The 452,697-nt window shown below is 61.7% G+C and carries 456 protein-coding genes, 18 tRNA genes, 1 pseudogene and 1 riboswitch (2 of these 476 only partly in view); of the genes and pseudogenes, 204 read left to right on the forward strand and 271 right to left on the reverse strand.

Annotated features, from left to right (window positions below; all coding sequences use genetic code 11):
* Positions 1-2,101: the 5' portion of an excinuclease ABC subunit UvrA gene (gene uvrA, locus G6N78_RS14115; protein WP_165219491.1), read on the reverse strand. It extends 821 nt beyond the left edge of the window; 2,101 of the gene's 2,922 nt are visible here — the first part of the coding sequence; the start codon lies at positions 2,099-2,101; the stop codon falls past the left edge of the window.
* A 283-nt stretch (positions 2,102-2,384) separates the two neighbouring features.
* Between uvrA and G6N78_RS14120 the strand changes: the two genes are divergently transcribed.
* Complete coding sequence (locus G6N78_RS14120) at positions 2,385-2,936, forward strand: single-stranded DNA-binding protein (RefSeq protein WP_165219493.1); 552 nt, start codon at positions 2,385-2,387, stop codon at positions 2,934-2,936.
* A gap of 86 nt (positions 2,937-3,022) precedes the next feature.
* On the opposite strand, the gene G6N78_RS14125 is transcribed toward G6N78_RS14120, so the two are convergent.
* Positions 3,023-4,207, reverse strand: a complete 1,185-nt coding sequence (locus tag G6N78_RS14125) for an HPP family protein (RefSeq protein ID WP_165219495.1) — start codon at positions 4,205-4,207, stop codon at positions 3,023-3,025.
* A gap of 96 nt (positions 4,208-4,303) precedes the next feature.
* On the reverse strand, positions 4,304-4,933 hold the full coding sequence (locus G6N78_RS14130) for a MarC family protein (protein ID WP_165219497.1): 630 nt from the start codon (positions 4,931-4,933) through the stop codon (positions 4,304-4,306).
* A 220-nt stretch (positions 4,934-5,153) separates the two neighbouring features.
* Here G6N78_RS14130 and gyrA point away from each other — a divergent pair, with 220 nt between their 5' ends.
* A complete protein-coding gene (gene gyrA, locus G6N78_RS14135; RefSeq protein WP_165219499.1) occupies positions 5,154-7,973 on the forward strand; it encodes a DNA gyrase subunit A in 2,820 nt (939 codons plus the stop codon).
* 149 nt (positions 7,974-8,122) lie between these two features.
* Here the strand turns inward: gyrA and G6N78_RS25955 are convergent, their stop codons facing one another.
* Positions 8,123-8,257: a hypothetical protein gene (locus tag G6N78_RS25955; RefSeq protein ID WP_272955614.1), complete on the reverse strand. Its 135-nt coding sequence runs from the start codon at positions 8,255-8,257 to the stop codon at positions 8,123-8,125.
* 33 nt (positions 8,258-8,290) lie between these two features.
* Positions 8,291-8,446 (reverse strand): hypothetical protein, encoded by a 156-nt coding sequence (locus G6N78_RS14140; protein WP_165219501.1) that lies wholly within the window; start codon positions 8,444-8,446, stop codon positions 8,291-8,293.
* Between the two features lie 434 nt (positions 8,447-8,880).
* Here G6N78_RS14140 and coaD point away from each other — a divergent pair, with 434 nt between their 5' ends.
* The 5 genes from coaD (at position 8,881) to tgt (ending at position 12,871) form a co-directional block, all read left to right on the forward strand.
* Entirely contained in the window at positions 8,881-9,375 is a 495-nt protein-coding gene (gene coaD, locus G6N78_RS14145; protein ID WP_165219503.1) for a pantetheine-phosphate adenylyltransferase, read from the forward strand.
* 30 nt (positions 9,376-9,405) lie between these two features.
* Complete coding sequence (locus G6N78_RS14150; RefSeq protein WP_165219505.1) at positions 9,406-9,972, forward strand: peptidylprolyl isomerase; 567 nt, start codon at positions 9,406-9,408, stop codon at positions 9,970-9,972.
* A 33-nt stretch (positions 9,973-10,005) separates the two neighbouring features.
* Positions 10,006-10,521: a peptidylprolyl isomerase gene (locus tag G6N78_RS14155; RefSeq protein WP_165219507.1), complete on the forward strand. Its 516-nt coding sequence runs from the start codon at positions 10,006-10,008 to the stop codon at positions 10,519-10,521.
* 143 nt (positions 10,522-10,664) lie between these two features.
* The gene (queA, locus tag G6N78_RS14160) at positions 10,665-11,750 is read left to right on the forward strand and encodes a tRNA preQ1(34) S-adenosylmethionine ribosyltransferase-isomerase QueA (RefSeq protein ID WP_165219509.1); all 1,086 of its coding nucleotides are present in this window, start codon (positions 10,665-10,667) and stop codon (positions 11,748-11,750) included.
* A complete protein-coding gene (gene tgt, locus G6N78_RS14165) occupies positions 11,747-12,871 on the forward strand; it encodes a tRNA guanosine(34) transglycosylase Tgt (RefSeq protein ID WP_165219511.1) in 1,125 nt (374 codons plus the stop codon). Before queA ends, tgt begins: the two co-directional genes overlap by 4 nt.
* Before the next feature lie 21 nt (positions 12,872-12,892).
* Here tgt and G6N78_RS14170 read toward each other — a convergent pair whose 3' ends face one another.
* Complete coding sequence (locus G6N78_RS14170; protein ID WP_165219513.1) at positions 12,893-13,318, reverse strand: DUF4864 domain-containing protein; 426 nt, start codon at positions 13,316-13,318, stop codon at positions 12,893-12,895.
* A 218-nt stretch (positions 13,319-13,536) separates the two neighbouring features.
* Here G6N78_RS14170 and G6N78_RS14175 point away from each other — a divergent pair, with 218 nt between their 5' ends.
* Positions 13,537-14,754, forward strand: a complete 1,218-nt coding sequence (locus G6N78_RS14175) for an MFS transporter (protein ID WP_165219515.1) — start codon at positions 13,537-13,539, stop codon at positions 14,752-14,754.
* Positions 14,755-14,813: 59 nt separating this feature from the next.
* Complete coding sequence (locus tag G6N78_RS14180; RefSeq protein WP_165219517.1) at positions 14,814-15,395, forward strand: J domain-containing protein; 582 nt, start codon at positions 14,814-14,816, stop codon at positions 15,393-15,395.
* 262 nt (positions 15,396-15,657) lie between these two features.
* Here the strand turns inward: G6N78_RS14180 and G6N78_RS14185 are convergent, their stop codons facing one another.
* Both G6N78_RS14185 and G6N78_RS14190 read right to left on the reverse strand, forming a co-directional pair.
* A complete protein-coding gene (locus G6N78_RS14185) occupies positions 15,658-15,813 on the reverse strand; it encodes a hypothetical protein (protein WP_165219519.1) in 156 nt (51 codons plus the stop codon).
* 242 nt (positions 15,814-16,055) lie between these two features.
* Entirely contained in the window at positions 16,056-16,250 is a 195-nt protein-coding gene (locus G6N78_RS14190; protein ID WP_165219521.1) for a CrpP-related protein, read from the reverse strand.
* A gap of 183 nt (positions 16,251-16,433) precedes the next feature.
* Between G6N78_RS14190 and G6N78_RS14195 the strand changes: the two genes are divergently transcribed.
* From G6N78_RS14195 to G6N78_RS14245, 11 genes are all read left to right on the forward strand, one after another.
* Entirely contained in the window at positions 16,434-16,721 is a 288-nt protein-coding gene (locus G6N78_RS14195) for a hypothetical protein (RefSeq protein ID WP_165219523.1), read from the forward strand.
* A 186-nt stretch (positions 16,722-16,907) separates the two neighbouring features.
* Complete coding sequence (locus tag G6N78_RS14200; protein ID WP_234905807.1) at positions 16,908-17,210, forward strand: helix-turn-helix domain-containing protein; 303 nt, start codon at positions 16,908-16,910, stop codon at positions 17,208-17,210.
* Entirely contained in the window at positions 17,207-17,464 is a 258-nt protein-coding gene (locus G6N78_RS14205) for a hypothetical protein (protein WP_165219525.1), read from the forward strand. Before G6N78_RS14200 ends, G6N78_RS14205 begins: the two co-directional genes overlap by 4 nt.
* A gap of 78 nt (positions 17,465-17,542) precedes the next feature.
* Positions 17,543-17,800: a hypothetical protein gene (locus tag G6N78_RS14210; RefSeq protein WP_165219527.1), complete on the forward strand. Its 258-nt coding sequence runs from the start codon at positions 17,543-17,545 to the stop codon at positions 17,798-17,800.
* Positions 17,775-19,907: an AAA family ATPase gene (locus tag G6N78_RS14215; protein ID WP_165219529.1), complete on the forward strand. Its 2,133-nt coding sequence runs from the start codon at positions 17,775-17,777 to the stop codon at positions 19,905-19,907. The genes G6N78_RS14210 and G6N78_RS14215 overlap by 26 nt, the downstream gene beginning before the upstream one ends.
* A gap of 590 nt (positions 19,908-20,497) precedes the next feature.
* Entirely contained in the window at positions 20,498-20,686 is a 189-nt protein-coding gene (locus tag G6N78_RS14220) for a hypothetical protein (RefSeq protein WP_165219531.1), read from the forward strand.
* An 8-nt stretch (positions 20,687-20,694) separates the two neighbouring features.
* On the forward strand, positions 20,695-21,216 hold the full coding sequence (locus tag G6N78_RS14225) for a GNAT family N-acetyltransferase (protein ID WP_165219533.1): 522 nt from the start codon (positions 20,695-20,697) through the stop codon (positions 21,214-21,216).
* Between the two features lie 589 nt (positions 21,217-21,805).
* Entirely contained in the window at positions 21,806-22,867 is a 1,062-nt protein-coding gene (locus tag G6N78_RS14230) for a hypothetical protein (RefSeq protein ID WP_165219535.1), read from the forward strand.
* Positions 22,868-23,072: 205 nt separating this feature from the next.
* Positions 23,073-23,561, forward strand: coding sequence for a hypothetical protein (locus G6N78_RS14235; RefSeq protein WP_165219537.1), 489 nt, complete (start codon positions 23,073-23,075; stop codon positions 23,559-23,561).
* On the forward strand, positions 23,558-24,133 hold the full coding sequence (locus G6N78_RS14240; RefSeq protein ID WP_165219539.1) for a hypothetical protein: 576 nt from the start codon (positions 23,558-23,560) through the stop codon (positions 24,131-24,133). The genes G6N78_RS14235 and G6N78_RS14240 overlap by 4 nt, the downstream gene beginning before the upstream one ends.
* Positions 24,134-24,177: 44 nt before the next feature.
* Positions 24,178-24,783 carry an HK97 family phage prohead protease gene (locus tag G6N78_RS14245; protein WP_165219541.1) on the forward strand — a complete coding sequence of 202 codons (606 nt, stop codon included), beginning with the start codon at positions 24,178-24,180 and terminating at the stop codon, positions 24,781-24,783.
* Positions 24,784-25,016: 233 nt separating this feature from the next.
* Here G6N78_RS14245 and G6N78_RS26055 read toward each other — a convergent pair whose 3' ends face one another.
* Entirely contained in the window at positions 25,017-25,220 is a 204-nt protein-coding gene (locus G6N78_RS26055; protein WP_165219543.1) for a KTSC domain-containing protein, read from the reverse strand.
* A gap of 396 nt (positions 25,221-25,616) precedes the next feature.
* Here G6N78_RS26055 and G6N78_RS14255 point away from each other — a divergent pair, with 396 nt between their 5' ends.
* From G6N78_RS14255 to G6N78_RS14270, 4 genes are all read left to right on the forward strand, one after another.
* A complete protein-coding gene (locus G6N78_RS14255; protein WP_165219545.1) occupies positions 25,617-27,047 on the forward strand; it encodes a tape measure protein in 1,431 nt (476 codons plus the stop codon).
* Positions 27,044-27,727 (forward strand): hypothetical protein, encoded by a 684-nt coding sequence (locus G6N78_RS14260; RefSeq protein ID WP_165219547.1) that lies wholly within the window; start codon positions 27,044-27,046, stop codon positions 27,725-27,727. Before G6N78_RS14255 ends, G6N78_RS14260 begins: the two co-directional genes overlap by 4 nt.
* 83 nt (positions 27,728-27,810) lie before the next feature.
* Complete coding sequence (locus G6N78_RS14265) at positions 27,811-28,023, forward strand: hypothetical protein (protein WP_165219549.1); 213 nt, start codon at positions 27,811-27,813, stop codon at positions 28,021-28,023.
* Positions 28,023-30,383: a pectate lyase family protein gene (locus tag G6N78_RS14270; RefSeq protein ID WP_206531576.1), complete on the forward strand. Its 2,361-nt coding sequence runs from the start codon at positions 28,023-28,025 to the stop codon at positions 30,381-30,383. The genes G6N78_RS14265 and G6N78_RS14270 overlap by 1 nt, the downstream gene beginning before the upstream one ends.
* A 55-nt stretch (positions 30,384-30,438) precedes the next feature.
* Here G6N78_RS14270 and G6N78_RS14275 read toward each other — a convergent pair whose 3' ends face one another.
* From G6N78_RS14275 to G6N78_RS14300, 6 genes are all read right to left on the reverse strand, one after another.
* Positions 30,439-30,900: a translation initiation factor 2 gene (locus G6N78_RS14275; RefSeq protein WP_165219551.1), complete on the reverse strand. Its 462-nt coding sequence runs from the start codon at positions 30,898-30,900 to the stop codon at positions 30,439-30,441.
* A 78-nt stretch (positions 30,901-30,978) separates the two neighbouring features.
* Positions 30,979-31,227, reverse strand: a complete 249-nt coding sequence (locus G6N78_RS14280) for a hypothetical protein (protein ID WP_165219553.1) — start codon at positions 31,225-31,227, stop codon at positions 30,979-30,981.
* Positions 31,220-31,501 carry a hypothetical protein gene (locus G6N78_RS14285; protein WP_165219555.1) on the reverse strand — a complete coding sequence of 94 codons (282 nt, stop codon included), beginning with the start codon at positions 31,499-31,501 and terminating at the stop codon, positions 31,220-31,222. Before G6N78_RS14285 ends, G6N78_RS14280 begins: the two co-directional genes overlap by 8 nt.
* On the reverse strand, positions 31,498-31,758 hold the full coding sequence (locus G6N78_RS14290; protein WP_165219557.1) for a helix-turn-helix domain-containing protein: 261 nt from the start codon (positions 31,756-31,758) through the stop codon (positions 31,498-31,500). The genes G6N78_RS14285 and G6N78_RS14290 overlap by 4 nt, the downstream gene beginning before the upstream one ends.
* A gap of 157 nt (positions 31,759-31,915) precedes the next feature.
* The gene (locus G6N78_RS14295) at positions 31,916-32,158 is read right to left on the reverse strand and encodes a hypothetical protein (protein WP_165219559.1); all 243 of its coding nucleotides are present in this window, start codon (positions 32,156-32,158) and stop codon (positions 31,916-31,918) included.
* On the reverse strand, positions 32,155-32,373 hold the full coding sequence (locus G6N78_RS14300) for a helix-turn-helix transcriptional regulator (RefSeq protein WP_165219561.1): 219 nt from the start codon (positions 32,371-32,373) through the stop codon (positions 32,155-32,157). Before G6N78_RS14300 ends, G6N78_RS14295 begins: the two co-directional genes overlap by 4 nt.
* A 121-nt stretch (positions 32,374-32,494) precedes the next feature.
* Here G6N78_RS14300 and G6N78_RS14305 point away from each other — a divergent pair, with 121 nt between their 5' ends.
* Positions 32,495-32,704 (forward strand): hypothetical protein, encoded by a 210-nt coding sequence (locus G6N78_RS14305; protein WP_165219563.1) that lies wholly within the window; start codon positions 32,495-32,497, stop codon positions 32,702-32,704.
* Between the two features lie 10 nt (positions 32,705-32,714).
* Positions 32,715-32,792, forward strand: a tRNA-OTHER gene (locus G6N78_RS14310).
* Positions 32,793-32,963: 171 nt separating this feature from the next.
* Here the strand turns inward: G6N78_RS14310 and G6N78_RS14315 are convergent.
* Together G6N78_RS14315 and G6N78_RS14320 are read right to left on the reverse strand one after the other, a co-directional pair.
* Positions 32,964-34,202: a tyrosine-type recombinase/integrase gene (locus G6N78_RS14315; protein WP_165219565.1), complete on the reverse strand. Its 1,239-nt coding sequence runs from the start codon at positions 34,200-34,202 to the stop codon at positions 32,964-32,966.
* A 179-nt stretch (positions 34,203-34,381) separates the two neighbouring features.
* Positions 34,382-34,471, reverse strand: a tRNA-Ser gene (locus G6N78_RS14320).
* 232 nt (positions 34,472-34,703) lie between these two features.
* Between G6N78_RS14320 and G6N78_RS14325 the strand changes: the two genes are divergently transcribed.
* From G6N78_RS14325 to G6N78_RS14365, 9 genes are all read left to right on the forward strand, one after another.
* A complete protein-coding gene (locus G6N78_RS14325) occupies positions 34,704-35,759 on the forward strand; it encodes a type I restriction endonuclease (protein ID WP_165219567.1) in 1,056 nt (351 codons plus the stop codon).
* A 322-nt stretch (positions 35,760-36,081) separates the two neighbouring features.
* On the forward strand, positions 36,082-37,218 hold the full coding sequence (locus G6N78_RS14330; protein WP_234905808.1) for a septal ring lytic transglycosylase RlpA family protein: 1,137 nt from the start codon (positions 36,082-36,084) through the stop codon (positions 37,216-37,218).
* A 65-nt stretch (positions 37,219-37,283) separates the two neighbouring features.
* Positions 37,284-38,456, forward strand: coding sequence for a D-alanyl-D-alanine carboxypeptidase family protein (locus tag G6N78_RS14335; RefSeq protein ID WP_165219571.1), 1,173 nt, complete (start codon positions 37,284-37,286; stop codon positions 38,454-38,456).
* A gap of 120 nt (positions 38,457-38,576) precedes the next feature.
* The gene (gene tmk, locus G6N78_RS14340) at positions 38,577-39,275 is read left to right on the forward strand and encodes a dTMP kinase (RefSeq protein ID WP_234905809.1); all 699 of its coding nucleotides are present in this window, start codon (positions 38,577-38,579) and stop codon (positions 39,273-39,275) included.
* Complete coding sequence (locus G6N78_RS14345; RefSeq protein WP_165219573.1) at positions 39,272-40,300, forward strand: DNA polymerase III subunit delta'; 1,029 nt, start codon at positions 39,272-39,274, stop codon at positions 40,298-40,300. Before tmk ends, G6N78_RS14345 begins: the two co-directional genes overlap by 4 nt.
* A 121-nt stretch (positions 40,301-40,421) precedes the next feature.
* On the forward strand, positions 40,422-41,981 hold the full coding sequence (gene metG / locus G6N78_RS14350; protein WP_165219575.1) for a methionine--tRNA ligase: 1,560 nt from the start codon (positions 40,422-40,424) through the stop codon (positions 41,979-41,981).
* A 9-nt stretch (positions 41,982-41,990) separates the two neighbouring features.
* On the forward strand, positions 41,991-42,773 hold the full coding sequence (locus tag G6N78_RS14355; RefSeq protein ID WP_165219577.1) for a TatD family hydrolase: 783 nt from the start codon (positions 41,991-41,993) through the stop codon (positions 42,771-42,773).
* Complete coding sequence (locus G6N78_RS14360; protein WP_370691431.1) at positions 42,746-43,597, forward strand: MBL fold metallo-hydrolase; 852 nt, start codon at positions 42,746-42,748, stop codon at positions 43,595-43,597. The genes G6N78_RS14355 and G6N78_RS14360 overlap by 28 nt, the downstream gene beginning before the upstream one ends.
* Positions 43,598-43,871: 274 nt before the next feature.
* Positions 43,872-44,606, forward strand: coding sequence for a DUF4396 domain-containing protein (locus G6N78_RS14365; protein WP_165221827.1), 735 nt, complete (start codon positions 43,872-43,874; stop codon positions 44,604-44,606).
* A 93-nt stretch (positions 44,607-44,699) separates the two neighbouring features.
* Here G6N78_RS14365 and G6N78_RS14370 read toward each other — a convergent pair whose 3' ends face one another.
* Positions 44,700-44,909, reverse strand: a complete 210-nt coding sequence (locus G6N78_RS14370) for a hypothetical protein (RefSeq protein WP_165219579.1) — start codon at positions 44,907-44,909, stop codon at positions 44,700-44,702.
* 466 nt (positions 44,910-45,375) lie between these two features.
* Between G6N78_RS14370 and proV the strand changes: the two genes are divergently transcribed.
* From proV to G6N78_RS14395, 5 genes are all read left to right on the forward strand, one after another.
* Positions 45,376-46,608, forward strand: coding sequence for a glycine betaine/L-proline ABC transporter ATP-binding protein ProV (proV, locus tag G6N78_RS14375; protein WP_165219581.1), 1,233 nt, complete (start codon positions 45,376-45,378; stop codon positions 46,606-46,608).
* Between the two features lie 24 nt (positions 46,609-46,632).
* Complete coding sequence (locus G6N78_RS14380) at positions 46,633-47,526, forward strand: ABC transporter permease (RefSeq protein ID WP_165219583.1); 894 nt, start codon at positions 46,633-46,635, stop codon at positions 47,524-47,526.
* Between the two features lie 54 nt (positions 47,527-47,580).
* A complete protein-coding gene (locus G6N78_RS14385) occupies positions 47,581-48,462 on the forward strand; it encodes a glycine betaine ABC transporter substrate-binding protein (protein ID WP_165219585.1) in 882 nt (293 codons plus the stop codon).
* Between the two features lie 85 nt (positions 48,463-48,547).
* On the forward strand, positions 48,548-48,877 hold the full coding sequence (locus G6N78_RS14390; protein ID WP_165219587.1) for a helix-turn-helix domain-containing protein: 330 nt from the start codon (positions 48,548-48,550) through the stop codon (positions 48,875-48,877).
* 288 nt (positions 48,878-49,165) lie between these two features.
* Positions 49,166-49,354, forward strand: coding sequence for a hypothetical protein (locus G6N78_RS14395; protein ID WP_165214240.1), 189 nt, complete (start codon positions 49,166-49,168; stop codon positions 49,352-49,354).
* Positions 49,355-49,364: 10 nt separating this feature from the next.
* Here the strand turns inward: G6N78_RS14395 and G6N78_RS14400 are convergent, their stop codons facing one another.
* A complete protein-coding gene (locus G6N78_RS14400; RefSeq protein ID WP_165219589.1) occupies positions 49,365-50,768 on the reverse strand; it encodes a sensor histidine kinase in 1,404 nt (467 codons plus the stop codon).
* Positions 50,765-51,442: a response regulator transcription factor gene (locus G6N78_RS14405; protein ID WP_165219591.1), complete on the reverse strand. Its 678-nt coding sequence runs from the start codon at positions 51,440-51,442 to the stop codon at positions 50,765-50,767. Before G6N78_RS14405 ends, G6N78_RS14400 begins: the two co-directional genes overlap by 4 nt.
* A 130-nt stretch (positions 51,443-51,572) precedes the next feature.
* On the opposite strand from G6N78_RS14405, the gene G6N78_RS14410 reads away from it, so the two are divergent.
* The 5 genes from G6N78_RS14410 (at position 51,573) to G6N78_RS14430 (ending at position 57,021) form a co-directional block, all read left to right on the forward strand.
* Positions 51,573-52,643 (forward strand): ABC transporter substrate-binding protein, encoded by a 1,071-nt coding sequence (locus tag G6N78_RS14410; RefSeq protein ID WP_165219593.1) that lies wholly within the window; start codon positions 51,573-51,575, stop codon positions 52,641-52,643.
* Positions 52,644-52,851: 208 nt separating this feature from the next.
* On the forward strand, positions 52,852-53,796 hold the full coding sequence (locus G6N78_RS14415) for a tripartite tricarboxylate transporter substrate binding protein (RefSeq protein ID WP_165219595.1): 945 nt from the start codon (positions 52,852-52,854) through the stop codon (positions 53,794-53,796).
* The gene (locus G6N78_RS14420) at positions 53,793-54,284 is read left to right on the forward strand and encodes a tripartite tricarboxylate transporter TctB family protein (RefSeq protein WP_165219597.1); all 492 of its coding nucleotides are present in this window, start codon (positions 53,793-53,795) and stop codon (positions 54,282-54,284) included. Before G6N78_RS14415 ends, G6N78_RS14420 begins: the two co-directional genes overlap by 4 nt.
* A gap of 10 nt (positions 54,285-54,294) precedes the next feature.
* Positions 54,295-55,812 (forward strand): tripartite tricarboxylate transporter permease, encoded by a 1,518-nt coding sequence (locus G6N78_RS14425; protein ID WP_165219599.1) that lies wholly within the window; start codon positions 54,295-54,297, stop codon positions 55,810-55,812.
* A gap of 213 nt (positions 55,813-56,025) precedes the next feature.
* Positions 56,026-57,021, forward strand: a complete 996-nt coding sequence (locus tag G6N78_RS14430) for a lysylphosphatidylglycerol synthase transmembrane domain-containing protein (RefSeq protein ID WP_165219601.1) — start codon at positions 56,026-56,028, stop codon at positions 57,019-57,021.
* Here the strand turns inward: G6N78_RS14430 and G6N78_RS14435 are convergent.
* The gene (locus G6N78_RS14435) at positions 57,018-58,283 is read right to left on the reverse strand and encodes a DUF763 domain-containing protein (protein ID WP_165219603.1); all 1,266 of its coding nucleotides are present in this window, start codon (positions 58,281-58,283) and stop codon (positions 57,018-57,020) included. The two genes, G6N78_RS14430 and G6N78_RS14435, sit on opposite strands and share 4 nt — an antisense overlap.
* A 229-nt stretch (positions 58,284-58,512) precedes the next feature.
* Between G6N78_RS14435 and G6N78_RS14440 the strand changes: the two genes are divergently transcribed.
* The 7 genes from G6N78_RS14440 to G6N78_RS14470 all read left to right on the forward strand — a co-directional run bounded on the left by G6N78_RS14440 (position 58,513) and on the right by G6N78_RS14470 (position 66,161).
* On the forward strand, positions 58,513-60,399 hold the full coding sequence (locus tag G6N78_RS14440; protein WP_165219605.1) for a peptidylprolyl isomerase: 1,887 nt from the start codon (positions 58,513-58,515) through the stop codon (positions 60,397-60,399).
* Between the two features lie 19 nt (positions 60,400-60,418).
* A complete protein-coding gene (trpD, locus tag G6N78_RS14445; RefSeq protein WP_165219607.1) occupies positions 60,419-61,435 on the forward strand; it encodes an anthranilate phosphoribosyltransferase in 1,017 nt (338 codons plus the stop codon).
* 7 nt (positions 61,436-61,442) lie between these two features.
* The gene (gene trpC / locus G6N78_RS14450) at positions 61,443-62,258 is read left to right on the forward strand and encodes an indole-3-glycerol phosphate synthase TrpC (RefSeq protein WP_165219609.1); all 816 of its coding nucleotides are present in this window, start codon (positions 61,443-61,445) and stop codon (positions 62,256-62,258) included.
* Entirely contained in the window at positions 62,258-62,767 is a 510-nt protein-coding gene (moaC, locus tag G6N78_RS14455; RefSeq protein WP_165221830.1) for a cyclic pyranopterin monophosphate synthase MoaC, read from the forward strand. The genes trpC and moaC overlap by 1 nt, the downstream gene beginning before the upstream one ends.
* An 11-nt stretch (positions 62,768-62,778) precedes the next feature.
* The gene (locus G6N78_RS14460) at positions 62,779-64,008 is read left to right on the forward strand and encodes a molybdopterin molybdotransferase MoeA (protein ID WP_165219611.1); all 1,230 of its coding nucleotides are present in this window, start codon (positions 62,779-62,781) and stop codon (positions 64,006-64,008) included.
* Positions 64,009-64,066: 58 nt separating this feature from the next.
* Complete coding sequence (locus G6N78_RS14465; RefSeq protein WP_165219613.1) at positions 64,067-65,521, forward strand: cryptochrome/photolyase family protein; 1,455 nt, start codon at positions 64,067-64,069, stop codon at positions 65,519-65,521.
* A 67-nt stretch (positions 65,522-65,588) separates the two neighbouring features.
* Positions 65,589-66,161 (forward strand): NADPH-dependent FMN reductase, encoded by a 573-nt coding sequence (locus tag G6N78_RS14470; RefSeq protein ID WP_165219615.1) that lies wholly within the window; start codon positions 65,589-65,591, stop codon positions 66,159-66,161.
* A gap of 38 nt (positions 66,162-66,199) precedes the next feature.
* On the opposite strand, the gene pyrG is transcribed toward G6N78_RS14470, so the two are convergent.
* The 4 genes from pyrG to G6N78_RS14490 all read right to left on the reverse strand — a co-directional run bounded on the left by pyrG (position 66,200) and on the right by G6N78_RS14490 (position 70,284).
* Positions 66,200-67,828, reverse strand: coding sequence for a CTP synthase (gene pyrG / locus G6N78_RS14475; RefSeq protein WP_165219617.1), 1,629 nt, complete (start codon positions 67,826-67,828; stop codon positions 66,200-66,202).
* A 136-nt stretch (positions 67,829-67,964) separates the two neighbouring features.
* Positions 67,965-68,363: a preprotein translocase subunit SecG gene (gene secG, locus G6N78_RS14480; protein ID WP_165219619.1), complete on the reverse strand. Its 399-nt coding sequence runs from the start codon at positions 68,361-68,363 to the stop codon at positions 67,965-67,967.
* 117 nt (positions 68,364-68,480) lie between these two features.
* Positions 68,481-69,251, reverse strand: coding sequence for a triose-phosphate isomerase (gene tpiA / locus G6N78_RS14485; protein ID WP_165219621.1), 771 nt, complete (start codon positions 69,249-69,251; stop codon positions 68,481-68,483).
* 148 nt (positions 69,252-69,399) lie between these two features.
* Positions 69,400-70,284, reverse strand: coding sequence for an alpha/beta hydrolase (locus G6N78_RS14490; RefSeq protein ID WP_165219623.1), 885 nt, complete (start codon positions 70,282-70,284; stop codon positions 69,400-69,402).
* Positions 70,285-70,494: 210 nt separating this feature from the next.
* Here G6N78_RS14490 and parE point away from each other — a divergent pair, with 210 nt between their 5' ends.
* Both parE and G6N78_RS14500 read left to right on the forward strand, forming a co-directional pair.
* Entirely contained in the window at positions 70,495-72,549 is a 2,055-nt protein-coding gene (gene parE / locus G6N78_RS14495; protein ID WP_165219625.1) for a DNA topoisomerase IV subunit B, read from the forward strand.
* Between the two features lie 284 nt (positions 72,550-72,833).
* Positions 72,834-73,943, forward strand: a complete 1,110-nt coding sequence (locus tag G6N78_RS14500; RefSeq protein ID WP_165221833.1) for an AI-2E family transporter — start codon at positions 72,834-72,836, stop codon at positions 73,941-73,943.
* Positions 73,944-73,964: 21 nt separating this feature from the next.
* On the opposite strand, the gene G6N78_RS14505 is transcribed toward G6N78_RS14500, so the two are convergent.
* Positions 73,965-74,432 carry a GNAT family N-acetyltransferase gene (locus tag G6N78_RS14505; RefSeq protein ID WP_165219627.1) on the reverse strand — a complete coding sequence of 156 codons (468 nt, stop codon included), beginning with the start codon at positions 74,430-74,432 and terminating at the stop codon, positions 73,965-73,967.
* A gap of 91 nt (positions 74,433-74,523) precedes the next feature.
* Between G6N78_RS14505 and G6N78_RS14510 the strand changes: the two genes are divergently transcribed.
* Positions 74,524-74,943: a hypothetical protein gene (locus tag G6N78_RS14510; protein WP_165219629.1), complete on the forward strand. Its 420-nt coding sequence runs from the start codon at positions 74,524-74,526 to the stop codon at positions 74,941-74,943.
* 31 nt (positions 74,944-74,974) lie between these two features.
* On the opposite strand, the gene G6N78_RS14515 is transcribed toward G6N78_RS14510, so the two are convergent.
* The 3 genes from G6N78_RS14515 to G6N78_RS14525 form a co-directional block, all read right to left on the reverse strand.
* Entirely contained in the window at positions 74,975-76,111 is a 1,137-nt protein-coding gene (locus tag G6N78_RS14515) for a DUF2336 domain-containing protein (RefSeq protein WP_165219631.1), read from the reverse strand.
* Positions 76,112-76,271: 160 nt separating this feature from the next.
* Entirely contained in the window at positions 76,272-76,877 is a 606-nt protein-coding gene (locus G6N78_RS14520; RefSeq protein WP_165219633.1) for a flavin reductase family protein, read from the reverse strand.
* A complete protein-coding gene (locus tag G6N78_RS14525) occupies positions 76,877-77,464 on the reverse strand; it encodes a nitroreductase family protein (RefSeq protein ID WP_165219635.1) in 588 nt (195 codons plus the stop codon). Before G6N78_RS14525 ends, G6N78_RS14520 begins: the two co-directional genes overlap by 1 nt.
* Before the next feature lie 107 nt (positions 77,465-77,571).
* Here G6N78_RS14525 and G6N78_RS14530 point away from each other — a divergent pair, with 107 nt between their 5' ends.
* Positions 77,572-78,546, forward strand: a complete 975-nt coding sequence (locus tag G6N78_RS14530) for an RgsD C-terminal domain-containing protein (RefSeq protein ID WP_165219637.1) — start codon at positions 77,572-77,574, stop codon at positions 78,544-78,546.
* A 19-nt stretch (positions 78,547-78,565) separates the two neighbouring features.
* On the opposite strand, the gene G6N78_RS14535 is transcribed toward G6N78_RS14530, so the two are convergent.
* The 5 genes from G6N78_RS14535 to G6N78_RS14555 all read right to left on the reverse strand — a co-directional run bounded on the left by G6N78_RS14535 (position 78,566) and on the right by G6N78_RS14555 (position 82,952).
* On the reverse strand, positions 78,566-79,405 hold the full coding sequence (locus G6N78_RS14535) for a lysophospholipid acyltransferase family protein (protein ID WP_165219639.1): 840 nt from the start codon (positions 79,403-79,405) through the stop codon (positions 78,566-78,568).
* Between the two features lie 118 nt (positions 79,406-79,523).
* Positions 79,524-81,545, reverse strand: a complete 2,022-nt coding sequence (gene thrS, locus G6N78_RS14540) for a threonine--tRNA ligase (RefSeq protein WP_370691433.1) — start codon at positions 81,543-81,545, stop codon at positions 79,524-79,526.
* A 135-nt stretch (positions 81,546-81,680) separates the two neighbouring features.
* Complete coding sequence (locus G6N78_RS14545) at positions 81,681-82,106, reverse strand: DUF2267 domain-containing protein (RefSeq protein WP_165219641.1); 426 nt, start codon at positions 82,104-82,106, stop codon at positions 81,681-81,683.
* Between the two features lie 3 nt (positions 82,107-82,109).
* On the reverse strand, positions 82,110-82,502 hold the full coding sequence (gene yidD / locus G6N78_RS14550; protein ID WP_165219643.1) for a membrane protein insertion efficiency factor YidD: 393 nt from the start codon (positions 82,500-82,502) through the stop codon (positions 82,110-82,112).
* Between the two features lie 6 nt (positions 82,503-82,508).
* On the reverse strand, positions 82,509-82,952 hold the full coding sequence (locus G6N78_RS14555; RefSeq protein ID WP_165219645.1) for an iron-sulfur cluster assembly scaffold protein: 444 nt from the start codon (positions 82,950-82,952) through the stop codon (positions 82,509-82,511).
* A gap of 330 nt (positions 82,953-83,282) precedes the next feature.
* Here G6N78_RS14555 and folE point away from each other — a divergent pair, with 330 nt between their 5' ends.
* The 3 genes from folE to G6N78_RS14570 all read left to right on the forward strand — a co-directional run bounded on the left by folE (position 83,283) and on the right by G6N78_RS14570 (position 85,459).
* Positions 83,283-83,891 (forward strand): GTP cyclohydrolase I FolE, encoded by a 609-nt coding sequence (folE, locus tag G6N78_RS14560; RefSeq protein WP_165219647.1) that lies wholly within the window; start codon positions 83,283-83,285, stop codon positions 83,889-83,891.
* Between the two features lie 31 nt (positions 83,892-83,922).
* A complete protein-coding gene (hisI, locus tag G6N78_RS14565) occupies positions 83,923-84,384 on the forward strand; it encodes a phosphoribosyl-AMP cyclohydrolase (protein WP_165219649.1) in 462 nt (153 codons plus the stop codon).
* A 106-nt stretch (positions 84,385-84,490) separates the two neighbouring features.
* Positions 84,491-85,459, forward strand: coding sequence for a patatin-like phospholipase family protein (locus tag G6N78_RS14570; protein WP_165219651.1), 969 nt, complete (start codon positions 84,491-84,493; stop codon positions 85,457-85,459).
* A gap of 47 nt (positions 85,460-85,506) precedes the next feature.
* Here the strand turns inward: G6N78_RS14570 and G6N78_RS14575 are convergent, their stop codons facing one another.
* A complete protein-coding gene (locus G6N78_RS14575; protein ID WP_165219653.1) occupies positions 85,507-85,941 on the reverse strand; it encodes a CBS domain-containing protein in 435 nt (144 codons plus the stop codon).
* A 147-nt stretch (positions 85,942-86,088) separates the two neighbouring features.
* Positions 86,089-86,784: a rhomboid family intramembrane serine protease gene (locus tag G6N78_RS14580; RefSeq protein WP_165219655.1), complete on the reverse strand. Its 696-nt coding sequence runs from the start codon at positions 86,782-86,784 to the stop codon at positions 86,089-86,091.
* A gap of 496 nt (positions 86,785-87,280) precedes the next feature.
* Between G6N78_RS14580 and G6N78_RS14585 the strand changes: the two genes are divergently transcribed.
* The 6 genes from G6N78_RS14585 to G6N78_RS14610 all read left to right on the forward strand — a co-directional run bounded on the left by G6N78_RS14585 (position 87,281) and on the right by G6N78_RS14610 (position 92,570).
* Entirely contained in the window at positions 87,281-87,868 is a 588-nt protein-coding gene (locus G6N78_RS14585; RefSeq protein WP_165219657.1) for a PAS domain-containing protein, read from the forward strand.
* Positions 87,869-87,935: 67 nt separating this feature from the next.
* Positions 87,936-88,538, forward strand: coding sequence for a PilZ domain-containing protein (locus tag G6N78_RS14590; RefSeq protein WP_165219659.1), 603 nt, complete (start codon positions 87,936-87,938; stop codon positions 88,536-88,538).
* Between the two features lie 634 nt (positions 88,539-89,172).
* Positions 89,173-89,736: a transglutaminase-like cysteine peptidase gene (locus tag G6N78_RS14595; RefSeq protein WP_370691524.1), complete on the forward strand. Its 564-nt coding sequence runs from the start codon at positions 89,173-89,175 to the stop codon at positions 89,734-89,736.
* A 113-nt stretch (positions 89,737-89,849) separates the two neighbouring features.
* Entirely contained in the window at positions 89,850-90,611 is a 762-nt protein-coding gene (locus tag G6N78_RS14600; protein ID WP_165219663.1) for a hypothetical protein, read from the forward strand.
* 176 nt (positions 90,612-90,787) lie between these two features.
* Positions 90,788-92,206 (forward strand): D-alanyl-D-alanine carboxypeptidase, encoded by a 1,419-nt coding sequence (locus G6N78_RS14605; protein ID WP_165219665.1) that lies wholly within the window; start codon positions 90,788-90,790, stop codon positions 92,204-92,206.
* 94 nt (positions 92,207-92,300) lie between these two features.
* On the forward strand, positions 92,301-92,570 hold the full coding sequence (locus G6N78_RS14610) for a hypothetical protein (protein ID WP_370691434.1): 270 nt from the start codon (positions 92,301-92,303) through the stop codon (positions 92,568-92,570).
* Positions 92,571-92,612: 42 nt separating this feature from the next.
* On the opposite strand, the gene G6N78_RS14615 is transcribed toward G6N78_RS14610, so the two are convergent.
* A complete protein-coding gene (locus G6N78_RS14615; RefSeq protein ID WP_165219667.1) occupies positions 92,613-93,050 on the reverse strand; it encodes a DUF1489 family protein in 438 nt (145 codons plus the stop codon).
* 57 nt (positions 93,051-93,107) lie between these two features.
* Positions 93,108-94,511, reverse strand: coding sequence for an L-serine ammonia-lyase (locus G6N78_RS14620; RefSeq protein WP_165219669.1), 1,404 nt, complete (start codon positions 94,509-94,511; stop codon positions 93,108-93,110).
* A 541-nt stretch (positions 94,512-95,052) separates the two neighbouring features.
* On the opposite strand from G6N78_RS14620, the gene G6N78_RS14625 reads away from it, so the two are divergent.
* Both G6N78_RS14625 and G6N78_RS14630 read left to right on the forward strand, forming a co-directional pair.
* Positions 95,053-95,757: a DUF599 domain-containing protein gene (locus tag G6N78_RS14625; protein ID WP_165219671.1), complete on the forward strand. Its 705-nt coding sequence runs from the start codon at positions 95,053-95,055 to the stop codon at positions 95,755-95,757.
* A 36-nt stretch (positions 95,758-95,793) separates the two neighbouring features.
* Positions 95,794-96,765: a heparan-alpha-glucosaminide N-acetyltransferase gene (locus G6N78_RS14630; protein WP_165221842.1), complete on the forward strand. Its 972-nt coding sequence runs from the start codon at positions 95,794-95,796 to the stop codon at positions 96,763-96,765.
* 31 nt (positions 96,766-96,796) lie between these two features.
* Here G6N78_RS14630 and G6N78_RS14635 read toward each other — a convergent pair whose 3' ends face one another.
* Together G6N78_RS14635 and mgtE are read right to left on the reverse strand one after the other, a co-directional pair.
* Positions 96,797-97,183 carry a MerR family transcriptional regulator gene (locus G6N78_RS14635; protein WP_165219673.1) on the reverse strand — a complete coding sequence of 129 codons (387 nt, stop codon included), beginning with the start codon at positions 97,181-97,183 and terminating at the stop codon, positions 96,797-96,799.
* A gap of 85 nt (positions 97,184-97,268) precedes the next feature.
* Entirely contained in the window at positions 97,269-98,687 is a 1,419-nt protein-coding gene (gene mgtE, locus G6N78_RS14640; RefSeq protein WP_165219675.1) for a magnesium transporter, read from the reverse strand.
* 201 nt (positions 98,688-98,888) lie between these two features.
* Between mgtE and G6N78_RS14645 the strand changes: the two genes are divergently transcribed.
* Together G6N78_RS14645 and G6N78_RS14650 are read left to right on the forward strand one after the other, a co-directional pair.
* The gene (locus G6N78_RS14645) at positions 98,889-99,383 is read left to right on the forward strand and encodes a peptide deformylase (protein ID WP_165219677.1); all 495 of its coding nucleotides are present in this window, start codon (positions 98,889-98,891) and stop codon (positions 99,381-99,383) included.
* A 63-nt stretch (positions 99,384-99,446) separates the two neighbouring features.
* On the forward strand, positions 99,447-99,944 hold the full coding sequence (locus tag G6N78_RS14650; protein ID WP_165219679.1) for a BON domain-containing protein: 498 nt from the start codon (positions 99,447-99,449) through the stop codon (positions 99,942-99,944).
* A 3-nt stretch (positions 99,945-99,947) separates the two neighbouring features.
* On the opposite strand, the gene G6N78_RS14655 is transcribed toward G6N78_RS14650, so the two are convergent.
* On the reverse strand, positions 99,948-100,376 hold the full coding sequence (locus tag G6N78_RS14655) for an OsmC family protein (protein ID WP_165219681.1): 429 nt from the start codon (positions 100,374-100,376) through the stop codon (positions 99,948-99,950).
* 425 nt (positions 100,377-100,801) lie between these two features.
* Between G6N78_RS14655 and G6N78_RS14660 the strand changes: the two genes are divergently transcribed.
* From G6N78_RS14660 to G6N78_RS14690, 7 genes are all read left to right on the forward strand, one after another.
* Positions 100,802-103,117: a bifunctional salicylyl-CoA 5-hydroxylase/oxidoreductase gene (locus tag G6N78_RS14660; protein WP_165219683.1), complete on the forward strand. Its 2,316-nt coding sequence runs from the start codon at positions 100,802-100,804 to the stop codon at positions 103,115-103,117.
* 10 nt (positions 103,118-103,127) lie between these two features.
* Positions 103,128-103,922, forward strand: a complete 795-nt coding sequence (locus tag G6N78_RS14665) for an SDR family NAD(P)-dependent oxidoreductase (RefSeq protein WP_165219685.1) — start codon at positions 103,128-103,130, stop codon at positions 103,920-103,922.
* A gap of 7 nt (positions 103,923-103,929) precedes the next feature.
* Positions 103,930-104,409: a cupin domain-containing protein gene (locus tag G6N78_RS14670; RefSeq protein ID WP_234905810.1), complete on the forward strand. Its 480-nt coding sequence runs from the start codon at positions 103,930-103,932 to the stop codon at positions 104,407-104,409.
* 63 nt (positions 104,410-104,472) lie between these two features.
* The gene (locus G6N78_RS14675) at positions 104,473-105,315 is read left to right on the forward strand and encodes an enoyl-CoA hydratase family protein (protein WP_165219687.1); all 843 of its coding nucleotides are present in this window, start codon (positions 104,473-104,475) and stop codon (positions 105,313-105,315) included.
* A gap of 2 nt (positions 105,316-105,317) precedes the next feature.
* The gene (locus tag G6N78_RS14680) at positions 105,318-106,496 is read left to right on the forward strand and encodes an acyl-CoA dehydrogenase family protein (RefSeq protein ID WP_165219689.1); all 1,179 of its coding nucleotides are present in this window, start codon (positions 105,318-105,320) and stop codon (positions 106,494-106,496) included.
* Between the two features lie 38 nt (positions 106,497-106,534).
* The gene (locus tag G6N78_RS14685) at positions 106,535-106,930 is read left to right on the forward strand and encodes a RidA family protein (protein WP_165219691.1); all 396 of its coding nucleotides are present in this window, start codon (positions 106,535-106,537) and stop codon (positions 106,928-106,930) included.
* An 11-nt stretch (positions 106,931-106,941) separates the two neighbouring features.
* A complete protein-coding gene (locus G6N78_RS14690; RefSeq protein ID WP_165219693.1) occupies positions 106,942-108,909 on the forward strand; it encodes a 3-hydroxyacyl-CoA dehydrogenase NAD-binding domain-containing protein in 1,968 nt (655 codons plus the stop codon).
* Positions 108,910-109,044: 135 nt separating this feature from the next.
* Here the strand turns inward: G6N78_RS14690 and G6N78_RS14695 are convergent.
* Positions 109,045-109,129 (reverse strand) — tRNA-Leu (locus tag G6N78_RS14695).
* 188 nt (positions 109,130-109,317) lie between these two features.
* Here G6N78_RS14695 and lipB point away from each other — a divergent pair.
* The 8 genes from lipB to sugE all read left to right on the forward strand — a co-directional run bounded on the left by lipB (position 109,318) and on the right by sugE (position 116,086).
* Positions 109,318-110,040, forward strand: coding sequence for a lipoyl(octanoyl) transferase LipB (gene lipB, locus G6N78_RS14700; RefSeq protein ID WP_165219695.1), 723 nt, complete (start codon positions 109,318-109,320; stop codon positions 110,038-110,040).
* Positions 110,041-110,127: 87 nt separating this feature from the next.
* Positions 110,128-111,057, forward strand: coding sequence for a DMT family transporter (locus G6N78_RS14705; protein WP_165219697.1), 930 nt, complete (start codon positions 110,128-110,130; stop codon positions 111,055-111,057).
* Between the two features lie 113 nt (positions 111,058-111,170).
* Positions 111,171-112,298: an S-(hydroxymethyl)glutathione dehydrogenase/class III alcohol dehydrogenase gene (locus G6N78_RS14710; RefSeq protein ID WP_165219699.1), complete on the forward strand. Its 1,128-nt coding sequence runs from the start codon at positions 111,171-111,173 to the stop codon at positions 112,296-112,298.
* Positions 112,299-112,390: 92 nt separating this feature from the next.
* A complete protein-coding gene (locus G6N78_RS14715; protein ID WP_165219701.1) occupies positions 112,391-113,620 on the forward strand; it encodes a methyltransferase domain-containing protein in 1,230 nt (409 codons plus the stop codon).
* 4 nt (positions 113,621-113,624) lie between these two features.
* Positions 113,625-114,092, forward strand: a complete 468-nt coding sequence (locus G6N78_RS14720) for a YaiI/YqxD family protein (RefSeq protein WP_165221848.1) — start codon at positions 113,625-113,627, stop codon at positions 114,090-114,092.
* Positions 114,089-114,775 carry a DUF1345 domain-containing protein gene (locus G6N78_RS14725; protein ID WP_234905811.1) on the forward strand — a complete coding sequence of 229 codons (687 nt, stop codon included), beginning with the start codon at positions 114,089-114,091 and terminating at the stop codon, positions 114,773-114,775. The genes G6N78_RS14720 and G6N78_RS14725 overlap by 4 nt, the downstream gene beginning before the upstream one ends.
* A gap of 24 nt (positions 114,776-114,799) precedes the next feature.
* A complete protein-coding gene (gene fghA, locus G6N78_RS14730; protein WP_165219703.1) occupies positions 114,800-115,633 on the forward strand; it encodes an S-formylglutathione hydrolase in 834 nt (277 codons plus the stop codon).
* Between the two features lie 138 nt (positions 115,634-115,771).
* On the forward strand, positions 115,772-116,086 hold the full coding sequence (gene sugE / locus G6N78_RS14735; RefSeq protein WP_165219705.1) for a quaternary ammonium compound efflux SMR transporter SugE: 315 nt from the start codon (positions 115,772-115,774) through the stop codon (positions 116,084-116,086).
* 61 nt (positions 116,087-116,147) lie between these two features.
* On the opposite strand, the gene G6N78_RS14740 is transcribed toward sugE, so the two are convergent.
* From G6N78_RS14740 to crcB, 7 genes are all read right to left on the reverse strand, one after another.
* Positions 116,148-116,543: a DoxX family protein gene (locus G6N78_RS14740; protein WP_165219707.1), complete on the reverse strand. Its 396-nt coding sequence runs from the start codon at positions 116,541-116,543 to the stop codon at positions 116,148-116,150.
* A gap of 130 nt (positions 116,544-116,673) precedes the next feature.
* The gene (locus G6N78_RS14745; RefSeq protein ID WP_165219709.1) at positions 116,674-117,990 is read right to left on the reverse strand and encodes an alpha/beta hydrolase family protein; all 1,317 of its coding nucleotides are present in this window, start codon (positions 117,988-117,990) and stop codon (positions 116,674-116,676) included.
* Between the two features lie 84 nt (positions 117,991-118,074).
* The gene (locus G6N78_RS14750; RefSeq protein ID WP_165219711.1) at positions 118,075-118,563 is read right to left on the reverse strand and encodes a hypothetical protein; all 489 of its coding nucleotides are present in this window, start codon (positions 118,561-118,563) and stop codon (positions 118,075-118,077) included.
* Between the two features lie 51 nt (positions 118,564-118,614).
* A complete protein-coding gene (locus G6N78_RS14755) occupies positions 118,615-119,403 on the reverse strand; it encodes an ATP12 family chaperone protein (RefSeq protein WP_165219713.1) in 789 nt (262 codons plus the stop codon).
* Between the two features lie 15 nt (positions 119,404-119,418).
* Positions 119,419-120,072 carry an HAD-IA family hydrolase gene (locus G6N78_RS14760; protein WP_165219715.1) on the reverse strand — a complete coding sequence of 218 codons (654 nt, stop codon included), beginning with the start codon at positions 120,070-120,072 and terminating at the stop codon, positions 119,419-119,421.
* Entirely contained in the window at positions 120,069-121,058 is a 990-nt protein-coding gene (locus G6N78_RS14765) for an RluA family pseudouridine synthase (protein WP_165219717.1), read from the reverse strand. The genes G6N78_RS14760 and G6N78_RS14765 overlap by 4 nt, the downstream gene beginning before the upstream one ends.
* A 97-nt stretch (positions 121,059-121,155) precedes the next feature.
* Positions 121,156-121,533, reverse strand: coding sequence for a fluoride efflux transporter CrcB (crcB, locus tag G6N78_RS14770; protein WP_165219719.1), 378 nt, complete (start codon positions 121,531-121,533; stop codon positions 121,156-121,158).
* A 111-nt stretch (positions 121,534-121,644) separates the two neighbouring features.
* Between crcB and G6N78_RS14775 the strand changes: the two genes are divergently transcribed.
* Positions 121,645-121,917, forward strand: coding sequence for a hypothetical protein (locus tag G6N78_RS14775; protein ID WP_165219721.1), 273 nt, complete (start codon positions 121,645-121,647; stop codon positions 121,915-121,917).
* 61 nt (positions 121,918-121,978) lie between these two features.
* Here the strand turns inward: G6N78_RS14775 and G6N78_RS14780 are convergent, their stop codons facing one another.
* Both G6N78_RS14780 and G6N78_RS14785 read right to left on the reverse strand, forming a co-directional pair.
* Complete coding sequence (locus G6N78_RS14780) at positions 121,979-123,007, reverse strand: copper chaperone PCu(A)C domain-containing protein (protein ID WP_165219723.1); 1,029 nt, start codon at positions 123,005-123,007, stop codon at positions 121,979-121,981.
* A gap of 81 nt (positions 123,008-123,088) precedes the next feature.
* Positions 123,089-123,466, reverse strand: a complete 378-nt coding sequence (locus G6N78_RS14785; RefSeq protein WP_165219725.1) for a hypothetical protein — start codon at positions 123,464-123,466, stop codon at positions 123,089-123,091.
* Between the two features lie 179 nt (positions 123,467-123,645).
* Positions 123,646-123,733, forward strand: a riboswitch (glycine riboswitch).
* A gap of 156 nt (positions 123,734-123,889) precedes the next feature.
* Here G6N78_RS14785 and gcvT point away from each other — a divergent pair.
* From gcvT to G6N78_RS14810, 5 genes are all read left to right on the forward strand, one after another.
* Entirely contained in the window at positions 123,890-125,026 is a 1,137-nt protein-coding gene (gene gcvT / locus G6N78_RS14790; protein WP_165219727.1) for a glycine cleavage system aminomethyltransferase GcvT, read from the forward strand.
* A gap of 196 nt (positions 125,027-125,222) precedes the next feature.
* A complete protein-coding gene (gene gcvH / locus G6N78_RS14795) occupies positions 125,223-125,585 on the forward strand; it encodes a glycine cleavage system protein GcvH (RefSeq protein WP_165219729.1) in 363 nt (120 codons plus the stop codon).
* Positions 125,585-128,449: an aminomethyl-transferring glycine dehydrogenase gene (gene gcvP, locus G6N78_RS14800; protein ID WP_165219731.1), complete on the forward strand. Its 2,865-nt coding sequence runs from the start codon at positions 125,585-125,587 to the stop codon at positions 128,447-128,449. The genes gcvH and gcvP overlap by 1 nt, the downstream gene beginning before the upstream one ends.
* A 290-nt stretch (positions 128,450-128,739) precedes the next feature.
* Positions 128,740-129,051 carry a flagellar basal body protein gene (locus tag G6N78_RS14805; RefSeq protein WP_165219733.1) on the forward strand — a complete coding sequence of 104 codons (312 nt, stop codon included), beginning with the start codon at positions 128,740-128,742 and terminating at the stop codon, positions 129,049-129,051.
* Between the two features lie 120 nt (positions 129,052-129,171).
* A complete protein-coding gene (locus G6N78_RS14810) occupies positions 129,172-130,422 on the forward strand; it encodes an MFS transporter (protein ID WP_165219735.1) in 1,251 nt (416 codons plus the stop codon).
* A gap of 49 nt (positions 130,423-130,471) precedes the next feature.
* Here G6N78_RS14810 and G6N78_RS14815 read toward each other — a convergent pair whose 3' ends face one another.
* The 4 genes from G6N78_RS14815 to G6N78_RS14830 form a co-directional block, all read right to left on the reverse strand.
* On the reverse strand, positions 130,472-131,296 hold the full coding sequence (locus tag G6N78_RS14815) for a ferredoxin--NADP reductase (RefSeq protein ID WP_165219737.1): 825 nt from the start codon (positions 131,294-131,296) through the stop codon (positions 130,472-130,474).
* 129 nt (positions 131,297-131,425) lie between these two features.
* Positions 131,426-131,929, reverse strand: coding sequence for a DUF934 domain-containing protein (locus tag G6N78_RS14820; RefSeq protein WP_165219739.1), 504 nt, complete (start codon positions 131,927-131,929; stop codon positions 131,426-131,428).
* 17 nt (positions 131,930-131,946) lie between these two features.
* Entirely contained in the window at positions 131,947-133,617 is a 1,671-nt protein-coding gene (locus tag G6N78_RS14825; RefSeq protein ID WP_165219741.1) for a nitrite/sulfite reductase, read from the reverse strand.
* Positions 133,618-133,625: 8 nt separating this feature from the next.
* Complete coding sequence (locus G6N78_RS14830) at positions 133,626-133,940, reverse strand: DUF2849 domain-containing protein (protein WP_165219743.1); 315 nt, start codon at positions 133,938-133,940, stop codon at positions 133,626-133,628.
* A gap of 289 nt (positions 133,941-134,229) precedes the next feature.
* Here G6N78_RS14830 and G6N78_RS14835 point away from each other — a divergent pair, with 289 nt between their 5' ends.
* Genes G6N78_RS14835 through G6N78_RS14845 form a run of 3 tightly spaced genes read left to right on the forward strand, consistent with a single transcriptional unit; the run spans position 134,230 to position 136,460 of the window.
* Positions 134,230-134,817: a deaminase gene (locus tag G6N78_RS14835; RefSeq protein ID WP_165219744.1), complete on the forward strand. Its 588-nt coding sequence runs from the start codon at positions 134,230-134,232 to the stop codon at positions 134,815-134,817.
* Between the two features lie 26 nt (positions 134,818-134,843).
* The gene (gene mazG, locus G6N78_RS14840) at positions 134,844-135,677 is read left to right on the forward strand and encodes a nucleoside triphosphate pyrophosphohydrolase (protein WP_165219746.1); all 834 of its coding nucleotides are present in this window, start codon (positions 134,844-134,846) and stop codon (positions 135,675-135,677) included.
* A 6-nt stretch (positions 135,678-135,683) separates the two neighbouring features.
* Positions 135,684-136,460 carry a glycosyltransferase family protein gene (locus G6N78_RS14845; protein WP_165219748.1) on the forward strand — a complete coding sequence of 259 codons (777 nt, stop codon included), beginning with the start codon at positions 135,684-135,686 and terminating at the stop codon, positions 136,458-136,460.
* Between the two features lie 9 nt (positions 136,461-136,469).
* Here G6N78_RS14845 and hflX read toward each other — a convergent pair whose 3' ends face one another.
* From hflX to dusB, 8 genes are all read right to left on the reverse strand, one after another.
* Positions 136,470-137,810 (reverse strand): GTPase HflX, encoded by a 1,341-nt coding sequence (hflX, locus tag G6N78_RS14850; protein ID WP_165219750.1) that lies wholly within the window; start codon positions 137,808-137,810, stop codon positions 136,470-136,472.
* 270 nt (positions 137,811-138,080) lie between these two features.
* A complete protein-coding gene (gene hfq / locus G6N78_RS14855; protein WP_165221854.1) occupies positions 138,081-138,323 on the reverse strand; it encodes an RNA chaperone Hfq in 243 nt (80 codons plus the stop codon).
* Between the two features lie 263 nt (positions 138,324-138,586).
* Positions 138,587-139,963: a Trk system potassium transporter TrkA gene (trkA, locus tag G6N78_RS14860; protein WP_165219752.1), complete on the reverse strand. Its 1,377-nt coding sequence runs from the start codon at positions 139,961-139,963 to the stop codon at positions 138,587-138,589.
* A 52-nt stretch (positions 139,964-140,015) separates the two neighbouring features.
* The gene (gene ntrX, locus G6N78_RS14865) at positions 140,016-141,380 is read right to left on the reverse strand and encodes a nitrogen assimilation response regulator NtrX (RefSeq protein WP_165219754.1); all 1,365 of its coding nucleotides are present in this window, start codon (positions 141,378-141,380) and stop codon (positions 140,016-140,018) included.
* A complete protein-coding gene (locus G6N78_RS14870) occupies positions 141,370-143,637 on the reverse strand; it encodes a sensor histidine kinase NtrY-like (protein ID WP_165219756.1) in 2,268 nt (755 codons plus the stop codon). The genes ntrX and G6N78_RS14870 overlap by 11 nt, the downstream gene beginning before the upstream one ends.
* 192 nt (positions 143,638-143,829) lie before the next feature.
* On the reverse strand, positions 143,830-145,281 hold the full coding sequence (gene ntrC, locus G6N78_RS14875; RefSeq protein WP_165219758.1) for a nitrogen regulation protein NR(I): 1,452 nt from the start codon (positions 145,279-145,281) through the stop codon (positions 143,830-143,832).
* 19 nt (positions 145,282-145,300) lie between these two features.
* Positions 145,301-146,425 carry a two-component system sensor histidine kinase NtrB gene (locus G6N78_RS14880; protein WP_165219760.1) on the reverse strand — a complete coding sequence of 375 codons (1,125 nt, stop codon included), beginning with the start codon at positions 146,423-146,425 and terminating at the stop codon, positions 145,301-145,303.
* A complete protein-coding gene (dusB, locus tag G6N78_RS14885) occupies positions 146,422-147,441 on the reverse strand; it encodes a tRNA dihydrouridine synthase DusB (RefSeq protein ID WP_165219762.1) in 1,020 nt (339 codons plus the stop codon). The genes G6N78_RS14880 and dusB overlap by 4 nt, the downstream gene beginning before the upstream one ends.
* Positions 147,442-147,569: 128 nt before the next feature.
* Here dusB and G6N78_RS14890 point away from each other — a divergent pair.
* A pseudogene (locus G6N78_RS14890) lies at positions 147,570-148,807 on the forward strand (bifunctional 2-C-methyl-D-erythritol 4-phosphate cytidylyltransferase/2-C-methyl-D-erythritol 2,4-cyclodiphosphate synthase).
* Positions 148,804-149,304: a CinA family protein gene (locus G6N78_RS14895; RefSeq protein WP_165219766.1), complete on the forward strand. Its 501-nt coding sequence runs from the start codon at positions 148,804-148,806 to the stop codon at positions 149,302-149,304. Before G6N78_RS14890 ends, G6N78_RS14895 begins: the two are co-directional and overlap by 4 nt.
* Here the strand turns inward: G6N78_RS14895 and G6N78_RS14900 are convergent.
* A complete protein-coding gene (locus G6N78_RS14900; protein ID WP_165219768.1) occupies positions 149,295-149,738 on the reverse strand; it encodes a type II toxin-antitoxin system RatA family toxin in 444 nt (147 codons plus the stop codon). The two genes, G6N78_RS14895 and G6N78_RS14900, sit on opposite strands and share 10 nt — an antisense overlap.
* Positions 149,739-150,006: 268 nt before the next feature.
* Here G6N78_RS14900 and G6N78_RS14905 point away from each other — a divergent pair, with 268 nt between their 5' ends.
* Positions 150,007-150,174: a hypothetical protein gene (locus tag G6N78_RS14905; protein ID WP_165219770.1), complete on the forward strand. Its 168-nt coding sequence runs from the start codon at positions 150,007-150,009 to the stop codon at positions 150,172-150,174.
* A 62-nt stretch (positions 150,175-150,236) separates the two neighbouring features.
* On the opposite strand, the gene lipA is transcribed toward G6N78_RS14905, so the two are convergent.
* The 11 genes from lipA to eno all read right to left on the reverse strand — a co-directional run bounded on the left by lipA (position 150,237) and on the right by eno (position 160,345).
* The gene (gene lipA / locus G6N78_RS14910) at positions 150,237-151,214 is read right to left on the reverse strand and encodes a lipoyl synthase (RefSeq protein ID WP_165219772.1); all 978 of its coding nucleotides are present in this window, start codon (positions 151,212-151,214) and stop codon (positions 150,237-150,239) included.
* Positions 151,215-151,250: 36 nt separating this feature from the next.
* Positions 151,251-151,499, reverse strand: a complete 249-nt coding sequence (locus tag G6N78_RS14915; RefSeq protein ID WP_165219774.1) for a GlsB/YeaQ/YmgE family stress response membrane protein — start codon at positions 151,497-151,499, stop codon at positions 151,251-151,253.
* A gap of 226 nt (positions 151,500-151,725) precedes the next feature.
* On the reverse strand, positions 151,726-153,171 hold the full coding sequence (lpdA, locus tag G6N78_RS14920) for a dihydrolipoyl dehydrogenase (protein WP_165219776.1): 1,446 nt from the start codon (positions 153,169-153,171) through the stop codon (positions 151,726-151,728).
* Positions 153,172-153,256: 85 nt separating this feature from the next.
* A complete protein-coding gene (locus G6N78_RS14925; protein WP_165219778.1) occupies positions 153,257-153,523 on the reverse strand; it encodes an HP1242/YdcH family protein in 267 nt (88 codons plus the stop codon).
* Between the two features lie 98 nt (positions 153,524-153,621).
* On the reverse strand, positions 153,622-154,260 hold the full coding sequence (locus tag G6N78_RS14930; RefSeq protein ID WP_165219780.1) for an SGNH/GDSL hydrolase family protein: 639 nt from the start codon (positions 154,258-154,260) through the stop codon (positions 153,622-153,624).
* Between the two features lie 8 nt (positions 154,261-154,268).
* On the reverse strand, positions 154,269-154,529 hold the full coding sequence (locus tag G6N78_RS14935; protein WP_234905812.1) for a hypothetical protein: 261 nt from the start codon (positions 154,527-154,529) through the stop codon (positions 154,269-154,271).
* Positions 154,530-154,613: 84 nt separating this feature from the next.
* Positions 154,614-155,954, reverse strand: a complete 1,341-nt coding sequence (locus G6N78_RS14940) for a pyruvate dehydrogenase complex dihydrolipoamide acetyltransferase (protein WP_165219782.1) — start codon at positions 155,952-155,954, stop codon at positions 154,614-154,616.
* Between the two features lie 15 nt (positions 155,955-155,969).
* Positions 155,970-157,391, reverse strand: coding sequence for a pyruvate dehydrogenase complex E1 component subunit beta (locus G6N78_RS14945; RefSeq protein ID WP_165219784.1), 1,422 nt, complete (start codon positions 157,389-157,391; stop codon positions 155,970-155,972).
* Positions 157,392-157,409: 18 nt separating this feature from the next.
* Positions 157,410-158,450 carry a pyruvate dehydrogenase (acetyl-transferring) E1 component subunit alpha gene (gene pdhA / locus G6N78_RS14950; protein ID WP_165219786.1) on the reverse strand — a complete coding sequence of 347 codons (1,041 nt, stop codon included), beginning with the start codon at positions 158,448-158,450 and terminating at the stop codon, positions 157,410-157,412.
* A 145-nt stretch (positions 158,451-158,595) separates the two neighbouring features.
* Positions 158,596-158,913 carry an FtsB family cell division protein gene (locus tag G6N78_RS14955; RefSeq protein ID WP_165219788.1) on the reverse strand — a complete coding sequence of 106 codons (318 nt, stop codon included), beginning with the start codon at positions 158,911-158,913 and terminating at the stop codon, positions 158,596-158,598.
* Positions 158,914-159,070: 157 nt separating this feature from the next.
* Positions 159,071-160,345: a phosphopyruvate hydratase gene (eno, locus tag G6N78_RS14960; protein ID WP_165219790.1), complete on the reverse strand. Its 1,275-nt coding sequence runs from the start codon at positions 160,343-160,345 to the stop codon at positions 159,071-159,073.
* 309 nt (positions 160,346-160,654) lie between these two features.
* Between eno and G6N78_RS14965 the strand changes: the two genes are divergently transcribed.
* Complete coding sequence (locus G6N78_RS14965; protein WP_165219792.1) at positions 160,655-162,490, forward strand: methyl-accepting chemotaxis protein; 1,836 nt, start codon at positions 160,655-160,657, stop codon at positions 162,488-162,490.
* A gap of 56 nt (positions 162,491-162,546) precedes the next feature.
* On the opposite strand, the gene kdsA is transcribed toward G6N78_RS14965, so the two are convergent.
* The gene (gene kdsA / locus G6N78_RS14970; RefSeq protein WP_165219794.1) at positions 162,547-163,395 is read right to left on the reverse strand and encodes a 3-deoxy-8-phosphooctulonate synthase; all 849 of its coding nucleotides are present in this window, start codon (positions 163,393-163,395) and stop codon (positions 162,547-162,549) included.
* A 438-nt stretch (positions 163,396-163,833) separates the two neighbouring features.
* On the opposite strand from kdsA, the gene lexA reads away from it, so the two are divergent.
* Positions 163,834-164,550, forward strand: a complete 717-nt coding sequence (gene lexA / locus G6N78_RS14975) for a transcriptional repressor LexA (protein ID WP_165219796.1) — start codon at positions 163,834-163,836, stop codon at positions 164,548-164,550.
* Here the strand turns inward: lexA and G6N78_RS14980 are convergent.
* Entirely contained in the window at positions 164,531-166,807 is a 2,277-nt protein-coding gene (locus G6N78_RS14980) for a ComEC/Rec2 family competence protein (RefSeq protein WP_234905813.1), read from the reverse strand. The genes lexA and G6N78_RS14980 overlap by 20 nt on opposite strands.
* A gap of 581 nt (positions 166,808-167,388) precedes the next feature.
* On the opposite strand from G6N78_RS14980, the gene gltA reads away from it, so the two are divergent.
* Positions 167,389-168,678 carry a citrate synthase gene (gene gltA / locus G6N78_RS14985; protein ID WP_165219798.1) on the forward strand — a complete coding sequence of 430 codons (1,290 nt, stop codon included), beginning with the start codon at positions 167,389-167,391 and terminating at the stop codon, positions 168,676-168,678.
* Positions 168,679-168,784: 106 nt separating this feature from the next.
* On the opposite strand, the gene lpxB is transcribed toward gltA, so the two are convergent.
* From lpxB to rpsB, 13 genes are all read right to left on the reverse strand, one after another.
* Positions 168,785-169,954 (reverse strand): lipid-A-disaccharide synthase, encoded by a 1,170-nt coding sequence (gene lpxB / locus G6N78_RS14990; protein WP_165219800.1) that lies wholly within the window; start codon positions 169,952-169,954, stop codon positions 168,785-168,787.
* Entirely contained in the window at positions 169,951-170,838 is an 888-nt protein-coding gene (locus G6N78_RS14995; RefSeq protein WP_165219802.1) for an LpxI family protein, read from the reverse strand. Before G6N78_RS14995 ends, lpxB begins: the two co-directional genes overlap by 4 nt.
* Position 170,839: 1 nt before the next feature.
* Complete coding sequence (gene lpxA, locus G6N78_RS15000; protein ID WP_165219804.1) at positions 170,840-171,655, reverse strand: acyl-ACP--UDP-N-acetylglucosamine O-acyltransferase; 816 nt, start codon at positions 171,653-171,655, stop codon at positions 170,840-170,842.
* The gene (gene fabZ / locus G6N78_RS15005; protein ID WP_165219806.1) at positions 171,655-172,119 is read right to left on the reverse strand and encodes a 3-hydroxyacyl-ACP dehydratase FabZ; all 465 of its coding nucleotides are present in this window, start codon (positions 172,117-172,119) and stop codon (positions 171,655-171,657) included. Before fabZ ends, lpxA begins: the two co-directional genes overlap by 1 nt.
* A complete protein-coding gene (gene lpxD / locus G6N78_RS15010; protein WP_165219808.1) occupies positions 172,112-173,173 on the reverse strand; it encodes a UDP-3-O-(3-hydroxymyristoyl)glucosamine N-acyltransferase in 1,062 nt (353 codons plus the stop codon). The genes fabZ and lpxD overlap by 8 nt, the downstream gene beginning before the upstream one ends.
* A gap of 50 nt (positions 173,174-173,223) precedes the next feature.
* Positions 173,224-175,551: an outer membrane protein assembly factor BamA gene (bamA, locus tag G6N78_RS15015; protein WP_165219810.1), complete on the reverse strand. Its 2,328-nt coding sequence runs from the start codon at positions 175,549-175,551 to the stop codon at positions 173,224-173,226.
* A gap of 188 nt (positions 175,552-175,739) precedes the next feature.
* A complete protein-coding gene (rseP, locus tag G6N78_RS15020) occupies positions 175,740-176,864 on the reverse strand; it encodes an RIP metalloprotease RseP (RefSeq protein ID WP_165219812.1) in 1,125 nt (374 codons plus the stop codon).
* 28 nt (positions 176,865-176,892) lie between these two features.
* Entirely contained in the window at positions 176,893-177,726 is an 834-nt protein-coding gene (locus tag G6N78_RS15025; RefSeq protein WP_165219814.1) for a phosphatidate cytidylyltransferase, read from the reverse strand.
* On the reverse strand, positions 177,726-178,469 hold the full coding sequence (locus G6N78_RS15030; RefSeq protein WP_165219816.1) for an isoprenyl transferase: 744 nt from the start codon (positions 178,467-178,469) through the stop codon (positions 177,726-177,728). Before G6N78_RS15030 ends, G6N78_RS15025 begins: the two co-directional genes overlap by 1 nt.
* Before the next feature lie 50 nt (positions 178,470-178,519).
* Positions 178,520-179,080: a ribosome recycling factor gene (gene frr, locus G6N78_RS15035; RefSeq protein ID WP_165219818.1), complete on the reverse strand. Its 561-nt coding sequence runs from the start codon at positions 179,078-179,080 to the stop codon at positions 178,520-178,522.
* 56 nt (positions 179,081-179,136) lie between these two features.
* The gene (gene pyrH, locus G6N78_RS15040; RefSeq protein ID WP_165219820.1) at positions 179,137-179,862 is read right to left on the reverse strand and encodes a UMP kinase; all 726 of its coding nucleotides are present in this window, start codon (positions 179,860-179,862) and stop codon (positions 179,137-179,139) included.
* Positions 179,863-179,960: 98 nt separating this feature from the next.
* A complete protein-coding gene (gene tsf / locus G6N78_RS15045) occupies positions 179,961-180,887 on the reverse strand; it encodes a translation elongation factor Ts (protein ID WP_165219822.1) in 927 nt (308 codons plus the stop codon).
* A gap of 240 nt (positions 180,888-181,127) precedes the next feature.
* Complete coding sequence (rpsB, locus tag G6N78_RS15050) at positions 181,128-181,895, reverse strand: 30S ribosomal protein S2 (protein WP_165219824.1); 768 nt, start codon at positions 181,893-181,895, stop codon at positions 181,128-181,130.
* A 289-nt stretch (positions 181,896-182,184) separates the two neighbouring features.
* Between rpsB and G6N78_RS15055 the strand changes: the two genes are divergently transcribed.
* A complete protein-coding gene (locus G6N78_RS15055) occupies positions 182,185-182,538 on the forward strand; it encodes an STY0301 family protein (RefSeq protein WP_165219826.1) in 354 nt (117 codons plus the stop codon).
* Positions 182,539-182,562: 24 nt separating this feature from the next.
* Here G6N78_RS15055 and G6N78_RS15060 read toward each other — a convergent pair whose 3' ends face one another.
* Entirely contained in the window at positions 182,563-183,399 is an 837-nt protein-coding gene (locus tag G6N78_RS15060) for a cell envelope integrity EipB family protein (RefSeq protein WP_165219828.1), read from the reverse strand.
* 127 nt (positions 183,400-183,526) lie between these two features.
* On the opposite strand from G6N78_RS15060, the gene G6N78_RS15065 reads away from it, so the two are divergent.
* From G6N78_RS15065 to G6N78_RS15085, 5 genes are all read left to right on the forward strand, one after another.
* Positions 183,527-183,997, forward strand: a complete 471-nt coding sequence (locus G6N78_RS15065; protein WP_165219830.1) for a RidA family protein — start codon at positions 183,527-183,529, stop codon at positions 183,995-183,997.
* On the forward strand, positions 183,994-184,731 hold the full coding sequence (locus G6N78_RS15070) for a glycerophosphodiester phosphodiesterase (protein WP_165219832.1): 738 nt from the start codon (positions 183,994-183,996) through the stop codon (positions 184,729-184,731). Before G6N78_RS15065 ends, G6N78_RS15070 begins: the two co-directional genes overlap by 4 nt.
* Positions 184,728-185,960, forward strand: coding sequence for a GNAT family N-acetyltransferase (locus G6N78_RS15075; protein WP_165219834.1), 1,233 nt, complete (start codon positions 184,728-184,730; stop codon positions 185,958-185,960). The genes G6N78_RS15070 and G6N78_RS15075 overlap by 4 nt, the downstream gene beginning before the upstream one ends.
* Complete coding sequence (locus G6N78_RS15080) at positions 185,941-186,366, forward strand: HIT family protein (protein WP_165219836.1); 426 nt, start codon at positions 185,941-185,943, stop codon at positions 186,364-186,366. The genes G6N78_RS15075 and G6N78_RS15080 overlap by 20 nt, the downstream gene beginning before the upstream one ends.
* A 164-nt stretch (positions 186,367-186,530) precedes the next feature.
* A complete protein-coding gene (locus tag G6N78_RS15085; RefSeq protein ID WP_165219838.1) occupies positions 186,531-187,667 on the forward strand; it encodes a GGDEF domain-containing protein in 1,137 nt (378 codons plus the stop codon).
* A 13-nt stretch (positions 187,668-187,680) separates the two neighbouring features.
* Here G6N78_RS15085 and G6N78_RS15090 read toward each other — a convergent pair whose 3' ends face one another.
* The 8 genes from G6N78_RS15090 to G6N78_RS15125 all read right to left on the reverse strand — a co-directional run bounded on the left by G6N78_RS15090 (position 187,681) and on the right by G6N78_RS15125 (position 194,623).
* Positions 187,681-188,016 (reverse strand): AzlD domain-containing protein, encoded by a 336-nt coding sequence (locus G6N78_RS15090; protein ID WP_165219840.1) that lies wholly within the window; start codon positions 188,014-188,016, stop codon positions 187,681-187,683.
* The gene (locus tag G6N78_RS15095) at positions 188,013-188,795 is read right to left on the reverse strand and encodes an AzlC family ABC transporter permease (RefSeq protein ID WP_165219842.1); all 783 of its coding nucleotides are present in this window, start codon (positions 188,793-188,795) and stop codon (positions 188,013-188,015) included. Before G6N78_RS15095 ends, G6N78_RS15090 begins: the two co-directional genes overlap by 4 nt.
* A 95-nt stretch (positions 188,796-188,890) precedes the next feature.
* Positions 188,891-191,416, reverse strand: coding sequence for an ATP-dependent Clp protease ATP-binding subunit ClpA (clpA, locus tag G6N78_RS15100; protein ID WP_165219844.1), 2,526 nt, complete (start codon positions 191,414-191,416; stop codon positions 188,891-188,893).
* Between the two features lie 9 nt (positions 191,417-191,425).
* On the reverse strand, positions 191,426-191,779 hold the full coding sequence (gene clpS, locus G6N78_RS15105; protein ID WP_165221861.1) for an ATP-dependent Clp protease adapter ClpS: 354 nt from the start codon (positions 191,777-191,779) through the stop codon (positions 191,426-191,428).
* 262 nt (positions 191,780-192,041) lie between these two features.
* Entirely contained in the window at positions 192,042-192,392 is a 351-nt protein-coding gene (locus G6N78_RS15110) for a phasin family protein (protein ID WP_165219846.1), read from the reverse strand.
* Between the two features lie 208 nt (positions 192,393-192,600).
* A complete protein-coding gene (locus G6N78_RS15115; RefSeq protein ID WP_165219848.1) occupies positions 192,601-192,804 on the reverse strand; it encodes a DUF3126 family protein in 204 nt (67 codons plus the stop codon).
* A gap of 126 nt (positions 192,805-192,930) precedes the next feature.
* Complete coding sequence (gene cysE, locus G6N78_RS15120) at positions 192,931-193,755, reverse strand: serine O-acetyltransferase (protein WP_165219850.1); 825 nt, start codon at positions 193,753-193,755, stop codon at positions 192,931-192,933.
* Between the two features lie 82 nt (positions 193,756-193,837).
* A complete protein-coding gene (locus tag G6N78_RS15125; protein WP_165219852.1) occupies positions 193,838-194,623 on the reverse strand; it encodes an alpha/beta fold hydrolase in 786 nt (261 codons plus the stop codon).
* A 157-nt stretch (positions 194,624-194,780) separates the two neighbouring features.
* On the opposite strand from G6N78_RS15125, the gene G6N78_RS15130 reads away from it, so the two are divergent.
* Together G6N78_RS15130 and G6N78_RS15135 are read left to right on the forward strand one after the other, a co-directional pair.
* A complete protein-coding gene (locus G6N78_RS15130) occupies positions 194,781-195,026 on the forward strand; it encodes a zinc-finger domain-containing protein (RefSeq protein WP_165221864.1) in 246 nt (81 codons plus the stop codon).
* A 16-nt stretch (positions 195,027-195,042) separates the two neighbouring features.
* Complete coding sequence (locus G6N78_RS15135; RefSeq protein ID WP_165219854.1) at positions 195,043-196,209, forward strand: FAD-dependent oxidoreductase; 1,167 nt, start codon at positions 195,043-195,045, stop codon at positions 196,207-196,209.
* Here G6N78_RS15135 and G6N78_RS15140 read toward each other — a convergent pair whose 3' ends face one another.
* Positions 196,210-197,400 carry a cystathionine beta-lyase gene (locus G6N78_RS15140; RefSeq protein WP_165219856.1) on the reverse strand — a complete coding sequence of 397 codons (1,191 nt, stop codon included), beginning with the start codon at positions 197,398-197,400 and terminating at the stop codon, positions 196,210-196,212.
* A 354-nt stretch (positions 197,401-197,754) separates the two neighbouring features.
* On the opposite strand from G6N78_RS15140, the gene G6N78_RS15145 reads away from it, so the two are divergent.
* The 4 genes from G6N78_RS15145 to G6N78_RS15160 all read left to right on the forward strand — a co-directional run bounded on the left by G6N78_RS15145 (position 197,755) and on the right by G6N78_RS15160 (position 202,052).
* Positions 197,755-198,777 (forward strand): amino acid ABC transporter substrate-binding protein, encoded by a 1,023-nt coding sequence (locus G6N78_RS15145; RefSeq protein WP_165219858.1) that lies wholly within the window; start codon positions 197,755-197,757, stop codon positions 198,775-198,777.
* Positions 198,778-198,896: 119 nt separating this feature from the next.
* Positions 198,897-200,099, forward strand: a complete 1,203-nt coding sequence (locus G6N78_RS15150; protein ID WP_165219860.1) for an amino acid ABC transporter permease — start codon at positions 198,897-198,899, stop codon at positions 200,097-200,099.
* Between the two features lies 1 nt (position 200,100).
* Positions 200,101-201,255 carry an amino acid ABC transporter permease gene (locus G6N78_RS15155; RefSeq protein ID WP_165219862.1) on the forward strand — a complete coding sequence of 385 codons (1,155 nt, stop codon included), beginning with the start codon at positions 200,101-200,103 and terminating at the stop codon, positions 201,253-201,255.
* A 17-nt stretch (positions 201,256-201,272) separates the two neighbouring features.
* On the forward strand, positions 201,273-202,052 hold the full coding sequence (locus tag G6N78_RS15160; protein WP_272955615.1) for an amino acid ABC transporter ATP-binding protein: 780 nt from the start codon (positions 201,273-201,275) through the stop codon (positions 202,050-202,052).
* An 82-nt stretch (positions 202,053-202,134) separates the two neighbouring features.
* Here the strand turns inward: G6N78_RS15160 and G6N78_RS15165 are convergent, their stop codons facing one another.
* Complete coding sequence (locus G6N78_RS15165; protein WP_165219864.1) at positions 202,135-202,791, reverse strand: hypothetical protein; 657 nt, start codon at positions 202,789-202,791, stop codon at positions 202,135-202,137.
* Between the two features lie 396 nt (positions 202,792-203,187).
* Between G6N78_RS15165 and G6N78_RS15170 the strand changes: the two genes are divergently transcribed.
* The gene (locus G6N78_RS15170; RefSeq protein ID WP_165219866.1) at positions 203,188-203,349 is read left to right on the forward strand and encodes a hypothetical protein; all 162 of its coding nucleotides are present in this window, start codon (positions 203,188-203,190) and stop codon (positions 203,347-203,349) included.
* Positions 203,350-203,587: 238 nt separating this feature from the next.
* Here G6N78_RS15170 and G6N78_RS15175 read toward each other — a convergent pair whose 3' ends face one another.
* Positions 203,588-203,992 carry a BA14K family protein gene (locus tag G6N78_RS15175; protein ID WP_370691525.1) on the reverse strand — a complete coding sequence of 135 codons (405 nt, stop codon included), beginning with the start codon at positions 203,990-203,992 and terminating at the stop codon, positions 203,588-203,590.
* A gap of 251 nt (positions 203,993-204,243) precedes the next feature.
* On the opposite strand from G6N78_RS15175, the gene G6N78_RS15180 reads away from it, so the two are divergent.
* Positions 204,244-204,627 (forward strand): DUF1622 domain-containing protein, encoded by a 384-nt coding sequence (locus G6N78_RS15180; RefSeq protein ID WP_165219870.1) that lies wholly within the window; start codon positions 204,244-204,246, stop codon positions 204,625-204,627.
* A gap of 150 nt (positions 204,628-204,777) precedes the next feature.
* On the opposite strand, the gene G6N78_RS15185 is transcribed toward G6N78_RS15180, so the two are convergent.
* From G6N78_RS15185 to G6N78_RS15205, 5 genes are all read right to left on the reverse strand, one after another.
* Positions 204,778-204,854, reverse strand: a tRNA-Arg gene (locus tag G6N78_RS15185).
* Positions 204,855-204,882: 28 nt separating this feature from the next.
* Complete coding sequence (locus G6N78_RS15190) at positions 204,883-205,188, reverse strand: ETC complex I subunit (protein WP_165219872.1); 306 nt, start codon at positions 205,186-205,188, stop codon at positions 204,883-204,885.
* A 146-nt stretch (positions 205,189-205,334) separates the two neighbouring features.
* Positions 205,335-205,411: transfer RNA gene (locus G6N78_RS15195), tRNA-Pro, on the reverse strand.
* 82 nt (positions 205,412-205,493) lie between these two features.
* Positions 205,494-205,994: a DUF192 domain-containing protein gene (locus G6N78_RS15200; protein WP_165219874.1), complete on the reverse strand. Its 501-nt coding sequence runs from the start codon at positions 205,992-205,994 to the stop codon at positions 205,494-205,496.
* A gap of 2 nt (positions 205,995-205,996) precedes the next feature.
* On the reverse strand, positions 205,997-206,575 hold the full coding sequence (locus G6N78_RS15205) for a cold-shock protein (protein ID WP_165219886.1): 579 nt from the start codon (positions 206,573-206,575) through the stop codon (positions 205,997-205,999).
* A gap of 214 nt (positions 206,576-206,789) precedes the next feature.
* On the opposite strand from G6N78_RS15205, the gene gloA reads away from it, so the two are divergent.
* The 5 genes from gloA to G6N78_RS15230 all read left to right on the forward strand — a co-directional run bounded on the left by gloA (position 206,790) and on the right by G6N78_RS15230 (position 208,695).
* The gene (gloA, locus tag G6N78_RS15210) at positions 206,790-207,230 is read left to right on the forward strand and encodes a lactoylglutathione lyase (RefSeq protein ID WP_165219888.1); all 441 of its coding nucleotides are present in this window, start codon (positions 206,790-206,792) and stop codon (positions 207,228-207,230) included.
* Between the two features lie 127 nt (positions 207,231-207,357).
* Entirely contained in the window at positions 207,358-207,966 is a 609-nt protein-coding gene (locus tag G6N78_RS15215; RefSeq protein ID WP_165219890.1) for a hypothetical protein, read from the forward strand.
* A 154-nt stretch (positions 207,967-208,120) separates the two neighbouring features.
* Positions 208,121-208,195 (forward strand) — tRNA-Glu (locus G6N78_RS15220).
* A gap of 176 nt (positions 208,196-208,371) precedes the next feature.
* Positions 208,372-208,446: transfer RNA gene (locus tag G6N78_RS15225), tRNA-Glu, on the forward strand.
* Positions 208,447-208,620: 174 nt separating this feature from the next.
* Positions 208,621-208,695, forward strand: a tRNA-Glu gene (locus G6N78_RS15230).
* A 93-nt stretch (positions 208,696-208,788) separates the two neighbouring features.
* On the opposite strand, the gene recJ is transcribed toward G6N78_RS15230, so the two are convergent.
* The 5 genes from recJ to G6N78_RS15255 all read right to left on the reverse strand — a co-directional run bounded on the left by recJ (position 208,789) and on the right by G6N78_RS15255 (position 214,132).
* Positions 208,789-210,591, reverse strand: a complete 1,803-nt coding sequence (recJ, locus tag G6N78_RS15235) for a single-stranded-DNA-specific exonuclease RecJ (protein WP_165219892.1) — start codon at positions 210,589-210,591, stop codon at positions 208,789-208,791.
* A gap of 82 nt (positions 210,592-210,673) precedes the next feature.
* Positions 210,674-210,892, reverse strand: a complete 219-nt coding sequence (locus G6N78_RS15240) for a hypothetical protein (RefSeq protein ID WP_165219894.1) — start codon at positions 210,890-210,892, stop codon at positions 210,674-210,676.
* Positions 210,893-211,018: 126 nt separating this feature from the next.
* Positions 211,019-212,338, reverse strand: a complete 1,320-nt coding sequence (locus tag G6N78_RS15245) for a homoserine dehydrogenase (RefSeq protein WP_165219896.1) — start codon at positions 212,336-212,338, stop codon at positions 211,019-211,021.
* Positions 212,339-212,402: 64 nt separating this feature from the next.
* Entirely contained in the window at positions 212,403-213,626 is a 1,224-nt protein-coding gene (locus G6N78_RS15250) for an LL-diaminopimelate aminotransferase (protein WP_165219898.1), read from the reverse strand.
* Between the two features lie 95 nt (positions 213,627-213,721).
* Positions 213,722-214,132, reverse strand: coding sequence for an SHOCT domain-containing protein (locus tag G6N78_RS15255; RefSeq protein ID WP_165219900.1), 411 nt, complete (start codon positions 214,130-214,132; stop codon positions 213,722-213,724).
* A 138-nt stretch (positions 214,133-214,270) separates the two neighbouring features.
* On the opposite strand from G6N78_RS15255, the gene G6N78_RS15260 reads away from it, so the two are divergent.
* The 5 genes from G6N78_RS15260 to sthA all read left to right on the forward strand — a co-directional run bounded on the left by G6N78_RS15260 (position 214,271) and on the right by sthA (position 220,198).
* Positions 214,271-216,112 carry a PHA/PHB synthase family protein gene (locus tag G6N78_RS15260; RefSeq protein ID WP_165219902.1) on the forward strand — a complete coding sequence of 614 codons (1,842 nt, stop codon included), beginning with the start codon at positions 214,271-214,273 and terminating at the stop codon, positions 216,110-216,112.
* Positions 216,113-216,121: 9 nt separating this feature from the next.
* Complete coding sequence (gene sfsA, locus G6N78_RS15265) at positions 216,122-216,838, forward strand: DNA/RNA nuclease SfsA (protein WP_165219903.1); 717 nt, start codon at positions 216,122-216,124, stop codon at positions 216,836-216,838.
* A 33-nt stretch (positions 216,839-216,871) separates the two neighbouring features.
* On the forward strand, positions 216,872-217,711 hold the full coding sequence (gene map, locus G6N78_RS15270; protein WP_165219905.1) for a type I methionyl aminopeptidase: 840 nt from the start codon (positions 216,872-216,874) through the stop codon (positions 217,709-217,711).
* Positions 217,712-217,714: 3 nt separating this feature from the next.
* A complete protein-coding gene (radC, locus tag G6N78_RS15275) occupies positions 217,715-218,545 on the forward strand; it encodes a RadC family protein (RefSeq protein ID WP_165219907.1) in 831 nt (276 codons plus the stop codon).
* A 153-nt stretch (positions 218,546-218,698) separates the two neighbouring features.
* Positions 218,699-220,198, forward strand: a complete 1,500-nt coding sequence (sthA, locus tag G6N78_RS15280; RefSeq protein ID WP_165219909.1) for a Si-specific NAD(P)(+) transhydrogenase — start codon at positions 218,699-218,701, stop codon at positions 220,196-220,198.
* Between the two features lie 106 nt (positions 220,199-220,304).
* Here sthA and rpsD read toward each other — a convergent pair whose 3' ends face one another.
* Positions 220,305-220,922 (reverse strand): 30S ribosomal protein S4, encoded by a 618-nt coding sequence (gene rpsD / locus G6N78_RS15285; protein ID WP_165219920.1) that lies wholly within the window; start codon positions 220,920-220,922, stop codon positions 220,305-220,307.
* A gap of 431 nt (positions 220,923-221,353) precedes the next feature.
* Between rpsD and G6N78_RS15290 the strand changes: the two genes are divergently transcribed.
* Positions 221,354-222,346, forward strand: coding sequence for a TerC family protein (locus G6N78_RS15290; protein ID WP_165219922.1), 993 nt, complete (start codon positions 221,354-221,356; stop codon positions 222,344-222,346).
* Between the two features lie 121 nt (positions 222,347-222,467).
* On the forward strand, positions 222,468-223,712 hold the full coding sequence (pepT, locus tag G6N78_RS15295) for a peptidase T (protein ID WP_165219924.1): 1,245 nt from the start codon (positions 222,468-222,470) through the stop codon (positions 223,710-223,712).
* A 206-nt stretch (positions 223,713-223,918) separates the two neighbouring features.
* Here pepT and G6N78_RS15300 read toward each other — a convergent pair whose 3' ends face one another.
* Together G6N78_RS15300 and G6N78_RS15305 are read right to left on the reverse strand one after the other, a co-directional pair.
* A complete protein-coding gene (locus G6N78_RS15300) occupies positions 223,919-225,445 on the reverse strand; it encodes a helicase HerA domain-containing protein (protein ID WP_165219926.1) in 1,527 nt (508 codons plus the stop codon).
* Positions 225,446-225,570: 125 nt separating this feature from the next.
* Positions 225,571-226,206 carry a LysE family translocator gene (locus G6N78_RS15305; protein ID WP_165219928.1) on the reverse strand — a complete coding sequence of 212 codons (636 nt, stop codon included), beginning with the start codon at positions 226,204-226,206 and terminating at the stop codon, positions 225,571-225,573.
* Positions 226,207-226,330: 124 nt separating this feature from the next.
* Between G6N78_RS15305 and G6N78_RS15310 the strand changes: the two genes are divergently transcribed.
* Together G6N78_RS15310 and G6N78_RS15315 are read left to right on the forward strand one after the other, a co-directional pair.
* The gene (locus G6N78_RS15310) at positions 226,331-227,041 is read left to right on the forward strand and encodes a helix-turn-helix transcriptional regulator (protein WP_165219930.1); all 711 of its coding nucleotides are present in this window, start codon (positions 226,331-226,333) and stop codon (positions 227,039-227,041) included.
* A gap of 49 nt (positions 227,042-227,090) precedes the next feature.
* Positions 227,091-227,468, forward strand: a complete 378-nt coding sequence (locus G6N78_RS15315) for a VOC family protein (RefSeq protein WP_165219932.1) — start codon at positions 227,091-227,093, stop codon at positions 227,466-227,468.
* A gap of 116 nt (positions 227,469-227,584) precedes the next feature.
* Here G6N78_RS15315 and G6N78_RS15320 read toward each other — a convergent pair whose 3' ends face one another.
* The 5 genes from G6N78_RS15320 to G6N78_RS15340 form a co-directional block, all read right to left on the reverse strand.
* Complete coding sequence (locus G6N78_RS15320) at positions 227,585-227,824, reverse strand: DUF1127 domain-containing protein (protein WP_165219934.1); 240 nt, start codon at positions 227,822-227,824, stop codon at positions 227,585-227,587.
* Positions 227,825-228,216: 392 nt separating this feature from the next.
* On the reverse strand, positions 228,217-229,023 hold the full coding sequence (gene murI, locus G6N78_RS15325; protein ID WP_165221869.1) for a glutamate racemase: 807 nt from the start codon (positions 229,021-229,023) through the stop codon (positions 228,217-228,219).
* Positions 229,001-229,849: an RNA methyltransferase gene (locus tag G6N78_RS15330; RefSeq protein ID WP_165219936.1), complete on the reverse strand. Its 849-nt coding sequence runs from the start codon at positions 229,847-229,849 to the stop codon at positions 229,001-229,003. The genes murI and G6N78_RS15330 overlap by 23 nt, the downstream gene beginning before the upstream one ends.
* 98 nt (positions 229,850-229,947) lie before the next feature.
* Entirely contained in the window at positions 229,948-230,457 is a 510-nt protein-coding gene (locus G6N78_RS15335; RefSeq protein WP_165219938.1) for a hypothetical protein, read from the reverse strand.
* A 67-nt stretch (positions 230,458-230,524) separates the two neighbouring features.
* Positions 230,525-231,070, reverse strand: a complete 546-nt coding sequence (locus tag G6N78_RS15340; protein WP_234905814.1) for a hypothetical protein — start codon at positions 231,068-231,070, stop codon at positions 230,525-230,527.
* 175 nt (positions 231,071-231,245) lie between these two features.
* Here G6N78_RS15340 and G6N78_RS15345 point away from each other — a divergent pair, with 175 nt between their 5' ends.
* The 3 genes from G6N78_RS15345 (at position 231,246) to trmFO (ending at position 234,755) form a co-directional block, all read left to right on the forward strand.
* On the forward strand, positions 231,246-232,460 hold the full coding sequence (locus G6N78_RS15345; protein WP_165219940.1) for an NADP-dependent isocitrate dehydrogenase: 1,215 nt from the start codon (positions 231,246-231,248) through the stop codon (positions 232,458-232,460).
* Positions 232,461-232,593: 133 nt separating this feature from the next.
* Positions 232,594-233,220, forward strand: a complete 627-nt coding sequence (locus tag G6N78_RS15350; protein WP_165219942.1) for a glutathione S-transferase family protein — start codon at positions 232,594-232,596, stop codon at positions 233,218-233,220.
* A gap of 62 nt (positions 233,221-233,282) precedes the next feature.
* Positions 233,283-234,755 (forward strand): methylenetetrahydrofolate--tRNA-(uracil(54)-C(5))-methyltransferase (FADH(2)-oxidizing) TrmFO, encoded by a 1,473-nt coding sequence (gene trmFO / locus G6N78_RS15355; protein WP_165219944.1) that lies wholly within the window; start codon positions 233,283-233,285, stop codon positions 234,753-234,755.
* On the opposite strand, the gene G6N78_RS15360 is transcribed toward trmFO, so the two are convergent.
* The 5 genes from G6N78_RS15360 to yajC all read right to left on the reverse strand — a co-directional run bounded on the left by G6N78_RS15360 (position 234,711) and on the right by yajC (position 239,503).
* On the reverse strand, positions 234,711-235,184 hold the full coding sequence (locus tag G6N78_RS15360) for an immunoglobulin domain-containing protein (RefSeq protein WP_165219946.1): 474 nt from the start codon (positions 235,182-235,184) through the stop codon (positions 234,711-234,713). The two genes, trmFO and G6N78_RS15360, sit on opposite strands and share 45 nt — an antisense overlap.
* A gap of 79 nt (positions 235,185-235,263) precedes the next feature.
* On the reverse strand, positions 235,264-236,118 hold the full coding sequence (locus G6N78_RS15365) for a phytoene/squalene synthase family protein (RefSeq protein WP_165219948.1): 855 nt from the start codon (positions 236,116-236,118) through the stop codon (positions 235,264-235,266).
* A 26-nt stretch (positions 236,119-236,144) separates the two neighbouring features.
* Positions 236,145-236,531 carry an Mth938-like domain-containing protein gene (locus G6N78_RS15370; protein WP_165219950.1) on the reverse strand — a complete coding sequence of 129 codons (387 nt, stop codon included), beginning with the start codon at positions 236,529-236,531 and terminating at the stop codon, positions 236,145-236,147.
* A 2-nt stretch (positions 236,532-236,533) separates the two neighbouring features.
* Positions 236,534-239,095: a protein translocase subunit SecDF gene (gene secDF / locus G6N78_RS15375; protein WP_165219952.1), complete on the reverse strand. Its 2,562-nt coding sequence runs from the start codon at positions 239,093-239,095 to the stop codon at positions 236,534-236,536.
* 57 nt (positions 239,096-239,152) lie between these two features.
* Positions 239,153-239,503 (reverse strand): preprotein translocase subunit YajC, encoded by a 351-nt coding sequence (yajC, locus tag G6N78_RS15380; RefSeq protein ID WP_165219954.1) that lies wholly within the window; start codon positions 239,501-239,503, stop codon positions 239,153-239,155.
* A 200-nt stretch (positions 239,504-239,703) separates the two neighbouring features.
* Here yajC and G6N78_RS15385 point away from each other — a divergent pair, with 200 nt between their 5' ends.
* Positions 239,704-240,576 carry an ATP-binding protein gene (locus G6N78_RS15385; RefSeq protein WP_370691443.1) on the forward strand — a complete coding sequence of 291 codons (873 nt, stop codon included), beginning with the start codon at positions 239,704-239,706 and terminating at the stop codon, positions 240,574-240,576.
* A 117-nt stretch (positions 240,577-240,693) separates the two neighbouring features.
* Here G6N78_RS15385 and G6N78_RS15390 read toward each other — a convergent pair whose 3' ends face one another.
* The 14 genes from G6N78_RS15390 to G6N78_RS15455 all read right to left on the reverse strand — a co-directional run bounded on the left by G6N78_RS15390 (position 240,694) and on the right by G6N78_RS15455 (position 257,127).
* The gene (locus G6N78_RS15390) at positions 240,694-242,280 is read right to left on the reverse strand and encodes a peptidoglycan DD-metalloendopeptidase family protein (protein WP_165219958.1); all 1,587 of its coding nucleotides are present in this window, start codon (positions 242,278-242,280) and stop codon (positions 240,694-240,696) included.
* Between the two features lie 133 nt (positions 242,281-242,413).
* The gene (locus tag G6N78_RS15395) at positions 242,414-243,055 is read right to left on the reverse strand and encodes a protein-L-isoaspartate(D-aspartate) O-methyltransferase (RefSeq protein ID WP_370691526.1); all 642 of its coding nucleotides are present in this window, start codon (positions 243,053-243,055) and stop codon (positions 242,414-242,416) included.
* Between the two features lie 8 nt (positions 243,056-243,063).
* Positions 243,064-243,831 (reverse strand): 5'/3'-nucleotidase SurE, encoded by a 768-nt coding sequence (gene surE / locus G6N78_RS15400; RefSeq protein WP_165219962.1) that lies wholly within the window; start codon positions 243,829-243,831, stop codon positions 243,064-243,066.
* A gap of 6 nt (positions 243,832-243,837) precedes the next feature.
* Positions 243,838-245,121, reverse strand: a complete 1,284-nt coding sequence (gene serS, locus G6N78_RS15405) for a serine--tRNA ligase (RefSeq protein WP_165219964.1) — start codon at positions 245,119-245,121, stop codon at positions 243,838-243,840.
* A 94-nt stretch (positions 245,122-245,215) separates the two neighbouring features.
* Positions 245,216-246,046 (reverse strand): twin-arginine translocase subunit TatC, encoded by an 831-nt coding sequence (tatC, locus tag G6N78_RS15410; protein ID WP_165219966.1) that lies wholly within the window; start codon positions 246,044-246,046, stop codon positions 245,216-245,218.
* Entirely contained in the window at positions 246,043-246,798 is a 756-nt protein-coding gene (gene tatB, locus G6N78_RS15415; protein ID WP_165219968.1) for a Sec-independent protein translocase protein TatB, read from the reverse strand. The genes tatC and tatB overlap by 4 nt, the downstream gene beginning before the upstream one ends.
* 49 nt (positions 246,799-246,847) lie before the next feature.
* On the reverse strand, positions 246,848-247,045 hold the full coding sequence (locus G6N78_RS15420; protein ID WP_165219970.1) for a twin-arginine translocase TatA/TatE family subunit: 198 nt from the start codon (positions 247,043-247,045) through the stop codon (positions 246,848-246,850).
* A 42-nt stretch (positions 247,046-247,087) separates the two neighbouring features.
* On the reverse strand, positions 247,088-248,191 hold the full coding sequence (locus tag G6N78_RS15425; RefSeq protein WP_165219972.1) for an ABC transporter ATP-binding protein: 1,104 nt from the start codon (positions 248,189-248,191) through the stop codon (positions 247,088-247,090).
* An 84-nt stretch (positions 248,192-248,275) separates the two neighbouring features.
* A complete protein-coding gene (gene scpB, locus G6N78_RS15430) occupies positions 248,276-248,995 on the reverse strand; it encodes an SMC-Scp complex subunit ScpB (protein ID WP_165219974.1) in 720 nt (239 codons plus the stop codon).
* A complete protein-coding gene (locus G6N78_RS15435; protein ID WP_165221874.1) occupies positions 248,992-249,816 on the reverse strand; it encodes a segregation and condensation protein A in 825 nt (274 codons plus the stop codon). The genes scpB and G6N78_RS15435 overlap by 4 nt, the downstream gene beginning before the upstream one ends.
* Positions 249,817-249,898: 82 nt before the next feature.
* A complete protein-coding gene (gene nagZ / locus G6N78_RS15440) occupies positions 249,899-250,921 on the reverse strand; it encodes a beta-N-acetylhexosaminidase (protein ID WP_165219976.1) in 1,023 nt (340 codons plus the stop codon).
* A gap of 106 nt (positions 250,922-251,027) precedes the next feature.
* A complete protein-coding gene (locus G6N78_RS15445; protein WP_165219978.1) occupies positions 251,028-254,021 on the reverse strand; it encodes an SPOR domain-containing protein in 2,994 nt (997 codons plus the stop codon).
* A 65-nt stretch (positions 254,022-254,086) separates the two neighbouring features.
* Positions 254,087-255,844: an arginine--tRNA ligase gene (gene argS / locus G6N78_RS15450; protein WP_165219980.1), complete on the reverse strand. Its 1,758-nt coding sequence runs from the start codon at positions 255,842-255,844 to the stop codon at positions 254,087-254,089.
* A gap of 65 nt (positions 255,845-255,909) precedes the next feature.
* A complete protein-coding gene (locus G6N78_RS15455; protein ID WP_165219982.1) occupies positions 255,910-257,127 on the reverse strand; it encodes a deoxyguanosinetriphosphate triphosphohydrolase in 1,218 nt (405 codons plus the stop codon).
* 146 nt (positions 257,128-257,273) lie between these two features.
* Between G6N78_RS15455 and erpA the strand changes: the two genes are divergently transcribed.
* Together erpA and xth are read left to right on the forward strand one after the other, a co-directional pair.
* Entirely contained in the window at positions 257,274-257,606 is a 333-nt protein-coding gene (gene erpA, locus G6N78_RS15460; protein WP_165219984.1) for an iron-sulfur cluster insertion protein ErpA, read from the forward strand.
* A gap of 85 nt (positions 257,607-257,691) precedes the next feature.
* Positions 257,692-258,477, forward strand: coding sequence for an exodeoxyribonuclease III (gene xth / locus G6N78_RS15465; RefSeq protein WP_165219986.1), 786 nt, complete (start codon positions 257,692-257,694; stop codon positions 258,475-258,477).
* A 52-nt stretch (positions 258,478-258,529) separates the two neighbouring features.
* Here xth and exoR read toward each other — a convergent pair whose 3' ends face one another.
* The 6 genes from exoR to G6N78_RS15495 all read right to left on the reverse strand — a co-directional run bounded on the left by exoR (position 258,530) and on the right by G6N78_RS15495 (position 266,334).
* A complete protein-coding gene (exoR, locus tag G6N78_RS15470; RefSeq protein ID WP_206531655.1) occupies positions 258,530-259,297 on the reverse strand; it encodes an exopolysaccharide production regulator ExoR in 768 nt (255 codons plus the stop codon).
* 32 nt (positions 259,298-259,329) lie between these two features.
* Positions 259,330-259,662, reverse strand: a complete 333-nt coding sequence (locus G6N78_RS15475) for a hypothetical protein (RefSeq protein ID WP_165219990.1) — start codon at positions 259,660-259,662, stop codon at positions 259,330-259,332.
* Positions 259,663-259,886: 224 nt separating this feature from the next.
* A complete protein-coding gene (locus tag G6N78_RS15480; RefSeq protein WP_165219992.1) occupies positions 259,887-261,134 on the reverse strand; it encodes an OmpP1/FadL family transporter in 1,248 nt (415 codons plus the stop codon).
* A 354-nt stretch (positions 261,135-261,488) separates the two neighbouring features.
* A complete protein-coding gene (locus tag G6N78_RS15485; RefSeq protein ID WP_165220002.1) occupies positions 261,489-264,404 on the reverse strand; it encodes a valine--tRNA ligase in 2,916 nt (971 codons plus the stop codon).
* A gap of 116 nt (positions 264,405-264,520) precedes the next feature.
* Positions 264,521-265,486 carry a PopZ family protein gene (locus G6N78_RS15490; RefSeq protein ID WP_165220004.1) on the reverse strand — a complete coding sequence of 322 codons (966 nt, stop codon included), beginning with the start codon at positions 265,484-265,486 and terminating at the stop codon, positions 264,521-264,523.
* Positions 265,487-265,680: 194 nt separating this feature from the next.
* Positions 265,681-266,334 carry a protein-L-isoaspartate O-methyltransferase family protein gene (locus G6N78_RS15495; protein WP_206531577.1) on the reverse strand — a complete coding sequence of 218 codons (654 nt, stop codon included), beginning with the start codon at positions 266,332-266,334 and terminating at the stop codon, positions 265,681-265,683.
* Positions 266,335-266,535: 201 nt separating this feature from the next.
* Between G6N78_RS15495 and G6N78_RS15500 the strand changes: the two genes are divergently transcribed.
* Complete coding sequence (locus tag G6N78_RS15500) at positions 266,536-266,730, forward strand: hypothetical protein (RefSeq protein ID WP_165220006.1); 195 nt, start codon at positions 266,536-266,538, stop codon at positions 266,728-266,730.
* Positions 266,731-266,827: 97 nt separating this feature from the next.
* Here the strand turns inward: G6N78_RS15500 and G6N78_RS15505 are convergent, their stop codons facing one another.
* Positions 266,828-267,604, reverse strand: a complete 777-nt coding sequence (locus G6N78_RS15505) for a GntR family transcriptional regulator (protein WP_234905815.1) — start codon at positions 267,602-267,604, stop codon at positions 266,828-266,830.
* Positions 267,605-267,779: 175 nt separating this feature from the next.
* On the opposite strand from G6N78_RS15505, the gene dctP reads away from it, so the two are divergent.
* From dctP to G6N78_RS15535, 6 genes are all read left to right on the forward strand, one after another.
* A complete protein-coding gene (gene dctP, locus G6N78_RS15510) occupies positions 267,780-268,787 on the forward strand; it encodes a TRAP transporter substrate-binding protein DctP (RefSeq protein ID WP_165220008.1) in 1,008 nt (335 codons plus the stop codon).
* 73 nt (positions 268,788-268,860) lie between these two features.
* On the forward strand, positions 268,861-269,352 hold the full coding sequence (locus tag G6N78_RS15515) for a TRAP transporter small permease (RefSeq protein ID WP_165220010.1): 492 nt from the start codon (positions 268,861-268,863) through the stop codon (positions 269,350-269,352).
* Positions 269,349-270,644 carry a TRAP transporter large permease gene (locus tag G6N78_RS15520; protein WP_165220012.1) on the forward strand — a complete coding sequence of 432 codons (1,296 nt, stop codon included), beginning with the start codon at positions 269,349-269,351 and terminating at the stop codon, positions 270,642-270,644. The genes G6N78_RS15515 and G6N78_RS15520 overlap by 4 nt, the downstream gene beginning before the upstream one ends.
* 21 nt (positions 270,645-270,665) lie before the next feature.
* A complete protein-coding gene (locus G6N78_RS15525) occupies positions 270,666-271,625 on the forward strand; it encodes a dihydrodipicolinate synthase family protein (RefSeq protein ID WP_165220014.1) in 960 nt (319 codons plus the stop codon).
* A 139-nt stretch (positions 271,626-271,764) separates the two neighbouring features.
* Positions 271,765-271,838 (forward strand) — tRNA-Cys (locus G6N78_RS15530).
* Positions 271,839-272,093: 255 nt separating this feature from the next.
* Positions 272,094-272,660: a hypothetical protein gene (locus tag G6N78_RS15535; RefSeq protein WP_165220016.1), complete on the forward strand. Its 567-nt coding sequence runs from the start codon at positions 272,094-272,096 to the stop codon at positions 272,658-272,660.
* A gap of 61 nt (positions 272,661-272,721) precedes the next feature.
* On the opposite strand, the gene G6N78_RS15540 is transcribed toward G6N78_RS15535, so the two are convergent.
* Positions 272,722-273,186, reverse strand: coding sequence for a hypothetical protein (locus tag G6N78_RS15540; RefSeq protein WP_165220018.1), 465 nt, complete (start codon positions 273,184-273,186; stop codon positions 272,722-272,724).
* Positions 273,187-273,425: 239 nt separating this feature from the next.
* On the opposite strand from G6N78_RS15540, the gene G6N78_RS15545 reads away from it, so the two are divergent.
* Positions 273,426-274,067, forward strand: a complete 642-nt coding sequence (locus G6N78_RS15545) for an exopolysaccharide biosynthesis protein (protein ID WP_165220020.1) — start codon at positions 273,426-273,428, stop codon at positions 274,065-274,067.
* A gap of 20 nt (positions 274,068-274,087) precedes the next feature.
* On the opposite strand, the gene G6N78_RS15550 is transcribed toward G6N78_RS15545, so the two are convergent.
* Positions 274,088-274,369 (reverse strand): hypothetical protein, encoded by a 282-nt coding sequence (locus G6N78_RS15550; RefSeq protein WP_165220022.1) that lies wholly within the window; start codon positions 274,367-274,369, stop codon positions 274,088-274,090.
* A gap of 139 nt (positions 274,370-274,508) precedes the next feature.
* Here G6N78_RS15550 and G6N78_RS15555 point away from each other — a divergent pair.
* A tRNA-Asn gene (locus G6N78_RS15555) sits at positions 274,509-274,583 on the forward strand.
* Positions 274,584-274,753: 170 nt separating this feature from the next.
* Positions 274,754-274,927 (forward strand): hypothetical protein, encoded by a 174-nt coding sequence (locus tag G6N78_RS15560; protein ID WP_165220023.1) that lies wholly within the window; start codon positions 274,754-274,756, stop codon positions 274,925-274,927.
* A 225-nt stretch (positions 274,928-275,152) separates the two neighbouring features.
* Here the strand turns inward: G6N78_RS15560 and G6N78_RS15565 are convergent, their stop codons facing one another.
* Complete coding sequence (locus G6N78_RS15565) at positions 275,153-275,536, reverse strand: hypothetical protein (protein WP_165220025.1); 384 nt, start codon at positions 275,534-275,536, stop codon at positions 275,153-275,155.
* A 27-nt stretch (positions 275,537-275,563) separates the two neighbouring features.
* Here G6N78_RS15565 and G6N78_RS15570 point away from each other — a divergent pair, with 27 nt between their 5' ends.
* The 9 genes from G6N78_RS15570 (at position 275,564) to G6N78_RS15610 (ending at position 284,076) form a co-directional block, all read left to right on the forward strand.
* Entirely contained in the window at positions 275,564-276,625 is a 1,062-nt protein-coding gene (locus G6N78_RS15570) for a cysteine synthase A (protein ID WP_165220027.1), read from the forward strand.
* A 14-nt stretch (positions 276,626-276,639) separates the two neighbouring features.
* Positions 276,640-277,377: an alanyl-tRNA editing protein gene (locus G6N78_RS15575; protein WP_165220029.1), complete on the forward strand. Its 738-nt coding sequence runs from the start codon at positions 276,640-276,642 to the stop codon at positions 277,375-277,377.
* Positions 277,378-277,418: 41 nt separating this feature from the next.
* Positions 277,419-278,840, forward strand: a complete 1,422-nt coding sequence (gene sseA, locus G6N78_RS15580) for a 3-mercaptopyruvate sulfurtransferase (RefSeq protein WP_165220031.1) — start codon at positions 277,419-277,421, stop codon at positions 278,838-278,840.
* Positions 278,841-278,929: 89 nt separating this feature from the next.
* The gene (locus G6N78_RS15585; protein ID WP_165220033.1) at positions 278,930-279,397 is read left to right on the forward strand and encodes a DUF1203 domain-containing protein; all 468 of its coding nucleotides are present in this window, start codon (positions 278,930-278,932) and stop codon (positions 279,395-279,397) included.
* Positions 279,398-279,527: 130 nt separating this feature from the next.
* Positions 279,528-279,959: a hypothetical protein gene (locus G6N78_RS15590; protein WP_165220035.1), complete on the forward strand. Its 432-nt coding sequence runs from the start codon at positions 279,528-279,530 to the stop codon at positions 279,957-279,959.
* A 129-nt stretch (positions 279,960-280,088) separates the two neighbouring features.
* Positions 280,089-280,418, forward strand: a complete 330-nt coding sequence (locus G6N78_RS15595) for a PilZ domain-containing protein (RefSeq protein ID WP_234905816.1) — start codon at positions 280,089-280,091, stop codon at positions 280,416-280,418.
* A 226-nt stretch (positions 280,419-280,644) separates the two neighbouring features.
* Positions 280,645-281,016, forward strand: a complete 372-nt coding sequence (locus G6N78_RS15600) for a PilZ domain-containing protein (RefSeq protein ID WP_165220037.1) — start codon at positions 280,645-280,647, stop codon at positions 281,014-281,016.
* A gap of 144 nt (positions 281,017-281,160) precedes the next feature.
* Positions 281,161-283,149, forward strand: coding sequence for a bifunctional 2',3'-cyclic-nucleotide 2'-phosphodiesterase/3'-nucleotidase (locus G6N78_RS15605; protein ID WP_165220039.1), 1,989 nt, complete (start codon positions 281,161-281,163; stop codon positions 283,147-283,149).
* Between the two features lie 213 nt (positions 283,150-283,362).
* The gene (locus tag G6N78_RS15610) at positions 283,363-284,076 is read left to right on the forward strand and encodes a Crp/Fnr family transcriptional regulator (protein ID WP_165220041.1); all 714 of its coding nucleotides are present in this window, start codon (positions 283,363-283,365) and stop codon (positions 284,074-284,076) included.
* 27 nt (positions 284,077-284,103) lie between these two features.
* On the opposite strand, the gene G6N78_RS15615 is transcribed toward G6N78_RS15610, so the two are convergent.
* The 3 genes from G6N78_RS15615 to G6N78_RS15625 form a co-directional block, all read right to left on the reverse strand.
* Entirely contained in the window at positions 284,104-284,823 is a 720-nt protein-coding gene (locus G6N78_RS15615) for a Crp/Fnr family transcriptional regulator (RefSeq protein ID WP_165221884.1), read from the reverse strand.
* 563 nt (positions 284,824-285,386) lie between these two features.
* Positions 285,387-285,749 (reverse strand): hypothetical protein, encoded by a 363-nt coding sequence (locus tag G6N78_RS15620; RefSeq protein ID WP_165220050.1) that lies wholly within the window; start codon positions 285,747-285,749, stop codon positions 285,387-285,389.
* A gap of 130 nt (positions 285,750-285,879) precedes the next feature.
* Entirely contained in the window at positions 285,880-286,848 is a 969-nt protein-coding gene (locus tag G6N78_RS15625) for a LysR family transcriptional regulator (protein ID WP_165220052.1), read from the reverse strand.
* A 127-nt stretch (positions 286,849-286,975) separates the two neighbouring features.
* On the opposite strand from G6N78_RS15625, the gene G6N78_RS15630 reads away from it, so the two are divergent.
* Complete coding sequence (locus tag G6N78_RS15630) at positions 286,976-287,590, forward strand: FMN-dependent NADH-azoreductase (protein ID WP_165220054.1); 615 nt, start codon at positions 286,976-286,978, stop codon at positions 287,588-287,590.
* Between the two features lie 66 nt (positions 287,591-287,656).
* On the opposite strand, the gene amt is transcribed toward G6N78_RS15630, so the two are convergent.
* From amt to ilvA, 3 genes are all read right to left on the reverse strand, one after another.
* The gene (amt, locus tag G6N78_RS15635; RefSeq protein ID WP_165220056.1) at positions 287,657-290,800 is read right to left on the reverse strand and encodes an ammonium transporter; all 3,144 of its coding nucleotides are present in this window, start codon (positions 290,798-290,800) and stop codon (positions 287,657-287,659) included.
* 161 nt (positions 290,801-290,961) lie between these two features.
* Entirely contained in the window at positions 290,962-291,282 is a 321-nt protein-coding gene (locus G6N78_RS15640) for an HlyU family transcriptional regulator (protein ID WP_165220058.1), read from the reverse strand.
* Between the two features lie 73 nt (positions 291,283-291,355).
* On the reverse strand, positions 291,356-292,606 hold the full coding sequence (gene ilvA, locus G6N78_RS15645) for a threonine ammonia-lyase (protein ID WP_165220060.1): 1,251 nt from the start codon (positions 292,604-292,606) through the stop codon (positions 291,356-291,358).
* Positions 292,607-292,725: 119 nt separating this feature from the next.
* Between ilvA and G6N78_RS15650 the strand changes: the two genes are divergently transcribed.
* Positions 292,726-294,180 (forward strand): TrkH family potassium uptake protein, encoded by a 1,455-nt coding sequence (locus G6N78_RS15650; protein WP_165220062.1) that lies wholly within the window; start codon positions 292,726-292,728, stop codon positions 294,178-294,180.
* Positions 294,181-294,249: 69 nt separating this feature from the next.
* Here G6N78_RS15650 and G6N78_RS15655 read toward each other — a convergent pair.
* Positions 294,250-294,334 (reverse strand) — tRNA-Leu (locus G6N78_RS15655).
* Between the two features lie 186 nt (positions 294,335-294,520).
* On the opposite strand from G6N78_RS15655, the gene G6N78_RS15660 reads away from it, so the two are divergent.
* Complete coding sequence (locus G6N78_RS15660) at positions 294,521-294,775, forward strand: hypothetical protein (protein WP_165220064.1); 255 nt, start codon at positions 294,521-294,523, stop codon at positions 294,773-294,775.
* Positions 294,776-294,866: 91 nt separating this feature from the next.
* Complete coding sequence (locus G6N78_RS15665; protein WP_165220066.1) at positions 294,867-295,295, forward strand: response regulator; 429 nt, start codon at positions 294,867-294,869, stop codon at positions 295,293-295,295.
* An 82-nt stretch (positions 295,296-295,377) separates the two neighbouring features.
* On the opposite strand, the gene wrbA is transcribed toward G6N78_RS15665, so the two are convergent.
* Positions 295,378-295,977, reverse strand: a complete 600-nt coding sequence (gene wrbA, locus G6N78_RS15670; RefSeq protein ID WP_165220068.1) for an NAD(P)H:quinone oxidoreductase — start codon at positions 295,975-295,977, stop codon at positions 295,378-295,380.
* Positions 295,978-296,213: 236 nt separating this feature from the next.
* Here wrbA and G6N78_RS15675 point away from each other — a divergent pair, with 236 nt between their 5' ends.
* The 4 genes from G6N78_RS15675 (at position 296,214) to G6N78_RS15690 (ending at position 300,660) form a co-directional block, all read left to right on the forward strand.
* Entirely contained in the window at positions 296,214-296,987 is a 774-nt protein-coding gene (locus G6N78_RS15675; RefSeq protein ID WP_370691447.1) for a competence/damage-inducible protein A, read from the forward strand.
* A gap of 119 nt (positions 296,988-297,106) precedes the next feature.
* Complete coding sequence (locus G6N78_RS15680; RefSeq protein ID WP_165220072.1) at positions 297,107-297,949, forward strand: universal stress protein; 843 nt, start codon at positions 297,107-297,109, stop codon at positions 297,947-297,949.
* Between the two features lie 149 nt (positions 297,950-298,098).
* Complete coding sequence (gene gpt, locus G6N78_RS15685; protein ID WP_165220074.1) at positions 298,099-298,596, forward strand: xanthine phosphoribosyltransferase; 498 nt, start codon at positions 298,099-298,101, stop codon at positions 298,594-298,596.
* Between the two features lie 210 nt (positions 298,597-298,806).
* Positions 298,807-300,660 (forward strand): ABC transporter ATP-binding protein, encoded by a 1,854-nt coding sequence (locus tag G6N78_RS15690; RefSeq protein WP_165220076.1) that lies wholly within the window; start codon positions 298,807-298,809, stop codon positions 300,658-300,660.
* 119 nt (positions 300,661-300,779) lie between these two features.
* Here G6N78_RS15690 and G6N78_RS15695 read toward each other — a convergent pair whose 3' ends face one another.
* Positions 300,780-302,687, reverse strand: coding sequence for a methyl-accepting chemotaxis protein (locus G6N78_RS15695; RefSeq protein WP_165220078.1), 1,908 nt, complete (start codon positions 302,685-302,687; stop codon positions 300,780-300,782).
* A gap of 667 nt (positions 302,688-303,354) precedes the next feature.
* Between G6N78_RS15695 and G6N78_RS15700 the strand changes: the two genes are divergently transcribed.
* The 3 genes from G6N78_RS15700 to G6N78_RS15710 all read left to right on the forward strand — a co-directional run bounded on the left by G6N78_RS15700 (position 303,355) and on the right by G6N78_RS15710 (position 308,536).
* The gene (locus tag G6N78_RS15700; protein WP_165220080.1) at positions 303,355-307,170 is read left to right on the forward strand and encodes a vitamin B12-dependent ribonucleotide reductase; all 3,816 of its coding nucleotides are present in this window, start codon (positions 303,355-303,357) and stop codon (positions 307,168-307,170) included.
* A gap of 143 nt (positions 307,171-307,313) precedes the next feature.
* Entirely contained in the window at positions 307,314-308,174 is an 861-nt protein-coding gene (locus tag G6N78_RS15705) for a P63C domain-containing protein (RefSeq protein ID WP_165220082.1), read from the forward strand.
* A 32-nt stretch (positions 308,175-308,206) separates the two neighbouring features.
* Positions 308,207-308,536 (forward strand): helix-turn-helix domain-containing protein, encoded by a 330-nt coding sequence (locus tag G6N78_RS15710; protein ID WP_165220083.1) that lies wholly within the window; start codon positions 308,207-308,209, stop codon positions 308,534-308,536.
* 621 nt (positions 308,537-309,157) lie between these two features.
* On the opposite strand, the gene ftsZ is transcribed toward G6N78_RS15710, so the two are convergent.
* From ftsZ to G6N78_RS15725, 3 genes are all read right to left on the reverse strand, one after another.
* Positions 309,158-310,129 (reverse strand): cell division protein FtsZ, encoded by a 972-nt coding sequence (ftsZ, locus tag G6N78_RS15715; RefSeq protein ID WP_165220085.1) that lies wholly within the window; start codon positions 310,127-310,129, stop codon positions 309,158-309,160.
* Between the two features lie 223 nt (positions 310,130-310,352).
* Complete coding sequence (locus tag G6N78_RS15720; RefSeq protein ID WP_165220087.1) at positions 310,353-310,991, reverse strand: outer membrane protein; 639 nt, start codon at positions 310,989-310,991, stop codon at positions 310,353-310,355.
* A 244-nt stretch (positions 310,992-311,235) separates the two neighbouring features.
* Positions 311,236-311,577 carry a c-type cytochrome gene (locus G6N78_RS15725; protein WP_234905818.1) on the reverse strand — a complete coding sequence of 114 codons (342 nt, stop codon included), beginning with the start codon at positions 311,575-311,577 and terminating at the stop codon, positions 311,236-311,238.
* Positions 311,578-312,010: 433 nt separating this feature from the next.
* Between G6N78_RS15725 and G6N78_RS15730 the strand changes: the two genes are divergently transcribed.
* Positions 312,011-312,328, forward strand: a complete 318-nt coding sequence (locus tag G6N78_RS15730) for a DUF1883 domain-containing protein (protein ID WP_165220091.1) — start codon at positions 312,011-312,013, stop codon at positions 312,326-312,328.
* 10 nt (positions 312,329-312,338) lie between these two features.
* Here G6N78_RS15730 and G6N78_RS15735 read toward each other — a convergent pair whose 3' ends face one another.
* Complete coding sequence (locus tag G6N78_RS15735; RefSeq protein ID WP_165220093.1) at positions 312,339-313,655, reverse strand: replication-associated recombination protein A; 1,317 nt, start codon at positions 313,653-313,655, stop codon at positions 312,339-312,341.
* Complete coding sequence (locus tag G6N78_RS15740) at positions 313,652-315,052, reverse strand: DegQ family serine endoprotease (protein WP_165220095.1); 1,401 nt, start codon at positions 315,050-315,052, stop codon at positions 313,652-313,654. Before G6N78_RS15740 ends, G6N78_RS15735 begins: the two co-directional genes overlap by 4 nt.
* 207 nt (positions 315,053-315,259) lie before the next feature.
* On the opposite strand from G6N78_RS15740, the gene G6N78_RS15745 reads away from it, so the two are divergent.
* Positions 315,260-315,628 carry a lysozyme inhibitor LprI family protein gene (locus tag G6N78_RS15745; RefSeq protein WP_234905819.1) on the forward strand — a complete coding sequence of 123 codons (369 nt, stop codon included), beginning with the start codon at positions 315,260-315,262 and terminating at the stop codon, positions 315,626-315,628.
* 72 nt (positions 315,629-315,700) lie between these two features.
* Here the strand turns inward: G6N78_RS15745 and G6N78_RS15750 are convergent, their stop codons facing one another.
* Positions 315,701-316,033 (reverse strand): hypothetical protein, encoded by a 333-nt coding sequence (locus tag G6N78_RS15750; protein ID WP_165220097.1) that lies wholly within the window; start codon positions 316,031-316,033, stop codon positions 315,701-315,703.
* A 444-nt stretch (positions 316,034-316,477) separates the two neighbouring features.
* Positions 316,478-318,313: a dihydroxy-acid dehydratase gene (gene ilvD, locus G6N78_RS15755; RefSeq protein WP_165220099.1), complete on the reverse strand. Its 1,836-nt coding sequence runs from the start codon at positions 318,311-318,313 to the stop codon at positions 316,478-316,480.
* A 252-nt stretch (positions 318,314-318,565) separates the two neighbouring features.
* Between ilvD and msrP the strand changes: the two genes are divergently transcribed.
* From msrP to G6N78_RS15770, 3 genes are all read left to right on the forward strand, one after another.
* Positions 318,566-319,513 carry a protein-methionine-sulfoxide reductase catalytic subunit MsrP gene (msrP, locus tag G6N78_RS15760; RefSeq protein ID WP_165220101.1) on the forward strand — a complete coding sequence of 316 codons (948 nt, stop codon included), beginning with the start codon at positions 318,566-318,568 and terminating at the stop codon, positions 319,511-319,513.
* A gap of 2 nt (positions 319,514-319,515) precedes the next feature.
* Positions 319,516-320,148 carry a protein-methionine-sulfoxide reductase heme-binding subunit MsrQ gene (gene msrQ, locus G6N78_RS15765; protein WP_165220103.1) on the forward strand — a complete coding sequence of 211 codons (633 nt, stop codon included), beginning with the start codon at positions 319,516-319,518 and terminating at the stop codon, positions 320,146-320,148.
* A gap of 146 nt (positions 320,149-320,294) precedes the next feature.
* Entirely contained in the window at positions 320,295-320,723 is a 429-nt protein-coding gene (locus tag G6N78_RS15770) for a YciI family protein (RefSeq protein ID WP_165220105.1), read from the forward strand.
* Positions 320,724-320,821: 98 nt separating this feature from the next.
* On the opposite strand, the gene rplQ is transcribed toward G6N78_RS15770, so the two are convergent.
* From rplQ to rpsL, 31 genes are all read right to left on the reverse strand, one after another.
* Positions 320,822-321,247: a 50S ribosomal protein L17 gene (rplQ, locus tag G6N78_RS15775; protein WP_165220107.1), complete on the reverse strand. Its 426-nt coding sequence runs from the start codon at positions 321,245-321,247 to the stop codon at positions 320,822-320,824.
* Positions 321,248-321,292: 45 nt separating this feature from the next.
* Positions 321,293-322,303 carry a DNA-directed RNA polymerase subunit alpha gene (locus tag G6N78_RS15780; RefSeq protein ID WP_165221889.1) on the reverse strand — a complete coding sequence of 337 codons (1,011 nt, stop codon included), beginning with the start codon at positions 322,301-322,303 and terminating at the stop codon, positions 321,293-321,295.
* A gap of 183 nt (positions 322,304-322,486) precedes the next feature.
* Complete coding sequence (gene rpsK / locus G6N78_RS15785; RefSeq protein WP_015915761.1) at positions 322,487-322,876, reverse strand: 30S ribosomal protein S11; 390 nt, start codon at positions 322,874-322,876, stop codon at positions 322,487-322,489.
* 127 nt (positions 322,877-323,003) lie between these two features.
* Complete coding sequence (rpsM, locus tag G6N78_RS15790) at positions 323,004-323,372, reverse strand: 30S ribosomal protein S13 (protein WP_165220109.1); 369 nt, start codon at positions 323,370-323,372, stop codon at positions 323,004-323,006.
* A gap of 247 nt (positions 323,373-323,619) precedes the next feature.
* On the reverse strand, positions 323,620-324,210 hold the full coding sequence (locus G6N78_RS15795) for an adenylate kinase (protein ID WP_165220111.1): 591 nt from the start codon (positions 324,208-324,210) through the stop codon (positions 323,620-323,622).
* On the reverse strand, positions 324,207-325,547 hold the full coding sequence (gene secY / locus G6N78_RS15800; protein ID WP_165220113.1) for a preprotein translocase subunit SecY: 1,341 nt from the start codon (positions 325,545-325,547) through the stop codon (positions 324,207-324,209). Before secY ends, G6N78_RS15795 begins: the two co-directional genes overlap by 4 nt.
* Before the next feature lie 230 nt (positions 325,548-325,777).
* A complete protein-coding gene (gene rplO / locus G6N78_RS15805) occupies positions 325,778-326,251 on the reverse strand; it encodes a 50S ribosomal protein L15 (protein ID WP_165220115.1) in 474 nt (157 codons plus the stop codon).
* 16 nt (positions 326,252-326,267) lie between these two features.
* Entirely contained in the window at positions 326,268-326,465 is a 198-nt protein-coding gene (rpmD, locus tag G6N78_RS15810) for a 50S ribosomal protein L30 (RefSeq protein ID WP_165220117.1), read from the reverse strand.
* A gap of 12 nt (positions 326,466-326,477) precedes the next feature.
* A complete protein-coding gene (gene rpsE / locus G6N78_RS15815; RefSeq protein ID WP_165220119.1) occupies positions 326,478-327,047 on the reverse strand; it encodes a 30S ribosomal protein S5 in 570 nt (189 codons plus the stop codon).
* 132 nt (positions 327,048-327,179) lie between these two features.
* Complete coding sequence (gene rplR, locus G6N78_RS15820) at positions 327,180-327,542, reverse strand: 50S ribosomal protein L18 (protein WP_165220121.1); 363 nt, start codon at positions 327,540-327,542, stop codon at positions 327,180-327,182.
* A 12-nt stretch (positions 327,543-327,554) separates the two neighbouring features.
* Positions 327,555-328,088, reverse strand: a complete 534-nt coding sequence (rplF, locus tag G6N78_RS15825) for a 50S ribosomal protein L6 (RefSeq protein WP_165220123.1) — start codon at positions 328,086-328,088, stop codon at positions 327,555-327,557.
* 42 nt (positions 328,089-328,130) lie between these two features.
* On the reverse strand, positions 328,131-328,529 hold the full coding sequence (rpsH, locus tag G6N78_RS15830) for a 30S ribosomal protein S8 (protein ID WP_165220125.1): 399 nt from the start codon (positions 328,527-328,529) through the stop codon (positions 328,131-328,133).
* A 12-nt stretch (positions 328,530-328,541) separates the two neighbouring features.
* A complete protein-coding gene (rpsN, locus tag G6N78_RS15835; protein ID WP_165220134.1) occupies positions 328,542-328,847 on the reverse strand; it encodes a 30S ribosomal protein S14 in 306 nt (101 codons plus the stop codon).
* A gap of 32 nt (positions 328,848-328,879) precedes the next feature.
* Entirely contained in the window at positions 328,880-329,437 is a 558-nt protein-coding gene (rplE, locus tag G6N78_RS15840; protein WP_165220136.1) for a 50S ribosomal protein L5, read from the reverse strand.
* Positions 329,430-329,738 (reverse strand): 50S ribosomal protein L24, encoded by a 309-nt coding sequence (gene rplX, locus G6N78_RS15845; RefSeq protein ID WP_165220138.1) that lies wholly within the window; start codon positions 329,736-329,738, stop codon positions 329,430-329,432. The genes rplE and rplX overlap by 8 nt, the downstream gene beginning before the upstream one ends.
* A 15-nt stretch (positions 329,739-329,753) precedes the next feature.
* Complete coding sequence (rplN, locus tag G6N78_RS15850) at positions 329,754-330,122, reverse strand: 50S ribosomal protein L14 (protein WP_007770138.1); 369 nt, start codon at positions 330,120-330,122, stop codon at positions 329,754-329,756.
* A 237-nt stretch (positions 330,123-330,359) separates the two neighbouring features.
* Entirely contained in the window at positions 330,360-330,596 is a 237-nt protein-coding gene (rpsQ, locus tag G6N78_RS15855) for a 30S ribosomal protein S17 (RefSeq protein WP_165220140.1), read from the reverse strand.
* Positions 330,597-330,608: 12 nt separating this feature from the next.
* Positions 330,609-330,809 (reverse strand): 50S ribosomal protein L29, encoded by a 201-nt coding sequence (rpmC, locus tag G6N78_RS15860; protein WP_165220142.1) that lies wholly within the window; start codon positions 330,807-330,809, stop codon positions 330,609-330,611.
* 12 nt (positions 330,810-330,821) lie between these two features.
* Positions 330,822-331,235, reverse strand: coding sequence for a 50S ribosomal protein L16 (rplP, locus tag G6N78_RS15865; RefSeq protein ID WP_165220144.1), 414 nt, complete (start codon positions 331,233-331,235; stop codon positions 330,822-330,824).
* Positions 331,236-331,273: 38 nt separating this feature from the next.
* The gene (gene rpsC / locus G6N78_RS15870; protein WP_165220146.1) at positions 331,274-331,993 is read right to left on the reverse strand and encodes a 30S ribosomal protein S3; all 720 of its coding nucleotides are present in this window, start codon (positions 331,991-331,993) and stop codon (positions 331,274-331,276) included.
* A complete protein-coding gene (rplV, locus tag G6N78_RS15875; protein WP_165220158.1) occupies positions 331,993-332,382 on the reverse strand; it encodes a 50S ribosomal protein L22 in 390 nt (129 codons plus the stop codon). Before rplV ends, rpsC begins: the two co-directional genes overlap by 1 nt.
* A 2-nt stretch (positions 332,383-332,384) precedes the next feature.
* Positions 332,385-332,663: a 30S ribosomal protein S19 gene (rpsS, locus tag G6N78_RS15880; protein ID WP_028735901.1), complete on the reverse strand. Its 279-nt coding sequence runs from the start codon at positions 332,661-332,663 to the stop codon at positions 332,385-332,387.
* A gap of 16 nt (positions 332,664-332,679) precedes the next feature.
* Entirely contained in the window at positions 332,680-333,516 is an 837-nt protein-coding gene (gene rplB / locus G6N78_RS15885; RefSeq protein ID WP_165220160.1) for a 50S ribosomal protein L2, read from the reverse strand.
* Between the two features lie 17 nt (positions 333,517-333,533).
* A complete protein-coding gene (locus tag G6N78_RS15890) occupies positions 333,534-333,827 on the reverse strand; it encodes a 50S ribosomal protein L23 (protein WP_165220162.1) in 294 nt (97 codons plus the stop codon).
* On the reverse strand, positions 333,824-334,444 hold the full coding sequence (gene rplD, locus G6N78_RS15895) for a 50S ribosomal protein L4 (protein WP_165220164.1): 621 nt from the start codon (positions 334,442-334,444) through the stop codon (positions 333,824-333,826). Before rplD ends, G6N78_RS15890 begins: the two co-directional genes overlap by 4 nt.
* A 15-nt stretch (positions 334,445-334,459) precedes the next feature.
* Complete coding sequence (gene rplC / locus G6N78_RS15900; protein ID WP_165220166.1) at positions 334,460-335,101, reverse strand: 50S ribosomal protein L3; 642 nt, start codon at positions 335,099-335,101, stop codon at positions 334,460-334,462.
* A gap of 36 nt (positions 335,102-335,137) precedes the next feature.
* On the reverse strand, positions 335,138-335,446 hold the full coding sequence (rpsJ, locus tag G6N78_RS15905; protein WP_003547547.1) for a 30S ribosomal protein S10: 309 nt from the start codon (positions 335,444-335,446) through the stop codon (positions 335,138-335,140).
* A gap of 330 nt (positions 335,447-335,776) precedes the next feature.
* Positions 335,777-336,952, reverse strand: a complete 1,176-nt coding sequence (gene tuf, locus G6N78_RS15910; RefSeq protein ID WP_165220168.1) for an elongation factor Tu — start codon at positions 336,950-336,952, stop codon at positions 335,777-335,779.
* A 75-nt stretch (positions 336,953-337,027) separates the two neighbouring features.
* Complete coding sequence (gene fusA, locus G6N78_RS15915; protein WP_165220170.1) at positions 337,028-339,127, reverse strand: elongation factor G; 2,100 nt, start codon at positions 339,125-339,127, stop codon at positions 337,028-337,030.
* Between the two features lie 33 nt (positions 339,128-339,160).
* A complete protein-coding gene (rpsG, locus tag G6N78_RS15920; protein WP_165220177.1) occupies positions 339,161-339,631 on the reverse strand; it encodes a 30S ribosomal protein S7 in 471 nt (156 codons plus the stop codon).
* 76 nt (positions 339,632-339,707) lie between these two features.
* Complete coding sequence (rpsL, locus tag G6N78_RS15925) at positions 339,708-340,079, reverse strand: 30S ribosomal protein S12 (protein WP_003507760.1); 372 nt, start codon at positions 340,077-340,079, stop codon at positions 339,708-339,710.
* 648 nt (positions 340,080-340,727) lie between these two features.
* On the opposite strand from rpsL, the gene G6N78_RS15930 reads away from it, so the two are divergent.
* On the forward strand, positions 340,728-341,021 hold the full coding sequence (locus G6N78_RS15930) for a transcriptional regulator (RefSeq protein WP_165220178.1): 294 nt from the start codon (positions 340,728-340,730) through the stop codon (positions 341,019-341,021).
* 204 nt (positions 341,022-341,225) lie between these two features.
* Here G6N78_RS15930 and rpoC read toward each other — a convergent pair whose 3' ends face one another.
* From rpoC to G6N78_RS15995, 13 genes are all read right to left on the reverse strand, one after another.
* The gene (gene rpoC / locus G6N78_RS15935; RefSeq protein ID WP_165220179.1) at positions 341,226-345,440 is read right to left on the reverse strand and encodes a DNA-directed RNA polymerase subunit beta'; all 4,215 of its coding nucleotides are present in this window, start codon (positions 345,438-345,440) and stop codon (positions 341,226-341,228) included.
* A 187-nt stretch (positions 345,441-345,627) separates the two neighbouring features.
* A complete protein-coding gene (rpoB, locus tag G6N78_RS15940) occupies positions 345,628-349,764 on the reverse strand; it encodes a DNA-directed RNA polymerase subunit beta (protein WP_165220181.1) in 4,137 nt (1,378 codons plus the stop codon).
* A 257-nt stretch (positions 349,765-350,021) separates the two neighbouring features.
* Positions 350,022-350,399, reverse strand: a complete 378-nt coding sequence (gene rplL, locus G6N78_RS15945; protein WP_165220182.1) for a 50S ribosomal protein L7/L12 — start codon at positions 350,397-350,399, stop codon at positions 350,022-350,024.
* Between the two features lie 60 nt (positions 350,400-350,459).
* Positions 350,460-350,978 carry a 50S ribosomal protein L10 gene (gene rplJ, locus G6N78_RS15950; protein WP_143128065.1) on the reverse strand — a complete coding sequence of 173 codons (519 nt, stop codon included), beginning with the start codon at positions 350,976-350,978 and terminating at the stop codon, positions 350,460-350,462.
* A 356-nt stretch (positions 350,979-351,334) separates the two neighbouring features.
* The gene (gene rplA, locus G6N78_RS15955; protein WP_165220184.1) at positions 351,335-352,030 is read right to left on the reverse strand and encodes a 50S ribosomal protein L1; all 696 of its coding nucleotides are present in this window, start codon (positions 352,028-352,030) and stop codon (positions 351,335-351,337) included.
* Positions 352,031-352,032: 2 nt separating this feature from the next.
* Positions 352,033-352,464 (reverse strand): 50S ribosomal protein L11, encoded by a 432-nt coding sequence (gene rplK, locus G6N78_RS15960; protein ID WP_062553865.1) that lies wholly within the window; start codon positions 352,462-352,464, stop codon positions 352,033-352,035.
* Between the two features lie 148 nt (positions 352,465-352,612).
* Positions 352,613-353,143 (reverse strand): transcription termination/antitermination protein NusG, encoded by a 531-nt coding sequence (nusG, locus tag G6N78_RS15965; protein ID WP_165220186.1) that lies wholly within the window; start codon positions 353,141-353,143, stop codon positions 352,613-352,615.
* Between the two features lie 17 nt (positions 353,144-353,160).
* Positions 353,161-353,361: a preprotein translocase subunit SecE gene (gene secE / locus G6N78_RS15970; protein WP_165220188.1), complete on the reverse strand. Its 201-nt coding sequence runs from the start codon at positions 353,359-353,361 to the stop codon at positions 353,161-353,163.
* A 191-nt stretch (positions 353,362-353,552) separates the two neighbouring features.
* Positions 353,553-353,628, reverse strand: a tRNA-Trp gene (locus tag G6N78_RS15975).
* Between the two features lie 119 nt (positions 353,629-353,747).
* Positions 353,748-354,104 (reverse strand): hypothetical protein, encoded by a 357-nt coding sequence (locus G6N78_RS15980; protein WP_234905820.1) that lies wholly within the window; start codon positions 354,102-354,104, stop codon positions 353,748-353,750.
* 118 nt (positions 354,105-354,222) lie between these two features.
* The gene (gene tuf, locus G6N78_RS15985; RefSeq protein ID WP_165220190.1) at positions 354,223-355,398 is read right to left on the reverse strand and encodes an elongation factor Tu; all 1,176 of its coding nucleotides are present in this window, start codon (positions 355,396-355,398) and stop codon (positions 354,223-354,225) included.
* 175 nt (positions 355,399-355,573) lie between these two features.
* Positions 355,574-355,647 (reverse strand) — tRNA-Gly (locus G6N78_RS15990).
* A 27-nt stretch (positions 355,648-355,674) separates the two neighbouring features.
* Positions 355,675-355,759 (reverse strand) — tRNA-Tyr (locus G6N78_RS15995).
* 196 nt (positions 355,760-355,955) lie between these two features.
* On the opposite strand from G6N78_RS15995, the gene rlmB reads away from it, so the two are divergent.
* Positions 355,956-356,837, forward strand: coding sequence for a 23S rRNA (guanosine(2251)-2'-O)-methyltransferase RlmB (gene rlmB / locus G6N78_RS16000; RefSeq protein ID WP_165220192.1), 882 nt, complete (start codon positions 355,956-355,958; stop codon positions 356,835-356,837).
* Between the two features lie 25 nt (positions 356,838-356,862).
* Here rlmB and G6N78_RS16005 read toward each other — a convergent pair whose 3' ends face one another.
* The 6 genes from G6N78_RS16005 to G6N78_RS16030 form a co-directional block, all read right to left on the reverse strand.
* A complete protein-coding gene (locus G6N78_RS16005; RefSeq protein ID WP_165220194.1) occupies positions 356,863-357,273 on the reverse strand; it encodes a response regulator in 411 nt (136 codons plus the stop codon).
* 90 nt (positions 357,274-357,363) lie between these two features.
* Entirely contained in the window at positions 357,364-358,425 is a 1,062-nt protein-coding gene (locus G6N78_RS16010) for an HD-GYP domain-containing protein (protein ID WP_165220196.1), read from the reverse strand.
* Positions 358,426-358,437: 12 nt separating this feature from the next.
* A complete protein-coding gene (locus G6N78_RS16015; protein ID WP_165220198.1) occupies positions 358,438-360,726 on the reverse strand; it encodes an ATP-binding protein in 2,289 nt (762 codons plus the stop codon).
* Complete coding sequence (locus tag G6N78_RS16020) at positions 360,723-361,226, reverse strand: putative pterin-binding protein (protein WP_165220200.1); 504 nt, start codon at positions 361,224-361,226, stop codon at positions 360,723-360,725. The genes G6N78_RS16015 and G6N78_RS16020 overlap by 4 nt, the downstream gene beginning before the upstream one ends.
* A 52-nt stretch (positions 361,227-361,278) precedes the next feature.
* Positions 361,279-361,740, reverse strand: a complete 462-nt coding sequence (locus G6N78_RS16025) for a chemotaxis protein CheW (RefSeq protein WP_165220202.1) — start codon at positions 361,738-361,740, stop codon at positions 361,279-361,281.
* 360 nt (positions 361,741-362,100) lie between these two features.
* A tRNA-Thr gene (locus G6N78_RS16030) sits at positions 362,101-362,176 on the reverse strand.
* Between the two features lie 155 nt (positions 362,177-362,331).
* Here G6N78_RS16030 and G6N78_RS16035 point away from each other — a divergent pair.
* The gene (locus G6N78_RS16035) at positions 362,332-363,105 is read left to right on the forward strand and encodes an NAD kinase (protein WP_165220204.1); all 774 of its coding nucleotides are present in this window, start codon (positions 362,332-362,334) and stop codon (positions 363,103-363,105) included.
* 73 nt (positions 363,106-363,178) lie between these two features.
* On the opposite strand, the gene prfB is transcribed toward G6N78_RS16035, so the two are convergent.
* From prfB to G6N78_RS16050, 3 genes are all read right to left on the reverse strand, one after another.
* Positions 363,179-364,310, reverse strand: a protein-coding gene (prfB, locus tag G6N78_RS16040) for a peptide chain release factor 2 (RefSeq protein ID WP_165220206.1) whose coding sequence is annotated in 2 segments (ribosomal slippage) — positions 363,179-364,240 and positions 364,242-364,310 — 1,131 coding nt in all. Because the reading frame shifts where the segments join, the coding sequence is not laid out codon by codon here.
* Positions 364,311-364,424: 114 nt separating this feature from the next.
* Positions 364,425-366,878, reverse strand: a complete 2,454-nt coding sequence (locus G6N78_RS16045; RefSeq protein WP_165220208.1) for a penicillin-binding protein 1A — start codon at positions 366,876-366,878, stop codon at positions 364,425-364,427.
* A 368-nt stretch (positions 366,879-367,246) separates the two neighbouring features.
* Positions 367,247-368,491, reverse strand: coding sequence for an N-acetylmuramoyl-L-alanine amidase (locus G6N78_RS16050; protein WP_165220210.1), 1,245 nt, complete (start codon positions 368,489-368,491; stop codon positions 367,247-367,249).
* Positions 368,492-369,147: 656 nt separating this feature from the next.
* Between G6N78_RS16050 and G6N78_RS16055 the strand changes: the two genes are divergently transcribed.
* From G6N78_RS16055 to aat, 6 genes are all read left to right on the forward strand, one after another.
* Positions 369,148-372,165: an Rne/Rng family ribonuclease gene (locus tag G6N78_RS16055; protein ID WP_165220212.1), complete on the forward strand. Its 3,018-nt coding sequence runs from the start codon at positions 369,148-369,150 to the stop codon at positions 372,163-372,165.
* Between the two features lie 192 nt (positions 372,166-372,357).
* Positions 372,358-373,122: a DsbA family protein gene (locus G6N78_RS16060; RefSeq protein ID WP_165220214.1), complete on the forward strand. Its 765-nt coding sequence runs from the start codon at positions 372,358-372,360 to the stop codon at positions 373,120-373,122.
* Between the two features lie 138 nt (positions 373,123-373,260).
* Positions 373,261-373,701 carry a type II 3-dehydroquinate dehydratase gene (gene aroQ / locus G6N78_RS16065; RefSeq protein WP_165220216.1) on the forward strand — a complete coding sequence of 147 codons (441 nt, stop codon included), beginning with the start codon at positions 373,261-373,263 and terminating at the stop codon, positions 373,699-373,701.
* 22 nt (positions 373,702-373,723) lie between these two features.
* The gene (gene accB / locus G6N78_RS16070; protein ID WP_165220218.1) at positions 373,724-374,200 is read left to right on the forward strand and encodes an acetyl-CoA carboxylase biotin carboxyl carrier protein; all 477 of its coding nucleotides are present in this window, start codon (positions 373,724-373,726) and stop codon (positions 374,198-374,200) included.
* Between the two features lie 9 nt (positions 374,201-374,209).
* Entirely contained in the window at positions 374,210-375,559 is a 1,350-nt protein-coding gene (accC, locus tag G6N78_RS16075; protein ID WP_165220220.1) for an acetyl-CoA carboxylase biotin carboxylase subunit, read from the forward strand.
* Positions 375,560-375,561: 2 nt separating this feature from the next.
* Positions 375,562-376,182 carry a leucyl/phenylalanyl-tRNA--protein transferase gene (aat, locus tag G6N78_RS16080; protein WP_165220222.1) on the forward strand — a complete coding sequence of 207 codons (621 nt, stop codon included), beginning with the start codon at positions 375,562-375,564 and terminating at the stop codon, positions 376,180-376,182.
* 38 nt (positions 376,183-376,220) lie between these two features.
* Here aat and G6N78_RS16085 read toward each other — a convergent pair whose 3' ends face one another.
* From G6N78_RS16085 to G6N78_RS16095, 3 genes are all read right to left on the reverse strand, one after another.
* Positions 376,221-376,646: a DUF2155 domain-containing protein gene (locus tag G6N78_RS16085; RefSeq protein WP_165220224.1), complete on the reverse strand. Its 426-nt coding sequence runs from the start codon at positions 376,644-376,646 to the stop codon at positions 376,221-376,223.
* Between the two features lie 113 nt (positions 376,647-376,759).
* Positions 376,760-377,158, reverse strand: a complete 399-nt coding sequence (locus G6N78_RS16090) for an NADH:ubiquinone oxidoreductase subunit NDUFA12 (protein WP_165220226.1) — start codon at positions 377,156-377,158, stop codon at positions 376,760-376,762.
* A 98-nt stretch (positions 377,159-377,256) separates the two neighbouring features.
* Positions 377,257-377,724 (reverse strand): GNAT family N-acetyltransferase, encoded by a 468-nt coding sequence (locus G6N78_RS16095; protein ID WP_165220228.1) that lies wholly within the window; start codon positions 377,722-377,724, stop codon positions 377,257-377,259.
* Between the two features lie 201 nt (positions 377,725-377,925).
* On the opposite strand from G6N78_RS16095, the gene G6N78_RS16100 reads away from it, so the two are divergent.
* A complete protein-coding gene (locus G6N78_RS16100; RefSeq protein ID WP_165220230.1) occupies positions 377,926-378,351 on the forward strand; it encodes a hypothetical protein in 426 nt (141 codons plus the stop codon).
* Between the two features lie 12 nt (positions 378,352-378,363).
* Here G6N78_RS16100 and G6N78_RS16105 read toward each other — a convergent pair whose 3' ends face one another.
* The 3 genes from G6N78_RS16105 to G6N78_RS16115 all read right to left on the reverse strand — a co-directional run bounded on the left by G6N78_RS16105 (position 378,364) and on the right by G6N78_RS16115 (position 381,089).
* Positions 378,364-378,864 (reverse strand): GNAT family N-acetyltransferase, encoded by a 501-nt coding sequence (locus G6N78_RS16105; protein WP_165221894.1) that lies wholly within the window; start codon positions 378,862-378,864, stop codon positions 378,364-378,366.
* A gap of 99 nt (positions 378,865-378,963) precedes the next feature.
* Complete coding sequence (gatB, locus tag G6N78_RS16110; RefSeq protein ID WP_165220232.1) at positions 378,964-380,469, reverse strand: Asp-tRNA(Asn)/Glu-tRNA(Gln) amidotransferase subunit GatB; 1,506 nt, start codon at positions 380,467-380,469, stop codon at positions 378,964-378,966.
* Between the two features lie 110 nt (positions 380,470-380,579).
* The gene (locus G6N78_RS16115; protein WP_165220234.1) at positions 380,580-381,089 is read right to left on the reverse strand and encodes a GNAT family N-acetyltransferase; all 510 of its coding nucleotides are present in this window, start codon (positions 381,087-381,089) and stop codon (positions 380,580-380,582) included.
* Between the two features lie 268 nt (positions 381,090-381,357).
* On the opposite strand from G6N78_RS16115, the gene G6N78_RS16120 reads away from it, so the two are divergent.
* The 3 genes from G6N78_RS16120 (at position 381,358) to G6N78_RS16130 (ending at position 382,195) form a co-directional block, all read left to right on the forward strand.
* Complete coding sequence (locus G6N78_RS16120; protein ID WP_165220235.1) at positions 381,358-381,615, forward strand: YjhX family toxin; 258 nt, start codon at positions 381,358-381,360, stop codon at positions 381,613-381,615.
* A 141-nt stretch (positions 381,616-381,756) separates the two neighbouring features.
* A complete protein-coding gene (locus G6N78_RS16125) occupies positions 381,757-381,993 on the forward strand; it encodes a BrnT family toxin (protein WP_234905821.1) in 237 nt (78 codons plus the stop codon).
* Entirely contained in the window at positions 381,944-382,195 is a 252-nt protein-coding gene (locus G6N78_RS16130; RefSeq protein ID WP_165220236.1) for a BrnA antitoxin family protein, read from the forward strand. Before G6N78_RS16125 ends, G6N78_RS16130 begins: the two co-directional genes overlap by 50 nt.
* 82 nt (positions 382,196-382,277) lie before the next feature.
* On the opposite strand, the gene gatA is transcribed toward G6N78_RS16130, so the two are convergent.
* From gatA to G6N78_RS16145, 3 genes are all read right to left on the reverse strand, one after another.
* On the reverse strand, positions 382,278-383,759 hold the full coding sequence (gene gatA / locus G6N78_RS16135; protein WP_165220238.1) for an Asp-tRNA(Asn)/Glu-tRNA(Gln) amidotransferase subunit GatA: 1,482 nt from the start codon (positions 383,757-383,759) through the stop codon (positions 382,278-382,280).
* Between the two features lie 55 nt (positions 383,760-383,814).
* Positions 383,815-384,102, reverse strand: coding sequence for an Asp-tRNA(Asn)/Glu-tRNA(Gln) amidotransferase subunit GatC (gene gatC / locus G6N78_RS16140; protein ID WP_165220240.1), 288 nt, complete (start codon positions 384,100-384,102; stop codon positions 383,815-383,817).
* Positions 384,103-384,251: 149 nt separating this feature from the next.
* A complete protein-coding gene (locus G6N78_RS16145; protein ID WP_165220242.1) occupies positions 384,252-384,956 on the reverse strand; it encodes a metal-dependent hydrolase in 705 nt (234 codons plus the stop codon).
* 205 nt (positions 384,957-385,161) lie between these two features.
* Here G6N78_RS16145 and ruvX point away from each other — a divergent pair, with 205 nt between their 5' ends.
* The gene (gene ruvX, locus G6N78_RS16150; protein WP_165220244.1) at positions 385,162-385,653 is read left to right on the forward strand and encodes a Holliday junction resolvase RuvX; all 492 of its coding nucleotides are present in this window, start codon (positions 385,162-385,164) and stop codon (positions 385,651-385,653) included.
* Here the strand turns inward: ruvX and G6N78_RS16155 are convergent.
* From G6N78_RS16155 to G6N78_RS16165, 3 genes are all read right to left on the reverse strand, one after another.
* Positions 385,593-385,922, reverse strand: a complete 330-nt coding sequence (locus G6N78_RS16155; protein WP_165220246.1) for a DUF6105 family protein — start codon at positions 385,920-385,922, stop codon at positions 385,593-385,595. The two genes, ruvX and G6N78_RS16155, sit on opposite strands and share 61 nt — an antisense overlap.
* Entirely contained in the window at positions 385,919-386,089 is a 171-nt protein-coding gene (locus G6N78_RS16160; RefSeq protein ID WP_165214242.1) for a hypothetical protein, read from the reverse strand. Before G6N78_RS16160 ends, G6N78_RS16155 begins: the two co-directional genes overlap by 4 nt.
* A 128-nt stretch (positions 386,090-386,217) precedes the next feature.
* Positions 386,218-387,870, reverse strand: a complete 1,653-nt coding sequence (locus G6N78_RS16165; RefSeq protein ID WP_165220248.1) for an acyl-CoA dehydrogenase family protein — start codon at positions 387,868-387,870, stop codon at positions 386,218-386,220.
* Between the two features lie 125 nt (positions 387,871-387,995).
* On the opposite strand from G6N78_RS16165, the gene G6N78_RS16170 reads away from it, so the two are divergent.
* Genes G6N78_RS16170 through dprA form a run of 4 tightly spaced genes read left to right on the forward strand, consistent with a single transcriptional unit; the run spans position 387,996 to position 392,031 of the window.
* Complete coding sequence (locus G6N78_RS16170) at positions 387,996-388,952, forward strand: aspartate carbamoyltransferase catalytic subunit (protein ID WP_165220250.1); 957 nt, start codon at positions 387,996-387,998, stop codon at positions 388,950-388,952.
* On the forward strand, positions 388,949-390,241 hold the full coding sequence (locus G6N78_RS16175; RefSeq protein ID WP_165220252.1) for a dihydroorotase: 1,293 nt from the start codon (positions 388,949-388,951) through the stop codon (positions 390,239-390,241). Before G6N78_RS16170 ends, G6N78_RS16175 begins: the two co-directional genes overlap by 4 nt.
* Before the next feature lie 12 nt (positions 390,242-390,253).
* Complete coding sequence (plsY, locus tag G6N78_RS16180) at positions 390,254-390,871, forward strand: glycerol-3-phosphate 1-O-acyltransferase PlsY (protein ID WP_165220254.1); 618 nt, start codon at positions 390,254-390,256, stop codon at positions 390,869-390,871.
* A gap of 8 nt (positions 390,872-390,879) precedes the next feature.
* Positions 390,880-392,031, forward strand: coding sequence for a DNA-processing protein DprA (gene dprA / locus G6N78_RS16185; protein WP_165220259.1), 1,152 nt, complete (start codon positions 390,880-390,882; stop codon positions 392,029-392,031).
* On the opposite strand, the gene G6N78_RS16190 is transcribed toward dprA, so the two are convergent.
* Complete coding sequence (locus G6N78_RS16190) at positions 392,011-392,217, reverse strand: hypothetical protein (RefSeq protein WP_165220260.1); 207 nt, start codon at positions 392,215-392,217, stop codon at positions 392,011-392,013. The genes dprA and G6N78_RS16190 overlap by 21 nt on opposite strands.
* Before the next feature lie 243 nt (positions 392,218-392,460).
* On the opposite strand from G6N78_RS16190, the gene topA reads away from it, so the two are divergent.
* The 6 genes from topA (at position 392,461) to rpmG (ending at position 400,171) form a co-directional block, all read left to right on the forward strand.
* Positions 392,461-395,148 (forward strand): type I DNA topoisomerase, encoded by a 2,688-nt coding sequence (topA, locus tag G6N78_RS16195; RefSeq protein WP_165220262.1) that lies wholly within the window; start codon positions 392,461-392,463, stop codon positions 395,146-395,148.
* Positions 395,149-395,213: 65 nt separating this feature from the next.
* Positions 395,214-397,505: a ribonuclease R gene (gene rnr / locus G6N78_RS16200; protein WP_234905969.1), complete on the forward strand. Its 2,292-nt coding sequence runs from the start codon at positions 395,214-395,216 to the stop codon at positions 397,503-397,505.
* A 10-nt stretch (positions 397,506-397,515) separates the two neighbouring features.
* Positions 397,516-397,995, forward strand: a complete 480-nt coding sequence (locus G6N78_RS16205; RefSeq protein ID WP_165220265.1) for a DUF983 domain-containing protein — start codon at positions 397,516-397,518, stop codon at positions 397,993-397,995.
* Positions 397,992-398,696 carry an NUDIX domain-containing protein gene (locus tag G6N78_RS16210; RefSeq protein WP_165220266.1) on the forward strand — a complete coding sequence of 235 codons (705 nt, stop codon included), beginning with the start codon at positions 397,992-397,994 and terminating at the stop codon, positions 398,694-398,696. Before G6N78_RS16205 ends, G6N78_RS16210 begins: the two co-directional genes overlap by 4 nt.
* 30 nt (positions 398,697-398,726) lie before the next feature.
* Positions 398,727-399,911 (forward strand): MFS transporter, encoded by a 1,185-nt coding sequence (locus G6N78_RS16215; RefSeq protein ID WP_165220268.1) that lies wholly within the window; start codon positions 398,727-398,729, stop codon positions 399,909-399,911.
* Positions 399,912-400,003: 92 nt separating this feature from the next.
* Positions 400,004-400,171 (forward strand): 50S ribosomal protein L33, encoded by a 168-nt coding sequence (gene rpmG / locus G6N78_RS16220; protein WP_003587245.1) that lies wholly within the window; start codon positions 400,004-400,006, stop codon positions 400,169-400,171.
* 697 nt (positions 400,172-400,868) lie between these two features.
* On the opposite strand, the gene G6N78_RS16225 is transcribed toward rpmG, so the two are convergent.
* Together G6N78_RS16225 and G6N78_RS16230 are read right to left on the reverse strand one after the other, a co-directional pair.
* Positions 400,869-402,236 carry a PleD family two-component system response regulator gene (locus G6N78_RS16225; RefSeq protein WP_165220269.1) on the reverse strand — a complete coding sequence of 456 codons (1,368 nt, stop codon included), beginning with the start codon at positions 402,234-402,236 and terminating at the stop codon, positions 400,869-400,871.
* A 16-nt stretch (positions 402,237-402,252) separates the two neighbouring features.
* Positions 402,253-402,624 carry a response regulator gene (locus G6N78_RS16230; protein ID WP_165220271.1) on the reverse strand — a complete coding sequence of 124 codons (372 nt, stop codon included), beginning with the start codon at positions 402,622-402,624 and terminating at the stop codon, positions 402,253-402,255.
* A gap of 126 nt (positions 402,625-402,750) precedes the next feature.
* On the opposite strand from G6N78_RS16230, the gene G6N78_RS16235 reads away from it, so the two are divergent.
* The 4 genes from G6N78_RS16235 (at position 402,751) to G6N78_RS16250 (ending at position 406,466) form a co-directional block, all read left to right on the forward strand.
* Positions 402,751-403,059 carry a DUF3572 domain-containing protein gene (locus G6N78_RS16235; protein ID WP_165220273.1) on the forward strand — a complete coding sequence of 103 codons (309 nt, stop codon included), beginning with the start codon at positions 402,751-402,753 and terminating at the stop codon, positions 403,057-403,059.
* Positions 403,056-403,700, forward strand: a complete 645-nt coding sequence (locus G6N78_RS16240) for a hypothetical protein (RefSeq protein ID WP_165220275.1) — start codon at positions 403,056-403,058, stop codon at positions 403,698-403,700. The genes G6N78_RS16235 and G6N78_RS16240 overlap by 4 nt, the downstream gene beginning before the upstream one ends.
* A gap of 109 nt (positions 403,701-403,809) precedes the next feature.
* Positions 403,810-405,102, forward strand: a complete 1,293-nt coding sequence (locus G6N78_RS16245) for a DNA polymerase IV (protein WP_165221899.1) — start codon at positions 403,810-403,812, stop codon at positions 405,100-405,102.
* Positions 405,103-405,212: 110 nt separating this feature from the next.
* A complete protein-coding gene (locus G6N78_RS16250; RefSeq protein WP_165220277.1) occupies positions 405,213-406,466 on the forward strand; it encodes a L,D-transpeptidase family protein in 1,254 nt (417 codons plus the stop codon).
* Positions 406,467-406,494: 28 nt separating this feature from the next.
* Here the strand turns inward: G6N78_RS16250 and dnaE are convergent, their stop codons facing one another.
* Complete coding sequence (dnaE, locus tag G6N78_RS16255; protein ID WP_165220279.1) at positions 406,495-410,001, reverse strand: DNA polymerase III subunit alpha; 3,507 nt, start codon at positions 409,999-410,001, stop codon at positions 406,495-406,497.
* A 141-nt stretch (positions 410,002-410,142) separates the two neighbouring features.
* Between dnaE and G6N78_RS16260 the strand changes: the two genes are divergently transcribed.
* From G6N78_RS16260 to G6N78_RS16270, 3 genes are all read left to right on the forward strand, one after another.
* Positions 410,143-410,325: a hypothetical protein gene (locus G6N78_RS16260; RefSeq protein WP_165220280.1), complete on the forward strand. Its 183-nt coding sequence runs from the start codon at positions 410,143-410,145 to the stop codon at positions 410,323-410,325.
* A 1,365-nt stretch (positions 410,326-411,690) separates the two neighbouring features.
* Positions 411,691-412,767 carry an ISAs1 family transposase gene (locus tag G6N78_RS16265; RefSeq protein WP_165214274.1) on the forward strand — a complete coding sequence of 359 codons (1,077 nt, stop codon included), beginning with the start codon at positions 411,691-411,693 and terminating at the stop codon, positions 412,765-412,767.
* A 244-nt stretch (positions 412,768-413,011) separates the two neighbouring features.
* Complete coding sequence (locus tag G6N78_RS16270; protein ID WP_165220282.1) at positions 413,012-413,620, forward strand: DUF2026 family protein; 609 nt, start codon at positions 413,012-413,014, stop codon at positions 413,618-413,620.
* Between the two features lie 181 nt (positions 413,621-413,801).
* Here the strand turns inward: G6N78_RS16270 and G6N78_RS16275 are convergent, their stop codons facing one another.
* The 24 genes from G6N78_RS16275 to G6N78_RS16390 all read right to left on the reverse strand — a co-directional run bounded on the left by G6N78_RS16275 (position 413,802) and on the right by G6N78_RS16390 (position 437,575).
* The gene (locus G6N78_RS16275; RefSeq protein WP_165220284.1) at positions 413,802-414,485 is read right to left on the reverse strand and encodes an ABC transporter ATP-binding protein; all 684 of its coding nucleotides are present in this window, start codon (positions 414,483-414,485) and stop codon (positions 413,802-413,804) included.
* A gap of 15 nt (positions 414,486-414,500) precedes the next feature.
* Positions 414,501-415,808: a lipoprotein-releasing ABC transporter permease subunit gene (locus G6N78_RS16280; RefSeq protein WP_165220286.1), complete on the reverse strand. Its 1,308-nt coding sequence runs from the start codon at positions 415,806-415,808 to the stop codon at positions 414,501-414,503.
* Positions 415,809-415,911: 103 nt separating this feature from the next.
* Positions 415,912-417,234 carry a proline--tRNA ligase gene (gene proS / locus G6N78_RS16285; protein WP_165220288.1) on the reverse strand — a complete coding sequence of 441 codons (1,323 nt, stop codon included), beginning with the start codon at positions 417,232-417,234 and terminating at the stop codon, positions 415,912-415,914.
* A gap of 505 nt (positions 417,235-417,739) precedes the next feature.
* Positions 417,740-418,009, reverse strand: a complete 270-nt coding sequence (locus tag G6N78_RS16290; RefSeq protein ID WP_370691452.1) for a DUF1467 family protein — start codon at positions 418,007-418,009, stop codon at positions 417,740-417,742.
* A 77-nt stretch (positions 418,010-418,086) separates the two neighbouring features.
* Complete coding sequence (gene mce, locus G6N78_RS16295) at positions 418,087-418,491, reverse strand: methylmalonyl-CoA epimerase (RefSeq protein WP_165220292.1); 405 nt, start codon at positions 418,489-418,491, stop codon at positions 418,087-418,089.
* A 72-nt stretch (positions 418,492-418,563) separates the two neighbouring features.
* Positions 418,564-420,231: a ribonuclease J gene (locus G6N78_RS16300; protein WP_165220294.1), complete on the reverse strand. Its 1,668-nt coding sequence runs from the start codon at positions 420,229-420,231 to the stop codon at positions 418,564-418,566.
* Positions 420,232-420,249: 18 nt separating this feature from the next.
* Positions 420,250-421,011: a biotin--[acetyl-CoA-carboxylase] ligase gene (locus tag G6N78_RS16305; RefSeq protein ID WP_165220296.1), complete on the reverse strand. Its 762-nt coding sequence runs from the start codon at positions 421,009-421,011 to the stop codon at positions 420,250-420,252.
* Positions 421,011-422,453, reverse strand: a complete 1,443-nt coding sequence (gene nuoN / locus G6N78_RS16310; protein WP_165220298.1) for an NADH-quinone oxidoreductase subunit NuoN — start codon at positions 422,451-422,453, stop codon at positions 421,011-421,013. The genes G6N78_RS16305 and nuoN overlap by 1 nt, the downstream gene beginning before the upstream one ends.
* 18 nt (positions 422,454-422,471) lie before the next feature.
* Positions 422,472-423,983, reverse strand: coding sequence for an NADH-quinone oxidoreductase subunit M (locus G6N78_RS16315; protein ID WP_165220300.1), 1,512 nt, complete (start codon positions 423,981-423,983; stop codon positions 422,472-422,474).
* Positions 423,983-425,983, reverse strand: a complete 2,001-nt coding sequence (gene nuoL, locus G6N78_RS16320; RefSeq protein WP_165220302.1) for an NADH-quinone oxidoreductase subunit L — start codon at positions 425,981-425,983, stop codon at positions 423,983-423,985. Before nuoL ends, G6N78_RS16315 begins: the two co-directional genes overlap by 1 nt.
* A gap of 7 nt (positions 425,984-425,990) precedes the next feature.
* Positions 425,991-426,299, reverse strand: coding sequence for an NADH-quinone oxidoreductase subunit NuoK (gene nuoK, locus G6N78_RS16325; protein WP_165220304.1), 309 nt, complete (start codon positions 426,297-426,299; stop codon positions 425,991-425,993).
* Between the two features lie 24 nt (positions 426,300-426,323).
* Positions 426,324-426,938, reverse strand: coding sequence for an NADH-quinone oxidoreductase subunit J (locus tag G6N78_RS16330; protein WP_165220306.1), 615 nt, complete (start codon positions 426,936-426,938; stop codon positions 426,324-426,326).
* Between the two features lie 138 nt (positions 426,939-427,076).
* Positions 427,077-427,568, reverse strand: a complete 492-nt coding sequence (gene nuoI, locus G6N78_RS16335) for an NADH-quinone oxidoreductase subunit NuoI (RefSeq protein WP_165220308.1) — start codon at positions 427,566-427,568, stop codon at positions 427,077-427,079.
* Positions 427,569-427,603: 35 nt separating this feature from the next.
* Complete coding sequence (gene nuoH, locus G6N78_RS16340; protein ID WP_165220310.1) at positions 427,604-428,647, reverse strand: NADH-quinone oxidoreductase subunit NuoH; 1,044 nt, start codon at positions 428,645-428,647, stop codon at positions 427,604-427,606.
* Positions 428,648-428,661: 14 nt separating this feature from the next.
* On the reverse strand, positions 428,662-430,743 hold the full coding sequence (gene nuoG / locus G6N78_RS16345) for an NADH-quinone oxidoreductase subunit NuoG (RefSeq protein ID WP_165220312.1): 2,082 nt from the start codon (positions 430,741-430,743) through the stop codon (positions 428,662-428,664).
* Positions 430,744-430,809: 66 nt separating this feature from the next.
* Positions 430,810-431,598 (reverse strand): helix-hairpin-helix domain-containing protein, encoded by a 789-nt coding sequence (locus tag G6N78_RS16350; RefSeq protein WP_165220314.1) that lies wholly within the window; start codon positions 431,596-431,598, stop codon positions 430,810-430,812.
* A gap of 6 nt (positions 431,599-431,604) precedes the next feature.
* On the reverse strand, positions 431,605-432,909 hold the full coding sequence (gene nuoF / locus G6N78_RS16355) for an NADH-quinone oxidoreductase subunit NuoF (protein WP_165220316.1): 1,305 nt from the start codon (positions 432,907-432,909) through the stop codon (positions 431,605-431,607).
* A 10-nt stretch (positions 432,910-432,919) separates the two neighbouring features.
* Positions 432,920-434,068, reverse strand: coding sequence for an NADH-quinone oxidoreductase subunit E (locus G6N78_RS16360; protein WP_165220318.1), 1,149 nt, complete (start codon positions 434,066-434,068; stop codon positions 432,920-432,922).
* Between the two features lie 16 nt (positions 434,069-434,084).
* A complete protein-coding gene (locus G6N78_RS16365) occupies positions 434,085-434,336 on the reverse strand; it encodes a hypothetical protein (RefSeq protein ID WP_165220320.1) in 252 nt (83 codons plus the stop codon).
* Positions 434,336-435,526: an NADH-quinone oxidoreductase subunit D gene (locus tag G6N78_RS16370; RefSeq protein WP_165220322.1), complete on the reverse strand. Its 1,191-nt coding sequence runs from the start codon at positions 435,524-435,526 to the stop codon at positions 434,336-434,338. Before G6N78_RS16370 ends, G6N78_RS16365 begins: the two co-directional genes overlap by 1 nt.
* A gap of 60 nt (positions 435,527-435,586) precedes the next feature.
* Positions 435,587-435,928, reverse strand: coding sequence for a four helix bundle protein (locus G6N78_RS16375; RefSeq protein WP_234905971.1), 342 nt, complete (start codon positions 435,926-435,928; stop codon positions 435,587-435,589).
* Positions 435,929-436,019: 91 nt separating this feature from the next.
* Complete coding sequence (locus tag G6N78_RS16380; RefSeq protein ID WP_165220324.1) at positions 436,020-436,622, reverse strand: NADH-quinone oxidoreductase subunit C; 603 nt, start codon at positions 436,620-436,622, stop codon at positions 436,020-436,022.
* Positions 436,623-436,637: 15 nt separating this feature from the next.
* Positions 436,638-437,219 carry a NuoB/complex I 20 kDa subunit family protein gene (locus G6N78_RS16385; RefSeq protein WP_165220326.1) on the reverse strand — a complete coding sequence of 194 codons (582 nt, stop codon included), beginning with the start codon at positions 437,217-437,219 and terminating at the stop codon, positions 436,638-436,640.
* Positions 437,210-437,575 carry an NADH-quinone oxidoreductase subunit A gene (locus G6N78_RS16390; protein WP_165220328.1) on the reverse strand — a complete coding sequence of 122 codons (366 nt, stop codon included), beginning with the start codon at positions 437,573-437,575 and terminating at the stop codon, positions 437,210-437,212. Before G6N78_RS16390 ends, G6N78_RS16385 begins: the two co-directional genes overlap by 10 nt.
* A gap of 475 nt (positions 437,576-438,050) precedes the next feature.
* Here G6N78_RS16390 and G6N78_RS16395 point away from each other — a divergent pair, with 475 nt between their 5' ends.
* Positions 438,051-438,275 (forward strand): hypothetical protein, encoded by a 225-nt coding sequence (locus G6N78_RS16395; RefSeq protein WP_165220330.1) that lies wholly within the window; start codon positions 438,051-438,053, stop codon positions 438,273-438,275.
* A 65-nt stretch (positions 438,276-438,340) separates the two neighbouring features.
* Here the strand turns inward: G6N78_RS16395 and G6N78_RS16400 are convergent.
* Together G6N78_RS16400 and G6N78_RS16405 are read right to left on the reverse strand one after the other, a co-directional pair.
* A tRNA-Asp gene (locus tag G6N78_RS16400) sits at positions 438,341-438,417 on the reverse strand.
* Positions 438,418-438,456: 39 nt separating this feature from the next.
* A tRNA-Asp gene (locus tag G6N78_RS16405) sits at positions 438,457-438,533 on the reverse strand.
* A gap of 335 nt (positions 438,534-438,868) precedes the next feature.
* On the opposite strand from G6N78_RS16405, the gene G6N78_RS16410 reads away from it, so the two are divergent.
* A tRNA-Val gene (locus G6N78_RS16410) sits at positions 438,869-438,944 on the forward strand.
* 8 nt (positions 438,945-438,952) lie between these two features.
* Here G6N78_RS16410 and G6N78_RS16415 read toward each other — a convergent pair.
* From G6N78_RS16415 to G6N78_RS16430, 4 genes are all read right to left on the reverse strand, one after another.
* Positions 438,953-440,107, reverse strand: coding sequence for a tyrosine-type recombinase/integrase (locus G6N78_RS16415; protein ID WP_234905822.1), 1,155 nt, complete (start codon positions 440,105-440,107; stop codon positions 438,953-438,955).
* A gap of 340 nt (positions 440,108-440,447) precedes the next feature.
* Positions 440,448-440,633: a hypothetical protein gene (locus tag G6N78_RS16420; RefSeq protein WP_165220336.1), complete on the reverse strand. Its 186-nt coding sequence runs from the start codon at positions 440,631-440,633 to the stop codon at positions 440,448-440,450.
* Between the two features lie 16 nt (positions 440,634-440,649).
* On the reverse strand, positions 440,650-442,266 hold the full coding sequence (locus G6N78_RS16425; RefSeq protein ID WP_165220339.1) for a hypothetical protein: 1,617 nt from the start codon (positions 442,264-442,266) through the stop codon (positions 440,650-440,652).
* Between the two features lie 50 nt (positions 442,267-442,316).
* Positions 442,317-442,490, reverse strand: a complete 174-nt coding sequence (locus G6N78_RS16430) for an Arc family DNA-binding protein (protein WP_165220342.1) — start codon at positions 442,488-442,490, stop codon at positions 442,317-442,319.
* 103 nt (positions 442,491-442,593) lie between these two features.
* On the opposite strand from G6N78_RS16430, the gene G6N78_RS16435 reads away from it, so the two are divergent.
* Positions 442,594-443,052, forward strand: coding sequence for an Arc family DNA-binding protein (locus G6N78_RS16435; protein WP_165220345.1), 459 nt, complete (start codon positions 442,594-442,596; stop codon positions 443,050-443,052).
* A 312-nt stretch (positions 443,053-443,364) separates the two neighbouring features.
* Here G6N78_RS16435 and G6N78_RS16440 read toward each other — a convergent pair whose 3' ends face one another.
* Positions 443,365-443,559 (reverse strand): hypothetical protein, encoded by a 195-nt coding sequence (locus G6N78_RS16440; protein ID WP_165220348.1) that lies wholly within the window; start codon positions 443,557-443,559, stop codon positions 443,365-443,367.
* 48 nt (positions 443,560-443,607) lie between these two features.
* On the reverse strand, positions 443,608-443,802 hold the full coding sequence (locus G6N78_RS16445) for a hypothetical protein (protein ID WP_165220351.1): 195 nt from the start codon (positions 443,800-443,802) through the stop codon (positions 443,608-443,610).
* Between the two features lie 1,261 nt (positions 443,803-445,063).
* Between G6N78_RS16445 and G6N78_RS16450 the strand changes: the two genes are divergently transcribed.
* Positions 445,064-446,011, forward strand: a complete 948-nt coding sequence (locus G6N78_RS16450) for a hypothetical protein (protein WP_165220354.1) — start codon at positions 445,064-445,066, stop codon at positions 446,009-446,011.
* Between the two features lie 22 nt (positions 446,012-446,033).
* Complete coding sequence (locus G6N78_RS16455; protein WP_165220357.1) at positions 446,034-446,633, forward strand: hypothetical protein; 600 nt, start codon at positions 446,034-446,036, stop codon at positions 446,631-446,633.
* A gap of 317 nt (positions 446,634-446,950) precedes the next feature.
* On the opposite strand, the gene G6N78_RS16460 is transcribed toward G6N78_RS16455, so the two are convergent.
* The 5 genes from G6N78_RS16460 to G6N78_RS16480 all read right to left on the reverse strand — a co-directional run.
* Positions 446,951-448,588, reverse strand: a complete 1,638-nt coding sequence (locus G6N78_RS16460; protein ID WP_165220359.1) for a phage major capsid protein — start codon at positions 448,586-448,588, stop codon at positions 446,951-446,953.
* Between the two features lie 83 nt (positions 448,589-448,671).
* Positions 448,672-449,295, reverse strand: a complete 624-nt coding sequence (locus G6N78_RS16465; protein ID WP_165220362.1) for a hypothetical protein — start codon at positions 449,293-449,295, stop codon at positions 448,672-448,674.
* A gap of 36 nt (positions 449,296-449,331) precedes the next feature.
* Positions 449,332-449,793 (reverse strand): hypothetical protein, encoded by a 462-nt coding sequence (locus G6N78_RS16470; protein ID WP_165220365.1) that lies wholly within the window; start codon positions 449,791-449,793, stop codon positions 449,332-449,334.
* A gap of 930 nt (positions 449,794-450,723) precedes the next feature.
* Positions 450,724-452,130 carry an AAA family ATPase gene (locus G6N78_RS16475; protein ID WP_165220368.1) on the reverse strand — a complete coding sequence of 469 codons (1,407 nt, stop codon included), beginning with the start codon at positions 452,128-452,130 and terminating at the stop codon, positions 450,724-450,726.
* A protein-coding gene (locus tag G6N78_RS16480) for a hypothetical protein (protein ID WP_165220371.1) crosses the window boundary here: on the reverse strand, positions 452,114-452,697 show its 3' portion. The gene runs 73 nt beyond the window's last position; only the last 584 of its 657 coding nucleotides appear in the window; its start codon lies beyond the right edge, outside the window; it ends in the stop codon at positions 452,114-452,116. Before G6N78_RS16480 ends, G6N78_RS16475 begins: the two co-directional genes overlap by 17 nt.

Raw genomic sequence — 452,697 nt, forward strand, 5'->3', positions numbered from 1 at the left:
CCAGCCCGTCGATGCGCTCGTGGTCCGCGGGAATTTCGCGCGCACCCATCACGCGGCGGGCCGCTGCCTTGTAGAGCGTCTCGATCAGGAAGGTCGACTTGCCACCGCCGGAGACGCCGGTAACGGCGGTGAACAGGCCGAGCGGCACCGAAGCCGTGACACTCTTGAGATTGTTGCCGCGGGCGCCAACAACCTTGATCTCCTTGCCCTTCTTCGGCTTGCGCCGTTCGGCAGGCACGGCGACACCGAGTTCGCCGGAGAGATATTTGCCCGTCAGCGATTTCGGATGGGCCATGACCTCCTTCGGCGTGCCGGCCGCGACCACCTGGCCGCCATGCACGCCAGCGGCCGGGCCGATATCGACGACGTAATCGGCGGTCAGGATCGCGTCCTCGTCGTGTTCGACCACCAGCACGGTATTGCCGATATCACGCAGGTGCTTCAGCGTGTCGAGGAGGCGCGCATTGTCGCGCTGGTGCAGGCCGATCGACGGTTCGTCCAGCACGTAGAGAACGCCGGTGAGGCCGGAGCCGATCTGCGAGGCAAGCCGGATGCGCTGGCTTTCGCCGCCCGAGAGCGTCCCCGAGGAACGCGAGAGGCTTAAGTAATCCAGGCCGACATCGTTGAGGAACCGCAGTCGGTCGCGGATCTCCTTCAGGATCCGCACGGCGATCTCGTTCTGCTTGGCCGTCAGTTTCTCGGGCAGCGCCTCGAACCAGTCGCGCGCCAGCCTGATCGACATTTCCGTCACTTCACCGATGTGCAGCCGGTCGATCTTCACCGCGAGCGCCTCCGGCTTCAGGCGGTAGCCGGCGCAGGCGGGGCAGGGGGCGGCAGACATATACCGCTCGATCTCCTCCCGCGCCCAGGCACTGTCGGTTTCCTTCCAGCGGCGCTCGAGGTTCGGCACGATGCCTTCGAAGGTTTTTGTCGTCTTGTAGGAGCGGGCGCCATCGACGTAGCTGAACTCGATCTTCTCCTCGGTCCCCTGCAGGATGGCCCGTTGTGCCTCCCTCGACAGTTTCGACCAGCGATCCGTCAGCTTGAAGCCAAAGACCTTGCCGAGCCCCTCCAGCGTCTGATTGTAGTAGGGCGATGTCGATTTGGCCCAGGGCGCAATCGCGCCATCCTTCAAGGTGCGCTCCGCCTCCGGCACGATGAGGTTCTCATCCACCTTCTGCTGGGCACCGAGACCGTCACAGGTTGGGCAGGCACCGAAGGGATTGTTGAACGAAAACAGCCGCGGCTCGATTTCCGGAATGGTGAAGCCGGAGACCGGGCAGGCGAATTTTTCCGAAAACAGAACCCGTTCATGGGTTTCGTTCAGCGACTTGTTGGCCGAACCGCCGGCTGCGGTTTCCTCCGGCGGCAGGGGCTTGTCGGCGAACTCCGCCACCGCCAGGCCATCCGCCAGCTTCAGGCAGGTCTCCAGGCTGTCCGCCAGTCGCGCGCCGATGTCATTGCGCACAACAACGCGGTCCACCACCACGTCGATATCGTGCTTGTATTTCTTGTCGAGGGCCGGCACGTCAGCGATCTCGTAGAACTGGCCGTCGACCTTGACGCGCTGGAAACCCTTTTTCATCAGGTCCGCCAGTTCCTTTTTATATTCGCCCTTTCGACCGCGCACCATCGGCGCCAGAATGTAGAGGCGGGTGCCGTCGCCGAAGGCGAGAACGCGATCGACCATCTGGCTGACCGTCTGGCTCTCGATTGGAAGGCCCGTCGCCGGCGAATGGGGCACGCCGACCCGCGCAAACAGCAGGCGCATATAGTCGTAGATTTCGGTGACGGTCCCGACCGTCGAGCGCGGGTTCTTCGACGTCGTCTTCTGTTCGATCGAGATCGCCGGTGACAGGCCGTCGATCTGGTCGACATCCGGCTTCTGCATCATTTCCAGAAACTGGCGCGCATAGGCCGAAAGGCTTTCGACATACCGTCTCTGGCCTTCCGCATAGATTGTATCGAAGGCGAGCGATGATTTGCCCGACCCGGACAGGCCGGTCATCACGATCAGGCTGTTGCGGGGCAGGTCGAGGTCGATGCCCTTCAGGTTGTGCTCGCGGGCGCCGCGGATGGAAATCGTCTTCAGTTCGCTCATCGTGGAAAAGGCTCTTTGGGAGGACAAGTCCTCTTATGTAGTGATCCCTCGGCGGCTGTCGAGCCGAGACTTGCCGCACATGCAGCTTTCGATTCGACTCCTACGTCCAAGGATGTTGACAGGATCATAGCGAAATACTAGAACAAATAAAGAACAAATTTGCTTGTGGATTAAGCCCGTATGGTTTCCTGCGGCCGGCGGGGATGGTTTACACTGGTCGCCACAAACCACTGAGAACAAACCAAGGCGAATGGCCGCGCGAGGCGGCAGACAGGGTGATGAAATGGCTGGCAGCGTCAATAAGGTGATTTTGGTCGGGAATGTCGGTGCGGACCCGGAAATCCGCCGCACGCAGGACGGCCGGCCGATCGCCAATCTGCGCATCGCGACGTCGGAAAGCTGGCGCGACCGCAACAGCGGCGAGCGTCGCGAAAAGACGGAGTGGCACAATGTCGTGGTCTTCAACGAAGGCCTCTGCAAGGTGGTCGAGCAATACATCAAGAAGGGCGCCAAGCTCTACATCGAAGGCGCGCTGCAGACCCGCAAGTGGCAGGATCAAAACGGCAATGATCGCTACACCACGGAAATCGTGCTGCAGGGCTTCAACTCGACGCTGACCATGCTCGATGGTCGTGGCGGCGGCGAGGGCCAGAGCGGCGGCAATGTCGGTTATGGCGGCGGTCGCAGCGGTGGCAATGCCGGTGGAGGGGATTTCGGCGGCGGTTATGACGATTATGATCGCGCGCCGGCAAGCTCCGGCCGTGGCGGCAGCCAGTCATCCGGCAGTGGCAGCGGTGGCTTTGCGCGTGATCTGGACGACGACATTCCGTTCTGAGGCTGAGACTGGATGGCGGAGAACGCCCCGGCTTCGGCTGGCGCGCGTTCTCCGATCCGGAACGTAGGCCTGATCAGACTGGTTTGTCAGGTCGGTTCTGTCGGCCGGTGTGAGGTGGAGGCCTCTGCCGGCCGTCTGTCTTCCAGCATGGCGACAAGGGCGTCCGACTGGGAGATGATGCCGGTGAGCTTGTTGCCGTCGCGAACGACCGGCAGGTCGTGCAGTCCGCCTTCGGCAAACAGGATGATGGCGTCGGCCACGGGCGTCTCGGGTCGCACGGTACGCACCGGCGTGGTCATAATGTCCTTTACCGTGTCGTTCGGCGCGCTGGTGCCGGCAAACGCCAGGCTGAGGCGTTGGATGATGCCGATGCGCGGTCGCCCCGCGACCCAGCGCGGCTTGTAGAGAAAATCGCTCTGGGTGACGATGCCGACGACTTCGGCCTGCTCGTTCGTCACCGGAAGCGCGCGAAAATGATGCCGGCGCATCAGCTCGTGCGCCTCCTTCAGCGGCGTGTCCGGCGCAACGGCCACGACATCCCGCGACATGATGCTGTCGCACGCCACATGGATGGCGCGCCGCCGATAGGAGCGCAGTTCCGTCCGTCGCAGGATGGTTTCAAGATCGCCGCGGTCGATATCGAGGAACTGGTCGTAGTCCTTCAGCACCTCGTCGAGATCGGTCGAGGTGAAGCCGATCCGGGCGGCGGCGGCGGGATCATCGGTCTCATGCCGCTTGAGGGCCGGCTGCAGGCGGTGCGGATAGGTGCCCTTTGTCAGTCGATGAAACAGCAGAGCGACCGCGAGCAGCAGAAGCGAATTGCCGAGCACGGGCCACAGCACAAAACCAAAACCGAGATCGCGGATGGCGACCCCGCCGGCAACCGCCGTCAGCGCCACGGCACCACCGGGCGGGTGCAGGCAGCGGCAGGCCGTCATGGCGGCAATGGCGAGCGACACCGCCACGCCGGCCGCCAGGGCCGGTTCCGGGATCAGAGAGGCGGCAATGACGCCGACGATCGCCGAAATGCCGTTGCCGCCGACGACCGACCAGGGCTGGGCCAGAGGGCTTGCCGGCACGGCAAACAGCAGCACGGCGGACGCGCCCATGGGGGCGATGATGGCCGGCAGCGGCAGACCCTGGCGGACGGCGACAAGGCCGACGAGCGCCGTGAGTGTGATGCCGATCAGCGCGCCGAGCGGCGCACGGATGCGCTGCCGCAGGCTGAGTGGTGCGGTGGCCGGCAGGAAACGGTGAAAATTCATGGTCATGCGGGCGAAGATCGTTTCGAAGGAGGGGACGCCGCGGCGTTGGCGGCGCTCGGTCTTAAGAACAGGTCGCGCAAACGGGTGCGGCAGCTTTGCGATTTAGAGCGCGAAGGCCGAACGGACACCATCCACGACGAACTGGACGGAGAGGGCGGCCAGCAGCACACCGAGCAGACGGGTCAGGATCGCGCGGCCGGTGACGCCAAGGATCCGGTCCAGCCGGTCGGCCACCAACAGCGCCGCCAGCACGATCGCCATGGTGACGACCAGCATGCCGATCAGAATGGCCCTGTCGAGCGGTGCGGCAAAGGAACCGGCGAGAAGGACCGTTGCCGAAATGGCGCCTGGCCCGGCAATCAGCGGCAGGGCCAGCGGAAACACGGCGATGTTCTGGATATGGTCGATGGTGATGGCCGCCTTGGAGGTCTCTTCCTTGCGGTCGTTGCGCTTCTGGAAGATCATCTCGAAGGCGATCCAGAAGAGAAGCAGGCCACCCGCAATGCGGAAGGCCCCCATGGAAATGCCGAGCACCGAGAGAATGCCGGCGCCGAAGAGCGCAAAGACGGTCAGGATCGCAAAGGCGATCAAGGTGCCGCGGAGAGCGACCTGCCGGCGCTGGGCGCGATCCAGCCCGGCGGTCAGGCCGAGGAAGATCGGGGCAAGGCCGGGCGGATCCAAGGTGACGAGGAGCGTCGTGAACGCGCTCATGATGCTGTCTGCGGTCGCCAATCCGGTATTCTCCCTGTTCCCGTGCTTGCCGAATGTCTCCGGCAAGGATAGACCACATTGCGTGAACAAACAGCTGTTGCCTGAGGCCCCCGAGGGGCGTTGTGTTGAAATGCCCTGCAAATGGCGCAAAAGCCTGTTCAAAACCATCGCGCAAATTGGCGTTCGCACAGCCGTTCCGCTATAAAGAAACAACTGATTCCGAACAGAGATCGTATCCGATTTGACTGAGCAGAGCACCCCCGGCGGCGGAAAGCTGCCTCCCGGCATCGAACCTATTTCCATCATGGAGGAGATGCAGCGCTCCTACCTCGATTACGCCATGAGCGTCATCGTAAGCCGTGCGCTGCCCGACGTGCGTGACGGTCTGAAGCCGGTTCATCGACGCATCCTCTACGGGATGAACGAACTCGGGCTGGACTGGAACAAGAAATACGTGAAGTCGGCACGTGTCACCGGTGACGTGATGGGTAAATACCATCCGCACGGCGATGCGGCGATCTATGATGCGCTCGCCCGCATGGCGCAGGACTGGTCGCTGCGCATGCCGCTGATCGACGGTCAGGGCAATTTCGGCTCCATCGACGGTGACCCGCCGGCCGCCCAGCGTTATACGGAATGCCGCCTGCAGAAGGTGGCGCATTCGCTGCTCGACGATCTCGACAAGGAAACCGTCGATTTCCGCGACAACTATGACGGCACGCTGTCCGAGCCGGTCGTGGTGCCCGCCAAGTTCCCGAACCTTCTGGTCAACGGCGCGGGCGGCATTGCCGTGGGCATGGCGACCAACATTCCGCCGCACAATCTCTCGGAAGTAATCGACGGCTGTATCGCGCTGATCGATAATCCGGCGATCGAACTGCCGGAGCTGATGCAGATCATTCCGGGGCCGGATTTCCCGACGGGTGCGCTCGTGCTCGGCCGGTCCGGCATCAAGTCGGCTTACGAGACGGGCCGCGGCTCGGTGATCATGCGCGGCCGTGCCCGCGTCGAGCCGATGCGCGGTGATCGCGAGCAGATCATCATCGATGAAGTTCCCTACCAGGTGAACAAGGCGACGATGATCGAAAAGATCGCCGAGCTGGTGCGCGAAAAGCGCATCGAGGGCATTTCCGATCTGCGCGATGAAAGCGACCGGCAGGGTTATCGGGTCGTGATCGAATTGAAGCGCGATGCCAATGCCGACGTCATCCTGAACCAGCTCTACCGTTACACGCCGCTGCAGACATCCTTCGGTTGCAACATGGTGGCGCTGAATGGCGGCAAGCCCGAACAGCTGACGCTGATCGACATGCTGAAGGCCTTTGTCAACTTCCGCGAAGAAGTCGTTAGCCGGCGTACGAAGTACCTGCTGCGCAAGGCGCGCGACCGTGCGCATGTCTTGGTCGGTCTTGCCATTTCGGTTGCCAATATCGATGAGGTGATCAACCTGATTCGCAGGGCTCCGGACCCGGCAACCGCCCGCGAACAGCTGATGGAACGCCGCTGGCCGGCGAAGGATGTGGAATCCCTTATCCGGCTCATCGATGACCCGCGTCACCGCATCAACGAAGACGGCACCTACAACCTTTCGGAAGAACAGGCCCGCGCCATTCTTGAATTGCGCCTGGCGCGCCTCACCGCGCTGGGTCGCGATGAAATCGCGGATGAGTTGAACAAGATCGGCGCCGAGATCAGCGATTACCTTGACATCCTGTCGTCGCGCCTGCGCATCCAGCAGATCGTCAAGGACGAGCTGATCGGCGTTCGCGACGAGTTCGGCACGCCGCGCCGCACCGAAATCATGGATGGCGGTCCGGACATGGACGATGAGGATCTCATCGCCCGCGAGGACATGGTCGTCACCGTGTCGCATCTCGGCTATATCAAGCGCGTGCCGCTCACCACCTACCGGGCGCAACGTCGCGGCGGCAAGGGCCGCTCCGGCATGGCAACGCGCGACGAGGATTTCGTCACGCGTCTGTTCGTCGCCAACACCCACACACCGGTTCTGTTCTTCTCCTCGCGTGGCATCGTCTACAAGGAAAAGGTCTGGCGCCTGCCGATCGGTACGCCGCAATCGCGTGGCAAGGCGCTCATCAACATGCTGCCGCTGGAACCCGGCGAACGCATCACCACGATCATGCCGCTGCCGGAGGACGAGGACAGCTGGGCCAATCTCGACGTGATGTTCTCGACGACGCGCGGCACCGTGCGCCGGAACAAGCTGTCGGACTTCATCCAGGTCAACCGCAACGGCAAGATTGCAATGAAGCTGGAGGAAGAGGGCGACGAGATCCTGTCGGTCGAGACCTGTTCGCCGCCGAATACGGACCTCAACCTGCCGGGCGACGACGTGCTTTTGACGACGGCGCTTGGCCAGTGCATCCGTTTCCCCGTCGAGGACGTGCGCGTCTTTGCCGGCCGCAATTCCATCGGCGTGCGGGGCATTACGCTCGCTGAAGGCGATCGCCTGATCTCCATGACCATTGTCGGCCATGTGGCGGCCGAGCCCTGGGAGCGTGCCGCCTACCTGAAGCGCTCGGCTGCCGAACGCCGTGCCGCGGGGGTCGATGAAGAGGATATCGCGCTTGTTGGCGAGGAAGTGACCGAAGAAGGTCAGCTGAGCGACGAACGCTACGAATATCTGAAGGCGCAGGAGGAGTTCGTCCTGACGATTTCCGAACGCGGCTTCGGCAAACGCTCCTCCTCCTACGATTTCCGTACCTCCGGTCGCGGCGGCAAGGGTATCCGCGCCACCGACACCTCGAAGACCAACGAGATCGGTGAACTGGTTGCCGCCTTCCCGGTCGAGGACAAGGACCAGTTGATGCTCGTCTCCAACGGCGGCCAGTTGATCCGCGTGCCGGTGGATGGAATCCGCATCGCCAGCCGTGCGACGAAGGGTGTGACGATCTTCTCGACGGCCAAGGACGAGAAAGTGGTCTCCGTGGAGCGCATCAGCGAACCGGAAGGTGACGAAGAAAACGGCGTATTGGCCGAAGAGATCACCGCGGAAACCGGTGACCTCGGCGAACCGGCACCGGGCGGCGAGACCGAATGAGAAATGGCGGGCGGGTGGCGTGATGTCACCGCCCGCTCTTCACATCAATATCCGTTCAGGTTTCTGAACGGGGTGAGGACAACAAAAAAGCCGGGCTGCATGACCCGGCTTTTTTGTTGGGAGGGTTGTCTTCGTCCTGGGAGGGGAAGTCAGAATGCACTGTGGCGTCGGGCAAAGTCGCGAAGATTTTCGCGCTCGCGACGGAGTTCTGTAATGGAGCTTGCCACGGATGCGACGAACATGGTGCTGATCAAACCGGTGAGCACAATCATGGCAAGGTACATGGCAGTAACTCCTGTCTCCGTGAGCTTTAGCCCTCAGTAATAGGGCTGCTCGTTATACTGACCCGTGAGCTGGGTATAATTGAAATGAGGCGCGTCAGACTTGCCCTGGTAGAGAGTGAAAGTAGCAGTCATCATGACGGCGATCATGGCTGTCCAGACAAGATTGATCATCGTAATCGTGTCCGGCATGGCCGTTTTCCTCTTGGCAAACATTTCCAAGTTCCTTCTTGTCTCTAGAACGCGTTCGATGCGAACATGTTCCGCACCAGTATGAACGGGCTTTAACCGTTTCCCTCTGAAGCCACCCTGAAAGCGCCGTTCATCTGGCGTTCAGGAATCTTTAAGGGTTTGCCTCAGGCCGGGTCCATCATCCATTCGATTGCGAAGGACACGAGCACGGCGGTGAGAACGAGAACGGCAAGCATCGTTGGTCTCCATCCGACCGGCCTTGGTTCTTCATCGCCTCTCGGCATCCGGTCAGTGATGGCACTAAAGCATTCCGGGTCTGAAACAGGCTTGAACGGGACATTCATCCGCGGTTCATCGCCACCGGTGCTTGCGAAGCCGGCTCCGGCGTGACACAAGGCCAAGGAATCGCCAGCCCGTATGCCCCAAGAGGTGACATGACGACCGCCTTCTATCCCGGCTCCTTCGACCCAATGACCAATGGACATCTGGACGTGTTGATCCAGGCGCTGAGCGTGGCCGATCGTCTGGTTGTCGGCATCGGCGTCCATCCGGGCAAGGTGCCGATGTTCACCTTCGAAGAACGGGCGGAGTTGATCCGCCGCGCGCTGGCGGAGGTCGTTCCGGAACGGATGGAGACGCTGACGGTTGTTTCCTTCGACAATCTGGTGATCCATGCCGCACGCGATCACGGCGCGAAAATCCTGATCCGCGGCCTGCGGGATGGCACGGATCTCGATTACGAAATGCAGATGGCGGGCATGAATGCGCAGATGGCGCCGGACATCCAGACGGTGTTCCTGCCTGCCGGCACCGCCTCGCGACCGATTACGGCCACATTGGTCCGGCAGATCGCCTCGATGGGCGGCGACGTGAGGGCCTTCGTGCCGAACGCCGTTCTTGATGCGCTGACACAGAAGCTGAAACGCTGACTGTTCTTCATTCCCAAACGGAGTTGTCCGATGAAATTGATGACCCTTGCCTTTGCCGGTGCGCTTGCCGCCGCCTCCTTCGTCTCGCAGGCGCTCGCCGCTGCCGATGACTTTCTCACCATCCAGCTGAAGGATGGCCCGGTGGTCGTGCAGCTGATGCCGGAGGTTGCGCCGAAGCACGTGGCACAGGTGAAGAAGCTGGCCGCTGAGGGCAAATACAACAATGTTGCCTTTCACCGCGTGATCGACGGCTTCATGGCCCAGACGGGCGATGTGCAGTACGGCAACATGGAGAAGGGTTTTGATGCCCGCCGCGCCGGCATGGGCGGTTCCGAACTGCCGGATATCCCGGCGGAGTTCTCGAAGGTGCCGTTCGAACGCGGCACGGTCGGCATGGCCCGCTCGCAGGACCCGAACTCGGCGAACTCGCAATTCTTCATCATGTTCGACAAGGGCTCGTTCCTCAACGGCCAGTACACCGTCATCGGCAAGGTCGTGTCCGGCATGGAAAATGTGGACAAGATCAAGCGTGGCCAGGGCGGCAATGGCGAAGTTTCCAATCCCGACCGGATGATCAAGGTTACCGTCGGGAAATAATGGGCGAACGCCCAAAACACCAAGGAGAGTGACATGGCCGAGATCAAGGATCCGGAAAACACCATCATCATGGAAACCACCAAGGGCAAGGTCGTCATCGCGCTGATGCCGGATCTCGCTCCCGGCCATGTGGCCCGCGTCAAGGAACTGGCCCGCGAAGGCGCCTATGACGGCGTGGTCTTCCACCGCGTGATTGCGGATTTCATGGCGCAGACGGGCGACGTGAAGTTCGGCAAGAAGGGTGGCGAAAGCTTCAACCCGGGCCGTGCCGGCATGGGCGGTTCCGACAAGCCGGACCTGAAGGCCGAATTCTCGGCCGTTCCGCACGTGCGCGGCACCTGCTCCATGGCCCGCTCGCAGAGCCCGAACTCGGCGAACTCGCAGTTCTTCATCTGCTTCACCGACGCACCGTGGCTGAACAAGCAGTATTCGGTCTGGGGTCAGGTCATCGAGGGCATGGACTTCATCGACCAGATCAAGAAGGGCGAGCCGGTGTCCGATCCGGATTCGATTGTCTCGATGAAGGTCGCGGCCGACATCGCCGCCTGATCCTCAGATCGTGAGCAAAAACGGGCGCTCCGGGATCTCCGGGGCGCTTTTCTTTTCGGGTCCCAGCCTTTATCAGCGGGACCGAGCCCAACGTGACACGGCGCTGACAACCTTTCGATGATGAGAAGCACCCGGACCCCACCATGCGCGTAGACCTGTTCGATTTCGACCTGCCGGAGGAGAATATTGCGCTCAGGCCCGCAAACCCGCGCGACAGCGCCCGGCTGCTCGTCGTTCAGCCGGATGGGACCGAAGTGCTGAGTGATCATGTGGTGCGCGACCTGCCGTCGTTTCTGAAGGCCGGCGATGCGCTGGTGTTCAATGATACCAAGGTGATCCCGGCCCAGCTTGAAGGGATCCGTTCGCGCGAGGGCGCGCCGGACCTGCATCTCTCGGCGACGCTGCACATGCGCATTGCCCCAGATGCCTGGAAGGCCTTCGCCAAGCCCGGCAAGCGGCTGAAGATCGGCGATCGCATCCGCTTTGGCCATTCCGGCAGTTCCTGCTTCCTTGGCACGCTCGATGCGGTGCTGGAGGAGAAGGGTGAGGGCGGCGAGGTGACGCTGCGCTTTGATCTCTCTGGCCCATCGCTCGACGAGGCGATCATGGCGGTCGGGCATATTCCGCTGCCGCCCTATATCGCCGCCAAGCGCCCGGAAGACGAGCAGGACAGCCGCGACTACCAGACGATCTATGCCCGCGAGGAGGGTGCGGTGGCCGCGCCGACTGCCGGCCTGCATTTCACGCCGGATCTGTTTGCCGCACTGGATGCGGCCGGCATCGAGCGGCATTTCGTGACGCTGCATGTGGGCGCAGGCACCTTCCTGCCGGTCAAGGCGGATGATACCGCCGAACACAAGATGCATTCGGAGATCGGCACCGTTTCACCGGCCACGGCGGGCGCGCTGAATGCCGTCCGGGCGCGGGGAGGGCGGATCGTTTCCGTCGGCACCACCTCGCTTCGGCTTCTCGAAAGCGCCGCGGAGCCGGACGGCACGCTCAAGGCCTGGTCCGGGGCAACCGACATTTTCATCACGCCCGGATACCGGTTCCGGGCCGTCGATGTGCTGATGACGAATTTCCACCTGCCGCGCTCGACGCTCTTCATGCTCGTTTCCGCCTTTGCGGGGCTGGAAACGATGCGTGCTGCTTACACCCACGCGATTTCCACGGGCTATCGCTTCTATTCCTACGGCGATTCCAGCCTGCTCTTCCGGAAAACCTCATGACCAGCGAAAACTTCCAGTTCACCCTGAAGGCCACCGACGGCAAGGCGCGCCTTGGCGAAATCTCCATGCCGCGCGGCACGATCCGCACGCCGGCCTTCATGCCGGTCGGCACCGTCGGCACGGTGAAGGCCATGTATCTCGATCAGGTTCGCGAAGGCGGGGCCGATATCATTCTTGGCAATACCTACCACCTGATGCTGCGCCCAGGCCCGGAACGCGTCGCGCGGCTTGGCGGCCTGCACGAGCTCATCCGTTGGCCGGAGCCGATCCTGACCGATAGCGGCGGTTTCCAGGTGATGTCGCTGTCGGGCCTCAGGAAGCTCGATGAGAAGGGTGTGACCTTCAAGAGCCATATCGACGGCTCGTTGCACCACATGTCGCCGGAGCGCTCGATCGAGATCCAGGGCCTGCTCGACAGCGATATCCAGATGCAGCTCGACGAATGCGTGGCGCTACCGGCCGAGCCAAAGGAAATCGAGCGGGCGATGGAGCTTTCGTTGCGCTGGGCCGAACGCTGCAAGATCGCCTTCGGCAACCAGCCGGGCAAGGCGATGTTCGGCATCGTCCAGGGCGGCGACCAGCCGGCGCTGCGCGTGCGCTCCGCCGAAGGCTTGAAGGCGCTCGATCTGAAGGGCTATGCGGTCGGTGGCCTGGCGGTCGGCGAGCCGCAGGCGGTGATGCTCGACATGCTGAACATCACGCTGCCGGTGTTGCCGACCGAAAAGCCGCGCTACCTGATGGGCGTCGGTACGCCGGACGACATCATCAAGTCGGTTGCCTGCGGCATCGACATGTTCGACTGCGTGATGCCGACCCGGTCCGGCCGTCACGGCCTCGCCTTCACCCGCAAGGGCAAGGTGAACATCCGCAATGCGAAGCACGCCGAAGATCTGCGGCCGCTCGACGAGCAATCCAGCTGCCCGGCCACGCGTGATTATTCGCGCGCCTATCTGCACCACCTCGTTCGTTCCAACGAGGCGCTGGGTGGCATGCTTCTCTCCTGGAACAACCTCTCCTATTACCAGGAGCTGATGCAGGGCATCCGCACGGCGATCGCCGAGGGGCATTACGAGGATTTCATGGCGGAAACGCAGGAAGCCTGGGCGCGCGGCGACGACTGATCGCCCTGCCTCGTTCGCCTATCAGATCCCGGTGCTGGCGGTCTTGGCCAGCACCCGCACGCCGTTCACCTTGTAGCTGCCGTCATCCTGCAGCCGCATCTCGTAGATGGCGCTCCAGTCCTTGGCGCCGCGGCCGGTGACGATCACCTCCTGCAGCACGAGTTCCCCGCCACCGACCGTCTTTGACCGGCCAAAGGCATAGTGGCCGGGGCTGGAAAGGGGCGCGTATTGCTTCCTGACCATGTCGAGGAAACGGACTTCCGACGGAAACAGGCTGCGGATGGCTGGCGAAGCGAAGGAATAGGCAACGGTTGCATTGCCGCTCATCAGCGCGCTGATCTGGCTCGCGATGATCTTCTGGGCATCGGACACCGGATCCTCGGCGGCAGTCGAGGGCAGGGTGGTCCACAAGAGACAGAGCAGGGCGGAGGCTGTCCGGAAAAGCATGCGCATTCTCCCCGATTGTGACAGTAGGATAACGCAGTCCACAGGATTCTAGAAGTATGGGCACGACAGGCTTTCGCAGAGCCTGCGGCACCTGTTCCCGGAAGGTCACTACGCCGGAATTCGCAAAGGCGATCACTGCAGCGATCCGCCTTCGTCCTTGTTCTTGCCGGAGTGTGGTGCAACTGTGCCGGCATCTTCCCGCCTCCGGACAAGCCAGCATGATTCTCGCGCCGCCAGCGTTGCTCTTCTTTTGCAATGCGCTCCTCTTTGTTTCGCTGTTCACCCGTCTGCCGTCGATCCAGGAGGGGCTCGGTGTCGATAAGGCAGTGCTGGGGCTGGCGCTGCTCGGTGCACCCGCCGGCACCTTTCTCGCGCTGCCGATTGCAGGCCGTGTGACGGATTATCTGACGCCGCGCATCACTGCGCCGCTGATGCTGTCGATTGCAGCGCTGATCACGCCGCTTCTGACGATCGTGCCGATCCTCGGCTTCTTTCTCTGCTTTCTGCTCTTCGGTTTCTTCCGCACGATCCTGGATGTGGCGGCGAACATGATCTCGACCGGAATTGAGCAGCGCACGGGCCAGAAGGTTCTTTCCCGCAGCCATGGGTTCTGGTCGGTCGGGCTTCTTGCCGGTTCTCTTGCCTCCGGCTTTCTGGCCGGGCACGGCGTGTCGCCCTTCCATCACCAGCTGGGTGCGGCACTGATCGTCGTTGCCTGCTGTCTCGTCGTCGTGAAGATCGCGCCGCGGGAAGAGCGCATGCCGCGCATCGCCACCGGTCGGCGCAAGGTGTTTGTGCTGCCGGACCGGATCATCATCCTGATCTGCATCATGGTTTTCGGTATCGGCATCAGCGAAGGCGCCGTCTATGACTGGGGCATCTTCTACCTTCGCGAGGTTTTGCACGCGGATGCCGCGACCGCCGGCATCCTTTATGCCGGCTTCACCATCGGCATGGGCGCCACACGCATGGTGGGTGACAATCTGCGCGAACGGTTCGGCACCATGACGCTGGTGCGCGGCTCTGCGGCCTGCGTTGCCGTCGGGCTCGTGCTGCTTCTATCGACGGGCAGCCTCGGCATTGCTGCCTTAGCGCTGTTCCTGATGGGCTGCGGCGTGGCGCTCGGTTTTCCGCTGGCGGTCGCAACCACCATCACGCTCGGCCGTGGTTCGATAGCGGACAATCTCGCCGCCCTGGCGCTGACGCTGCTGATCGCCAATATCGGCGTGCCGCCAATGCTCGGGTTTGTTGCGGAACATGCCAGCCTGACGGTCAGTTTTGTGGTGCTTTTGCCGTTCCTGGCCGTGAGTTTCATCATGGCGCCGGTGGCGCAGGGGCGCGTGCCGAAGATCCTCCGCGCTGCCATGAATGAACCGAAGGATGGGGATAGACAAGAGCCGGCCCCGGTTTCGCCACAAGATGCGGCGAGGGGTTGAGCCTTCCTGCCGATAAGACTACGAGGTTGATCTTGGAGCATTCGAAACCAGGTGGAACCGTGATCGACCCCTACAAGTTGCTGGGCGTGCCGCGCGATGCCGATGGCGCGGCCATCAAGACCGCCTATCGCACGAAGGCGAAATCCTCGCACCCGGATACCGGCGGCGATGTCGATGCGTTTGCCAAGCTCACGACCTCCTACGAACTGCTGCTCGATCCCGTGCGCCGCAAGATCTACGACGACACCGGTTTTGATCCGCAGCTGACCGATTCGAAGGACCTCGAGGGGTTGCTCGTTCTCGATACGCTGGTCAACGAGATCATCCTCGACGAGCGGGCGCCCGGAAGCTTCGATCCGGTGGCCGCCATGCGCCGCAAGCTGACCGACAAGGTGGTGAATACCCGTTTCCACATCCTGGAACTCGAGCGGCATCGCGGACGCATCCGCAATCATCTCGACCGCATTGGCCGCCGCCCGGAAAGCGACGTGCTCGGCCGCATGCTGACGGCCCGCTGTGATGCGATTGCCGATGCGATCGGCAAGGCGGAAGGCGAGATCAAGGTGATCGAGCAGGCCTATGCCATGCTCGACGGTTATTCCTACGAGATGGAAGCCGAGCCGCAGAAAGCGGCGGAATAGGCGTCGTTTGCCGTTTCGTGATGTGGGACGGATGACCCCGGACCGGACAGGTGGGAAGCTCGCCTGCCATTTCGTTGGCCATGGGAAGAAAGCGGAAAAATACCCATGTTCTCCATCCCTGTCGCGTCCGCTTGACACGGTCCGGGTTCGTGGGTCGAACCGGCCGGAGGAGATTTTGTTCCTGCCCATCGTCGCCCAGACGCTGAGGCCCGGATGGACCGGATATCTTGCATGAGCGAGACGGCGATGCAGACCTTGCGGTTCAGTGGCCGCGCGGCTTATGCGGCGCCGCGGCCTCGTCCTCGTCGGCACAACTGGCCAGTCGAAGCACGTAATCCTCCGCCGCATCCGCCAGGGAGAGGGCGATTTCCGCCGTGCTGAGGCCCTGGCGTCTGAGATCCTCGATCATGGAAAGCATGGCCGCCTCAACCTTGAAGCGGCAACCAATGCTTGGCTCGAAAGCGTCGTCTACACTCGATTGTCTGTGTGTCATGAGCCCATGGTTCCCTTGCCCGAAATTGAGCATGACACATGTTTGCAACTGTTCAAGTGCTTGGTTAGTTAAGGGTTAATGTCTCGAACTGGGTGTGCCGAAGCGATACGGAACATGGTTTTGCGCGGCAGTGGCGGGAAGGCCTGCGCCAGAATGGAGCAGACGCCTCAGTTGCGGCAGGCATCCTCGATGCTCCAGCCGAACAGCCAGGCATCGCACTTCTCCTGCCATTCCTTCAGATGACGACCCTCGCGGGGCGGACGATGGTTCAGCAGCGGGTTCTGCTGCGGTTTCAGCCCCAGCATGCGCGCATGCATGCCGCGCTGCTGCCAATCGAGAACAACGTGATCGTCATTCAGCATTGCGTCTTGATCCTCATGATCCCGGTCGAACCATCATGGTCCGATTATTCCGACAAGGTGTCGGTAATCGCCGAAACTTGCGCGGAGCTGTCGGATCGCACAGCGCCTGTTCCGACCGTTTGGGGAACCGGTCCGTCTCCCGCGGGTTCGAACCGAACAGCAGAGAACCAAAGGAGACAGGCCATGACGACCGAACCTTCGAAGACGAAGCGCACCTTGACCAGCCTTGCCGCCGAAGTCGGCCTCATGCCCGCCGATGAAGCGCGGCGGCGGGAGGAAGGGGCTGATCAGCCCGTCGAGCGTGGCACAGCCGTTCTGGGCGAGAAGCGCGAAACGCCTGCCTCTCCGCCACACGACATGGCCCGCGAAGCCGCCGAACACGAGGTGGCGATGCGTGAAGCAAGGCGCGACGAGCGCAGGCATGCGGATGGCATCCTGCCGGGCGCAGCAACGAAGCTGCCGCCGGATTGAGCGGGGGAGGATGGGGCTGGCGAGGGGGCAAAAATTCAAGTTGGCGGAAGAGGTGTCTACCGAGTTGGACGCGCAACCGCTTGAATTTCCTTGCTGATATTTTTCTCAATATAGCGAAATACCCCAAGGGATACCCCAGAAAAATAAAGCTTAGATCAGGGAAGGGGCGGCAGTATCCGAGCAGGATTGACAACGGCCAATGTATCCGCCATCAATAACTACATCGACGGAATAATCCACCGTCTGGATAGCACCGGCTACAAACCCTTGTCAACACCTATCGGAGGAAAAATGAAACCAGCCAATGATAACTCCGGCGACCTGCTTCTGGGAGCAAGCGCCATTGCAGGCCACCTCGGCATCACTCCACGCCAGACGTATCGACTTATCTATGACGGGCTCCTGCCTCACTTCAAACTTGGCGGCTTTATCGCCGCCCGTCGCTCGTCGCTGACCAAGTGGCTGGAAGAGCAAGAGGTGGCGGCATGAGCAACATCATTGACCTGATCGCTTATGAGGTCGCTCTCCTAGAATCGGTCGATGACGGGATGGTGGCGTACGCGTGGTACGACGGCCAATCCGAGGTTTGGCGCTCCATCAAGCGCGCTTCCAATGGTCGCTACCCAGCAAACCGGCGAGGCGCCCCCATGACCCAGCAAATGGTTGACGGACCTGCGCATCTATTCGCGATGTACCACCCGTACTTCGAGAAGCAAATTCGCCGGCAGGTCGTGGCCGCCTAACCATAAAACCCACACACCACACAGCCACTCACCCCCTGCCGGCGCTCTGCCGGCATGTAGATGAACCGTGGAGATATGATGAAGATCATAAACGTCCGGCCAGGCGGCCGGCCGAAGGATCTTGCCGTCTTTGATATCGAGATTGGCCCGCACCTTCGCCTCTACAATCTAACCCTGCGCAAGTCTCCGGACGGCAGACTTCGGACTTTGGCGCCGAACGCAGCAGGTAAGCACTCGGCATCATTCCACCCGGAATTGGCCGAGCAAATCACACGCGCTGCAGTAGCGGCAATGGGAGGCTTTGCAGCCAATGAAATTGAATCTCAAGTTCAATAACCAGCCTTCATTTGATGAAGCCGCCATTCGCGCGCACGTCGCGCTTTTGCATGAGTGCGCCCAAGGCGTTGATGGCGTGCTTGTCGTATCCACATTTTACGCCAACGCAGGCGACCGACCCGGCCCTATCACCCATCATCACATCGGTGACGTTGACGGGATGACCGCGGCAATCATGGCCCACGCGACGACGCCCGGTGTCAACGTCTATACTGGCTTGCACGTCATGCGGCGTGGACTCGAACGCGGCAAGCGCGGGACAGAGCGGGACATAGTCGCAATGCTGGGCGTTGTGGCGGATCTGGACAGCGACACCGGCAAGACAGGCGAGCTACCCGTTGATCCTGACTTCGTCATCGAGACGTCTCCCGGCAATCACCAGCCCGCAATCATCTTCGACCAGCCCGCCGCGCCTGCAGAAGCGCGCGAAATTGGCGCGGCATTGCGAGCCGCAACAGGCGCGGACCACGGCACCGTAGACCCCGCCCACGTATGGCGCATTCCGGGTACGCTGAACTGGCCGAATGCGACGAAGCTGGCACGGGGTCGCAGTCCGGATCCCGTTCTCGTCACTGTCTCGGCGCCTTACGGCGGCACCGTCCAGAGCGTTGCGGATCTGAAGGCGGCGCTGGCGCCTTGGTCGCAGAAGGCCGCTCAGACCGCATCTGTGACCGTTGGTGAGCTTCCGGATGCTGCGACCGTCAAGGCGTCAGGCACCGCTACCGCCATGCTGGCAGCTGCGGGTGTCGGCGACCGCTCGGCCCATGCGGCGAAAATCGTGGAGCGTCTGGCGTTCGACGGCCACACAGCCGAGCAAGCGGGTGCATTGTTCCTTGCCGCGTCTGGCGACTGGTTCGAACGCTACTCTAGTAGATCCGAGGCGATGGCCGACTTCAGCCGACTGTGGGCCAAGTTTGGCAAGCCCCACGAGGAAGCGCGGGAGGCCGGCGCTAAGGCCGCGGCCAGTTTGCTCACACCTACCAATGAAAACGAGCGGGGCGTCCTGTCCTTTATGGGCGAGGATCGTGAGTACATCCCGAAGCCAGAGCTCATTCGCGACACCATCCCCCGTAATGGCGTGGGCTTTTTTGGTGGTCAGTCGGGCGCACTAAAAACCTTCTTTGCAGTCCATGCGGCAACCTGCCTCATGACGGGCGAGCCGCTTGCCGGCCGCGACATCGAGCGAACGGGCGGCGTCGTCTATCTGGCAGCCGAAGGCGAAGGCACAATTGAGGGCCGCATGAAGGCGAGGCGCATGCAGATGGAAAAGCCGTCCCAAGCTATGCCGTTCTTCACACTCACCAAGTTCGGCGCCATCGAAGACGCAGCCGCCTACAAGTCGCTGGAGCGGCGCCTTGAGCAAGCATCGGAACGCATGCAATCCCGTTTCGGTGTACCGCTTGTCGCCGTCGTAATCGACACCGTGGCGGCTGCGGGAATGATACCGGAAGACAAGGAGAACGATCCCGGTGCCTGGCAAAAAGTCTTCGACGCCTTGCAGCCTATTTCGGAGCGGCTCGATATCGTCGTCATTTTGATCCATCACGCCGGTAAGAATGCGAATGCTGGTCTACGTGGTTCTTCGAACGCCCGTGCGGCGGCCGACTTCGCTCTGATGCTGGCCTGTGACCGCGATGAAATCACGGGCGACACGAAAAACCACTTCCTGCACCTCGCGAAGAGCCGAGATGCAGCCGAGGGGCCGATAGCCGGAATCCAGAAGCGCACCGTCGAGATTGCCAAGCGTGATGACGGTTCGCCCATCACAACGCTCGTGCTCGACTTCGACATGTCGAACAAGGCGCCGGCAGTAAGGTTGAAGACAAGCAAAACGGACAAGCCGTTCCGCGAAGCCTTCGATGCTTGCGAACTACACCGCGTGCGAGTGCATGGCGAATCCAATGCGCCGGAAGTCCAAGCCGCTCGCCTTGAGGACCTCAAGAGGGAGTTTGGATTGCGATACGTCACGGCCCAAACCGACGCAACGAAGCGCGCCGATAATGTCCGCAACGCACTTCGGACGGCGATCACAAGGGTGCGCGATGCGGGCGAATATGCCACCGGGACGTGGGGCGGGGCCGAGTGGATATGGCGCCTTAAACCATAGTCGGATTTTTGGATTTTTCTGGATTTCTCCGGAGACATCCGAAGAGCAATAAGAAATCCGCCACAGGGAGATGGGGTACCTATTTTCAAAATAGGTACCCCCCCGGCGTGATCGAAGGGTTAAAACCGTCCGGATTTTTGGATTTTTCCTATAGGGATCCGATCCAAAAATCCGCTATTAAACATAGCAAGTTTGGAGCGCCGCCTTCGCGCCTTCCGCAGCCTGGGCTGGCTTCGCATTCCGGCTCGCCGCGTGAATCTGGACAATATTGTTCGGGGCGAACATGACGCCAACGAGGTTCGCAAAGACTTCAAACCATCTGAACGAGTGGCGATTGCGGAGGCGGTTAAGACTTAGCGAAACGGGGCGGCCCGGAGTGTTGCGGCGCCAATGGCGATAGAGATGGCTAGGTTTGATTTAAAAAATTAAAATGGGATTTTCGACCGCCCCTCTGCTTCTTCCACAGCTGAGAAGCTGCGGAGCAGTAACACAAAAATGGTGGGAGTGCAAGAGTCAACGCGGTGTTGACAGGAAATATTTTTAAACGAAATACGGTAGGTGTAACACATACCTTTAGAGGAGAGACCACCATGGGTATTCATTCCGATGCTTTCGGTCGCGTCACCCTCACTAATGAGGACGCTCGAAAGTTTGAAAACCAAGTCCGGTACGGCCGCCCCTCAAAGGAGGCAAAAGAGGCTGTAGCTAAAGGCGCCGAGGCTGTCAAAAACTTCCAGCGTGATGGGATGATACGCTTCAGCGTCAAAAAGGCCGGCTAAGCTTTTCCATGGACGCAGAATTGGTTCTGAGAAGGTTGCAACCCGGAGACAAGCTCTCCGGGTTTTCTCTTGGTCATGCCAACTTTACGCCCTTAAAGATGTTTCTTAAGAAGGACGCGCAGGCATACGAGACTAATAATCTCGCAAGGACGTATGCTCTCTTCGAGCCTGAGAAGAACGTCATCAAAGCGTACGTGACAATCACCTGCGGCGAGGTTGCGCTCAAGGACGGCGTGGAACATGACGGTAAGGTCAACTACCGCTTCCCGCACTATCCTGCCGTCAAGATTGCAAGACTGGCCGTGACAGAGCAGTTGAAGGGCCGAGGTGTAGGCAAAATGCTGGTGGAATTCTCACTAGGAGTTGCCAAAGAGCTAATCTGCCCACATGTCGGTTGCCGCTTTGCTGTTGTTGATTCAAAGGCGGAGTCCGTCGATTTTTACCGTCGTTGCGGGTTCACGTTCCTTGATACGCCAGAGAACAAGTCTCGACCTAATCCGGTTATGTTCATAGACCTTAGTAAAATCTAGGCGCATTCGGCCCCATCCGTCCGCCGGGGGGGCTTCAGTCTTCGCGACTTTCGCTTGTCGCCGTACCCGCGTCCCACTCATGTGCAACTAAAATTTCCATTTTTGATTTTTTAATCAAAACCAGCGCGCCGCTACAGTCCAGTGCCAGGCGACGCTCGTGCTGGCCCGCAGTGTCATACAGGCCCTGACGGGTGGCCAATATAGCCCCCGGGGCATCGGATTCCTTTGGATTGCTCTCCACCGCGGGTCAAAAGCGTACGCATCTGCAATTCAAAAGTTGACCAAGAATAAGGATTTCGCACTCATGGCACGGCCGAAATTGGCGGCAGTGCAAAAAAAACGGTTGGGGCAGCGCCGACCGCGTATGTTGCCTGTTGGGAAACCAAACCATGGGCGCCATCAGCTTGATTTGGCTCACTCCGCGGGCTGGCTCATACTTTTATGGAAAAGTCAATAAGAATTGACAGTCAGAAATGTAACCACTAGTAACAACATTGTATGCCGACTCTACAAGCAGGCCGGCGCCGCCATGCCACCAGTGACAAGACCCGGACAACGGGCATCACGTTTTCCAACCTACGAGATCCATGTGAGAACACCAGAACAGCACCGCGCCGCCGTGGCCGCCTGGCGCGAACTTGCGCCCGCAAATGATTCCGACATCTTCACTAATCCGAGATCCTCTTCGCCACGCCATGCCGTGCTATCCGAGGATCTGGCTGCCATCCTAAATTGGCGCGCAATTTCTCGTCCACCTGCAGAACCACTGCGCACGAACTGGTCAATCATCCCTGCGAACGACAATTTTGAGGAAGAAACACCCGAAGAAGAGCCGGCGCCGCCCATAGTCGAGTGCGAGCACGAGATACGCCCAACCGTTGGCGCCCTCATGGCTGCGGTCAAGAACGTGGAGTTTGAGCCTCATCGACCCGGCCTCATCGATCGGCGACCCATAGGCGGCGACATCGAGAAGCGCTCCGGACAGATTGTCAGGCTTGGCGCTCTGCGCTTCGGAACGATGCCGACTGTTGCAGACGGTACGACGACGCGCCCTGGCAACAACCGTCAAATCATCGCATGGCGAGGGAAACGGCCAGTGGACCGCTTCGGAAGAGCTAAGGGTGCCGACCTTGATGAAGAGGATGAGTTTGCCAAGCGGCAGCGTCTTGCCGACTGGCTGGGCTGCTATGCGGGAGAATTCATTCCGCAGACGCTGCAAAGTCGAAGAAAGGCGCGAGAGCGTGCAGATCGCGTCAGGGGTAAGCCGCTGCCGGCACTGCCGCCGACAACCATGCCGCTGAACGACGCGAGAGCTTTTGCCGGCTTGCCAGCAGTTGCGGAAGAGCCCGTGCCTGGGCTGCCCACTGGATCAATGGACATCGGCGACATTTTCTTCTCATGGGTGGCGATGCCTAAGAAAGCGAACCATGGGGCGATGATACGCGACGAAGACACCACCTTAGACCGTGCCGAAGTCGCTTCACAGCTTCATCCGCAAGACGTCGCGGTGCTCGATGCGGCGCTAACCGCGCGCAATATGACCGACATTGGAAACGTGATTGGGTTCGCGGGTAAGGTAGCCGAGCGAAAGGGGCGAAGGGCGCTCATGGACGCGTGCGGACGCCTTTCGCAGATCTTGTCGGCTGCATAAGTCCCATTTCGCAGACTGGCGCGGATAATAGATATCGGGCCTCTCGTAGGGGTCAAACTGCCAGCCTTCGGGCTGGCTTTTTTCTTCGCGCCACAAACTTGCGACTTTCGCAAATTCGCCCGTTGCGCGTCCTGCGCGGGCGATCGCGCCGCGCCGTCGAGCCGCCTCCTGCTCCGGCGCGGCGCACCATTTCCGGGGGAAACCAATGAAAGAATCCAGATACACGGAGGCGATTGGCGTCCTCCTGGGCTTTCGGTTCAGCGCCGTTCGCCAAACCCTGCGCACATTGCGCGAAGCCGGTCTTGTGCCGGGGCTACGCGGCGGTGATCTGCAGCCAGAACAACTGCCGGCGGTCATTCTCGGCCTGTGTGCGCCGACTTTCGCCACCGCCGCGGACACATATGAGCGACTAGCTGCCCTGAGGCTAGCCGATGCTGCGGACCTCCCTAAGTCGGCTGGAGACGCGCTCACTGCGATCGTCCGGATACTCCCAAGAAGCCCGGTCTTGGGTAGCCTTGACTTGGACGACGGCTTTCTCACGGTCGGCAACGGCCAAATGACGATCGATGCCCTGAGCCTTGCCGGCAAGCGCGCGGTCGTGCGCTACGGCACTTCGGACAACGCTGACAACGCGCTGCACAGATTCCCGCTTAACGGGATCCGCGAGCTCGTTAAAACCATGGAAAAAAAATGAAGATTGAACAATCAGCCGAAGTTAAAGCCATTCGCGCCAAGAAGGGTGAGCTCTCGATTGAGCTTACTGCGGTCGATGGCGACCGCCGCCGCTTGGCGCAAGACGACGCACCCGACGAGATACCCCGCGACCCCATGGCGGCTCGCACTGCCGAGTTGCTTGGCGAGGCCCCACCTCAGTTTTCTGAAACGAAGGCGGAGAAGCTGCATCGCCTCGCAATGCGCAGCCGCGAACTACGGGCCGCTATTGAAGTGCTTTCGCATCGCGAACAGGCCGCCGTTCACCGATGGGAATCCGAAGTACGGGCCGGGGTTTCGGAGGAGCATAAACGGCGACTGAAGGCAGTGGTGGCCGCGCTCACGGGCCTTCATGCCGCTAACCTCAGTCTGTCGGCGTTGGCCGATGAAATCGAGCAGGCTGGTGTCAGCGCCGCCGCCCTGCGCGCCGATTACCCCACATTCATCGGACGGCCGAAGGACCCGCAGTCGCCGATGGCTCACTGGCTCCGCCACGCAGCCGAGGTCGGCGCCATGTCATCGCGCGACATCCCACAGGAGCTCCAATACCGATGAGGCCGCCTAGAATTGAAGTACCCGCACGGTCTGCGCGCCTGCCGATGCAGGCAGCCAGCCGCCGAAAGCCCGAGTTTAAAGCTCTCGACGGAAAAACACTCAAGCGACCGGCCATCGAAGGGTTTGCCTGTCTGACGGAGACCGTATTCGAGCATGGCGACCGGCTCGTGTTCTTCCGGGCGGGCGCCTTCACGGGCACTGTGCACGCGCCCACCACAAAGCGGCTTCTATTCGACCACGCTGATGCCCGGTCGTACGGCTCGACGGCCTCCGGCCTTGAGTTTGCCAATACCACGCGGGGTCTCGCTTTCCGGATGCCTCTGGCCGGTGATGACGGCTGCGCCGTGTATGACGCTGTCACTTCGGGCGAGCGCGCCTGCGTGTCCGTTGGAGTTCGCTATTCCGATTTCGAAACTCAGACGATCGCCGGATACAAGGTTGACGTCATCAACTCCGCCGATCTGATCGAGATCAGCTTATGTCGGCAAGGCGCCGTGCCCGAGACGTTCGCCGCCCTGGTAGATATCGCAGATGAGCCGCCGCTCTGGGAAGCGGCACGATCGCCGGCATTTGCGACTCGAAAAGTCGTAGCCAACGTAGATGCGCGGGTCAGGCGGATTACCGAGGCGCTGGCCGGCATCAGTCGTTGATGATGGGGTAGGGGGGGGTGCTTCGATGTTCAGGCGACCTCACCCACGGGCCGGTGGTGCCCCACATCGCAATTGCTAACACAGGAATTTGCCTCGCGCGCGCGCAAGCGCGCGTGCGCGAGAAATCATTGGATTTTTTGGGCCAGGAGGGGCGGTCAAAAGTCTGAAATGATCGCTTGCATCGGAGCGGTTGAGGGCAAATGCGTGCATTTTGTCGATTCAAATGTTGAGGGTTAGCGGTTAGACGAATAGCGATCGCGAATGTATGAGTTGAAGTACTCGCCTGCTGACCTCGCGTTGATTAAGCCGAGGTAAACGCTTTCAGGAACTCCGTAGTAGTCATACGGCCCGCCGCTTTCCACAAACCATATCCGCAATATACGCGTAGCGGACATGTATTCGGCCCGACGGATGGCGCTTGATCTCAGAAATGGCATTTCGTTCCCCCCAAATTTCGGTGGTTGCCGTCGTCGGTCCGGGTCACGAGTCCGGATTAAAAGTCAAATGAAAGCTGGCCAGGCCACGAGCGAAAGTGCGAGCAGACGTGTTCTAGACGTCCAAATCTGCGCCGCACGTATGCGCGAACTTTCACGACTTTAGACTTCAACATGCCAGGCATGTCATTGCCTCCTTTCTCTACGAAGCAGGATCATTCCTGCCGCTCAGGCCGACATCGGCCCCACCCGTATGAGCCGGCTTACGCCGCGAGAGAAGGTTGACGACGGCAACCACCGATAGGCTCGCACGATTCGCAGAAAAGGGAAGTGTGCGAGCAATAATCCACACCAATTCACCGCCACGGCGCGCCCTCGTGCGCATAAAAGGAGGGGCCATTGGCCGCCCAAGACCTAGAACGCCTCGTCGTCCAGCTCAGTGCAGATATCAAAAAGTATGAAAACGCGCTTAACCGTGCAAACGGCATCACGAACGCGCGCGCCCGAGTCATTGAGTCCCGCTTTGCGAAAATGAATAAGGGCATCGCGGCTGGCTTTGGCGGGTTGGCCACGTCTGCGGCAGCCGCGTTCGCCGCAATCGGCGGGGCACAGGGTCTAAAGCAGCTGTCCGACACTGCGACACGCATTGATAACGCGCTCAAGGTGGCCGGTCTTGCAGGCGCCGAACTGGAAAGCGTCTACCAAAGCCTTTTTGCCGCCGCGACGAAGAACGCCGCCCCGATTGAAAGCCTTGTCACGCTTTATGGGCGTCTTGCACTAGTGCAGGGCGAACTTGGAATTTCCAGCCAGCAGATTGTCTCGTTTTCCGAGAATATTGCGTTGGCGCTGCGCGTTGGCGGTGTGTCCGCACAACAGGCGTCCGGAGCGCTCCTGCAGTTGAGCCAAGCGCTCGGCGGCGGGACCGTAAGGGCAGAAGAGTTTAATTCTGTCCTTGAGGGTGCGCCAACTATCCTGCAAGCGGCTGCCGCAGGCATCAAGGAAGCCGACGGCTCCGTGGCGAAGTTGTGGCAAATCATGCTTGATGGCGAATTGTCGTCAAAGGCGTTTTTTGCGGGCTTTCAGGCCGGCGCACCAGTGCTTGAGCAGAAGGTGGCAAACTCTGTCTTCACGATTGACCAGCGACTTACAAACCTCGGAACAGCTCTAGTCAACGCGGCCAAAGAGTTCAACCAGTCGTCAGAGGCCGGCCAGACATTTGGTGTCGCAATCGATGACGTCAGCCGCTTTGTCAATTCGGTGAATTTTGACAAGTTGATCAGACAGATTCAGGTTGTCGTTGAGCAGTTCCGCTTTGGCATCGAGTCCGCTAACGATTTTGCGGGGGCCATCGGGAGGCTTTCTGGTTTTGATGGCATCGGGCGCGATATCGTCAATCTTCTGCCGGGAGACGGTGCGCAAAAGAGTTTCTTTGGCGGCGCCCTAACCGTCACGTCAACTGCCGCAATCTCAGACAGAATAAACCAGGCGTTTGAAAACGAAGTCAACCAAGCCAGCGACTTGACCGCGGAAGCAATCCGCAAGAGCGTCCTTGGCAAGCCTGGCGCCGTTCCGAACACAACAACTGCAAAAGCCACGCGCCTTCCTGCCGCCCCGCAGCCGATATCCATCAATGACCCTGCGTTTGCGGCAACGCCAACGACAAAGCCAGGCGGCAAGCCCGGCGGCGGCTCCCGCGGTGGGGGCGGCAAACAATCCGAGTTCCAGCGCGAAGTTGAGCAGATCAAGGAGCGCACTGCGGCGCTGCAGGCGGAGACGGAGGCGCAGAAGTCTGTCTGCGGTTCAATTTTCATACTGGAGGAAGCCCAATGACCGCCTTCATGCTGGCGCCATATGCCGACCGCGTCGAAATCCTTTCAGACGGCGCGAAATATACTGCTGACGGCATCTATCTAGGTTCGACCTACAAGGTGGCGCTGTCCGATGACGTGCCGCTCGCCGTCGTTGGGTCTGGCGTAGTCTCTGAGATTTCCGCTTTGGCCGACACCATCATGGCTGCGGCAGAGACCACCAAAAGCGTTGACGAAACAATTGCGTTGCTCCGCAAAGCCTTAAAAAAGATCGCGCGAAAGCCGAACCTGGACACAGGCATGCGCATGGCGATTGGTGCAATTTCGGAAAGGTCCGGACCCGTTTGCTTCGTGTTCTCGACGTTCGTAGATCCGGCCAGCAGCGTGCCGCCATTCGCGCTGCAGGAGATGCCGCGCGCATTCGCACAAGGCGCCGCACCAACTGGCGAGGACATGGCCGGTTATGGTCACTTGTCCATTTCAGAGGGACTAGAGGCTGATGCGGCGTTCCTCTTCAATTGCATGCGGCGCCAACCGCTAGCCAACCCAGCCGCACCCGGCAAGGAATCCGGCCACACCATTGGCGGCCACCTCGATTTCACGGTGGTACGGGCCGAAAGCTACGAAACTCGGCAGCTTCTGACCTGGCCGGATGTGGTGGGAGAGAAAATCGATCCCACGCGAGCTTCACGCGCCGCCTAGCCACCAGCCCGCCGTCGAGCGGGCTTTTTCACACCACTACCACCACCACGAACCAGCCGGTGCGACCGGCGGGAGGGAAATCTATGTCTGATTCAACCGCCTATGCGTTCTGCGTATTTGCCGGAAACATTACCGACGCGCTCGTTAAATCTGGCGCCCTCACACCCGCGGCCGCTCGCGCAGTTTTCGCGGAAGTAGCCGACCGCCGAGATTCTTTGGCGGATGAAGACGCGGCTAATCTCACTCAGTATTTTTCTTACGGTTCAACTGAGTTTTGGCCGGAGGAGGCACGCTAATGGCTCTGCTTTCCTACCAGTCACAAGACATCTTTGCGCCAGCGAACGACAACGGCACGCCACGTTCTCCTAGCCTGCAGAAAATGCAGGTGTGGGGGACTGAAATTGAAGCGGTCACGACGGCAACCGCTGCCGCTTCTGCCGTCTTCGATACGCGCGCCAATCTTTACGCGTCGCTGGCATATGCGGCAAACACTATGGCATGGGTCGTCAATGACACGACTGCAGCCTACAACGGCATTTATCGCAAGTCTGGCGCCTCCGGTTCCGGCTCTTGGTCCCGTGTCGCCAACCTGCCGCACGGGCTGATTGTCGCTAGCAATGCGGGCGCTGGTGGGGCTAATGCCATCGTTGCAACGAGCGCGCTGCCGATTTCTGAATCCGCGCTTGTGCTGCTCAATATCGCGACCACGAACACGTCTAGCCCGGTCACGGTTGCATTCAACGGCGAGCCTGCACTGACTATCAAGACGGCGTCAGGCAACAACGTTGCGGCCAACGCGCTGCTGTCCGGTATGCTTGTGCTTGGCGTTAAGTCTGGCACGACCTTCCGGCTTTTGAGCGATCAAGCAACGGCGTCTATCGTTCCGGCCGCGGAAGCCGCGCAGGTAGCTGCCGAGGCGGCTCGGGATGCTGCAATAGGCGCCGTACCGAACGTCTACACGCCGACGCGCACCGCGCTTAAGGCTCTAGACACCGGAACCATTCAGCAGGCGTATTTGATCGAGTCCGGCCGCGAAGGTCAGTTCATTTGGCGCTCTGGCGACTACAGTTCGCAGATTGCCGCGGACACATTGGAGGGCGTCTTCGTCAAGGCCAACGCTATATCTGCAAGTTCTGGCGCGTGGGTTCGCGTCGTTGAGGACGATGTTGCCGCGTCTTGGTTTGGTGCGGTGGGTGACGGTGTTACGGACGACACCGTTGCGCGAGACGCGGCTGCTGCGTATGTGGGCTTTGGCGGTGAAATCTATCTGCCAGCCGGAAAAACGTATCTGGTGAGCAACAACGACAACCCTTATGGGGTTTCATTCATCGGACCAGGAAAGCTCGTAACTGCTGTCACGGGCGGCCAAAGGCAGAGAAACTCCTACGCCGGCCTGACAAATCTCCATGCCGGAAGAGAGTATCTTGAACGTCTGTACGCCTACTTGGCGCTCGGTCAAGGCAATCCCCTCGGAACATTCCGCGCAACTATTTTCGGGGATAGCACGGCAACAAATGACTATGGGCCGGTTACGCCAACTGCCGTGCTGCAGACGGCTATCGCTGATAAAGGTTTGCCAAACTTCATCTTGGCCAATCAGGCTGTCGGCGGAACGAGTTGGGCCGATCTTGATGTTTCCGCCTATTTGGGCGGTATCAACGCCTTGCACATTTATAGCTATGGCATCAACGATGCATCGGGCGGGTCACTGGAAAACCGGCTGGCCAATCTCCATGCGACAATGGATGCGAAGCTAACGGCTATTCGCGCGGCTGCTGGCGGGGGCATTGGATCCTTGTCGATCGTTCTAAAGGGGCCGAACGCGACGAGCGACAGCCCGAATGGCCGAGATGAGCGATGGTATGAAAAAATCCGCGGTATCTACCTCACGATGGCTCGCAAGCATAAATGCGCGTATTTTGATACGTACGGAGAGTTTTTAGACGCACGAGACGCGGCTGGCATCTTCATGGATGATGCTTATGGGGATGGCCGTGCCGTTCACCCGATAAACCAATTCAACGCGCGGATTTGGGGTGCTTTTTGTGACTGGCTTTTGCCAAGGAGTTCTGTGGCCCGTTATGCGACGAACCGGGTCAGCAATAACGGCGCTGTAAGTAGCAGCCTTTCCAGTGGGGCGACTCCTAGCCAGTTTTTGGACGCGATTTCCACCAATCGGGCCACGACAGAAAATGGCTGGCCGATTGATGGTTTCGTAGTGAGCGAGCGGAATGTCGATGGCGGGGCAGTACAAAGGCTTTTTTCCTACACTCCAGGCGCATCCAAGGTTATCACGCGAACTGCAGACGTGGCTGGCGATACTTGGAATCCATGGTCGGGGTTGGCTTTGCCGATCACGTTAGCTAACGGCTGGACAAATTACGGGACCCCGTGGGGCGACGCTCAAGTGTCAAAAACCGCAGACGGAACATGCGCTGTGTCTGGGCTTGTCGCGGGAGGTACGACGACGGCGGACACCGTTATCGGAACGCTCCCGACCGGCTTTCGCCCGGTAAAAGACCTTATTTTCTCCGTCGCTACGAATGGAGGTTCTTCGAAAATATCAGTCCACGCAGACGGCACCATCAAAGCCTTTTCAGCAGCGGACGGCACTTACACGTCGTTAAGCGGTATTACCTACCTGGCATCCAACTAAATCGATGCTGGCGCAACTTGCCGCCGCTGCCTTCACGGGTGGCGGCGGTTTTCTATCAGACTGAAGGAGCGTCTTTTTTCGGTGGTTCGATGACGGGTCTCTCGAATGCCGGTGTTTTCGGATCCTTGGGGTCTAGAGGGTCCAAAACGACATATGCTGGATTGGGATAGTGGTCGAGCGCCGCGCCTGTTGCCGCATCAACGCCCATCCCGATAATGCCGCCGACTAATATGTTACCAGCAAAACCAGCGGCGCCGCCGTCACTAATCTTCGTTTTAACGTCTACTTTTCCGGGTTTATATCCAGGCTTTTCGGCGAAGACGGTAAACTCTGCGCGGCGCTCGACCTTTATAGTGCATGGGGACTGAGGACAGCTATGCCCCAACGAAGTAGTGATCTTCGCGTCTGTTGGAAGCGCAGAAATCACAACATTTTCAGTTACTCCTCTTGAGACTGAACCGCATGCCGCCAGCCCTAGACAAGCAACCACCGCAAAAAATACAAAAGAAATCTTCATCTGTGCTCCCCCCACGTATAACGATAAGGAACACGTTTTAATTTAGAAGTCGAGCGAAAAGCGGCGCCATCTGCAACGCTAGAGGGAACTGTTCAGTTTACCGCGTTCGCGCTCCCATCGCTCAAATTCATCCTCTTGGCTGTTGTTGGCCACCAGTCCGCTGATTTCGTCAAGCTTGGCATCAATCGCCTTCTTGTCCCACTTGCGCGTGCCAGGGATTGCCGGCGGCATGATGTTCGTGCGCACCCACAGACTAAAAGCCGTTGGTGTGATGCCGCAGTAGGCGGCGGCTTCGGCTCTGCCGATCAGGCGTGGCCCGTCAGTCATCGATTGGCTTTCTTCGACCTTTCCATTCGCCTAGGCGTTCCGGGCCATCCGGCACAGCAAAGCCTGCCGTGATGCCAAAATAACTATCGTAGAATTTTTTGACGAGAGGCACGGGTCGCCCGTCATGTAGCGGGTCAACACGCGGGAAGCCCTTGCGCTCAAGTTGCGGGATGACCGTCTTGACCCACATCGCGGCGCGTTCTTTGCCCACGATTGCCACGGCCAGCTGCCGGTCGGTGGCGAATAGAGGCAAGTTGGAAAGAAGATCGGTCACTTGCGCGCCGCCAGTCTGCGCGCGCGACGGAGCGCCGCGAGGGTCTTAGAGTTCTTGTTCGGTTCAGGCGGCGGCTCCCTTCGGGGAAATTCCAGTATCTTTGGAACATCGTCGATGTGCACCAGCGGCGTGCGGCCGACCTTCTTCCCAAGCCCCATGGCCCTGGCGCGTTCCCAGACCGTTCGCGCCGTGACGGTGACACCGGTTGATCGGGAAATTCTGTCGGCAACTGCTTTCGGGGTGAGAAGCCCGTCCATCAGGGCGTCCGGATCCAATTTCTTTGTCATCATTCACCAAGCGCATATTAACGTTTTCGTTGCCGGCACGGATGCCGGAAACGCCTCGCTTCTCCTCGTTGGTGGAAAGAACGGTTGGTTGCCGCAATTGGAGGTTAATTCCCCGAGCTGACGTGAGTCAAGCCGGGGCGACCATTCTATGCAGGTGGAGCAAATCCGCGGCTTTGAGCTCAACAGGATCCTTGCCGGCATCGCTCTGCCTGAACCAGTCCTTAGCGTCAGCCACGGCCGGTCCGTAGGGTGCCGGATAATCGCCTAGCCCCAACACCCAAAGGCGTACGATCTCCCGCTCCATGCGGCTGGCAGCGTATCGGTCGTGAACAGTGCGGGCGGACGCGAGGAAGTCTTCGAGCTTTTTCATTGTGGATCGCGAAGACGAACGCCGCCGGCGATAAATTCAACGCCAGCCGCTTCAAGGGCGTTGCGGATGGCTTCGAGTGTGCTCACGCGTGGGTCATTCTTTCCGCGTTCCAGGTTCTTGACGCTCATTTCAGAGACCCCTGAAGCTTCTGCCAAGGCAGTTTGCTTCCAGTCCAGTAGAGCTCTGGCGGCTCGAATTTGTGCTGCGGTGATCATTGCCGCAGAGTATCCCCTCGCACCTATTGCGGCAAGACAAATGACCGTGGCGGTTATTTTTGTGGTTGACGGTTAGTTAAATGTACCCTAGGGTTATTTTGCCAACCGAGAGGGCCAACAGATGACCACCACAGCAGCAGCACAGACAATCGACATCCATGAAGTCAGCTTGGACGCGACCGCATTGTTCTTCATCGTGGACCGTGTCGAAGAGGCCTTTTCGCGCGGCGATGACGCAGTTGAGGAGGCACTTGCGATGGCGCGCGTAGCGCGACAGATGGCCCTCAAACTTGATCTTGATCTGAAGGCTCTGTCTTTGCGGGCGGTTTGAAATAAAAATCGCCCCTGTATCGGTCCGGGTGTTCTACCCCGCGAAGCCGTAGAGGATGACGCCCGTTCGAATCGGGCCAGGGGCTCCACATACTTCATTCCGCCTCGGCACCACCCACTCGGGGCAATCCGGCCCATAGGGCGGCATGAAGTAAGCAGGCCAGCGCGGGCCACCAACGTCCTAAGGGATGCGCAGCAGGTCAGCCAGAACCGTCGGTCTTAGGGTCGGCGGTTCTAGGCGTTCTAAGCGGGGAGGGGGCTTAGCGCCGTCTTCCGCTCAATATCTCTACGGCAGGCACCATATCAGCGGCGATTAGGTCAGCCCATTCTTGCGCCAATTCCGTACGCCTTGCCAAGTGTTCGGCGCGGTTATAGCGGCCTTCCGTCTTTTCCTTTGAGACATGCGCCAGCATCAGGTCGATGATGTAGCGGTCGGCCGGGAATCTCTCGTTCATGATTGTTGAGAACGTGGACCGGAAGCCGTGCGGCACATGGTGCCCATGATACCCCGCGCGGTTCAAAAGATACCCCATCGCGTTCTCAGACATCGGCTTGTGCGAGTGTCGCGCGTTTGGGAAGGCGAGGGGACCGCGGCCCGAAATCTGCCGCAAGGCAACAATCGCCTCAACGGCCTGAGATGGCAGTGGTACGAGATGATCGCGGCTTTCGTCTTCCTTAAAGTGGAGGCGCAGCTTCATTCTTTCGGCGGGAATTTGCCAAAGCGGGTTGCCCTCTACATCGTCCCATTCATGCCACGGTGTGCCGGCAAGCGTACCAGGGCGAACAGCTGTCAGAGCAAGGATCCGGATTGCCAGCTTCGTGACGGGGTGCGCAACCTCCGCGTCGACCTTGGCGAGCATTTCCCGTGCCTTGGTCAAGTCGGTGATGGCGAGCCGGCGCCCTTTCTTCAGTGGCGCCATGGCGCCTTGAACCATCGCCGCAGGATCGAAATCAGCACGTCCTGATGCAATTGCATATTGGAAGATGGCGCTCATTCGCTGGCGTATGCGGCGGGCCGTATCTTTTGCGCCCCTGCCTTCGATGGGCCTCAGCGCGGCTAGAATGTCAGGAGGCGACAGATCCCGAATTTGAACCTTGCCAAGTAGCGGGAAGATTTCTTTCTCAAGGCTGTTGATGACGTCGTCTGCGTGCCGCGCCACCCATTGCGGCTTGTTCAAGTCGTACCATTCACGGGCCAATCCCTCGAAAGTGGTTGCGGCATTCACCGCATTGAGCTTGCGCAGCTTCTTTGTTGCGCCGGGGTCCTTGTGGTCGTCCAGCAGTGCTTTCGCCTTGGCGCGCTCGGTTCTGGCATCGAGGAGGGAGACAGCGGGGTATTTTCCGATTGAAAGGAGCTTTTCCTTTCCGCCGAATGTGTAGCGAAACCGCCAAAGCTTTCCGCCCGAAGGCGTCACATAAAGAAACAATCCGCCGCCATCCGCGATCTTAAACGGCTTCTCGCGCGGCTTCTCTTTTTTAATGCGAATGTCGGTGAGCACACCAAATACCCCGAATACCCCAGATATCGAAAAAGATACCCCGGATAGTACCCCGTTTCCAGTGGGGTATAACGTAGCATGCGGCGGCAATAACTGGCAAGAAATGGCAATTACACACCTAGAAAACTTAATGTTTTCAGTGCGATGCGACACAATTCGCAAAGATCGGTAAGGGCTAATGGCGGAAGAGGTGGGATTCGAACCCACGGTACGGTTTCCCGCACGCCGGTTTTCAAGACCGGTTCCTTAAACCACTCGGACACTCTTCCAATCACCTAGCTGCTGCCCCGGCCGACGGTCTCGCGCCGTAAAAACCAGAACAGGAGAGAGCTTTGTTTCCCGTCGATTGGTGGACCGGCTTTTAGCAGTTTTAGTCGCTGCGTCAACGTTTGTAATTCACAAGCGAAACGCCTCGTGGGCTTGGACGTTCTTACGAATACCCCTTGACCTCTGTTTGCATAGTGGTGAATTCTGCTCGGAAAAGGAGTGGGGGGTGAACTAATGGGAACGATAGAAGAAAGTTTGCGCTCAATTGCTGAGCGGGTAAAATCACACTCAAGCACGATGGCTACCGAGGAAGCCGTAAAGACTGCGGTGGTTCTGCCGTTTCTGAGAGCGCTGGGATACGATGTATTCGACCCCACCGAAGTGGTCCCTGAATTCACTGCTGACGCCATGGGAAAAAAGGGCGAAAAGGTGGATTATGCTATTAAAATTGAAAATGAGATCCGGATTCTTATAGAATGCAAGCCGATCTCCGTGGCGCTCGAAAAAAAGCATCTTGATCAGCTCTATCGGTACTTCAGCGTCACTAATGCAAAATTTGCGATCCTTACAAATGGACGCACATTTAATTTCTATACCGATCTTGATGCACCCAACAAACTTGATGCGCGACCCTTCTTCGTTTTCGACGTAACGGATTTTGGACCATCAATTGTTGCGGAGTTGCGCAAATTTGAAAAGGGGTCATTCGATGTCTCTGCAATTTTGGCTACGGCCGAACGGTTAAAATATACGTCAGGCGTAAAGCAAATCATTGCTAAGCTCATAGAAGATCCTTCTGAGGACTTTGTACGAATAGTTTCGTCGAGTGTTTACGACGGACGCATGACTGCCCAAGCCAAAGAGATGTTCACCGGAATTGTGCGAACTGCGTTTCGTGAGGTAATCATGGATAGCGTAAAGAGTCGCCTTTCGAACGCTTTGGCTGATACGGAACAAGTGATCGAAAAAATTGATGAGCCAGCAATTGAAGAGCCAGAAGTCGTTACAACGGAGGAGGAACGTGAAGGGTTCATGATCATCAAGGCGATCGTGCGCGACACCATCAGTCCGAAACGCGTGGTCATGCGCGACCAAAAGAGCTACTGCGGCATCCTGATAGACAATAACAACCGCAAGCCGTTAGCGCGCTTATGGTTTAATCGCTCCGTAAAATATGTGGGTCTTTTTGATGGAGAAAACGAAGAGAGAATAATTATAGAAACTTTGGATCAGATTTACGACCACAGTGAACGTCTGCGAGCAACAGCCAAGCGCTATACCGAAGGATGAGTTGCAAATGGGTGCTGACCGGAAGTGCCGCCAGGTTCGCATTACCGACATAGGTCTAGATCTGGCGCTTTTGCGCCCCCCCCATGCGCTGCCGATTTTTACCGTATATTAACCATACGACATAGAAATTCTATTTGTCCACGAATTTGGTTCGCATTTTAGCCATGTTGGGGGCAAAAGTGGGAGCGTGTTCCGGTTAACCATACCTGCCGGGGCAAGTGTTTGAGTTGCGGCCGAGGCGGCCACGAGCGGCGTGGGGCATACATTGAGAACTGGCAAGGATAGGCTCCTTCTTGGGGTGAAGTGGCTTGGAGTGGTTTGCGTGTGTGCGGCCGTCACCTCCTGTGCATCGACACAGACGGCGACGACGCAGAAGCCGAAACCGAAGAGCAAGGAATACTTTGCCGAGAGCGAGTATGGCGTCAAAGCCAGCCCGCGCGTTGTGGCCGATGGTCAGCCGGTTCCGAAGGGTGGCGGGCGCTTCATGGTGGGCGACCCCTACGAAGTGAAGGGCAAGACCTACGTGCCCAAGGAAGATCCGAAATACAACAAGACCGGTCTCGCCTCCTGGTACGGTTCCGCCTTTCATGGACGGGTGACCGCCAATGGCGAGGTCTATGACAGCGACCATATTTCCGCCGCCCATCCGACCTTTCCGCTGCCGAGCTATGCGCGTGTGACGAACATGGATACCGGTTCGTCCGTCATCGTGCGCGTCAACGATCGCGGTCCGTTCCATGAGGGCCGCATCATTGATGTGTCGAGCAAGGCTGCCGAACTTCTCGATTTCCGCCGCACGGGCACGGCGCGCGTCAATGTCCAGTATGTCGGACGGGCCCGTATGGACGGTCGCGACATGCCGTTCCTGATGGCGTCCTATGTCCGCAAGGGCGATCGCCTGCCGGGCATTCAGCCGGAAGGCCAGATCGCAACGGGCGTGATGGTCGCCTCCAACCAGTCGCTGGGTGATCAGTTGCAGAGTTATGGCAGCGGCCTGCCGGAACCGGCAAAACCCGTCGCCACCAACCGGAACCCGGTGAAGCCGGTCACGACAGCGGCACGTCCGGCGGCCCCGGCGATTGCCGCGCCGATGCCGGTCGAACGTCCGACGGCGGTGGCGACGCTGCCCAAAACCTCCGGCTATCAGGTGGCCTCGCTGCCGGCGACCCGCCCAGGCTCCGTTGTGCCGGTCGCTGCGGCCCCTGTGCAGAAGCCTATGGCCGCAGCGCCGGTTCAGAAGCCTGCCGTTGCGACCCGCGCTCCAGCGCCTGCCGCGGCACCTGCCGTCCGTCAGGTGGCCCGCCCGGCGCCTGCTCCGGCTCCGGTGGCGACCGCCTATGCGGCAGCGCCCTCAAGCCGCAACGAGCCGCGCGTGATCTTCGGCAATGTCGTCCTGCGCGGCGATGGGGTTCTCGAACAGGCCAACTCGGCGGGAGCGGGAAAAGCACCTGGCCGGTAAGCTGGAAGGTTGCACCGCGCAATCGTGCTTGGTAGGCAGGTGCGCTCCGGTTGACGAGGACCTTCATGCGCATCAGGCACTTTATGTCCAGCCTCACCGTCCTGACCGCCGTCGCCCTCTGGACGACGGCACCGGCCGGCCATACGGCGGAGCAAAAGCTCTCAGACCTCAAGGCCAAGCAGATCTATCTGGTGGAAGCCAAGACCGGCACGGTGCTTTTGGCCGAAAACGAGAACCAGGCCTTTCCGCCCGCCTCGCTTGCCAAGCTGATGACGATGGATCTCGTCTTCGAAGCAATGCGGCAAGGGGAAGTCACGCCGACGACGGTCTTTCCTGTCTCCGAATTTGCCTGGCGTACCGGTGGCGCGCCCTCCGGCACGACCACCATGTTTGCCGCACTGAAATCCGACGTTCCGCTTGCCGACCTGATCCAGGGCGTGATCATCCAGAACGCCAACGACGCCTGCATCATCATTGCCGAGGGCATGGCCGTCACGGAAGACAAGTTTGCGGAGCGCATGACGGCACGCGCCCGCGATCTCGGCATGATGCGCAGCAGCTTTGGCAATTCGACGGGTCTGCCCGAGCAGCCGAGCGTAACCACCGCGCATGACCTCGTCGTGCTTGCCCGCCACATCTTTACGTCCTATCCCGAGTATTACCGGCTCTATGCGGCGCCGGATTTCACCTGGAACAAGATCTTCCAGCGCAACAAGAACCCGCTCCTGCAGCTCGGCATCGGTGTGGACGGTCTGGGCGCCGGTTATGCCGAAGGGCACGGCTTTGCCGTCGTCGCATCGGTGGAGCGGGACGGCACACGACTGTTCCTCGCCATGGGCGGCCTTGCGAGCGAGAAGGAGCGGCTGGAAGAATCCCGTCGCGTGCTGGAATGGGCCCTGTCATCCTTCGAAACGCGACAGATCTTCAAGCCGAACGAGGCGATCGGGGAGGCGGCAGTCTATGGCGGCAGCGTCTCTCATGTGCCGGTCGTTGCTGCAGAGCCCGTCGATGTCTACGTGCCGAGCCGCAATGCGGAACGGCTGACCGGGCGCATCGTCTATGACTGGCCCTTGCGGGCACCGGTGACAAAAGGGCAACCGGTCGGAACGCTGCGCCTTTTCGAGGGTGAGCGGGAGATCAAGGCCGTGCCCGTGCAGGCCGCAGCAGACGTTGCCGAAGGCACGCTCGCTTCAAAGGCAACCGATGCCCTGTTCGAGTTGCTGTTCTTCTGGATTTGACCGTTTCTTCCTCTATTGCGCGTTCCGCTTGCGTTCATCATGGGTTAGAAGGAATCGCAGGACCCGACGCAAACAGATGTAGGCACATTGGCGAAATCATCCGGAGCAACATCGACGGACGTGAGACCATCCGGTCTGTTCGTCACTTTCGAAGGCGGCGAGGGGGCTGGAAAATCCACCCAGATCCGTCGGCTGGCCGATTCGCTGTCGCAGCGCGGATATGACGTGCTCGTTACCCGCGAGCCCGGTGGCTCTGCGGGGGCGGAGGCTGTGCGGCACGTGCTTCTGTCCGGGGCCGCGGAAGATTTCGGTGTGCGCATGGAAGCCATGCTGTTTGCCGCCGCCCGCAACGATCACGTCGAGGAAGTCATTCGCCCGGCGCTGACGGCAGGCCAGATCGTGCTCTGCGACCGGTTCATGGATTCCTCGCGGGTCTACCAGGGCATTACCGGCAATCTGGAGAGCGAGTTCGTCGATACGCTGGAACAGGTGGCAATCCACGGGCTTCGTCCAGACCTGACGCTGATCCTCGATCTTCCGGCTGAAAAGGGCCTGTCGCGCGCGAAACGACGCAGCAGCGAGGCCGGCGAGGACACCGCTCCCGACCGCTTCGAGAAGGAGGAGTTGGAGGTGCACGAGATGCGCCGCCAGGCCTTTCTCGATATCGCCGCCATCGATGAAACGCGCTGCCGCGTGATCGATGCGGACCAGAGTGTCGGGCGTATCGCAGCCGAAATCCTGGCGCAGGTGGAGGCCGTGCTGCCACCCCTGACGAAGAGGGCTGAGGGCCGCGCCGATGAGGCGGCACCCTCGCCATGACTGACCAAATGCCTGGCGTTCTCGACGGTGCGGTGCCGCCGCAACTGAATTCGCATCTCTTCGGTCACGCCGAGGCGGAAGCCTTTCTGGCGCGTTTCTACCGTTCGGGGCGCAGCCATCATGCCATCCTGATCGAGGGGCCGGAAGGGATCGGCAAGGCGACACTCGCGTTCCGGTTTGCCAATTACGTGCTGTCGCACCCGGATCCGTCGACGGCGCCGGAAGAGCTTCCCGATCCCGATCCGCACGCGCCGGTCAGCCGGCAGATCGCGTCGGGCGCCTCGCATAATCTTCTGCATCTGACGCGGCCGGTGGATGACAAGACCGGCAAGGTGAAGACCGCGATCATCGTGGATGAGGTGCGCCGCGCCGGGCATTTCTTCTCCCAGACCTCCGGCACCGGCAACTGGCGCATCGTCATCATTGATCCGGCGGATGATCTCAACCGCAATGCGGCCAATGCCATTCTGAAGATCCTAGAGGAGCCGCCGAAGCGTTCGCTGTTCCTGGTGCTGAGCCACGCGCCGGGAAAACTTCTGCCGACCATCCGCTCCCGCTGCCTGCCGCTGAAGCTTTCGCCGCTCGGGGTGGAGGATCTGACGAAGGCGCTCTCCGCGCTCGGCCTTGCCCCCGATGGCGGGCGGATGGCGGAAGAGGTGCTGCATTCGGCCGGTGGCAGCGTGGCGCAGGCGCTGAAGCTGATGAACTATGGCGGCACCGAAATCATCCTGGCCTTCGACGAGGTGTTGCGCGCCTCCGGCCCCACGGCGCGGCGCGCCATGCACCGGCTGTCCGACGTATTGTCGGCCAAGGACAATGACGTGATCTTCGGCTTTTTCCTCGATCACCTGCGCGATCATCTGATGGAGCGGGCGCGCAGTGCAGCTCTTTCCGGCGACCTGACAGGTGCCGACCGCGCCTCCAGGCTGTCGTCCGAGATCGGCGAGCGGATCGGCATTTCGCAGGCCTACAATCTCGACCGCAAGCAGACGATCCTGTCGCTTCTGGAGGATGTGGCGCGCTGATAACGCAAGGGGCGGGCAGGGGAAGGCCCGTGCAAACGGAAACTTGCTGTTTCGCATCCGCGAAACTTGGTTTAAGACGCGGGGCCTGAGACCCTGAACAAGAACGGTAATGCTGGCCGCAATGTCCACAAAGACCCCCTACTACATCACGACCGCCATCTCCTATCCGAACGGCAAGCCGCATATTGGCCATGCCTATGAGCTGATCGCGACCGACGCCATGGCGCGGTTCCAGCGGCTCGACGGGAAGGATGTGTTCTTCCTGACCGGAACGGACGAACACGGCCAGAAGATGCAGCAGACGGCCCGCAACGAAGGCATCACGCCGGAAGCGCTGGCCGAGCGCAATTCCAATGAATTCCGCGCCATGGGCAAGCTTTTAAATGCCTCGAACGACGATTTCATCCGCACCACCGAACAGCGTCACCATCTGACGGTGCAGGAAGTCTGGCGCCGCATGGCCGCCAATGGCGACATCTACAAGGATAGTTATGCCGGCTGGTATTCGGTCCGCGATGAGGCCTATTACCAGGAAGAGGAAACCGAGCTGCGCGCCGATGGCGTGCGCTACGGGCCGCAGGGCACGCCTGTCGACTGGGTGGAAGAGGAAAGCTATTTCTTCAAGCTCTCCGCCTACGAAGACAGGCTGCTGAAGCTCTACGAGGACCAGCCGGATTTCATCGGCCCCTCCGAGCGCCGCAACGAGGTGATCTCCTTCGTCAAATCCGGCCTCAAGGATCTGTCGATTTCGCGCACCACCTTCGACTGGGGCATCAAGGTTCCGGGTGATGACAAGCACGTGATGTATGTCTGGGTCGATGCGCTGACCAACTACATCACCGCGACCGGTTACGTGGAAGATCAGAGCGGCCCGCGCGCCAAATACTGGCCGGCGGATGCGCATATCATCGGCAAGGACATCATCCGCTTCCACGCCGTCTACTGGCCGGCCTTCCTGATGTCGGCGGGCCTGCCGCTGCCGAAGCGCGTCTATGCCCATGGCTTCCTGCTCAACAAGGGCGAGAAGATGTCGAAGTCGCTCGGCAATGTGGTGGATCCAGTCAACCTGGTGAACCATTTCGGCCTCGACCAGGTGCGTTATTTCTTCCTGCGCGAAGTCTCCTTCGGCCAGGACGGCAGCTATTCGGAAGAGGGTATCGCGACCCGTATCAATGCCGACCTTGCCAACGGCATCGGCAACCTTGCCTCGCGGTCGCTGTCGATGATTGCGAAGAACTGCGAGGGCAGGGTGCCGCAACCGGGCTCACTGACCGAGGCGGACAAGGCGATCCTCGCCACGGCGGATGAGGCGATTGCCATTTGCCGCGAGGAGATGGGCCGCCAGCAGGTGCACAAGGCGGTGGCGGCCGTGATCAACATCGTCAACGAGGCCGACCGGTATTTCGCCGCCCAGGAGCCCTGGGTGCTGCGCAAGACGGATGTGCCGCGCATGGAAACGGTGCTGTGGGTGACGGCCGAGGTGGTGCGTGAAATCGCCATCCTGTTCCAGCCGGTCATGCCGCAATCAGCCGCCAAGATTCTTGATCTGGTGGCCGTTGCCGAGGAAGACCGCTCATTTGCCAAGCTGGGCGAGGCGGGCCGCCTGACACCCGGCACGGAACTGCCGGCGCCCTCGCCGGTTTTCCCGCGTTACGTGGCGCCGGACGCCGACAAGGCCTGAGACTGAACGATGCTGATTGATACCCACTGCCACCTGGATTTTGCCGATTTCAACGCGGAGCGCGACGAACTGGTGGCACGCGCCCATGCGGCGGGCGTCGCCCAGATGGTGACGATCTCCACGCGTGTCAGGAAACTGCCGACACTTCTGGCGCTGACCGAGCGCTATCCGTCCGTGTTCTGTTCGGTCGGCACACATCCGAACAACGCCAACGAGGAACTCGACGTCAGCGCCGACGACCTGGTGCGGCTCGCCGAAAGTCACGAGAAGGTGGTTGCGATCGGCGAGGCGGGTCTCGATTATTTCTACGACACGCAGACGCCGGCCGACCAGCAGACGGGGTTTCGCCGCCATATCGAGGCGGCGCGGCGCACGCAACTGCCGCTCGTCATCCACAGCCGCAGCGCCGACGAAGACATGGCGGCAATCCTGACCGAAGAAACCGAGAAGGGCGCCTTCCCCTTCATCCTGCACTGCTTTTCTGCCGGGAAGGACCTGGCCGATTGCGGCGTGGCGCTCGGCGGTTACATCTCGTTTTCCGGTATCCTCACCTTCCCGAAATCGGAAGAGATCCGCGAAATCGCCAAAACCGTACCGCTCGACCGGCTACTGGTGGAAACCGATGCGCCGTATCTGGCGCCCAAGCGCTGGCGCGGCAAACGCAATGAACCTTCCTACGTGGTCAACACAGCGGACGTCCTCGCCGAGGTCAAGGGGATATCGTATGACGATATGGCCCGCATCACCACGGACAATGCCTTCCGTTGCTTTTCCAAGATGACGAGGGTGTGAGACCGGTGACGGGTCTGCGGCAACGCTTTACGATCCTTGGCTGCGCCTCGTCGCCCGGCGTGCCGCGTTTGAATGGCGATTGGGGGGCCTGCGATCCGACCGAACCGCGCAACCGCCGACGCCGCGCCGCCTTTCTGGTCGAACAGATCGCGCCGGACGGGGCCACGACGACGGTTGTGATCGACACGGGGCCGGATTTCCGCGAACAGATGATTTCCGCCAATGTCGCGCGGATCGATGCCGTACTTTATACGCATGCGCATGCCGACCATGTGCACGGGATTGATGACGTGCGTGGCTATTTCCATTCGCAGCATATGCGCATCCCGATCTTCGCCGATCCGAAGACCATGGATCGTATTCGCCAGGGTTTCGGCTACTGCCTGGAAACGCCGCCGGGCGGCAATTATCCGCCGATCGTCGAACCAAGGCTGATCGAGGATCTGGCGCAGCCGATCACGATCGACGGTCCAGGCGGCACGATTGCATTTCATGCGCATCGGCAGGTGCACGGCGATATTTACTCGCTCGGCTTTCGGATCGGCAATGTGGCCTATTGCAGCGATGTAAGCGACTTTCCGGCGAAAAGTCTCGCAAACCTGCGGGATCTCGACGTGCTAATCATCGATGCGCTCCAGTATCGGCCGCATCCGAGCCATCTGTCGCTTGAGCAAGCGCTGACATGGATCGAGCAGCTGAAACCGAAACGGGCCATCCTGACCCACATGCATATTCCGCTGGATTACCGCACGGTGCTGAACGAGACGCCGGCGCATGTGGAGCCAGCCTATGACGGAATGCGCTTCGAGTTCGACGGGACCTGAACAGGCGGATTTAAGTCATTCAGCCGTATAGCTGCATCTCTCTGTTCCATAATCTACCTTATCCTGCATTTGGGTTGACTCCGGCACATCCTCCACCGCGAAGTCGGAATGTCACGCTCCCCGCTCTAAGCGATGCTCACATGCCATGCCAGGATGAGCGGCGGCTGGAACTTTCGCGGATCGATGCGGTTCCGTGTGTTCGAACGACGCGGCGTGCATTTTTGCTTCGACCCGTCTCCATGGATCTCAAGCCGGATTGATCCCAAGGCTGACGATGTTTCCCCACTGGCTCCACATGCTGTCCATCCTCTGTCTGCTGCTTGGCATTGCCTGCGCCGGCATCGTTGCCGTGGATGTCTGGCGCGCACCGCAGCACATGGCGGTCATGAACATCGTCTGGCCCGTCACGGCCTTGTTCGGCACGGTTTTCGTGGTCTGGGCCTATCGGCGCTATGGACGGCTGGCGACCCAGGCTGCAGCTGACCGGGCCATGCAGCATGACCAGCCCATGCCATCGAAGCAGGAAACGCCGTTTCCCGTCATGGTCGGCAAAGGTGCTCTGCACTGCGGCAGCGGCTGCATGATCGGCGACATCGTCGCCGAGTGGCTGGCTTTCGGCATCCCCGCGATCGCGCTCTGGCTGGGCTGGCAGTCGGTCTTTGCAGAAAAGATGTTCGCGGTCTGGATTCTCGACTTCATCTTCGCCTTCGGGCTCGGAATCGTGTTTCAGTATTTCGCCATCGTGCCGATGCGCAAGCTGTCGCCTTGGCAAGGGCTCGTCGCAGCGCTGGAGGCGGACACCCTGTCGCTCATCGCCTGGCAGGTCGGCATGTATGCGACCATGGCGGTGTTCCAGCTGCTGATCTTCCGCGAGGGTTTTGGCCAGCAGGCGCCGGTCAACAGCCCGGAATTCTGGTTCGCCATGCAGATCGCCATGATTGCCGGCTTCATCACCGCCTATCCGGTCAACTGGTGGCTGATTGCCAAGGGCCTGAAGGAACGAATGTAGCGTCCTCTTCAGCCACGTCCGGTTTCGGTCAACTTGAACCAGGCCGTGGCGATCTTGCTTTTGGATACTACGCGGAGGTAGCCCGTTCCGGTGTCACAGCGATGCGCCGGGCATCGAGCCGCCGAGTTGCGGTTCGACAAACTGGAAATAGGCCCAGGCTGCCGCCAGCAGCGCCAGAATGATGATGATTGCCAGGGATCGGCTGAAAACCGGCGGGCGCGGCTTCTGCGGCCCGGATCTCGGCGAGCCGTTCTTCGGCGTCTTCTCGGGTTTCGGCTTCTGGAATTTGATGACGTTGTTCATGCCCCATCCATGGCAGATTCGATGGTCTCCTGCCTAGCCAAATACAGGATTTATCTTCAAATCCGAAGCCCGTCCTTCGTCTGCTGCCTTCGGCGACGGGATGGCCGGAAGGTGTTGGAATTGCGGCGAAAATTTTGCCGCGAAGACGCTCGCCCCTGCCCTTTGGCCCGCTTCAAGCATACAAAATCTAGAATTTTTTATGGACTTTGGAACATTTCGACTATATCTAGATCAACACAGGCGTTGCTCCTTGCATCTTTGCCGGACGAGCGCTTTTGTGATCATTCCGCTGCCGGACCGAGCGCGTCCAAGCCCCGGCAGCTTATCAGCACCGACACTGCGGCGCATGCGCCGTGACACAAACCCCGATCGTGTTCTCCCGGTTGCCTCCTTGAGGCCGCCGGTGACGAACCTTTCGCAAGAATAGGAGCGTTCCCCTGCTGTTGAGCCGGGGGCTTGATTGCTTATGGCTATGACAACTGAAACAGACGGTGCGGCGAAAGCCGCAACGCCCAAGATCAGTCTGAAATCCGTCTTCAAAGTGTTTGGCGAGCGACCGGAAAAGGCGCTCGACCTTTATAGAACCGGCAAGTCGAAGGCCGAGGTCCACGCCGAAACCGGCAATTCCATCGGCGTCGTCGATGCCAGCTTCGACATCTTTCCCGGCGAGATCTTCGTCATCATGGGCCTCTCCGGCTCCGGCAAATCGACGCTGCTGCGCCTCCTCAACCGCCTGATCGAGCCGACCGACGGTTCCATCGAAATCGACGGCCAGGATATCACCCGCATGTCGCGCCAGGAGCTGATCGCCCTTCGCCGCCGCGATATCAGCATGGTCTTCCAGTCCTTTGCGCTTCTGCCCAACCGCACGGTGATCAACAACGCCGCGTTTGGCCTCGAAATCTCCGGCATGGGCGAAGAGGAGCGCAAAACCCGGGCGCTTGCCGCACTCGAGGCCGTGGGGCTTGCCGGTTATGCCGACAGCAAGCCTGACCAGCTTTCGGGCGGCATGAAGCAGCGCGTCGGCCTTGCCCGCGCTCTGGCAAGCGAACCCACCATCCTTCTGATGGACGAGGCCTTTTCCGCACTCGACCCGCTGATCCGCACCGAGATGCAGGACGAACTGGTGCGCCTGCAGTCCGAACACAGCCGCACCATCGTGTTCGTCAGCCACGATCTCGACGAGGCCATGCGGATCGGGGACCGGGTCTGCATCATGCAGGACGGCGCCGTCATCCAGGTGGGCACGCCGGACGAAATCGTCATGAACCCGGCCAATGATTACGTGCGCTCGTTCTTCCGCAACGTGGATGTTTCCCAGGTCTTCAAGGCGGGCGATGTGGCGCGCCAGACGCAGGTGACGATCATCGAACGCCAGGGCGTTTCGGCGGCTGCGGCCCTGGAGCGCATGAAAAGCTACGATCGCGACTATGCGATCATCCTCGGTCGTGACCGCAGCTATCACGGCATTGTCAGCCGCACGTCGCTGATCGAAAAGCTGCGCGACAAGGACCCGGACCCGTACCGGGCCGCGTTCCTGACTGAGGTCGAGGCCATCCCGGCCGATGAACCGCTGTCGAACGTGCTGGGACGCGTCGCCTCCAGCCCCTGGCCGGTGCCGGTCGTCGATGCCCGCCGCCGTTATGTCGGCTCCATCAGCAAATCCGCCCTGCTTGAAACGCTCGATCGCGCCAGCTGATAGCGACACGGAGAGGTGACTTCCATGAACTTCGAAATCGGTGACGGTGTCGATGCCATCGTCAATTACATTCTCGACAACTTTTCCCCTGCCCTCGATGCGATCGCGGCCGCCATCGGCTTCGTCACGGGCGGCATCCTGGATCTTCTGACCGCGCTTCCGATGCTGCTCGGCATTGCGATCTTCGTCCTTTTGTCCTTGTGGCGGGTCGGGATCGGATTTGCCGTCTTTACCGGTGTGTCGCTGTGGCTTGTCCAGCATATGGGGCTGTGGACGGCGACGATGGAGACGCTGTCGCTCGTCATCGCCTCGACGCTGATTGCGATGATCATCGGCCTGCCGCTCGGCATTGCCATGGCGCGCAAGGATACGGTCGCCGCCGGCGTCCGTCCGGTTCTCGACCTGATGCAGACCATGCCGGCCTTCGTCTACCTGATCCCGGCCGCCATGTTCTTCGGCCTTGGCGCCGTGCCCGGGACGATTGCCACCGTCATCTTCGCCATGCCGCCGGTGGTGCGCCTCACCAATCTCGGCATCCGCCAGGTGCACGGCGAATTCATCGAGGCCGGACAGGCGTTTGGCTGCACCGCTTCGCAGCTGCTGTTCAAGGTGCAGCTGCCGAATGCCCTGCCCTCCATCATGGCCGGCATCAACCAGACGATCATGCTGTCTCTGTCGATGGTGGTCATCGCCTCGATGATCGGCGCCGGCGGGATCGGCAACACGGTCCTCACCGGCATTCAGCGCCTGGATGTGGGCACCGGCTTTGAAGGCGGCCTCGCCGTCGTCATTCTCGCGGTCATCCTCGACCGCATCACCCAGAGTTTGGGCAAGGAACGCAGCGGACTGCGCTCGCTCTTTGCCTGGAAACCAGCGGAGACCAAGGTGGGCCAAGTGCGCACCGCGACCTCCGGCTGATCGAGGGCGGGGTGGACCCCGCCGAATGCGAACCTTTGAAGAAAAGGAGCAACCATGTTCAAGTCAATCGCGTCGCTCGGCGCAACCATCGGCCTCGCGGCACTTCTCGCCAGCGGAACCGCCACTCTCGCCAACGCCCAGGACAAGCAGCCGGTTAAGATCGGCTGGGCTGCCTGGTCGGATGCCGAATTCGTGACGAAACTCGCCGCGAAGATCATCGAGGATGATCTCGGCCGCAAGGTCGATCTGGTGCAGACCGATGTCGCGCCCCTCTATCAGGGTGTCAGCCGCGGCGACCTCGATTTCATGATGATGGCCTGGCTGCCGCAGACCCATGCCGACTACTACAAGCGCGTCGAAGACAAGGTCGAGACGCTCGGCACGGTCTATGATGGCGCAAAGCTCGGCTGGGTCGTGCCCACCTATATTCCGGAAAGCGAGATTTCCTCGATCGCCGACCTCAGCAAGCCTGAGGTCAAGGAGAAGCTCAAGAACACCGTGCAGGGTATCGATCCGGGCGCCGGCCTGACCCGCCTCTCGCAGGAAGCGCTGAAGACCTATGAGCTTTCCGACTACAAGCTGCAGATCTCCAGCGAAGCCGGCATGCTGACCACCGTCGACCGTGCCTATCGCTCCGAGGACTGGTTCGTTGCCACCTCCTGGAGCCCGCACTGGATGTTCGGCAAATACAAGCTGCGCTACATCGACGATCCGAAGAAGGCACTCGGCGACGCCGAACATGTCGATATCCTGGCCCGTAAAGGCTTCAAGGACGAGAACCCGAAGGTTGCCGGCTTCCTCTCCCGCATGAAGCTGCCGATCTCGGATCTGGAGCAGGCGATGTTCAACGCCCAGGAGACCTCCTACGACGAGGCCGTGGCGAAATACATCAAGGACCATCCGGACCAGATCAAGACCTGGGTCGGCGAAGACTAAGACAGGCGCGACATGGCCGGTCGTTTCGCGACCGGCCATGTCCACGATTTGCGGCTAGACTGGCCGGTCACATGGAGGGTTTCCCATGGGGAACGACGAATTCGGCTGGTGCTTGGATGCCGAGGATACGCTGGGAGGGCGCCTGTCTTTGGCGCGCGAAGCGTGTGAGATGACGGTGGAACAGGTTGCCTTTGCCCTCAGCCTCGATCCGGATACGCTGCACTACTGGGAAAGTGATCGCGCCGCACCGAGTACGGACCGGCTCGTCGTGATTGCCGATGCGCTGAATGTCTCGGCATCCTGGCTGATGACGGGCTTCGGACATGGCCCGCACTGGGACGATCTGACGGACGTTCCGCGCCGCACGCTTGGCCGGTCCCCGAGGCATGGCCACCCGTCACAGAACCTTCCCTAACGCCGGAAAAGGGCCCGATATCCGCTCCCTGGCGACCGTTTGGCGCTGCTGAAAGATCGCATTTATCGAAAATCTTCAGCGTCCGCCATTGACGTTAGCGGATGTTCAGTCAATTTCTCTCCCGTTTTCGGTCGTCGCCCTGCCCCATTTTGCATCAACAAGGGAACGGCGGTGTGCCGAAACGGTTCGCCATCATGATGAGCGTCCGGTCAGACCCCTGACTGGAGGTGGAGGCGCAATCCAGCCAGACGCAAGCGACGTGCGGTAAGGCTGGTCGTGCAAGCCGGAATGACGACGGCGATTTGGGGGCATGACATGAACGACATGGAAAACCAGACGATGGACAGCCAGGACGCGGCACTCGCACTGTTCCTTGAGGACAATGATCCGGACAGACTGACGGATATCCTGGTGGCCGCACTCGACGACGCGCTTCGTCTGCTGCAGGAAGATGCGGCCCGCGACACCCTTCACTGAAGGCAAGGGGTCAACGGCTGTCGGAGAGGTCCGGCCGCGGTAGAGCGACTGTTACCTTCAATCCCCTTCCGTTGTGGCCTTCTGACAACGCGACCGTTCCCTTGTGCAGGACGGCAATCTCTTCGACAATCGGCAGACCGAGACCCGTCCCGCGACTGTCCTTGGCATCGGCACGGCGGAAACGGCGCATCACGTCGGCACGTTTGTCTGCGGGAATGCCGGGGCCGTCGTCCTCAACCTCGATCAGGACACCGGCGGTCTGATCCGGACGCACCCGCACGGTGACTTCCGAGCCCCGGCCGGCGTAAAGGATGGCGTTCGAGATCAGGTTCTTCAGCATCTCGCTGAGAAGCAGCGTCTCGCCGCGCACCAGCGCTTCGGCAGTCCCTTCATAGCCGAGATCGACGCCTGCTTCCGCTGCCGATGGGACGTGATCGGCGGTGATCTCCTGCGCCAGCCGCGCCATATCGAGTTCCTCCATGCCGCCCTGGGCATTGCGGGCGGCGGCATCAATGCGCGACATCATCAGAAGCTGGGCAAGCACGCGCTCTGCGTGGGCGACGGCCGCATCGGCCCTGTCGATCGCGGCCTGAATGTCCGCGGCCTCCCCTGCCCGCGCCGCCAGCGCCAGTTGCGTGCGCACGACCGCAAGCGGGGTGCGCAACTGATGGCTGGCATTGCCGGTGAAGTGGCGCAGTGCATCAAGCGACGATTGCAGCCGGAGCATGAAGGAGTTGACGGTTTCCACCAGCCCTTCGACCTCGCTCGGCACGGTTTCGCCGATCGGCTGCAGATCGTCCGGACTGCGGCGCGCAATCGCAGTCCTCAGCCGGTAGAGCGGTCGCAGCGAAATCGATACGGCAATCCAGACGATGATCGCCGCACCGACGATCATCAAGCCTATTCGGGCTGCGGAATGCAGAAGGATCGACTGGGCGAGTTGGCGCCGCGCAATCGTCGTTTCCGCCACCGTGACCGTGAAGGGGACGGACGAGACGCCGGTCGAGGCGGAGCGAGCGAGTGTCGCCACACGGATCGGCTCCCCCCGGAAGACGGCATCGTCAAAGGCCGTCGATTGTCCCTCGCCGCGCGGCAGGGTCGGCAGGGTCTGATACCCGGTGATGAAGGTTCCGGGCGGTCCATCGACCCGGTAGAAGACCCGGTCCTGTGCGGCGGAGGTGAGCATTTCCAGCGCCACATAGGGAATGTCGACTTCAAGAGTTCCGTCTTCGGCAACGACGACACGTTCGGCAATCGCCAGCGCCGAGCCGGCGAGCACCCGGTCGGAGACGCCGTCTGCGGTCTGCTGTGCCTCGCGCCAGGTATCGGCGAGCGCTGCAAGCCCAAGCGCCGCCGTCGCAGCCAGAAGCCAGGCGAGCAGCCGTCCGCGCAGCGAGCGGGTGATTGTCCTCATCCCTCGCCTGCCTGAAGATCGAGGTAATAACCGATGCCGCGCGCGGTGCGGATCGTCAATCCATGGCTCTGCAGCCGTTTTCTCAGCCGGCTGACATACTGTTCGATCGCGTTGGCGGAGAGATCGTCGTCGAACCCCGTCAACGAATCGATGATCGTCTCCTTGGACACCACCTTTCCGGCCCTGAGGAACAGAAGTTCGAGAAGTCCGAGTTCGCGGGCGGGGATATCGATCGGGCGGTTGGCTGCCGTGAAGGTGCGCGAGGTGAGGTCGAAGGTCAGGCCGCCAAACTCCACACGCGAGGTTCTGAGGCCCGCCTGGCGGCGCAGGAGAACCCGGATGCGGGCTTCGAGTTCGGAGATCTCGAAGGGTTTGGTCAGATAGTCGTCCGCGCCAAGGTCCAGTCCCCTCACCCGCTCTTCCGGCGCGCCGCGAGCCGTCAGGATCATCACCGCCGCCTGGTTCTGCCGGGCGCGGATCGAGCGCAGCACGTCGAGCCCGTCCATTTCCGGCAGGTTGAGATCGAGGATGATCAGGTCGAAATTCTGGGCGGTGGCCGCGGCTTCCGCCGAAAGGCCATCCGAGACGATATCCACGGCATAGCCGCTCCCGCGCAAGATGGCGGACAGCCCGTCCGCCAGGGTGTCGTTGTCCTCGACCAACAGAATGCGCAAGAAAGTCTCTCCCCGTTTGTCGCGGAAGATACTGGGGAAAGCGCAGGCTGTCATCCGCGTTGATTTGGCGATGTTTTCCAGGCTTGGCGGGTGGCTTGTGCGCCCTTCTGCCATCGGGCATCATGGCACCATGAAACTTCCCCTCCTCACCGCCCTGTTCCTTCTCGGCCTTGCGCCGTTCGTGCGGGCGGATGTGACCGTCTACCCCGCTTCATCGGGCCGGGCGGATGCAAGCGAACTCGTCGTGTATTCCTCGCTCGACGATCCTCTGGCGCGGCCGATGATCAAGGCGTTCCAGACGGCCAATCCGGATGTCGCCGTGCGTTACGAGGACATGCTGACGGGTGAAATCTTCGACCGCGTGGTGGCCGAGACCGACAAGGGGGACGCGACGGCGGATTTTGCCTTCTCCTCCGCGATGGACCTGCAGGTGAAGCTCGTCAATGACGGCTATGCGCAGGTGAGCCGTCTGCCGATGAGCGGGCGCTGGCCGGCCTGGGCCAACTGGCGCGACACCGCCTATGCGCTCACCTTCGAGCCCGCCGTCTTCGTCTACCACAAGCCAAGTTTTGCCGAGGAGGCGCCGCCCTCCACGCGGGCCGAGTTCATCGATTACCTGTCGCGCAAGGGCGAAGCCGTCTTTGGCCGGATCGGCACCTATGACATCGAGCGATCCGGCGTCGGCTTCCTCTTCATGTCGCGCGACCAGGAACAGTTCGACGATATCTGGTCGGTGGTGAGGGCCATGGGCGCGGCCGGCGTCAAGCTCTATTCCACCAGCCAGGCGATCCTGGAACGGGTGGCGGATGGCCGTTTCGTGCTCGGCTACAACATTCTCGGCTCCTACGCCGCCGACTGGGCGTCCAGTCATCCGGATGTCGGGATCGTGCTGCCGAAGGATTATACGGTCGTCATGTCGCGAATCGGCCTTGTGCCGCAGGCTGCACGCTCGGCAGAACTTGGTCGCCGGTTTCTCGCCTTCTTCATGTCGCGGGAGGGGCAGACGATCCTGACGCAGGAACTGCAGATTCCGGCCGTCAATCCGGACGTCGCGCAGGGTAATACGGCGACCGCCATGCGTGAATTGCTCGGAGGCCAGTTGAAACCGGTGCCGGTGAGCCCGGGCCTGATGGTCTATCTGGACCAGGTCAAACGCGCGCGCCTCATCCAAAAATGGAACGATGCCCTGCGGCTCCAGTAGATTTTGGGGTTTCGGCAGGATTGCGCACTGCACTCGTCAGGTAAATGACAGCATAATGTGATGGCTTTGTGGCATTCGGGCTTGAGGAGGCTTGCCCGGACAGTGTGGGAGGGGGCACGGCAGGATCTTTGATGATCCACCGCTCAGTCTCGTCCTCCCGACTGAGTGATGAATAACGCGTCAAACGACGCCTATGGAGGACCAACCCTTGAAACATTTCATTCTCGCATCGATCGTCGCCGGCGCCATGGCCCTTCCGGCCGCCGCAGCCGATTACACCATCATGGCTCCCGCAGCCCCCGGCGGCGGATGGGACCAGACCGCCCGTTCGCTGCAGGCGGCCATGCAGCAGGAAGGCATTTCCAAGAACGTCCAGGTCATCAACGTTCCGGGCGCCGGCGGCACCATCGGCCTTGCCCAGTTCGCCAGCCAGCAGAAGGGCAATGCGAATGCCCTGATCGTCGGCGGTTACGTCATGGTCGGCGCGATCCTCACCAACAAGGCGCCCGTCACCCTGAAGGACGTCACCCCGATCGCCCGCCTCACCGGTGAAGACGAAGCCATCGTCGTTCCCGCCTCGTCGCCGCTGAAGTCGGTCGATGATCTGGTCGCCGCCCTCAAGAAGGATCCGGGTTCGGTGTCCTGGGGTGGCGGTTCGGCCGGCGGCGTCGATCACATCGCAGCTGGCCTGATTGCCAAGGCAGCCGGCGTCGACCCGACCAAGATCAACTACATCGCATTCTCCGGCGGCGGCGAAGCGCTGGCGGCCATTCTCGGCTCGCAGGTGACGGTCGGCATTTCGGGCTATGGCGAATTCGAAGGTCAGGTGAAGGCCGGCACGCTCCGCCTTCTCGCCACGACCGGCGAAAAGCGCCTCGCCGGCGTCGATGCACCGACGCTGAAGGAAGCTGGCCTCGATGTGGCCGTGCAGAACTGGCGCATGGTGGCAGCCGCCCCCGGCCTGACGCCTGAGCAGAAGGCTGCCGTCACCGCCGACATCAAGAAGCTCGCCACGTCGAAGACCTGGCAGGAAACGCTGAAGACCAAGGGCTGGGTTGACACCTATCTCGATGGCGACGCGTTCAGCCAGCAGTTGGCGAAGGACATTTCTGCGACTGAAACCGTCCTGAAGGACATCGGACTGGTCAAATGAACCAAGAACCCGTGAAACAGGCAGAGGAGCGCCGCCCCGACTGGGCGGCGCTTGTCATCGCCGCCGTTCTCGTTGCCATCGCCGCCGTCATCTTTGCCGATGCCTCGCGCCTCCGGGAAGTGATGGGCTATTCGCCGGTCGGACCGGCGACCGTTCCGATGGTCATCGCCTTCATCCTGGTTCTCCTTGCCGTCTGGACCGTCTTTGCCGCCTTCCGGAACGATTTCCCGGAGCGGGAGAAGCAGGAGATCTCGCCGGTCGCCTGGATTGTCGGCGGGCTTGCCGCGCAGATGCTGCTTCTCAATACGGCCGGCTTCTCCATTGCCACCGGCGTCTTGTTTGCCGCCACGGCCGCCGGTTTCGGCAAGCGCCGCGTCTGGATTTCGCTGCCACTCGGCATCGTCCTCTGTCTGATTGTCTGGCTGATCTTCGCCGGTCTTCTCCAGCTCTCCCTGCCCGCCGGGCCGCTTGAGCGCCTCTTCCAGTGAAGGATGAGCGATGAGCACGTTTGAATTTCTTCTCCAGGGCCTGCTGATCGCGGCCCAACCGATGAACCTTCTCTATGCCTTGATCGGCGTCACGCTCGGTACCGCCGTCGGCGTTCTGCCCGGCATCGGCCCGGCGCTGACGGTTGCCCTTCTGCTGCCGGTCACCTATCGGCTGGATCCCGCCGGTTCGCTGATCATGTTTGCCGGCATCTACTACGGTGGCATGTATGGCGGCTCGACCACCTCCATCCTGCTCAACACGCCGGGCGAAAGCGCCTCGATCGTCACCGCGCTCGAGGGCAACAAGATGGCCCGTGCCGGACGGGGCGGACCGGCGCTTGCGACAGCCGCGATCGGTTCCTTCGTCGCCGGGCTGATCGCCACCATCGGCCTTGCCTTCATCGCACCGATGATCGTCAAGCTTGCTCTGGTCTTCGGCCCGCGTGAATATTTCGCCCTGATGGTGCTCGCCTTCGTCACCGTTTCGTCCGCTTTCGGCGATTCGACGCTGCGCGGTCTCACCTCGCTCTTCATCGGCCTTGCCTTCTCGCTCGTCGGCATCGATCAGTTGACCGGCCAGACGCGGCTGGCCTTCGGCGTACCGGATCTGCTCGACGGGATCGAAGTGACCACCATGGCGGTTGCCATGTTCGCGATCGGCGAAACGCTCTTCATCGCCGCCCAGGGCAACAAGGGGCCGGACAAGGTGGAAGCGGTCAAGGGTTCTGTCTGGATGAACGCGGCAGACTGGGCGCGGTCCTGGAAGCCCTGGCTGCGCGGGACCGTGATCGGTTTCCCGATCGGCGCGATGCCGGCCGGGGGCGCCGAGATCGGCACCTTCCTGTCCTACGCGACCGAAAAGAAGCTCTCGAAGCACCCGGAGGAGTTTGGTCACGGCGCAATCGAAGGCGTGGCTGGTCCTGAAGCGGCCAACAATGCCTCCGCCGCTGGCACGCTGGTGCCGCTGCTAACGCTCGGCCTGCCAACGACCGCAACCGCGGCCATCATGCTCGCCGGCTTCCAGCAATACGGCCTGCAGCCCGGTCCGCTGTTGTTTGCCACCAATCCGCAGCTCGTCTGGGGCCTGATCGCCTCGCTGTTGATTGCCAACTTCATGCTGCTCGTGCTCAACCTGCCGCTCGTCGGTCTCTGGGTGAAGTTGCTGACCATCCCGAAACCGTGGCTTTACGCCGGCATCCTGTTGTTTGCGACGCTCGGCACCATCGGCGCCAACCCGTCGGTCTTCGAACTCGGAATGCTGCTCGCCTTTGGTCTGCTCGGATACGTCATGCGCGTCTTCGGTTATCCGATCGCACCGGTCGTCGTTGGCCTGATCCTCGGCCCGCTCGCCGAACAGCAGTTGCGCCGGGCGCTTGCCATCAGCCAGGGTGATTTCACGGTGCTGTTCACCTCGCCGATCGCCGCAGGCCTTCTGACCATCGCCTTCCTCGCGCTTGCGGTACCGCTTATCCTGCGCGCCCGCGGCCGCGGTCAGGTGTTGTCGCAGATGGCGGCAGACGAAGACTGATCCTCTCGAATCGTCAATCAAGTGACCGACCCCGGCGGACTGGTTCCGCCGGGGTTTTTCGTCAGCATTCGCACCTGCGGAACCAAGCGACCGTTCCAACGTTCTCGTCCACTTCCTCAGGTAGACGATGATGGCCACTGGCAAACTCTTTTCTCTTCATTCCCGACGTCACGGCAGCCACGATGGCCGCTCCCCATTGAGCGGAGGACGCCGATGACCTCCGGCCGCCGCAAAGTCTTCACCTACGGCACCATGATCTTCGGCTTCGGGCTGGCGGGGTATCTGCTCTATGTCGGCCTCAGCCAGTTTACCTGGGCCGAGATCGTCCAGTCGGTGCGCGCCATTCCCACCTGGAACATGACGCTGGCGCTGATCTACTGCGCCCTCTCCTATCTCTGCCTCACCGGTTTTGACTGGGCGGGTGTGCGCTACGTGAAGAACGACCTCGCCTATCCGAAGATCGCGCTGGCGTCCTTTGTGGCACTGGGGCTTGGCCAGAGCATCGGGCTTGCGGGCTTGAGCAGCGGCGCGATCCGGTATCGCTATTACGCCCATTGGGGCATGTCGACCGAGGACGTGGCGAAGATCGTGCTTCTCTCGGGCGTGACCGTCGGGCTCGGGCTTCTGGTGCTGGGCGGCATCGTCATGGTGCTGAACCCGCAGGACACCGCCGAAATCCTCAGGATTGCTCCGTCTGCGGTGCTGATGCTGGGCGTTGCCTTCCTGCTGGCAGCCGTCGCCTATGTGGCGCTGGCCTCCTTCCTGCGCACGCCGCTGAAGATCAAGGGCTGGTCCTTCCAGATGCCGCGCGCCCGCATCGCCATGGCCCAGATTGTCATTGGCACAGCAAACTTCGCGCTCGTGTCCGCCTGCCTGATGGAACTGATGCAGGCGACGGAGAATGTCAGTTACCTGAAAGCCGCAACCGCCTTCGTGCTCGGCAATATCGCGATCCTCGTCACCCATGCGCCGGGTGGGCTTGGCGTGCTCGAGGTGACCGTCCGCCACGTGATGGGGGATCAAGCCTCGATCGGTGCGCTTGTCGCCTTCCGAGTGATCTATTTCTTCATTCCGTTCTTCATTGCGCTGCCTGTGTCTCTCATCAGCGAGGCCGTCTTTCGCGCCCGCAAAGCGAGGCGCTCCGGCGATGCCAGTCGCGATCGAGAGGATGCCGAGGTCTCCCCGGCCGTGCAGGCGCCGTCCGTCTAGGCCTGCGTCATCTGTCCGGGGTTTAATGCCACCTGCATCTCTTCTTCCCAGCCGAACACGCTGCGGCCGCCATAGGACGGCGAACGACGGAATTCACCGGCAACAATTTCCTTGAAGTCCGGGCCGGTGACATAGCGCTCCATCATCCGCGCCTGCTCGTCCAGCCGCTTCAGCGCGTCGAGTTCCTCGGAGCGTCCGAGCCGTCCCTTGGACACGGCTGACTTCATCACGCGGATCGTCTCGTCATAGACCTTCAGCGGAACCGGAAACGGATGCCGGTCCTTGCCGCCATGGGCAAAGGAAAAGCGGGCGGGATCACTGAACCGGCAGGGCGCGCCATGCACCACTTCGGTCACCATGGCGAGCGCCTCCACCGTGCGGGCGCCGACACCAGGGGTCAGAAGCAGGTCCTGGAAATCCTGCGGGCCCCGATCGGCGGCGGCGGCCAGTGCGCCGTGCAGGCGGCGCATATGGACATCCTTCTCCCGCACGTCATGGTGATCCGGCATCACGAGATGCGGCAGCATGGGCTGGTCGACCGGCAGGGCTAAGTCGGCCTGCAATGCCGTCAGTTCGCGCACGATCCGGTCCGGGCCAAGGTCAGCCAGAAGATCCAGTTGTCCGATGCGCGAGCGGGCAGCGCGATGATCGGCGAGATTGACGATGTCGCCCTGCCCTTCCCCTTCGATTGCCGCATGCGGCGAATCAAGAAAGCTCGTCATCCCCTGCGACATCCAGTGGTACCGGCGGGCCTGTCGCCGCGCATCGTTCATGCCCTGCTGTACGACCACCCATTTCCCGTCATCGGCGACGATAAAGCCGTGCAGGTAGAGATGAAACCCGTCCTGCACCGCGGCGCTGTCGATCTTGGCGACGAGACGGCTGGTGCGCGCCATAGACGCCCCGTCGAACCCGATGCGGTGTCCGATCGCCATCAGCTCGTCCGGCGTCTTGCGCGAATGCTGGCCGCGCCCGCCGCAGACATGCAGTCCGAGTTCGCCGGACAGCGGCGCAAGGCCCCGTTTCAACGCGCCGATGACGCTGGTGGTGATGCCGGAGGAATGCCAGTCCATGCCCATCACCGCACCGAACGACTGGAACCAGAAGGGGTTCGCCAGACGACGCAGGAACTCGTCGCGCCCGTAATGCTGCACGATGGCTTCCGTGATCAAGGCGCCAAGCCGCGTCATCCGCTGGCCCAGCCAGACCGGAACGCGCCCTGAATGAAGCGGAAGATCCGCACTGCCGGCCCGTCTCGTCATGTTCCTCTTTCGTTCCTTTTGCGTTTGATAGCATGGGATGAGCGGCAGGAAAACAGGTTTCCGATGCACACCCGGCAGATGCCGCAAATGACAAGCCAATGCTCCCGGTCTGGCTTGCTGTCGTTCTTTTGAGCCGGAACAGCTTCAATTCCCGTGCAGTTTGTTCTAGAGACATTGCTTCAAACCCGCCGGAGGCGGAATTCTACCCTTTGCAAGGTAATGTCGATCGATGCTTGACTCCCTCAGAAACGCTGCCCGCTCCTGGGTCGCGAAACTGCTCCTGCTGCTGCTCGTGGTCTCGTTTGCCGTCTGGGGCGTGTCCGCATCGCTTCTGTCGCCGCAAAGCACGTCCGTGATGACGGTGGGCGACCAGAGGATAACGCCGGAGGAATTCCGCCTGGCCTATCAGCGCCAGCTGTCGTCGCTGAGCCGCCAGTTCGGCATGCAGCTGACGACGGAACAGGCACGCGCGCTCGGCGTGGAACAGCAGGCGTTTGCCCAGCTTGCCGCCGGGGCCTCCCTCGACCAGCTGTCCGCGGACATGCGGCTTGGCCTGTCGCAGGACCGGCTCGCCAATCTGATCGCCGAAGATCCCGCCTTCCGCGGCAATGACGGTCGTTTCGATCGCCAGCTCTTCTCGGCAAGGCTTCGCAATGCAAGCCTGCGCGAAGAAGATTATATCAGCGAACGCAGCAAGGTGGCCGTGCGCAGCCAGATTGTCGATGCGGTGGCGGATGGTTTCCAGGCGCCGCAGGTGCTGGTCGATGCCCTGAAGACCTACCGCAACGAGGCGCGTGATCTGGATTACATCCTGCTCTCCTACGCCAATATCGACCCGATCAAGGCGCCGACGGAGGATGTGCTGGCCTCCTGGTTTGGCGACAAGAAGAGCCGTTACCGGGCGCCGGAACTGCGCAAGGTCGCCTACGTCACCCTGCAGCCGGCCGATGTGGCCGATCCGAACAGCGTGACGGATGCGCAGGTGCGGGCCGAATACGAACGCCGCAAGGACAGCTACAAGACGCCGGAAACCCGCACGATCGAGCAGCTGAGCTTCCCGAGCAAGGAAATGGCGAATGCCGCTTTGGCCCAAATGAAGGAGCGCCAGCTGAGCTTCGACCAGCTGGTGACCGATCAGGGCAAAACGCCGGCAGACGTGATGCTGGGCGATTTCACCAAGGAACAGGTGCCGGATCAGGCGATCGCCAATGCCGCCTTTGCGGTCGGCGCCCAGGGCGGCGTCACGCCGGTGATCGATGGCCCGTTCGGCCCGGTCGTTCTGCGGGTCACCAATATCCGCCCCGAAACGACAAAAACCTTCGACGAGGTGAAGGACGAGCTGCGCAATCAGCTGTCGCTTTCGGCCGCGGCCGAGGCCGTCCAGTCCGTGCATGACCGTTTCGAGGATGTGCGCGGCGGAGGCGCCTCTCTCGAAGAGGCTGCCAAGCAGCTGAATCTGAAATCGAACATGGTGACGGTCGATAGCAGCGGCAACGATGCCGAGGGCAAGCCGATCGCGAACCTGCCCGCGGGCCGCAATCTGCTCACCGAGGTGTTCCGCACCGACGTCGGCTCTGAGGCGCTGCCGGTTAATCTCGGCAATGACGGCTATGTCTGGTTCGATGTGCGCGAGATCGTTCCGGAACGCGACCGGGCGCTGTCGGAAGTGCGCGAAAAGGCTGTGACCGACTGGACGAACGAACAGCAGCGGACCGCCCTCGCCGCCAAGGCTGCCGAGCTGAAGGCGCGCCTGGACAAGGGTGAAACGCTTGCCGCCATCGCGGGTGAACTGGGTCTTGCCGTCGAGACGAAGACCGGCCTGCGTCGTCAGGGCGCCGATGCCGTCTTCGGCGCCGAGGCGATCAAGGCCGCCTTCTCCGGACCCGTCGGCCTCAACGTCGCAGCTCTTGGTGCCGATGGCGAGACGCAGCTTCTGATGCGGGTCACGGCGATCAACCAGCAGCCGGCCGATGCCTTGAGCGATGGGGACCAGGAGGTCCGCCAGATCGCCCGTGCGAGCGGCGACGACATGCTGGATCAGGTGGTCAACCAGTTGCAGAAGAACTACGGTGTCTCGATCAACCAGACGCTTGCCGAGCAGGCCATGGTGCGCTGACGGCCTGGGGAGGAGAGCTATGCCGGAACTGAAACCCTTCATTGCCAAGGTGGCGAATGGCGAGGCTCTGTCCCGCGACGAGGCGCGTGCCGCCTTCGACATCCTGATGTCGGGGGAAGCGACGCCTTCGCAGATCGGCGGCTTCCTGATGGCACTTCGAGTGCGGGGCGAAACGGTGGAGGAGATCGCCGGCGCCGTCTTCACCATGCGCGCCAAGATGTTGCCGGTGCCTGCGCCGGCAGATGTGATCGACATCGTCGGCACGGGGGGCGATGGTCTCGGGACCTATAACATCTCGACGCTGGCCTCGATCATCGTGGCCGGCGCCGGCGTCAAGGTGGCCAAGCATGGCAACCGCGCGCTTTCGTCGAAATCCGGCACGGCGGATGCCCTGACCGCACTCGGCGTGAAGCTGGACATTCCGCCGGCCCTGATCGCCCGCTGCGTCGACGAGGCCGGGATCGGCTTCATGTTCGCGCAGGTGCACCACGCCGCCATGCGGCATGTGGGGCCGAGCCGCGTCGAGCTTGGCACGCGCACCATCTTCAACCTGCTGGGCCCCCTCTCCAATCCGGCCGGGGCGAAACGCCAGTTGCTCGGCGTCTTTTCACCACGCTGGCTGCAGCCGATTGCGGAGGTGATGCGCGATCTTGGATCGGAAACGATCTGGGTGGTACATGGCGAGGGCATGGACGAAATCACCACCACCGGCGTCACGCATGTCTGCGCGCTGGAAAACGGATCGATCCGCAGCTTCGATCTGACGCCCGAGGATTTCGGCGTGGCGCGGGCGACGATCGACGAACTGAAGGGCGGCGATGGTGAGGTGAATGCAAAGGCGCTGCGCGACGTGCTGTCGGGCGCCAAGAATGCCTATCGCGATATCGCGCTCTGCAATGCCGCCGCCTCGCTGGTCGTGGCCGGCAAGGCGACTGATGTGCTGGAAGGCATGATCCTCGCCACCCAGTCGCTGGACAGCGGCAATGCCGCAGCCGTGCTCGACCGCCTTGTCGCGGTCTCCAACGAGACTATCTGAGGTGGTCATGAGCGACATCCTGAAAAAGATCGAGGCCTACAAGCTGCAGGAGATCGAGGCGGCCAAGGCGCGCGTCTCGTTGGCCGACCTGAAGGCCATGGCCGCCGACCAGGAGGCGCCGCGCGGCTTCTTGAAGGCCCTCAAGGCAAAACAGCAGGCCGGCGATTTCGGTCTGATCGCGGAAATCAAGAAGGCGAGCCCCTCCAAGGGCCTGATCCGTCCGGATTTCGATCCGCCATCGCTCGCCAAGGCCTATGAGGCCGGTGGCGCGGCCTGCCTCTCCGTCCTGACCGACACGCCGAGTTTTCAAGGCGCGCCGGAGTTTCTGATCGCGGCCCGCAATGCCTGCCGACTGCCGGCGCTGCGCAAAGATTTCATGTTCGACAGCTATCAGGTGCACGAAGCACGTGCCTGGGGCGCGGACTGCATCCTGTTGATTATGGCCTCTCTCTCCGATGACGTGGCAAAACGCCTGGAAGAGGATGCCTTTGCCCTCGGCATGGACGTGCTGGTCGAGGTGCATGACGCCGAAGAAATGGAGCGGGCCCTGAGGCTTGCCTCGCCGCTCGTCGGCATCAACAACCGTAATCTCCGAACCTTTGAGGTGAGCCTGGAGGTGAGCGAGAAGCTGGCCTCCATGGTGCCCGCGGATAAGCTGCTCGTCGGCGAAAGCGGTATCTTCACGCATGCCGACTGCCTGCGGCTGAAAGCGAGCGGCATCTCCACCTTCCTCGTCGGCGAGAGCCTGATGCGCAAGGATGACGTGACGGCGGCAACGCACGCCCTCCTTTTCGGCGAAGCCTCCAGCCAGGCGGCCGAATGATGGCCGAAGAGGCGCGTCTCACCCATATCTCCGCCTCCGGCGAAGCCCATATGGTGGATGTGGCGGACAAGGCGGAGACCGTGCGCGTCGCGACCGCTGCCGGTTACGTCCGCATGCGCCCGGAGACGCTGGCCCTCATCCGCGACGGCAATGCCAAGAAGGGGGATGTGATTGGCACGGCTCGGCTTGCCGGCATCATGGCGGCGAAGCAGACCGCCAACCTGATCCCGCTCTGCCATCCGTTGATGCTGAGCAAGGTCTCGGTCGAGATCACCGAGGATGCCACGCTCCCAGGCCTTCGCGTCCAAGCGACGGTGAAGCTGACCGGCAAGACGGGCGTCGAGATGGAGGCGCTGACCGCTGTCTCGGTTGCCTGCCTCACCATCTACGACATGGCCAAGGCGGCCGACAAAGGCATGGAGATCGGCGGCATTGCACTTCTGGCGAAGAGCGGCGGCAAATCCGGCGATTGGACCCGCAGCCAGGCCGAGAACAAGGCTGACACATAAGGAATGACACCATGGCCGGCGCGCTTCTTCCTGTCTCCGAGGCCCTGAGCCGGCTTCTGTCGCGTGCCCGACCGGTGGATCAGGCGGAGACGGTCGATCTCAGCCGCGCCGCGGGACGCGTTCTGGCACAGGATCTGGCCGCGCACCTGACCCAGCCCCCCTTCAATTCTTCCGCCATGGACGGTTACGCGTTGCGGGCCAAGGATGCGCCGGAGATCGGGTCCGTGCTGACGGTGATCGGCCAATCGGCGGCCGGCCATGCCTTTTCCGGCACGGTCGGACAGGGTGAAGCCGTGCGCATCTTCACCGGAGCACCGGTGCCGGAAGGCGCCGACACCGTTCTGATTCAGGAGGACGCGGAAAAGCTCGAGGACAACCGCATCCGCACCACCTTTGCCGTGACCGCCGGTCGCCACATCCGCCCGCGTGGCCAGGATTTTGCCGAAGGCGAGGTCGTCTTGTCCGCGGGCACGGTTCTGGATGCGGCGCATGTCACCGTCGCCGCTGCAATGAACCATCCCGAGCTATCCGTTTTCCGGCGCCCGCGCGTCGCGCTGATTGCGACCGGCGACGAGCTCGTGGCGCCGGGGGGGCTCCCACGTCATGACCAGATCATCGCCTCCAACACCTTTGGTGTCGCAGCGCTGATCGAAGCGGCCGGCGGCGAGGTGCTGGATCTCGGCATCGTCGGTGACGACCGCACCGTGATCGAGGCTGCGATTGGCCGCGCTGTCGAGGCGCAGGTGGATGTCCTCGTGACGCTCGGCGGGGCTTCTGTCGGGGACCACGACCTCGTCCAGGCCAGCCTGAAGGCGAAGGGCATGGAGCTTGACTTCTGGCGGATCGCCATGCGGCCGGGAAAACCGCTGATGGTCGGTTCGCTGGGCCCGATGCAGGTGCTGGGCCTGCCCGGCAATCCGGTCGCGAGCCTCGTCTGCGGGCTTCTTTTCCTGGAGCCGCTGGTTGCAACACTCGCCCGGCGCCCACGCCGCGACCGCTCCGCTTCGGCGCTGACCGCCACGACGCTGTCGGCCAACGACCAGCGGCAGGATTACCTGCGGGCAACGCTCTCGCGTGACAATCAGGGGCGTCTGGTGGCGGAAGCCTTCGGCAAACAGGATTCATCGATGATGAAGATCTTTGCCCAGTCGGATGCGCTGATCGTGCGGCCACCGCATGCGCCGGAACTGCCGGCCGGTTCCCCCTGCCCGCTCCTCCTGCTGCGACCGCCGCGCTTGTGATCCGGCACGGGCCATGGCCCGTAACATGCGGTAAGCATTCAAAGATTTGGAGACCCGCATGTCCGATCAAGCCCCGATCCTTCTCTGGTTCCGCAAGGATTTGAGGCTGGACGACAATGGCGCACTGACGGCGGCCGTTGAGAGCGGCGCGCCGGTCATCTGCGTCTATGTGCGGGAACCGCAAACGGAGAACGTGGGTCCGCTCGGCGGCGCGCAGGCATGGTGGCTGCATCATTCGCTGGCAGCGCTCGACACCGCCCTGCAAGAAGCGGGAAACCGGTTGATCCTGCGCAGCGGGCAAGCGGTGGAAACCCTGTCCAAGCTTGCCCAGGACACCGGAGCTCGGGCCGTCTATCTCAATCGGCTCTACGAGCGTGACGAGATCGATCCCGACATTCTGGAAGCACTCCACAACACAGGTATCGAGGTTAAACGGTTCAAGGGACAGCTGCTGCACGATCCAAAGACGATGCGGACCGGCAGTGGCGGAACCTACCGGGTCTACACGCCCTTCTGGCGGGCGCTGGAGAAGGAAGGCGAGCCCCGCGAGCCGGTGGACGCACCGGCCTCCGTCCCCTCACCGAAACGATGGCCTGCGTCCGAGACCCTGAACGACTGGGATCTCCTTCCGACGCGGCCCAACTGGGCGAAAGAATTCGAACCCCTGTGGCAGCCGGGCGAAGCCGGCGCCCATCAGCGTCTCAAGACATTCATCAGGCGGGCAATCTCCACCTACAAGAAGGATCGCGACCTGCCGGGGCTCGAGGATGCGACATCGATGCTGTCGCCGCACCTCGCCTTCGGCGAGATTTCACCGGCGCGGATCTGGCATGCGACCCGGGGACTGCAGGCCACCGAGGACCTTATTCATTTCCGCAAAGAACTCGTCTGGCGGGAGTTTTCCTACCACCTGCTGGTGGAGTTCCCGAGGCTAGGCGAGGCCAACTGGAACGACCGCTTCGATGCCTTTCCCTGGCGGTTCGATGCCGCCCAGTTTCAGGCTTGGACGAAGGGCATGACCGGTTATCCGATTGTTGATGCCGGCATGCGCCAGCTCTGGCGGCACGGGTATATGCACAACCGCGTGCGCATGATCACCGCCTCCTTCCTGATCAAGGACCTGATGATCGACTGGCGGCGGGGGGAAGCCTGGTTCCGGGATACGCTGCTCGATGCCGATCCGGCATCGAATGCGGCCAACTGGCAATGGGTCGCAGGGTCGGGCGCCGATGCCTCGCCCTTCTTCCGGGTGTTCAATCCCATCCTGCAGGGCGAGAAGTTCGACGGGAACGGCGACTATGTCCGTCGCTTCGTGCCGGAACTGGCGAAGCTGCCGAACAAATACATCCACAAGCCGTTCGATGCGCCGGCGGACGTGCTGCAGAAGGCCGGCGTGACACTGGGCAAAACCTATTCCAGGCCCATCGTTGACCATGGGATCGCCCGGGACCGGGCGCTTGCCGCCTATGCGCATGTGACGGGCCGGAGCGCGCAAGCCGATCCGCGGGATTGATCCCGTCTTGCCGGACAGGTCCTGCGCCATACCTTAGGAGGTCAATCAGCAAGAACGGAGACACATCATGGCGGACCTCAGGATCGGCATCATCATGAGCACCACGCGGGAGGGACGCTTTGCCGACAAGCCGGCGCAGTGGCTGAAAGCGATCGGCGACGAGCGGCCCGACCTGGATGTCGAACTGATCGATCTGCGGGACTACCCGCTGCCCTTCTTTAACGAAAAGGCCTCACCCGCCTCGCAGCCATCGCAGAACCCGGTCTCGCGGCAATGGGCATCGAAGATCGGCAGCCTGGATGGCTTCGTTTTCATCACTGCGGAATACAATCACGGCTATTCCGGTGTGCTCAAGAACGCGATGGACTACATCTATACCGAATGGAATCGCAAGCCGGCCAGCTTCGTCGCCTATGGCGGTGTCGGCGGCGCAAGGGCTGTCGAACAGTTGCGGCTCGTGTGCGTGGAACTGCAGATGGCGCCGCTGCGCAATGCGGTGCACATTGCAAGAGAGCAGTTCGGCCCGGTCATGAACGGCGAAAAGCAGCTGTCCGACTTCGATGCGCTCGGCAAGGCGGCGGGCGGCATGCTGGACGAGCTGTCCTGGTGGACGAAAACACTGAAGGCCGGGCGCTCCTGAGAGCAACCGGCCTTCTAGATCCTGTCGTTATCGATGGGTCAGACGAGGCGGCTCTGTTCCAGCGCCGCTTCGATGAAGCTTGCAAAAAGCGGATGCGGATCGAGCGGCCTGCTCTTCAGTTCCGGATGATACTGCACGCCGATGAACCAGGGATGATCCGGATATTCGATCGTTTCCGGCAAGAGGCCGTCCGGCGACATGCCCGAAAACACCAGGCCGCAGCTTTCCAGGCGTTCCTTGTAGTCCACGTTCACCTCGTAGCGGTGGCGGTGACGTTCGGAAATGTCCGTCGAGCCGTAGATGTCGGCGATCTTCGTTTCGCGCTTCAGCGCCGCCTTGTAGGCGCCAAGGCGCATCGTGCCGCCAAGGTCGCCGGCAGCCGAGCGTTTCTGCAACTCGTTGCCCTTCACCCATTCGGTCATCAGACCGACGACCGGCTCCTTCGAGGGACCGAATTCGGTGGAGGATGCTGCCTCGATGCCGGCGAGATTGCGGGCGGCTTCCAGAACGGCCATCTGCATGCCGAAGCAGATGCCGAAATACGGCACCTGACGCTCACGGGCGAACTTTGCCGCATTGATCTTGCCCTGCGCGCCGCGCTCGCCGAAGCCGCCGGGGACCAGGATGCCGTGAACCTTTTCGAGATAGGGAGCCGGATCTTCCTTTTCGAAAATCTCCGACTCGATCCACTCCAGCTTCACCTTGACCTGGTTGGCGATGCCGCCGTGATGCAGAGCCTCGATCAGCGACTTGTAGGCGTCCTTGAGGCCCGTGTACTTGCCGACGATCGCGATGGTGACTTCGCCTTCCGGCGTCCGGATGCGGTTGCAGACCTCTTCCCAGGCTTCCAGACGCGGCTTGGGCGCCGGTTCGATGCCGAAGGCGGCCAGCACTTCCGAATCGAGGCCTTCCTTGTGGTAGGCCATCGGCACGTCGTAGATGTTGGCGACATCGAGCGCCTGGATGACGGCGGACGGGCGCACATTGCAGAACAGCGAGAGCTTGCGGCGTTCGGCTTCCGGAATTTCCCGGTCGGCGCGCACCAGCAGGATGTCGGGGGCAATGCCAAGCGCCTGCAGTTCCTTGACGGAGTGCTGGGTTGGCTTGGTCTTCAGTTCGCCGGCGGCCGGAATATACGGCATCAGCGTCAGGTGCAGGTAGACCGCAGACCCGCGCGGCAGTTCGTTGCCCAACTGACGGATCGCCTCCACGAACGGCATCGCCTCGATGTCGCCGACGGTGCCGCCGATCTCGCAGATGACGAAGTCGTAGTCGTCATTGCCTTCGACGACGAAATCCTTGATCTCGTTGGTGACGTGCGGAATGACCTGGACGGTGGCGCCGAGATAGTCGCCGCGGCGTTCCTTGTCGATGATGTTCTTGTAGATGCGGCCCGTGGTGATGTTGTCGGTCTTGGTGGCCGAACGCCCCGTGAAACGTTCGTAGTGACCGAGATCAAGGTCCGTCTCGGCGCCGTCATCGGTGACGAAGACTTCACCGTGCTGCGTCGGGCTCATCGTGCCCGGATCGACGTTGAGGTAAGGGTCGAGCTTACGGAGCCGGACCCGGTAACCGCGGGCCTGTAGCAGGGCTCCGAGGGCGGCGGCCGCAATTCCCTTGCCAAGAGAGGAAACCACGCCGCCAGTGATGAATACATATCGCGCCATGGGAGTCACCGCATACCTTTTCACGATCGATTCCACCAGCCGAAAATTGCCATCGGTCGGTTAAAGCTGTTGAAATCTGGACAAAAGAAAACCGGCAGGCTTGTCACCTGCCGGACGTTTGAATGGTGGACGACCGTTACTGGCCGGTCGGAACGGCTGCGGGATCGGCCGGCGCTGCCGGGGCCGCAGCACCAGGGGCCGCCGCGCCATTCGCCGGAGCCTGCTGACCGGGCGTCGGGCCGAGCGAGTCGAGAATGCCGTTGCCGCTTCCCTGCTGGGTTGCCGGAATGCGGTCGAGAATATCGGTCGGGCGGGCTTCGTAGCGCGCGAGGATGCCGAGCGCGAGCGAGGTGATGAAGAACAGCGTCGCCAGGATCGCCGTGGTGCGGGTCAGGGCGTTTGCCGTGCCGCGGGCCGACATGAAACCGGAGCCGCCGCCAATACCAAGGCCGCCACCTTCGGAACGTTGGATAAGCACCACGCCGACAAGGGCCAGCACGATCATGAGATGGATAACGATCAATACGGTCTGCATATCAGTCCAGTCCTGCGCGCCCGTCCGGCGGCATACATACGAAATCTGGCCGGCTCTTTACCTGAGCCTGACCAGCATTCCAAGGGCTAAAAGAAGAATCGAACGCGTCACGCCGTTTTAGGCGGTCAGCGCCTCGTAAGCCTGATAGATGGCAAGGAAGTCCGTCGCTTTCAAGCTCGCCCCGCCAACCAGCGCGCCATCGACATTCGCAACACCCATCAACTCCTTGGCGTTGCTGGGTTTCACCGAGCCGCCATACAGGATGCGCATGCGCTTGCCTTCGCCCTTGAAGCGCGTGACGAGCTCGTCGCGCATGAAGGCATGCGCCTTTTTCACGTCATCGACGGTCGGCGTAAGCCCGGTACCGATCGCCCAGACCGGCTCATAGGCGATGACGGTATTCTCCGCGGTAGCGCTGTCAGGAACCGATGCCGCAAGCTGTCGCTTCAGCACATCCAGCGTCTGGCCGGCCTTGCGCTCGTCTGCCGTTTCCCCGATGCAGATGATAGCGGTCAGATCCGCGGCATAGGCGGCTTCCGCCTTGGCGCGCACCAGATGATCGGTTTCAGCATGATCGCTGCGGCGTTCGGAATGTCCGACGATCACATAGGTGCCGAAGCAGTCGGCGATCATCTCGGCGGACAGATCACCGGTATGCGCGCCCGACGGGTTCTGATGGCAATCCTGCGCGCCGATCGCGAGCGGGCTGTCGGTGCACAAGGCCGTCGCCACATAAAGAAGCGTGGCCGGCGGGCAGATCAGCGCCTCGACCTTTGCAGCGAGCGGTCCATCCACGCCGGCGGCGATCGCCTTGATCTGGTCGAGCGACGCGCGCGTGCCGTTCATCTTCCAGTTTCCCGCCACAAGCGGGCGAACATCTGGCGTCATGTCGTCTAGTTTCCTTCAGCTCCCGGCAATCCTCGAACAGATTGCCACCTCACACTATTTCTCTCATGCCTCTTAGACGGTAAACGATCGAATTGGTATGGAAAACCACCGCTTTGGTTCAAAAGCGTGGTTAAGACCGCCTGCAAACTCACCGCCCCGTGAGGATGAAGTTCAAAATGTCGCGCCAATCGCACATCCTGATCGGCGTTCCATGACCGCCCGTGTTATAGAGGCGAAACTGCACCGGATATTTCTTTGCCGCCATCTTCTGGTACAGCGCGATCTGGTCGCTTGCGGCATATACCTTGTCGGCGCTGCCATGCGCCAGATAGACCGGCAGTTTCAGCCGCGCAGCCGGTGTTGTCAAAAAGCCTGGATCCGGCGGGCCACCCATCATCACCAGCCCCTTCAGGTAACGGACGGCCTCCTTGTCGCGGCTCACGCTCTGGCAGATGAACCCGCCCATCGAGGCACAGGCCAGGATGACCGGCCGGCCTTTCGACAGTTCGAAGACATGCCGGATCAGAGCTGCCACATCGGCGGCGCCGTTGGGATCGAAGGATTTGATCGAGGGTGCGTAATAGGTGCCGCCGTTCAACACGGCGAGGTTCTTCAGCCGGTTGAAGTTTCCGCCGAAGGTCAGGTCGTTGACGCCGAGCCTGCGATCTCCGCCACGCCCGTGAATGAAGATCACCGTAAAGGCGGCGTTCTCATCCGGCCCGACACGTGCCACATCCAGCCGGGCACCGGCGAGCTGCAGCGTCTCGTTGACCTGGAATCGTCTGACGCGGGTATCGACATACGGCGACTTCACCCGCCGTTCGGGCTCTTCGTCCCGGTCGTTGATGTCACGTTCCTCGATGTAGTCGATGATCTGGAAGGCACCATCGTCGCGTGATTCGATGACACCCTGGCGGGAGAAAAGGTCGTCCTTGAAGGGGCGGATCGGGCCGTCCCGCCCGACGGCATCGGTCGCCACGATCAGGCTGACAGCCACGAGAAAGACCCGGACGATGAAATGATCTGTGGACATGCGGCCCTTCGCTCAGTTACCCGTGACGCGCCGCCTTGCCTTGCAGCATGGGGCGGCGCAAATCCTGTCATGACAAGGTGCCACGGCTGTGGCATCGCGAAAAAGCCGGATATCTGGCACACTCGCAACCGATTCGATAGCCAAGAGCTGCCGGACCTTCCCTCCCCGGCCCCCGGCGGCGCGGCCGACATGCGGACTAGAACGGAACCCATGGACGATACAAGCGACCTCTTTGCCAGCATCCCCGCCGCAAGCCCGAAGGCTTCCGATGCGCCGGCGGAGGCGCGACCGAAAGCCCCTGCCGCGCAAAAGCCCGTACCCGCGGCGCCCGCTTCGCCTGACACCTACGACGCCTCCTCGATCCGGGTCCTCGAAGGACTGGAGCCGGTGCGCATGCGCCCCGGCATGTATATCGGCGGGACCGACGAAAAGGCGCTGCACCACCTGTTTGCCGAAGTCATCGACAACTCGATGGACGAGGCGGTGGCAGGACACGCCAATTTCATCGAGGTGCATCTGGATACCGAGGGCTTCCTGACCGTTACCGACAACGGCCGCGGCATTCCGGTCGAAAACCACCCCCAGGTGCCCGGCAAATCGACGCTCGAAGTCATCATGACCAAGCTGCATGCGGGCGGTAAGTTCGACGGCAAGGCCTACGAGACCTCGGGCGGTCTGCACGGCGTCGGCGTGTCGGTGGTCAATGCGCTGTCGGACGTGCTCGAAGTCGAGGTGGCCCGCAACCGCAAACTCTATCGCCAGCGTTTTTCACGCGGCGTGCCGCAGGGCGGTCTGGAAGAACTCGGCGATGTGCACAACCGGCGCGGCACACGCGTGCGCTTCCATCCCGATCCGCAGATCTTTGGCGACCATGCCCGCTTCGAGCCGGGCCGCATCTTCCGCATGGCGCGCTCCAAGGCTTATCTGTTCGGTGGCGTGGAAATCCGCTGGAGCTGCGATCCGGGTGTCGTGCCGGCCGGCGGCGAAATCCCTGAAAAGGCGGTCTTCCACTTCCCGGGCGGCCTCAAGGATTATCTGGCGGCGACGCTCGGCAAGGAATTCACCGTCACCCGCGAGATCTTCTCGGGCCGGACGGAAAAGACCGGCGGCCATGGCGCGCTTGAATGGGCGATCACCTGGTACGGTGGCGATCCGCAGGTGCATTCCTACTGCAACACCATCCCGACCCCGGAAGGCGGCACGCATGAGGCGGGTCTGCGCATCGCGCTCCTGAAGGGGCTGAAGAACTATGCCGAACTGACGCAGAACAAGCGTGCCAAGGATATCACCACAGACGACGTGATGATTTCCGCCGTCGGTATGTTGTCGGTGTTCATCCGCGAGCCGGAATTCGTCGGCCAGACGAAGGACAAGCTGGCGACCGTGGAAGCCCAGAGGATCGTCGAGAATGCGCTGCGCGATCCCTTCGACCACTATCTGGTCGGCAATCCGGGCGAAGCGGCAAAACTGCTCGACTGGGTGATCGAGCGGGCGGAAGAGCGCCTGCGCCGCCGCAAGGAAAAGGAAGTCAACCGCAAGACGGCGGTGCGCAAGCTGCGCCTGCCCGGCAAGCTCGCGGACTGCTCGCAAAACACGGCCGAAGGTGCGGAGCTCTTCATCGTTGAGGGCGACTCGGCCGGCGGCTCCGCCAAGCAGGCGCGCAACCGCATGAACCAGGCGATCCTGCCGCTGCGCGGCAAGATTTTGAACGTCGGCAGCGCCAGCCGTGAAAAACTGTCTGCCAACCAGCAGATCGCCGACCTGATCCAGGCGCTCGGTTGCGGCACGCGGACGAAATTCCGCGAGGAAGACCTGCGCTACGAGCGCGTCATCATCATGACCGATGCCGACGTGGACGGTGCGCATATCGCCTCGCTGCTGATCACCTTCTTCTACCAGGAAATGCCGGAGCTGATCCGCGGCGGCCACCTCTTCCTCGCCGTGCCGCCGCTCTACGTCATCCGCCAGGGCGCCAAGACCGTCTACGCCCGCGACGACATCCATCGCGCCGAGCTGATGGAAACCGTGTTCAAGGGCAAGAAGGTCGAGATCGGCCGATTCAAGGGTCTCGGCGAGATGATGCCGGCGCAGCTCAAGGAAACCACGATGGATCCCGAGAAGCGCACGCTTTTGCGCGTCGGGATCGACGAGGTGGATTTCGAGGGGACGCGCGAAGCCGTCGACAACCTGATGGGCACGAAGGCGGATGCGCGTTTCCGGTTTATCCAGGACCGCGCGGCATTTGCCGACAACCTGGACATCTGAGGCTGCAAAGGTGTGCATCCTGCAGGTCCGCCCGGTGCGGACCTGCGTCATACTCCCGTCATGGTTTCAGTGTCACTGCAGTCTCGGACCTCCGGACACGATTTACTTTGCTTTAAGCCTGTCAGCCGCTAGACGGTGAACCGTGTCGATGTATTAATCGATCGTGCGCTATCTGCTGGATGTGTTTAAATCCGTTCCGGCGCGCGACATAAGGATGACATTGTACCGTGACTGAGAAAGAGAAGAATGTTGCTGGACCGCGCTGGCTTGGCCCGGTTGCACCGATGCGGATTGCCCTCATCCCGCCCCTGACGGCTGCGCGCTGGCTGCTGGTTCTCATCGTTCTCGCCGGCATCTACTTCTTCCACGGTTTTCTCGTTCCGGTTCTGGCGGCTCTCGTCATCGGCTTTGCCAGCTGGCCGCTCTACCGGGATCTTCTGCGCCGCATTGGCGGAAACAGCACGCTTGGCGCAACCATCGCGATCCTCTGCGTGGTTGCCTTCATCGTCGTGCCGATCAGTTTTGCGATTTCCTATACGATCGGCGAGATGCGCCAATGGATCGCCTGGGCGCTGGAAGTGAACCGCTACGGTGCGCCGCCGCCGGCCTGGATCATGGGTCTGCCGGTCGCCGGCGAATGGCTGGGCTCCCTCTGGGTCCGGCACGTGGGAGAGCCCGGCGCCATCGGCCAACTTGTGCAACTCGTCAGCGGCGCCAATATCGGCAACATCTACCGTGCGGTCATCGCAGCCGGCGACGGTGCCTTTCACCTGTTGCTGACCCTGCTCTTCATGCTGATTGCGCTGTTCTTCGTCTACCGCGACGGCGCCGCGTTCTCGCGGCAGATCGACATGCTGGGCGAACGCATCCTGCCGAGCCGCTGGGAGCGAATCTCGCGTGTCGTTCCGGCCACCATCAGCTCCACGGTGACGGGCATGACCCTGATCGCGATCGGCGAAGGCATCGTGCTCGGCATCGCCTACTGGATCGCCGGCGTGCCCTCTCCCGTGACGCTTGGCGTGCTGACGGGCGTGATGGCGCTGATCCCCGGAGGAGCGCCCTTGTCGTTCACCCTGGTGTCGATCTACCTCGTTGCCAGCGGATCCTATGTCGCCGGCGCCGGGCTCTTCGTCTGGGGCTCCGTGGAACTCTTCATCGTCGACAAGACCTTGCGTCCACGCCTCGTCGGCGGTCCGATCAAGCTGCCGTTCCTGCCGACCTTTTTCGGCTTGGTCGGTGGCGTCAAGACCATGGGATTCCTCGGCCTCTTCATCGGCCCTGTGCTGATGGCGCTTCTCGTCGCCATCTGGCGCGAATGGATGCGCGAAATCGAACTTGCCGTCGAACCGGAAGGTCCGAGAAGCGACGCCCAGCCGGTGCGCAAGCTCGCCTGATGGAAGAGATCAGGCGGCTCGTTACGCCGCCATCCGCTTTTCCATGAACAGGCTCAAAGGGTCGGGCTTGTAGGTGCCGAACGCTTCGATCTCGCGATAGCCGGCCGTGCGATAAAGGCCGATCGCTTCCGGCTGGTAGATGCCGGTTTCGAGACGGATGGCGCCGATGCCAAGGCGCCTGGCCTCCTCTTCCAGGGTCTCCAGCAGGCACTTGCCCAGCCGCAGGCCCCGAGCCTTCTCGTCCACGAACATCCGCTTGATCTCGGCGGTTCCATCCCCGTGCTGCACGAGGGAGGCACAGCCCAGCACCTCGTCGCCGCGCCTTGCCACGAAGAAGGAGACCGCCGGTTCCTCCAGTTCTTCCAGCGGCAGCATGTGGTTGCTTTCCGCGGGATAGAGCGAGGCCGCGTAGGCGTTCGATAGCTCGAGAAGGCGGATGACCCCGGCTTGACGCGGTGGTTCGCGCTGGATGATGACCGTCTCCGTCATGATCTTGATCCTTGCTGATTTGTCACTTGCCTTGTCGGCGTCATGATCGTTTCCTTAAGTGAAACATGAGCCCTTTGCCAAGGATGACGACATGCGAACTGCACTGGTGATGATGACGATTCTCGGGTGCGACGATTCAGCGACCGACTGCCATTATGTGGCGACCATCAACCAGCGTTGGCCGACGATCGAACTGTGCAATGCGGTGTCCGAAAAGGAGCTCTCCGCCTTCACCAACATTTCCTATCCGACCGTCGTCGCTGTCTGTCAGGACCCGACCTCCGCGACGGTCAAGGCGGATGCTGCCGCATCGGGCGATGCCATTCCCTCGTCTGAAGCTCCGGCGCCAACGCCGGCGTTGGAACGTGCCGAAGAACAGTCTCTGGCACGTCAGGCCCTCAACCGGCTGAAAACCGTGATGCCGAGCCGCGATAAAGTGCGTGACCTCGTCGCACGGCCGATCCATCTGGTGGAAGACGGGTATTCCTGGGTCATTCGCACGCTTCGCTGAGGGCGGCCTTGCCTCTGCAGGGGAAGTCCCCTCAGGCGGCAAGTGCCGCTTCGCTGGCAAAGGTCCGTGCGATCTGCCGCTCTTCACTGAGTTGCAGGGATTCGACCAGATCGAGCAGTTCATCAATGGCTGTCGGCTGATCCGGGTTCCGGCTGAACTTCTGCATCAAGGCGGCGCAGATGCTCTCGCCGCCCGTCTGGCTGGTGCGGTGACTGAGATTGCGCCACAGGAGCGTTGCTTCCGCAAATACGTCGCAGATGGCACGATCGAGGCCTGCCGATTCGTAAAGCGCGCGCACGGCATTGTGTCTTGCCGTTGCCATCAGCGAACGGACACGCCGCTCTTCCAGCCCGGTCAGATAGGTCATCGCGGCGGCAAAAAACTCGATGCGGCCGCTGCAGAGCGCGTGCATCAGAAAGGCCGGCGTCAGGCGATTGGAGACCGCCAGATGCTCGACAAGCAGCGGCAGATCCTCGCGTTCCGCGTCCGCAGCCAGCATCAGCGCCGCCAGATCGCTGGCCTCTCGGGTGACATGGGCGATGCGCGACGGGCTCATGGTGGAGCGCACCAGACCCGACTGCGCAAGAAGCGCCGAGACATGGCCCACCAGACGGTCACGCGCCTCCGCCGGAAGAGTGTCGTTGGCGAGGAGCCGGTTGCGCACGCTCGTTTCGCGACCGAACCGTTCCGACAGCCGCCTCAGGCTGTAGCGGCTGACATGCGCCGTCGGGTTTTCCAGAAGAATCAGGATTTCCCCAAGATCGCCGACTTCGGCAAGGGCTGCGGCAACGCTGCGCGAAAGATTGGGCCGAGCGGCGATCAGCCCGCGCGTCATCGCACCGCCACGCCCGCACAGATCCACCAGATCCGTGTCGGTCAGGATCGGCGAGAAGGTGAGCACATGGCAGGCGACATCCGGCTGATCTTCGCTGAGTGCAAGGATGACGCTGCGCGGCGCCTTCGGTGAAGTAGCCAGCGTTTCGGCAAGCGCCTTGCGAACCAGAGCGGACGGATCGTCAAGCAGATGGATCATGGCGTGCACGGCGGCACGGTGCTGCTCGTCGGTCGGCGGGCAGCGCAGAAATGCCTTGGCCAGCGCACCGGCCGCCTTGGCGCGATCGCCTGCCGTTGCCGTTTCCGTCCAACGAAGAAATGCCTTGATGATCACTGCTACGCCTCACTGAAAGGGAGGTCTGACAGACCCGTGTCTCCCTTGTCCGTGAGGTTAAGTGGAAATGGTTTATGATCCGTTCACCATACCCGTTAAGCTTTGACAACTGCGTGGCGTTACAGACACTTGCAACGCAGTTGCCCGCCGGGTCGGGCGATTAGGCGCCCGGCCGCCGAAGCTGGAAGACATCCGCGCCGCCGTCGCAGTAGTCCATGTACCCCATGCGGGCCACCGGCCGAGCACGCTCCATATCGATCCGTCCGTCGCGGATGATGGCCTCGCTGATGTGGATTGCCACCACCTGGCCGAAGACCATGGAGGATTCGGCCTCACCACCATCCAGCGTCTGCGGCTGCAGGATCTGCGTGACCCGGCATTCAAGGGCGGCATAGGCCTCTTCGACAAAGGGGGCACCGACGAGCGAACCCGTCTTGGCCGTCAGGCCCGACAGGGCGAATTCGTCCACGCCGTAATCTACCGGTGCCGAGGAGGCATTCATCTTGTCCACCAGAGGACGGCTGACGAGGCTGGCGGTGAATTCTCCGGTTTCCTCGGCATTCTTCAGGCTGTGCTTGCGCCCGCTGGACGAGAACATCACGATCTTCGGGTGATCCGAGACGATGTTGAAGAACGAATAGGGCGACAGGTTCCGCGACCCGTCGCTGCCCCTCGTGCCGATCCAGCCGATCGGACGCGGTGCCACGATCGCCTTAAACGGATCGTGGCGCATGCCATGCTCGTTCGTGTCGGTGGTGTAGAACATCAGCTCTGGTCTCCCCCCGTCCAGGTGACGATGGCGGAAAGGTCCGGCCGCGGGCGGTCGGTCTGCGGAAAATCGCTTTCGCCGATATAGACGAAACCGGCCACCTTTTCCTCCGGCCTGATGCCCAGAACCGCCTTGGCATCGGTATTGTAGGCGATCCATTCGGACAGCCAGTTGGCGGCATAACCGTGCGCGTTCGCCGCCATGAACAGGTTGAGGCAGACTGCGCCAGCACTCAGTTCCTGCTCCCAGACGGGGATCTTCACATGCTCGCCCGCCGTCGATACGACAGCGATGACCACAGGCGCCCGAGCAAGACGCGTCCGCTCGATCTCCCGCATGTCGTCTGTCAGTGCCGGGTTGGCGGTGGCCGCAATCTCGGCAAGCCTTTCACCAAGCGCCAGCCGTTCCTCCCCGCGGTAGACGATGAACCGCCACGGCGCCAACTTGCCGTGATCCGGCACCCGGGAAGCAAGCGTCAGGATGGAGAGGATCGCGTCCCGATTCGGTCCCTCCCCCTTCATCTGCAGGGCGGGGATCGAACGGCGGGTGCTGAGATAATCGAAAAGAGGCTGGTTCTTGGTCATGATATCACGCTGTCAGAGGCGTTTACGATGAGCAGCATCTTGAAATTGCCGCGAGGTTGGTTTTCAAGTGGCCTTTGGACAGGGAAGAGTCAACGGTCAAGGGTGGTATGAGCGCGTATTCGAAGGCCGGCTTGGTGATGGCTCTGGTGGCAGGCTCCGTTCTCGCGGCCGTTCAGCCGGTTCTGTCTCAGGATGCGTTCAAGACGTTCCGCCAACTGGACAGCACGGCCAAGATGCCGAAGCTCAATGCGTTTTCGCCTGCACTCGGCACGGCCTCTCCCGTGGCGCGCGATGTGAAGATCCAGGCCAAGCTGACGCCGGATGGGCCTCCCATGAAGACGGGGCTCAGCTGGCGGGTGTTCAGCCCCGATCCGGGGCCCGACGGCAAGCTGCCGCTGGTCGCTTCCGCGGAAGGTGGCGACGCCAATTTCCAGCTGGCGCCCGGTTCCTATTTCGTCAACGTCGCCTTCGGTCGAGCCGGGGTCACCAAGCGTCTCAACGTGCCCGCCAGCGGTGACGTGCCGGCGGAATTGCTTGTTCTCGATGCCGGCGGCATCGTCCTGAGTGCCGTCGCCGGCGAGGATCATCGGGTGCCCGCCGCCAAACTCAAGTTTTCCATCTATTCCACCGAGGTCCGCGAAGATGGCGAGCGCCCGCTGGTCATGGCCGACGTCAAGCCCAACACGATCGTCCGCCTGAACGCCGGCAGCTACCACATCGTCTCCGAATATGGCGACGTCAACGCCTCGGTGCGCGCCGATGTGCAGGTCGAGGCCGGCAAGCTGACGGAAGCGACACTGCAGCACCACGCCGCCCAGGTGAGTTTCAAGCTTGTCTCGCAGCTCGGCGGCGAAGCGGTGGCCGATACGGCCTGGTCCGTCCTGACGGCGGGCGGCGACGTGGTGGCCGAAAGCGTCAGCGCGTTCACCTCGATGGTGCTGACGGAGGGCGACTACACGGTCGTCGCCCGCAACAAGGAAAAGATCTATCAGAAGGATTTCAACGTCGAGTCCGGCAAGGATGTCGATGTCGAGGTGCTGATGAAGGAACAGCAGGCCATCTCGGTCAACGACACCGAATAGAGCGCCGTCGTCTGTCGCGTCACCCTGCCCGGCGGAAACGCGGGCGGACGGGATCACGCATGGCAAAGACGGCCTGATGCAGTTGCGCCAGCAGATCCTTGCGGTCCGACGTCGATGACATCTCCTCCCACGTCATCAAGCCGCCGATCTTTGCTTCAATGGTCGTTCCCGACAGACGCTTGAACTCTCGGATCAGAAGCGACAGGCGCAGCGTCAGCGACACCCGGCTTGCCAGATGGAACAGCCGGCCATTCTGGCCGCGAAAATAGACGGGAATGACATTCGCCTTGGCCGCCTGGATGAGGCGGGCCGGAAACATTTTCCAGGGCAGGTCCTCGGCGCGGCCGAAACCGCGTTTTGCCGTTGCCACACCGCCTGCAGGGAAGATGATGATGGTGACGCCTTCCTTCAGGAGGCGGACCGCCTCGCGCCGCGTCTCCATGTTCATCGCCAGCGCCTCCTTCGTCTCCTCGAAGCAGACCGGCAAGGAGTAAGGCGCGATTTCCGGCACCTTCAGCAGTTCGTTGTTGATGAGAACCCGGAACGGCCGACCGAGTTGTTCGGCCAGCGCCAGAATGGCAATGCCGTCGCCAATGCCAAAGGGATGGTTGGCGACGATGACGAGCGGCGCATCCGGCAGGTCCTTCGGCGGCCACGTCCCCTCGACCTCCAGCCTCACCTTGATCAGGTCCAGCATCCGCCCGAAAACGCGATCCGACTGTCCGGCCACATCCTGGCGCCAGGCGTCGTAGAGGCGAACATAGCGATCACGGCCCGATAGGCCTTCGATCGAACGGATCAGCCAGCGTTTCAGCCGCGGATCGCGGTCGTTGGCGTAAGACAGTTCCTTGAAGCGCAAATTCCCCTCACCGGGCCTGACCCGACACACTTCGGTTTGTGTATTACAGTTCTACGACGCTTTTCTGACAGGCGCCGCAACAGCCCCTGTCCCGGACGGAACAGGGGCTGACGGTTCTTTATTCCGCGGCGACCTTGCGCAGCGCCTGGCGGCGCTTGACGTCCGGCGGGGTTGCCTCCTCGGTCAGGGATGCCACCGCATCGGCCAGCGACATCGGCGTCTGGGCCTGGCTGCCCAGCCGGCGGATGTTGACCGTGCGGTTTTCCGCTTCCTGACGACCGCAGACGATGATGACCGGAACCTTGGTCACCGAATGCTCGCGGACCTTGTAGTTGATCTTTTCGTTGCGGAAGTCCTCCTCAACGATCAGACCCGCATCCCGCAGCGTCTGCACCACTTCGCGGCCATAGTCGTCGGCATCCGAGGTGATCGTCGCGACCACCACCTGCAGCGGGGCGAACCAGAGCGGCATGTGGCCGGCGAAGTTCTCGATCAGGATGCCGAGGAAACGCTCCATCGAGCCGCAGATCGCGCGGTGGATCATCACCGGCTGCTTCTTGTCGGAGTTCTGGTCGATATAGAAGGCGCCAAACCGTTCCGGCAGGTTGAAGTCCACCTGCGTCGTGCCGCACTGCCATTCGCGGCCGATTGCGTCCTTCAGGGTGTATTCGAACTTCGGACCATAGAAGGCACCCTCGCCCGGCAGAATGCCGGTCTTGATGCGGCCGCCCGACTGTTCCTCGATGGTCTTCAGAACCTCCATCATCACGCTTTCGGCGCGATCCCAGAGGTCGTCGGAACCAACGCGCTTATCCGGACGGGTGGAGAGCTTCACCACCACCTCATGGAAGCCGAAGTCCTCGTAGACCGAGAGGATCAGGTCATTGATGCGCAGGCACTCCGCCGCCATCTGCTCTTCCGTGCAGAAGACATGCGCATCGTCCTGGGTGAAGCCGCGCACGCGCATCAGGCCATGCAGCGCGCCGGAGGCTTCGTAACGATGCACGAGCCCGAATTCCGCAAGCCGGACGGGCATTTCGCGGTAAGACTTCAGACCATGCTTGAAGATCTGCACGTGGCCCGGGCAGTTCATCGGCTTCAGCGCGAAGACGCGGTTGTCCGCCTCCTCGTCATCCGGGTTGACGAAGGCATGGGCGGATTTCACCGCGAACATGTTCTCGTTGTACCAGCCCCAGTGACCCGACGTCTCCCACAGCGACTTGTCGAGCACCTGCGGTGCGTTGACCTCTTCGTAGGTGTTGGCGAGCCGGCGGCGCATATAGGCCGTCAGCGTCTGGAACATGCGCCAACCCTTGCCGTGCCAGAAGACGACGCCTGGGCCCTCTTCCTGGAAATGAAAGAGATCCATTTCGCGGCCGAGCTTGCGGTGATCGCGCTTTTCGGCTTCCGCCAGCACGTGCAGATACTGGTCGAGCTCTTCCTGGGTCGCCCAGGCGGTGCCGTAGATGCGGCTCAGGACCGGGTTGTTGCTGTCGCCGCGCCAGTAGGCGCCGGCCACCTTCATCAGCTTGAAGGCCGTGCCGATCTGGCCGGTGGAGGCCATGTGCGGGCCGCGGCACAGGTCGAACCATTCGCCTTGGCTATAGATCTTCACGTCCTGGTCGGCGGGGATCGCATCGACCAGTTCGACCTTGAAGCGCTCGCCCTTTTCGCCGAACACCTGCTTGGCCTTGTCGCGCGACCAGACATCCTTGATGAACGGCTTGTTGCGGCCGATGATGTCCTTCATCTTCTTTTCGATCTTCGGCAGATCGTCGGGCGTGAAGGGCCAGTCCTCGCCGCTATCGGCGTGGACGCGCTTGAAATCGTAATAGAAGCCGTTTTCGATCACCGGGCCGATTGTCACCTGCGTGCCGGGCCACAGTTCCTGCACAGCTTCCGCCATCACATGGGCGGCATCGTGGCGGATCAGTTCAAGCGCGCGGCCATCGGTGCGAGTGACGATCTCGATCCGGCCCTCGGTGACGGGGTCGGAGAGATCACGCAACTCGCCATCGATCGCGATGGCGACCGCCTTCTTGGCCAGCGACTTGGAAATGGATTCGGCGACCGCCAGACCGGTCGTACCGGCATCATAGGAACGGATCGAGCCATCGGGGAAAGTCAGGGAAACGGACATGTCTATGCTCCTGTTATCCAGTCCCGCCAACGAATGCGGGTGGTTTGATCTTGCCGTCGAAAGACGGCGTAACGCGCGCGTTGATAAGCGGGAAAGCGCTGTTAGTAAAGAGAATGCGAGAGACGCAACGGCAGGCTATGCGCGCGAGCCCCAGAAGTCCAAAGCACCGGTCGGCAGTTTTCGCAAAAAGTCCTGCAGCTTTGCATCGTCGACATGCCGGCGGAGTGCCGCCGTCACGTCCTCGATCGCGCTCGGGGTCGACAGGTTGTGATTGTGCCGCAGCTGCCGCACCTCCGCCATCAGGCTGTCGCGGTCGGTGAAGGGCATAACCGGCTCCTGCGTGTTCCAGTCACTGACGAAGATCGCCCTGACAACGGGTGGCAGCAGTCCGGCAAAGCCGATCGCCTCGGCAAACGTCAACCTTCGCCGGAACACCTGCAACACCGCCTGCAGCATCGTGTAAGCCTGGTGGCGGGTCTTCAGCAGCGAGATCTCGAGGAGATCGTCCATGAAGGTCTCAAAATCCCGCGAGGCATGATGGTATTCCATCGGGATCGGCATGACTTAGCCCACCTCTTCGGCGGCGAAGCCGTTCTGCGTCGTCCGTTTGCGCTCATAGGCCCAAGGCCGCCACCAACTTTGCCGGGCCGCGAGATGCTCCGGCACCGGATCGAGCCCCGACGAACCGAACGGTCCGCAGCGAACGAACCGCCAGGCCACCATCCAGCCGCCGAACCAGAGGCCGTGGCGCGCCACCGCCTCGTAGCCGAATTCCGAGCAGGTGGGGATGTGACGGCAGGAATTGCCGATGAAGCCGGAGAGCGTCAGTTGATAGAGGCGGATCAGCCCCATGCCGAAAAGCCGCCCCGGCGTCTTGCGGAATGGCCCGTGCCAGTTGCGCCCGCGGCGTTGCGGGGCATCGTGCTCAAGGTCGCTGTCTTCGCACTGCTCGCACATTGGCACTCAGCCCGCCCGGGCGACCGAGCCCGTCTCGATCTGGTCGAGACAATCGACGACCGCGTCGAAGGTCAGCATGGTCGAGGCGTGTCGCGCCTTGTAATCCTTGACGGGCAGAAGCACCCGCATCTCCTCGAAGCGGCCCTCCGGCCCCTCGCCGCCCTCTTTCAGCATGGCGAGCATGGCGTCGCGGGCATTGCGGATCTCCTCTGCCGTCGCGCCCACCACATGCCGCGCCATCACCGAGGACGAGGCCTGGCCGAGCGCGCAGGCGCGCACCTGATGGGAAAAATCGCTGACATGCCCCTCGTCCATCTTCAGGAAGACGCGCACCTTCGAGCCGCACAGTTTCGAGTGTTTTTCGGCCGTCGCATCGGCATTCTCCAGCACGCCGGCCCGTTCGATGTTGCCGGCCAACTGAAGGATGCGCGCGTTATAGATGTCGTCCATGCGGAGTGCTCACTTCAAAATCGCCTCGACGTATCACGATTGCAAAACGCAGTGTCAACGCGGAGGACCGGCTTTCGGGCGGCCATGGCAGTGCCTCGGGGTGGTCATGGCGGCTGGTCCACATTATATGATGGGCCGATGGGCAATCATCAAGACGGAAAGATATGCCCCGAACCATTCCGAAATTGGCAGACACTCTCTTGTCAAAAGAGATCCGTCGGGCCAGATAGCCCGTAATGATGTAACGGCTGAACAAAGACCGCCGCAGTGATCGTTAGGATGACCGGCGGGTTTGATGTGGCCCGGTTCCGCATCAGGAGAGATGAAGCTATGGACGCCATCGTGAAAAACTTCCCTGCCGGCCAGAGAGAGGCGCGCCCCACCCAGCAGGAGGCCGAAGAGGCAGTGCGCGTACTGTTGCGCTGGGCGGGTGATGATCCGACCCGCGAAGGACTTCTGGATACGCCGAAGCGCGTCGCGAAAGCCTATCGGGAACTGTTTTCCGGTTACGACGAGACGCCGGAAGAGGTGCTCGGCCGCACCTTCGAGGAGGTCGCCGGCTATGACGACATGGTTCTCGTGCGCGACATTCCGTTCTTCTCCCACTGCGAACATCATATGGTGCCGATCATCGGCAAGGCGCATGTCGCCTATCTGCCGAAGGGCCGGGTATTGGGCCTCTCCAAGATTGCCCGCGTGGTCGAGACCTATGGACGCCGCCTGCAGACGCAGGAAGCCATGACGGCTCAGGTGGCGCATGGCATTCAGGATGTACTGGAACCGCGCGGCGTTGCCGTGATGATTGAAGCGGAACATATGTGCATGTCGATGCGCGGCATCCAGAAGCAGGGTTCCTCGACGCTCACGACCACGTTCACCGGCGAGTTCGATGCCAACGCCGCCGAGCAGGCACGTTTCCTCATGATGATCCGGCGCTAGGGCGCCGCCTTTTTCCCTTGGACCGTTTTCCATGACGATTACTTTTCCGGCCGCGCCGACCGACAAGACGGCGCTTGAAGGCCCCGGCGCCTTTACTCCGCGTTTCGACGAGGCGGGCCTCGTCACAGCCATCGTGACCGATATGCGTGACGGCCATCTGCTGATGGTCGCGCACATGAACAGCGAGGCGCTGGCGCTGACGATCGAGACCGGGATTGCCCATTATTACAGCCGCTCCAGAGCGAAAATCTGGAAGAAGGGCGAGACCTCCGGCAACCTTCAGACGGTGGTGGAACTGCTGACCGACTGCGATCAGGATGCCGTCTGGCTGAAAGTGAAGGTGGCGGGCCATGATGCCAGCTGCCATACCGGTCGCCGTTCGTGCTTTTATCGAACAGTTGAATACCGCAACGGCACGGCGGTCCTTGAAGTTGCCGATGAAGCGCGACATTTTGATCCCGACAGGATCTACGGGGACGGGAAGACTTCCTAGGCATTTGCCTAGTAATGCGTCACTCCCGCCCAAGATCAACGGATTGGAAACGAATGTCGGCGTTTAATGAGCGTCCGGCGCTTTTCGCCTTGAGGACGGAAACGACATGCTCAACTGGACCTGGCATCGCAACGAACCGCAGGGAACGACGGCAGAGCATGCGGGCGGCCAGGCCGCAGGACCAGGAGCACCGGTCGCGACGCCAAAGCCACCGCGCAAGGCGAAACTGGCTCTGGCCCTCGGCGGCGGTGCTGCGAGAGGCTGGGCGCATATCGGTGTCCTTCGAGCGCTGGACGAAGCGGGAATCGAAGTCGGCATGATTGCCGGTACCTCGATCGGCGCCTTGGTCGGCGGCTGCTATCTTGCCGGCAAGCTTGATGAACTCGAAGGTTTTGCGCGCTCGCTGACGATGCGGCGCATTGCCGGCCTCCTTGACCTCACGATCGGTGGCGGCGGGCTTCTCGGCGGCATGCGGCTGACGAAGCGCATGCAGGAACACCTGGCCGATATCGCGATCGAGGATCTGGACAGGCCTTTCGTCTCGGTAGCAACGGAACTGCACAGCGGACACGAGGTGTGGATCACCAGCGGGTCGCTGATCACCGGCTTGCGGGCGTCCTACGCGCTGCCCGGCATTTTCGAACCGGTCAAATGCAACAACCGCACGCTGGTAGATGGCGCTCTCGTCAATCCGGTGCCGACCTCGGTGTGTCGCGCCTACGAGCAGCCGCTCGTCGTGGCGGTGAACCTCAACTACGACATCTTCGGCCGGTCCGCCGTCGTCAAGCACAATGCCAGCATCCAGCCGGTGATCGAAGGCCAGCACACGAAGGTGCACGAAGCCAAGCTTGGCATGCCAAGCGTGATGGTGCAGGCCTTCAACATCATCCAAGAGCGCATTTCGCGCGCGCGGTTGGCGGGGGATCCGCCGGACCTCGCACTGCATCCGCGCCTCAGCGATATAGGCCTGTCGGAATTCCATCGCGCCGGCGAAGCGATCGATCGCGGCTACAGCGAGGCACAGACCCGCATTACCGAGCTGAAGCGCATGCAGGAAGTCTTCGCCTTCGCATGATGGGCGCACGAGGCTCGTTCGCGCCGCGCGCCCTACCCTGATCCGGCTCAGCTGGCGATATAGGCGCGGATCTGTTCGGCTTCGGTTTCCACTTCCTGGATCCGCGCCTTGACGATATCCCCGATCGAAATGATGCCGACGAGGCGGCCCTGATCCTCGACGGGCACGTGGCGGAAGCGTCCGCTGCTCATGATCCCCATCAATTCGTTGAGCGTCGTCTCTTCCCGGCAGCGGGTGACGGTGGTGGTCATGGCAGACGAGACCGGTTGCGACAGAACCCCGGCTCCCTTTTCTGCCACGGAACGCACCAGATCACGTTCGGTGAAGATGCCGGCGATCCGGCCTTCCAGCGAGGTGATCACGACGGCACCGATACGGTTTTCATTGAGGATGGTCGCAACCTCCTCGATCGTTCTGTCACGGGTGACGGCAACCACGTTGCGGCCCTTGGCATCCAGCATGTGTCTGACGGAAACAGCCATCAATTCCTCCTCTTGACGAACCTTTGCGCCCGGCCGCTTCCACTCCTCCAAGCTCACGACGCGGGCACCGGCAAATGGTGCGCCTCCGATCCGTCGAATGCAACAGGTTTCGGCAAGGCCTTCTGGAGGGCTCGTGGAGGCCGGTGTCTAACGGCTGGCAAGCGGCGGATCGAAGGCCGAAAACAGGAGATAACCGAAGAAAAAGCCGCCGATATGGGCATCCCAGGCGATGGCGCTTGTTCCATCACCCACCAAGGGCACGCCAACGGCGATCAACACATTGCCGATGAACCACAATAGGGTGAAGACAAAGACGGTGCGATTCGTCAGTGCTTCCACAATGCCCTGGCGCGGCAGGCGATGCGCATCCCCACGCGCCAGCCCCCCGCCCTGGCGTGGAAAGGCGAAACGGCAGGCGGCCGCCATCAGCGCCGAAATCACGCCGGATGCCCCGATCAGCACCGTCTCCTGCCCCCAGTTGAGAAAGGCGTGGAAGAAGGCGGAGGCGGCAGCCGAGAGGGCCCAGAAGAGAAGAAAGCGCAACGCCCCCAGCCGTCGTAGCACGGGCGCGCCGAAGGCCGCCAGCCAGAGACTGTTGAAGGCCAGATGTTCGGCACTGCCGTGCAGGAGGGAGTAGGTGACCGGCGTCCACAGCCATTCCAGCCCCTGCGAGGACAGCGGGTAGACATAGCGCAGCGGACTGAAGGCGAGTTCGTAGAGCAGCAGATACCGGGTCTCGTCATCCAGCAGGTATGTCTCGACGAGGTAAAGCCCAATCAGCAGCGCCAGGATGGCGATCAGAAGCGGCGGCAGATTGATGGCCGGCTGGCTCCGACGCGCCATGGCGGGTTCGTGAGGCGGTCTTGCCGGACCCGCACTGCCCGCGGACGATCCCTCCGGTACTGGCGACCCCGGTTGCGACCCGGATTGCGGGCCATGCTGCGGCGTCTTCGGCGATTCGTCCATCCATTGATCCTTTGCGTCACCCTCCCAGACATACAGCAGCCGTCCCGCCTGACAATCCCGCTTTCGGCCACAAGCCTGTGAGACGACGGGGCAACGATCAGAACATGAAGATCCACACGCTGCTGGAAACCAGTCGTCGTGCTCCGTTGCGGCGAAGGTTTGTCCCCCGGATGTCCGCAGTCATGACGCCCTGCCGGCTTCGTGATTTGCGCCGCCGAAGACAGAATTTTCTTGGCATTTGCAAACGCCGACAAATCCTCTGCCGCGGTCCGCTGGTTCCGATCCCCCCACCAACTGGCACGCAATTCGCTCCTTTACGATTGGTTAAGATCATAGTGACCGAAACCGGCCCTAAACGAGACAGTTGGTATCGATGCAGAGCGAGCGTACACAGGACGTCTATGAGTATTGGAACAGCCTGAGACAGGGTGCCTCGGCACCCTTGCGCTCGGATTTCGATCCCAGCGTTCTGCGCCGGCGCCTGCCGGACCTCTTCATGCTGGAACTTTCCGGCCCGGATCTCATCTTCCGTCTGGCCGGCACCCGGATCTGCGAACTCTATCGGCGGGAACTGCGCCATCACCGGTTCCTGTCGCTCTGGCAGGGCGCGGATCAGGACAAAGCTCTGGAGGCGGCTCTGGCGGCATTGAGGACGGAAGAGGCGGTGGTCATCAATCTGTCCATGCGGCATGGACTGGGCGATACGCCCTGCGAGATGCTGCTGATGCCCATCCGCTCCTCCGGCAAGCTTGCCGATCGCCTGCTGGGCTGTCTTCTTCCGCTTGCACCGGTCTCGCTCGGCAAGGTCTTCTCCCCGGGCTGCATGCAGGCGCGCTACTGGCTTCCGGCGACCGACGGTTTTGACCCGGACGCGACGCCGATGGCCGGCCAGGCACGGCCGGATATTCGCCCGCTTCTCCAGCGGTTGGTCGATGCTGCACGCATGACGCGCAGGCGCTGACACAAGAACCATATGTTAACTCGCTGGCTGTATGTCTGGACTGCAACACGACAGACGAAAGACTGCGATGTTTTCCTTCCAGGCTCCCATCTCCGCCACCCAGCCGCCGCCGCGCACCTTTCAGCGTGTCTCGGTCAACATGACGGGTCGTCTGATGCTGGCCAATCGGGAAGAATATCCTTGCATCGCAACAGACATGTCGCCCGGTGACGTGATGATCTCCTGCGTCGGCCTGCCGAGGGTCGGTGAACGCGTGATCGCCTATATCGACCACCTCGGGCGCCTCGAAGGTCAGGCGTTGCAGTTGACCGAAGCCGGTTTTGTCATGTCGGTCACGGCCACGGATCGCAAGCGCGAGAAACTGGCCGCCCAGTTGACGTGGCTCGCCAACCGGCACGAGCTCGGTCTGCCGGAAGATCGTCGTCACGACCGCCTCACACCCCGCATCACCCGCGCCGAACTCAGCATGGAAGACGGCACCCGTTATCCTTGCCGCCTGGTCGATCTGTCGCTGTCGGGTGCCGCCATCGATATCGAGGTCCGCCCGCCGATCGGTACGGTCGTCAGCCTCAACCAGATGCGCGGCCGTATCGTGCGCCATTTTGCCGAGGGCGTCGCACTCGAATTCGCCCATGTGCAGACCCGCGAAAGCCTGCGCGCCTTCCTCTGATTTATTGGATTCCATGCACTGAATACGCCCGGCCGGATCTCCCGCCGGGCGTCTTTGCGTGTGCTGTCTCGGTACAGACGAAACGGCAGGTCACTGCCCCCTGAACACGCGGCTCTGCGCGTGCCGGAAAAGCCACCGGATCGGCTCCCACCTGGCGACTGTGCGAAAAAGAAGCGCCTCGACAGATTTTTTTCTCGCTCCGGCACACTTTTTTTGAGGCCGATTTCGACCGTTTTGAGCAGGTCATGGGTGCCGCGACGGCGGATTTGCGAAGGCCGTGTGGCAGCGATCCGGCATCATTGCCGCACGGGCGGATAGCGAATGCACATCGGACCGTGCGGACGCTCAGCCGAAAAACGGCGACGCCTCAACGGCTTGCCCGCCAAACGGTGACAATTGATCCAAATTTTCATTGCATTTGATGCAAATACCCATCGAATGCGCGTCGATTTCGATTCAAATTCGTCTCTCATTCGATGTGCATTCGAGTCATGTTCTAATAAAACAAGCTATTGTTTTAACTGGTAAATTTCGCGAGCAATCAAGGCGTCTGTGAGAGCTTTCTCCCATCGAACGGGGAGAAAAAAGAATGTCTCACGCCAAGATGATCGGAACCGGCCTCGCCGCCCTTTGCATGACCCTGATGTCCACCAGTGGCGCCTTTGCGGCAGCCGGTGCGATGAAGATAACCGGCAAGGCAAACCCGCCGATCGGTCACTACGAATTCTGCCAGACCTATCGCAGCGAATGCGTTCCGACCGTCGCCGACGAAGGGGCCATGACGCTCACCGAAGACAAGTGGCGCAAGATCCTGGACGTCAACTTTACCGTCAACAACTCGATCACGCCGATGACCGACCAGGAAATCTACGGCGTCGAGGAACGCTGGGCCTATCCGCGCACGGTCGGCGACTGCGAAGACTTCGTGCTTCTGAAGCGCAAGATGCTGATGAGCCAGGGCTTCAGCCCGGCCGACCTGCTGATCACCGTCGTCCTGCAGCCGAATGGCGAAGGCCATGCGGTGCTGACGGTGCGCACCGACCGTGGCGACTTCGTGCTCGACAACATGCGCAACAAGGTTCTCCTGTGGTCGGACACCGAATACACCTATCTGAAGCGCCAGTCCTCGTCGGATCCGGCGGCCTGGGTCAAGCTCCAGGATGGTCGCGCCAATGCCGTGGCAAGCGTCCGCAAATAGGCCGGCCACAACAAAACTGATTGTCGCTCGGTTAACCTGTCATTAACCAGGATTGCCGAAGGATGACGGTACGGGGTTCACGTGAGTCCCGCACCTCCTTCGGAACCTTCCCAATGCGACAGGGCCACGCATCCCCCATCAGCGAGCACGAGCCGCTTCTGTCCACGGCGCTGATCACCAAGGTGACCGGCGCCATGACCGCACTTGCACTGCTGGCAGGCGCGATCAGTTATGCGGGGCACTGGTATGGGCGCACATTGGCGCTCGCGGGCCACACCGACAATCCTCAAGTGATCAGTGTTTCGATCGGCAGCGATACCATCGCCGTGCCGGCAAACATGATCCGCTTCCGGGAACAGCGGAAGGAGGGCGCCGCCGAACGCCTCAACCTCTACCTCGCCTGGCCTGAAATGCAGGGGTACACCCAGGCGCTTGCCGCGCGTTTCGACCAGCTGGATCTCTCAAACAGTCTGATTTTCGTGGAACTCACCGAGGCCACCATGTCGCGCGACATGTCCGGCCGGCTGGAGCCGATCTATACGCGGCTTTTCGAGGGAGAACCCGAGGATGCCGGCAACGGCCTGACCCTGCACCGGCTTCGTGCCGACAGCGGCTATGGCGGCGAGGCGGTGCTGACGGCCACACGACCGGGCAAGCCGGACTATGTCGTCCGCTGCGTCCTGCCCGTGCCGGAACATCCGGCCGGAAGCGGCGATTGCCAGCGCGATATCCACGTCGGCGAGGGCCTCAGCGTCCTTTATCGCTTCTCATCCACCCTTCTTCCGGCCTGGGACCATATTGATGCCGCGATTGCAACCTTTGTCGGGGCGCATCTTGCGGCTGAGCCAATGGATAAAATCCAACCGCAATCCTGAAGATTCCGTTCATCATAAACCTCTTGGTAACGCCCCCACCCTACTATGGCCAGAACGGAAGTTCGCGGGGGCGCTCCGGAAATGACAATTGAAATGCAGTGAGTGAGTGCACCGTGCTGACCAATCTCAACACAACATCCTTTTCCAAGGGTGGCGCCTCGTTTTTGAAGACGGCCATGGGTTATCTTGTTGGCCTTGTCGCCCTCTCGATGATTGCGAGCAGTCCCGCGCTGGCGAATCCCAAATATGCCGGCATCGTGGTCGATGCAAAAACGGGCAAGGTTCTCTACAGCGAAGATGCCGATTCCCTTCGTTATCCCGCGTCCCTGACCAAGATGATGACGCTCTACCTGACCTTCGAGGCGCTGGAGAGTGGCCGCATCACGCTTGATTCCCGCGTGCCGGTTTCCGCCCACGCGGCAGCGGAACCGCCGACCAAGCTTGGCGTGCGGGCCGGCGGATCGGTCACCGTCGAGCAGGCCATCAAGGCGCTCATCACCCGCTCGGCCAATGACATGGCAACCGCGCTTGCGGAATTTGTCGGTGGCTCCGAGGCCCGCTTCGCGCAGCTGATGACAAACAAGGCGCGGGCGCTCGGCATGACGCGCACCACCTACCGCAATGCGAATGGTCTTCCCAATACCGCGCAGATGACGACCGCACGCGACCAGGCCCGCCTCGGCATCGCGCTGCGCCAGCATTTCCCGCAGTATTATCCCTATTTCTCGATCCGCTCCTTCCAGTTCGGCAAGCAGACGATCGGCAACCATAACCGGCTGCTCGGCTCCGTAAACGGCGTCGACGGGATCAAGACCGGATACACGCGTGCTTCCGGCTTCAACCTCGTCACCTCGGCGCAGGCCGATGGTCGTTCCGTCGTCGGTGTTGTGATGGGCGGGACCAGCGGTGGCGCTCGGGATGCGCAGATGCGCAAGCTGATTGCCACCTACATGCCGAAGGCCTCGACTGGCCGTGGCAGCAACCTGATCGCGGAAGTCCGCACGCCGTCTCTTCCGGCCACCTCTGTTCCGGTTCCCGTGCAGCCCGAGGCATCCCGTGCCGTGGTCGCCGCAAGCCAGGAGGTCGCGTCGATCGAACCTTCGGTGTCCGTTCCGGTGCCAGCCGGTCGTTACGACGACAAGCTCCCGGGCGCTGCTGCCTATGCTTCCGAACCGAAGCGCAACGGCGCAGCTGCCGCCGTGACCGCAGCGATGACGGCCTCCCCGAGCGTCGGCGTGCCGACACCGGCTCCGGCCTACATGCCTCCGGTGCGCGAGCAGGCTGCCGTCGAGACCGACAAGGTGACGACCGCATCGACCCGCAAGAGCGAGATCAAGACAGAAACACCTTCGGGTTGGGTCATCCAGATCGGCGTGTCCGCCGATCACGGTGCAGCCATGGAACTCCTGCACAGTGCGCAGGATAAGGGCGGTCAGGTATTGCGTACCGCCAAACCCTTTGCGGTTGCCGTCAACAGCGGCGGCAGCCAGCTCTATCGCGCCCGTTTTGGTGGCTTCGGCGACCAGAAGGATGCGATCAACGCCTGCAACGCCTTGAAGAAGAAGGGCGTGTCCTGCTGGGCATCCCAACAGTAAGTGAATGAGCAGACGGGCCGGTCCTGCCGGCCCGTCTGTCGGGCTTTCGCCCAAGTTAAGATCCTCGATTTGTTTTGCGTTACGAGGTCATCACATGGCAATGAACGAGAATAATCTCGATTTCCCGCTGCCGGCGGGAAGCGAGACCAAGATCAGGGGCAGCGGCCTGCATCCGCTGCATGAGGCAGCGCTGAGGCTTGCCGGCCTCGGAATCCATCGTCCGAAGGAGCGTACGCGTGATCTCGTGACGTTGCTTTTGTCGCACGGCGCACGGGCGTGGCGGCATTCCCAGCCGGAAGCACGCATCTACATGCATCTGTCGCCGAAGGCCGGACGGCTGCCGATACGGCTGAAGCTCCGGTAAATTGTAACGTCCCGAAAAGGCGCCTGCGGGCGCCTTTCTCGATTAGAGCAGTCCGAGATCGGCAAGCTCGCGCCTCAAGTCTTCCGGCATAGCGGCGGCATCGTCGCCAATCGAGGCCAAATCCTTCGGCGCATCCTCTGCCGTCAGGTACCGCCAGCCCTGGAAGGGCCGCTTCGGCTGCGGCACGGTCTCGATGATTTCCGGCCCGAGCACGAGATGGCAACGACCGATGCCATCCGCGCCGGTGAAGGTTTCGATGCCGAGCAGCGGCTGGCGTGCGCTCACCTGCCCCTTGATGACCCAATACAGCGAACCCCCGTTCAGCAGTTCATCGACCCGCTTCGGCACCATGCGGGTGGTGTGGGTGGTATGCGGTTCAAGGCCGGCGGCCATCGCCGTCAGCGATCGCTCGCTCACCCAATCCCGGAGATCCTGGATCGAATCGGCACCGACGCAGAGTTTCAACAGATGAAGTGTCATGGCGCGGTTGAAAACCGATCCGCGCCTTTGGTCAAGGCCCAAGCCGCGCCTTGTCCATCAACATTCCACGACATTGACCGCGAGACCGCCCGTGGATGTCTCCTTGTATTTCTCGCTCATGTCGTGACCGGTCTGTCGCATCGTCTCGATCGCGGCATCCAGCGGCACGAAATGCGCTCCGTCGCCTTTGAGGGCGAGCGAGGCTGCCGTGACGGCCTTCACCGCGCCCAGCGCGTTGCGTTCGATGCAGGGCACCTGAACGAGACCGGCCACCGGATCGCAGGTCATGCCGAGATGATGCTCGAGCGCGATCTCGGCGGCGTTTTCGATCTGCTCGGGCGAACCGTCCATGACGGCGGCAAGGCCCGCAGCCGCCATGGCTGCCGCAGAGCCCACCTCGCCCTGACAGCCGACCTCGGCGCCGGAGATCGAGGCATTGTGCTTGATGATACCGCCGACGGCGGCCGACGTCAGCAGGAAGGTGCGGATATCCTCCTGGCTCGCATCGTCGTGGAAGTGGAGATAATAGCGGATGGTGGCGGGGATGACGCCGGCCGCACCATTGGTCGGCGCTGTCACCACCCGTCCGCCGCCGGCATTTTCCTCGTTCACGGCCATGGCATAGACAGACAGCCAGTCATTGGCGAGCAGCGGATTGAGCCGGTTGCTTCTGACATCCGCCTTGAGCTTGTCGTGGATCGACTTGGCGCGTCGGCGCACCTTCAGCCCGCCCGGCATGATGCCCTCGACCTTCAGTCCCCGGTCGATGCAGCTGTTCATCGCCTCCCAGATCCGGTCGAGACCGGCGTTCAGGTCGGGCTCGCTCATGCGGGTCAGTTCGTTCGCCCGTTTCATGTCGGCAATGGCAAGGCCCGAGGCGCGGGCCATGTCGAGCATCTGGCGGGCCGTGGCAAACGGATAGGGCACGCGGTCGCTACCGGCCTGCGTGCTGCCGCGCATGGCCTCCAGTTCGGTGTCGGTGACGACGAAGCCGCCGCCGATCGAATAGTAGATCCGCTTCAAGAGCAGCCGTCCGTCCTTGTCGAGGGCGGAAAAGCTCATGCCGTTCGCATGCCCCGGCAGGGCCTGCTTTTTGTCAAAGACGAGATCGGTTGCCGGCTGGAAGAGGTAACCGGCGGGGGGATGGCCATGCGGCGTCGCACGGCCGCTGCGTTCCACCGTTTCGATGATGGCGTCCATCCGATCCGGATCGACGCTGTCCGGCCGCTCGCCCGTGAGACCCAAAATGACCGCCCTGCCCGTTCCGTGGCCGATGCCGGTGAACGCGAGCGAACCGTGCAGGCTGACCTGCAGAGAAGCCACGCGTGCGCCCGCCGGTCTCGGCCAGTCATCTGAGAGGACAAGATCGAGAAACCGGTTCGCCGCCGACATCGGCCCCATGGTGTGGGAACTGGACGGACCGACGCCGATCTTGAAGACGTCAAAGACGGAAAGAAACATGGGGGGCGATTCCTGGGTGGCAGAGGGGTCTAAACTACCTCGCCTCCCTCCACTGTCCAGCCGCCTGACCGACATCAGCGGTCAACGGAAACGACACGCAATACCGCCATGGGGCAGGTATCGGTCAAAGGTGGCGGGGAGACGACAGGAATGCAGTGGGACGGATGATCAGATGGTACCGAAAAGATAGGCCAGCGCCAGTACACCGGCAAAGCCACAGAGTGCCTTCACGGTGACGCCCCAGCAGGACTTCTGTACAGTGTCTTCCATAATTGCTCCAGTTGCGGCCGCGGCGTAGAGTGCCGCGCAAGCCCTTAACCGTATATTAATGACGTTCACATTTCGCAACTGCAAAAATTGACACATTCACAGCTGCGCTGGCCTTTGTGCACAGGTGTTCACGCAATGCAAGGGCAAGGCCGCCACAATCCGGCCCAGATGGTAAACGGCAACCGCTTGAGATCATCGTCGTCCTGACGCATAGGATGATGGTGAACCCTCACGGTTCCCTGTTGTTGACCCTCATTCTGGCGCTCCTCCCATGACCCTTGCCGATTATCTTGCGCTTGGCCTGTTTGCTGTCTTGTGGCTCGGCTATTCCTGGCTGACCAGTGGCGAGCCGGTCCTGCCGCGTCCCAGTCTCAATCAGGCGATGGCGGAGCGGCGCCGCCAGTGGATCTACAATTCGCTCGGCCGCGACCTGAAAATGATCGACACGCAGATCATGGCGGGCCTGCAGAACGGCACCGCCTTTTTCGCCTCCACCTCGATCTTCGCGATCGGCGGCTGCTTTGCGCTGCTGGGCGCCACTGATCAGGTCGATGCCGTCTTCCGCGACCTCGCTTTCGTCAGCTACAGCGGCCGTGCCGCCTTCGAGGCGAAGGTCGTCGGTCTGACGGCCTTGTTCGGCTATTCCTTCTTCAAGTTCGGCTGGTCCTACCGCCTGTTCAACTACTGCACGATCCTGTTCGGCGGCCTGCCGATGTCGGCGGAATACAGGGCCGATCCAGACACTGCCAAGCGTGATGCGGAACGGGTGATCCGGATGAACATCATTGCGGCCCGCCACTTCAACGCCGGCCTCCGCACGATTTTTTTGTCGATCGGCTATCTCGGCTGGTTCATCGGGCCCTACATGTTCATGGCATCGACCCTTTTTGTGATCATCGTTCTGACACGAAGGCAGTTTTTCTCCGAGGCAAGGCTTGCCCTGATGGACGAGTCGGTACGCCGCGCCAAGACATAAGGAAATCCGTTGTCCTCTCCCGATACGCCTCCCGGCATGCTGCGCACGCCGCGCATCCCGCTGATCGATACGCTGCGCGGCGTCGCGCTCATTGCGATGGCCTCCTACCACTTCACCTGGGATCTTGAATTCTTCGGCTATCTGGAACCGGGAACGGCGACGGAAGGCGGCTGGAAGATCTATGCGCGGTTTATCGCCTCGAGCTTCCTCTTCCTCGTCGGCATCAGCCTTGTGCTCGCGCACCGGCCGGCCATCCGCTGGAAGCCGTTCGGCCGCCGGCTTGGCATGGTGGCGGCAGCGGCAGCCGTGATCAGCATCGGGACCTTCATCGCTCTGCCGCAGGAATGGATCTTCTTCGGCATCCTGCATGCCATCACCGTATCGAGCCTGATTGCGCTGGCTTTCCTGCCGCTCCCGTCGCTCATGACCGCCCTCGCCGCCATCGGCATTCTGATCGCCTTCGTCATCGACGGCTGGGTGATGCCGGGCGTGCTGCGATCGTCCGTCTTTGATCCGCGCGCTCTGGCCTGGATCGGGCTCGCGGAGACACCGCCGCGCTCCAATGATTTCGTGCCGCTGTTTCCCTGGCTGGCCGCCGTGCTGGCCGGCGTTGCCGTTGCCGGCCTTTTGCAACGGCATGGCGGTTTCCAGCGTCTGCAATCCTGGCAGCAGAGACCGAACATCCTGACGCGTGCCGGCCAGCACAGTCTCGTCTTCTATCTGGTGCACCAGCCGGTGTTGATCGGCATCGTCTACCTGGCAAGCCTCGTTGCGCCGCCGCCCGCCCCCGATCCGATCGAAAGCTACAATCGCAGTTGTGAGGCCAGTTGCACCACGGGCGGCAACGACGCGGGGCTTTGCCAGCGTTTTTGCGCCTGCACGGGAGAGAAGCTGGTGGCGCAGTCCCTGTTTGAACCCATGCAGCGGCGTGAGATCGATCCGTCCACGGATCAGCGGGTGCTCGATATTGCCGGCCAGTGCACGGCTGAGAGCATGGAAAAGCCGTGAGGGATGATCGCTGACACCCGGTTCGGGATCGTCAGGTCCCGACGCCGATTTCCGCCAGGCGAGTGAGGCATGCCTCCTCGACCTGGTCGAGTTCGGCGAGCGTCTCTTCGATGTCCTTGCGCTTCTGGCGCAATTCGTCCCGCTTCTGATCCACGTGCTTCATCAGCATCTTGAGCTGGCCAAGCTCGCCGGGCGGCTCCTTGTAGACCTGGATGATCTCGCGGATTTCGGCGATGGTGAAACCGATGCGGCGGCCTCGAAGGATTTCAAGAATCAGCCGGCGGTCGGCAGCCCGAAACAGACGCGTACGCCCCCGGCGCTCCGGGTGAATCAGGCCTTCGTCTTCGTAAAAACGCAAGGTCCGGGTCGAAACGCCGAATTCTCGTGTCAGCTCAGTGATGGTATAGTATTTTTGCACGCCAGCTTCCTCTACGACAGGAAGGCTAATTGACTTTTACGTATAAGTCAATTTTTCAGCGCCTCCCGCCGAGGATCATGGCGACCTAGCTGATGGCGAACCACCACGTCGCAAGGCCGAGAAACGAGAAGAAGCCGGTAATGTCGGTGACCGTCGTGACGAAGACGGCGGAGGCAACGGCGGGGTCCGCGCCGATCCGGTCCAGCAGCAGCGGGATCATGATGCCGGCCAAGGCGGCTGCCATCATGTTGATCAGCATGGCGGTTGCGATGATGCCGCCGATATTCGGATCCTGGAACCACAGCCCGGCCGCAAGACCGATCAGTACGCCGAAGATCGCGCCGTTCAACAGTCCGACGCCCGCTTCGCGGCGGACGACGCGCCAGGCATTGTGAATGTCGAGATTGCGGGTCGCAAGCGCCCGCACCGTCACCGTCATCGTCTGGGAGCCGGCATTGCCCCCCATGCCGGCGACGATCGGCATCAGGACGGCCAGCGCCACGATCTGCTCGATGGTCGCCTCGAAGAGCGAGATGACGGACGCTGCCAAGAGCGCGGTTACAAGATTGACCAGCAGCCACGGCACACGCGAGCGGGACGTCTCGATCGCCGAGTCCGACAGCTCTTCGTCGCCCACGCCGCCGAGGCGCATGATGTCTTCCTCGGCTTCTTCCTGGATCACGTCGACGACGTCATCGATAGTCAGCACCCCGACCAGACGGCCGTTGTCGTCCACCACGGCCGCAGACAGAAGGTCATACTGTTCGAAAAGCTGGGCTGCCTCTTCCTGGTCCATGTCGGCGGGGATCGGATAATTCGTTTCCCGCATCACCGCCTCGATCTTCACCTGGCGCTTGGTGCGCAGGATGCGGTCGAGATCCACGACCCCCATCAGCTTGAAGGTCGGATCGATGACGAAGATCTGGGTAAAACTGTCCGGCAGATCGTCATCCTCGCGCATGTAGTCGATCGTCTGCCCGACCGTCCAGAACGGCGGCACGGCGACGAACTCCGTCTGCATACGACGGCCGGCGGAGCTTTCCGGGTAATCGAGCGCGCGGCGCAGACGGACCCGCTCGGTGAACGGCAGCTGCGCCAGGATTTCTTCCCGGTCCTCCTTGTCGAGGTCTTCGAGAATGTAGACCGCGTCGTCCGAATCAAGCTCGCCCAGCGCAGCGGCGATCTGGGCGTTCGGCATCTGCTCGACGATTTCGAGACGGATCGCTTCGTCCACCTCGGTGAGCGCGGTCAGGTCGAAATCATTGCCAAGCAGTTTGACGAGCGCCAGACGCAAGTCCGGCTGCATCGATTCGAGCAGGTCGCCGAGTTCCGATTCGTGCAGGCTTGCGACTTCCTGGCGGAGGAACAGGAGGTCGCGATCGGCGATCGCCGCCCCCACCAGCGCCAGGAAGTCGGCTCGGACGGAACCGTCCTCGCCGTATATGTCATCGTGCACGTCTTCGTGATGCGAGGGGCGAACGCGGTCTTCGTCGATATTCGTCATGTCGCCGCTCCTCGAACTGTCTGCCGCCCCTCATTCCGCGCCTGCAGGATGACGGGCAAAAACCGATTGTCAACAATTGGATAGACGGAATGCTGCAAGACACCTGCACGCCCGCCGAAACCCTGCTAAAACAAGTTGAAGCGCCGGTCTAGCCATACTGATGAGACAGGCACCCTTCCCGTCGAACCCTTGCGAGTGCCCGTGCCCGTCCGTCCGATCCTGCGCTATCCAGATCCCCGCCTCTCTTTGTCCTGCCAGCCGGTCACGGCGTTCGATACCACATTGCAGACCCTGTGCGATGATCTTCTTCAGACAATGCGGGCGGCCCCCGGGGTCGGGATCACCGCGGCGCATGTGGGCGAACTTCTGCGGGTTTCGGTGATCCAGCTGGAGCCCGATGCGCCGCTCCTCATCCACATCAATCCGCAGATCATCTCGGCATCTGCCGAACAGCAGCGCTTTACCGAGGGAAGCGTCTCGATGCCCGGCTTCACCGAGGAGGTGGAGCGGCCGGCCCGCATCCGCTTCGGTTTCCAGGACGTGAGCGGTGCGGCGCATGAGGCAGAGGCGGACGGATTCCTCGCCACCTGTATCCAGCACGAGATCGACCAGCTGGACGGGATCTTCTGGCTGAAGCGTCTGTCACGGCTGAAACGCGACCGGCTGATCAAGAAATGGGAGAAGCAGACACGTTAACGAGAGGCGCGAACTTCTGGCCCTTTGGCGCGTTATCCCGCCGATCACAGTCAGGAGACCGTTATGGCCACGAAGAAGCCCGCCAACCAGATTTCCCGCGAAGAAGATTACCGCGACTACGACACGCGCAACATCGATGATGGCTGGCCGTATGCGGATCAGGCAGGCGCCGGTGCCGGCGCCGTCGATAACGCCGCCTATGGCGATCCGAGCGCCAATTTCGACCGCGAACGCAACAAAGGCTACAGCGTCGACAGCGCCGATGCGGACGGTCTTGAAGAGCCTGTCTCCGACCGGCGCACCCCGGCGACAAAGGGCCTTGAGGAGACCGACGACCTGGAAGAACGGGTCAGCAATGCGATCGACGAACTCGACCTGGTGCCGATGGAAACCATCGACATCCGGGCGGACGGCACGACGGTGACGATCGAAGGCGAAGTGGACGATCAGCAGACCGCGCGAAAAATCGTCGCTACGGTCAAGCGGGTGCCGGGTGTCGGTCGTGTCCAGAACGAGCTGACGCTGCTTGGCATCGACAGCCTCATTCCCGACGAGGACTGAGGTTTAGAGCTTTTCCGCCACAAGTTCGACGGACGGCAGGTAGGTCAGGGTGTTGCTGACGGTGCACAGCTCCTTGGCCAGCCGAACGATATCCTGCCGTTCATCCTCATTGTAATCGCCGCCGATGCGGATGATGCAGGTCATTTTTTCGACCCGTGACGGGCCGTCATGGGCTTTTTCGCCCGTGACGTGCGCCGAGACGCCTTCGAAACGCTCCATCAATTGCAGCCGCGACACCGCACCCTTGACGCTGAGCACAAGGCAGGCGGCAAGCGACGAATAGAGGAGATCGAGCGGGTTGAAGCCGGGATCGGACACCGATGTCACCACGTCCAGCGTTCCGCCCGTTTCCGTTCTGAGGCTCCCCTGTCCGCGCGCGGCCATGGTTGCGGTGGCGCCGGTGGTGCGCGTTTTCATCTTGATCTCGACCATGGGCAACTCCTTGGGATCATCGTCCTGATGACAGGATCTGACCTGTTATGACTGGATTTAAGAGCAGTTTCCTTAAAGAAATAGCCGCCGCATTCGGAAAATGCCGCGCATCGTCCCAATCCGACGCTGACCGGAGCCGATCGGGACCGCCGAGGCTCAGCCATGCCGGTCTAACGACCTGCGCCACCACCTCACAAAGGCGACGGCCCGCGCCCACATGCTTGGCTTGTCCATATCCTGGAACACGGTTGCTCTTCGGCTCGTCCCAATGCGCATGCTCCAGATGATGCGGAGATCCGGCATGCCTTGTCGTCTTATCCCCTGAGGCAAATTGGCGCTTGACGGTCGCCCGCTCCTGTATCTATTTTAAACTTAAAATAATAATTCGGAACAGTCTTCGGCAGATCCAGGGAAGGACGCACGACATGCGCATCGTCTGCATTGGAGGAGGCCCCGCCGGTCTCTATTTCGCGCTTCTCATGAAGAAGCTCCATCCGGAGCATCACATCCGCGTCGTCGAACGCAACCGCCCCTATGACACCTTCGGCTGGGGCGTCGTGTTTTCCGATGCAACCATGGTCTCCATGCAGGCCTGGGATGCCGAGAGTGCCGCGGAAATCCAGCAGGCCTTCAATCACTGGGACGATATCGAGGTGCTGTTCAAGGGCACGCGCCAGCGCACCAGCGGCCATGGTTTTGTCGGCATCGGCCGCAAGAAGCTGCTCAATATCCTCCAGCGCCGGTGCGAGGCGCTGGGCGTCGAACTGGTGTTCGAGACGGAAGCAGAAGGCGACCAGGACTTTCCCGATGCCGATCTCATCATCGCCTCCGATGGCGTGAACTCGAGGATTCGCCAGAAATACGCCGATGTGTTCGACCCGGACATGGTGGTGCGCCCGAACCGCTACATCTGGCTCGGCACCAACAAGCTCTATGACGCCTTCACCTTCGACTTCCGCAAGACGGAGCACGGCTGGTTCCAGGCGCACATCTACAAGTTCGACGAGAACACCTCGACCTTCATCGTCGAGACGACGGAAGAAGCCTACCAGGCGCACAAGCTCGGCGAACTCGACCAGCAGGCTTCCATCGACTTCTGCCAGGACCTGTTCTCAGAGGTGCTGGAAGGTGCGCCTCTGATGACCAATGCGCGGCATCTGCGCGGCTCGTCCTGGCTGAACTTCCAGCGGCTGATCTGCGGAAAGTGGAGCCATTTCAACGGCAACAGCCATGTGGTTCTGATGGGCGATGCGGCCCACACCGCGCATTTCGCCATCGGCTCCGGCACCAAGCTCGCGATCGATGATGCAATCGAGCTTGCCAACCAGTTCAACAAGGCCGGCCACGGCAAGCAGGCGATCGGCGAGGTTCTCGCGACCTACGAGGAGATTCGCCGGGTCGATGTTGCCCGCATCCAGAATGCCGCCCGCAATGCTATGGAATGGTTCGAGGTGGTCGGCACGCGCTATGCCGACACGCTGCCGCCCGAACAGTTCATGTATTCGATGCTGACCCGCTCGCAGCGCATCAGCCACGAAAATCTCCGCCTACGCGACAAGACCTGGCTGGAAGGTTTCGAGGCCTGGTTCGCCACCCAGGCCGGCGCCGCCACCGGACGCAGCGGCAAGGTGCCGCCGCCCATGTTCACGCCGTTTACCGCCCGCAGTGTGACCCTGGCGAACCGCATCGTCGTCTCGCCGATGGCGATGTACTCTGCCACCGACGGGAAGCTCGATGATTTCCATCTCGTGCATCTCGGATCGCGCGCGATGGGCGGCGCCGGGCTCGTCTTCGCCGAAATGACCTGCGTGTCGCCGGATGCGCGCATCACCCCCGGCTGCCTCGGTCTGTGGGACGACAGCCAGATCGCCGGCTGGAAGCGCTTTGTCGATTTCGTCCATGCCAACAGCGCCGCCAAGGTCGGCATCCAGCTGGGTCACGCGGGCCGCAAGGGCTCGACGAAACTCGCCTGGAACGGCATCGACCAGCCGCTGGAAGACGGTGCCTGGCCGCTGATCTCCGCCTCCGCCCTGCCCTATCTCCAGCACAGCCCGGTGCCAAAGGCGATGGACCGCGCCGACATGGACCGCGTGAAGGCGGATTTCGAGGCGGCGACCCGGCGCGCGATCGAGACCGGCGCAGACTGGCTGGAATTCCACGCCGCGCACGGTTACCTGCTATCGTCGTTCCTCTCACCGCTCACCAACCGGCGCGAGGACGACTATGGCGGTAGCCACGAGAACCGCGCGCGGTATCCGCTGGAAGTCTTCCAGGCCGTGCGGGCCATCTGGCCGAAGGACAAGCCGATTTCGGTGCGTCTCTCCTGCCACGACTGGTTCGACGGTGGCAATACGCCGGACGATGCGGCGATCTTTGCAAAGATGTTCAAGGAGGCAGGCGCCGACCTGATCGACTGCTCGTCGGGCCAGGTGTGGAAGGAAGAAATGCCGGTCTATGGCCGTCTGTTCCAGACGCCCTTCTCCGACAAGATCCGCAACGAAGTGGGTATCCCGACGATTGCCGTCGGGGCGATCTCGGAGGCCGACCACGCCAACTCGATCATTGCGGCGGGCCGTGCCGATCTTTGCGCCGTTGCCCGCCCGCATCTTGCCGATCCCGCCTGGACGCTGCACGAGGCGGCGAAGATCGGGCTTACCGACATCGCCTGGCCAAAACAGTATTATTCCGGCAAGAGCCAGTACGAGACCAACCTTGCCCGCGCCCAGCAGCCGGTGAAGTGAGGACCAACCCATGACGGCAGGCGGCAAGCTTGAGGGACGGCATGCGCTGGTGACAGGCGCCGGCAGCGGCATCGGGGCGGCGATCGTGCGCGCGCTTGCCGCTGAGGGTGCGAGGATCACGCTTGCCGGACGCCGCCGCGCGCCGCTTGAGGCCGTCGCTGCGGCGCTTGATCCTGGCGTGCAGGTTCACCTCATTGACGGTTTCGATGTCACGCAGCCTGAGGCCATCCGGCGTGGGCTGGATCTGGCGCACACGGCGTTCGGACCCGTGAGCATCCTGATCAACAATGCCGGCGAGGCACCAAGCGCATCCTTCGAGAAAACCACCTCCGAGATGTGGTCGCAGGTGATGGACGTCGACCTCAACGGCGTGTTCAACGTGACGCAGGCAGTTCTGCCTGATCTCAAGGCGCATGGCGACGGCGCGCGTATCGTCAACATCGCCTCGACAGCGGGGCTGGTCGGCTATGCCTATGTCTCCGCCTATTGTGCCGCCAAGCACGGCGTGATCGGCCTCACACGCGCGCTCGCTCTGGAACTCGCCCGCAAGGGCATCACGGTCAACGCCGTGTGTCCGGGCTTTACCGACACGCCCATCATTACCCGCTCGATCGAAGCGATCGTTGCCAAGACAGGCCGTAGCCCCGAACAGGCGATGGCCGAGTTCACCAAGTCCAATCCGCAGGGGCGGCTTGTCAGGCCGGAAGAGGTCGCCGACGCGGTCCTCTGGCTCGTTTCTCCCCATGCGTCGTCGATCACCGGACAGGCAATTGCCGTTGCCGGTGGAGAAATCATGGCGGGATGACCCCGTCATGAGCGAAGGGAACCAGAGCTGGGACACGACAATGGAACTGGAAAAGGGCATCACCGCCAACGGCAGCGGATATCAAGGCACTCGTTGGAACATCCTTGGGCAGGTCTACTTTCCGAAAGCGACCTGCGAGGCGACATTCGCCTTCGAGACCAATAGCGAACCGGGCCAGTTCGTGCCGGTCCACATCCATCCGACCCAGGACGAATTCATCCTGGTGCAGGAAGGCGAACTCGACCTGAAGCTCGACGGGCAATGGACCAAGGCACGGGCTGGAGATCTGGTGCGCATGCCGCGCGGTATCCCGCACGGCTACTTCAACAAGTCGGACAAGCCCTGCCGTGCGCTCTTCTGGGTGTCGCCCGCCGGCAAGCTGGAAGATCTGTTCATCCAGCTGCATGAAATGACCGACGTCGAGGAAATCGTCAAAGTCTCCGCCGCCCACGACGTGGACTTCCTGCCGCCTTCGGCCAACGACTGACGGAAAAACACGGCCAGCCGTCCTTCAGGGGCGGCTGCAGCCTGCTTGGAGGAGGACACCGATATGGACAACGCAACGACGGGCATGACGCGGCCTTTTCGCGACTATCAGGCGAAACATTTCCTCTGGGAGGTGAGCGAGGATGGCCGCGTCGCGACGATCCGGCTCAACCGTCCGGAGCGCAAGAACCCGTTGACCTTCGAAAGCTACGCGGAACTGCGCGATCTCTTCCGCGATCTCGCCTATGCGTCCGATGTCCGGGCCGTGGTGCTGACCGGTGCCGGCGGCAATTTTTCCTCGGGCGGCGACGTGTTCGAGATCATCGAGCCGCTGACGAAGATGGCGATGCCCGACCTTCTCGCCTTCACGCGCATGACCGGCGATCTGGTGAAGGCCATGCGCAAATGCCCGCAGCCGATCATCGCCGCCATTGACGGTATCTGCGCCGGCGCCGGTGCGATCCTCGCCATGGCGTCCGACCTTCGGCTGGCGACGCCGGAGGCAAAGACCGCCTTTCTCTTTACCCGCGTCGGCCTGGCCGGCGCCGACATGGGCGCCTGCGGAATTCTTCCCCGGATCATCGGCCAAGGTCGCGCCGCGGAACTTCTCTTCACCGGCCGCGCGATGAGTGCCGCAGAAGGTCACGCCTGGGGCTTCTTCAACGCCCTGCACGACGGGACTTCGCTGGAGGCGGAGGCGCTGAAGCTGGCGCAATCGCTCGCCGAAGGTCCCTGGTTCGCCCATACGATGACCAAGACCATGCTGAACCAGGAATGGGCGATGGGCATCGAGGAACTGATCGAATCGGAAGCCCAGGCCCAGGCGATCTGCATGGCGACGAAGGATTTCCGCCGCGCCTTCGAAGCCTTTGCAGAGAAGCGCAAGCCGGCCTTCGAGGGGAACTGACCATGGCTGGCATCACCGCTCTTGCGGGCCCTGCCCGCGACCATCTGGACTGGCCGTTTTTCGAGGTGAAGCACCGGGCCCTCGCCGAACAACTCGATCGTTTTGCCGCCACCGGTGCGCTCGCCGGCGTTGATCATGACGACACCGATCAGGCCTGCCGGTCGCTGGTCAAGGCGCTCGGCAGCGCCGGCCTGCTGGATGCCGCGACCGGCCGCGGCGGTCTGGAACCGATCGACAGCCGTGCCGTGTGCCTCACTCGCGAGACGCTTGCCTGGCACGACGGTCTGGCCGATTTCGCCTTCGCCATGCAGGGGCTCGGCACGGGGGCGATCGGTCTTGTGGGGTCGCAGGCGCTCAAGGCATCGATCCTGCCGAAAGTGCAGGCGGGGGACTGGATCTCCGCCTTTGCATTGTCGGAAAAAGAGGCAGGCTCGGACGTGGCGGCGATGCAGTGCGCAGCCCGGCGGGACGGCGACCAGTTCGTGCTCGACGGGGAGAAAACCTGGATCTCGAATGGCGGCATTGCCGATGTCTACACCGTCTTTGCCCGCACCGGCGAAGCGCCGGGCACGCGCGGCATTTCGGCTTTCGTCGTGTTTGCCAACGATCCGGGCTTTTCCATTGCCGAGCGCATCGACGTCATCGCCCCGCATCCGCTCGCGACCATCCGTTTCGACAACTGCCGCATTCCGGCGGATCGTCTGCTCGGCCAGCCGGGCGAAGGGTTCAAGATCGCCATGCGTACGCTTGATATCTTTCGAGCCTCCGTGGCGGCGGCCTCGCTTGGCTTTGCGCGCCGGGCGCTCGATGAGGCGCTGGCGCATGCGAAGGCGCGACCGATGCTGGGCGGAAAGCTTGCTGACCTGCAACTGACACAAGCAGCCCTCGGCGACATGGCGGCCGAGATCGATGCCCCCGCCCTCCTGACCTACCGGGCGGCCTGGCGCCGCGACGTGCAGGGGCTGCCGACGACCAAGGAAGCGGCCATGGCCAAGATGGTCGCCACGGAAAACGCCCAGAAGGTGATCGACCGGGCGGTGCAGATGTTCGGCGGCCGCGGCGTCAAGCGCGGCGAGATCGTCGAGAGCCTCTACCGGGAAATCCGGGCCCTGCGCATCTACGAAGGTGCCACCGAGGTGCAGAAGCTCATCATTGCCCGCGAACTGATGAAACAGACCTGAAGACACAAGAACCGACGCGAAACGGGAGATAAAAAGAGATGCACACCATCCTGCAGCCAGACGGCTGGGCCAAACCGATCGGTTATGCCAACGGCATCGCAGCCACCGGCCGGCAGATCTATGTCGGCGGCCAGATCGGCTGGAACGGGCAATGCCAGTTCGAAACCGACGACCTTGTCGCGCAGGTGCGCCAGACGCTGCAGAATATTGTCGATGTCCTGGCGGAGGCCGGGGCCCGGCCCGAACACATCACCACCATGACCTGGTATTTCGTTGATAAGGCCGAGTATCTCGCCAATCTCAAGGGGATCGGCGCCGCCTACCGCGAGGTGATCGGCCGGCATTACCCGGCGATGGCCGCCGTCCAGGTCGTCGCGCTCATGGAAGACCGGGCGAAGATCGAAATCCAGGCCATCGCCGTCATCCCCGAATGAAGGAGCCCGCCATGACGAGACTCTCGTTTTCCGACACGGTCAAGGGTGAGGAGCGGGACGGCATCCTCGTCGTGACGATTGACAATCCGCCGGTCAACGCCACCTCGGCCAGCGTGCGGGCGGGACTGATGGCGGCGCTGGCGCACAGCAGCGACCGACCACATCTCGCGGGCCTCGTGCTCACCAGCACCGGCACCACCTTCATCGGCGGCGCGGATATCCGCGAATTCGGCCTGCCGCCGGTCGAACCTATCCTCCCCGTCGTCGTCGAGGCGATTGAGGCGCATGACAAGCCGGTCGTTGCGGCGCTTGGCGGCGCGGCGCTTGGCGGCGGCCTGGAGGTGGCGCTTGCCTGCCATGCGCGTCTCGCTCTGCCCTCCGCCGTCGTTGCCCTGCCGGAAGTCAAGCTCGGCCTCGTGCCGGGAGCCGGCGGAACCCAGCGCCTGCCGCGCCTGATCGGGGCAGTTGAGGCGATGGAGATGATTGCGTCCGGCCGGATGGTGAAGGCCGGAGAAGCCAAATATTGCGGTGTCATCGATGAGATCGTTGATGAAGATCTTCTCGGACAGGCGGTGGCGCTTGCGCGCACATTGGCGGGCCAGGACCTGCGGCGCACCGGAGACCTCGCGCCCCCGGCGCTGAACACATCCGCCTTTGATGAAGCCGCAGCCAAGATCCTCGCCAAGGCGCGCGGCCAGAAAGCCCCGGCGGAAGCCGTGCGGCTCGTCCGTCTCGCCTGTGAGATACCCTTCCCGGACGGACTTGCGGCGGAGCGTCAGGCCTTCCTGTCGCTTCGGGATGGGCCGGAAAGCAAGGCGCTCAGGCGTGTGTTTTTCGCCGAACGCGAGGCCGGCAAGATGGCCGCGCTGGCGGGAATTGCGCCGCGCCCGATCGAGACCATCGGTATTGCAGGGCTGGGCCTGATGGGCAGCGGCATTGCGGTGGCAGCCCTTGGTGCGGGCCTCACCGTCATCGGCCTCGACCAGACACCGGAGGCGGCCGCCAAGGGCCGCGAGCGGATTGTCGGAGTGATCGAAAAATCCGTCGCCAGCGGCCGGTTGTCGCGCGCTGCGGCGGATGCGCAGGTGTCGCGCCTGTCGGTCACGGCAACGGATGCGGATCTCGCACCTGCAGATCTCGTCATCGAGGCGGTGTTTGATGATCTTGCGGTGAAGATCGACCTCTTCCGCCGCCTGGACGCGGTGCTGCGGCCGGAAGCGATCCTGGCGACGAATACGAGCTATCTCGACCCGGACGCGATCGCCGCGGCAACCGCGATCCCCGAACGCGTGCTCGGCCTGCACTTCTTTTCGCCGGCCCACATCATGCGCCTCCTGGAAGTGGTGCGCTGCGCCAGGACGGCGCCGGACGTGCTGGCAACGGGCCTTGCCCTTGCCAAGCGGCTCAAAAAACTGGCGGTCGTCACCGGCGTCACCGAAGGTTTTATCGGCAACCGGATCTTTTCCGCCTATCGGCGCGAGGCAGAGTTCCTGATCGAAGACGGCGCCCTGCCCCACGAGATCGACGCCGCTCTGGAAACGTTCGGTTTCCCGATGGGTCTGTTTGCCGTCTATGACATGGCGGGACTGGAAATTGCCTGGGCACGGCGCAAGCGCCAGGCAGCAATGCGCGACCCTGCCGAACGCTATGTGCCGATCGCCGATCGTCTGTGCGAGATGGGCCGCTTCGGTCAGAAGGCCGGCCGCGGCTGGTACGCCTATCCGGACGGCACGCGCCAGATTGACCCGCAGGTGACGGCGCTCATCGAAGCCGGCCGTGCGGAAAAGGGCATCACGCCGCAAAGCTTTTCTTCCGGCGAGATCTTGCAGCGGCTGCTCTCTGCCATGGCGGCAGAAGGACGCGCGCTGCTCGCCGAAGGCATAGCCGCACGCGCAAGCGACATCGACCTCGTGATGATCAACGGCTACGGTTTCCCGGCGCACAAGGGCGGACCGATGTTCTGGAGCGCGGGGGCCTGAAGGCCTCCGCCCTGACCGCCACAGATTGTGAGAAACTGGCTGCCGGTGAGCGCCATGCCGTGCCCACGCATCGTGGGGTTCGCGTTCTCAACCCATTGCCAGGCAACAAAAAACCCGGCTTTCGCCGGGTTCTTTTGGTGCGGTCGAGAAGACTCGAACTTCCACGGGTTGCCCCACAGCGACCTCAACGCTGCGCGTCTACCAATTCCGCCACGACCGCATCGTGGTAGGCCTTCTTGCGTCGGCGAGGGAGCATCTAGCAAAGCGATTTGCCCGGCGCAAGTGCGCCGTGACAGTTTTTTGAAAGATAAAATTCCGCGGTGAATTCCTATATAGAGAAAGCCCGGATTTGCAGGTATTGCGCCTGTGGATATCGCATTCAAAAAAGTTCGACCAAGAGAAGACGCCATGCTGACCCGCACCGATCTCGACCACACCATGTTCGCACGCGAGGATTCTCCCCCGGTGCGCTGGCGGATTTCCGATTCCCTGGTGCCCTATGAGGAGGCACTCGCGGTCATGGATGCGGAAGTGGCGGCAATCGCGGAGGGCCGCGCCGACGAACTTGTCTGGCTGCTGGAACACCCTCCCCTCTATACCGCCGGCACCAGCGCCGATTCGGCGGATCTGATCCAGCCGGACCGTTTTCCGGTCTTCTCCACCGGCCGCGGCGGCGAATACACCTATCACGGCCCCGGCCAGCGGGTGGCCTATGTGATGCTCGACCTCAAGCGCCGGCGCCAGGATGTGCGCGCCTATGTGGCGGCGCTGGAAGAGGTGATCATCCGCTGTCTTGGCTCGATGAATGTGCGCGGCGAGCGGCGCGAGGACCGCGTCGGCGTCTGGGTCCGCCGGCCGGAAAAGCCGGTGCTGCCGAACGGAACGGTGGCCGAGGACAAGATCGCGGCGCTCGGCATTCGGCTCCGCCGCTGGGTGAGCTTTCACGGCCTGTCGCTGAACGTCGATCCCGACCTGTCGCATTTCTCCGGCATCGTGCCCTGCGGCATTTCTGCCTACGGCGTGACGAGTCTGGAGGATCTCGGCATGCTCGTGATGATGCAGGACGTCGACATGCGCCTGCGCGAGGCCTTCGAGGAGGTGTTCGGGCCAACGGTTCTGGAACGGCGCTGACGGCATCGACAGCGTACTGATCGACCGGCCCTCCTTGTCAGGCCGGCGCCGCCTGTGGTTCAAGGGATGACCACAGGAACGTGATTCATGCCTTCGCCCCCGCCTGCCCCCGAATCCTCCGTCAAAGGCATGGCGCTGATGGCGTTCTGCATGATCGTGCTGCCGATGATGGACGCGATCGCCAAATACATGGCGACCTTCGAGACCATGTCGCCGGGTCAGGTCACCTTCTACCGGTTCTTCGTGCAGCTCGTCGTGCTTTCGCCGCTGTTCTTCTGGACGGTTGGCGGGTTTGGTCAGGTGAAGCGGCCCTGGATGAACATGCTGCGCGGTGCCCTGCATGCCGGCGCCAGCCTGATGTTCTTCACCGCCGTCAAATACATGCCGCTCGCAGATGTCTTTGCCATCTATTTCGTCGAGCCCTTCATGCTGACGATCCTGTCCGCCCTCTTCCTCGGCGAAAAGGTCGGCTGGCGGCGCTGGCTTGCCATTCTGGTCGGCTTTGGCGGAGCGATGATCGTCATCCAGCCGAGTTTCGAGATTTTCGGCTGGACCTCGCTTTTGCCGGTCGCCTGCGCCGCGCTCTTCACGCTCTATCTGTTTCTCAACAGGGCACTGGGAGACGCGGATTCGCCGCTGACGATGCAGATGATGTCGGGTGTCGGCGGAACCGCGTTGATGGGCATCGTGCTTCTGATCGGCAACGGCATGGCGGTCGCCGATTTCGACATGTCGCTGCCTGCCTCCGGTCTCGGCATCGCGCTTCTTCTCATCCTGGGTTCGCTGTCGGGCTATGTGCACCTGCTCGTCGTGCGTGCCTTCCGCATGGCCTCCGTCTCGCTGCTCGCGCCATTCCAGTATTTCGAGATCATTTCGGCAACCGTGCTCGGCTATCTGCTGTTTTCCGACTTCCCGACACCCTCCAAGTGGCTGGGCATCGGGATCATCGTTGCCTCCGGCCTGTTCATCATCTGGCGGGAGCAAAAGCGCAATAGGCTGCAGGAAACGGTCGCCTGAGGGGCCCGATGCCCGGTGCAGGCCGAACGGCTCATTTCGCCTTTGTCACTTGAGACAGGCGGCTCCCCATGCCACAACCATGCTCGGAATCAGACGTATCAGGGAGATGACATATGGACGTTCGCGCCGCTGTCGCCGTTCAGGCTGGCAAACCGCTGGAAGTGATGACCGTGCAGCTGGAAGGTCCGCGGGCCGGCGAAGTGCTGATCGAGGTGAAGGCCACCGGCATCTGCCACACGGATGACTTCACGCTGTCCGGCGCCGATCCGGAAGGCCTTTTCCCAGCGATCCTCGGCCACGAGGGCGCGGGCATCGTCGTTGATGTCGGTCCGGGCGTCACCTCGGTCAAGAAGGGCGACCATGTCATTCCGCTCTACACGCCGGAATGCCGCGAATGCCCGTCCTGTCTGTCGCGCAAGACCAATCTGTGCACCGCCATCCGCTCCACCCAGGGCCAGGGCCTGATGCCGGACGGCACCAGCCGCTTTTCGATCGGCAAGGACAAGATCCATCACTACATGGGCTGCTCGACCTTCGCGAACTACACGGTATTGCCGGAGATCGCGGTGGCCAAGGTCAATCCGGACGCCCCCTTCGACAAGATCTGCTACATCGGCTGCGGTGTCACGACCGGCATCGGCGCCGTCATCAATACCGCCAAGGTGGAGATGGGCTCGACCGCCATCGTCTTCGGTCTCGGCGGCATCGGCCTCAACGTTATCCAGGGCCTCAGGCTTGCCGGCGCCGACATGATCATCGGTGTCGATCTCAACAACGACAAGAAGGAATGGGGCGAGCGCTTCGGCATGACGCATTTCGTCAACCCGAAGGAGGTCGGCGACGACATCGTGCCCTATCTCGTCAACATGACGAAGCGTGGCGCCGACCAGATCGGTGGTGCCGACTACACGTTCGACTGCACGGGCAACACCAAGGTGATGCGCCAGGCGCTGGAAGCCTCGCACCGCGGCTGGGGCAAGTCGGTCGTCATCGGTGTTGCCGGTGCCGGCCAGGAAATCTCCACGCGTCCGTTCCAGCTCGTCACCGGGCGCAGCTGGATGGGCACGGCGTTTGGCGGCGCACGTGGCCGCACCGATGTGCCGAAGATCGTTGATTGGTATATGGAAGGCAAGATCGAGATCGATCCGATGATCACCCACACGATGCCGCTCGAAGACATCAACAAGGGCTTCGAGCTGATGCACGGGGGAGAAAGCATCCGCTCGGTTGTGATCTACTGACGGGCGTCGTATTGCCTTCTGTCAAGACGGGCAGCGGACACAGGCTGCCCCTATCTTCACGCCCGGTCTGAGGGCGTGACTGAGGAGCAGGCATGTCGGAACGGGTATTATCGGGATTGGTGAAGGCAGATGGCCAGGTCGCGCGCGGCCATGGTTTCCATGTGTCGCGCAAGTCCGCAGGCCAGTACCTGATCGTCTTCCAGCCGCCGCTTGTGACCGTGATGCGCGGCGATGTTCAGCTGATGGGCGACAAGGGCGGCACCTCCTCCGGTGCCACCTTGCGCTCCTTCGACGGACTGCATGCCATGGTGGAGGTGCGCGCCGCCGATGGTTCGGCCATCGATGCGGACTTCTCCTTCGTCTTTTCCGGTCTTGGCCATCCCGCCACGGCCGGTGTCACGGGCCTGCCGACCGATCCGTCCGGCGTGCTGCCTGACCCTGCGATCGGCAGTCCGGCCCAGCCGATCCTCAATTTTCGTCAGCCGGAACGCGCGTCGCCCCCGGGCTTTGGCGAGGCGGCTGGCCAGCCGTCTGTCGATCCGGTGATTGCGGCCCAGCAGGAGCAGATCCAACGGCTGCAAACGATGATGCAGCAGGTGCTGCAGCCCTTGCAGGCGGAAAACAAGATGCTGCGTTCGCGCCTCGACCTGTTGAAGCGGGCGCAGGGAGAGGCGCCACCGCCGGCGAGCGACCTTTTGCCCGTGACCTACGGCTTGCCGGCGGCGATGGCACTGGCGAAACTCCTGTCCGCCTATGAGTTCGATACGGTTCTGGATTTCGGGCCGGGCACCGAGGAGCGCAGCCTTGCCCTGTTCCGGGTGGGGCGGATGGTGACGACACTTGTGGCACCCGACAGGGAGATCGAACGGCTGCCGGAGGAGATCACGGTGCGCCGCGGCGAACTGCTCGACACGATCCTGCCAACGACCTTCGACTGCATCATCGCGGCCCACATGCTGCATCGCCAGCGCGATCCACAACGGTTTCTGAGACGGCTGCACGACCTGCTTCCCGAATATGCCATCCTGGTGCTGACCGTGCCGGCCCTGCGGTATCCGATGCTGCATGGAGAATTGTCGATCTGGAGCCCGGGGCTGGTGCTCTATCACCTGATTCTCGCCGGTTTCAACTGCTCCAGCGTCAAGGTGCTGACGCAGGGAGAGGAGATTTCCGTCATCATCGAGAAGGATTCGATCGCCCCCTGGGAGGAGGGAAAGCCGCTGCCGCCGCTCGCCAGCCTGCGCCGTTATCTTCCCGCCCGTGTCGATTTCGTGCTGGAGCCGGCCTGCTTCAACGGCGATATCCCGAACCTCGACTGGTGACATGATGATCTACGTGGATGCCGATGCCTGCCCCGTGAAGCCCGAGATCCTCAAGGTCGCGGAACGCCATCATATCGAGGTGACGTTCGTCGCCAATTCCGGTTTGCGTCCTTCCCGCGATCCGATGGTGAAGAACATCATCGTCTCCGGTGCCTTCGATGCCGCCGACGACTGGATCGCGGAGCGCGCAAAGGCCGGCGATATCGTCGTGACCGCCGACGTGCCGCTTGCCTCGCGGTGCGTGGCCGCCGGTGCGCAGGTGACGGGTCCGACAGGCCGTGTCTTCGACGAAACCAATATCGGCATGGCAAGCGCGATGCGCGATCTCGGCGCGCATTTGCGCGAGACCGGCGAAAGCAAGGGTTACAACGCCGCCTTTTCGCCGCGCGACCGCTCCAGCTTCCTCTCGACGCTCGACCGTCTCTGCCGCCGCGCCAAGGCGATCGAAGCAGAGACGCACGATAGCCCATGAGCGATACTGAAAAACCGGGCGCACCGGAGATGCGCAACAGCTGGCGCCATCGCCGCCACAGCGCCTTTTATGCCGCGAGTGTTGCAGGCGGCGCTACCCTGCCCGTGCTCCTCGTGTTCACCCCGCGGCTTGCGGTGGAAATCGCAGCGATCGTCTTTTTCCTGGTCTATCTGGCGATGATTGCGCGGCGCGTGCCGCATCTCACGGTCAACCGGCTGAAGACCAGTCGCGAGCGCGACGATGCGCCCGCCTATACCATTTTGATCGTCACACTGCTGGCGGTGATCGCAGCCATCGGTGCGCTCTTCAACGCGCTGAACCGGGCGCATGATCCAAGCCTCTTCGAGGTCTCGCTGGCCTTCCTCTCCGTCATCGGCGGCTGGCTGACGATCCACACCATGTTTGCCATGCACTACGCCCATCATTACTGGCGGCGTGTGCCGGATGCCGACGGGGCGCTGCGTCTGCAGGGCGGGCTCGTCTTCCCCGAGACGGCGGAACCGACCGGCACCGATTTCCTCTATTTCTCCTTCATCATCGGCATGACGGCCCAGACCTCGGACGTCACCATCACCACCACGGCGCTGCGGCGCATCAACCTGCTGCACAGCCTTCTGTCCTTCTTCTTCAACACCGTGCTCGTTGCCGCCGCCGTCAATGCGGTCGTTTCGCTGGCCGGCTGATCCATTTCAAAGGAGACACTCATCATGAAAATCCTCTCCCAGAACACCGCCTTCGGCGGCATGCAGGGCGTCTTCCAGCACGAATCTACGGCGTGCAACTGCGACATGACCTTCGCCGTCTTCGTGCCGCCGCAGGCGATCCACGAAAAACGACCGGTGCTCTGGTATCTCTCCGGCCTCACCTGCACCCATGCCAATGTGATGGAAAAGGGCGAATACCGGCGCCTGGCTGCCGAACTCGGCCTCATCATCGTCTGCCCGGATGTGAGCCCGCGCGGCGACGATGTGGCGGACGAAAAGACCAACTGGCAAATGGGCAAGGGCGCCGGCTTCTATCTCGATGCCACCGAGGCTCCCTGGGCCGAACACTACCAGATGTACACCTATGTGACCGAGGAACTGCCGGCGCTGATCGGCGAGCAGTTTCGTGCCGACATGGACCGGCAGGGCATCTTCGGCCATTCCATGGGCGGCCACGGCGCAATGACGATCGCCCTCAAAAACCCGGAGCGTTTCCGCAGCTGCTCGGCCTTTGCCCCCATCGTGGAGCCCTCGACCGCGGACTGGTCGGCGCCGGCATTCGAGAAATATCTGGGCGCGGATCAGGCCGCCTGGCGTGCCTATGACGCCTGTGCGCTCGTCAAGGACGGCGCCCGTTTCCCGGAATTCCTCATCGACCAGGGAACGGCGGACGGCTTTCTGGAAAGCGGCCTGCGTCCCTGGCTGTTCGAGGAGGCGATCAAGGAGACCGACATCGAGCTCACGCTGCGCATGCAGGATCGCTACGACCACTCCTATTACTTCATCTCCACCTTCATGGACGATCACCTGCGCTGGCATGCCGAACGGCTTTCGTAAGCCAAAGGCCACGCAGACACCTTGAATCGACCGCGCAAAGCCCCAGATAGGCCTTGCGCGGACGACCGCTGCGGCCAGCCGAACTGGCGACATCTTTCCGGGTGGGGACGACCTCGCTCTCCTGACACGGAGCGGACCATGCCCTGGTTCTATCTCATCATTGCCGGTCTTCTGGAAACCGGCTGGGCGATCGGCCTGAAATACACGGAAGGCTTTTCCCGCCTTCTTCCTTCTGTCCTGACAATCGGCTGCATGATGATCAGTATCGGCCTGCTTGGCCTTGCCATCCGCGACCTGCCGGTGGGCACGGCCTATGCCATCTGGACGGGGATCGGCACGACGGGGGCCGTCATTTTCGGTATGATCCTGTTCGGGGATCCGGCCACACTGCCCCGGCTATTCTGCATCGCACTCATTCTCGCCGGCATCATCGGACTGAAACTGGCCAGTTGACCGACACGAAAACGCCTCCGCGGCGACGGCAGCGGAGGCGTTCCTCAAGTCACGCGGTCGATCAGGCCTTGCGTTTATCCACAGCCCAGGCACCGGGGCCGGAGAAGACGATGAATAGGAAGATGAAGCAGTAGAGCACGGCCGCATCACCACCGTTCAGCGACGGATAAAAGCTCTTCGGGAAGTGGAACATGAAATAGGCGACCGCCATCTGGCCGGACAGCAGGAAGGCGACCGGACGCGTGAAGAGACCAATCGCCACCAGTGCCCCGCCGATAAGCTCGATCAGGGCGCCGACGAGGAACAGGGTCGGGATCGGGTCCGGCAGACCCGGCTGCGGCCCGGGGAAGGCGAACAGCTTCATGGTGCCATGCGCGAGAAACAGGAGTGCCGCGATGATGCGAAGCGCGGCCAGCGCCTGCGGCTGAAATGCATTAAGACGTTCGGAAATCGACATAAACCCTCTCGGTTCAGATAGTGAACGGCGAAAGCGTTATCGCTGCAGTGCAGCAAAGAACAATCAACTGCACTCCCGCCGCATCACGTTTCCTTGAAAAGAGCGGGCCAATTGCCGCAGCTTTGGCGCCTCACCTCTCATCGGGCAGGCGATGTTCAAGTCTCAGGCCCTCCGCCGTCCGGTTCTTGAAGCCTCGCCAATAGCTGTGCTCCGGCTTGACCGTGCCGTCCTTGTCGATGGCATAGACGCCACTGGCCGCGTCTTCCACCAGATCGAGATACCGGGTCTTGCCCGTATCGCCCTTCAGCTTCAGATCAAACCAGGCGGTGGCGAAATGCTGGGTGATATTGTTCATCCGAACGGTATCCCACACCGGATCGGCATAGTGCTCGAAGGGGGCAAAGCCAAGGTCCTGGTTGAAGGCCCAGGACTCGACGGGCGCGGGCATCGGCGCTGCGGCATTGTGCTTGGCGTTCTCGAAGGTCAGGAGATAGCGCTCGATGGGTTTGGCACCCTCGAACAGCGGTCGGATCCCCTTTCCGTAATCGGAGACGTCGTCTGCACTGCCTGCCATGAAGAAGACCGGAACCTTCAGCTCACGAAGGCCAGCATCGTCCCACATGCCGCGCTGCATTCCCCAGGGGGCAATCGCGATGACGGCCTTCAGCCGCGGATCGAACAGATCGGCATGCGGCTTGGTGCCGGCCTGATGCTGCGCAAGAAGACCGTTCGGTGCGCTCCATTCGGCCTTCGTGGCGGCCTCGGTGACGCCGGCGCCGGCGCTGATCATCGCGCCATAGCCGCCCATGGAATAACCGATCAACCCGGCCTGATCGGTATTCACCAGACCGGACAGGAAGCCGTCTTGGGCATCCGACAGCCGCGCCATCTCGGACAGGACGAACTGCTGGTCGATCGGGCGGTTGACGAGTGTGCTGCCGAAGGCGGCGCGGTCATTATAGGTGCTGTCGGTATGGTCGATCGAGGCGACGATATAGCCCTTGCTCGCCAGGTTTTCCGCAAGCGGGGTCAGAAGATAGCGGTTCCCCGGATAACCGTGCGACACGATGATCAGCGGATAACGCTCACCGGATGCCCCCTTTGCCGGTTCGGCATCGCGCACGGCCCGACCGGCAATCGAAACCTCCGTCTTACCGTCGCGCAGGAAGACACGGTACGTGCCGCCCGGCTGTTCCACCTTGGCCGGATACCAGACCTCCACGGTCAGTGGCCGGTCGTAGCGGGGAACATCGCTCCCGGCCGGCGCATTCAGAACATCCGCCTGATCGGCATGGCTCATCTTTATCGTGCGCACGCCGATGCCGAACGGCCCATAGGCTGCGAGTTCCGGCGCATCGGGACGGATGCGATCGACACGGTTTTCTTCGGCAGGCGCCGAGGTGGGGAAAAGCAGGGTCATGGCAAGCAGAAGGGCAGCGGGTTTCATGGCAAATGTCTCCTCTCCGGGGCGCCGAAGAAGATAGATCAGTGAGGCGTTTCGCACAGGGGCCTCAGGAGTGCGCGGCAAGGATCAGGGAAAGAGCGCGGTCGCGAGTGTTGAAGGACCGGTCTTCTGCAGCCGGAATTCGAGCGCGATCCGCTCGGCAATCCGGTCAGCCAGCCGCGCATCGGCATGGGCGGAATCGAGTGCGAAGGTGGAAACGGTGAAACTGCCGACGGCGATCTTCTCGCCATTGCCCACCGCGGTTGCCTCGATCATCACCTTGGCGCGGAAGCGCGCGCCGACGACCAGCGGCAGATATCCCGCCTCGCTGATGCGCACCGTGAGGATCGTCCGCGGCAGCGCCTTCTGGCGGATCGTCGAGCGGATGGCCGTATCGACCAGACGGTCGGTGCGGGCGATGAGACCGGGAGAGACATCGCTGCGCGCCGTCACGAATGCACCGCGCACGTCGTAGAGCAGTGGTTCCGACGGCTGATCCGCCGCGGTCATGCGGAAGCTGCTGAGCAGCAGCCAGCTCATGAAAACGACGGCAACGCGAACGGACAGCGAGGACATGGATCACCGGAACACTTTTTCCGATGATCTGAAAACAGGGTTAGAAACTGGTTAAGCAACCGGGCGCAGAGCAGAAAAAACGGCAACCGCTGCCTGCAATTCGATCAGCCGCTTCTGACGGCGGGCTTCGGCCTCAAGATCGGTGCCCCAGTGTTCGATGGTCCAGTCTTCATCGAGATGCGCCAGGCTCCAGGCCTCGTCGGCCTCAAGGAAACCATCCGCATAGGCGATCGTCAGAAGCGCAGAACCGGTGAGCGTGGTGATCGTGTGCAGAGCCGCCAGTTCCAGCGGCGTGTCATAGCGGCGAAGGGCGCGCCCCAGCGCCTCGATCGCCTCCGTCGGCTGATCCTGCGGCATGATGCCTTCGACCAGGATGAAACGGGCGCCGTGCGTGCTTGCCGCCCAGTCGAGAACCGGATCCCACCGCTCCGCCTGGCGCTTCACGAGTTCTGCGGGGGAATCGGCGCGGTAACACACCATGTCGCTGCCGGAGAATTTCACGATATCCTCGAAGACGGCGGCCTGGTCGTCGGCGACGCCGTCGATCGCGGTATTGACGAGGCGCGTCACCGGCATGGTCGAGGGATCGATCACCTCGGCCTGCGCCTGCCACTCGCCGCAGATGATCTCAGCGAGCATCTTCGTCGGCACCACCAGCGCCCGCTTGGCCGGCGTCTTGACCGGACGCCCGTCGAGATGGATCCCATGCCCCTCGTCCGAGGCGGCAATGCTCGCCTGCTCATAAAAGCGCTTGGGCAGCGGCTTCTTCATCTGGATTTGCGCCCGGCGCGTCGGATCGGGATGGCTCAGCCCTTCGGGCGGATCGAAAAGTTCTCGCATGATGGTACGTGATCCTCAGAGGATATGGTTCAACAGCGCACGGGGATGATCGACGATCACGTCGGCACCGGCATCGCGCAGTTGCGCAACGGATGCATATCCCCAGGAGACGCCGATCGCGGTGGCTCCGGCGGCCTTCGCCATCTGCATATCGTAAATGGCATCCCCGATGACAAGGGTGTCTGCGGGACGCACGCCCATCTCGTCGCAGCATTCCGTAACCATGGCCGGATGCGGTTTCGACGGGCAGTCATCGGCCGTGCGCCCGACGACGAAGACCTTGCGAAAGTCATGCGTGTCGAGCACCAGATCCAGTCCGCGGCGGGATTTGCCCGTGACGGCACCGAGCAGCAGGTCGTCTCGCGCCCCGAGCGTCTCGATCACGTCGCGGATGCCGTCAAACAGCGGTTCGCGAAAATTCATGTCGGAGCGGACCGTGGCAAACAACGATTTGTAATAGGCCATCATCTGCACCGCCTCGTCATCGACATGCGGTTTTCCCTGCATGCGGGCGATCGCGATATCGAGCGTCAGGCCGATGATCGACTTCGTCTCCTCGACCAGCGGCTCCCGCTTGCCGAACTGCACGAAGGTACGACGCATCGTCTCGTGGATCAGCGCGGCGCTATCGACCAGCGTTCCGTCGCAATCGAACAGGACGAGTTTCATTCGTCATCCCCTTGGCCAAGACTCTGGTCGAAGCCAAGCAGGTTCCAGCTCTGCACCATGTGCGGCGGAAGCGGCGCGGTGACCCTCAAGCGGCCGCCGGACGGGTGCGGAATGTCGATGTGGCGCGCATGCAGATGCAGGCGCTTCTGGATACCGCCCGGGAAATCCCAGTTCGGATCGTCATCGAAATACTTGGGGTCGCCGATGATCGGGTGGCCGAGATGCAGCGCATGGACGCGCAGCTGATGGGTACGCCCCGTATAGGGTTCCATCTCCAGCCAGGCGAGGCTTTGCGCTGCCGTTTCAAGAACGCGGTAATAGGAGACGGCGTGATCCGCGCCTTCCTCACCATGTTTGGCGATCCGCATGCGGTCGCCATCCGGCGTCTGTTCCTTGACGAGCCAGGTGGAAAGCTTGTCTTCGTGCTTGCGCGGCACGCCCTTCACCAGCGACCAGTAGGTCTTCTTGGTGTCGCGCTCGCGGAACGCAGCCGTGAGTTTCTGCGCTGCACCGCGGGTGCGGGCCACCACCAGCACGCCGGAGGTGTCGCGGTCGATCCGGTGAACGAGCCTGGGCTTTTCGCCCTTCGGGCTGATGAAGGCCTCCAGCATCTGGTCGATGTGGCGGGTGACGCCCGAACCGCCCTGCACGGCAAGGCCGGCCGGCTTGTTCAGCACGATCACCTTGTCGTCTTCGTGCAGGATCATGCGCGACAGAAGCTCGAAGTCACCCGAATGCTTCAGGTCCTTGCCCGCGATCGGTCCGGTCTTCTTGGCATCGACATCGAGCGGCGGCACGCGGACGATCTGGCCCGGCTGCACGCGGGCGTCGGACTTTACACGACCGCCATCCACGCGCACCTGGCCGGAGCGCAACAGTTTCTGCAGCGGCCCGAAGCCGAGACCCGGGTAATGCACCTTGAACCAACGGTCGAGGCGCATGCCAGCTTCGTCCGCCTCGACGCGGATATGCTCGATGCCTGCCATGTAATCTCTTTCATGTCTGGAATGGCGCAAAACGCCTTTGCTCCAGCCTTTAGATGATTTCCGGTCCGAAGGGAAAGCAGAAATCCGCGCGCTTTCCTCAGAGGAGCGTACGCCCGACGCTAAGACCGGCAAAGGCCGCGGTGAGCGAGAGGACGACACTTGCAATCACGTAGACGAGTGCCGCCGCCGTGGCGCCCCGCTCAAACAGCACCATCGTATCCAGCGAAAAGGAGGAGAAGGTGGTAAAGCCGCCCAGGAAACCGACGACAATCAACAGCCGCATCTCCATTGAGGCGTTCAGCCGGCGTGCCACGAGTTCGGTGAGAAAGCCGATGGCGAACGAGCCGACAATGTTGACCGTCAGCGTGCCCCAAGGAAAGGCTAGGCCGAGCAGACGGGTCATGAGGATGCCCGTGAGATAGCGGCAGACGGAGCCGAAGGCACCTCCCACGGCGACGATGAGGATATTTACCATCTTTGATTCCAGCCTTTGGAAAACCGATATTCGCTTCAATTCGAACAAGTTGCTTAAGAGGCGGCGAAGGGGCCAGCCCTTACCTTCTAGTCGAAGGAGATGGTGCGTGTCATGACTCAAGTGGTTTCGGTATCGGCCAACGCGGCTGCTTATGCGATGGAGGCGGTGAAACCCGCTCGCCGTCTTTCAACGGCCGATCAGGTCAAGGACGCCCGGATCAACGCCGAACGCAACGAAGTGCACAAGGCTGGCGCCGACAAGGACGACATTGCCGGTCTCATTCCAGCCGTCCCCCTGTCGTTGGACGTGACCAGCAGCCGCCAACGCCCGCCGCAGCACCAGATGAGCCCGCGGCAGGCCGAAGACGCTTACCGCGAGATCTGACGTCAGGCTGCACAAACCCGCCGGCACCGGATAGATCCGCTGCCGGCGAAAAGCGTTGCGATCAGTTGTGCTGATGGCCGCCGGGGCCTGCTGCTGCCACCGGAAGCTCAACCTCGATCTTGCCTGCCTTTTCGAAGACGAAGGTCACCGGAACCGTGTCGCCCTTGGCGAAAGGGGTCGCCACCTTCATGAACATCAGATGGAAACCGCCCGGCTTCAGTTCCACCGTCGCGCCGGCGGGGATCTCGATGCCATTGGCGAGCGGACGCATGACCATGACATCCCCGGTCATCGACATCTCGTGCAGTTCCACCGTGCCGGCGCGCGGCGACGAGACGGAGACGAGACGATCCGCCTCTGCGCCTGCATTGGCGATTGTCACGTAACCGCCGCCGACCGGCTGACCGGGAAGCATCGCCTTCAGGTAGCCGGCTGACAGAGACAGCGAACCGAGTTTGACCGGCTGCATGGTCGCGGCCTCATCGGTTGTCACGGCAGCGCCATGTCCCATCGCATCGTGGTTCATGGCGCCATGGCCCATGGCGGAGTGATCCATCTCGGGGGCCGGCTTGCCATCGGAGGCGATCTTCAGGAGCGGTGCCGGATCCTTGAGGCTGTGCGGATCGGTGCCAGGCGCCGCCACCTCATCCCACTTCTCGGTCAGGTCACCACACAGCTGGATGGTCTTGAAGGCGAGGCTTGCGCCATCGGCGACCCCGGCAATCTTCCCCTGAAAGGCGAAGACGTCGTAGTTGTCGTCCGGCAGGTTGCCGTTCTTCCAGCGGATCTCGACCGGGCCGGAGCTGACCTTCGTGCCGTGATTGTCAAAGGGCTTGGCATAATCGCCCTTGATGATCTCCAGATCCCAGCCGGCCTTCGGCTGCGGCTTTGCGCCGTAGAAGCCGTCCGGCAGCATCACCCGGACTTCGTTCGTCGGCTTGCCTGCGCAACCATGCGGCACCTGCAACTGAACGACGGTATAGGACTCCGGCTTTGCCGTGCCGTTGACCAGGGTCACATGGGCCAGCGCGCTGCCGGTCATGGCAACGAGAGACAGGCTGCTCATCAGGAAAATGCGTGTCGTTTTCATAGGTTCGATCCTCGTGCGGCGAGGCGCTATCGTCCTTGAGCCGCATCATCATGTCGGTCGTTGATGGAAAGAGAGAGGATGTCAGGCGACCGCAGGCGGCGCACGCGAGCGGGGCGACGGGATCGACAGCGTGCCGGCAACGGCCGCCTCCTGCCGCAAAGGATTGGTGAGATAAGCGAGGTGGATGGACAGCCAGGACGCCACATCCGGCGCCGGCAACAGCGCGGTGGCGGAGAGCAGGCAGACCTCGCACCGCACCGGCTTCCGGTGCGGATCCTGATCGTCCATGCCGATACACAAGGTCGGCATGCTGCCGTCGGGCAGCAGGAAGGCCTCATCCGTCCAAGCAAGAGGATTGGCTGCGACCGGTGGTGCATGCTGGGCAAGACCGAGCGACAACAGGACAAGCGCGCACAGAATGCGCAAGACCTTCCCGCCGATCGCCAACCGTTCACCCATTGCCGAGGATTCCCTTCCCACCCATCATTCGCATAATCGATGCCGCGAACAAGAGCAAAACAGGTCCTGCGGCTCTTTGACGGGGATCAACGAAATCGGCCGTTTTCGCGCCGCGACAAAATTCATGTCGGTTGCGACATTTGCCACTTGCCAAGCAGGGGGTCTCCCCCATAATGAGCGCGACCCCGCTGGGAGAAACCGCTTCGATGCGGCGCCGAAGGAGCAACCGCCCCGGAAACTCTCAGGCAAAAGGACCAGCGGGACCTGCAGGACTCTGGAGAGAAGCCCAATGTTTCGCGAAGGGCTCGCCGAAGGGATAACAATCTCAGGCGCACAGGACAGAGGGGGCTCATGAAACGGCGTGGATGAACGCCATCAACTGAGCTCGTGCGGCCGGAATCCGCACACGACCTGGAGGCCTTCTTGACCGACCACGCTCCCCTTTTGACCACTCCCTTGCATGCCTTGCACGTATCCCTCGGTGCCCGCATGGTGCCGTTCGCCGGTTACGACATGCCGGTTCAATATGCCGCCGGCGTGCTGAAGGAACACCTGCACACCCGCACCAAGGCCGGCCTGTTCGATGTCTCCCACATGGGCCAGGTTCTGGTAAAGGCAAAGTCCGGAGCAGTGTCCGATGCGGCGCTGGCGCTCGAAAAGCTCGTGCCCGTCGACATTCTCGGCCTCAAGGAAGGCCGTCAGCGTTACGGCTTCTTCACCGACGAGAATGGCGGCATCCTCGACGACCTGATGATCACCAATCGCGGCGACCATCTGCTCGTCGTGGTCAACGCCGCCTGCAAGACGGCAGACGTGGCGCATATGCAGGCGCAGCTTTCCGGCTGTTCGGTCACCCTTATCGAAGACCGCGCGCTGATTGCGCTGCAGGGTCCGGCGGCGGAAACCGTGCTCGCCTCGCTCGCCCCCGAGGTTGCCGCCATGAAGTTCATGGATGTCCGGGATGTGACGCTCGTCGGCGCGGCGTGCATCGTCTCCCGCTCCGGTTATTCCGGCGAAGACGGCTACGAGATCTCCGTTCCGGCGAACAAGGCCGAGGAACTGGCCCGGGCGCTTCTGGCGCACGAGGACTGCGAAGCAATCGGCCTCGGCGCGCGCGACTCGCTGCGTCTCGAAGCCGGCCTTTGCCTCTATGGCAATGATATCGACACCACCACCTCGCCGATCGAGGCCTCGCTCGAATGGGCGATCCAGAAGGCGCGCAAGGCGGGCGGCGACCGCGAAGGCGGCTTTACGGGTGCCGCGCGCATTCTGGGTGAACTGGCAAGCGGCACCGCCCGCCGCCGCGTCGGCCTGAAGCCGGACGGCAAGGCACCGGTGCGTTCGCACGCCAAGCTTTTTGCCGATGCGGAGGGCAAGAACGAGATCGGCGAAGTGACATCCGGCACCTTTGGCCCGTCCGTCGAGGGTCCGGTCGCCATGGGCTACGTGCCGACGGATTTTGCCAGCGCCGGGACGCAGGTGTTTGCCGAAGTGCGCGGCAAATATCTGCCCGTCACGGTGGCCGCCCTGCCCTTCATCACGCCGACCTATAAGCGGTAACCAAATGTTTTTAACTGCCCCTCATCCGGCTGCCGCCACCTTCTCCCCGTCAGGACGGGGAGAAGGAGCAAGCCGCGCCCACTCATCCCACCCAAGAGATTGAGCAAGGCACGTCCCCTCTCCCCGCCTGCGGGGAGAGGGTTAGGGTGAGGGGCGGATCACACCAACACATCAATTCCAGAGAGGACCAAAAATCATGCTGAAATTTACCGCTGAACACGAATGGCTGAAGCTTGAGGGTGATGTTGCGACCGTCGGCATTACCCAGCACGCCGCCGACCAGCTCGGCGATCTGGTATTCGTCGAACTGCCGGACGTCGGCGCCACCTTCGAGAAGAATGGCGAAGCCGCCACCGTCGAGAGCGTCAAGGCGGCCTCCGACGTCTATTGTCCGCTGGCCGGCGAAATCGTCGAGATCAACGAGGCGATCACATCCGACCCGTCGCTCGTCAATTCCGATCCGCAGGGCAAGGGCTGGTTCTTCAAGCTGAAGCTCGCCAACGCCGCCGATGCCGACGAGCTTCTGGATGAGGCCGCCTACAAGGAGCTGATTGGCTGATGTCCGACACCCGCGATTTCCATTTCACCGATTACCAGCCCTATGACTTTGCCAACCGGCGTCATATCGGCCCCTCGCCGTCCGAAATGGCGGAGATGCTGAAGGTCATCGGCTACCGCTCGCTCGATGCGCTCATCGATGCGACAGTGCCCGCCTCGATCCGCCAACGCGAGCCGCTCGCGTGGGGGGCGGCACTCACCGAACGCGAGGCGCTCGACCGCCTGCGCGAGACCGCCAACAAGAACCAGCCGCTCACCTCGCTGATCGGCCAGGGCTATTACGGCACCATCACCCCGCCGGTCATCCAGCGCAACATCCTGGAAAACCCCGCCTGGTACACGGCTTACACGCCCTACCAGCCGGAAATTTCACAGGGCCGGCTGGAAGCACTCCTGAACTTCCAGACGATGATCTGCGACCTGACGGGTCTCGACGTCGCGAACGCCTCGCTGTTGGATGAAGCAACCGCGGCTGCCGAAGCCATGGCGCTTTGCCAGCGTCAGGCGAAGTCGAAGGCAACCGCCTTCTTCGTCGATGCTGCCTGCCATCCGCAGACGATTGCGCTGATCGAAACCCGTGCTGCCCCGCTCGGCTGGTCGGTCATCGTCGGCAATCCATTCACCGATCTCGATCCGGTCGACGTATTCGGCGCCATCTTCCAGTATCCCGGCACGCATGGCCATGCGCAGGACTTCTCCGGCCTGATCGCCCGGCTGCACCAGACCGGCGCCATTGCGGCCGTCGCCTCCGATCTTCTGGCGCTGACGCTTCTGAAGTCGCCCGGGGAAATGGGCGCAGACATCGCCATCGGTTCCTCCCAGCGCTTCGGCGTGCCGATGGGCTATGGTGGCCCGCATGCGGCCTTCATGGCGGTCAAGGATGCGCATAAGCGCTCTATGCCCGGCCGTCTCGTCGGCGTTTCGGTCGATGCGCGCGGCAACCGCGCCTATCGCCTGTCGCTCCAGACCCGCGAGCAGCATATCCGCCGCGAAAAGGCGACGTCGAACATCTGCACCGCGCAGGTTCTGCTCGCCGTCATGGCCTCCATGTATGGTGTTTTCCATGGTCCGGAAGGCCTGAAGGCGATTGCCCAGCAGGTGCACAGAAAAGCGGTGCTGATGGCCAAGGGCTTGGAAAAGCTCGGTTACACCGTCGAGCCGGAAACCTTCTTCGACACGATCACCGTCGAGGTCGGCCACATGCAGGGCCTCATCCTGCGCGCCGCCGTTGCCGAAGGGGTCAACCTGCGCAAGGTCGGAACCACGAAGATCGGCATGTCGCTCGACGAGCGGACGCGGCCGGTGACGCTCGAAGCCGTCTGGCGGGCCTTCGGCGGCAACTTCAAAGTCTCGGATTTCGACGCCGATTATCGCCTGCCGAAGGATCTCCTGCGCACATCGCCCTACATGACGCATCCGATCTTCCACATGAACCGTGCGGAAAGCGAGATGACACGCTATATCCGCCGTCTGTCGGACCGTGACCTGGCGCTCGACCGGGCGATGATCCCGCTCGGCTCCTGCACCATGAAGCTGAACGCGACTGCGGAAATGCTGCCGATCACCTGGCCGGAATTTTCCGACATGCACCCGTTTGCCCCGGTCGATCAGGCCGCCGGCTACCGGGAGATGATCGAGGATCTGTCGGCCAAGCTCTGCCAGATCACCGGTTACGATGCGTTTTCCATGCAGCCGAATTCCGGCGCGCAAGGCGAATATGCGGGTCTGCTGACCATCCGCAACTACCACATCGCGCGCGGCGACACGCATCGCGATGTCTGCCTGATCCCGACATCCGCGCATGGCACCAACCCGGCGTCTGCGCAGATGGTCGGCATGAAGGTCGTGCCGGTGAAGGCCAAGGAAAACGGCGACGTCGATCTCGACGATTTCCGCGCCAAGGCTGAACAGCATGCCGCCAATCTCTCGGCCTGCATGATCACCTATCCATCCACGCATGGCGTGTTCGAGGAGAGCGTGCGGGAGATCTGCGAGATCACCCACGCGCATGGCGGCCAGGTCTATCTCGACGGCGCCAACATGAACGCCATGGTGGGCCTTGCCCGTCCCGGTGACATCGGCTCGGACGTATCCCACCTCAACCTGCACAAGACCTTCTGCATTCCGCATGGCGGCGGCGGTCCCGGCATGGGCCCGATCGGCGTCAAGGCACATCTTGCCCCTTACCTGCCCGGTCATCCGGAATGGGACGGACGCGAGGGTGCGGTGTCGGCCGCTCCCTTCGGTTCGCCGTCGATCCTGCCGATCTCCTGGTCCTACTGCCTGATGATGGGCGGTGAAGGCCTGACGCAGGCGACGAAGGTGGCGATCCTCAACGCCAACTATATCGCCGCCCGCCTCGCCGGCAGCTATGACGTGCTCTACAAGTCCGAAGCCGGCCGCGTGGCGCATGAATGCATCATCGACACCCGCCCGCTGGCCGCATCAGCCGGCGTCACGGTCGATGACGTCGCCAAGCGCCTGATCGACTGCGGTTTCCACGCCCCGACCATGAGTTGGCCGGTCGCCGGGACGCTGATGATCGAGCCGACCGAATCGGAAACCAAGGCCGAGATCGACCGTTTCTGCGACGCCATGCTGGCGATCCGCGAGGAAGCGCGGCAGATCGAGGAGGGCAAGATGGACCGGGAGAACAACCCGCTGAAGAATGCCCCCCATACGGTGGAAGATCTCGTCGGCGAATGGACGCGTCCCTATTCGCGCGAACAGGCCTGTTTCCCGCCGGGTTCCTTCCGCGTGGACAAATACTGGTCGCCGGTCAACCGCATCGACAATGTCTATGGCGACCGCAACCTGGTCTGCACCTGCCCGCCGATGAGCGACTACCAGGAAGCAGCGGAATAACCGCCCACTGCCACCCTTTACGGATGACCACAGACTCTCCCTCGGCCCCCGGGGGAGAGTTTTTTGGTTCCACCGCCGGAGCTCGATCACCTCTAAAGGCTGCGGTGCCCACGCGCAGAACACGAGCTCGTGCCGTTCATGGACGAGAGATTGCGGAAGGGTAAATTCCGTTTCGCGATAATTTCGCCTCTTTACCGCTTGTCAATGCTGAAGAGCCAGACTGCAAGACAGAGGCTTTTCCGTGCCTATACTCGGCGATCAGGCATATTTGCCTGGAGAGGTGGCAAGCGATGACAATTAACGCCGTGACGACAACCGCACTGTCAGGCATGCAGGCACAGATGACGCGGCTGTCGGCCACGGCCAACAACGTCGCCAATGTCGATACCACCGGCTATAGCCGCCTCTCCGCCCAATTCTCCACCGACCCTTCGGGCGGTGTGGCCGCACATGTCAGCGAGGTGGACCCGGCGCAAGGCGCCGATCCGGGGGGCGACATGCTGGCACTGACGGAAGCCTCCATCGGCTTCAGCGCCAATGCCGCAGTCTTTGAAACCGGTGCCGATATTTGGCAGGTCCTCGCCACCATCAAGCGCGAGTGAGACGGGCACCTGCACGACGCGTCTTGCGGTCACAGGATTGTGAAGGAACATTTTCTGCGATCGGCAACCGAATTCCTCTCAGCGCATTGAGAGCCAGACCTTCATGACATCCGGCTTCACATGTCCATTGCGCTTCCTCCCAAGGCTGGGTCCTCGTCCGGTTCCCTCCTCTCAGATCGTTCGCTCTTTTCACTGGCCATCCTGAACTTTTTCCTCGCCGATGCGCGCGACGGGTTGGGGCCTTTCCTCGATGCCTATCTCGCCACCAATGGCTGGTCGTCCATGGCGCTCGGTGCCATCGCCACCGCCGGGGGCTTGATCGGCCTTCTGGCCACGCCGCTTTTCGGCGCCCTGGTCGACAGGTCCCGCTGGAAACGGACTCTGATTGCGGGCCCGGTCGTGTTCGTGACCATTACCGCGCTGCTCACGCTCCTGTCCCCCAGCCCGGCCATCGTCTGGTTCGGCCAGATGGGAACGGCGGTCGTTGGCGCGGTCATCGGGCCGGCGCTGGCCGGCCTCACGTTGGGGCTCGTCGGGGAAAAGCTGTTCCCACGGCAGATCGCCCGCAACGAATTCTGGAACCACGGCGGCAATTTCGCCTCGCTGTTTGCGGTGTTCCTGGTGGTCCCGGTCTTCGGCAATTCCGGCATGATCTGGCTGATGATCGCAACGGCACTCGGCACGCTCGCGGCAATATCCGCCATTGATCCCGAACGCATCGATCATGACGTGGCGCGCGGACTGGCACCGGACGAGGGTGAGCCCGGCCCCTCCGGGGTTCAGGTTGTCCTCAAAGAACGTGGCCTTCTGCTGCTCGCGGTAATCCTGCTCATCTTTCATTTCGGCAATGCGCCGATGAGCCGGCTGATCGCGCAGGACTTTGCGCTGGAACTGCAGACGCCGTTCCGGACCACGGCCATCATCACCGGGGTTGCGCAGGCGGCGATGATCGTGGTCGCCGCGCTTGCGCCGACCCTCATCCGGCGGTTTGGCCTGTCGGTGATCTTCCTCGTGGCGCTTGCCGCACTGCCTTTGCGCGGCCTGCTGGCGGGCAGCTTCAGCGGCTTCTGGGTGATCTATCCGGTGCAGTTCCTCGATGGTGTCGGGGCGGGCCTGCTCGGCATCCTCACGCCTATCGCCGTGGAACATATTCTGAAGGGGACGGGACGCTTCAACCTCGGTCTTGCCTGCGTGATGACGATCCAGGGAATCGGCGCATCGCTCAGCAATGTGGTGGCCGGCTGGCTGGTGACGAAGGGCGGTTTCGAACTCTCGCATTTCGTCGGAGGTGGTGTCGCCTTCCTCGCGATGATGATCTTCATTGTCTTTCGCAGCGACATCATCAAAGGCGACCGCCCGGAACAGGCGTAAACGCGGTCGCCCTTCTCATGACGGGCCTTTCGCGCCCGTCGTGGATGCCTTACCCGACGAAAGCCCGTTCGATGACGAATTCCGCCGGCTTGTTGTTGGCGCCTTCGGTCAGGCCGGCCTTTTCCAGCAGGTCCTTGGTATCCTTCAGCATCGCGGTCGAGCCACAGATCATGCCGCGGTCAACCGCCGGATCGAGCGGTGGGACGCCGAGATCGGTATAAAGCTTGCCGCTCTCCATCAGGTCGGTGATGCGGCCCTGGAAGGGATAGTCCTCGCGCGTCACCGTCGGGTAGTGCTTCAGCTTGTCGCCGACCACTTCCGCCAAAAACTCGTGGTTGCGGATCTCTTCCATCAGGTCGAAGCCGTATTTCAGCTCCGCCACCTCGCGGCAGGTATGGGTGAGGATGACTTCGTCGAACTTTTCGTAAGTCTCCGGGTCGCGGATCAGGCTGGCGAAGGGTGCAATGCCGGTGCCGGTGGAGAACATGTAGAGCCGCTTGCCGGGGGTCAGCGCATCCAGAACCAGCGTGCCCGTCGGCTTCTTGCGCATCAACACCGTGTCGCCGGGCTTGATCTTCTGCAGATGCGAGGTGAGCGGGCCATCCGGAACCTTGATCGAGAAGAACTCCAGTTCTTCATCCCAGGAGGGGCTCGCGATCGAATAGGCACGGTAGATCGGCTTCTCGCCGACCATCAGGCCGATCATCGCGAACTCGCCGGAACGGAAGCGGAAACCGGCCGGGCGGGTCATGCGGAAACGGAACAGACGATCGGTATAATGCTCAACCGAAAGCACGGTTTCGGCATAGACCCCGTCCGGAATGGCGGCGGGTACCTTCGGGGCAAAATCGTCGGTCTTGGCGGAAACGTTCATACCGGTCGTCTCGTCTCATTCGGTTTGGATGCGCCTGCGAATATACCATGCGCGCGCAGAATTGAAGGCATCCGCGTTCATATGCCGCGGATCCGCTGGAAAAATATGCTGTTATTACTCAGCTTTTCATCAGACCGACCGGCGACGCCAGCTATAGGCTTCGCCTGCGGCCGCCGTGCGGGCCGTCGGCTGGTAATGCACGGCGATACCCGGCAGGCGGTTTTCCGAAAGCCGCTTGAGCGCCGTGGCATTGGTCACGGCAAAGCTGTCGAAACCGCAGCGCAGCATCAGCGGCACCTGGTCGATCAGCACGTCGCCGACGGCGCGCAGTTCGTTCTTGTAACCGAGCCGGTCGCGCAAGAGCGAGGCATGGCTGAAACCACGGCCGTCGTTGAAGGCGGGAAACTCCACCGCGACCAGTTCGAGGCGATAGAGATAGGGCTCCAGCCGGCGCACATCGTCCGCCGGCTTCACCAGAACGCCAAACCCGACCTCGTTGCTGGTGTCGGCAAGCTCGATCAGTTGATCGACAGTGAGCAGCGGGCGCTCCTCGCCCTCTGCCTTCTTCTCTTCGGTCTCAATCACCCACGGATCGTTCTCGACGAAACCGGTTTCTGTCCAGATGCGTGTCATGTCTTTGTCCCCTGCCCTCAGGCTGCCTTAGCCGCTTCGCCGTAGAGCGCATCCTTGAACGGCTGCGGCCCGACGCGGCGATAGGCGTCCAGGAAGGTTTCCTCCTTCGACAGGCGAAGACCGAGATAGGTGTCGACCACCTTCTCGACGGCATCCGTCACCTTCTCCGGCTCGAAACCGCGGCCGATGATTTCACCGATCGAGGTGTTTTCATCCGCCGAACCGCCGAGCGTGATCTGGTAGAGTTCTGCCCCCTTCTTCTCCACACCCAAGAGACCGATATGGCCGACATGGTGGTGGCCGCAGGCATTGATGCAGCCGGAGATTTTTATTTTCAACTCACCGATTTCCGCCTGGCGTGCAGTCGAGCCGAAGCGCGAGGAAATCGCCTGGGCAACCGGGATCGCACGCGCATTGGCGAGCGCGCAATAGTCCAAGCCGGGACAGGCAATGATATCGGTGATCAGACCGGCATTGGCCGTTGCAAGCCCCTGGGCGACGAGCGCCCGATAGATCGGCTCGAGATCGGCGAGCGCCACATGCGGCAGGATGACGTTCTGCTCGTGGCTGATGCGGATCTCGTCGAACGCATATTCCTCGGCAATATCGGCAATCGCTTCCATCTGCACGTCGGTCGCATCACCCGGAATGCCGCCGATCGGCTTCAGCGAAATCGTCACCATGCCGTAGTCCGGATGCTTGTGCGGCTGGACGTTCTGGTCCACCCAGCGGGCAAAGGCCTCGTCGGCCTTCTTCCAGCCGGCCAGCTGCGCCCAGCCTTCCGGCCGTTCGGGAAATGCAGGCGGGGCGAAGTAGCGGGTGATCGCCTGGATATCGGTCTCCGGCAGCGTCAGTTCCGTGCCCTGCAGGTGCGCGAATTCTTCCTCGACCTGGCGGGCCAGTTCTTCCGCGCCCGTCTCGTGCACCAGGATCTTGATGCGCGCCTTGTATTTGTTGTCGCGCCGGCCATGCAGGTTGTACACACGCATGATCGCGGTCGTGTAGGAGAGGAGATCCCCCTCCGGCAGGAAGTCGCGGATCTTCTTTGCCACCATCGGCGTGCGGCCCTGGCCACCGCCGACATAGACGGCGAAACCGATGTGCCCGTGCTCGTTCTTCTTCAGATGCAGGCCGATGTCATGCACCTGGATCGCGGCGCGGTCGCGCTCGGCACCCGTCACGGCAATCTTGAACTTGCGCGGCAGGAAGGAAAATTCCGGATGCACGGAGGACCACTGGCGCAGGATTTCCGCATAGGGACGCGGATCGGCCACTTCGTCGGCGGCCGCACCGGCAAAGTGGTCGGCCGTGACGTTGCGAATACAGTTTCCGGAGGTCTGCAGCGCATGCATTTCGACCGACGCGAGTTCCGCCAGAATGTCCGGCGTGTCCGACAGTTTCGGCCAGTTGTACTGGATGTTCTGGCGGGTGGTGAAATGGCCGTAGCCGCGGTCATACTTGCGGGCGATATGCGCCAGCATGCGCATCTGCTTTGCATTCAGCGTGCCATAGGGAATGGCGACGCGCAGCATGTAGGCATGCAGCTGAAGATAGACGCCGTTCATCAGGCGCAGCGGCTTGAACGCATCCTCGGCCAGTTCACCGGACAGGCGGCGCGCCACCTGGTCGCGGAACTGTTCCACGCGGGCGGATACGAAAGCGTGGTCGAATTCGTCGTAGCGATACATGAAAGTCCTCAGGCTGCAATGAAGGCCGGATCAGCGGGGGCAAAACCGGGCGCATAGTCCATGGTCGGGCCGGCGGCGCGGATGCGTTCGCGCAGACGCAGCGGCCGGATCTGGCCGGCGACCTCTTCCACCTCGATGACATTGACGTCAACGACAAGGTTGGCGGAAAAATCCCGCTTGCCGATCGCTTCCAGCGCTGCTTCCGCTTCCGCGTGACGGGCGACCAGCGCATCCTGCAGCCGCTCCGTCCACGCGCCGCTGGCATCCAGCCAGACGGCGATACCGTCGGTCAAACGGTTGGCGGTCAGAACCTTGTCTGTCATTGCCTCTTGATCCCTGTCAGTCTGCGGCCCGAAAGGCTCGAGCCTATATTTGATTTGGCCGCATTATGACAGAGCGACGCCTCTGCTTGAAGAAACGGCAATCCTTGCTCGTGAGCGCTCACGTATTTCTGTTCCGGCAATGGCGAGCCCGGGAGAAAATGCACCCCTTCGCCCTCCGGTCGCCGTCATCCACAGGAAGCCTCCAATCCCGCGTGGCAAACGGATTTCCTGCGTCGCACACAAGGCCTAAGGTGGATCAACCGAACCGCCTTCCAAGGGATGATCGCCCGTGACCAGCACCACACTTGCCACCCGCCTTCTCGACGTCATCGAAGAGGACATCATTCCGCTGACGGCCCGGGGTGTTTCGCTGGGCAACAAGGTGTTTGGCGCGGCGATCCTGCGCAAGTCCGACCTGTCGCTGGTGATCGCCGAAACCAATAACGAGTTGGAAAATCCGCTCTGGCATGGCGAGGTGCATACGCTGAAGCGCTTCTACGAACTGGGCGACAAGCCGGACACCAGGGATCTCATCTTTCTCTCCACCCACGAACCCTGCACCATGTGCATGTCGGCGATCACCTGGGCGGGCTTTGACAATTTCTACTATTTCTTCAGCCACGAGGATTCGCGCGATGCCTTTGCTATTCCGCATGACCTGAAGATCCTTAAGGAAGTGTTCGGTCTGGAGCCGGGCGGCTATCGGCGCCAAAACGCCTTCTGGAATTCCTTTGCGATCGCCGATCTGGCGGAGACGGAAGAGCCCGCCTCCCGCGAGGCGCTGAAGGCCCGCATTGCCGAGATCAAGTCGCGCTACAATGCGCTCTCCGACACCTACCAGGCGAGCAAGACCGACAACAAGATTCCGCTGAACTGACGCGCGGCTTCCCGAAAGGAACGAGGATGGAACCCTCCAAGGATATCGCACGCCTGCTCGACCTGATGGCAGCGCTGCGCCACCCCGAAACGGGCTGCCCCTGGGATGTCGAGCAGACGTTCGAGACGATCAAACCCTATACGATCGAAGAAGCCTACGAGGTGGCGGATGCCATCGAGCGCAAGGATCTCGATGACCTGAAGGACGAATTGGGCGATCTGCTGTTCCAGGTCGTCTTCCACGCCCAGATGGCGTCCGAGGCCGGCGAATTTTCCTTCGGCGACGTGGTTGAAGCGGTGATGACCAAGATGATCCGCCGGCACCCGCATGTGTTTGCCCGTTCGGATGTCTCGACGCCGGACGCGGTGAAGGTGCAGTGGGACGAGATCAAGGCGGCTGAAAAACGGGAGCGGGCCGAACGACGGGCCCGCCGCGGCATCACCGAAGATTTCAAGGCCGGCTTCCTCGGCTCCGTGCAGCGCAGCCAGCCGGCGCTCACCGAAGCGCTGAAACTGCAGGAACGCGCCGCCAAGGTCGGCTTCGACTGGTCGGAGGCAGAACCGATCCTCGACAAGATCGAGGAGGAAATTGCCGAATTGCGGGAAGCGATGAAAGCGGGCGCACCGGAGAAGGTGAAGGACGAACTCGGCGACCTGATCTTTGCGCTCGTTAATATTGGGCGGCATGTGAAGGCCGATCCGGAGCAGGCACTGCGCGGAACGAATTCGAAATTCCGATACCGATTCAGGTACATCGAGACGACTCTTCAAGCAAATGATGTATCACTTGAAGAGGCAAGCCTCGACCAGATGGAAGCGCTCTGGCAAGAAGCGAAGACCGTCTCGCACGGGGGCGCGTGAGGCCCCGTGGCGATCCTGCGGCGCATCCCCATTCTCGCAGCCGGTCTTGCCCAGATCCTGGCTGCGGCTGTCGGCTTGGTGGTCACGGCAAGCCTCGCCGGCACGATGGATGCCGGACTGCTGCGCGGACTGGCACTGGTGCTACAATGCAGTGTCGCCTTTGCGCTGACCCTTTTGTTTCGCCTGCCGCGCTGGTGGCTGTGGATCGCCGTGCTGTTTCCGCTGGCACTGCAAATCGGGCTGTCGCTCGATAACCTGCCGGCCTGGCCCTTCGGTGTCGCCTTCGTGGCTCTGGCCCTGGTCTTCTCCAACACGGCGCGCGAGCGGGTGCCGCTCTATCTGACGAACCGTGCCACCGCAGAGGCGCTTGCCGCGCTGATGACGGAAAAGACGGCAACACGCGTCATAGACCTCGGATCGGGCTTGGGGGGCGTTGTTCGCGCGCTGGATGGAGACGGGCGCGTGGCGCGCGGCGTGGAGACCGCACCGCTCTCCTGGCTGGTCTCCTGGTGCCTGTCAAAGCTCTCCGACCGCGGAACCATCCTGCGGCAGGATCTCTGGTCGACGGATCTGTCGCAGGAAGACGTGGTCTACGCCTTCCTGTCGCCAGAACCGATGCCAGAACTTTGGGAGAAGGCACGCCGCGAGATGAAGGCCGGCAGTCACCTCGTCTCCAACAGCTTTGCTGTGCCGGGCGTGGAGCCGGACGAGGTGTGGGAACTGTCCGATCGCCGCCGCACGCATCTGTTCATCTACGCGATCAAGAACGACCGAACGGTGTGACGGGAGCGCTCAGCGCTCCCAGTCTTCCTTGGCCGGCACGGCCAGCAGGCCGAGCTTGCGTTCGAGCGCATTGGCCTGTTCTTCCGACAGCTGCAGATCGAAGGCAACCGATCCGTCCTCGCGGTCCTCGCGCGATTGCACCAGGGCGTTGTCATAGACCCAGGATATCAACGACAGCTTTTCCGGCGGCAGAACCACGGTGGTTTCGGTCAGCACACCGGACAGGCGCCGCGAAATCTCCGCCATCAGGGCGTCGATCCCCTCGCCGTTGATTGCCGAAACCGCCATGACGTTCGCGCGGCCCGCCGCCTTCTCCGCCACGGCATCATGCGCTTCCGGCTCCAGCCGATCGATCTTGTTCCAGACTTCGAGGATACGCTCATCACGCTCCTTCTCGTCGATGCCGAGATCGTCGAGGATGCGCAGCACGTCGCCGGACTGGGCCGCGTTGTCCGGATCGGACATGTCGCGCACGTGCAGGATCAGGTCGGCTTCCAATACCTCTTCGAGGGTTGCCCGGAAGGCTGCGACCAGATGGGTCGGCAGGTCCGAGATGAAACCGACGGTATCCGACAGGATGACGGTGCGGCCATGCGGCAGCTTCATGCGGCGAAGCGTCGGGTCGAGCGTCGCAAACAGCATGTCCTCCGCCAGCACCCCGGCGCCGGTGATGCGGTTGAACAACGTCGATTTGCCGGCATTGGTATAACCGACCAACGCGACGATCGGATGCGGCACCTTGCGGCGCTTGGCCCGGTGCAGCTGGCGGGTTCTGACCACCTGCTCCAACTCGCGCTCAAGCTTCAGGATCTTCTCCTGCAGCATGCGGCGGTCGGCTTCAATCTGGGTTTCACCCGGTCCACCCATGAAGCCCGCACCACCGCGCTGACGCTCCAGGTGCGTCCAGCTGCGGACCAGGCGGCCCTTCTGGTAGTTCAGGTGCGCAAGATCGACCTGCAGCGTGCCTTCCTTGGTGGAGGCGCGTCGACCGAAGATTTCCAGGATCAGACCGGTGCGATCGATGACCTTCGCCTGCCATTCCTTTTCGAGATTGCGCTGCTGCACCGGCGTCAGCGGGTGATCGACGATGATGAGGCCCGCATCATGCTCGTCGAGCAGATGCTTGATCTCCTCGATCTTGCCGGTCCCGATCAGCGTTGCCGGGCGCGGCTGGCTGACCTGGACGATCAGGCCCTGGACAATCGTCAGGTCGATGGCCCGGGCAAGGCCGATCGCCTCTTCCAGCCTGCTCTCATCCGAGCGGCGCGGCGGCGGCGCAAGAATTTCGCCGGCAACTGGGCCGGCCTGTCGTGGCTGCTTCAGAACCGGCACCAGAACGAGCGCACGCATGTCGTCGCGGTGGCGCTCCAGTTCGGGGACCAGGGTTTCCTGGGTGGTGTCGCGTGTGGCTATTGCCGTCTTCCTCTATCATTCCGGCTTTGCCCTTCCGGGCAAGGCCTTTTGCGCTCACAGATCCACAAACGGCAGAACCGCCGACAGAGCCGGCGGTTTCAATCCGTTGCGATGAGGACGTACAAAAACGTCCCTTGTCCCGACATAAGTGGTCGTCCGGCCGGCCTGTTTCAACCGGTTCCCGTCGTATCGGGAGGCTCGAAGACTTCAGGCCGCGCCTTCTTCGGTCTCAAACATCTGCAAGGGCTGGCCCGGCATGATGGTCGAGATTGCGTGCTTGTAGACCAGCTGCGAATGTCCATCGCGGCGCAGCAACACGCAGAAATTGTCGAACGAGGTCACGACCCCCGTCAGCTTCACACCATTGATCAGGAAGATCGTGAGTGAAATCTTCTGCTTTCTCACCGTGTTGAGAAACAGATCCTGAAGATTCTGAGAACGTTCCGCCATAGCGCCGCTTCTTTCTTTTTTGCCGACCAGGGCGGCCGGGATATTGATCACGCTCGGAAAAGAGGAAACGGAAACCCTCTCCTGCCTCCGTTGCCCGCAAGCTTGGTTAGCAAATCGATGTCTTTTTCGCAACGCCGAATAGAGCGGTTGACCCGGTCTCAAACCACGTCGCCTTGCCGCGACGGATAACGGCGCCGGGAACTGGATTGTCATCCACAGTTTTCTTGCAGAATCCCCGATTTGCAGCGTTTCGACAGTGGCGATCAGAAATACTGGATCGAGACACGGAAGAGCTGCTCCACATCCTTCACCGACTTCGCGGTAGAAAACAGGACGACTCGGTCCTTCGCCTTGATCTTCGTGTCGCCGCTCGGACGGATGACCGTGCCGTTGCGATAGATGGCGCCAATACGAATGCCGGCCGGCATCTGCAACTCGCGGAAGGGACGGCCCACCAGCGGCGAGGTTTCCAGCGCCTCGGCCTCGATCACCTCGGCCGCGCCGTTCTGCACGGCATAGACCGAGCGGATGCGGCCCTTGCGGACGTGCTGGAGGACGCGCGAGATCGTGACGGCCCGCGGATTGATCAGCGAATCGATATTGAGCGAGCGGGTCACCTCACCGAGCGACGACGAATTGACGAGCGCAAGGTTGGATTTGCAGCCGAGCGCCTTCGCCATCACCGCGCCCAGAATGTTCACCTGGTCATTGTTGGTGAGCGTCACCATCAGGTCGGCGTCCTGGATGTCGGCCTGCTGCAGGATGTTCTGGTCGAGCGACGAGCCGTGCAGGACGACGGCGTGGCGCAGTTGCTCCGAGACGGAGACGGCGCGCTCGCGGTCGCTTTCGATGATCTTGATTCGGGTCTTCGGCTGCATCTCCTCGATGCGCCGCGCGACGTAGTGACCGATATTGCCGGCGCCGGCGATGACAATGCGCGCGGCCTCCTGTTCCTCGTGGCCGAAGAGGCCGAGCGTGCGGCGCGTGTGGTCGCGCTGGCAGATGACATAGGCAAGATCCCCCGCCTGCAGCTGGTCGGCGGAGCGCGGCACCGTCAGACGGCCCTGGCGAAAAATCCCGACAACGGTCGCGACCAGATCGGGAAACAGGTTGCTCAACTGCTCGAGCGGCGTGTTGATGACCGGGCAGTCCTCCATGCACTCGATCGCCACCATGGCGATATTGTCATCGGCAAAACGCACCACATCGGTCGCACCGGGAAAGGAAATGCGGCGCAGCACCATCTTGCCCACCTCGATTTCCGGCGAGATGGTGACGTCGATCGACATGTTCTTGCTGCTGAAGAGATCGGCATATTCCGGCAGCAGATAACTTTGCGCACGAATACGGGCGATCTTCGTCGGCACGCTGAAGAGCGCATGCGCCACCTCGCAGGCAACGATGTTGACCTCGTCATACAGCGTCACCGCGATGATCATGTCGGCCTGTTCGGCACCGGCTTTCGACAGCACATCCGGGTGGGCGCCGTGACCGACGTAACCGCGCACGTCGAGCGTATCGGTGATGACATTGATCAGGGCAGCCGACGTATCGATGACCGAGACGTCGTTGTCTTCCTGCGACAGGCGTTCGGCAATGCCGTAACCGACCTGCCCCGCCCCGCAAATTATGACCTTCATACTCCGTCTTCCTCCGCCGGGCGATGCGATTCACGTGCCCGGCGAAGATGGCTTAAACGCCGAGCGACTTCAACTTGCGATGCAATGCCGAGCGTTCCATGCCGACGAATTCGGCGGTGCGCGAGATATTGCCGCCGAAGCGGTTGATCTGCGCCACGAGATAATCCCGCTCGAACATTTCACGCGCTTCACGAAGCGGCAGTGTCATGATGTGATGATCGCCCTTTGTCGAGACCTTGGGCAGCATATCCCCGAGATCCTGCGGCAGCATGTCGGCGGAGATCGGCGTATCCGGGCCATCGGTGCGGGCCAGAATCATCAGCCGCTCGATGTTGTTGCGCAGCTGGCGGATGTTTCCGGGCCAATCATGCGCCTGGAGAACCGCCATGGCATCTTCACCGATCTTGCGCGGCCGGATGCCGGCCTGTTCGGAAATCTGGCGCATGAACATATCGACGAGGAAGGGAATGTCCTCGCGCCGCTCCGCCAACGCGGGCACCTTCACCGGCACGACGGCGAGACGGTGGTAGAGGTCTTCGCGGAAGATGCCCTCGGCGATCAGGCCTTCCAGATTGTAGGCCGTGGACGAGATGATGCGCACATCCACCTTCACCCGCTTGGAACCGCCAACGCGCTCGAACTGCTGGTCGACCAGCACGCGCAGGATCCGGTTCTGCGTCTCCCGCGGCATTTCGCCCACCTCGTCGAGGTAGAGGATGCCGCGATGGGCCTCTTCCAGCGCGCCGATCTTGCGCGGCTGGCCGGGGCCGCCTTCGGTGCCGAAGAGGGCGATCTCCATCCGCTCCGGGGTGATCGTCGCTGCATTGAGCGCCACGAAGGGACCGGTCGCACGCGACGAGCGCTTGTGGATCATGCGGGCGACCAGTTCCTTGCCGGAACCGGAGGGGCCAAAAATCATGATGCGGCTGTTGGTGGGTGACACCTTTTCGATGTTCTGGCGCAACTGGGAGATCGCCACCGACGTGCCGATGAGTTCGGCGGCATCGCCCGTGCGCTTCTTCAGTTCCGTCACTTCCCGCTTCAGCTTGGAATTTTCCAGCGCGCGCTCGGCAATCAGGATCAGGCGGTCGGCCTTGAATGGCTTTTCGATGAAATCGAAGGCGCCGCGCTTGATGGCGGACACAGCCGTCTCGATATTGCCGTGGCCGGAGATCATCACCACCGGCAGGTCGGGATGGCGCGAGCGGATTTCATCCAGCAGGGCAAGGCCATCCAGCTTGCTGCCCTGCATCCAGATATCGAGGAAGACCAGCCGCGGGACACGATCGGAGATCGCCGCCAGCGCACTGTCGCTGTCATGCGCAACGCGGGTTTCGTGGCCCTCGTCGGAGAGGATGCCGGAGACGATATCACGGATGTCTGCCTCGTCATCCACGACCAGAATATCAGACGCCATATGCCACTTCCTTATTGCCTGTTTCGGCAGAGCCAGCCCCTTGGGAGTGCGGCAAGACAACCCGGATCATGGCACCCTTGCCATGATCGAAATCCACGGGTGCATCATGCAGCTCAAGCTGCCCGCCGTGTTCTTCAATGATCTTCTTGACGATGGCGAGGCCGAGGCCCGTGCCCTTCTCGCGCATCGTCATATAGGGCTCCAGAATGCGGTGGCGATTTTCCACCGGCAGGCCGTTGCCGTTGTCGATGATATCGACGCAGAACTGCTCCCGCGCCGCGTCGTAACGCGCCCGCACCAGCACCTTGCGGCCATCCCGCTCCGCATCGCTCGGCACCGCCTCGATCGCCTCGACCGCGTTCTTGATGAGGTTGCCGAAGGCCTGGCCCAGCATGCGCGAATCGAACAGCCCGACAAGTGGCGCATCCCCAAGCTCGCGCAGGAACGTCACGTGGCTAGCTCCCATTTCGCGCAGGAAGATCGCGTCGCGCAGGATGTCGCGGAGGTCCGACTGTTCCTTGGCCGGCTTCGGCATGCGCGCGAAGGAAGAAAACTCGTCCACCATGCGGCCGATATCGCCCACCTGGCGCACGATCGTATCGGTGCACTGGTCGAAGACGGCGCGGTCATTCTCGTCGATCTGCTTGCCGTAACGCCGCTTCAGGCGCTCGGCAGACAGCTGGATCGGCGTCAGCGGGTTCTTGATCTCGTGGGCAATGCGCCGCGCCACATCCGCCCAGGCGGTCGAACGCTGGGCAATCACCAGATCGGTAATGTCGTCGAGCGTGATGACATAGGATTCGGCGCTGCTGCGGCTTTCCTCGCGGGTCACCTGCACGGAGAGCGTCCGCTCCTTGCCGCCCCGCATCAGGTTGACCTCCTTGCGCAGATCGCTGCGGGAGCGCACCGTCGCCTCGCGCAGCACCTGCTCGATCTCGGGCGCCACATCCACCAGCTCGGCACCGATCAGAGAGTGCGCCGGAAGCCCGAGGAAGTCTTCTGCCGACGGGTTGACGATGCTGATGCGATGGTCGTCCTCGACACCGATCACGGCGGCCGTCACGCCGGACAGGACCGCCTCGATGAAGCGACGGCGATCATCCATCTCGTCCTTGGCAACGAGGATTTCGTCGCGCTGGCTGCGGATCTGCGAGATCATCTTGTTGAAGGTGCGCGACAGATTGCCGACATCGCCATCGGCGGCCCGTACGGGCACGATGACATTCATGTTGCCGGTCGCCACGTTATCGGCGGCCGAAATCAGCAGACGGATTGGCCGGACGATTCGATCCGCCACCGCGATCGCCGTCCAGATCGCCGCCAGCAGCACGATCAGCGCGAAGCCCAGATAAAGCACGGCGAAAGCCACCTGCAGGCTCATGCGGCCGGCTTCCATCGCCTGGTATTCCGCCCGGTTGTCCTCCATCAGGCGCATGGCCGCCATGACCTTCGGATCGACCGCGCGGATGGTGTAGAGAAAGGCGCCGGGGATCGCATCGAGCTTGATGATCGCGCCGACGAGATTGGTGACACCCGGCGGGATGAGCGTCGGCTGCCCGGCCGCGGAACTTGCGAGCGCATCGGCGGGCACTGCCGGCAGCGGACGTTCCGTCTCGATATCGGCCTGGGCGATCGCCGCGCCGTCTTCCCGCACCAGGAAGGCACCCAGCATGCCGCGGCCCTTCGCCTGGCGCGTCATCATGTCCACGAAGCCGGTCCTGTCGAGGTAGAACATCGCCCGGTTGCGCTCGAGGTCGTTCGCCATCGAAACCGTCTGGCCCTGCAGATAGCTGGCATTTTCCAGCATGTAGGCGCGCGCCACATCGAGCGACGATTGGACGATCGATTGCGTGCGCAGAGAGAACCAGCGGTCGAGGCCGACATTCAGGGTGACGCTCGCGAAGATCGCCACGAGAACCGCCGGCGTAATCGCCACGATCGAAAACAGCACGACGATGCGTACATGCAGCCTCGCCGCCGCCCTGCCCCGTTTTCTGGCCTTCAACAGACGACCGACTTCCCGGCCGATCAGGTAGATCAGGCCCAGGACGAAAAACGTATTGAGCACTGCAGAGGCAATCACCACGTTCGTGGTCGGCGCGACAGGCGTCACCCCCATCAGCACGAACAGCGTCAGGACGGCACACAGCAGCGCGCCACCCGCCAACACAAGACCCGGCAGCGCAAACACCGCTCGCCGATCCTGCACGGACACCGCCAGGTCGTCACTGGCCGTTGTCGGTGATGCTTCCGTCATCCGCTGCCGTCCCTCTCCATCGGGCGTGATCGCCCTGGAGGTCTGGCGTCAGCCTGGGAAAGCCGACGCGAGATCGAATTGAGTTCCTGCCGCATCTCTCTCAGTCCAACGACATGCAGCCTGCGTGACTGTGGAGCAACACATTGTGGCGAAAATGCAACGAACCCGGCAATGGTGTCAAGCGATGGCAGCTCAGGCCGTGCGTGAACTGCGATAAACGGAAACGCCGAGTTCTCTAATTTTCTTGCGCAGCGTGTTGCGGTTGAGGCCCAGAAGATCGGCCGCCTTGATCTGGTTGCCGCGGGTCGCGGTCAATGCGGCGAGAATCAGCGGATACTCCATCTCGGTCAGAACCCGATCATAAAGGCCCGGCGGCGGCAGACCGTCGCCGAAACTGGCGAAATAGGTGCGCATGTTTTCTTCTACAGCCTGCGAGATCGTCAGGTTGCCGGGGCGCGCGCCCATCTTGTCGATCGGGCTGTCGGGCACGTCCGCGCGCAACTCCTGGTCGATAATCTCGCGTGAAATTACATCCTGTGGATAAAGCGCCATCAGGCGCCGCACGAGGTTCTCCAGCTCGCGCACATTGCCCGGCCAGGCATAGGACTTCATGATGTCGAGCGCCTCGGTATCGAAGCGCTTGGCATCGAGCCCTTCCTTTTCGCCCTGCTGGATGAAGTGGCGCACGAGGTCGGGAATGTCCTCGGCGCGGTCCCGGAGCGGCGGCAGGCGCAGCGGCACGACGTTCAGGCGATAATACAGATCCTCGCGGAAGAGGCCCTGATTGATCAGCTGCTTCAGATCCTTGTTGGTGGCGGCTACGATGCGCACGTCGGTGCGGATCGGGGTTCGACCACCCACCGTCGTATATTCGCCCTGCTGCAGGACACGCAAGAGACGCGTCTGTGCATCCATCGGCATATCGCCGATTTCGTCGAGGAAGAGTGTTCCGCCTTCGGCCTGCTCGAAGCGGCCGGTCGAGCGGTTCTGCGCGCCGGTAAACGCGCCCTTCTCGTGGCCGAACAGCTCCGATTCGATCAGGTCGCGCGGAATGGCGGCCATGTTGATCGCAACGAAGGGACCATTGCGGCGCTTGCCGTAATCATGCAGCGCACGGGCCACCAGTTCCTTGCCGGTGCCGGACTCACCGGTGATCATCAGCGTCAGGTCCGTCTGCATCAGACGGGCCAGAACGCGGTAGATTTCCTGCATCGCGGCGGACCGGCCAACGAGCGGCATGCCGTCCTGCGTGTCGTCATCCAGCTTGGCGGGCTTGCGCTTCGGTTCGGCCAGCGCCCGACCGATGATGGCGATCAGTTCGGTGAGGTCAAAGGGCTTTGGCAGATAGTCATAGGCGCCCTTTTCCGACGCCTTGATGGCGGTCATGAAGGTGTTCTGGGCGCTCATGACCAGCACCGGCAGTTCCGGCCTCGACTTCTTGATGCGCGGCAGAAGATCGAAGGCGTTCTCATCCGGCATCACCACGTCGGTCACGACAAGGTCACCCTCGCCGGCCGAAATCCAGCGCCACAGGGTGGCGGCATTTGAGGTGATACGCACGTCGTAGCCGGCGCGGGTCAAGGCCTGGTTCAAGACGGTCCGGATGGCCGCGTCGTCGTCGGCGACAAGGATCGTAGCGGTCATGTCAAGCTTCCTGTCGTGGTCATGGACGGCCCTCGTCAAAAGAGCCAGCATCCTTGTGCATGGGCATCAATACGCGAAAAATGGTGCGGCGCGCCTGGCTGTCACATTCAACAATGCCGCCGTGGCCGCCGATGATCTTGGCAACCAGTGCCAGACCGAGGCCGGAACCATTGGTCTTGGTGGTGATGAAGGGATCAAAGAGATGCGGCAGCAGATCGCTCGGCACGCCCGGGCCGTTGTCGATGACGCAGAACTCCAGGGGCAGCGAAATCTTTTCCCGCGTTCCCGCGACTGATAGGCGGATACCGGGACGGTAGGCCGTCGTCAGCATGATTTCGCCGTCCGGCTGGCCGCCGATCGCTTCCGCGGCATTCTTGATCAGGTTCAGGAACACCTGCACGAGCTGGTCGCGGTTGGCATAGACCGGCGGCAGCGACGGATCGTAGTTTTCGAGGATCTTGATATCGCGGCCGAACCCCGCCTTGGCGATCGCCTTCACATGGTCGAGCACCGAGTGAATGTTGAGCGGTACGCGGTCGACCGGGCGTTCATCGGAAAACACTTCCATGCGATCGACCAGCGAGACAATGCGGTCCGTCTCGTCGCAGATCAGCCGCGTCAGCGACCGGTCCTCGTCGGCAACCGAGCTTTCGAGAAGCTGGGCGGCTCCGCGGATGCCGGAAAGAGGGTTCTTGATCTCATGCGCCAGCATGGAGGCAAGGCCGGTGACGGAACGCGCTGCGGCCCGGTGCGTCAGCTGGCGGTCGATCTTGTCGGCCATGGTGCGTTCCTGGAAGACCACCACCACCGAACCGGGCTCGCTGACGACCGGGGCGACATAGAGGTCCACCAGCTTGTCCTGGCCGAGGCGCGGCGACGACAGATCGACGCGGTATTCGTTGACCGGCGCCTTGCGGTCGCGCACCTGATCGATCAGCGCGAGAAGCGGGCTGCCGAAGGGGATGAAGGTCGAGATCTTGTTGCGGGCCAGATGCGACGCACTCGCGCCGAAAAAGGCCTCGGCCTCCCAGTTGGCGAAGGCGATCATCCCCTCCTGGTTGACAAGCACGACCGGGTTCTGAACCGAGTTCAGCACGGCCATGGCGAGCGCGTTCGCGCCCTGATCGACGTGGTTCGGGCTCATGCGGCCTCCTTGCAGGGTTCGCCGGTGGCCTCCGAGAGGGCGCGCTCAAGAAGCTCAAGCACCCGCTCCGGGTTCTTTTCTGTCATCAGTCGCGCCTTTTCCTGCTGGCCGAAACCCGGCGCATTGCGGTCGAGATACCAGCCCACATGTTTGCGGGCATGGCGAAGACCGGCCTCGCGACCGTAAAAGCCGAGCATCATCTCGTAGTGTTCACAGACGACGGCGGCCCGCTCGGCGGCTGCAGGTTCTCGCTGTCCCGCCAGAACGCCGCAATGCCACGGTCGGCCCTGAGCGCCTCTGCCGATCATCACCGCATCGGCGCCCGATCGTGTCAGGATCGTCCGGGCATCGGCGTCCGTTTCCACATCGCCATTGGCGATCAGCGGGATCGAGATCGCCTCCCGCACAGGGCGGATCGCATCCCAATCGGCACGGCCTTCATAAAATTGCATGCGGGTACGCCCATGCACGGTGATCAGCTGCACGCCGGCCTTTTCGGCGCGGGTGGCGATCTCCGGCGCGTTGATGGAGTTCTCATCCCAGCCGAGACGCATCTTGACAGTCACGGGAACCTTGACCGCAGCCACGACGGCTTCAATCAGCGAGAGCGCGTGATCCGGATCGCGCATCAGCGCCGAGCCGGAATAACCGCCCGTCACCTTCTTGGCCGGACATCCCATGTTGATGTCGATGATATCGGCGCCATTCGCTTCGGAAATGCGGGCGGCCTCCGCCATCCAGTGCGCCTCGCGCCCGGCAAGCTGCACCATGTGCGGACGAATGCCCGTGCCCTTCAGGCGCTCCCATGATTCGCCCTTATTGTGCGCCAGCTCGCGGCTCGCTACCATTTCGGTGACAACCAACCCCGCGCCGTAACGCCATGCCAGTTGGCGGAATGGCAGATCGGTCACGCCGGACATGGGCGCCAGCACGATGCGGTTGCGGATATCGACCGACCCGATGGCAAAAGGCGATGCAAGATCGAAGAGACTCAATTGATGATCTTTCGGGCACATGAAATTTCTGCCCTATTTTTATTCAGTGTTTCGGCGTTTGCCAAGGGGTAATCCCAGTCTGCGTTATTTCTAGGCGACATGCTGGAAAAGGTGCTTTTGAGTCTATAGTTCTCGGCTGTCAATTCCTCATGTCAATCAAATCCCTAAGGATGCCCGGATCCTCGCCTGCATGATCATTGGAACAGTCATCGTTGCCGCCGGACGCGGCGAACGCGCCGGAGCGCCGGAAGAGGGACCGAAGCAATATCGCCGGATCGGCGGGCACGCCGTCATCCGCCATACGCTTCACGCCTTCCTGTCCCGGCAGTCCGCGGGACCGATCGTCGTCGTCATCCATCCGGACGACCGGGCGCTCTTTGCAGACGCTTGCGCGGGCCTCGCTGACGTTTCCCGCATCCTGACCACCTTCGGCGGTTCCACCCGCCAGCAATCGGTTCTCGAAGGCCTGCGCCGTCTGGCCGACACCGATGCCACCCATGTGATGATTCACGATGCTGCCCGGCCTTTCGTCGATCACGGCCTTCTGGAGCGTATTGCAGCCGAACTTGCGCGCGGTGAAACCGCAGTGCTTCCGGCACTCCCCGTTACCGACACGCTGAAGCGGGCGGGCTCGGACGCCACCATCGAGACGACGGTCTCGCGGGCCGGACTGTGGGCCGCCCAGACGCCGCAGAGTTTTGTGCTTCCCGCCATCCTCGACGCCCATGAACGGGCAGCGCGTTCGGGGCGCAGCGATTTTACCGACGATGCCTCGATTGCCGAATGGGCCAACATACCCGTTCGGTTAATCGAAGGCTCTCCCGACAACGTGAAACTGACGCTGAGACGAGATATCACCATGGCCGACGAAAAGCTTTCCCGCCACCCTGCCCTGCCCGATGTCCGGACCGGCAACGGCTACGATGTCCACCAGCTGGTCGAAGGCGACGGGGTCACGCTGTGCGGCGTCTTCATCGCCCATGACCAGAAGCTGAGCGGCCATTCGGATGCGGATGTCGCCCTGCATGCGCTGACCGATGCGCTGCTTGCCACCTGCGGCGCGGGCGATATCGGCGATCATTTCCCACCGTCGGATCCGCAATGGAAAGGCGCCGCCTCGCGGATCTTCCTGGCCCACGCGGCCGATATCGTGCGCCAGCACGGTGGCATCATCACCAATGCCGATGTCTCGATCATCGCGGAGGCACCGAAGGTCGGGCCGCATCGACAGGCCATGCGACAGGCCCTGTCGGAGATTCTGGGCATTTCCATCGACCGCTGTTCGATCAAGGCGACCACCAACGAGAAGATCGGCTTTATTGGCCGCAAGGAGGGCATTGCGGCGATTGCGACCGCAACCGTCGTCTATGGGGTGCTGACGCAATGACCGCTTTCGCACCGGATCTCCTTCAGCGCGCAGAACAGGTCATTGCGCGCTACCGCGATCGCGGCTGGATGATTGCCACTGCCGAATCCTGCACCGGCGGACTGATTGCCGGCGCGCTCACCGAAATCGCCGGCTCGTCTTCCGTTGTCGATCGCGGCTTCGTCACCTACAGCAATGCGGCGAAGACGGACCTGCTCGGCGTCATGCCGGCGACACTCGACGCCTACGGCGCCGTTTCGCGCGAAACCGCGCTGCAGATGGTGAAGGGTGCGCTTTGGCGGTCATACGCGAATACTGCGGTCGCCGTGACGGGCATTGCCGGCCCCGGCGGCGGCTCGGCCAACAAACCTGTGGGCCTCGTGCACCTGGCCGCTGCCAGCCGCGACGGCCGGATGATCCACCGGGAGATGCGCTACGGCGATTTGGGGCGAGACGGCGTGCGTCTTGCCACCATCATGACGGCGCTGGAGCTGCTGCTGGACCTCGCTCAGGCGTAGATCTTGTCAGCCCGTGCTTCGAAGGCTTCGGCAAACATGCGGAAGGCGCGGTCGAACATCGAGCCCATCACGGCGCCGAGAATGCGGCTCTTGAACTCGTAATCGATATAGAAATCGACGACGGAACCCTGCGCCGCCGGCTGGAAACGCCAGCGGTTGTCGAGATACTTGAACGGCCCTTCGATGTATTTCACATCGATCACCAGTTCGGCCGGATTGAGCAGAACCTGCGTCGTGAAGGTCTCGCGGATCGCCTTGTATCCCACCGTCATGTCGGCCAAAAGCAGCGTCTTCCCATCCCGCTCCTTGCGCGAGCGCACGCTTAGCGCATCACACAGCGGCAGGAACTGCGGGTACTTCTCCACATCGGCGACAAGCGCGAACATGTCTTCTGCGGAATGCTTAACGGGGCGGTGATTTTCAAACTTCGGCATGGTTTTCAGCTAATGGTCAACAGGATCGTTGGCAAGTGACAGTTGGTCGCTGCCGCCCGCTTTCCCCGAAAGCGCTCGACTGTCCAACTGGGAAGGGCAACTTGTCGCCGCAACCGCAAGAACCAAATTTACTATCCTTCTTCAATCTAGACTTCACATTCATCAAAATCTTGACGCAATAATCCGCCAGTGCAATCAAAGTTGCGAGCGACAATACATTCCTGCGCCAGTCCAGATCCGACATTGTGCAGAATACAGAGCAAGACCCATGGATGATTTTACGCATTTGATGCAGTTACTGGAAGCAGCCCGCCAGCTTGCGGACCTGAACGACCTGCCCGTCCTCGCCTACCTCGTCGGGGTTGCCAAGGAAGAGGCCCGGTCGCACCGTTTTGCGCTGCGCGACAAGAAGAGCGGCCGTATCCGCAAAAGCTGACACAGACACCGCAGACCGATCGCGGGAGATGCCTCACCTCCAGCGCCCTGCCAACCATCCGATCATTCCGCCGCAGCGAGAACCTTTTTCTCACGCGCCGCCTTCAGCCGGGCAAAGTCATCGCCCGCATGATGTGACGAGCGGGTGAGCGGGCTCGACGAGACCATCAGGAAGCCCTTGGTGTAGGCCACCGTCTCGTACGACTTGAACTCTTCCGGCGTGACGAATTTTTCCACTTTGTGGTGCTTGCGGGTCGGCTGCAGATACTGGCCGATCGTCAGGAAATCGACGTCTGCGGTGCGAAGGTCGTCCATCAACTGCAGCACTTCGTTGCGCTCTTCGCCAAGCCCGACCATGATGCCGGACTTGGTGAACATGGTGGGATCCAGTTCCTTGACCCGCTGCAGCAGGCGCACCGAATGGAAATAGCGCGCGCCGGGACGCACCGTCAGGTAATTGCCGGGCACGGTTTCCATATTGTGGTTGAAGACGTCGGGCTTGGCAGCGACGACGCGCTCCAGCGCACCGGGCTTTTTCAGGAAGTCCGGCGTCAGGATCTCGATGGTCGTCGTCGGTGACGCGGCGCGGATCGCCCAGATCACCTTTTCAAAATGTTCCGCGCCACCATCGTCCAGATCGTCACGATCGACCGAGGTGATGACGACGTGGCTCAAGCCCATCTGGCGCACGGCCTTGGCGACGTTTTCCGGCTCGTCCTGGTCCAGCGCGTTCGGCTTGCCGGTCGCGACGTTGCAGAAGGCACAGGCACGCGTACAGATCTCGCCCATGATCATGAACGTCGCGTGCTTCTTGTCCCAGCACTCGCCGATGTTCGGGCAGCCGGCTTCCTCGCACACGGTGACCAGCTTGTGGCTGCGCACCAGTTCGCGGGTTTCCTGATAGCCCTTGGAGGTCGGCGCCTTCACGCGGATCCATTCCGGCTTGCGCATCACCTCGGTATCGGGCCGATGCGCCTTTTCCGGATGGCGGACGCGCTTGGCATCATCCGTCAAGGCGGTGCGATCAAGAATGGTGACCATGATAACCTGCTTTCAAAGCCGCCGGGCAGTGGCGGATTAGCGTCTGACGAGTTTGGCGACAAATAACAGAGCACAGGCGCCAATGAAACCGCTGACCAGCCCGCCCCAGACGCCCGGTTCGACCCAGATGCCGGCCCGCTGCAGAATAGCGCTGGCCAATGCGGCACCGACCACGCCGATGACGATGTTCATGAAGACGCCGAAGCGGAGATCCATCAACATGCCGGCCAGCCATCCGGCCAGTCCGCCGATGATGATCGTGCCGAAGAAACCCAAACCTTCCATGACCGCCCTCCGTTCTGGACACTCATATGGCCCCTTAAGGACCCAATCACAATAAGCGTCTCGCCGTCATGGGGCGGGATCAAAAAGCCCCTCATCCGGCTGCCGCCACCCTCTCTCCGCAGACGGGGAGAAGGGCCGTATGGTACCGCCGCACCGCATGCCTGAACCGCGTCCCCTCTCCCCGCAGGCGGGGAGAGGGTTAGGGGCAAAGCCGCATGGCTCGACCTCAGGCGTTCAGCACCCTGCCATAGGCGTCGAGCACGCTTTCCTTCATCATCTCCGAGAGCGTCGGATGCGGGAAGATCGTGTGCATCAGCTCTTCTTCCGTCGTCTCCAGGTTCATGGCGACGACGAAACCCTGGATGAGTTCGGTCACTTCCGCACCAACCATATGCGCGCCGATCAACTCGCCGGTCTTCTTGTCGAAGATGGTCTTGATCATGCCCTGGTCTTCGCCGAGCGCGATCGCCTTGCCATTGGCGGCAAAGGAATAGCGGCCGACGCGGATATCGCGGCCTTCCGCCTTGGCCTTGGCTTCCGTGAGGCCGACCGAGGCGACCTGCGGGTTGCAATAGGTGCAGCCCGGGATCTTCGCCTTGTCCATCGGGTGAACGCCCGGAACGCCGGCGATCTTTTCGATGCAGATGACACCTTCGTGCTCGGCCTTGTGGGCAAGCATCGGCGGGCCGGCCACGTCGCCGATCGCATAGAGGCCAGGCACGTTCGTCTTGCCGTAGCCGTCGATGACGATGCAGCCGCGGTCGGTCTTCACGCCCAGCGTTTCAAGGCCGAGGTTTTCGATATTGCCCTGCACGCCGACAGCCGAGATCAGACGATCCGCGGTAATCTGCTGCACCTTGCCGTCCTTCGTCTCGACATGCGCGGTGATCGAGTTCGCGCCCTTCTCGACCTTGGAGACCTTGGCTTCGGTGATGATCTTCAGGCCGCGCTTTTCCAGCTGCTTGCGGGCGAAGGTGGAGATTTCCACATCTTCGACCGGCATGATGTTCGCCATCAGTTCGACGACCGTCACGTCGACGCCCATCGAGCGATAGAAGGAGGCGAACTCGATGCCGATGGCACCGGAGCCTATGACGACGATCGACTTCGGCATGAAGTCCGGCTTCATCGCTTCGAAATAGGTCCAGATCAACTTGCCATCCGGCTCGATGCCGGGCAGCGCCCGCGGGCGGGCACCAGTCGCAACGATGATGTGCTTGGCCGTATAGGTCCCCTCGCCCAGCACGCCCTTCGGAACCGGGTTCTGCGGCTGCACCGCCGGCTTGGACGATGCACCGACGACGATCTCGCCGGGCTTGGTGAGCTTTGCTTCGCCCCAGATCACGTCGATCTTGTTCTTCTTCATCAGGAAGGCCACGCCGCCGTTCAGCCGTGCGGAGACACCGCGCGACCGGGCGACGACATCCTTGACGTCCGCCGTCATCGTGCCGTTCAGCGTCAGGCCGTAAGCCTTGGCGTGATTGGCATGATCGAGGATTTCCGCCGAGCGCAACAGCGCCTTCGTCGGGATGCAGCCCCAGTTGAGGCAGATGCCGCCCAGATGCTCGCGCTCCACGATGGCCGTCTTCAGGCCAAGCTGAGCCGCACGGATTGCGGTGACATAACCGCCGGGGCCGGAGCCGATGATGATGACGTCGTAGGATTGAGCCATGGGCGCTTCCACTCCTTCCAGAATTTATCGAACCGGCTCTTCGCCGTCGTTTTTGTTCTTGCCGGGAGTGGAAGCGGCGGACTGGTCAGGCTTCGGCCTGTTCGACCAGCGGCTCCGCCCGCGTCAACATCCCATGTATTTCATCCTTCAGGGCCAGGCGCTGCTTGCGCAGGTTTGCCATGTGGACGTCGTCGCAGGGCTCCAGATCCGTTTCGGCCAGATGGATGCGATGGTTGACGTCCTCGTACTGGCTTGCCAGCCGGTGAAAGTGCCCGTCCGTCTCCCGCAGGTGGCGCATCTGTCCCAGATGCTCCGGAAACTCCTCTGCGAGGTGATGTGGGGTATTCGACATGATCTTCCCTCCGTCTGCTTGACTTCGAGTGTCATGCTACTCTCACCGTTTGCCTGTTCTCCTTGACCCTGATCAATCTTACCTTGTTCTACGGCGTCTCATACACCCAGCATCATGCGCACGATCGGTTCGAGACCGCGGCCGATCGCCCGTGTATTGTCGGCATCCAGATGGATCCCGTCGAGCGGCGACGTCTTGGCCACCGAACCCGCATCGAAGAAACCGCAGCCCGTCTCATCCGCCAGATCCCGGTAGAGGCTGGCCAGCATCGCCGATTCGTCCAGCGCGCCGCGAAACATCGCGGCAAACTGCACGTTCGCCGTCTCGCAGGTTTTCGGCGGCGCGACGATGAGGATATCCGGCCCGTCGAAATCGAACCCCCAGGCATGATGGCGGATCAGTTGCACCAGCCGCTTCATGCCGCTTGCAGCAAGCGTCGCGGAGCCAGCGATGCCCCGCTTCATGTCGTTGGTGCCGAGCATCAGGATCACCAGATCCAGAGGCTTGTGCGTTTCCAGTACGCTCGGCAGCAGTTTCGCGCCGTTTCGGTCGCAGTCGGCCAGATGATCGTCATAGGCTGTGGTGCGACCGTTCAGCCCTTCGGGGATCACCCGCACACCATGACCCAGCGCCTTCTGCAGCACGCTCGTCCAGCGGTTCTCGTATTCATGCCGGCCGAGCGTGACGGGATCATATCCCCAGGTCAGACTGTCACCGAAGGCGAGAATGGATTTCATGTCTTAAGTCACTTCGCCTTCGTGAAATCGTCGAACTTCCGTTCGAGTGCGGCGAGCCGCTCCTCGAAATCACCGATGACGAATTTGGACATCAGACTGTCTGCCGACAGAGCGTTGCGGAAATTCTTCTGCCCCTCCTCCAGCTTGTCCAGCCGTTGATTGACCGCTGCAAACTCCCTGCGGACGTCTGCAAAGCCCTCCTGCGTCTCCCGCCGCATTTCGCGCAGCATCGGCAGGATCATGTCACCGGGTTCCTTGGTCATCGTCATCACCCTCGCTGTCCGTGATTGGCCCTTCATAAATAGGGCCAATCCGACGCAAATTCACGCCTGCATTGCGGCGGACGTGCGCGATTACACCAGCATGCCCATCGGGTTTTCGATATAGCGCTTGAAGGCGCCGAGCAGTTCGGCTCCCAGCGCGCCATCGACGCAGCGGTGGTCGGTGGAGAGCGTGACCGACATGACGTTGACGATCTTCATCTCACCGTTTTTGACCACGACCCGTTCCTCGCCCGAACCGACGGCCAGGATGGTGGCATGCGGCGGGTTGACGACGGCGGCGAAGTTCTTGACGCCCATCATGCCCATGTTGGACACGGCCGTGGTGCCGCCCTGATACTCTTCCGGCTTCAGCTTGCGGTCTTTCGCCCGCTTGCCGAGATCCTTCATCTCGTTGGAGATGGCAGACAGGCTCTTGAGTTCGGCCTTGCGGATGATCGGGGTGATGAGACCGCCCGGGATCGACACGGCCACGCCGACATCGGCGTGCTTGTGCTTCACCATGTTCGCATCCGTCCAGGAGACGTTGGCATCCGGCACATCGCGCAGCGCCAGCGCCATGGCCTTGATCACCATGTCGTTGACCGAGAGCTTGTAGGCCGGTGCGCCATCCTTGCGGGGAGCGGCATCGTTCAGCTGGGCACGCAGGGCCAGCAGCGCATCCAGCTCGCAATCCACGGTGACGTAGAAATGCGGAATGGTCTGCTTCGATTCGACCAAGCGCTTGGCGATCGTCTTGCGCATGCCGTCATGCGGCACGAGCTCGTAGGAACCCGGCTCGAAGAGTTTCAGAACCGCATCTTCGGACATGCCCTTGGCAAGCGTCGGAGCAGCCGGCGGTGTGGCACTGGCCGGCGCCGGGCTTGCGGAGGGAGCAGCCTTGGCGGAACCGCCAGCGGCGGCCTTTTCCACGTCCGCCTTAACCACACGACCCTTCGGACCGGAGCCCGATACCTTGGTGATGTCGATGCCGGCTTCCTTGGCGACCCGGCGGGCGAGCGGCGAGGAAAAGACGCGGTCGCCAGAGGCCGCTGCAGGTGCAGGCGAGGCTGCAGGTGCCGGTTGAGCGGCGGGTGCCGCTTCCGACTTCGAGGGCGCCGGAGCAGCCTCGGCCTTCGGTGCCGGCGCTGCGGAAGCGCCACCGCCGGCAGCAGCGGCGGCCACATCCTCGCCCTCGGCAGCAAGGATCGCGATCAGCGCATTGACCTTGACGGCTTCGGTGCCGGCCGGCACGACGATCTTGGCGACGACGCCTTCATCGACGGCTTCGACTTCCATGGTGGCCTTGTCGGTCTCGATTTCGGCGATCACATCGCCGGACTTGACCGTGTCGCCTTCCTTGACGAGCCACTTGGCGAGATTGCCCTCTTCCATCGTCGGAGAGAGGGCGGGCATGGTGATGTTGATCGGCATGAGCCTGCCCTCCCGTTACTTGTAGCAAACGGCCTTGATGGCCTGGACCACTTCGCCGACATTCGGCAGAGCGAGCTTTTCAAGGTTGGCCGCATAGGGCATCGGCACATCCTTGCCGGCAATCGTCAGCACCGGCGCGTCGAGATAATCGAAGGCTTCGCGCTGCACCGAGTTGGCGATGAAATCGCCGACCGACGACTGCGGGTAGCCTTCCTCGATCGTCACCAGACGGCCGGTCTTCTTGACCGAGGCGATGACGGTCGGAAGATCCATCGGACGCAGCGTGCGCAGGTCGATCAGTTCGACATCAATGCCGGCCTGTTCCAGTTCGGCGACGGCCTTGACCGCATAGGTCATGCCAATGCCCCAGGAAACGAGCGTGACATCCTTGCCGGCGCGGTGAATGCGCGCCTTGCCGATCGGCAGAACGAAATCATCCATCTTCGGCACTTCGAAGGACTGGCCGTAGAGGATTTCGTTTTCCAGGAAGATGACCGGGTTCGGATCGCGGATCGCCGCCTTCAGAAGACCCTTGGCATCGGCTGCCGTGTACGGCTGGATGACCTTGAGGCCCGGAATGTGGCTATACCAGGCGCCGTAATCCTGGCTGTGCTGGGCGGCCACGCGGGCAGCCGCGCCGTTCGGGCCACGGAACACCATCGGAGCGCCCATCTGGCCGCCGGACATGTAAAGCGTCTTGGCGGCCGAGTTGATGATCTGGTCGATCGCCTGCATGGCGAAGTTGAAGGTCATGAACTCGACGATCGGCTTCAGGCCCGCCATCGCAGCGCCGACGCCGACGCCGGCAAAGCCGTGTTCGGTGATCGGGGTATCGATGACGCGATTGGCGCCGAATTCCTGCAGCAGGCCTTGGGTGATCTTGTAGGCGCCCTGGTATTCGGCGACCTCTTCGCCCATGACGAAGACGTCCGCATCGCGGCGCATCTCTTCCGCCATGGCGTCGCGCAGTGCTTCACGCACCGTGGTCATCACCATTTCGGTACCGGCCGGAATATCCGGATCGGCGGCCACTTCGGTCTTCGGCTGAGCCGGAACCTTGTTGTCGGCAGACGAAGCCGGCTCGTCGGCCGCTTCGCGGGCCTTGCCACCCGCCGCATCGGAGGTTGCAGCCGGTGCATCGGCATCGGCCTTCGGCGCGTCTGCCGGTGCGGCAGACATGGCATCGGCGCTTTCGCCTTCCTGTAGCAGGACGGCGATTGGCGTATTGACCTTGACGTTCTCGGTACCGGCGTCGATCAGCAGCTTGCCGATGACGCCTTCGTCCACGGCTTCCACTTCCATGGTTGCCTTGTCGGTTTCGATTTCGGCGATGACGTCGCCGGAGGTGACGGTGTCACCTTCCTTCTTCAGCCACTTGGACAGCGTGCCTTCTTCCATGGTCGGAGAGAGGGCGGGCATGAGGATATTGATCGGCATGAGGTTCCCTCCCCGAAATCAGAGCAGAATGTCGGTGTAGAGCTCGGATACATCCGGCTCCGGATCGTTCTGGGCGAAATCGGCCGAGTCGGCCACGACGTCGCGGACATCCTTGTCGATGGCCTTCAACTCGTCTTCCGACGCCCAGCCCCTTTCCACCAGACGCAGACGCACCTGCTCGATCGGGTCATGTTCGGAGCGCATCTTCTGCACTTCATCCTTGGAGCGGTATTTCGCCGGGTCGGACATGGAGTGGCCGCGATAGCGATAGGTCAGCATTTCGAGGATGATCGGACCCTTGCCGGAGCGGCAATGCTCGACAGCTTCGTCAGCTGCAGCCTTCACGGCGCGCACATCCATGCCATCGACCTGCATGCCCGGAATGCCGAAGGAGGCACCGCGCTGCGAAAAATCCGTCTGGGCGGAGGCGCGCGACACGGCGGTGCCCATGGCGTAGCGGTTGTTCTCGATCACGTAGATGACCGGAAGCTTCCACAGCTGCGCCATATTGAAGCTTTCATAGACCTGGCCCTGGTTGGCCGCGCCATCGCCGAAATAGGCGAGCGAGACATTGTCATTGCCGCGGTACTTGTTGGCAAAGCCGAGACCGGTGCCGAGCGAGACCTGCGCGCCGACGATGCCGTGGCCGCCGTAGAAATGCTTTTCCTTGGAGAACATGTGCATCGAGCCACCCTTCCCCTTGGAAAGACCGCCGCGACGACCGGTAAGCTCCGCCATAACGCCGCGCGCACTCATGCCGCAGGCCAGCATATGACCGTGATCGCGATACCCGGTGATGACCTGATCACCCTCCTTCAGCGCCATCTGCATGCCGACGACGACAGCTTCCTGGCCGATATAGAGGTGACAGAAACCGCCGATGAAGCCCATGCCGTACAACTGGCCGGCCTTTTCTTCGAAGCGGCGGATGAGCAGCATTTCACGATAGGCCTTGAGTTCCTCGGCCTTATCGAAATCAGCGATTGCTCCACCATTGGATTTTGCAGGCTTTGCCGCCGTCTTACGACCGGCTGCCGACGCGGCTTGCTTGGGCGCCATTCATAACCTCCCTGCGAGTTTGTTTGGTTGAAACTACCATAGGCAAGAAAGCAAAGGCCAGCAATGCCATAAATGCATGGCTCACATGATTATTAAGCCCATGAATTTAAAGTAAAAAGCGTTGATTAACTAGATTTCAGTTAATTTAGAAATAGCTGTTGAAGATCACAATCTCGTCGTCACGCGAGACATTGAGCTGATATCGCGCGATTTCGTCCAGCATATCCTTTTCAAGCGAGCCGTCGCTCATCAGCTGAACCTGACGCTCCAGCGCCTCCCGCTTCTTCACCAGCTTGGAAAGCTCGGCATCGCGCTCCAAACGCAGGCGCTCGAATTTCTCCGTTGCGACGAGGCCGAGATCGCCATGCACGGAATGATAGCCGAAATAGGAGACGAAGGCGACAGTGATGGCAGGAAGAACCAGCCGACCGAATTTTCGTTTTTTGTGATGTCTCGTCCACATGCGAGATTGTGCCCTGCAACGCATTACGTCGCTCGACCTTGGCAGAACATGCTTAAGCAATCGTTGATCGGGCGACAAAACCGACTGCCGCTCGGGAATCAAAAATGGCGGCGCCTCGCAGCACCGCCATGTAATCGTTTTAGAAGATGGAGCCAGATCAGCCCTTCAGGATCGATCGGCCGGCATAGATCGCCTGAGGACCCAGAAGCTCCTCGATACGGATCAGCTGGTTGTACTTGGCAATACGGTCCGAACGCGACAGCGAACCGGTCTTGATCTGCCCGCAATTGGTCGCAACCGCCAGATCGGCAATCGTCGAGTCTTCCGTTTCGCCCGAGCGGTGCGACATGACGGCGGTGTAGCCGGCCTTGTGCGCCGTCTCGACGGCATCGAGCGTTTCAGTCAGCGAGCCGATCTGATTGACCTTGACGAGGATGGAGTTGGCAACACCCATCTTGATCCCGTCGCGCAGGCGGGCTGAGTTGGTGACGAAGAGATCGTCGCCGACGAGCTGGACCTTGGAGCCGATCTTGTCGGTCAGGTACTTCCAGCCGTCCCAGTCGTCTTCCGCCATGCCGTCCTCGATCGAGATGATCGGATACTTGGCGGCCAGTTCGGCGAGATAATCCGCCATGGCTTCCGGCTCGAGCGTGCGGCCCTCGCCTTCCATGACGTATTTGCCGTCCTTGAAAAATTCCGTCGAGGCGCAGTCGAGCGCCAGCTGGATGTCGTCGCCCGGACGATAGCCGGCCTTTTCGATGGACTTCATGATGAAGTCGAGGGCTTCCGGCGCGCTCTTGAGGCCCGGTGCAAAACCGCCTTCGTCGCCGACATTCGTGTTGTGGCCGCCGGCTGCCAGTTCCTTCTTCAGGACATGGAAGACTTCCGAGCCCATGCGCACGGCGTCACGCAGGCTTTCCGCGCCGACCGGCATGATCATGAATTCCTGGAAGTCGATCGGATTGTCCGCATGCGCGCCGCCATTGATGATGTTCATCATCGGGACCGGCAGCAGGCGGGCGTTCGGTCCACCGACGTAACGGAAAAGCGGCAGGCCGGACGATTCGGCGGCAGCCTTGGCCACGGCGAGCGAGACACCGAGGATGGCGTTCGCACCAAGCCGCGACTTGTTCGGCGTGCCATCCAGCTGGCCCATCAGCGTGTCGATCAGGATCTGATTTTCGGCATCATGGCCGCCGATTGCATCGAAGATTTCGCCGTTGACAGCTTCGACCGCCTTTTCGACGCCCTTGCCGTGGTACCGCTTGCCGCCGTCACGCAGTTCGACGGCTTCGTGCGCACCCGTGGAGGCGCCGGACGGAACCGCTGCACGGCCCATGCTGCCATCTTCCAGGTGGACATCGACTTCGACGGTGGGGTTGCCGCGGCTGTCAAGGACTTCGCGTGCGATGATATCGGTAATGGCTGTCATGGCTTTTCCTGCTGGTCAATGCGGTGGAAATTACCGCCTGTCTTATCCAAGGTTACAAAAAATACAATGGCAGGAGCATGACAACCCAACTGTGTGACGACAACCCTTGATGTCTCGAAAAGGGCAAAACGTGCGCAGCTTATATCCAAAAAGTAATAACGTCCGAAAAACACAACAACTCCCGATGGTTAACTTAGCCATTCGCAAGACCATTCATTATTTTTCAACAGAATCGTCCGAGTTTTGCGACGACAAGGGAAACAAGGGCCGATTCTCTTGCCGTCGGCTCAGGTGGGTGGGAACCAGTTCATGAAAATCACGATCGCGCGCAGTCTCATTTTATTTGGCTGTCTCGTGGGAGCAGGCCTGGCAACGTCAGTCGGGATCCAGAACAGCGCGTTCGAACGCCTGAGGGTCAACGGCCCGGTCTACCAGCAGATCATCTACGGAAAAGACCTGGTGGCGGACATTCTTCCGCCGCCGCTTTTTCTTGTCGAAGCGTATCTGTTGGCGACGGAAGGCGCCTATCATCCGCAATCGGCCCAGGAAAATCTTCAGAAAATTGCCGAACTGAAGAAAAGTTACGACGAACGCAAGACCTACTGGCCCGGAACGGATCTCGCCGACGATCTGAAGAACCAGCTTGCACGGTCCGTCGAGCCCACATCGGAGACCTTCTGGCAGATCATCGCCGGCCCCTATTCGGCTGCGGTACGATCCGGCGATGCCGGCCAGATGCGCGATGCCGTGACCGCCCTGCAAAGCGCTTTCCAGAAGCACCAGGAGGAAGTCGTCAAGCTTGTCGGCAGCGCCAATACTTTTCTTGCCGCGGCAGAAAAACAGGCTGCAAGCGAAACGACCTGGCTGACCACCGTGTCGCTGCTTGCCGCCATCGGCGCTGCAAGCGTGCTCGTCCTCGGTCTGTTTGCCATGCACCGGCGCGCCATCCGCCCGCTGACTGGCATGCGCGACTATATGAGCATTCTGGCCAAGGGCGACTATACCCAACCTGTGCCATACCACGACCGGGGCGACGAAATCGGCGAGATGTCCGGTGCTGTCACCGTCTTCCGCGAAAACGCACTGGAGCGCATTGCGGCCCGCAAACGCCAGGAGGACGAACGGGAGCGTGTGCTTCTGGCAGAACGGGCGGACATGGCACGCCGCAGCGCCGACGATGCCGAACGGGCGCGTGTCATCGAGACACTCAGTACCGGCCTCGCGCGGCTGTCACGCGGCGACTTGACCACGCGGATCCAGCAGCCCTTCTCCCCCGATTACGAGCAACTGCGCGCGCAATTCAACAGCAGCCTGCAGGCGCTGGAACAGACCCTCTCCTACATTTCCGACACCATGGGCGCCGTGCGCGCCGGTGTCTCCAGCATTGCCGGCGGCACGAACGAGTTGTCGCAAAGAACCGAAACGCAGGCCGCGTCACTGGAAGAAGCCGCATCCGCACTTGCCGAGGTGACGGCGACCATCAAGACCACGGTCGACCACGCCCGCACCGCCAATGTTCGGATGGAGGAAACGAAACAGGGTGCTGAACAGTCAACCAGCATCGTGCAGGAAGCCGTTTCCGCCATGTCGAAAATCGAGGAATCCTCGGCACAGATCCGCCAGATCATCAGCGTGATCGACGAGATCGCCTTCCAGACGAATCTTCTGGCGCTGAATGCCGGTGTCGAGGCCGCAAGAGCCGGTGAAGCCGGCAAGGGTTTTGCGGTCGTTGCTCAGGAGGTGCGCGAACTGGCCGGACGCTCCTCCAGTGCCGCCAAGGAAATCCGTCAGCTGATCGCCACCTCGACCACCCAGGTGGAAACGGGCGTGACACTCGTCAACCGGACGGGCGAAACACTGGGGGTAATCGAAAACCAGATGCTGGCGGTCTCACAGCTGATCGAAACGATCGTTGGCCTGGCCAGCGAGCAATCCAGCGCACTTGCCGAAATCAGCCAGGCCGTCAACGACATGGACCAGGTGACGCAGCGGAACGCCGCCATGGCCGAAGAGGCGAACGCCTCCTGCCAGGACCTCGCCGAACATGCGCAGGACCTCGCCCGCCAGATGGCGCGTTTCGAGATCGGTCAGACACAGACCGCAAAGGCGCAGCACGCCGGCGCGCCTTATCGTCTGGCCTCCTGACCCCGATCGCAAAGCTCCAGGGACAGCCGATCCGCCCCCGGAGCTTCAACCGCATCTCAGGCCGCCTTGGAAACGGCGTCCAGCGCCATCAGCTTTTCCAGCAAACGTTCGAGATCGCTGAGACGCACCATGTTCGGTCCATCGGACGGTGCGTTGTCCGGATCATCATGGGCTTCGATGAAAAGACCGGCCACACCGACGGCAACCGCCGCACGCGCGAGCGTCTCGACAAAACGGCGCTCGCCACCGGTCGATCCACCCTGACCACCCGGCTGCTGCACCGAATGGGTCGCGTCAAAGATCACCGGTGCGCCGAGGCCCGCCATGATCGGCAAAGACCGCATGTCGGAGACCAGCGTGTTGTAACCGAAGGAGGCTCCGCGCTCGCACAGGAGCACGTTCGGATTGCCGCTGTCGGTAAATTTGGCCAGCACGTTCTTCATGTCCCAGGGCGCCAGGAACTGGCCCTTTTTCACGTTGATGACGCGACCGGTCTTGGCGGCCGCCACCAGAAGATCCGTCTGCCGGCACAGGAAGGCCGGGATCTGCAGGATATCCACCGTCTCGGACACCAGGGCGCACTGTTCTTCCGTGTGGATATCGGTGAGCACCGGAAAGCCGAATTCCTTCTTCAGATCAACGAAGATCTCCATCGCCTTGTCGAGACCGATGCCGCGCTTGCCCGATAAGGACGTGCGGTTCGCCTTGTCGAAAGACGATTTGTAGACGAGCCCGATGCCAAGCCTGTCGCAGATCTCCTTGATCGCACCCGCCATCATGAAGGCGTGCTCGCGGCTCTCCATCTGGCAGGGACCGCAGATCAGCGAGAAGGGCGCGCTGTTGGAAAACACGACACGAGAGGACCCCTCGCCGACCGAGACTTCCGAATTGGCTTTCACTGACATCTGCTTCACTCCTTAAGACCCTCAACCACACCTGCAACGCGCACCGCCCTTGCCACGGGGCCGGCCCTTGCCGCACGGGCCGCCAGCCCCGGTGCTTGTGGGACGCTGATTAGCAGCGCAGCGATCCGCTGTCACCCAACAGATCGGAGGGGACCGCGGCACAGACCGGCGAGCACCGACGCCGCGCAAAAAGACGCTTCCGAAAAGCCGCCCCGGGATGCACGCCCTCTGCTGTGCGAATCGCGTAGCTTCGTCATCCCGGCAACGACTGGCCATCGCTTCCGCAAGACTGCTTTGTGGCAACACGTTCTCTTTACGGGAAGAAAAATCGAGCTATTCCCGCCGTTGATGCATGCTTCAACAGATTTTAAGCACTTGCAGAACACATATGGAACATATAGTGTCTGTTCTGGATTTGTTTCCATCAGGATCGTCGCCATGCTCACACGCAAACAGCAGGAACTTCTTCTGTTCATTCACGAACGCATGAAGGAGTCCGGGGTGCCCCCCTCTTTTGATGAAATGAAGGATGCGCTGGATCTGGCGTCGAAGTCCGGCATCCACCGGCTGATTACGGCGCTGGAGGAACGCGGCTTCATCCGACGGCTGCCGAACCGGGCGCGCGCACTCGAAGTGATCAAGCTGCCGGAAGCCTATACACCGGCGCCGCAACCCCGGCGCGGCTTCTCCCCGAGTGTCATCGAAGGCAGTCTCGGCAAAGCTCCGCCGGCAAAACCCAACCTTACGGCCGTGGCCGAGGACAGCGCTTCTTCCGCTGCCGTCCCGGTGATGGGACGGATTGCTGCCGGCGTGCCGATTTCCGCCATCCAGAACACCACGCACGAAATCAGCGTTCCGCTCGAAATGCTGGGTCCTGGCGAACATTATGCGCTGGAGGTGAAGGGCGATTCGATGATCGAGGCCGGCATCCTGGACGGCGACACCGTGATCATCCGCAATGGCAGCACGGCGGTTGCCGGTGACATCGTCGTGGCGCTGGTCGATGACGAAGAAGCCACGCTAAAGCGGTTCCGCCGCAAGGGAGCGTCGATTGCGCTCGAGGCTGCCAATCCGGCCTATGAGACGCGCATCTTCTCCTCCGACCGGGTCAAGGTGCAGGGCAAGCTCGTCGGGCTTATCCGCCGTTACCACTGATGAGCCGCGCAAGGTGCGGCGGGATCTGGTTGTCGTTCCGGCCCGTCCGCCAGGAATAGGCCCGGTGCTGATGCCACGGGCGCGACTCGTCGGTAAAAGACGCCGTGAGGACCCAGGCGGTCTGGTCGCGGCTTGCGCCTGGCGCTTCGGGAAATGACAGTTGCAATGCACCGGTTCGGCGCAGGTGTTCCCCGGTGATGAGAAGCGCGCCGGACCGGCAGGCGGTGAGCCGCGTCGATGTGGCAACCACCAGATCGGCCTCGTCGCAGGCAGGACCGATGTAGCGGGAATCCTGCAGGACCATGATCCTGATGTGGTGTTCTGTGACGGCGGTGCAGGCGAGCGACGGGACACAGTGAAATCCGCGGCTGGTGTGCGCTGAAAATTGCCGGGCAAAGGCCTGGCGGGCGGTTCGCAACTCGGCGTCCGTCAAGGGTGGCCGTCGCGGGGGTGGTCCATCGGTCACGGTGGCTTTAACGGCAGTGGATCCCGCTGGCTCGGGGGCCTCTTCCGGTTCCGGGCGTGCGGCGGTGGATGTCTGCGGCGGGATGGTCTCTCCGATCCCATGCGCACTTTGCCACTGCCGATACAGGAAATCGGACGGGCGTGGCCGGTTTACATAGGCCTTGTCATTCTGCAGCAAGGCCAGAAGCGTGCCGTCCTCCGAAATCAGCAGATCAGGTATTCTTTGCGTCTGGCTCAGCCAGTCCACCAGAAGAGCCATGGCAATCAGCACCACGCCGAGCAGGCGCAATGCCGTTCTGGACAGAACGATCAGGATGAAGCCGGCCGATGCGAGCGGCAGGAAAAGAGCGTGCTTCACACCGAAGGAAACCTCTCCGTTCCAGGCGGCAACGGTGTGGGCAATTCTGATCACCCACTCCAGTGCAAGCCCCATCACCGCGAAAAACGGCGCGTCGAGACCGAAGGGCATGGCAATCATTCCGGCCAGTGCCGCCGGCATGATGACGAACGAAATCAGCGGCATGGCGGCCAGATTGGCCACCAGGCCATAGGTGGTGAGTTGATGGAAATGCGCGATGGTGAAGATCGCGGTTGACGCCCCGCCGATCAGTGAGGTGAAAAAGGTACCGGCCAACAGCAGCCATACCCACTTGGCCCCACTCCAAATCAACGGCTGGGCGCGCATGGCGGCCCCCCCTGCCCCATTTTCGCGCTCGCGTGATGTCCACGCGGTATAACCGGCCACCAGCGCTGCGGTTGCGGCAAACGACATCTGGAAACTCGGCCCCATCACCGCGGAGGGTGACTTGATGAGGATGAAGAGCGCGGCGAGTGCCAGATTGTGCAGGCTGATCGACGGTCGGTCGGCGAGCACGGCAAGCAGCATGATCGCCATCATCACATAGGCACGTTCGGCAGAAACACCAAAGCCGGAAATGAGGTAGTAGAAACTCACCAGCAGAAGGGCACCGGCGGCGGCGATCTTCTTGATCGGCAGCGCATGGGCGATGCGCGGGAAAAGCGCGAGCCCGGTGCGCAGCCCGACGAAACAGATGCCTGCCGCGAGCGCCATGTTGAGGCCGGAGATCGCAACGATATGCGCAAGTCCGGACAGGCGCAGTGCCTCCAGCGTCTCCCGGCTGATCGCCCGCCTCTCGTCGGTGACAATGGCCGCTGCAAAGGCACCGGCATCTCCGGGTACCGTCGCGCGAATGCGATCGCCGATCATGCCGCGCAGGGCAAACACCGCCATCTTGAGGTGATCGATGGTGCCAAGATCCGGCTTGGCGGCAGAAACCTCGGCTTTGCCGTAGAGATAACCGATGGCGCCGATGCCGTCGAAGAAGGACGAGAAGCCAAAATCCGTCAGCCCCGGCAGGGCCGGGCCAGAGGGAGGCGACAGGCGCACCCGTCCTGCAAACCGTGCCCCTGGCGCAAATGGCGCGACCGCACTGCGCACCGAGATCGCGACCCGCTCCACCGGGCGGGCCAGCCTCGGTTTCTCCGTTGCCTCCACCCTGATGATGTAGCGCCACCGATTGTCGCCGGCGGCCTCGCGCCGCTCGATGAGACCCTTGATCTGGGTCGTGACGGCGCTGTCGAGCAGGACCGTTTGCGAGAAACGTGTCTCCAGCGCAGCGAGCGCCATGCCGGTAATGAACAGCACGACGGCCATGACCGCCGATGCTGCAAGCCGCTGGCCTGAGGCGCCGAGAACAATCCGGACAGCAAGGAGGGGCACCAGCAGACCGAAAAGAGCCGGGGGCGGATCCTGCGGCAGGCTCAACCACACGACAATCCCCGCCCCCAGCAGAACCGGCACCAAAAGGAACAGCCGGCCATGCGCGACCTCATCCTGGATGGCCCGGGAAAACGCCGTCGAAAGAGGCTCGCCCCGGACGCCAAGGACCGCTAGCCCGGCAGTTAAGCGGGCCGGCAGGGCGCGCCGCCTCGGAGGTCCGGAGGGGAGAAGCGGATCGGCAAAAACAGGCGCAAGCGCCCTCTCCTGCTCCCGTTCCGTGGCCCGGGTGCGTTCAAATGATTCTGTCGCTCGATATGCCTCTGGCGACAATTCGAACCCCCGTTGAAATTGCCGCATCACCTTTAACTGATCGACAACCTGCGCCTGTTTATGTCGCAGGGTCAATTCCGTTTCGCCGCTTCGCCGGCCGAATAAGGCATTGGATCGATTTAAAGCAGGCCATTGCCGCCGAATTCGGCATGCGCCTCAGCCTGGAGACGTTTTCGGACCAGATTTCGCGCTGCACAATTAGCCATCAGGAGTGCTTGGCAGCTCGCATCAGATCATATAGCAAGTTCATACGCTTCATTTCTCGGCGCATTTTGCGCCATTCCGACCATCGGAGGATCAGCATGACGGAAACAAGCGCACATCTTGGATTGGGAGACAGCAAAGTCGATCTTCCGGTTCGGAAAGGGACGATCGGTCCCGACGTGATCGACATCGGCTCGCTCTACAAACAGACCGGCGCCTTCACCTATGACCCGGGCTTCACGTCGACGGCGTCGTGTGAATCAAAGATCACCTTCATCGATGGCGATGAGGGCGTTCTCCTCCATCGCGGTTATCCGATCGAGCAGCTCGCCGAACACGGTGACTTCCTCGAAACCTGCTATCTGCTGCTCTACGGCGAACTGCCGACGGCTGCGCAGAAGAAGGATTTCGACTACCGCGTGACGCACCACACCATGGTGCACGAGCAGATGAGTCGCTTCTTCACCGGCTTCCGTCGCGATGCGCATCCGATGGCCGTCATGGTCGGCACGGTCGGCGCGTTGTCGGCCTTCTACCACGACTCGACCGACATCACCGATCCGCACCAGCGCATGGTCGCCTCGCTGCGGATGATCGCCAAGATGCCGACGATCGCCGCGATGGCCTACAAGTACCACATCGGCCAGCCCTTCGTTTACCCGAAGAACGACCTGGACTACTCGGCAAACTTCCTGCGCATGTGCTTTGCCGTGCCGTGCGAAGAATACCAGGTCAACCCGGTTCTGGCGCGCGCGATGGATCGCATCTTCATCCTGCATGCCGATCACGAGCAGAACGCCTCAACCTCGACCGTGCGTCTCGCCGGTTCTTCGGGCGCCAACCCGTTCGCCTGCATCGCGGCTGGCATTGCCTGCCTCTGGGGCCCGGCTCACGGCGGCGCCAACGAGGCGGCTCTCAACATGCTGATGGAAATCGGCACGCCGGACCGTATTCCGGAATACATCGCCCGCGCCAAGGACAAGAACGATCCGTTCCGCCTGATGGGCTTTGGTCACCGCGTCTACAAGAACTACGATCCGCGCGCCAAGATCATGCAGAAGACGACGCATGAGGTGCTGGGCGAACTCGGCCACAAGGACGACCCGCTGCTGCAGGTTGCCATGGAACTGGAAAAGATCGCGCTGACGGACGACTACTTCGTCGAGAAGAAGCTCTATCCGAACATCGACTTCTATTCCGGCATCACGCTGAAGGCGATGGGCTTCCCGACGACCATGTTCACCGTGCTCTTCGCGCTCGCCCGCACCGTCGGCTGGATTGCCCAGTGGGCCGAAATGATCGAAGATCCGCAGCAGCGTATCGGTCGTCCGCGCCAGCTTTACACCGGCGAACCGAAGCGCGATTACCTGCCGATCTCCAAGCGTTGATCGCAGGACACCAATTTCTGAAAAGGCCCGCTTCGCGCGGGCCTTTTTTTGTTCTCAGATGAAATCGGAGACACGGCATCGATGCCGGCGCCTGGAAAGACGCGCCTCAGATGCGTCCTTTTTCCGCCAGGAGTTCAAGCACCAGCCTTGCTGCCTCTTCGCCCGGCGGAACGGATGTGGAAAGCCTATCCCACACCTCGGCGAAACCCGCCAGCATGGCCTCTCGCTGCGGGGTGTCGGACGACAGGCATTCCGCCCATCGCACCAGATAACCGGGCCGCACCAATTCGTTGATATGTTCGGGGATCACCGGTCGGTCCGCAATCAGATTGGGCAGCGCCGCCGACCAGACCTTGATCCTGTTGGCCATCAGGCGGATCAAAAGGTCCGCCTTGTAGATGGAGACCGTCGGAACGCCGCAGAGCGCAAGTTCAAGCGTGACGGTACCGGAGGCGGCAATCGCCATGTCGGCGGTTGCAAAGGCATCCCATTTGTCTGTCGTCGTTGCGGTCAGTTGCGGTTTTACGGACCAGTCGGAGAGCAACGCCTCCACCAGCGCCCTCTGGCGGGGAACGGTGGGGAGCAGGAAACGGGTGCCGGGATTGCGCTCCAGCATCAGTTCGGCAGTCTGCTTGAGCGCTGGCATCAGCGCCTTGATCTCAGTCGATCGCGACCCGGGCAGCAACAGGATCGTCCTGTTCTCCGCTGTCGTCGGGCGGGCCTGGCGCCGCGCGCGGACCGCAAGCACGTTGACATCCGCCGTCAGACGATGCCCGACGAATTCCGTTCTTGGCCCGTCCAGCCGGCGCATGGCCGCCGGTTCGAACGGAAGCAGCGCCAGCACCAGATCGACATAGGCAAGCATGTTCTTCGCCCGGTATTCCTTCCAGGCCCACACGCTCGGGCAGACATAATCGACCACCGGAAGATCCGGCATCGCAAGGCGCACGCGCTTGGCAACACGATGGGTGAAATCGGGGCTATCGATGATCAGAAGCAGATCGGGCCGCGCGGCGATGATCGCATCGCCGGCCTGGCGGAGCCGGCGCAGCAAATGCGGCAGGCGCTTCAGAACCTGTGTCACGCCCATGATCGACAGTTCGGAGAAATCAAAGAGGCTTTGAAGCCCTTCCGCCTGCAGGCCTTCTCCGCCAACGCCGACAAGTTCGATCGGGCCCGGATAGATCCGCTTGAATGCGGCGATCAGATCGGCGCCCAGAAGGTCGCCTGAAACTTCGCCGGCAACCACGGCGATTTTCAACGGGCGAAGGCTCATCGCAGACCACTCCCTCGGATGCCCTGGTCAATGCCACAGACAAACAGACCGTTGCGTTCCGCCAGCGCAATCATGTCCGCGCGATCGACCACCAGGGCATGCCCGGCTTCAACCGCGATACCCGCAAGTCCAGCCGCGATGGCGCTTTGGACCGTGGACGGACCGATGGTCGGCAGATCGGCGCGCACGTCTTGCTGCGGCTTGCAGAGCTTGACCAGCACGCCGCGACGCTTCTTCGAAATCCGGCCGGCTGCCCGCAGGTTGGCGACACGCTCCAGCATGGCATCCGTCCCTTCGACGCCTTCCAGCGCCACAATGCGGCCGCCGACACAGACGGCCCCCTGACCGACATCCAGCTGACCCAAAAGACGCGCAGCCTCGGCGGCCGTCTCGATGTCGCGCATGTCTTCGCTGGCGGGTGGCGTTGCGGTCAGATGTCCGGTCTCGGCGAGCAGGCCCGGCACGATCTCCTGCACGCCAACAACCCGGCATCCCATGCTTTCGAACAGTCCGATGACCATCTGCAACACGGTGTCGTCGCCGCCGGCCAGCAGGGTGCGGATCACATGCGGAATCTTGAGGATGGAGCGGAAGGTCGGATGAATGTCGCGCCATTCCGGCCGGCGCTTGACCCCGCCGGACAAGACGACACGCCGCACACCTTTGTGGCGGAGCACCTGCTGGATGCCGGCGAAATCACCGACCCCGGTCACCATATGATCAAAGGAGGAGAAATCGCGATCGGCCTCGTGCCGCAGGGCAATCACCACCGGGTCATCGCCTGCAGCTCTTGCGGCTTCCGCCACGTAGAGCGGCAGATAGCCGCCGCCGGCAATGATGGCGAGCCGGCCTTCTCTCGTCGCAACGGGAGCGGCCGTCGCCATATCAGGCTTTGCCGCGATAAGGTGAGGAGATCGGACGGTCAGTGCCCGCGCCGATGAAGTCGATCACCTCGAGCGCCTCGCTGCAATCCAGGAACTCGTCCCGGATGGCTGCCGCATTGGCACGCACCGAACCTTCGGCCTCGAAGATCTGCTTGTAGGCCCGCCGGACCTGATGGATCACCGCACGCTCGATGCCGGCGCGGGTCATGCCGACGACGTTCAGACCACCGAGCACGCCCGGGTTGCCGTTCAGCATGCCGTAGGGGATCACGTCATAATTCACCGCGGCCAATCCGCCAATAAAGGCCTGGCGACCGATCCGGGTGAACTGGTGGACGGCGCAGCCGCCGCTGAGGATTGCCCGGTCATCGACCATCACGTGCCCGGCCAGCATCACGTTATTGGACAGGATGATGTTGTTGCCGAGCCGGCAATCATGCGCAACATGCGAATTGGCGAGGAACAGGCAGTCGTTGCCGACGCTGGTGATACCGCCGCCGCCGACCGTGCCGGTGTTCATCGTCACACCTTCGCGCATGGTGCAGCGTTCGCCGACGACGAGACGTGAATCGTCGCCAGCCTCGTGCAGGCTCTGCGAGACGCCACCGATAACGGCCATCGGAAAAATCCGGCTGCCGCGGCCGATTTCGGTCAGACCCGTCACCACGGCATTCGAGATGACCTCGACATCGTCATGCAGGACCACGCGTCCGCCGATCCGGCAGAACGGTCCGATGGTGACGTTTTTACCGATCACCGCGCCGTCTTCGATGACGGCAAGCGGGTGAATCCGCGCTGTGGCGGCAATTGTGCTCATCAATCTTCCTTCGGACGGATCATGGCGCCAACATCGGCCTCGGCGACCAGCGCACCCTCGACCTTCGCCTCACAATGAAACTTCCAGATATTGCCGCGCTGCTTCTGCTTCACGACATGGATTTCCACGCGATCGCCCGGCACAACCGGCTTGCGGAACCGCGCATTGTCGATGGTCATGAAATAGACGAGCTTGCCGCCTTCGCCCTGCTTGCGCGCACAGATGGCGCCGGCTGTCTGCGCCATGGCTTCGATCAGCAGCACGCCGGGCATGATCGGCTGTTCCGGAAAATGGCCGGTGAAATGCGGCTCGTTGACCGTGACATTCTTGATGCCGACCGCACTGTTGTCACCATCGATGTCAATGATCCGGTCAACGAGAAGAAACGGATACCGATGGGGCAACAGCTTCATGATCTCCAGGATCTCAACGGAGCCGAGCGCCGCCTTTTCCTGATCAACCATTTCTGTCTCCTCTTTTTTTTGCTCGCTCATCCGACCGGACCATGATCTCCGCAATGTCGCGCATGAAATCCGGCATCGGCCTTGCGGGAATGCCGCCAAAACGACCGCCCGCCGGTAGCGAGGCAATCACGCCGCTCATGGCTGCAATCTGCACGCCATCGCCGATGGTGATGTGACCATTGATGCCGGAAGCACCGCCGATCTGTACGCCATCGCCGATTTTTGTCGAGCCCGCTATACCAGCGCCACTTGCAATCGCGCAATGGCGACCAATGCAGACATTGTGGGCAATCTGCACAAGATTATCGATCTTCGTGCCTTCGCCGATCACGGTGTCGTCCATGGCGCCACGATCGATCGTCGTATTGGCGCCAATCTCGACATTGTCCTGGATGATGACCCGGCCAACCTGAACGAGCTTGATCATGCCGCGCGGACCCGGCGCAAAGCCGAAGCCGTCCTGGCCGATCCGAACACCATTGTGGATGATCACGCCATTGCCGATGAGCGCCGCGACGATCGAGGCGCCGGCAGCGACGGAACAATTGCGACCGATCTTCACCCCGGCGCCGATCACCACGCCCGGTCCGATATAGGATCCGGAGCCGATCTCGGCATCTTGCCCGATGACGGCCATCGGTTCGATCGTCACATCCGGCTCCAGACGCGCGCAGGGATCGACATAGGCCGCAGGCGACACACCGCCTGCGGCGGTGACCGCCGGGACACGCGCTGCGACCGGATGCAGGAACTGGCCAGCGAGCGCAAAGGCAGCGGCCGGCCTGGAAGTCAAAAGGACAGGAAGATGATCGGGGATGACCGAACGAAGAGCGGGATCACAAATGATCGCCGCGGCCCGGCAGGTCTGAAGATCAGCCTTGTGCTTGCGTGAGACGATGTAGCAGACATCGCCCTCCTTCGCCCGCGCAACCGGAGCAACGGACCGGATGATCCGGTCCGCGCAACTGTCATCTCCCAATTCCGCGCCGATGACCGAAGCGAGCTCGCGAAGGCTCACTCCGTCATGCGGCGGAAAGAAGTGGTTTTTGTCCATCAGCCAAGGCTCCAGAACAGATTTTCACACGCAGTTCTGGACGCCAGATATCAGAACTGGTTCGCCATGCTGAAGCGGAAACGCTGTTCCTGGTCGTAGTCTTCCTTGACGACCGGCACGGCATAGTCGAAGCGCAGCGCACCGAAGGGCGATGCCCAGGTGATGCCGGCACCAACCGATGCACGGAACGCGCTATCGGTGCCAAGGGCGCCAGCGCTGTTGGCCACTTCGTTACCGTAGAGCGTGCCGGCATCCGCAAAGACGGAGGCACGAAGACCGAAGTCTTCCGGCAGGGCCGGCATCGGAACGCTGAGTTCAGCCGAGGCGGTGAAGTAGGTCGTGCCGCCGAGCGTATCGCCGTTCGGCATGCGCGGACCGATACCGTCGCTTTCGAAGCCACGAATCTGGCGACCACCGATGGTGAACTGGTCGAACACGTTCAGCTTGTCGCCGGTTGCCACCACATGACCGGCACCCACGGCAATCTGACCGATCAGGTCCAGTTCATCCGACAGCAGGTGGAAGTAACGGGCGCGACCATAGATCTTGTAGTATTCCGAATCGCCACCCAGACCCGCAAACTCGTGAGTCACCGTCGCGTAAATGCCTTCACGCGGAAGCGTCATGTTGTCGAGCGTGTTGTAGGTGAGCGTCTGACCGATGATCGACTGCTCGTACTTTCCGCCGTTGACAAGATCACGATAGGGCTGCGACAGGCCGGTCGTCCAGCTGCCTTCGCCGGAATATTCGATCTGCTTGTAGGTGTAGCGCAGCGTCGTCGCCAGTTCTTCGGTGATCGGAGCCGTCACGCGCAGCGTAAAGCCCTGCTCATTGTATGAGTAGTAATCTTCCGAAGACGACTGGCTCTTGAACACGTCGAAGCCAGCAGCCAGGCGATAGCCCAGGAAATACGGCTCGGTGAAGTTCAAGGAGTAGGTCTGCGCGTCGTTTTCGCCAGCACCAGCCGCCAGGCGGATGTATTGACCACGACCGAGGAAGTTCTTTTCTTCGATCGAGGCTTCGAGCACGACACCATCATTGGCGGCGTAACCGGCGCCGATGCCGAACGAACCCGTCGACTGGTCTTCAACGTCCACGACAATGACGACGCGGTCCGGAGACGAACCCGGCTGCGTGCCGATATTGACCTTGGCGAAGTAGCCGAGCGCCTCGAGGCGACGCTTCGCACGGGTGATGGCCAGCTGGTTGAAGGCATCGCCTTCGCTGAGATCGAACTCGCGACGGATGACGTAGTCGCGGGTCCGCGTGTTTCCGCGAATTTCGATCCGCTCGACATAGGCGCGCTCACCCTGATCGACCAGGTAGGAGACGCCAACCGTGTTGGTCTGGAAGTTGCGGTCGCCGCGCGGCGTGACGCGGGCAAACGGGTAACCCGCCGACGCGACCTTCTTCGAAATCGCTTCGATCGTCTTCTGAACGTCACGGGCGTTATAGGTATCGCCAGCCTTCGTTTCAACGAGGCTGTTCAGCTGCGCGCCGTCGATGCCCGGAACCGTGGATTCAACGGAGATATTGCCGAAGGTGTAACGCGGACCTTCTTCGACCGTGAAGGTGATCGTGTATTCGTTCTTGGACTCGTCCAGCACAGCGTCCGAGGATACGACGCGGAAGTCCGGATAGCCGTGGTTGTAATAGAACTGGCGCAGCGCATCCTCGTCGGCGCGCAGCTTGTCGTCGGTATAGACGTCCTTGCGGGTCAGGAAGGACAGCGGACCGGATTCCTTCGTCACCAGCACGTCGTGCAGACGGCGGTCGCCATAGGCCTGGTTGCCGACGAAATTGATGTTGGCGATCTTCGTACGCTCACCTTCGTTGATCACGAAGGCGATGTTGACGCGGCCCTGACCGACAGGAACCACCTGGGTGGTGACCTGAACGTCGCTGCGACCGATCTGCGTGTAGGCCTCACGAATGCGCTGAATATCGGCAGTGGCGAGCGCTTCGCTGTAGGGACCGAGCGGCTGGGTCTGAACGACGCCCTGAAGCTTGTCGTCCTTGATCTTGCGGTTGCCGTTGAAGACCACCTGGTTGACCAGCTGGCTCTCATTGACGGTCACGACCAGCGTGCTGCCGGACACCGAGATGCGGACGTCGGAAAAATAACCGGTCGCGTACAGACGCTTGACCGATTCATCGATGTCAGCATTCGAGAAGCTGACGCCGGGGCGAATTGTGATGTTGGAACGAACGGCTTCCTGCCCGGCACGCTGTGCTCCCCGCACATCGACCCGCTGGATCACCGCAGCCTCAGCCACCAGAGGCGAGGCGATCACGACAACACCTGCACCCGACGCGACAACACCAGCAGACAGCGCAAACGCCGAGACTGCGTTCAAAAACTTTGAACCAGCTTTCATTTTCAAATCTTACCTTTTCCCGTTGTCCCTCGGCGGGTGGCACCCGACTCCGGCCACGTGTGTCGTTTTACCTGCTTTTGACCTACAAGCAAGGTATCCTGTTAATTTCTATTTACTTCCTTGAAAGGCGTGACCCAATCGCCACGGCGACTTATCAACAGGGTAAACAGTTGGTTTATAACCGCATATCAGCCGATCCACCGGCCGATGGTGTCATTCCATGTCGCAAACACCATCAGCGTGAGGATCAGGGCAAATCCGATGCGGAACACGATCTCCTGCAGACGCTCGCTCAGCGGCTTTCCCCTCACCGCTTCCAGCGCATACAGAACCAGATGTCCGCCATCAAGCACCGGAATGGGAAAGAGATTCATCAGTCCTAGCGAAACGGAAATGACGGCGGCAAAATTCAACACAGCGACAAAACCAAGCGTTGCCACCTGCCCCGTCGTCTCGGCAATCCGGATCGGTCCGCCGATCTGGTCCGCCGACATCTTGCCGGAAAAGATATTGCCGATGTAGCGGAAGGTGCCTGTGATGATGTGTCCCGTTTCGGCAACGCCCTGCCCGATCGCCTCCAGCGGCGAATAGGTGACGCGGCGGAAATTGCCGCGCTGCTCGTCCGTCACGATGCCGATCTGACCCATCTCGACCCGATTGCCGAACTGATCGGTGATGTCCACCCGCTTCGGCACCATCGGCAGGTCAAGGGAGCGGCCGCCGCGCTCGACGGTGACGACGATTGGCGTTTCCGGCCGGACGCTGACATAGCGACGCACATCATCGAAGGTGCGGACGGCTGAGCCATCGAGTGCAACCAGGAGATCACCAGGCTCCACGCCGGCTTCGGCCGCGGCACTGTTGGCCCGCACTTCGGCAACCACCGGATCGGCGACCATGCGCCCGTAGAGGCTGAAGACGGCAGCAAAGATCACGATCGCCAGAAGGAAATTCGCCAGCGGGCCGGCGGCCACGGTTGCGGCGCGCTTCCAGAGCTTGGCGCCGCCCAGCGTCTGCGCCCGCTCCTCAAGCGACAGATGGGCTATCTGGGTGCCGTCCGGACGGCTTGCGACATCTTCATCCCCGAAGAAGCGCACATACCCGCCCAGCGGAATGGCGCTCACCTTCCAGCGGGTTCCCTGTCGATCCGTGAAGCCGATCAGTTCCGGACCGAAACCGATGGAGAAGGCCGTCACACGGATGCCGCACCACCGGCCAACGAGGTAGTGCCCCATCTCATGGATAAAGACGAGAAAGGATAAAACGAGAATGAACGGAATGATGTAGCCGGTGATCAAACCCAATATCGCCATTCAGGCTCCATCCTCCAACATTCGTCTCTTACAAGCCCAACAGGAAGGCCGCGACCGTTCCTGTCGCCTTGTCGGACCATGCCGCATTCATGATTGCAAGTAGAAAAGCGGTGAAACCGGCGAAAACAAGTCCATCGACTCGGTCCATGACACCGCCGTGACCGGGAATCAGGTGGCTCGAATCCTTGACGCCGAAGCGGCGCTTGATGAAGGATTCGAACAGGTCGCCGATCTGGCTCGCCACGGACAGAAAGAAGGCGATGAACACCGTGCGCAGCGACAGAATCGGAAAATAGGCGAGCGATATCAGGCTTCCGGCCAGCACTCCGAACGCCGTGCCGCCGAGCGCACCCGACCAGGTCTTGCCGGGCGAGATCCGTGGCGCGAGTTTGGGTCCCTTCAGCGCGCGGCCGACAAAGAAGGCGAGGATATCGGTCGCCCAGACGACGGCAAAGACGAAGAGCATGGCAACGAAGCCGGTCTGGTCCGAGCCGCGGATCGCCGCCAGCGACACACCGCTCATCGCGGCGTAAAAGATGCCGCCGGGCAGCCACCGGGAGCCGCCACGCACCAGAACCCACAGGATCGCCGTGACGGTAAAGCCGCCGATCAACGGCACGCCAAGCCCTTCGTCACCCAATACGAGATTGAGGGAAACCGAGGCAACCGCCAGCCAGCCAAGCGCGTTGCCGCGAAAATCGCGGTCGGCCAGCCGCGTCATGCTCGACCATTCGTAATAGACGAGCAGCGCGATGAGAGCGGCCAGCATCCGGAAGGCGATGCCGCCGAACCAGGTGGCAGCCAAGGTGATGATAGCCAGAACGATGGCCGAGGCGATCCGCTTTTTCAGTTCCGGCGACATCAGCCTGCCACCGCGGTTGGCACGGCGGTCACCCCGCCGAAACGCCGCTCACGCACGGCAAAGATCCGCAGTGCCTCGGCAAAGGTCTCTGCGGTGAAATCCGGCCAGTAATCGGGCAGGAAGACGAATTCCGCATAGGCCGCCTGCCACAGCAGGAAGTTCGACAGACGCTCCTCGCCGCTGGTCCGGATGATGAGGTCAGGGTCCGGAATTCCGGCCGTATCGAGTTTTGCGGTCACCAGATCCGCGGTGATCTGGTCCGGCGTCAGGCGGCCATTCGCCACCTCTTGCGCCAGTTGCTGCACGGCGCGCGTGATCTCGTCGCGCGCGCCGTAGTTGAAAGCGATGATCAGCGTCAGCGCGCTATTGTCCTTCGTCGTCTCTTCCGCTTCCAAGAGCAGCGGCAGGATGTCGCTCTTCAGACTGGTCCGGTCACCGATGACGCGGATGCGAACATTGGACTTGTGCAGTTCGGCGAGATCCCGGCGGATGAAGCGGCGCAACAGCCCCATGAGGTCGGAGACCTCGGCTTCCGGCCGGGACCAGTTTTCAGAGGAAAACGCGAAAAGCGTCAGATATTTCACACCGGCGTCACCAGCCGCGCGCACGGCACGCCGGACCGCTTCCACGCCCTTGGTGTGACCCATCGTGCGCGGCAGGCCCCGCTCCTTCGCCCAGCGCCCGTTACCATCCATGATGATGGCGACGTGCTGTGGCACTGGTGACACTTCACCGCTGACCATCCTAAACCGCTCACTTTCGTCCAATAGGAAAAATTGCGAAACCGCAGGCCCTAGACCTGCATGATTTCCTTTTCCTTTTCGGCAAGCAAGCGGTCGATTTCGGAAATCGTATCATCCGTCATCTTCTGGACGCGCTCGGACTGGGCGCGGCTATCGTCCTGCCCCATCACGCCGTCTTTCTCGGCCTTTTTCAGGGCTTCCATGCCGTCACGGCGCACGTGGCGGATGGCAACCTTGCTCTTCTCGGCATAGTCATGCGCCACCTTGACGAGCGACTTGCGGCGCTCCTCGTTGAGTTCGGGCAGCGGAATGCGCAGGTTCTGGCCATCGACGATCGGGTTGAGGCCGAGATTCGATTCGCGGATGGCGCGATCGACCGCACCCACCATCGTCTTGTCCCAGATGGAGACGCCCAGCATGCGCGGCTCCGGCACGGTGATGTTGGCCACCTGGTTCAGCGGCACGCGCGAGCCGTAGGCTTCGACCATCACCGGATCGAGAATGTTGGCCGATGCGCGGCCCGTGCGCAGCGATGCGATATCGCTCTTGAAGGCCGCAATCGCGCCGTCCATGCGGCGCTTGATGTCGTTCAGATCGACGGGTCCACTCATGTTCCACTCCGTTCTTATCAAAATAGCGGCCGGCGCAGCCCCGCCGCAGCCTGCCATCAGATGTCGGTCACGATGGTCTTGCGGCCACCGCCCGTGAGGATTGCGCCGAAACCGCCCTTCTCGTGGATGGAGAAGACGATGATCGGGATCGAATTTTCGCGGGCGAGAGCTACCGCGGCAACGTCCATGACCGCAAGCCCCTTTTCCAGCACTTCGCTGTGGGTCAGCGTTTCAAAGCGGGTGGCCGTCGGGTCCTTCTTCGGGTCGGCGGAATAGATGCCGTCCACCTGCGTTCCCTTGAAGATCGCTTCGGCGCCGATTTCGGCGGCGCGCAGGGCGCCGGCGGAATCGGTCGTAAAGAACGGGTTGCCCGTACCGCCGGCAAAGATCACCACGCGGCCCTGGGCCATGTGGTGCAGCGTGCGGCGCTGCGAGAAGCTTTCACAGATCTCCGGCATGGCAATCGCCGAGAGCACGACGGTCTCGACATCGAGCTTGCGCAGCGACGTGGCAAGCGCCAGCGCGTTGATGACGGTCGCCAGCATGCCCATGTGGTCGCCGGTCACCCGGTCGCCGCCCTTCGAGGCAACCGCCACACCGCGAAAAATGTTTCCGCCGCCGACCACGAGGCCGACTTCCACCCCCATGCGCACCGCATCTGCGATGTCGGCGGCAATCCGGTCGGCCACGGCAACATCGATGCCGAAGCCTTGGCTACCCATCAAGGCCTCACCGGAGACCTTGAGCAGCACACGTTTATAGACGGGTTGGGAGGAAGACATGGAAACTCCTTCGAGGATCACACCGACAGCCGGATACACGAAGGGCATCGCATTGTCACGCGATGCCCCCTGCATTCACAAGTTTTGGCGTATAAAGATTAGTGCTTGACGGCTGCAGCCACTTCGGCCGCGAAATCGGTCTCTTCCTTCTCGACGCCTTCGCCGAGCAGGAGACGAACCATGCCGACAACTTCGATCGAAGCGCCAGCTTCCTTCTCGGCAGCCTTGACGGCTTCACCGACAGTCTGCTCCGGATTGATGACGAAAGCCTGCGAGAGAAGAGCGACTTCTTCGAAGAACTTGCGCATACGACCTTCAACCATCTTTTCGATGATGGCGTCCGGCTTGCCCGAAGCGCGGGACTGCTCGATGAAGACGTTGCGCTCGCGTTCTGCAACGGCGGCGTCAACTTCTTCGGCGCGGATGGCGAGCGGGTTCGTCGCAGCAATGTGCATGGCAACCTGGCGGCCGATCGAGGTCAGGACGGCCTTGTCGCCTTCCGACTTCAGGGCAACCAGAACGCCGAGCTTGCCGATGCCGTCGCCGGCTGCGTTGTGGATGTAGGTCGCAACAACGCCGTGCGGAACTTCGAGCAGGGCCGAGCGGCGCAGCGTCATGTTTTCGCCGATCGTGGCGATCGCATCCTTGATGGTGTCGGATACGGACTTGCCGGTTGCCGGGTAGGTGGCAGCAGCAACGGCATCAACGGTGCCGTCGGTGCCGAGCGCCACGTTGGCAACGCCGCGGACGAGGTCCTGGAAGGCATCGTTACGGGCCACGAAGTCGGTTTCCGAGTTCAGCTCGATCACGACAGCCTTGTGGCCGGCGCCGGCGATGCCGATCAGGCCTTCAGCAGCGGTGCGGCCCGACTTCTTGTCGGCCTTGGCGATGCCCTTGGCGCGCAGCCAGTCGATGGCGGCTTCGATATCACCATTGTTCTCGGTGAGAGCCTTCTTGCAATCCATCATGCCTGCGCCGGACTTCTCGCGCAGTTCCTTAACCAGTGCAGCAGTGATTTCAGCCATTGTTTGCCTCTTGTCCAATCAGGGGTGCGCCTGCCGGAATCGGTGGGCGGGCGCCCGTTTGGGGCACGAATGTACCCGGAAGTGTGACAGCGTGATGAATAACCGTCCGCGCGATCTCACGCGATGATTGGCGAAACGAAAGGTTCCACCGGCGCCGGACGCCTTGAAATTCGTCGAAGGCCGATCGTACCAGCCTTCAGAGATGCCGGGGAGGACCAAGGCCCTCCCCGCACATTATGATCAGGCTTCGGTCTCTTCGGACAGAGCCGGCTCGATCGGAGCTTCGGCCATAGCGCCGATGTCGCGACCGGAAGCGCCCTGCTGGCGTGCCAGGCCATCGATGGCGGCACGAGCGATCAGGTCGCAGTAGAGAGCGATGGCGCGCGATGCGTCGTCGTTGCCCGGGATCGGGTAGTCGATCAGGTCCGGATCGCAGTTCGAGTCGATGATGGCCACAACCGGGATGCCCAGGCGCTTGGCTTCATCGATGGCGATCTTTTCCTTGTTCGTGTCGATGATGAACATCAGGTCCGGCGTGCCGCCCATGTCGCGGATACCGCCGAGAGCCTTGTCCAGCTTCTCGCGTTCGCGCTCGAGGTTCAGGCGCTCCTTCTTGGTGAAGCCCTGGGCGTCGGACGCCAGGATTTCGTCAAGCTTGCGCAGGCGCTGGATCGAGTTCGAAATCGTCTTCCAGTTCGTCATCATGCCGCCGAGCCAGCGGGAGTTGACGTAGTACTGAGCCGAACGCTTTGCGCTGTCGGCGATCAGTTCGGACGCCTGGCGCTTGGTGCCGACAAACAGAACGCGGCCGCCACGGGCAACGGTGTCGGAAATCACCTGCAGGGCGCGCGACAGCATCGGAACGGTCTGCGCGAGGTCGATGATGTGGATGTTGTTACGATCACCGAAGATGTACGGCTTCATCTTCGGGTTCCAGCGGTGAGTCTGGTGGCCGAAGTGAACACCAGCTTCCAGAAGCTGGCGCATGCTGAAATCAGGCAATGCCATGCCTTTTTCTCCTTGTTTCCGGTTTAACCCCCGCGAAACGAACAGTCGACCGTTGGCCGACCACCGGCGGAACCGCCCGGATTTCTCCCGGACCATCCCAAGTTTCGCGTGTGGAATGGGCTGCGCATAACGGCATTGCTGGGCAAATGCAAGCCTTGTGGCCGTCGATTTCAGGGAAACATGCGCAATCGCAGTGCCTTTGCGCGCGCCGGGTCACTTTACAGCGCACCTTTGCTGTTGCAACCTCAGCAATACCAAGGTCATCCCGATGCTTTTTCATGAGGTCCGCGTGAAACCGCCATTGCCCGCCTGTGTCATCATCCTGATGGCCGCCGCCTCGCCTGCGCTTGCGGCGGAAACCGCCTGCCCGACGATACCGGGAAAGATGCTGGCGCAGGCGGAGGTCTATGACGGACCGATGGAGGATAACGCAGTGCTTGCGCCCGACACCTCCACCGGAACGGTTAGCAAGGGCAAGAACCGCTTCGATGTCAGCGGCGTCTACGCCGCTGGACGCCACGTGGTGCTTGGTTGCCATTACAAGGGCCAGGCCAAGCCCGTCTTCGTCGAGATCAAGACAAAGGTCAAAACCTGCGAACAGGTCTTTGACGCAAAAGCCGGCGGCAGTCTCACCTGCCGCTGACTAAGAAGAGCCGGCGGTGGTGGATCAGCGGCAGGTCTCCGGCTGCTTATCCAGAAGTTCGAGCTTGGACAGCGTGCCGGACAGCACGAAATCGCCGTAATCCATCGTCAGGTCACGGGTGATGCCGTTGTCGTAGAGCTTGAACGACATGCGGTAGACGGGAAGCGCATCCGTCTTTCCGTCCTCGTTGTAATAGGCGATCGTCACCGGCCAATAGGGCTTGGCGGAAAACTCGCCGGCACTTTTGGCGTCCGGATCATCCGCGGCCGGCGTCTGCTGCAGACCAACCACCGTGCTCGTCATCAGGCTCTTGTCGCCATCCTCGGATCCGTCAAAAATGCGGGCTTCGAAGAAGCGCTTGCCGGCGCGGGCGTTCTCGATCACGTCCAGCATGTGTTCTGTCGGGAATTTGGCCGGCGTCAGATCGACTTCCCGCGGATCGGGCTTGGCGAGCGCGATCTTCAAGCCGTTCGCATCGTCCTTCGCTTCACCGGTCACCTGCTTGTCGAGCTTTTCATCGGTATAGCTCTTGGTGTCGAACCGGAACTGGCCGGAACTGGCATTCTCGAAGGTCGTCGTCTGCTGGTCGGTCAGGCGCATCTCTTCGCCCGTATCGATCTTCGTCACGAATCGGAAATTCGTCGTAAAGCCCGTGCAGGCCGAGCCGGTGAACTCATAGACCATGCGACCGAACATGCCTTCGATGCCGGACCGTTCGGAAACGTCGCGCAGCTTGAGGTCATAGACGGCGCGGTGCGGCACCAGAGCACGCGCGGCTTCAAGACCGGCAAGCGCGGGGCTCGAACCGGCCACCAGCGATGCGCTCACAAGAAGGAGGGTTCCCAGTTTCGGTCGCGACATCCACAATCTCCTATGGGACTCAATGGGCAGTGTTATATGAACGCCATCGAGTGATGCGTAGGGTGATAACCCCACTCGTCCTGTGTGACGGAATCAAGTCTTTTTTACAATCGAGCTGGAGAATGAAATGTCGGAAGCGATCGAAGCCCGTCTGAAAGAGCTGGGGATAGACCTGCCCGTCGCGGCAGCGCCCGCCGCCAACTATGTTCCCTTCGTGCTGAGCGGCAACACGCTCTACATTTCCGGCCAGCTGCCCATGGAAGGCGGCAAGGTCGCCGTGACCGGCCTTGTCGGCGCCGACGTCGATGTCGCGACCGCCCAGCGCGCCGCAGAACTCTGCGCCATCAATATCCTTGCCCAGGTCAAGGCAGCGCTTGGCGGCGATCTTGGCAAGGTCCGCCGCGTGCTGAAGCTCAACGGCTTCATCGCCTCGGCACCGGGCTTCATCGAGCAGCACGTGGTGATGAACGGTGCCTCCAATCTCATCGCCAATGTTCTTGGCGATGCCGGCAAGCATGCTCGCGCTGCCGTCGGCATGGCGGCCCTGCCCTTCAACGCGGCGGTCGAAGTCGATGCGATCCTTGAGGTCGAGGCATGAGCACCGACGCGAACTGGATCAAGGAGATTCCGGTCGCCCATCGCGGCTATCACGATCTCAACAAGGCCGTCTGGGAAAACACGCTCTCGGCGTTCAGCCGTGCCGTCGAGGCCGGTTTTGCCATCGAATGCGATATCCAGCTGTCCGCCGACAGCGTGCCGATGGTCTTCCATGACGACACGCTGGAACGGCTCTGTGCGATCAAGGGCGATGTCCGGGAAAAGATGGCGTCCGAACTCGGCCTGCTCTCGGTCGGCGGCACCGCCGACCGCATTCCGAAGCTCAAGCAGTTGCTCGACCTGGTGAAGGGCAAGGTGCCGCTGGTGATCGAGTTGAAGGGCCGCAGCGCCGAAGACGATGATGGCTTCGTCGAAACCGTGCTCGAGGTGCTGGAAGGCTACCAAGGTCGGATCGCGCTGATGAGCTTCGACCATCATCTGCTGAAGGACCTGAAACGGGTTGGCGCGCCCTACCCGGTCGGCCTGACCGCCATGGGCGATACGGCAGAAGACTTCTTCAAACATGACGAGGCGATGCAGCTCGGACTTGATTTCATCTCCTACCACTGGGCGCACCTGCCCAACAGTTTCATCACCGCACAGCGCCAGCTCGGCATTCCGGTGATTACCTGGACGGTGAGGGATGAAAAGGCGCGCGCCCATACCTATACTCATGCAGACCAGATGACGTTCGAGGGTTTCGACCCCAGAGAAAGCAGTCCCTCTGCCGCATGACCGAAAAGCTCACCCTCCGCGTTGAAAACTCCCTCTCGTCCATCGCGCCTCAGCGCTGGGCCGAGCTTTCCGGAACACGACGCGGAGGGGTAACCCCCTTCAACCCGTTCCTCTCGCACGCCTTCCTGTCATCGCTGGAGGAATCGGGGTCAGCGTCATCCAAGACAGGCTGGCTCGGCCATCACCTGCTCCTGGAGGACGCAACCGGGCGCCTCATCGGCGCCGTCCCCGGTTACCTGAAAAGTCACAGCCAGGGCGAATATGTCTTCGATCACAGCTGGGCCGACGCGTTCGAGCGGGCGGGCGGGGATTATTACCCAAAAATCCAGTGTGCGATCCCGTTCACCCCGGCCACAGGCCCGCGCCTTCTGACCGGTGCCGGAGATGCTGCGGCGGCTACCGTACAGGCGACGCTTGCCGCGGGCCTTGCCGAGGTCGCACGGCAGACCGGTGTTTCATCCGCACATGTCACCTTCCTGCCGGAGGCGGAACTTCCTGCGTTCGAGGAGGCCGGGTTCCTCCACCGCACCGACCAGCAGTTCCATTTCATCAACAAGGGCTACGCCAATCACGAGGAATTCCTCGGCGAACTCTCCTCCTCCAAGCGGAAGAACCTGCGCAAGGAGCGGCGGCAGGCGCTGGAGAACGGGATCACCATCGATTGGCTGACCGGCAGCGACCTGACGGAAGAGATCTGGGACCAGTTCTTCACCTTCTATATGGATACCGGCAGCCGCAAGTGGGGCCGCCCCTATCTCAACCGCCGTTTCTATTCGCTGATCGGCGAACGCATGGCGGACGATATCCTGCTCGTCATGGCCAAGCGCGAGGGCCGCTACATTGCCGGCGCCATCAATTTCATCGGCGAAGACACACTGTTCGGCCGCCACTGGGGCTGCATCGAAGACCACGCCTTCCTGCATTTCGAGGTGTGCTACCACCAGGCAATCGATTTTGCCCTGGCCCACAAGCTTGCCCGGGTGGAGGCTGGCGCGCAGGGCGAACACAAGCTCGCCCGCGGCTACCTTCCGGTCACCACCCATTCCGCCCATTACATCACCCATCCGGGACTTCGCCGCGCGGTGGCCGATTACCTGAAACAGGAACGGCGGCAGGTGGAATATACCGGTGAGGTCTTGACCGAACACAGCCCCTTCCGCAAGGGAGAGCGGCAGGACGGCATTTCTATCAGAAGGGATTCAGACGGCCATGACGAGCCAGACCTATGATGCAAACAACATCTTCGCCAAAATCCTGAAGGGCGAGATCCCCTGCCACAAGGTGTACGAAGACGACGACACGCTGGCCTTCATGGACGTGATGCCGCAGGCGCCGGGCCATCTCTTGGTGATCCCCAAGGTGGGGTCCCGCAATCTTCTCGATGCCGACCCCGCCGTTCTTGCAAAACTGTTTCCGGTCGTGCAGAAGCTTGCGGTTGCCGCACGGGATGCCTTCGAGGCCGATGGCGTGCTGATCTCGCAGTTCAACGAGGCGGCCGTCGGCCAGACGGTGTTTCACCTGCATGTGCATGTGGTTCCGCGCAAGGAAGGTGAAGCGCTGAAGCCGCATTCCGGCAAGATGGAAGACCATGCAGTGCTGGCCGCGCATGCCGAAAAGGTGAAAGCCTGCCTTTAAGCGGATTTTCTTCCGCCCGTGTTCTCCATTTTTGACCGCAAAGGCGAGAATGTGAGGATTTGTTTCTTTTTTTCGAGGAGAATCATAACCGGTTCGGCGCATCTATCGGCATGCGCCGGGCATCTTCCTGGCCGGAGACCGGATCCTTCAGGCGACGACACGACATGATCCTACCGCATTTTTCCAAAGGCCGTCCGGCCGTGGACAAGGAAGCGCCCATCCGGGCGGAGCTGATCGATCTCCTGTATGCCTCCACCTTCAACGTCGTGTTCATCGGCTTTGCCGCTGCCTTCTTCTGCAGCCTGATTGCCCGCAAGGCGGATGACGACGTGTTCGCTGCATTTGCGGTGATCGCTCTCCTCATTGCCGCCCTGCGGTTCGTCATCGATCGCGCCTACAAGTATTTCAGGGAGCGGCACACAACGCGGTTCTGGGAAGCGGCCCACTCTGCGGGCAGCCTGCTGTTTTCCATCCTCGTCGGCGCCATCGGCACCTATACGTTCTGGCGGGGGCCGGAAGAGGCGCAACTGTTTTCCGCTGTCTTTCTCGTCAGTTATTGCACCGGCATCGTCACGCGGCTTGCCGTGCGCCCGATCCTGGCCATTGCCTGCATCAAGATCGCGACTCTGCCCTATATCGTGGTCCTGCTGTTTCATGCGCTGTTTCTCTACAAGATGCTGGCGCTGTTCCTTCTGATGATGTCGCTCGCCAGCCTGCAACTGATCCGGACCAGCTACCGCCTCACCTTCGATGTGCTGATCACGCGAGCCGAATTGGCCGCCCTTGCCGGCAGCGATCCGCTGACGGGACTGGCCAATCGTTTCACCGTCGATCAGCAATTGCAGCGGCTTTTCCTCGGGCAGCAGGTGAGACCGGGCCAGGCGGTCGCGGTGCATTTCATCGATCTCGACCACTTCAAGGCCGCCAATGATACGTTCGGCCATGCGGTGGGCGACGCGATCCTGGTGGAAGTCGCGCGGCGGCTGAATGACATGCTTCCGGCAGATGCGATTGCCGCACGCCGCGGCGGGGACGAATTCCTCGTGATCCAGCCGCACCTCGAAGCCTCGCTCGACGCAGTTCGTCTGGCCAAGCGGATTACGGCGTCGCTGTCGCAACCGTATGCAGTGATGGGGCAGGAGGTGACGATCGGTGCCAGCGTCGGCGTTGCCGCGACCGACAACACACAGGAAACGCCGCAGCGCCTGATCGTCGCAGCCGACCACGCGCTGTACGAGGCCAAACGCAAGGGCCGCGGGCTCGTCGAATTCTCTAAAGTCGCCATCCAGCAGGTCGCGTGAGGCCACAAAGGCTTTAGAGCGTCAAAAGCCCCAGGATCAGCAGCGAGATCGACACCACGACGCAGACGATGACGCGCTGGCCGGCGAGCAGAAACGCCAGGAACCCGACCCCGAGTGCGCCAAGACGCAGCCAGAGCGGTGTATCCGCCAGCGTGCCCGTCGGAAACACGACAAGCTTCGATGTCACCGCCATGACGAGCGCGGTCGCAACCGCCCTCACCCACTGCAAGGCTTCGGACGCCTCATCCAGCCGGTTGCCGATGATCACGCCGAGATAACGCCAGACATCGGTCGCCAGCCAGCCGGCGACAATGATGACGACATAGACCCACCAGCCGTTCTCACTCATGGCTGTTCTCCATGGCCGATCTCGCCGGCAGGCGATGCCGCCACGGGCGGTTTGCGCCGGCGGATGACAAACCGGTCGATGAGATAGGCGAGCGTGCCGCCACCGATTCCCGCATAAACAACGTCGAAGTCCGGCGAGACCAGCGCGAAGGCCGGGCCGAGAACGACGCCGAGGAGAAAGGCGAGCTTGACGACGGAGTGGCGGGCGCTCGCCCAGATGGAGCCAAAGAAATAGACCGGCGTCATCATGAACAGCGCCCCGGCGACGATCGGCGGAAACTGCGCAACGATGCCGTAGCAGACGCCGACGATTAGCGCGTTGATCAGGGTGAGCGTGATGGCAAAGCCGCCGAAATAGGCGGTGCGGCGTTCGCGCGGCACGTCGTTCAGATGCTGGATCGCAAAGACCCAGGAGGTGATCGCGACGAAATGCGAGAGAAACAGCAGAAGCCAGGTGGGACTCCTGTCGTTCTTCATGTCCGGCATGATGGAGGCCACCATCGGCATCATGCGGATCGAGGAGAGTGTCACGGCGAGGAAACTTGCAGCGAGGGGCGCGCCACCCACCATGGTGCCGATCAAGATCATCTTCGCCGGCAGCGCCCAGACGGCCAGCGTCATAAACACGGCCTGGTCCCGGGTGATGCCCGATTCCAGCGCAAAGGCGCTGAAGCCCACGAAGGAGGTCATGAGAATGAGAGCGGGAAGAGAGAGGATGCCGCGCATTCCGGTCAGGAACCAGAAGAGGCCGGAGCGCATGTCAGACGCGGAAGAAGGCATGAAACAGTCCGAATGAATGCCGCCAGCGAACGTCGGCACAGACACAAATATGCCGGGGATCTCTCCCCGGCAATCTCTGGCGGTACGAAGGCCGCTTATTTCTTCTTCGGCACTCGGGGAACCGTCGAACTCTTCCGGGGCTTGCGGGCATCGGGTTCTTCCGTCAGGACATCCCCCTCTGCCTCAAGCGTGGCCTTCGGCGCCGGCTTTCCCCCCGAGGGGGCCTTTGTGCCGGGCGCCTCCGCCTTGCCCTTGGCGGGCTTGGCCTTGGCCTTGCTCTCTTCCAACTCGGTCTCGACCTTCGGCTTCACCGGAACCGCTTCCGGAATCGATTCCAGAACCAGGCCGTCCTTGCCGTCATCCTTCTTGCCGACGGTGACCTTCACGACGCCACCCTTGCGCAGCGCGCCGAACAGAATCTCGTTGGCGAGCGGCTTCTTGATGTGCTCCTGGATGACGCGCGACAGCGGACGGGCGCCCATGCGTTCGTCGTAGCCCTTTTCGGCGAGCCAGGCGATCGCATCCTGGTGCAGGTCGAAGGTGACGTTGCGTTCGGACAGCTGGGTTTCCAGCTGCATGACGAACTTCTGCACGACCTGATGGATGACCTCCGTCGGCAGCGGCGCAAACGGAATGATCGCGTCGAGACGGTTGCGGAATTCCGGCGTGAACAGGCGGTTGATCGCCTCTTCATCTTCGCCCGTGCGCTTGGACGAGCCGAAGCCGATCGCGGCCTTGGCCATTTCGGCGGCACCCGCATTCGTGGTCATGATCAGGATCACGTTGCGGAAGTCGATCTTCTTGCCGTTGTGATCCGTCAGCGAGCCATGGTCCATCACCTGCAACAGGATGTTGTAGATGTCCGGATGCGCCTTCTCGATTTCGTCGAGGAGCACGACCGAATGCGGATGCTGGTCCACCTGGTCGGTCAACAGGCCGCCTTGGTCGAAGCCGACATAGCCGGGAGGGGCCCCGAGCAGGCGGGACACCGTGTGCCGCTCCATGTATTCCGACATGTCGAAGCGCAACAGCTCCACGCCGAGCGACGAGGCAAGCTGCTTGGCGACTTCCGTCTTGCCGACGCCGGTCGGGCCGGAGAACACATAAGAGCCGATCGGCTTGTTCGGTTCACGCAGGCCGGCGCGCGCCAGCTTGATCGCGGTTGCGAGCGCTTCGATGGCCTTGTCCTGCCCGTAGACGACGGAGCGCAGCTCCTTCTCCAGGTTGGCGAGAACCATCTCGTCATCCTTGGAGACCGTCTTCGGCGGAATGCGGGCCATGGTGGCGATCGTGACCTCGATCTCCTTTTCGGTGATCAGCTTGCGGCGCTTGGAGGCCGGCAGCAGCATCTGCGCCGCGCCGGTCTCGTCGATCACGTCGATCGCCTTGTCCGGCAGCTTGCGGTCGGAGATGTAGCGGGCCGAGAGTTCAACGGCCGACTTGATCGCCTCATTGGTATACCGAAGCTTGTGATACTCCTCGAAATACGGCTTCAGGCCCTTCATGATCTCGATCGCGTCGTCGATCGACGGCTCGTTGACGTCGATCTTCTGGAAGCGACGGACGAGTGCCCGGTCCTTTTCGAAGAACTGGCGGTACTCCTTGTACGTGGTCGAGCCGATGCAGCGGATTGCGCCGGAGGAGAGCGCCGGCTTCAACAGGTTCGACGCATCCATCGCACCACCGGAGGTCGCGCCCGCGCCGATGACCGTGTGGATCTCGTCAATGAACAGGACCGCGCCCGGATACTCTTCGAGTTCCTTGACGACCTGCTTCAGGCGCTCCTCGAAATCACCGCGATAGCGGGTGCCGGCGAGCAGCGTACCCATGTCGAGCGAAAAGATCGTCGCATCGGCGAGCGCTTCCGGCACCTTGCCTTCGACGATCCGCTTGGCGAGACCTTCGGCGATCGCCGTCTTGCCGACGCCGGGATCCCCGACATAGAGGGGGTTGTTCTTCGATCGGCGGCACAGCACCTGGATGGTGCGGTTGACCTCGTCGTGACGGCCGATCAGCGGATCGATCCGGCCGTTCTTGGCCTTCTCGTTCAGGTTGACGCAATAGGCCTTCAGCGCATCCGGCGCCTTCTTGCCGGCGCCGTCTTCCTGGTCGCCACGGGCGGCCTTCGCATCGGCCTCGCCTTCATCGACCCCGCGCGGCGGACGCACCTGGGATGCGCCCGGCCGCTTGCCAATGCCATGCGAGATGTAATTGACCGCGTCGTACCGCGTCATTTCCTGCTCCTGCAGGAAATAGGCGGCATGGCTTTCGCGCTCGGCAAAGATCGCCACCAGCACGTTTGCGCCCGTCACCTCTTCGCGACCGGAGGACTGGACGTGGATGACGGCGCGCTGGATCACGCGCTGGAAACCGGACGTGGGCTTCGAATCCTCATCATAACCGGTGATGAGGTTGGACAGATCGTTGTCAACGTAGTCCGAAACCGTCTTGCGCAGGGCTTCGAGATCCACATTGCAGGCTCCCATCACGGCGGCCGCGTCAGCGTCGTCGATCAAAGCCAGGAGCAAGTGTTCCAGCGTTGCATATTCGTGGTGCCGCTCATTCGCGAACGTCAGTGCCTGATGCAGCGCCTTTTCAAGACTCGGCGAAAATGTTGGCACGTGCGGACCTCATTTCTTTTCCATGACACATTGCAGCGGATGCTGGTGCTGGCGGGCAAAATCCATGACCTGGCTCACCTTGGTCTCAGCAACCTCGTACGTAAAGATCCCACATTCGCCGACGCCGTGATGATGCACGTGCAGCATGATGCGGGTGGCCGCTTCGCGGTCTTTCTGGAAAAAACGCTCCAGAATGTGAATGACGAAGTCCATGGGTGTGTAGTCGTCATTCAATAACAGGACACGGTACAGGTTCGGCCGTTTCGTCTTGGGTTCCGTGCGGGTGATGACCGACGTACCCCGATTGCCGTTGTCGCCCTGACCGTCCTTTTCGTTCTGCATTAAGATCGGCTGTGCGATCATCATTTCCATTCCCCAATCATCCGGCTTCCCGGACAAAGCACCCGTGTGAAACCGAACATCAGACGCCTTTATTTAGTTCGCCATCCGCCGATTTTAAGCCCCTTGCTCCAAGGCGCAATCACTATTCCATGACCAGCCTTGCCCGGAGCAGGAAAATCAACCTGTGCCGGCGCAGGACTGAATCAAAAAGGGCCGGTCGCACGCTTCGTGCCGACCGGCCCTCAAACTTCTGTTTGCCCGAAGGCGAGCATTCGCCTCTGCGTCAGGCTGCCTGCGAGGAGACGACGGCAGTCGCCTTCGTCATCGGCGCTTCGTAAGGCTTGTAGGCGCTTTTGGCGAGGTCGGCATACATTTCGCTGAGCTTCATGGATTCTGCGAGAAAGCTCTCATAGGCCGTCTTCGCAAACTTCGTCTGCACTTCGTAGACGGCTTCGACACTGCGGGCTGCCGTCAGCTGTTCCATGTAGCTCACCATGTCCTGCATGGACTTCTTCTGGTAATCACCCGCTTCCGAGGCGATCGCCTGAAAACCCTTCACCATGTCCGAATAGCTGCGCATCATACCATCGACCGTTTCTTTGCTTTTACGGCTGGCTTCGTCGAGATTGAACATTGTCCGCCTCCTCAGGGGTTGGTTCGCATCTGCGAATAGAATGATTCCGCAGTGCGAAAGTCAACCCGCGCAAGGCTGTGCAAGCGTTAACATTTTCGAATAAAACACGGGACGCGGGAAAAATCGAAATCGCTTTGACGAAACACAAAAAAGAATGGGGCCCCGAGAGCCCCATCACCGTCGCTGATCTTGCTGATCGGCGTCTTCGTCAAAGATCGACGTCCAGGATCGCCATCGAAAAGTTATAGGACCGGTCACCGTCCTCGTCATCGAGGTAAACCACACCGAGGAACTCGTCGCCGGCATAGACCTCGGCGGAATCGTCTTTCTTCGGGCGCGCCTTGACGCTCATCGAGGGGTTGAACACCCGCTTGAAATAGGCGTCCAGCTTCTTGATCTCATCGGCTTTCACTGGTTTTTCTCCGTCAGCGTTCGCATTGCGGTGGCTTTTGGCACGGGACAAGTGCGAAAGTAAAGCGTATCGGCCCGTCATCCCCGGACGACTGGCGACTGAGGCATGGGGAGCGGCTGAGGCGTTTCAATCGTCGGAACGCAGCATCTGGTCCATCAGGCGCGAGGGTTCCGAACACCCTGCTTCTCCCACCACCTTGGCCGGAACACCGGCAACGGTGGTCTTTGGCGGAACGGGCTTCAGCACGACCGAACCGGCCGCGACGCGCGAGCAGTGACCGATCTCGATATTGCCGAGGATCTTGGCACCGGCGCCGATCAACACACCGTTACCGATCTTCGGATGGCGGTCTGCCCCTTCCTTGCCCGTACCACCGAGCGTGACGCCATGCAGGATCGAGACATTGTCGCCGATGACCGCCGTCTCGCCGACAACGAAACCCGTCGCATGGTCGAGAAAGATACCCCGGCCCATGCGGGCTGCCGGATTGATGTCGGTCTGGAAAACGCTCGAAGCGCGGCTCTGCAGATACATGGCAAAGTCGCGGCGATCACGCTTCAAGAGCCAGTGCGCCAGACGATGGGTCTGGATGGCATGGAAGCCCTTGAAGTAGAGGACCGGCTCGAGGAAACGCATGCAGGCCGGATCACGGTCATAGTAGGCCTGGATGTCCACGCGCAGGATCGCGCCCCATTCCGGCCATTCCTCCTGCATTTCCTCAAACGTTTGGCGCAGCAGGACCGCCTGCAGATCCGGATGGTCGAGACGCTCGCAGATGCGGTGGATCACGCAATCTTCGAGGGACTTGTGGTTCAGCACCGTCGAATAGAGGAAGGCCGCCAGCAACGGATCACGCTCCGCCCCTGCCCTCGCCTCCTGACGCAGCGTGTCCCAGATCGGATCCACGGAAGCCACAGGCTCCGCGGAACGAATGTCAGTGCGTGCCACCATGGCAAAATCCTCGTTCGCGACAGAGCGCATTATATAGAACAGTCTTGCACAAACACCAATGGCGACGAAACGGGCGGACCGATCAGCCTGCGCCGATCTCGCGGTAGAAATCGAGGACCGCGGCCTTGAACACCCGGTCTCCGACCGCCAGCATGTGGTCACGGTTCGGAATGTCGAGCGCCCTCGCATTCGGCATCAGGGCGGCGAGTTCCTGCGGCGAGCCGGCGATATCGTCCTTGGTGCCGACACCGATCAGCGTGGGCGCCTCGATCCGGCCCATGTCGGCGCGCGACACGAGGTCCCGCGAACCGCGAATGCAGGCGGCAAGCGCTTCGCGATCGCTCTTCGTCTGGTCGGCAAAGGCGCGGAACATGCGTCCCCTCGCATGGCTGACCTCCTCGAGCGACGGCGCCAGAAGCGCGTCTGCAATCGGGTCCCAGTCGCCGACGCCATCGGTCATGCCGATGCCGAGGCCGCCGAGCACCAGCGACCGGACGCGGTCCGGATGCCCGAGTGCTGCGAATGTCGAGATGCGCGCGCCCATCGAATACCCCATCAGGTGGGCATCCTTGAGGCCGAGATGATCGAGCAGTGCCATCGCATCACCCGCCATCACCCATGGACGGTAGGCTTCTGAATCACGCGGCTTGTCGCTCGCGCCATGCCCGCGGTTGTCGATCGCGATCACCCGGTAGCCTGCGTCCGAGAGCGTCTTCAGCCAGCCGGGATGCACCCAGTTGACGTTGGCCGTCGAGGCAAAACCATGGATCAGCAGGATCGGCTCGCCGGAGGGGTCTCCCTCGTCGAAATAGGCGAGCCGCAGGCCCTGGTGGGTGAAGGTCGAAAACTCGGGCGTGTTGAGATTCATGATGTCGCTTTCCTGCTCGCGTCTGACCACCGGCCGATCATCCGGCGATGGATCGGCGCGGGTGCATTTTTTTGACGGCGCCTGCCGTCTTCCCACTACACTTTCACACCCTGCCTCTATAATGTCCGCGCCAGAAATTCAAAGCATGGAGACGACTATGGCCGGCCACGGCATTCCTCACTTCCAGAACGACGGTGGACATCGCCTTATCGAGGTGGGCGTCAAGGAATTCATGTGCACGGGCGCCAATGTTCCCTTTGACCATCCGCACATCTACATCGACATGGGCGACGACAACGAGAAGGTCTGCTCCTACTGTTCGACGCTCTACCGGTACAATCCGGCGCTGAAGGCGGAAGAAACAAACCCGCCGGGCTGCGTCTTCCACGTGAAGGCCGCCTGATCGAAGACACACCGACATGACCACCAGGAATGCCGCCATCATCGGCGCCGGTATGGCCGGCCTCACGGCTGCACTGGCGCTGGCGAAACGCGGTGTCCGCGTTCACGTCATCGAACAGGCGCCGTATCTGGCCGAAGTCGGCGCCGGTTTGCAGATCTCCCCCAATGCGTCGCGCATTCTGGCAAGGCTCGGCGTCCTGTCAGCGCTCGAAGCGCACTGGACGGAGCCCGACCGCATCTCGCTGGCGTCTGGCCGAACGCTCGGTCGCGTGGCGGAGGTGCCGGTGGGACGCTCCGCCCGGGAACGCTGGCGGGCACCTTACGGGGTCCTGCACCGCGCCACGCTGCAGCGCGTGCTACAGCAGGCGGTCGAGGCCGATCCGATGTGCACGCTGCAACTTGGCCGGCGCGTCAGTCACGGCGATCCTGCCATCATTGCGGACCTGACCGGCGAAGCGCCGGACCTGATCATCGGAGCCGATGGCGTCTGGTCGAGTGTCCGCGAATCGATTGCCTCTGCACCGGAGCCGGATTTTTCACACAATGTGGCGTGGCGGCTCATGGTCGAGGGACACAGGGCGCCCGGTTTCCTGTCGCCGCAATCGGTGACCGCCTTCCTCGGCCCCTCCGCCCATATCGTCTGTTATCCGCTGAAGGAAACCGGCGGGTTCAACGTGGTGGCGATCGCCGCCGGCGTGACACCCGGTGAAACCTGGGAGGCGAGCGCGACGGCCGAGGAAACCGGCATGCTGCTCCGGCAGTTCCGCGGCTGGAACCCGCAGATCGTCGAGATGCTGCGGCAAAGCCAGAACGCCAAGTTCTGGCCCCTCTACCAGGTGAGCGACGGCAATTGGCACAATGGCGAAAACAAGGTGCTGATCGGCGATGCCGCGCACGCGATGATGCCGTTTGCCGCGCAAGGTGCGGCCATGGCCATCGAGGACGCCTGGGAACTGGCACAACAGGTCGGACGCTCGGCAAGCCTGCAGCAGGCGCTGGCCGCTTACGAATCCATCCGCAAGGCCCGCATCGACAAGGTTCGGCGCCGCGGCAACTTCAACCGCTTTGCCTATCACCTGCGCGGGCCCCTGCGGCTCGGCCGCGATCTCGTGCTCGCCCTTCGTCCGCCGCAGGCGCTGGCGGCGGACATGGACTGGCTCTACGGTTACGACAGCGCCGACTGATCAGACGGCGCGTGCGGCCGCAAAACCGATCTCGAGATCCTTCTTGAGATCGGCGACATCTTCGAGGCCGATCTGCAGCCGGATCACCGGGCCTTCGGTCGGCGCCTTGCAGATGGTGCGGTCGTTCAGGTTGACGTGGACTGCAAGGCTCTCATAGCCGCCCCAGGAATACCCCAGGCCGAAGAAGAACAGGGCGTCCAGGAAGGCATGTGCCTTCGCCTTGAAGTGTGCCTCGCTCTGCGCCTTCAGGACAAAAGAGAAGACGCCGCTTGCGCCCTTGAAGTCGCGTTTCCAGATCGCATGGCCGGGGAAACTCTCAAGCGCCGGATGCAGCACCCGCGCCACTTCCTCGCGTCCTTCCAACCAGCGGGCAATCTCGAGCGCGCTCTTCTGGTGATGCGCCAGGCGCACGCCCATGGTGCGCAGACCGCGCAGGATCTGGTAGGAATCATCCGGTGCGCCGCAGGTGCCAAGGGTTATCTGCGCCTCGTGCAGCTTCGGCCAGTGTTTTGCATTGGCAGACACCGACCCCATGATGATATCCGAGTGGCCGGACGGATATTTGGTCGTTGCATGGATCGAGACATCGACGCCGAAATCGAGTGGCCGGAAGAACAGAGGCGTTGCCCAGGTATTGTCCATGGTCACGACGCAATCATGCCGGTGAGCGGCCTCGGCTATGGCGCGAATATCCTGCATTTCCATGGTGTTGGAACCGGGCGCTTCGGTGTGCACGAGCCGCGTGTTCGGTCGGATCAGGGTCTCGATCGACGCGCCGAGAGACGGATCATAATATTCGACCTCGACGCCGAGCCTCGTCAGCATCGTGTCGCAGAAATGCCGGCAGGGCGAATAGACAGAATCGACGATGAGGGCGTGATCCCCGGCCGAGAGATAGGCGAGGAAAGGAACGGTGATCGCCGCGAGGCCGGACGGCACCAGGATCGTTCCCGCCGCCCCTTCAAGCGCATTCAACGCCTCGCACAGCGCATCCGTCGTCGGCGTTCCCCGCGTCCCGTAGGTGTATTTCTGTCCGCGCGTTTCCATTGTCTTGCAATCGGGAAACAGGACGGTCGAACCATGCACGACCGGCGGATTGACGAAACCATGGAAGCTCATGGGATCATGACCGAGATGCGCCAGACGCGTGTTATCGCCCGCCTGGTTGAGGGAAAGCTGTTTGTTTTTCATCGGGAAGCGGCTTTCGATTGATGGATGCCGCCTGTTGTTAAACCTCGTCGCCGGACCGTCAACCCCTGTGCGAACGGATCCTCAACGCCGATGAAATGCCGCGAGAAACTGATACTCTGTTCAGCACAGCCTGCACAATATCTCACACCCTGCCTAATATATCACCAACACACGTCAATTTGTCGAATTTGAGGCGCTAATTTAAAGTGCAAGACTTGACCCTTGCCCATATTTGCGACTGAGATATGCCCAGCTCGTTTGGGAGGCCTTACGCGAGCGGTTCCGGCCTACCGCCAATCTGGCGCGGCGACGGAACTTGGGTCGATCTAAAAAACACAGACAAAGGTTGGGAAAATGAAAAAGACGATTCTGTCAGCCGCGATTGGCGCGGCAGTCCTTGGCGCTGCCTCGGCTGCATCCGCTGCCACGCTTGACGACGTAAAGGCAAAGGGCTTCGTCACCTGCGGCGTCAGCCAGGGCATCCCGGGCTTCTCGAACCCGAACGACAAGGGTGACTGGTCCGGTCTCGACGTCGATTATTGCCGCGGCATTGCGGCTGCCGTGTTCGGCGATCCGTCGAAGGCAAAGTTCGTCGCCCTGTCGAGCAAGGACCGCTTTCCGGCGCTCCAGTCCGGCGAAGTGGACGTTCTGACCCGCAACACGACCTGGACCATCAGCCGCGACACCTCGCTCGGCTTCAACTTCCGCACCGTCAACTACTATGACGGCCAGGGCTTCATGGTGAAGAAGAGCCTCAACGTGAAGTCGGCGCTCGAACTGTCCGGCGCTGCCGTCTGCGTTCAGCAGGGCACCACGACCGAACTCAACCTCGCCGACTACTTCAAGGCCAACAACCTGCAGTACAATCCGGTTGTGTTCGAAAAGGAAGCCGACGCCACCAGCGCCTACGATTCCGGCCGTTGCGACGTTTACACCACCGACCAGTCCGGTCTCTATGCCGTGCGCCTGAAGATGAAGAACCCGGACGAGAACATGGTTCTGCCGGAAGTCATCTCCAAGGAGCCGCTCGGGCCGGCCGTTCGCCAGGGCGACGACAAGTGGTTCGACATCGTCAGCTGGGTTCACTACGCCATGGTGGGTGCCGAAGAACTCGGCGTGACCTCCAAGAACGTCGACGAAATGAAGACGAGCGGTGGTCCGGACATCAAGCGTATGCTCGGTTCTGAAGAAGGCACCAAGATCGGTACCGACCTTGGCCTGAGCAACGACTGGGCAGCCAACATCATCAAGACCGTCGGCAATTACGGCGAAGTCTTCGCTCGCAACCTCGGTCCGGACACCCCGATCAAGATCGAGCGCGGCCTGAACGCACAGTGGACCAAGGGCGGCCTGCAGTACGCCCCGCCGATCCGCTAAGCCGCCTTTCCAAACTCGGAAAACCTGAAAGGCGGGGGATACCTCGCCTTTCTACGTATAAAAGAACCCATCACGGGCAAGAACAGCTCCAAAGAGCATGACAAGAGGGAAAGGCGCTGATGGCAGGCTTCGCGCTGAATTTGGCAAAACCGGACACACAACGATCATCCACGTCGTCACTCATCTACGATCCGAAGGTGCGCGGCATTTTCTACCAGGTGCTGACGGTCGCCCTGGTTGCGCTCTTCGTCTGGACGGTGACGCAGAACACGATCAACAACCTGGCGAAGGCGAACATCGCCTCCGGCTTCGGATTTCTCGAAGGGCGCGCGGGCTTCGACATTGCGCAGACCCTTATCCCCTACAGCAGCGATGCGACCTACGGGCGCGCATTGATCGTTGGGCTTCTCAACACGCTGCAAGTCGCTTTCTTCGGCATCATCACCGCCTCGATCCTGGGCTTCGTCGTTGGCATTGCCCGCCTGTCGAAGAACTGGCTGATCGCCAAGCTTGCGCAGGTCTATGTGGAAATCTTCCGCAACATTCCGCCGCTGCTCGTCATCCTGTTCTGGTACAAGGGCGTCATCTCGGTCCTGCCGCAAGCCCGCGATTCGATCGCGATGCCGCTATCGTCCTACCTCAACAATCGCGGTCTCTTCTTCCCCAAGGCGATCTGGGGCGATGGCGCATGGATGATTGGTGTCGCCTTCCTCGTGGCGATCGTCGCGTCCATCGTGATCTTCCGCTGGGCCCGCAAGCGCCAGGCGGCCACCGGCCAGCAGTTCCACTCCGGCTGGACCGCGATCGGCCTCATTATCGGCCTTCCGGCGCTGACCTTCCTGGTGCTCGGCTCGCCGATCAGCTTCGATTATCCGATCGCCGGTCGCTTTAACCTCACGGGCGGCAGCACGATCGGCCCGGAGTTCATCTCGCTCTATCTGGCGCTCTCCTTCTACACCGCCTCCTTCATCGCGGAAATCGTGCGCGGCGGCATCCTGGCCGTTGCGAAGGGACAGACCGAAGCGGCAAGTGCGCTCGGCATCCGCCCCAACGTGACCACACGCCTCGTCATCATTCCGCAGGCGATGCGCATCATCATCCCGCCGCTGACCAGCCAGTACCTCAACCTGACGAAAAACTCGTCGCTTGCGGTTGCCGTCGGGTTTGCGGATGTCGTCGCCGTTGGCGGCACCATGCTGAACCAGACCGGTCAGGCCGTCGAAATCGTCGCGCTGTGGCTCGTCATCTACCTGTCTCTGTCGGTCACTACCGCTGTGTTCATGAACTGGTTCAACGCCAAAATGGCGCTGGTGGAGAGATAAGATGGCTGTCACCGATGTTTCTTACGTCCGCCAGCAGATGGAGGGGCCGAAGCCGGCTCCTTCCAGCCAGGTTGGCGTCATCCACTGGCTGAGGACAAACCTGTTTGCCTCGGTCACCGATACCATCATGACGATCATCGGGCTTGGGCTCCTCGTCTACACCCTGCCCGGCCTCATCCAGTGGCTCTTCCTGGATGCGTCCTGGACGGGGACGGATCGTAGCGCCTGCGCCACGGTCTCGCAGGGGGGCGTTCTTCCGGACGGCCAGTCCGGCGCCTGCTGGGCCTTCGTTTCGGCAAAGTTCAATCAGTTCATCTTCGGGCGTTATCCGTCCGAACTCTACTGGCGTCCTATGCTGGTGATGGTGCTCTTCATCGCCCTCTTGATCCCGATGCTGATGCCGAAGGCCCCCTACAAGGGCTGGAATGCACTGACGCTCTTCATCGTCCTGCCGGTCGTCTCCTTCTTCCTGCTGGGTGGTGGCTTCGGTCTCGAGCCGGTCGAAACCCAACTCTGGGGCGGCCTGATGGTGACGCTGATCCTCTCCTTCTTCGGGATCACCGTGTCGCTTCCCTTCGGCATCCTGCTCGCGCTCGGACGCCGCTCGAACCTGCCGGTCATCAAGATGCTGTGCGTCCTCTTCATCGAGGTCATCCGCGGCATTCCGTTGATCACCGTGCTGTTCATGGCAAGCGTCATGCTGCCGCTGTTCCTGCCGGATGGCTGGACCTTCGACAAGCTGTTGCGGGCGCTGATCGGTGTGTCGCTGTTTTCCTCCGCCTACATGGCGGAAGTCATCCGCGGCGGCCTGCAGGCAATCCCGAAGGGCCAGTTCGAAGGCGCCGATTCGCTCGGCCTCAGCTACTGGCAGAAGACGCGGCTGATCATCCTGCCGCAGGCGATCAAGCTTGTCATTCCGGGGATCGTCAACACCTTCATCGGTCTCTTCAAGGACACCTCGCTCGTCTACATCATCGGTATGTTCGACCTGCTCGGCATCGTCACGCTCAACCAGTCGGATGCAAACTGGTCGTCGCCGGTGACGCCGATTACCGGTTACGTCTTTGCCGGTTTCGTCTTCTGGATCTTCTGCTTTGCCATGTCGCGCTACTCCCTCTTCATGGAGCGCCACCTCGACACCGGCCACAAGCGTTAAAAGGATAAGGGTAAATCATGTCTGCAACGAACACCAAGCCGCAGGCCATGGCGGTATCCAGCACCGATGTGGCCATCCAGATCACCGGCATGAACAAGTGGTACGGCGATTTCCACGTTCTCCGCGACGTCAACCTCACCGTCATGCGCGGCGAACGCATCGTCATCGCCGGACCGTCCGGCTCCGGCAAGTCCACGATGATCCGCTGCATCAACCGTCTGGAAGAACACCAGTCGGGCCAGATCGTGGTGGATGGCATCGAACTCACCAACGACCTGAAGAAGATCGACGAAGTGCGCCGCGAAGTCGGCATGGTCTTCCAGCACTTCAACCTCTTCCCGCATCTGACGATCCTGGAAAACTGCACGCTCGCACCGATCTGGGTTCGCAAGATGCCGAAGAAGGAAGCTGAAGCGATCGCGATGCACTATCTGGAGCGCGTCAAGATTCCGGAACAGGCGCACAAATATCCGGGCCAGCTCTCCGGCGGCCAGCAGCAGCGTGTGGCCATTGCCCGCTCGCTCTGCATGAAGCCGAAGATCATGCTGTTTGACGAACCGACCTCCGCGCTCGACCCTGAAATGGTCAAGGAAGTGCTGGACACCATGGTGAGCCTTGCGGAAGAAGGCATGACCATGCTGTGCGTGACCCACGAAATGGGTTTTGCCCGTCAGGTCGCCAACCGGGTGATCTTCATGGACCAGGGCCAGATCGTCGAGCAGAATTCGCCGGCCGAGTTCTTCGACAATCCGCAACACGAGCGCACCAAGCTCTTCCTCAGCCAAATCCTGCACTGAGGCCGCATCGGCACGTTCAGGTTGTCCGACTGGAGCGCTCCCTCGGGGGCGCTCTTTTTCCATGCGGATTTCCGGGTCCCGCTTACCAGGTGACGGAATAGCGTGCGTTGACCGTGGCCGTCAGATCCGCACCGGCGGCCTTGCCAATGCGCGCGGACACGCTCACATCGTCTGCGAGCTTCTGCTGGACGGTGATGCCTGCCCCCACGCGCTTGAAGCTGTCCAGCGCTCCAAACCGCGCCGTCAGCGAAACGCCATCGACCGGATCAGACCATGTTACGGCCTGGTGGACATCCACACCGTCCCAGACTGTCCCCGTCGCGTCATGATGCACCGTCACGGTGCGGGTCATCTCGAGGTCGAAGTCGGACGAGACGATTTCCCGGTCGCTGAGTCTCATCTCGGCCACGGCGTCACCCGTCTCGGCATTGGCGCGGAGGTTGAGTTCACGCAGCAGGGTCTGGGCCGGCGTCTGCTCCGATTGCGCGGTGATACGCCCCCAGACGTTGACCGGCACATCGACCGGACCGCCCTTGACGGACGAGGTCACGCCGACGTCGATACCCGCTGCCGCAAAGGACCAGCCGGGGACACGCATGCCAAGCCGCGCCTGATAGGCCGTTTCTGAACTTTTCGTCGGTTTCCAGATCAGGAGGCCCTCATCTGCGCAGGCCGGTGTGACGAACATCACCATGGTAACCAGACACGTCCAGCGTGACAGCCGCGTTCTTAAAACCATGTTTTTCCCACACCTCTGTTGCCTCCCGATTGGCCGGTCCCGGCAGATGCACGCTCCTCCCTGCTGCGCGCTCTTGCGTCTCAAAACAGGCCAATTCGCTCGTACGACATAGTACCATAAATTGAAGCCGTGGGCGTTTTAAGGTCGGAAAAAGCGCAGCGTCGCATTCCTGCAACAGCAAAACAGGAAGTCGCCAATCCCCCCTCGCCTTAACCATTCCTCACCTAAATAGGCTTGCAAGAGACCGTGTTTGGTCGTTGATTAGGCCCCAATAAGGGAGAAACAAGAGATGCAACAACTCTGTCCGTCCGCCGACGTTGCGTTGCCCTATGTGAACGAAGGAGATCGCTTTCGAGGTGTTCTTGGTTTGGAACGGGGATGAGGATCTCTCGACCCATGGCAAACAAATCCTTCGATAGAAAAGCCCCTTCCTCCCTGATGGACAGCGTGCTGCGGTCCACGGCGGCGCTCACTTCCGGGCGCGCCTTCTCGCGCATCATGACACTGGCAGGCGTGCTTGTCGTTCTCGTCTATTGGCGGCAGACCGGCGGCTGGTGACGCGTCTCCGTAGCGGATGAGGCTCGTGTGGCTCATCCGCGATGACGGATCCAGCCTTGGCAACGGACCATGATGAAAAAAGGCGCTACCCCTGGCGGGGAGCGCCTTTTTCCGTTTGAGCATGCGCGTCAGCTTCTGATTCGCGCGCAGCGTTTTCGTCCGTTCTATCGACCAAACCCCGGACGAGGTTTGGCAGGAGGCAGGCCTTTCGGCCTGACCTCACAGACGAATCATCGGATCAGTTATAGGGCGAGTTGCACCGTGCCCTGACGCCGACGCGTGGGACGTAGGTATCATCGGAAGCGCGATAGGTTCGATAACGATCCGAACACCACTGAACGTGACGGCTGGACATCGCATGGCCGCGGGTCGGGCGATCGTTCAACGCGCCGCCGATGATGGCGCCGGCACCGAAGGCGGCAAGCGGATACCACCAGCCGTCACTGTGGCGGCGGTAACCACGCCGATGCTCGCGATAACCTCTGTGGCCATGGTAATAACGGCGATGATCCCGCTGGCGCTCATATCGATGATGCTGCCGGTAATGGCGTCTATACTGCACCTCCTGCACATCGGTCACCTGTTGCGCCCTTGCCGTCGGCATCACCACGGCGCCGGCCGGAAACACGGAGGTCGTGAACATCAAGGCGCTGATGGCACCGGCGGTTAAAGTCTTTGCTAAAGCGATCAAGGCAAGTCTCCTGTGTTGATATCATAGAAACATAACCCGACCATGTTCGGTTCCCGCACGTGAACATCGCATGAATAGCTAATATACAGTGCCTCCGGCAGGAGACTACGTCCGTTCATCGGACTCAACGAAGGCCACCCCGCGGGAAAACGATGAAACTTCACCTGGCTCCGGGCGTTTGCAGCCGCAAACGGAGGCATCGCATGACCACCGGGTTTTCACAGGTCCTCGACTATTCGACGCGCTTCATCGAACTCATCGGGATCTTCGTCATCGTAATCGGCATCGCCGTTGCCGGCATTCGCTTCCTGCGGGACCGAGCGGAAGACGGAGCCTATCACACGCTTCGGTCGACCTTGGGCCGGGCAATCCTTCTTGGCCTGGAGCTCCTGGTCGCAGCTGACATCATCAATACGGTGGCAATAGAACCCACACTGGAGAGCCTGGCGGTTCTCGCCGGCATCGTCCTGATCAGGACGTTCCTGAGCTTCTCGCTGGAGGTCGAGATCGAGGGGAGATGGCCGTGGCAACGCGCGCGACGGCAAGAGCCTTCCCCGGCGACGGCACGTCGCCGCAATCCAGCATGACCCGTTTCGTGACGAATACGAGATCTTTTGAGAGGTTCAGACAACAAGGCCGCCCCTGGGGCGGCCCAAACACACAGTCTGATGAAGAAGTGGCGACCAAAGAGATCGTCTGGACGCGACACCCATGTCCGGGCCGGACAATTTGGGAAGTGGCGACCCCTGCAGGACTCGAACCTGCGACCTACTGCTTAGAAGGCAGTTGCTCTATCCAGTTGAGCTAAGGGGCCGTTCCCTGTCGCGAGCCTCAGGCTCGGATCAGTGAGTCCAGGGCTGGGTGCGATTGAAACGGAAGTTGTCCGAATAGGAAACGGTCTGACGCTTGGCTTCCTTCGGCGGGATGACGCGGTAGTCGATGCCGTTGCGCTCGGCATAGGCCTGAGCCAGTTCCTGCGTCTCGAAGGTCAGGCGGACCTGCTGCTTCATGTCGGACGAGGATGTGTACCCGAGGATAGGATCGATGCGCCGCGGCTCTTCCTGATCGAATTCAAGCACCCAGAGATGGGTCTTGGCCTTGCCGGATTGCATGGCGGTCTTTGCAGGACGATAAATCTTCGCGGTCATGTCAATCAACGCTCCCTTGCGCGCTACAGGCTCATCAGCACGGCGGCGGTGCCTGTATCCGCTGCCGATCCCCGCCAGACCCGTTGCCGGGTCACCTGGCCGGACAATCAACGCCGGAGCAAGGTCCAGCACCTGATCGGCGGCGATGGTCGGAGTGGAGAGATTCGAACTCCCGACCCTCTGGTCCCAAACCAGATGCGCTACCAGACTGCGCTACACTCCGTTCCAACGATGAAAAGCGAGATACACGCTTCGCCCCTTGGCCGCAACTCTAAAATCGTCTTTTCAAGAAGAGGTTAAGCGCGTCACGGCGCATTGCCGATTTGTGCGCTTCGGACGCGGTCGCCCACGCGAATGGAGCGCCGCTTCACCTCTCCGGCATTCAGTTCCAGAACGAAGTCCACCGGCCCGCGGGACGAGATCACCGTCTCCGACAGCGGCACTGCTCCTTCATGAATATGCGTAATGCGCCCCTTGGCATCGATGAACAGCATGTCGAGCGGAATCAGCGTGTTGCGCATCCACATCGTCACCTCGCGCGGCGCCTCGAAATCGAACAGCATGCCTGCGTCCGGGGCCATCTCCTTGCGGTACATCAGCCCCTGTTGGCGCTGCGCCGACTGAAGCGCCAGTTCCACGGTGAACTGGTGCCGCGCGCCACCCGCCGTTTCGATGACGAGCGGTTCCGTTGTGAAGGTCACATCGGCCGCGGCCGTCGGACCGGAAAAGGCCGTCACAGACAGAACGACAAACAGAAAGAGCGCCAGAATGGCGCTCGCGAGAAATTTCAGGCGTGACACGTCCATGGTCAATGGGCCCGTGGCAGGGCGGCCGGGCCGTCTGGATGGATTTCAGCGGCCATCAAACCCTTTTCGCCGGGTCCGAAACGCACCAGCACCACCTGGCCGGGCCGCAGTTCCGTCAGACCGAAGCGGCGAAGCGTTTCCATGTGGATGAAGATGTCCTCGGTGCCCTCGCCGCGGGTCAGGAAGCCGAACCCCTTGGTGCGGTTGAACCATTTGACGAGCGCACGCTCAAGCCCGCTTGTCGCGGTGACCTGCACATGGGTGCGCACCGGCGGCATCTGCGACGGATGCACCGCGGTGGACTGGTCCATGGAGAGAATGCGAAACGCCTGGAAACCCCGGTCGCGGCGCTGGATGAGCGCCACGATGCGCGTTCCCTCGAGAATCGTCTGGTATCCGTCGCGCCTGAGGCAGGACACGTGCAGCAGGACATCCTGCATGCCGTTATCGGGCACGATGAAGCCAAAGCCCTTGGCCACATCGAACCACTTCACCACGCCGGTGATCTCGGTCAGCTCAACCGGCTCGCCCGCAAGTTCCTCGAAACTCGCAACGCCCTTCGATGACATTCTGTCCGCCATTCTGTCTGCCCCTGGATTACGCGTCACGGTGGCACGGTTAACTGATTCTTATAAGATATGTTAACATCGCGCCGAACGTCCAGCGCAAGCCCCCGCCCACGCTTTATCCCGTCATTTATAGCGCTTGCTGCTTGCCTGAAGCTGGCCAGTGCCGCATATCCACCCCGTCCCCGGAAAACGCCGGGATATCCAAGCTTTTGGAGGATTGCGATCTATGCGTTACCTGCACACCATGGTCCGGATCAAGGACCTCGATGCATCGCTCGATTTCTACACCCGTATCTTCGGTCTCAAGGAGGTGCGCCGCATCGAAAACGAAAAAGGTCGCTTTACGCTGATCTTTCTCGCCGCACCGGAGGATGTCGATGCCGGTACCAATCTCAAGGCACCGCTGCTCGAACTGACCTATAACTGGGACACGGAAGACTATAGCGGCGGGCGCAATTTCGGCCACCTCGCCTACGAGGTCGATAACATCTACGACTTCTGCCAGCAGGTGATGGACAAGGGCGTCACCATCAACCGCCCGCCGCGCGACGGCAACATGGCCTTCATCAAGTCGCCGGACGGCATCTCCATCGAACTCTTGCAGAAGGGCCCGGCGCTGGAGCCGGCCGAACCCTGGGCCTCCATGCCGAACACCGGCAACTGGTAGGCCTAGAAAGCGAGTTAACGATCGGCTCCGGCGCCTGCCCTTTTGCGGCGCCGGACCTGCACCCCAGCCTGACGCAGGCTTCATGCGGCATCCTTGTCTCCAAACGACAGTCCAATGGACGGATGCCATGGCGAACAGCCCGAATTCAAAAACACCCCTTCTCTGCGCCCGCCGCCTGGTTCTGCCTGCGCTTTTCGCGGCAACCACCAGCCTGTCCGGCTGCAGCCTCTCCCTGCTCAGCAAGGCAGACGCGCCAAGCGCGGAAACGGCGGTGGCCGCCGCCGATCCTGCCGAACCGGAGGCGAAACCGGACGCGCCGGCAACGCCGAAGCCGGCCGGGCTCTATGTCGATCCGATGATTTCCACCGCCAGCAAAACAAAATCCGGACGTCGCGAATTGCCGTTGCGCACGCCGCCGGGCGGCGCAATGCCAGCCGCTCCGCCGGTGATGGCGCGGGCCCCGTCCGCGGCGCATGGCCCTCAGGCCACGCAAGCAGGGCAGACGGCCGCCAACAATCTGGGCGACGTGGTCAACCAGCCGACCGGCGTTCACGCCTACCAGAACAGTATCTTTGCGCTCGCCAATGCCAACGGCCAACCGTCAGCCGATGGCAGCGTACCCGCCTATGCGCCGGCGCGCGGCATCAATCCGATGTCGGGAAGTGTCTTCAGCGCCCGCACCGCGCCAGCGGCGGTCCCTGCCCCGGCGGGCGCAAACAATGACGGGCTCTGGTAGACGCCGAAGCGAAACAGCCGCCGGTAAGGGGCTGAAAAGGCGCAGAAAACGCCGCTTTGTCCACAGCGCCGCGCAGGCTGGGAAAAAATTCGAGAGACTTGAAAAAAGACGCTTGCGCTGCACAAACCTCCTCCCTATAAGGGCGCCACAGCACGCGCCCTTCGTCTATCGGTTAGGACGTCAGATTTTCATTCTGAAAAGAGGGGTTCGACTCCCCTAGGGCGTGCCACCCGTACCCTCCCTTGACATCTCTGAATTCAAGCAGTTCTTCGGCGCTGATCTGCGCGCCATGGCGCCGGTTCGACGGGCCTTGGCACGGGTTTTCCACCGCCCGTCAAATTTCTCCGGCGCCCCTCATTTTTCCGCTTGCGTCGTGAAAATCTGCGCGTATAAGGGCGCCCACACGCGCCCTTCGTCTATCGGTTAGGACGTCAGATTTTCATTCTGAAAAGAGGGGTTCGACTCCCCTAGGGCGTGCCACTCTCCTCCCAGATTACGTTTCTTCTTCAGGATGTTACACGCCATACCGCATCTGATGGACGGGCGTGTACGCGCGGTGTTCGACCCGCCGAAAAATCTCTCACTTTCGTCATCGAAACGTCATTTTGACGCTTGCATGACAGAACGCTGGCCCCTATAAGGGCGCCACGGCACGCGCCCTTCGTCTATCGGTTAGGACGCCAGATTTTCATTCTGGAAAGAGGGGTTCGACTCCCCTAGGGCGTGCCACCCAATCCCCTTACAGATATGCAGAGTGAACCGGTCGCCGAGCTGCGCCGCACGGTTTTCTTGCTTGCTTCGACCGTCACGTGAGCGCGGGGCTCAGATGGCCTTGGCGGCGTCCAGGATGCGCAACTGCATCCGCCGGCTGCCCTGCCAGTGATCGGCGCTGAGGCAGCCTGCCAGGTGCAGTTGCTGGCCGCGCGAGGAGAGAAGCAACTGCCCGAGCGACGTATCGCCGGCCCGAAAGGCGATCGCCTCAAGCCTTGTGCCATCCATGGCTTGCAGCGTCGCCTTCACATGCGAGGTGCCGATCAGCCGCGAATCGACGATCCGATGGGCGGGGATGGCGAAGATCGGCTGGCTGTGGCCGGAACCATAGGGACCGGCCTGCTCCAGCTGGTCGTAGAGCGCCAGTGTCGCGCCGGAGGCGGCGAGAGCACCATCGATCTTCAGAACATGGCTTGCGACCAGAGACGGCACCTGTGCGGCGGCAATCGCTTCGAAATGGGCGCGCAGCGCACCGAGCCTGTCGCGCTCCACCGTCAGGCCGGCAGCCATGGCATGCCCGCCCCCCTTGACCAGCAATCCAGCCTCGACGGCACCGCGCACCATCTTGCCCATGTCGAAGCCCGGAATCGAACGGCCGGAGCCGGCGCCCCTGCCGGACGCATCGAAGGCGATGGCAAAGGCCGGGCGCTTGAACTTCTCCTTGAGACGCGCGGCAATCAGGCCGACGATGCCCGGATGCCAGCTGTTGCTGGCGGTCACGATGACGCTCGCGCTTTCGCCATCGCCATATTCAGCCACGACTTCGGCTTCCGCTTCGGCGAGCATGACCGCCTCCATCGCCTGGCGCTCACGGTTCAGGTCATCGAGGCGCGCGGCGATCTCGTCGGCCTGGGGTGCATCGTCCAGCGTCAGAAGCCGGCTACCGAGGGCCGCATCGCCGATTCGCCCGCCGGCATTGATCCTTGGGCCGATCAGAAAGCCGAGGTGATAGGGGGTTACAGGACCGCCAAGACCGGTCTTGCGGAAAAGCGCCGCGAGGCCTGCATTGCCCATGTGCCGTGCCGCGAGCAGCCCCTTCACCACATAAGCGCGGTTCAACCCCTTCAGCGGCACGACATCGCAGACCGTGGCCAAAGCCACGAGATCGAGATGCCGCAACAGATCAAGCGAGCCGGCGCGCGGGTCTCCCCGTTCGCGCAGCAGCCGTGCGGTGGCGACCAGCACCAGGAACACCACGCCGGCCGCGCACAGATGCCCCTGCCCCGACAGGTCGTCCTGACGGTTCGGATTGACGAGCGCCACGCAGGGCGGCAGGTCCGGTCCCATCTGGTGGTGATCGATCACCACCACGTCGCATCGCTCTTCAGCGGCGGCAAGCAGCGATTCGTGGCTGGTCGAACCGCAATCGACGGTAACGATCAACTGGGCGCCGCCGGCAATCAGCTGGCGGATTGCCGGCGGATTGGGGCCATAGCCCTCGAAGATGCGGTCCGGGATGTAGATTTCAGCCACGACGCCAAAATGGGCCAGGAAGCGCCACAGGAGGGCGGAGGCCGAAGCGCCATCGACATCGTAGTCGCCGAAGATCGCTACCTTCTCCCGGCGACGGATCGCATCGGCGAGCCGGTTCGCTGCCTTCTCGCAGTCGGTCAATGTAAAGGGGTCCGGCATCAGGGACCGGATGGTCGGATCGAGAAAGGCGGGAGCCTCGTCCACACCAACGCCGCGCCCGGCAAGCACCCGGGTGATCAGCTCGGGAAGCCCGTGCACCTGCGCCATGGCCAGCGCCCGGTTCTGACCCGCCTGATCGAGGCGGGACACCCAGCGTTGCCCGCTGACGGACTGTTCGACACCGAGAAAGGCACGCGGGACGGGATCAACCGGTTCGGTCATGATGCTCTTTGGTCGCAAAACATGATCGCTTCTAACGCAGCCGCGTCAAAAGCCCAAGGGGATCGCGTCCCGATTTCCCCGGTCAGAGCGTTGCCAGCACCACGGATGCGCCGAGGCAGAGCGGCCAGGACGCCAGCGCGATCGCGACACCCCAATGGCGTTCGACCTCGCCTTCCAACGCTTCGCCCGCCTGACCGATCTCGTGCATCGGTCGTGCGACCGGCCGGATATCGTCCGGATCGATGGCCGGCACCGGCAGACTGCTCGGCCCCTTCTGTTTGAATGGAATGATCGTCGTCACTGGGCGCCTCCCTCGCTTCGTGAAGATGGGGGCAGTGTAGACCCGAATGCACCGTTGCACCAGAGCACCAAAAAAGCCGCCCTGGATGGACGGCTTCCTTCAGTTCAAACGTTCCTGTCCGGCAAATTACAGCGCCTTCGGACGCTCGATGCGAATGACCTGCGGCTCGCCGGAGAGATAGTTTCCGGCCTTGATGCCATCGACCGCCTTGCGCACCGAATTCTCCATCGTGGCATGCGTCACGAGGATGATGGTCTTTGCATCGCTCGGGGTGCCGCCATTGGCGCGCTGCACGATGGATTCGAGCGAAATGCCGTTCTGCGCCATCTGGGTCGCCACGCTCGCAAAGACGCCGGCACGATCGAGCACGGTCAGGCGGATGAAATAACCACCCTCATGGCTCTGCATCTGCGCCTTGCGATAGGGCTCGAGCCGGGCGGCCGGCGTGCCGAGCACGGGCACACGCTGGGCGCCCGGCTGGCTTTTCGCAATATCGGCGATGTCGCCCAGCACGGCGGAGGCAGTCGCATTGCCGCCAGCACCGGGGCCGACCATCAGGAGTTCACCCAGAATATCGGATTCGATCGCCACCGCATTCGTCACGCCGTCCACCTGCGCAATCACCGAATCATGCGGCACCATGGTCGGATGCACGCGCTGCTCGATGCCGCTTTCGGTCCGCTGCGCGACGCCCAGCAGCTTGATGCGATAGCCGAGATCGGCTGCAGCATGAATGTCTTCGATCGAGATGTTGGAGATGCCTTCGAGATAGATTTCATCCGCGGCGATCTCGGTGCCGAAGGCCAGCGTCGTCAGGATCGCGAGCTTGTGGGCCGTGTCATTGCCCTCGATGTCGAAGGTCGGATCGGCTTCGGCATAACCCAGCCGCTGCGCCTCCTTGAGGCATGCTTCGAAGGAGAGGCCCTCCTTCTCCATCCGGGTGAGGATGTAGTTGCAGGTGCCGTTCATGATCCCGTAGACGCGGCTGACGGAATTGCCGGTCAGCGACTCGCGCAGCGCCTTGATAACCGGAATGCCGCCGGCAACCGCTGCCTCGAAGTTCAGCAGCACACCCTTGTCTTCAGCGATCCGGGCAAGCTCCACGCCGCAGCGGGCCAACAATGCCTTGTTGGCGGTGACCACATGCAGGCCGCGGCCCAAGGCGGCGCGCACGGAGCGATCTGCCGAGCCCTCGGCGCCCCCCATCAGTTCCACGAAGACGTCGATATCGGCCTTTTCCGCCATCTCTTCGGCCGTGTCGAACCAGGCGACGCGGGAGAGATCGACGCCGCGATCCTTCGTCCGGTCGCGAGCGGTCACGGCGGTAATTTCGATGGCACGCCCGCAGGTCACCGCAAGTTCATTCGCCCGCGTGGTGAGGATGCGCGCCAGAGAGGCGCCAACGGTGCCCAGACCCGCAAGACCGATTTTGAGGGCGTCTGCCATACTATCCATTCCTGTCGATAAAGATCGGGCGGCAGAACGCCGCCCGGTTGCGTCGTTTATAAAATCAACGGTGAGCGTTCAATGAAATGACATTGTGCAGCGTGTCGTCCGCCGAACCGAGGAAACGCTTGATGTTGCGCGCCGCCTGACGGATGCGGTGCTCGTTTTCAACGAGCGCGATGCGGACATATTCATCGCCATGCTCGCCAAAGCCAATGCCCGGCGCGACCGCGACGTCCGCCTTTTCGATCAGCAGCTTGGAAAATTCGAGCGAGCCGAGCGGCCGGAACTTTTCCGGCACCGGCACCCAGGCAAACATCGAAGCCGCCGGCGGCGGGATCTCCCAGCCGGCACGGCCGAAACTTTCGACCATCACGTCACGGCGACGTTTGTAGGTCTGGCGCACCTCTTCGATATGCTGGTCGATATCCGGATCGTTAAGTGCTGCCGTCGCCGCCACCTGGATCGGCGTGAAAGCGCCGTAATCGAGATAGGATTTGACCCGCGTCAGCGCCGAGATCAACCGGTCGTTGCCAACCGCAAATCCCATGCGCCAGCCGGCCATGGAGAAGGTCTTCGACATGGAGGTGAATTCCACCGCCACATCGATCGCGCCCGGCACCTGGAGAATCGAGGGCGTCGGTTTGCCGTCGAAATAGATCTCCGAATAGGCGAGATCCGACAGCACGAAAATGCCGTGCTTCTTGGCAAACGCGACGACCTCCGCATAGAAATCGAGCTCCACCACGGTGGCCGTCGGGTTCGACGGGTAGCAGAGGATCATGGCGATCGGCTTCGGGATCGAATGGGCGACGGCCCGCTCAAGCGCGCGGAAGAATTCCTCGTTCGGCTCGACAGGGATCGAGCGGATCACGCCGCCGACCATCAGGAAACCGAAGGCGTGGATCGGATAGGAAGGGTTGGGGCACAGCACCACGTCGCCGGGCGCTGTGATCGCCTGCGCCATGTTGGCAAAGCCTTCCTTGGAGCCGAGCGTTGCGACGACCTGCGTGTCAGGGTTGAGCTTCACGCCGAACCGGCGGGCATAATAGGCCGCCTGCGCGCGGCGCAGGCCGGGAATGCCCTTCGAGGACGAGTAGCCGTGCGTATCCGGCCGCTGGACCGTTTCCACCAGCTTGTCGACGATGAACTTGTTGGTCGGAAGATCCGGGTTGCCCATGCCGAGGTCGATAATGTCCGCGCCGGCCGCTCGTGCGCTGGCCTTCAAACGGTTGACCTGTTCGAAGACGTAGGGCGGCAGCCTGCGGACCTTATGAAACTCTTCCATCGCGAACCTCATGGGGCATTGAGAGCAAAAACGGAGCGCATCCGGAGGCTCCGTCACGCCGTTGCTTTGCGGCCAAAACCGCCGGAAGGCAAGGGCTAATTGGTGATCTGCCGTTCGGCTTCGGCGGCGTGCTCGCTGGCAAGCCGGCGGAGCCCGTCGATCCGGCGCTGGTACTCCGCTTCGGTGATGGCGCCACTGGCGCGGGCAGAGGCCAGCGCGGACAGCTGCGCTTCGCGAGAGGTATATTCCTGATCGCCGATCTGGGTATTGGCGGCCGTCAGCGGTTTGCCGAGGCTCGGATAAGTGCCCGTATCGAGCTTGGTCAGCGCTTCCGGACGTGCCACCGTGCGCGGGCCGACGACGACAGCCGGCGGCGCCGTGTTCGGAATGCCGTCATCCAGCGCGAAGAAGGAATTGGTGCCCGAACATCCCGATAGCAGAATCGGCAGGCCAAGCGCGCAGATCACCATCGGCCAACCCGCTTTTTGCTGCGCTCGTTTTAGCATTTCGCAATCCTAACCCTGACTTTCGAATGAGCGGCACGCGGCCTTCATCGCTGGAACTTCTATTCTTTTTCAGGCACAATGTAAAAACCAAAACAAGCATCGGTCGGTTGTACCCGGCGTTCAGGGAGCGGAACATACATGGACGGCAAAGGTCAGTCGAGCCATGCTGGCGCAGACTCCACGGGCTTTGATCCCAAGGTGTTCGAAGCCTACATGGTCAAGGATCCTCAGACACTGGCCATGAACATCGCAAGGGCCGCCGAAAATCTTGGAAAGGCGGCAACGGAGTGGCTCGGGCCACGGGAACGGGGCGAGATCATCGATGCCGTCGATCCGCTTGCCGACATGGTCAAGACGCTCTCGAAGGTCATCGAATACTGGATGTCGGAACCGCAGCGGACGCTGGAGGCACAAAGCTTGCTGATGGCGTCGTATATGGGCATCTGGATGAACACGCTGCATCGTCTGGCGGGTGATTCCACCGCGGACGAGCCGGCGGACCTGCCGAAGGACAAACGGTTCGCCGATGAAGACTGGCGCCGCAACCCGTTCTTCGCCTTCCTGCGGCAGGTCTATCTCGTCACCGCCACCTGGGCGGAAAAGCTTGTCGAACGCTCCGAGGGCCTGGACGACCACACCCGGCAGAAAGCCGCCTTCTACGTCAAACAGATGACGTCGGCGCTCTCGCCCGCCAACTTCGCCCTTACCAATCCGGAAGTCTACCGCCAGACGGTGGCGAGCAATGGCACCAATCTCGTCGAGGGCATGCGCATTCTTGCCGAAGACGTGGCGGCCGGCCGCGGTGAATGGCGCGTGCGCCAGACGGATACAACCAAGTTCGAGCTCGGCGTCAACGTCGCGATCACACCCGGCAAGGTCATTGCCCGCAGCCCGATCTGCGAGGTGATCCAGTACAGTCCATCGACCGAAACGGTTTTCAAGCGACCGCTGCTGATCGTTCCGCCATGGATCAACAAGTTCTACATCCTCGATCTCGGCCCGCAGAAAAGCTTCATCAAGTGGTGCGTCGATCAGGGGCATTCCGTCTTCGTGATCTCCTGGGTCAACCCTGACGAAAGCCTCTCGCGTGCCTCCTGGGAGGATTACATCCGGGACGGGATCGATTTCGCGCTGAAGACGATCGAAACGGCAACCGGTGAGAAACAGGTGAATGCGATCGGCTATTGCGTCGGTGGCACGCTGTTGTCTGCAGCGCTCGCCTACCACGCCAAGACCCGCAAGAAAGCCATCCAGTCCGTGACGTTCTTCACCACGCAGGTGGATTTCCGCTATGCGGGCGAACTTCTCGTCTTCGTCGACGAGGAGCAGATCGAGGCGCTGGAGCGGCAGATGAACATGACCGGCTATCTGGCCGGCTCCAAAATGGCGAGCGCGTTCAACATGCTGCGCGCCTCCGAGCTGATCTGGCCCTACGTCGTTAGCAATTACCTGAAGGGCCAGGAGCCGACGGCCTTCGACCTGCTCTACTGGAATTCCGATTCGACGCGGATGACGGCGGCGAACCATGCCTTCTACCTGCGCAACTGCTACCTCGAAAACCGGTTGACCGCCGGCGAGATGACGCTGTTCGACACGACGGTTTCGCTGAAGGACGTGAAGATCCCGGTCTACAGCCTCGCGGCAAAGGAAGACCATATCGCCCCTGCCCGCTCGGTCTTCCGCGGCTGCCAGTTCTATGGCGGCGACGTGACCTTTGTCCTCAGTGGTTCGGGACATATCGCCGGGGTCGTCAACCCGCCGGACAAGCACAAATACCAATACTGGACGAACGGCAAAGTCGAGGGCGAGCTTTCGGACTGGATGAAGGGTGCCAAGGAGACAGCCGGCTCCTGGTGGCCCCACTGGCAGTCCTGGATGGAGCAGCAGGACGATGCGCGCGTACCGGCCCGCCCGGTCGGCGGCGGCAAGCTAGAGCCGCTCTGCGATGCGCCGGGGACCTATGTCATGGTGCGCAGCTGACCGATCCGCATGCAGTTTGATCCGCCTCTGGTGCCCGCACGGCTCGTCAGCCGCTACAAGCGCTTCCTGTTCGACGCAATCCTCGAGGACGGCACGCCGATCACCGGTTCGTGCCCGAATACCGGTTCCATGCGCGGGCTGACCACGCCCGGCTCGCGCATCTGGCTCTCCCAGCATAACAGCCCGACGCGGAAGTTTCGCCACATGCTGGAGCTGGTCGAGGCGGATGGCACGCTTGTCGGCATCAATACCGGAATGCCGAACCGTCTGGCGGAGGAGGCCATCCGGACCGGCATGCTGGAAAGCCTGTCCGGCTATGGCGCCTTGAAACGCGAGCAGCGCTACGGCGCCAATTCGCGGATCGACCTGCTGCTTCTGGATGAGGCCCGTCCGCCCGCCTATATCGAGGTCAAGAATGTCCACTTCACACGGATGGCGGGACTGGCGGAATTTCCCGATTCGGTCACCGCACGCGGCGCCAAGCATCTCGACGAGCTGGGCGACATGGTGGAGAAGGGCTTCCGGGCCGCCATGCTCTATGTCATTCAGCGCGACGACTGCGACGTGCTGAGCATCTGCGAGGAGCTGGATCCCCTCTACGGGGCGGCTTTCCGGCGGGCGCGGGCGCGTGGCGTCGAGGCCTTCGCGATCGCCTGCCGCATCACGCCGCAGGGAATTTCGCCAAGCCGGCCAATCCCGATAGACGAAGGCGGCCCTGCTGTTTAAAACTCGGCAGGAAAAGCACGAAAGCAGACGATCATGGTGACCTATATCGAGGCCGCGAACGCGCCGAAGAAGAACACGGGAGCGATCCGGCTCTACGATACGAAGGCGGATTTCGCCGGCATGCGTGCCGCCTGCCAGCTGACGGCGCGCTGCCTGGACGAACTGGCGGCGATCGTCAAACCCGGCGTCACGACCAATGCCATCGATCGATTCGTCTTCGAATTCGGCATGGACAACGGCGCCCTTCCGGCGACGCTGAATTACCGCGGCTACAAATATTCCGTCTGCACCTCGCTCAACCACGTCGTCTGCCACGGCATGCCGGATGACAAGCCGCTGCGCGAGGGCGATATCGTCAATATCGACGTGACCTACATTCTCGACGGATGGCACGGCGATTCAAGCCGCATGTATCCGGTCGGCCAGATCAAGCGGGCGGCCGAACGCCTGATGGAAGTTACCTACGAGTGTCTGATGCGCGGCATTTCCGTCGTCAGGCCCGGCGTGCGCACCGGCGCCATCGGCCAGGCGATCCAGACCTATGCGGAGGCGGAGCGCTGCTCGGTGGTGCGCGACTTCTGCGGCCACGGTGTCGGCCAACTGTTCCACGACAGTCCGAACATCCTGCACTACGGCCGCGCCGACGAAGGCCCGGAGCTGAGGGAAGGCATGATCTTCACCATCGAACCGATGATCAACCTCGGCAAGCCGCATGTGAAGGTGCTGGCCGATGGCTGGACGGCGGTGACCCGGGATCGCTCGCTGTCGGCGCAATACGAGCATGCAATCGGCGTGACCGCCGATGGCTGCGAGATCTTCACGCTGTCTCCGGGCGGGCTCGACCGTCCAGGGCTTCCTCCACTCAAGGGATGATCCATGTCCGCTCCGGTTCCCCCGACCCATCAGCAGAGCCTTGAGGACAAGTCGGAGAAGCCGGGGGACCTGTTCGCCGATGAGCGCGGCTTTTTCGCCGAACAGGCGACGAAAGCCGGCGGACTGAAGAAGGCCGGGGCAGCCGGCAAGACGGTCGAGACGATTGCGCATTACCACGGCCATCGCGACCGGTTGCGGGCGCGCTACCGCGAGCATGGCGACACGGCGCTCGCCGATTACGAAGTGCTGGAACTGCTGCTGTTCCGACTGATCCCGCGCAAGGACACCAAGCCGATTGCCAAGGCGCTGATCGAACGCTTCGGCAATCTCGCCGGTGTTTTCGGCGCTCCGCTCTCGCTGCTGCAGGAGGTCAACGGGATCGGCGAAGCGGTGGCCCTCGACATCAAACTCATCGCCAGTGTCGGACAACGCGTCCTGAAAAGCGAACTTCGCGAAAAGCAGGTTCTGTCCTCCTGGTCCGCCGTCATCGACTATTGTCATGCGGCCATGGCCTACGAGGCACGCGAGCAGTTCCGCATCCTCTTTCTCGACAAGCGCAACGTGCTGATTGCCGATGAAATCCAGGGACGCGGCACGGTCGATCACACGCCGGTCTATCCGCGCGAAGTGGTGCGCCGCGCGCTCGAACTCTCGGCCACGGCGATTATTCTCGTCCACAACCATCCAAGCGGCGATCCGACCCCCTCACGCGCCGACATCGACATGACGAAGACCATCGTCGATACGGCGAAACCGCTCGGCATTACCGTGCACGACCACATCATCATCGGCAAGGACGGCCATGCGAGCCTCAAGGGCCTGCGGCTGATCTGATTGTCAGAACAGCTGCTTTTTGCGCTGCACCGCCAAAATTTTGGGAACGTCGCGGGCTGACAGGAAATTGGTCAGGAATCGACGTTATGATTTGACCATCTTCTATTGTTGCGCTGCAATAGAACACTCTCTTCCCAAGACGAGGCACACTCCATGTACCAATATGATCTGATCGTCATCGGCAGCGGCCCGGCGGGTCGCCGTGCGGCCATCCAGGCGGCCAAGCTGGAAAAGAAGGTTCTGGTCGTCGAACAGGGCCGGCGCGTCGGCGGCGTCTCGGTTCATACCGGTACCATTCCGTCCAAAACCCTGCGCGAAACGGCGCTGAACCTGACAGGCTGGCGCGAACGCGGTTTTTACGGCCGCTCCTACCGGGTGAAGCAGGACATCAGCGCGGACGATCTGCGCCGCCGCCTGCTGATCACGCTCGACCACGAGGTGGAGGTGCTGGAGCACCAGTTTGCCCGCAACCGGGTGCAGCAGATGCGCGGACGCGCCCAGTTCATCGATCCGCACACGCTGGAGATCGAAAAGAGCGACGGGGAAATGCTGCGTGTGACCACGGCTTCGGTTCTGCTCGCCGTCGGCACCCGCCCCTATCGCCCGGCGCACATTCCGTTCGATGGCGATGCCGTTCTCGACAGTGACGAGCTTCTCGAGATCAAGCAGGTTCCGCGCTCGCTCGTCGTCGTCGGTGCCGGTGTCATCGGCATCGAATATGCGACGATCTTCAGCGCGCTCGACACGCAGGTCACGGTCGTTGAGCCGCGCGACACGATGCTGGATTTCATCGACAAGGAGATCGTGCAGGATTTTGCCTACCAGCTGCGCGACCGCAACATGAAGCTGATCTTCGGCCAGACCGTCGAGACCGTGACCCGCGAGGCTGAGACCGGCAAATGCCGCGTCACGCTGAAGAGCGGCCGTGCATTGCAGGCGGAAATGGTGCTCTTCGCGGCCGGGCGCGTCGGGGCGACCGACACGCTGAACCTCGCGGCTGCCGGTTTGGAAGCCGATAGCCGCGGTCGCCTGAAGGTCGATCCCGAAACGTTCCAGACGGCCGTGCCGCATATCTATGCCGCCGGCGACGTGGTTGGCTTCCCGAGTCTCGCTTCCACCTCCATGGAACAGGGCCGAATTGCCGCCCGCCACGCGGTCGGTGCGCCGGCGAGCGAACCGCCGCAGTATTTCCCCTATGGCATCTATGCCGTGCCGGAAATTTCCACCTGCGGCCTGACGGAGGAAGAGGTCATCCAGCGCGGCATCCCGTACGAGGCGGGGATTGCACATTTCCGGGAAACCTCGCGCGGCCATATCATGGGCCTCGATACCGGTCTCCTGAAGATGATCTTTTCGCTGAAGACGCGCCGCCTGCTCGGCGTCCACATCGTCGGCGAAGGGGCAACCGAACTCGTGCATATCGGCCAGGCGGTTCTCAACCTGAAGGGCACGGTCGAATATTTCGTCGAAAACACCTTCAACTATCCGACGCTTGCCGAAGCCTACAAGATTGCCGGCCTGGACGCCTGGAACCGGATGGGCGAAGGACCGAAGGAAGCGCCGGTCGCGACCGCACAATCGACCGATGTCGCCACGGCATCCGTCGAGCCACTTTCCGTTGCGGCACCGAAGAAAAAAGCCGCCTCGAACTGAGGCGGCCGTCGGCGGCAGCACATCCTGGCGGACATCAAATGGGCGGACATCAAAAAAGGCGGCTCGAAGGCCGCCTTTTTCGTAAGACCGGATGAACCCGACCAGATCAACGCGAATAGAATTCGACGACCAGGTTCGGTTCCATGATGACCGGGTACGGCACGTCCGACAGGGTCGGAACGCGCACGAAGGTGGCAACCATCTTGTTGTGATCAGCGTCGATGTAGTCCGGAACGTCACGCTCGGCGAGCTGAACGGCTTCCAGAACCGTGACGAGCTGCTTGGACTTCTGGCGCACTTCGATCACGTCGCCAGCCTTGCAGCGGTACGAACCGATGTTGACGCGAACGCCGTTGACGGTGACGTGGCCGTGGTTGACGAACTGACGGGCAGCCCAGACGGTCGGCACGAACTTGGCGCGGTAGACGATCGCGTCCAGACGCGATTCGAGCAGGCCGATCAGGTTTTCGCCGGTGTCGCCCTTGCGGCGGTTTGCTTCGTCGTAGATCGCGCGGAACTGCTTCTCGCGGATATCGCCGTAGTAGCCCTTCAGCTTCTGCTTGGCGCGCAGCTGCACGCCGAAGTCGGAAAGCTTGCCCTTGCGGCGCTGGCCGTGCTGGCCCGGGCCGTATTCGCGACGGTTGACCGGGGACTTCGGACGACCCCAGATGTTTTCGCCCATACGGCGATCGATTTTGTACTTGGACGACGCGCGCTTGCTCATCGTATTTCCCTTCATAGGTTTATGACCGGTTTGTTGCCAAACCGGATCAAGGAAACACGCCCTCCTAAGAGGCTCCGTTTGAAGGTGCCTCTGACAGGTTTCTCACGGAGCGTCCGGAGACAACCACGGGACATGTCAAATGAAACACCGGGCGTTTCCACCCGGCGTTGGCGCGGTGTTTAGGGGGAAGTCATGGAATTGTCAACATAGCGCAGGCACGGAACGCAGAGGCAGGTCTGCAACGTCGATCGAGAGGGGGATCGTCCATCGATGACGTCCCCATTAATTTTTGTCCATCTTGCCTCTTGAACGCCACATGGCCGGGCACCATCTCACGGTCCAGCACCGGGCCCCTCTGACGTGTATCGCCGGATCGACCGTGATGTCGGTGCTTTCCCAGTCAACCTGGATCCGGCATCGGAAGACCCGTCATGGATTTCCTGCTTGTCGATCTCATGGGTAAGCCCGTCTGGATGTGGCTGACCTTCGTTTCCGTTGTTCTTCTTCTCCTCGCTCTCGATCTTGGCGTTCTTCATAAGGACAGCCGGGAAATCGGCATCAAGGAGAGCTTTGCGCTGTCTGCCTTCTATATCACGCTCGGCCTTGCCTTCGGCGGCTGGATCTGGTTCCAGAGCGGCGAGCAGGCGGGTCTTGAATACCTGACCGGCTTTGTCGTCGAAAAAAGCCTCGCGATGGACAATATCTTCGTCATCGCGATGATCTTCACCTATTTCTCCATCCCGCGCGCCTACCAGCACCGCGTGCTGCTGTGGGGCATCCTTGGCGTTATCGTTCTGCGTGGCATCATGATCGGCGCTGGTGCTGCGATTGTCGAGAACTACAACTGGGTTCTCTATCTCTTTGCGGCCTTCCTCATCATCACCGGCATCAAGATGCTGCTGACGGCGGACCAGGAATATGACGTTGCCGCAAACCCGGTCCTGAAGATCCTGCGCAAGAAACTGCCGGTGACGGACGGCCTTCGCGGCGAAAAGTTCATGGTCCGGGAAGCCGACGAGAAGACCGGCAGGCTGAAGACCTTCATCACCCCGCTCTTTCTGGCGCTGGTGATGGTGGAACTGGCCGACGTCATCTTCGCGGTGGATTCGATCCCGGCAATCTTCGCCATTACGACAGACCCCTATATCGTCTACACCTCGAACATCTTCGCAATCCTCGGCCTGCGCGCCCTGTACTTTGCCCTTTCGGCGCTGATCCACCGCTTCGCCTACCTGAAATATGCCCTCTCGGTCGTCCTGATCTTCATCGGCTCGAAGATCTTCCTCGCCGATATGCTGGGCCTGGCCAAGATCCCGCCGGTGGTGTCGCTGACGATCACGCTGGGCATCCTTGCCGCGGGCATCTTCGGCTCGCTCTGGGCGACCCGCCACGAAAAGCCGGCGGCGTCCGATCCCGCACAGTGATCAGACCCAACATAATCCCCGCGCCGGTCACCGACCGGCGCGGTTGTCGTTTGCGGCATTCCCTTCTGCGCTCAGCGGGCTAAGATCCCCTTTTCACAATGCAGAATCGGATGTTTTTCCCATGTCTCTCCCCACCGACACCGTTCTCGACCGTTTCCTCCGCTACGTGGTCATCGACACACAGTCGGACCCCACCTCTTCGGCCCAGCCCTCCACGGAAAAGCAGAAGACCCTCGGGCGCATTCTGGAACAGGAGTTAAAGGCGCTCGGGCTTGCGGATGCGCATCTGGACGAGCACGGCAATGTCTATGCGACGATCCCGGCGACGAGCACCAAGGCGGTGCCGGCCATCTGCTTCTGTTCGCACATGGATACGGCACCGGATTTTTCCGGCACCGGGGTCAAGCCGCAGATCGTCAAGGCCTACCAGGGTGGCGATATCCGATTGGTGGGTGACGAAAGCCAGGTTATCCGGGTCGCCGAACATCCGGAACTGAAGAACCAGATCGGGCATGATATCGTGACAACCGACGGCACCACGCTGCTCGGCGCCGACGACAAGGCGGGCGTCGCGGAAATCATGACGGCGGCGCAATATCTCGTCAGCCATCCGGAGATTGCGCATGGGCCGGTAAAAATCCTCTTCACCACCGACGAGGAGATCGGCCGCGGCGCCGACAAGGTGGACCTCAAGAAACTGGGCGCCGCCTTCGGCTACACGCTCGATGGCTCGACGATCGGCGAGATCGAGAACGAGACCTTTTCCGCCGATGGCGTGACGATTGCCATCAAGGGGGTCGCGATCCACCCCGGCACGGCCAAGGGCAAGATGGAAAACGCCATCAAGATCGCCGCCGATATCGTCGCCCGCCTGCCGAAGGACCAGGCGCCGGAGACGACCGAAGGCCGGCAGGGCTTCATCCATCCGGTCGGGATCAGCGGTGCCATGGAAGGCGCCGACCTCGGCTTCATCATCCGCGATTTCACCGAAGAGGGCCTCGTTGAGAAGGAAGAATTGCTGAAGGCGATCACCGAAGAGGTGATGAAGGCCTATCCCGGCTCAACCTTTACCTTCACCGTCAAGCAGCAGTATCGCAACATGAAGATCGTGCTCGACCGGCATCCGGAGGTGATGGAGAACCTGATCGAGGCGACGCGGCGCGTCGGGCTCGAACCGAAGATCACCGGCATCCGCGGCGGTACCGACGGTTCACGCCTCTCCTTCATGGGTCTGCCCTGCCCCAACATCTTTACCGGCGGCCATGCCTATCACTCGCCGCTCGAATGGGTGAGCGTTCAGGACATGGAGACCTCGGTAAAGGCGATCGTGGAACTGGTGAAGGTGTGGGAAGAACGGGCGGCGTGAACGGTTCAGCCTCAATCGTCAGTACGATACAGAAGTCGCTGTCTGATGCGAGAGGCTTGTCATGAGTGCCCCTCACCCCGCCTCGGCTTCGCTCGGCAACCCTCTCCCCTGTGGGGAGAGGAGAATAGCCGGCGCCGCGCCTCCCTTCTCCCCGCGGGGAGAAGGTGCCCGAAGGGCGGATGAGGGGGCCCGCGACGGATGGAGAATCACTCCGCGGCAAACCGGTCCACACGCACCGGTTCGTCATCGGTCGCATCAGCGGCACCGGGTGCCGTCTGCACGTCGAGATCCGGGAAGGCCACGATACGTTTGCCGGAAAAATCGGCATGCACCACGATGAGATTCTGCTCCTCGAAATAGCCGAGAAGGCGGCGGGCGCGGCGGGCCGAATGGGTTCCGTAAGCTTTAGCGATGCGCATGTCGGACGGGCAGGGCTCGCCCGTCAGTGCCGCCTTTGCCATCAGCAGGAAGACGCCCTGCAGATCGTCGGAGACGCGGGCGGAAAGCTCCAGCGCCGTCTGCCAGCCGGGGCTGGAAGCGGTATCCTCGTCCACCCCTGCCCTGGAAATAGCCACCCGCCGGCGAAATTCCGGCATCGACATCGGCTGGCCGGGAATACGGCGCATGCGGGCGCGCACCAGGAAATCCTGGTAGAGCACGGCATCGGTGCGATAGGCGGCCTGCGGATCGTCTATGATTTCGGAGAGCACCGCCGACAGCCGCTCCTCCCGCTCCTCCGGTGAAAGTTCCGGCTGCTGGGGTCTGCTTGGTTCCGGGGGTGGTGCACTCATCGCAGGCGTCGAGCGGGAAAGCTCGGCCAAGATATCGGTCGTCGGGCGCGGTGCCGGCGGGACGCGACGCACGATTGGTCGGGTGAATTCCTCCGGATCGGGCGTAAAGATCAGATCTTCGACATCCTGCGGCGCATCCGGCAGCGGCATGAGTTTTGGCGAGGACGAGCGCGCCGAAGTTTCCACATTGCCGATGACGATCGGCAGCGGGCGGCGCGACAGGGCCGGGCCGAGGGCGACGAAATTGCCGCGCTTCAGGTCGCGGAACATTTCCGCCTGGCGGCGGTCCATGCCCAATAGATCCGCGGCACGCGCCATGTCGATATCGAGGAAGGTGCGGCCCATCAGGAAGTTGGAGGCTTCGGCGGCAACGTTCTTGGCAAGCTTTGCCAGACGCTGCGTGGCAATGACGCCGGCGAGCCCGCGTTTGCGCCCACGGCACATGAGGTTGGTCATGGCGCCCAATGACATCTTGCGTGCGTCTTCCGACACGTCGCCGCCGACGGAGGGGGCAAACATCTGCGCCTCGTCCACCACCACCAGCACCGGAAACCAGTATTCGCGGTCGGCATCGAAGAGGCCGTTGAGGAAGGTGCCGGCGGCACGCATCTGTTCTTCGAGATCGAGGCCTTCGAGCGTCAGCACGCAGGAGACACGGTGCTGGCGAATGCGGGTGGCGATGCCGATCAGTTCCGCTTCGGTGCGCTCGCCATCGACGACGACATGGCCGTATTTCTCCGCCAGCGTGACGAAATCGCCTTCCGGATCAATGATGACCTGCTGCACCCACTGCGCCGATTGTTCGAGCAGGCGGCGCAGGAGATGCGACTTGCCGGACCCGGAATTGCCCTGCACCAGAAGGCGCGTGGCCAGAAGCTCCTCGATATCGAGCTTGGCCGGCTGCCCGCCGGACAGAGTTCCCATATCGATGCCTACCTGCACTGCACTACCTCGTCTCACATCTTCAAGGGTTTCGACCTATCGCACGCGGCCATGGCCCATCCGGCAGTGCTCTAGCAGATCGCCGACGATTCTGCGCGCCTTAAGAGTGCATGATCAACAGGCAATCAGCCGGCGGCGCGACGATAACCCGCGGCAAGCAGCCCAGCCCCGATCATCAGCGACCCGCCGGTGCGGTTGACGATGCGGCGCACCGTCGGCTTGCGCACCGTTTCGCGCGCCATGGAGGCGAGTAGCCCGTAAAGCGCCGCGTTCAGCGTGGCCAGCACGAGGAAAGTGACTTCCAGGATCACCATCTGCAAGGGCAGCGGATGGGTGAGATCGAAGAACTGCGGCAGGAAGGCAACGAAGAAGACGATGCTTTTCGGGTTCAGCGCGGTCACGACATAGGTATGCAGGAAGATGCGCGAGGCCGGCTCGTTCGTCTCCGCCGTCGCCTCGGCCTCCGTTGCTCCGCCGACCGGGGCACGCCAGAGCTTGATGCCGAGATAGATCAGATAGGCAGCGCCGATCCATTTCAGCACCGTGAAGGCGGAGGCCGATGCCGCGAGCAGCGCGCCGAGCCCCAGCATGGAGGCGGTCATGGCGGTGAAATCGCCGAGCGCGACACCGGCCACCGTCGCCGCCGCCACTTTTCGTCCGTGCGAGAGCGCATAGGAGATGACAAGCAGGATGGTCGGCCCCGGAATGGCGAGCATCACGGCAGAAGCGGCCACAAAGGCCAGCCAGTTCTCAATCGGCATCGGCATCATCCCCATTTCCGTCAGACCCTGAGCAAGCCACCGATCAAACGACTTGGCAAGCGGGTTTCACTATAGAAGAACGGACATGGCCGGAGAGGGCCAGAGCGGCACAGGAGATTGATGGATGGCACGATCGGACCGGATTCTGCTGCTGTTGCAGACACTCAGGCAACATCGTCATCCGGTCCGTGGTGAGCATCTTGCCGAAGAACTCGGCATTTCCCTGCGTACCGTCTACCGCGACATTGCGACGCTGCGCGCACAGGGGGCCGATATTCGCGGTGAACCGGGACTGGGTTACGTGCTGAAATCCGGCTTCCTGCTCCCCACCATGATGTTTTCGGAAGAAGAACTGGAGGCGCTGATTCTCGGCACGCGCTGGGTGGCGGCCCGTGGCGACGGCGATCTCGCCAGGGCGGCGAACACCGCACTCACCCGTATTACCGCCGTGCTGCCACAGAGCCTGCGCACGCAACTTGACGAAAACCAGTTGCTCATCGGCCCCTCGCCCGCAGAGACGCCTTTCTTGGCGGATCTCAAGCCGCTGCGCGAGGCCATCCGGCACGGTCGAAAGCTTGGCTTCAACTATACGGATCTTTCCGGTGCCGTGACGGAGCGCACCGTCTGGCCTTTTGCGCTCGGCTATTTCGATCAGGTCCGCGTCCTGATTGCCTGGTGCGAGACCCGCGAGGATTTCCGGCATTTCCGCGCCGACCGCATCGACAATCTCCGCCAGACCGGCGAGCGCTATCCGCGGCGCAAGGCCGTGCTTCTGCAGGAATGGCGGGCTCTGCAGAAGCACGGTGAAGCAACGCGCGCTGCTGACAGGATCTGACAGCAGCAGGCGGTAGATCTGCGGACCTCAACAACACGGAGCCCCGCCCATGAAACCCGCAAACTTCATTCTTCTCTACGTCGACAGCGTTGCCGAAAGCTGCCGCTTTTACCAGACGCTCCTCAACACGCAGCCGGTCGAAGCGTCGTCCACCTTCGCGATGTTCGTCCTTCCCGGCGGCTTCAAGCTGGGACTCTGGGACAAGCGGGGCGTCGAGCCCGCCCCATCCGGCGCAACCGGCGACAGCGAGTTCGTCTTTTCCTGCGAGACCGACGACGAGGTGGACGCCGTTCATCAGGATTGGCACAACAGGACCGTGACGATCCTGCAGGCCCCGACCACCATGGATTTCGGCCGCACCTTTACGGCTGCCGATCCGGACGGACACCGCATCCGCGTCTATCACGTGGCGGACAATCCAGTCTGAACCGGCACCGTCATTGTGTCGCCTGCCCCTTCAACAACCGGTCACCCCTCCCGCCGCCTGTGCGACGGGAGGGGTGACTGTCGATCAGCGAACCTCCTGCGAGGGAGGCGCGCGGGTCACAGGCGGAATCCCAGCCAATAGACCAAAGGCTCCTTGACCATCCGATACTCCCGGGAGAGTTCGTTGTCCGGCACGCCGATATCGCGCAGCATGCGGTCGGAGAACTGCCGCAGATCGTTGCGGCGGCGGCGCTCCTTGAGAGCCGATGCGACAAGCGCGCGTGCCACGCGCCAGAAGCCGTATTCGCGATGCAGACTGCCGACAGCATCGACAACCACAGAGTGCATTCCAGACATGAGTCTTCATTCCCGCGGCGTCACAGCGGCGGGTCCTTTTTCGGGTTTGGGAAAACGCGCGGAAAGGCATGGTGACGTCACGCGGACGCGCACGATGGTTTCGTAACGTTAGTCAGTTGAGGTTAGAACGCCAACAGGCTGGGAAATCAGGCGGAATAGGCCTGACGATGGCCGCACTCAAATGTGCCGGATAGCACCTGTGCTCGAATGGCCATATGTCCGCCAGAAAGGCGCATCTGCGGGGTAAAATCAGTCATGGTGCGCCTCCTTTCTCGTCAAGAGTTACGGACGAGAGGAAGGTGGCACAGGCTTCTGTGCCTCGCAAGACTACAATCTGCATTTGCAAGAAAACAGCGAATACTGTTGCATCTGCGCCACAATGTCGCAATGTCTTATAAAGTCCGCAAGCCGAACCCTTGCATCAGCCGTCTCGTGGAAAAATCCGGCGCTTCGGAGGTAAAGACGGCAAAATCATACGCGTCCGGGTGATCGGCATGATCAGCCGCCGGCACCAGGCGCCGCGCCTGGCGGGCAATCGCTTCAGCCGGGTCCAGCCAGTCCACCGGCCAGGGTGCCAGCTTGCGGAAGAGATTGGCCATGAACGGATAATGGGTGCAGGCCAGCACCACGATATCGGTCCGTGCGCCGTCCTTCTCAACAAAACACGGTCCGATCTCGGCTCTAACGGCGTCGTCGGAGACGGTTTCGCCGCGGATATAGGCTTCCGCCATGCGGGCCAAGTTTTCCGAGCCGACCAGGCGGACATGGCATTGGCTGGCAAAGGACTGGATGAGATCACGCGTATAGGCACGTTTGACGGTGCCGGGTGTGGCGAGCACCGAGACGAGGCCGGAGCGGGTGCGTTCCGCTGCCGGCTTGATCGCCGGCACCGTGCCGACAAAGGTCATCTGCGGAAAGGCGGCGCGCAGGTCGGCGCCTGCGAGCGTGAAGGCCGTATTGCAGGCGATGATGCAGATTTCCGGCGCGTATCGCTGCAGAAGATTGGCAAACAGCGCGAGAATGCGCGCCTTCAGCGCCTCCTCCTCCCAGCCGCCATAGGGGAAACCGGCATCATCGGCCACATAGATGAAACCGCGCTCGGGCATCAGCACACGCGCCTCCCGCAGCACCGTCAAGCCGCCGATGCCGGAATCGAAGACCAAGACCGGCTTCAGATCAGCTTTTGCCGTCGCTTCCATGCCCGCCGTTTCCATGCCCATCGTCCCCCGTGTCCTCGGCTTGTGGCTTGCGCCCCCTCGGCCAGCGGCGCTGGAACTGATCGAGCGAGGAGATCACGCCGCGCAGCACGCTGATTTCCGGTTCGGTGAAACCCGGCCGGGAAAGGACGGCGCGGAGATTGTCGATCATCTTCGGCACTTTTGTGGGCGGATGGAAATAATTGCGGGCATCCAGCGCCTCCTCGATCTGTTCGAAGAAACCGAAGAGCTGTTCCTTCGTCGCCGGTTTCTGGTCCACCGCCTGGAAGGGTGTCGCGGCCTCATCCTCCATGCCGCTCTTCATCCACTCATAGGACATCAGCAGCACGGCCTGGGCGATGTTGAGCGAGGCAAAGGCGGGGTTGACCGGAAAGGTGACGATCTCGTCGGCCAGCGCCACCTCTTCGTTGGTGAGGCCCCAGCGCTCACGACCGAACAGAATGCCGGTCCGCTCACCGGCGGCGAAGCGCTGGCGCAAGGTTTCGGCGGCCGTCACCGGCGAGCGCACCGGCTTGAAACCGTCGCGCTGACGGGCGGTGGTGGCATAGACGAAGTTGAGATCCGTCAGCGCTTCCTCCAGCGTGGCGAAGACCTTGGTTCGCTCGATCACGTGATCGGCCTTCGCGGCGGCGGCCTGCGCCTTTTCGCTCGGCCAGCCATCGCGCGGGTTAACGAGACGCAGTTCCGCGAGACCGAAGTTCGCCATGGCGCGGGCCACCATGCCGATATTCTCCCCGAGCTGCGGCTCGACCAGAATAATCGCCGGGCCTTCGGCCAGAAGTTCGCGATCGCTGTTGGTTCCTGCCATGATCTTTACCTGCGGTCTTGCGGACATGAGTTTTGCGGGCCTCACTGGCACAGGCACCGGCAAAAATCAAAGCTTGCCGTGGCACATCACGCACAGTCTCAATTCGCGGCAAGCGCCTTGAACTGCTGGCGCAGGGAAAGTGCCGTCTTGCCATCCTCGCCGATGTGGCGGATGTCATCGACAAAATACCAGGGCGCCGGGTCACCGACGCCTTCCTGCACGAGATCGAAATCGACCTTGGATTTTGCCTTGTTGCCCATGCACTGGAAGGCGCTGAACTCGACGCGCACCGTCAGGCGGTTGCCCTTCTGCGGGCCAGGCTTGTAGCTGACATTCTTGACGGGGCAATGGTCCTGCCCGCCGATCACCGGCTCGAAGTCCAAGAACATCTGTTCGTCGTTCGCCTTCATCTTCAGCACGGCGGCGACGAGATCGCGGGTAAAGGCGACGCTGTAGAGCGCCATCAGGGAATCCGGGTCGAAATACTCCGCCTTGCCCTTGGCTGCCACTTCCATGACTGCCTTGACCGGATCGAGCGGTTCGTTGGCAAGGACGGGCTGCGCCGTCGCCAGCATCAGGGCGGCAAGGCTGAGGCATTTCATGAGCATGTTTCCCCCTTTGCTCATTCTGATGGATCATCGATGGGACGCCAAGCGCACCCCCGCCCGTGGCGCCTTACTGCCCGCCCTTGGCGATCGCCTGCATCTCCGCCAGCACCGAATCGCGCTCGCCATCGGCGACACGATGGATATCGTCGATGACCGGCTTTCCGTCCTCGACCAGCACGTCGAAATGAACCTCCGAGACGGAGTTCTTGATCTGAGGCTCGTCGATGCAGGTCCACATCTTGAAGGTGACGGTGACATCCGTCATGCCGTCCTTGACGGCGCCCGGCACGATCTTGATGTCTTCCAGCGGGCAGCCATCCTGCGAATTGGTGACGACGTCATAGCCGAAGGGATCGCCGGGTTCGTTGTTTTCCGTGTCATAGGCCGGATGTTTGGCCGCCTCCTTGTAGGCCGCCTGGAAGCGCTTGCTGTAAAGGCCAGTCAGCGGTGCCGGATCGAAGATGTACTTCCATTCGGCATCCACCGTGCCCCAGTTGTATTTGGTCATGTCCATGACCTGTTTGACCGGAGCAGTGACATCGGCAGCGGATGTGGCCGCGGCGAAAAGAGCAAGCCCGAGGGCGAGCGGCATGGGGCGCAGGAGACGGCGCATGGCGGATGAAGAATCCTTGTTGAGTTGAAGGCTGAGATTATCCGCCGCAAGCGGTTTGGCAATGGCAAATCTGGCAACACGCCTTTGCGTTCTCTCACGGCAATGCTATAGCGCTCGGGACTTCCGTCCACCCTACCGGGGGCTTATGGCCCCCGCCCATGCAAGAGGCAGATACATGAAGAAGATCAAGGTCGCCAACCCAGTCGCCGATCTCGACGGCGATGAAATGACGCGCATCATCTGGCAGCTTATCAAGGACAAGCTGATCCATCCGTATCTCGACCTCGACATCGATTATTACGACCTTTCCGTCGAGAACCGCGACGCGACCAACGACCAGGTGACGATCGACGCCGCCAACGCCATCAAGAAGTACGGCGTCGGCATCAAGTGCGCCACGATCACGCCGGACGAAGCGCGCGTGAAGGAATTCAACCTCAAGCAGATGTGGAAGAGCCCGAACGGCACGATCCGCAACATCCTCGGCGGCGTCATCTTCCGCGAGCCGATCATCTGCAAGAACGTTCCGCGCCTGGTTCCCGGCTGGACGCAGCCGATCGTCGTTGGCCGCCACGCCTTCGGTGACCAGTACCGCGCCACCGACTTCAAGTTCCCGGGCAAGGGCAAGCTGACCATCAAGTTCGTCGGCGAAGACGGCCAGGTGATCGAGAAGGAAGTCTTCGACGCCCCCGGCGCCGGCGTGGCCATGGCCATGTACAACTTGGACGAATCGATCCGCGAATTCGCCCGCGCCTCGATGATGTACGGCCTGATGCGCAAGTGGCCGGTCTATCTCTCGACCAAGAACACCATCCTGAAGGCCTATGACGGCCGCTTCAAGGACATCTTCGAGGAAGTCTATGAGGCCGAGTTCAAGGACCAGTTCAAGGATGCCGGCATCACCTACGAACACCGCCTGATCGACGACATGGTCGCTTCCGCGCTGAAGTGGTCCGGTGGCTACGTCTGGGCGTGCAAGAACTACGACGGCGACGTCCAGTCCGACACGGTTGCACAGGGCTTTGGTTCGCTCGGCCTGATGACCTCGGTTCTTCTGACGCCGGACGGCAAGACGGTCGAAGCCGAAGCCGCGCACGGCACGGTGACCCGTCACTACCGCCAGCACCAGAAGGGCCAGGAAACCTCGACGAACTCGATCGCCTCGATCTTCGCCTGGACCCGCGGCCTCGCACACCGCGCCAAGCTTGACGACAATGCAGACCTTGCCAAGTTCGCAGCGACGCTCGAAACCGTCTGCGTCGCAACCGTCGAAGATGGCTTCATGACGAAGGATCTGGCGCTCCTGATCGGCCCCGATCAGCCGTGGCTCTCCACCACCGCCTTCCTCGACAAGATCGACGAGAACCTGCAGAAGGCCATGGGCGCCTGAGCCCATCCACTGCGATGAAACATGGAAACCCGGTCGCCCTCGCGGCCGGGTTTTTCTTTGGCGACTTGTCTCTTGTCATTCGCGCGCGATCGCGCCATCATAAGAACATAAAAAGAACATTCTGGAGGACAACATGACATCGCTGGTGCTTTACACGAACCCCATGTCGCGCGGCCGTATCGCCCGCTGGATGCTGGAAGAAGTTGGCGTTCCCTACGAGGTGAAGGTCGTCGCCTACGGGCCGCAGATGAAGAGCCCCGATTATCTCGCGATCAATCCCATGGGCAAGGTCCCTGCCCTGCAGCACGGCGACAACGTGGTGACGGAATGCGCCGCGATTATCGCCTATCTTGCCGACGTGTTTCCGGAGGCAAATCTCGCACCGAAGACCGAAGCGGAGCGCGCCGCCTATTACCGCTGGATGTTTTTTGCCGCGGGTCCGCTGGAAGCCGCCGTCACCAACCGCAGCCTCGGCGTCGTCATCCCGGACGACAAACGCGGCATGGTCGGTTACGGCAGTTATGAGAAGGTGATCGATACAATCGAAACCGCCCTCTCGAAGACGGCCTACATTGCCGGCGACCGGTTCACCGGCGCGGATGTTTATGTCGGTTCGCATCTGATGTGGGGTATGCAGTTCGGCATGCTCGAAAAGCGCCCCGCCTTCCAAGCTTATGTGGCAAGCCTGATGCAGCGACCGGGTCATCGTCGCGCGGCGGAACTAAATGAGGCGCTCGCTGCTGCGCAGCAATCGGGCTGAACCGGTTGCAGAAACGCCTTTGATGTTGGATGCCGGGCCGGCTCATGGTATTGAGCCGGCCCATGACACAGATCTCTTCAAAACCCGTTCACGTGGTCGGCGGCGGCCTTGCCGGCTCCGAAGCCGCCTGGCAGCTGGCAGAAGCCGGCACCCCCGTTATCCTGCACGAGATGCGCGGCGTGCGCGGCACGGATGCGCACAAGACCGATGGCCTGGCCGAACTCGTCTGCTCGAACTCCTTCCGCTCCGACGATGCAACGGCCAATGCGGTTGGCGTCATCCATGCGGAGATGCGACTGGCAGGCTCGCTGATCATGGCCTGCGCCGATCGTCATCAGGTTCCAGCCGGCGGTGCGCTGGCGGTCGACCGCGACGGTTTTTCCGAGGCCGTCACACAGGCCCTCCAGGCCCATCCGCTGATCACCGTCGTTCGCGAGGAAGTGCAGGGCCTGCCGCCGGCGGATTGGGGCCTGACGATCCTGTCCACCGGGCCGCTCACCTCCGCATCGCTCGCCGCTGCGATCCAGGCGGAAACGGGCGAGGATTCGCTTGCCTTCTTCGATGCGATTGCGCCGATCGTGCACCGCGACTCCATCAACATGGATATCTGCTGGTACCAGTCGCGTTATGACAAGGTCGGCCCCGGCGGCAACGGCAAGGACTATATCAACTGCCCGCTCGACAAGGCGCAGTATGACGCCTTCGTCGATGCACTGATTGCCGGCGACACCGTCGGCTTCAAGGAATGGGAAGGCACGCCCTATTTCGACGGCTGCCTGCCGATCGAAGTGATGGCCGAGCGTGGTCGCGAGACGCTGCGCCACGGCCCGATGAAGCCGATGGGGCTCACGAATGCCCATAACCCGACCGTGAAAGCCTATGCGGTCGTGCAGCTTCGCCAGGACAATGCGCTCGGCACGCTCTACAACATGGTGGGTTTCCAGACGAAGCTGAAATACGGCGCGCAGGCGGAAATCTTCCGGATGATCCCGGGGCTTGAGAATGCCGAATTTGCCCGTCTCGGCGGCCTGCACCGCAACACCTATATTCACTCCCCGACGCTGCTTGACCAGAGCCTCAGGCTGAAATCGCGGCCGGCGCTCCGGTTTGCCGGACAGATCACCGGCTGCGAGGGCTATGTCGAAAGTGCCGCCATCGGCCTCCTGGCCGGCCGGTTCGCCGCTGCCGATGCGCGCGGAGAGACCCCTTCGCTGCCGCCGGCGACGACAGCGCTCGGTTCTCTGCTCAACCATATCACCGGCGGCCACCTCGTCTCCGACGACGAACCGGGCAAACGCTCGTTCCAGCCGATGAACGTCAATTTCGGCCTGTTTCCGGAGCTGGCGCCAGGCTCCATCGTCAAGCCGGAAGGCGTCAAGCGCTTTCGCGGCAAGGACAAGACGGCGATGAAGCGCAAGCTTCTGTCACGCCGGGCGCTGACGGACTGTGCAGGATGGCTGGGCGTGCCGGCACCCACATTCGCGGACGAGTCAGACGCGACCGTCGCCGAGCTCGGTGTGAGCGCCGCCGAGTAGGTGGCGTTCGTCCGGGCCGATATAGTTGCCGAGCAGCCAGAGCGACACTTCCGCGGCTTCCGCCGCGGATGAAAACACGTAGTCGCCGCTCTGGGTCGATGCGTCGAGAAAATCCACATGAAAGCCGCGGCCGTTGCCCAGCGGCATGACCCGGACGCGGCCGGGCTCGATCAGATGGCAGGCATAATGCGCACCGTAATTGCGCATGAAGCCGGCCTTGTTATCGTAAAGACGCACGAAGACCGCATTGCCGCTTTCGGTGACATGCAGGCTGCGGATGGCTTCCGTCGGATAGGCGCGGCCGAACTCGATGATGGCGAGCCCCGCATCGTGGCGGTCGAGCTCATCGCGATCCTTGCTCATGCGCGTGGCATAGTAGCCCGTTGCAACGACCAGCACGGCAATGATCGACCATACGACAAGGCTCACCAGATCACCCTTTTTCTAACCTTCGCGCCTGCTCATTATCGCGTGAGGCTTGCGCGAATGTGACTCTGGAGAAATGGGCCTAGAGACGCTTGAGGGCAAGGGTGCGCAGCATGCGCAACTGCCGGCGCCATTGCGGCGCTTGCAAGGTTCCACGGAGCGCCTTCTCCGGCGCACGGGCGGCCGCCTGCAGAACCGGTTCGGCAATTGCCACCGGCAGGAAGGCCGACAGGAGAGCGGCAGGAATGCCGCCTGCCCGCTTCGCTTTCGACAGATGGTCGAGACCAAGCCCGGCAAACGCCTCGATCGCCGCCCGATGCTGCGGGCCTTCGGGTTCCGCCAGAAACGTATCGCGGTCCAGTCCCGTGGCGGACAAGATATCGAGCGGCAGATAGACCTGCCCGCGCTTGCGATGCAGCGGCAGCAATAGCAGGATCCCGGCAATTGCCTGGGCGACGCCCGCATGACCGGCCGTCTCCGCTTGCTGCATGGCCGCTGGCGCGTCCAGAACAAGACCGGCTAGCTGGATCAACGCGGCTGCCGTCTCACCGGCATAGCCTTCCAGCGCGTTGCGATCCGGCATCGGATCGTCATAGAGATCGAAGATGCGCGCCTCGGTCATGTTGGCCAGCACGTCGCGCGGCAGACGATAGGTGTCGATGGTGGCAAGCAGACCGGCGGCAATCGGATTGGCGTTCGATTCGCCCTCCGCCGTGCCGGAGAGGAGGTCGCGCCACCACTGCAGACGGATTTCGCCGGCCAAAGGCTGGTGGATCACGTCGCGGATGCGGGCGATTTCGGCGTGGAAGGCATAGAGTGCGGCAAGCGGGCCGCGCATGTCCGCCGGCGACAGAAGACAGGCGAGATAACGGTCGCGGTCGGTCTCCCGCAACGTCGAAAGGCAGATGTCCCAATGGTCTGCGGCACCTGCCGTCACGGCATCCTTCTCCGCTTCTGTCACGATCAGACGGCGATGAGAGCCGCAGCCACCGGCCGCGATTCTCCCAGCATGATATTGTACGTGCGGACAGCCGCTCCGGTTCCCATGGGGTCCGACGATATTCCGCGGCTGCGCATGGCCGCCTTCAGTGCTGCGGGCAGCGGGCGGATGTCCTTGCCCGTGCCGACCAGCAGAAACTCGATCTCGCCTGCCTCGTCCAGCACCCGCTGGAAGGCTTCCACCGTCAGCGCATCGCCTTCGGTCAGATCCCAGCCGTAAACGCCGCTCGGCAAGAGCAGCAGGGAGCCGCGATGCGACATGTCGGCAAACCGGAAGCCGCCATCGCCATAGGTATCAATCGGGACGCGTCCTGGAAAATGCGCGTCCCGGATATGGGTCGGGCGAGCCACGATCAAGCGCTCGGCTTGCCGTCAGGCAAAGCCGCACCCTTCTTGGCCTTGTCCTCTTCCTTGTCGAAGGTATCGGTGCGCAGCTTGAAGGCGATCAGAACCGGGGCGGCAATGTAGATGGACGAGAAGGTACCGACGGCCACGCCGAACAGCATGGCGAAGGTGAAGGAACGAATGACTTCGCCGCCGAAGATGTAGAGCGCACCCAGCGCAATCATCGTCGTCAGGCCGGTCAACACGGTTCGCGACAGCGTCTGGTTGATCGAGATGTCGATCAGTTCCGTCAGCGGCATCTTCTTGTAGCGCCTGAGGTTCTCGCGCATTCGGTCATAGACGACGACCGTATCGTTCAGCGAATAGCCGACGATCGTCAGAATGGCCGCGATACTTGTCAGGTTGAACTCGATCCCCGTCAGCACGAAGATCCCGATCGTCAGGATCACGTCGTGCATGGTCGCGATGATCGCACCCACGGCAAACTGCCACTCGAAGCGAATCCAGATATAGACCAGGATAAACAGCAGCGCGACGCCAACGCCAAACGTTGCCGAATAGGTCAGCTCGCTCGAAACGGCCGGCCCCACCACTTCAACGCGGCGGAATTCGTAATCCTGCTCCAGATCATTGCGGATCCGCTCCAGCGCTGACTGCTCGGCATTTTCGCCCCCGCCCTGCGCCTGCACGCGCACGAGCACTTCCTGGGGCGACCCGAAACCCTGGGCCTGGACATCGCCGAGATTGAGCTGGTCGAGACGCGAACGAATGTCGGCAATGTTGGCGTCACCCTCGCGCGACTTCAACTCGATGATCGAGCCACCACGGAAATCGATGCCGAGGTTCATGCCGACCGACGCAAAACCAACAACCGACGCGATCGACAGAGCCGCCGCCGCCAAGAAATTGTACTTGCGGATCGACATGAACGGCAGGCCGCGTCCATCAAAGATCCCGGTGCGGATGCCCTTCGGCAGTTGCTTCGGCTTGGCGCGCTTGACCCACAGCGAGAACATCCAACTGGTGAAGGTAAAGGCCGTGAAGACGGTGGTGACGATACCGACGGCGAGTGTCACGGCAAAACCGCGGACCGGGCCGGACCCTAAGTAAAACAGCACAACGGCGGCGATCAGGGTCGTCAGGTTGGCATCGATAATCGTCGCAAAGGCCCGCTTGAAGCCGCTGTCGATAGAGGGCAGCAGCGAACGGCCCGACTTCACCTCTTCGCGGATACGCTCGTAGATAAGGACGTTGGAATCGACCGCCATCCCCATCGTCAGCACGATACCGGCAATCCCGGGCAGCGTCAGGGTCGAGCCGATCAGGGTCAACGTCGCGAGAATGAGGACGATGTTCACGGCGAGCGCCAGGTTGGCGAGCAGGCCGAAGAAGCCGTAGAAGGCGAACATGAAGCCGGCAACGGCGACGGCGCCGATGATGCTGGCAACGACACCCGCCCGGATCGAGTCCGCACCAAGGCCCGGACCGACCGTCCGTTCTTCCACCACCGTCAGCGTGGCCGGCAGCGCACCGGCGCGCAGAAGCACTGCAAGATCATTGGCGGACTGGACAGTGAAGTTGCCGGAAATCTGACCCGACCCACCCACGATCGGCTCACGGATCACCGGGGCCGAAATGACCTGATTGTCGAGAACGATGGCAAAGGGACGCCCTACATTCTGCTGCGTCGCCTGGGCAAAACGCTGCGCACCGCGGCTGTCGAAGCGGAATGTCACGACCGGTTCGTTGGTCTGCTGGTTGAAGCTCGCCTGCGCATCGACGAGACTTTCACCCGACACGAGCGCCCGGCGCTCGATCAGGTAGGGAACCGGCGGATCGTCCATCGAGTACATGATTTCGGAGCTGGCCGGCGGACGTCCGTTCAGCGCCTCCTGCACCGGCATCGACGAATCCACCATGTGGAATGTCAGCTTTGCCGTCTGGTTCAGCAGCGCCTTCAAACGCTGCGGATCCTGCAGGCCCGGCACCTGAACGATGATGCGGTCGTCGCCCTGACGCTGGATCAGCGGCTCGGTGGTGCCGAGTTCATCGACACGACGACGCACGACTTCGATCGACTGCGTCAGCGCGGACGACACACGGTAACCGATACCGGCATCCGTCAGCGTCAACTGCAACAGGCCGTTGCCCTCGTCAGAGAGGGAGACTTCCGTCACCGTGCCGCCGAAGGTGCCGGCCGAAACCGGCTGCAGCAGCGGATTGAGCGCCTGCTTCGCGGCCTCGACCTGGGCAGGATCGGTGATCCGCACCTGGATCTGCTGGCCCGTGCCGCTCAGGCCGGTATAACGGACATTGGCTTCGCGCAGCGTGTTGCGCACGTCGCCAACCACGGTTTCCAGGCGTTCCTTGATGATGTCCGCACGCTCGAGCTTGAGCATGATGTGCGAGCCGCCCTGAAGATCAAGCCCGAGCGTGACCTTCTTGGCGGGGAACCAACCAGGGAGCTTTGCCAACTGCTCATTGCTGAGAATGTTCGGTGCCGCGACGATGGCGCCAACGGCGATGACGAACCAGATGAATAGGGTTTTCCAGCGGGAGAAGTATAGCATTTCGCTCTCGATACCTGGCGTGATCTCAAAGCGCCGCCTGTTGGGCGGCGCCGGACCTTAAGACTTGGCGGCTTCGGTCTTGACCGGCTCGCCCTTGACGCGAACCTCGGCCACATAGGTGCGCAGCACGCGAACCTTCACGCCTTCGGCGATCTCGACGTCGAGTTCGGAGTCATCGATGACCTTGGCGACCTTGCCGGTAATACCGCCGCCGAGCACGACCTGATCACCACGACGGATGTTCGAGAGCGTTTCCTGACGCTTCTTCATCTGCTGGCGCTGCGGCCGGATGAGGAAGAAGTACCAGACCACCATCAGAGGGGCGAAAAGGAAAAGCATTTCCAGGCCGGAGCCGAAGGCAGACGGTGCTGCACCCTCGGTTTGGGCGAATGCTTCAGTAATGAACATCGAGAACTCCCAGAGATTGCGGTTACGGAGGCAGCCCCCGTTTCAAGCCGCCGGAATATAATTGCGAACGGTCGGAATGCAACAGACACTCGGCCGCGAGCGTACCGATTTGCGGCGTCTTACCCTTTCGATTGGCAAAAGGCCATGCTAGGCGGCAGAAAAACGGAGGCGGCACGGGCCGCCGCACGCGGGAGAAGATGATGACCGTCGATACAACCGCCCTGCTGCTGGCCGAAGTGCGCCGTCTGACTGACGCCGTCGAGCGTCTGGCAGGCCCTGCACCCGCGCATAATGACCTCGACGCCGCCGATTGTTTCGTCTGGGTGCCGGCAAACCGCTTCCTGCAGCCCGTGGCGAAACCGAACCGGGTGGCGCTCACGCTGATCCGCGGCGTCGATCACGTTCGCGACATCCTGCACGAAAACACGTTGCGCTTTGCCGAAGGTTTTGCCGCCAACAATGTTCTCCTGTGGGGCGCACGCGGCATGGGCAAGTCCTCCCTCGTCAAGGCCGTGCATGCCGACGTGCGCGCCGCGACCGGTGCAAAGCTGAAACTCGTCGAGGTGCACCGTGAGGAGATCGGCACCCTGCCCGGCCTGCTCGATATTCTCAAAGCCTCCGACTGCCGGACGATCGTCTTCTGTGACGACCTGTCCTTCGACCACGATGACACGGACTACAAGTCGCTGAAGGCAGCGCTTGACGGCGGGATCGAGGGGCGTCCGGACAATGTGCTGTTCTATGCGACATCCAACCGGCGCCACCTCCTGCCGCGCACCATGATGGAGAACGAGCAATCGACGGCAATCAATCCGTCGGAAGCGGTCGAGGAAAAGGTCTCTCTCTCGGATCGATTCGGGCTGTGGCTCGGCTTCTACAAGTGCAACCAGGATGATTATCTGGCGATGATCGATGGTTACGCCGAACATTTCACCCTCGGCCTCACCCGGGAGCAGTTGCATCGCGAAGCGCTGGAATGGGCAACCACCCGTGGCGGGCGGTCCGGGCGTGTGGCCTGGCAATATATCCAGGATCTCGCGGGGCGCCTGCGCAAGCCTCTCTCACGAGACTGAACGGACGATAAGCAGAATACAAAAGAGCCCGGCACATGGACCGGGCTCTTTCGCATTCCCCATACGCACTACAAATCGAGGAACGTGATCTCTGACGGGCGGCGCTGAAGGCGCCGACTATTCGAGGAAGGTCATCGGGTTGACCGGCGTTGCGTCCTTGCGCACCTCGAAATGCACCTGCGGGCGCTTGGCATCACCGCTCATGCCGGAGGTCGCAATCGTCTGGCCGCGCTGGACCTTCTGGCCGCGGGTGACGGAAATGTTGGCGGCATGGCCGTAAACCGTGACCTTGCCGTCGTCGTGGCGCACGAGCACGGTGTTGCCGAGCTGCTTCAGGCCGTTTCCAGCGTAAATGACCACGCCGTTTTCCGCAGCCTTGATCGGCGTGCCTTCCGGAACCGAAATGTTGATGCCGTCATTGCGGCTGCCTTCGACGTTCTGGCCGTAGGAGGCAATCACCGCACCGGTGACCGGCCAGCGATACTTGCCGATGCCCGTGGCGGACGGAGCGGCGACATTCACGTCGGACTTCTTTTCGACATCCGTCAGGCTGGAGGTCTGGGCCGACGGTTTTTCGGCCGCGGCGGGAGCCGGCGTGTTGGGTTTTACCGCAACCTGTTCCGCCTTCGGCTGGGCTGCCGGTGCCGCCGGTGCCGTCTGCGGAATGGAGGCGGTCTTGACGTCGTCACCCACGGGCGAGCCAACCTTCAGGGTCTGGCCAATGCGGATATTGCCGTCCTTGATGCCGTTCGCGGCCTTCAGCTGATCGATCGGCGTCCGGGTTTCGCGGGCGATCTTGGCAAGCGTATCGCCGGCCTTGACGGTATAGGTGGCGGTGCCGTCCGGCTTCGGTCCGCCTGCGGGCGGCACGACCTTTGCGGCTTCCGGATGCGACTTGTCGCGCACGGCCGGTGTCGGCAGCATGGCGACCTTGTCCTGCTGCGGCTGGGCCGGAACCGGCCGGTCGTTGGTCTTCGACAGATCCACATCGCCTGCCGCACTGCGGGCTCTGTTGCCGCCAGCATAGGTGGGGATGACGGCGATCTGGCCGGGGGTCAGCGCACCGCCATTGGCGCGCAGTATTTCCCGTTCCGGCACGCCATAACGAGCCGAAAGAGTGGCCGCCGTCTCACCGGGGCGCAGTGTCACCTTCGGCGCATTGGCCGTCGACCAGCCGGTCGCACCGGTGGAACCGGTCGTGACCTTGTCGGGATTGACGACGGCCGGCCGAACCACGGCGGCCGTCTGCTGGGCTGCGGGAGCCGGCATCGGCTGCGAAAGGGCTTCGGCGCGGGACTGCGGATCACGGCTTGGCGCGACCGGGGCTGCACCGGGCGCCGCAAGCGATGCGCGCTGGACGGAGACAGGCGCCACAGCGGACCGGGCCGGCGAGGTTTGCGCAGCGGTCGGATAGCTGGGTGCCGGGCTTGCCTGAGGATAGGATTGCGCCATGGCGGCGCCCCGCGACGGGTAATCGGTATTGACCGCGTTTCCGACATCCTCCGTCGGCACAGGCGCACGCCCATACGCGCCAAGCCCCTGCCGCTGCGGGATGGAGGCGGTCGTCAGATTATCATGATCGGAGAAAAGTCCGCCAAAGCGCGTCGCATCCGAACTGCAACCAGCGACGGTACTGGCCAGCAAAGCCGCCACGGCAATGCGTACGGCTGACTTCTTCATTTTCGATGAACTGTTCACACGCATGACTCGACCTACACGACGCAACCAAAGTACGAGTCATTAAAGCGCGTTAGTCTTACCGCCCGGTTAAGACGCAGCGGATTGCGTCATTTTCTTCGCAAATCGCTAACCATGAGCCCACGCAGGACAGCGGCGATCACAAATGCGCCGCCATGTGCGAAACCAGCGGCAGGTAGGGAACGGGAAACAGATCCTCGCGCTCGAAACGGCTGCCGGTCTTGGTCAGCCGCACCATCATGCAGGTCTCGTTCTCCAAGAGGAGAGGTGCCACCATGGAGCCGCCATGCACCAGCTGCTCGGCATAGAATCGCGGCATGGTGGAGAAGGCGGCGGTGACCAGGATGCGGTCGAACGTCCCCTCACCCGGCATGCCGTTGCTCCCATCCGCCTGGCGGATGATGATGTTGCGTAGCCCGAGCGCATCCATGCGGCCCTGGGCTCCCGCGACCAGCGTCCGGTAGCGCTCGACCGACAATACGCGCTCGGCAATCCGGCCCATGACCGCGGTCATGAAGCCGCTGCCTGTGCCAATTTCGAGCACGCGATGGCCGGGCTTCACCTGGAGGCGCGCAAGAATCCGCACCGCGAGATCGGCCCCTTCCATGAAGGACCCGCAATCGATCGGGATGGTTCGGCTGGAATAGGCATCCGCGGAGAACTGCGGCGGCACGAAGTGCGACCGTGGAGTCTGTTCGGTCGCCGTCAGAAGGTCGAGATCCGTCAGCCCCTCGCCCCGCAGCCGAAGCACGAGCGCGGCAAACCCTTCCTTCTCGATCATGCCTGATTTCAAGCAGGCTCTCCCAGCGCATGGGCAACGGCATCGATCGCGGCGTGATCGGTGAGGTCCAGTTTCAGGGGCGTCACGGAAATGCGGTTGGCGCGCACGGCATGAATGTCGGTGCCGGCCGCGAACTGGCCGCTGCGATCGCCGAAGCGCAGCCAGAAATAGGGATTGCCGCGGCCATCCTGGCGCTCATCGACGACCAGCGCGAAATCCGTTTTGCCCTGCGCCGTCACATCGGTTCCCTCGACGGCATCGACTGCGCAGGCCGGGAAGTTGAGATTAAGGAAGGTGCCGGCGGGAAGCTCCGTCTTCATCAGGCGGCGGATCAGCGCCGGCGCGTGGGTCTCGGCCACATCCCAGGGAATGCTGCGTTTGCCGTCCGCATAGGAGACCGCCTGGCTCAGCGCGAGCGACCGCACCCCCTGGATCGTTCCTTCGATCGCCCCGGCAATCGTGCCGGAATAGGTGACGTCGTCGGCAATGTTGGAACCGGCATTGATGCCGGAGAGGATCAGGTCGGGTTTCAGATCCAGCACGTGCCGGATGCCCATGATGACGCAATCGGTCGGCGTGCCACGCACCGCAAAGTGCTTGTCCGAAACCTGCCGCAGCCGCAGCGGCTCCGACAGCGTCAGGGAGTGGGCAAGGCCGCTCTGGTCGGCCTCCGGAGCGACGATCCAGACATCGTCGCTCAGGGTTCGGGCAACACGCTCAAGCACCGCGAGGCCCTCGGCGTGAATGCCATCATCATTGGTCAGCAGAATCCGCATCGGTCCTCACGCGCTCCGTTCGATCTTGGTCAGACCTCCCATATAGGGCAGCAGAACCTCCGGCACGGTGACGGAACCGTCTTCGTTCAGATAATTTTCGAGCACCGCGATCAGGCAGCGACCGACGGCGGTGCCGGAGCCGTTCAGCGTATGCACGAAACGTGGCGCCTTTTCGTCCTTGACGCGGTAACGGGCATTCATGCGCCGCGCCTGGAAATCGCCGCAGACGGAGCAGGACGAGATTTCGCGGTAGGTGTTCTGCCCCGGCAGCCAGACTTCGAGGTCATAGGTCTTGCGGGCGCCAAACCCCATGTCGCCGGTGCAGAGAGTCATGGTGCGGAAATGCAGGCCAAGGCGCTTCAGCACCTCCTCGGCACAGGCCGTCATCCGCTCATGTTCGGCAATCGAGCTTTCCGCATCGGTGATCGAGACCAGTTCGCACTTCCAGAACTGGTGCTGGCGCAGCATGCCGCGCGTATCGCGGCCGGCAGAGCCTGCTTCCGACCGGAAGGACGGCGTCAGCGCCGTAAAGCGCAGCGGCAGCTTTTCCTCGTCCAGAATTTCCTGGGAGACGAGGTTGGTCAGCGTCACTTCCGCCGTCGGGATCAGCCAGCGGCCATCGGTGGTCTTGAACAGGTCCTCGGCGAATTTCGGCAACTGGCCGGTGCCGTACATGGCCTCATCGCGCACCATCAGCGGCGAGGAGACCTCGGTATACCCATGCTCCGTCGTGTGGAGATCGATCATGAACTGGCCGATCGCACGCTCAAGCTTGGCGAGTTGCCCCGTCAGCACCGTAAAGCGCGAGCCGGACAGTTTCGACGCCCGGTCGAAATCCATCATGCCGAGCGCTTCGCCGATCTCGAAATGCTCCTTGGCCGGATGGTTCCAGCGCGGCTTTTCGCCGACGACGCGGGCAACCACGTTGTCGTGCTCGTCCTTGCCGGTCGGCACATCATCGAGCGGAATGTTGGGAATGCGCGACAGCACGTCATCGAGGGCGGCAATCGCCTCGCGCTCCTGCTGTTCGATGGCCGGCATGGTGTCCTTGAGGCTCGCCACTTCCGCCTTCAGCTTGTCGGCCAGCTCGGTATTCTTCTGCGCCATGGCCGCGCCGATTTCTTTGGACGCGGCGTTGCGGCGGGACTGCATATCCTGCAGCGTCTGGATGACGGCGCGGCGGGTCTCGTCGAGCTGAATGATGGCCTCGGCCTGAGGCTCGGCGCCCCGCTTGGTGAGCGCCGCATCGAGAGCCGCGGGGTTTTCACGTATCCACTTGATATCCAGCATCGTCGTTCCAGATTGCCTGCGTTGGGCCGCAGAGAGAACCGGCGGCCGAAAGATTGATGTCCCGACCCAGAACCCGGTTCTGCCGGAACGAATGCTACGTCTGGTCCGGATTCGCCACGGATGAACCGGCTTCGGCCTCAACGGCGGCCTCTTCGGTCGCACGTTTGCGCTCCACGAGTCGGGCAGCGTAGATGGAAATCTCGTAGAGAAGGATGGTCGGCAGCGCAAGGCCGATCTGAGACATCGGATCGGGCGGCGTCAGGACGGCGGCGACCACGAAAGCGATGACGATCGCATATTTCCGCTTCTCGCGCAGCCAGTCGCTGCTGAGAATACCGACCCTTGCCAGAAGCGTGGTGACGACCGGCAACTGGAAGACCAGGCCGAAGGACATCACCAGCGTCATGATCAGCGACAGATATTCCGACACCTTCGGCATCAGCGAGATCGCAACTTCACCTTCCCCCGGCGCCTGCTGCATGGCGAGGAAGAACCACATCACCATCGGCGTAAAGAAGAAGTAGACGAGCGCGCCGCCGAGCAGGAAAAGCACGGGCGAGGCGATCAGGAACGGCAGGAAGGCCGCGCGTTCGTTTTTGTAGAGGCCGGGCGCCACGAACTTGTAGAGCTGCGAGGCGATGATCGGGAACGCGATGACCAGCGCACCGAACATTGCAACCTTCACCTGCGTGAAGAAGAATTCCTGCGGCGCCGTGTAGATCAGCTCGGATTTCGCGAGATCGAGCCCGGCCCAGACCACCGCCCACTTGTAGGGGACGACGAGCAGGTTGAACAACTGCTTGGCAAAGAAGAAGCAGACCAGGAAGGCCACAAAAAACGCCGCCAGCGACCAGATCAACCGCGTGCGCAGCTCGATCAGATGCTCGATGAGCGGCTGGGGCTTGTCTTCGATTTCGCCGGTCATGCGTTATCCTTGGGGGTCGCCGGCTTCTTGCGGGCGCGGGTCGCGGGCTTGGCGGTGACGGCCGGAACGACGGCAGTCTCCTCGGGCTTGGCCAGGGCGCGGGTTTTATGCCGTGCCGGTTTGGGCGCGGAAGCCGCAACATCAGCTTCAGCAGCGGCGCCCTTCGGCTTGCGCGGGGCGCGCGGCTTTTTCTGAAGCGGCTGATCACCGCTTGCGGGTGTCGCCTCAGGCGCCGCCTGTGTGCCGGAAGCGGCCACAGGTTGCGGAGCGGCTGTTGCGGGCGTGGCTGGCGCCGAACCGGAGGCCTGTGCCGCGACGGGCGCTGCGGACACGGCCGCAGGCGGGCTGTCCGGCAACGAAAGCTCCGGCTTCGGCAGCAGGTCCTCCAGCGACGAGGCAGATGCCCCCTCGCCTTCGGCCTTGGTCTCCGTTGCCGTCAGAGGCGGCATCGCCGTTGCCTTCTGGAGATCGTTGCGGATCTCGTTGCCCATGTCGCGCAGCGGATTGATCGCCTCGCGAATGGCATTGGCCGGGTGGAAGCGCTGTGCATCAGAGATCGTCTGGCGCACATCGTCCATGTCAGCTTCCCGCAGCGCCTGATCGAACTGCGTGCGGAAATCGCCTGCCATCTTGCGGAGATTGGCCGTCATCTTGCCAAATGCCCGCAGCATCGGCGGCAAGTCCTTCGGCCCGACGACGACGATCAAGACGACCGCGACAACTAGAAGCTCGGTCCAGCCGATATCCAGCATAGGTTATGCTCCTCGGAAGACACACCGTTTCGGGTGCGGCACCAACAGGTTACTTGGTTTCTTCCGGCTTGTGATCGACGGTCTTTGTCGTCGTCGTATCGGCAGTCTCTTCGTCGGACATGCCCTTCTTGAAGCTCTTGATGCCCTTTGCGACGTCGCCCATCAGTTCCGGGATCTTGCCGCGTCCGAAGAAGATGAGCACGATGACCAGAACGATCAGCCAGTGCCAAACACTAAAAGAACCCATGACTCCACTCCATGATTGCGCGTCGTGTTCGATGTAAGACGTTTAGGAATCTTTTTCAAACACCAAAATGTCGTCCGGCTGTACGTTTACGGTCACGTCCGTGAGACCTTCCGGAAGCTGGTCGGCCCGGATGCGGGCGCGAAGCGGTTCCGACAATCCGTCCACCGCAAGCGTCAGCAGTTCAACGACGCCGAGAAAACGGCGCGTCAGGATGCGGGCCGCGACCGAACCACCCTCCGGCAGGACCGAAATCGAGGAAATGCGCACGGCGACATCCACATCCTCGCCGTCCTTGCGGTCGCCAGCGGCACAGACCCCGAGCGGCGTCGTCACACGGTCGCCGACCACCCGCCCCTCCAGACGATTGATCTCGGAGAAGAAGCCAGCGGCAAACAATGATTGCGGACGGCGGTAGAGGTCCTGCGAGCGGCCGACCTGCACCAGGCGTCCGTTGTTGAGCAATGCGATGCGATCGGCCATGCGCATGGCCTCTTCCGCATCATGGGTCACGACGATCGCCGTTGCGCGCGTCTGGCGCAGCACGTCCAGCGTATCGGCGCGGATTGTATCCTTCAGCCGCGAATCAAGGCCGCTGAACGGTTCGTCCATCAGAAGAACATTGGGGCGGGGGGCGAGCGCCCGGGCCAACGCCACACGCTGCTGTTCGCCGCCGGACAGGGCATGGGGAAATTTATCGGCGTAATGGGAGAGCCCGACCCGCTCGAGCGCCACCATGGCTTCGGCAACCGCGTCTTTCGCGGGCAAGGCCGTCAGGCCGAAACGCACGTTCTCGACCACGGAGAGATGCGGAAACAGCGCATAGTCCTGGAACATCAGCCCGACGCCCCGTTTTTCCGGCGGGACGAAGATGCTCGGACCCGCCATTTCGCGCTCATCGATCAGCACACGGCCGCCCGTCTGCACCTCGATGCCGGCGGCGATGCGCAACAGCGTGGTCTTGCCCGATCCCGATGGCCCTAAAAGGCACAGGACCTCGCCGGGCTTTGCATCGAGATCAATGCCACGAATGGTCTCCTTGCCGTGATAGCTATGCTCGATTGCCTCGAAGGCGAGGCTGGAGGCGAAGGTGACACCTGCGGTGCGACGCATGGCGGTCGGTGCCCGGGCGGGCGTGGATGGGGTCATGCTTTCAGGCCTTATCTTGTCGCCTTTGCGACGCAATCCCGTCACGTCGAGGGTCACGCAGCGCCGTCCATGGCAAACGGGATGCTATTCGTCCGCTCCACCGCCCGGTGTCAAGAGGCCGAGTTCCTCGAGATCGAGCTGGGTGATGGGATCCTCGTCTTCGCCGAGTTCGTCGGCAGTCGTCGGCAAGGGCACCCGGAAATCCGGCGGGATGCGGCCCGAGAGGAGCCCTGCCCCCTTCAATTCCTCAAGTCCCGGCAGGTCGCGGATTTCTTCGAGACCGAAATGATCGAGGAAACGCGGCGTGGTGCCGAGTGTCACCGGACGCCCCGGCGTGCGCCGGCGTCCGCGGAAACGAACCCAGCCCGCCTCCATCAGCACATCCAGCGTGCCGCGGGAGGTCTGCACGCCGCGGATATCCTCGATCTCCGCCCGCGTGACCGGCTGGTGGTAAGCGATGATCGCCAGCACTTCGAGGGCCGCCCTCGAGAGCTTCTTTGCTTCCCCCTCGTCCCGCCGAAAGACGAAGGAGAGGTCGGCTGCCGTACGGAAGGCCCACTTGTCCTCGATTCGGATGAGGTTGACGCCGCGCCCGGCATAAAGGCGCGCGAGCCTGGACATGATCGCCCTCACATCGACCCCGCGCGGCAGGCGCTCAACGAGAAAGGCTTCCGGAACAGGCTCTGCCGAGGCAAACACCAGCGCTTCCGCAATGCGTTCCGCCTCAAGCTCCGTTGCGCTTGGCGCACTGCCCACCGCGTCCTGCGCAAAAAGATCGTCATCCTCGACCGGCACGCCGTTCATTCCTTGTCACCTTGTCCGCCAGAAGCGGCCTTGCCGTCATCTGCCTGAGGGCGTCCGGCCCCGCGCCGAAGGTAGAGGGGGCCGAAGGCACCATCCTGGCGCATCTCGATCTTGCCTTCGCGCACCAGTTCGAGCGATGCGGCAAAGGCACTCGCCGTTGCCGTGACACGATCGGACGGCGAAAGGAAGTCCAGGAGATACCGCTGCAGGACCGTCCAGTCGCCAATCTCGCCCATCATCGTGGTCAAGAGTTCCCGGGCTTCCACCAGAGACCAGACCTTGCGCCGCTCGATCGTCACCTGGGTCACCGCCTGGCGCTGGCGCAGGTTCGCATAGGCCTTGAGGAGATCGTAAAGGTCCGCCTCGAAGGTGGTGCCACTGCGCTCCGCGATATGTTCGGGCGCACCGCGGGCAAAGATGTCGCGGCCCAGCCGATTGCGGTTGACGAGACGGGACGCCGCTTCGCGCATCGCCTCCAGCCGCTTCAGCCGGAAGGCAAGCGTTGCCGCCATTTCCTCGCCTGTCGGGCCGTCGTCCGGGCGAGCCTGCTGCGGGATCAGAAGCTTGGATTTGAGATAGGCGAGCCAGGCCGCCATCACCAGATAATCGGCGGCAAGTTCGATGCGCACGCGCCGGGCGCTGTCGACAAATAAAAGATACTGCTCGGCCAGCGCCAGCACGGAAATGCGCTGCAGATCGACTTTCTGGGTGCGGGCGAGATGCAGGAGCAGATCGAGCGGCCCTTCGAAACCGCCGACATCAATGACGAGCGCCGGCTCGCTTGCGCCGCGGGCGTCGCTGTCCTGCCAGAGCCTGTCCATCGGAATGGCAGACGGATTGGCAGGCTGTGATGTGTCAACGGCCATCCCCGCCCCTGTTCCCGGAAACCTCAAGGGCTTCCGCTCATGCCTTGGCCTCGCTCACCAGAGCCCAGAATTCGGCCCGTGCGGCCCGCTCGTCCGTCGCATCCGCAGGACGGAAGGCCGCCTCGGCCGTCTCGGCTCGCCGCAGGCTTTCGCCAGAAAGCTCCGGCACCTTGGCCACCACCTGCCTCATTTCGTCCATCACGCCATTGCAATGCAAGACAATATCGCAGCCGCCGGCGACAATATCCGCAGCCCGTTCGCCGAGCGTGCCCTTCAGGGCGTTCATCGAACTGTCGTCGGACAGAAGAAGACCCTCAAAGCCGATCCGGCCACGGATGATCTCGTTGATCACCTTCGGCGAGGTTGTGGCGGGACGGTCGGGATCGATCGCGGTGAAGACGAGGTGCGCGCTCATCGCCATCACCTCATCCTTCAGGGCGCGGAAAGGCGCAAAATCCTGCGCGTCGAGTTCCTCGATCGAGGCCGTGACGATCGGCAGGTCGTGGTGCGAATCGACCAGGGCGCGACCATGCCCCGGAATATGTTTCATCACCGGCAGCATGCCGCCCGCCTTCAATCCTTCGGAGGCTGCGGTGCCGAGAGCGGTCACGGCTGCCGGATCGCGGCCATAGGAGCGGTTGCCGATCGCCTGTGTGGATCCCTCGACCAGAACATCGAGCACCGGCAGGCAGTTGACGGTGATGCCGAGCCGGGTGAGATCGAAGGCATGCAGGCGCGACATCAGCCAGGCGGCCCGCAGGCCGGCGCCGCGGTCGATCTCATAGATTTCGCCCAACCGGGCCGCCGGCGGATAGGCCTCCACATGCGGCGCACGGATGCGCTGCACGCGCCCGCCCTCCTGGTCGATCAGCACCGGGGCGTCCGGCCGGCCGATCGCATCCTTGAGGCCCGCGACGAGATCGCGGATCTGTTCGGGTTCGGAGAGATTGCGGGCAAACAGGATGAAACCCCAGGGACGCTCTTCGCGATACAGCGCCAGTTCGTCTTTCGTCGGAGAAAGACCGGCGCAGCCAAGGATCATTGCCTTCGATTGGCTCATGGACACACTCTTCGTCAGGAATTCAGAATAAAAACGCTGCTTGTCACCGGACATGAAAACGGGGCGACAAGCGCGCCCCGCAGTTCAGGATCAGCCGACATCGACCTCAACGCGCGATGAGGCATGTTCCGCCGGCGGCGCGATATCGCTCGCACAGCGCCGCAGCTTCGTCGCGGGTGCTGCCGGCTGCGATGCGGACGCGGTAGAAGGTGCCCTTGCCCGCAATCTCAGCCTTGGCAATATCCATGCCCCGACCGCCAATCACGCCGGCAAACTTGGAGGACAGATTGCGGTAGGATTTCTGCGCGTCGGCTTCGGAGGGCAGCGAAGCGATCTGGATGAAGTAACCACCCGATTGCGCCACCTGTGCGGGTGCCGGGGTGGCACTCGCCGCCGTGACCGGCGCAGCTGCCGCCGGCGCCACGGCGGGCGTTGATGCCGGCCGCAATTCGTTACGCACATTGCCCTGCGTGGTCACCGAGGCGACCACCTCCACCGGCTGATTGGCCGGTCGCGCCGTCGGAACCGGGGCCTTCGGAGCCGGAACCCCTGCCGGCGCCGTCGAAGCGGCTGGAGCCGCCACGTCGGTCGCGCCCGTCAGAGCCGTCGTCCGCGCCACGTTCACATCCGAGAGGTTGGTCGGTGCGCTGCTCGAAGCCGCGCCAGTGGATGCCAACTGCGTGGGTTCGGCAAGTGCCGGTGCCGCCGGGATCTTTTCGGTCGTCACCGCCGTCGCGGGCGCATTCACCGGCTTCGCTGCCGGCACTTCGGTCACCTGCTCGACCAGCGTTCCGTCCGGACGCACGATCATGGTCTTCACGCGACGCGGCATGACGGCAAGCTGTTCGGCATCGGCCGGCGGCTTCGCCTGGCCATCGCTCGGCAGAAGGCGAGCATCCTGCGTCTCGCCCACGGGCGTCATGTCCGCCTGAGCTTCGTCCTCACCCTGCAGCGGAAAGTTTTCCGGTGTCAGCGTTTTCTGAACCACATCGACCGGCTGCTCTTCGGACGAGATCAGCGACGGCTGCTTGGGATCATTCAGGGAGCCGCTGGCCACCCGGTCATACACCGCCTTGTCCTGGTTCGGGACGATCTTGCCACCCGGATTTTCCGGAACGACCTTCACCGGTTCGGAATCCGCCGCGATGACCACCGGGCTTCCATCCGCGCCGCCCGACGACTTGCCTGTCGCATACCAGGCATAGGCGGAAATGCCGACAATGGCGACAAAACCGGCCACGGACAGCGGCATGGCAAAGGCTGCAAGAGAGCGGCGTGTCTCATAGACCGGCGCCTCATCGTCGGCATAGGCCTCATCGATGGGCGTGGATCGCAAGGGCTGCGCCAGGCTGCGGCGGAAATCTTCTTCCAGGGCCCGTTCGAAATCGTCCAGACCGTCGTTGACCTTCGGGTTGACCGAGGCTGCAACCGGGGTCTGCATCGCGGAAACGGCAGCCGGTGCAGCGGCTGTCGCGGTTGCCCGGCTTACCGAACGGTCCTGCGGCTTGGCAGCCGGCTGAGCCTGTACGGACCGTTGCGACATGCCAGCGGTATCGAGATAACTCGCCAGCTCCGAATCCAGGTCCAGATCGAAATCCGACGGCGGCGCCACCGGCTTTTCCGGTTCGTGGACCGGAATTTCCGGCACATCGAGATCCGGAACCGCTTCCGGCATCTCCTCGGCATCGGCAAGCAGTGTCGGATCGAAGGCGTCGCTATCCGCCTGCTCGGGCACAGCCGGCGCGACCGGCAACGGAGCGGGTTCGACAGCGACGGCAGCCTTACCCACGTCAGGCGCGTGGCGCGACTGGGCGAGGAAGGCCGGAATTTCAGGAGCAAGCGTCGGCACAGGCTGCGTGCGCGGCGCAAAGGCGGCGGGTGCGGCTTCAACCACGGCTTCGACAACCGGATCACGACGCGGAGCAGGCGCGACAGCCTCAACCGACGGTTTCTCGTCCTGCATCAGATCGGCAAGATCAAGCTCGAGATCGTCCAGCATCAGCTCGAAATCATCGTCCATCAGGTCGGGCGTCGGCTCGGCGGCGACCGGCGCGCTCTGCTCGACAACCACATCCCGATCGATCATCGGCGCAAAGGAAGGCTCCGAGCGGAGTTCGCTGATCAACGGTGCGGCGGGCGCTGCCGACAGGACAGGCTCGACATGCGGAGCATCGAAACGTTCATCCGCCTTTTCAAAGACCTGCGCCAGTTCGTTCTGCAGCGACCGAACCTCCGCCGTCGGCTGGGCAAAAACCGGCTCGACGGCTGGCACCGCTTCCGGCACCGGTGCAGGCGTTACGGCCGGTATGGCGGCCGGCGCAACCGGTCTTGCCCGAACGGCGGCAACATCGGCAGCAAAGTTCGTCGCCCAGGTGGATGCGACAGGCTCGCGCGGCGGCTCAAGACCGGCCTCACGCTCCAAATCGAGTTCCGCCCGTTCGGCCTGCGTCCGCGGTGGAGCCACCACGAAATTCGTCAGCGGCATGCGGAAACCGGGTTCATAGGCGCCACGCGGCGAAGTGCGACCTGCCATCGGCGGCACGGCCGACGATGTGATCGATGTTTCAAGCTCGGCAATCAGATCCGCATCCAGGCCGCCGAAATCGAGATCGGCTTCGGGCGCCGCAACCGGCATGGCCGCAGCGGAGAGAACGGGCTGCGGCTCGCTGGTGCGGGCAAGCTCCGGTTCGGCACGGACGGACCAATCATTCACCGGCGAAAACGGCTGCTGCACCTCTTCGCTCGGCACCCGCGTCGTCAGCGGCGCCTGAACGGCGGGCTCGAAATCGGCAAAAGGATCTGCCTCGGCCCGAGCTATCTCGGCACGGGCGACGGGCAGCTCGGGCTCGACAACCCGCGCAGCAACAGCGGCGACCGGTGCAACAGGCTCCGAACGCGGTTCCTCATACTGCTCGAACTCGCGCAGGAGTTCGTCTTCCAGATTGAAACTTGGCTCGCGACGAACGAGGGGAGAGACCGTCGCGGGCGCGACGGCCTTGTCCTCATAGCCTGCAATGCGAGCGAGCTCCGCCAACGGATCGTCATCTGCAAAGAAGTCCGGTCCGCCGATACGGCCACGTGCAACGCTACTATCTGCCATTCCCTCGTCCACTCACCTACGCCAACGCACCAATGCCAGCGCTTTGTGGGGAAATGGTGGCGTGCTTATCGCATCTCGTCCGGAGCGGTCGTGCCGGTAATGGCAAGACCAGATTTCAGAACAGACGCTACAGCGCGCACCAGTCCAAGTCTGGCGATGCTGGATTTTCGGTCGTTATCCTTAACAAACCGTAAGTCGGGATTATCTTTGCCCTTATTCCAATGCGCATGGAAGGAGCTTGCCAGATCATAAAGGTAAAAAGCAAGCCGATGGGGCTCCTGCGACTGTGCCGCAGCCTCAATCAGGCGCGGATATTCGGCCAGTTTGGCAACCAGCTGCATTTCGGCAGCGTCAGTGATCTCCGAAACCGCCTCGGAAAGATCAAGTGATTCGAAATCGACATCCGGAAACGCTTCCGCCGCCTGGCGGAACACCGACATGCACCGGGCATGCGCATACTGCACGTAGAAGACCGGATTGTCCTTGGACTGTTCGGTGACTTTGGCGAAGTCGAAATCCAGAGGCTCGGAGTTCTTGCGGTAGAGCATCATGAAGCGGACCGAATCGGATCCCACTTCTTCAACCACCTCGCGCAAGGTGACGAAGTCGCCGGACCGCTTCGACATCTTGACCGGCTCGCCGTTGCGGTAAAGCTTGACGAGTTGGCAAAGCAGCACGGTCAGCTTGGCGGACCCGCCGGAAACGGCGCGGGCGACAGCCTCCAGGCGCTTGACGTATCCGCCATGATCGGCGCCGAGCACATAGATCATCTCGTCGTAGCCGCGATCGAACTTGTCCTTGAAATAGGCGACGTCGGCGGCGAAATAGGTGTAGCTGCCGTCCGACTTGATCAGCGGCCGGTCGATGTCATCGCCGACATCCGTGGAGCGGAACAGCGTCTGCTCCCGGTCTTCCCAATCCTCCGGCAGCTGTCCCTTCGGTGGCGGCAGGGTGCCGCGATAGACATGGCCCTTGAAGGTCAGATCGTTGATCGCCTGACGGATCGGCGCACCGCCGTCTGCATGCAGCGTGCGCTCGGAATAGAAAATGTCGTGGTGGACGTTCAGCGCCGCCAGATCCTCGCGGATCATCGCCATCATCGCGTCAATCGCGCGATCCTTGACGAGCGGCATCCAGTCCTCCGCCGGCATGTTATGGAGGCGTGTGCCGAACTCCTTGGCGAGCGCCTGACCGACCGGCACCAGATAGTCACCCGGATAGAGACCGGCCGGGATCTCTCCGACTTCTTCGCCAAGAGCCTCGCGGTAGCGCAGGAAACACGAACGCGCCAGAACATCGATCTGCGAACCGGCATCGTTGATGTAATATTCCTTGGTCACCTCATAGCCGGCAAAGCCCATGAGGTTTGCCAGAGCATCGCCCACCACGGCGCCACGGCAATGGCCGACATGCATGGGGCCGGTTGGGTTGGCCGAGACGAATTCGACATTGACCTTCTTGCCTTCGCCCGTCGTGGAGCGACCGTAATCGGTCCCGGCCCGGATCATGCCGGCAAGCAGGGTCTGCCAGTAGGCGAGCGACAGGCGGATGTTGATGAAGCCCGGACCGGCGACCGTCACCTCGACGACGTCTGCGTCTTCCTTCAGCTTTTCGGCAATGATGTCGGCCAGCGCCCGTGGATTGGTGCCCAGCGGCTTGGCCAGCACCATGGCCGCATTGGTTGCGACGTCGCCATGGCTCGAATCACGCGGCGGTTCGATGGTCACGCGGCTGAAATCGACGCTGTCGCGCTTTTCCTTCACGATATCGATCGCTTCCAGAGCGGCTTTGACGCGGACTTCGAATTCGGCAAATAGGTTCATGTGCTGCATCCCAGCATGCGGGTGGGCTGACGTGACCACCCGTCGAGGTTCGTTTGGTGGGGTGCCTAGCCCAAATCCGGGGTATGGTCAAACATCCGGCGATGCGCCTTCAGCGCATAGGTATCGGTCATGCCGGCCAGATAATCGCCCACGTGGCGCGCCTTCGCTGCCTCGCTCAACCCCGCAATGTGGCTCACCCAGTAGTGGCTCTGCATCTGGCTCGGGTCTGCCATGTAAGCCTGGAAGAGGTCAGTCACGATGTGCGCTGCCCCTGCCCGGATCTCCATGATGTCCGGGTGGCGATAGATGCGCGAAAACAAGAGTTTCTTGATGGCGCGGTCGGTCTCCATCATCTCGGGGGAGAAGGTGGCGATGACATGGTCCGCCTGGCGGACATCGGCGGCGCTCTCAGGCTTCAGCGCCGACAGGCGGTCCTGCGCCACGCTGATCACGTCTTCGACCATATGGGTGATCTGCCGTCGCATGATCTCGTTGGCGAAACGGGCCGGCTCCAGCTCCGGATATTTTGCGCGCACTTCGCGCATCATGGCCGACAGGAACGGCACATCTTCCAGCATCTCGAAGGTGAGATAGCCGGACCGCAGGCCGTCATCGATATCGTGGGTGTTGTAGGCAATATCGTCGGCGATCGCTGCCACCTGTGCTTCGAGGCTGGCAAAGCTCGACAGTTCCAGGTCGTTCAGCTCGCAATAATCGAGGATCGGCTGCGGCACGGGGCCACGCGTGCCAACGCCGTTTGCGTCCACCAGCGGGCCATTGTGCTTGACGAGCCCCTCGAGGCTTTCCCAGGTCAGGTTGATCCCGTCGAATTCGGCGTAACGACGCTCCAGCTTGGTAACAATCCGCAGCGACTGGGCATTGTGATCGAAGCCGCCATAGGGCTGCAGGCACTCATGCAGGGCGTCTTCCCCCGTGTGGCCGAAGGGCGTGTGGCCGAAATCATGAACGAGCGCCACACCTTCGGCCAGATCCTCGTCGAGCTTCAGGGCGCGCGCCAGTGCACGGGCAATCTGCGCCACCTCGATCGTGTGGGTGAGGCGCGTGCGGTAATGATCGCCATCGACGCCGATGAAGACCTGCGTCTTGTGTTTCAGCCGCCGGAAGGCCGTGGTGTGGACGATGCGGTCGCGGTCACGCTGGAATTCGGAGCGGGTGAGCGAGGAGCCTTCCGGTACCAGCCGCCCGCGGGTCGCCCAGGGATCGGCGGCGTAAACGGCCCGCTCTCCGGAGCCAAAACCCAGACTGCGTGTATCGATCGACATCCGAACCCCTGCATTCCCATGGAGATGCCTCAAGCTTTGCGAAGCACCATTGACGCTTGATTTCACCCTTCATACCTATAGAGCGTGACAGCGCAAAGCCGATCACGGCAATCTCCGGGCCTTGACCCCGGCAGAAGGGCAAGAAAATGAGCGAACATCCCGTTACCCTTTCCGACGCGGCCGCCAAGCGGATCGCAGAAATCGTCAGCGCCGACGCCTCCAAACAGGCTCTTCGCGTCTCCGTCGAAGGCGGAGGCTGTTCCGGCTTTTCCTACAAGTTCGATCTGGTCGAGGCGCCTGCGGACGACGATCTGGTGATCGCCAAAGGTGATGCGAAGGTGCTGATCGACAGCCTGTCGCTGGTCTACATGACGGGTTCCGAAATCGACTTCGTCGATAACCTGCTCGGCCAGTCCTTCCAGATCAAGAACCCGAATGCGGTGGCAAGCTGCGGCTGCGGCACCAGCTTTTCCATCTGAGGAAAGCGGCATTTCAAGCCGGCGCGGGGCTTCCCAAGGGCGGCCCATGCGATAAAAAGGGATCCGCATCGAGGATCCCTTTTTCATGAAGATTGCCACCTGGAACATCAACGGCGTCAAGGCGCGCATCGACAATCTCCGCCAGTGGCTGAGCGATTCCGCACCGGACATCGTCTGCCTCCAGGAGATCAAGTCCGTCGATGAGGGGTTTCCGCGCCTGGAGATCGAGGCGCTCGGCTATCATGTCGAGACCCATGGCCAGAAGGGTTTCAACGGCGTCGCCATCCTGTCCAAGACCAAACCGGACGAGGTGATGCGCGGCCTGCCGGGCGATGAGAGCGACGAACAGTCGCGGTATATCGAGGCGGTCTTTTCGGTAGGCTCCGGCGTTATCCGGGTCGCGTCCATCTATCTGCCGAACGGCAATCCGTCGGACGATCCGGTGAAATATCCCTACAAGCTCGCCTGGATGGAGCGGCTGCGCCTGCATGCCGAGGCACTGCTCAGCCTGGAAGAACCGCTGATTCTGGCCGGGGACTACAATGTCATTCCCGAGCCGCATGACTGCTTCGATCCGCGGGCGTGGGAAACGGACGCGCTGTTTCTGCCGCAGACACGCGCCGCCTTCCGGAGGCTCGAACAACTCGGGCTGACGGATGCTGTGCGCGCGACAACCGACCAGACGAAGCTCTATACGTTCTGGGATTATCAGGCCGGTGCCTGGCAGAAGAACAACGGCATCCGCATCGATCATCTGCTGCTGTCGCCGGAAGCCGCCGACCGGCTCACCTCGACCAGCATCGAAAAACACGTGCGGGCCTGGGAAAAGCCGTCGGATCACGTGCCGGTGGTCGGATACTTTTCCTTCTGAGGCCAAGGCTGGAGGACCATCATAACCGGGCTTCCGAGCCTTTCGCGGGCGCCTATTCGGTTGCGCCGGCGGCAAACTGCTGCGCGAGCGCGACGGCGCTACGGCGGTCACCTTCGCTGGACAGCGCAAAGGCATTTTCCTGCATCTCTTCCATCCAGGGGCAATCCCGCTTGCTGCAGCGGTCAAGCGCCGCGGTGAGGAAGGCAAGCCCGCGCACCGTCTGCCCCTCCTGGAAGAGCACATTGCCGAAGATCGCCATGGCGCCCGGATGACCGGCCTTGCGGGCCTGGTTCAGCCACTTCTTCGCCTGCTGCACATTCGGGGTTCCGCCCTCGCCAGTCATCATCATGCGGGCAAGCTGGAACTGCGCCTCGGCAACGCCGAAGGTGGAGGCCACCTGGAAGTAAATCTGGCGCGCCTGGGCCAGATCCACCTTCACCGGCGTTCCCGGAATACCATGTCGGTAATAGTCCGCCAGAGCCAGAAGCGCATTGACGAAAAAGCCCGTATCCTCGGAACCCGGCTCGACGCCCTGGCTTGCGATTTCGTTGTAGATCTTGAAGGCTTCAAGATCATTCTGCGCCACGCCATCGCCATCGGCATACATGTTGGCCAGCGCCCAACGCGAGCCGGTATGTCCCTTTTCGGCCGCATAACGATAGGCTTCAACGGCATCCTGCTTCTGGCCGTTCTTGTAGGCCTTGAAGCCGAATTTGAAGAGATCGAAAGGACCCGATTCCTTGCTGACGCCGGAATTGATGTCGAAGGAAAAACAGGGCTGCGCGGGCAGCAATCCCATCAGGAAGCCGAAGGCAAGCATGCCGACGCCGGGCAAGGATAAGTTCGGCATGTTCAGATTTCCTTAACCATGCCGGTGTTTAGAGTACGGGAGAAGAGGCGGTCCATCGACGTTCCATCGGCTTCGGTCAGGAAGCCATTGCAGTTTTGATGACGGGTCATCCTTTGTACTCCGAACACGCTATTCTCAACCGAACCAGTAAAACGGACAATGTCTGACCAAACCGTCAACCGTGCGGCTGATCGCCAGGCAAGACGACTGTAGGCTGCGTTTTCGGCAATACTGCGACCCCTGTCCCCGATACAGGAGGTAGACTCTCGTCGATACAATACGTCTGTATCGACCGCAGCCATCCCTGCCATTTCAAAAGAGAATTCGCCCATCATTACCCGTCAAGCGCCCCGCCCCCGCAGGTCCGCACATTTTGATGCCTCCTTCGCTGCGCCTCGTTTGTGGCGGGAAGTAGACAAAACCTTCCGCAGCAACGATAGGCGCGAATGTGCAAAAAAACTGTTGCAGATTCGTCACGACGCGAGGCCGTCCAGTTCGCTGCATAGAAAAAGGCCCGGCTGCTAGAACCGGGCCTACCTAGACTGTCAGTCGCGCTGGATCAGAACTTGACCTTCAGCGACGTGGAAACGGCTGCCACGAGATCATCTTCGAAATCGTAACGCGTATCATTCCCGTAGCTGATGCCGTCGATCGTGACGGGGCCGGATGAACCGCCCGTCAGGATACCGAGAGCGCCGGCAAGGCGCAGTTCGATATTCTGGGTTGGGGAGTAGGACACAGCCGCCCCAACCGTCCAGGTATCGGTCTGCGTGCCATAGCCCTGGCTCGTGCCACGATCCCAGGCGAGGCTCAGCGCACCGCTCCACTGATCGTTGAACTTGTGGCCGACACCGCCGCTGATCGTCCAGCCGTCACGATAACCGAGGTCCAGCGAGGTGATCTGGTTGCGCGACGTGCAGTTGGAGGTCGTGCCGACAACGCAGAACGGGATGGTCGAAAGCTGGCTCCAGTCCACCCACTTGACCGAGCCGAACACCAGCCAGCCCGGTGCGACGCCGGTCTGAACCTTGAGCTCGACCGTATCCGGCATGTCCTGAGAGCCGAAGACGTTGTAAACGCGGCCGCCCACCGGCGTCAGCGCACGGGGAACCTGTGTCAGATCCAGCGTTCCCGTGATGCTGTCGAGTTTCACTTCGCTGTTATAGACGAGGCTGGCGCGGAACGCATATTCGGGAATTTCATAGGCGAGACCGGCACGCCAGCCCCAACCGCTGTCTTCCAGATTCAGGCGGCCGATACCGTTGCCCAACCCGGTTGGCGGAACGACCAGACGTTCCTTGAAACCGCTGACGACCTGATAGAAGCCACCGCCGATCAGGCGCAACTGGCCAGGACCCATATCGAACTTGTAGGAGCAGGTGACGGCGTAGTTATCGCTCTCCACCTTGGTTTCTATATTTTCGTTGGCGCCGCGCCAGTTGGCGCCCGGCTTGGTGTGCGCGCCCCATGGCTGGGAATAATCCGCCATGCAATCGACGCTGTCGCCGAAACCGGCCTTCACGCCGATACGCGGAACCCAGTAGTCTTCCGAGTCGTCGGCCGTTGTCGTGCCGCCGTTGCGGCCGTCAGAACCGAGACCGTTTGCGCGGTTGATATCCTGAACGTTCTTCAATTTGCGCTGCGGCGCAACATAGGTGCCCGAGGTTTCCGCTGCCACCGGTGACGGATCGAAGAGAAGGTCGATGTTGTAACCGCCGCGCTCGAGGCCGCCCGCCGATGCGGAGGTGTGAAGTGCGCAGAGTGCTGCCGTGGCCAGCAGTCCCCGCGTAATCGTAATTCTTACCATAATTCTCCCACTCCCAGGTAAGTGCCTGCCACAGGTTAACTGTGCAGAATCAAATGACAATCTCTCTCGAAAATACTGCACTGCGGCAAGGAGACCGAAGATTTACGTAAGCTTCCCAACCAACCCCACACATTTCAGACGACAGGAAATAATTTGCTTATTTCTCTTTTGATTCTGCTTATATGAAAAATAAAATTCCCGCGGACGAGCAAATGTTGCAAAAAAGCAACAAGCGTCCTAAACGCTTATTTCTGCCTTATTCGAGGCCCTTGAGCGGGGTGGCTCGTTGGTCAAACACAAAAAGCCCCGCAGACGGCGAATCTACGGGGCCTTATGGTGGAAAGGCTGGCCGATTCAGCCGGCCTCGTCGATCCGTCTTAGCGCCGTCTCCAAACTTGCCCGCAGCACCAGCAATTCCGCCAGTCGCTCGCGTTCGGCGGCCACCACTTCCGGATCGGCATTGGCGACGAACTTCTCGTTTCCGAGCTTCTTTTCCGCCCGATCGATCTCGGCCTGCGTCTTCGCATGGGACTTCTCGATGCGGGCGCGCTCGGCGACCAGATCGATCAGGCTGCCGAGCGGCAGGCATGCGGTCGCCTCGCCCACCACCACCTGGGCTGCCCCGCGCGGTGCAGTCTCGGCAAGTTCAATGGTCTCAACCCGCGCCAGACGCTTGATCGCCGCATCGTGACGCTGCAGGCGGCCCTCAGTCAAAGCCGTGGCCCCGACCACGATCAGCGGCGCCTTGGCCGACGGCGGAACGTTCATTTCGGAGCGGGCGGAGCGCAGGCCAGTGACGAGATCCACCAGCCAGTTGATTTCGGCGGCTGCCGCCTCATCGGCAAATATGGCCACCGGCCAGTCCGCGTGGCAGAGCAGGCTGTCGCGGCTTGCGGTATGCGCCCACAATTCCTCCGTCATGAACGGCATGAAGGGATGGAGGAGCTTGTAGGTCTCTTCCAGCACGTAGGCGACGCAAGCCTGGGCTTCCGTCTTTGCGGCCTCGTCCTCGCCGGAGAAGATCGGCTTCAAGAGTTCGAGATACCAGTCGCAGACCTGGTTCCAGACGAAACGGTAGAGGCTTGCGGCCGCATCGTTGAAGCGCTGGCTCTGGATCGCCGCGGTCACATCCGTGATCGTCGCGGAAAGTTCCGTCAGGATCCACCGGTTGACGTTGAGGACCGTTGCTTCCGGCAGGAAATGCGGGTCGCGCTTGACGCCGTTCATTTCGGCAAAGCGCGTGGCATTCCAGAGCTTGGTACCAAAATTGCGGTAGCCGGCGATGCGGGCCGGGTCGAGCTTCACGTCACGCCCCTGCGCCGCCATGATGGCAAGCGTGAAGCGCAGCGCATCGGCGCCGTATTCCTCGATCAGGTCGAGCGGGTCGATGACATTGCCCTTCGACTTCGACATCTTCTGGCCGTTCTTGTCGCGGACCAGCGCGTGGACATAAACGGTGCTGAACGGTTCGACCGGATTGCCGGCCTCGTCCTTCATGAAGTGCAGGCCCATCATCATCATGCGGGCGACCCAGAAGAAGATGATGTCGAAGCCGGTGACGAGCACATTCGTCGGATAATAGCGTGCCAGTTCCGGCGTCTGGTCCGGCCAGCCGAGCGTCGAGAAGGGCCAGAGCGCCGACGAGAACCACGTATCGAGCACGTCTTCGTCGCGGGTCAGGATGGAGCCCGGCTCGAAGTTTTCGAGCTTCTCCTGCACCCAGGCCTTCCATGGGCCTTCATGGGCGAGATAATGCTGGACGGCGGCATCGAGCGCCTCTTCCTCGGTCTTTTCGACGAAGACCTGGCCGTCCGGGCCGTACCAGGCCGGAATCTGGTGGCCCCACCACAACTGGCGCGAAATGCACCAGGGCTGGATGTTCTCCATCCATTCGAAATAAGTCTTGTCCCAGTTCTTCGGCACAAAATTGGTGCGACCTTCGCGGACGGAGGCCATGGCCGGCTCGGCCAGCGTCTTGGCATCGACAAACCACTGGTCGGTCAACATCGGCTCGATGACGACGTTCGAGCGGTCACCGAAGGGCTGCATGATCTTCTTGTTCTCGACGTAAGGCACGTCGTTGCCTTCGGCATCCTTCACGGTGACGGCAAGGCCTTCGGCATTGATGGCGGCGACGATGCGCTTACGGGCCTCATAACGATCGAGGCCGCGATACTCTTCCGGAACGAGGTTGATATCATCCACCTCGGCTTCGGTCGGAAGGTCTCCGGAGCGGGTAATCTCCAGCGCCAGTTCAGCACAACGGGCATAGGGTTCGCCATCGCTGCGCAGCCGCGCCTGGGTGTCCATCAGCCGGTAGAGCGGAATGTTGTTGCGCTTGGCGACCTGATAGTCATTGAAGTCATGGGCACCAGTGATCTTCACGGCACCCGAGCCGAAGGTCGGATCCGGATATTCGTCGGTGATGATCGGGATCAGACGGCGATGTTCCTTCGGGCCGACCGGGATTTCACAGAGTTTTCCAACGATTGCAGCATAACGTTCATCCGACGGATGGACGGCAACCGCACCGTCACCCAGCATCGTCTCGGGACGGGTGGTGGCAATCGAGATGTAATTGCGCTCCTCCTGCAGCACGATGTTGCCGTCGGCATCCTTTTCCACATAGGTGTAGGTCTCGCCGCCGGCGAGCGGATACTTGAAGTGCCACATGTGGCCGTCCGCTTCGCGGTTCTCGACCTCGATATCGGAGATCGCCGTCTCGAAATGCGGATCCCAGTTGACCAGGCGCTTGCCGCGGTAGATCAGACCCTGCTTGTAGAGCGTCACGAAGACTTCGAGCACCGCCTTGGAGAGGCCCTCGTCCATGGTGAAGCGCTCGCGCGACCAGTCACAGGAGGCGCCGAGCCTTTTCAGCTGGTTGAAGATCAGACCACCGGATTCGGCCTTCCATTCCCAGACCTTGTCGATGAAGGCGTCGCGGCCGAGTTCGCGGCGGCCCGGCTGCTGGCTTTCCGCCAGCTTGCGCTCGACGACCATCTGCGTGGCAATGCCGGCATGGTCCATGCCCGGCTGCCACAGCACATCCTTGCCGCGCATGCGCTCGAAGCGGATCATGATGTCCTGCAAGGTGTTGTTCAGCGCATGGCCCATGTGCAGCGAACCGGTCACGTTCGGCGGCGGGATGACGATGGTGAAGGTTTCGGCGTCGGGCTTGGCATTCGCGCCGGCGCGGAAGGCATCGGCCTCATCCCAGGCGGCTGCGATCTTGGGTTCGACGGCGGCGGAATCGTAGGTTTTTTCGAGCATTTTCCGACCAGAATTTCGAGTTCGCGTTGCTTGGCTGTAAATAGGACTGGCAAATGCGAGTCAATAAAAAAGGCCGCTCCGGAAAGCGGCCCTTCGGAAAGCGGGACGGGATCCGCTCAACGGCGCGGGCCGCGCGCCACCCGTTCGATTTCTTCGCGCACCATGCGCTCGACCAGCGTCGGCAGGTTGTCGTCCAGCCATTCGCGCAGCATCGGCTTCAGCATTTCGCGGGCCATGTCCTCCATCGACTGGCGCTCGATGCCGTTGAAGATGTCGGCGAGCTGCTTGAACGAGCGGGCAACCTGTTCACCGGCTTCCTGGGAAATCAGGGAAGCGGCTTCCTCGATCTTTTCCGGAAGCGTTTTCGGTTCCGCCGTCTCGGTCATACGCAGGCTCGGCAGGGTCTCTGCTCTGCTTGTCTCTGGTCTCATTGTCTGTGGCATGCTCGTATCGGATCGGCTCGTCTCGGAAGCATAGGCCGGGGCCTGTTCGATGTCCGCCCCCCGATGAAGCTCGTCGCTCTGCAGCGCAGGCTCCTCGCGGCGCTGTTCCGATGCCATTTGATCGGCCTGCATCTCATGCAGTTCCCGCAGAACCGGGCTGAACTCCTGCATACGCGCCGGAACAGGGGTATCGACCGAGACAAGACGCTGGCGCGGTGCAACCGCCGGCGCCTGCGGGGCTGGCGCCGAAGCCGGAGCGGCCTGGCGCTGCGCCACCGGTTCCGGAACGCGACCAGCCGCAGCGCGCACACGCGCGGCGACATCAGCGAGCGACAGGGTCTTCTCTTCGGGCGCCGGCGCTTCGACACGCGGCGCCTGAACCGGTTCATGTGTCGGGCGAAGGGGCGGTGCATCAGACATTATCGGAGAACCCGGATCATTGGCGGGAACCTGAGAAAGGAAAGGATTGTCCACCTCGTCGCTCAAGACAAAGGTGTCCTCCTCCTCCTCGAACTCGACCTCGCTGGAGGCACGCGCGCTCATGCTCTCGGTGATCGGGTCATTGCTCTCAATGATCCGACGGATGGACGCCAGAATCTCTTCCATGGAGGGTTCACGCGCGACACTTGGCTGAGCCATATTCATCCCCGATCTGCCTTGGAGCCGCCTCAGTCCGTATGGTCCCGGACGGCCGAATCGGGAATCAGTGTACGCGATGCATGGGGCACATCACAATTGCATCCACCACGATGGCTTGCCGGATGCACAGCTTTGTCAGCTGGCGGAGGAGAAGGCGCATATGAAAAGGGCGGCTCCGCAGCCGCCCCTGATGGTCAGAACACGAATTCCGCAGCCTTGCGGAAGCCCGGCAGCGGCCGGACGCTGGTGTTGAAATAGACGCTTTCCGAAACCACGCCATGTTCCTTGAGGTACATGCGGGCGGTGGAGGCGTTGCCATACCCGACGACGGTCACCAGGCGTCCACCATCCCGGAGCTGGCCGAACAGCGCGTCCGGAACCTCTTCGACGGCACCGTTGATGAAGATCACGTCATAGGGCGCTTCGGCGGCATGCCCCTCTTCCATCTGGCCGGTCACGATAACCGCGTTGTCGCAGCCGAGGCTGGAAAGCGTTGCGGTCGCCTTGGCGGCGAGATCCGCATCGCTTTCCACGGCGACGACGGCACTTGCCACTTCCGACAGCAGTGCGGTCGCATAGCCGGTGGAACAGCCGATTTCGAGAACGAGATCGTTCTTGGTGATAGCGGCCAGCTGCAGCAGCTTTGCCAGCGGCGAGGCTTCCATGATGTAGCGGCCGGGCGAGACCTGGATATCATTGTCGATATAGGCCAGGCTCTTCATGTTTTCCGGCACGAAGGCTTCGCGCGGCACGGTCAGGAAAGCGCGTAGCACGGAGTGGGAGGTGACATCGGTGGTGCGCACCTGATTGTCCACCATCTTGATGCGTGCTGCTTCGTAATCGATCATTGGTATTCGCCCCGTCAAAGCGTCTGTCAAAGGGTCTATCTGGCGTCCGTATTACTGGTGACGGTCCAAGCTTTCAAGACCGCAGCATCCGCCGGGTGCGGGAATCGTGCCCTGCCCCCACGAAATCGAACGGAACAAAGCCCGGGCGTTCGGAGTTGGCATTCGAACCCCACGATCGACACACACCGAAGGGAGGCTTCGATGCCGACGACTATTCCGGAAGACAACCCGGTCGAAACGCCGCGCGGACCGACACCCGCCCCCGGCGTTCCGGACCGCGTGCAGGAAAAGCCGCCGCTGACACCAGCGCAGGATCCTGCCGATACCAAGAACCCGAATGATCCGCCGCTGAACCCGGCGCTTCTGCCGATCGGCGACCCGGCGGGCGCTGCTTAAGAGCAGCAACCCATTCGGTTTCATCGTCTCGACCGTCCGGCGCACCCGCTCCGGGCGGTCGATTCGTTGTCCGGTCCGATCTTCGTCCGACTATCAATCACGAGGCGCTATCCAGGGTGCCGCCCAGCGCCAGCGTCTGCGAATTCGTCACATGGATGCGCAGCCCTTCGACCGCCTCTTCCAACCGCCCGTCGCGCATTGCCGTCAGAAAGACCAGGTGTTCGCGGATCACCCGTTCGGCATTGGCGGGCGTGACCTTGATATGGCGTTGAACCGCCATCCGCGTCTTGATCGCCGTGACACGGTAAACATTCTCGATCAGCCGGTTGCCGAGCGCAGCGACGATCTCATCGTGCAGAGCCCAGTCCAGCTTCTGGAATTCGACCGCCACCTGCGCGTCGGCATCGACCGACAGCTTGCGGGCCGCCTCTTCATGCTCGGCAATCCAGCCTTCGACCTTCTGTTTCGGGATCGAGCGCACCGCAATCGGACAGGCCGTCATCTCGATCATCACCCGCAACTGGTAGGCTTCGCGCACGAAAGACACATCGAGGCTCGGCACGATGAGGCCACGCTTCGGCAGGGTCTGCAGCAGTCCTTCTGCCTCAAGGCGCGGAATCGCCTCGCGGATCGCACCCAGCGTCAGGCCCGTCCGTTCCACCAGTTCACGCTGCGAGACCACCTGCCCCGGAATGAGCTCGCCCTCATTGAGATAGGCTTCGATCTTTTCGTAGGCCGCTTGCCGCAAGGGCATGGCAGGCGCATCCCAGCCGACGCCCCGCCCCGCACTGGCGAGTGTGGCGTCGCCCGTCGAGCCATCAGAGCGCGAGCCAGGAGACAAATTTTCAGGCCGGGCAGTCGGGTCGTTCGCCATGGTCACCTCATTCGCTGACATACTACTAACATGTTACCCACTTGTCACGACGAGAAATCTGGTTATCCTCCACCGCGGACTGACGTTGCCGGAGGAAATGCACGTCGCTCCTCAGACATTTCGGAAGCGGCGGGTCGATCACTGACCACGCCGGTCAACTCTTTGGGAGGAAGTCATGACCACACATTTGACCCGCCGGACGATGCTGTCGCTGACGGCGGCCGCGGCAACTCTGCCGTTCGCCGGACGAAGCCAAGCCACTGACAAGGTGACGCTGCGCCTGTCCACGCCGGCCTCCGACACCGACCAGCGCGCCGTCGCGCTCGTTCAGAAGTTCGGCCCTGCGGTCTCGTCCTTCGCGACCTTCGAACCGCACTGGAACGCGACCCTCTTCAAGCAGGGCTCGGAACTGGAGGCCATCGCCCGCGGCAACCTCGAAATGGCGATCACCTCGGCGCAGGAACTCGCCGTCTTCATGCCGGAATTCTCGATCTTTGCCGCCGGTTACGTGCACCAGAGCGCGGCGCACCAGGTCAAGGTCTTCCAGGATCCGCTGATGGACCCCTTCAAGAAGAAGGTTGAAGACGAACTCGGCGTGAAGCTGCTCAGCGTCATGTATCTCGGCCGCCGGCAGCTCAACCTGCGAAAGCCGAAATCCGAACTGACCGTCATGAAGCCGGAAGACCTGAAGGGCGTCACGCTGCGCATGCCGGGCACCGATGCCTGGCAGTTCCTCGGCCGGGCGCTGGGGGCCAATCCGGTGCCGATGGCGTTCACCGAAATCTATACCGGCCTGCAGACGGGCGCGATCGATGCGCAGGACAATCCCCTGCCGACGGTGGTGGATGCGAAGTTCTACGAAGTTACCAAACAGGTCTGCATGACCTCGCATCTGGTGGACCTCAACTACCTCGCCATGTCCAAGAAGGTCTTCGACAAGCTCGGCGCTGAGCAGCAGGCAGCCCTTCAGAAGGCGGCCGACGATACCGCGGACTTCGGCCGGCAGAACCAGCTGAAGAAGGAAGACGAGCTGGTGGCCTTCCTGAAGGGCAAGGGCCTGGACGTCTATGAGCCGGACCTCGCCGCCTTCCGGTCGCATGTCCAGAAAGCCTTCCTGAGCAGCGATCTCGCGGCCGCCTGGCCGAAGGGTCTGGTCGACAAGATCAACGCGCTCGGCGCCTGACGCTTCGCCCGCGCCAAACACATCCCGCGCGCTTTCCCTTTCGCGCGCGGGAAATCAGGACCGGAGATCATTGATGACCGTCATTCTTACCTGGCTGCGCAGGGGCGCGGACGCGATCGGCGCCTTGCTGATGCTGGCGCTGTTTGCGACCTTCCTGCTGCAGATCTTTTCCCGTTACGCGATGAACTCGCCCTTCGGCTGGACCTTGGAACTCTGCCTGCTCCTGTGGGTCTGGATCGTGTTCTTCGGCGGCGCCTTCATCGTGCGCCGCACGGACCACATCACCTTTGATCTTCTCTACCTGGCCGTGCCGAAGGGCCCGCGTCGCCTGATGGCGATCGTCTCGTCGCTCGCCATTGCGGCCCTTCTTCTCTGGTCCTTCCTGCCGACCTGGGACTGGATCGATTTCCTGCGCATCAAGCGCAGCGCCACCTTGCGCATTCCCATGCGCGACATCTTCTCGGTCTACATGATCTTCCTCGCCGCCGTCATCGTCGGCTGCCTGTGGCGCACGGTGACCCTGCTGCGCCGGGGTTTGGACGAGGATGAAGGAGCGGACGCATGAGCCTTGCTCTCTCCCTCTGCCTGTTGTCGATCCTGCTTCTGGCCGCGATCGGCGCACCGATCGCCTATGCCATCATCGCCGGCTCCCTGATCTATCTCGGCGTCAAGGGCCAGGATCTGGCACTCGCCGGTGAGCAGATGGTGTCCGGCATGTACGACAGTTTCGTACTCTTGGCCGTGCCGCTGTTCATCGTCGCCGCCAATATCATGAATGCCGGCACCGTGTCCGAACGGCTCCTGAAATTCTGCGTCGCGACCGTCGGGCGGTTCCGCGGCGGCCTCGGTCACGTCAACATCGTCTCGTCGCTCATCTTTTCCGGCATGTCCGGCTCGGCCGTCGCCGATGCCGCCGGCGTCGGGCGCATCGTCATCGACATGATGGTCAAGAGCGGTCACTATTCGCGCGGCTATGCCGCCGCGCTGACAGCCGCCTCCGCCACGATCGGCCCGATCATCCCGCCGTCGATCCCGATGGTGCTTTACGCGCTGGTGTCGAATACCTCCATCGGCTTCCTGTTCTTGGGCGGCATCGTCCCCGGCCTGGTGATGGGCGTGGTGCTGATGGCAATGAACGCGCTCTATGCCCGCCGCCGTGGTCTGCCGCCCGAAAGCGACATCCCCCTGCGGGAAATCCCGCGTGTCACCGTCCAGGCCTTTCCCGTGCTGCTGATGCCGGCCATCCTGCTGTACGGCATCTATGGCGGCGTGACGACGCCGACGGAAGCCGCAGCCATTGCCGCTGCCTACGCGCTGTTTCTCTCGACCGTCGTCTACCGGTCCTTGTCGCTCAAGGCCTTCTATCAGATCCTCGTCGAGAGCGCCCGCCCCTCGGCGGCGGTTGGCCTCGTCATCGCCGGCGCGCTGGTGCTGAACTATATCGTCGCCTCGGAAAACATCGGCGTGCAGATCGCGCAGTCCCTGTCCGGTCTCAACGTGTCGCCGCTGACCTTCCTCCTCGGCATCAACGTCCTGCTGCTTCTGCTCGGCTGCGTGCTGGATGCGACGACGATCATCCTGGTGATCCTGCCTCTGTTTCTGCCCGCATGCCGAGAACTCGGCATCGATCTCATCCATTTCGGGGTCGTCGCCGTGGTCAACACCATGCTCGGGCTCATCACGCCGCCCTACGGCATCCTTCTGTTTGTCATCAACGCCACCGCGCGCATTCCGCTCGGCGAAATCATCCGCGAAATCTGGGGTTTCCTCGTCGCGCTGATCTTCGCCCTGGTGTTGATGATCGTCTTTCCCGAAATCGTCCTCTGGCTGCCGCGCCTGTTCGGCTACGCCGGCTGACCCATGGTTATGGAGACCTGCATGAAAAATCCCTCGTCAGCACCGATCACGGGCATCATCCCCGTCATGATCACGCCGTTCAAGGAGGATGGCACGATCGACTGGGCCGGTTATGAGGCGCTCATCGAATGGTACATCGACAACGGCTCCGAGGCGCTTTTTGCCGTCTGCCAGTCATCCGAAATGCGTTTCCTGTCGCTTGAGGAGCGGGTGGAACTCTCCCGCTTCACCGTCCGTCAGGTGGCCGGACGCATTCCCGTCGTCTCCTCCGGCCATGTGTCCGATTCGATCGAGGACCAGATCACCGAATTGACGGCCGTCGCAGACACCGGCGCGGATGCGGTGATCCTCGTTACCAACCGCCTGGCCGCCGATGGCGAACCTTCCGCCACGGTACGGGCCACCCTTGACCGGCTGCTCTCGGCCCTGCCACACGACATGCCGCTCGGCCTCTACGAGTGCCCGGCGCCCTACCGCCGGCTGCTCAGCGACGACGAGATGGCGTTCTGCGCCCAGTCCGGACGATTCGTCCTCAGCAAGGACGTTTCCTGCGATCTCGACACCATCAAGCGCCGTACGGCCCTGGTGGACGGCTCGCCGCTGAAGATCTGCAATGCGCATGCCGCCATCGCCTATCCGGCCATGCAGGTGACGAAAGCCGGTTTCTGCGGCGTGATGAACAATTTCCACCCGGATCTCTATCGCTGGCTGCAGGACCACGGCGCCGACCATCCCGAGCTTGCCGCCGAACTTTCGACCTTCCTCGTCCTCTCGGCGCAGACCGAGCCGATGGGCTATCCCAAGCTCGCAAAACTCTTCCACCGCCGCCTCGGCACCTTTTCCGGCACCAGCAGCCGCGCCATCCCCTTCGACATCCACGAGCGTTACTGGGGCACGGAGGCGGTGCTGGACCACATCACCCAAGGCACGGAGCTGTTCCGCCGCAAGATCGCCGCGACCACCCGGACCATGGCCGCCTGATCAAGGAGAAGGGCAGAGGGCCGTCACCGCCCTCTGCCCCATCCACGAAAAAAGAGTGACGGCGCGGACGAAGGGGCTTGCACAGTTTCGAGATCCATTCTAAATGCGCCGTCACCACACGCACTTACACATCTCGGTTGGCCTCGTGGCGGAGTGGTGACGCAGAGGACTGCAAATCCTTGTACCCCGGTTCAATTCCGGGCGAGGCCTCCAACCGATACCATCAATTGGTTCAAAGAGTTATACCTCTTCGCGGGAAGGCGATATGCCTTTCCATGTCGCATTCTTGTTGCAACCTGTTTCCCTTGATTTACAAGGGTTCCCAGCCACCCCCGGCGAATCCGTGCGACATGGAATGCAACATGCCGCGTCAGTTTTTTTATTCGAGAAGCCGCTCACGCTCCGCAATAACTCGACTCTTAGTTGCCGCCGTGCATCCTTAAGCTGCCAAGCAATAGGAGGATGGAGATGGCGAACGATGACAGCCGACCGGTACGCCGGGCCATATCGCTGGAAGAGACGAGTGTTGAAGAACTCCTGGGGAGGATAATAATCAACTGGAACAACTTCGAAGCAATATGCCGGGAACTTCTATGCCAGCTCTGCGGCAGGCCGCCAGGCATCGCAGCGCTCACAAACGAATTGCACGGTTCGACACTCTACCTCGCCCTAAAAGCATCTGCGTCAGATAACGTTGCCCCCGAGCTCGAAGAAACCGTCACGCTGCTGTCTAATGGCCTCTGCCGGTTGATTGAACACCGAAACTACTATGTTCACGGATCAACAAGCTACGGCGGCCAGACAGGCCAAGAGAGCTTACGGGTCAGAACCTCTTCGGCAAAGGCACAGATCAAGGTCTACGAGGACGACATAGATAAGCGCGAGCTCTACGAAATCGGTTGTGATTGCGCAGAGCTCGGAATGATCGCTGCTGATGTCACGTTTTACCTGATCGCAAAAAGGCAGGGTCAACCTGTCTCATTGCCAGATAAGCCCTTTCTGCCACCGCGTCTAAGGAAGAGTCGTCTTCCATAGACATCACCTCTTGGGCTCAGCGCGCATGCGATTGGTCAAGTTCGGGACCTGAAGGGCGAGGCTACGCCAAAAACAGAATCATGTTCTGCGTGGTCAGGCTGGTGGCCAACGGCAGCAGAAGCAGCCGCATCGTCTGCATATGCCTGAGGAAGCGCCGGGCCGACAGGTAGAGGCGCAGCGTCGAACAGAATTCCGGCGCGTTATCGTTTTTCCAGTCCAACATCATCTGGAGCGACGCATTTTGCTGTTCCAGATCATGGTCGAAATCGTCACGGACTGTAATCTTGCACAGGTTGTTCATAAGTCCCTCACCTCGAACCTGAAGTCTCTTACCACATTTCACGGATATATACATTCGGTTGCGCAATAAACTTCCAGTATCCTTAACCGTGCAGGTGTTTCCGGGGAAATCGCCCGCGGTCACGTTTTCATTGGGTGTTCGCCAGGGGCCGTGATAAACTGCGCCTGTCTGCTGCGGGGAGCGGCGACATTGGCCAGAGCAGACCGGTTGGAGGAGAACCGCCATGCACTACCTGAGCTTTCTCACAGAACTGAACCCTTACGTCTTGGCAATCCTTGCCGCCGTGCTGGCCTGCGGGGCGGTCGATTGGTGGATCAAGACGCACTGAAGGTCAGGCGATCGAGGCATAGCCGGAAACGCGCAGACTGCGTGCAGCTTGCCTCTTGCCTTCAACACTGCTGAAATCGCTGATAAAGCTCAGCCATCATCCACGTGGCAGAGCCACCTGACGGCGGAGAGGCAGATTGCAGCAGGCTTATGAGTTCAAAGATACATCGAAACCCTTGAGCGAAACGCTGAGGGGCATGATCGATGGCATTACGGGTGAAACCGTCACGCTGCGCGAACTGATGGATGCCGTCGGCGAGCAGGGCCTGCTTCTGATCTGTGCGCTCGCCTCCCTGCCCTTCCTGATCCCGGTCTCCATTCCCGGCGTCAGCACCGTGTTCGGCGCCGCGATCATTCTGGTGGGCATCGCGATTTTCCTGAACCGGTTGCCCTGGCTGCCGAAAAAAATCCTGGACCGGCGGCTCGACACGGCAAAACTGGTGCCGGCGCTGGAGAAGGGCGTCGGGATCGTCACCCGGATCGACCGTCTGCTGAAGCCGCGCATGAGCGGGCTGACCGCTTCGAGCACGATGAACCGGGTGAATGCGCTCGGCATTACCGCCGGTGGCGTGCTGTTGATGTTTCCGCTGGGGCTGGTGCCCTTTTCCAACACGCTGCCAGCGGTCGCGATTCTGCTTCTCGCCACCGGCATGATCCAGCGTGACGGTCTGGTGGTGCTGGCCGGTTATCTGTTCCTGGTGATCACGGTGATCTATTTTGCCGTCCTTGCCTTTCTCGCGGTGAGCGCCGGCCAGGGACTGGCATCGATCTTCGGCTGACCGCAGACCGGCCTTTGGCGCTACTCTCGCCGGCTCTGGCGCCGGCGGGCCCACCACAAGGTGATGCGGCGACGACCGCGTCGGACGAAGTTCAGATCCTGCGACAGGACGAGAAGCCCCACCGGCACCATCCAGAAGCCGAGGATCGGCAGGAATCCCAAGACGCCCCCGCCGACCAGCCCCGTGCCGATAATGATGCGCCCGGTTTTCGAGCGTGGCAGCGGCGTTTCGATGATTCCGAGATGAAGACGGCCGGTGGCCGGATCAATGCCGAAGCGGCGGATTTTAGCCTTCTGGTCCAAATCTTTTTCCCATCAAAACTCCTGCTCCAGATGGGATGGGCATGTGGATAAGACAAGCGCGCGCAATTTTTTTGAAAAAAGCGCTTGGCAAATCGAACCGTCCTGAGTATTACCCCGCTCACGCCGCGGCGAGCGGTGTTCCCTGGTAGCTCAGCGGTAGAGCATTCGACTGTTAATCGACAGGTCGCCGGTTCGAATCCGGCCCGGGGAGCCAAATTCTTCAGCCTCATCGCTGAACATTATCGAGCCGGTTCGCTTGTCGAACCGGCTCTTTTGTTTTGTCTTCCGACACTTCCCGCCCTTCATCACCCTTCGCTCATGGTCGCATTGACAGGCGATTCGTTCTGAGTTAGAACATAACGAGAACAAACGCAGAGGTGCCCTATGACACGCGCAGAAGAGACCGTGCAGAATGCCCTGAAAGCCGTAGCGGCCGCACGCGCCTTGCGGGAACGGGAGGCGGCAGAACGGCGCCAGACGTTCCAGCGGATCGAGATTGCCAGCCGGAAACCGCTCTATGTTCCGAAGGGCGTACAAATGCCGCTGAAGCTCAGCTGACGGCATCAAGGGGAAGTCTTCCTCCAGGCGGCGCCAGATTTTTTTCGGAACATCTCGCGCCGCTGTCTGTTTCTAGAGCGGGTAGCAAAGAACAACCCACTCCCAAGCAGACAATCACGTTGAATGGAGGAAACACATGATTTCGAAGCTTCTTATCGCATCCGCCCTTTCTCTTGGCCTCGCAGGCGGCGCCATGGCACAGACCTCGAGCGGTGGCTCGTCTGGTCAGAGCGGCACATCCACCTCGGGCACCACGGACTCGGGCACGACCGGCTCGGTCAGCGGTGGCACCTCGGCTTCCGGTGGCACTTCGACCGGTACGGAACAGACGATCAGCGGCGATTGCAGCAACGCGTCTCCGAACCAGAACCAGCGCGACATCAATGAGTCCGCGTCGGCTCCGAAGACCTGCAACTGATCCTCGGACAGTTCTATGCAAAGGGTCGGCTGAAAAGCCGGCCCTTTTTCCGTTTCCGGCAGGCGGTTTGTTGCGAGACATGACTGCCCGGCCGCGAAGACGGCGCAGCACGGGACGTTTTTGCCGGGGATGGTCTTTGGTGAGAACGGAATTCCTTGCCCGCAACACCACAACGTAGGAAAAGCGCTCAAGCACGTTTTGCAAGATAGGGCAGTTTCATGACCACTCATTCCTCCCCCCTGGCCTCCATTCCGGCCTCCGTCCTGGAGACGATCGGCAATACGCCCCTGATCCGTCTCAAGGGTGCGTCCGACCTCACCGGCTGCGAGATCCTGGGCAAGGCGGAATTCCTCAACCCCGGCCAGTCCGTCAAGGATCGTGCGGCGCTCTTCATCATCCGCGATGCGGAACGCAAGGGCCTGCTGCGACCAGGCGGCGTGATCGTCGAGGGCACGGCGGGCAATACCGGCATCGGGCTGACACTTGTTGCAAAGGCGCTCGGATACCGGACCGTCATCGTCATCCCGGAAACCCAGAGCCAGGAAAAGAAGGACGCGTTGCGGCTTCTCGGCGCCGAACTGGTCGAGGTGCCTGCGGTTCCCTACAAGAACCCGAACAACTACGTCAAAGTATCCGGCAGGCTGGCCGAGGAGCTGGCGAAGACCGAACCGAACGGCGCGATCTGGGCCAACCAGTTCGACAATGTCGCCAATCGCCAGGCGCATATCGAGACGACGGCAGAGGAAATCTGGCGCGATACGGGTGGCAAGGTGGACGGCTTCATCTGCGCCGTCGGTTCAGGCGGCACGCTCGCCGGCACCGGCATCGGCCTCAAGGCGAAAAACCCCGCCATCAAGATCGGCCTTGCCGATCCGGATGGGGCGGCCCTTTACGACTATTATGCGCATGGGGAGCTGAAATCCGAAGGCTCTTCCATCACCGAAGGCATCGGCCAGGGCCGCATCACGGCGAACCTCGAGGGTTTCACGCCGGATTTTGCCTATCGCATTTCCGATGCGGAAGCCCTGCCGCTGGTCTTCGACCTGGTGGAGCATGAGGGTCTGTGCCTTGGCGGTTCGTCCGGCATCAATATTGCCGGCGCGATCCGGCTCGCCAAGGACCTCGGTCCGGGCCACACGATCGTGACCATCCTCTGCGACTACGGAAACCGCTACCAGTCCAAGCTCTTCAATCCGGACTTCCTCACGTCAAAGGGCTTGCCGGTGCCGGCATGGCTGGTAGAAAAGCGGACGATTACCGTTCCCTTCCAGACCGTCTGACCTGAAGCGAGTTTTTGATGACCAAGGCCCTCTACCGCGACGATTTCTATCTCTCGACGGCGGAGGGTGTGGTGACGGCCATCCACGAGGATGGCGCCATCGAACTTGACCAGACCTGCTTTTATGCGACCTCCGGCGGCCAGCCGGGGGATACGGGTTTTCTCGAACGCGCCGACGGTTCGCGGATCCTGCTGGGCCAGACCCGGCATGGTCAAACGAAAGAAACCATCCTTCACGTCCCTCTCGATGACCAGCCGAAGCCCGAGCCGGGGGAAACGGTGGTTCTGCATGTGGACTGGGCGCGCCGCTACCGGCTGATGCGCATGCACACCGCCTGCCACCTCCTTTCCGTCGTCTGCCCTTATCCGATCACCGGTGCTGCCGTCGGCGAAGAGGAATCACGTGTCGATTTCGACATGAGCGAGACGATCGACAGGCAGGACGTCACCGACAAGCTGATGCAATTGGTTGCGGAAAATCATCCCGTCTTCGTTCAGTGGATCACCGACGAGGAGTTGATCGCCAATCCGGGGATCGTGAAATCCAAGAATGTGCGTCCTCCCATCGGGCTGGGGCGCGTCAGTCTTGTCTGCATCGGCCAAGACTTGAGCGTTGACAGCCAGCCATGCGGCGGCACACATGTTTCGGAGACCCAGGAGGTCGGCGCGATTCACATCGCCAAGATCGAAAAGAAGGGCAAGGAGAACCGTCGGTTCCGCATCCGGTTCGGCACAGGCGCCGAGGACGCATGACGGATACGGCCGCTCTCCTGCCGACACATGGAGAGAACAGCATGAGCACCGGCAAAAGCCGCTTCGTCGTTTCGGGCGATTGGGTCGAACAGCAGTTGGGCAAACCCGGCTTTCGCCTCATCGATGCCTCCTGGTATCTTCCGGCCCAGAAGCGCAACGGTGCGGTCGAATATGCAGAAGGACACATTCCGGGCGCTGTCTTCTTCGACCAGGATGCGATTGCCGATCACACCACGGGTCTTCCGCACTCCCTCCCCTCGCCGGAATTCTTTGCCGAGGAAATGGGCAAGCTCGGGATCAGCGAGCGCGATGTGATTGTCGTCTATGACGGTCAGGGCTTCTTTTCCGCGCCGCGCGTCTGGTGGATGCTGCGGGCCATGGGCGCCGAGAAGGTCTATGTGCTCGATGGCGGGCTGGATGGCTGGAAGAAGGACGGGCGCCCGCTCGAAACCGAACTGCCGGAACCGGAGCCGGCGGTCTTTACGCCGAAATTCCGAGGCCGCCGGGTGACGACGCTGAACGAGATGCGCGCCATCGTCGAGAGTGGTTCCGCCCAGGTGGTCGATGCCCGCGGCGCCGGGCGCTTTACCGGAGAAGAGCCGGAGCCGCGCGAAGGCATGCGCTCCGGCCACATGCCGGGGGCCCGCAGCCTGCCCGCTGCCAGCCTGTCGCAAGGCGGCCATTTCAAGGATCTCGACAGCCTGAAGTCCCTGATGGACGAGGCGGGCATTGACCTCTCCCAGCCGGTCGTCACCAGCTGCGGCTCCGGCGTCACCGCCGCCGTGGTGACACTCGCGCTCGAATCGCTCGGGCACACCAACAATTCGCTCTATGACGGCTCCTGGTCGGAATGGGGCGGCCGGGCCGATACGCCGGTGGTGACCGGTCCCGCCGATGTGCTGGAACAGCCGGAACACGGGCCGATCAAGGCGCATGTCACGCGGCTTGAGATGACGTCCCCGCCGCGCCAGAGCCTGCCGATGCCGGTCAACCTGCATACGGCCATCATCGTGGCGAAGGATATCCCGCTGCATTATTACCGTTACCTCTATCGGCAGGTGGGCAAGCGCTGGCACTGGTACAAGCGCCTTCGCCAGTCGGACGACGAGTTGCAGGCAGCCCTTCGCGACGAGCGGGTATCGGTGACCGTCCTTTATGTGAACGGCGCCCCGGCGGGTTTCTTCGAACTCAACCGATTGAACGACGACGTGGTGGAACTTGCCTATTTCGGCCTGTTCGAACATGCCCTGGGACTTGGCATCGGCAAATGGTTCCTGCTGCAGGCGCTCTATTCCGCCTGGCAGATGAACCCGAAGAAGGTCACGGTGACGACCAACACGCTCGATCATCCGCGCGCGCTACCGCTCTATCAGATGATGGGTTTTGCACCGGTCGGCACCAGCGAAGCCTGGGTTGAGCCGATGTCGGATGCCGAACTGCTGGCGCTTGCCAAACGCGACTGAGCGCTGGCACCGTCCTGCAGGAATCGGGTGGCGGGTCCTTCACCATCCGGCCATTGTTCCTCCTGTCCAGATCAGCACAGGAGACAATCATGGCTGCCCTTCACTTTACCCCCATCCCCGAACCCGAAGCCGATGCCTTTCGTGCCGGAGAACCGGATGCCTATGGCGCCCGCCCCGAACGAATGACCTCGCCGGGCGGCATGCCCTGCCGTCATTGCCTTGGCATGATCGAGGCAGGCGAGGAGATGCTGCTGCTCGCCTATCGCCCTTTCTCGGCCCTCCAGCCCTATGCGGAGACCGGCCCGATCTTTCTGCACGCACGGGCCTGCCGGCGATACGCGGCAAGCGAAGTCCTGCCGCCGATGCTGGAGAGCCCGGATTACATCCTGCGCGGTTATGGCCATGACGACAGAATCGTCTACGGCACCGGCGCGGTGACGGCGACGTCCGACATCATCGGCCGGGCAAAAGCGCTTTTGGAACGCACCGAGATTGCCTATGTGCATGTGCGCTCAGCCCGCAACAACTGCTATCAGTGCCGCATCGACCGGGCATAGCGCCGCTCAAGCAGCGTGTGCCGTGCGTAAAAATAAAAAGCGGCGTTCTACTTGACGAAAATCCGCCCAATTTCTAGCAATACTTCCAGAGGGGAACAATTTCCGACAGGCTCTAAAAGGGGGACTTGGTATGCGCGCACTCGTGCGGACCTTATTGATCGTGACACCGGCCGCGTTTGCACTAGTTCTGCCCTCACCCTTTTTACCGATCGCGGAAGCGCGCGCGCAGGACCAGGGAGATGCCTGCGGCATCGAACAGCCTGCCTCGCCCAAGACCCGTCAGAAGGCCTCCATCCGCTTCACCAACGACACGATGTTCGCCTATCGCATCTACTGGGCGAACTTCGACGGGGTTCTGGCCGAATATGCGCTGGCCCAACCCGACGAGCACAATGGTTTCGACACCTATGCCGGGCATGAATGGTATGTCGAAATCTATACGCCCAATGGATCCGTCTGCCTTGGACCGATCGCCGCTCCTGCCGGCCGCAAATGCGACATGCATATTGTCGATGATGGCACGGGTGAGTTCGGCCTTGAGGGGCGCGGCTGCAATTACTGACCGGCAGACATCGCCTGCCCCTCAAATCCTGCCTTTGTAGTTCTGCAAGATCGCGCGTGGCGCCGGTAACGGTTTCGCAACCGCCCTGCTGCAGGATGCAACCAGAATGAGGTGCATTCGGGAGGCGGGATGATGCAGGCATTGATGCTGAAGGCGCGAAAGGCTCCGCGCAGCCGCTGCCGCATCGAAACGAAAGTGCGCTATTTCAACGAGCAGACGGAAGGACGCGTCCTCAACCTGTCGGGAAGCGGGCTGGCACTGGAATTGTCACGCCCGCTGTCGGCGCGAACCGGCGCCAGGATCTGGGTCGAGAGCCCCGAACTCGGCCTGATAGACGGCACCGTCCAGTGGTGCCAGGGCACCCGCCTCGGCTTGCAGTTCGACCGCAGTTCCAATGCCTGGGCGAAAGTCGCTTCGTATTTTCGATTCTTCCACAATCGCAGCTCGCGCAGTCGCTGACGGGACTGCATTTACCGAAGCAGATGCAAATCCATCGTTTCGGACAGCATGAGCGTTTGCTGCCCGTGGCACGCGCGCGGCTGGCGGCCTAATGCGTAACTGCTAAAACACTTAAAAATGATGTGTTGGGACGATTAAAATATTAACCTTCCCTTCAACCGCTGCGCAATGAATTCCGGCGTTGATAACCGAGCACTTATCACAGATTCTCGGGGAACAGCGTCGCATGAGCCATAAACCAGGAGACAATCGGCGCGCGGAGCGCCTCCGGTGTCATTTCGCCGGCTTTCTGTATTCGGGTGACGAGGTTGTCGAAGTCCGGTTCGTCGACATTTCGAGAACGGGAATCTGCATCAGCCTCAAGGACTGGATCGGTGCCAAGCCAGGCAGCGCGGTGCGCCTGCGGACCAGCGAACTGGGTTTCATCGAAGGGACAATCCGCTGGTATCGGGCCGGCAAAATGGGCATCAAGCTCACCGAAACCACCAACACCACGGCCCAGATCAACTCGTACTTCAAACATTACCACAAGCAGATTGCAGCAAACTCGCCCAGTGCACCGCCGCAGCGCGTTTTGATGGCCAATGGCAGACGGTAAGGGAAACGTACGTTGGCGGCATGGCAGGGCGGAAAGGCAGTGCCCGGGCCGGCATTTTTCCCATTCGGTGGCCTGTCATTTTCCTGATGCGTTGGCATGACATTCGCCCTACAGTTTCGCCGCAAACGACTGAGGGAGAACTCCATGTCATTCTTGTTCACTCAACCCACATTGACGCGCCGCTCGCTGCTCGGCGGCATCGCCGCCGGCTCGGCGCTCGTGATGCTGCATCCGTTCGCAGCCCGCGCGCAGGCCAACCAGGCGCATCTGCGCATCATGGAGACGACCGACATCCACGTGAACATCATGCCGTACGACTATTACGGCGACAAACCCAACGACACGATGGGCCTGTCGCGCACGGCAAGCATCATCGACCAGATCCGCGCCGAAGCCGGCAATTCGATGCTGGTGGACAATGGTGACCTTCTGCAGGGCAACCCGATGGGCGACTACATGGCCTATGAGAAGGGCATGAAGGCCGGCGACCTGCACCCGGTCATCAAGGCGCTGAACGTGCTGGGTTACGATTGCGGAACGGTCGGCAACCACGAATTCAACTATGGCCTCGAGTTCATGAACAATGTTCTCGCCGGCGCAAACTTCCCGATCGTCTGTGCCAACCTCACGAAGGGCCAACTCGCTTCCGATCCGACAAAGGACGAGTTGATGTTCAAGCCCTACGTGATCGTCGAAAAGCAGATCAAGGACGGCGCCGGCAATACGAGCCCGGTCAAGGTGGGCTTCATCGGATTCGTGCCGCCGCAGATCATGGTGTGGGATGCCAAGAACCTGGAAGGCAAGGCGCAGACACGCGACATCGTTGACGCGGCCAAAGCCTGGGTGCCGGCGATGAAGGAAGCGGGCGCCGACATCGTGATTGCGCTCTCCCACTCCGGCATCGACGGCACCGGCCAGAGCGAGCGGATGGAAAACGCCTCGCTGTATCTTGCCGGCGTTCCGGGGATCGACGCGATCTTCACCGGTCACCAGCATCTGGTCTTCCCCGGCCCGAAGGATTTCGAGGGTATTGCCGGCGTCGATGCGAAGAAGGGCACGCTGCAGGGCAAGCCGGCCGTCATGGCGGGCTTCTGGGGCTCGCATATGGGCCTGATCGATCTTTTGATCGAAAAGGACGGCGCGGGCTGGAAGGTCGTGGATTTCACCACCGAGGCTCGGCCCATCTACCACCGCGACGAAAACCGCAAGGTGATCGCCGACGTCAAGGACAAGCCGGAGATCGTCGCCGCCGTGAAGGCCGAACATGAGGCGACGCTCGCCTACGTCCGCCGCCCGGTCGGCAAGACGTCGGCGCCGCTCTATTCCTATTTCGCGCTGGTGGCGGATGATCCGTCCGTGCAGATCGTGTCGATTGCCCAGACCTGGTACGTCAAGGACCTGCTGAAGGAAGGCCAGTACAAGGATTATCCGGTGCTGTCGGCCGCAGCGCCGTTCAAGGCCGGCGGACGCGGGGGGCCGGATTACTTCACCGACGTTCCGGCAGGCGACATCGCGATCAAGAACGTCGCCGATCTCTACCTCTATCCGAACACGGTGCAGGCGGTGCTGATCACCGGCGCGCAGGTCAAGAACTGGCTGGAAATGTCGGCCGGCATGTTCAACCGGGTTGAACCCGGCGCCAAGGATGCGGCACTGCTGAACCCGAAGTTCCCGTCGTACAATTACGATGTCATCGATGGCGTCACCTACCAGATCGACCTGTCGCAGCCTGCCCGCTTCGACGGCGACGGCAAGCTGACGAACCCGGATTCGCATCGCATCGTTGATCTGATGTTCAACGGCAAGCCTATCGATCCGGCCCAGAAGTTCGTCGTGGCGACGAACAACTACCGCGCCGGCGGCGGCGGCAAGTTCCCGGAGATCGCCGGCGACAAGGTGATCCTGGTGGCCCCCGACACCAACCGCGACGTGATCGTCCGCTACATCATCGAGCAGGGAACCATCAATCCGTCCGCGGATGCCAACTGGTCGTTCAAGCCGATGGCCGGAACGACGGCCGTGTTCGAGAGCGGGCCGAAGGGGCGCCAATATTTGGCGGATATCAAGGGTGCCAAGATCGAAGATGCCGGCGACGGGGCGGAAGGCTTCGCCAAGTTCCGACTCGTGCTCTGATCGCAGCAGCAAGCATTTGAGACGAAATCAGCGCCGGCGGAAACGCCGGCGTTTTTGCAGCGGTAGCCGCGAACCCCTTGCTTTTGCAGGAGCTTCGTTCGCCAGCGTACGCACCACCATCACGAAGTTGAGGATGCTATAGGGGTCAACCGACTGAAATCACAGGGGCAGGAATGGCAGAGCACCATCGACTTGCCCCAGCCAGCGAGAGCCATGTCCGCTTACCAGAAGTCACAGATGCGCAATCGTTTGCTGTCTCTCATCCCTGAACAGGAATTCCAGATCGTGGCGGCGGCGCTCGCTCCGATCGAGCTCGGCAAGGGCTTCGTCATCGTCAAGCCGGATGAACCGATCGATTACGTCTACTTTCCGTTCACGGGGATCGGCTCGGTGGTCACGGTGTCTCCGGAAGGACATAAGGCGGAGGCTGGCATGTTCGGCCGGGAGGGATTTTCGCCGACACCGGCGGGGGTCGGGGGCACGATCAGCATCCACGAGGTGCTGATGCAGGTCGAAGGCGACGGGCTGCGCATCAAGCGGGAGGATCTCAGCCATTGCCTCTCCGCCTGCCCTGTCTTCTCCAACCTGCTCGCCCGCTACATCCAGGCCTTCGGCTCGCAGATTTCCTTCACCGCGCTCTCCAACGCCGTCCACAGCATCGACGAGCGCCTCGCCCGCTGGCTTCTGATGTGCCACGATAGGGTCGACGGCAACGAGATTGCCCTGACGCACGAATTCATTTCGCTGATGCTTGCCGTACGCCGGCCGAGCGTCACTACCGCGCTGCATGTCCTGGAGGGGCTGAAACTAATCCGGGCGGAGCGTGGACGCATCACCATCCGCGACCGACAGGCGCTCGAAGCCTTCGCCGGCGATGCCTATGGCAAGCCGGAAGAGGAATATTCCCGGCTGATCGGCAACCCGTAAGGCTGACAGCACGGAAGCGCGACCGGCTCAGGCGGTGGCGAGATCGGCATCCCTGAACGACAGCCGCATCAGGCGGCGATAATCACCCTCGGCCTTGCCATAGGCATCCCGGGCAAACTGTTCCATCGCCACACGATTGCGGATGGTGATGCGCCCGCGCTCCGACCGAATGAAACCGTGGCCTTCGAGCACATGCAGTGCGGAAGTGACGCTGGGACGCCGCACCGCCAGCATCAAAGCGATGAAGTCATGCGTCAAAGCGATCTCGTTGCCATCGACCCTGTCGTGGCACATGAGCAACCAGCGCGTCAGCCTCTCCTCGACGCTGTGCACCGCATTCGACAGAGCCGTTGCGGCGACCTGGGCATTGAAGGCGAGCAACGCCCTCACCATCAGCTGCTGGAGGACCGGTTCTTCCTGCTGCAGTCGCTCGAAGGCGGCGATGGGAAACCGCCAGCCCCGTCCCGCGATCTGCATGATCACGTCACTATGCGCATCTTCTGCTCCGGCGATGGCGACGGCGGGCGAATAGCCCTCGCGCCCGACCAGCCCCGCTTCAGCCCGCTTGCCCAAGGCCGACACGGCGACCACCGAGGCGATGCCGGAGACGGGAAAATAGACATGCGTGACCGCAGTGCCCGACCGGACGAGTATCTCGCCCTTGTCGAGATGCACGAGTTCCCCAACCGCCTTGAGCTGCAGAATGACCTGCTCCGGCAGGAGGGACAACAGGCGATTTAATTGCATCAGAGCTGCCGGGTCGGTCACACGCACTCCTCCCTCCGGTTTGGCCTCCGGTTTGGACGCTGGTCATGAAACGTGGTCCGGGAGCGGCAGTCTGTCTAACGCCCTCCCCACGTCGCAGGGGACGAACAAGAAACCTGGGCCCGAGTTCCATCCCTTCGGGAAAATTGCGCGCTTCTCCGTACGAGAGCGTACGGGAACATCCCGACGCCCACTCCATTTCCCCCCGACGCCCACTCCATTTCCCCAGGCGTGAAGCAGAGGAGCAGGCAATGTGGGTAATCGACGCGTGACGCCTCAGCATGGTCGTCCGGATCCTCCCGCACCAGGGGAGACACTGCTGCAACACGAGGTCGAACGCATGGCGCGGCGGTTCTGTCCGCGAGAGGCGGATGCACGCCGGCTCTCCGAAGAAGCCCTGCGGCAGGCAAGGCAGGCGCTGACTGCGGGCACCTCGCCAATCCTCCAGAAGCGTCAGCTGACCCAACTGCTCTTTCACCTCCTCCACAACCTCGCACGGCCTCAGTCCCGCCGCTGAGATCGGCGTACCCGGTCATCCACCGGCTTCAGTGCAGAATGTTGGAGTGGTATTCGTCCGCTTCGCGCGCCAGCGCATCCAGGATCGCCTCCCGGTCTTCGCGCTCCTTAGACAGCACAAAGGGATGAACTGCGCCCGGCGCTTCGTTGTGCGTCACGATGAACAGGAACGGCACTTTCAGCGTCATCATCTTTTCCGACAACGTGAAGAGTGTCGCCGAATCCAGCGACAGGTCCATCAACACGCCGCCCGTGCGGCGCACCGCTTCGAAATTCACCGAGTCCGGCTCCACAGGCCCTGTCAACAGCACGCCGGCCGCGCCCCAAGCTTGTCTCACCTCATCGCTGACGACGCCTTGACCGGCGATCACGATCAGCTCGAAATTCTGCACCCGACGACACCCTCCTCGGCAAAGATAGTGCATAACATTACGCCGGGCGTTGAGTTCGGTTCACTGCGAGATTTTTAGAATCAACCACTTGGCGACCCAAGGATCGCGTCATCGTAGAGAGCATGAGGGCCTACTCCGCCGCGACTTTATGGTCGAACGAGATAATGCCCTTCAATATGTCGTTGAAGCTTTCACGACTTGGACATCGGCTCAGTCTTGTGGTCAGCGCCTCGATCAGCCACTGCGTCGCGGGGCCTGGCGGGTTTGCGATCCGACGAATGGCATACAAGGGATATTCGCTGGTTTCGTAAGCATCGATCTCAAGCGCCCGCAGCCGGCCACTCGCCAGATCCTCGCGCACCAGCGCCGCCGGCAGCCCTCCCCAACCAAGCCCGCCACGGATCAGCTGGTGTTTCGTGGCGATATCGCTGACCCGCCAGACCTTGTAGGACAGGACGTTGAAGTTCCGACCATGCGTGATGCCCGAGGCATCGGTGACGACAAGCTGGACCTCTTCGCGCACATCGGCCCGCATCAACGGCCTGCCGAGCTTGGCAAGCGGATGCTCGGCGGCGGCGACAGGGATCATGTAGGAATGGCCGATCTTCTGGACCGTCAGCGTATCTTCGGGCCGCAGCAGAGCCCCTCCGACACCGACCGACGCCTTGCCACTCAGCACCAGGTCCATCACCATACCGAGCTCGCCGGAATTCAGGCTGAGCGAGACTGCCGGATAACGGCTGCCAAATTCGGCGAGCGTATCGACGATGGCATCGGTGGGAACCATATTGCTGATCGCAAGCGTGACCTCCGCCTCCAGGCCCTGCTTCAAGGCTTTGGCGCGAGCCCGCATCACCTGCAGATCGGAGAGAATCCGGCGGCTATCGGCGAGCAGCGCCTTACCGGCCTCCGTCAGTTTCGTCTGGCGTGACCCGTTGCGGTCGAACAGTGAGACCTCAAGCTGCGCCTCGAGATTGCCGATCGTGTAGCTGATCACAGACTGCGCCCGGTTCATCTGCCGCGACGCACCCGTGAAGCTGCCGGTCTCTGCCACAGCCAGAAAAACCTGCAACTGGTCCAGTGTCGGGTTCGCATCCATGCGTCTATCCATTAATTCGATTGCTTCGTTCGATATTATCCGGATTTTCTCGATAGGTGTCCATTCCTAAGTAGGGGCGACGCAGATTCTTACTGACGCCTCCCATCAACACAGTGGACCCCATCCGATGTCTCAGATCCTTCTCGTAACCTCCAGCCCGCGCGGTGCCGAGTCCGTTTCCACCAAGGTCGCGACCGATCTCGCCTCTGCGCTGGCCAGTGCCAGCGGTGCCACCGTGACCAATCGCGACCTCGGCACCCAGCCGATCGCGCATCTCGATACCGTCACCACCTCCGCCATTCGCAAGGCTCCTGCTGACCGCACGCCGGAAGAAGCCGCTGCAGCCGAAACTTCGGACAGACTGATCGCCGAACTGTTTGCCGCCGACCAGATCGTCATCGGTACCGGCCTTATCAACTTCAACATCTATTCCGGCCTGAAGAGCTGGATCGACAATATTGCCCGCGCCGGCATCACCTTCCGCTACTCCGCCAACGGTCCGGAAGGTCTCGTCACCGGCAAGAAGGTTTACATCGTCCTGGCTGCCGCCGGCGTCTATTCCGATGGCCCGGCCGCCACGATGAACCATGCGGTTCCGTATCTCAAGACGGTCCTGGCCTTCCTCGGCATGACCGATGTGGAAGTTCTCTACGTGGAAGGTCTCGCTTTCGGTCCGGAAGCGGTCGAAAAGGCCATGGCAGCGGCACAGAGCCGCACGCAGGAACTGGCACGCGCAGCCTGATTTCCGAACAACACTTCCGTTGAAGGCTTGAGGCCGCGGTGAAAACCGCGGCTTTGCTTCTGACGGTTAGTAACGACGCGCCATCGCCACCACGTCATTGACCTCTGCGCTCCGGCGCGCATCCGGCGCCGCAACGGACACCATCTTCGTGGCGGTCGCAGCCTCGACCTTGATGATCCGCTCCTGGAAGGGAACCGGGCGTCCCAGCAGATAGCCTTGCAGTTCATCGCAGCCGGCTTCGCAGAGGAACAGGGCCTCCTCGATCCTCTCGACGCCTTCCGCCACGATCTTCATGCCCAGACTGGCGCCAAGCCCGATAATGGTGCGGATGATCGCCTGCTCCTTTTCCGAAGCATCGACATTCGACACGAAGCTGCGGTCGATCTTGATCGAATCGAAGGGATAACGCGACAGATAGCTGAGCGATGAATAGCCGGTGCCGAAATCGTCGAGCGCGATCGAAAAGCCGACCTGCTTGAGATCCTTCAGGATCTGGACGGCGCGCTTGTCATCGTCCAGCAGCATGCTTTCGGTGATTTCCAGTTCGATCAGCGCTGGATTTGCCCGTGTGCTGCGCAGCACATCCATCAGGTTGGAGACAAAGTCCGTGTGGCGGAACTGCAGGGGGCTGACATTGATGCTGATGCGGCGCCCGCCGAGATGCGGCAACATCCGGCAGGCTTCCGCCACTACCCAGCGCCCGAGCGGAATAATGCGACCCGAGGCTTCCGCGACCGGAATGAAATCGGACGGAGGGATCAGCCCCCGAACGGGGTGATTCCAGCGCACCAGCGCCTCGTAGCCGGAAATCTGTGCCGTCACCGTATCGATGCGCGGCTGGAGGTAAAGCTCCAGTTCCCCACGCTCCAGCGCCAGTTCCAGGTCCGTCTCCAGGGCACGGCGCTTCTCGATGAGTTCGTTCATGCCGGGCTTGTAGATCCGCGCGGTACTGCGTCCGCCATCCTTGGCCTTGTAAAGGGCAATGTCGGCGCAACCGATCAACGTTTCCGCATCGCCGGCATGATCCGGACACAGGGCGCCGCCAATGCTGACGCCCACATGCACCTTGTCGCCCTGGCCAATGATGACGGGCGCCGCCATCGCCCGCAGCACCCGGTGGGCAAAATCCTCCAGCTGGCTCGCGAAGGCGGCCTTGGTGAGGATGACGGCAAATTCATCGCCCCCAAGACGGGCGACGACATCGGTGGGACCCGCCTGCGCCTGCAGCCGCAAACCGACCTCCCGGATGACCACATCACCCGCCTGATGGCCGTGGATATCGTTGATGTCCTTGAAGTGATCGATATCGACAAGCACCACGCCGCAGCGGGCGCCGCGATCCGCCCAATTGACGAGACTGTCCAGCCGCTCGGAAAACAGTGTGCGGTTCGGCAGCTCCGTCAGCGGGTCATGCAACGCCATGAAACGGATGCGTCGTTCCGCCTCCTTGCGCTCCCGCAGATCAACGAGGCAGCCGATCCGCGCCTTTTCGTTGCGGTAGCGGATGTCGCGCCCCCTCACCTGCACCGGAATATGGCCGCCCTCGTTCTGCAACAGCATCACCTCGTGGATGCTGTCATCATTCAGCGTCATCAGCGTCTGAAGATCAGGCCCGGTTCCGCTGTCGAGAAAATCACTCAAGGGTCGCCCGGCGATCTCGGAGAGCGGCAGGCCGATCAGGTTTTCCAGCTGCTGGTTGCCATCAACGATCCATCCGTCGATGTGGATGACGATCGCTTCGAACGTGGTGTTGGCAAGGGCCGCCACCCGTTCGGCCTCCTCCTGGTTCCGCTTCAGCTCCAGAAGTTCGACACGGTTGCGCTCATCCTGTTCGACATTGTCCATCAGCCGATTGAACAGCCTTGTCAGGCGCTCCGATTCATCGCCGCGCACCACGGTCAGCCGCTTCTCCAGATCCGCCTGCCCGTCGAGCAGATCCGCAATCGCATCCTCCACATGGCCGACGCCGAGGCGCGTGGCATGTTCTGCGGTGTTGAGCCCCGCTTCTTCGTCTTCTGCGGTCACCCGCAGGTTCATCGTCCGGCTCAGGACCCAGAAGAACGCGTAACCCAGGCCGAACGCCCAATAGAAATTTATACCGACGCCAACGGCCTGGATATAGAGCTGCGCCAGCCGCCCGCCGGTCGGCAGATTTTCGACCGGCGCGAGCAAGGCCACCCCGAGCGTTCCGACAACGCCCGCAAGGGCGTGGATGCCGATGGCGCCAACCGCATCGTCAATCTTCAACCGGGACTCGATGAAGGCGTTGCCGAACAGGGCGACGGCGCCGCCGATCGCGCCGATCATTAAAGCACCTCCCGGCTCCAGCAGGTGGCAGCCGGCGGTCACGGCCACCAATCCGCCCAGCATGCCGCCATTCGACTTTTCCGGCAGGATGGCGCCATCCTGAAAATAGCCGATCAGGTAACCGACGCAGGTTCCCATGCCCCCGGCGAGCACGGTGTTCATGATGATCGGCGCGATATCCGCATTGGCATGCAGGGTGGACCCGCCATTGAAGCCGATCCAGCCGATGAACAGGAGAAAGGCACCGGTGGTCGACAGAACCGGATTGTGACCGGCAATCCGGATCGGCCGCCCGGCCTCATCAAACCGGTCGATCCGCGGGCCGATGACCAGACAGGCGGCCAGCGACACCCAGCCGCCGGTCGCATGCACGACGGTCGAACCGGCAAAATCGACAAAGCCGAGCGCGCCCAGAAAGGCCGAGGTCTGCTCGGTCAGGGCAGACCCCCAGGCCCAGTGCACGAAGACCGGATAGATCAAGGCCGACAGGAACACGGAGCCGAACACGTAGACCGAGAGCCGCATCCGCTCGGCGACGGCACCGGAGACGATGGTGGCTGCCGTGCCGCAAAACATCATCTGGAAGACGAAGAAACCCGACTCCCAGGAGTCGAGGTTCCTCAGAAAGTAGAAGTCCGCATCCCAGCCGAACGGCAGGCCAGCGGACCGGCCGAAGGCCAGCATGAAACCGATGGCAGCAAAACCGACAACCCCGAAGACGAAATCGAGGAGGTTCTTCTGCGCGACGTTGATCGAATTTTTCGACCGGACCATTCCCGCTTCGAGCAGCAGGAAACCGACCTGCATCAACATGACCAGGCCCGCCGCCGCCATCAACCAGGTCAGATCGACGTTGAACGTCGTTGCGTTCGGCAATTCCGCTGAAAACGCAGTGTCGCCCATGCAAACCGGAAGCGCTACACCAGCAAAAGTCAGAATACGAATGCTGGAGCGTGAATACATCAATGCACCGGGCAATACTGGGAGCGAATATCCGACCGACCCTAGTGAAAACCCTTTAAAATTCAGTGATCATACATCAGGAAGATGTCATATCCTCACATTCAGGCCGGGCGGTTTTCCTGGCCGTCGCCGAACAGGGAGGCGCCGTTCTGATCGATGATCTGGCGGCCCTTGCGGAAGGTGCAGTCGAGCGCGTCATCCATGGCGGTGAACATGTCGGCACGCACGAAGGTGCGCACCAGCGTCCTGCCATCGACATCCTTCTCGATGCGGCCGGCGAGGCGGATCTGCGAGCCCTCCCGCATCGGTTCGGCAAAAATCCGGCAGCCCGCATGCTCCTGCGGCTCCACCTTGGCTTCGGCCTTCGGTGCGGCACCGCCGCCGGACAGCATGGAAAAGAATTTCGAGATTATCGACGCCATGGGTTTTGCCTTTCCTGTCTTGCCTGGAGCCTCAGGAAAGGCCCGCGTGGTTATCCGGATACTTCAAACGCTGTCAGATGATCAAGTTCGCAAGGATCTCGTTTTCGGTGATGTCCTGGTAGCCGAGGCCTGCCTCCTCGAAACGCTGCAGCAGATCGGCAAAGTTTTCGGGACGCCTGGTCTCGATGCCAATCAGGATCGAACCGAAATTGCGGGCGGATTTCTTCAGGTACTCGAAGCGGGCGATATCATCGTCCGGGCCCAGAAGATTGAGGAAATCGCGCAGCGCTCCCGGACGCTGGGCCAGCCGCAGGATGAAATATTTCTTCAGACCCGCATAGCGCATGGCGCGCTCCTTGACGTCCGGCAGACGCTCGAAATCGAAATTGCCGCCGGACACGATCGCGACGATCGTCTTGCCGCGCACCGTCTCCGGGTGGAGCGCTGCCAGCGCCGTCAGGGACAGCGCACCGGCCGGCTCCAACACCACGCCCTCGATATTCAGCATCTCGGTGATGGTGACGCAGATCGCGTTTTCCGGCACCGCCATCACCTGCGCCGGAGAAAAGCGCTTGAGGGCTTCGAAATTGAGGTCGCCGATGCGGGCAACCGCGGCGCCATCGACGAAGTTGTCGACCTTGGACAACGTCACGGCCTGTCCCGCCTCAAGGCTTCGTTTCAGGCTCGGCGCGCCGGCGGGCTCGACCATCAGGAAGGCATTATCCGGCAAATCCCTTGCGAGATATCCGGTCATGCCGGAGGAGAGGCCGCCCCCGCCGACGGGCATGATCACCAGATCGGGCGTCACGCCTTCGGGCAACTGTGCCCGGATCTCCGCCGCGACCGTCGCCTGGCCCTCGATGATGTCGGCATGGTCGAAGGGTGGCACCATGGCGCCGTCGATCTCCTCCACATGCGCCCGCGCGGCGGCATAGCACTGGTCGAAAATATCGCCCACGAGGCGGATGGTGATGTATTCGCCCCCGAACATGCGCGTCTTGTCGATCTTCTGCTGCGGGGTCGTGACCGGCATGAAGACCACGCCGTGCACCTTGAAATGCCGGCACACGAAGGCAAAACCCTGCGCGTGATTGCCGGCGGAGGCGCAGACGAACACCCGGTCGTCTCCGCCGTCGGCGATCGTCTTGCGAAAGAAATTGAAGGCGCCGCGGATCTTGTAGGAGCGCACCGGCGACAGATCCTCACGCTTCAGCCAGACGTCGGCGCCGAACCGGCGGCTCAGATGTTCGTTCAACTGCAGTGGCGTTTCCGGGAAAATCTCCCGCATGGCCAGCATTGCCTCATCCACAGCTTGCGTCGTCATCGATGTCCATCCGTTGAATTTCAAAGCAAGGCCCGCTATGCCATAGCTGATCGAGAGAGACAAAAGCTTCTTTTCGCAGCCAACAATTCGGGCCATTCAGCTTTCGGGACATTCAGCTTTTGAACGCGAACCTATTCCGCTCTTCGATCTACATTTCGGGGCTGTGCGGACTTTACCTTTCTGCCGCAATGTTGATTCCGGCGCTGGCCGATCTTTATTACGGCAATCCCGATTGGCGTATCTTTGCGTTTGCGGCTGCGATGGTGGGCGGCCTGTCGCTGGCGGCCTCCATGGCGACGCGCGGCACGCCGCCGGTGTTCAACAAGCGGTTCGGCTTTTTCATCGTCAACCTGCTGTGGGCCGTGTTCTCGCTCATCGGCGCCATCCCGCTCTATCTGTCGCCGATCGGCCTCAGCTTTGCGCAGGCCCTGTTTGAATCGGTCTCCGCCATCACCACGACGGGCTCAACGGTTTTGAGCGGCCTCGATTCCATGCCGCCCGGCATTTTGATGTGGCGCTCTCTGCTGCATTGGCTGGGCGGCATCGGGATCGTGGCGCTTGGCCTCTTCGTCCTCCCCTTCCTGCGGGTCGGCGGCATGTCCTTCTTCAAGATGGAATCGTCCGACACCAACGACAAGCCGTTTGCCAAGATCGCGAGCTTCACGCGCGCCTTCATGGCCGTCTATGTCGGCATCACGGTGGCGTGCACCGTCAGTTACGACATGTTGGGCATGAGCCATTTCGATGCCGTCAACCACGCCATGGCGACCGTCGCGACCGGCGGGTTTTCGACGCACGATGCCTCGTTCGGTTATTTCCAGAGCCTGCCGCTGATGTGGGTCGGCACCTTCTTCATGACCCTCTGCAGCCTGCCCTTTTCGATTCTCATCCTGTTTGCGATCCGCCGGCGACTGGATACGCTGCGCGATCCGCAGGTCGCCTTCTTTCTCGGTTACCTTGCCCTCTTCGCCGTTCTGGCCGGTCTTTACAATCACCTGAGAAACGGCGTCGATATTTCGGTGGCGATGACGCATTCCTTCTTCAACATCTCGTCGATTCTGTCGACGACGGGGTTCGCCAGCGAGGATTACACGCTGTGGGGGCCGTTCCTCATCGTGCTGGCCTTCTTCATCACCTTCCTTGGTGGTTGCTCCGGCTCGACAGCCGGCGGCATCAAGGCCTATCGTCTCGTGGTCATCTTCAACGTCATCCGGGCAGGAGCAAAACGGCTGATCTATCCGAATGCGATCTACCCGGTGCGCTACGGCAACGCGACGGTCGACCCGGACGTGTTGCGCGGCATCTTCCTGTTCGTCAGCCTCTACGTGCTGCTGTGGGCTTTCGGCAGCCTGTGCATGGCGATGCTCGGTTACGACGTCATCACGTCGATTTCGGCGGTCATCACCTGCCTTTCCAACGTCGGCCCGGGAATCGGCGACATCATCGGTCCTGCGGGTAACTTTTCGACCCTCTCGACACCGGCGCTCTGCCTTCTGACGCTGATGATGCTGCTGGGGCGTCTGGAAATCCTGACCGTGCTCGTGCTGATCACACCGATCTTCTGGCGCCGCTGACGGTTCGCACGACCAACTGTCCGCACGACCAATTATTCGCGCGACATTCCTCCAGCCATGTCCAAAGTGTGGTGCGGACGACGGGGGTCGAACCCGTATACCCGAAGGTGAGGGATTTTAAGTCCCTTGCGTCTACCAGTTTCGCCACGTCCGCAATCGAGGGCCTTATTCAGCAGGTTGCGCGAAAAATGCAAGGGCATGTTGCACAAGATTCGTTCGGCGATCTTGATGGGCGCCCTCGTCAACACGACATCTGGCCCATCACGCGGACCGGACTTTGCGGGAACCCGCCCCAGCCCATCCCGTTACCCCCTATCACGACACGACAAGGACCAGATCCATGAAGATGCTCATTGCAGCCGCGTTGGCGGGTGTTCTGCTCGCTGGCTGCACGACACCGCAGGTCGATCCCATACCCGGCAGCATCACCTATGGTGGTCAGCCGCGCACAAAGCTGACGAAGTCGCCGGTCGGCAGCCTCCTCACCCATCAGTTCAATGCCGATGGCCGGGTGGCGATCGAAACCTACGTGCTTCAACCGGACCGCTCGCTGAAGCTCATCGACCGCCGGTTCCGGCCGATCTGGGAAGAGTGAGTTCCGACCGCCGGCGTCTGTACGCCCACAACCATTGCCGCCGCCTGTTGGAACTCTATATCGCTCCACACAAACAAGGGGTTGCCCAAGCATGGGGTTGGATGTGAAGCACCGATTTCTCATCGTTGAGGACAGTCTCCTCATCGCCATGGATCTGGAGGAAGCGGTGACGCGCGCCGGCCACGAGGTGGTCGGCATTGCGCCGGACATGATGGTTGCGCTGAACTACGCACCGGAGGCCGACATCGCCTTCGTCGACGTGCGACTGGCCGATGGGGAAACCGGTCCGCGGCTGGCACGCATGCTGGTGGAACGGGGTCTGCTCGTCATCTTCGTCACCGGTAATCCGATGCTGGTCGAAGGGCGCGATGCCGGTGCGCTGGGTGTGATCCCCAAACCGCTGACCCATCAGGCTGCGGCCGATGTCATCGATTTTGTCATCGACTGGAAAAATGGTCGCCGACGGCAACCGCCGGCACGGCTCAGGCTGTTCCAGCCGATCAGTTCGACCTTCGCCTGAAGACCCGTTCCCAAGAGAAAGGCGCGAACCTGCGTCCGCGCCTTGCCGTCCATTGGCTTGTCTTGCCTTGCGATTCGGCTGATCAACCGGCGAGCTTGGCCGCGATCTTCGCCACATGGGCGCCCTGGAAGCGCGCACCGTCCAGTTCGATCGCGGACGGCTGGCGGGACCCGTCGCCATTGGTGATCGTGGAGGCGCCGTACGGCGAACTTCCCTTCACTTCTTCCGTGCCCATCTGTCCCTGGAACGAATAGGGCAGACCCGCCACGACCATGCCGTGGTGCAGGAAGGTCGGGATAAAGGAGAGGATCGTCGATTCCTGGCCGCCATGCTGGGTCGCCGTCGAGGTGAAGGCGGAACCAACCTTGCCGATCAGCTTGCCCTGGAACCAGAGGCCGCCCGTCTGATCCCAGAAATTGCGCATCTGCGAGGCCATCGTGCCGAAACGGGTGCCGGCGCCGACGATGATGGCATCGTATTCCAGCAGGTCATCCACCTTTGCGACCGGGGCCGCCTGGTCCATCTTGTAGTGCGATGCCTTGGCAACCTCGTCCGGTACCAGCTCGGGAACGCGCATGACGGTCACGTCTGCACCTTCTGCTTTCGCACCTTCAGCGACCGCATACGCCATCGTCTCGATGTGTCCATAGGTGGAATGATAAAGAACCAGAACCTTTGCCATGTCTCTCTCCGTTGAATGACGCGGCCCGATTGGTGCCTGCGTTTGCGAAGAGAGATTTATGCAGTTTGCCTGAACTTGCCAGTGCCCATCTGCGGCACGCACTGTTCGCAATCGATGAACGACAAATCCGAATCGGTCAAAATTGCGTAACGACCGGCACTGGCACCTCGCTTCCGGCGGGGCCGAATCTGGCGTAAGCAAAGACAGCCATTGATATGTCCTCAAGAGGGTTTCCCATGAATTCCGCTATTGTAACCGCCGCCATTCTTGCGATCGGCGACGAACTCCTGTCCGGCCGCACGAAGGACAAGAATATCGGGCATCTGGCGGATGTTCTTCTGCTGGCGGGCATTGATCTGAAGGAAGTCCGCATCGTGGCGGACGAGGAAGAGGCAATTGTCGAGGCGCTGAACGCGCTGCGCACCCGCTTCACCTATGTCTTCACCTCCGGCGGCATCGGGCCGACGCATGACGACATCACGGCCGATGCCGTGTCAAAGGCGTTCGGCCTGCCCTGCGAACATGATGCCGAGGCCATGCAGCTTCTGGGCGAGATGTATGCGCGCCGCGAGATGGAGTTTACAGAAGCCCGCCAGCGCATGGCGAGGATGCCGCGGGGTGCGCGGCATATTCCTAACCCCGTCTCCACGGCACCGGGTTTCATCGTCGAGAACGTCTATGTGATGGCCGGCGTGCCGCAGGTGTTCCAGGCGATGGTCGACAACATCCTTCCGGAGTTGAAGACCGGCAGCCGCATGCTGACGAGAGCCCTGCCCTGCCCCTATGGCGAAGGCGATATCGGCACGCTGCTCGGCGCCGTGCAGAAGGCGCATCCGGACACCAGCATCGGGTCCTATCCGAAATATGACGGCCAGCGGTTTTCGACGGAACTGGTGGTGCGGGCCCGCGATGAGGCGGTGCTCAATGCTGCAGCCGATGCCATCCTTGCCATGATCGGCGAGATCACGGCAGCGAAGGCGGCGGAGAGCCACCCCGGCCCGGAGGCCTGAGCAGAGGCGAGGCATCCGGCCACCCGCGGTCTGTGTCTTGACCCAGCTCAATGACCTCCCATGTCTTGAGGGAGAGGATGCTTCATCATCTTCCGGCATGCATTTGAGGAGTAACCGCCATGGCCTACAAAACGATCGTCGCCATCTTGGATAACGAGTACAATGCGGGACCGATCAGTGATTTTGCGGCGGCCCTCGGACGACAGTTTTCCGCGCATGTGGTCGGGTTGCATGCCGAAACACTGGCCACGGTGCCGCTGATCGCGCCGATGGAGATCCCCGATCCGACCGCGGTCGAGGCGCTGCAGCAGGCCGCGCAGGCGGAGAGCAAACGGATTGAAGGCATCTTTCGGGGTCGGATGGAGCCGGAAGGGGTGGCGCATGAATTCCGCCGCTACGTCTCCACCTCCGGCTACGGATCCGACAGCGTGCTGGAATGTGCAAGAGCAAGCGATCTCGTCATCGCCTATCAGGCCGATGAACGCACCGGATCCGACAACAGCGCCAACCTGGAAACGCTCCTCTTCGAGACCGGTCGTCCCCTGCTTCTTGTGCCGCATGTGATGATGGAGGCACAGCCGATCCGCCGTGCGCTGATCGCCTGGAACGGATCGAAGGAGGCAACGCGGGCCGCCTTCGAAGCGCTGCCCTTCCTGAAAACGGTGGAGAGCGTCGAGATCTTTTCCGTCGATCCACCCGGCATGCCGCGCCAGGCGCCGGACCTTGCGGGCGCCGATCTGGCGGCCGCACTCTCCCGGCACGGCGTCCCGGTGACCCTCCGCACGGAGGAGAATTGCCAGATCCCCACGGCAGCGGCGATCGAGAACCGTCTGACCGAAGAGGGTGTCGATCTTCTCGTCATGGGCGGTTACGGCAATTCCCGCTGGTGGGAGATGCTGTTTGGCGGCGTTACCCGCAGTGTTCTCGAAAGCATGACGGCAGTCACGCTTCTGTCGCGGTAAACGGGCCATCGAGCCGCTTGCCTAATCCGATCACTTGCCGCTAATAGCAACGGCCAACGGGCCAGGCGTGAATGACACGCGGCCCGCGGGCTGCTCCGCATCCTCGGCGCGCCCTTTTTTCGTTTGTCGCGCCGTCTGGAGCCCACGCCATGTCTCTACCCGAAAAAGCCTTTCCCGTTTCCTGGGATCAGTTCCACCGTGATGCGCGGGCTCTCGCCTGGCGCCTCGCCGGCCTTGGCCGGGATTTCCGCGCCATCGTCTGCATCACCCGCGGCGGACTGGTGCCGGCCGCCATCATCTCGCGGGAACTCAACATCCGCCTGATCGACACGGTCTGCGTCGCCTCCTACCATGACTATGTCAACCAGGGCGAATTCAACTTGTTGAAGGGCATTGCCCCGGAACTGACCGCCGATGGCGGCGAGGGCGTGCTGGTCATCGACGATCTGACGGATACCGGCAAGACCGCCTCTGAAGTGCGCACCCTGATGCCGAAGGCGCATTTCGCCTGCGTCTACGCCAAGCCGAAGGGCGTGCCGACCATCGACACCTTCATCACGGAAGTGTCCCAGGATACCTGGATCTACTTCCCCTGGGACATGGGCTTTACCTATCAGGAGCCGATCGCCAAGGGTCACAAGGGCTGACACCTTCTCTCCTGATGCGCCTTTGACTTTTTCGCCTGACGGACAGCCTGCCCACCGGCGGGCTTTTCTCGTTTGCGCCTGATAAGCCGCAGGCGTTCTTGTCACTTTGTCAGCTTTTGAATTGCAGCTCCCTGCGGAAGATGCTCCATGGGACTGAGCTCCTGTTTCGCGTTGCGAGCCGCTTTTCCGATTCGACAGAGCGAGAGCGTCATGACGATTTCCGATGCGGTCTACCGGCCCTTCGAACGAATGATCCGGCCGCTGGACATCCCCTACCGGCCCATGCCGGACAAGGGGCCGCTTGCGGTTCTCCTGCATTTCATCAGGATGTTCCGCGGCGCGATCTTTTTCATGGCGCTGACGTCCATGATGGTGGAAGCCATCAACCTGACGATCATCTGGGGTCTTTCCGTCATCGTCGATGGCGTCACCTCGCTTGGCGTGGAGACGTTCGTGGAACAGCGGGCCGGGCTGCTGGCCGGTCTCGCCCTGCTGATTTTTCCCGTCCTGCCGGTCACCTTCTACATCACCAATATCCTGAACTCGCATACGATCGGCATCAGCCTGCCGATTGCGATCCAGTGGCAGGGGCACAAGGCCGTCGAACGGCAGGATCTGTCCTTCTTCCATGATCTGTTTGCCGGACAGGTCGCCTCGCGTCTCAACCAGGTCGCCAATGCGGTTCAGCAGCAGATCCTGATTGCCTTCCAGACGGCGCCGCGTTTCCTGCTGCAGATCGTCGGATCGCTGTTCCTGCTGCTGACCATGTCCTGGCAACTGGCCGTGCCGGTCGCCGTGTGGGTGGCGGCAAGCGTTCTCTACACCGTCTGGGTGGTCCCGGAATTTTCCGCCCGCGGCCGCCGCTCGGCCAAACAGAACAGCCTGGTTTCCGGCGCGATGATGGATGTTTACGTGAATATCCAGATGGTGAAGCAGTTTGCCGCCGAAGACAGCGAGGCTGGTGCGCTGGGGCAGACCATGAGCAAGGCGGTCTCCACCATGCACCACGAGCAGCGCGCCTATCGCACCTCGGAACTGGTGATCATCACGGCGAACATGGCGCTCTGGCTCTCCATGCTCGGCATCGGCTTCTGGGGGCTTTACGACCGGTTCCTGACGGTTGGTGATTTCGTGGCCGCCGTCTATATCCTGCAGCGGCTGTCGGCCGGCTCCTTCACCTTCATCCAGATGGGCCAGCAGCTGTTCAAGACGCTCGGCACGATCAAGGACGCGATGCCGGTGATGACGACGCCGCCGACGATCATCGATCGACCGGACGCCCCGGACCTTTCCGTCACGCGGGGAGACATCCGCTTTGAGCGCGTCCGTTACGCCTATACGAGCGGCAGGCCCGTCATTGACGACGTGTCGCTGACGATCCGCCCCGGCGAAAAGGTCGGGCTGGTCGGGCTGTCCGGTGCCGGCAAGACGACCCTCGTCAACCTGCTGCTGCGCTTCTACGACATCAACGACGGCGCCATTCGTGTGGACGGCCAGGATATTCGCGATGTGACGCAGGCCAGTCTGCGCCGGCATGTCGGCGTGATCGCGCAGGACGTTGCGCTGCTGCATCGCTCCGTCGCCGACAACATCCGCTACGGGCGCCCGGATGCGACGCAGGCCGAGATCGAAGCCGCTGCTCGGGCGGCGCAGGCCGATGGTTTCATCGCGGACCTGACCGACAAGGAGGGACGCTCCGGCTACGAGGCCTTTGTCGGCGATCGCGGCGTCAAGCTGTCCGGTGGCCAGCGCCAGCGCGTTGCGATCGCTCGCGTCCTGCTGAAGGATGCGCCGATCCTGGTGCTCGACGAAGCGACCTCCGCGCTGGACAGCGAAGCGGAGGCGGCAATCCAGCAGCAACTGGACCGGATCATGGAGGGTAAAACGGTCGTGGCCATTGCCCACCGACTCTCCACCATCGCCCGCATGGATCGGATCGTCGTTCTGGACAAGGGCCGCATCCTGGAAGAAGGCACGCCCGACGATCTGGCCGCGGGCAACGGGCTCTATGCGCGTCTCTGGAGGCGGCAGACGGGCGGCTTCATCCCCGACACGATTGACTGAAGACAGCCCCTACGGAGACTGTGCACCGCCCCCATAGGACGCCGGCCGCTTGCCCCTTAAGGCATGAAGCCCGGCAATGCCAGGCTTCATTCGCTGTTCTCTCGGATGTGAAGACCGGCTCAGGCCGCCGCGCGGTAGGCGTGGCCAGCGGAGCCCGATCCACTCAAGCGGAACTTCGACAGGGTCTCGCTGAGCTGGCGGCTTTCAGAGGCGAGCACCTGGCTTGCCGCCGTCGTCTCTTCCACCATCGCCGCATTCTGCTGCGTCATCTGGTCCATGTGATTGACGGAGGTGTTGATCTCGCCAAGCGCTGCCGACTGTTCGGACGCGGCGCGGGCGATCATCACCACCTGATCGTTGACGCGGTTGACGAAGCTTTCAATCTCCTTCAGCGCCTCGCCGGTCGACAGGACGAGCGAGACACCGCCCTTGACCTCGTCGGCCGACGTATTGATCAAGGCCTTGATCTCCTTCGCCGCGTTGGCGGACCGCTGGGCGAGTTCACGCACTTCCTGAGCAACGACGGCAAAACCACGACCCGCCTCACCGGCACGCGCGGCCTCGACGCCGGCGTTCAGCGCGAGCAGGTTCGTCTGGAAGGCGATCTCGTCGATGACGGAGATGATCTGGCTGATCTTCTGCGAGGATTGTTCAATCCGCTCCATCGCGTCGATGGCATCCTTGACGATGCCGCCAGACCGGCCGGCGCTGACCTTGGTATCGCCGACGAGCTTGGTGGCTTCGTTGGCACGGTCGGTCGACATGCGCACCGTCGTGGTGATTTCTTCCAAGGCTGCGGCTGTTTCTTCCAGCGCTGCCGCCTGCTGTTCGGTGCGGCGCGACAGCTGGTTGGCGGCGGACGACAATTCGCCGGAATTGTCGGAGATCGTGCCGGCGGCGGCGCGGACATCCTCCATCGTGGCTCTGAGCGTTGCCATCGTCGCGTTGACGTTCTTCTGCAGTTCGGCAAACGCACCCTGGAACTGGCCGCGCATGTCCTGCGTCAGGTCCTGCTCGGCGAGCGCTGCAATGACGCGGCGCACTTCGGTGATGCCGCGATCGACGCCTTCCACCAGTTCGTTGACGCCGGAGGCAAAGCGCGCCAGATCCTGGTCTTCGTAGGACTTGGTGATGCGCTGGCTAAAGTCGCCCGCGGCGGCCGCGGCAACGATGCCGCTGATCGAGACCTGCAGGTCCTTGCTCTGCCGGTTGAGGGCGGCTTCCTGCGCTTCCATCTCGCGCATGTGGATTTCGTTGGCACGGAAGACTTCGAGCGCGCGCGCCATTTCACCGATCTCGTCGCTGCGGTCGGTATCGCTGACCGTCATGTCCGAATTGCCCTTGGCCATGGCGCTCATCACAAGCGTCATGCGGCGGATCGGGTTGGCGATTTCGCGGCGGGCAATGACGAGGCTGAGCGCCACGCCGGCGGCGATGCAGACCGCCGCCGTGATGGCGAGGATCAGGACCGTCATCTGCGATTCGCCGATCGCATAGTCACGCGACTGCGACAGCGTCTTTGCGGAGTATGTGCTGTAGACCTTGACGGCTGCGGTGACGGCCTTCTGGCCATCAAGCGCGGCATTCAGCGCCGCCGTCATGATCTTCGGATCCTTGGCCGCCTCCGTGCCGGCGGTCTTCACCATGGCGCGGATCGTTTCGAAATAGGCGTTGAGGCTGGTCTTGATGTCGGCGAGCTGCTTCTGCTCCTCCGCATCCGCCGTGGAGGCGATCTTCGGCAGGCGGTCCAGCATTTCCTTCGCCCGCTTTTCCGTCTCGGCGGCGAAATCCGCGGCCTTTTCCGGCGCAAGCGCCAGCTGATAGGTCATGCGGCTGATCGCGATGATATCGACGCGCAGGTCCATCGCCTCACGCGCCACTTCTTCGCGCGCGCCGGTGTCCTTCAATGCCGATCCGAGTGAAAACAGCCCATTGGTGCCGACGGCCGCGATGGCCGCTGCGGCAGCCCCCATGAGCACCACCACGAGGCTGACCTTTTTCAAAATGGATAAGTTACGAATACTCATGTGCAGGCTCCAACCTCGTCACAACGAAACGCACGGCTCTCCCGCCCCCCTTCGGTGGAACCGCTTCCTTTTGGGATCATGCTAATGTTTGAACGTTAACATTTTGGCCCAAGGTGAAACGCCAAGTGATTGGGGACGCAGCGTGGGCGATATCGTCCCGTAACGGCACACTTTGCCTGCCGCGAGATGAAACAATCCGTGCAAGCCTTTGACTTGCCTACGCGATTCGCTTCTCCCCGTTTTCCACAGGCTTGAGCCACAATATCTTGTGGTTAAAAATCCATTGCAATCTATGCCTTGACGGAATCACCCAACCGAACAAGATTGGTTTCTATGTTGCGGCGGCGACTGGACCGGAGATTACGAGGCCGGTCCTGACAACGAAATCAACCACCCACGTTTCACCGGCGGCCTGCCATGATGGTTTGGCCGCGGAACGGTTCTGGCGTGCCGGTTTCGATCTCCTTGCGCAGCAAAGGCCCTGGTGGAAAACTGGATTTACGCTATATTTAGTGTTTACAGCCACAATGCCTACAAGATACAGGTCGGACCATCCACGGATGATTTGCCATTCGAGTTGAGACAGACACGGCTGCGATTGAAGAATGCGATCGCCGCCGACGGGATTTTTTGCGCCTAGCGGGGCGCGGCAACGAGGACGAGAGACATGCGCATTGAACGTCGTTTCACACAACCCGGTGCGGGTGCCTATGCGGAGATCGAATTCCGCAAGGCGACCAGCGAAATCCGCAATCCGGACGGTTCGATCGTCTTCCGCCTGGCGGATATCGACGTGCCTGTGCAGTTTTCGCAGGTCGCGACTGACGTTCTGGCGCAGAAATATTTCCGCAAGGCGGGCGTGCCGAAAATCCTGAAAAAGGTCGAGGAGAACAATGTTCCCTCCTTCCTGTGGCGGTCTGTGGCCGACGAAAAGGCGATGAAGGATCTGCCGGAAGGCGAGCGCTACGGGTCGGAAACCGATGCGCGCCAGGTTTTTGACCGTCTCGCCGGCACCTGGACCTACTGGGGCTGGAAGGGCGGATATTTTTCCTCCGAAGAGGATGCGGCCGCTTTCCGCGATGAACTTGCCTATATGCTGGCCACCCAGCGCGTTGCCCCCAATTCCCCGCAATGGTTCAACACCGGCCTGCACTGGGCCTATGGCATCGATGGCCCCGGCCAGGGCCATTTTTACGTCGATCCCTTCACCGGCAAGCTGACCAAGTCCAAGTCGGCCTATGAACATCCGCAGCCGCATGCCTGCTTCATCCAGTCCGTCGAGGACGACCTTGTCAACGAAGGCGGCATCATGGACCTGTGGGTGCGGGAAGCCCGCCTGTTCAAGTATGGCTCCGGCACCGGCTCCAACTTCTCCTATCTGCGCGGCGAAGGCGAAAAGCTGTCGGGCGGCGGTCGCTCGTCCGGCCTCATGTCCTTCCTGAAGATCGGTGACCGCGCCGCTGGCGCCATCAAGTCCGGCGGCACCACCCGCCGTGCGGCCAAGATGGTCGTCGTCGACATCGACCATCCGGATATCGAGGAATATATCGACTGGAAGGTCAAGGAAGAGCAGAAGGTGGCAGCACTCGTCACCGGCTCCAAGATCGTCTCCAGGCACCTCAAAGCCATCATGAAGGCCTGCGTCAACTGCGAGGCGGACGGCGACGACTGCTTCGACCCGACGAAGAACCCGGCCCTGAAGCGCGAGATCCGCGCCGCCAAGAAGGACCAGGTTCCGGAAAACTACGTCAAGCGCGTCATCCAGTTTGCAAAGCAGGGTTACAAGGACCTCGAGTTCAAGACCTATGACACCGACTGGGATTCGGAAGCCTACCTCACGGTCGCCGGCCAGAACTCCAACAACTCCGTCTCGCTGAAGGACGATTTTCTGCGCGCTGTCGAGAAGGACGGCGAGTGGAACCTGACCGCCCGCAAGGACGGCCGCGTGATGAAGACGCTGAAGGCGCGCGACCTGTGGGAAAAGATCTCCTACGCCGCCTGGGCGTCTGCCGATCCGGGCCTGCATTTCAACACCACGATGAACGACTGGCACACCTGCCCGGCTGCCGGCCCGATCCGCGCGTCGAACCCGTGCTCGGAATACATGTTCCTCGATGACACGGCCTGCAATCTGGCTTCGCTGAACCTTCTGCAGTTCAAGGACGCCAAGACCAAGAACATCAACATTGCCGATTACGAACACGCCGTTCGCCTGTGGACCGTCGTTCTTGAAGTCTCGGTGATGATGGCGCAGTTCCCGTCGCGGCAGATTGCCGAACTCTCCTACCAGTACCGCACGCTCGGCCTCGGTTACGCGAACATCGGCGGTCTCCTGATGTCGTCGGGCATTCCCTACGACTCGGCGGAAGGCCGCGCGATTGCCGGCTCGCTGACTGCGATCATGACCGGTGTCGCCTATGCCACCTCGGCGGAGATTTCCTCCGAACTCGGCCCCTTCCCCGGCTTTGCCCCGAACCGCGACAACATGCTGCGCGTCATGCGCAACCATCGCCGCGCCGCTTACGGCGAAGCGACGGGCTATGAAGGCCTCTCCGTCAACCCGGTGCCGCTCATCCATGCGGAAAACCCGGACCAGGATCTCGTGGCGCATGCCAAGGCCGCCTGGGACAAGGCGCTGGAACTCGGCGAAAAGCACGGCTACCGCAATGCCCAGACGACGGTCATTGCGCCGACCGGCACGATCGGCCTCGTGATGGACTGCGACACGACCGGCATCGAGCCCGATTTCGCGCTGGTGAAGTTCAAGAAGCTCGCCGGCGGCGGCTACTTCAAGATCATCAACGGTGCGGTGCCGGAAGCCCTGCGCTCGCTCGGCTATTCCGAAAGCCAGATCGCCGAGATCGAAGCCTATGCGGTTGGCCACGGCAACCTCAACCAGGCACCCGGCGTCAACCCCTCGACCCTGCGCGCCAAGGGCTTTACGGATGAGAAGATCGAGGCCGTCAACGGCGCGCTGAAGGCTGCCTTCGACATCAAGTTCGTCTTCAACCAGTGGACGCTCGGCGCGGACTTCCTGAAGGACACGCTGAAGGTCTCCGACGATCAGCTCTCCGACATGAGCTTCAACCTGTTGGAACATCTGGGCTTTGCCAAGAAGGACATCGAGGCCGCCAACATCCATGTCTGCGGTGCGATGACGCTGGAAGGCGCGCCCTTCCTCAAGGAAGAGCATCTTGCCGTCTTCGATTGCGCCAACCCCTGCGGCAAGATCGGCAAGCGGTATCTCTCGGTCGAAAGCCACATCCGCATGATGGCAGCCGCCCAGCCGTTCATCTCGGGTGCGATCTCCAAGACGATCAACATGCCAAACGAAGCGACCGTCGAGGATTGCGGTGCGGCCTACATGCTCTCCTGGAAGCTGGCGCTGAAGGCGAACGCGCTCTACCGCGATGGCTCGAAGCTCTCCCAGCCGCTCAATGCCTCGCTGATCGAGGATGAAGAGGACGAGGATGCCGTCGAGGACTTCATCCAGGCCCCGGCTGCGGCGCAGGCCGTGCAGGTCACCGAAAAGATCATCGAACGGGTGATCGAGCGCGTGACCCGCGAACGGGAAAAGCTGCCGAACCGCCGCCAGGGTTACACCCAGAAGGCAAATGTCGGCGGGCACAAGGTTTACTTGCGCACCGGCGAATTCGGCGACGGTCGCATCGGCGAGATCTTCATCGACATGCACAAGGAAGGTGCTGCCTTCCGCGCGATGATGAACAACTTTGCCATCGCCATCTCGCTCGGCCTCCAGTACGGCGTGCCGCTGGAGGAATATGTGGAGGCCTTCACCTTCACCAAGTTCGAGCCGGCCGGCATCGTGACGGGCAATGACGCGATCAAGAACGCAACCTCGATCCTCGACTACGTGTTCCGCGAACTCGCCGTCTCCTATCTCGGTCGCCATGATCTCGCGCATGTCGATACGTCGGACTTCTCCAACACGGCGCTCGGCAAGGGCATCCAGGAGGGCAAGACCAACCTCGTCTCCACCGGCTGGACCCGCGGCCACAAGCCGATGCTCGTCTCCGGCGGCGCGGATCGGATCGCGGCCAACGAACCGAAGGGTTCCTTGAGCGCGGCCCCGGCCAAGGCCTCCGTTGGCGGCAATGTGACGGCATTCGCCGGCTCCGCCGCCCGCAAGCTGGAACCGACGGTCGCCATCTCCACCTCGGAAGTCGTCTCCTTCAAGCGGGATTACGAGGAGCGCGCCAAGGAGCTGGCCGAAGAGATCGCCGAAGAGGTGATCGCCGACGAAAGCCAGCAGGCCGCTACCGCCCTCTTCTCCGACAAGGCCGAGGCAGACGCCGCCGCCGCCAAGTCGGAAGCCAAGAAGGTGGAAGCCGAACGCCGCATGCGCTCCATCGCGCAAGGCTACACGGGCAACATGTGCTCCGAGTGCCAGAACTTTACGATGGTGCGGAATGGCACGTGCGAGAAGTGCGACACGTGCGGTGCGACCAGCGGGTGCAGCTGAGCGAAAGCTGTGGATAAATAGAAATATCCAGCCTGACATATTTGTCAGGCTGGAATTGTGACGAGAACAAAAGCAGAATACGGAACTGGCAGATCTATAGATTCAACCCGCGAGGTACATGCATGCATGGGAAGCGTAGCATTATGGATGCCATCCACGGATCTCCCGACAAGCCATTAAAGTTGGGCGAAAACACAATCGAGTGTTATGTTTTGCAAGATCGACGACGCGTCTTGATGGCCGCGGACGTCCAACGAGCTATAGGTTTGGCGGACGGTGGCTCGATGGTCGCTGGGACGACGAGATTGAGTCTGTTTGCTTCAGGCGACAGAGTTTCAAAATTCCTGTCTGCTGAAGCGCGCGCTGCTTTCGCGGAGCCTATCAAAATTAAGAAGCCTAACGGTACCGAAGTCCTCGCTTTAGAAGCCGAACTGTTTCCGGAACTTTGTCAGGCTGTTGTCGATGCTGCACGCTACGGTGTATTACAAGAGCAACAGCTCTTTATCGCGCACCAATGCGAAGTAATTTTATCCTCACTTCAGCGAATTGGAATTATCGCGCTTGTTGACGAAGTAACCGGCTTTCAGAAATACCGACAAGAGGACGAGCTTCAGAAAATCCTTGAGGCTTACGTGCTTGCGGAACATCGACCCTGGGTTAGAGCAGTACCCAGCGACTTCTTTAAAGAGCTCTTCCGCGTATTCGGCTGGAAGTACGTAAACAGTACAAAAGGTCCCCGTTACGCCGGGAAGTTGGTTAGGCTTCTTATATACAAGAACCTCCCGAAACCTGTTCTTCCCAGATTAGACGAGATGAACCCAGCAGATGCCAACTGGCAGAGAAAACACAGACACCATCAGTTATTGACCGACAATATAGGCTTGGAGCATTTCAAGAGCCAGCTTGTTGGGGTGATGGCTCTTCTCCGGGCGTCCAGTAACAAGGCTGAGTTTTTCCGACTGTATAATCGCGCGTACGGCGGTCAATTAGAAATGGATATTTGAAGACTAGACAGCTGCGGCGAACGATTGGTAAAATGCGGGTAGATGCGACATTCGAAACCGACTGGCCCCACCTCCGCGCAATGACAAACGAGGAAGCGGAAGCCAATGCGCTTGCCGATCCCGACAATCCGCCGATGACGCAGGATGAGTTGCGGGCAGCGCCGCGCATGCCGCAGGTGAAGGTCATCCGCCGCGCCTTCCGCCTCACCCAAGAAGAATTTTCCGCCCGCTACCAGATTCCGCTCGGCACGCTGCGTGACTGGGAACAGGGCCGATCCGTGCCGGACCAGACGGCACGCGCTTACCTCAAGGTCATTGCCGCCAATCCGGAGGGCACGGCAAAGGCGCTGGCGAGGGCGTGATCGCTGGCGTTTGAGCCAGGTCGCCCCCCTCTGCCCTGCCGGGCATCTCCCCCACGGGTGGGGAGATCGGCAGGCGGCGCCGGCTTCCAGGCCCGCAGGCATTGTCTGTGAAGCGGCTGTTAGCCATCGCGTTGACTATGTGTGCTTCCCTGTCGTTCCCAAGGTGACGCGCTCAAAGTGGAACGGGGCGGCTCCACGAGTCGATCTCCCCCCGTGTGGGGGAGATGTCCGGCAGGACAGAGGGGGGTGCGCCGCCCGCTGCATCCGTAATGCCCCTCACCCTAACCCTCTCCCCGCACGCGGGGAGAGGGAACGCGGGCGCCCAGCGACGCTGGAGCAAGGCTGCCAGCTTGGTCAGCATGGTCAGCATGGTCAACGCGCTCCGCCATCTTGCGCCACAGTGCAGCAGAGTGACCTTGGTGTGGGGCGGGAGATTGAAGCGGAAACGGGCGCGTTGCCCTGAGCGCCAAAACGGCCATTCCCGACGGAAGAACTGACGGCAAAACCGGATCGAGCACCGAGCGATCCGGAAAACCATGCCCCGGCGCGGGGCACGTCCCCTCTCCCCGTCAAAACGGGGAGAGGGTTAGGGTGAGGGGCAAACACCGCCCCCCGAAAGCATTAGGCAGCCAGCCGGCCTTCCAGCCCCGTCGCCACCACCGACACCCGGAAGCGGCCGTCGAGGTTGCGGTCGAAGATGGCACCGACGACGATGTCGGCCTCGTCCTGCACCTCGTCGCGGATGCGGCTGGCTGCCTCGTCCACTTCGAACAGCGTCATGTCGGAGCCGCCGGAGATCGAGATCAGGACGCCGCGGGCGCCGTGGACGGAAATGTCGTCGAGCAGCGGGTTGGCGATCGCCGCTTCCGCCGCACGCATTGCCCGGTTCTGGCCTTCCGCCTCGCCGGTGCCCATCATGGCCCGGCCCATGCCGCGCATGACCGATTTCACGTCGGCGAAATCGAGGTTGATCAGGCCTTCCTTGACGATCAGGTCGGTGATGCAGCCGACACCGGCAAACAGCACGCGGTCGGCGGTCATGAAGGCGTCGGAGAAGGTGGTCTTGGCGTCGGCAATGCGAAACAGGTTCTGGTTCGGAATGACGATGACGGTATCGGCCGCCTCGCGCAGCGCCTCGATGCCGGCTTCGGCCATGCGCATGCGGCGGTTGCCCTCGAAGGAGAAGGGTTTTGTCACGACGCCCACCGTCAGAATGCCGGCATTGCGGGCCGCGCGCGCAATCACAGGCGCTGCCCCCGTGCCGGTGCCGCCGCCCATGCCGGCGGTGACGAAGCACATGTGCGAGCCGGCGAGCTCGTTCATGATCTCCTCGATCGATTCTTCCGCCGCCGCGTGGCCGACATCCGGATGCGAGCCGGCGCCGAGGCCGGCCGTCACATGCGCGCCGAGCTGGATGCGCCGCGTCGCCTTCGAGGTGGCGAGCACCTGCGCATCGGTATTGGCGGCGATGAATTCGACGCCCGCCAGTTCCTCGGCGATCATGTTGTTGATGGCATTGCCGCCGCCGCCGCCCACGCCAATGACGGTGATGTGCGGCCGCAATGCAGAAATACCGCTCTTGGCGTCGGTCATTCCATTCTCCTTCGATCGAAACCGCGTTTCACCTCTCCACCCCGGAGACAGCGAATCGCGCGCAAGACTAACACTGGCAAAAAGGCAGCGCCGCGGCGAAAGGGGCAGTCAGCGGCGGCTTATGGCAAAAATGAGACCGGAGGGGCCTTTGCCATCAAAAACGGCTCCCCCGGATACCGGGAGAGCCGCAGAAGGCAACCGTCCGGAGATCGGACGGACGGTTTTAGAACTTGTAGTTCAGGCCGAGGCGGACGGCGTGATCGCTCACGTCCTTTTCCGAGCTCACACCGGCCACCGTGCTGCGGACATCCGGCGTGCTGGTGTAGTTGTATTCCACCTTGGCGGAGATTTTTTCGTTCAGCTTCTGCTCGATGCCGGCGCCGACGATGTAACCGGCCTTCCAGCCGTCCGGACCGGTGACGGCACCGTTATCGCGCATGTTGGTCATGGCGAAACCGGCCGTACCATAGACCAGCGTCTGGTCGAGCGGCACGCCGGCCTTGCCCTTCACGGCAAGACGATGGCGTTCCTTCAGGCTGCCGCCGTTCACGTTGACGCGGGTATCGCCCATATAGGAAACCTCGCCCTCGCCGCCCAAAACCATGCCGCCGACATCGGCGTTATAGCCGCCCTGCACGCCCACGACGCCACCATTGCCGCCGGAAAACAGGTTGAGCTTGCGCGAGGCAACGCCGCCATGCGCGCCGACATAGGCACCCGTCCAGGTGTCGCCGGAGGAGACCGGCTCGTTGTAGCTCGGCGGGGCCTGATAGGAGGTCAGGTCGGCCGCAGAGGCCAGGGTTGCGAAAGAAGAGGAAGCAAGAGTGGCTACGAGAGCCAGGGCAAGCGGGGATCTGTTCATGTCGAAAACTCCATACACAGCCTGCATGCGGCGGACGCGCAGGCGAAACATCGGGCTTTGCCGCCCCGGGATCACGATCTGCGGCCCACTTGGCCCCTTCACCGCAGAGGTGTCCCGCACCTGACGCCATTCATTTTCACGAATTCATAAACACATCCTTAACCGAACCGGCAGCGGGGGCCCAAACGCGCCTATCCAGCGGTCACGCCCGCGTGAGCCTGTGGATAACCCGGTCCGGCATTTTTTACGGATTGGCCTTCAGATAGGCGATCACGTTGTCGATCTCGGACTGGAACCAGAACCCGAAGAACCGCATCTTGGTGCCCGGCACCCGCTTGGAGGGTTTCGACAGGAAGGCGGAGAGCGCCGCCTCGTCCCACACCAGCCCGCCCTCGCCCGCAGCCACCATCGCCTGCGAATAGCTATAGTCCGGCACCTTGCCTGCCGGGCGGCCAAACACCCCCTTCAGATGCGGGCCAAAGATGTTCGCGTCATCGGTGATGGCGTGGCACGAGGCACAGGCGGTGCGATAGGTCGCCCTGCCCTTCTCCGGATCTCCGGGTTCGGCATGCGCGGGAAACGCCATGCCCAAGGCAAGCGCTGCCAACACCGCAGGGCGGGACAAACGAAAGCGGGCGATGGATCGACGGGGAGACTGACCGAACATGGCGATCCTTATAGGAGAGACTGGTTTTCTTGTCGCCAGAAGAGATCGGCCATTGCCGAAATCGGCATACGCACCGCGGGCGCGCTTCATCTTGATCCGGCGTGTATGGTTCTGCGCCGGCGAAGGCCAAGAAGAAACCCCCGCCTGCGCAGGGGAGACGCAGACGGGGGTAAGTGACTGGGGGTCATTATGGTTCTTTGTTATGGACCGTGGCAGGGGAACCGGGTCCGTATTCTGCGCGAGGCTGCTTGCCGTCGCTGATCTATCAACGAAAGCTTGGGGTTTTGGTTCCACCGTTCCTTAACTTCCTGGAACTAACCTCGCCGCACAATGGCATACCAAGGAGGATTTTATGGCGGCTCAGGCTTTCCGCTTCACTCACTATGATCTCAAGCAGTTGCGTGCTGGGACCACGGTCGAAGTCACGCTGTCGGCGGTCAACAATGTGCGTCTGTTGACGCCCACCAACTTTCAGCGCTTTTCCGAAAAGCTGGATTTCAAATATACCGGCGGCGTCGCCAAGAAGTCACCGGTGCGGATCGTGATCCCGGAAAACGGTCACTGGCACCTGATTGTCGATTCGGAAGGTCATGCGGGCCTGGCGGAATCGTCGGTCAAGATGATCGCAGCCCCGGCTGCCAGCGCCCCGCGCCAGCAGAAGGCCTCCTGACGGGCCAGGTTCAGCTGCCGCTGCGCTCGCGCCGCAGTTTTGCCCACCAGTCCAGACGCTTGCGGATGTCCCGCTCGAAACCCCGTTCCGGCGGATCGTAAAAGGTCTGCCGGCCGAGCTTTTCGGGAAAGTAATCCTGGCCGGAAAACGCATCCGGCTGGTCGTGGTCATAGAGATACCCGTCGCCATAACCCTCGCCCTTCATCAGCTTGGTCGGCGCGTTCAGGATATGCTTCGGCGGCAGCAGAGATCCGTGCTCCTTGGCTGCCCGCATCGCCGCCTTGTAGGCGGTATAGACGCCATTCGATTTCGGCGCGGTGGCGAGATAGACGCAAGCCTGTGCCAGCGCCAGTTCCCCCTCCGGCGAGCCGAGATAATCATAGGCGTCCTTCGCGGCATTGCAGATGACGAGCGCCTGCGGATCGGCAAGCCCGATATCCTCCACCGCCATGCGCACCAGCCGCCGGCCGAGATAGAGCGGATCCTCGCCCGCATCGAACATGCGGCAGAGATAATAGAGCGCGGCATCCGGATCGGAGCCGCGCACCGATTTATGCAGGGCGGAAATCAGGTTATAGTGGCCGTCCTGCGCCTTGTCATAGACCGGCGCCCGGCGCTGCACGATGCGCGTCAGGCCTTCGGTATCGAAGACCTCGCCCTCGCGCGCTGCACGCCACACCTCTTCGGCCAGCGTCAGCACCGCGCGTCCGTCGCCATCGGCCATGCGGATCAGCGCGGCCCTCGCCTCGTCGGTCAAAGGCAGCGGCCGTTCCTCCGCCTGCTCGGCACGAGACAGCAGTTCCGCCAGGCTCTCCTCGTCATGGGCGCGGAAGGTCAGCACGCGGGCGCGTGACAGAAGAGCGGCGTTCAGTTCAAAACTCGGGTTTTCCGTCGTGGCGCCGACCAGGATGACGGTGCCATCCTCCATCACCGGCAGAAAGCTGTCCTGCTGGGCGCGGTTGAAACGGTGGATCTCGTCCACGAAAAGCAGGGTCTGGCGCCCGTCGTGGCGGCGCATGCGGGCGGTCTCGAACACCTTCTTCAAGTCCGCGACGCCGGAAAAAATCGCCGAGATCTGCTCGAAGGCCAATCCCGCCTCGCCCGAGAGAAGCCGCGCGACCGTTGTCTTGCCGGTCCCGGGCGGGCCCCAGAAGATCATCGAGCCCAGCGAACCGGAGGCGATCATCCGGCGCAGCACGCCGTCCTCGCCGGTCAGGTGCGGCTGGCCGGTGACCTCGGACAAAGTCGTCGGGCGCAGCCGGTCGGCGAGCGGCCGCCGGTTCGCGACCGCCTCTGGAATGCGCGAGCCGAAAAGATCGCCGCTCATCGGAAGAACTGGCGGATGCGCTGACCGCCCCGCTCGATCTCGACCCGCCAGAAGCCTGGATTATCCGCCACCAGCGCTTCCATCGCCTTGCTGGAGGGGACGGGAGCACCATTGATCGCCACCATGATATCACCCGGCTGGAAGCCAAGCCGTGCGGCGGGCGAGCCGCGCACCACGTCGGTGATCACGACGCCCGTCTTGTCGGAGGGCAGATGCAGTTCGGTGGCGATGCGCGGCGAGAGGTTGGCAACCTTGGTTCCGGCAAACGGGTTGCGGCCATCGATCAGCCGTTCGTCACGCGGAACGGTCTCCGGTGCGGCGCCCAGCGCCAGCTCCAGTTGCCGCTCCTGGCGCCCTTCGGCCACCGTCAGCGCCGCCGTTCCGCCAAGTCCGACCGTCGTCAGGCGGTAGGACAATGCGTCCGGATGTTCGACCGGGATGGCGTTGACCGCCAGAACCACCTCACCCGGCTTCAGGCCGGCCTTGTCGGCCGGGCTGCCACGCGTGACCGCCACCACGAGCGCACCGCGCGCCGCCTTCAGACCCAGCGCCTCAGCGACATCCGAGGTGACCGCCTGGAAGGTCGCGCCCACATAGGGCCGCTCAAAGCTCTTCTTGCCCTGTTCCGCTGCCTTCAGGAACACCTTGACCAGATTGGCCGGGATGGCGAAGCCGATGCCGTTCGAACCGCCGCCGCGCGAAAAGATCGCCGTGTTGATGCCGATCAGTTCGCCCTTCATGTTCATCAGCGCACCGCCGGAATTGCCAGGGTTGATCGAGGCATCCGTCTGGATGAAGAAACCGACATCGCCATCGGTCACCTGCGTGCGGGCCAGCGCCGATACGATGCCGCTCGTCACCGTCTGGCCGACACCGAAGGGGTTGCCGATGGCGAGCACCAGATCCCCCACCTCGACGGCGTCGGAATTGCCGATCGCCAGCACCGGAAAATCCTCCTGCGCCTTGATCTTCAGGACGGCCAGATCGACGCTGTCATCCTTCAGCAGCACCTCGCAGGGAAATTCACGGCCATCGGCGAGCGCAATCTTGATGTCGTCGGCGCCCTGGATCACGTGGTTGTTGGTCACCACCAGCCCGTTGTGGGAGACGATGACGCCGGAGCCCAGCGACGACTGCTTTTCCGAGCGGTTCGGCATGCGCTGGCCAAAGAACTGCTCAAAGAAGGGATCGCCGGCAAAGGGACTGGTCCGCTGCACCACGCGCTCGGCATAGACATTCACGACAGCACCCGCGGTCTGCTTGACCAGCGGCGCAAAGGAAAGCTGCATCTCGGTCCGGCTGGCCGGGACGGCCTTGTCCTGGGCGAGCGCCGGCAGCGGCAGCACGATCGTCAGAAACAACAGACAGGCGGTGACGCTCTTGTGCAGGCTCGGCATATGATTCCTCTTGAATGACAATCCGTTGGACTTGTAGCGCGGCAGGCTAGAAATGAAAGATGGCCGAATATGGAGAGGTTCATCCGGCCTCAGGCAAGAGATAGGCGAGACAGAGGCCAAAACCAAGCGACAGCGCGCCGTCAATACACGCTCTGGAACCTTACCCCGGCTGCTGCGTAATCATCCGCGACAACGGAGACGACAGGCATGAATTCCATCACCGTCCGGGCAACCGCGCTCAGCCTTCTGGTGGCGGCTGCGGCGCCCCTCTCTGCACCGGTCTCAACGGCCCAGGCCGCGAGTTTCGACTGCGATGGCACGGATCTCGCCGCCGATGAAAAGGTGATCTGCGAGGATCGCAGCCTGAATGACCTGGATGTCAAAATGGCAACGACCTTCGAGCTTCTGACCGGCCTGATGCCGATGGGCAACCGCGACATCCTGCGCGACGACCAGTCTGCCTGGCTGAAGAAACGCCAGGCCTGCGGCGCAGATGCCGACTGCCTGAGGCAGGCCTATACCGTGCGCATGGAACAGCTGCAGGAGGCCTACAAGGGTCTGATCAAGCCGCTTTGATGCGCGGGCTCGACCGAGGCGTGCCGGCTCCCCCTCGCGGCACGCTGGAAGGACAGGCATTTCGCCGCGGGATCAATCCCAGCTGTAACCCTTGTCCTTCATGTAGATGTTGTCGACACCCTTGCACCAGTCGATCTTGAAATCATCGGCGCCGTAATTGTCCCAGCTGACACGGAAGGGCACAACGCAGTCGCCCTCATTGCTGAACCAGTCCATGTCCACCGCCTCGCCCGGACGGATGCGACCGCTCAGCCAGTTATCGCTCCACTGGCCGTTCTGATAGGTATAGAATCCGTTGATGGTGTAACCATCGGCACGGTTGTGCAGACGGAAGGCATAGTCGCTGGCGGATGCAGGAATGGCAGCGCACACGGCAAGACCGAGTGCGAGAACAAGCGTCTTCATTGGACAGACCCCGACATGAAATGTGAGACGAAGAGAAGATGTGGCGCAGGCAAGCTTTCCTCCAACCCGCCTGCATACCCTATACTATGGGTCCCGACTGAATGCTTGCTGAACGGATGTTCCACGCCCGGCGGCACCAGAAGCATCTGAATTTTCTAACTTATACTTACAATCGCAGCAGAAGGTGCAGGTGCTGTCGCAGCGACCTTTAGGTCGTTGCGGTCACCATCAAGGACGCGACCGGTCTATCGCCTGATCTCGATGCCCTGTCCGGCAAGGAATCGCTACGTGCTGGACGGCCTGTTGCGAGAACGCTCTCGGTCCGCCCCCCTTCCCGAGCGACCGTCTCGACCAACCTCATCTTGACCGAAGCATCCAATCGGCAAAGATCCGCGCGCCGGTCGGCCTCGTGGTGTCGAACCACGAGGCGCGAGGCGGATGGGCTTATTCCGGCAGGATGCGCACGGCGCCCTTGTCGGCGCTGGAGGCAAAGGCCGCATAGGCTTTCAGAGCGGTCGTGACATTGCGCCTGCGGGGAGCCGCCGGCTTCCAGCCGAGCTTGTCCTGTTCGGCGCGACGGGCTGCCAGTTCGGAATCGGTGATCTTCAGGTTGATCGTCCGGTTCGGAATGTCGATCTCGATCAGGTCGCCGTTCTCGACCAGTCCGATCGCGCCGCCATTCGCCGCCTCCGGCGAAGCATGGCCGATGGAGAGACCCGAGGTGCCGCCGGAGAAACGGCCGTCGGTGATGAGTGCGCAGGCCTTGCCCAGACCCTTCGACTTCAGGTAGCTCGTCGGATAGAGCATTTCCTGCATACCTGGGCCACCCTTCGGGCCTTCGTAGCGGATGACGACGACGTCGCCGGCCACCACTTCATTGCTCAGAATCGCCTTCACGGCGGCATCCTGGCTCTCATAGACCTTGGCCGGGCCGGTGAACTTCAGGATCGATTCATCCACGCCCGCCGTCTTCACGATGCAGCCATCGAGCGCGATGTTGCCGTAGAGCACGGCCAGACCGCCATCCTTGGAGAAGGGCTTTTCGACCGAGCGAATAACCCCCTTTTCGCTGTCCGTATCGAGATCATCCCAACGCGAGGACTGCGAGAAGGCGACCTGCGTCGGCACGCCGCCGGGGGCTGCCTTGAAAAAGGTGCGGACACTTTCGGAATTGGTGCGGGTGATGTCCCAGCGGTTGATCGCGTCGCCGAGCGTTGCCTCATGCACGGTCTTGCAGTCTGTGTTGAGCAGGCCACCGCGCTCCAGCTCGCCCAGGATGCGCATGATGCCGCCGGCGCGGTGCACGTCTTCCATGTGCACGTCCTGCTTGGCGGGTGCCACCTTCGACAGGCACGGCACACGGCGCGACAGCCGGTCGATGTCGTCCATGGTGAAATCGACACCGCCTTCATAGGCCGCTGCCAGGATGTGCAGCACGGTATTGGTGGAACCGCCCATGGCGATATCGAGCGCCATGGCATTTTCGAATGCCTGTTTGGTAGCGATGTTGCGCGGCAGAACGCCGTCGTCATCCTGCTCGTAATAGCGGCGGGCAAGATCGACGATCAGATGGCCGGCCTCGACGAAAAGACGCTTGCGGTCGGAATGGGTGGCAAGCGTCGAGCCGTTGCCGGGCAAAGAAAGCCCGAGGGCTTCCGTCAGACAGTTCATCGAATTGGCGGTGAACATGCCGGAGCAGGAACCGCAGGTCGGACAGGCCGAGCGTTCGATCACCTGGACGTCCTCGTCTGTCACCTTGTCGTCGGCAGCCGCCACCATGGCGTCGACGAGATCGAGCGCCACCGTCTTGCCGTGCAGAACCACCTTGCCGGCTTCCATCGGGCCGCCGGACACGAAGACTGCCGGAATGTTGAGGCGCATGGCGGCATTCAGCATGCCGGGCGTGATCTTGTCGCAGTTGGAGATGCACACCATCGCATCGGCGCAATGGGCGTTGACCATGTATTCGACGGAATCGGCGATGATTTCGCGCGAGGGCAGCGAATAGAGCATGCCGTCATGGCCCATGGCGATGCCGTCATCCACGGCGATCGTGTTGAATTCCTTGGCGACGCCGCCGGCGGCTTCGATTTCGCGTGCCACCAGCTGGCCGAGATCCTTCAGGTGCACATGGCCCGGCACGAACTGCGTGAAGGAATTGACGACCGCAATGATCGGCTTGCCGAAGTCGCTGTCCTTCATGCCGGTGGCACGCCAGAGACCGCGTGCACCGGCCATGTTGCGGCCGTGGGTGGTCGTTCTGGAACGGTAAGCAGGCATGGTGTTATCCTCGGGTCAGAATTGTCGGGCGTTTTGCGGACAAACGTTCAAGAAAACGCCCCTGTTTTGAAGTTTTCCTAGCGCAAACGCTTGGAGGTGTCACTATCACGAGACGCCAAAGCGGTACGCTGGGGGCGCTCGGCCGATCACGTGAACGTGGGTTTGTTTTTGCAGTGGCACAGTGAAACTAATTCCATCCGGTCTGCGTAACAGACAATAGACCCTTTTCATTCGCGCGCAGGAGACCCGTCCATGTCGCTTTATCGCCCGCCCCGCATCGCCGCATCCGAAATCACCCCGCAAAGCCTCTATCTCTCTCGACGCCACTTCCTCGGCGCCGGCGCCGCAGGCCTTGCGCTTGCCGGTGCCGGCGGCGCTCTTGCGGCTCCGCTGAAGGCCAGCCCCAGCACCTACAAGGTGGAGGACAAACCGACCTCCAAACAGGACGTGACGACCTACAACAACTTCTATGAGTTCGGCACGGGCAAGGCCGATCCGGCCCGTTATTCCGGCGATTTCAAGCCGACCCCCTGGACAGTCGAGATCGGCGGCATGGTCGCCAAACCGCAGACCATCGACATGGAGACCATCCTGAAGGAAATCCCGATGGAGGAACGCGTCTATCGCATGCGCTGCGTCGAAGCCTGGTCCATGGTCATCCCGTGGATCGGTTTCCCGCTCTCCGCCCTGCTTGATCGCGTCGAGCCCCTGGGCAGCGCCAAATATGTGGCTTTCGAAACCGTCGTGCGGCCGAAGGAGATGCCGGGCCAATCCGGCTTCTTCCAACCTCTCGATTGGCCCTATGTCGAAGGGCTCAGGCTTGACGAGGCGCGCCATCCGCTGACGATCCTGGCCACCGGCCTTTACGGCGAAACGCTGCCGAACCAGAACGGCGCACCGCTTCGGCTCGTGGTGCCGTGGAAATACGGCTTCAAGGGCATCAAATCGATCGTCAAGATCACGCTGACCGACAAGGAGCCGCCGACCACCTGGAACAAGATGGCATCGCAGGAATACGGCTTCTATGCCAACGTCAACCCGGCCGTCGATCACCCGCGCTGGAGCCAGGCGACGGAACGGCGCATCGGCGAGGCGAACGGCCTGTTCGGGGGCGCGCGGTTGAATACCCTGCCCTTCAACGGTTATGCGGATGAGGTCGCCGGCCTCTATGCCGGCATGGACCTGAAGAAGTTCTACTGAGCATGGCGTCTTTCTCCATACCGCCACGCTTTCGGGCCCACTCCGTCTGGGCGCTTTACGTCATCGGCCTCCTTCCCGGCCTCTATGCCTTCTATCTCGGCCTCAATGGCGGGCTGGGGGCCGATCCGGTGCGCGAATTCGAGCACCGGCTGGGTTTCTGGGCGCTGCGCTTTCTTTGTCTCGGGCTGACGGTCACACCGCTGCGCGACCTCTTCGGCGTCAACCTGATTGCCTATCGCCGGGCCCTCGGGCTCCTCGCCTTCTATTACGTGCTGGCGCATTTCACCGTCTACCTGACGCTCGACCGTGGCCTGATCCTCTCGTCGATCCTCGGAGACATCCTGAAGCGTCCCTATATCATGCTGGGCATGGCCGGGCTGCTGATGCTGATTCCCTTGGCGGTCACCTCCAACCGCTGGTCGATCCGCAGGCTCGGATCGCGCTGGAACCAGTTGCACAAGCTCGCCTATCCGATCCTGCTGGCCGGGCTTCTGCACTATATCCTGTCGATCAAGTCGATCACGCTGGAGCCGGTCATCTATATCGTCATTGTCGTGGTTCTGCTGGGGTACCGGCTTGTGCGGCCCCGCGTCATGGACTGGAAACGCGGACGGCGGGCGGCTGCCTTGCGATAATTCTCCCGCACCACCTTCCCTTCTCCCGCCGCTCAGTTACCTTCTATCGCGAAAGCTGCAGATTTTTTTGTCGCACGCGCGGCCTGGATCCCGGTTGGCATGGGAGCGCCAGGCGTGCCCGGAACAGCACAGGAGAGGAGAGCAACATGCGGGTCATGGTCATGGTGAAGGCAACCGAGGACAGCGAGGCCGGCATCATGCCGGAGCCAGAACTGTTCGAGGCGATGGGCAAGTTCAACGAGGAACTGGTAGAGGCGGGCATCATGCTGTCCGGCGACGGTCTGAAGCCGTCCAGGCTCGCCAAACGGATTGCCTTCGACGGTGCCGACCGGCGGGTGATCGACGGACCGTTCACAGAAACGGGCGAACTGGTCGCCGGCTTCTGGATCTGGGAGGTGAAGGACATGGACGAGGCGGTCGCCTGGGTGAAACGCTGCCCCAATCCCATGCCCGGACCGAGCGAAATCGAGATCCGACCTTTCTACGAGATGGAGGATTTTGCCGACGTGGCCTCACCCGAGGGGCAGGCCAGCCATGACCGTGCCGCCGAGGGGCTCGCCGCACGGCAAAGCTGAACATTCTTTTCCGACACGTGCGAACCGCCGTCGCTCAACGCAAAAAAGCCGGGTGATCGCTCACCCGGCCTTCAACTCAAATCCCTTGCGGGAATGCCTTATGCGGCTTCGGCAGCTTCTGCTTCAGCGGCAACGCGGGCCTTGTCGGCTGCGCCCTTGGCGTTCACGTCGCGCTCAACGAATTCGATGACGGCGAGCGGGGCATTGTCGCCCTGGCGGAAGCCGGCCTTCATGATGCGCAGGTAACCGCCGTTGCGGCTGGCGTAACGCGTCGCAATCGCGTCGAACAGCTTGCGAACGGCATCGACGTCCTTGATCTGCGAAATGGCCTGACGACGAGCGTGCAGGTCGCCGCGCTTGCCGAGGGTGACCAGCTTCTCGACGATCGGGCGAATTTCCTTCGCCTTCGGGAGCGTGGTGACGATCTGCTCATGGGTGATGAGCGAAGCAGCCATGTTGGCAAACATTGCCTTGCGGTGGCTGGCGGTGCGGTTGAGCTTGCGGCCGGAGTTCTGGTGACGCATCTCGTGTCTCCTTTACTTGCAGACATGCGCCTGCAGTTTAAATGGTTAGTACTGGTCTTCGTAGCGCTTGGCGAGGTCTTCGATGTTCTCCGGCGGCCAGGCCGGAACTTCCATGCCCAGATGCAGGCCCATGGAAGCGAGAACTTCCTTGATCTCGTTCAGCGACTTGCGACCGAAGTTCGGCGTGCGAAGCATTTCCGCCTCGGTCTTCTGGATGAGGTCGCCGATGTAGACAATGTTGTCGTTCTTCAGGCAGTTGGCCGAACGGACAGAGAGTTCCAGTTCGTCCACCTTCTTGAGGAGCGCCGGGTTGAAGGCCAGTTCGGTAACGGCCTCTTCTTCGGCTTCCTTCTGCGGCTCGTCGAAGTTGACGAAGACCGACAGCTGGTCCTGAAGGATACGAGCAGCAAACGCCACGGCGTCTTCACCCGTGACCGAGCCATCGGTTTCAATGGTCATGGTCAGCTTGTCATAGTCGAGAACCTGGCCTTCACGGGTGTTTTCCACCTTGTAGGACACCTTCTTGACCGGGGAGTAGAGGCTGTCGACCGGAATGAGACCGATCGGGGCATCCTCTGCACGGTTACGCTCGGCCGGGACGTAACCCTTGCCGTTGTTGACCGTGAATTCCATGCGGATTTCCGCACCATCGTCGAGGGTGCAGATGACATGGTCGGGGTTCAGGATTTCGATGTCGCCAACCGTCTGGATGTCACCAGCGGTCACGACACCCGGACCCTGCTTGCGCACGACCATGCGCTTGGCATCGTCGCCATCCATCTTGATGGCGATTTCCTTGATGTTCAGCACGATGTCCGTCACATCCTCGCGTACGCCGGGGATGGAGGAGAATTCGTGCAGGACGCCGTCGATCTGAACGGCGGTCACAGCCGCGCCGCGCAGCGACGACAAGAGAACGCGACGAAGGGCGTTGCCGAGCGTCAGACCGAAGCCGCGTTCCAGCGGTTCTGCGACGAGCGTGGCTTTCGTGCGGCCGGACGAGGTGAACTCCACCTTGTTCGGCTTGATCAGTTCCTGCCAGTTCTTCTGGATCATGTGTGTCAAACCTTCCATTCGCTGCCACTATCCAATCGTGGCAACCGAGCATGAGAAGCGCCAAGCAGAGAAGCCTGTCTTGGCGTTACGGCAAAGCCGCCAAACCTCGAAACACGAAGTAAGGCGGCAGAACCGGAATTCGAACCGGGGCCATGGGGTCTCCATCGCCACCGAATCTTCACATCAGACGCGGCGCTTCTTGCGCGGACGGCAACCGTTGTGCGGGATCGGCGTGACGTCGCGGATGGAGGTGATCATGAAGCCGGCAGCCTGGAGGGCGCGCAGAGCCGATTCGCGACCGGAACCCGGACCGCAAACTTCGACTTCGAGAGACTTCATGCCATGCTCCTGAGCCTTCTTGGCGCAGTCTTCGGCAGCGATCTGGGCAGCGAACGGGGTCGACTTACGCGAGCCCTTGAAACCCTTGGCACCAGCAGACGACCAGGCAATCGCATTGCCCTGTGCGTCGGTGATGGTGATCATGGTGTTGTTGAACGTCGAGTTGACGTGGGCAACGCCCGACGAGATGTTCTTGCGTTCGCGACGGCGGACGCGTGTGGCTTCCTTGGCCATGGTCTTCCTTTCGTTGATATCGTCACCGCCGTAACACCAGCGGCTCCACCTTGTAGCCAATAGGCAGTAGGCAATAGGCTTTAGGGATCTCCCTACTGCCTACTGCCTAAACCCCATTGCCTCTCAATTACTTCTTCTTACCGGCAATCGCCTTCGCCGGACCCTTGCGGGTGCGGGCGTTGGTGTGCGTGCGCTGACCGCGAACCGGCAGGCCGCGGCGATGACGCAGGCCGCGGTAGCAGCCGAGGTCCATCAGACGCTTGATGTTCATCGCGGTTTCGCGACGCAGGTCACCTTCGACCTGGTAATCGCGGTCGATGGTTTCGCGGATCTGAAGGACTTCCGCGTCCGTCAGCTGATGAACGCGACGATCAGCCGGAATACCGACCTTCTCGACGATTTCCTGTGCAAACTTCGGGCCGATCCCGTGAATGTAGGTCAGCGCGATAACAACGCGCTTCGCAGTCGGGATGTTGACGCCAGCGATACGTGCCACGCCTATTCTCCTTGGTTCCAGTTGCCATCCGGCAAGTGGTACTTCTTCCATGAGAGCAGCCACTTCAGGCCGCCAGTTCAAATCGCATCCGAGACAAGTCAATACGACCGGGTCGGATCTCCCTCACGGGAAAATCCGCGCCGATCGCTGTCAAATGTCGCGAGTTGGCGCGGTGTTTAGCGGAATCGGCTCAAAATTGCAACCGGCCCCGCCAAGATTCTTTAACAACCGGAAAACGGTCCACCGATCAGGCGGCGGATTTTTCCAGAACACCGAGAATGGCGGTCGTGACGGCATCCACATCGGCCATCCCGTCGAGTGCCACCAGTTCGCCCTGCTCTTCGTAATAGGCCGAAAGCGGTGCGGTCTTCGCCCGGTACTCGGCCAGGCGCTTGCGGAAGGCTTCCGGATTGTCGTCCGAGCGGACCGTGCCGCCGGCCGCAATCGTTTCGGCAACACGCGATTCGATTCGGCGCACCAGCGCCTCCTCGTCCACCTTCAGCTCGATGACGGCATTGAGCGTCAGGTTCTTCGCCTTCATTGCCTCCGAAAGCGCCTTCGCCTGAGGAACGGTGCGGGGGTAACCATCCAGGATGAACCCCTTGGCACAGTCGGCCTCTTCGATCCGCTCTGCCACGATCTGGTTGACGATATCGTCAGAGACAAGACCGCCGGCATCCATCACGGCCTTGGCACGCTGGCCAATCTCCGTGCCCGCACTCACGGCGGCGCGCAACATGTCGCCCGTCGAAAGCTGCGGGATGCCATACTTTTCCGTCAGACGCTTTGCCTGGGTCCCCTTACCCGCGCCTGGCGGCCCCAAAAAGATCAGTCTCATCGTCCCCTCTTTCCTCCACGCAACTTGGACTTCTTGATCAGGCCCTCATACTGCTGGGCAATGAGGTGCCCCTGTATCTGTGCTACCGTATCGAGGGTAACACTGACAACGATCAAAAGCGAAGTACCACCAAGGGCTAATGGGATACCGGTGCGCGCAATGAGCGTTTCCGGAAGAATGCAGACGAAGACGAGATAGACCGCGCCAACGACCGTGATTCGGGTCAGCACGTAATCAATGTATTCGGCGGTCCGCTCACCGGGGCGAATGCCCGGAATAAAACCGCCATGCTTCTTCAAATTGTCGGCCGTGTCCTTCGGGTTGAAGACGATGGCCGTGTAGAAGAAGGCAAAGAACGCGATCAGCATGCCGTAGAACAGCATGAACAGCGGCTGGCCGTGCTGCAGCGACCCGAGAACAGTCGTTGCCCAGCCCGGCAGGTTGGTGTTGCCACTGAAGCCTGCCAGCGTTGCCGGCAGAAGCAGCAGAGAAGATGCAAAGATCGCCGGAATGACGCCCGAGGTGTTCAGCTTCAACGGCAGGTGCGACGTATCGCCCTGGAACATCCGGTTGCCGACCTGACGCTTCGGATACTGGATCAGCAGACGACGCTGCGCGCGTTCGACGAAGACGATGAGCGCGATGACACCGATGGCGATGATGACGACCATGAGAATCAGCGCCGTCGACAGAGCACCGGTGCGGCCGAGTTCCAGCGTTCCGGCCAGAGCCTTCGGCAGACCGGCGGCGATGCCGGCGAAAATGATCAGCGAAATGCCGTTGCCGATGCCGCGCGAGGTGATCTGCTCACCGAGCCACATCAGGAACATGGTGCCGCCGAGCAGAGTGACGACGGTCGAAACGCGGAAGAAGATTCCGGGATCGGCGACAATCCCCTGCCCGCTCTCAAGACCCACGGCGATGCCATAGGCCTGCAGCGTGCCGAGAAGAACCGTGCCGTAGCGCGTGTACTGGTTGATGATCTTGCGGCCCTGCTCGCCTTCCTTTTTCAAGGCTTCGAGCGAGGGAACGACGGAGGTCATCAGCTGCACGATGATCGACGCGGAGATATACGGCATGATGCCGAGCGCGAAGATCGCCATGCGCTCGACGGCGCCGCCGGCAAACATGTTGAAGAGGCCGAGGATGCCGCCCGCCTGGCCGCGGAAAGCCTGCGCATAGGCTTCCGGATTGAGACCGGGAAGCGGGATATGCGTACCCAGGCGGTAAACCAGAAGAGCAGCCAGGGTGAACCAGAGGCGCTTCTTGAGGTCGGTGGCCTTCGAGAACGTCGAAAAATTGAGATTGGAGGCCAGTTGTTCAGCTGCAGAAGCCATGCATTTCTCCGCCTGACCAATTCCGGCGGCAAACGATCGGCCCAGCCGGAAAGCAGTCCAAATTCAGTTTCAGAAAACCGGGAGACGGAACGGCTGCCACGCAACCTTGTGCCTCACCCCATTTCCCGCGAAAGCCCGGTTGATACCGTCGATGCGGCCCAGGCTCGTGAGGCTCACATATGGGAGCAAAATCGCCCGAAGTGAAGCACTCCGGGCGATTCCATATCAGATTATTCGGCGGCTGCCACTGCGGCGACCTTGATCGATCCACCGGCCTTTTCGATCTTTTCGACGGCGGCCTTGGAGGCGCCGGCGACATCGATCGTGACCTTGGTCATCAGTTCGCCGTCAGCGAGAACGCGAACACCATCCTTCGGGCGACGGATCACGCCGGCAGCCTTCAGGGCTGCTGCATCGATCGTGGCCGAAGCGTCGAGCTTCTTCGCGTCGATCGCGGCCTGGATGCGGCCGAGCGATACGGTTGCGAATTCCGACTTGAAGATGTTGTTGAAGCCACGCTTCGGCAGGCGACGGTAGATGGGCATCTGACCGCCTTCGAAGCCGTTGATGGCAACGCCGGAACGGGCCTTCTGACCCTTGACGCCGCGACCACCGGTCTTGCCCTTGCCCGAACCGATACCGCGACCAACGCGGATGCGGTCCTTCGTGGAGCCTTCGTTGTCCTTGATTTCGTTCAGTTTCATGATCTTAACTCCCGGCTCACTTCTCGTCGACGACGCGAACGAGATGCTGGACAGACCGGATCATGCCACGAACGGAAGGGGTATCTTCCAGCGTGCGAACCCGGTGCATCTTGTTGAGGCCGAGACCGATCAGCGTATGACGCTGAACAGCAGGCCGGCGAATGGGGCTACCGATCTGCTCGACCGTCACCGTCTTCTTGGTTTCGTTGGCCATCAGTGTAGCTCCTTATTCTTCCGATGCATTGCCGGAAGCGGCACGGCGAGCCTGAAGCGTGGCGTATTTCAGGCCGCGCTGTGCTGCGATGTCCTTCGGATGCACCTGGTGCTTCAGGGCGTCGAACGTTGCGCGAACCATGTTGTACGGGTTCGACGAACCGGTCGACTTTGCAACGACGTCATGAACGCCGAGCGTTTCGAAAACGGCGCGCATCGGGCCACCGGCGATGATACCGGTACCGGCCTTGGCCGAACGCAGCAGCACCTTGCCGGCGCCGTGGCGGCCATTGACGTCGTGATGCAGCGTACGGCCGTCGCGCAGCGGTACGAAAATCAGATCGCGCTTGGCAGCTTCGGTCGCCTTGCGGATGGCTTCCGGCACTTCGCGTGCCTTGCCATGGCCGAAGCCAACGCGGCCCTTCTGGTCGCCAACGACGACGAGGGCTGCAAAACCGAAGCGACGGCCGCCCTTGACGACCTTGGCAACGCGGTTGATGGCGACCAGCTTGTCAACAAACTCGCTGTCGCGCTCTTCACGGCTCGAGCGGTCTTCGCGCGAGCCTCTCTTGTCTTGTGCCATTGTCCTGTTCCTTTTTCTTTTCCGGGTGCGAACGGCAGACTTTGAAAAGCCGGCAGACCCGCCATGGGGCATGCCGGCCGGTGAAGGCGTTTAAACGCCTGAATGCCGGACCGCAAGGCCCGGCATTCAATTTTAGAAGCTCAGACCACCTTCACGGGCAGCGTCGGCCAAAGCCTTGACGCGGCCGTGATAGAGGAAGGCGCCGCGATCGAACACGACTTCCTTCACGCCGGCTGCGGTGGCGCGCTCGGCGACGAGCTTGCCAACCGCGGTCGCGGCTGCAACGTCGGCGCCCGTCTTCAGAGACGAACGCAGACCGGTGTCCAGCGTCGAGGCAGCTGCCAGCGTACGGCCGGCAACGTCATCGATGATCTGGGCGTAGATGTTCTTCGACGAGCGATGAACCGACAGACGCGGGCGGCCATTGGCAACCGCCTTGAGCTGGCGGCGCACACGGCTCGCGCGCTTTGACAGTACTTCTTTCCTGCTAGCCATTTCGCGTCACCCTTACTTCTTCTTGCCTTCCTTGCGGACGATCCGTTCTTCGGCGTACTTGACGCCCTTGCCCTTGTAGGGCTCCGGACCGCGGTATTCGCGGATTTCCGCGGCAACCTGACCGACCTGCTGCTTGTTGATGCCGGTCACGACGATTTCCGTCGGCTTGGGAACGGCAATGGAGATGCCCTGCGGCGGCTCATAGACCACATCGTGGCTGAAGCCGAGCGACAGCTGCAGGTTCTTGCCCTGCATGGCGGCGCGATAACCAACGCCGTTGATTTCGAGCTTGCGCTCAAAACCGTCCTTGACGCCCTTGAACAGGTTCTCGATCATCGTGCGGGACATGCCCCACTTTGCGCGAGCATCCTTGGTTTCGTTGGCCGGAACCACCGAAACGGCGTTGTTGTCGAAAGAAAGCTTCACTTCGTCGTTAGCAACGAAGACCAGCTCGCCCTTCGGGCCCTTGGCAGTCACCTTCTGTCCTTCGACAGAGGCCGTCACACCTGCCGGAACCTGAACGGGCTTTTTACCGATACGAGACATGTTTCAATCCTGTCTGTTCGTTACGGAGGGCTCTGTTCGATCTTAGAAGACCGAGCAGAGAACCTCACCACCAACGTTCTGTTCGCGCGCCTGATGATCGGCCATCACACCCTTCGGAGTCGAAAGGATGGTGATGCCGAGGCCGTTCGCGACCTGCGGAATGGACTTCACCGAGACATAAACTCGGCGGCCCGGCTTGGACACGCGGCCGATCTCACGGATGACCGAAGCGCCTTCGTAGTACTTCAGTTCGATTTCGAACTCGGACTTGCCGTTGCCGTAATCGACCTGGGAATAACCGCGGATGTAGCCTTCAGCCTGCAGCACGTCGAGAACGCGTGCGCGAAGCTTCGAAGCCGGAGTCGAAACGGACGACTTGCGGCGGGCTGCACCATTGCGGATGCGGGTGAGCATATCGCCCAGAGGATCAGTCATGGTCATTGAACCGTCTCCTTACCAGCTGGACTTCACGATACCGGGAACCTTGCCCAGGTTGCCCAGTTCGCGCAGCGCGATACGGGACATCTTGAGCTTGCGATAGAAGGCGCGCGGGCGGCCAGTCACTTCGCAACGGTTACGGATACGGGTCTTGGAACCGTCACGCGGCAGCGAAGCGAGCTTCAAGGTAGCCTTGAAGCGATCTTCGATCGGCATGTCCTGGTTCATGATGATTGCCTTCAGGGCAGCGCGCTTGGCGGCCTGGTTGGCAACCGTCTTGCGGCGGCGCTTGTTCTTTTCGACTGCGCTTGTCTTCGCCATATCGAGTTCCTTTTCTACGCTCGTCGTTACGGTTACGTGCGGAACGGGAAGTTGAACTCTTTCAGAAGAGCCCGAGCTTCGTCGTCAGCGGTTGCCGTCGTGCAAACGATGATGTCCATGCCCCACATCTGATCAACCTTGTCGTAGTTGATCTCCGGGAACACGATGTGTTCCTTGATGCCCATGGCGAAGTTGCCACGGCCGTCAAAGCTCTTCGGATTCAGGCCGCGGAAGTCGCGAACGCGCGGAAGCGCGATGTTGATCAGGCGGTCCAGGAATTCATACATGCGAGCGCCACGCAGCGTCACCTTGGCGCCGATCGGCATGCCTTCGCGGACCTTGAAGCCGGCGATGGAGTTGCGAGCGCGGGTGATGACCGGCTTCTGGCCGGCAATGGCGGCGAGATCGCCGGCAGCAACGGTGGGCTTCTTGGAATCGGCAGTTGCCTCACCCACGCCCATGTTGATGACGATCTTGTCGATCTTCGGGATCTGCATCTCGTTGGCGTAGGAGAACTGCTCCTGCATCGCTGCGCGAATGCGGGATACATATTCCGTCTTGAGACGCGGTTGGTACTTTGCCTCAGCCATCGATGACATCTCCCGTACGCTTGGCTACACGGACCTTCTTGCCATCAACGACGGAGAAACCAACGCGAGTCGGCTTGCCGTCCTTCGCGACGATCGCGATGTTGGACAGATGGATCGGAGCTTCCTTGTTGATGATGCCGGCTTCCTGGTTCTGGCTCTGGCGCTGGTGGCGCTTGACCATGTTCACGCCACGGACAACCGCGCGATCTTCCTTCGGCATCACTTGAACTACTTCACCGGTGCGGCCCTTGTCCTTGCCGGTGAGTACGACGACGTTGTCGCCCTTGCGGATCTTTTGCATCGCTATCCCGCTCCCTTACAGTACTTCCGGAGCCAGCGAGATGATCTTCATGTGGTTCTTGGCGCGAAGTTCGCGCGGAACCGGTCCGAAGATACGGGTGCCGATCGGCTCTTTCTTGTTATCGATGAGGACCGCTGCGTTGTTATCGAAGCGGATGACGCTGCCGTCGGGACGGCGGATGTCCTTGGCGGTGCGAACAACGACGGCTTTCATCACGTCGCCCTTCTTGACGCGGCCGCGCGGGATCGCTTCCTTGATCGACACGACAATGATGTCGCCGATGGAAGCATACTTCCGCTTGGAGCCGCCCAGCACCTTGATGCACATGACACGACGCGCGCCGGAATTATCGGCAACGTCGAGGTTTGTTTGCATCTGAATCATGTCAGGTCGCCTTCTCGTAATGACCGGAACGGTTGGGCCGAGGCCCCCTTTTCCGGCTCATGGACATACTTTTTTTTCGTGCGCGGGTGGGGTCTTGCCAAGGTGGTTTCCGAGACCGGACCTTCCCTGCGCTCTCAAAGCAAAAGAACGCCCGCCGTGCGAGCGTTCTGCGCCAATGCGCTGCTTCATACAGAATTCTGCGGCAGACGCAAGGGCCGACCGCAGTTCTCTGGCATTTTAAGCCTGGGCGGAGATGACCGTCCAGCACTTATCCTTGGAAATCGGCGCGCACTCCTGGATGGAGACGAGATCGCCGGTCTTATACTGGTTGTTTTCGTCGTGGGCCTTGTACTTCTTCGAACGACGAACAGTCTTCTGGAGCAGCGGGTGAGCGAATCGACGCTCGACCCGCACCACTACCGTCTTGTCGTTCTTGTCGCTGACCACGACGCCCTGCAGAATGCGCTTCGGCATATTGTTCTTCCCTTAGGCCTTTGCTTCTGCCGCCTTCTGGCGGGCAATGGTTTTCACGCGAGCGATGTCCTTGCGAACCTCAGTGATGCGCGAGGACTTCTCAAGCTGACCGGTGGCCTTCTGGAAGCGCAGGTTGAACTGCTCCTTCTTGAGCTCCGCAAGCTTGTCCTTGAGCTGATCGGCCGACAGGCCGCGTACTTCTTCGGCTTTCATGTGCCTGACCCCTTACTCTGCGATGCGCTGTACAAAGCGCGTCTTGACCGAGAGCTTGGCGGAACCCAGACGCAGCGCCTCGCGGGCGATGTCTTCGGATACACCGTCAATCTCGAACATCATGCGACCGGGCTTGACCTTGCATGCCCAGTATTCCACCGAACCCTTGCCCTTACCCATACGAACTTCGGTCGGCTTTGCCGTGACCGGAACGTCCGGGAAGACGCGGATCCAAACGCGACCTGCGCGCTTCATGTAACGGGTGATCGCACGACGTGCTGCTTCGATCTCACGAGCGTTGACGCGGTTCGGTTCCAGAGCCTTGAGGCCGAATTCACCGAATGCCAGGTCGAAGCCACCCTTGGCCACACCCTTGATGCGGCCCTTGAACTGCTTGCGGTACTTGGTACGCTTTGGCTGCAACATTTTCTTACTTCTCCGAGCTTATCTTTCGCCAGCGCAAATCAAGCGTTTTCGCGACGACGGTCACGGTCGCGGCTTGCCGGACCCTGAGCATCGCCTTCGAGAGCGCGACGTTCGGAAGCCATCGGATCATGCTCAAGGATTTCGCCCTTGAAGATCCAGACCTTGATGCCGCAGATACCAAATGCGGTTTCGGCTTCCGCCGTCCCGTAATCGATGTCTGCACGCAGCGTGTGAAGCGGAACGCGGCCTTCACGGTACCATTCGGTACGCGCGATTTCCGCACCACCAAGACGACCAGCGCAGGTGATCTTGATGCCTTCCGCGCCGAGACGCATGGCCGACTGAACGGCACGCTTCATGGCGCGACGGAACGCCACGCGGCGCTCCAGCTGCTGGGCGATCGACTGAGCAACGAGCGTTGCGTCGACTTCCGGCTTGCGCACTTCAACAATGTTGAGGTGCGTTTCGGCAGACGTCATGTCGGAAAGCTTCTTGCGGAGCTTTTCGATGTCGGCGCCCTTCTTGCCGATGATGAGACCCGGGCGAGCCGAGTGGATCGTGACGCGGCACTTCTTGTGCGGACGCTCGATGACCACCTTGGCGATGCCGGCCTGCTTCAGCTCGGACATCAGGTAAGCGCGGATCTTCAGGTCTTCGTGGAGAAGCTGGCCGTATTCGGCATTGTCTGCGAACCAGCGGCTGTCCCACGTGCGGTTGATGCCGAGGCGGAAGCCAATCGGATTAATTTTCTGACCCATTATGCGGCCTCCCCTTTTTCCTCGACTTCGCGCACGACGATCGTCAGGTGCGCGAACGGCTTTTCGATGCGGGATGCACGGCCACGGCCACGAGCGTGGAAGCGCTTCATGGTGATGGACTTGCCGACGTAGGCTTCCGCCACGATCAGGCTGTCGACGTCGAGGTCGTGGTTGTTTTCGGCGTTTGCGATTGCAGACTCGAGAGTCTTCTTCACCTGGTCCGAAATGCGCTTACGGGAGAACTCGAGTTCTGCCAGCGCGCGGTCAACCTTCTTGCCGCGGATCATGGCGGCAACCAGGTTCAGCTTCTGCGGGCTGACGCGGAGCGTGCGGGCAACGGCCTGGGCCTCGTTGTCCTTCAGCCGGCGTTCGGTCTTAGCCTTCGCCATGATTACTTCCTCTTCGCCTTCTTGTCCGCGCCGTGACCGTAATAGGTCCGCGTCGGAGAGAATTCACCAAACTTGTGGCCGACCATGTCTTCGTTGACGCTGACCGGAACATGCTTGCTGCCGTTGTAGACGCCGAAGGTGAGACCGACGAACTGCGGCAGGATCGTGGAGCGGCGGCTCCAGATCTTGATTACTTCACTGCGGCCGCCCTCGCGAACCTTCTCAGCCTTCTTGAGAAGATATCCGTCAACGAACGGGCCTTTCCAAACTGAACGAGCCATACCTGACTTCCTTCTCTTACTTCTTCAGCTGATGGCGCGAGCGCATGATGAACTTGTCGGTCGACTTGTTCGAACGCGTACGCTTGCCCTTGGTCGGCTTACCCCAGGGGGTAACCGGATGACGGCCACCGGAGGTGCGGCCTTCACCACCACCGTGCGGGTGATCGACAGGGTTCATGACGACACCGCGTACGTGCGGACGCTTACCGCGCCAACGCGAACGACCGGCCTTGCCATCGTTGATGTTGCTGTGTTCCGGGTTGGACACCGCACCGATGGATGCAAGGCAGGAGCCGTGCACGAGGCGCTGTTCGCCGGAGTTCAGACGAAGGATCGCCATGCCCTGGTCACGACCGACGAGCTGGGCATAGGCGCCAGCCGAACGGGCGATCTGACCACCCTTGCCGGGCTTCATTTCCACGTTGTGGATGATGGAGCCGACCGGGATGTACTGCAGCGGCATGGTGTTGCCGGGCTTCACGTCGACAGCCTTGTCGGACGCGATGACCTTGTCGCCCACAGCAAGACGCTGCGGAGCGAGGATGTAGGCCTGCTCGCCGTCTGCGTAGGATACGAGCGCGATGAACGCAGTGCGGTTCGGATCGTATTCCAGACGCGCGACCGTGCCTTCAACGTCGAACTTGCGACGCTTGAAGTCGATCAGGCGATAGGTGCGCTTGTGACCGCCGCCACGAAAGCGAACGGTGATGCGGCCGAGGTTGTTACGGCCACCCTTGGAGCTCAGGCCCTCGGTCAGCGCCTTGACCGGCTTGCCCTTGAAGAGGGCCGAGCGGTCAACGATGACCAGCTGGCGCTGGCTCGGTGTCGTCGGGTTAAAGGTTTTCAATGCCATTGTACTTCTTCCCTACCTCAGACGCCCGTCGACACGTCGATGGACTGACCTTCGGCAAGCGTGACGATCGCCTTCTTGACGTCCTTCTGCTTGCCGATGAAGCCGCGGAAACGCTTCGTCTTGCCGAGGCGGACGAGCGTGTTGACGGCCTTGACCTTGACGCCGAACAGAGCTTCCACGGCAGCCTTGATTTCCGGCTTGGAAGCGTCCTTGGCGACGTTGAAGACGACCTGGTTCTGTTCAGAAAGCAGCGTCGACTTTTCGGTGATCGCGGGAGACACGATCACATCGTAATGGCGAAGATCCGTCATTTGAACCGCTCCTCGAGAGCTTCAACTGCAGCCTTGGAAAGCACGAGCTTGCCGCGACGCAGGATGTCGTAAACATTGATACCCTGAACCGGCAGAACGTCGATGTTCGGGATGTTCTGGGCAGCGAGCTTGAAGTTGGCGTTCACTTCCGCACCGTCGATGACGAGCGCGTTGGTGAGGCCGAGCGTTGCGAGCGTGCCGGCAACAGCCTTGGTCTTTGCATCGGAAGCGACGAGCTGATCGACGATGATCAGGTCTTCAGCCTTCAGCTTGGCAGACAAAGCGTGGCGGAGCGCCAGGGCGCGCACCTTCTTCGGCAGGTCATGCTCGTGGCTGCGGACAACCGGGCCATGAGCCTTACCACCGCCGCGGAACTGCGGAGCGCGTGCCGAATGGTGACGAGCGCGGCCCGTACCCTTCTGCTTGTACATCTTGGAGCCGGTGCGTGCGACTTCGGAGCGGCCCTTGGACTTGTGAGTCCCCTGCTGCTTCTTGGCGAGCTGCCAGCGTACCATGCGAGCCAGGATATCCTGGCGCGGATCGAGGCCGAAGATCTCATCCGAGAGGGAGACCTTGCCTGCGTCCTTACCCTCAAGGGTCGTGACGTTGAATTCCATGTTCTTAAGGCTCCCTTACTTCGCGGCCGACTTGACGGCGTCGCGGACGATGATCCAGGACCCCTTCGAACCGGGAACGGCACCCTTGACGAGGATCAGACCGCGGTCTTCGTCGGTCGAAACCACTTCGAGGTTCTGGGTGGTGACGCGGGTCTGGCCCATGTGGCCAGCCATGCGCTTGCCCTTCCAAACCTTGCCCGGGTCCTGGTTGTTACCGGTCGAACCGTGCGAACGGTGCGAAACGGACACACCGTGCGTGGCACGCAGACCGCCGAAGTTGTGACGCTTCATGGCGCCGGCAAAACCCTTACCGATGCTCGTGCCCGTCACGTCGACCAGCTGGCCGGCGGAGAAGTGGCTCGGCGTGACGGCAGCGCCGACATCGATGAGGTTGTCGGCATCGACGCGAAACTCGACGAGCTTCTGCTTCGGCTCAACCTGGGCAACCGCGAAATGACCGCGCAGACCCTTGCTCGTATTCTTGACCTTTGCCTGGCCTGCGCCAAGCTGAACGGCGGTGTAGCCGTTCTTTTCTACGGTGCGCTGCGCAACAACCTGGCAGTTGTCAACGCGCAGAACCGTTACCGGAACATGTTCGCCGGCGTCGTTGTAGACGCGGGTCATGCCGACCTTCTGTGCAATTACACCTGAACGCATCGGTTCAATCCTTCTCACTCAGCCCGAGGGCAGACCTCAGAGCTTGATTTCCACGTCGACGCCGGCGGCGAGATCGAGCTTCATCAGCGCGTCTACCGTCTGCGGGGTGGGATCAACGATGTCGAGAAGACGCTTGTGCGTGCGCATCTCGAACTGCTCGCGGCTCTTCTTATCGATGTGAGGGGACCGGTTTACCGTAAACTTCTCGATGCGAGTCGGAAGCGGAACGGGGCCCCGGACACTTGCGCCGGTGCGCTTCGCCGTCGACACGATCTCGCGCGTAGAAGCATCGAGGATCCGGTGATCGAACGCCTTCAGGCGAATGCGGATATTTTGGCCGTTCATTCGACGTTATCCTTGTTCTGTTTTCTTCCCCAGCGCCAAACGACGGCACAGGGGCGTTTCTCTCTCAAAGGCGGACCACCGGTGTCAAAGATCGAGGGGGACACCGGATCCAGCTCCGCTGGTCCGTATCCCCATCCATTCTTCGGGCCTTAAGCCCACCTTTTGGATTGGTCAGCCCGCCCGAAAAATCGAAGCAGGCGGCAAATCGCGCTCGCGCGCCATTTGCTACATTTTTGTGTCACAAGCAAGGGGCTTTCGCCCTTCGCTCGCGAGTTTTTTCAAGCAAGGCGGAAAACCGGGCGAGGAGGGATCCCCTCGCCCGATCCAGCATTACTCGATGATCGAGGCGACGATGCCGGCGCCGACGGTACGGCCGCCTTCGCGGATCGCGAAGCGCAGCTTTTCTTCCATCGCGATCGGAACGATCAGCTCGACGTCAACGGTGACGTTGTCGCCCGGCATCACCATTTCCGTGCCTTCCGGAAGCGTCACGATCCCCGTCACGTCCGTCGTACGGAAGTAGAACTGCGGACGGTAGTTCGTGAAGAACGGCGTATGACGGCCGCCTTCTTCCTTCGTCAGGATGTAGGCTTCGGCCTTGAACTTCTTGTGCGGCTTGACCGAACCCGGCTTGCACAGGATCTGGCCACGCTCGACGCCGTCACGCTGAACGCCACGGATCAGAGCGCCAATGTTGTCGCCGGCCTGGCCCTGGTCGAGCAGCTTGCGGAACATTTCAACGCCGGTAACGGTCGTCTTGGAGGTGGCGCGGATGCCGACGATTTCGACTTCTTCACCAACCTTGACGATACCACGCTCGACGCGGCCGGTCACAACCGTACCACGACCCGAGATCGAGAACACGTCTTCGATCGGCATCAGGAACGGCTGGTCGATCGGACGCTCAGGCGTCGGGATGTAGGCGTCGACCTGGGCCATCAGTTCACGAACCGCGTCTTCGCCGATCGTCTTGTTGGAATCTTCCAGAGCCGCCAGAGCCGAACCCTTGACAACCGGGATGTCGTCGCCGGGGAAGTCGTAGGACGACAGAAGTTCACGCACTTCCAGCTCGACGAGCTCGAGAAGTTCCGCGTCATCGACCTGATCGACCTTGTTCAAGAACACGACCAGAGCCGGAACGCCAACCTGGCGGGCGAGCAGGATGTGCTCGCGCGTCTGCGGCATCGGGCCGTCAGCTGCGGAGCAAACCAGGATCGCGCCGTCCATCTGGGCAGCACCGGTGATCATGTTCTTGACGTAGTCGGCGTGGCCGGGGCAGTCAACGTGCGCGTAGTGACGGTTGGCCGTCTCGTACTCAACGTGTGCCGTCGAGATGGTGATGCCGCGCGCCTTTTCTTCCGGTGCTGCGTCGATCTGGTCGTACGCCTTGAATTCACCGAAGAACTTCGTGATCGCTGCCGTCAGAGACGTCTTGCCATGGTCAACGTGGCCAATCGTGCCGATGTTCACATGCGGCTTGGTACGCTCAAACTTGCTCTTTGCCATTTCAGGCTCTCCATCTGTTTCCCCGCGAAGGGCGGAGCTATTCCTAGGTCTTTTTGTAGGTCAGGGTTACCCCGGTCACTTCTGACCGGAGTACTTTGCCTGGATTTCCTGTGCGACGTTCGTCGGAACCGGCGCGTAATGATCGAAGACCATCGAGTACTGCGCGCGGCCCTGGGACATGGAGCGCAGGTTGTCGACGTACTTGAACATGTTGGCCAGCGGCACGTGGGCGTTGATCACCACGGCAATGCCGCGGCTTTCCTGGCCCTGGATCTGACCACGACGGGAGTTCAGGTCGCCGATGACGTCGCCGACATAGTCTTCCGGCGTCACGACTTCGACCTTCATCATCGGCTCGAGCAGCTGTGCGCCGGCCTTCTTGGCGGCTTCACGGAAGCAGGCACGCGATGCGATTTCGAAGGCGAGAACCGACGAGTCGACGTCGTGGAAGGCACCGTCAACGAGGGTGGCCTTGACGCCCAGCATCGGGAAGCCGGCGAGCGGACCAGACGACAGAACGCTTTCGATACCCTTCTGAACGCCCGGGATGTATTCCTTCGGAACAGCACCGCCGACGATCTTGGATTCGAACTTGAAGTCTTCGCCTTCCGGGTTCGGTTCGAAGATGATCTTGACGCGCGCGAACTGGCCGGTACCACCGGACTGCTTCTTGTGCGTGTAGTCTTCTTCGTGCGCCTTCGTGATGGTTTCACGGTAGGCAACCTGCGGAGCACCGACGGTGGCCTCGACCTTGAACTCGCGACGCATGCGGTCGACGATGATGTCGAGGTGAAGTTCGCCCATGCCGGCAATGATCGTCTGGCCGGATTCCTGGTCGGTCTTGACGCGGAAGGACGGGTCTTCGGCTGCCAGGCGGTTGAGGGCAAGACCCATCTTTTCCTGATCGCCCTTGGACTTCGGCTCGATCGCGATCTGGATGACCGGCTCGGGGAATTCCATGCGCTCGAGGATAACCGGCTTCAGCGGATCGCAGAGCGTGTCACCCGTGGTGGTTTCCTTCAGGCCGGCGAGAGCCACGATGTCGCCTGCAAAGGCTTCTTCGATGTCTTCACGGCTGTTGGAGTGCATCTGCAGCATGCGGCCGACGCGCTCGCGCTTGTCCTTGACCGTGTTCATGACCGATGCGCCCTTTTCCAGCTTGCCGGAATAGATGCGGGCGAAGGTGAGCGAACCGACGAAGGGGTCGTTCATGATCTTGAACGCCAGCATGGACAGCGGCTCGCTGTCGTCGGCATGACGCTCGATCTCGGCTTCCGTCTTGAAGTCGATGCCCTTGATCGCCGGGATGTCGAGCGGCGACGGCAGGTATTCGACGACGGCGTCGAGCAGCGGCTGAACGCCCTTGTTCTTGAACGCGGTACCGCAGAACATCGGGTGGAACTTGACGTCGATCGTGCCGCGGCGAACCAGTTCACGGATTTTGTCGTTATCCGGCATGTCGCCGTTCAGGTAGGCTTCCATCGCTTCTTCGTCGATCTCGACAACGGTCTCGATCAGCTTTTCGCGATATTCTTCAGCCTTCGCCTTCATGTCTTCCGGGATTTCGACGACGTCCCAGGCAGCGCCGAGCGATTCGTCGCGCCAGACGAGCGCGTTCATCTCGATCAGGTCGATGACGCCCTTGAACTCGGTCTCGGCGCCGATCGGCAGCTGCATGACAACAGCCGTCGCACCGAGACGGGTCTTGATCATCTCGACCGAGCGGTAGAAGTCAGCGCCGGTCTTGTCCATCTTGTTGCAGAAGATCATGCGCGGAACATGATACTTCTCGGCCTGACGCCAGACGGTTTCCGTCTGCGGCTCAACACCAGCGTTGGCGTCGAGGAGAGCGATCGCACCGTCGAGAACGCGCAGCGAACGCTCGACTTCGATGGTGAAGTCGACGTGGCCGGGGGTGTCGATGATGTTGAAGCGACGCATCTTGCCGTCGCGACCCTTCCAGAAGGTCGTGGTCGCAGCGGACGTGATCGTGATGCCACGCTCCTGCTCCTGCTCCATCCAGTCCATGGTCGCGGCGCCGTCATGGACTTCGCCGATCTTGTGCGACTTACCGGTGTAATAGAGAATACGCTCGGTGGTCGTCGTCTTGCCGGCGTCGATATGCGCCATGATACCGAAATTACGGTAGTCTTCGATTTTATACTCGCGAGCCATAGGACTGCCTTTCGAATTTCGATCGGATCTGTATTACCAACGGTAGTGCGAGAATGCGCGGTTCGCGTCGGCCATCTTGTGCGTGTCTTCGCGCTTCTTGACGGCGCTGCCACGGTTGTTGGCGGCATCCATCAGTTCGCCCGAAAGACGGTCGACCATGGTCGTTTCGTTGCGCTTGCGTGCAGCTGCAATCAGCCAGCGAATGGCGAGAGCCTGGCGGCGCTCCGGACGGACATCGACCGGAACCTGATAGGTAGCACCACCAACGCGGCGCGAACGAACTTCAACGTGCGGAGCAACATTTTCCAGCGCCTGATGGAAAACCTGCAGCGGCTCCTGCTTGGCCTTGCCCTGGACCGCGTCGAAGGCACCGTAGACGATGCTTTCAGCGACCGACTTCTTGCCGTGCAGCATGATGGCGTTCATGAACTTCGTGACAACCAGATCACCGAACTTCGGATCCGGGTTGATCTCACGCTTCTCTGCTCTGTGACGTCTTGACATACGTTTGTCTCTTTAAAATGCGACGGAGGCGCCTTAACACGCGGAGGACCTCGCGCGGCGCCGGGATCTGGGTGAATTACTTCGGACGCTTCGCGCCGTACTTCGAGCGGCGCTGCTTGCGGTTCTTGACACCCTGGGTATCGAGAACGCCGCGGATGATGTGGTAACGCACACCCGGCAAGTCCTTCACGCGGCCGCCACGGATCATGACGACGGAGTGTTCCTGCAGGTTGTGACCTTCACCCGGAATGTAGCCAATGACTTCGAAGCCATTGGTCAGACGGATCTTGGCGACCTTACGCAGAGCCGAGTTCGGCTTCTTCGGGGTCGTCGTGTAGACGCGGGTGCAAACGCCGCGCTTCTGCGGGTTCTCCTGCAGAGCAGGCACCTTGTTGCGCTTTACCTGTGCCTGGCGGGGCTTACGGATCAGCTGGTTTACGGTAGGCATATACCCATCCCTTGCAAAATCTTGTCTCAAGACCCTCCCGAAGGAGAGCCACTGTTTCGCCGTCTCCGGCCACGGCACACATTTCAACATGCGCGAAACGTGGCCCAGCCGGAAATTTCCGGTGGACCACATAAAGCAGAGGACGCATCACGTGCGTCATGCGTGCAGCATACCTGTCTTCAACGTGCGTTTTGGACGCTTGTTTGAGGCCAAGAGAGGAACAGGCGTTCCAAACGGGCAAGCCTCACATAGCTTCCGATGCGGGGCGTTTACTGTTTTACCCCGGTCCCGTCAAGGGCTGGCCGCAAAGAAAGTCCCCGAAGCGCCTGCGATACAAGCGCTCTTGCCCCCTGGCACGGCGGTTCCTTGCGGTTTTGATCACAAGAGATCATTAACCATTGAGGCCGGATTGGCAAGACGGCCTTAACCCGCGATCGGCGGCTGCAGAACCGGTGCAGGCCCTCGATCGCAGGGCGATCGGGCGATTCTCCGCCCTGCCCGGTGCCAGCGCCGACCGTCGCGACGGTGCTTGCAAGAAATCACCGGTGCGCCACGGGTTTCCATCACCGGCACTTGGTATAAGTATCCAGGGTAGAAGTCGGCTCCACCGTTTGAGTCGGCCCGTTCTCGAACTAGGAGTGAATCGGAATGATCACCTCGCCCGACAATGACAACAACTTCGATTCGCCCATGGTCTTCATCATCATCGGCAAGGGTTACGAGACGAAGGACAGCGCCGGCACGGAACTGCACATCCTCCTGACCGCCCCGGACGACGATACCGCGGTGCGCGAGGCGCTCAACGCGCTGTCCGAGGAAGGCTTCATCGAAGCCGATCTCGACCAGATCGGCGTGCTGACCGAAGAACCGGTCGAAGAACCGCATGCCGCCGCCTATCAAGGCGCGCTGGAAGGCGAAGTCTCGATCATCCGCTTCGGCTGATGCCGGGTGGCCGTGCTGGCCATCCCTGCCCCGCCACGGCGATGTGAATACCGCTTGCTCCACAACCAATGCCGCCGTGTCCTCACGGCGGCATTTGTTTTGACACACGGCTGCCGATGTCGAACGAAAAAAGCGCCCGGATTGCTCCAGGCGCTTTATTTTTCGTCGATCGGATGTCAGGGCGGCGAACCGCCCTCACCGTCTTTATTCGCCAGCCGGAACGGTGTCCGAACCGGCCATGTTCTGCAGCATCGGCGTGGCGCTCGATGCACCCGTCGACTTGCGGCGCTCGTCGAGGATCATCTCGTCGCGGCCGGTGGCGATGCGGCGGATCTGCGTCATGGTGCCGCCGGTACCAGCCGGGATGAGGCGGCCGACGATGACGTTTTCCTTGAGGCCCTGCAGCGTATCCATCTTGCCGGCGATTGCCGCTTCCGTGAGAACCTTGGTGGTTTCCTGGAAGGAGGCAGCCGAGATGAAGGACGGCGTCTGCAGCGAGGCCTTGGTGATGCCGAGCAGGACCGGCTCGCCGAAGGCCGGCTTCTTGCCGTCCTCGATGAGACGCTCGTTGGCATCGTCCAGTTCGATGCGGTCGACATTGTCGCCCACGATGTACTGGCTGTCGCCCGAGTCGGTGATCTCGACCTTCTGCAGCATCTGGCGAACGATCACCTCGATGTGCTTGTCGTTGATCACAACGCCCTGCAGTCGGTAGACTTCCTGGATTTCGTTCACGAGGTAGGAAGCCAGAGCCTCCACGCCCTTGATTGCCAGGATGTCGTGCGGTGCCGGGTTACCGTCGAGGATGTAGTCACCCTTTTCGATATAGTCGCCATCCTGAAGATGGAAGGGCTTGCCCTTCGGGATCAGGTACTCGACCGCCTCAACACCGTCTTCCGCCGGCTCGATCATCACGCGACGCTTGTTCTTGTAGTCGCGGCCCATGCGAACCGTACCATCGATCTCGGCGATGATGGCATGATCCTTCGGACGACGCGCTTCGAACAGTTCGGCAACACGCGGCAGACCACCGGTGATGTCCTTGGTCTTGGCGCTTTCCATCGGAACACGCGCAAGGACGTCACCCTGGCTGACCTTGGTGCCCGGCTCGACCGACAGGATCGCATCGACGGAGAGCATGAAGCGGGCTTCGCCACCACGGGCGAGCTTCATGATCGAACCGCTGGCATCCTTGATGACGATCGCCGGCTTCAGGTCGTTACCACGCGGGGTCGAACGCCAGTCGATAACCTGACGCTTCGTGATACCGGTGGATTCGTCGGTCGATTCCAGAACCGAGACCGAGTCCACGACATCTTCGAATTCGACCGTACCGGCCACTTCGGTGAGCATCGGGCGGGTATAGGGATCCCACTCCGCCAGACGCTGACCGCGCTTGACCTTGTCGCCGTCGTCCACGAACAGCTTCGAACCGTAGGCGACGCGCTGCGAGGAGCGTTCGACGCCACGCTCATCGAGAATCGTGACGGCCATGTTGCGGCCCATGGCCACAAGATTGCCTTCCGAATTGCGAAGCGCGTTGCGGTTCTTGATCTGGATCGTGCCCTCGTAGGAGGCTTCCAGGAACGACTGGTCCACCACGTTTGCCGTGCCGCCCAAGTGGAACGTACGCATGGTGAGCTGCGTGCCCGGCTCGCCGATCGACTGCGCCGCGATGACGCCGACGGCTTCGCCCATGTTGACGGGCGTGCCGCGTGCCAGGTCGCGACCGTAGCAGACCGAGCAGACGCCCGTCTGGACTTCGCAGGTGAGCGCCGAACGGATGCGGATCGACTGGATACCGGCCTTTTCGATCTCGACCACATGCGGCTCGAGGATCATCTGACCGGCATTGACGATACGCTCGCCGGTGACCGGATGATCGATGTCATCAAGCGCGGTACGACCAAGGACACGTGCACCGATGGAGGCCACGACCTGACCGGCATCGACGATCGCCGTCATGGTCAGGCCCTTGTCGGTGCCGCAATCCACGAGGTTGACGATGCAATCCTGCGCCACGTCGACGAGACGACGGGTCAGGTAACCGGAGTTCGCGGTCTTCAGAGCCGTATCGGCCAGACCCTTACGGGCACCGTGGGTCGAGTTGAAGTACTCGTTAACGGTGAGGCCTTCCTTGAAGTTCGAGATGATCGGCGTCTCGATGATTTCACCCGACGGCTTCGCCATCAGGCCGCGCATGCCGCCCAGCTGGCGCATCTGGTTCGGAGAACCACGGGCACCGGAGTGGGACATCATGTAGATCGCGTTCATCGGCTTCTGGCGACCGGTTTCGGCGTCGAATTCGACGGCCTTAATGCGGGCCATCATGTCTTCGGCAACCTTTTCGGTGGCCTTGCCCCAGGCATCGACGACCTTGTTGTACTTTTCGCCCTGAGTGATCAGGCCGTCATTGTACTGCTGCTCGTATTCCTTCACCAGGCTTTCGGTCTCGCCGACGATCTTCGCCTTAGTTTCCGGAATGATCATGTCGTCCTTGCCGAACGAGATGCCGGCGCGGCAGGCATGGGTGAAGCCGAGCTGCATGATGCGGTCGCAGAAGATGACCGTGTCCTTCTGGCCGCAATGGCGGTAGACCGTGTCGATCATCTTGGAGATGTTCTTCTTGGTCATTTCCTGGTTGCAGATGTCGAAGGGCACCTTGCCGTTCTTCGGCAGGAGCTCGCCGATGATCATGCGGCCGGGCGTCGTTTCGAAGATCTTCGTGTAGGGCTTGCCTTCCTCGTCAACCGACTTGAAGCGGCCGCGGATCTTGGCATGCAGCGTCACGACCTTGTTCTCAAGAGCATGATGCAGTTCGCCCATGTCGGAGAAGACCATGCCTTCGCCCGGCTCGTTCTGGTTCATGATCGACAGGTAGTAGAGACCGAGAACCATGTCCTGCGACGGAACGATGATCGGTGCGCCGTTTGCCGGGTGCAGGATGTTGTTGGTCGACATCATCAGCACGCGGGCTTCCAGCTGGGCTTCCAGCGAGAGCGGCACGTGAACAGCCATCTGGTCGCCGTCGAAGTCGGCGTTGAAGGCCGTGCAGACGAGCGGGTGCAGCTGAATGGCCTTGCCTTCGACCAGGATCGGTTCGAAGGCCTGGATGCCCAGGCGGTGCAGCGTCGGTGCGCGGTTCAAGAGAACCGGATGCTCGCGGATGACCTCGTCGAGGATATCCCAAACTTCCGGCTTTTCCTTTTCAACCAGCTTCTTGGCCTGCTTGACGGTCGAGGAATACCCCTTGGCGTCGAGGCGGGCGTAGATGAACGGCTTGAACAGTTCGAGCGCCATCTTCTTCGGCAGGCCGCACTGGTGCAGCTTCAGTTCCGGACCGGTCACGATGACCGAACGGCCGGAATAGTCGACGCGCTTGCCGAGCAGGTTCTGGCGGAAACGGCCCTGCTTGCCCTTCAGCATGTCGGAGAGCGACTTCAGCGGACGCTTGTTGGCGCCGGTGATGACGCGGCCACGGCGGCCATTGTCGAACAGCGCGTCCACAGATTCCTGCAGCATGCGCTTTTCGTTGCGGATGATGATGCCCGGCGCGCGCAGTTCGATCAGGCGCTTCAGACGGTTGTTACGGTTGATGACGCGGCGGTAGAGATCGTTCAGGTCGGACGTCGCGAAACGGCCGCCATCGAGCGGAACCAGCGGGCGCAGGTCCGGCGGGATGACGGGAACGACCTTCATGATCATCCATTCCGGGCGGTTGCCGGATTCGATGAAGTTTTCAACGATCTTCAGGCGCTTCATCAGCTTCTTCTGCTTCAGATCCGACGTGGTGTCGGCGAGATCCGAGCGCAGGTCGCCTGCGAGTTTTTCGAGGTTCATCGAAGCCAGCATTTCATAGATGGCTTCGGCGCCGATCATGGCGCTGAACTGGTCTTCACCATACTCGTCGATCGCCAGCATGTACTCCTCTTCGGAGAGCAGCTGGTGTTCCTTGAGCGCGGTGAGGCCGGGTTCCGTGACAATGTAGTTTTCGAAGTAGAGAACGCGCTCGACATCCTTCAGCGTCATGTCGAGAAGCGTCGAGATGCGCGAAGGAAGCGACTTCAGGAACCAGATGTGGGCAACGGGTGCTGCGAGCTCGATATGGCCCATGCGCTCGCGGCGAACGCGCGAGAGCGTGACTTCCACGCCGCACTTTTCGCAGATGATGCCCTTGTACTTCATGCGCTTGTACTTGCCGCACAGGCATTCGTAGTCCTTGATGGGCCCGAAGATGCGCGCGCAGAACAGGCCGTCGCGTTCCGGCTTGAACGTACGGTAGTTGATGGTCTCCGGCTTTTTGATTTCGCCGTAGGACCAGGAGAGAATCTTCTCGGGCGACGCGATCGAGATACGGATCGAGTCGAACTGCTGCGCAGGCACCTGCGGGTTGAAAAGATTCATGACCTCTTGGTTCATGCCTATCTCCTTATGGGGCGATCAGCCCTCAGCTTGCGGATGGTCCGGCCCTATTGATCCCGGGAGGCCGGCCACCGCCTAAAACGGTCATAGCCGCGAAATGCGGCGAAATTCCCCTGCCCGTCCGGTCGTCTTCCGTCAGGTGGGGCAGCGCGCGCCGTCAAAGGCGCGCGCTCCAGTCGTTTTGTTACTCGGCTGCGTCTGGCAGCGAACCGGCCTCGGCGGCATCGAGCTTCGAGTTCTCGAGTTCGACGGAAAGGCCGAGAGACCGCATTTCCTTGACGAGAACGTTGAAGCTTTCCGGAATACCCGCCTCGAAGGTGTCGTCGCCACGGACGATCGCCTCGTAGACCTTGGTACGGCCGGCCACGTCGTCCGACTTCACCGTCAGCATTTCCTGCAGGGTGTAGGCGGCGCCATAGGCTTCGAGCGCCCAGACTTCCATTTCCCCGAAGCGCTGGCCACCGAACTGCGCCTTACCACCCAGCGGCTGCTGCGTGACGAGCGAGTACGGACCGATCGAACGCGCGTGGATCTTGTCGTCGACCAGGTGGTTCAGCTTGATCATGTACATATAGCCGACGGTGACCTTGCGGTCGAAGGCTTCACCGGTACGACCGTCATACAGAACGGACTGACCGGATTCATGCAGACCAGCCTTCTTCAGCATGGCGGCAACGTCGGGCTCATGCGCACCGTCGAAGACCGGCGTTGCGATGGACACGCCACGCTTTGCCTCTTCGGCGAGCTTCACCAGCGATTCGTCGTCGAAACGAGCCACTTCGTCGTGCGATTCCGACGCATAGATTTCCGTCAGCTCGCTGCGCAGCTCGCTGATGTCCATGGTCTTGCGATACTCTTCGAGCATCTCGCCGATCTTCTTGCCCATGCCGGCGCAGGCCCAGGCCAGATGGGTTTCGAGGATCTGACCGACGTTCATGCGCGACGGAACGCCAAGCGGGTTCAAGCAGATGTCGACATGGGTCCCGTCTTCGAGGAACGGCATGTCTTCCACCGGCACGATACGCGACACGACACCCTTGTTGCCGTGACGGCCGGCCATCTTGTCGCCCGGCTGGATCTTGCGCTTCACAGCGACGAAGACCTTGACCATCTTCATGACGCCCGGAGGCATTTCGTCGCCACGCTGGACCTTTTCGACCTTGTCCATGAAGCGCTGTTCAAGGCGCGACTTGGATTCATCGTACTGGCCACGCAGGGCTTCGATCTCGGCCTGGACCTTCTCGTCTTCGACGGCGAACATCCACCACTGCGAACGCGGGTATTCGGAAATGACCGCGTTGTTGAGCTCGACGCCCTTCTTGAAGCCCTTCGGCCCGGCGACGGAGACCTGACCGCGCAGCATGTCCAAGAGACGGCCGTAGACGTTACGGTCGAGGATCGCTTGTTCGTCGTCACGGTCCTTGGCGAGGCGTTCGATTTCCTCGCGCTCGATCGCCATCGCACGTTCGTCCTTCTCCACGCCGTGGCGGTTGAAGACGCGAACTTCGACAATGGTCCCGAACGTGCCGGGCGGCATGCGCATGGAGGTGTCGCGGACGTCGGACGCCTTTTCACCGAAGATGGCGCGCAGAAGCTTTTCTTCCGGCGTCATCGGGCTTTCACCCTTCGGCGTGATCTTGCCAACGAGGATATCGCCGGGAGCGACTTCCGCACCGATGTAGACGATACCGGCTTCGTCGAGGTTCTTCAGCGCTTCTTCCGAAACGTTCGGAATGTCGCGCGTGATTTCTTCCGGACCAAGCTTCGTGTCGCGGGCCATCACTTCGAATTCTTCGATATGGATGGACGTGAACACGTCGTCAGCGACGATGCGTTCCGACATCAGGATCGAGTCTTCGTAGTTGTAGCCGTTCCAGGGCATGAAGGCGACGAGCGCGTTACGGCCGAGCGCCAGATCGCCGAGATCCGTCGACGGACCGTCTGCGATGATGTCACCCTTGGCAATCACGTCACCGACATTCACCAGCGGGCGCTGGTTGATGCAGGTGTTCTGGTTCGAACGCTGGAACTTCTGCAGGCGGTAGATGTCAACGCCCGACTTGCCGGCGTCGAGATCTTCCGTGGCACGGATAACGATACGCGTCGCATCGACCTGGTCAACCACGCCGCCACGACGGGCGGCGATGGCAGCGCCGGAGTCACGGGCCACGACCGGTTCCATGCCGGTGCCGACGAACGGAGCCTCGGCACGCACCAGCGGCACGGCCTGACGCTGCATGTTCGAGCCCATCAGCGCGCGGTTGGCGTCGTCGTTTTCCAGGAACGGAATGAGAGCGGCGGCAACGGAAACGAGCTGCTTCGGCGAGACGTCCATCAGGTTGATGTTGTCGCGCGGTGCGAGCATGACTTCGCCCGAATGACGGCAGACGACGAATTCGTCGGCAAACGAACCATCACCGTTGAGTGCCGCATTCGCCTGGGCGACGTAATACTTGGCCTCTTCCATGGCGGAGAGGTAGATCACGTCGTTGGTCACCTTGCCGTCGATGATCTTGCGGTACGGGCTTTCGATGAAGCCGTACTTGTTGACGCGGGCAAAGGTGGCAAGCGAGTTGATCAGACCGATGTTCGGACCTTCCGGCGTTTCGATCGGGCAGATACGGCCATAGTGGGTCGGGTGAACGTCGCGGACTTCGAAGCCGGCGCGTTCGCGCGTCAGACCACCCGGGCCAAGAGCCGAAAGACGGCGCTTGTGGGTGATTTCCGACAGCGGGTTCACCTGGTCCATGAACTGCGACAGCTGCGAGGATCCGAAGAATTCGCGAACTGCGGCAGCTGCCGGCTTCGCGTTGATCAGATCCTGCGGCATCACGGTGTCGATTTCGATCGAGGACATCCGTTCCTTGATCGCACGCTCCATGCGCAGGAGACCAAGACGATACTGGTTCTCCATCAACTCACCGACGGAACGGACACGGCGGTTGCCGAGGTTGTCGATGTCGTCGATTTCGCCCTTGCCGTCGCGCAGGTCGACCAGCATCTTGACCACGGCCAGGATGTCGTCCTTGCGCAGCGTGCGCACGGTATCCGGGCAATCGAGGTCGAGGCGCATGTTCATCTTCACGCGGCCGACGGCGGAGAGGTCGTAACGCTCCGCATCGAAGAACAGCGAGTTGAACATGGCTTCGGCCGATTCCATGGTCGGCGGTTCACCCGGACGCATGACGCGGTAGATGTCGAACAGAGCGTCCTGACGGTTCTCGTTCTTGTCGGCAGCCAGCGTATTGCGGATGTAGGCGCCGACATTGATGTGGTCGATGCCGAGAACCGGGATTTCGTCGAAACCGGTTTCGAGAATCTTCGGCAGATTCTTTTCGTCGATCTCTTCGCCGGCTTCCATGTAGATTTCGCCGGTCGCCATGTTGACGAGATCTTCGGCCAGGAAGTTGCCGTAGAGGTCGTCATTGGTGGCCTTCAGAGCCTTGAGGCCCTTGTCGGTCAGCTGACGCAGCAGGCGCGGGGTCAGCTTCTTGCCCGATTCGACAACCACTTCGCCGGTATCGGCGTCGATCATGTCGGAGAGCGTCTTGGCACCCTTCAGCGCTTCCGGCTGGAAGGGGATCCGCCAGCCATCGCCGGACCGCTCATAGGTGGCCTTGGTGTAGAAGGTCGACAGGATGTCTTCACCGTCCATGCCGAGCGCCATCAGCAGCGAGGTCACGGGGATCTTGCGGCGGCGGTCGATACGCGCGTAGACGATGTCCTTGGCGTCGAACTCGATGTCGAGCCAGGAACCGCGATACGGAATGACGCGGGCGGCAAACAGAAGCTTGCCCGACGAATGGCTCTTGCCCTTGTCGTGGTCGAAGAACACGCCCGGCGAACGGTGCATCTGCGAAACGATGACGCGCTCGGTGCCGTTGACGATGAACGTGCCGTTGTCGGTCATGAGCGGCATGTCGCCCATGTAGACGGACTGTTCCTTGATGTCCTTGATGGACTTCGAGCCGGTATCCTCATCGATATCGAATACGATGAGGCGCAGCGTCACCTTCAGCGGAGCCGCATAGGTGAGATCGCGCTGGCGGCACTCTTCCACGTCGAACTTCGGCGGTTCGAATTCGTAGGAGACGAATTCCAGCATGGAGGCGCCGGAAAAATCGGTAATGGGGAATACCGACTTGAAAACGGTATTCAGCCCCTCATCGGGGCGACCGCCTTCCGGCTCCTCGACCATGAGGAACTGATCATAGGATGCCTTCTGAACCTCGATGAGGTTCGGCATTTCGGTAACTTCGGGGATCTTTCCGAAAAACTTGCGTACGCGCCTGCGACCGTTGAACGAAAGGGTCTGAGCCATCGTCGCTCCTTCAAAAATTGCATCCGGGCCTGCAACGGACGGGGCACGCTGGCCAGTCGACCCCGTCTATCATGGGTTTTGTTCAATCTCGTTCCGTCACTCGGTCCGCCGGCCGGATTGCCGTGCATCACGAAGCGAAACCATCCTCTTGAAGAACCCATTACCCAAAAGCCGTTTCACCGGCTTTTGGGTAATCAGGTCCAGAGAAATGAACAATGGAAGAGGGCAAAAGTGCCCTCTCCCACCGCATTTCGATATTACTTAACGTCGACCTTAGCGCCGGCGTCTTCGAGCTTCTTCTTGATGTCAGCAGCTTCGCCCTTGGAGACGGCTTCCTTGACAGCCTTCGGAGCGCCTTCGACGAGGTCCTTGGCTTCCTTGAGGCCCAGGCCGGTGATGGCGCGGACTTCCTTGATGACGTTGATCTTGTTGGCGCCGGCATCCGTCAGGATGACGTCGAACTCGGTCTTTTCTTCTTCGGCAGCAGCCGGAGCAGCAGCACCGCCAGCAGCAGCAACGGCTACCGGAGCAGCAGCCGAAACGCCCCACTTCTCTTCCAGCAGCTTGGAAAGCTCAGCAGCTTCCAGAACGGTCAGAGCGGAGAGGTCTTCAACGATCTTAGCGAGATCAGCCATTTTGATAGTTCCTTGTATGTTCGGTTCGAACTGGTTGGTTTGTTACAGCGAAAAACCGCCTCAAGCGGCTTCGTCCTTCTTTGCGTAGGCCGCAAAAACGCGGGCGAGCTGAGCTGCCGGTGCCTGAACGACGCCTGCGATGCGGGTTGCCGGGGTCTGAATCATACCCAGCAGCTTTGCGCGCAGTTCGTCCAGCGAAGGCAGGGTCGCAAGCGACTTGACGCCTTCCGCGTTAAGCGTGGTCGAGCCCATGGCGCCACCCAGAACAACGAGCTTGTCGTTGGTCTTGGCGAAATCCATGACGACCTTGGGAGCCGTGATCGGGTCGGCGCTGTATGCAATCAGCGTCTGGCCCTTGAAGAGATCGATCATCCCTTCCGACTCCGTGCCCTGAAGAGCGATCTTGGCCAGACGGTTCTTCGCGACTTTGACGGTGCCGCCAGCCGCGCGCATCTTCGAACGGAAGTCGTTCATCTGCGCAACGGTGACACCAGCATAGTGGGCCACGACAACCGAACCAGAAGCCTTGAAGACTTCGTTCAGCTCCGTGACGAATTCGCGTTTTTCCGCTCTTTCCACTGTCTGTCTCCAGTTGACAGGACCGATCGAAGGATCGGGACCTGCCGGGTTGCCTTTGCCCCAAGGGATCTCTTTTTCAAGATCCCGAGCGGCGCTCGAGGATCCTGTCCCCCCGCACTTGAGCCCGAAGGCTCATGGCACAAGGCACATCAGGTTCGAACCGGAACCCTCAGGGGCGCATCACGCGCGCCTGTTGAAAATCCAGGTCTTACCCGTCTCATGCAGGTCATACGATTAAGGTCGAAACCACCCACAATCTCGGACAGGAGTATCCGGGTTACCCCGGATCTTTCCGGGCCCGAAGGCCCGGAAATTCTGAGATCACGGCGAAGACAAGCCTCGCCGCGAGAAAAAACTTAAGCCAGAACCGTCGACGGCTCGACGCGCACGCCCGGACCCATGGTCGAGGACAGCGCAACGCGCTTGACGTAGTTGCCCTTGGCGCCAGCCGGCTTTGCCTTCAGAACAGCGTCAGCAAATGCCTTGATGTTCTCTTCCAGAGCCTTGGCTTCAAAGGAGGCCTTGCCGATACCGGCATGGATGATACCAGCCTTTTCGACACGGAACTCGACGGCGCCGCCCTTGGAGGCCTTGACCGCACCAGCAACGTCCATGGTCACCGTACCAACCTTCGGGTTCGGCATCATGCCACGCGGGCCGAGAACCTTACCGAGACGGCCGACGAGCGGCATCATGTCCGGGGTCGCGATGCAGCGATCGAAGTCGATCTTGCCGCCCTGGACGATTTCGACGAGGTCTTCGGCGCCAACGATGTCTGCACCGGCAGCCTTGGCTTCGTCAGCCTTGGCGCCACGAGCGAACACGGCAACGCGAACGTCGCGGCCGGTGCCGTTCGGCAGGTTCACAACGCCGCGAACCATCTGGTCAGCGTGACGCGGGTCAACGCCGAGGTTCATCGCGATTTCGATGGTTTCGTCGAACTTCGCGGTTGCGCGGTCCTTGACGAGCGAGATTGCGTCGGAAAGAGCAACAAGCTTCGTCGGATCAATGCCTTCGCGGGTCTTCTGAATACGCTTTGCAAGCTTTGCCATGATCAAGCCACCACTTCCAGGCCCATGGAGCGGGCAGAGCCCTCAACCATCAGCATTGCGCCTTCGACATCAGCCGCGTTCAGATCCTTCATCTTGGCTTCAGCGATCGCACGGACCTGAGCCTTGGTGATGGTGCCGGCCTTGGCGCCCTTGCCAGGCGTCTTGGAACCGGACTGGATCTTTGCTTCCTTCTTCAGCCAGTAGGTAACCGGCGGCTGCTTCATGGCGAAGGTGAAGGACTTGTCCTGGTAATAGGTGATGACGACCGGGATCGGCATACCCTTTTCCATTTCCTGCGTGGCGGCGTTGAACGCCTTGCAGAATTCCATGATGTTGATGCCACGCTGACCAAGTGCGGGGCCGATCGGCGGGGACGGGTTTGCCGATCCTGCCTTGACCTGCAGCTTGAGCTGGCCTGCGACTTTCTTAGCCATTTCTCTGCCTTTCTATATCGGACCGGTTTCCCGATCCCTGTGCCACCCCAAAAAGGGCGACGGCTGCGGTTGCGTGGTTCGGATGAACGCGCCCGGCCATCAGGCGACACCTCCCACGCGGGGTTCGGGGACTGCTCCCCGCGTCCGATCATACCTTTTCGACCTGACCGTATTCAAGCTCGACCGGCGTTGCGCGGCCGAAAATCGAAACTTCGACCTTGAGGCGCGAACGCTCTTCATCGACATCCTGAACGATGCCGTTGAAGGAGGCGAAGGGACCATCCGAGACCCGAACCTGCTCGCCGATCTCGAACGAGATCGAGGCCTTCGGACGCTCGACACCTTCCTGGACCTGACCCAGAATGCGATCCGCCTCGAAATCGGGGATCGGCACCGGCTTGTTGTCGGAACCGAGGAAGCCGGTCACCTTCGGGGTGTTCTTGATGAGGTGATAGGCCTCATCGGTCAGGTTGGCACGCACCAGAACATAGCCCGGAAAGAACTTCCGCTCGCTATCGACCTTGCGGCCGCGGCGCACTTCGACAACCTTTTCGGTCGGCACGAGGATCTTCTCGAACAGATGCTCCAAGCCCTTCTGGCGAGCCTTGTTCTCAATGTCTTCCGCAACCTTCTTTTCAAAGTTCGAATACGCGTGGACGATGTACCAACGTGCCGCCATTTTTATCTCCACAGAATTCAGATGCTGACGTTCAGCACGAGCCGGATAAGCCAGCCGATCAGCTGGTCCGCAGCGAAGAAAAACAGCGCAGCAAAGATCACCATTACCAGCACCATGGCCGTGGAGATCATCGTCTCACGACGCGAAGGCCAGGTAACTTTCGACGTCTCGGTGCGGACCTGCCGCAGAAACGTAAATGGATTGGTTTTGGATGCCATGTCTGCCCACACGATTACGGCGCGTAAAGCTGAACAGATCAGCCCCACGCACCGCGTGTCTGTTTAACCCTACATAAACGCCGCCTTCCCCTTTCACAAGAGCAAAAACGACATTTCCCGAAAATTGCCGCCAAGGGTCTATGACCCATTATCACGGTACTATGAAGATGACATGTCGCCGTGAAAAGGACTGGCAGGGGCAGAGGGGCTCGAACCCCCGACCTGCGGTTTTGGAGACCGCCGCTCTACCAACTGAGCTATACCCCTTCATGCTTGCTGCGAAACTGTTCCGCTTTCAGCATGGCGCTCCCTTTAAGATGGCTTTGCCGGCTTGGCAAGTGCATTTCGACAGGAAGGTCAGAATTTCCGCCTGCCTGTGGAAGATGTTAGCGGGTTTTCTTCGTCTCGGCGCCAGCCTGCGCGCACTCCCGGTTGGCCCCGGTGCCCGGTGCGTTCTCGAAGGTGCAGCGGGTCTCGGGTGGTCTTCCGCAGACCTTGTCGAGCGCCTGGAACCCGACGCAGCGTCCATCCGGCCCGCGGTAGCCCGGCCCACCCTTGCAGCCGCACCCGCGACAGGCCGGACGCTCCGGACAGGCAGCGAAGGCAAGACCGTGAGTCCCACCCAGCATCAGACTGCTGACGAAGATCATCAGGATGCGGAGACTGATTCGGGCCGCGCTGATTCGGCAGTCGGCTGATTGCCGTGCCCTGCGCGGCCGCAGGTTCGTGTCAGATCCAGGCATCAAACGCCCTCCCCGCTTGCCGTCTTCCAGTGTCCGTGGCCCCTCGTCTCCGGGACCGTCGAACGCAAAAGGCCCCGCCGTTGCCGGCGAGGCCTCCTCTCATCCTTGCGGATGAAAATTACTCGATGATCGAAGCGACGATGCCGGCGCCGACGGTGCGGCCGCCTTCGCGGATCGCGAAGCGCAGCTTTTCTTCCATCGCGATCGGAACGATCAGCTCGACGTCAACGGTCACGTTGTCGCCCGGCATAACCATTTCCGTGCCTTCCGGAAGCGTCACGATACCCGTCACGTCCGTCGTGCGGAAGTAGAACTGCGGACGGTAGTTCGTGAAGAACGGCGTATGACGGCCGCCTTCTTCCTTCGTCAGGATGTAGGCTTCGGCCTTGAACTTCTTGTGCGGCTTGACCGAACCCGGCTTGCACAGGATCTGGCCACGCTCGACGCCGTCACGGTTCACACCGCGGATCAGCGCGCCGATGTTGTCGCCGGCCTGGCCCTGGTCGAGCAGCTTGCGGAACATTTCAACGCCGGTCACGGTCGTCTTCGAGGTGGCGCGGATGCCGACGATTTCGACTTCTTCGCCAACCTTGACGATACCACGCTCGACGCGGCCCGTCACAACCGTACCACGACCCGAGATCGAGAACACGTCTTCGATCGGCATCAGGAACGGCTGGTCGATCGGACGCTCAGGCGTCGGAATGTAGGCGTCAACCTGGGCCATCAGTTCGCGAACAGCGTCTTCGCCGATCGTCTTGTTGGAATCTTCCAGAGCGGCCAGAGCCGAACCCTTGACAACCGGAACGTCGTCGCCCGGGAAGTCGTAGGACGACAGCAGTTCGCGCACTTCCAGCTCGACGAGCTCGAGAAGTTCCGCGTCATCGACCTGGTCGACCTTGTTCAGGAACACGACGAGGGCCGGAACGCCAACCTGGCGGGCGAGCAGGATGTGCTCGCGCGTCTGCGGCATCGGGCCGTCAGCAGCGGAGCAAACCAGGATCGCGCCGTCCATCTGGGCAGCACCGGTGATCATGTTCTTGACGTAGTCGGCGTGGCCGGGGCAGTCAACGTGCGCGTAGTGGCGGTTGGCCGTCTCGTACTCGACGTGTGCCGTCGAGATGGTGATGCCGCGCGCCTTTTCTTCCGGTGCTGCGTCGATCTGGTCGTACGCCTTGAATTCACCGAAGAACTTCGTGATCGCTGCCGTCAGAGACGTCTTGCCATGGTCAACGTGGCCAATCGTGCCGATGTTCACATGCGGCTTGGTACGCTCAAACTTGCTCTTTGCCATTGATGCTTCCTGTGATCGTAAAGAATGGTGGATCCGCGGGCGCGGATTTGGTGTCGCCGTTTAAGGCTTTCGCGTGCGATACGCAAGACATAATTGCGACGGCGGATGGGTGGTCACGACAGGGGCTGCGACCGTCAGCGTGAAATACAGCGAATGCCTGCCAGCCAAGAAGAAGTGGAGCGGGTAGCGGGAATCGAACCCGCGTATTCAGCTTGGAAGGCTGCTGCTCTACCATTGAGCTATACCCGCGGGGGCTTGTTCGGTCGAAGATCAGAATGGTGGAGGGAGTTGGATTTGAACCAACGTAGGCTGAGCCAACGGATTTACAGTCCGTCCCCTTTAACCACTCGGGCATCCCTCCAGTATTCTGTCTGGACCGAAGACCAAGCTTGCGACCCGCGTCGTCCGCTGCAGTCACGGCGGCGTATATGACGGTGAGTTTCGCTGCTGTCAACACGACCCGTGTGGAAAATTTTGGAAAAAAGAAATCGCGTCATCACTCTGTCACGACAGCGTCCGGGACTATGCCTGATGCACGCCGCCCGATATAAGGCCGCATGAGCAAGAAAGATCCGACCGACAAATCCGCGCGCGACACGCATTATGCGACGCTGCGCCGCCAGGTCCGCGACGCCAAGCGCGAACGCGGCGAAATCCCCACCCCTGCCCCGCAAAAGCGCCGGAATGCCGGTGATTGGACGCCGCCGCAGCTGGCACCGGAACAGGTGTTTCTGTATGGCCTCCATACGGTACGCGCGGCCCTCGACAATCCCCAGAGAAAGCTGATCAGGCTGTCGGCGACGCAGAATGCGCTCGCCCGTCTCGATCTTGCCTCGCCGGAAACGCTGGGATGCCCTGTGGATATCGTTGCGCCGCAGGAGATCGACCGGGTGCTTGGCCCCGATGCCATCCACCAGGGTGTCATGCTGGAAACCCGTCCACTGCCGGTGCGCCGCCTGGAGGCGCTCAAGGACACGCCGCTGCTCCTGGTCCTCGACCAAGTGACCGATCCGCACAATGTCGGCGCCATCATGCGCTCCGCCGTCGCGTTCGAGGCGGGCGCGGTGATCACCACCCAGCGCCACAGCCCGACCGAATCGGGCGTGCTTGCCAAATCCGCCTCCGGCGCGTTGGAACTCATTCCCTATATTCAGGTGACCAATCTCTCGGACGCGCTGGGTGAGCTCCACAAGCTCGGTTTCCAGACGATCGGGCTTGATTCGGAAGGTCCGGCGCCGCTCGAAGGCACGTTCGCCGGCGAGAAGGTCGCGCTGGTTCTCGGATCGGAGGGCAAGGGTTTGCGGCAGAAGACGCGCGAAACCGTGACTGCCCTGGCGCGGCTCGACATGCCGGGCGCGATCAAGTCGCTCAATGTGTCGAATGCCGCCGCGATTGCGCTTTACGCCAGCCGCTTGCATCTGTCGAAGCGTCCACGCTGACGGCGGGCGTTGCGGCTCTCGCTGTTCAGAGGACTTTCTGCCGGGGAAAGCGACGCAGGCGCTCCGGCGGCAGCGGATCGCCGCCGGCCTTCACCTCAATGGCATACTGGATGGCGCCAATCAGTTCGAGATCGAACAATGGTTTGGAAATCACGCCCAGCGTTCCCGGCACGCCATCGGCCAGCGCCTCCGGGTTGGCGGTCATGAACACGACCGCAATGCCCTTCTCCGCCAGCGCCCGACCGATCTCGGGGCCTGTCGGGCCATCCTGCAGCTGAACATCCACGAAAGCGACCTCACAGTCGTCCGCCTGGGCCAGTGCATCACGGCGGTTGGCGGCAATGCCGACCACATCGTGCCCGAGCGCCAGCACCGCCTCTTCGATATGAAGCGCAATCAAAAGCTGGTCCTCGACCACCAGAACCTTACAAGACATGGCCCCCTCATTCTTGCCAATGTTGCAAACAACGCGGCAACCGGAAGAAGGTTCCTCAGCAGCACAAGAAGAAGACGTCAAGACTTGCCCTCATTCCGCCGCCTGAACCGGGGCACGGGCCGGCTCGGCATGGCCGCGCATGATGGCGGCAAGGCTTGGCAAGGCGGTCAGGAACGCCTCGACGCAGGCAGGATCGAATTGCGAGCCGGCCCGTTCCTTGATGTGCTGCACGGCGCGCTCCACGCTCCAGGCTTCCTTGTAGGGACGCACGGTCGTCAGCGCATCAAAACAGTCCGCAACCGCGACGATACGGCCGGCCAGCGGAATTTCCTCGCCCATCAGCCGCCGCGGATACCCCTGCCCGTCCCAGCGCTCGTGATGCGCGCCGGCAATCTCTGCAGCCAGTTGCAGAAGGCCTGACCGTGACTGTCCGAGGATCTGGCTGCCGATCGAGGTGTGGCACTGCATCTGCTCGCGTTCGGTCTCGGTGTAGACGCCGCGCTTCAAAAGCACCGCATCAGGAATGCCCACCTTGCCGATGTCGTGCATCGGCGCGGCAAGCCGGATATCGGCGCAGATGTCGGCCTGAAGCCCGTAGGCTTTGGCGATCGCTTCCGAATAGGCCCCCACGCGCAGCGTATGGAGCGCGGTTTCGGGATCCTTGTAGCTTGCGGCCAGCGTCAGGCGATAGATGATCTCCTGCTCGCGCTCGCGCAACTCGCTCATCACCTTGTCCACTTCTCGGCGCAGCCAGTCCGCCCTTTCGGCCAACTGGTTGCGCGCATCGGTCAGCGCCACGAGGTTGCGGATGCGCGCCTGGAATTCCAGCGGATTGATCGGCTTGGTGAGGAAATCGATGGCGCCGGCGTTCAAGGCGGTCATCCGCGTCTGCGTGTCGTTATCGGCCGTCACCACGACGAAAGGCTTGTCACGGTACTTGTCGAAGCGGCGGATTTCCATCAGCAGGTCGACACCGTTGTAGACCGGCATCTGGAAATCGATGACGCCGATATCGAAATCCAGTTCCGGCATGGCGTGCAGCGCCTCCTCGGGACTGATGAAACCGACGGCCGAACAGTTTTCCACACTGGTTGCCAGCTTCTTGAGGAGCGTAAGATTGGTTTTGTTGTCGTCCACGACGAGTATTTTCATGTCGCTTTCTCCTTAGGCTGCCATCGATTGCTTGGCCGCATCGATATCCTTGCTCAGCATCTCGATATCCTGCAGCGTCGGTCCAGTCGTGCGGAGCGCCTGGGACCTCTCCGCAATTTCAGACAGTCCTACATTAGCCGCAGAACCCTTAAGATTGTGGAGCAGCTTATCGAGGCTCTCTGCCTGCCCGCTGTTCATCGACTGGCGCAGGCTGTCGAGCAGTTCCACCGCGTCATCGAAGAAAGACTGCATCAGTTCATCGAAGGCTTCCGGGCCGAGTACATCGGCAATTTCCTGTCGCCTTGCCGACAGGGCATCGAGCGAGGCCGGACGGCTGGTGGCGGAGGAAGCAGGCGCTGCGGAAGGCACGGCGGCCTCCATGACCGGGGCGGCAGGCGCGATGGCTGCCGCCTGCACCGGTGCCTTCGAAGTATCGGCCGCAACAGCGGCAGGATGCCGTTCAACCTCGCAGATCAGTCGATGCAACATTGCAATGCTGATCGGCTTCGCCTGGAAGCCGGCCATACCGGCGTCCAGACAGCGCTGGCGATCCTCCTCCGACGCATTGGCGGTCAGAGCGATGATCGGCGTCTCCGCGCTTGCTCCGCCGGAGGCGCGCAGCCGGATGGTGGCTTCTATACCGTCCATGACCGGCATCTGCATGTCCATCAGGATGAGGTCGAAGGCGTCTGTCCGCGCACGTTCCAGCGCAATCTCGCCATTGTCGGCGATCACCACCGTCTGCTTCAGGTGCTTGAGGTAACCGAGAATGACCTGCTGATTGACCTTGTTGTCCTCGGCAACGAGGATCTTCAGGCTGGGCAAGTCCGCCAGCGCCTGGGACTGTTGCAACGCGACGTCGAGATTCGGCGCGGCAGCCGCCTCGACCGGGATCTCGAACCAGAACGTACTGCCTTGACCCGTGACGCTGTCGACGCCGATGCGCCCGCCGAAACGGTCGATGATTTCCTTGCAGATGGTCAGCCCGAGACCGGTGCCGCCATATTTGCGGCTGATGCTGGCATCGACCTGCGAAAACGGCCGGAACAGCTTCTCGCGTCCCTCTTCGCCGATACCGATGCCGGTATCCTGCACCTCGACCCGCAGACAAAGGCCGGCTTCGCCGCGCAACTGCCGGAGGCGCAGGGTGACGGTGCCTTTCGACGTGAACTTCACCGCATTGCTCATCAGGTTGAGGATCACCTGGCGCAGACGGGTCGGATCGGACAACACATGACGTGCACGCCAGCGGTAGGGCAGATCCACGACGATGCGGTTGCCGGTTTCGGCCGCCCGGCCGCGCATCATGTCGGCACTGGTCTCCGCCAGCGTCAGCAGATCGACGGATCGCTGTTCCAGCTCGAGCTTGCCGTGTTCGATCTTCGCATAGTCCAGGATTTCGTTGATGATGTCGAGCAGCGCCTCGCCGGAGCGGCGGATGGTGCGGACATGCGCGGCCGATTCGGCGGACAGGCGCGTCAGTTCCAGAAGCTCCACCATGCCAAGGATGGCGTTCAGCGGCGTGCGGATCTCATGCCCCATGGTCGCCATGAACTGCGACTTCGCCCGATTACCCGCTTCGGCGGCCTGGTAGGAAATCGTCAGTTTGTCCGCCATCGCCTCCAGGCTGGCACCGGCGGCCTGGACACCCTTCAGCTGGCGCTGCAGCGTGAAGATCAGCAGCACGACCGACAAGACCAGAAGGCCGATGAGGCCCATGGACTTGCGCTGCAGCGATTCGAGCTCGATGCGGCCCTCGGCGCGCTCGGCGCTGATCTTGGTGTTGGTGTAGACGAGCAGATCGGCCGTCTCGCGCGAAAGCACATCCAGTTCGTAGGCAAGCGACGTCAGGCTCGCCTGCGACATCGGCTCTCCGGCGATGATTGCATCGAAGATCGGCGCATTGTTGAAGATCAGCCGTTGGATCTTCTCGATCTGTGTGACGACAGACGGATCGGAGAGGAAATTCTGCTCGAATTTCGTTTCCCGCAACATCGTCATGCGCGAGTAGACCACGTCATACCGGATCGACAGTTCCTCCAGGGAGGCCTTGTCGATCTTCTGCGAACTCATCATCAGTTCCAGGCGATGATGAAGGTCGTGCGCCTCGCGGTTGAACTGATAGACGGACCACATGGCGTTTTCCCGAACGGCATCGCGAAGGTCGCTCTGCCGCCGTGAGATGTCGACATAGACCGACACCAGGATCGCCAGAAGAAAAACCGAAAAGACCTGGATGGCCGCCGTCGTGCGGCTGGCCTTGCGGATCTCGTCGCTGCCGAAGGGGGTTTTGCTGGTCACGGCTTTACCTCGATCTCCTTGATCTGCCAGACGGAGCGGGAGAAATATTTCTCGTTGTAGAGCTTCGGATCGAGATCGAACGGATAGATGAGGAAAAGCGGCCCCTTGTCGCGAACCGACATGATCTTGCCGTTCATCCGGGAGGCGAGGATGGTATCGAGCGCGCCGGCATCCTCCATCGGCACCTCGGCAAAGTAATCATTGATGGCCCGAACCAGGAGCGTCTTGCCCTTGGCGCCCGCCGCATCGAGAACGGCGCGCAGCAGTGGTCCGGAAAATGCCGTCTTGCCTTCGGTCCAGGGCGTTTCGGTCACAGCCGTCCGCCCGGCCAGCGATTCCAGCATCGCAAGGTCAAACTGGGCGGTGCCGCCAACATTCGGCGAGGCGAGCGTGCCGCGAATGGTCAGGATGACCGGGCCCTTCGGCGCATCGAGTGCGAGCGCCTGCGGAGCCGTCAGAACCAGGGTCAGCATTGCCAGAAGTGATTTCAGTCTCTTCATGTCACGTCCTCCACACCGTCGAGGTCAAGGGGTCAGGCAGGGTCTAACGGAATCAGGCGGCCTGCGGGATCTCGTCGTTTTCGAACAGCCGCCCGAGATTGATGAAGCAGATCATGCCGGTTTCATGGGTGATGATGCCGTCGCAGTAGCGCGCATCGAACGAGGTCAGGATCTGCGGGACCGGCTGCAATTGATCCAATGGCACGCTCAGCATGTCGGTCACCTGATCGACCAGGAGACCGATGATCACCGTACCGGCCTCCGCCACCACGATGGCACTGCGTTCGTTGCGTTCTGCCGCCGGCATGCCGAGGCGGTGGGCGAGATCGATCGTCGGGATGACGTTGCCGCGCAGGTTCATGACGCCCAGCACGAAATCCGGCGCATTCGGGATCGGCATCGACGGCGCCCAGCCGCGGATTTCCCGGACATCGGTGGTGCGAATGCAGAAATTCTGCTCGCCGAGACGAAAGGCGATGATCTCGAGGACATTGTTGAATGCAGATGTGGACATCGACCGCCTCCCAGACGGGTCGGCACCGGGCACACCTGGCTCGTCCCATGAGCGGCCCTTTTCGGGTCCGGCACGGGCAAGGCGGCGCTGTGCAACGACAAGAGTGAAATTGTGCAGGAACGTCGTCGGCAGCCGGGGCGGTAACCGCCGTCAGCGCGTCATCGACAAGACGCCATGTCCCGGATCCGAGGTCATTTCAGTTGCGATGCGACTGCATCCTCCGGTGACCCCAAATCTAGGAGAGAGAGTGTAACCGGCACTGAAAGAATTGCTTCAATTTGAAGCTATTCTCGTTTTTTCTAATGCAACCGCAAGCAGGACACTCAGAATGTCGTGGCGTCTTGATGTTGGGAGAGAAAATGGTGCCCCCGGCAGGGTTCGAACCCGCGACCCCCTGATTACAAATCAGGTGCTCTACCAACTGAGCTACAAGGGCATGTGGCGAGGGAGTTAGCATATTCTGCCCGCGTGTAAAGGGCAGAATGTGACAAAAAACAAACGCATGGGCGTCAAGGACCGTTGCGGCCCGCTCAAGGCTTGTCGCGGCCTCGTTTTTTCCTGTACCAAGGCTTCGACGCGAAAGGGGCGCCGATGTCTTTGAACAGCTTGAGACTTTCCTTCCTGGCCTCGTCCGCGCCGGAGGCGCAGTCTGCGCTTGACGAACTCTCGCGGCTTTACGGCCAGCACGAGATCGCTGACGCCGACGTGATCGTCGCGCTCGGCGGCGACGGGTTCATGCTGCAGACCCTGCACCAGACGATCAACAGCGAAAAACGCATCTATGGCATGAACTGCGGCTCCGTCGGCTTCCTGATGAACGACTACCGGGTCGACGACCTGCACCGGCGGATCGAGGAGGCGGTGGAGAACGATTTTCATCCGCTCGAGATGCGCACCAACAATGCCGACGGCACCACGTCGATCGCGCTCGCCATCAACGAGGTCTATCTGTTCCGCCAGTCCTACCAGGCGGCCAAACTGCGGGTTACGATTGACGGCCACGTGCGTCTCGGCGAGCTGATCTGCGACGGCCTGATGATTGCAACGCCCGCCGGTTCGACCGCCTACAACCTCTCCGCCCACGGGCCGATCCTGCCGCTGGAGGCACCGCTTCTCGCCATGACACCCGTCAGCGCGTTTCGCCCGCGGCGCTGGCGCGGCGCGCTCCTCCCCAACAAGGTCTGCGTCGAGCTTGACATCCTCGAGCCCGACAAACGGCCGGTGAACGCGGTGGCCGACAATACCGAGATCAAGAGCGTGCTTTCGGTGCGGATCGCCGAATCGACGGTGAAGACCGCGCGCATCCTCTCCGATCCCGATCACTCCTGGTCGGAGCGTATCCTGGCAGAGCAGTTTTCCTACTGACACGCGCCCCGAATCGAAAACGGCGCGTCCGAAGACACGCCGTTTCGCCGATTCGTATTGACTGGGAGGTGCCTCAGTCGATGTCCGAGACTTCGGCACCCGCGCCGCCATTGATACGGTGGGCAAGTGCCGCTTCCATGAACTCGTCCAAATCACCGTCAAGCACGTCACCGGGTGCCGTGCTTTCGACGCCCGTGCGCAGATCCTTCACCAGCTGATAGGGCTGCAGAACGTAGGAGCGGATCTGGTGTCCCCAGCCGATGTCCGTCTTGGAGGCGGCTTCGGCATTGGCGGCATCTTCCCGCTTCTTCAGTTCCTGCTCGTAGAGACGGGCCCGCAGCATGTCCCAGGCTTTCGCCCGGTTCTTGTGCTGGGAGCGCTCCTGCTGGCAGGCCACCACGATCCCGGTCGGCAAGTGCGTGATGCGCACGGCCGAATCGGTGGTGTTGACGTGCTGGCCACCGGCGCCGGACGAGCGGTAGGTGTCGATACGGCAATCGCTTTCGTTCACCTCGATCTGGATCGTGTCGTCGATCACCGGATAGACCCAGATGGACGAGAAGGATGTGTGGCGGCGCGCATTGCTGTCATAGGGCGAAATCCGCACCAGGCGATGCACGCCCGATTCGGTCTTCAGCCAGCCATAGGCATTGTGGCCCTTGACGAGGATCGTCGCGGATTTGATGCCGGCTTCGTCGCCGTCATGCACTTCCAGCACTTCGACCTTGAAACCGGAACGCTCGGCCCAGCGGCTGTACATGCGCAGAAGCATGTTCGCCCAGTCCTGAGATTCGGTGCCACCCGCGCCGGAATGCACTTCGACATAGGTGTCGTTGCCATCGGCCTCGCCGGACAGCATGGCTTCCACCTGGCGGCGGGAGGCCTCCGTCTTCAGCGCCTTCAGCGCCTCCTCGGCATCGCGCACGACGCTGTCGTCGCCTTCTTCCTCGCCGAGTTCGATGAGCTCGACATTGTCCTTCAGCTGCTGCTCGAGCGACTTCACGCCGCTGATCGCATCGTCCAGTTGCTGGCGCTCGCGCATCAGCTTCTGGGCTTCGGACGCATCATTCCAGAGGGTGGGATCCTCGGCCTTGTTGTTCAACCAGTCCAGTCGTCTTACCGCCTGGTCCCAGTCAAAGATGCCTCCTCAGCAGGCTTACGGCCTGCTTGATGTCGTCGATGATATTCAGGGTTTCATTGCGCATTGTGTCGTCTTTGTCCTTTCGGCCAGATGGGGGCGTGCATAGTGGCAGGGGCGCGCGATGTAAAGCCCGCGGGCGGGTTCACACCCCCACGGGCTCCTCATTCGTGACGTCGTCTCAGAAGAGGCCGCCGGCGCCAGAGGTCACCGCCTGCTGCGCCTGCGGCGAGGATTTCAGGATCTCTTCGGGTGCCACCTGATCATCCATGCCGATCACCGAGAAGGTATCGGCCGGTCCGGTGCCGGGCTTGAATGCTTCGATGATCGTGTCCGGCTCGCCTTCCAGCGCGAACATGCCGGTCTTTCGGTTGACGGCGATGAACTGCATGCCTTCCGGCACCTGGAATTTGCTCGGCGGCGTCACCTTGGCGGCCTGCGCCAGGAAATCGCCGAAGATGGGCGCGGCAAGTCCGCCGCCCGTGCCGCCACGCCCCAGCGGAGCCGGCGTATCGAACCCGATATAAAGGCCGGCCACCAGGTTGGGCGTGAAACCGACGAACCAGGCGTCCTTTTCATCATTGGTGGTGCCGGTCTTGCCGGCCACCGGACGGTCCTTGACCGGGATCTTGCCGGCAGCCGTTCCGCGGGTGACGACACCTTCCATCATTGAGGTGATCTGGTAGGCGGTCATCGGGTCGAGAACCTGCTCGCGATTATCCACCAGCGTCGGTTCGTCCTGATTGGCCCAACTGTTGAAGTTGCAGCCCTCGCAGGTGCGTTCCTCATGGCGGAAGATCGTCTTGCCGAACCGGTCCTGGATGCGGTCGACGAGCGTCGGCTTGATCTGCTTGCCGCCATTGGCGATCACCGCATAGGCCGAGACCATGCGCAGCACGGTCGTCTCACCGGAGCCGAGCGACATCGACAGGAGCGGCGCCATCTTGTCGTAGATGCCGAAGCGTTCGGCATATTCGGCGACAAGGTCCATGCCCATGTCGTTAGCAAGGCGAACCGTCATCTGGTTGCGCGACTTCTCGATGCCGGTGCGCAGCGTCGAGGGGCCGGCCGAATCGCCGCCATAGTTTTCCGGACGCCAGACCTGGCCGCCGGAGACGACCTCGATCGGCGCGTCGAGGATAACGGAGGCCGGCGTATAGCCGTTGTCGAGTGCTGCGGCGTAGACGAGCGGCTTGAAGGACGAGCCCGGCTGGCGCATGGCCTGCGTGGCGCGGTTGAACTCCGACTGCCCGTAGGAGAAACCGCCGACCATGGCCAGAACACGTCCGGTATGCGGGTCCATCACCACCATGCCGCCCTGCACCTTCGGCGGCTGGCGCAGCTGATAGGCATTCTCCTCACCCTCGAGCGGCTCGACATAGATCACGTCGCCGGGCACCACGACGCCTTCCGGCGTCTTGGAGGTCTTGCGCTCGCCCTTGGCATCCCGGAAAGCCCAGCGCATCTGATCGGCGGCGATGAAACCCCGCTTGCGCTCCTCTTCCAGCTTGCCGCCGACGCTCTGCGGCTGCAGGCCGATATCGACGCGCGAGGCCGACACCGCCAGAACCACCGCGAGCTTCCATTCGGGCACGTCGCGGAAGGCCTGGATCTTCGACAGCGGTTCGCCCCAGTCACCATCCATGGCGATCTTCTGGATCGGCCCATGGAAACCGCGACGCTGGTCGTAATCCTCAAGTCCCTTCTGCAGCGCTGCGCGCGCCATCACCTGCAGTTGCGGGTCGAGAGACGTGCGGACCGACAGGCCGCCTTCGTACAACGCCTTGTCGCCATACTTGTCGATGATCTGGCGGCGGACTTCTTCGGAGAAATAGTCCGATGCAAAAAGCGTCGAGCCAGAGCGGCGCGGCTCGACACCGAGCGGCTGCTTCTTGGCATCCTCGGCATCGCTGACGGTAATGTAGCCATTCTCCGCCATGCGGTCGATCACCCAGTTACGGCGCTCGACAGCCGCCTTCTCGTGGCGGAAGGGATGGTAGTTGGCCGGCCCCTTCGGCAGGGCGGCCAGATAGGCGCTTTCGGCGATCGTCAGTTCGGTCACCGACTTGCCGAAATAGGTGAGCGCGGCGCCGGCGATGCCATAGGAATTCAGTCCGAAGAAGATCTCATTCAAATAGAGCTCGAGGATCTTGTCCTTGGAATAGGCCTGCTCGATGCGGAAGGACAGGATCGCTTCCTTGACCTTGCGGTCGATCGTCTGGTCGGAACTCAAAAGGAAGTTCTTCGCCACCTGCTGGGTGATGGTGGAGGCGCCTTCCGGACGACGGCCGGAGCCGATGTTCTGGACGTTGTTGACGACGGCGCGCGTCAGGCCCCAGAAATCAACGCCGGGGTGATTGTAGAAATTCTTGTCTTCCGCCGAGAGAAAGGCCGCCTTCACCCGGTCGGGGATCGCCTGGATCGGCAGGAAGAGACGCTTCTCGCGGGCATATTCGGCCATCAGCGCGCCGTTGCCGGCATGCACGCGCGTCGCAACCGGCGGCGCATAGGAGGCCAGCACCTCGTAATTGGGGAGATCTCTGGATACGCCGCTCAGGTAGACGGCCACCACCGCCGCCACCACAAGAAAGCCAGCACAGGCCAGGCCAAACAGGTATCCAATCAATCTGATCATTCGCTACTACCGCTTATTCTCTGCTGAAAGCCCAACAAGACAGAAGTCCCGCTGATGTTCCGCACTTCCGGATCGGTATTGTGAAGGCTTCGATCCGACGTCCACTGGCCCATCCCACCGCGTCGTCTGCGGGGATGGCCGTTTGACCTCATCTCAAAGCACTTTCGCATGTTTTGTGGCCTTTTGCACGGACGCTTTCCGTTGCGCAACCCCGACGACAGTGCCGACAGAATCGGGCCAGCCACCCGTTCCCCCGGAGTAACCCCGCGAATGTGAGAAAAATAGGGCCCGGACGCGTCTATTCTCCGCGATCGGCACAGGATAGAGCCCATCACACAGCTTTTGACGATCAACCGATCTTGATCCGCTCAGCCGCCGCCCGCCACCGTCTGCTCCCGGTACGTCATCACGGCATCTGTGAGACGTTCCGCCACCTTGTCGCGCCACGTCGGATCGAGCAGCTGCTTTTCGTCCTCCTCGTTGCTGAGGAAACCGAGTTCGACCAGGATCGAGGGGATATCCGGCGCGCGCAGGACCTGGAAACCGGCGGACCGGTGCGGATTGTTGATGAGGCCGATCTGGCCCTCGAAGGAGGAGACGACCCGGTTCGCGAGCGAGATGGAAAAAGCCTGCGTTTCGCGTCGCGCCAGATCGAGCAGGATGTCGGCCACTTCCGGCGGGCCGCTTTCGATGGAAAAGCCGGCCAGTTCGTCGGAAAGGTTTTCGCGCGCCGCCAGCGCCGCCGCCATCCGGTCGGAGGCGGTATCGGACAGCGTGTAGACCGTCGCGCCGCGGATGTTCTTCTGGGACAACGTATCGGCGTGCAGGGAGATAAAGAGGTCCGCGCCGCCCTGGCGGGCCAGCGTCACGCGCTGGGAGAGCGACAGAAACGTGTCGTTGCGGCGGGTCAGGAAGGCTTTGACGCCAGGCTTGCCGTTCAGATGCTCCTCCAGCGTCTTGGCGAAGGCAAGCGTCAGGTCCTTCTCCACCGTTCCGGATTTCGCACCCGTCGCGCCGCTGTCGATGCCGCCATGCCCGGCATCAACGGCAATGGTGAAGACGCTGTCGTGCGCACCATCGACCATGGGGTCGCTTCCGAGACTGCCCGATGGCGCGGGATCGGGCTGCGTCCAGCGCTGCGTGCGCACCAGTTCCGCCACGACCTCGGGCGTCGTCATCTCGGCATCGAGGACGAGGCGGTAGCCATGGCCCTCGTTCTTCTGCACCTCGGCCAGAACCAGCTTGACCGACTTGTGGGGGGTAAAGACGATGCGGGCACTCCCCTCGCCCATCGCGCCGTAGCGGATATCCTTGAAAAGCCCGCGCGGGCTCAGATCCGTGGCCGGAAAGCCAAAGGCGGTCGATGGCAGTTCGACCACGATCCGTTCGGGCGAAGCCACGTAGTGCACGGAAAATTCAGGCCGTCCGTCAAAATCGATCACGATCCGGGTGCGGGCATCATCGCCGGCAATCCGCGCGGAAAAGGCAAGCAGCGCATCGGGTTCGGCCGTCTCGGTTGCCTGACCCGACACCGGAGCAAACAGGATCGGGACCAGCAGAGCGATCATGGCGACCGCCAGCCTGCGCATCCAACCACCTTGCCGCTCCGTCATCGTGTTCGTCCCCTCGTTCATCGTCCTGCCGACCGCGTCTTGCGCTCGCGCTCCTGTCGCAGCGGGCGGCGATTCTCTGTCTATAACAGGCCGTCAAAGGCCGACACAGCCGCTCTGCCCCGCGCCTTGCCCGCCGCAACGTCTGCGGGGCCGTCTTTAAGGCGCCGAATTTGATCCATAATAAGGCAGTCCAGGCTTTCCCCTTGCTATTGTGACAGATAAAACTTACAAGGCTTTTGAGGGTTTAAGTGACGACGGGATAGTCTGTCGATAGGCTGCCAGCGTAACAGTTCTGGCGCCGCTGACCGAAGGCATCTGCCGTCATCACACTTATGCCCGAGAAACTATCCGAAACCGGCGGTGGCCGGCACAGTACCGGGTGGCTCGCCACCCATGCTCGTTGGGAGCAAATTCATCGGACCCCTGCGGGTCTACTGTATCGTCTTTCTCGTATGGTCTTTGATGTTGCGGCACCAATTGCATAACCTGGATGAGCGGATGGAGCCCAAGGCTTCGTTTAGCATTCAGTCCGCGCTGCCGCGAAACAACCCAGCGGGAACTTTCTTATCCGGCGCAACGGACGTGGAACACGACCAGCCTGTCATGATGACGGGCTCCTCGGCGTATGCTCGTCCGCGCCGAGGAGCACACATTCAATGGCAGACAAAATGCTTATCGACGCGTCTCACAAAGAGGAGACACGCGTAGTCGTCGTTCGGGGCAACCGAATTGAAGAGTTCGATTTCGAATCACAACATAAAAAACAGATCCGCGGCAACATCTACCTGGCAAAAGTGACGCGCGTCGAACCGTCGCTTCAGGCAGCCTTCGTTGACTACGGCGGCAACCGCCACGGCTTCCTGGCCTTTGCCGAAATCCATCCCGATTACTACCAGATCCCGCTCGCCGACCGTCAGGCTCTCCTGCAGGCGGAAATGGAAGACCAGCGCAAGCAGTCCGACAACGGCGATCACGACGTCGAACCGACCGTCGATCTGTCCAAGGCAGAACAGCCCGATCTCGGCATCGTCGCACAGGTCGAGGCGGCTCTCGGAACCGAGAGCAACGAAACACCTTCAGAACCTGCCGCTGAGGCCGAAGCGCCGACAGCCGAGCCCGCCGAAGCTGACGCCGTTGCCGCCGAGGCGGAGAAGCCGAAGGCAAAGCCGCGCCGCACCCGTTCCCGCAAGAAGGTCGCAGAGCCGGCAGCAGACGAAGCAACCACGGAGGCCGCCGCGGCAACGACGGCTGAAGCCACCGTCGATGCCGACGACAACAGCACGCCGGACAGCATGGCGGCGATGATCGAGACCGACGCCATCTCCGAAGATGTCCGTGGCCGCGGCCATGACGACGACGATGATGACGACGACGATCACGAGAAGGAAGAAATCGAATCGGTCGGCGCCGAAGATGCGATGGAAGAGGTTCCGGATCGCGTCTACCGCAAGCCGCGCAAGCAGTACCGCATCCAGGAAGTCATCAAGCGCCGGCAGATCCTGCTGGTGCAGGTGGCCAAGGAAGAGCGTGGTAACAAGGGCGCGGCACTGACCACCTACCTGTCGCTCGCCGGCCGTTATTCCGTCCTGATGCCGAACACGGCGCGCGGCGGCGGCATTTCCCGCAAGATCACCCAGCCGACGGACCGCAAGCGCCTGAAGGAAATCGCCCGCGAGCTCGACGTGCCGCAGGGCATGGGCGTGATCCTGCGCACCGCCGGCGCCAACCGCACCCGCGTCGAGATCAAGCGCGACTTCGAATACCTGATGCGCCTGTGGGAGAACGTCCGCACGCTGACGCTGAACTCGATTGCGCCCTGCCTCGTCTACGAGGAAGGTTCGTTGATCAAGCGCTCGATCCGCGACCTGTACAACAAGGACATTTCCGAAATCGTCGTGGCCGGCGAAGACGGCTATCGTGAAGCCAAAGACTTCATGAAGATGCTGATGCCGAGCCATGCCAAGGTGGTTCAGCCCTACCGCGACATCCATCCAATCTTCTCGCGCTCCGGCATTGAGGCGCAGCTCGACCGCATGCTGCAGCCGCAGGTGACGCTGAAGTCCGGCGGTTACCTGATCATCAACCAGACGGAAGCGCTGGTGGCGATCGACGTCAACTCCGGCCGTTCGACCCGCGAGCATTCGATCGAGGAAACCGCGCTCCAGACGAACCTGGAAGCCGCGGAAGAAGTGGCACGCCAGCTTCGCCTGCGCGATCTCGCCGGCCTCATCGTCATCGACTTCATCGACATGGAAGAAAAGCGCAACAACCGCGCTGTCGAGAAGAAGCTGAAGGACTGCCTGAAGAACGACCGCGCCCGCATCCAGGTCGGCCGCATCTCGCATTTCGGCCTTCTGGAAATGTCGCGCCAGCGCATCCGCGCCAGCGTTCTCGAATCGACCACCCAGGTCTGCTCGCATTGCGGCGGCACGGGCCATGTCCGGTCGCAGTCTTCCGTTGGCCTGCACGTCCTGCGCGGCGTCGAGGAATACCTGCTGAAGAACACCACGCACGATATCACCGTGCGCACCACGCCGGACACGGCGCTCTACCTCTTGAACCACAAGCGGGCGACGGTGGTGGATTACGAAAAGCGCTTCGGCGTTTCGATCTTCATCGAATCCGACGGCTCCCTCGGTTCGGCGCATTTTGCGATCGATCGTGGTGAAGCAGTCGCCAATCCGATCCGCATCGAGACCCTGATGCAGTTCGCCGCCCTGCCGGAGGATGAGGACGACGATATCGTTGACCTCGTCGAGGACGAAGAGGACGAGATCGAAGCTGCACCGGCGGCCAGCGCCCCGCAGGAAAGCCGCAGCACCAGCGACGAAGAGAACGGAAATCGCAAGCGCAAGCGCCGCCGTCGTCGCCGCAACCGCAATCGCAACGGCGAAGCCTCCGGTCAGGCGAACGAGGACGGCAGCGATGACGCCTCGGACGACGACGAGGACGGTGATGTCGAGGGCGACGACGACAACGGTGTTGCAACCGCTGCCGGCGTTTCGGATCAGGACGGCGAGAGCGAAGAAAGCCAGCGCCGCAAGCGCCGCCGTCGTGGCAAGCGTGGCGGCCGCCGCAACCGTCAGGGCGAAGAAGGCTTCGCTGGCGACGGTGAAAACGGTGGCGAGGACGATGGCGATGACGCCGAGGTTTCCGACGAGGCCGTCGTATCCGACGCGCCGGAGCAGGCTGCAGTTGCCGCAACGGTCGAAGACGCCGTCGCCGCACCGGTTGAGCTGGACGAAACCGTCGCCGCTGAGGCAAAGCCGGTGAAACCGCGCCGCACACGCCGTGGCAAAGCTTCGGCCGCCCCGGATGAGGCCGCCGTCGAAGCGCCTGCCGCCGTAGCCGAACCGGTTGTGGAAGCTGCTCCGACTGCAACGGAAGAACCGGTTGTCGAGCCGGCCCCCGCCGTGGCGGAAGAAGCGGTTGCCGAAGCGCCGGCTCCCGCCGCCGCGCCGGTGGAGACCGTGGCCGAAGAGGCTGGCGCCAGTGACGCTGGTGCCGCTGACGTTGGCGCCGCTGAGACGGCTGCCGAAGACGAGCGTCAGGTGCGCGCCAACCGCGCCTCGACCATCACCACCTCCGAACCGGTGGTGAAGTCGGCAGCGACGGAAGAGGGCGACGGAAAGCCGAAAAAGGCTGGCTGGTGGCAGCGCCGCGGCTTCCTTTGAGCGACACGGGACTCGATGAGTGATTGGGACGGCCGCGCAGACTGTGCGGCCGTCTTTCTTTTGCCCGCTTTGCGCGCTCTTGCGTCACAGGGGCGGCCGATCAACGCTTTTGATATGGACCGCCCGCCGGTATATGCTCACGCCAACCGGCAGAATCGCGTGGCCCCGCCGCGCCCGTCGAAGAGGATCCAGATGACGTCGCTTCCGAAGCTTTTCACCACGCTCCTGCTCGCAGGCAGCGCTCTCCTTCCGTTGGGCACGGCGGCCATGGCGCTGGACGAGCAGCAGAAGAAGGACATCGGTGCCTTCATCCGCGAATACCTGATCGCCAATCCGGAGGTCATGCTGGAGGTACAGGAAGCGCTGGAGAAGAAGCAGGAAGAGCAACGCGCGGCGCAGACGACCACCGGCATCGTCGCCAACAAGGATGCCATCTTCGCCTCCGCCGATGACATCACGCTCGGCAACCCGAAGGGCGACGTGACCGTGGTCGAGTTCTTCGACTACAATTGCGGCTACTGCAAACGCGCTCTGTCCGACATGGAGGAGATCCTGTCGGAGGACAAGAATGTCCGCTTCATCCTGAAGGAGTTCCCGATCCTGGGGCCGGATTCGATGGCGGCGCACCGGGTGGCGAATGCGGTGCGCATCCTTGCGCCGGAAAAATATCCGCAGTTCCACCGCGCGCTGCTCGGCGGCCAGACGCGGGCGACCGAGCAGACGGCACTGCAGGTCGCTGCCATGCTCGGCGTGCAGGAGGCGGATATCCGCAAGACCATGGAAGACAAGCCGAACGATCCGCAGGTGCGGGCGACCTACGAGCTTGCCAACGCGCTCGGCATCACCGGCACGCCCTTCTACGTCGTTGGTGACGAGGCTGTCTTCGGCGCCGTCGGCCATGAGGAACTGGCTGGGAAGATCGCCAATATCCGCGCCTGCGGCAAGGCGACCTGCTGATTCCCGCAGAATCTGGACCGTCTCCCCCTTAACCTTACCCCCATTTTCCGGGGAAGCCTCGCGCTTGCCGGCGCAAGGGGCTTTTCCTGCAGGGCGTGGCGGTCTATAGGAGGCGGTTGAAAGTCGACGGAAGCGTAGATGACCAAGACCATTTTCGTGCTGAACGGTCCCAATCTCAACATGCTGGGCAAGCGGGAACCGGGGATCTATGGCGGCAAGACGCTTGCCGACATCGAGGCCGATTGCAGGGCCGCCGGTGCCGAGCTCGGGCTGACGATCGATTTCCGCCAGTCCAATCACGAGGGCACCCTCGTCGACTGGCTGCACGAGGCGGCCGACAAGGCTGCGGGCGTCGCCTTCAATGCCGGCGCCTATACGCATACCTCCGTCGCACTCCACGACGCGATCCGTGCCATCTCGCCGATCCCGGTGATCGAGGTGCACATTTCCAACGTGCATGCCCGCGAGGAATTCCGCCATACATCGATGATCGCGCCTGCGGCTAAGGGCGTGATCTGCGGTTTTGGCCCCCATAGCTACATCCTGGCGCTGCAGGCGCTGAAATCCATCACGCAATAACAAGAATACAGGACCCCCATCCATGGCAGACAAGAAATCGGGTATCGATCAGGCGCTGATCCGTGATCTCGCGAACATTCTCAAGGACACGGACCTCACCGAGATCGAAGTCGAGCAGGAAGACCTGCGGATCCGCGTGTCGCGCAACATCCAGGCACCGCAATACATCCAGGCTGCCGCTCCGCAGTACGCCGCTCCGGCAGCCGCTGCCGCGCCGGCGCCGGCGGCTCCTGCCGCAGCAGCCGCACCGGCTGCCCGTGACCTGTCGAACGCCGTCACCGCACCGATGGTCGGCACGGCCTACCTGTCGCCTGCCCCGGGTTCGCGTCCCTTCATCGAAGTGGGTGCGACCGTGAAGGAAGGCCAGACGCTTCTCATCATCGAAGCCATGAAGACCATGAACCAGATCCCGGCGCCGCGTTCCGGCAAGGTGACGGAGATCATCGTCAACGATGCGCAGCCTGTCGAGTATGGCGAGCCGCTCGTTATCATCGAGTAAGGCGTCACCATGATCTCGAAAATCCTCATTGCCAACCGCGGCGAAATTGCCCTGCGCGTCCTGCGCGCCTGCAAGGAGCTCGGCATTGCGACGGTCGCCGTGCATTCCACGGCCGACGCCAATGCCATGCATGTGCGCCTTGCCGACGAAAGCGTGTGCATCGGCCCGCCGCCGTCGCGTGACAGCTACCTCAACATCCACCAGATCGTTGCGGCCTGCGAAATCACCGGCGCGGATGCCGTGCATCCGGGCTACGGCTTCCTGTCGGAAAACGCCAAGTTCGCCGATATCCTCGACGCACACGGCATCACCTTCATCGGCCCGACGGCGGAACATATCCGCCTGATGGGCGACAAGATCACCGCCAAGAAGACGGCGGTCGAGCTTGGCATTCCGGTCGTTCCGGGTTCCGATGGCGAAGTCCTGCCGGAAAACGCGCTCGAGATCGCCCGCTCGATCGGCTTTCCCGTGCTGATCAAGGCCACCGCCGGCGGCGGCGGTCGCGGCATGAAGGTGGCAAAGACCGAAGCAGACCTTGAGGAAGCCGTCTCCACGGCGCGTTCCGAGGCGCTCGCCGCCTTCGGCAATGATGCCGTCTACATGGAAAAATACCTTGGCAAGCCGCGCCATATCGAGGTGCAGGTGGTGGGCGACGGTGCCGGCAACGCCATCCATCTCGGTGAGCGCGACTGCTCGCTGCAGCGCCGCCACCAGAAGGTCTGGGAAGAGGCAAACTCCCCTGCCCTCAATGTCGAGCAGCGCATGAAGATCGGCCAGATCTGCGCCGACGCCATGAAAAAGATGAAGTACCGGGGTGCCGGCACGATCGAGTTCCTCTACGAAAACGGCGAGTTCTATTTCATCGAAATGAACACCCGCCTGCAGGTGGAGCACCCGATCACCGAAGCCATCACCGGCATCGATCTGGTGCATGAGCAGATCCGCGTCGCCTCCGGCGCCGGCCTGTCTGTCACCCAGGACGAGATCGTCTTCTCGGGCCATGCGATCGAGTGCCGCATCAACGCAGAGGATCCGCGCACCTTCGTGCCGTCTCCTGGCACGATCACGCATTTCCACGCGCCGGGCGGCCTTGGCGTACGCGTCGATTCGGGCGCCTATGCCGGCTACAAGATCCCGCCCTATTATGACAGCCTGATCGGCAAGCTCATCGTGCACGGCCGCACCCGCGTCGAATGCATGATGCGTCTTCGCCGTGTTCTCGACGAATTCGTCGTGGACGGTATCAAGACGACGCTGCCGCTGTTCCAGGATCTGGTTTCCAACCAGGACATCGCGAACGGCGACTACGACATCCACTGGCTGGAAAAGTATCTGGCGAGCGACACGGCAAAAGGATAGGCATGGCAGGGCGGCGCGGCAGATATTATCCCTCGATCACACCGGATGTTCTGCTGCGCGCCTATTCCATAGGCCTGTTTCCCATGGCCGAATCGGCAGACGACCCGGAAATCTTCTGGGTCGAGCCGGAAATGCGAGGCGTGTTGCCGCTGGACGCCTTTCATGTCTCGAAGAGCCTCAGGAAGGCGGTCAAGCGCGCCCCTTTCGACATCCGGTTCAATACCCGCTTTGAAGCCGTGATGAATGGCTGCGCGGAGGAAACCTCCGACCGCCCCAGCACCTGGATCAACACCACCATCCGCCAACTCTACACCGAACTGCACCGCATGGGCCACGCGCACAGCGTGGAAGCCTTCGAAGACGGTGAACTGGTCGGCGGGCTTTACGGCGTCTCTCTGGGGGCCGCCTTCTTCGGCGAGAGCATGTTCTCGCGGCGCACCAATGCGTCGAAGATCTGCCTCGTGCACCTGGTCGAACGTCTGAACGCCAACGGTTTTCAACTCCTCGACACGCAGTTCACCACCGAACACCTAAAGACGTTCGGAGCGATCGACGTGCCGAAGGATGAATATCTGACGTTACTGAAGGCGACGACCGAATCGCCGCACCTGCCGTTCCCCTGACCCTGCCCTTCTCCTGACAGGAGCAGACCAGGCCGTTTCTATTTCTTGGCGGAGGCCGGCGGCGGAACATCCGACTTCTGCTTGCAGCCGGTCAGCCAGACGTCATAGATCGGATGCTCGACGGCATTCAGACCCGGGCTGTCGGCAAACATCCAGCCGGTGAAGATGCGGCGGATTTTTCGGTCGAGCGTGATTTCATCGACCTCGACAAAGCCATCGACACGCTGCGCCTCGGTATCGTCGCGTGAATAGCAGACCTTTGGCGTCACCTGGAGCGCGCCGTACTGCACCGTCTCGTTGACATAGACATCGAACTTCGTGATGCGGCCGGTGATCTTGTCGATGCCGGCAAATTCCGCCACGGGATTGTCGATCCGCGCCGCCATCACGGCGTGCGAGCCTGGCAAGACCAGGAGACCGGCCGCCAGAGCCACGACAAACGGACGAACAGAAAGTTTCGGCATCAACAATCCCACCACATGGCTAAGCTGGTCCCGGACGAGACGCGGGACCAGAATGCGCTATATCGCAAATGTGGCGTCAGCGCGGAAACAGGAGCCAGACCTGAAAAGGCGCGTCAGGCGCCCGGCGTCCAGGCGTCGTAATCGCCGGTAACGCGCGGACGCTCGCCGGTGGCTTCGAGCGAGCCCTTCGGACGATAGGCGTAAGGCGTGCCCGTGAGGTTCTGGATATGCGGCTTCTGCCACTCGCGGGTCACGTAATTGTCCTTCGAGGGCGGGGTATCGGTGCGGTAATGCATCCAGCCGTGCCAACCCGAGGGAATGGCCGAGGCATCGGCATAGCCCTTGTAGATCACCCAGCGGCGCGGCAGGCCGAAGGACGTCATGCCGCCTTCATAATAGACATTGCCGAACTCGTCTTCGCCGACGCGCTTGCCGTTGCGCCAGGTGAAGAAGCGGGTACCGAGCGTCTGGCCGTTCCACCAGGTGAAGATCTGAAGAAGGAGAGTTTTCATGCGTTTCCAACGTCCTCGCGAGAGACAAGGAATGTATCCTTGTCCCGCTTATGCAATGTCGCACCGGTCTTGTCCAGCGCTTCGCGACCCGCTCCCCGCTATTTGAGCGCCATCTTGAAGCCTGCATGCGACCGATGGAAGCCTGATCGCTCATAGAAGCGGTGGGCATCGGTGCGGGCGAGATTGGAGGTGAGGTAGACGGCCTTGCAGTCGTGCCGGCGGCCCTCCTCCAAGGCATAGGCAATCATCTGGGCACCGATTCCTCGACCTCTCAGATCCGAACGGGTCTGGACCGCCTCGATGCGCATGTTGAGCGCGCCCCGGCCGGCGAGCGTGCGCAGGAACGTCACCTGGAAGGTGCCGACCACCGCATCATCCAGCGTGGCGACGAAAAGCTGCTCGTTTGATGCCCGATCGAGCGCATGGAAGGCCCGCAGATAGTCGTGATAGGCGTCCGGATCCGTGGTGTCGCCATGGCCGCCGACGGCATCATCCGCAAAGAGCGCAATCAGCTGTGGCAGGTCCTCTTCGCGGGCCCGGCGAATCACGATCTCATCTGACGTCATTGAATTATCCTCCCAAATTCCGATTGAGACTTAGGTTAGTCGCATTCGGCGCCAAGGGGAACCGATTGAACCGGTCGCGGCAGTGCTCAGACCGGATTCCTCGTGTCATGGGCCAGTGGAGAGAATCCGCACCGCACCATCTTGCCCTTGACCGGCTCTTCTGCACTATGGGTGTGACAGGGATTTCGGGGGATGTTTCTGATGTTGGCACGATGGATGATAAGCCTCTGCGCGTTTCTTTTGCTCATCTCGGGCGAGAGCAATGCTGCAGAGAACCGGCGCAAGGCCATTGCGTTTTCCTACGCACCGGAAATGAGCATGGGGCAATGCGTCGGACGCGACGTGGCAAGCGCCATGGCCTGCGCCAAGAAGAAGTGCATTGCCGAGGGTGGCACCAAGGAAGACTGCCTGGATGTCGCGGCCTGCTATCCGGCGAACTGGACCGTCGTCGTCGCCATTCAGCCGAGCGACGGCCCGTCCTGGACAGAGTTTCACTGCGGCTGGGCCAGTCGCGAGCTTGCCCTGAAGGCCGCAGAGGCCGCCTGCGACCCGGACCTCCGCCGCGACGTGATGGAGTGTGGAGCCGCCTTGCTCTACGACGAGAACGGGCGCGAATACGAACCCTGATCCAACCCGGCGTCAGGCAAACAGCTGCTTTTCCATGACCAGCGCCTCGATGCCGCTCGCCTCGCCGCCGCAGTTCTTCGTTCGGTCCACCTCGACGAAACCGAGGCGGTTGTAGAAGAAAATCGCGCGATCGTTGCGCGGTTCGACTTCGAGCCGCATGATCTCGGCATCGGGAAAGCAGGTTTCCAGCTCGGCAAAGATATCGCGGCCAATGCCCTGGCCCTGAAAGGACGGGTGCACGTACAACTGCCGCAGCAGCGCCGTCTTGGTCATTTTCTGCGACATGTCGGCGAAGCCGATGCCGCCGATCTGCCGGCCGTCGTCAGCCACCAGGTATTCGCCGTCGCGCTTGCCGATATTGGCCTTGATCGCCGCCAGCGAATGCCAGGCGGCGATGAGTTCGTTGACCTTGGCCTCGCCATAGAAGCCGTCATAGGTGGAATGCCAGGTCTCGACCAGAAGCGCGCGAATGGCTTCCGCGTCGTTCTCACTGGCACTGCGGACGAAAAACACCATGGTTCCTCCGGAAGCGGCCTCATGGCCTAACGGACACCAACAATCGGGAGGCGTCTCGCCTTCCGGCGAAACGCCGTCCTGTCGACGCGGCGGCGCTTATTCGTCCTCGATGCCGAGCTTCGACTTCACCAGCGCCTGCACCGCCTGCGGATTGGCCTTGCCGCCGGTCGCCTTCATCACCTGGCCGACGAACCAGCCGGCAAGCGTCGGCTTGGCCTTGACCTTGGCCACCTGATCCGGGTTGGCGGCGATGATGTCATCGACGGCCTTTTCGATGGCGCCGGTATCGGTCACTTGGCGCATGCCGCGGCTTTCCACGATTTCCGCCGGATCTCCGCCCTCGTTGAAGACGATCTCGAAGAGGTCCTTGGCGATCTTGCCGGAAATGGTTTCGGCCTTGATGAGATCGATGATGCCGCCGAGCTGGGCGGGCGAAACCGGAGTCTCTTCAATGCCTTTACCGGCTTTGTTCAAAGCGCCTAGCAAGTCGTTGATGACCCAGTTCGCCGCCATCTTGCCGTCGCGGCCTTCAGCCACGGCCTCGAAATAGTCGGCGATCGCCTTTTCCGACACGAGCACGGAGGCATCATAGATGGAGAGGCCGAGTTCGCGCACGAAGCGGGCCTTCTTGTCATCCGGCAGTTCCGGCAGATGCGCCTTCAGCTCGGCCACGAAGGCGTCGTCGAATTCGAGCGGCAGAAGGTCCGGATCGGGGAAATAACGATAATCATGCGCGTCTTCCTTGGAGCGCATGGAACGTGTCTCGCCCTTGCCCGGATCGAAGAGGCGAGTTTCCTGGTCGATCGTGCCGCCCTCTTCGAGAATGGCGATCTGGCGGCGCGCTTCGTATTCGATCGCCTGGCCGATGAAGCGGATCGAGTTGACGTTCTTGATCTCGCAGCGCGTGCCAAACGCTTCGCCCGGGCGGCGCACGGAGACGTTGACGTCGGCGCGCATGGAGCCTTCGTCCATGTTGCCGTCGCAGGTGCCGAGATAGCGCACGATGGAGCGCAGCTTCGTCATGTAGGCCTTGGCCTCGTCCGACGAGCGCATGTCGGGCTTCGAGACGATTTCCATCAGCGCCACGCCAGAACGGTTCAGGTCCACATAGGACATGGTCGGATGCTGGTCGTGCATGGACTTGCCGGCATCCTGTTCGAGATGCAGGCGCTCAATGCCGATCTCGATGTCCTCGAACTGGCCCTGGCGGTCGGGGCCGAGCGAGATCACGATCTTGCCCTCGCCGACGATCGGATCCTTGAACTGCGAGATCTGGTAGCCCTGCGGCAGGTCCGGGTAGAAATAGTTCTTGCGATCGAAGATCGAGCGGTTGTTGATCTGCGCCTTCAGGCCAAGACCGGTACGCACCGCCTGCTTCACGCATTCCTCGTTGATCACCGGCAGCATGCCGGGCATTGCGGCATCCACCAGCGAGACATTGGCATTCGGCGCCTTGCCGAATTCGGTGGAGGCCCCGGAAAACAGCTTGGATTTCGACAGAACCTGGGCATGCACTTCCATGCCGATGATCACCTCCCAGTCGCCGGTGGCGCCGGGAATGAAGCGTTTCGGATCAGGCGTGCGGACATCGACAATCGTCATCGGAATGGCTCTTCATGCAGTCTGTTTGGTTGATCGTCAGGTAGAGCAAATGGCGAGGGGGTGCAAGCGTTCCGACCGAGAAGCATGCGTGAGGCATCAGGCGCCGGTCGTCAGAACTCGGCGCCGTAGAGCCCGCTCTCGCTCTCGACCAGCAGTTTCGACATGCCCACCGACTGGACATCCTGATCGAGCTTCGGCGAATAGGCAACCGAGAGCCAGTTGATGTGAAAGCCGTTCTTCTCGAAGAAGGACACCGCATCGTTGTTCAGCGCATGGGTTTCGAGCTTCACCATCTCGAAATCCTGTTCGCGGATCACCTTCTCCATTTCCTGCAGCAGGACGGAGCCGATGCCGCGGCGCTGATGATCCGGATCGACCCAGAAATCGGTGATCACCTCGTCCAGGTTTTCGCGCGCCGCCCAGCCCACCGGCTGTCCGTTTTCCTCCACCACAACGATGGTCAGCCAGGAGGATTGGACAAAACCGGAAAAGGCATTGATGGCATTGTTGCGAATATCCTCATTACCGCCGATCGGCCCCATGGCCTGAGCCCAGGCGCGCAGGCCGATTTCGGTCAGCACCGCCACATCGTCTTCACGGGCATTGCGGATGGTCAGCATACTCGTTCCGTCAGGTTGCAGGAGCGAGTAGAACACCGGTGCGGCTGCTTTCCAAGCAAAACATTACGGTCAACAGGTTGAAAGCGCGGGTTTTTCTCTTTACCTTGTCGGTGAAACAGGAGTTTTGATGTCCAACTCGTCCGAGTCCCGTTAAGGGGCGGCCTGCCGAAAGCATCGCGGGCTGCCCACACAAGACCGAGCCCCGGCGCAAATCTTTGCGTCCGGACCTTTCTTGTTGTCCCAAAGGGGACCTTCGGACTTCACGACCATGGACATATCCCGCGCCGAACAGCGCATTCTCCACCTGCTCGCCCAGGGCGGCAGGATCGAACTTCCCCGCAACGCCGAGCGCAAGATCGATCACGTGCATCTCTTCACCCGCGAGGGCTGGAAGTTCGCCGGCCTCGACCTTCGGACGTTCCGCAAATTGAAGCAGAAACGCGCCATCGCCTCGAAGAACGGTCAGCCCTACCGCATCACAGAACGCGGCCTCGTTCTGGTGCGCGCCGAGCAGGACAACCGGTGACGGCGAGACCGGCGCCGGGGGATCTGGCGCCGGTCTTGTCTGTAACTACAGATGTCGTTACATTGTCGCATGATGTTCGAGTGGAACGAGACGAAAAATCGCGCCAACCTGCAGAAGCACGGCGTCTCCTTCGAAGAGGCGATGCTGATCTTCTCCGGTCCGGTTTTGACGGCGCGCGACGATCGCTTTGACTATGGCGAAGAGCGATGGATCAGCATTGGTGCGATTGCGGACCTGGTTGTCATCGTCGCCGTCCACACGGACAGAAACGGCGTAACGCGCCTCATCTCTGCGCGTTTCGCCAATCGAAAGGAAAGGCAAAGATATCATGAGCATCTCGCCGCAACGTCTGAAGGCGCTGGAAACACGAAGCAATGAGGATATCGATTACAGCGATATTCCCGAGCTCGACGAGAGCTTCTTTGCGGCCGCAGAACTTGTCCAGCCGATCGCCAAATCACAGGTGACGCTGCGCATTGATGCCGATGTCCTCGACTGGTTTCGCGCGCAGGGAAAAGGATACCAGACGCGCATCAATGCGGTTCTGAAGGCTTACATGCGCATTCAGTCGAAGCGTTAAACCCCGGCTCAAAGGCTGCACAACCGCCCCATGGCGACCGCCGACTGATCGACGGTCGCCATGGGGCGGAGGGTAAGCCCGCTTACCACCAGGCCTTCGGCGAAAACGTGCCGGCGGCCTGTTCGATGACGTGTGCGGTCTTGAACAGCGTCTCTTCCTCAAAAGCCTTGCCGATCAACTGAAGTCCCAGCGGCAGGCCTTTGGAGTCGAGACCGGCCGGCACCGAAATGCCCGGAAGGCCTGCCATGTTGAGCGTGATGGTGAAGACGTCCTGCAGGTACATTTTCACCGGATCGGCGGCCAGCTCCTTGTCGCCGATGGCAAAGGCGGAGGTCGGCGTGATCGGCGCGAGGATCGCATCCACGCCGGCGTGGAAGGCATCCTCGAAGTCGCGCTTGATCAGCGTGCGCACCTTCTGCGCCTTCAGGTAATAGGCGTCGTAATAGCCGGCGGAAAGCACGTAGGTGCCGATCATGATGCGGCGCTGCACTTCCTTGCCGAAGCCGGCTGCACGGGTCTTCTCGTACATGTCGGCAATGTCGCGGCCCTCGACGCGCAGGCCGTAGCGCACGCCGTCATACCGGGCGAGGTTCGACGAGGCTTCCGCAGGTGCGACGATGTAATAGGCCGGCAGGGCGTATTTCGTGTGCGGCAGAGAGATCTCCACCACTTCGGCACCGGCATCCTTCAGCCACTCGACACCCTGCCCCCAGAGCTTTTCGATCTCGTCCGACATGCCGTCGAGGCGATATTCCTTCGGAATGCCGATCTTCATGCCCTTCAGAGACTGGCCGAGCGCCGCCTCGTAATCCGGCACCGGAAGATCGACGGAGGTCGTGTCCTTCTTGTCGACGCCGGCCATGGATTTGAGCAGGATCGCTGCATCGCGCACGTCGCGTGCGATCGGGCCGGCCTGATCGAGCGAGGAGGCGTAAGCAACGATGCCGAAGCGCGAGCAGCGGCCATAGGTGGGCTTGATGCCGACGGTGCCGGTAAAGGCGGCCGGCTGGCGGATCGAGCCGCCGGTATCGGTGGCGGTGGCGCCGGCGCACAGATGCGCGGCAACGGCGGCCGCCGAACCGCCGGAGGAACCGCCCGGCACCAGCTTCTCATCGGAGCCTTCGGCCTTCCACGGGTTGACGGCGGGGCCGTAATAGGAGCTCTCGTTGGAGGATCCCATAGCGAACTCGTCCATGTTGAGCTTGCCGAGCATGACGGCGCCTTCGGCCCAGAGCCTTCCGGTGACGGTCGATTCGTATTTCGGCTTGAAACCGTCGAGAATGTGGCTGCAGGCCTGGGTGTGCACGCCTTCGGTGGCAAACAGGTCCTTGACGCCAAGCGGGATGCCTTCCAGCGCGCCGCCTTTTCCATCCGCCAGACGGGCGTCGGAGGCTTTCGCCATCTCGATCGCCTTGTCGGGCGTCACCGCCACATAGGCGTTCAGCGCGCCATTGGCGGCATCGATGGCCGCCAGATAGCTCTCCGTCAGTTCGACGGCGGAAATCTCGCGGGCCTTCAACTTGTCACGGGCGGCGGCGATGGTCAGGCTTTTAAGGTCGGTCATGGTGGTCAATCAGCTCAATTCGAAGACGGCGGATAAAGGTCGGAGGCGCGGGCGCTTACTCGACAACCTTCGGCACGAGGAAGAAATTCTGGTCGGTATTCGGCGCATTGGCGACAATATCGGCCGCCTTGTCGCCATCGGTCACGGCATCGGCGCGCTGGCGCATCGTGATCGGCGTGACGGAGGTCATCGGCTCGACGCCCGAGACATCCACTTCGGACAGTTGCTCGACGAAGCCCAGGATGCCGTTCAGCTCACCCATCATCCGTTCGGCCTCCTCATCGGTCACGGCAATACGGGACAGGCGCGCGACGCGCTTCACGGTGGCAAGGTCGACAGACATCATCTCTCTCCGGCTTCTGGATTTCCCTCCCGCTATAATGGCCGCATCCGGTCGGCGCAACGGGTTTGGTTTCGGCTTCTCTTGCGATCATCAGAAAAGCCGCGACCGCATTTGCGGCCGCGGCTTCGAAGTGCGGAGACCTTCGCGGATCAGATCGACAGCGTCACGCCCACCTTCGGCGTTTCCACTCGTGTCTTCAAGCCTTCCATGCCCTTCACGAAGGTGTCCGGCGTCTGCTCGATAATCGGGAAGGAGCCGTAGTGGCAGGGGATCGCATGCTTGAAATCGAAGAAGCGCTGGCAGGCAAGTGCCGCCACGGCACCGCCCATCGTGAAGCGGTCGCCGATCGGAACCAGGCCGATATCCGGCTGATGGAGTTCGTTGATCAGGCCCATGTCGGTAAAGATGTCGGTATCGCCCATGTGGAGCAGCGAGGGCTCGCCTTCGAAGTGCAGCATCAGGCCATTGGCGTTGCCGAGCGCGTGCGAGACGCCGTCCTCGGTGATCTGCGCGGATGAGTGCAGCGCCTGGGTGAAGGTGGCGGTGAAGCTACCGAAACCGACCGTGCCACCGGTATTGCCCATTTCGAGCCGGCTGACACCCTTGGAACCCAGCCAGGCGGCAAGATCGGCATTGGCGAGCACCACGGCACCGGTTTCCTGGGCAAGCGCAATCGTATCGCCCACATGGTCGCCATGGCCGTGGGTCAGCAAGATATGGGTGATGCCATCCGCCGCCATCTTGCGGTCATGTCCGGCAAAACCCGGATTGCCGGTCAGGAACGGGTCGATCAGGATCTTGGCATCCGCCGTTTCAATCCGGAAGGCCGAATGGCCAAGCCAGGTGATCTTCATGGAAAATCTCCTTGTTGTCTCTGCGATTTGGTATGAAGGCTCGGTCGGACCGAGCGGTGAACAATCAGGGCCGCCATTCCACCTTACGCAGCGCTGCGCGACGCGGATCTGTCGGGTCACGGGCTAGCATATATGTTCCCGCCTCAGTAAGGGAAGCACAGGCACGCGCCATGGGTGCGCACGCGAACCAGCAGAGGGCCAAGACATGGCGACACTGACGATCGAGGAACTGGCGGCCACACTTCAGCCCGGGCAGGCGATCGCAGGCCTTGATCTCGGCACCAAGACGATCGGGCTTGCGATGTCCGATCTCGGGCGCCGCTTCGCCTCGCCGCGCCCCGTCATCAAGCGGGTGAAATTCACGCAAGACGCCGAGGTGCTTCTCGATTTTGCAGCTCGGGAAAAGGTCGCGGCTTTCGTCATCGGTCTGCCGATGAACATGGATGGCTCTGCTGGTCCGCGGGTTCAGGCGACCCGCGCCTTCGTTCGCACCATGAGCGAAAAGACGGAGATCCCCTTCGTCTTCTGGGACGAGCGCCTGTCGACGGTCGCCGCCGAACGGGCGCTGCTGGAAATGGATGTCTCGCGGGCCAAGCGCAAGGAACGCATCGATTCGGCGGCCGCGAGTTTCATCCTTCAAGGGGCGCTGGACAGGCTTTCGTTGCTGATGGCGGATGCGGAGACGCGCGAGGTCTGACGCGTCTGCCACCAGGTGGCAATCGCCTTCCTGCGCCGGAAGATCACAATCGCGAAGACCAGCAGACTGTCGAAGGCAATGGCGCGCGCCACCAGCGGCGGCAGGTCTTCCGGCGGAATGCCGAGAATATTGCCGTAGATCTGGAAGACCAGGTCATGCGTCTGGCGCGTCAGCATGAAGAAGCCGAAGCTCATGTCGTAATAGGACAGGCCGTACCAGGCTCCAAGCAAAGCCACGGGTCCGGCCCACAGGATCAGAAACCACTTCATGCGGCCTCTCCTTTCATCGCCATGCTATCCGCCGGAATGACACTCCAGCGGACAAGAGCCATCATGCTCAAAACAAGCGCCGGAACGGCGATGTCCAGCGGCAGAACCACGAAGACGGTGAGCGACGTCAGGAGCAACGCAAGACTGTAGACGCGGTTTCCCGGCACGGCTCGACCTTCAGGGGCACGGTTAACGTTTCGTTAACGCAGAAGGTAGAGATCGAGCGGCAAAGAGCAAACGAAACCCCGCAGTATGGTTAACGCTTGAGACGCAAGCCCACCCGGCTGTGGGAAACTCAGGTCGCGGCCGGATAGAGAAGGTCCACGACGTAAGAGGCATCGAAGCGCGAATCGAGCATGCCGTAGGTCGTGCGCCAGCCGCCGGCCAGCCGCGTTTCAAGGAAGGCATCGGCAATCTTGCCGGCCCCGAGGCGGAAGAGTTCGGCCGCACCGGCAGCCAGCGCCAGCTGTTCGACCAGAAGGCGGGCCGCCCCCTCGTCGCGCTCGGCGAGCGCCATGGCAGCCCGCAGCACGTCGGTGGTCTTGCGACCGCTCGGCCCAAGATCGCGCTCCAGCGCGGCAAACACCGTTTCGAAGAGATCACGGCCGCGGCTCAGCACGCGCAGCACGTCGAGCGCCATCACATTGCCAGACCCTTCCCAGATCGCGTTGACCGGCGCTTCCCGGTAATGGCGGGCGAGCGGACGCTCCTCGACGTAACCGTTGCCGCCCAAACATTCCATCGCCTCGTAGATCAGCGACGGGGCGATCTTGCAGACCCAGTATTTGATAACCGGCGTCATCACGCGCGCATAGGCCGCGTCAGAAGGATTGCTGCCGGCCTTGTCGAAGGATTCCGCCAGACGATAGGACAAGGCGGTCGCGGCGGCCACGTCCAGCGCCATGTCGGCGAGCACCCTTGTCATCAGCGGCTGGTCGATGAGGTTCTTGCCGAACACGCTGCGGCCCCGGCAGTGGTGCACGGCTTCGGCCAGCGAGGCGCGCATGATGCCGGCCGAGGCCAGCGCGCAGTCGAGCCTCGTCAACGTCACCATGTCGAGGATGGTGCGCACGCCGCCGCCCGCATCTCCCAGGAGGTAACCGAAGGCATCGACGAACTCGACCTCGGAGGAGGCATTCGAGCGGTTGCCGAGCTTGTCCTTCAGTCGCTGGAACTGCAGGCCGTTGGCGGTACCATCTTCCAGGAGGCGCGGCACGAGGAAGCAGCCGATACCCTCCGGCATCTGGGCGAGCATGATGAAGGCGTCGCTCATCGGCGCCGACATGAACCATTTGTGGCCGGAGAGCCGATAGACCCCCTCGCCCACCCGTTCCGCGGTCGAGCGGTTGGCGCGCACATCGGTGCCGCCCTGTTTTTCCGTCATGCCCATGCCGAGCGTGATCGCGCTCTTCTGAAAGGCCGGGCGATTGGAGCTGTCATATTTGCGCGACAGGATGCGCGGCGCCCATTCCTTGTGGACGCGCGGCGAGGCCATCATCGCGGCAACCGAGGCACTCGTCATCGTCAGCGGGCAGAGATGGCCGCATTCGAGCTGCGCCGTCAGGTAAAAGCGGGCAGCGCGCGCTCGGTGCTGCGCATTGCGGGTTTCCGGCGCGTTCTCCCAGATCGAGGAATGCAGGCCGCTTGCCATGGAGCGGCGCATCAGCGCATGCCAGGCTGGGTGAAACTCGACCGTATCCAGCCGTTCGCCACGGGGACCATGCGTCTTCAGCTTCGGCGGGCTTTCATTTGCCATCCGGGCCAGTTCCTGCGCCTCGGGCGAGGTCACGTAACGGCCCAGAGCGTCGAATTCCTCGCGCGCGGCACGGTGCAGGCCGGCGGTCAGATCCACCATCAGCGGGTCTGTTCTATAGGCATTGATACCGGACCAGAGGCTGGGCTGGTTCAGCTCGTTGAATGGTTCGTCGGTCCGGGTCATCTGATTCATGGGGTGCTTGTAATCGATATTGGCGGAAATTGCATGGGGATCTGGGATTCTCGTTCAAAGCATCCGCTTGCCCCTTGGCCTGCCTGTCTCTATAGACCGCGTGACACCAGCGGAGGACGTTTTACGTGGTCTTCTTCCCCCACCGCCATCTCCTCGGGATCAAGGGCCTGACCGAGCAGGATATCACATTCCTTCTCGACAGGGCCGACGAGGCGGTCAAAATCAGCCGGCAACGCGAAAAGAAAACATCGACGCTGCGCGGCCTGACACAGATCAATCTTTTCTTCGAAGCCTCCACCCGCACCCAATCCTCCTTCGAGCTTGCGGGCAAGCGGCTTGGCGCCGACGTCATGAACATGTCCGTCGGGAACTCCTCGGTCAAGAAGGGCGAGACGCTCATCGACACGGCGATGACGCTGAACGCCATGCGCCCGGACGTGCTGGTCATCCGCCATTCCAGTGCCGGGGCGGCAGCCCTTCTCTCGCAGAAGGTCGCCTGCTCGGTGGTCAATGCCGGTGACGGCCAGCACGAGCACCCGACGCAGGCGCTGCTCGATGCCCTCACCATCCGCCGCGCCAAGGGGAAACTCTCGCGCATCATCGTCGCCATCTGCGGCGACGTGCTGCATTCGCGTGTGGCTCGCTCCAACATCCTGCTGCTGAACGCCATGGGCGCCCGCGTGCGGGTCGTGGCCCCCGCCACGCTGCTTCCCTCCGGCATAGCCCAGATGGGCGTCGAGGTCTTCCATTCCATGGAAGAGGGTCTGAAGGATGCCGACGTGGTGATGATGCTGCGCCTGCAGCGCGAGCGCATGTCCGGCGCCTTCGTGCCGTCGGTGCGCGAATACTTCCACTTCTACGGCCTTGATGCCGAAAAGCTGAAGGCGGCGAAGGAGGATGCGCTTGTGATGCATCCCGGACCGATGAACCGCGGCGTCGAGATCGCCTCTGAAGTGGCGGACGGACCTCAGAGCGTCATCGAAAGCCAGGTGGAAATGGGCGTTGCGGTGCGAATGGCAGTTCTGGAAACGCTGCTCGTCTCGCAGAACCAGGGCCCGCGCAGCGAAGGAGTGGGCGCATGATCAAGCCGCTTGTGCTCAAGAATGTCCGCATTCTCGACCCTTCCCGCACGCTCGATGAAACCGGCACGATCATCGTCGGCAGCGACGGAACGATCCTCGCCGCCGGCGCCGATGCCCAGAACCAGGGCACGCCCGAGGGCGCAGAGGTGAAGGACTGCAAGGGCCTCGTCGCGGCACCGGGCCTCGTCGATGCCCGCGTCTTTGTCGGCGAACCGGGTGCGGAACACCGCGAGACGATCGAATCGGCGAGCCGCGCGGCGGCCGCCGGCGGCGTCACGTCCTTCATCATGATGCCGGATACCGATCCGGTGCTCGACGACATCGCGCTGATCGAATTCGTCAAGAAGACGGCGCGCGACAAGGCGATCGTCAACGTCCACCCGGCAGCAGCCCTCACCCGCGGACTGCATGGCGAGGAAATGACCGAGATCGGCATGCTGAAGGCCGCCGGTGCGGTCGCCTTCACGCAAGGCCGCCACGGCCTGGCCGACACGCAGATGCTGCGCCGCGCGATGACCTATGCCCGCGAATTCGGTGCCGTCATCTCGCTCGAAGCCCGCGATCCGTACCTCGCCGTCAACGGCGTGATGAACGAGGGCCTGTTTGCCAGCTGGCTCGGCCTCTCGGGTGCGCCGCGCGAGGCGGAACTGATCCCGCTGGAGCGTGACCTGCGCATAGCCGCACTCACCGGGGCGCATTACCATGCCGCCAAGATCTCGGTGCCGGAATCGGCCGAAGCGATCCGCGTGGCGCGGGGCCGCGGCGCCAAGGCCACCTGCGGCATCTCGATCAATCACTTGTCGCTCAACGAAAACGACATCGGCGAATACCGCACCTTCTTCAAGCTGTCGCCGCCGCTCAGAACCGAAGACGACCGGCAGGCCATGGTCGATGCGCTGGCCGACGGCACGATCGATATCATCGTCTCCTCGCATGATCCGCAGGATGTCGATACCAAGCGCCTGCCCTTCTCCGATGCCGCCGATGGCGCAATCGGGCTCGAAACCATGCTGTCGGCTGCCCTTCGCCTCCATCATGCCGATCGGGTGCCGCTGATGCGGCTGATCCATGCGCTCTCGACACGGCCCGCCGAAATTTTTGGGCTTGAGGCCGGTACGCTGAAGCCCGGCGCCAAGGCGGATATTACGCTGATCGATCTTGACGAACCGTGGCTGGTGTCGAAGGACATGATCCTGTCGCGCTCCAAGAACACCCCCTTCGACGAGGCCCGCTTCAGCGGACGCGCCGTTGCGACTTATGTCGCCGGCCGCCTCGTTCACGCTCTCTGAGGAGACATTCGCATGGCCGATCTCTTCACCTGGTCGATCACCCTGCCGATCGCGCTTATGGCACTCGCCTTCGGGTACCTGCTCGGCTCCATTCCGTTCGGACTGATCCTCACCAAGGCGGCCGGCCTCGGCGACATCCGCTCGATCGGCTCCGGCAATATCGGTGCGACGAACGTGCTGCGCACCGGGAACAAGAAGCTCGCCGCCGCGACATTGCTGCTCGATGCCTTCAAGGCCACCGCCGCGGCCTTGCTTGCGCAGGCGCTTTGGGGACCGGAGGCCGGCATCCTCGGCGGTTTTGCCGCGTTCATGGGCCACCTCTTCCCGGTGTGGCTCGGCTTCAAAGGCGGCAAGGGTGTGGCGACTTATATCGGCACGCTGCTCGGCGTCGCACCCGCCATGGTGCTGGTCTTCGCCTTTGTCTGGCTGACGGTTGCCAAGCTCAGCAAATATTCGTCCCTGTCCGCCCTGGTTGCAACTCTTGTCATTCCGGTTGCATTGTGGATAGTAGGCGAGCCGAAGGTTGCGCTCATCATGGCGGTCATGACCGTGATTTCCTACTGGAAGCACAAGGGCAATATCGAGCGGCTGATCAACGGCACCGAGGGCAAGATCGGCCAGAAGGGGTAGTCTCCGCCATGGCAACGGACGGCGCAAGACGAAAGGGAATTGCGCTGTCGGACAAGCAGAGGATCGCCTGGCTACGGCTGATCCGCAGCGACAATGTCGGCCCTTCCACCTTTCGCGATCTCATCAACCATTTCGGATCGGCGGAGGCCGCGCTTGCCGCACTTCCAGAACTCTCCCGACGCGGCGGCGCTGCCCGCTCCATCCGCATTGCGAGCACTGAGGACGCCGAGCGCGAACTGGACGCCGCCGCCCGCCTCGGCGCCCGCCTCATCGGCATCGGCGAACCTGAATATCCGCCGGCGCTCAGACAGATCGACGGCGCGCCGCCGCTTCTCGCCATGATGGGAGACGTTTCGATCGCGCCACGCCCCGCGGTCGGCATCGTCGGCTCGCGCAATGCCTCGATCAGCGGGTCGAAGTTTGCCGCGATGATTGCGCGTGATTGCGGGCGCGCCGGCTACACCGTCACCTCCGGCCTCGCGCGTGGCATCGATACGGCCGCCCATCGCGCCAGCCTCGACACCGGCACCATCGCGGTTCTCGCCGGCGGGATCGACCAGCCCTATCCGCCGGAAAACATCGGCCTCCTGCAGGATATCTCGCACGGTTGCGGACTGGCGGTCAGCGAAATGCCGCTCGGATGGGAGCCCCGAGCACGCGATTTCCCGCGCCGCAATCGCCTGATTGCCGGAATTTCGCTGGGTGTCGTCGTGGTGGAGGCGGCGGATCGGTCCGGCTCGCTGATCACCGCCCGCATGGCCGCCGATTTCGGCCGGCTGGTCTTTGCCGTTCCCGGTTCGCCGCTTGATCCGCGCTGCCATGGGACGAACGGGCTTCTGAAACAGGGCGCGACCGTGACGACCGGATCCGCAGACGTGCTGGAGGCGCTCGCTCCCCTCACCGATCTCGATCTCTTCAACCCACCGGCCGTCGATGAACCGGAGGAGACGGGGCAATCCGCCCCTCTCCAGCCACCGGATGACAGCGACCGCGCGCGGATCGTCAACGCGCTCGGTCCGACGCCGGTGGAGGTGGACGACATCATCCGCCACACGGAACTGCCGGCCTCCACCGTCTATCTCGTGCTTCTGGAACTCGACCTGGCGGGGCGATTGCACCGCCATCCCGGTGGCATGGTGTCACTCGCGATGCTTGTCTGAGCCTCTGCGCGGGCCGATCTGCAGCTCGCCGGCTTCGATATAGGCCATCTCGATCAGGTAGCAGAGCAGATGCGCTCGCTCCTGATGGGCCACCAGCCGCAGTTGCCCGAGCATCTGGCGGATATAGGCAAGGTTTCCCCCTGCCCCCTCTCCTCCGGAGCGATTGGTACCTTCAAGACCCTTCATCTCCCTACCATCTCCCGCAACCATAGATAAATATCTGCAACCGGAACCAACCAATACACGCAAACTGACATAGTTTATCCTTGATTGCAACTCACTGCGATTCTTGCACTGGTTGTATCCGGTGGTGACGGCAAAAATGGCCGATGCCTCTTGACCGCGGACAAAAGGCCATCCATGTCGAGAGGTCAGATTAGAGGTGGCGCATTCCTGCCGGCCGCCCTTTGCACGCCCTAGAGAGCCATTATGAATGTTGTCGTCGTAGAATCTCCGGCCAAGGCCAAGACCATCAACAAGTATCTTGGGTCCGGCTTCAAGGTTCTCGCATCCTTCGGTCACGTCCGCGATCTTCCCGCCAAGGATGGCTCCGTTCTTCCCGACCAGGATTTCGAAATGTCCTGGGAGGTGGATGGCGCCTCGGCCAAGCGGATGAAGGATATCGCCGATGCCGTCAAAGGCTCCGACGGCCTGTTCCTGGCAACCGACCCGGATCGCGAGGGTGAAGCCATTTCCTGGCACGTGCTCGATCTCTTGAAGAAGAAGAAGGTGATTGGCGACAAACCGGTGAAGCGCGTCGTCTTCAACGCCATCACCAAAAAGGCGGTGCTGGATGCGATGGCCAATCCGCGCGACATCGACATCGCGCTGGTCGATGCTTATCTCGCCCGGCGCGCGCTGGATTATCTCGTCGGCTTCAACCTTTCGCCGGTCCTGTGGCGCAAGCTGCCCGGCGCCCGTTCCGCCGGTCGCGTCCAGTCGGTGGCGCTGAGGTTGGTCTGCGACCGCGAGTCGGAAATCGAACGTTTCGTTCCGGAAGAATACTGGAACCTCTCGGCCCTCCTGAAGACGCCGCGCGGCGATGAATTCGAAGCGAAGCTCGTGTCTGCCGATGGCAAGCGGTTGCAGGCGCGTGGCGTCAAGAACGGCGAGGATGCCGGTCGTCTGAAGGCGCTGCTCGAAGGCGCGGCCTACAGCGTCGAATCGGTTGAGGCCAAGCCGGTCAAGCGCAATCCCGGCCCGCCCTTCACCACGTCTACGCTGCAGCAGGCCGCCTCCTCCAATCTCGGCTTCTCCGCATCCCGCACCATGCAGGTGGCGCAGAAGCTCTACGAGGGCGTCGATATCGGCGGCGAGACGGTGGGTCTCATCACCTATATGCGTACCGACGGCGTGCAGATGGCACCGGAAGCGATCGATGCGGCACGCCGCGCCATCGGCGACCAGTTCGGCGAACGCTACCTGCCGGAAAAGGCCCGCTTCTATTCCACCAAGGCGAAGAACGCCCAGGAAGCGCACGAGGCCATCCGTCCGACCGATTTCAACCGCTCTCCGGACAAGGTGCGTCGTTTCCTCGATGGCGACCAGCTGCGCCTTTACGAACTCGTCTGGAAGCGCGGCATTGCCAGCCAGATGGCCTCTGCCGAAATGGAACGCACCACGGTCGAAATCGCCGCCGCCAATGGCGCGGATCGCGCCGGTTTGCGGGCCGTCGGCTCGGTCGTCCGCTTCGACGGGTTCCTGGCGGCCTATGTGGACAAGCGCGAAGAGGGCGAAGCCGGCGAGGACGACGAGGATGGTCGTCTGCCGGAAATCAATGCCCGCGAGGCGCTGGCCAAGAGCAAGGTCAATTCCAGCCAGCATTTCACCGAGCCGCCGCCACGTTATTCGGAAGCCTCGCTGATCAAGAAGATGGAAGAGCTCGGCATCGGTCGTCCCTCCACCTATGCCGCGACGCTGAAGACCTTGAGCGACCGCGAATACATCGTCATCGACAAGCGCAAGCTCATCCCGCATTCCAAGGGTCGGCTGGTGACCGCCTTCCTCGAAAACTTCTTCACGAAGTACGTGGAATATGATTTCACCGCCGACCTCGAAGAGAAGCTCGACCGGATCTCCGCCGGTGAACTCAACTGGAAGCAGGTTCTGCGCGATTTCTGGCAGGACTTCTTTGCTCAGATCGAGGATACCAAGGAACTGCGCGTCACCAACGTGCTGGATGCGCTGAACGAGGCGCTTGCGCCCCTCGTTTTCCCGAAGCGCGAAGACGGCTCGGACCCGCGCATCTGCCAGGTTTGCGGCACCGGCAACCTGTCGCTGAAGCTCGGCAAATACGGCGCCTTCGTCGGCTGCTCCAACTATCCGGAGTGCAACTATACCCGCCAGCTGACGGCCGATGGCGCGGAAGCCGAGGCCTCGACGCTCAACGAACCGAAGGCGCTCGGCACCGATCCGATGACCGGCGAGGAACTGACGCTGCGGTCCGGCCGTTTCGGACCCTATATCCAGCGCGGCGACGGCAAGGATGCCAAGCGCGCCTCGCTGCCGCGCGGCTGGAAGCCTGAAGACATCGACCACGAGAAGGCACTGGCCCTGATCAACCTGCCGCGCGATGTCGGCCAGCATCCGGAAACCGGCAAGATGATCTCCGCCGGCATCGGACGTTACGGACCCTTCCTGCTGCATGACGGCACCTATGCCAACCTCGAAAGCGTCGAGGACGTCTTTACCGTCGGCCTCAACCGCGCTGTCACGGTTCTGGCGGAAAAGCAGAGTAAGGGTGGTGGACGCGGTCGCACCGCTGCGGCAACGCTCAAGGAACTGGGCGACCATCCGCAGGGCGGCGCAATGACCGTGCGCGAAGGCCGCTATGGGCCCTACATCAACTGGGGCAAGGTCAATGCCACCCTGCCGAAGGGCAAGGACCCGCAAAGCGTGACGGTCGAGGAAGCGCTGGCGCTGATTGCCGAAAAGGCCGGCAAGACCCCTGCTGCCAAGGCAAAGGCGACCAAGGCGGCGAAATCCTCGGCCAAGTCCTCGCCCAAGACCAAGGCAGCGGATGGCGATGCGGCGAAACCCGCAAAGAAGCCCGCCGCAAAGACGAAAACCGCCGCCAAACCGAAGGCGGCCACGAAAGCAAAGAAGACGGATACGTGAGCAAGACACCGCGCGAAGCAAAACCTACCCCTCCGCAGAGCCGCAAGGCTGCCCTTCGCGCGGAACTGGCCGCTTCCGGTGACCGGTCGATCATCGTGCAGGGCGTCGTTCCGCCGCGCGAGGTCCTCCTGGAATTCATCGCCGACAATCCGGATCGCGCCACGAAGCGCGAGATCGCGAAGGCCTTCGGCCTGAAGGGCGAGAGCCGCGTCGAACTGAAGGATGTCCTGCGGGACCTGGAGGACGAGGGCCTGCTGCAGAAGAGCCGCAAGGCGCTGACGCGCCCCGGCGCACTGCCGCCGATGACGGTTCTCGACATCACGACGCGCGACAAGGACGGCGACCTGATCGGTCGGCCCGCCGAATGGATGGAAGACCAGGGCGTGGCGCCGGCGGTGCTGATCCGCCAGTCCTCCGATAGCCGCAGCAAGTCGAAAGCGCCGGCGGCCGGGCTCGGCGACCGGGTTCTCGCCAAGATCTTTCCGAACAAGGACCGCTCCGGCCCCGCTTATACCGCCCGGGTGGTGAAGGTCATCGACAAGCACCGCAATGCGGCGCTCGGCGTCATCCGCCTGATGCCGGAAGGCGGCGCGCGGCTTCTACCGATCGACCGGCGCGGCGAGGAGATGCAGATCGCCGCTGCCGATCTCGGCGAGGCGAAGGATGGCGACCTGATCGAGGCGGACGTGCTGCGCGGCAACCGCTTTGGCCTGACGCGGGCCAAGGTTCTCTCCGTCGTCGGCTCGGTCGCCTCGGAAAAGGCGATCTCGATGATCGCCATCTATTCGCACGGCATCCCGCACATTTTTCCGAAATCGGTGATGGACGAGGCGGAGGAGGCCAAACCGGCGAGCATGGTCAAGCGCGAGGACTGGCGCGACCTGCCGCTCGTCACCATCGATCCGGCGGATGCCAAGGACCATGACGATGCCGTCTATGCCGAGCCGGACCCCTCGCCCGACAATGAAGGCGGCGTGATCGTCACCGTCGCGATTGCCGACGTCTCTTATTATGTCCGCACCGGCTCCCAGCTCGACCGCGAGGCGTTGAAGCGCGGCAATTCGGTCTATTTCCCCGACCGCGTCGTGCCCATGCTGCCGGAGCGGATTTCGAACAACCTCTGCTCGCTGCGCGAGGGCGAGGACCGGCCTGCACTTGCCGTGCGCATGGTCTTCTCGAAGGAGGGCCGCAAGGCGAGCCACACCTTCCACCGCATCATGATGAAGAGCGCGGCAAAGCTCTCCTATCAGCAGGCGCAGGCGGCGATCGACGGCAAGCCGGACGACAAGAGCGGCCCGCTGCTCGAGCCCATCCTGAAGCCGCTGTGGAACGCCTATGCGATCATGAAGCGTGGCCGCGACCGCCGCCAGCCGCTCGAACTCGACATGCCGGAGCGCAAGATCGTGCTGAAAGCCGACGGCACGGTCGACAAGGTGATCATCCCCGAACGCCTCGATGCCCACAAGCTGATCGAGGAAATGATGATCCAGGCCAACGTGGCGGCCGCCGAAACGCTGGAAAAAAAGCGCCAGCCGCTGGTCTACCGCGTCCATGATGCGCCGACGCTTGCCAAGCAGGAGGTGCTGCGCGAGTTCCTGGCAACGCTCGGCATCTCGATGGCCAAGGGCGGGCAGATGCGCTCCAACTCGTTCAACGGCATCCTTGCGAAGGCCGAGGACACGCCGCACCAGGTGATGGTCAACGAGATGGTGCTGCGCAGCCAGAGCCAGGCCGTCTACAGCCCGGAGAACATCGGCCATTTCGGTCTCAACCTGATGAAATACGCGCATTTCACCTCGCCGATCCGCCGTTATGCCGACCTTATCGTGCACCGCGCGCTGGTCGGCTCGCTGGGGCTCGGCGAAGGCGGCATCACGCCGGAGGAAGAAGGCCAGCTCGACGATATCGCCGCCGAGATCTCGACCTTCGAACGGCGCGCCATGGCCGCCGAGCGCGACACGATCAACCGGCTGATCGCCCATCATCTGGCCGAACGCGTCGGCCAGGAGTTCAAGGGCCGCGTGTCCGGCGTCACCAAGGCAGGACTTTTTGTCACGCTGCCCACCTATGGCGCCGATGGTTTCGTGCCCATATCTACGCTTGGCAACGACTATTTCCATTACGACGAAAGCCGCCAGGCGCTGATCGGTGAAAAAACCGGTCTCGGTTATCAACTTGGTGACGCGGTCGATGTCAAATTGGCCGAAGCCATTCCGCTGGCCGGAGCACTGCGCTTCGAAATGCTGAGCGAAGGGCAGAAGATGGGAGCGGCCACCCGGTCCTTCCACAAGGCGGGCCGCAGGGGACGGCAAGCACCGCGCAAACCAGGGACACGTCCGCCGCGCCGCGGACGCTAGGAGGAGTGAGATGACGGCCTCGAGCGATCACGCCCAAAGCCATGCCCATGACCACCGGCAGCCGATCCGTTACGGCGGGGCGGAACGCCCCGAGCGTCCGCTCGGGCAGGCGATCCTGCGCGGCCTCAAATGCACCTGCCCGAACTGCGGCAGCGGGCGTCTGTTCAAGAGCTTCCTGAAGCCGGTCGATCACTGCGCGGCCTGCGGCGAGGAGATGTTCCACCACCGCGCCGACGACCTGCCGCCCTATCTCGTCATCTTCATCATCGGCCACGTCACGGTCGGCGGCTTCATGATGACGGACATGGTCTGGCAGCTGTCGATGTGGACGCATCTCGCCATCTGGACGCCGATCACCATCCTGACGGCGCTTTTATCCATGCAGCCGATCAAGGGCGGCGTCATCGGCCTGCAATGGGCCTTGCGCATGCACGGCTTCGGCAACGAGGACGACAGTTTCGATCCCGGTCGCGGTGGCCCGATCGAATGACGCCGGCTGATCGTTCGACTAAGGCCGAGGTTCGAAACCGGCCCGGCTCTCCCCTTCGTCTCAGACCCAAGGCATCCGCCTCGCTCATCCTGATCGATCGCAGCCGACCCTCGCCGCATGTGCTGGTCGGGCGGCGTGGCAGCGGCCACGCCTTCATGCCGGATCTCTACGTCTTCCCCGGTGGCCGCCGTGACAACCGCGACCATGCCCTGCCCTTCTCTCAGGATCTGAACCCGAGCGTCGTGGACCTGCTGCTGCGCCGTTGTCCGCCGAGCATGGGGGCAAGCGGCGCCCGGGCGCTGGCGCTGGCGGCGCTCCGAGAATTGCACGAGGAAACCGGGCTGCGTCTCGGCCCCACCTTAGCGCCCGACGTTCCCTATTGCCCGGACCTCTCCAGCCTGCGGTTCGTGGCGCGCGCCGTCACCCCGCCCGGCGCGGTGCGCCGCTTCGACAACCGCTTCTTTGCCACATTCGTCGATGAAGCTTCGATCGACCTGAACAACCTGCGGGAAAGCGACGAGCTGTCGGATTTCCGCTGGCTCGATCTGGCGGCGCTCACCTCGGTGCCGCTGCCGGAAATCGTCGCTGTCATTGCGCGGGATCTGAAGATTTCGCTTGAGTCCGATCCGTCTTTGCCGTTTGGAAACGATGTTTACGCATACACCAACCGCAACGGTCAGTTTCTGCGCAGTCGGCTGTAGAAGATGGATTTGCACTCGAAGGATCCCACGATGTCCGAACGGACGGACGGTGACTGCGGCCACCGGGAAGATATCCATTGGCCGTCGCTGATCGCTGCGATCTCCGCCATCAGCGCCGTCGGTATTGCCATCGGTCTTGGTCTGCCGCTGCTCAGCATCATTCTGGAAAAGCGCGGCATCTCCTCGACGTTGATCGGTCTCAACTCGGCCATGGCGGGCGTTGCCGCCATGATCGCCGCCCCGATCACCACCAAGCTCGCGCATGATTTCGGCGTTGCGCGCACCATGCTCTGGGCGGTCGTCATTTCCGCCATCAGCGCACTCGGCTTTTACTATGCCAAAGACTTCTGGATGTGGTTTCCCTTGCGTGTCGCCTTCCATGGCGCCACCACCACGCTGTTCATCCTCTCCGAATTCTGGATCAATGCCGCCGCACCGCCGAAACGGCGCGGACTGGTGCTCGGCATCTACGCGACCGTACTTGCGGTCGGGTTTGCGATGGGGCCGCTGATCTTTTCCGCCATCGGCAGCGAAGGCATCCTGCCGTTTCTCATTGGCGCGGCCGCGATCATGCTGGCCTTCGTGCCGATCTATATTGCGCGCGGCGAAAGCCCGGCGCTGGACGAAAAACCGCAGAAACATTTTCTGCGGTATGTCTATCTCGTTCCGACCGCCACCGCCGCCGTCTTCGTGTTCGGCGCCGTGGAAGCCGGCGGGCTTTCGCTGTTTCCGGTCTATGCCAACCGCTCCGGCCTCGACGAGTCGCATGCGGCCTTGCTGCTGACGGTGATGGGCATCGGCAACATGGTCTTCCAGATCCCGTTCGGCATGATCTCCGACAAGCTGAAGGACCGGCGCCCAATGCTGTTCATGATGGCCGTGGCGGGCCTTGCAGGGGCGCTGGCGCTGCCGTTCCTCATCGAGCACTGGTGGCTGATGGCGGGGCTGCTGCTCGTCTGGGGCGGCTGTGTGTCCGGCCTCTACACCGTCGGTCTCGCGCATCTCGGGTCCCGACTCACCGGTTCGGACCTGGCGGCCGCCAATGCCGCCTTTGTCTTCTGTTATGCGGTCGGCACGGTGGCCGGTCCGCAGGCCATTGGCGCGGCCATCGACATCACCGGAAACAACGGCTTTGCCTATGCACTGGCGGGCTTCTTTGGCCTTTATGTGCTGATATCCATCGGCCGGATGCTTTTCGGGCGAGAACGGACTTGACTTTTCAGGCGCGATTTGTAGTTTCGCGCCAGATTTCGCCGTGGACAGCTCAGGCGTCCGCGGCTTGATTTTTATTTAGAGGCAGGAAGACCATGGCGAAAGCTACGACCATCAAGATCAAGCTGCTGTCGACGGCCGATACCGGTTTCTTCTACGTCACGACGAAGAACAGCCGTACGATGACGGACAAGATGACGAAGACCAAGTACGACCCGATTGCGAAGAAGCACGTCGAGTTCAAGGAAACCAAGATCAAGTAAACTTGATCGCAGTTCCAGTTAAAGGCGCGGCACCTGATCGGTTCCGCGCCTTTTTTGTTTGGATTGCACGGTAGACGGATAGCACACCCCAAGCGACCCGACAGCCCGGACGTGCTCCGCATCGCAGGCGAAGGCGATGTTCGTTGGTCTGCAGCAGACCGATCAGCGCGTGAAAAGACGAGTGGAAGATGACGGATTGGGCGCCGGTTTCGGGGGCCGGTCGGCATGCAAGGCGGCACGAGGAACCGCGTATTTGCACACCGACCGACCGACCCCACGACCCAGGAGATGCGGCGGACCTGAGCATCATGGGGTATCTGGTGTTCCAGACGGAACAGCTTGGCTGTCGCTAAACTTGCGTAAAACCTTTCAAAAATCAACCTATTCTTAACCCAACGCCCAGAAGTCGTGCGCCATGGTTAAAATTTGCGCTGAGACAACTGTGCATAAGTGAGCAACATTCAGTAAATGCATACCGTAGAGTGTAGATGCGTCGGTTTACACTGGTCGACCGGTAAAGCTTCGACAGCGGACGTTCACGCGGGATCGGGCTCGAATCAAAAGTTCGACCATGCTGAGATCGCACGGAAGTCTCCTCGTCGCTCCATCGCTGCACTATAACTTGAACTGAGTGACAAGGCGGTGACCGCACGAGCGGATTTACTTCATCCCACGCATGGATGCATTGGACGCGACATCACGCCGCAGCAGCGACGACACGGTTCCTACCGCTGTTTTTCGCCTCGTACAGCGCCCTGTCCGCCTGCTTTAAAAGTTGCTCGGGCGTTTCCACGCCCGGCACGTTGGTGGCGATTCCAAGCGAGGCGGTGATGTTGAGCGCAACGTCTGTCCCGGGCAGCGCAAACGGCGTCCGTTCGATGATGTCGCGCAGGCGCTCGGCAATCATGGCGGCCGCCGCCCCATCGGTATCCGGCATCACCACGACGAATTCCTCGCCGCCGTAACGGCAACCGAGATCGGCGCCCCGCACCGTCGAGCGGATGCGACGGGCGAACTCCTTCAGCACTTCATCGCCGGCATCGTGGCCATAGGTGTCATTGACCTGCTTGAACCGGTCGATATCCGTGATGCAGACCGACAGTGACCGGCCCCGGGCCGCCGCACGGTTGAACAGCGTCTTCAGATGGTTGTCGAGATAACGGCGGTTGTGGAGACCCGTGAGGCCGTCGGTGACGGCCAGCTCGATGGTCTGGCGCACGCTCGAGCGCAGCCGGTCATTGTAGCGTTTGCGTTTGATCTGGGTCAGCGTGCGCGCCACCAGTTCGTTCGGGTCGAGCGGGCGCACGATGTAGTCGTTGACGCCGAGATCGAGCGCCCGGACGATAAGATCCTCGTCCCCCAGTTCCGTTGCCAGCAACAGCGGCAGAAAACGCGTCCGCTCCAGCTGGCGCAGTTGCGCGCACAGCCGCAAGGGGTCGTATTGATCGAGGGTCCCATTGATGATGACGAGATCGAACGGGTTTTCCGCCGCCTCGAATACCGCAGCCTGCGGGTCCGACATGGCGGTCACGTCGGCAACCGGCTTCAAGGCCTTGATGATGCGCTCCTGCGAGCTGGCGCGTCCGTCGATGAGAAGCACCTGCCCTGGCGCATCCAGGCTGTCCATGCGCAGGTAGTCCTCGAAACCGATGTGGCGCGCCGTCTCGGCACGAATGCGCAGTTCGTCGCTCAGGGTCTTCAGGCGAACCAGGCTTTTGACCCGCGACACAAGCTGCAGGTCGTTGACCGGCTTGGTGAGGAAATCGTCGGCGCCGGCCTTCAGGCCACGCACACGGTCGGCGGGCTGGTCGAGGGCGGTCACCATGACGACCGGAATGTGCGCGGTCTTCGGATCGGCCTTCAGGCGCTCGCAGACCTCGAACCCGTCCATGCCGGGCATCATGATATCGAGGAGGATGATGTCCACATGGGTGTTGGCGACGATATCGAGCGCCTTGTATCCATCGTCGGCTGTCAGAACGTCGAAATATTCCGCCAGAAGCCGGGCTTCCAGCAGCTTGACGTTCGCCGGAATGTCATCGACGACGAGGATCCGCGCTGTCATCGCTCACCGCTCCCGCTCATGCGTCGCCCAGGTAGGTCTTGATCGTCTCGATGAATTTCGGCACGGAAATCGGCTTCGACACATAGGCCTCGCAGCCGCCCTGACGGATCCGTTCCTCGTCGCCCTTCATGGCAAAAGCGGTGACGGCGACGACGGGGATGACATGCAGCTCGTCGTCTTCTTTCAGCCACTTTGTGACTTCAAGACCGGAGACCTCGGGCAACTGGATATCCATCAGGATGAGATCGGGCCGGTGCTTGCGCGCCAGATCGAGCGCTTCCATTCCGTTGCGCGTCTGAATGGTCGTGTACCCGGAGGCTTCGATCAGATCGCGGAAGAGCTTCATGTTGAGCTCGTTGTCTTCGACAATCATCACCCTCTTGGGCATCGGCACATCCTTAAATCCTGCCTTGTCAGCAACCTACCGGTATATAAGGTTGCAGGAGGCCGATTCCATCATCAGCTATCGCGACACTAGAGCCATTTGGTTGAGGAAAAGGAAATTTATCACCGCATGCTCCCCGACCCAAGAAAATCGCACGCCCTTCCGGCCCCGGACGAGACCGCAGCCGCCATTCTGCAATGGCTGGCCGGCGAGCCCGACATGCTGGGTCGTTTCCTGGCGCTTTCCGGCGTGCAGCCGACCCAGATGCGCAGCGCCGTGAACGATCCGGGCTTTCTAGCGGGCATGGTCGATTTCGTGATGGCGCATGAACCGACGCTGATGACCTTCTGCGAGGCGAGCCAGTGGAAACCCGAGGCGGTGGTGCTGGCCTGGCATCACTACTCCGGTCCAGGCCTCGATTCCGGGCAGAGCGGATGAGCGACATCGTGGACATTGCGCATGTGCGCCTCAACGACCGGCCGCTCGTCGTGTGCGACGTGGATGACGTGGTGCTGGAATTCCTGATGCCCTTCCAGCGGTTTCTGGACAGTCTTGGCCATCGGCTGGAGCCCCGCTCCTATCGACTGCACGGCAACATCATCTCCACCATCGACCAGCAGCCGCTGGCGGACAGTCTCGTGACCCAGTTGATCCTCGATTTCTTCGAGGCACAGGAAGACTGGCAGACGCCGTTCGGCAATGCCGTCACCAGCCTGAAGGCACTTGGCACGCAAGCCGACGTGGTGTTCCTCACCGCCATGCCGCCGCGCTATACCGAGATGCGCCGACGTCTGCTCGACCGGCTCGACCTCACCTTTCCGCTTCTTGCCACCGAAAGCCCGAAGGGGCCGGTGGTGCGGCAGATGCATGGCCGCCGCGACCTTCCCCTGGCCTTCATCGACGACATGGTGCACAACCACGTGTCCGTGGCCGACAGCGTGCCGGAATGCCTGCTGGTGCACCTGATGCCGCAATCCGACATGCACAAGCATGCCCCCAAACCCGGACCGCATGTGGTGCAGGTGGCGGACTGGCACGCGGCGGAACGTGAGATCGAACGTCACTTCTTCGGCGCCTGAGCCACAACACCCGATAATTGCGCGGCAAGTGCTGGCCTTAGCGCAACGGCGCTTGTAACGGCCCCCAGCCGGAATTATGGTGGGCTTCGTTCAACCTTTGTTCCGCGCCATGTCCTCCTCTGCCGCCTATGATCCAGGCTTCTGTCGTGACTGCCTGACCGGCCAGCCGGACGGCCGGCGCCGTTGCCGTGCCTGCGGCAGCCCGCGACTTCTCTACCACAAGGCGCTCTACGACCTGTCGATTGCCCATATCGACTGTGACGCCTTTTATGCCTCCGTGGAAAAGCGCGACAATCCGGACCTGGCCGACAAGCCGGTCATCATCGGCGGCGGCAAACGCGGGGTCGTCTCCACCGCCTGCTACATCGCCCGCATCAGCGGCGTGCGCTCGGCCATGCCGATGTTCAAGGCGCTGGAGGCCTGCCCGGATGCGGTCGTGATCCGCCCCAACATGGAGAAATATGTCGCCGTCGGACGTCAGGTCAGAACGATGTTCCAGGAGTTGACGCCGCTCGTGCAGCCGCTCTCCATCGACGAGGCCTTCCTCGATCTTTCCGGGACCGAACGCCTGCATCATGATCCGCCCGCCCGTATTCTCGCCAAACTCGTGCGGCGGGTGGAAAACGAGATCGGCATCACGCTGTCGGTCGGCCTCTCCTATTGCAAGTTCCTGGCCAAGGTCGCGTCTGATCTGCAGAAGCCGCGCGGCTTTTCGGTGATCGGGCAGGAGGAGGCGCTGAGTTTCCTGGCGCCACGGCCCGTGACGACGATCTGGGGCGTCGGCAAGGCCTTTGCGACAACCCTGCAGGCCGATGGCATCCGCACCATCGGGCAGTTGCAGGGAATGCAGGAAGGCGACCTGATGCGCCGCTACGGCACCATGGGGCAGCGCCTCTTTCGGTTGTCGCGCGGCATCGACGACAGAAACGTGCATCCCAACGATCCGGCAAAAAGCGTCTCGGCAGAAACGACCTTCTTCGACGATATTTCCCGCCACGAGGATCTCGTTCCCATCCTGCGCGCCCTATCGGAAAAGGTCTCGCACCGGCTGAAGAAACAGGAGATTGCCGGCCAGACCGTCGTTCTGAAACTGAAGACCGCCGACTTCAAGAGCCGCACGCGCAACCGCCGGCTGGAGGACCCGACGCAACTTGCCGACCGGATCTTCCGCACCGGGCTGAACCTTCTGGAAAAGGAGACCGATGGCACGAAATTCCGCCTGATCGGCATCGGCGTGACGGATCTTTGCGATCCCGCCCGCGCCGATCCGCCCGATCTCGTGGATCCGCAGGCCGCCCGCCGGGCCGCTGCCGAGGCCGCCATGGACCGGCTGCGCGACAAGTTCGGCAAGGCGGCAGTGGAGACCGGTTTCACCTTCGGCAATCAGAGGAAGGCAACATGATGAGGGATCACGTTTTCGCGAGGAGCGGCCAGAACGAACATGCCTAAGCCTTCTTTAAACTTCCCCTCATATTCTTCCAGCCTTGGTACTGCGTATGGGGTTCTTGTGTCATGTTGAAGCGTGCGGCGATCATCTTCGCTCTGATGTCCGGTTGTGCGACGACGGTCGCCGCCGCCGACAGTGCACGAACCCTGCAGATCATCGTGTCGAAAGACAGCCAGTCGCTGGCCGTCTATGACGGCGGCACGGTGGTCGCCACGTCGAAGGTGTCCACCGGCAAGCAAGGCCATGACACGCCGACCGGCATCTTTTCCGTGCTGGAAAAGCGCAAGTACCACGAATCGAACATCTATTCGAATGCGCCAATGCCCTGGATGCAGCGGCTGACCTGGTCCGGCATTGCGCTGCATGAATCCAACAGCGTGCCGAATTATCCCGCCTCGCATGGCTGCGTGCGCCTGCCGGCGGCCTTTGCCAAATCACTCTACCAGATGACCGCCCGCGGCGTGCATGTGATCATCAGCGACGAGACGGTGAGCCCGCAGCAGGTCGCGCATGCCGCCCTGTTTGCGCCGCCTGCCGAGCGACCTGCCGGCAATGTGCTGTCGGATGCCTCGCTGCGCCCCTCCTCCACCGACCATGCGGTGCGGCAGGTGGAGGTGGCGATGAACATGCCGACCTCGCCGCTGCCGCTCCCCTTGCCGCAGGCGGAAACCTCCGCCGCCGAGGAACCGGCGCCGCTGCGCATCCTCATCACCCGCCGCAGCGACCGCGAGACGGTGGCCGACGTGCAGGCCATGCTGACGGAGCTCGGTTTCGATGCGGGTACCGCAGACGGGATCATCGGATCGAACACGCGCAGCGCCATCGACGCCTACAAGCGCTGGAAGGGTTTTGCGACCAAGGGCCCGGCGCTGACCGCCGAAATGCTCTCGGCGCTGTACGCCTCCAGCGGACGCGCCGAACCGCCGACCGGCCAGTTGATGATCCGCCAGGGCTTTCAGGAGGTTCTGTCCGAACCGATCGGCCTTGCCGAACCGGGCACCGCGCTCGGCACGCATTTCCTCACCGTGACGGCGGTGAACCGCGACAAGGGCACGGCGGACTGGCAGGGCCTCAGCCTCGACAACCACCTGACGGAGGCGACGCGCAATCGGCTCGGCATCACCGCGGATGCCGTCACCGGGCCGATGGCGCTGACGGCGGTGCTCGACCGCATCCATGTGCCCGACGAATTGCGTCAACGGATCAACGCGATGATCTCGACCGGCAGCTCGCTCACCATCTCCGACACCGGCGTCGGGCCTGAGACGACGAAGGGCACCGACTTCATCACCGTCACCCACAGGCCGCCGCGCGCCTAAGATTTTCGCACGGCGCTTTCGACAGGTCTCAGACCAGTTCCACGTCGAGCACGCCGGGGGCTGCACGCAAGGCGGCAGCGATTTCCGGCGAGATGCGGTATTTCTCCGTCAGCTCCACCTCGATCTCGCGCTTGCCGTCATCCTTGATGACGACGAAGGAGACAAGGCCATCCCCCCGCGCATTGAGGTGCCGCGCCACGGTGCGCAAGGGTCCGGAATCACGCACATAGACGCGCAGCGCCTTCTGCATCTGCACCGATTTTTCTTCGAGCGACTGCACCGTCTGGATGCGCAACCCGATGCCTTCCGGCCGCTCGTCCGCCTGGACGGTAATGACCAGCGATTTGCCGGGCTCGAGCAGGTCGCGGTACTGGTTCAGCGCTTCGGAAAACAGGATCGCCTCGAACTGGCCGGTTGCATCGGAAAAGGTGACGATGCCCATCTTGTTGCCGGTGCGGGTCTTGCGCTCCTGTTTCGAAGTGACGGTGCCCGCAAGGCGCCCGGCGCTCGCGCCCGCCTTCACCGCGGCGGAAAACTCCGCGTAGTTCTGCACGCGCATTTTTGCCAGCACATCCTTGTAGGTATCGAGCGGATGGGCGGAGAGGTAAAAGCCGAGCACCTGGTATTCGCGCATCAGCTTTTCCGACGCCGTCCAGGGATCGAAGGTGGGCAGGATGAGCTTTTCCGGACCGGCGGCGGATGAGGAGCCAAACATGTCGTGCTGGCCGCTGGTCTTGCCTTCGGCGGCGCGCTGCGCATAGCCGATGATACGGTCGAGGCCCGTCACCATCTCGGCGCGGTCCTTACCAAAACAATCGAAGGCGCCGGCATAGATCAGGCTTTCCAGCACGCGGCGGTTCACCTGTTTCGGATCGATCCGCAGGCAGAAATCCTCGATGCTCGCAAATGGCGTGTCTCCACGCACGGCAACGATATGCTCGACGGCGGATTCGCCCACCCCCTTGATGGCGGCCAGCGAATAAAAAATGCAGTTGTCGCCGGTCTCGAACTTGCGGAACGAGGTCTGGATCGACGGCGGCACGACCTTGATGCCGAGACGCGCGGCATCCTGCCGGAAATCATTGAGCTTCTCGGTGTTGGCCATATCGTAGGTCATCGACGCGGCGAGGAACTCGACTGGGTAATGCGCCTTCATATAGGCCGTCTGGTAGGAGACGATCGCGTAGGCCGCCGCGTGGCTCTTGTTGAAGCCGTAGTTGGCGAACTTGGCGAGCAGGTCGAAGATCAGGTCGGACTGCGCCTTCGACACGCCGTTCTTGATCGCACCATCGACGAAACGGGCGCGCTGCTTGTCCATCTCCTCCTTGATCTTCTTACCCATGGCGCGGCGCAGGAGATCGGCTTCGCCGAGCGAATAGCCGGACAGGACCTGCGCGATCTGCATGACCTGTTCCTGGTAGACGATGACGCCCTGGGTTTCCTTCAGCAGGTAATCGATCGTCGGATGGATCGACTCGATCTCCTCCTCGCCGTGCTTGCGGGCATTGTAGACCGGGATGTTTTCCATCGGGCCCGGACGATAGAGCGCCACCAGCGCGATGATGTCCTCGATGCAGTCCGGCTTCATGCCGAGCAGCGCCTTGCGCATGCCCACACTTTCCACCTGGAACACGCCGATCGTTTCGCCGCGCGACAGCATCTCGTAGGTTTTCTGGTCGTCCAGCGGGATCGTCGCCAGATCCACGTGGATGTTCCGCTTGGCGACGAAATCCACCGCGGTCTTCAACACGGTCAGCGTCTTCAGGCCGAGGAAGTCGAACTTGACCAGCCCGGCCTGCTCCACCCATTTCATGTTGAACTGGGTGACCGGCATGTCGGAACGCGGATCGCGGTACATCGGCACCAGCTTCGACAGCGGACGGTCACCGATGACGATCCCGGCTGCGTGCGTCGAGGCGTGGCGGTAAAGCCCCTCGATCTTCTGGGCGATGTCGAGCAGGCGTGCGACGACCGGCTCGCGTTCGGCCTCCTCCTGCAGTTTCGGCTCCTCCTCGATCGCCTTCGACAGCGGCGTCGGATTGGCCGGGTTGTTCGGCACCAGCTTGCAGATCTTGTCCACCTGGCCATAGGGCATTTCCAGCACGCGACCGACATCGCGCAGTGCCGCGCGCGCCTGCAGCGAACCGAAGGTGATGATCTGCGCCACCTGCTCGCGGCCATATTTCTGCTGCACGTAACGGATCACCTCTTCGCGGCGATCCTGGCAGAAGTCGATGTCGAAGTCCGGCATCGACACGCGTTCCGGGTTGAGGAAGCGCTCGAACAGCAGCGAGAAGCGCAAGGGATCGACATCGGTGATGGTGAGCGCATAGGCCACCAGCGAGCCCGCCCCCGAACCACGACCCGGCCCGACCGGGATATCCTGCGTTTTCGCCCATTTGATGAAGTCCGAAACGATCAGGAAGTAGCCCGGAAACTTCATGCGTTCGATGACCGAGAGCTCGAAATCCAGCCGCTCGCGGTAATCCTGTTCGGTATAGCCCGCCGCCATGCCGAGCGCTGCCAGACGCTGCTCCAGGCCCTCGACCGACTGGCGGCGCAGTTCCGCCGATTCGGCGCGCTCGGCCTCCTCCGCATCATCCGTGGCGCCGGTGAAGCGCGGCAGGATCGGCTTGCGCGTCTTCAGGACGAAAGAACAGCGGCGCGCGATCTCGACGGTGTTCTCCAAGGCCTCCGGCAGATCGGCAAACAGTTTTGCCATGTCCGCCCGGCTCTTCAAATAGTGATCCGGCGTCAGGCGGAAACGGCTGTCGTCGGAAACGATGGCATTGTGGGCCACCGCCATCAGCGCATCATGGGCGTCATACTCCCCCTTGGAGGGGAAGAAGGCCTCGTTCGTCGCCACCAACGGCAGATCGTGCGCATAGGCGAGTTCGATCAGCCGCCGCTCATGACGGCGGTCATAATTGCCGTGGCGCTGCAGTTCGACATAGAGCCGGTTGCCGAAGACAGCCTTCAGCCGCAGGAGACGCTGTTCCGCCTGCGCCTGGTGACCCTCCTTCAGCAGCGGATCAATCGGCCCCGAGGCAAAGCCGGTGAGCGCAATGATGCCGTCCGCGCCGCCCTCCTCTAGCCAGGACATGGCGATATGCACCGACTGGTGGCTCCCCTCGCCGCCGAGATAGGCACGGCTGACAAGATCGACCAAACGCTCATAGCCCACGGCATTCGCGGCCAAGAGGATAAGCGAGGGCAGCTTGACGAACCCGGCATGGCCGCCGCGCTTTTCCTCGCCCTGGTCCTGCATGTCGATCGACATCTGGCAGCCGATGATCGGCTGAATTCCGTCATCCACCGCCTTTTGCGAGAACTCGAGCGCGACGAACAGGTTGTTGGTATCGGTAATGGCAATCGCCGGCTGGCCGTCCGCGGTGGCCTTGCCGAGGATCTTTTTCAGCGGCAGCGCGCCTTCGAGCAGCGAATAGGCGGAATGCACGCGCAGATGCACGAATTGCGGGGTCTGCTGGACCTGGCCGTCATTCCCCGTTGCCGTGCTGTCGATGATCTCTGCCATGCTGCTGATGCCTTCCCGAGTCTGAAGGCGCATTTTCCGGCAGCAGGCCCGTGAAGTCCAGCCGAAGCGTGTCCGGCGGGACGGAAAGCTGTGAAGTGTGCGTGTGGAGACAGCAATTCGCCCCACCCCGCAGGGTGTCACATGGCCATCATCAGAACGCTGATGCTGGCAACGAAGGTCATGATGGAGGCGAAAGCGGCAACATCGCGAAGAATTTCGGTCATCTGCAGTCTCCTTTTCCGTTATGTTTTTATTTTGTTCCATTCTTGTTCTCGCGTCAACAAAAAGAACGAAAGCGGAACGATTTTATTTAACGGCGGGTAAACGGGAGAATGTTTGCCCGCTTTCCACAGGATGCGGATTCGCGATCACGCGGCCGGTTCGGCCCGTGGTGATCCTCGTTCGTCTCTTCATCTCTCTTCGGAGAAGATCTTCGGCCGGGGCGCTGACAGCTGCCTCGTAAGGAGTTTGTATGTGGCACCTTTCAGCGCCCCGTTCGGCATTTTTATCCGCCGGTTTGGTCCCTCTGACTGGATGGATGGACGGGTGACGTTTGCCATCGCCGTTCCCGGCGTGCGTCCTCATCGGACGACGCGGGCGGACAACGGGCGATGCGCCCTTCGACCTCCACCCCCTTGTGTGCCACATGAGGCACGTCCGGCGCGCTGCGCTGGGAACTCTGGAGGCGGTGCGCTGACGTCCGACGCGCACTGCCTCCACCCGGTCGCCGGAGGGGGACCCTGTTGGCGGACCCGGATCATGAGGCTTTGCGTCTTGTCCTCATGACCCGAACCGGCCCCGCATCGCCGGCACGCCTGCCGGTGTATCCGCTGCGGGACGAGGGGATTGTAGGCATGGGTGTTGGGGGTGGGGAAATTGCGGGGGCGATTTTTTTGTCGTGGCGCTTAGATGGGATCCGAGGGGCTGCAGAAAGATGAGGTGGAACAGCGGGTTGATAATCCGATGGCGAAGGCGTGCCAGCGCGATACCCCCTCTGTCCTGCCGGACATCTCCCCCACACGGGGGGAGATCGGCAGAGTGGTTGGCCGCTCGGTCTATAGAGAGGTCGGAGCGGTTTCTTCGGGTGAAACGATTATGGGACGGGAAGCCGGCGCCGCGATGCGATCTCCCCACCTGTGGGGGAGATGCCCGGCAGGGCAGAGGGGGGCTGGTGGGGGATGCGCGGAGGGGATCCTAGTGTCAAACCTGAGGATGACGGCGTGGGTGGAGGCAGCTAGTGCCACAAGAGATTGTGCTGCTGGTTCCTGGGAGGACACTGGTATTCGTGGTGGGGCAGGAGCCTCTCGGTCGTTATCCTTGGGCTTGACACGAGGATGCGGAAAGATGTTTTAGCACAGCCGGTTGGTCGGCTGATGGGGAACGGATGCGGGCGGCGGCCCCCGTTTGTCCTGCCGGCGTTCGTCCCTGCAATCGGTTCACTGGATCGATTGCTTCGCTTCGCGAACCGCTCCTCACCCCACCACACGGGGGGAGATCGGCAGAGTGGTTGGCCGGTCGCGCCACCGAAAGGTCGGAGCGGTTTCTCCGATTGCGACGGTCATGGGGCGGGAAACCGGTGCCGCGGTGCGATCTCCCCACCTGTGGCAGGGGAATCGCATATGGCAGACAAGCTCTTGAAAGGATGTCGCAAATCGATTCCTCTCGGCTCCATCGCTGATGGAGGTTGTGATGGAAGGCTTTGCTTCGCTTTTTGGTTCGGTTCCAGACCCGCGGGCCGCCAATGTGCGTTACCCTTTGAACTCGGTCTTGTTCATCGGTCTGGCGGCGGTGCTGTGTGGCGCCGAGAGTTGTCAGGATATGGCCGACTTTGGCCTGTCCAAGCACAAGCTGCTCAAGACCGTCATGCCGCTGCCGTACGGGATTCCGAGCCATGATGTTTTCTCGAATGTTTTCAGGCACCTGGATCCGGTTGCCTTCGAGGAGGTGTTCGCCAGGTTCGCAGCCGCCTTCGCCCAGTCGATCTCCGGCGTCATCGCCATCGACGGCAAGGCGGTGCGCGGCGCCTACAAGCGCGGCGACAAGGCGACGCCGCTGCATCTGGTCAATATCTGGGCCGCCGACAACCGCATGGTCATCGGCCAGCAGCTTGCGCCAAACCGCAACGAGGTCAAGGGCGTGCTCGACGCGCTCGCCTGCCTGTCGCTTGAGGGCTGCATGGTCACCGCCGACGCGCTGCATTGCCGCGCCGACACGGCCAAAGCGATCCTGGCGACCGGTGCCGATTATGCGCTGGCGCTGAAGAGCAACCAGCCGGGACTGCTCAAGCAGGCCGGACATCTCATGGAGGCGGCTGACGATCCCGACCGTGCCGAAACCACGGATCCCAGGCTGCATGACCGGACCGAAACCCGCCGTGCAAGCATCGTCGAGGCGGACGGCATGGACTTCCCCGGCATCAAGGCGGTGGCCCGGCTGGAAAGCATCAGGATCGAGCCGGATGGCCGGCAAACCAGTCATATCCGGCACTTCCTGCTCTCCAGGCAGGTCTCCGCCACAGCCTTCCTGAAGATCGCCAGGGCGCACTGGACGATCGAGAACCAACTGCATTGGGTTCTCGATGTGGCCTTCTGCGAGGATGCGGCACGAAACCGCAAGGACCATGGGCCGCAAAACCTCTCGACACTCAGAAAACTCGCCCTCAACCTGATCCGCCAGCATCCCGACAAGGCATCCATAAGGCGCAAGATCAAGAAGGCCGGATGGGACGATGACTTCCTCATCTCCATGATCGCTCATATGCGATAGCCCTGCCACCTGTGGGGGAGATGCCCGGCAGGGCAGAGGGGGGCTGGCGGGGGATGCGCCACGTTGCACATCCACGCGCATCCTTCGGCATGCGCCAAGGGTGATCTCCTGCCTCCTTGCCGCCCTCATGCTGCTGGTGCATGCGGAAAAGCCGGCCTGACATGCACATTCCGGCTCCGGCGTTTACATCCGCCCTCGCCTCGCCTACTGGAACGCGACACACCAGAGGGAAAAAGGCAGGACCATGCTGATCAAGCAGAGCGATTATCACCGGATCTACAAGGTCATCAACAGCCTGCTTCTGGCGCAGAATGCCGATCCGGCCACCGCTTCGATGTATTTCGCAAGCTTCGGCGCGTTTATCCTGAAGCAACATTTCAAGCTGACCGCCGTGCCGAAGGGCGGGCTCGCCGCCTATCATCTCGATGGCACGCGGGTGCTGTTTGCCGATCACCGCGAGGACGGGTCCGTCTCCGGAGCAGGCGAGAATTTTCACTGCTGGGTGGAGGCGGAGGGCTTTGCGCTCGATTTCATGGCCCCGGCCTTTGCCGATGCGGTGAAGGCAGCACCCGTTGCCTCGCGGATGTTCCAGAAGCCGCTCTCGGCGATGGTGGGCTCGATCAACGAACTCACCGCGTCCGGAGACTTCTTCTACCGGTCGGAACCGGAGGCGATGGCGCGGCGGTTTGCCGACTGGAAGGCGCATGGCATGATCGGCGATCTCGCCGCCATTGCCAGCCAGTGGTTCCGCCCCGCGCCCAAAAAGATGCAGGCGGCCCTCAGCGTCAGCGACCAGAGCGGGGCAAAACGGGCCATTCCGCTCACCGGGCATGCGCTGGTGGGGAGCTGGTAGGCGAAAGCTGAGGCGGTCGGATACAGGGGTGAGGCGTCCCTCATCCGCCCTTCGGGCATCGACCGGGGTCGAGCCACGCGTCTCGAATGGCCGTTTCGACCAATCGTTCGAAGCAAAGCGGCAAGAGCCCCTCATCCGCCCTTCGGGCACCTTCTCCCCACGGGGAGAAGGGTAAGAAACCTCAGAAATCGCGGATCTGGCCGCCTTCGATCGTCACGCGGCGGTCCATGCGGGCGGCGAGATCGTGGTTGTGGGTGGCGATCAGCGCGGCAAGGCCGGACTGGCGCACCAAAGCTTCCAGCGCATCGAAGACATAGGATGCGGTTTCCGGGTCGAGGTTGCCGGTCGGCTCGTCCGCCAGAAGCAGGAGCGGCGCATTGGCGACGGCGCGGGCGATCGCGACGCGCTGCTGCTCGCCCCCCGAAAGCTCCGACGGGCGGTGTTCGGCGCGGTGGCCGATGCGCATATAATCGAGCAGCTGGGCGGCGCGTTCGGCCGCTTCCTTCTTCGGCAGGCCGGCGATCAGCTGCGGCATCATGATGTTTTCGAGCGCCGAAAATTCCGGCAGCAGATGGTGGAACTGATAGACGAAGCCGATATCGCCGCGGCGGATCGCCGTGCGCCGCTCGTCCGGCAGATTGCCGCAGGCCTCGCCATTGATGAAGATCTCGCCGGAATCGGGATGTTCGAGCAGGCCGGCCAGGTGCAGCAGCGTCGATTTGCCGGTGCCGGAGGGGGCGACGAGCGCGACGATCTCGCCGGAATGCAGCTCGAAATCGGCCGCCTTCAGGATCGACAGCACGGTGTCTCCCTGGCCGTAATGTCGGTCGATACCGGTGAGCTTCAGGACGGTTTTACGGGGCATGAGCGGATCGCGATCCTATTCGTAACGCAGCGCCTGCACCGGATCGAGCCGCGAGGCCCGCCAGGCAGGAAAGATGGTGGCGATGAACGACAGCGTGAGCGCCATCACGACGACGGAGACGGTTTCGCTGACGCTCATTTCCGCCGGAAGCTGGCTGAGGAAATAGAGTTCCGGATCAAACAGCACCGTGCCCGAGACCCAGGAGAAGAACTGGCGGATCGATTCGATGTTGAGGCAGACGATGACACCGAGCAACACGCCGGCCACCGTGCCGACGATGCCGATCGCGGCCCCCGTCATGAAGAAGATGCGCATGATGGCCCGCGAGGAGGCCCCCATGGTGCGCAGGATCGCGATATCGCTTCCCTTGTCCTTCACCAGCATGATGAGGCCGGAAATGATGTTGAGCGCGGCGACCAGCACGATCAGCGTCAGGATCATGAACATCACGTTACGCTCCACCTGCAGGGCGGAGAAGAAGGTCTGGTTGCGCTGGCGCCAGTCGCTGATGAAGATCTGCCGGCCGGCGGCCTCCTCCACCTTCGGACGCAGGGTATCGATGTCATCCGGATTGGTGACGAAGAGCTCGATCGACTGGACGATGCCATCGGCGTTGAAATAGGCCTGGGCTTCCGCAAGCGGCATGTAGATGATCGAGGCGTCATATTCCGACATGCCGATCTCGAAGATGCCGGAGACCTGGTAGGATTTGACGCGTGGCGTCGTGCCCATCGGCGTCACATCACCTTCCGGCGAGACGAGCGTGATGCGGTCGCCGGCGCCGATGCCGAGCGAGGCGGCGAGCCTCGAGCCGACCAGCACGCCGTCGCCGGTGGCAAAGCCGGTCAGATCACCGGAGCGGATATTGCCGGAGACTTCCTTCAGCTTTTCGAGATCCTCGGTGCGGATGCCGCGTACCAGCGCGCCGGAGCCGGCGCCCTGCTTGCCGGACGCAAGCGTCTGCCCTTCGACCAGCGGCAGGGCCATGGTGACACCCGGCACGGCGGAAAACTTCTGGGCGAGTTGCGCATAATCGGTGAGCGGCTGATCGACCGGCTGGACGATCATGTGGCCGTTGATGCCGAGGATGCGGGAGATGAGCTCGGTGCGGAAACCGTTCATGACGGCCATGACGATGATGAGGGTGGCAACCCCCAGCATGATGCCGACAAAGGAGAAGCCGGCGATGACGGAGATGAAGGTCTCGCGCCGGCGCGAGCGCAGGTAACGCCAGGCCACCATCCGCTCGAAGGCCGAGAAGGCACCGGCGGAGGGAATGTCATCCTGCTGTTTGACCGGCTTTTCCGCAGCGCCCTTTGCCATCTCGTCTCCTGTCACTGCCGCATTCTACGGCTCATTGTCTCATCCCGGCCTTGCCTCAGGCTCGTCTGCGACGAACCCGAAGCGCCCCGCCGGGACGGTGTCCTCAGGCGGTCAGGCGGTTCAGCGCCGCCTCGACCGTCATGGTCTCGCGGGCGCCCGTCTTGCGGTCCTTGACCTCGACCTCGCCGGTGGCGGCCGAACGCGGGCCGACAATCAGCTGGACCGGCACGCCGATCAGGTCGGCGGTCGCGAACTTCGTTCCGGCGCGGTCGTCGGTGTCATCGTAAAGCACGTCCATTCCGGCATTCGTGAGGCCGGTATAGAGGCTGTCGCAGACCCGGTCACAGGCTTCGTCACCCGCCTTCATGGTGATGACCATGGCATCGAAGGGCGCAACCGAGGCTGGCCAGATGATTCCATTCTCGTCATGCGAGGCTTCGATGATGGCGGGAACAAGGCGCGTCGGGCCGATGCCGTAGGAACCCATGTGGACAAGGTGCTCCTTGCCGTCCGGTCCCTGCACCTTGGCGCCCATCGGTTCGGAATATTTCGTGCCGAAATAGAAGATGTGGCCGACTTCGATGCCGCGCGCCGACAGGCGATCGCCTTCCGGAATGGCGGCAAAGGCGGCCTCGTCGTGCATTTCGGACGTCGCGGCATAGGCCGAGGTCCATGTGTCGAAGATCGCCTGCAGGCCGGCCACGTCATCAAAATCCGTATCGACGGAGGGGATTTCGAAATTCACGAAGTCTTTATGGGAAAAGACTTCCGACTCACCGGTGTCGGCCAGAATGATGAACTCGTGGCTGTGGTTGCCGCCGATCGGGCCGGTATCGGCGCGCATCGGGATGGCCCGCACGCCGAGCCGCGCGAAGGTGCGAAGGTAAGCGACGAACATCTTGTTATAGGAATGCAGCGCGCCTTCCTTCGTAAGGTCGAAGGAATAGGCGTCCTTCATCAGGAATTCGCGCGAGCGCATGGTGCCGAAGCGCGGGCGGATCTCATCACGGAACTTCAGCTGGATGTGATAGAGATTGAGCGGCAGGTTCTTGTAGGACTTGACCGAAGACCGGAAGATGTCGGTGATCATCTCCTCGTTCGTCGGGCCGTAGAGCATGGGGCGCTCCTGGCGGTCCTTGATGCGCAGCATCTCCTTGCCGTAATCATCATAACGGCCGCTTTCCTGCCAGAGTTCGGCGGACTGCAGCGTCGGCATCGACAGTTCGATGGCGCCGGCGCGGTTCTGCTCCTCGCGGACGATCGCGTTCACCTTGTCGAGCACCCGCTTGCCGAGCGGCAGCCAGGAATAGATGCCCTGGCTCTGCTGGCGGATCATGCCGGCACGCAGCATCAGGCGGTGCGAAACGATTTCCGCTTCCTTGGGGTTTTCCTTGAGGATCGGCATAAAATAGCGGGACAGACGCATCACGTTTTCCGTGGGTTGGCAGCCTTGACGCCAGGAGGCGGAGAATCGGCTGGGAAACTAACGATATTGGGGAGCTTCATAGCGGTTTCGGCGGGGGATGGGAACCCGCGGGGCGCAGCGCGCGCCAGCCTGTCCACCATGGGTGCGGCAGTCGAAACCGGGAAATGCAGCATTAGTATGACAAATGCGATGATATTTCCGTCAACAGGAAAATTTTACGGGAGTGTAGCAAAACTGCCAATTTTGATGGTGACAAAGCCCAAAGTCTGAGCTAGGTTCGGCTCATAAAAGAGGCAGGGAGTTCAAATTTCTGCCAATCGCGGTCAAGTCTTGGGAGGATCAGATCTTAGGCGCGCTCGTACGCTGCCCCGGTAACGGTTAAGGATCACGCGAAACTTTAAACAAGGCTGCAAAGCCTTGTTTTTTTTTGGTTTTCACTCTGCTGCATGAACAAGCCAAGGTACCCGCCGCACGCGGGCGCAGCGATTTACCAAGAGTACGAGGGTTATCCGAAGTCCGGCACGATGCGCGGGATGGAGGACAGGCTGAAGCCAAGCTGGATCGAGGCGAACAGCCAGGCGCCGTAGATGACGGCCGAGACCAGCGTCGTCAGCAGAAGCACGCGACCGCCGCGAAATTTCGCCGGTGCGCTTTCCACGGTTCCAAGCACCACCTCTTCCTCATCCGCTTGCGTGCGCAGGCCGATCGGCAGGATCGCAAACAGCGTAATCCACCAGATGATGAAATAGACGGCGAAGGCCGACAGAAACCACATGCGCACACACTCCTCTTGCCCGCGGCACTCTAGCGGCGGATGACCGCCTGGTGAAGGGTGTGCCGCGAGACGCGGTGTCACACCTGTTCGAGTTCGACCAACGTGCCGCAGAAATCCTTCGGATGCAGGAAGAGCACCGGCTTGCCATGCGCGCCGATCTTCGGCTCGCCATCGCCGAGCACCCGGGCACCGCCCGCTTTCAGCTGGTCGCGGGCGGCCAGAATGTCGGCCACCTCGTAGCAGATATGGTGCATGCCGCCGGAGGGGTTCTTCTCGAGGAAGGCGGCAATCGGCGAGCCCTCCCCCAAAGGTTCGAGAAGCTCGACCTTGGTGTTGTCGAGTTCGACGAAGACGACTGTGACACCATGCTCGGGCAGCGCCTGCGCCTGCGAGACGCGGGCACCCAGCGTGTCGCGATAGGTGGCGGTCGCCGCCGTCAAATCCGGCACGGCGATGGCGATGTGATTGACCCGTCCGAGCATCCGTTCTCCTCCCTCGATCGAAACGACGTGGCGGCGCTCCCCGCACCGCCTCGCACTGCCTGACGTCGCCGCCTAAACCTTGCTGACGAACACCGTCACCACCGGCTTCTTGCCCCAGGCGGCATTGGCAGCGGAGCGTACGGCGCGACGCACCGATTCCTGCAGGGCGCCCAAATCCTTGCGCCGGCTACGCGGAATGCTTTCCACCGCCCCCAGCACCGCATCATAAAGCGTATCCGCCATGTCCTCGCCCTCGTCGTCATAGTCCGGCAGACCGAAGGGCACGAGATCCGGATCGGCGAGGAAGTCGTACCGGCTGTCGAGCAGGATGTTGACCGCCACGTGGCCAACGTAGCTCAACTTCTTGCGGTCCGAAATTCCCATTTCGTCGATATCGCCGATCAGTCTGCCATCCTTGAAGATGCGGCCATGCGGCACGTCATCGATGACTTCGACCGGACCGGGCGCCAGTCGCAGCATATTGCCGTTGCGCACCTTCGGCACGGTCGGGATACCGGCGCCGAGCGCCAGTTCCGCCTGCGCTGTGAGGTGGGCCGCCTCGCCGTGAACGGGCACCAGCACCTGCGGACGGATCCACTCGTACATCTTCAGGAGTTCGTTGCGGCGCGGATGGCCGGAGACATGCACGAGCGCATGGGCATCCGTGACGATCTTGACGCCCTGTTCGATCAGGCCGTTCATGATCTCGAGGATCGCCTTTTCATTGCCCGGAATGGTGCGCGAGGAGAAGACGACGGTATCGCCGGAAGCCAGTGCCACATGGCGCATCTCATCGCGGGCGAGCTTGGCGAGAGCCGCGCGCTGTTCGCCCTGGCTGCCGGTCAGGATCACCACCACCTTGTCGCGCGGGATGTAGCCGTACTCGTCTTCGGCGATGAAGGGCTTGATGTCCTCCATGATGCCGATGTCACGCGCCACGTTGCAGACACGCTTCAGCGAGGAGCCGAGCAGCAGGACCTCACGACCGGCGGCTTCGGCGGCGAGCGCGATCGAGCGAATGCGGCCGACATTGGAGGAGAAGGTGGTGATGGCCACACGGCCCTCGGCGCTTTCTATGACCTTGCGCAGACCTTCCGAGACCTCTTCCTCGGAGGGCGAAACACCTTCGCGCATGGCGTTGGTCGAATCGCACATCAGCGCCAGCACGCCCTCGTCACCTACGGCGCGGAAGCGCGTCTCATCGGTCAGGGGGCCGAGCGAGGGTTCGGCATCGATCTTCCAGTCGCCGGTATGGACGAGATTGCCGAGCGGCGTGCGGATGACAAGCGACATCGGCTCGGGGATCGAGTGGTTGACGCCAACGGCCTCCACCTCGAAAGGACCGACCTTGATGCGATCGCCCGCCTTGAAGATGGTGATCGGGATATCGGCGCGCGAGCCTTCGTATTCGCGCTTGGCTTCCAGCATGCCGGCGGTGAACGGCGAGGCATAGACCGGCACGTTGAGACCCGGCCACAGATCGTTCAGCGCGCCGTAATGATCTTCATGCGCATGCGTGATGATGATGCCCTTCAGGCGGTCGCGCTGTTCTGCCAGAAAGCGGATGTCCGGCAGGACCAGATCGACGCCCGGAAGCTCGGGACCGGCGAACGTCACACCGCAATCCACCATGATCCACTGGCGTTGTGCGGCCGGGCCATAGCCATAGAGCGCGAGATTCATACCGATCTCGCCCACTCCGCCCAGCGGCAGAAATACCAGTTCGTCCTGTTTGGCCATTACCTACTCATTTCACTGTCAAAGGAAAAAAACATCACCGGCCGCGATCGCCATCGACGCGTGACCTGTATCGAGTATCAGAAGTCCCTGATCATCGATACCGGCAAAACGCCCATCGATCGACCGGTCGGGCAAGTTCACCCGGATTTGTCCACCGATGCCGCAGGCGGCGTTGCGCCAACGTTCGGTGATGGACGAGACCGCCCGCCCCTCGTCCCAGGCCGCCAGCACCTGCGCCATCTCGCGGTAGAGATGCGGGAAGAGCTCGTCGGGCGAAATGTGGCAGCCCTGCTCCTGCAAGGACGTGACCCCATAGGGGGCATCGTCCGGCCGATGGCCGATATTGATGCCGATGCCGATGACCACCGCACGGCGGCCATCGCTCAGCGCTTCCGACTCGAGAAGAATGCCGCAGGACTTCTTGCGGCCGATCAAAACGTCATTCGGCCACTTGATCTCGACCGCTTCCGCCGCCATGGGCAGGACCGATCGCAAGGTGGCGTGGACGGCCAACGAGACCGCGAGCGGCAGCGAACCAAGACGTTCGGGCGGGGCCGGATCAATGAGCAGAAGGGAGGCGTAGAGATTGCCGCTTTCGGAGGCCCAGGAGCGGCCGCGGCGGCCACGGCCCGCGCTCTGGCGGGCAGCGGTGACCCAGAGATTGCCCGGGTCACCCAGCCTGGCACGCGCCAGGCATTCGGTATTCGTGGAGGTCACCTCGCCCAGCGCCTCGTGGCGGAAGGCGTCGAGGGAGTAGCGCCCCCCTCGCTGGAACCCCATCAGAAGAAGGCCTTGGCAGCCGCTTCCGCGGCACTGCCGACCGGACCGCCGAACAGCACATAGGCCGTGACGAACAGACCGGAGACACCGAAGACCAGACGCAGCTCGCCGGCAATGCGGCCGAACTCACCGACCGGTGCATCGAACCACATGACCTTGATGACGCGCAGGTAGTAATAGGCACCCACGACCGAGGCGAGCACACCGATGATGGCCAGCGCATAGAGCTTGGCTTCGATCGCCGGCAGGATGACGAACCACTTGGCCCAGAAACCTGCAAACGGCGGAATGCCAGCGAGCGAGAACATCAGCGCCGTCAGCACGATCGCCATGAAAGGATTGGTGGTCGAAAGACCCGCCAGATCCTCCACGCTTTCAACGGCGCCAACTTCCTTGCGGCGCATCGACATGATGCAGGCGAAGGTGCCGAGCGTCATGACCATGTAGATCAGCATGTAAAGCGCAACGCCCGACACGCCGGACTGCGAGCCGGAGGCAAGGCCGATCAGGGCGTAACCCATGTGACCGATGGAGGAATAGGCCATCAGTCGCTTGATGTTCTTCTGGCCGATGGCGGCGAACGAACCGAGCAGCATCGAAGCAATCGAGATGAAGACGACGATCTGCTGCCAGTCGGCAAACACCGGCATGAAGGCTTCGGTGACCACGCGAACGAGGACCGCCATGGCAGCGACCTTCGGACCAGAGGCGAAGAAGGCGGTGACCGGCGTCGGTGCACCTTCGTAAACGTCCGGCGTCCACATGTGGAACGGCACGGCGGAGATCTTGAAGGCGAGACCGGCGAGGATGAAGACCAGACCGAAGACGACGCCAAGCGAACGGGTTTCGGCAGAGAGGACGGCTGCGATGTTATCGAAGCCGGTATTGCCGGTGAAGCCGTAGACCAGCGACATGCCGTAGAGCAGCATGCCGGACGAGAGCGCGCCGAGGACGAAATATTTCAGGCCGGCTTCGGTCGAGCGCAGGCTGTCGCGGTTGATCGCAGCGACCACGTAGAGCGCCAGCGACATGAGTTCGAGGCCCATGTAGACGGCGAGCAGGTCGTTGGCCGAGATCAGCAGCATCATGCCGAGCGTGGCGAGAACGAGCAGGACCGGGAATTCGAAGCGGTCGAGCTGTTCGGAGCGGGCATTGCCGACCGTCATCACCATGGCGGTGATGGAACCGACCAGCGCGATCACCTTCATGAAGCGGCTGAACGGATCGAGAATGAAGGCGCCGCCCCAGGCTTCGCCTTCAGTCGGGACAAACACGAGCCAGAGACCCGCGGCGATCATGATCGCCACGGCAAGGCCGGTGACCGTCGGAGCCGACCGGTCGCCCGAGAAAACGCCGATCATCAGGAGCGCCAGCGCACCGACCGCAAGGATCAGTTCGGGCGTCGAGATCTGCAGGCTCGCAAGCAGGATTTCAGCAGTCATGTCCAGTCGTGTCCCGTCTCAATGCACCAGCAGTGCGAGTTTCCCGGCCGCCTGCAGGGCAGCGGAGTAGTTGTTGATCAGCAGGTCTACCGAAGCCGCCGTCGCGTCGAAGACAGGAGCCGGATAGACGCCGAAGAAGATGGTCAAGGCAACCAGCGGATAGAGGATCACCTTCTCGCGGGTGCTGAGATCCAGCAGGCCCTTCAGGCTTTCCTTCTCCAGCGCACCGAAGATGACCCGGCGATAGAGCCACAGCGCATAGGAAGCCGACAGGATGACGCCGGTTGCGGCAAACAGCGCCACCCAGGTGTTGACGCGGAAGACGCCGATGATCGTCAGGAATTCGCCGACGAAACCGGAGGTACCCGGCAGGCCGACATTGGCCATGGTGAAGACCATGAAGGCGACCGCATATTTCGGCATGTTGTTGACGAGGCCGCCATAGGCCGCGATCTCGCGGGTGTGCAGCCGGTCATAGATCACGCCGACGCAGAGGAAGAGCGCGCCAGACACGATGCCGTGCGACAGCATCTGGAAGATGGCGCCCTGGATGCCCTGCTGGTTGGCCGCAAAGATGCCCATCGTGACGTAACCCATATGGGCGACGGAGGAATAGGCGATCAGCTTCTTGATGTCGTCCTGCATCATCGCGACCAGCGAGGTGTAGATGATGGCGAGAACCGACAGCGTGAAGACGAAGGGCGCAAAGTAGTCAGACGCCAGCGGGAACATGGCGAGCGAGAAGCGGATGAACCCGTAACCGCCGAGCTTCAGCATGACGCCGGCCAGGATGACGGACCCTGCCGTCGGCGCCTGAACGTGGGCATCCGGAAGCCAGGTATGGACCGGCCACATCGGCATCTTGACGGCAAACGAGGCGAAGAAGGCCAGCCATAGCCACGTCTGCATGCCCGCCGGGAAGCCGAACTTCAGGAGTTCCGTCACATCCGTCGTGCCGGCCTGCCAGTACATGGCCATGATGGCGACCATCATCAGCACCGAGCCGAGCAGCGTATACAGGAAGAACTTGTAGGATGCGTAGACGCGATCCTTGCCGCCCCAGACACCGATGATGATGAACATCGGCACCAGCGTCGCTTCGAAGAAGACGTAGAAGAGAACGATATCGAGCGACACGAAGACGCCGATCATGACCACTTCCAGAAGCAGGAAGGCGATCATGTATTCCTTCAGGCGCTTCTCGACCGATTCCCAGCTGGCGAGAACGCAGAAGGGCATCAGGAAGGTCGTCAGGATGACGAACAGCATGGAGATACCGTCGACGCCCAGATGGTAGGCGATGCCGGTGTTCATCCACTCATGCTTTTCGACCATCTGGAAGCCGGGGTTCGAATTATCGAACCCGATCCAGATGAACAGCGACACGACGAAGGTGAAGACGGTCGTCAAAAGCGAAACGTTCAGGATATTCCGGCGGCCGAAGGGGCCGTCTTCCCGCGTCAGAAGCAGGAGAACGACGCCGACGAGCGGCAGGAAGGTGACCGTTGAGAGAATCGGCCAATCGGTCATCAGAGGGAACTCCCGAGCATCATCCAGGTGACGAGGGCTGCGATGCCGATCAGCATCGCAAACGCGTAGTGATAGAGGTAGCCGGACTGCAGGCGCACGACACCGCGGGTGATGTCTGCGACGCGGGCGGCAATGCCGTTCGGGCCGTAGGCATCGATGACGGCGACGTCACCCTTTTTCCAGAGGAAGCGGCCCAGCGCCTTGGCGGACCGGACGAACAGGACATCGTACAGTTCGTCGAAGTACCACTTGTTGAGCAGGAACTGGTAGAGGATCCGGTGGTTCTCGGCGAGACGCTTCGGTGTCTGCGGCGACTTGATATACATGTACCAGGCTGTCACGAAACCGGTGAGCATCGCCACGAACGGGCTCCACTTCACCCACAGCGGAACGTGGTGGAACTCTTCGAGGATCTCGTTGTGCGGTCCGGTGAACAGCGCGCCCTTCCAGAACTCGTTGTATTCGTGGCCGAAGAAGTGACCTTCGAAGACGACACCGGCGAAGATCGCGCCGACGGTGAGGAAGGCGAGCGGCAGGAGCATGATCATCGGGCTCTCATGCACGTGGTGCATGACATCCGACGAGGCACGCGGCTTGCCGAAGAAGGTGAGGAAGGCGAGACGCCACGAATAGAAGCTCGTGAAGAGTGCTGCGACGACCAGAAGCGTGAAGGCGAAACCCGAGACCGCCGAGTGGGAGGCGAAGGAGGATTCGATGATCACGTCCTTGGAGAAGAAGCCGGCGAAACCGAACATCGTGCCCGGGATGCCGACGCCGGTCAGCGCCAGCGTGCCGATCGTCATCGCCCAGAAGGTATAGGGGATGTGCTTTCTCAGACCACCCATGTGGCGCATGTCCTGCTCGCCATCGACGGCGTGGATGACCGAGCCGGCGCCCAGGAACAGGAGAGCCTTGAAGAAGGCGTGCGTGAAAAGGTGGAAGACGGCCGCGCCATAGGCACCGACGCCAAGCGCCACGAACATGTAGCCGAGCTGCGAACAGGTCGAATAGGCGATGACGCGCTTGATGTCGTTCTGCACGAGGCCGACGGTCGCCGCGAAGAAGGCGGTGATCGCACCGATGATGGTGACGACGGTCAGCGCATCCGGCGACAGTTCAAACAGCGGCGACATGCGGGCGACGAGGAAGACGCCGGCGGTGACCATGGTTGCGGCGTGAATGAGGGCCGAGACCGGGGTCGGGCCTTCCATCGCGTCCGGCAGCCAGGTGTGCAGCAGGAACTGTGCGGACTTGCCCATGGCGCCCATGAAGAGCAGCAGGCAGACGCCGGTGATCGCATGACCCTTGTCGAGCTGCATGCCGAAGAGGTTGATGACCGCCTGGCCGGCATCGGCCGAGCCTTCCGCCGGCAGATAGGTCTGGGCGGTGGCAAAGATCGTCTCGAAGTTGATCGAGCCGAACAGCACGAAGATGCCGGAGATGCCAAGCACGAAACCGAAATCGCCGACGCGGTTGACGATGAAGGCCTTCATCGCGGCTGCCGACGCGGACGGCTTCTTGAACCAGAAACCGATCAGCAGGTACGAGGCAAGGCCCACGCCTTCCCAGCCGAAGAACATCTGCGCCAGGTTGTCGGAGGTCACCAGCATCAGCATGGCGAAGGTGAACAGCGACAGGTAGGCGAAGAAGCGCGGCCGATGCGGATCGTGGTGCATGTAGCCGATCGAATAGAGGTGAACGAGCGTCGAGACCGAGTTGACGACCACGAACATCACCGCCGTCAGCGTGTCGATGCGGAAGGCCCATTCGAAATCGAGGCCGCCGGACTGGATCCAGCGCAGCACGGTGACCTTGATCACCTCGTGGCTTTCGCTGTGGCCGAGCGCCACGTCGAAGAAGACGATCCACGACAGGATGGCGGCAATGATCATCAGGCCGCTGGTGACGTATTCGGATGCCTTGGCGCCGATCGAACGGCCGAACAGGCCGGCGACCAGGAAGCCGATCAGGGGAAGAAAGACGATAGCCTTATAGATCATGACCTGATCAGCCCTTCATCATGTTGACGTCTTCGACCGCGATGGAGCCGCGGTTACGGTAGAAGACCACCAGAATTGCAAGACCGATCGCCGCTTCCGCAGCCGCGACGGTCAGAATGAACAGCGCGAAGACCTGGCCGACGATATCGTTCAGGAAGGAGGAGAACGCGATCATGTTCAGGTTGACCGAAAGCAGGATCAGTTCGATCGACATCAGGATGATGATGACGTTCTTCCGGTTCAGGAAGATGCCGAAGACGCCGAGCGTGAAGAGGATGGCGCTGACGGTCAGGTAATGAGAAAGTCCGATTTCCATATTCGCTGTTCCTTGATCGCGCGCTCAGAGACCCTGGCCAGGCTTGACCTTGACCACTTCGACGGCGGTGGCCGGCGTGCGGGCCACCTGCTTCGAAATGTCCTGGCGCTTGATGTGCTGCCGGTGGCGGAGCGTCAGCACGATTGCGCCGATCATGGCCACGAGAAGAACGAGACCTGCCACCTGGAAGAAGTAGACGTAATTTGTATAGAGCACGTCGCCGAGTGCCGCCGTGTTGGTGCGCACCGCCGGAGACGGGATCGGCATGGTGATCGCCTTGGCGGCTTCCGGCGTGATGAAGCTGCCCCCGACGACGATGATGAGTTCGGCGGCGACGATCAGCCCGACCAGCGCGCCGATCGGCGCATACTGCAGGATGCCGGACCGAAGCTCGGCGAAGTCGATGTCGAGCATCATGACGACGAAGAGGAAGAGAACCGCGACCGCGCCGATGTAGACGACGAGCAGGATCATGGCGAGGAACTCGGCGCCCGTCAGCAGGAACAGACCGGCGGCGTTAAAGAACACCAGGATCAGGTAGAGCACGGAATGCACCGGGTTCCTGGCCGAAATGACCATGAACGCCGACGCGACCGCGACGAAGGCGAACAAATAGAAGAAAACAGCCTGCAAACCCATGGTGGTGCCTTTTCGTCTTCCCCAGTGAGGCCAAGAACCCCTCACCGTCAAAACCTGGCGGTCGGTTTTACCGGCCAGGTTCAAAGCTTCAATATCGGTCCGGCACAGGAGCGATCCGGCGCCGGCAGTGTCAATCGATCAACGATACGGCGCATCCATCGAGATGTTGCGCGCGATTTCACGTTCCCAGCGGTCGCCATTGTCCAGCAGACGCTGCTTGTCGAAGTAGAGCTCTTCGCGGGTCTCCGTGGAGAACTCGAAGTTCGGGCCTTCGACGATGGCATCGACTGGGCAGGCTTCCTGGCAGAAGCCGCAATAGATGCACTTCACCATGTCGATGTCGTAACGCACCGTGCGGCGGGTGCCGTCGTTGCGGCGCGGACCGGCTTCGATGGTGATGGCCTGGGCAGGACAGATCGCCTCGCACAGCTTGCAGGCGATGCAGCGTTCCTCGCCGTTCGGATAACGGCGCAGCGCATGTTCACCACGGAAGCGCGGCGAGACCGGCCCCTTTTCGAACGGGTAGTTGATGGTGGCCTTCTGTTTGAAGAAGTAGCGCATCGACAGGAAAAACGCCCCGACGAACTCCTTCAGAAACAGCGAACTGACGGAATGTGCCAGACTTGCCATTGTTATTCTCCATTTCAGCCGGTCGGCGGCGCCCCTTAGGCGCCAGCCGTCAGCTTGACAACGAATGCAGTCACGATGACCAGGACGAGCGACAGCGGAAGGAAGACCTTCCAGCCGAGACGCATCAGCTGGTCGTAGCGGTAGCGCGGAACGAAGGCCTTCACCATGGCGAACATGAAGAAGACGAACCCGGCCTTCAGGATGAACCAGATGATGCCCGGGACCCAGTTCAGGAACCACACATCCACCGGCGGAAGCCAGCCACCCAGGAAGAGGATGGTGGTGAGCGCGCACATCAGGACGATGGCCGCATATTCACCCAGCATGAACATCATGTACGGGGTGGAGCCATATTCGACCATGAAGCCCGCGACAAGTTCCGATTCCGCTTCCGGAAGATCGAAGGGCGGACGGTTGGTTTCCGCGAGCGCCGAGATGAAGAAGATCACCATGGCCGGGAACAGGACGAGCCAGTTCCAGTCGAGGAAGGTGTTCGGCAGGCCGAGCATGGTGCCGATGCCATCCTTCTGCGCGAAAACGATATCCGAGAGGTTCAGCGAACCGACCGTCAGCAGAACGGTGACGATGATGAGGCCCATCGAGACTTCGTAGGACACCATCTGTGCCGCCGAGCGCAGCGCGCCGAGGAACGGATACTTCGAGTTCGACGCCCAGCCACCCATGATGATGCCGTAGACTTCGAGCGAGGAGATCGCAAAGACGTAGAGGATGCCGACATTGATGTTGGCGATCACCCAGTTTTCGTTGACCGGCACGACCGCCCAGGTGGCGAGCGCCAGCGTCACCGAGACGAGCGGTGCCAGCAGGAAGACGCCCTTGTTGGCGCCGGCTGGAATGATCGGCTCCTTGAAGACGAACTTCAGAAGGTCGGCGAAGGACTGGAACAGACCCCAGGGACCAACGACGTTCGGGCCACGGCGCAGCTGAACGGCAGCCCAGATCTTGCGGTCAGCCAAGAGAATGTAGGCGATGAAGACCAGAAGGCAGACCAGCAGCAACAGGGACTGACCGATCATGACGATCGCCGGCCAGAGATAGGTCAAGAAGAAAGAGTCCATGTTATTTTAAGCCTTTACTCTGCCGCAGCCTTGAAGTTGTTGCGGGCCAGCGCAGAACATTCCGCCATCACGGCCGAAGCACGTGCGATCGGGTTCGTGAGATAGAAGTCTTTGATCGGCGACGCAAACCCGGACTTCGACATGCTCACCGGTTTTTTGGCGAGCGTGTCAATCTGGTCGGCGGTGCCCGGCGCAATCTCGTCCAGCTCGCGGAAATGCGGGTAGGCCGCATAGAGTTTCTGGCGCAGCTGCGACAGCGAATCAAACGGCAGCTTCTTGCCGAGCACGTCGGAGAGTGCGCGCAGGATCGCCCATTCCTCGCGGGCTTCACCCGGTGCGAAACCGGCGCGGTTGCCCATCTGGACGCGGCCTTCGAGGTTGACCCAGGTGCCCGACTTTTCCGTATAGGCAGCGCCCGGCAGGATGACGTCGGCATGGTGTGCACCGGCATCGCCGTGGCTGCCGATATAAACGGTGAACTTCGCGTGCTTGGAGGAGAATTCCATCTCGTCCGCACCGAGCAGGAAGAGCACGTCCATGGAGCGCAGCATGGTCGCGGCATTGGCGCCATTGGCCCCCGGCACGAAGCCGAGATCCAGGCCACCGACGCGTGAGGCGGCGGTGTGGATGACACCGAAACCGTTCCACTCTTCGCCGACCGCACCAACCGATTCGGCAAGGCTTGCCGCTGCAGCCAGGATGCTGTCGCCGTCTTCGCGCACAAGTGCGCCAGGACCGACGATGATCATCGGCTTCTTGGCGGCGCGCAGCTTTTCGATAAAGCTGTTCGAGCCGTTCACCAGCTCGTTCAGCGTATCGGTGCCGGCGCCGAGGTACTCGTAGGTGTAGCGCAGGTCGGAGGCTTCGCCGATCACGCCGACCGGCAGCGTGCCACGGCGCCAGCGCTTGCGGATGCGAGCGTTCAGCACAGCCGCCTCGAAGCGCGGATTGGCACCGATCAGCAGCAGCGCGTCAGCATCCTCGATGCCCTGGATGGTCGGGTTGAAGAGATAGGCAGCGCGGCCGAGCGACGGGTCGAGCTTGGCGCCATCCTGGCGGCAATCCATGTTCTGCGAACCAAGCGCGGTCAGCAGTTCCTTCATCGCATACATTTCCTCGACCGAGGCCATGTCGCCGGCAATCGCACCGACGCGGGCGCCGGTGGTGGCGGAGACTGCGGCCTTGATCGCGGCAAAGGCATCACCCCAGGTGGCGGGCTGCAGACGACCGTCGCGGCGCACATACGGCCGGTCGAGACGCTGGGTCTTCAGGCCATCCCAGATGAAACGGGTCTTGTCGGAGATCCACTCCTCGTTCACCTGCTCGTTGACGCGTGGCATGATGCGCATCACTTCGCGGCCACGGGTATCGACACGGATCGCCGAGCCGACAGCATCCATGACGTCGATCGATTCGGTCTTGCCGAGTTCCCACGGACGGGCGGTGAAGGCAAAGGGACGCGAGGTCAGAGCGCCGACCGGGCAGAGGTCGATCACGTTGCCCTGCAGTTCGGAGGTCATCGCCTGTTCGAGATAGGTGGTGATTTCCGCATCCTCACCGCGGCCGATCAGGCCGAGTTCGGAAATGCCGGCGACTTCCGTCGTAAAACGGACGCAGCGCGTGCAGTGGATGCAGCGGTTCATCACCGTCTTGACGAGCGGGCCGATATACTTGTCTTCGACCGCGCGCTTGTTTTCCGTGTAGCGCGAGGCGTCCATGCCGAATGCCATGGCCTGGTCCTGCAGGTCGCACTCGCCGCCCTGGTCGCAGATCGGGCAATCAAGCGGGTGGTTGATGAGCAGGAACTCCATCACCCCTTCGCGTGCCTTCTTGACCATCGGCGTGTTGGTGTACACTTCCGGCAGTTCGCCGTTCGGCCCGCCACGGATGTCGCGCACGCCCATAGCGCAGGAGGCTGCCGGCTTCGGCGGGCCACCCTTCACCTCGATCAGACACATGCGGCAGTTACCGGCCACCGACAGGCGTTCATGGAAACAGAAGCGCGGAACTTCGGCACCAGCTTCCTCGCACGCCTGCAACAGCGTGAAGTGATCCGGAACCTCGATCTCTTTGCCGTCTACCTTGAGCTTAACCATCGTCACTTACGTCCTGTTTCCAGTCCCCTGCCCTCTTCGATCGGAAGAGACCAGCGACACATTCCGTCACCGCAGCAGGGCCTTTGCCTGCGCGATCCAATTGTCCTTCGCAATACGGCCATCGAGACCAAGCTCGCGGTCGACATGCTCCACATCCTTATCCGTCCAGGCGGCGATCTGCGCGAAACGGGTCACACCCATGCCACCCAGCATCTCCGCCAGCTTCGGGCCGATGCCGGAGATCTTCTTCAGATCATCGGCGGCCTTGGCTGCCTTCTTGCGCGGCTGCGGCTTTGCGGCCACCGCCACCGGCTGTGTCGCCACCGGGGCAACCGCTGCCTTTTCAGCCTTCACAGGCTTTGCAGGCTTCTCCGCCTTCGGCCCGACCTTCGGCTTTGCCTTAGCAACCGGCTCAGCCTTTGCCGCGGGCTTCTCCGCAGGCACGGCGGCGACCTTTGCTGCCGGCTTCGGTTTTGCCACCTTTGCCACCGGCTTTTCGGCAGGCTTGGTTGCGACCGAAGGCTTTGCCTCGGGTGCCGCAGCCTTCGCCACCACCGGTGCCGGCACCATCTCGACCTTGACCGGCTCGGCGGCCTTCACGATCGGCTGGACCGGCGCTTCAGGCGCCTTTGGCTGAGCCGCCACGGACGGCTTGGCCGTCGCTTCCATGGCCGCCTGCATCATGCCGAAGAAGGCGCTGGCGAACTGGGTGCTGAGGGCCATGCCGGCCGCCGTTGCCGCCGCCATGACTTCCATCGGGTTGGCCGGCGCGCGCTCGGCAAACGGCAGAGAAAATCCGATCGACGGTTTGTCCGTCGATTGATCCGTACCAGTCTTGCCTGCGTCACCTGCCATCCGTTGTCACTCCGCTGCTTCGAGTACCGCGCCTTCGCTGGTCGCACGGGCGGTGTACTGGTCGATCCGCTGTTCGATCTCCGGACGAAAGTTGCGGATCAGGCCCTGGATCGGCCAGGCGGCCGCATCACCCAGAGCACAGATCGTGTGTCCTTCGATCTGCTTGGAAACCTGGAACAGCATGTCGATCTCGCGCTTCTGCGCGTTGCCCTTCACCATGCGCTCCAGAACACGCATCATCCAGCCGGTGCCTTCACGGCACGGCGTGCACTGGCCGCAGCTTTCATGCTTGAAGAAAGCCGCAATGCGCCAGATCGCCTTGATGATGTCCGTGGACTTGTCCATCACGATCATGCCGCCGGTGCCGAACGAGGATTTGACCTCGCGCATGCCGTCGAAATCCATGATCGCATCGGCCATGTCTTCACCGCGCACGACCGGGCAGGACGCGCCGCCCGGGATGACGGCCAGAAGATTGTCCCAGCCGCCGCGAATGCCACCACAGTGGCGCTCGATGAGTTCGCGGAAGGAATGGCCCATCGCTTCTTCGAAGGTGCAGGGCTTGTTGACGTGGCCCGAGACCATGAACAGCTTGGTGCCGACATTGTTGGCACGTCCGATCGAGGAGAACCAGGAGGCGCCGCGACGCAGGATGGTCGGGGCAACGGCGATCGATTCGACGTTGTTGACCGTGGTCGGGCAGCCATAGAGGCCCATGTTGGCCGGGAACGGCGGCTTCAGGCGCGGCTGGCCCTTCTTGCCTTCGAGGCTTTCGAGCAGCGCGGTTTCCTCGCCGCAGATATAGGCGCCGGCGCCGTGATGGACGTAGATGTCGAAATCCCAGCCGCACTTGTTGTTCGTGCCGAGGAGGCCGGCATCGTAGCACTCGTCGATCGCCGCCTGCAGCGCCTCACGTTCGCGGATATATTCGCCGCGCACATAGATATAGGCCGTGTGGGCACCCATGGCGAAACCGGCGATCACGCAGCCTTCGATCAGCGTATGCGGATCGTGGCGCATGATGTCGCGGTCCTTGCAGGTGCCGGGCTCGGACTCGTCCGCATTGACCACGAGGTAATGCGGGCGGCCGTCGCTTTCCTTCGGCATGAAGGACCATTTCAGGCCCGTCGGGAAGCCTGCACCACCACGACCGCGAAGACCGGACGCCTTCATCTCGTTGATGATCCAGTCGCGGCCCTTTTCGATGATCTGCTTGGTTCCATCCCAATGGCCACGGCTCATGGCGCCCTTCACGGACTTGTCCTTGAGACCGTAGATATTGGTAAAGATGCGATCCTGATCCTTAAGCATGTCTCACCTCTTACCGCGGCTTCTTGCCGAAAACCCGGACATATTCTTCTTCACCGCCACGCGCGAGCGCATCGGCCTGGCGGATCCAGTCATCGCGCTGGATGCGGCCGCCGAACTTCAGGTAGCTATCCACCCAGGCCGACTGTTCCGGCGTAAAGGCCGCAACCTGTGCGAAGGTGTAGATGCCGAGTTCGTGCAGCGTATTTTCGATCTTCGGGCCGACGCCGGAGATCAGCTTCAGGTCATCGACGACCGCCGGCTTCTCGATGGCCTGCGGACGCGACGGATCGTCGAGCGAAACCTTGACCGGTGCGCCTTCGGCGGTGCTGCCGGGCGCCTTCGGATCCGGATCGGAGGCCTTGGTGGCCGAGAGCGGACCGGCTTCGGCAGCCTTGGCATTGGCTTCCGCCGCGGCCGGTGCCGTGACCGGCGTCTTCAGCGAGGCATTGGTCTCGGCGGCGGTGTCCTTCGGACGAGCAGCTTCGGCGGGCGGCACCTGAGCCGCCGGCGCTTCCGGCTGGGCTTCGAGGTTGGTGCGGACCGGCTTCACCTCTTCGAGAAGCGTGACCGGGCCACCTTCCGGTGCGGAGGTGTGACGATCGACCTGCGGGCCGGTCTTCACGTCTGCGCCCTTGCCTGCCTCGAACGCATCGATGATCTCTTCGAGACGCTCGGGCGTCAGGTCCTCATAGGCGTCCTTGAAGATCATCACCATCGGCGCGTTGACGCAGGCGCCCTGACATTCGACCTCTTCCCAGGAGAGCGTGCCGGAGGCGTTCAGCGCGAAGGGATCGTGATGGATCTTGCGCTTGCAGACCTCCATCAGCGCTTCGGAACCTCTGAGCATGCACGGCGTTGTACCGCACACCTGGACGTGCGCCTTCGTGCCGATCGGCTTCAGCTGGAACTGCGTGTAGAAGGTCGCAACCTCCAGTACGCGGATATAGGGCATCGACAGCTTTTCGGCGACGAATTCGATCGCCGCGCGCGTGACCCAGCCGTCCTGCTCCTGCGCACGCATGAGCAGCGGGATGACCGCCGATTGCTGGCGCCCTTCCGGGTATTTCCGGATCGTCGCTTCCGCCCAGGCTGCGTTATCCGCAGTGAAGGCAAAAGCGGCCGGCTGGAACTGATCTTCGGCTAGTCGACGAACGGACATTCTTTCTCACGCCTTATCAATTGATCGATGCACAACGCGTCTTCGTGACATTGACGAATTCGCAGGCATAAGCAGACGTACCCTTCTGCATGAAAACGATCAGCTTCGATCCATTGGGCACGGCAGACTTGATTTCATACTCCCTGGAGAGAAGTTGCGCCATGGTGGCGTCGCCTCCCCGCTCCGTCCCGACGGCTGCTCCGAGCGACTGCGCAAACGCAGCCGTCGAAAACAGGCAAGCCAGGAGAGCGAGAGCGACGCGGGCCATCAGCGGTCCACCTCTCCGAACACGATATCGAGCGACCCGAGCACGGCCGACACGTCGGCGAGCTGGTGGCCACGGCACATGAAGTCCATCGACTGCAGGTGTGCGTAACCCGGGGCGCGGATCTTGCAGCGATACGGCTTGTTGGTGCCATCCGAGACGAGGTAGACGCCGAATTCGCCCTTCGGCGCTTCGACGGCGGCATAGACCTCGCCGGCCGGCACGTGGAAACCTTCGGTGTAGAGCTTGAAATGGTGGATGAGGGCTTCCATCGAGCGCTTCATCTCGCCACGCTTCGGCGGAACGACCTTGCCGTCGATCGACGAGACCGGGCCGGTCTTGGCATCCGACAGCAGGCGGTTGACGCACTGCTTCATGATCTTCACCGATTCCTGCATTTCGATCATGCGGATCAGGTAACGATCGTAGCAGTCGCCGTTCTTGCCGATCGCGATGTCGAAATCGAGGTCCGCATAGCACTCGTAGGGCTGCGACTTGCGCAGGTCCCACTTGGCGCCGGAACCGCGCACCATGACGCCGGAGAAACCCCAGGCCCAGGCGTCTTCCAGCTTCACGACGCCGATATCGACGTTGCGCTGCTTGAAGATGCGGTTGTCGGTGATGAGCCCGTGGATGTCATCGAGCTTTTCCGGGAACTGGTCGCACCACTTGCCGATATCCTCGACGAGTTCGACCGGCAGGTCCTGGTGGACACCACCCGGACGGAAATAGGCGGCGTGCATGCGCGAGCCGGAGGCGCGCTCATAAAACACCATCAGCTTCTCGCGCTCTTCGAAACCCCAGAGCGGCGGCGTCAGCGCGCCGACGTCCATGGCCTGCGTCGTGACGTTCAGAAGATGCGACAGGATGCGGCCGATTTCCGAATAGAGCACGCGGATCAACTGGCCGCGGATCGGAACCGTGATGCCGAGCAGCTTTTCCACCGCCAGACAGTAGGCATGCTCCTGGTTCATCGGCGCGACGTAATCGAGGCGGTCGAAGTAAGGCAGCGCCTGCAGATAGGTCTTGGCCTCGATCAGCTTTTCGGTGCCGCGGTGCAAAAGGCCGATATGCGGGTCCACGCGCTCGACGATTTCACCGTCCAGCTCGAGAACCAGCCGCAGAACGCCGTGCGCCGCAGGGTGCTGCGGGCCGAAGTTGATGTTGAAATTGCGGACGTTGTGTTCAGTCATTGGCGCGCTCCGCGCTGGTGATTAGCGAATAGCGAATAGCGAATAGTTGATCCAGTCCGCTCATGTCTTCTCCTGCAGGCTTCGGATCAGCGAACGCATCATCTTTCCGATTTCATCACATTGATCGATCAAGCTCTGAAACTCCTGCCCAGGAATGGTGTCCACCCTGCGCGCAATGATGAGATGCGTTTCCAACTCCTTCAACGATCCTTGCGCGATTCTCAGAAACTGAACGAAACTTCCGGTGTTTTCCCGTCCGTGGCCTTCCGCGATATTGGCCGCCACGGAGGTTGACGCCCGCCTGATTTGCGACGTCAAACCGTAAAGCTCGCTCTTCGGAAAATCTTCGGTGCAACGATAACATTGAACAGCGAGTTCAATTGCTTGCTGCCACACCTTCAGATCTTTGTAAGAGCTGATCGTCTGCCTTGTCCTTTCTGTATGGCGACAACTATTCGCTATTCGCTACTCGCTATTCGCCCCAAAAAACCGTTTAAGCCTTTGCCTTCTCATCCCCCGGCAGCACGTAATCCGTGCCTTCCCAGGGGCTCAAGAAATCGAAGCTGCGGAATTCCTGCCTGAGGTTGACGGGTTCGTAGACGACGCGCTTGGCGCTGTCGTCGTAGCGCACCTCGACAAAACCCGTGAGCGGGAAATCCTTGCGCAGCGGATGGCCTTCGAAACCGTAATCGGTGAGGATGCGGCGCAGGTCCGGGTGACCGGTGAACATGATGCCGTAGAGATCCCAGGCCTCGCGTTCGAACCAGTCGGCGCCCGGATAGACGGAACAGGCCGACGGCACTGCTTCGTCCTCCGCCGTCTCCACCTTGACGCGCACGCGCATATTCTGGCGCGGCGAGAGCAGATGGTAGACCACGTCGAAGCGGCGCGCGCGCTGCGGCCAGTCGACGCCGCAGACATCGATCATGTTGACGAAACCGCACTGCACGTCGTCGCGCAGGAAGGTCAAGAGCGGGATCAGCTTGTCGGCATCCGCCGTCAGCGTCAGCTCGCCATAGGCAACCGTCGAGGATGCGACAAGACCCGGCCGCACTTCGGCGAGGTAGGAGGCGAATTCGTTCAGGGCTTCACTCATAATGCGTCCTCGCCCTTAGCGTTCGATCGTTCCGGTCCGGCGGATCTTCTTCTGCAGCAGAAGCACGCCGTACAGCAGCGCTTCCGCCGTGGGGGGACAGCCGGGAACGTAGATATCCACCGGCACCACGCGGTCGCAACCACGCACCACCGAATAGGAATAGTGATAGTAGCCGCCGCCATTGGCACAGGAGCCCATGGAGATGACATAGCGCGGCTCCGGCATCTGGTCATAGACCTTGCGCAGAGCGGGCGCCATCTTGTTGGTCAGCGTGCCGGCAACGATCATCACGTCGGACTGACGCGGGCTGGCGCGTGGCGCAAAACCGAACCGCTCGACGTCATAGCGCGGCATCGAGAGCTGCATCATTTCCACGGCGCAGCAGGCGAGACCGAAGGTCATCCACATCAGCGAGCCGGTGCGGGCCCAGTTGATCAACTCGTCGGTCGAGGTGACGAGAAAACCCTTGTCGGCGAGCTCATTGTTGATCTCGCCGAAGAAAGCGTCGTCGCTGCCGATGGGCTTGCCCGTGCGGGGATCGATGATCCCCTTGGGCTGCGGCGCCATGAGGGTGGAGGAATTGTCCACTACTCCCATTCCAGCGCTCCTTTCTTCCATTCATAGATAAAGCCGATGGTCAGAACCCCGAGGAAGACCATCATGGACCAGAAGCCGAACCAGCCGATTTCCCCGAAGGACACAGCCCAGGGGAAGAGGAACGCCACTTCCAGGTCGAAAATGATGAAGAGGATCGACACCAGGTAAAAGCGAATGTCGAACTTCATGCGCGCGTCGTCGAAGGCGTTGAAACCGCATTCGTAGGCCGAGAGCTTTTCCGAATCGGGCGCCTTGTAGGCAACGGCGAACGGCGCAATCAGAAGCGCGATGCCGATCACGAGAGAGATGCCTATGAAGATCGCTATCGGAACATAGGAACTCAGGAGTTCTGTCATGGTATTCGATCCCTGCTTGCCAAGCAGTGCCGGGCGGCACGAAAGCGAATGCGCGGCAAGCGAACGTGCATTGCAACAAGCCGTGACTAGCGCAGGCAGGGTCCGGGCGCAAGAGCTTTGAACGACCGGTCCCGCACCAAAATGGCACAAATCCGAATGCCCGCTATGTATTGCTTCAGACTTCGGCCCGCCACGGGAACATATCAGCAAAAACTGTCGAAGACGCGGAATAACATGATGATGGCCTTCATGTTATCGACACAGCCACCGACCGCGCCGCCCTCGGGCCCAGTCCCGTAACGGCATGCTCCGCAAACAACTGTCTTGACGGCAGATAAGGGTGGAACAGAGCCCGTGCAATGGTCCCGCCGACTATTTTAGCACACCGAGATAAAACGTCGCACCCAAAGAGATAGACCCCGCCTGGCACATATCGGCGCCGCACGAGTTGGGGCCTCAACAGGAGAGAAAAATCATGGCCAATCACGAAAAGATGAGCACCGGCAGCAATGACCGCCCGAAGAACGCCAGCATCGCCCAGACGGGTCCGGGGCCGCCCGACGATTCGAGCGCTCCGATCACGCCCTCGCCCGAGGACGAACAGGCAGTGCGGCGCGCACTCGACACGCCCTCGCCCCGCGAACGGTTGACGCGAGAGGTGGACGAAGAGATCAAGGCCTCCGCGCGCGGCTCCGAGTGAGCCAATAACCCTGCTGTCCATCGCCTCCGGCGATCGTCAAGACATTCCGAAAGAGAGACAGGAAATGGCGCGAGTGACGGGGCTCGAACCCGCGACCTCCGGCGTGACAGGCCGGCACTCTAACCGACTGAGCTACACCCGCGCATTGCTGCCACATGAAGCGGCAAGGTCTTGAATTGAATGGCGCGAGTGACGGGGCTCGAACCCGCGACCTCCGGCGTGACAGGCCGGCACTCTAACCGACTGAGCTACACCCGCGCATTTCAAAGGGGAAAACCAACCCCGTCGATCGGCAGCGCCAATCGATGTGCGGCTCTCTAAGGGGTTCATCTGGAGGTGTCAAGCAGGTTTGAAGACAAAACCGTGACGAAGCGGAAAATGATGCCGCCCCCTTTCCCCAAGCATCCACAGGGCTGTGGATGATGCGCCATGCGCCTTTGCTCAAATACCCGGTTTTGCAGGGATTTTCCGTGAACCCACACCGGTCGGCGCGAAAAAAATCAAAAAAACTTCACAAACACTCTTGCGTCTTTTCCGCGATCCGCATAGATCACGGCCACCGACGCGGCGGACACTGGTTCGCTGAAACGTCCGGGCGATTAGCTCAGTTGGTAGAGCGCTTCGTTTACACCGAAGATGTCGGGAGTTCGAGTCTCTCATCGCCCACCATCCCCAAATTATGGGTTTGATTTCTCATCTCTTTTTCCCTCGTTTGTCTCGCTTGTCTTTCCGCCGCCGGAAAACGAGACACTTTTGAGTTTTTCATGCGCTTGTCGACGCTCGTAGGCGTTCACCCTGAGCTTCCGTTTTTCCGCCTGATCGATGTAGATTTGCGCAGTTCTGAGGTTCGACCATCCGAACACGGCGCATAACTCCGGCGCGCTTGCACCGCTCTCGGCATAGGCCACAGCCGCTGCCTTTCTAAGGCCATGCGCTGAACACTCCAGGAGCCCAGCTTCGACGCACCAGCGTTTGAACGCGTTGCCGAAGCTCTCGATCGTGAACGATGCGTTTCGGGCATTCATTATATAGCTGCTGCCTGTCGGCGTTTTCTGCAACGCCTCGATCAGCTCCGGCGTTAGACGAGATTCGATCTCGACCGGGAAGCGGTTCCGAGCCTTGTAGGCCGTAAACCGCAGCCAACGCTGACCGTCTCGCATGAACTCGTTGCGGGGACCGATCGATGCGGCATCGGATCGCCGGGCGCCGACGGTGATCATGACTTCCATCGCCAGACGCGGCACGGTCCCGATCGGCCAATGCGCGCGATAGATATCGATCTCGGCGGGCGTCCAGGTGTGGAAGCCGCCTTTCTTCCGGTTGATAGGCGCGATGCCAATGGCCGGATTGTGGCTCATCAGTTTCGGATTACGCTTCATGGCCCAGTTGAAGACGGCGCGAAGCACCTTCACCAACTTGTCGGCAGCGCCCGGTGTATCCTTCCGGGCGAGCTGACTTCGCTCCATGTCCTCGCGTCGGTACTTCTTATAGGGATGATCTCCCGCCTTCTCCGCGAACCGGCTCAATACGCTTCGCTTGTCCTTCTGCGTGGCCTTGTCCAGCCGCATGAACTCCGGCGATCGGTAATACTGGTCGAACAGCCAGTTGAATGTCTCTTCCCGAATCACAGGGGCTTTCGGCTTTGCCGCTTCCTCACCGGCGGCATCACCCCGCAACTCCGTAATAGCCGCGAAATAGGCCAGCATGAAATCCTGCGTGATCTCGCCAGCCGCATCCTTGAACGGCTGGCGAATGCGCTTCTTTTGGAACCGCCCGCCGATCTTCAGGCGAACATAAAAGCGGTCCCTTCCCTTCTCATCCGGATCATGCACCAGGTATCGCAGTTGGGTTTTCATCAAACCACGACCCCGTCAAACGGGTTTGGTCCGTCGTCGAGGGCATCACCCTCGGCCGCTTCCTGAAGGTCGCGCCAGGCGCTTCGAACCTTCTCGGCATCCCATAGAGCAATACCGCCCACCCTGACAGCCTGAGGCATCCTGCCGGCTCGAACCCATCCGTCAAAGGTTGACGGGGAAATTCCGAGCGTAGCCGCCGCTTCGTCGCGCCTCAGGGCGATTCTCTGCAGGGAAATCGTTCGAAGTGTCGGCTGAACGCTCTTCCTCTTCCGAATTGGCGGCTTGCCGCTCTCCTCTGATGTCGCTACCCGAGCCATCACTCTTCCTCGATAAGATCAGATTCCGCGTACCAATAGGCATCACGCCCGGCGATCTTCAGATCGAGGCGGACGAAGTAGCGATGACGGCCAGTGATAGCTTCCGCCCGCACTTCGATCCTGCCGGACTTGCGGCTTCTCAAGATCGTCACCCGTTGGCCAAGGCCAAACTTGAGCTTTTCCATGATTCCCGCCCCGCCATCATGCCGACGCCGACGCCTGCGCGTCCACCAGGTCGATACGGCTCAAGGCGGTATCAAGGCAGCGGGCGGCGGCTTCCGTCGTGCGGGCGATGTCGGAAATGACCTGATGACAATCCGCGAAGGGCGTGGCCAGCGGCATCACGGTAATCTGTCGAAGCGCCTGGTGCGCCAGCCGCACCATGGCTTGCGCTTCCCGCACGACCTCGTAGACCGCGTCGAGATCGGCCGCTTGACCGATGCGTTCGGCGGACTTTGAGACAGGCGCGGCCTCCAACTCTTGCTTACGGAAGAAAGTCAGAGCACTGCACACCAGAGGCTTGACCAAGGGACTGGCGCAAGCAAATCCATCAAGTTCTCGAACGACCACTTCGAGCGCCAGCAAGCTTTCCGGAACACTGACAGCTGCCCCCTTCCACTCGGAAAGCACATCCATCGGGCACCCGTATGTCTCTTGATCGAAGCCCTCCGGAGGTTCGCCATCGAAGTGCGCGGCTTCATACGCGGCCATCCCGCGATGATAGTCGGCGATTGCTTGCGTAAGGCTGAGTGTGGCCGACCCAACATCAGCCGACGCATCGAGGTCCGTTGTACCGGCATCGCGGGCAGATAGCCCCTCGCCCCGCCCCTGCGCGTCCACCAGGTCAATACGGCTCAAGGCGGTATCGAGGCAGCGGGCGGCTGCTTCCGTCGTGCGGGCGATGTCGGAAATGTCCTGATGAAAATCCGCGAAGGGCGTGGCCAACGGCATCACGGCAATCTGCCGGAGCGCCTGGCGGGCAAGCCGCACCATGGCTTGCGCCTCCCTTACACCGTCATAGATCCGGTCCCTGTCAATGTTCAGCGTCTCGCTTGCGTCAAGCTTCACCACATCGGCATCATCACCGACCGGTACCTTTTCGAGAAAACCGAGTGCGGCAGACACAAGGGAGAAGATGAGAGGTGATTCTTCGAAGTCCTTTGCTTCATCTCGGACCAGCCGCAGCGCCTCCAGCGCATCAGCCATATTGGCCGCCGGACTATTCCACGCTTTCAGCGCCTCAAGCTGCGACGTCCAGGGCCGAACCTCGGTCATGTCCGGTTCGACACGGTGCAGATCTTCGGCCATTGCCCGTTCCCATGTCGCGCGGAATGTCGCTATTGTCTCAGAAAGACCGAGCGTTGAAGTCTCGCCAGCAGACGGCACATCAGTCTTCGCTTGAAAGGATTGCTCCCGGAAAAAGGGAGCCAGACTGCGCAACCATTCCGCCATCTCGTCGGCATATTCAGAGGCCTCCGGCGTAAAAAGCCACAGTTTGGCATCCTCGAACTTGAGAAGGCCGTCAGCCGGGCTTTTGACCGGATGTCCGTAAAACTCGAGGCGATACTTCAGCGCGTTCCTGTCGCGCTGGGCCATAGCCCTCCGGATCTGTCGAACTTCAGGCAGTTCCTCGAACAAGGCCTGCGCATAATTGCCTTTGCCATGCTCCGCCTGAAAAGCCGGCAGATGCTGCTTCCTCAGATCCTGAAGTTTTTCCTCCAAGGCGTCGAACGCGATGTTATTGAAGTCGTACTTCCACTGCAGCGCCTGCAGCCCGGGACTTGCCTCGGCAAGGGCTTTCGGTGTATTGCTGTCCATGTTCATTACTCCTTTTGGGGTGTGGTTAGAAAAGCCGACGCACGAGTTTCCTAGGCTCGCGGTGCGTCGGCTTTTTCGTTTTCCAGCGGATCGAACATCGCCCGATGTAAGTGAAATACGATCTCGGCATTCATAGATCGCTGGTTCCGCTCTGCCTCTTCTTTGATTCTCGATCTCAATCCGTCAGGCATACGAACGAAATATGTCTCGCGTTCGCTTTTCATATTCATCTCCATAGGTGCAAGTTGCATCTATGCATACGCTGACATAATGGGTGCATGATTGCAAGTCGCACTCATTGATTTTTTGGGTGCAAGTTGCAATCACATGGCTATGAGTGATGAAAACAAATACCCGAGCCAGTTAGCTGAACGCTTTCAGATCCGATTGCCGGATGGGATGAGACAGATCCTCAAGGATGCCGCGGCTGAAAACGGCCGCTCGATGAATTCGGAGATCATCGTCCGGCTACAGGAGAGCTTGGAATTTCAGCAGTACGTCGCCGCACATCCGGTCCCGCCTGATGAAGTCATTGATGAATATTTTGATCGACAAGCCTCAAGCGAGCCCCTACCGGTGGCAGACGCTCCGAAGGCGGTAACGGCCAAGTCTTCGATCGACGATATCGCTGGAGTGTGCTGGCAGATGATTGCGAGGGAGAGTAAGCCGCTGCCGCGTGATAAGATTGAAGAGCTCGAAATGCTCTACCTCAGTATCAAGGAACGGGAAGCTGAAGACAGGCGCAAGTTCATCCAGCTCGCTAAAGATCTGCTGCGATCGCGATAACCCTGTTTCTGGGTGCCGATAACCTGATATTTTCGGAACGCAGAGCGGTTCAGAAAGGTCGCTGCACCCATGTCCGAAGCGCAACCAACCCAAACAACTCGCACCAGAGTCAGCGAAAAGGCGCTACGCCTTACTCTGAAGGCTATAATGGATGCCGGACTGACGATCGACAGAGTGTCAATAACAGGCGCCCGTGTCGACATTCACTGCTCGCCTGTCAGCACTGACCAGCAGGATAGCCGTCGCACAGGTTTTCAACCGGAGCCCTGGTAAGGCCCGATCTGAAGGCGGAAATTATTTCCGACGTGTCCTTCAGAAATACCCTCTGGAACTAGCCTCAAACTGATCCGGCATCAGTTCGTCTCCACTACGGGCGCGATCGCCGTTGATGACGACGGTGCCATCCGGCTCGATCCGAACGGTGCGGATCTCGACGCCAGCCTTTTGCACCGCCTTGATTGCCCGCGTGATCGCGTCCTGCGTAAAGGGTATTGTTCGCCGTCCCATGCTTGATCTTCCGCGTTGTCCATTCAGCCACGCACGGTGTGCAGGCACTTAGAGATAAGGCTTCGGCCGCGACACAAGTTCTGCATGCATAAGAGCGTCGTCGCTGTCGATGCAGTCGCCGTTGATGACGACGGCGCCATCCGACTCGATCCGCACGCTTCGAATCTCGATACCAGACTGTTTCACCGCGCGAATGGCACGCACCACGCTGTCCTGTGTGAAGGGTATCTTTCGCCGTCCCATGGCCCTCCTTTCGAAGTCTTGCGGCGGTCCTTACCGGATCGCCACGCCGTCGGGAAGCATACGTGGAAGACCGCGCCGTTCACAGTAAACGCGGGACTTACTGCGTGATGATTCGGTGTTCGCCAATAAGATTTTGAAAAGACTTCGGTTTTCTTGCTTCGGAAGACGTTTCCGCTGTGTTCTCACCAAGAACGAATCAAGAAGGGCGCAGACGCAAGTGCAAAAAACGAGGAAAATCTTCCAAAATCGCACGGAAGATAAAAATATAAAGAAAAAATCTTCTACGGTCTGTGGAAATGTGGGGATGAAACACGCATTGCTTGACTCGAGTCAGCCTAATGGTTGATTAATCCTCCGTCGACGCAGAATCATCTGCGATGACCGACACGACAAAGCCGGGGGTGCAACCCCGGCTCCGTGTCGCAACCGCAACGACCTTGGAGGGCTTGCGGACGCTGTTAACACACCGGAGGAGTACTCCGTCAACGCGTTTCCTGTCAAGTTCTCCAAGGTCATATAAGGACAACTTTATATGACTGCACACATGCGAAGACTGAGCTTTGACGACGCCGTGAAGGTCTGGCTCTACAGATGGAATGGGCAGTTTCAGCACCAAATTGCTGCATACTTTGGCGTAAACCAAGGGCGGATCAATGAGGTTCTGAAAGAGAAGCGTCACGTCGGAAGCCGACAGATCGCCGCCCGAATGAGGGGGGCTTCCTGATGTCAGAGCACTTGCTGAAAATGATCTGCGCTGAATGCAGAATCTCTCCGCAGCTTTCGACGAACTCCGAAGGCGAAGAGTGGTGCACATGTCCCACTTGCGGAGTAGCGGACACAAAGGCGAACGCTGTCGCCGAGATGGCAGCGCATGTTACCGAAGTTAGCGCCCGTGCACTTCAGACCGGTATTCGCCGGTCACTGAGAGGCACCAAGGGCCTCAGGTTCGATGGCAAGCCGATCCCGCAGGGAAGCTATCGGTTCATTGCGGAGCTTAACTCCTGACAGCGGCGGCGGGCTTCGGCCCGCCGTTCACTGATGCCTGAGCCCGATGAGCACAGCCGGCACTTTGTGCTGAAGACCTTTTCGGTATGCCGTCGTAATCCGCGCTGGGGTCTGAATGGCAGCTATTGATGTGCATACAACAATCCTAATGACATCCCGCTCGGACAACGGATCAATCCTGCGCAGGATGATGAAGCCTCTTGACTCGCGCTACCTTGCGTGACGAACTTCGTGCCTAAGTTGCTAAGGGACGCGTATGCTCCAGAAAAATCGTCGATACGTTCTATATTTTGACTTGTCTATGGCTCCGCATCCAGCCGATGCGCCGCCCATCGATTTGGCCGTGGTTTTGCCTGAGTTGAAGAAAAGATGCGACAATGGCGTAGCTGTCGAGACGATTGATGCCGAGCGGAGAATAATTCGACTCAGCAATATGGCGATCGTCAAGCTGGCAGACGGCAGTGACGGAATGGCTATGCTCTTCTGTCTCGGAGACAGGGAGAAGGCTGATACTGGCGTGACAAATGTTCACACAGGGAAGGTGAGGATCTTCGAGAAAGACAATGATGAAGTGGGCGGGCTATCGGTGCACGTAGTTGCTAGAATGACCCCCGCAACGCCAGGCAGCTTTTTCTACCGTATGGTGATGGAAGATGTCCCGGGTTTCGGGAGAACATTGATCCAGAACTTTCTTCGGTCGCAGTTCCGGGTCATTTGCGACGAATTGAGCTTCACCTTCAAGCGTAACGAAAAAAGCGAGGTAAAAACTCGCCCGATGGTCGAGCTAGTCGGTCACGCATCCGAAAAGCTGAAAAATTCGATCGCAGAAGGACGCCTACTTCACGTTGAACTGATCGATTATGTTGAACAGGACTTTGGGTTCGACGAGGCGAAGTTCATCAAGCAGGCACGCAAAAATCTGAACCTCTCCATCTCAAAGAAACTCCCCGAAGGCGATCAACTTAGCATGGTCGAGAAAATCAAGGTATGGGCAAAGGGAGCCGGATATGAGAGCATGAGGGTCCGGTGGAAGGATCCCGAGAGCACAAAGCCCCAGAGCGCCAAGCTAGATACTGCCAAGCAGGACGCTGGTGAAGCGTTTTTTATCCGTACGGCTGAGGTCAAATTCACAACACCGTTGCCTGATATATGCGAAACAATGAGTGGGGAACTGGTGACCGAAATGAAGAAGCTTCTGGTTTGATATGTGGCGATTATTCGTCCCATTGAAGTATCTGCGAATTAGCCATCCGGAAAAAATCAAGTTTGACCTGGTTTTTCCGGTGGTTTTTGCGTGCTTCTTTTTCCTGCCTGTCTTCTCCTCGCAGTTTCGGGAAGATGCCCTCAAAGGCATAGACGTATTGGGGCGTTCAAGCGACCTTCTCAGCATACTCACTGGTTTCTTTGTTGCATCGCTTGCTGCTGTGGCAACTTTTGGCGGCGACGAAATGAATCAGCCAATGCCTGGTTCGAGCCCGATGTTGCTAAAACACAGCGGTAGCGCACCGCCAGAAGAGTTAACCCGTCGAAGATTTCTTTGCTTCCTATTTGGATACTTGGCCTTCACCTCCCTCGGTATATACCTCGGGGGATTTGCGTATTTTGCCGTTCAAGCATACATCTTGGAAAAATACTGGCCGGATTCAGTAATTTATTCCTTTGTCGTATTCTGGGGTTTGTACGGGCTGGCTCTCGGCAACCTACTCTCGAATACCCTACTGGGGCTGTTCTATCTGACTGATCGAATTCATCGCCCCAACCACATTGTACGATGGAAGGTCAACAGACCTGAAGATGATGGGAAAACCCCATCCAAAGTAGCTTGACTTCTGTTTGCAGATTTTGGCCGGCCTGCACCTATAGCGAATTCCAGACTGCCATTTCGACCGTCTAGTCTGCCCTCAGGCTGCCATACGAATTGCAAACCGTCTGGAACGACGCTTGCGCCCATCAACTGCCCCCATTGATGAATGTTTGTTCGGCAACCGACACAAGGGCAGACGTTGATAATGCGGCCCAACGACCTGTTGGCAGTATCTCTGGGTCTCATCCGCAAACACCAAACCGCCGGAGCCGATAAACAAGCTCCGGCGGTTCGCCTGGCGCGGGACTCCTCCATACAGGAGCCGCCATCTCGCTGCACTCAGCGAGAAGCTAGAACCACGAACGGCGAGCGCGTTGAACCGCCGTTGAATGGGGTGACAGGGCTTGCAAAGGCCGGCTGTCCATCAACCCGCAGCACAAAGCGCCAGATCAGCTCATCATTGAGGAATCTGACATGAGCGGACAATGCCGGCGTGGTGCCGCCATCGACGATGATGTACTGACCGAGGTCTGCAAGGACGATGTCGCCCTTGGAACCGAGAACAGGGCACTGCTCAACCGCAATCACTGGACGCCCCTTCAAGAGGGGATATTGATTGCCCTCCGACGATCCGGCAGGCATGTAGAGCGACGAGGCAGACGGAGACGGAGATCCGGAAGCGCCGACGACGTTGGTCAACTGCTCAAGCTGCTGCTCCGCATCCTCGTTGACCAGCCATACAGCTCGCTTCCTCGATGGTGCAGGAAGTCGCGACCACATGTTGCGAACGTTTTCGGCGATGATGGTTCCCGACGCCTGCCCCGTTTCCTTGTCGACCACGATTGTCGCGGGTGCATTGACGATGCCGAGCATCTGGCCTGTACCGTTGCCTGAGAGAACCGAGAGATCGAGCTTGAACGAAGCTTCCGCAGCGAACCCGCGACGGATATGCGTCTCCAGCATCGGAACATCCTGCATCAGCTCGGTTGTTCCACGCACCAGGCAGATCAGCTTCTTGCTGGAGAAGTCGATATGCCGGAAGCGCGGTAGCGATGCGCTGACTTCTTCAGCTTCAGCCGCCCAGTACGATTGCAGCCCGCCCCAGCGAGAGCCATCAGCTCGCGACGTTTCATCGACCGCCGGCATCTTGATGTCAGCGAGAGGAGCGGATGTCATCCGGCGATCGCAGCGCGCCGCGATCTCGCTTTCCTCGTAGAGACTGCCGATCAGCTCATTGACAAAGTTCTGCTGGACAAGAAACCCGCCGAAGGCTGCGTCACCTTCATTCAACCCTGTCGGCGCCCGGACAAGGCGCGGATCGGTGTTTTCCGGGCGCAGGACAGCGTTGCGGATTGCAACGAGCTGACTGCCAAGGGTCGGAAACCTGACCCCACCACCGATAGCAGGATCCGCGATAGCCGACGGGTAGACCGCCGGAGCGCCGGCCGCGCGCCGCACGGCGGCGAGTGTGTCTCGGGACATGAGTGTATCCTTTTGATCGAGCGCTTTCTCAGCCCAACTCCGCATTGGCGCCGTGTCGATACCGCAGCTTCGTGCCGACGCCAGTGCAGTCGGTAGTGAGGGAACCGGAACCTGCGAGATTTCAAGAAGATCAACTTGCTCGAAATCGACGCCTCCGGGCCGTGAACGGTCATTTGCCAACCGCCATTTGAGCGGGTTCCAACTGACCGAGGTCGCATTCAGGAAGCCTTCCTTGACCATCCGGAATACGGTTTCCGCCATCGGGTTCATGTCCGCAGTGGCATATTCAACAGTTCCGGACAGCACACCGCCGATTTCTCCAAGCTCGACCACTCGCCCAATGGGGAGTTGCTTCGAATCGTGAGCCCAAAGAAAAACCGGATTACGCAAAAAGTTCGCGAATTCCCATGCGCCGGACAGGATGCGGTGACTGTCACGAGCGACCGTATCGTCGGAAAACCGGTAACGGATCAAACGACCATTGTCGTTTGCCATTGCGACAACACCTGCTGACCGCAGGCAAGCGCCGGAAGGCAAACGACCCTCACGGATAAGAATGGATGTGTCGCTTGCCCGTGTCATGGCTTCACCGCCGGAAGTTCGTTGCGCAGGAGCTGAAGACGCTCCGAGATGTTCGACTGATCAGCTTCAAGCTTCATTCGCTCTGCAGCGTCCATCGCATCTCGGATAGCGGCAATCCGCTGGTTCACGGATTCGAAATTGCTTTCGAACCGGCGACTGATCTTGCCAGTGACAGGGTGTCTCTCAACGATTTCCTGAGAAACTCTTGTCGAGCGATGCGCTTTGTCCAACTCATCACGCATGTCGGAAGTGAACAGATCGATGGCCGGATCGTAGGATTGCAAGAGCTGCCTCGTCAGTTCGTCGAACTGATGATCAAGGTCCTGTCCGACCCACATATGCTTCCGGAACAATTCACCGTAAGCCACCTTTGCATCATGTAAAGCTCTCTCGGCCGCCTGGACGACATCGGCCTGCTTCTTCAGATCAAGTGTCTTTTGATGAAAGTGCTTCTCACGTTGGATGTCGAGCTTATCACGCAATTGCACCGCAACCTTGCGCTCTTCAGCAAGGCGAAGGGCCTTTTCGGCCTTCGCCTTCTGCACAACGCTCGATCCCTGCAACAGCGCCAGCGTCTCGGCAGCGCCTGGTACTTCCGGGAACGTCTCCACCTTGGTCATTGAAGCAACCTTTCTCGTTCGTTCAAGCATCCGCGATTATTGTGGAAACGAAAAGCGCATTTTGTGCCGCCCGTTTCGCTTGTAAAAACAATCACCTGAAAGAATGGCTATCAACCGTTTATCGGAGATCGGAGGCGAACCGTCGCTATGTCTGAAGACGAGAAAGAGCAACTCATCACGCGTTCCGACATAGTTCGGAGGCGGCCGGTCTCGGTCCCGATCATAGCGCCAGCGGCCAGCCTCATAGTTTCGGCATAACCGGCGCAGTTCATCTCGCCGGGCGAGATCCCCACCAATCGTGTAGCCCTCGTACAGCCGCCGCAATGCATCGTCTCTGACGAACATGTCGGCTGGCAGCCCGGCAAGTATGAGAGCCAACCAACCGGCAAGCCACCTCCCATCGTCACCGCCGATGACGTCCGCAGCGACGACAGCGATGCGCTGAAGCCGCTCCCGGTCTTCTCGACTGATCCGGATCTCGGGTACACCCTTGCCCATCGCTCACCCCTTCAAGCGCCGAGAGCGGCGTTCACGGTCGGTGCGAGCCCGTCCTCGGCGTTGACAAGCGACCGAGCAGTAGTGCGGAATTCGTCCGGGCCTGATGACATCGACGAAGAACGGAGCGTTACATTCCCAGCAGATCAAGCCGTCAGATCGATTTGCCTTGCCTGTGTCTTGGGTTGCGCGCCAAGCCTTTTTGCTTTCTCTTCTCGCTACTTCAGAACACTGTTGCGAGCAGTAGCGTGGCTGCCGGCCTCCCCGTCTGTTCCAGAGGAACGACACACCGCATATGGCACACACGATCGGAGGGGCACCGATACCAGGCAAGCCAAGCTGGAGAGCCTCATCTCCCGAGTGGGAAATATTATCTGCTTTCGTCATATTCGACATACAGATACGCTCTAATACGCTGTTTTCATTATCTTTTTTCAATTGCCCGGCCCCCGAAAGTGGGCAGCAAGCCCTGTTGGAAGGGAAATATTCGAGCCGCAAATAAAAAATCTGCGCATGAGACCTGTGCGGTTACGACCCTTGGGTCGGCCTGAGGATTTAAACCCCCTACCCCCTCACTCGCCCGGCCGCCCCGAACTGAAGCGCGTTCGCCTGACTGGTGAGGTCTACTCACGCGCTCCAGTCCGGCACGCCCTACCGCCTCGCCAGACCGACGCTTACCCACACCCGGATGCAGGCCGCTCCAGTTCGCTCCAGTGCTCCAGTCATCACCCCCCCTAAAGGGGGTGTGACTGGACTGCGCCGGACGGCTTGACTGGAGCAAACTCGAGCCGGCCTTCAGAGCATCCTTTGCGCTCCAGTGCTCCAGTCTGCTCCAGTTGGTATATTGAACTGGAGCGCCCTCAAAATCTGAGGGGTTTTGCTCCAGTGCTCCAGTGCGCTCCAGTTCATAAAAAGGACTGGAGCAGCGTGCGATCACACCCATTCTCCGACCCTCACAAACGCGCGGTCACGTCGCTTTTCGTCCTTCACCAGCTCGATCCGGAGCGCGCCGGCGTCGATCCACTTCGCCAGCAGCCTCTTGATCTTGTGGCGCCCCAGAGGGCTGCCGGCATCGATGGTGAGCACCTCCGCGACGACCGTTCCTGCCCAGGTGCTGGCGCGAATATCCTCCCGGAAATCGCCCCTGCTGATCGCCACCTGAACCGCCTTCAGGTTCTCGATCGTCACACCGTCGAAGGCGTCAGGCGGCGCCCAGCGCGACACGACGCCGACGTGATCGCCGTTCGGCAGCACCACGTTGCGCAGCTCGTACCATTCGGACAGCTCCGGCGGCGGCGCCATGTTCGACTTGTCGTCGAAGGCCCGGAAGAAGTTCCGATGCTGGGTGATACCGAACTCTTTCCCTTCGTCTGCCGACATGCGGTTGATGGTTCGAACGACGCGGGCCGCGTCCGTCAAGGCTTTCCCGCCTCGCGAGCTTTCTGCCGTCACCTCCGCATCAGATCCGAGCTTGCGCGTATGGTGCACCAGGTGGATTGCGCAGCCGCAGGCGTCGGCCAAGCGTCCCCAGGTCTTGGCCACCTTGTCGATGGCCATGTTATCGTTCTCGCTGACGGAGTGGCTTGAAACGAACGGATCAACGATCAGCACGTCGATCTTTCTCGCGATCAGCTCTTCAGCCAGAGCCGCGACAACGGGCTTAATGATAACCGTTCTGCCCTTCGGATCGGATTGAGCGATACACAGACCTTGCAACCTACCACTGTCGACGAACAGACCGTCGGACAGATCCTCGGCTGAAATGTCATAATGCTCGCACGCCGCCTGAATTCTTCGTTGCAGCTCGTCGGCAGGGTCTTCAAGGTTCCACAACCAGACCCGCAGACGCTCCTCTGGCTGCTTTCCCAGCAGCGGGCGCCCGCTGACCATGGAAAGCGCCTCGACCATCGTCAGGGAGCTTTTGCCGACGCCACCAGGCGAAACCGTCACGGTGACGAACCCCCGGATCAACTGGCGCCCGTAAAGCCATCGCCGTTTCGGGATGTTTGAAGGGTCCGTCCAGACGTACGGCGTTGCCGTAACGAGTTTCTGGCCATTGGCGGGCGCGTCCCCGAACAGCTCCGGGATGTCGATCTTCTGAGCCTTCAACTCTCGTAGAAGTAGCTCTCTTCCTCGCTGCGGATTCTTGTGGAGATACTCCCTAAGCTCTCGAGCAACAGTAACCTCGTCGAGAGCCGACCACGTTTCGTTCATTATCAACACGTCGAAGGGAACGCGCGTTTCTAGCCCTTTTCGTATCCTTTCCTTCGCGCGGTTGGCGTATTCTTGGAGCTCCTCCTCGGAGACCTGCCTACATTCGATCTTATTCGGCTTTTTCACAGCCTCGCCTCCACTCGTTGGCGCTGTCGCGGATCTGGAGGGCGTCGGATAGAGGCAAGCGATACTTGTAGCAGATCGTTCCGCCGCGCATGCCGCGCTTGCCGAGCAGGTGGCGGATGTAGTTATCGTTTCTGGCCAAACGGCGCCGCTCTGCAGCGTCGTCGATCTTCGCCGGATCAAGCCGATAGGTGTTCGGCAGGCTTCGCTTATTGCCAATCAGCATGGCGTTGCGCAGCGCAAGCCTCGCTGCCTCATAGCGGGCCAAGGTGTCACGGACCATCCACACGAATAGCCGGCACTCCATGACGCTGAGATCGAACCGCGCGACCGTGAAGGAAAAGCAGTCGTCTCGATGGAAAAAGTGCTCCATGGCCCGCGTCAGTCGAGCCTTGCGCCGATCGTCGAGAAGTCGGGCCGAAGGCTTCTTCAGCCCCACGCGATCCCGCAGCCTGTCGCGGCCACGGGACCAGAATTCAATGCCGCCATCGACCATCGATCGCAGGCTCATCATGTCAGATGGGATGAGCTGGTAGGTTGCGATCAGGTCGACGATCTGCATCTCGCCAG

It is taken from the genome of Allorhizobium pseudoryzae (assembly GCF_011046245.1).
GTDB lineage: Bacteria > Pseudomonadota > Alphaproteobacteria > Rhizobiales > Rhizobiaceae > Neorhizobium > Neorhizobium pseudoryzae.

Coding starts and splice junctions, on each gene's coding strand:
- G6N78_RS14120 (WP_165219493.1), top strand. CDS start 2,385: ATGGCTGGCAGCGTCAATAAGGTGATTTTGGTCGGGAATGTCGGTGCG.
- G6N78_RS14125 (WP_165219495.1), bottom strand. CDS start 4,207: ATGACCATGAATTTTCACCGTTTCCTGCCGGCCACCGCACCACTCAGC.
- G6N78_RS25955 (WP_272955614.1), bottom strand. CDS start 8,257: ATGTACCTTGCCATGATTGTGCTCACCGGTTTGATCAGCACCATGTTC.
- G6N78_RS14140 (WP_165219501.1), bottom strand. CDS start 8,446: ATGCCGGACACGATTACGATGATCAATCTTGTCTGGACAGCCATGATC.
- coaD (WP_165219503.1), top strand. CDS start 8,881: ATGACGACCGCCTTCTATCCCGGCTCCTTCGACCCAATGACCAATGGA.
- G6N78_RS14150 (WP_165219505.1), top strand. CDS start 9,406: ATGAAATTGATGACCCTTGCCTTTGCCGGTGCGCTTGCCGCCGCCTCC.
- G6N78_RS14155 (WP_165219507.1), top strand. CDS start 10,006: ATGGCCGAGATCAAGGATCCGGAAAACACCATCATCATGGAAACCACC.
- queA (WP_165219509.1), top strand. CDS start 10,665: ATGCGCGTAGACCTGTTCGATTTCGACCTGCCGGAGGAGAATATTGCG.
- tgt (WP_165219511.1), top strand. CDS start 11,747: ATGACCAGCGAAAACTTCCAGTTCACCCTGAAGGCCACCGACGGCAAG.
- G6N78_RS14170 (WP_165219513.1), bottom strand. CDS start 13,318: ATGCTTTTCCGGACAGCCTCCGCCCTGCTCTGTCTCTTGTGGACCACC.
- G6N78_RS14175 (WP_165219515.1), top strand. CDS start 13,537: ATGATTCTCGCGCCGCCAGCGTTGCTCTTCTTTTGCAATGCGCTCCTC.
- G6N78_RS14185 (WP_165219519.1), bottom strand. CDS start 15,813: ATGCTTTCCATGATCGAGGATCTCAGACGCCAGGGCCTCAGCACGGCG.
- G6N78_RS14190 (WP_165219521.1), bottom strand. CDS start 16,250: ATGCTGAATGACGATCACGTTGTTCTCGATTGGCAGCAGCGCGGCATG.
- G6N78_RS14195 (WP_165219523.1), top strand. CDS start 16,434: ATGACGACCGAACCTTCGAAGACGAAGCGCACCTTGACCAGCCTTGCC.
- G6N78_RS14205 (WP_165219525.1), top strand. CDS start 17,207: ATGAGCAACATCATTGACCTGATCGCTTATGAGGTCGCTCTCCTAGAA.
- G6N78_RS14210 (WP_165219527.1), top strand. CDS start 17,543: ATGAAGATCATAAACGTCCGGCCAGGCGGCCGGCCGAAGGATCTTGCC.
- G6N78_RS14215 (WP_165219529.1), top strand. CDS start 17,775: ATGAAATTGAATCTCAAGTTCAATAACCAGCCTTCATTTGATGAAGCC.
- G6N78_RS14220 (WP_165219531.1), top strand. CDS start 20,498: ATGGGTATTCATTCCGATGCTTTCGGTCGCGTCACCCTCACTAATGAG.
- G6N78_RS14225 (WP_165219533.1), top strand. CDS start 20,695: ATGGACGCAGAATTGGTTCTGAGAAGGTTGCAACCCGGAGACAAGCTC.
- G6N78_RS14235 (WP_165219537.1), top strand. CDS start 23,073: ATGAAAGAATCCAGATACACGGAGGCGATTGGCGTCCTCCTGGGCTTT.
- G6N78_RS14240 (WP_165219539.1), top strand. CDS start 23,558: ATGAAGATTGAACAATCAGCCGAAGTTAAAGCCATTCGCGCCAAGAAG.
- G6N78_RS14245 (WP_165219541.1), top strand. CDS start 24,178: ATGCAGGCAGCCAGCCGCCGAAAGCCCGAGTTTAAAGCTCTCGACGGA.
- G6N78_RS26055 (WP_165219543.1), bottom strand. CDS start 25,220: ATGCCATTTCTGAGATCAAGCGCCATCCGTCGGGCCGAATACATGTCC.
- G6N78_RS14260 (WP_165219547.1), top strand. CDS start 27,044: ATGACCGCCTTCATGCTGGCGCCATATGCCGACCGCGTCGAAATCCTT.
- G6N78_RS14265 (WP_165219549.1), top strand. CDS start 27,811: ATGTCTGATTCAACCGCCTATGCGTTCTGCGTATTTGCCGGAAACATT.
- G6N78_RS14270 (WP_206531576.1), top strand. CDS start 28,023: ATGGCTCTGCTTTCCTACCAGTCACAAGACATCTTTGCGCCAGCGAAC.
- G6N78_RS14275 (WP_165219551.1), bottom strand. CDS start 30,900: ATGAAGATTTCTTTTGTATTTTTTGCGGTGGTTGCTTGTCTAGGGCTG.
- G6N78_RS14280 (WP_165219553.1), bottom strand. CDS start 31,227: ATGACTGACGGGCCACGCCTGATCGGCAGAGCCGAAGCCGCCGCCTAC.
- G6N78_RS14290 (WP_165219557.1), bottom strand. CDS start 31,758: ATGGACGGGCTTCTCACCCCGAAAGCAGTTGCCGACAGAATTTCCCGA.
- G6N78_RS14295 (WP_165219559.1), bottom strand. CDS start 32,158: ATGAAAAAGCTCGAAGACTTCCTCGCGTCCGCCCGCACTGTTCACGAC.
- G6N78_RS14300 (WP_165219561.1), bottom strand. CDS start 32,373: ATGATCACCGCAGCACAAATTCGAGCCGCCAGAGCTCTACTGGACTGG.
- G6N78_RS14305 (WP_165219563.1), top strand. CDS start 32,495: ATGACCACCACAGCAGCAGCACAGACAATCGACATCCATGAAGTCAGC.
- G6N78_RS14325 (WP_165219567.1), top strand. CDS start 34,704: ATGGGAACGATAGAAGAAAGTTTGCGCTCAATTGCTGAGCGGGTAAAA.
- G6N78_RS14335 (WP_165219571.1), top strand. CDS start 37,284: ATGCGCATCAGGCACTTTATGTCCAGCCTCACCGTCCTGACCGCCGTC.
- G6N78_RS14345 (WP_165219573.1), top strand. CDS start 39,272: ATGACTGACCAAATGCCTGGCGTTCTCGACGGTGCGGTGCCGCCGCAA.
- metG (WP_165219575.1), top strand. CDS start 40,422: ATGTCCACAAAGACCCCCTACTACATCACGACCGCCATCTCCTATCCG.
- G6N78_RS14355 (WP_165219577.1), top strand. CDS start 41,991: ATGCTGATTGATACCCACTGCCACCTGGATTTTGCCGATTTCAACGCG.
- G6N78_RS14365 (WP_165221827.1), top strand. CDS start 43,872: ATGTTTCCCCACTGGCTCCACATGCTGTCCATCCTCTGTCTGCTGCTT.
- G6N78_RS14370 (WP_165219579.1), bottom strand. CDS start 44,909: ATGAACAACGTCATCAAATTCCAGAAGCCGAAACCCGAGAAGACGCCG.
- proV (WP_165219581.1), top strand. CDS start 45,376: ATGGCTATGACAACTGAAACAGACGGTGCGGCGAAAGCCGCAACGCCC.
- G6N78_RS14380 (WP_165219583.1), top strand. CDS start 46,633: ATGAACTTCGAAATCGGTGACGGTGTCGATGCCATCGTCAATTACATT.
- G6N78_RS14385 (WP_165219585.1), top strand. CDS start 47,581: ATGTTCAAGTCAATCGCGTCGCTCGGCGCAACCATCGGCCTCGCGGCA.
- G6N78_RS14390 (WP_165219587.1), top strand. CDS start 48,548: ATGGGGAACGACGAATTCGGCTGGTGCTTGGATGCCGAGGATACGCTG.
- G6N78_RS14395 (WP_165214240.1), top strand. CDS start 49,166: ATGACGACGGCGATTTGGGGGCATGACATGAACGACATGGAAAACCAG.
- G6N78_RS14400 (WP_165219589.1), bottom strand. CDS start 50,768: ATGAGGACAATCACCCGCTCGCTGCGCGGACGGCTGCTCGCCTGGCTT.
- G6N78_RS14410 (WP_165219593.1), top strand. CDS start 51,573: ATGAAACTTCCCCTCCTCACCGCCCTGTTCCTTCTCGGCCTTGCGCCG.
- G6N78_RS14420 (WP_165219597.1), top strand. CDS start 53,793: ATGAACCAAGAACCCGTGAAACAGGCAGAGGAGCGCCGCCCCGACTGG.
- G6N78_RS14425 (WP_165219599.1), top strand. CDS start 54,295: ATGAGCACGTTTGAATTTCTTCTCCAGGGCCTGCTGATCGCGGCCCAA.
- G6N78_RS14430 (WP_165219601.1), top strand. CDS start 56,026: ATGACCTCCGGCCGCCGCAAAGTCTTCACCTACGGCACCATGATCTTC.
- G6N78_RS14435 (WP_165219603.1), bottom strand. CDS start 58,283: ATGACGAGACGGGCCGGCAGTGCGGATCTTCCGCTTCATTCAGGGCGC.
- G6N78_RS14440 (WP_165219605.1), top strand. CDS start 58,513: ATGCTTGACTCCCTCAGAAACGCTGCCCGCTCCTGGGTCGCGAAACTG.
- trpD (WP_165219607.1), top strand. CDS start 60,419: ATGCCGGAACTGAAACCCTTCATTGCCAAGGTGGCGAATGGCGAGGCT.
- trpC (WP_165219609.1), top strand. CDS start 61,443: ATGAGCGACATCCTGAAAAAGATCGAGGCCTACAAGCTGCAGGAGATC.
- moaC (WP_165221830.1), top strand. CDS start 62,258: ATGGCCGAAGAGGCGCGTCTCACCCATATCTCCGCCTCCGGCGAAGCC.
- G6N78_RS14460 (WP_165219611.1), top strand. CDS start 62,779: ATGGCCGGCGCGCTTCTTCCTGTCTCCGAGGCCCTGAGCCGGCTTCTG.
- G6N78_RS14465 (WP_165219613.1), top strand. CDS start 64,067: ATGTCCGATCAAGCCCCGATCCTTCTCTGGTTCCGCAAGGATTTGAGG.
- G6N78_RS14470 (WP_165219615.1), top strand. CDS start 65,589: ATGGCGGACCTCAGGATCGGCATCATCATGAGCACCACGCGGGAGGGA.
- pyrG (WP_165219617.1), bottom strand. CDS start 67,828: ATGGCGCGATATGTATTCATCACTGGCGGCGTGGTTTCCTCTCTTGGC.
- secG (WP_165219619.1), bottom strand. CDS start 68,363: ATGCAGACCGTATTGATCGTTATCCATCTCATGATCGTGCTGGCCCTT.
- tpiA (WP_165219621.1), bottom strand. CDS start 69,251: ATGACGCCAGATGTTCGCCCGCTTGTGGCGGGAAACTGGAAGATGAAC.
- G6N78_RS14490 (WP_165219623.1), bottom strand. CDS start 70,284: ATGTCCACAGATCATTTCATCGTCCGGGTCTTTCTCGTGGCTGTCAGC.
- parE (WP_165219625.1), top strand. CDS start 70,495: ATGGACGATACAAGCGACCTCTTTGCCAGCATCCCCGCCGCAAGCCCG.
- G6N78_RS14500 (WP_165221833.1), top strand. CDS start 72,834: ATGCGGATTGCCCTCATCCCGCCCCTGACGGCTGCGCGCTGGCTGCTG.
- G6N78_RS14505 (WP_165219627.1), bottom strand. CDS start 74,432: ATGACGGAGACGGTCATCATCCAGCGCGAACCACCGCGTCAAGCCGGG.
- G6N78_RS14510 (WP_165219629.1), top strand. CDS start 74,524: ATGCGAACTGCACTGGTGATGATGACGATTCTCGGGTGCGACGATTCA.
- G6N78_RS14520 (WP_165219633.1), bottom strand. CDS start 76,877: ATGTTCTACACCACCGACACGAACGAGCATGGCATGCGCCACGATCCG.
- G6N78_RS14525 (WP_165219635.1), bottom strand. CDS start 77,464: ATGACCAAGAACCAGCCTCTTTTCGATTATCTCAGCACCCGCCGTTCG.
- G6N78_RS14530 (WP_165219637.1), top strand. CDS start 77,572: ATGAGCGCGTATTCGAAGGCCGGCTTGGTGATGGCTCTGGTGGCAGGC.
- thrS (WP_370691433.1), bottom strand. CDS start 81,545: ATGTCCGTTTCCCTGACTTTCCCCGATGGCTCGATCCGTTCCTATGAT.
- G6N78_RS14545 (WP_165219641.1), bottom strand. CDS start 82,106: ATGCCGATCCCGATGGAATACCATCATGCCTCGCGGGATTTTGAGACC.
- yidD (WP_165219643.1), bottom strand. CDS start 82,502: ATGTGCGAGCAGTGCGAAGACAGCGACCTTGAGCACGATGCCCCGCAA.
- G6N78_RS14555 (WP_165219645.1), bottom strand. CDS start 82,952: ATGGACGACATCTATAACGCGCGCATCCTTCAGTTGGCCGGCAACATC.
- folE (WP_165219647.1), top strand. CDS start 83,283: ATGGACGCCATCGTGAAAAACTTCCCTGCCGGCCAGAGAGAGGCGCGC.
- hisI (WP_165219649.1), top strand. CDS start 83,923: ATGACGATTACTTTTCCGGCCGCGCCGACCGACAAGACGGCGCTTGAA.
- G6N78_RS14570 (WP_165219651.1), top strand. CDS start 84,491: ATGCTCAACTGGACCTGGCATCGCAACGAACCGCAGGGAACGACGGCA.
- G6N78_RS14575 (WP_165219653.1), bottom strand. CDS start 85,941: ATGGCTGTTTCCGTCAGACACATGCTGGATGCCAAGGGCCGCAACGTG.
- G6N78_RS14580 (WP_165219655.1), bottom strand. CDS start 86,784: ATGGCGCGTCGGAGCCAGCCGGCCATCAATCTGCCGCCGCTTCTGATC.
- G6N78_RS14585 (WP_165219657.1), top strand. CDS start 87,281: ATGCAGAGCGAGCGTACACAGGACGTCTATGAGTATTGGAACAGCCTG.
- G6N78_RS14590 (WP_165219659.1), top strand. CDS start 87,936: ATGTTTTCCTTCCAGGCTCCCATCTCCGCCACCCAGCCGCCGCCGCGC.
- G6N78_RS14595 (WP_370691524.1), top strand. CDS start 89,173: ATGACCCTGATGTCCACCAGTGGCGCCTTTGCGGCAGCCGGTGCGATG.
- G6N78_RS14600 (WP_165219663.1), top strand. CDS start 89,850: ATGCGACAGGGCCACGCATCCCCCATCAGCGAGCACGAGCCGCTTCTG.
- G6N78_RS14605 (WP_165219665.1), top strand. CDS start 90,788: ATGGGTTATCTTGTTGGCCTTGTCGCCCTCTCGATGATTGCGAGCAGT.
- G6N78_RS14610 (WP_370691434.1), top strand. CDS start 92,301: ATGGCAATGAACGAGAATAATCTCGATTTCCCGCTGCCGGCGGGAAGC.
- G6N78_RS14615 (WP_165219667.1), bottom strand. CDS start 93,050: ATGACACTTCATCTGTTGAAACTCTGCGTCGGTGCCGATTCGATCCAG.
- G6N78_RS14620 (WP_165219669.1), bottom strand. CDS start 94,511: ATGTTTCTTTCCGTCTTTGACGTCTTCAAGATCGGCGTCGGTCCGTCC.
- G6N78_RS14625 (WP_165219671.1), top strand. CDS start 95,053: ATGACCCTTGCCGATTATCTTGCGCTTGGCCTGTTTGCTGTCTTGTGG.
- G6N78_RS14630 (WP_165221842.1), top strand. CDS start 95,794: ATGCTGCGCACGCCGCGCATCCCGCTGATCGATACGCTGCGCGGCGTC.
- mgtE (WP_165219675.1), bottom strand. CDS start 98,687: ATGACGAATATCGACGAAGACCGCGTTCGCCCCTCGCATCACGAAGAC.
- G6N78_RS14650 (WP_165219679.1), top strand. CDS start 99,447: ATGGCCACGAAGAAGCCCGCCAACCAGATTTCCCGCGAAGAAGATTAC.
- G6N78_RS14655 (WP_165219681.1), bottom strand. CDS start 100,376: ATGGTCGAGATCAAGATGAAAACGCGCACCACCGGCGCCACCGCAACC.
- G6N78_RS14660 (WP_165219683.1), top strand. CDS start 100,802: ATGCGCATCGTCTGCATTGGAGGAGGCCCCGCCGGTCTCTATTTCGCG.
- G6N78_RS14665 (WP_165219685.1), top strand. CDS start 103,128: ATGACGGCAGGCGGCAAGCTTGAGGGACGGCATGCGCTGGTGACAGGC.
- G6N78_RS14670 (WP_234905810.1), top strand. CDS start 103,930: ATGAGCGAAGGGAACCAGAGCTGGGACACGACAATGGAACTGGAAAAG.
- G6N78_RS14675 (WP_165219687.1), top strand. CDS start 104,473: ATGGACAACGCAACGACGGGCATGACGCGGCCTTTTCGCGACTATCAG.
- G6N78_RS14680 (WP_165219689.1), top strand. CDS start 105,318: ATGGCTGGCATCACCGCTCTTGCGGGCCCTGCCCGCGACCATCTGGAC.
- G6N78_RS14685 (WP_165219691.1), top strand. CDS start 106,535: ATGCACACCATCCTGCAGCCAGACGGCTGGGCCAAACCGATCGGTTAT.
- G6N78_RS14690 (WP_165219693.1), top strand. CDS start 106,942: ATGACGAGACTCTCGTTTTCCGACACGGTCAAGGGTGAGGAGCGGGAC.
- lipB (WP_165219695.1), top strand. CDS start 109,318: ATGCTGACCCGCACCGATCTCGACCACACCATGTTCGCACGCGAGGAT.
- G6N78_RS14705 (WP_165219697.1), top strand. CDS start 110,128: ATGCCTTCGCCCCCGCCTGCCCCCGAATCCTCCGTCAAAGGCATGGCG.
- G6N78_RS14710 (WP_165219699.1), top strand. CDS start 111,171: ATGGACGTTCGCGCCGCTGTCGCCGTTCAGGCTGGCAAACCGCTGGAA.
- G6N78_RS14715 (WP_165219701.1), top strand. CDS start 112,391: ATGTCGGAACGGGTATTATCGGGATTGGTGAAGGCAGATGGCCAGGTC.
- G6N78_RS14720 (WP_165221848.1), top strand. CDS start 113,625: ATGATCTACGTGGATGCCGATGCCTGCCCCGTGAAGCCCGAGATCCTC.
- G6N78_RS14725 (WP_234905811.1), top strand. CDS start 114,089: ATGAGCGATACTGAAAAACCGGGCGCACCGGAGATGCGCAACAGCTGG.
- fghA (WP_165219703.1), top strand. CDS start 114,800: ATGAAAATCCTCTCCCAGAACACCGCCTTCGGCGGCATGCAGGGCGTC.
- sugE (WP_165219705.1), top strand. CDS start 115,772: ATGCCCTGGTTCTATCTCATCATTGCCGGTCTTCTGGAAACCGGCTGG.
- G6N78_RS14740 (WP_165219707.1), bottom strand. CDS start 116,543: ATGTCGATTTCCGAACGTCTTAATGCATTTCAGCCGCAGGCGCTGGCC.
- G6N78_RS14745 (WP_165219709.1), bottom strand. CDS start 117,990: ATGAAACCCGCTGCCCTTCTGCTTGCCATGACCCTGCTTTTCCCCACC.
- G6N78_RS14750 (WP_165219711.1), bottom strand. CDS start 118,563: ATGTCCTCGCTGTCCGTTCGCGTTGCCGTCGTTTTCATGAGCTGGCTG.
- G6N78_RS14755 (WP_165219713.1), bottom strand. CDS start 119,403: ATGCGAGAACTTTTCGATCCGCCCGAAGGGCTGAGCCATCCCGATCCG.
- G6N78_RS14760 (WP_165219715.1), bottom strand. CDS start 120,072: ATGAAACTCGTCCTGTTCGATTGCGACGGAACGCTGGTCGATAGCGCC.
- G6N78_RS14765 (WP_165219717.1), bottom strand. CDS start 121,058: ATGGCAGGCATCGAGCATATCCGCGTCGAGGCGGACGAAGCTGGCATG.
- crcB (WP_165219719.1), bottom strand. CDS start 121,533: ATGGTAAATATCCTCATCGTCGCCGTGGGAGGTGCCTTCGGCTCCGTC.
- G6N78_RS14775 (WP_165219721.1), top strand. CDS start 121,645: ATGACTCAAGTGGTTTCGGTATCGGCCAACGCGGCTGCTTATGCGATG.
- G6N78_RS14780 (WP_165219723.1), bottom strand. CDS start 123,007: ATGAAAACGACACGCATTTTCCTGATGAGCAGCCTGTCTCTCGTTGCC.
- G6N78_RS14785 (WP_165219725.1), bottom strand. CDS start 123,466: ATGGGTGAACGGTTGGCGATCGGCGGGAAGGTCTTGCGCATTCTGTGC.
- gcvH (WP_165219729.1), top strand. CDS start 125,223: ATGCTGAAATTTACCGCTGAACACGAATGGCTGAAGCTTGAGGGTGAT.
- gcvP (WP_165219731.1), top strand. CDS start 125,585: ATGTCCGACACCCGCGATTTCCATTTCACCGATTACCAGCCCTATGAC.
- G6N78_RS14805 (WP_165219733.1), top strand. CDS start 128,740: ATGACAATTAACGCCGTGACGACAACCGCACTGTCAGGCATGCAGGCA.
- G6N78_RS14810 (WP_165219735.1), top strand. CDS start 129,172: ATGTCCATTGCGCTTCCTCCCAAGGCTGGGTCCTCGTCCGGTTCCCTC.
- G6N78_RS14815 (WP_165219737.1), bottom strand. CDS start 131,296: ATGAACGTTTCCGCCAAGACCGACGATTTTGCCCCGAAGGTACCCGCC.
- G6N78_RS14820 (WP_165219739.1), bottom strand. CDS start 131,929: ATGACACGCATCTGGACAGAAACCGGTTTCGTCGAGAACGATCCGTGG.
- G6N78_RS14825 (WP_165219741.1), bottom strand. CDS start 133,617: ATGTATCGCTACGACGAATTCGACCACGCTTTCGTATCCGCCCGCGTG.
- G6N78_RS14830 (WP_165219743.1), bottom strand. CDS start 133,940: ATGACAGACAAGGTTCTGACCGCCAACCGTTTGACCGACGGTATCGCC.
- mazG (WP_165219746.1), top strand. CDS start 134,844: ATGGAACCCTCCAAGGATATCGCACGCCTGCTCGACCTGATGGCAGCG.
- hflX (WP_165219750.1), bottom strand. CDS start 137,810: ATGCGTGCGCTCGTTCTGGTGCCGGTTCTGAAGCAGCCACGACAGGCC.
- hfq (WP_165221854.1), bottom strand. CDS start 138,323: ATGGCGGAACGTTCTCAGAATCTTCAGGATCTGTTTCTCAACACGGTG.
- trkA (WP_165219752.1), bottom strand. CDS start 139,963: ATGAAGGTCATAATTTGCGGGGCGGGGCAGGTCGGTTACGGCATTGCC.
- ntrX (WP_165219754.1), bottom strand. CDS start 141,380: ATGGCGTCTGATATTCTGGTCGTGGATGACGAGGCAGACATCCGTGAT.
- G6N78_RS14870 (WP_165219756.1), bottom strand. CDS start 143,637: ATGACGGAAGCATCACCGACAACGGCCAGTGACGACCTGGCGGTGTCC.
- ntrC (WP_165219758.1), bottom strand. CDS start 145,281: ATGACCGCTACGATCCTTGTCGCCGACGACGACGCGGCCATCCGGACC.
- G6N78_RS14880 (WP_165219760.1), bottom strand. CDS start 146,425: ATGAGCCCGAACCACGTCGATCAGGGCGCGAACGCGCTCGCCATGGCC.
- dusB (WP_165219762.1), bottom strand. CDS start 147,441: ATGTGCCCGAAAGATCATCAATTGAGTCTCTTCGATCTTGCATCGCCT.
- G6N78_RS14895 (WP_165219766.1), top strand. CDS start 148,804: ATGACCGCTTTCGCACCGGATCTCCTTCAGCGCGCAGAACAGGTCATT.
- G6N78_RS14900 (WP_165219768.1), bottom strand. CDS start 149,738: ATGCCGAAGTTTGAAAATCACCGCCCCGTTAAGCATTCCGCAGAAGAC.
- G6N78_RS14905 (WP_165219770.1), top strand. CDS start 150,007: ATGGATGATTTTACGCATTTGATGCAGTTACTGGAAGCAGCCCGCCAG.
- lipA (WP_165219772.1), bottom strand. CDS start 151,214: ATGGTCACCATTCTTGATCGCACCGCCTTGACGGATGATGCCAAGCGC.
- G6N78_RS14915 (WP_165219774.1), bottom strand. CDS start 151,499: ATGGAAGGTTTGGGTTTCTTCGGCACGATCATCATCGGCGGACTGGCC.
- lpdA (WP_165219776.1), bottom strand. CDS start 153,171: ATGGCTCAATCCTACGACGTCATCATCATCGGCTCCGGCCCCGGCGGT.
- G6N78_RS14925 (WP_165219778.1), bottom strand. CDS start 153,523: ATGTCGAATACCCCACATCACCTCGCAGAGGAGTTTCCGGAGCATCTG.
- G6N78_RS14930 (WP_165219780.1), bottom strand. CDS start 154,260: ATGAAATCCATTCTCGCCTTCGGTGACAGTCTGACCTGGGGATATGAT.
- G6N78_RS14935 (WP_234905812.1), bottom strand. CDS start 154,529: ATGACGATGACCAAGGAACCCGGTGACATGATCCTGCCGATGCTGCGC.
- G6N78_RS14940 (WP_165219782.1), bottom strand. CDS start 155,954: ATGCCGATCAACATCACCATGCCCGCCCTCTCTCCGACGATGGAAGAG.
- G6N78_RS14945 (WP_165219784.1), bottom strand. CDS start 157,391: ATGCCGATCAATATCCTCATGCCCGCCCTCTCTCCGACCATGGAAGAA.
- pdhA (WP_165219786.1), bottom strand. CDS start 158,450: ATGGCGCCCAAGCAAGCCGCGTCGGCAGCCGGTCGTAAGACGGCGGCA.
- G6N78_RS14955 (WP_165219788.1), bottom strand. CDS start 158,913: ATGTGGACGAGACATCACAAAAAACGAAAATTCGGTCGGCTGGTTCTT.
- eno (WP_165219790.1), bottom strand. CDS start 160,345: ATGACAGCCATTACCGATATCATCGCACGCGAAGTCCTTGACAGCCGC.
- G6N78_RS14965 (WP_165219792.1), top strand. CDS start 160,655: ATGAAAATCACGATCGCGCGCAGTCTCATTTTATTTGGCTGTCTCGTG.
- kdsA (WP_165219794.1), bottom strand. CDS start 163,395: ATGTCAGTGAAAGCCAATTCGGAAGTCTCGGTCGGCGAGGGGTCCTCT.
- lexA (WP_165219796.1), top strand. CDS start 163,834: ATGCTCACACGCAAACAGCAGGAACTTCTTCTGTTCATTCACGAACGC.
- gltA (WP_165219798.1), top strand. CDS start 167,389: ATGACGGAAACAAGCGCACATCTTGGATTGGGAGACAGCAAAGTCGAT.
- lpxB (WP_165219800.1), bottom strand. CDS start 169,954: ATGAGCCTTCGCCCGTTGAAAATCGCCGTGGTTGCCGGCGAAGTTTCA.
- G6N78_RS14995 (WP_165219802.1), bottom strand. CDS start 170,838: ATGGCGACGGCCGCTCCCGTTGCGACGAGAGAAGGCCGGCTCGCCATC.
- lpxA (WP_165219804.1), bottom strand. CDS start 171,655: ATGAGCACAATTGCCGCCACAGCGCGGATTCACCCGCTTGCCGTCATC.
- fabZ (WP_165219806.1), bottom strand. CDS start 172,119: ATGGTTGATCAGGAAAAGGCGGCGCTCGGCTCCGTTGAGATCCTGGAG.
- lpxD (WP_165219808.1), bottom strand. CDS start 173,173: ATGGACAAAAACCACTTCTTTCCGCCGCATGACGGAGTGAGCCTTCGC.
- bamA (WP_165219810.1), bottom strand. CDS start 175,551: ATGAAAGCTGGTTCAAAGTTTTTGAACGCAGTCTCGGCGTTTGCGCTG.
- rseP (WP_165219812.1), bottom strand. CDS start 176,864: ATGGCGATATTGGGTTTGATCACCGGCTACATCATTCCGTTCATTCTC.
- G6N78_RS15025 (WP_165219814.1), bottom strand. CDS start 177,726: ATGTCGCCGGAACTGAAAAAGCGGATCGCCTCGGCCATCGTTCTGGCT.
- G6N78_RS15030 (WP_165219816.1), bottom strand. CDS start 178,469: ATGGTCAGCGGTGAAGTGTCACCAGTGCCACAGCACGTCGCCATCATC.
- frr (WP_165219818.1), bottom strand. CDS start 179,080: ATGAGTGGACCCGTCGATCTGAACGACATCAAGCGCCGCATGGACGGC.
- pyrH (WP_165219820.1), bottom strand. CDS start 179,862: ATGTCTTCCTCCCAACCCGTCTATAAACGTGTGCTGCTCAAGGTCTCC.
- tsf (WP_165219822.1), bottom strand. CDS start 180,887: ATGGCTGAAATCACTGCTGCACTGGTTAAGGAACTGCGCGAGAAGTCC.
- rpsB (WP_165219824.1), bottom strand. CDS start 181,895: ATGGCATTGCCTGATTTCAGCATGCGCCAGCTTCTGGAAGCTGGTGTT.
- G6N78_RS15060 (WP_165219828.1), bottom strand. CDS start 183,399: ATGTCGCGACCGAAACTGGGAACCCTCCTTCTTGTGAGCGCATCGCTG.
- G6N78_RS15065 (WP_165219830.1), top strand. CDS start 183,527: ATGTCGGAAGCGATCGAAGCCCGTCTGAAAGAGCTGGGGATAGACCTG.
- G6N78_RS15070 (WP_165219832.1), top strand. CDS start 183,994: ATGAGCACCGACGCGAACTGGATCAAGGAGATTCCGGTCGCCCATCGC.
- G6N78_RS15075 (WP_165219834.1), top strand. CDS start 184,728: ATGACCGAAAAGCTCACCCTCCGCGTTGAAAACTCCCTCTCGTCCATC.
- G6N78_RS15080 (WP_165219836.1), top strand. CDS start 185,941: ATGACGAGCCAGACCTATGATGCAAACAACATCTTCGCCAAAATCCTG.
- G6N78_RS15085 (WP_165219838.1), top strand. CDS start 186,531: ATGATCCTACCGCATTTTTCCAAAGGCCGTCCGGCCGTGGACAAGGAA.
- G6N78_RS15090 (WP_165219840.1), bottom strand. CDS start 188,016: ATGAGTGAGAACGGCTGGTGGGTCTATGTCGTCATCATTGTCGCCGGC.
- G6N78_RS15095 (WP_165219842.1), bottom strand. CDS start 188,795: ATGCCTTCTTCCGCGTCTGACATGCGCTCCGGCCTCTTCTGGTTCCTG.
- clpS (WP_165221861.1), bottom strand. CDS start 191,779: ATGATCGCACAGCCGATCTTAATGCAGAACGAAAAGGACGGTCAGGGC.
- G6N78_RS15110 (WP_165219846.1), bottom strand. CDS start 192,392: ATGTTCAATCTCGACGAAGCCAGCCGTAAAAGCAAAGAAACGGTCGAT.
- cysE (WP_165219850.1), bottom strand. CDS start 193,755: ATGGTGGCACGCACTGACATTCGTTCCGCGGAGCCTGTGGCTTCCGTG.
- G6N78_RS15125 (WP_165219852.1), bottom strand. CDS start 194,623: ATGAATCTCAACACGCCCGAGTTTTCGACCTTCACCCACCAGGGCCTG.
- G6N78_RS15130 (WP_165221864.1), top strand. CDS start 194,781: ATGGCCGGCCACGGCATTCCTCACTTCCAGAACGACGGTGGACATCGC.
- G6N78_RS15135 (WP_165219854.1), top strand. CDS start 195,043: ATGACCACCAGGAATGCCGCCATCATCGGCGCCGGTATGGCCGGCCTC.
- G6N78_RS15140 (WP_165219856.1), bottom strand. CDS start 197,400: ATGAAAAACAAACAGCTTTCCCTCAACCAGGCGGGCGATAACACGCGT.
- G6N78_RS15145 (WP_165219858.1), top strand. CDS start 197,755: ATGAAAAAGACGATTCTGTCAGCCGCGATTGGCGCGGCAGTCCTTGGC.
- G6N78_RS15150 (WP_165219860.1), top strand. CDS start 198,897: ATGGCAGGCTTCGCGCTGAATTTGGCAAAACCGGACACACAACGATCA.
- G6N78_RS15155 (WP_165219862.1), top strand. CDS start 200,101: ATGGCTGTCACCGATGTTTCTTACGTCCGCCAGCAGATGGAGGGGCCG.
- G6N78_RS15160 (WP_272955615.1), top strand. CDS start 201,273: ATGTCTGCAACGAACACCAAGCCGCAGGCCATGGCGGTATCCAGCACC.
- G6N78_RS15165 (WP_165219864.1), bottom strand. CDS start 202,791: ATGGTTTTAAGAACGCGGCTGTCACGCTGGACGTGTCTGGTTACCATG.
- G6N78_RS15170 (WP_165219866.1), top strand. CDS start 203,188: ATGGCAAACAAATCCTTCGATAGAAAAGCCCCTTCCTCCCTGATGGAC.
- G6N78_RS15175 (WP_370691525.1), bottom strand. CDS start 203,992: ATGTTCACGACCTCCGTGTTTCCGGCCGGCGCCGTGGTGATGCCGACG.
- G6N78_RS15180 (WP_165219870.1), top strand. CDS start 204,244: ATGACCACCGGGTTTTCACAGGTCCTCGACTATTCGACGCGCTTCATC.
- G6N78_RS15190 (WP_165219872.1), bottom strand. CDS start 205,188: ATGACCGCGAAGATTTATCGTCCTGCAAAGACCGCCATGCAATCCGGC.
- G6N78_RS15200 (WP_165219874.1), bottom strand. CDS start 205,994: ATGGACGTGTCACGCCTGAAATTTCTCGCGAGCGCCATTCTGGCGCTC.
- G6N78_RS15205 (WP_165219886.1), bottom strand. CDS start 206,575: ATGGCGGACAGAATGTCATCGAAGGGCGTTGCGAGTTTCGAGGAACTT.
- gloA (WP_165219888.1), top strand. CDS start 206,790: ATGCGTTACCTGCACACCATGGTCCGGATCAAGGACCTCGATGCATCG.
- G6N78_RS15215 (WP_165219890.1), top strand. CDS start 207,358: ATGGCGAACAGCCCGAATTCAAAAACACCCCTTCTCTGCGCCCGCCGC.
- recJ (WP_165219892.1), bottom strand. CDS start 210,591: ATGACCGAACCGGTTGATCCCGTCCCGCGTGCCTTTCTCGGTGTCGAA.
- G6N78_RS15245 (WP_165219896.1), bottom strand. CDS start 212,338: ATGGCAGACGCCCTCAAAATCGGTCTTGCGGGTCTGGGCACCGTTGGC.
- G6N78_RS15250 (WP_165219898.1), bottom strand. CDS start 213,626: ATGGAAGAGTTTCATAAGGTCCGCAGGCTGCCGCCCTACGTCTTCGAA.
- G6N78_RS15255 (WP_165219900.1), bottom strand. CDS start 214,132: ATGCTAAAACGAGCGCAGCAAAAAGCGGGTTGGCCGATGGTGATCTGC.
- G6N78_RS15260 (WP_165219902.1), top strand. CDS start 214,271: ATGGACGGCAAAGGTCAGTCGAGCCATGCTGGCGCAGACTCCACGGGC.
- sfsA (WP_165219903.1), top strand. CDS start 216,122: ATGCAGTTTGATCCGCCTCTGGTGCCCGCACGGCTCGTCAGCCGCTAC.
- map (WP_165219905.1), top strand. CDS start 216,872: ATGGTGACCTATATCGAGGCCGCGAACGCGCCGAAGAAGAACACGGGA.
- radC (WP_165219907.1), top strand. CDS start 217,715: ATGTCCGCTCCGGTTCCCCCGACCCATCAGCAGAGCCTTGAGGACAAG.
- sthA (WP_165219909.1), top strand. CDS start 218,699: ATGTACCAATATGATCTGATCGTCATCGGCAGCGGCCCGGCGGGTCGC.
- rpsD (WP_165219920.1), bottom strand. CDS start 220,922: ATGAGCAAGCGCGCGTCGTCCAAGTACAAAATCGATCGCCGTATGGGC.
- G6N78_RS15290 (WP_165219922.1), top strand. CDS start 221,354: ATGGATTTCCTGCTTGTCGATCTCATGGGTAAGCCCGTCTGGATGTGG.
- pepT (WP_165219924.1), top strand. CDS start 222,468: ATGTCTCTCCCCACCGACACCGTTCTCGACCGTTTCCTCCGCTACGTG.
- G6N78_RS15305 (WP_165219928.1), bottom strand. CDS start 226,206: ATGCCGATTGAGAACTGGCTGGCCTTTGTGGCCGCTTCTGCCGTGATG.
- G6N78_RS15310 (WP_165219930.1), top strand. CDS start 226,331: ATGGCACGATCGGACCGGATTCTGCTGCTGTTGCAGACACTCAGGCAA.
- G6N78_RS15315 (WP_165219932.1), top strand. CDS start 227,091: ATGAAACCCGCAAACTTCATTCTTCTCTACGTCGACAGCGTTGCCGAA.
- G6N78_RS15320 (WP_165219934.1), bottom strand. CDS start 227,824: ATGTCTGGAATGCACTCTGTGGTTGTCGATGCTGTCGGCAGTCTGCAT.
- murI (WP_165221869.1), bottom strand. CDS start 229,023: ATGGAAGCGACGGCAAAAGCTGATCTGAAGCCGGTCTTGGTCTTCGAT.
- G6N78_RS15330 (WP_165219936.1), bottom strand. CDS start 229,849: ATGGCAGGAACCAACAGCGATCGCGAACTTCTGGCCGAAGGCCCGGCG.
- G6N78_RS15335 (WP_165219938.1), bottom strand. CDS start 230,457: ATGCTCATGAAATGCCTCAGCCTTGCCGCCCTGATGCTGGCGACGGCG.
- G6N78_RS15340 (WP_234905814.1), bottom strand. CDS start 231,070: ATGCGCCGTCTCCTGCGCCCCATGCCGCTCGCCCTCGGGCTTGCTCTT.
- G6N78_RS15345 (WP_165219940.1), top strand. CDS start 231,246: ATGAAGAAGATCAAGGTCGCCAACCCAGTCGCCGATCTCGACGGCGAT.
- G6N78_RS15350 (WP_165219942.1), top strand. CDS start 232,594: ATGACATCGCTGGTGCTTTACACGAACCCCATGTCGCGCGGCCGTATC.
- trmFO (WP_165219944.1), top strand. CDS start 233,283: ATGACACAGATCTCTTCAAAACCCGTTCACGTGGTCGGCGGCGGCCTT.
- secDF (WP_165219952.1), bottom strand. CDS start 239,095: ATGCTATACTTCTCCCGCTGGAAAACCCTATTCATCTGGTTCGTCATC.
- yajC (WP_165219954.1), bottom strand. CDS start 239,503: ATGTTCATTACTGAAGCATTCGCCCAAACCGAGGGTGCAGCACCGTCT.
- G6N78_RS15385 (WP_370691443.1), top strand. CDS start 239,704: ATGACCGTCGATACAACCGCCCTGCTGCTGGCCGAAGTGCGCCGTCTG.
- G6N78_RS15390 (WP_165219958.1), bottom strand. CDS start 242,280: ATGCGTGTGAACAGTTCATCGAAAATGAAGAAGTCAGCCGTACGCATT.
- G6N78_RS15395 (WP_370691526.1), bottom strand. CDS start 243,055: ATGATCGAGAAGGAAGGGTTTGCCGCGCTCGTGCTTCGGCTGCGGGGC.
- surE (WP_165219962.1), bottom strand. CDS start 243,831: ATGCGGATTCTGCTGACCAATGATGATGGCATTCACGCCGAGGGCCTC.
- serS (WP_165219964.1), bottom strand. CDS start 245,121: ATGCTGGATATCAAGTGGATACGTGAAAACCCCGCGGCTCTCGATGCG.
- tatC (WP_165219966.1), bottom strand. CDS start 246,046: ATGACCGGCGAAATCGAAGACAAGCCCCAGCCGCTCATCGAGCATCTG.
- tatB (WP_165219968.1), bottom strand. CDS start 246,798: ATGCTGGATATCGGCTGGACCGAGCTTCTAGTTGTCGCGGTCGTCTTG.
- G6N78_RS15420 (WP_165219970.1), bottom strand. CDS start 247,045: ATGGGTTCTTTTAGTGTTTGGCACTGGCTGATCGTTCTGGTCATCGTG.
- G6N78_RS15425 (WP_165219972.1), bottom strand. CDS start 248,191: ATGACCCCATCCACGCCCGCCCGGGCACCGACCGCCATGCGTCGCACC.
- scpB (WP_165219974.1), bottom strand. CDS start 248,995: ATGAACGGCGTGCCGGTCGAGGATGACGATCTTTTTGCGCAGGACGCG.
- G6N78_RS15435 (WP_165221874.1), bottom strand. CDS start 249,816: ATGGACAGGCTCTGGCAGGACAGCGACGCCCGCGGCGCAAGCGAGCCG.
- nagZ (WP_165219976.1), bottom strand. CDS start 250,921: ATGAGCCAATCGAAGGCAATGATCCTTGGCTGCGCCGGTCTTTCTCCG.
- G6N78_RS15445 (WP_165219978.1), bottom strand. CDS start 254,021: ATGGCAGATAGTAGCGTTGCACGTGGCCGTATCGGCGGACCGGACTTC.
- argS (WP_165219980.1), bottom strand. CDS start 255,844: ATGAACCTATTTGCCGAATTCGAAGTCCGCGTCAAAGCCGCTCTGGAA.
- G6N78_RS15455 (WP_165219982.1), bottom strand. CDS start 257,127: ATGTCGATCGATACACGCAGTCTGGGTTTTGGCTCCGGAGAGCGGGCC.
- erpA (WP_165219984.1), top strand. CDS start 257,274: ATGAGCGAACATCCCGTTACCCTTTCCGACGCGGCCGCCAAGCGGATC.
- xth (WP_165219986.1), top strand. CDS start 257,692: ATGAAGATTGCCACCTGGAACATCAACGGCGTCAAGGCGCGCATCGAC.
- exoR (WP_206531655.1), bottom strand. CDS start 259,297: ATGCTTGCCTTCGGCTTCCTGATGGGATTGCTGCCCGCGCAGCCCTGT.
- G6N78_RS15475 (WP_165219990.1), bottom strand. CDS start 259,662: ATGATGGGCGAATTCTCTTTTGAAATGGCAGGGATGGCTGCGGTCGAT.
- G6N78_RS15480 (WP_165219992.1), bottom strand. CDS start 261,134: ATGGTAAGAATTACGATTACGCGGGGACTGCTGGCCACGGCAGCACTC.
- G6N78_RS15485 (WP_165220002.1), bottom strand. CDS start 264,404: ATGCTCGAAAAAACCTACGATTCCGCCGCCGTCGAACCCAAGATCGCA.
- G6N78_RS15490 (WP_165220004.1), bottom strand. CDS start 265,486: ATGGCTCAGCCAAGTGTCGCGCGTGAACCCTCCATGGAAGAGATTCTG.
- G6N78_RS15495 (WP_206531577.1), bottom strand. CDS start 266,334: ATGATCGATTACGAAGCAGCACGCATCAAGATGGTGGACAATCAGGTG.
- G6N78_RS15500 (WP_165220006.1), top strand. CDS start 266,536: ATGCCGACGACTATTCCGGAAGACAACCCGGTCGAAACGCCGCGCGGA.
- G6N78_RS15505 (WP_234905815.1), bottom strand. CDS start 267,604: ATGGCGAACGACCCGACTGCCCGGCCTGAAAATTTGTCTCCTGGCTCG.
- dctP (WP_165220008.1), top strand. CDS start 267,780: ATGACCACACATTTGACCCGCCGGACGATGCTGTCGCTGACGGCGGCC.
- G6N78_RS15515 (WP_165220010.1), top strand. CDS start 268,861: ATGACCGTCATTCTTACCTGGCTGCGCAGGGGCGCGGACGCGATCGGC.
- G6N78_RS15520 (WP_165220012.1), top strand. CDS start 269,349: ATGAGCCTTGCTCTCTCCCTCTGCCTGTTGTCGATCCTGCTTCTGGCC.
- G6N78_RS15525 (WP_165220014.1), top strand. CDS start 270,666: ATGAAAAATCCCTCGTCAGCACCGATCACGGGCATCATCCCCGTCATG.
- G6N78_RS15535 (WP_165220016.1), top strand. CDS start 272,094: ATGGCGAACGATGACAGCCGACCGGTACGCCGGGCCATATCGCTGGAA.
- G6N78_RS15540 (WP_165220018.1), bottom strand. CDS start 273,186: ATGGCGGTTCTCCTCCAACCGGTCTGCTCTGGCCAATGTCGCCGCTCC.
- G6N78_RS15560 (WP_165220023.1), top strand. CDS start 274,754: ATGACACGCGCAGAAGAGACCGTGCAGAATGCCCTGAAAGCCGTAGCG.
- G6N78_RS15570 (WP_165220027.1), top strand. CDS start 275,564: ATGACCACTCATTCCTCCCCCCTGGCCTCCATTCCGGCCTCCGTCCTG.
- sseA (WP_165220031.1), top strand. CDS start 277,419: ATGAGCACCGGCAAAAGCCGCTTCGTCGTTTCGGGCGATTGGGTCGAA.
- G6N78_RS15585 (WP_165220033.1), top strand. CDS start 278,930: ATGGCTGCCCTTCACTTTACCCCCATCCCCGAACCCGAAGCCGATGCC.
- G6N78_RS15590 (WP_165220035.1), top strand. CDS start 279,528: ATGCGCGCACTCGTGCGGACCTTATTGATCGTGACACCGGCCGCGTTT.
- G6N78_RS15595 (WP_234905816.1), top strand. CDS start 280,089: ATGATGCAGGCATTGATGCTGAAGGCGCGAAAGGCTCCGCGCAGCCGC.
- G6N78_RS15600 (WP_165220037.1), top strand. CDS start 280,645: ATGAGCCATAAACCAGGAGACAATCGGCGCGCGGAGCGCCTCCGGTGT.
- G6N78_RS15605 (WP_165220039.1), top strand. CDS start 281,161: ATGTCATTCTTGTTCACTCAACCCACATTGACGCGCCGCTCGCTGCTC.
- G6N78_RS15610 (WP_165220041.1), top strand. CDS start 283,363: ATGTCCGCTTACCAGAAGTCACAGATGCGCAATCGTTTGCTGTCTCTC.
- G6N78_RS15615 (WP_165221884.1), bottom strand. CDS start 284,823: ATGCAATTAAATCGCCTGTTGTCCCTCCTGCCGGAGCAGGTCATTCTG.
- G6N78_RS15625 (WP_165220052.1), bottom strand. CDS start 286,848: ATGGATGCGAACCCGACACTGGACCAGTTGCAGGTTTTTCTGGCTGTG.
- G6N78_RS15630 (WP_165220054.1), top strand. CDS start 286,976: ATGTCTCAGATCCTTCTCGTAACCTCCAGCCCGCGCGGTGCCGAGTCC.
- amt (WP_165220056.1), bottom strand. CDS start 290,800: ATGGGCGACACTGCGTTTTCAGCGGAATTGCCGAACGCAACGACGTTC.
- G6N78_RS15640 (WP_165220058.1), bottom strand. CDS start 291,282: ATGGCGTCGATAATCTCGAAATTCTTTTCCATGCTGTCCGGCGGCGGT.
- ilvA (WP_165220060.1), bottom strand. CDS start 292,606: ATGACGACGCAAGCTGTGGATGAGGCAATGCTGGCCATGCGGGAGATT.
- G6N78_RS15660 (WP_165220064.1), top strand. CDS start 294,521: ATGAAGATGCTCATTGCAGCCGCGTTGGCGGGTGTTCTGCTCGCTGGC.
- G6N78_RS15665 (WP_165220066.1), top strand. CDS start 294,867: ATGGGGTTGGATGTGAAGCACCGATTTCTCATCGTTGAGGACAGTCTC.
- wrbA (WP_165220068.1), bottom strand. CDS start 295,977: ATGGCAAAGGTTCTGGTTCTTTATCATTCCACCTATGGACACATCGAG.
- G6N78_RS15675 (WP_370691447.1), top strand. CDS start 296,214: ATGAATTCCGCTATTGTAACCGCCGCCATTCTTGCGATCGGCGACGAA.
- G6N78_RS15680 (WP_165220072.1), top strand. CDS start 297,107: ATGGCCTACAAAACGATCGTCGCCATCTTGGATAACGAGTACAATGCG.
- gpt (WP_165220074.1), top strand. CDS start 298,099: ATGTCTCTACCCGAAAAAGCCTTTCCCGTTTCCTGGGATCAGTTCCAC.
- G6N78_RS15690 (WP_165220076.1), top strand. CDS start 298,807: ATGACGATTTCCGATGCGGTCTACCGGCCCTTCGAACGAATGATCCGG.
- G6N78_RS15695 (WP_165220078.1), bottom strand. CDS start 302,687: ATGAGTATTCGTAACTTATCCATTTTGAAAAAGGTCAGCCTCGTGGTG.
- G6N78_RS15700 (WP_165220080.1), top strand. CDS start 303,355: ATGCGCATTGAACGTCGTTTCACACAACCCGGTGCGGGTGCCTATGCG.
- G6N78_RS15705 (WP_165220082.1), top strand. CDS start 307,314: ATGGATGCCATCCACGGATCTCCCGACAAGCCATTAAAGTTGGGCGAA.
- G6N78_RS15710 (WP_165220083.1), top strand. CDS start 308,207: ATGCGGGTAGATGCGACATTCGAAACCGACTGGCCCCACCTCCGCGCA.
- ftsZ (WP_165220085.1), bottom strand. CDS start 310,129: ATGACCGACGCCAAGAGCGGTATTTCTGCATTGCGGCCGCACATCACC.
- G6N78_RS15720 (WP_165220087.1), bottom strand. CDS start 310,991: ATGAACAGATCCCCGCTTGCCCTGGCTCTCGTAGCCACTCTTGCTTCC.
- G6N78_RS15725 (WP_234905818.1), bottom strand. CDS start 311,577: ATGGCGTTTCCCGCGCATGCCGAACCCGGAGATCCGGAGAAGGGCAGG.
- G6N78_RS15730 (WP_165220091.1), top strand. CDS start 312,011: ATGGCGGCTCAGGCTTTCCGCTTCACTCACTATGATCTCAAGCAGTTG.
- G6N78_RS15735 (WP_165220093.1), bottom strand. CDS start 313,655: ATGAGCGGCGATCTTTTCGGCTCGCGCATTCCAGAGGCGGTCGCGAAC.
- G6N78_RS15740 (WP_165220095.1), bottom strand. CDS start 315,052: ATGCCGAGCCTGCACAAGAGCGTCACCGCCTGTCTGTTGTTTCTGACG.
- G6N78_RS15745 (WP_234905819.1), top strand. CDS start 315,260: ATGAATTCCATCACCGTCCGGGCAACCGCGCTCAGCCTTCTGGTGGCG.
- G6N78_RS15750 (WP_165220097.1), bottom strand. CDS start 316,033: ATGAAGACGCTTGTTCTCGCACTCGGTCTTGCCGTGTGCGCTGCCATT.
- ilvD (WP_165220099.1), bottom strand. CDS start 318,313: ATGCCTGCTTACCGTTCCAGAACGACCACCCACGGCCGCAACATGGCC.
- msrP (WP_165220101.1), top strand. CDS start 318,566: ATGTCGCTTTATCGCCCGCCCCGCATCGCCGCATCCGAAATCACCCCG.
- msrQ (WP_165220103.1), top strand. CDS start 319,516: ATGGCGTCTTTCTCCATACCGCCACGCTTTCGGGCCCACTCCGTCTGG.
- G6N78_RS15770 (WP_165220105.1), top strand. CDS start 320,295: ATGCGGGTCATGGTCATGGTGAAGGCAACCGAGGACAGCGAGGCCGGC.
- rplQ (WP_165220107.1), bottom strand. CDS start 321,247: ATGCGTCACCAGAACTCCGGCCGCAAGCTCAACCGCACCGCCAGCCAC.
- G6N78_RS15780 (WP_165221889.1), bottom strand. CDS start 322,303: ATGATCCAGAAGAACTGGCAGGAACTGATCAAGCCGAACAAGGTGGAG.
- rpsK (WP_015915761.1), bottom strand. CDS start 322,876: ATGGCCAAGGAAGCCACACGCGTCCGCCGTCGCGAACGCAAGAACATC.
- G6N78_RS15795 (WP_165220111.1), bottom strand. CDS start 324,210: ATGAGACTGATCTTTTTGGGGCCGCCAGGCGCGGGTAAGGGGACCCAG.
- secY (WP_165220113.1), bottom strand. CDS start 325,547: ATGGCTTCTGCAGCTGAACAACTGGCCTCCAATCTCAATTTTTCGACG.
- rplO (WP_165220115.1), bottom strand. CDS start 326,251: ATGAAACTGAACGAAATCAAGGACAACGAAGGCTCCACGAAGGACCGC.
- rpmD (WP_165220117.1), bottom strand. CDS start 326,465: ATGGCCAACGAAACCAAGAAGACGGTGACGGTCGAGCAGATCGGTAGC.
- rpsE (WP_165220119.1), bottom strand. CDS start 327,047: ATGGCACAAGACAAGAGAGGCTCGCGCGAAGACCGCTCGAGCCGTGAA.
- rplR (WP_165220121.1), bottom strand. CDS start 327,542: ATGGCTAGCAGGAAAGAAGTACTGTCAAAGCGCGCGAGCCGTGTGCGC.
- rplF (WP_165220123.1), bottom strand. CDS start 328,088: ATGTCTCGTATCGGTAAAAAGCCCGTTCAGGTTCCGGCAGGTGTGACG.
- rpsH (WP_165220125.1), bottom strand. CDS start 328,529: ATGACCATGACTGATCCTCTGGGCGATATGCTCACCCGCATCCGCAAT.
- rpsN (WP_165220134.1), bottom strand. CDS start 328,847: ATGGCGAAGACAAGCGCAGTCGAAAAGAACAAGCGCCGCCGCAAGACG.
- rplE (WP_165220136.1), bottom strand. CDS start 329,437: ATGGCTGAGGCAAAGTACCAACCGCGTCTCAAGACGGAATATGTATCC.
- rplX (WP_165220138.1), bottom strand. CDS start 329,738: ATGCAAAAGATCCGCAAGGGCGACAACGTCGTCGTACTCACCGGCAAG.
- rplN (WP_007770138.1), bottom strand. CDS start 330,122: ATGATTCAGATGCAAACAAACCTCGACGTTGCCGATAATTCCGGCGCG.
- rpsQ (WP_165220140.1), bottom strand. CDS start 330,596: ATGCCGAAGCGCATTCTGCAGGGCGTCGTGGTCAGCGACAAGAACGAC.
- rpmC (WP_165220142.1), bottom strand. CDS start 330,809: ATGAAAGCCGAAGAAGTACGCGGCCTGTCGGCCGATCAGCTCAAGGAC.
- rplP (WP_165220144.1), bottom strand. CDS start 331,235: ATGTTGCAGCCAAAGCGTACCAAGTACCGCAAGCAGTTCAAGGGCCGC.
- rpsC (WP_165220146.1), bottom strand. CDS start 331,993: ATGGGTCAGAAAATTAATCCGATTGGCTTCCGCCTCGGCATCAACCGC.
- rplV (WP_165220158.1), bottom strand. CDS start 332,382: ATGGCGAAGGCTAAGACCGAACGCCGGCTGAAGGACAACGAGGCCCAG.
- rpsS (WP_028735901.1), bottom strand. CDS start 332,663: ATGGCTCGTTCAGTTTGGAAAGGCCCGTTCGTTGACGGATATCTTCTC.
- rplB (WP_165220160.1), bottom strand. CDS start 333,516: ATGGCATTGAAAACCTTTAACCCGACGACACCGAGCCAGCGCCAGCTG.
- G6N78_RS15890 (WP_165220162.1), bottom strand. CDS start 333,827: ATGACGGATCTTCGCCATTACGATGTGATCGTGTCTCCCGCGATCACC.
- rplD (WP_165220164.1), bottom strand. CDS start 334,444: ATGGAATTCAACGTCACGACCCTTGAGGGTAAGGACGCAGGCAAGGTC.
- rplC (WP_165220166.1), bottom strand. CDS start 335,101: ATGCGTTCAGGTGTAATTGCACAGAAGGTCGGCATGACCCGCGTCTAC.
- rpsJ (WP_003547547.1), bottom strand. CDS start 335,446: ATGAACGGCCAAAATATCCGCATTCGCCTGAAGGCGTTCGATCACCGG.
- tuf (WP_165220168.1), bottom strand. CDS start 336,952: ATGGCAAAGAGCAAGTTTGAGCGTACCAAGCCGCATGTGAACATCGGC.
- fusA (WP_165220170.1), bottom strand. CDS start 339,127: ATGGCTCGCGAGTATAAAATCGAAGACTACCGTAATTTCGGTATCATG.
- rpsG (WP_165220177.1), bottom strand. CDS start 339,631: ATGTCAAGACGTCACAGAGCAGAGAAGCGTGAGATCAACCCGGATCCG.
- rpsL (WP_003507760.1), bottom strand. CDS start 340,079: ATGCCTACCGTAAACCAGCTGATCCGTAAGCCCCGCCAGGCACAGGTA.
- G6N78_RS15930 (WP_165220178.1), top strand. CDS start 340,728: ATGATCACCTCGCCCGACAATGACAACAACTTCGATTCGCCCATGGTC.
- rpoC (WP_165220179.1), bottom strand. CDS start 345,440: ATGAACCAAGAGGTCATGAATCTTTTCAACCCGCAGGTGCCTGCGCAG.
- rpoB (WP_165220181.1), bottom strand. CDS start 349,764: ATGGCTCAGACCCTTTCGTTCAACGGTCGCAGGCGCGTACGCAAGTTT.
- rplL (WP_165220182.1), bottom strand. CDS start 350,399: ATGGCTGATCTCGCTAAGATCGTTGAAGACCTCTCCGCTCTGACCGTT.
- rplA (WP_165220184.1), bottom strand. CDS start 352,030: ATGGCAAAGCTTGCAAAGCGTATTCAGAAGACCCGCGAAGGCATTGAT.
- rplK (WP_062553865.1), bottom strand. CDS start 352,464: ATGGCTAAGAAAGTCGCAGGCCAGCTCAAGCTGCAGGTCAAGGCAGGA.
- nusG (WP_165220186.1), bottom strand. CDS start 353,143: ATGGCGGCACGTTGGTACATCGTCCACGCGTATTCGAACTTTGAAAAG.
- secE (WP_165220188.1), bottom strand. CDS start 353,361: ATGGCATCCAAAACCAATCCATTTACGTTTCTGCGGCAGGTCCGCACC.
- G6N78_RS15980 (WP_234905820.1), bottom strand. CDS start 354,104: ATGCCTGGATCTGACACGAACCTGCGGCCGCGCAGGGCACGGCAATCA.
- tuf (WP_165220190.1), bottom strand. CDS start 355,398: ATGGCAAAGAGCAAGTTTGAGCGTACCAAGCCGCATGTGAACATCGGC.
- rlmB (WP_165220192.1), top strand. CDS start 355,956: ATGAGCAAGAAAGATCCGACCGACAAATCCGCGCGCGACACGCATTAT.
- G6N78_RS16005 (WP_165220194.1), bottom strand. CDS start 357,273: ATGTCTTGTAAGGTTCTGGTGGTCGAGGACCAGCTTTTGATTGCGCTT.
- G6N78_RS16010 (WP_165220196.1), bottom strand. CDS start 358,425: ATGAAAATACTCGTCGTGGACGACAACAAAACCAATCTTACGCTCCTC.
- G6N78_RS16020 (WP_165220200.1), bottom strand. CDS start 361,226: ATGAAGAGACTGAAATCACTTCTGGCAATGCTGACCCTGGTTCTGACG.
- G6N78_RS16025 (WP_165220202.1), bottom strand. CDS start 361,740: ATGTCCACATCTGCATTCAACAATGTCCTCGAGATCATCGCCTTTCGT.
- G6N78_RS16035 (WP_165220204.1), top strand. CDS start 362,332: ATGTCTTTGAACAGCTTGAGACTTTCCTTCCTGGCCTCGTCCGCGCCG.
- G6N78_RS16045 (WP_165220208.1), bottom strand. CDS start 366,878: ATGATCAGATTGATTGGATACCTGTTTGGCCTGGCCTGTGCTGGCTTT.
- G6N78_RS16050 (WP_165220210.1), bottom strand. CDS start 368,491: ATGACGGAGCGGCAAGGTGGTTGGATGCGCAGGCTGGCGGTCGCCATG.
- G6N78_RS16055 (WP_165220212.1), top strand. CDS start 369,148: ATGGCAGACAAAATGCTTATCGACGCGTCTCACAAAGAGGAGACACGC.
- G6N78_RS16060 (WP_165220214.1), top strand. CDS start 372,358: ATGACGTCGCTTCCGAAGCTTTTCACCACGCTCCTGCTCGCAGGCAGC.
- aroQ (WP_165220216.1), top strand. CDS start 373,261: ATGACCAAGACCATTTTCGTGCTGAACGGTCCCAATCTCAACATGCTG.
- accB (WP_165220218.1), top strand. CDS start 373,724: ATGGCAGACAAGAAATCGGGTATCGATCAGGCGCTGATCCGTGATCTC.
- accC (WP_165220220.1), top strand. CDS start 374,210: ATGATCTCGAAAATCCTCATTGCCAACCGCGGCGAAATTGCCCTGCGC.
- aat (WP_165220222.1), top strand. CDS start 375,562: ATGGCAGGGCGGCGCGGCAGATATTATCCCTCGATCACACCGGATGTT.
- G6N78_RS16085 (WP_165220224.1), bottom strand. CDS start 376,646: ATGCCGAAACTTTCTGTTCGTCCGTTTGTCGTGGCTCTGGCGGCCGGT.
- G6N78_RS16090 (WP_165220226.1), bottom strand. CDS start 377,158: ATGAAAACTCTCCTTCTTCAGATCTTCACCTGGTGGAACGGCCAGACG.
- G6N78_RS16095 (WP_165220228.1), bottom strand. CDS start 377,724: ATGACGTCAGATGAGATCGTGATTCGCCGGGCCCGCGAAGAGGACCTG.
- G6N78_RS16100 (WP_165220230.1), top strand. CDS start 377,926: ATGTTGGCACGATGGATGATAAGCCTCTGCGCGTTTCTTTTGCTCATC.
- gatB (WP_165220232.1), bottom strand. CDS start 380,469: ATGACGATTGTCGATGTCCGCACGCCTGATCCGAAACGCTTCATTCCC.
- G6N78_RS16115 (WP_165220234.1), bottom strand. CDS start 381,089: ATGCTGACCATCCGCAATGCCCGTGAAGACGATGTGGCGGTGCTGACC.
- G6N78_RS16120 (WP_165220235.1), top strand. CDS start 381,358: ATGGACATATCCCGCGCCGAACAGCGCATTCTCCACCTGCTCGCCCAG.
- G6N78_RS16125 (WP_234905821.1), top strand. CDS start 381,757: ATGCTGATCTTCTCCGGTCCGGTTTTGACGGCGCGCGACGATCGCTTT.
- G6N78_RS16130 (WP_165220236.1), top strand. CDS start 381,944: ATGAGCATCTCGCCGCAACGTCTGAAGGCGCTGGAAACACGAAGCAAT.
- gatA (WP_165220238.1), bottom strand. CDS start 383,759: ATGACCGACCTTAAAAGCCTGACCATCGCCGCCGCCCGTGACAAGTTG.
- gatC (WP_165220240.1), bottom strand. CDS start 384,102: ATGTCTGTCGACCTTGCCACCGTGAAGCGCGTCGCGCGCCTGTCCCGT.
- G6N78_RS16145 (WP_165220242.1), bottom strand. CDS start 384,956: ATGAAGATCACCTGGCTTGGCCATTCGGCCTTCCGGATTGAAACGGCG.
- ruvX (WP_165220244.1), top strand. CDS start 385,162: ATGGCGACACTGACGATCGAGGAACTGGCGGCCACACTTCAGCCCGGG.
- G6N78_RS16155 (WP_165220246.1), bottom strand. CDS start 385,922: ATGAAGTGGTTTCTGATCCTGTGGGCCGGACCCGTGGCTTTGCTTGGA.
- G6N78_RS16165 (WP_165220248.1), bottom strand. CDS start 387,870: ATGAATCAGATGACCCGGACCGACGAACCATTCAACGAGCTGAACCAG.
- G6N78_RS16175 (WP_165220252.1), top strand. CDS start 388,949: ATGATCAAGCCGCTTGTGCTCAAGAATGTCCGCATTCTCGACCCTTCC.
- plsY (WP_165220254.1), top strand. CDS start 390,254: ATGGCCGATCTCTTCACCTGGTCGATCACCCTGCCGATCGCGCTTATG.
- dprA (WP_165220259.1), top strand. CDS start 390,880: ATGGCAACGGACGGCGCAAGACGAAAGGGAATTGCGCTGTCGGACAAG.
- G6N78_RS16190 (WP_165220260.1), bottom strand. CDS start 392,217: ATGAAGGGTCTTGAAGGTACCAATCGCTCCGGAGGAGAGGGGGCAGGG.
- topA (WP_165220262.1), top strand. CDS start 392,461: ATGAATGTTGTCGTCGTAGAATCTCCGGCCAAGGCCAAGACCATCAAC.
- G6N78_RS16205 (WP_165220265.1), top strand. CDS start 397,516: ATGACGGCCTCGAGCGATCACGCCCAAAGCCATGCCCATGACCACCGG.
- G6N78_RS16210 (WP_165220266.1), top strand. CDS start 397,992: ATGACGCCGGCTGATCGTTCGACTAAGGCCGAGGTTCGAAACCGGCCC.
- G6N78_RS16215 (WP_165220268.1), top strand. CDS start 398,727: ATGTCCGAACGGACGGACGGTGACTGCGGCCACCGGGAAGATATCCAT.
- rpmG (WP_003587245.1), top strand. CDS start 400,004: ATGGCGAAAGCTACGACCATCAAGATCAAGCTGCTGTCGACGGCCGAT.
- G6N78_RS16225 (WP_165220269.1), bottom strand. CDS start 402,236: ATGACAGCGCGGATCCTCGTCGTCGATGACATTCCGGCGAACGTCAAG.
- G6N78_RS16230 (WP_165220271.1), bottom strand. CDS start 402,624: ATGCCCAAGAGGGTGATGATTGTCGAAGACAACGAGCTCAACATGAAG.
- G6N78_RS16235 (WP_165220273.1), top strand. CDS start 402,751: ATGCTCCCCGACCCAAGAAAATCGCACGCCCTTCCGGCCCCGGACGAG.
- G6N78_RS16240 (WP_165220275.1), top strand. CDS start 403,056: ATGAGCGACATCGTGGACATTGCGCATGTGCGCCTCAACGACCGGCCG.
- G6N78_RS16245 (WP_165221899.1), top strand. CDS start 403,810: ATGTCCTCCTCTGCCGCCTATGATCCAGGCTTCTGTCGTGACTGCCTG.
- G6N78_RS16250 (WP_165220277.1), top strand. CDS start 405,213: ATGTTGAAGCGTGCGGCGATCATCTTCGCTCTGATGTCCGGTTGTGCG.
- dnaE (WP_165220279.1), bottom strand. CDS start 410,001: ATGGCAGAGATCATCGACAGCACGGCAACGGGGAATGACGGCCAGGTC.
- G6N78_RS16260 (WP_165220280.1), top strand. CDS start 410,143: ATGGCCATCATCAGAACGCTGATGCTGGCAACGAAGGTCATGATGGAG.
- G6N78_RS16265 (WP_165214274.1), top strand. CDS start 411,691: ATGGAAGGCTTTGCTTCGCTTTTTGGTTCGGTTCCAGACCCGCGGGCC.
- G6N78_RS16270 (WP_165220282.1), top strand. CDS start 413,012: ATGCTGATCAAGCAGAGCGATTATCACCGGATCTACAAGGTCATCAAC.
- G6N78_RS16275 (WP_165220284.1), bottom strand. CDS start 414,485: ATGCCCCGTAAAACCGTCCTGAAGCTCACCGGTATCGACCGACATTAC.
- G6N78_RS16280 (WP_165220286.1), bottom strand. CDS start 415,808: ATGGCAAAGGGCGCTGCGGAAAAGCCGGTCAAACAGCAGGATGACATT.
- proS (WP_165220288.1), bottom strand. CDS start 417,234: ATGCGTCTGTCCCGCTATTTTATGCCGATCCTCAAGGAAAACCCCAAG.
- G6N78_RS16290 (WP_370691452.1), bottom strand. CDS start 418,009: ATGTGGTTTCTGTCGGCCTTCGCCGTCTATTTCATCATCTGGTGGATT.
- mce (WP_165220292.1), bottom strand. CDS start 418,491: ATGCTCGGACGGGTCAATCACATCGCCATCGCCGTGCCGGATTTGACG.
- G6N78_RS16300 (WP_165220294.1), bottom strand. CDS start 420,231: ATGGCCAAACAGGACGAACTGGTATTTCTGCCGCTGGGCGGAGTGGGC.
- G6N78_RS16305 (WP_165220296.1), bottom strand. CDS start 421,011: ATGGGGTTCCAGCGAGGGGGGCGCTACTCCCTCGACGCCTTCCGCCAC.
- nuoN (WP_165220298.1), bottom strand. CDS start 422,453: ATGACTGCTGAAATCCTGCTTGCGAGCCTGCAGATCTCGACGCCCGAA.
- G6N78_RS16315 (WP_165220300.1), bottom strand. CDS start 423,983: ATGACCGATTGGCCGATTCTCTCAACGGTCACCTTCCTGCCGCTCGTC.
- nuoL (WP_165220302.1), bottom strand. CDS start 425,983: ATGATCTATAAGGCTATCGTCTTTCTTCCCCTGATCGGCTTCCTGGTC.
- nuoK (WP_165220304.1), bottom strand. CDS start 426,299: ATGGAAATCGGACTTTCTCATTACCTGACCGTCAGCGCCATCCTCTTC.
- G6N78_RS16330 (WP_165220306.1), bottom strand. CDS start 426,938: ATGGGTTTGCAGGCTGTTTTCTTCTATTTGTTCGCCTTCGTCGCGGTC.
- nuoI (WP_165220308.1), bottom strand. CDS start 427,568: ATGGCAAGTCTGGCACATTCCGTCAGTTCGCTGTTTCTGAAGGAGTTC.
- nuoH (WP_165220310.1), bottom strand. CDS start 428,647: ATGGACTCTTTCTTCTTGACCTATCTCTGGCCGGCGATCGTCATGATC.
- nuoG (WP_165220312.1), bottom strand. CDS start 430,743: ATGGTTAAGCTCAAGGTAGACGGCAAAGAGATCGAGGTTCCGGATCAC.
- G6N78_RS16350 (WP_165220314.1), bottom strand. CDS start 431,598: ATGGCAGGTGACGCAGGCAAGACTGGTACGGATCAATCGACGGACAAA.
- nuoF (WP_165220316.1), bottom strand. CDS start 432,909: ATGCTTAAGGATCAGGATCGCATCTTTACCAATATCTACGGTCTCAAG.
- G6N78_RS16360 (WP_165220318.1), bottom strand. CDS start 434,068: ATGTCCGTTCGTCGACTAGCCGAAGATCAGTTCCAGCCGGCCGCTTTT.
- G6N78_RS16365 (WP_165220320.1), bottom strand. CDS start 434,336: ATGGCCCGCGTCGCTCTCGCTCTCCTGGCTTGCCTGTTTTCGACGGCT.
- G6N78_RS16370 (WP_165220322.1), bottom strand. CDS start 435,526: ATGACTGAACACAACGTCCGCAATTTCAACATCAACTTCGGCCCGCAG.
- G6N78_RS16380 (WP_165220324.1), bottom strand. CDS start 436,622: ATGAGTGAAGCCCTGAACGAATTCGCCTCCTACCTCGCCGAAGTGCGG.
- G6N78_RS16385 (WP_165220326.1), bottom strand. CDS start 437,219: ATGGGAGTAGTGGACAATTCCTCCACCCTCATGGCGCCGCAGCCCAAG.
- G6N78_RS16390 (WP_165220328.1), bottom strand. CDS start 437,575: ATGACAGAACTCCTGAGTTCCTATGTTCCGATAGCGATCTTCATAGGC.
- G6N78_RS16395 (WP_165220330.1), top strand. CDS start 438,051: ATGGCCAATCACGAAAAGATGAGCACCGGCAGCAATGACCGCCCGAAG.
- G6N78_RS16420 (WP_165220336.1), bottom strand. CDS start 440,633: ATGGAAAAGCTCAAGTTTGGCCTTGGCCAACGGGTGACGATCTTGAGA.
- G6N78_RS16425 (WP_165220339.1), bottom strand. CDS start 442,266: ATGGACAGCAATACACCGAAAGCCCTTGCCGAGGCAAGTCCCGGGCTG.
- G6N78_RS16430 (WP_165220342.1), bottom strand. CDS start 442,490: ATGAAAAGCGAACGCGAGACATATTTCGTTCGTATGCCTGACGGATTG.
- G6N78_RS16435 (WP_165220345.1), top strand. CDS start 442,594: ATGGCTATGAGTGATGAAAACAAATACCCGAGCCAGTTAGCTGAACGC.
- G6N78_RS16440 (WP_165220348.1), bottom strand. CDS start 443,559: ATGGGACGGCGAACAATACCCTTTACGCAGGACGCGATCACGCGGGCA.
- G6N78_RS16445 (WP_165220351.1), bottom strand. CDS start 443,802: ATGGGACGGCGAAAGATACCCTTCACACAGGACAGCGTGGTGCGTGCC.
- G6N78_RS16450 (WP_165220354.1), top strand. CDS start 445,064: ATGCTCCAGAAAAATCGTCGATACGTTCTATATTTTGACTTGTCTATG.
- G6N78_RS16460 (WP_165220359.1), bottom strand. CDS start 448,588: ATGGCAAACGACAATGGTCGTTTGATCCGTTACCGGTTTTCCGACGAT.
- G6N78_RS16465 (WP_165220362.1), bottom strand. CDS start 449,295: ATGACCAAGGTGGAGACGTTCCCGGAAGTACCAGGCGCTGCCGAGACG.
- G6N78_RS16470 (WP_165220365.1), bottom strand. CDS start 449,793: ATGGGCAAGGGTGTACCCGAGATCCGGATCAGTCGAGAAGACCGGGAG.